Genomic DNA, 325,469 nt, shown 5'->3' on the forward strand with positions numbered 1-325,469 from the left:
CTCGCCGAGCCGGCTGAGCGCCTCGGTGCGCAGCAGCGCGCCCGGGCGCACGGTGCGGCCGTCCGCGGTGCGGTAGCCGCCGAGGTCGCGGGCGTTGACGGCGGCGGCCAGGCCGAGGCTTCTGGCGGTCTCGGTGGACGGCGCGGTCACGGGTGCCTCCTCGCGGCGGTGCGGCGGACCCGGTCAGTCTAGGCACGCCGGGCGCCGGGGCCGCCCGGGGTGTCCGGTCGGCCCCGGGCGGGCGGGCGCGGGCGCTACTTGACGGCCAGCCAGATCACACCGGCGACGACCGCCAGGGCCACGATGGCCCCGACGACGATCATCGGGGTGCGGCTCGACGAGGAGCTGCTGCCGTAGGTGGTGACGGTGCCCGGGGCCTGCGGGGCCGGGGCCTCGTCGACGAACGCCCGGAACATCTGGGTCGAGCCGGCGGGGTCGTAGTCGTTGTCAGCCATGGAACGGGACTCTAGCCCTCCGGGGCCGCCCGCCGACACCCCGGTCCCCGTCCCGGGCCCGGTCTGCACGGACCTCTCACCTCGGCCGACCGGGAGGTGAACGCGCGGCCTGCCGGAATCAAGCCGGACCCGAACGGGTTGTCCTCCGTCATGACCAACAGTGAAGCCCCCCGGGTGACCCTCGGCCCCTCCGACCTCGCCGTCTCCCCGCTGTCGCTCGGCGGCAACGTGTTCGGCTGGACGGCCGACGCCGCGCAGTCCTTCGCCGTGCTCGACGCCTACGCGGCGGCGGGCGGCAACTTCATCGACACCGCGGACGTCTACTCGGCCTGGGCGCCGGGCAACTCCGGCGGCGAGTCGGAGACGGTGATCGGCGACTGGCTGCGCAGCCGGGGCAACCGCGAGCAGATCGTGGTCGCCACCAAGGTCGGCTCGCTGCCCGGCCTGGACAACCTGCGGGCCGACACGATCAAGCGCGGCGCGGAGGCTTCGCTGCGCCGGCTCGGCGTCGAGCGGATCGACCTGTTCTACACCCACAAGGACGACCTCGACACCCCGGTGGAGGAGATCGTCACGGCGCTCGACGAGCTGGTCCGCGCGGGCAAGGTGCGCGAGGTCGCCGCGTCCAACATCGGCCCGGAGCGGCTGGCCGCCTCGCTGGAGTTCGCCGGGCGCGAGGGCCTGGCCAAGTACGTCGCGGTGCAGCCGCACTACAACCTGGTCTCCCGCGACACCTACGAGGGCCCGCTGGCGGACGTGGTCGCCGCCCACGGCCTGTCGTCCGTCCCGTACTACGCGCTCGCCTCCGGCTTCCTGACCGGCAAGTACCGCCCGGGCACGGTCGTCGACTCCGCCCGCGCCCAGGGCGCCGGCCGCTACCTGGACGACCCGCGCGGCCCCCGGGTGCTCGCCGCCCTGGACGAGGTGGCCGCCGCCCACGGCACGCAGGTCGCGACGGTGGCCCTGGCCTGGCTCGCCGCACAGCCGACGGTGGCCGCCCCGCTGGCCAGCGCCCGCACGCCGGAGCAGCTGCCCCCGCTGCTGGCCGCCGCCTCGCTCCAGCTGACCGGGGCCGAACTCAAGCTGCTCTCCGAGGCCTCCGCCTGACCTCCCGCCCCGGCACGCACCGGCGCCCCTCCCACCGACGCAGCGGGAGGGGCGCCGCCGTCTCTGCGGGATCTCGCGGTCCGGACCGGTAATCACCCCGATGACCTGCGGCCCTCGGATCGATCTCGCCACGCTGGCGGAGCCCCGGGGCCGCGCCCGTCACTCGTCCTCGTCGTCGAATTCGTAGGGCGGGATGGTCCATCGCAGCACCGTCTCGCCCGCCGCGTCGGCTTCGAGGGTGACCGGATAGACCTGGCCGGCGTCCCGCTCACCGTGGTGCCTCATCGAGTGGTCACCCTGGTCCCATTCGATGCCGAGCGCCTGGCAGCCGCCGACCTCGATCACCCCGGCGCGCAGCGGGTGGTGCCATCCGGCTCGCCGGAAACGGTGGTCGTCGGTGTGCTTGTCGATCGAGACCGCGAGGCCCTTGCCGTGGAGGCGGTCGCACCAGGCGGTGAGTTCGGCCGCGCGGGCGACCGCCTCGGCCAACGGGAGGTCGAGCCACCCGTGCGGTCCTTCGACGCCGTACTGCGCGGTCCGCTCGCCACCGAACTCGGCGTGCGCGTCGTCCGCGTACCGGCCCCAGTAGAAGACGTCGGCGAGTCCGTCGGCCGGCTCGTCGTTCATCCCCGTCCACGCGTCCAGCCCTGTGGCGTCGCCGACGACCATGCCGCACCGGTCGACGGGCAGGTCCCCGAGCCGAACCGGCACCGACCGGTCCGCGGACTCGGGCCACTTGCGGCCGAGGCTGATCTCCAGGGTCGCGATCGCCGGTTCCTCGTCGAACGGAGACGGCGAGGTGCTCGCCCGCACCCCCAACGGCCGGTCGGCGGCGGCCGGGACCGCGACCGCCTCGCACAACCACTCGCGAAGATGGCCTCCGCCCGACGACGCTGCCGCCCTGGCCCGCCCGGACAACGGCTGCCCGAGCTTCCGCCAGTAGTCGATCCACCTGGCCATGCCGAGCACCAGCACGCCGGACGGCGCGTCGACGGATCCCAGCTCCACCCAGGTCTCAGCCATGCGCCGATCCTACGGAGACCGGACGACGCGTGGTTTCCCGGCATTCTGCCGCCGCCGACACGGCAGCGGCAGAATGCCGGGAAACCGACAGGTCCAACGCGGAACCGCCGTCTTCCCGGGCGCTCAGTAGCGGCCCAGGAAGTCCGGGTAGTAGCCGCTGGTGAGGCGGGAGACCCGGACGTTCGTCCCGGGGCGCGGGGCTTCGACGTAGGTGCCGTCGCCGAGGTAGACGGCCACGTGGTGGATGCCGGAGGCCCGGTCGTTGCTGGACCAGAACAGCAGGTCGCCGCGCCGCAGTTGGCCGGAGCCGATCGGGGTGGCGGCCCGGTACTGGTCGGCGGCGACCCGGGGGGTGGAGATCCCGGCCCGGCGGAACGCCTGCTGGACCAGGCCCGAGCAGTCGAACCCGTCGGGTCCGTTGCCGCCCCACACGTACGGTTTGCCGACCTGCGCCAGCGCGTAGGACACCGCCGCCTCGACCCCGCTCGCGGCAGGTCCGTCGGACTGCCCGGCGGGGGCTCCGCTGTCGCCGGTCCGGGAGACGTAGACGTCGTAGTGGCTGGTGTAGCGCCACTCGCCGGCCGCGTTCCTGAACCAGTAGACCTTGCCGTCCCAGCCCTGCCGGATTCCTCCGGAGGACTGCGCCGGGGCGGTCTTCGACGGCGGGGACTGCGGCTGCCCGCTCTTGGCGCCGCCGGTGCGGTCGAGGTAGACGTCGTACCACTTGGTGTAGCGCCACTCGCCGGCCGCGTTCTTGAACCAGTAGACCTTGCCGTCCCAGCCGGGGCCGGACGGTGCGGGCACGGCCTGCGCGGCGGTCGCGTCGAGGCCGAGACCGGCCGCTCCGGCGCCCGCCAGCACGGTGCCGGCCAGCAGGGTCGAACGCACGGCCCGGTGTATTCGGCCCGCCCGCTCGGCCGCGCCGGACCCGCCGGTGCGGGCCGCCGGCCGGGCGCACGGGGCACAGCGGCAGGTCGGGGCACCGTCGGATTCGGCGAAGCCCAGCAGCGGGGCCCCGGAGAAGTCCGGAAGGTCGGTGGGGTCGGTGGATATCGAGGCGAGCGCGGTGGTCACGCGGGTTTCCCTTCCTTGCGGTTCGGGCGGGCGGCCGGGGCGGGCACCGAGGCGGTGACCCCGGCCGGGGCGACGAACGCGACCAGCAGCTGCTCCATCAGGGCGCTGCGCGCGCTGTCGTCCAACTCGTGGGCGGTGGCGTGCTCCAGGCGTCGCACCGCGAGCGCCGCGGCCTCCACCGCGTCGTCCACCAGGACGGTCCGCAGCCCGGCGTCCAGGTCGGCGAGCCGGCGGCGGCGCATCGACTCGGCGACCTCCGGCGCGTAGTCCAGGGCCAGCGGCTGCACCGAGTAGACCTCGACCCCGGCCGGGGCGGTCTCGGCGGCCAGCGCCCGGGTCAGCTCGTCGGCGAACCACTGGCCGTCGCGCAGCGCGGGGCCCGGCGCGGAGTTGGAGTCGCACGGCAGGAGGGAGGCGGTTCGGGTGAGAACGGCCTGCACCTGCTCGCGCAGATACGTTTCGTGTTCGGCGATGCCCAGCGTCACCCGGGCGGTGTCCTTGACCCGCCACACGATCAGCAGCCGCACCACCAGCGGCGTCCCGGCCCGGTCGGTGACGTGCACCGGCTCGCTGCGCCAGTGCCGCAGCCGGACGTCCACCCGGCGGCGGCGCAGCAGCGGGTTCACCCAGAGCAGGCCGGTGCGGCGGACGGTGCCCCGGTAGCGGCCCCACCGGGTCAGCACCCGGGTCTCGCCGCCCGGGTTGGACAGCATCCCGCCGAGCGCGGCCAGCATCACCAGCCCGATCGCGCTGACCGCGGCGACCGTGCCGTCGTCGACCGCGGCCCGCCCGCTGTCCAGCGCGGCCGGGCCGCGCAGGTCGGGCACCCCGGCCAGTCGCGGGAGCGCCCCGGCCCGGGCCAGCACCAGCAGCACCCCGGCCGCCCCGGCCAGCAGCACCAGCAGCGGCAGCCAGCCCGGCAGGACGAAGGCGCGCCGCTCGCGCAGGGACTGGTCCGCGCGCGGCGGCCGGCGGTGGGTCGCGGCCTCCGCCGCCGGGGGCGCCGGCGGCTGCTTCGCGGTGGCCGCGCTGAGCCGGCGGAGCCCGCCGGAGACCGCGCCGCGCGGACCGGTGGCCGCGGCCGCGGGTTCGGCGGCGGTCGGTTCGGCGGCGGGGCGGGGCGCGGGCGGGAGCACGGACGGCTCGTCCGCGCCGACCGGCACCAGGCGGGCCGGGTCGACGGCCGGGTTCACCACCGGGAGCGGCTGGGTGGCCGCGCCCCGGTCGAGGTCGTCCTCGACCGGCGGGGCGGCCGTGATCAGCGGTTTGGCGACGGCCTTGGCGACCGCCTTGGTCAGTTGGGTCGCACCGACCGGGGGCTGGGGTGCGGCGGGGGGCCAGGAGTTGGGTCGCGGCGACGAGTCGCGGGTGACGTCCATGCACGTGTCCTAAGGGTCAGTGTGTCGCGCAACGGGCGGCCCGGATCTGACGGGCAGTGCCAGACTCAGGCTAGGTTGATAAGTCATCAAATGCGACATTTAGCAGGCAGTGTGTCGGTCTGTCCGCTATGCGGATGCGCGTCGGCCCGCCCGCCCTGAACTGCGGGAACGAGCGGACCGACCGGAGATCGGAACCGGACCGGACGGCCCGTCAGCGACGCCGGGTACCACTCCCCCGGCCGAACACCCGGCGAGTCAGCAACCCCACGCCCGCCGCGACCAGCAGCGCCCCGCAGGCCAGCCCGCGCCACCCGGTGGCCGCCGCCCGGTGCGCCGCCGCCACCACGTCCGGCGGCGGCGCGGCCGGCGTCCGCGACTGCGGCTGTGCCTGCACCGCCTCGTCCGCCGGATCGTCCGGGGCCGAGTCGCCGTCGGCCTCCGGCCCCGAACCCGGATCGGGAGCGTGAGTGGTATCGGGAGCGAGGGCTGACGGGGCGTCGGACGGCGGGGCCGGTGCCTGGGCGGACGGGGACGCCGAGAGCGAGGGCGGCGCGGAGGCGGGAGCGGGCCCGGACGGGGCCGGGGACGGCGGGGCGGACAGCACCGTCACGTCCGCCGAAGCCCGCCGGGTCGCGCTCGGCGCCACCGGCGGCAACGGCGTGCCGACCGGGGGCGTCGCGACCGGCGGCGCAGTCGTCACGGGCGGGGCGACCCGGCTCGGCGTGGCCGTCGCGGGCTGCACCGGCCGGGCAGGCGCCCCGGGCGGCACGGGCGCCGGGGCGACCTGACCACCCGTCGGGTCGGCGGTCGGCGGCACCGCGACAGCGTGCGCCTCGGACGGCGAGGGCGCGCCCGGGACGCCGGGTGCGCTCGGCGCGTCCGGGAGGACGCCCGGCGAGGGCGGGGCGGGAGCGGTCGACGTGTCCGGGGTCGGCACGACGATCGGCACCAGGTCGGACGGCACCGGCAGCGTCAGCTCGGGCTCGACCGCCTTGTCCGCCCCCGGCGCGGAGGCGGACGCGGACGCGGAGGCGGAGGCCGACGCGCTCGGCGACGGGGCGGACGTGGGCGTCGGGCTCGCGTCCGCACCGGCCTGGGCGCCCGTCGGCGGGACCACGATCGGCAGCACCTCGGGCGGCACCGGCGCGTCCGGCACCGGCGCGTCCGGCGCCGCCGGGGAGGACGGCACCGCGGGCGAGCCGGAGGGCACGACGCTCGACGGCGCGCCGGACGCGGAGGCGGAGACGGAGGCCGACGCGCTCGGCGACGGGGCGGACGTGGGCGTCGGGCTCGCGTCCGCACCGGCCTGGGCGCCCGTCGGCGGGATCACGATCGGCACCGACGCGTCCGACGCCGCCGGGGAAGGCGCGGCGCTCGACGGCAGGTCGGACGCCGACACGGACGCCGACGCCGACGCACTCGGCACGTCCGCCGCCGCCGGCGACGCACTCGTGCTCGCACTCGGCTCCGCACTCGGGCTCGCGCTCGCGCCCCCGCCCGCCGTCCCGGCGAGGTGCACCGGGACCGGATCGCCCGGGGTGCCGTTGCCCGCGGGGTCGGTGGCGGTGGCGAGGAGGGTGAGGTCGCCGGGGGCGAGGTCGCGGGCGGGGGTGCAGGACCAGGTGCCGTCGGCGGCGGTGACGGCGCTGCAGACGGTGGTGCGTTCGTCGCCGTGGCCGGTGGCGGCGGTGACGGTGACGGTGGTGCCGGGCTCGGCGCGGCCGGTGATCCGGGGGCGGGCGGTGTGCAGGAGTTCGCCGCTGCCGGGGGCGGTGAGCTGCGGGCGGTCGGGGGCGGCGGTGTCGACGGTGAGGGCGACCGCCTTGCCGTCGGAGCGGTTGCCGGCGCCGTCGGCGGCCCGCGGGGTGAGCTGGTAGCGGCCGTCGGCGAGGTTCTCGACCGGCAGGCAGGACCAGGTGCCGTCGGCGGCGACGGCGGTGGAGCAGAGTTCGCCGCCGTCCCGGCCGGGGGTGCCCGCGGTGACGGTGACGGTGGAGCCGGGTTCGCCGAGGCCGGTGAGCAGCAGGCCGGGGTCGTTGGTGTAGGCGGGCAGGGTGAGGACGGGGGCGGTGGGCGGCGTGGTCCGGACGGTCAGCCGGAACTCGTCGCCGCGCAGCACCATGCCGCTGCGGGTGGTCTCCACCGGCACCAGGGCGTGGGTGCCCTCGGTGAGCGGCTGGTCGGGGCGGCAGTTCCAGGAGCCGTCGTTTCCGGCCTTGGCGGTGCACAGGGTGGCGCCGTTCTCCTGGACGGCGATGCTCGCCCCGGCGACCGCGCCGTCGCCGCGGAACTCGGGGCGGGGCTCCCGGGTGGTGCTGCCGGGGATGGGCAGGCCGACCTGGGGCTTGGCGGCGCCGATCGCGATGCCGACCTTCTGGTCGACGACCTGCCCGGAGTCGGCGAAGCCGCCGGGGGTGACGACCTGGGCGCCGCTGCGGGCCAGCCGCAGCCGGACCCAGGTGTCGCCGCCGGTGGCCCCGGCCGGGACCTGCCACTCCAGGGCGGTGCGGTCCGCCCCGGCGGGGACCTCGGTCTGCACCCGCTCCAGCGGGTCGAAGCGGCCGTTGTGGTCGAAGTCGATCCAGCCGGCCAGGACGGCGGGGCCGCTGCCCGCGTTGACCGGCACGTCCAGGTGGTAGTAGCGGCCGACGGCGGTCTCGGCGGGGAAGCTCAGCGTGGGATCGGCGCCCTGGTACTCGGCGCGGCCGGGCTGGAGCAGCGGCGGGGGCGGGCTGGCCCAGGGGCTGCGGCGGCTCTCCCCGCCGTCGATCTCCACGCTGGGGGCGACCGGCCCGGCGTCGGGCGCCGGCGGGGGCGGGCTCGCGGGCGGGCCGGGCCGGAGCGGCCGCTCGACGGTCTGGGCCAGGCCGGGGCGGGCCCGGGTGGCGGTGGTCGCGGCGTCCTGGCCGAGGAACAGGTCGGAGACCAGGTGGGAGACGTTCCCGTAGTCCTGCGGGGCGCTGCCGAGGCCCTCGTCGAGGGTGACGGTGTACGCCTGGCGGAGCGGGGCGGGCGGGGTGGTGGAGCCGTTCTCGGCGGTGGAGCGCTGCTCGACCCGCAGCGACACGGTCGAGACGGTGCCGACGAGTTCGAGGGTGCCGGTGCCGTCGGCGCTGCCGTCCGGCCCGGCGTCGGGGGCGGGGGCGAGCTCGCCGGAGCCGACCGTCCAGCCGCGCCAGCCGGTGCGGCCGACCAGGGCGGGGGCGGCGGGGCTGCCGCCGGTGACGGTCAGCCGGGTGCTGGTGCCGGTGCTGCCGTCCTTCGAAGTGGCCCTCCCGGACAGGCCGCTGACGTGCAGTCGGGGGTTGCGGACCGGGCGGGAGAAGGAGAGCTGGAGGGTGCCGAGGGTGTGCCAGGAGCCGTCGGCGCCGGGGCGGCGCTCGGCGGCCCGGAAGGTCTCGGCCGGGTCGCCGGGGCGGATGCCGTCGGTGTAGGGGCTGTCGCTGCCGCCGGGGCGGTCGGCGAGCCGGCCGGGGGCGGTGTCGACGCTCACCCCGGGGACGGCCGCGTAGTCGAACTGGACGGTGAGGCCGGAGGGCAGGACGGCGCGCCGTTCGGCGGACCAGGCGTCCGGGGTCTGCTGGGCGGCCGTCGGCGGGACGCCCAGGCCGGTGAGCAGCCCGGTGGCGATCAGGGCGGCGGTGCGTCGGCCGATGCGGGGGCGGGCCCGGTCACGGTCGGCCGGGCGGACGTCGGGGGCCGGGGCCCGGTGCGGGAACTGTCGGCACATCCGGCTCTCCTCTCGGTGTCGTCGCCCCCCGGAATCGCGGTCCGATCGCCCTGCACCCGAATGGTCATGACGATCCGACAAAAGGTAATCACGATCTGGTTTCGGTCATACCGCGACACCTGCTCATTTCCGCCGACACCACCCGATTGGCGGCCACTCGGTCAGCAGTGTCTGGATACCCGCCCGACTCACCGTCAACTCCCGCGAACAGGAACCAATCGGGCACTACCGCCCACTGGTTGACTTCCCGTCAGCCATCCCTGTTCGAATTGGTGGGTTTATCAGTAGAGTCGGCGGGCGTGACAATCGATCCCACTCTCGTCAAGAGCAGCTTCGCCGTCGTCGAGCCCCACGGCAGCGAGGTCACCGCCTACTTCTACACGCACCTGTTCGAGCACAACCCGGACGTCCGCAAGCTCTTCGCCGAGCACATGAACGAGCAGCAGGACCGCCTCTGGGCCGCGATAGCCACCCTGGTCGACCGGCTGGAGGACACCGACACCGTGGTCAACGTGCTCCAGGGCCTGGGCCGCCGGCACGCCGGCTACGGCGCCCTCCCCGAGCACTTCCCGGCCGTCGGCGGCAGCCTGCTCGCCGCGCTCGCGCACTTCGCCGGCGACGCCTGGACCCCGGAGGTCGAAGCCGCGTGGACGGCGCTCTACGGCGTCATCACCGAGGTCATGAGCGCGGCGCTGACCGAAGAAGCCACGGGCTGAGAGCCCCCCGGTGGCCTTCGACCCCGCGGTCATCCGCGCCAGCTTCGCCGTCGTCGAGCGCCGCGCCGATCAGCTGACCAAGTTCTTCTACGCCCACCTGTTCACCAACAACCCCGGTGTCGAAGAGCTCTTCCCGGCGCGGCTCGCCGAACAGCGCGACCGCCTCTTCGCCGCGCTCACCCAACTCGTGCTGCGGCTGGAGGACCCGGAGAAACTCACCGACTACCTGGGGGCGCTCGGACGCGACCACCGGAAGTTCCAGGCCGCCCCCGAGCACTACCCCGCCGTCGGGGCCAGCCTGATCGCCGCGCTCAAGCACTTCTCCGGCCACTACTGGACCCCCGAGATCGAGAAGTCCTGGATCGAGGCCTACACGGCCATCTCCCAGGCCATGATCGACGCCGCCGCGGCCGTCCCGGAGTCCACCCCGCGCTGGTGGAACGCCGAGACCACCGGCCACCGCCGCGCCGCCCCCGACCTCGCGGTGCTCACCCTGCGGCCCGACCGGCCGTACCCGTACACCGCGGGCCAGTACCTGACGGTCTGCTCCGACCGCCGCCCCCAGGTCTGGCGGCCCTACTCCGTCGCCTGTGCCCCCCGTCCCGACAACACCCTGGAACTGCACGTCCGCCGGGTCCCCGACGGGGCGGTGTCCACCGCGCTGGTCGACGAGGCCCGGCTCGGCGAGCGCCTGCGGATCGGCCCGCCGCTGGGCGACGCCGTGCTCGCCCCCGGCTCCGACCGGCCGCTGCTGATGGTCGCCGCCGGCACCGGCTGGGCCCCGGTCAAGGCCCTGCTGGAACAACTCGCCCGGGACGGCGGACGGCCCGCCACGGTCTTCGTCGCCGCCCGCGGCGACCAGGACCAGTACGACCTGGACGCCGTGCACGAGATGGTCGGGGAACACGCCTGGCTGCACGCCGTGCTCGCGGCGCCCGGCCCCGGCGCCTCCCGCCACGAGGCCGCCCGGCTGCTGCGCGAGGGCCTGCGCGAGTACGGGGACTGCTCCGGCCACGACATCCACCTGTCCGGCCCGCCCGACCTCGTCCCCGCCGTCGGCGCCCAACTCCTGGAGCAGGGCGCCGAACCCGGCCTCCTCCGGCACGACCCCGTCACGCCCACCTTCAACCGCAGCCGCCCGCTCACCCCCGCGGAGTGGTTCCTCGAAGAGCGCGACGTGCCCTGGATCAACCGGACCGAACTCGGCTGACGCCGCTCCCGCCGCCCCCCGGACACCACAGCGGGGGGCGGCGGGACCGGCGGCACCTCCCGGGAGCACGACGAAGGCCCCGGGCGGGAACCCGGGGCCTTCGGCTGGTGCGCTCAGCAGGATTCGAACCTGCAACCTCTTGATCCGTAGTCAAGTGCTCTATCCGTTGAGCTATGAGCGCTCGGACGGCCCCTTGCGGAGCCGCGAGCGGAGTTTGGTGCGCTCAGCAGGATTCGAACCTGCAACCTCTTGATCCGTAGTCAAGTGCTCTATCCGTTGAGCTATGAGCGCTCGCCCCGGCGGACTGGCCTCCTGGGCGGTGCGGGGACAACATTACATGACCGTCGACCTGGGGCGAAATCGATTGCCGACGGCCCGGCGACCCGGCGGCGCGGGCCCGGACCGCGCCGGACCCGGACGACGCAGGAGCCCCGCCGGTCAGTGACCGACGGGGCTCCCGGTGAGCGGAGGCGGAGGGATTTGAACCCTCGATGGACGGTAAAGCCCAAACCGCATTAGCAGTGCGGCGCCATAGACCGGACTAGGCGACGCCTCCAACAGCCGGACCACGACCGGCACTCCGGCGCGTTCCGTGCGACTGCGATGATGCCACAGCCGACGGCCCCGGCACCAACCACCACAACGATACTGGCCGGGTCGTCCACGGCGCAAAGAAGAATGAGATACTTCCCTCTCCGAGGAGAGCCAGAGCCGCCCGTCGCAGCGGCGGCACGAAGCCGTGAGGAGACCTGTCGACGTGAGCAGCAGGCCGACCCGAGGCGCTGCTCGCCTCGCCGCGATACTCGATGCACTGCCCGAACCGCTGCTGCTGGTGAACAGCAACGGCACCGTGGTCGACGTCAACAAGGCCGCCGTGGAGAGCCTGCAGGCACCCGGCACCTCGCTGGTCGGCATGGGCGTGCTGGACCTGCTGCCGGAGTTCGACCCCAGTCGGATCCCCGGTTCCATGCGGCCCCCCGCGAGCGAGACCGAGAGCCTGGACCGACCGGTCCGAATGACCGCACGGCGCACCGACGGCACCGCCTTCACCGTCGAGGTGTCCGGGAACGACTTCACCGACGAGGGCGGCGGGGAGGCGCACGGCTTCCTGTCCTTCAACACCAACGACCAGGGCCTGCTGCTGCTCCTGGTCCGCGACATGTCGGCCCGGCTCGGCGTGGAGTCCGAGCTGCGCCGCCAGCACAAGCAGACCGAGATGATCCTGCGCGCCGCTGCCGAGGGCGTCCTCGGCGTCGACCTGGAGGGCCGCGTGGTGCTGGTCAACCCGGCCGCCGCGCACATCCTGGACTTCCGGGCCAGCGAGCTCGGCGGCCGCGAGCTGCACCCGCTGATCCAGCACTCGCAGCCCGACGGCAGCCCGCTCGCCGCCGAGAGCTCCGCGCTGATGGACACCCTGCACTCCGGCCGCAAGCACCGGATCCGCGACACCGTGCTGTGGCGCAAGGACGGCCGACCGGTCACCGTCGACCTGACCACCGCCCCCGTCCGGGACGGCGAACAGCTGGTCGGCGCGGTGATGACCTTCACCGACCGCACCCGCGAACTCGCCCTCGCCGCCCGCAACGAGCACCTCACCGCCGTCCTGGAGAGCGAACTCGGCGGGGCGCTCACCGCGCTGCACGGCCGGATCGACGCGCTGGCCGCCGACCCCGCCGGGCAGCTCTGGCCCGAGGCCAACTGGACGCTGCGCCGGCTCGCCGACGAGTGCCGCCGGTTCGGGAAGCTGATCGACGGCGTGCTGGAGCACCAGCGCTTCGAGTCCGCCGCCGACCGCGGCAAGGCGTCCCTCGACCGCGAGCGGGTCGGCCTGGACGAGGTCGTGCAGCTCGCCGTCGACCGGGCCGGGGAACTCGTCGGGCCCGGCCGGGTCCGCTACTCGGTGCACGCCGCCGCCGTGAAGGTGCTCGCCGACCGCGAGCGGCTCGCCCGGGCGCTCGCCCACCTGGTGGCCGACGTCAGCGGCGTCACGCCCGTCCCCGGGCCGGCCCGGACCGAGGGCGAGGGCCCCGCCGGGGCCTCGTTCGCCGGGCCCGCGCCGGCCGGCGAACAGCCCCCGATGGTGGTGCTGGCCGCCGCCCGGCGCGGCGACGTCGCCCGGATCGAGGTGCGCGGCCCCGCCCGCAGCTCCAGCGCCGTGCACCTGCCGATCGCCCGGGCCGCCGTCCAGCGGCACGGCGGCGTGCTCCAGCGCCACGACCTGCCCGACGGGGGCGGCGCCACCTACGTGGTGGAACTGCCGCTCGACCCCGACAGCGACGCGTCCGGCGGGCCGGACAAGCAGCAGCACGTCCCCAAGGACTCCGACACCGCGATGATCCCGGACCTGCCCGGGCAGGCCGGTCCGGCGGGTCCGGACGCTCCGGCCGGACCGCGTCCGGCCGAGGGCGGGGCGTCGGGCGACCCGGCGGCTGCGGGCACCCCGGCGGCCTCGGGCACCGGGGCGCGCGCCGACGACACCCAGGGCTCCGGCCGCCGTCGGGCCCGGGCCGCCGAGGCGCGCGAGGGCCGGGACGCGCCGGAGCAGCAGGCCCCGCGCGGGCCGATCGCGCTCGGCGCCGGGCCGGCCGCGGACGACACCTCCGGCGGCGGCGCGATCGCCCTCGGACCGGCCGAGGGCCCCGAGGGCGGCGCCCGCTCCGGGCGGCGGGCCCGCCGGGCCGCCGCGCAGGCCGCGCCCGGCGACAGCTCCGGGGCACTGCGCATCCCCGGCGTCCCCGACCCCGGGACGCCCGTCTACCCGGGCCTGGAGAGCGCGCTGGCGGCCGCCACCCCGGAGCCGGTCACCCCGACCGCCCAGCCCACCGGACGCCGGCGGCGGCTCGCGCTGCCCGCCGACACCGCCCAGAGCGCGGAGGAGGTCACGGCGGTCCTGCCGCCCGTTCCCGCCGCCGACCCGGCCCCGCCGGCCGCGCCGGGCGCACCGGCACCGGGCGCTGGTGCCCCGGACGCCGGGCCGTCGAACGGCGCGCTGGAGGTCGCCCGCCCCGCCGCCGCGGCGCTGCCCGCCGGGGCGGACGCCGCCCCGCAGGCCCCCGAGCCGGTCGGCAGCGGACTGGGCGAGTTGCTGCCGCCGCGGCCGATGGGCGGTTTCCCGGCCGCGTTCCCCGGCGCTCCGGTGCCGGGCCAGGCACCCGCCCAGAACGCGCTGCCCGTCGGCGGGAGCGGCCCGTCCGCGGTCGACCCCGTCCTGCTGAACGGCCAGCGCCTGGGTGGGACGGCCCCGCAGGGCGGGCCCGGCGAGGGCGGCGGCCCCGGGGCGGCCCTGGCGCTGCCCGGCGGACCGGGCGGCGCACCCGTCGAGGGGCGCACTCCGCCCCGGCCGATGGCCGAACTCGCCCGGGCCAGGGACCTCCCGCAGGACGGCCCGCGCCCGCTGCTGGTGTGGCCCGAGCCCGACCCGTCCACCCGGGGCGCGCTGGAGACCCGGGGCTTCCGGCCGGTCGTCGTCGCCTCCCGCGAGGAGGTGGACGCGCAGGTGCCGCAGGCCCCCGCCGCGCTGTTCGTCGACCCGCTGACCGGCCCGATCACCCGTACCGCGCTGCAGTCGCTGCGCACCGCCGCGCTGGCCGGGCGGGTGCCGGTGCTGCTGGCCGCCGGCCTCGGCCAGGCCACCCGGGACGCCGCGTACGGCGCCGATCCGGCGGTGCTGCTGCGGGCGCTCGCGCCCCGGGACGGCGAGAACCACGCGGCCCGGGTGCTGCTGGTGGAGTCCGACCCGGAGGTCGCGGCGGCGCTGGTGGCCAGCCTGGAGCGGCGCGGCATGCACGTCGAGCACGCCGCCGACGAGAACGAGGCGGTGGCCCGGGCCAGCAGCCTCCAGCCGAACCTGGTGGTGCTGGACCTCCAGCGGATCGAGCGCCGCAACCTCGGGCTGCTCGACTGGCTGCGCGCCAACGACCGCCTGCACCGCACCCCGCTGGTCGTCTACACCTCGGCCGACCTGGACCCGCAGGCCCGGGCCGGACTGCGCACCGGCGAGAACGTGCTGTTCCTCGCCGAACGCTCCACCACCGAGGACGTGCAGGGCCGGATCGTCGAACTGCTGGCCAGGATCGGCGCGTTGGGCCAGTTCGCGGGGGCGGGTAGCAGCACCTCCTTCTGACGGGTCGTCAATCGCCTTCTCCGGGAGGACCGGCCGACGGGAGGCGGGCCACCAGGCGGGCACCGTGCGGCGATCCGGCGGCGCGCAGGGTGCCGCCGTCGCGCTCGGCCAGGTCGCGGGCGATGGCCAACCCCAGCCCGGCGCCGCCGAGTTCGCGGCTGCGGTCGTCGTCGAGCCGGGTGAAGCACTCGAACACCCGCTGCCGGCCCGGCTCCGGGATGCCCGGGCCGTCGTCGCGCACCTCCAGCACCCCCTCGTGCTCCTCGACGGACAGCTCGGCCTCCACCCGGCCCGCGGCGTAGCGCCGGGCGTTGTCGACCAGGCCGGCGAGCAGCCCGGTCAGCCGGATGAGGTTGCCCAACACCCTTGCCACGAAGGCGAGTTCGGCTCGGATCGGGACGCGGTCGGCAGCCCGGTCGGCCGGTACTCCGGTGACCCGCAGGTCCAGGTCCAGGAGTCGGGTGGCGACCGGTTCGGCGGCGGTTCCTGGTCGGTGGAGGTGCTCGGGCCGGACGGCGTCCGGCACCTGGTGGCGGTCGACGGCGCCGACGGGTCGGTCACCGGCAACCAACACCGTCGCCGCCGGACGCCGAGCAGCCGGGGTGGTGGCCGGGGTCAGTGGTAGGCGTGGACCACCGCGTGGCCCCGGCCGCGGCCGATCAGCCAGCGGTTGACCGGGACGGTGACCAGGAAGGCCAGCACCAGGGAGCCGGCCAGCGACGCCCAGAACAGCGCCTGGCCGAGACCCGCGTCCATCGCCCCGGGAACGGTCACCATGACGCCGTTGTCGATCAGCTCCATGACGATGATCGACACGGTGTCGGCGGCCAGCGCGACCTTCAGCGCGGCCCGGAAGGGCAGACCGGCCCTCCGCACGCCCCGCATGGTCAACGCGTAGCCGAACACGAAGGCGAGCGCGGTCGACAGCACCACGGTCGCGCCGTTGTGCAGGCCGAGGCCGACGCCGATCACCTGGCCGAGCACCTCGCCGATGGCGCAGCCGGTGAGGCAGTGCAGGGTCGCCTGCGCGGCGGTGCGCCAGCCGCTGCCGCCACCGCCGCCGTGCCCGGGGTGCGGGTGCGGGGCGTGCTGCGCGTGCCCCTGGTGCGTGCTGTGCTCCATGACGGCCCTCCTCGTCCGAACCGGTGCGGGTTCCTCCGACCACGAAGAACCACATACCCCCATGGGGTATTCCCAACCGGTCCCCGGAGCTTCCCGAGGAGGGCCGTCCGGCGTCAGCTCTTGTCGGACTTGCCGAGCACCGTCACGTCGAGGCGCTCCGCCGCGTAATCCGCCCGGATCACCTTCTTGTCGAACTTGCCGACCGAGGTCTTCGGCACCGACTCGATCAGCGACCAGCGCTCCGGCAGCTGCCAGGAGGCGACCCGTTCGGCCAGGAAGGCCCGCAGCTCGGGCAGACCGGCCGTGGCGCCGGGCCGCAGCACCACGGTGGCCAGCGGGCGCTCGCCCCACTTCTCGTCCGGGACGGCCACCACCGCGGCCTCGGCGACCTCGGGGTGCGCCATCAGGTGGTTCTCCAGCGCGACCGAACTGATCCACTCGCCACCGGACTTGATCACGTCCTTGGCCCGGTCGGTGAGGGTCAGGTAGCCGTCGGCGGTGATGGTGCCGACGTCGCCGGTGCGCAGCCAGCCGTCCGGGCTGAACTTGTCCTCGGGGGACTCGGCCTCGTTCCCCGCGCCGCCGAAGTACGCCGCGGCGATCCACGGCCCGCGCACCTCCAGCTCGCCCTCGGCGGTGCCGTCGTGCGGCACCGGCTCGCCGCCGGGGCCGATCAGCCGCGCCTGCACGGAGGCCGGGAAGACGCCCTGGGTGACCCGGTACGCCCACTCGTCCTCGCCGGTGACGCCGGCGGGCGGGTGCGCGACGGTGCCCAGCGGGGAGGTCTCGGTCATGCCCCAGGCGTGGATCACCCGGATGCCGTGTCGCTCCTGGAAGGCCCGCATCAGCGCGGGCGGACAGGCCGAGCCGCCGATGACGACGGTCTCCAGGGTGGAGGTGTCGTAGTCGCCGGCGTCCAGCTCGTCCAGCAGGCCGGTCCAGATGGTCGGGACGGCCGCGCCGAAGGTCGGCTTGACCCGGTCGATCATCTCGGCGAGCGGCTTGGGCTGCAGGAAGCGGTCCGGCATCAGCAGGCTCGAACCGGTCATGAACGCCGCGTGCGGGATGCCCCAGGCGTTGACGTGGAACATCGGCACGACCGGCAGCACGGTGTCGCGGGCGGTCAGGCCGAAGCTGGAGGCGGCGATGATCTGCATCGAGTGCAGGTAGATCGAGCGGTGGCTGTAGACCACGCCCTTGGGGTCGCCGGTGGTGCCGGAGGTGTAGCAGAGCGCGGCGGCCTGCTTCTCGTCGATGTCGGTCTGCCACGGGTAGTCGGTCGGCCGGCCCGCGATCAGTGCCTCGTACTCGTGTACCGTCCCGTCGAACCCGGCCAGCAGCGCCGGGTCGTACGCCCCGGACACCACGATGTGCTCGACCGTCCCGGCCAGCTGCGGCAGCACGGCGGCCAGCAGCGGGAGCACCGTGCCGTTGACGATGATCACCCGGTCAGCGGCGTGCTTGACGATGTAGACCAGCTGGTGCGCGGGCAGCCGCAGGTTCAGGGTGTGCAGCACCGCGCCCATGGACGGTATGGCCAGGTACGCCTCCTGGTGCTCGGTGTTGTTCCACATCAGCGTCGCCACGACGCTCCCGTCCGTCACCCCGAGCTCGTCGCGGAGGGCGTGGGCGAGCTGTCCGGCCCGGGCACCGATCTCGGCGAAGGTCCGCACCACCGGGCCGTCCTCGGTCCAGGTGGTGACGGTCGACCGGCCATGGATGGTGGAGCCGTGCTGCAGAATCCGGGCAACCGTGAGCGGAACGTCCTGCATCGTGCTGTACACGCGGGTCCTCCTTGACCGGCCGGCACGTTGCTACCCGCAGGTAGCAAGCGATTTCTCCGATTGTTTCCCCGGCACACCCCCGCTGTCAGTAGTCGCAACCGAGATGAGACCGACCCCGCTCCCCGCAGGTCGCGGGGCGTGGGGGCCGGGTGGCCGTGCGTGCTTCCGGCCGCCCCCGGCTCCTCAGCGCTGCTCAGCGGGCGACCGGGGCGTCCACCTGGTTGCGGTCGATGGCCAGTGCGGCGCCGCCGTAGCTCTCCTGGGCGTTGCCGTGGTGCTGGTGGATCCGGGAGTGGCCGACCCACAGGTCGTCGCCGAGTCGGCCCGCGCCGTCGGTGGTGGTGGCCCGGTCGTCCCAGTTGGCGTACCAGACCGCGTCCGGGAGCGGACCGCTGCCGGCCCGGGCGGCGGCGGCCAGGTCGGCCACCCCCGAGTTGGTGGAGGAGTAGAAGCCGGAGCGGAAGCCCGCCCGGTGCAGCGCCTGCGTCCAGGCGACGGTGAAGTCCATCACCGCCTGGCTGCACGCCCGGTTGCCGCTCGGGTACGCCTCGATGTCCAGGTAGACGGGGGTGCCGGTGCGCAGCCCGAGGTTCTTCACCGCGCGCACCGCCTCGGCCGCCTCCTCCTTGCCCTGCTGGACCGCCTTCGCCGGGTCGATCCGCTGCGCCTTGTTGCTCGGCGCCATGCACGGGGCCTGCCGTCCGACGTGGGTGGGGATCAGCTGCCAGCCCATCTCGCGGACCTCGCTCACCCAGGCCGCCGTCAGCCGGGACTGGCCGCAGGCCCGCTGCCGTCCGCTGGTGTAGATCCCGACCGCGCCGTACGGGGAGGTGCCCCACCAGGCGCGCATGGTCTCCACAGGCGGCGCGGAGCAGGCGTCGAACCCGGCGCCGGTGAACACCTCGGCGGGCAGCGGTTCCCGGCGCGCGCTCAACGGGTCGGCCAGCAGCGTCCGACGCAACCGGACGGGCGGTGCCGCGGCGGCGGTCCGCGCCTCGGTCCGGGCCTCGGTCAGCGCGGCGGCCTGGTGTGCCACCGCGGGCAGCTGCCGGGCCGGCGGCTGCTGGGCGGCGAGTTCGGGGACGAGCGGCTGGGGCTGCCGGGGTGCGGAGGCGGAGACGGAAGTGGAGGTGGAGGTGGAAGCGGGGACGGGGGCGGGGGCGATGGCGGCGGTCGGGCCGGTCGTCGGCATTCCGACGGCCCCCTGGTCGGTGGCGAGCAGCAGGACGAGTGACGCGGCCGTCAGGGCCGCGGGGCCGAGGTAGCGCACCCTCCAGAACTACTGACGGGCCGTCAGCCTGCCCGGCAGGACACGCCGTCGCCGTCGCCCGGTCACCCGGGTGGCTCTGTGGCGACGCTCACCGGTAACCGTCTTTGACCATTTCCACTCCTTACGCCAGACTCGATCACATGCCAGGCACGTCCCTCACCGTTGAAAGCACAAGCGAGCTCCCAGTCGTCACCTCCGTTTCGAAGGCCGACTCCGGTTCCGGCCGGGCACGGGCGGGCGGCCTGCGCCGCCCCGGCGTGCGACGACCGGACGTGCGACGGGTGCACGGTGTCCGGCAGCGGCTGGGGCGCGTCCCGGCTCCGGTGCTCTGCCTGGTGTCGATGCTGGCGGTGCAGCTCGGGGTGGCGGCGTCCAAGCCGCTGTTCGGGGTGCTGGGGGTGGCGGGTGCGACCTTCCTGCGGATCTCCTTCGCCGCCGTCGTGCTGCTCGCCGTCACCCGGCCCCGGCTGCGCGGCCGCAGTCGGCGGGACCTGGCGATGGCCGGACTGCTCGGCGTCGCCTCCGCCGGGATGACCCTGCTGTTCGCGGGCGCCGTCGACCGGCTGCCGATGGGCACCGCGGCCACCATCGAGTTCCTCGGCCCGCTGGCCGTCGCCCTGGTCTTCGCCCGCCGCGCCGGGCACGTGCTGTGGGCGGCGCTGGCCGCCGCCGGGGTCGCCCTGCTCACCCTGCTGGGCGGCGAGGGCGGCTCCGGCCCGGGCGGCCTGGACCCGGTCGGCCTGGCCTGCGCGTTCGGCGCGGCCGCCTGCTACGCGGGCTACATCCTGTTCACCGACAAGGTCGGCGCGGCCTTCAAGGGCTTCGAGGGCCTGGCGGTGTCGTTCACCATCGGCACCGTCGTGCTCGCCCCGTTCGGCGCCGCCGAGGCGGTGCACGGCCTGTCCGGTTCCGACTCCCCCGGGCTGCTGCTGCTCGCCGTCGCGGGGGTCGCGCTGCTCTTCCCGGTGCTGCCGTACGCGCTGGAGATGACCGCACTGCGCCGGATGTCGCAGCGGGTGTTCAGCGTGATCGTCAGCCTGGACCCGGCGGTCAGCGCCCTGGTCGGCCTGCTGGTGCTCGGCCAGGTGCTGGGGCTGCCGCAGGTGCTGGGCATCTGCTGCGTGGTCGCCGCGAGCGTGGGGGCGACGCTGACCGCGCGCCGCTGAGCCGCGCCGGGCCGCCGGGGGCGCTGGGCTGTTGGGCCGCCGGGTGGCGCTGGGCCGCCGGGCCGCCGGGTGGACCGGCCCCGGCCGGACCGGACCGGGACGCGCCTCGGGGGCGCGGCAGCCGTCGTGTGGCGGTGCCGCGCCCCCGAGGGGTTCCGATCGTCGTCCGTTGTACGCCCCGAGGCGGTGACCCTTTCCACTCCCGGGTGCTCCGGCGGTCCGTGCTCCGTCCGGTCCGGCGCCCCCGCCGGTCCGTGCGCACCTCCCGCCGGGAGGTCAGTACGAGTAGACCGGCGCGAAGACGAGGTTGAAGTTCTTGTTGGACTGGTCGGCGTAGACGACCCCGGTGTTCCCCTTCACCCCGAGGGTGTTGTTCTGGTTCGACGCACCGGCACCGGTCGCCGTCTGCTGGGTGGAGTTGTAGTTGCCGTCGACCGGTCCGAAGATGTTGCCGCTGCCGAAGTCCGAGACCACGCTGCTGTTCGAGCCGTGGCCGGCAGCCGCACCGTTGTCGGCCGCCGCGGCACCCGCCCCGGCCAGCAGCAGACCCGCTGCGAGCGGGACGGACGCGACCAGCGCGGCCAGGCGTGTGGTGCGGAAGCGCGCCATGGGATTCCCTCCGTTGGTTCTTGGTTGGTTCTTGCCGGTTATTGCGAGCTGGAAAAAAGGTGTTCCGGAGTTCGCGGCCAGACGAGGCTCCGGGGGCTGCGACGCCGAGGGACAGACTTCCGCAACAAATCGACAAAGCACCAGCACCGCTGAGCCTTTTCCCCCATTAGCGTGACGCGGCGGCACTGGCGCATAATCCCGGCCCGATCGGTTCGTCGACAGACACACCGTCTGCGAGCTGGCGATTCGCCCGGACGGCGGGAGCCGTACCGCCGTCCGGGCGGGGGCGCGGCGACCGGTTTCCGGCGAGTCGCGCAAGCCCCGGGGCGCACGAACGGTCCGGCCGCGCCCCGCCGGGGTCGCATGACCGCACAAAGTCGATATTCAGCCACTGCCGAAATTCCTCATACCATCCGGATGCCACACTATGATGGTCGGGTAAATGGCAGGCGAATTTCCCGACCGTCATCTTGTGATGATCGGGAAATTTTCTCTGCGGCTGGGGGTCGGGGGATCGAAGCAGGAACCCGACCGGCCGGACAGCAGACCGAGCGGACGGCCGAGCGAGCGGACGGCCGAGCGAGCGGGTCAGAGCATCTTGCCCGGGTTGAGGATGCCCAGCGGGTCGAACGCCGCCTTGATCTGGCGCTGCAGCTCCAGCCCGACCGGGCCCAGCTCCCGGGCCAGCCACTCGCGCTTCAGCAGGCCGATGCCGTGCTCGCCGGTCACCGTCCCGCCCAGTTCCAGGCCGAGCGCCATGATCTCGTCGAAGGAGCTCCGGGCCCGGGCCGTCTGCTCCTCGTCCTTGGCGTCGAAGATCACCACCGGGTGGGTGTTGCCGTCGCCCGCGTGCGAGACCACGCCGATGGTCAGCCGGTGCCGGTCGGCGATCTCGGCGACGCCGTTCAGCATCGCGGCCAGCGCGCTCCGCGGCACCGCCACGTCGTCGATCATCGTGGTGCCCATCCGCTCCAGCGCGGGCAGCGACAACCGCCGCGCCTGGAGCAGCAGTTCGGACTCCGCCCGGTCCTCGGCCGGCACCACCCCGGTGGCCCCGGCGGCGGTGCACAGCGACTCGACCTCGGCCAGCCGCTCGCGCTGGTCCGGGCCGTCGAAGGCGACCAGCAGCAGGGCCCGGGTCGACTCCGGCAGGCCCATCCGCGCCATCTCGTTGACCGCCCGGACGGTGGTGGCGTCCATCAGCTCCATCAGCGAGGGCGCGTGCCCGGCCGCCATCACCTCGCACACCGCCCGCCCGGCGGCGTCCACCGAGTCGAACTCCGCGGCCAGCACCAGCTGAGGCCCCGGCGCGGGGCGCAGCGCCAGCACCGCCTCGACCACCACGCCCAGGGTGCCCTCCGAGCCGACCAGCAGCCGGGTCAGGTCGTACCCGGCGACGCCCTTGGCGGTGCGCCGTCCCGTCCGCAGCAGCCGCCCGTCCGCCAGCACCACGTCCAGGCCGAGCACGTACTCGCTGGTCACCCCGTACTTCACGCAGCACAGGCCGCCGGCGCCGGTGCCGATGTTGCCGCCGATGGTGCAGGACTCCCAGCTCGACGGGTCCGGCGGGTAGGACAGGCCCAGGGCCTCGGCGGCGCGGGACAGCTCGGCGTTGACCACGCCCGGCTGCACCACGGCGATCCGGTCGACCGCGTCGAGGTGCAGGATCCGGTTCATCCTGGTCAGCGACAGCAGGATGCAGCCGTCCACCGCGTTCGCCCCGCCCGACAGTCCCGTCCGGGCGCCCTGCGGCACCACCGGGACCCGCAGCTCGGTCGCCGTCCGCAGCACGAACCGCACCTGCTCGACCGTCTCCGGGAACACCAGCACCGCCGGTTCGCCCGCGGCGCAGAACCCGGCCATGTCCCGCGCGTACGCGGCCGTCACGTCCGGATCCACCGCCACCGCACCGTCGGGCAGCCCCGCGCGCAGCCGTTCGACCAACTCACCCACGGCAAAGACCTCCACTCGCCTCGTCCACACGCCCATCCCACTCCCCCGGCTCCGGCCGGACAACCGCCCCCGCCGCCCCCTGTCGCGCTGTCGGTCGGCTCCGGCACCCTGGTACCCATGCGCGCACCACGGATCCAGTGCCCCGACTGCGACCGACCGGTCGCCCTGATGCCCACCCGCCGTACCGGCTACGGCGTCATCCACGACCACAAGCGCGACCGCCGCTCGCTCAGCCTCTGCACCGGCAGCATGCGCCAGCTCCCGCTCAGCGAGGCCACCCGGTGGCAGGACGCGCTCCCCGGCCTCCCCGTCCCGGACGAGCCGCCGACGCTGTTCTGACCCCGGGCGGCGGGCGGGTCGTGCTGCGGAGGGAGCGGACGGGTCGTGTTGCCGTGGGGCGTTCCCGGGAACACCGGGCCGGGCCGGTCACCTGCCGTACCGGCGGGCGTCCGGGCGGGGCGGTTCGGGAGGGGCCGCGTGGTCGGCCGGAAAAGGCGGCAGGTGGCGCGCCTGGCGGCACACCACCTGCGGCGAGCGGGGGCGCGGCAACGCCGTCCGCTCGCAGTCCCCGGAGGTGTCGGTGGAGTCCGCGTACGCCTAGGGAATGTCCAGTGTTGCGCAATGGCAACACCGTGCGGGGGAAGACTCACATGCGACGCTGGCCCCCTGCAATCGGGATCTGGACAAGTCCGCATCAACCGGCGGGCGGTGTGTATCTGATGGTTCAAAATGCTAATGTTCCTCCCCCTTCGGGCCCGGGTGTACAGCCGGGACGCGAATCGCGCCTGGTCAGGGCATTCAGTGAATGAACATGCCGCCCTTTCCGCCCGGGGTGGCACCCCGGCGGCACCCGGCGTTTGCGCACCGGCGATCCGGTCGAAACCCGATCCTCGGGCCGCCTGCCGACTGGACGGCCTTGCAACAAAAGCGAGTTGACAACCATCGGCCGTCCGGGCGACCACCGGACGGGGTGGGATGATTCATCCGCCGCCGAATCGGGAGTCGGCAAACTCCCGGTCGATCGATTGCGGCCCGGACCGCGAGGTCCCGGTGGAGTCCGCCCCTTTCGGCTAGGAGAGAACCCCTTGCACCAGCGCATTCCCGCCGTCACCGCCTGCGTGGGGACCGGCGTCCGGCCCGTCGCCGGTTTCGGAAGTCCCGGCGGTTCCGGCAGAGCCGGTTCGTTCGGCGGCCCCGGTGGTTTCCGTGGCTCCGGTGGTTTCCGTGGCTCAGGTTCCCTCGGCGGCTCCGGGATCTCCGGGGTCGAGGCGGTGATCGTCATCGTGCTGGCCGTGGCCGTCGTCGTCCTCGTCCGCTCCGGTGCCGCCGCCGAGAGCGTGCTGGCCCTGCTCGGCGGCATCGGCACCGTCTCGACGGGCGTCATCGTCTCGGTGCGGGCCGGTCGGCGCCCGCGTCTGGTCGCGTTGGAGGGCTGATCCGGTGGGACGCCCCGAGCGGCCCGTCACCGAACGTACGAAGGAGTCCGCGGCGCTGGCGCAGCACCTGCGCCAACTGCGCCGGCGCGCGGGCCTCACCTACTCCCAGCTGGGCGCGGCCACCGGGCTGACCGCCTCCCGGCTCTCCCGGGCCGCGAGCGGCGAAGCGGTGCCGCCGCTGGAGGTGGTGGAGGCGTACGTCCGCGGGTGCGGCGCCGACAAGAAGGAGCTGGCGGCGGTCCGGACCCGCTGGCGGGCCGCCCGCCAGGCCGAGGCGCCGCCGCCGGTGGACCGGCCCCGCGACATCAGACTGGTCGACACCCCGAGCGAGTTGTGGGCCGCGATGGTGCACCTGCACCGCCGGATCGGACGCCCGTCCCTGCGCCAGCTGGAGAAGCGGGCCGGCGGGCTCGGCCAGCTCCCGCGCAGCACGCTCAACCTGGTGCTCCGCCGGGAGATGCCCCCGTCCCCGGTGCTGCTGGACGCCTTCGTCCGGGCCTGCGGCGTCCCGGCGGCGGACGCCGTGCACTGGGCCGGCGCCTGGAGCCGGGCCTACACCCCGCGCAGTTCGGCCGTGATCCACCCGGAGCCGCGGGACGCCCGCTTCCCGCACCCCAGGGGGCCGGCGCCCGCGACCCGCCTGGGCACCCTCGCCGCCGCGGACGGGACGGCCCCGCTCGTCGGCTCGCCCCGGCCGGACTGACCGGGGCGCCGCCGCAGGAGCAGCGCGTCGCAGCCCGGCACAGCACAGCACGTCCGAGCGCGTCCGGGCGCGTCGCAGTACGTCCGAGCGCGTCCGGGCGCGTCGCAGTACGTCCGAGCGCGTCCGGGCGCGTCGCAGTACGTCCGAGCAGAGCAGGTACGAGCACGTCGGAGAACACGGCAGGCCCGGCACCGACCGGGCCCGGGCCGTGCGGAGGAATGAGGACATGGGCGATCTACAGCCCCTGGACGACAAGCTCAACAAGCAGTGCCGGGAGTTCGCGGAGGCGCTGCGCGAACTGTTCGCCCAGCTCTCGATCTCGCTGCGCCGCTGCGCCGTGCGCTGCTGCGTCAGCCCCGGCACGCTCTCGCGCTACCTGTCGGGCACCCGGATCGCCCCGCAGGACTTCATCGACGACCTGGTCCGCGAGATCGAGCGGGAGCACGGCACCCGGATCGAACCGGCGGCCCTCGAACGGCTGCGCCTGCTGCGCCGGGCCGCCGTCCGGACCACCGACTCGATCAGCCAGGCCGTGCACCAACTGGAGGACCAGCTGAAGGCCGCCGACGCCCGGGCCCGCTCCACCTCCGCCCGCCGCGAACGGCTGGACAGCGCGCTGGACGACCAGCGCGGCCTGCTCGCCGACCTGGACCGGCGCCTGAAACGCCTGGAGGCCGACCACCGCGCGGACGGCGGCCCGGCCGCGCTCCCCGCCGAACGGGACCTCCCGGCCGAGCGCGACGTCCTGGCCGAACACGGCCTGCTGACCGAGCACGGCCTGGTCACCGCACGCGACCTGCTGGCCGAGCGCGACCTTCTCGTCGCCCAAGTAGCCGACCTGATCAGCCAGTTGGAGGAGGCCCGGGCCCAGGTCGCGTTCGCCGAGATGCGCTGCGACCTGCTGGAGCGCCAACTCGCCGTGGTCGACACCCAGCGCGGGGCCGCCCTGCCCGGCCCCGAACTGGTCACCCTGGTCGAACCGCACACCGCCCCGCCGCTACCCGGCACCGCCGCCCCGCCCCCGAAGGTCCTGCTGGTCGACGACAAACGCCCCAACCTGCTCGCCCTGGAAGCCGTCCTCGGCACCTCCGGGCACCAGGTGGTCTCCGTCTCCTCCGGCCCCGAGGCCCTCAAGGCCCTGCTGGAGACCGACGTCTCGGACTTCGCGGTGATCATCCTCGACGTCCAGATGCCCGGCATGGACGGCTACGAGACCGCCGCCCACATCAAGCGCCGCGCCCGCACCCGCGACATCCCGATCATCTTCCTCACCGCCGTCGGCAACGACCCCGAGTACTCGATGCGCGGCTACGCGGCCGGCGCCGTCGACTTCATCGTGAAGCCCTTCGACCCCTGGGCCCTGCGCGCCAAGGTCGCCGTGTTCGTCGAGATCTTCCTGGAACGCCGCCTCTACGCGTCCCCCCGCGACTGACCCCCGCCTGCGCGTACCGGCCGGGTCGGGCCCGGTCAGGTCGCGCCCGGGAAACACGCCGGGGCGGGTACCGACTGTCCGTCGGTACCCGCCCCGGGCCGGTGTGTCATCCACCGCAGCGGAGGGTGTGGGATTTGAACCCGCGGTGGCGCGAAGCCACGACAGTTTTCAAGAACGTCCGGACAGCGTTGCGTCGCACCCTTCTGAGCAGCAGAAGAGCGTCGCTGGGGTGCGAGGAAGCCACCACGGGTTCCACGTATGTTCCAGCACCCCGAATCTGGTTCGCCAAGGCATAGTCTCCAGCCTGTGTCTGCGTCCTCTTCATCCCGAACGAGGTCCGGGCACCGGAGTGGCCTACTGCGATCGCTAAACACATAGGTCCGGTCGTCGGTCTACGTTGGCCTCACCAGCGTTCGAACTGCCCCAGTCTCAAGATCTTCCCCCAAGTCTCTCCCAAGAGAGCGGCGCGTAGGATGTGTGACGGGGGACACATCGGCGAGGAGGGGATCTGCTCATGCCAGCGGACGAGAAGCAGCAAGAAGAGTCAGAGTTCGAGGCGGAGGTCTTGCGGATATCCCGCGCTCTCTTCGCCCCCGAGAACGAGTTCCAGGGTTCCACCTACATCGGCACAGCCGAACGAGACGGTGTCTTCGTCGGACCGGACTCGGTAGTGATCGTCGAGTGCACAGTCTCCCGGCGCAAGGACAAGGCAGAGAAGGACGGCAAGAAGCTCCACGAGGCGTGCGTCGCCAAGGCCCGTGAGTACCCCTTCAAGTCCGTCAAGGGCTTCTTCGTCACGCGCGAGGAGCCCACTGCCGACCAGCGCATGGTCATCAAGTCTTTTGCCTCACCCCTGGTCGCTTGCAGCTACGCGCAGTTGCGAGGACAGCTCATCGACTCCCTGAAGTACCTTGAGTTGCGCGGCATGTACCCCTTTGGTTCGGCTCGCGAGCCGAGCAGCGGTGACCATGGGGACCTCAAGCCGTACGTCGCAGTCGACCCGGTGGAGAGCGATACCGGTGAGCCGTTCTCGGTTGCCCGAGTGGCTGACGCAGTGAAGGACGGCAGGTCTGTTCTTCTGTATGGCGACTATGGCGCTGGCAAGAGCATGTTCCTGCGAGAGCTGTACCGGCGCCTCGCTACCGCCCACCGCAAAAATCCATTCAGTCCTTTCCCACTCCTCCTCAACCTGCGAGACCATCAGGGGCAGGTCCATCCCGTCGAGGCGCTAGAGCGCCACGCTCGCTCTATTGGGTTCCCCGCCCCATCTCAGTTGGTCCGTGCTTGGCGCTCGGGCGATGTGACGCTCATCCTTGATGGCTTCGATGAGATCGCGACTCCTGGATGGATGGGAAAGATGCAGACCATGCGCGATATCCGTCGTCGATCCGTGGAACTCGTGCGCCGATTCTGTCGTGACTCCCGGGCTTCCACTTCGGTCGTCCTGGCAGGGCGGGCGCATTTCTTCGATAGCGAGAGCGAGATGCGCACCGCCCTGGGTCCGCAGGACGACTCCCTCTTCTTGATGGCGGGTGAGCCGACTGAAGAGCAGGCGAAGAAGATACTTGACGCATACGGATGGCACGAATCACTCCCAGAGTGGCTACCTTCGCGTCCCCTCCTCCTGAGCTACTTGGGCTCGTCGAGTGTCCTGCAGGAATCCATTGAGGGGACGTTCGGGCGCTCAGTCGGTGAGGGCTGGAACATGATGCTGGATCGCATATCTGAACGCGAGGCCAGCATGGAAATGGGCGTTGACGGATTCACCATCCGCAGGGTTCTGGAGAGGCTGGCCACCCACGCTCGCCGCTCTACAGACGGGCTGGGCCCCATCTCGAAGGACGAGCTGACGTCTGTGTTTCAATCCGTATGCGGATACACGCCCGACGAAGGCTCTTACCAGCTCCTGCAGCGGCTCCCCGGTCTCGGGGCCATGGACAGCGCTGACGGCTCCCGGCATTTCGTCGATGAATCCCTCGCCGATGCCGCCCGTGCGGGGGACCTTGTGGCGTGCCTCCTGGACCCCAACAGCGCGAATCCGCTGATGGAGATGACCGGCACCGTTGCATGTCTGGATGAGGTTGGCATCGACGTCGCCGCTTCCCGGCTAGAGGCGGAGAGCGCCGCTAGCTCGGGCCGGGCATACTCGTCAGCTAATGTTCTCCAGCGGCGCGGGGTCTCGGACGCCGTCATCGCGGACATCATCCGTGTCGCGGGCCCGCGCTGGCCCGGCGACACGTCCCCCACATCGATACCCCTCCACGGCATTGAGCTTCGCAGCCTTTCGCTCACTGCGGATGCCGGGGGCTATGACTGGCTCAGTTTCCACGACTGCGTAATTCAGGAATTGGATCTGACCGACCACGACGGATACCCGCTTCCGCACTTCCATAGCTGCCTCATTGGGAAGATGTCGGGCGTCGCCGGCTGGTCGGCTCTCCAAGCCAGCAACTTCGCCGATTGCGAGGTGGTTCAATTCGATGTGCAACTGGCGACAGCCAAGGGCATCCTTGCCCTGAGGACGACGCCGATGAACAAGGTCCTGCTTACGATATTGAAGAAGGTCTATGCCCAGAGAGGCACAGGGCGTAAGGATTCCGCGCTATTCCGCGGCCTGGATGCCAAGCATCGCGAACTCGTTCCGACGGCTCTGCAGAGGCTCACATCGGCTGGCCTCGTCACCACCGCCAAGTCGGGAGGGAATCGGATATATCTCCCAGTTCGCGGTATGGCCAGCCGGGTTCGGCGTATCCTCCAAGCCCCCCAAGCCAGTTCGGACAGCGTTCTTGAATAGTTGATGCCAAGCTGGCATCGTCCTATCATTTAATAGCGGATGGTTTTCAACCGCGCCAGCGAATGGAATGTGCAGTTGACGGGGCCTGCTGGGATCGCCCGGCGGGCCCTGCCGATTGAGGGTCGCCATCAGGTCTCTCGGCAATGCCGTCGCGACGTGGCGGCGATGTCATGCGACGAGTCGACGAACACGCAGGTGACCAAGTCACTTCTGGGACCTGACCTGGGCTCCGGCCAGCGTCTGACTACAGCCCTGCGGCTGCCGTTCCACGCATGTTGCCCTGCGGAGGATCACGCCAAGGCGTCCGCAACGGTCTGCATGGACTCAACGATCGCCACGGCCCCGGCAACAGAGAGCTTCGCGCCCTTCCCTGGCTTGTTGGCGTAGCCGATCGTCGGCACGCCAGCAGCGTTGCCGGCCTCGACGTCCCGGGCCGCGTCGCCGATGAACATGGTGCCCTCCGGCCCCATTCCCGCCGCTGCCATGGCCGCGGCCAAGAGGCGCGGGTTCGGCTTCATGGATGAAGGATCACCCGGAACCCGACCGAAGACGCCCGCTACGAGACTGGTCAGGCCCTGCTCGGCCAAGTACGTCTCAATGGCCGCGCCGGCGTTGTTGCTGACGATCAAGACCAACGTGCTGTGCGAGCACTGGGAACCGTACTCGCGGACCTGGCCGGCCTCGGGTTCGATGCGGAATGGGTTAGTGTCCGAGCGTCCGATGTCGGCGCCGCCCACCAGCGCGAACGCGTCTTCCTCCTCGTCTGGCCTTCCCACCCCCAGGGCCCGCGACTGCCGTGGCCGCGGCTTCGAGGACGGACTGCCGAACGTCGTGGCACTGCTGCCCACCCCGACCGTCTCGGAAGCGACCGGGAGGTGATCCTCTCCCGCCCGTGGCTGGACACCTGGCGCGAGGCCGCGCCGTCGGCTACCACCCGGGCGGCGCGGGCCTGACCGTCCTCGACCTCGACAATGCGGACGCCGTCGCCTGGGCCCGCGCGCACATGCCGGCCACCCGCACGGTGGCGACCACCCGCGGGGAGCACTGGATCTACCTCGGCGCCATTCCGTCCTCCAACGCCGTCCGGCCCGGCGCGGACGTCAAGTCGCTGATGCAGTACACCCGTTGGCTCGGACCGGGTGCCAGCACCATGACCCGACTCACCGCCGCCGTCCGCGCGTTGGTGGTCAGGGGTGAAGAGGCCAACCCGCCGCCGATCGGAGGGCGGTTGGTCTCTTCCACCCTCGCACCGTGGTCGCGGAACGTCGCCACCGGCTGCCGCCACACCGAGCGCTACGTCACCGACGGCCTGAACCGCGGCCTCGCCAAGATCCGGGCGCTGTCCGAGTCCGGCGCCGGATCCCAGACCTTCGGTGCCGCGAAGTTCCTCGCTGCCCAGCACTCCCAGTGCCCCGGGCCCTGCGGCCTGGAGACCATCGCCGCCCACCTTATCGCCGCCGCCGTCTCGGTCGGCGTCCCCGACGACTACGCCGCCCGCGCCGTCACCAGGGGCTTCGAATCCGCCAACTCCTTCACCAACAGCGCTCGTTAGGCCCGACGGCCCGCCCGCGAACAACCAGGAGACCACCCCCGATGACCGAACACACCCCGTCCCACACCGCCCCCGACGGGCCCGAGGACGGCGCCGCCCTCTTGGACGACGTGGAGAAGCACCACCGCCGCTTCAACGTCTTCCCGAGCGAGGCCGCGTTCGTCGCCGTGGTGCTGTAGGTCGCCCACACCCACCTCCTCGACGCGTTCGAGTCGACCCCGCGCATCGCGTTCCTCTCCCCCGAGCCCGGCTTCGGCAAGACCCGCGCGCTGGAGATCATCGAGACGCTCACCCCGCGTCCGATGCTCACCACCGACGTCAGCCCGGCGGCGCTGTTCCGCTCCGTCTCCGACCCCGACGCCCGACCGACCGTGCTGTTCGACGAGGTCGACACCACCTTCGGGCCCAAGGCCGCGGGCAACGAGGACCTGCGCGAGCTCATCAACTCCGGCCACCGCCGCTCCGGCGTCGTCCTGCGCTGCGTCGGCGACGGCAACATCCAGACCGTCCAGCGCTTCCCCGTCTACGCCGCCCTCGCCATGGGCGGACTCGGCGACCTCCCGGACACGATCATGAGCCGCTCCGTCATCATCCGGATGCGTCGCCGCGCCCCGAACGAGAAGGTCGAGCCCTTCCGCGAGCGCGTCCACGCCGCCCAGGGCCACGCCCTGCGCAAGCGCCTCGCGGCCTGGGCCGACAGCGTTCGCGACAGCATGCAGGACGTCTGGCACGAACTGCCCGAGGGCATCAGCGACCGCCCAGCGGACATCTGGGAGCCCCTGCTCGCCGTCGCCGACGCCGCCGGCGGCCACTGGCCCGCCCGGGCCCACGCCGCCTGCGTGCAGCTCGTCACCGCCGCCCGTGCCAACGACAAGGGCTCCGTCGGCATCCGCCTGCTCACCGACCTGCGCGACATCTTCGGGCCCGCCGAACGGATGCTCACCTCCGAGCTGCTGAACAGGCTCGCCGAGCTGGACGACGCCCCGTGGGCCGACCTCGACGGCAAGCCCATCGTCGCCCGCGCGCTGGCCCGGATGCTCGGCGACTACGTCACCGCCGACGGCGACCCGATCAAGCCCCCCAACATCAAGACCGGTTCGAAGTCCGTCGCCAAGGGCTACTACGCCGCCGACCTCGCCGACGCCTGGACGCGTTACTGCCAGCCCACGGCCGAGTTGTCCGCTACTGCCGCTACCGCCGCTACCGCGCAGGTCAGAGCCCTGTTCCCGGTAGCGGAACAGGTAGCGGTAGCGGATGCCGTCTCGGATTCCGCCGCCGAGCAGAGCGCCGTCCGGTAGCGATCACTCGCTGCTCCCAGCGCCCGTCCGGGAGCGGCACCGATCCGCTACCGCTACGCGAAGCGCTACCCGCTCGAAGCCTCTGACCAGGGAGGTAGCGGATGTAGCGGCGGTAGCGGACCTCAGAACGCGAAGGCGAAAGCCCAGGATTCCCAACTGAGGAGCCGCACATGCCCGTCAACCGGGACGAGAAACTCAAGCTCGCCGCCGTCCTCGAAGAGCTCGACATGTCGCGCTCAGCCTTCTACCGCATGGTGGCCCGCGGCAAGGGCCCGCGAACCCTGAAGCTGCCGAACGGCCAGCTCCGGGTGCGCCGCTCCGACCTCGACGCCTGGTGGCGTGCCCAGGAGCAGAGCACCGCCGTCTGACCATCCCTCGACTCGCGGGGCCCCGGAGTGCCGGGGCCCCGCTCAGGAGTACCTGTTGCTGACCTACGACGTCCGCCTCTACACGATCCGCAAGCGTGAGGGGCGTCGGCGCCCGTTCGAACTCCGTTGGAAGGTCGGGTCCGAGGGGCACTCGAAGAGCTACGTCACGAAGACGCTGGCCATCGGCCGGTTGTCCGAGCTGAAGACGGCGATGAAGAACGGCGAGCAGTTCGACGAGGAGACCGGCCTCCCGGTCTCCGAGCTGGAGGCTCTGCGAGCGAAGGACGCGCCGCCGGAGGAGACCTGGTTCGGTCACGCGGTGAAGCACGTCTCGATGAAGTGGCCGGACGACTCCGCCAAGGAGCGCTCAGCCCGGGCCGACGGCCTGGCGACGCTCACGCCCGCGCTGGTCACGGACCCCCGCGGCGGCCCGCCAGCCCGGGTGCTGCGGCGGGCGCTGAGCTGCTGGGCGTTCAACCTCTCGCCGCAGAAGGGCGAACCGCCGCCCGACATCGCCGCGGCGCTGGAGTGGATCGCCGAGCGGTCGCTGCCTATCTCCCGGTTGGACGAGTCGGACGTGATCCGGGAGGCGCTCACCGCCATCACGTTGAAGCTGGACGGCACCCGGGCGGCGGACAACACGATCCGCCGGAAGTACTCCACCTTCAGCGGCGCCCTGCGCTACGCGGTGGAGCGGCGGTTCTTCCCCGCAAACCCGCTGACCTTCATCGACTGGTCGCCGCCGGAGACCGACTCCGAGATCGACTGGCGCTACGTCCCGGGCCCCCGCCAGGCGCGGGAGCTGGTCGACGCCACGGCGACGCTCGGCGTCCGCGGCCGGCACATGGCGACGCTGTACGGTGCGACCAACTGGATCGCCACCCGCCCGTCCGAGGCGGTGAACCTGCGGAAGGAGGACTGCCACCTGCCGGCCGAGGGCTGGGGGTCGGCCGTGCTGGCGAAGACCTCGCCACGGGTCGGGTCGCGGTGGACGGACGACGGCAAGACCTACGAAGAGCGCGGGTTGAAGCACCGTGCCCGGAACTCCACCCGGACGGTGCCGATCCCGCCGATCTACGTGCAGCGGCTGCGCGGGCACATCGAGGAGTTCGGGCTCGGGCTGGACGGGCGGCTGTTCCAGTCGGCGACCGGCGGGCTGGTGTCCACTAAGGAGTACTCGGACGTGTGGAAGGAGGCCCGGGAGCTGGTCCTGACGCCGCAGCAGGTGGACACCCCGTTGGCCGAGACCGCAGGCAAGCTACGGGCGACCTGCGTGTCCGGCTGGATCGTCTCGGGCGTCGACCCGGCCGAGGTGGCGTACCGGGCCGGCCACAGCGTGGCGGTGCTGTTCCACTTCTACGCCAAGGTGCTCAACGGCCGGCGGGAGCAGGCCAACGAGCTGATCGAGAAGTTCCTGAGCACGGAGTACGGGCTCGAATCCGGCCCACGGCTGGCCCACGAACACTGACCGGAGGCGGCACAGCGGTGGGACAGCCCGGCACAGAACGACTCAGGGCGGGTACCGGAGAAGTTCCGGTACCCGCCCTGAGCTGGGGTTTCACCCACCTGCGCGGAGGGTGTGGGATTTGAACCCACGGTGGCGCGAAGCCACGACAGTTTTCAAGACTGGTCCCTTAGGCCGCTCGGGCAACCCTCCTCGGCGGAGGCCAGCCTAACGGGTCGGGGCCGGTGGGGTGCACACCGTTTTGGGGTGCACACCGTTTCGGGGGCGGGGGTCAGTTGTCGCCCTTGCGTTCGCCGAGGGTGACGGTGGTCTTGGCGGCCTTGCCGTCGCGCTTGTACTCGACGTCGACCTTCTCGCCGGGCTTGTGCGTCCAGATTTCGCTGACCAGGGTCGGGCCGCTGTCGATGGCGATGCCGCCGAGCTTGGTGATGACGTCGCCCGCCTTGAGGCCGGCCTGGTCGGCGGGGCCGCCGGGGGTGACGGCGGGGGTGCCCTGGACGGCGGCGGTGGCGATCTGGGCGCCGTCGCCGGTGTAGGAGTCGTTGCGCAGGACGCCGAGGATCGCGTAGACGGGGGTGCCGTCCTTGATCAGGGTCTGGGCGACCCACTTGGCCTGGTTGATCGGGATGGCGAAGCCGAGGCCGATGGAGCCGGCCCGGCCGTTGCCGCTGGTGTTGGACTGGATCGCCGAGTTGATGCCGATCACCGAGCCGGAGGCGTCGAGCAGCGGGCCGCCGGAGTTGCCCGGGTTGATCGAGGCGTCGGTCTGCAGGGCATTCATGTAGGACGCCTGGGCGCCGGTCTCGTCGCCGGAGGCCACCGGGCGGTCCTTGGCCGAGATGATGCCGGTGGTGACGGTGCCCTCCAGGCCGTAGGGGGCGCCGATGGCGATGGTGGCGTCGCCGATGGCGACCTTGTCGGAGTCGCCGAGCGGCAGCGGGGTGAGCTTGTCGGTCGGCGGGTTGTCGAGCCGGACCACCGCGACGTCGTAGCCCTCGGCGCGGCCGACCACCGAGGCGCTGTACGAGGAGCCGTCGGAGAACTTGACGGTGAGCTTGCCGCCGTTGGCGGCGGGGGCGACCACGTGGTTGTTGGTCAGGATGTGGCCCTCGGTGTCGAAGACGAAACCGGTGCCGGTGCCGGACTCGCTGGAGCCCTCGGCCTTGATGGTGACGGTGGACGGCAGCGCCTTCGCGGCGATCCCGGCGACCGAGTCGGGGGCCCGGTCGAGGTTCTGGTGGGTGTTGCCGACCGCCACGGTGGTGCTGTTGCGGCTGGCGCTGGAGCCGCCGCCGTTCTTGCCGTTGTCGGCGACGGACGCGCCGATCGCACCGCCCGCCAGGCCCGCCACCAGGGCGACGGCCGCGACCAGGGCGATCAGCGAGCCGCGCTTGCGCTTGCCGGGGCCGCCGGCGCCGGGCTGCGGCGCCCCCCACGGCGCGCCGGGCCCGCCCGCGCCGCCCGCGGTGTCGCCGCCGGACGGGTGCCCCCAGCCGCCGACCGGGTGGCCGGCGCCGAACGGGTGCTGCGAGTGCTGCGGCGCACCGGGGTCGCCGGGCGCACCCGGGCCACCCGGAGCGCCCGGGGCACCCGGCGCCTCCTGGAGCAGCGGCACGGGGGCGACGGCCGGGTTGACCGCGGTCTGCGCCTCGTCCGGCCGGCCGTACGGGCTGACCGGCTCGGCGACCGTCCCGTACGGGTTCTGGAACGGCGGCGGCGCGTCCACCGGGACGGCGGGCGCGGCCGGGACGGCCGGGGCGGCGGCCTGCGGCGCGTCGGGCACCTTGCCGAGCTGGATGGTCTGCTCGACCGGGGCGGGAGCCGGGGCCTGGCCCGGGGCCTGGGGCAGCACCGGCGGCGGGGCGTCCAGGTAGGCGGGGGCGGGTGCGGGGGCGGGCGTACCGGAGCCGGCGGCCACCGCCTCGGTGCCGGCGGGCTCGGCGGCCTTCTCCGGCGGGGTGGTACCACTCGCGTGCTCGGTGCTCACGGACGACCTCCATCGCTGAACAGAACCTTCGGTCGCGAACCGCGGCGCTGGGGGCACGGCTCGCAACCTCGGTGCACAGTTTTTCCTATACCGGATTCGGACACCGTAAGCGGGCCCCTGAAGAAATGATGAGAAGCCTTAGGCGGCTCTGACATGCACATCAATGGTCCCGCGGTGCGGACGCCCGTCCCCCCGGTCTTGGCGTTCCCCCGCCCGGAGGCTAGCCTGTCGCTCCTGTAAACCGAAGAACGTCGCGGGAGCTTGGACCAGCCAGGCTGAGAGTGCGCCGGTTCGACCGTAGGGCATGGCGGTGACGCCACCACGGGCGAGGGGGCGCTGACCGCCGGAACCTGTCCGGGTAATGCCGGCGTAGGGAGTATCGGCCATGACGGCTGTTCCGTCTGCCCAGATGTCCGACCGTGCCGCCGAGGCGCGGTCCGAGGCCCCGCTCACCCTCGACACCGCCCCGCCGCGCACCCTGGACTTCCGGGCGCTGTTCGCGCTGTGGGCCAACCTCGGGGTCAGCCTGATCGGCTTCACCAGCGCCGCGACCGTGCTCGGCGAGCCGGGCCACGAGCTGGGGTTCACCGCCGCGGTGACGGCGATCCTCGCGGGCACCGCGATCGGCACCGCGATGCTGGCGGTGGCCGCCCTGGTGGGCGCCCGAACGGGTGCCCCGGCGATGGCGGTGCTGCGCGGACTGTTCGGCACCCGGCTGTCGTACGTGCCGACGGTGCTGAACATCGTGCAGTGCGTCGGCTGGGGCGTGTACGAGCTGACGGTGATCGCCTGGGGCGCGCAGACCGTCTCCGGCACCGAGGGCTGGCGCTGGCTGTTCGTGCTGCTGGCGGGCGTGCTGACCACGGTGCTGACGATCTGGCCGCTGGGCGCGATCGCGGTGCTGCGCAAGTACGTGGCGGTCGCGGTGGGCGTGGCGATGGTCTACTTCACGGTGCAGTTCGCCCGGACGGGCTTCCCGGACCCGGGCGCGGGCAACTGGGACGGCTTCCTGGGCGCGACGGACGCGGTGATCGCGGTGTCGATCTCCTTCGTGCCGCTGGCCGCGGACTACACCCGGCACGCGCGCAGCTCGGCGAAGGCGTTCTGGGGGACGTTCTCCGGCTACACGGTGGCCCAGGTCTGGTGCTACGTGCTGGGCGTGGTGGCGCTGCTGCAGTCCGGCGGCGACGCGAACCGGATCTTCGAGTCGTTCACCGGCGTGGCGGCGGGCTGGGCGTTCCTGCTGGTGCTGGTGCTGCGGGAGACCGACCAGTCGTTCGCGAACGTGTACTCGACGGCGATGTCGATCCACAACCTGTGGCCGCGGGTGGACCGCCGGGTGCTGACCGGCGGGATCGGCGTGCTGGTGACGGTGCTGGCGCTGCGGATCAAGGAGTTCACCGACTCGTACTACGGGTTCCTGGGCCTGATCGGCTCGGTGTTCGTGCCGCTGTTCGCGGTGCTGGCGGTGGACTACTTCCTGGGCGCGGGCCGGCGCGGCTGGAACACGGCGCAGGACGCCCCGGCGCGCTGGGTGATGCTGCTGCCGTGGGTGGTGGGCTTCGCGGTGTACCAGTTCCTGGCCCCGTCGAAGATCGGCGGCTGGTGGACCGGCCGGTGGGAGGACCTCCAGCAGCTGGTGCACTTCACCCCGGCGGCGTGGTCCTCGGCCTCGCTGTTCTCCTTCCTGGTGGCGGCACTGGCCACCCTCGCGGTGACCGCGCTGGAGCGCCCGCGGGCGGCGGCGGAGCCGCGGGGCTGACGCCCGGGCCGGACCTGCCGGGGCCGGACCTGCCGGGGTCGGACCGGATCTGCCGGGGCCGGGGCGGCGTGGTGCGTCCGGGAGCGGTCAGGGGACCAGCACCACCTTGCCGGTGACGGTGCCGGACTCGGCCAGGCGCAGGGCCTCGGCGGCGGCGGTGAGCGGGAGGCGGGCGGCGAGCGGCGCGGTGAGGTCGCCGCGCCGCAGGGCGTCCAGGACGGCGGTGAGGTCGGCGCGCAGCCGGGCCCGGAAGCGGGCGGGGCGCAGGGAGCGGCCGGCCCAGATGTTGTAGAAGTGCGCGCGGCGGCCGTTCGGCAAAGCGTTCCACCACCAGGTGCGGGCGAGGACCTTGAGCACCGGCCACTGCTTGGAACCGGTGTCGTCGCGGGTGGCGGCGCTGCCGTAGGCCACCAGGGTGCCGCCGGGGGCGAGCAGCCGCCAGGAGTCGAGGACGCTGCGGCCGCCGACGTGGTCGAAGACGGCGTCGACCCCGCCGGGGGCGAGGCGGCGGACCTGGGCCGGGACGTCGCCGGTGCGGTAGTCGACGGGGGTGACGCCCAGGGCGCGCAGCGCGTCGTGGTGCCGGGCGGAGGCGGTGCCGATCACCCGGGCCCCGGCGGCCAGCGCGAGTTGGGCCAGCAGCTGGCCGACGCCGCCGCCCGCGCCGTGCACCAGGACGGTCTGCCCGGAACGGACCCGGGCGTGGCGGTGCAGCAGCTGCCAGGCGGTGATGCCGTTGACGACCGCGGTCTCGGCCGCGGCGGGCTCCAGGCCGGCCGGGACGTCGACGGTGTCGGCCGGGTCGAGCAGGACGTGGCTGGCCCAGCCGCCGGTCTTGACCAGGGCCGCGACCCGGCGGCCGACCAGCCCCGGGTCGGTGCCGGGACCGGTGGCCGACACCGTGCCGACCAGGTCGTAGCCCGGGACGAACGGGAACGGCGGCTGGTCGTAGTAGCGGCCGCGACGCATCTGCTGCTCGGCGAAGGACACGCCGGTGGCTTCGACCGCGACCAGCACCTGCCCGGGGCCGGGCTCCGGCAGCGCGGAGCGGCGGACCTCCAGGCCCTCCGGCTCGACGACGCCGGGCAGGACGATCTCGACGAGCTGCTCGCTTCGCATGGTGCTCTCACTTTCGATAGTGGTAGTTACTTGAGTTATAACCTCTAACAAGAAACGTTGTAGCACCACGCTTCCGCGAGAGTCAACAGCAAACGCGATAGGGTCTAACCAAACGGACAGGGTGAAACCCGGCCGCAGAACACGGGCACGGTGCACGGAGCACGGAGCCCGGAGCGCCGAACGAGGGTCGCGGAACGTACGCCCCGGCCACCGCCCACCACCCACCACCCACCGAACGAGAGGAACCCCATGGAGACCGGCACCCCCCGGGAGCGCTACCGCGCCCAGGTCCGCGAGGAGGTCAAGCGGCACGCCCGCGAGCAGATCGCCGAGGCCGGTGCCTCCGCGCTCTCGCTGAACGCGATCGCCAAGCGGATGGGCATGAGCGGACCGGCGCTCTACCGCTACTTCGCCAACCGCGACGAGCTGATCACCGAGCTGATCATCGACGCCTACCGCAGCCTCGAACAGTCCCTGCGCGGGCCGGCCGAGGCGGGCGCCGACCTGCCTGAGCTGGCGGGCGCCCTGCGGCGGTGGGCGCTGGCCGACCCGCAGCGCTACTTCCTGCTGTACGGCACCCCCGTCCCCGGCTACCACGCGCCGTCGGAGACCACCGCCATCGCCTCCTCGATCATGACCGCGCTGCTGGACGCCGCCGTCCGGCACCAGACCCCGGCGGTCGACCCGAGCCAGGCCGACGCCCGCCTCTACACGCACCTGGCGCACCACCACGCCTGGGCCGGCGACCACCCGGCCCCGTCCCACGCGCTGCGCCGGGCGCTGGCGTTCTGGACCAGGCTGCACGGCGTGCTCTCGCTGGAGCTGGCCGGGCACTTCACCGGCATGGAGCTCGACGCCGAGCTGCTCTACACCGCCGAGGCGGAGTCCCTCGCCGGACCGCGCTGACCCACCCGGCCCCGCACGCCCCCGCCCCTGCACCGCCCCGCACGCCCCCGCCCCGCACCGCACCACCCGTCGGCGGCCGGTTGTTCACCCGCCCGTCGCCGTGCCGGAGGAGGGCCGCCATCCGGTGCCGCGTACGGTGGTTCACGTGGACACCCAGCACAGCACGGCCGGTTCGCCCGCCGTTCCGATCGACCGCACCGCCGTGAAGGTGATCGCCCACCGGGGCTCCTCCGCAGCCCTGCCGGAGCACACCGAGGCGGCCTACCGACGGGCGCTGGAGGAGGGTGCGGACGGGCTGGAGTGCGACGTCCGGGTCACCGCCGACGGGCAGTTGGTGTGCGTGCACGACCGCACGGTGGGCCGGACCTCGGACGGGCAGGGCGTGGTGTCGGCGATGACGCTGGCTCAGCTGTCCGCGCTGGACTTCGGCTCGTGGAAGCACCCGGAGCGGCCGGAGCCCAGCCCGGTGCTCACCCTGGAGCGGCTGCTGGAGCTGGTCGCGGACGCCGGGCGGCGGGTGGAGCTGGCGATCGAGACCAAGCACCCGGTGCGGTACGCGGGCCGGGTGGAGGCCGAACTGCTGCGGATGCTGGGCCGGTTCGGGCTGCTCCCGGCCAACCCGGCCGCCCCGGCAGGCCCGACAGGCGCGGCAGGCGCGGCAGGCGCGACCGGCCCGGCAGGCCCGACAGGCCCGGTCGAGTCCGCGGTGCGGGTGATGAGCTTCTCCGAGCTGGCCCTGCACCGGCTCCGGCGGGCCGCCCCGGCGGTGCCCCGGGTGTACCTGTGGGAGCGCCGGCTGCCGGTGCTGGGCCGGACCAGGTCGCTGCCGGGCGGCGCGGCGATCGCCGGCCCGGGCATCGAGCTGGTCCGGCGCGACCCGGGTCTGGTGACGGCGCTGCGCCGGGCCGGGCACCGGGTGCACGTGTGGACGGTGGACCGGCCGGAGGACGTCGAACTCTGCCTGGAACTGGGCGTGGAGGCGCTGATCACCAACCGCCCGGCCGAGGTGCTCGCCCAACTCGGCCGCTGAGCCACCCCCGGCCCAGGCCCAGGCCCCGGGCAGGTGGCACCCCGCCGCCAATCGCGTGACAGAAATACCGAACGGGGTATTTCCGGACGTGTTTCCCACAGATCGTCACAACGGAACGTGAGGCCCACCTCACCTTTTGCCCACTGTCCGTGCGGATGTCGTTAATACCGGCATCGGATCGTCGAACGCCCGTTTCCGACGCATTACCTGCGGGCATCCATCCCTCGGCAGAAGCTGAAGGAGGTCCGGGGGTGGCGTTGATGGTGGCGCGAGCTGTGCCAGTTCAGGCCGGGTCGACCTCATCGGCCATGGCGGTTCCGCACGGTCCGGCCAGCGTTTCGGCCGCGCGGCGCAGGCTGCGCGGCGATCTCGGCGACCGGTCGCTACCGGAAGCGGTGATTGACGACGCGGTGTTGATCCTCTCCGAACTGCTCAGCAATTCCTGTCGGCACGCGAGACCGCTGGAACCGGTCCCGGACACCGCCGATGGCGCCGTCGGGGGCACCACCGGAGGCACCGCCGGGGGCACCGGCGCCGCCGCCGGGGAGGCCGCCGGGGAGGCCGCGGAGAGCGGTACGGTGCTGGTGAGTTGGCAGATGCGCGGCGACGGCCTGCTGACCCTGGAGGTGACGGACGGCGGGGCGAGCACCCGGCCGATCCCGGCCCGGCCCTCGGTGACGGCACGCGGCGGCCGGGGCCTGAGCATCGTGGGCGAGCTGGCGCAGGACTGGGGGGTGCGGCACGCACCCGGTCAGGTGACGGTGTGGGCCCAGCTGTCGGCGTTCGGGCAGGTCGCGGGCGGCGGGCGGCGGCGGAGCGCCTGAGCGGCCCGGGCGGTCGGTTCCCGGCGAAGTAGGCTGCCCGGTGCAACGTCCGACGTCTCCGGGAGAGCCGCACCATGGCCAAGAAGGCCGCGAAGAAGCAGCCCAGCCAGTCCACCGCCGTCGAGGGCGAGGTCCCGGTCGTCGGGGCGCGCGAGGCGTGCCCGTGCGGCTCGGGCCGCCGGTACAAGGCCTGCCACGGCCGCCAGGCGGCGCACGCGGTGCAGGAGTTGGTGCACCGCCCGTTCGAGGGCCTGCCGGGCGAGGCCGACTGGGTGGCCCTGCGCGAGCTGGTCCCGGCCGCCACGGTGCCGCTGACGCTGGCCGCCGGGGTGGCGCAGGAGGCCGTCGGCGAGGTCCCGTCGGTGACGCTGGCGACGGTGCTGCCGCTGGCCTGGCCGGCGCTGCGCCGTCCGGACGGGTCGATCCTGCTGGGCCTGCAGACCCAGTCCTCCTCCGGTGACCTGAGCCGCGACCTGGCGGACGCCCTGGAGCTGGCGCTGGCCACCGAGCCGGGCACCCCGGTGCCGGCCCGCCGGACCACCCCGGGCGGCCGCCGCCTCCAGGAACTGCTGGACACCACGGCGGCGTTCGTCCCCGAGGTGCACACCGGCTTCGAGTTCTGGCTGGAGGACGCCGAGGCGGCGACCGGCGAGGTGGCGGCCTCGCTGGAGCGGGCCAACGCCTCCGCGATCCCGACCGAGAAGCTGGCCGGGGTGGACTCCGCGTACTGGTGCGGCACCCCGGACAAGAACCACCTGCGCTGGGTGATGGACGTCCCCGAGGAGCAGCTGCTGGACGCGCTGGCCCGGCTGTCGGCGGCCGGCGACAGCTCGCTGGGCGAGGGCACCAAGCTGGTGGGGTCGTTCCGGGCGCACGGCCTGACCGTCCCGGTGTGGGACCTGCCGCTGGAGATGACCGCGTCCGACGTGGAGAAGCCGTCCGTGGAGTTCGCCGGGAAGCTGGCCGCGGTGCTGGCCGCGCCCGCGCCGCTGACCGCGGAGGAGCGCCGGGCCCGGGCCAACCTGGTGAGCCGTCAGATCACCCTGAACTGACCGGAAGCGCCCAGGCAGCGGCCCCCGGAGCGACCTGGACGTGCCCCGGAAGTGACCCGGAAGTGACCCGGGTCACATTTCCGCCGCCGTCAAAGTCCTTTCCGCGTGGACAAATTGGCGCGGAGCCGGATCTTTGTTACTGTTTGAACAGTCCGACCGCTGGTGCATCCCCCGTCGCCAGCGGTCGGACATTTCTCGTTCCGGGCCGTACCGCACAGCCTAACTGACGGGACATCATCAAAAAAGCCGGTCAGGGCTGCGGCAGCGCCACCGCGCTGGCCGTGATCATCCCGCCCAGCAGCGTCCCGACCTCCGGCAGCCAGGGCCGCCCCGGCCCCGGCCGGCGCACCCAGTGCACCGGGCCCGCCCCCGTCCGGGACGGCGGCAGCACCAGGTAGCCGCCCGGCCCGTGGTAGCGCAGCGCGCCCGGCACCCAGGGCCGTTCGGCCAGCAGCCCGCCCAGTTCCGGCAGCGTGTACGGCGCGGTCAGCAGCACGAACCGGTCCGGCGTGCCGAGCACCGGCCCGTACGGGACGCCGATCTCGTCCAGGTGCCGCAGCAGCCACGGCCCGGCCGGCCGCGGCAGGCTCACCGCGCCCAGCGCCCGCCCGGTCGCCGCCAGCACCGGGGCGCCCGGCGCCCGGCGCTCCCACCACCAGCGCACCATCCGCGGATCGGTGGTGGCCGCCTCCAGCGGCGGGTCGTCCGGGTGGCCGCCGGGCACCACGCAGGACCGGTCGGCGCACGAGCACGGGCCCGGCGCCCCGCGCAGCGCCCGGGCGCCCGGCAGCACGGGCCAGCCGCACCCCTCGGCGGCCCGCAGGGCGGCGGCGAGCGCCAGTGAACGGCTCCGGCGGCCCGGCCACCACCGGCCGACGCGCTCCGGCAGCAGCTCTCGGCGGGGTGGGCGCATGGCGGCTCGTTCCTTTCCGCGTCCATCGGGGCGCACGGCACGGTCGGTGCGATCTTCTGATCGTTCGGATCGGCGTGGTCGGGGTGCGGGCGGTACGCGTGCCGGTACGTGTGCGTCTCGGCTACCCGCTGCTGGAACGAGAATCCCCCATACGTCCGGATGGACGCGGCCGGGCGGGCCCCGGTTCCACCGTACGAGTGAGTGCGCGCGGCCCCGGGTGGCACCCCGGCGGCCTGCGCATACGATCCCTGGCACGTTCGGCCCCGCACTCCTGGACATGCCCCGATCGGCCTGTGTACAAGTGGGGGAAACATGCCGAGTAGTGAGTAAAGACATCATTTCGGTCGGTCTCGGTGGTCCTGCGTGACACGTTCCGGATTGTGGGGAGTTGCGACATGACCGACGTCCACCCGTTGACGTCCCCGGCGCCCGCCGCCACCGCACTGCCGCCCGCCCCGACCGCTCCGGCGGCCCCGGGGGCACCGGCGGTCGGCCCGGTGCAGGCCGTCGACCAGGCGCGCGCCGCCGGTCCACGGCAGGCGGCCGCCCCGGCGGACGCCGTCGACCAGGCGCTGCTGCCGGAGTTCGGCGAGGTGCCCTCCGCCGACCTGCAGGACCGTTTGGCCGGATGGCTGTCCGATTTCACCAGCCTCCAGGAGCACCTGGAACTGCTGGCCCGGGCCGACGGCCTCACCGGCACCCTCGACGCGCTGCTGGACTCCGGCGCGGCCCTGCTCGGCGCCCGCCGCGGCCTGGTGGTGACGCTGCCGCCCGGCGCGGACCGCCAGCCGGCCCGACCGGTCGGGCTCGGCCTGGACCGGGCGATGCTCGGCGCGCTGGAGACCGTCCCGGTCGAGCACGGCCCGTTCGCCGGGCTGCTCGGCCACCCCGGCCCGGACGGCCGGCTGCTGATCGCCGACCTGGCCGCCGACCCCGCGGTCGGCCCCCGCTTCCGCGAGGTCGCCGAGCAGCTCGGCCTCGGCGCCTGCTACGCGCTGCCGCTGGCCACCGGCCCGGCGGGCGCGCTCGGCGCCGCCGCCTGGTTCTACGACGAGCCGGGCAGCCCCGACGAGCGCCGCGAGCACCTGGCGCGCCGCTACTGCGAGTTCGCCGCCCCGCTGCTGGCCCGCCAGCTGGAGGCGGACCGGGCGGTGCGCGCCGCCGAGACGCTGCGCCGCTCGCTGCTGCCCGGCCACCTGCCGACCCTCGCCGGTCTGAAGGTGGCGGCCCGCTGCGTGCCCGCCGCGCTGGAGCGGGCCGCGAACAGCGACTGGTACGACGCGGTCGCGCTGCCCGACGACACCGTCGGCCTGACCGTGGGCAGCGTGCTCGGCGGCGGCCCGGGCGCCGGCCCGGGGGCGGGTGCCGACGCGGCCGCCGCGATGGGCCGGGTGCGGTCCGCGCTGCGCGCCTACGCGGTGCTGGAGGGCGAGGACCCGGTCTCGGTGCTCGGCGACCTGGAACTGCTGCTGAAGACCACCGAGCCGACCCGCTCCGCCACCGCCGTCTACGCCTGCGTCGACCCGGCCGAGCGCCGGATCGCGCTGGCCGGGGCCGCCAACTGTCCGCCGGTGCTGCTCACCCGGTACGGCGCGAACTTCGTGGAGACCTCGCTCTCCGCTCCGCTGGGCATGCTCAGCTGCTGGGAGGCCCCCGGGGTGGAGCTCACCGCGGAGCGCGGCGACGTGCTGGTGCTGTACACCGAGGGCCTGGCCCGCCGCTTCGCCCCGAACCTGCACGCCGGGCAGAGCGCGCTGCGCCGGGCCGCCGCCGACGCCCCGCGCGACGTCCGGCTCGACCCGGACCGGCTCTGCGCCCACCTGCTGGAGCAGGCCGGCGGCGGGGAGCCCGGCGGCGACGACCTGGTGCTGCTGGCGGCCCGCTTCGAGTAGCCCGCCCGACCGGGCCGGACCCTGGCACCCGGACCTACCGGCGGGAACCGCGGAGCGGACGCCCTTCCTCCGTTCGAACGGCCCTACGTACGATGGGGGCGACATCCGCCCGCACGCCCCGCGACCCGGGGACGGGCGGGCGGTAGCGCGCGCGAGGAGGCGACGTAGTGACCGAGGACCACAGCCCGGCGGTGGCCGAGAACCCCGAGGGGTCCGCAGAGGGCGAGGAGGAGCCGGTCAAGAGCCGCAAGAACGGCCTGTACGACGGGATCTCCGACGAACTGGCCGCGTCCATGCGCACCGGCTGGGCGGACACCGAGCTGCGCGGGCTGGAGCCGGACGTCCAGGCCCCGTACGCGGCCGAGCGCCGCGCCAAGCTCTCCGCCGCCTTCCCGGGCGAGCGCCTGGTCGTCCCGGCGGGCAACCTGCGCACCCGCGCCAACGACACCGAGTACGCCTTCCGCGCCGCCAGCGAGTACGTGCACCTGACCGGCAACCGGACCGAGGACGCCGTCCTGGTCGGCGAGCCGGTCGAGGGCGGCCACGCGTTCGCGCTGTACCTGCTGCCGCGCTCCGACCGGGAGAACGGCGAGTTCTGGCTGAGCGGCCAGGGCGAGCTGTGGGTCGGCCGCCGCCACTCGCTGGCCGAGTCCGAGCAGCTGTACGGCCTGCCGGTGCGGGACGTCCGCACGGCCGCCGAGGAGCTGGCCGCCGTCACCGTGCCGACCCGGATCGTGCGCGGCTACGACGCGGCCCTGGAGGCCGCCCTCGCCGAGCAGCTCGACGAGGCGAAGGACGACGAGCTGAAGGTCTTCCTGTCCGGGCTGCGCCTGGTCAAGGACGCGTGGGAGATCGGCGAGCTGCGCGCCGCCTGCGACGCCACCGTCAGGGGCTTCACCGACGTGGTGCGCGAGCTGGACCGGGCCGTGGCCACCTCCGAGCGCTGGATCGAGGGCACCTTCTGGCGCCGCGCCCGGGTCGAGGGCAACGACGTCGGCTACGGCACGATCGCCGCGGCCGGCCCGCACGCCACCACCCTGCACTGGGTGCGCAACGACGGCGACGTGCGCCCCGGCGAGCTGCTGCTGCTGGACGCGGGCGTGGAGACCCACACCCTCTACACCGCCGACGTCACCCGCACCCTGCCGGTCAACGGCCGGTTCGGCCCGCTCCAGCGGAAGATCTACGACGCGGTGTACGAGGCCCAGGAGGCCGGCATCGCCGCGGTGAAGCCGGGCGGGCGGTTCCGCGACTTCCACGACGCCGCGCAGCGGGTGCTCGCCGCCCGCCTGCTGGAGTGGGGCCTGATCGACGCCTCGGTGTACGACCTGGAGAAGGTCCTGGAACTCGGCCTGCAGCGCCGCTGGACGCTGCACGGCACCGGCCACATGCTCGGCCTGGACGTGCACGACTGCGCGCACGCCCGCCGGGAGGACTACGTGGACGCGGTGCTGGAGCCGGGCGTGGTGCTGACCGTCGAGCCCGGCCTGTACTTCCAGGCCGACGACCTGACCGTCCCCGAGGAGTACCGCGGCATCGGCGTCCGGATCGAGGACGACATCCTGGTCACCGCCGACGGCAACGAGAACCTCTCCGCCGGCCTGCCCCGGCAGGCCGACGAGGTCGAGTCCTGGATGGCCTCGCTGACCTCCTGACGCCCCGCCGCCCTGCGACGGTGCCCCGCCGGAACTCCCCGGCGGGGCACCGTCGTTCCCGGCCCGGTCAGGGCAGCAGCCGGTCAGGGCAGCAGCACGTCGAAGCTCTGCGTCCCCACGTCGCCCGGCCCGGCGGCGACGGCCGCCCCGGTCACCGACAGCGGGCCGGAGTCGTCCTCGCCGGCGAAGGTCAGCCGGTAGCGGACGGTGCGGCTCTCGCCCGGGGCCAGCGTGAAGGCCGCGGCGGCCCCGGAGCCGGACGCGTCCGCGGCGAGGCCCGGCAGCTTCGTCCAGCGCTCCCCGTCGAGCCGCTCGGCGACCAGGTCCGCGGCGGCGCCGTGGTACAGCCCGGGGTCGGCGGTCAGCCGCAGCTCCGGCTGCACGGTGTAGGGGACGGCGCCGAAGTCGGTGTAGGTGATGGTGAAGGGCTGCTGGAAGCCGGGCTGCCGCCGGGTGTCGAGCACCTGCGGCAGCGAGACGTCGACCTTGACGTCGTTGGGGTGCGGCCGGCCGGCGTCCGGGGTGAGCGCGCCGATGTCGAGGCTCTGCGCCAGCTCGGTCAGGGCGTCCCGGTAGTCGTCCGCCAGCCCGGCCGCGACCAGGTAGACCTGTTCCGCGTGGAAGCCCCACACGGTGGCGTCGAAGGCGCTGCCGTTGCCGCAGTCGACGTGCCAGGTGACCTGCCGGGCGACCCGGCCGCCGAGCGTCACCACCTTCCGGTCGGCGGCCCGTTGCGGCCCGGCGGCCCCCGTCAGCTCGCCGGGGTGGCCCCAGACCGGGCAGCGCCCCAGGCCCTTCCAACCGTCCTCCGCGTCGAGCCCGTACTCGGTGGGCCAGGCGGTGCCGTCCCGGCCGCCGCCCGCGGAGACCAGCCGCACCCCGTACGGCAGACAGTCGCCGGGCTGCTGGGTGGGGCTACCCGGGCTGAGCAGGCAGAGGCCGTCGGCCGGGTCCTGGTCGGGGACGGTCCAGCCCGCCGGGAGGGTGAAGCCGACGCCGTGGAAGACCCGGTGCCGGCCGGCCGGCGGGGCGGCCCCCTGGTCGACGGTGCCGGCGGACGGCGCGGCCGGGGCGCTGGGTGCGGGGGACGGTTCCGGGGAGGCGCTGACCCCGGCCGCCGGGGCGGGGGCGGGGCGGGCCACCGGCCGGTCGGTGCGCAGGCTCAGCCAGCCGGTCAGCGCGGCGGCCAGGGCCAGCGGGAGGGCGACCATCAGCACCGGCCGCAGGTGGCGGGGTCTGCGGCGGGGCGGCTCGGCGGGGCGCAGGCCCTGGGGGGTGACCTGGGCGGCCCGGGCCGCGAGCGCGGCGCGCAGCAGCTGCTCGACCGGCCGTTCGGGGGTGCGGTCCTTGTCGCTGGTGCTCATCCGGCTTTCTCCAGGTGTCGCTCCAGGGCGTCCAGGGCCCGGCTGGCGGTGGACTTCACGGTGCCCCGGGCCAGCCCGAGGGTTTCGGCGATCTGCGTCTCGGACAGGTCCGACCAGTAGCGCAGCACCAGCACCTCGCGCTGCCGGGCGGTGAGTTCGCGGAGCGCGGCGAGCACCCGGCGGTGCTCGTCGTTGAGCACCGCGCGGTCCTCGGCGGACGGCTCGTCCGCCTCGTGCGGCGGGACGTAGGCGCGGGCGGTGCGGCGGCGGCGGAGCACCGAGCGGGCGCCGTTGACCACCGAGGTCCGCAGGTAGCCGAGGGCGTTGTCGAGGTCGTCCATCCGCTCGCCGTACTTGCGGTACAGCTCGGTGAAGGCGTCCTGGACGACGTCCTCGGCGACGTCCTGGTGGTCGACCAGCAGGACCGCCAGCCGGACCAGGGGGAGCCGCTGGACGTGGTAGAGCTCGGTGAGGGTGGGCCGTTCGCGGTCGGCGCCGCTCCGGCCGCCGGGCAGCGCGCGGAGCGCGGGCGGCTCGGCCGCCGGGCCGGCGGCGGCTTCGGCAGCGGTCCCGGCGGGCGGCTGGGCGGTGGGCTCCGCAGCGGTCCCGGCGGTCCCGGCGCTCCCGGCGCTCCCGGCGGGCGGTTCCGCGGCGGGCTCGCGGACGCCGAACAGCGCGGTGCCGGTCAGGGTCTTACCGGGCAGCGCGGTGCCGGGCAAGGCGTTCCCGGGCAGCGCGGTGCCGGGCAGGGCGCGCAGCAGGGTGCCCAGCAGGCCGCGCGTCGGGCGGCCGATCGGCGGCAGGATCGCGATCGACATCGTGGTGTTCCGTTCCCCCCTCGGAGGCGGCGGGGCGGGGTGCCCCGCCGCCGGTTCGGTCCTGGTGACGCTGCGGCGGCGGGTTCGGTTCAGCCCCGCCGACGGAGCTCGGTCTCGTGCTGCTCGGTGGTGGCGTAGTGGCCGTCGGCGGTGCCGTCGGCGACCACCAGCAGGCGGGTGAGCCGCGGGTCGGCGCCCGGGGCGACGGTGACCCGGAAGGTCGTCGAGCGGCTCTCGCCGGCGCCCAGTGCGGCCGGGAAGTAGTCGGGGGCGAGGCCGACGCCGAGCCGCTCGCCGATGCACGCGTCGACCAGTTCGACCGGTGCCCACGCGCCGCCGTGCAGCCACTCGACCTTCAGGTCGGCGGCGGACGGTTGCGGGCCGTCCCCGGCGGCGTTGAACAGGGCCAGCCCGGCGAGGGCCCGGGCGGCCGGGAGGGCGGAGCCGGTGAGCTTGACGGTGACGTGGAACTGGCCGGGGGCGGGCGCGGGCAGGTCGGCGGGGGCGGTGTCGAAGGCGGCGGCGGGGCGGCGCGGGTCGGTGACCTCGACGTCCTGCAGGGCCCGGGCGACCAGGGCGGTGTCGCCGTGGACGGCGTCGGCCTCGACCGGCAGGGTGCCGGGACCGTCGCCCGCGTCCAGCCGCATCCGGTAGGTGAGGGTGCGGCTGGCGCCGGGGTCCAGGGTGAACCGGGCGTCCTTGCCGGTGGTGGCGTAGTCGGTGCCGGTGCCCTGGGAGAGCGGCAGGTCGGTCCAGCCGGACGGGTCCTGGCGCTGCAGGGTGCCCTCGGCCGTCGGGGCGATGACGGCGCACCGGGCGCCCGGGTAGAACCGGGTGGCGACCACCGGCTGGAGGTCCTGGTAGCTGCGGTCGGTGCCGTTGCGCCAGGTGACGGTGAAGGTGAGCGCCTCGCCGCCGGCCTGGACGCGGTGGCCCGCGAGGCCGTCGAAGGAGATCGTCAGCTTCCCGTCGCCCTTCTTCTCCGCCGCGGCCAGGATGCCGGTGCCGTCGGCCCACGCGGAGTCGCCGTCCGTCCCCGGGTCCGACTCCGGGTCCGCCGGGTCCGCCAGGGTCGCCGGTTCCGTCGCGTCGGTGGCGGCCGGGGCGGTGGGGGTGGCGGTGGCGGCCGGGACCGGCGCGGTGTCGGGCGCGGTGCCCGCGGCCGGGGCGGAGGCGGCGGCGCGGGCCGCGGCGGGCGCGGCGCCGTCGTGCCGGGCGGGGCCGCAGGCGGTCAGTCCGGCGGCGGTCAGCAGGGTGAGCGGGACGGCGGTCCACCGGCGGTGCTTGCGGCCCCAGCCGGAGTGCAGCCGGGCATTCTTCGCAAAACGGATGTCGGTGGACGTGTTCATCGCGGTTCCCCCCGGGGCGGTGACGGTGACGGTGAGCCGGGACGGGAGGCGCCTCTCCCCCGAGCGCGCCCTCCTCACCCCTCACCCTGATGGACGCCCATCCGGGCGGGAGGTTGCGGACGGACGCGAAGTTTTTTCACCGCCGCCGGGACGACCGCACCGCCCGCGGCGCGTCCACGGCGAAGCCCCCGGCCGGTCCGTCCGGCGGGGGCTCCGTCGTGCTCAGTGGCGCCGGCCCCAGCCGGAGCGGGCGGCGCGGATCAGGAGTTTCTTCTCATAACGGGCGAAGGAGGACATGGACATCTGACGCTCTCCGGACGTGGTGGTGGAAGAGGACGGGGAACGGCCGCACCGGGCCCCGATGTGATGACTCCTCATCCTCCCGGGAGGTTGTCTCCCGATTCCAAAGGTTTTCCGCCGCCGCCCGCCCCCGTCCGATCGGCCTCCGTCACCGTCCGTGCGCACCCGCCCACCCCGCCGCCGCTCCCGGCGCCCCGGCCGGGCGGACGGCTACACTCGGCGCGAGTCCGCCGACGGCCGCCCCGGGAGCACCAGATGGCCGAGCCCGTACCAATCACGATCGGAAGGCGCCCGGCGCCGGTGCACACCGTCGCGGTGTACGCCTTCGCGGGCATGGCCCCGTTCGAACTCGGCGTGGTGGTCGAGGTGTTCGCCCTGGCCCGGCCCGAGCTGGCCGGGCTGCTGGCCGCCCCCTGGTACGACGTGCGGGTGTGCGCCGAGCGGCCGGGCCACCCGCTGGAGGCGGTCGGCGGGTTCTCGCTGACGCCCCGGCACGGGCTGGAGGAACTCGCCGCCGCCGACACCGTCGTGGTGGTCGGGGTGCCCGATCCGCTCGGCGACGTCCCGCCCGCCGTGGTCGCCGCGCTGCGCACCGCGCACGCCCGCGGCGCCCGGGTGGTCTCGATCTGCTCCGGCGCCTTCGCGCTGGCCGCCGCCGGGCTGCTGGACGGCCTGCCCGCCACCACCCACTGGCGGTACGCGCCGGAACTGCGCCGCCGCTACCCGGCCGTCCGGGTCGACCCGGACGTGCTGTACGTCGACAACGGCCGGGTGCTGACCAGCGCGGGCAGCGCCGCGGGCATCGACCTGTGCCTGCACCTGGTGCGCCGGGACCACGGCGCGAAGGTCGCCAACGCCGTCGCCCGCCGCTTCGTCGTCCCGCCGCACCGGGACGGCGGGCAGGCGCAGTTCATCGAGGCGGCGGTGCGGCCGGTGGACGAGCCGGAGGACGGGGTGGCCCGCTCGATGCGCTGGGCGCTGGACCACCTCGCCCGGCCGCTGACCGTGCCGCTGCTGGCCCGGGCGGCCGGCATGTCCGACCGCTCGTACCTGCGGCACTTCACCGCCCGCAACGGGGTCAGCCCGATGCGGTGGGTGGCGATCCAGCGGATCGCGGCCAGCCTGCCGCTGCTGGAGTCGCCGGAGGGCAGCGTGGAGGAGATCGCCGCGGCGGTGGGCTTCGAGTCGGCGGCGACCTTCCGCCACCACTTCGGCCGCACCATGCGCACCTCGCCGACCGCCTACCGGCGCACCTTCGGCCGGGCCGCCTGACGCCGCGTCAGCCCTTCCGGCTCTTCCGGCTCTTCCGGCTCTTCCGGCCCGGCCCTCCCGGCCCTTGTCCTCCCGGTCCGGCTCAGCCCTCCCGCTCCAGCCGGTCCGCGTTGGCGTGGATCGCGTCCCGCAGCCACCGGGCGAGGCCCGGGGCGAGCCTCTCGTACGTCTCGGTGAACCGCGGGTCGGCGAGGTACATGTCGCCGAGGCAGCGGTGCGTCTGCGGGCCGCAGTCGTAGAAGTGCCGGCCGATGTGCCGCCGGTGCTGCTCGGCGACGGCGGTCGCCTGCTCGCCGTCCGGGGCCGCGCCGGCGGTGAACGCCGCCACCAGGGCGTCGTTGACGCCGTCGGCCTCGGCCTTGATCCGCTCCCAGTCCGCCTTGGTGTAGCGGGCGGTGCGCCGCTGGGACTGCTTCCAGGCGTCGGTGGCGCCCCAGCGCCGCTCGGCCTCGTCCTCCCAGTCCTCCTGGTAGTCCGCGCCGAACACCTCGAACTTCTCCTCCGGGGTCAACTGGATCCCCAAGGTCCTCGCCTCCATCGCTCGTTCGACCGCCGCGGCGAGTTCCTCCAGCTTGCGGATCCGGTCGCCGATCAGCTCGCGCTGCCGGCGCAGGTGCTCGCTCGGGCCGACCGTCCGGTCGTCCAGGATCGCCGCGATCTCCTCCAGCGGGAAGCCGAGTTCGCGGTAGAACAGGATCTGCTGCAGCCGGTCCAGCTCGGCCTCGCCGTAGCACCGGTAGCCGGCCGGGGTGCGGCCGCCGGGCACCAGCAGGCCGATCCGGTCGTAGTGGTGCAGGGTGCGCACCGTGACCTTGGCGACCGCCGCCAGCCGGCCGACCGAGTAGCCCTCGTCCATCGCGTTCCCTCCTTCCCGCCGCTCGTGCGACCAGCCTGCGGCCTGACGCGACGTGAGGGTCAAGCGCGGGCGGCGCGCCACCGGGCGGCCGGACGGCCGGTTCAGTCGGCGATGCCGCTCTGCGCGACGACCTTGCCGATCCGCAGCCGGACCAGCAGTTCGCCCGGGACGCCGTTGCGGGCGGCGTACTCCTCGGCGCACTGCTCGCCCATGTAGCGGGCGGCGATCCGGCCCGCCCAGTGCCGGACCTGGTCCAGTTCCTCGCTGACCGTCGCCACGCCCTCGACCAGGACGAACGCGAACGGCGGGCGGTCGTCGTCCACGCACAGCGCGGCCCGGCCGTCGCGGAGCAGGGTGCGGCCCTTGACGGTGTCCCGGCCGGTGTTGAAGACCAGGTCGTCCCCGTCGAGCAGGAACCAGATCGGGGCGAGGTGCGGGCGGCCGTCGGCCCGGGTGGTGGCGAGTTTGCCGGTGCGGGTGCCGTGGGCGAGGAAGGCGCGCCACTCGGGCTCGGTCATGGTGGGCATGTCCGCCATCCTCGCAACTCCCCCCGGGGCCGCCTACTCGGACTCGCCGTAGCGGACCAGGTAGGCGGCGAACCGGTCCAGGTCCTCGTCGCCCCAGGAGGTGAAGCGCTCGGTGAAGGCCCGCCGCCGCTGCTCGTACGCCTCCGCCAGCAGCTGTTCGCCGGCCGCCGTCAGGTGCAGCAGCTGGCCGCGCTGGTCGTCCGGGTCGGCCTGGCGGCCCAGCAGCCCGAGCCGCTCCAGCGCGCCGACCTGGCGGCTGACGGTGGACTTGTCGAGCATGAAGTGCGACGCCAGGTCGGCGGCCCGGCAGGAGCCCCGCTCCTTGACCAGGTCGAGCATGCTGTAGGTGACCAGCGAGAGCTCGGGGTGCAGCTGGGCTGCCTTGTGGCGGGCCCGGCGGGCGAACGCGGTGAGCTCGCGCTGGATGGTCTCCAGCGCGGCGTCGCGGTCGGGCATGGCGTGGCTCCTTCGTCGTGCGGTGTTGCCGACCACGGTAGGGGCAGCCGTGCTCAGACGCCGACCGCCTCCTCCATCTCCTCCTCGGCCGGGTCCTCGGCGGACTCCTCGGCGGACTCGTCAGCGGACTTCGCTGTGGGCTCCGCAGCAGGCTGCCGCCCGGCCGGCCGCACGGGTGCCAGGTCCCGCCGGCGCTCGGTGCGGGCGGCCAGGACGAGCAGCGCCGCGCCGGCCGCGAGCCAGGCGAACAGGGTGGCGACGTGGCCGCCGAGCCCGGCCCGGCCGCCGAAGTAGACGTGGTCGCGGACGCCCTCCAGGAAGCCCGCGCCGTTCCAGAAGGAGTGCAGGGCGCCGTAGAAGCCGTTCTGCAGCTCGGGCTGGAAGATGCCGCCGGAGCTGGTGAAGTTGAGCATCACGAACAGCGCCATCATGGTCAGCGTGGTCCACCGGCCGAGGAAGGTGTGCAGGGCGGTGCTGATCGCGACGATGCCCGCCGAGTACAGCCAGCTCATCGCCCAGACGCCGAGCAGCCCGTGGTCCACCAGGTGGAAGACCGGCCCGGCCAGCGCCGTGCCGAGCAGGCTGACCACCAGCGCCACGCCGAGGCCGAGCAGCGCCCGCAGCCGCATCGCCAGCACCGCGCCGGCCGCGCCGAGCACCGCGACCGAGCCGTAGGAGCCGATGCTGAGCGCCACCAGCAGGAAGAACAGGCCCTGCCCGGTCGGGTCGCCGGCCGGCAGCGGGGTCAGTTCCCGGACGGTCAGCGGCCTGCCCTGGTGGGCGGCGACCTGGGTGAACACCTTCTCGGCGGCGGTCGCCGAGGTCTCCGAGCCGGCGGTGGCCACCAGCAGGGTGGGCGCGTCGGCGTCCGGCACGTACGCGGCGGCCAGGTCGCGGTCGAGCAGCCGGTGCCGGGCGGCGTCGGTGTCGGCCACGGTGGTGACGTCCAGTCCGTCGCCGGCCGCGTCCTTCAGGGTCTGCGCCAGCACCTGGGCCTGTGGGCCCTGCCCGACCACCGCGACCGGCAGCTGGTGCGGGGCGGGGGCGTGGAAGGCGGAGAGGTACGCGATCCCCATGCCCAGGCACATCAGCAGCGGTGTGACCAGGTGGGTGAGGACGTGCCGCAGGGCGGGGCGGGGCACCGCTGACAGCGAGGACATCACAGCTCCATGGTTGGCAAGTACAACTAGTATTTGGTTGCACTTTACAACGCACGCGTGCTTGGCATCCATTCCCCGCCCCGCCCTGTGCCCCACCTCACCCCCGGCGCGGAGCCCTCCTCACCCCCCGGCGCGGGGCCTCACGGCCGGTCGTCGAGCCTCACAGCAGGTCGTCGAGCTCCCGCAGCAGCCGGCTCTTCGCCCGCGCCCCCACCAGCGACCGCACCGGCTCGCCGTCCCGGAACACCATCAGCGTCGGCATCGACAGCACCCCGTACGCGTTCCGGGTCTCCGGGTTCGCGTCCACGTCCAGCGCCACCACCGCCAGCCGGCCCTCCTGTTCCACCGCCAGCTCCGCCAGCACCGGCGCCAGCTGCCGGCACGGCGGGCACCACTCGGCGGTGAACTCCACCAGCACCGGCCCCCGGGCCGCCAGCACCCGCTCGGCGAAGTCCCGGTCCGTCACACTGCGCACGCCACCCATCGCGTCCTCCTGTCCGTCGTCGTCACTCCTCGGTGCGGACCAGCTCGCAGCGCGGCTGCCCGTCGGCCTGCCCGGCCAGCGCGTCGCGGGCCGCCTCGGCCTGCGCCAGCTGCCCCGCCAGCACCTCCCGGACCTCGCTCAACCGGGCCACCACGGCGTCCAGTTCGGCCAGCTTCGCCCGGTACACCTCCAGCGAGGCCGGGCACGAGTCACCCGCCGGATGACCCGCCCGCAGGCACTCCACGAACGGCCGGGTCTCCTCCAGCTCGAACCCGAAGTCCTGGAGCACCCGGATCTGCCGCAGCAGCCGCAGATCCTCCTCGTCGTACGCCCGGTACCCGTTCCCGCCGCGCCGCGCGGGCAGCAGCCCCCGCGACTCGTAGTAACGCAGCGCCCGGGTGGTGGTCCCCGCCCGCCGTGCCAGCTCGCCGATCCGCATGCCACGACGCTAGACCTTCACCCCGGCGTCAACGCCAGCCCCTTCCCCTGTCGGCCGCCCCGCGGTGATCGTTACGCTCGCCCGGTGACCGAACCGACCACGGCCCTGCTCGCGGCCTACGACGAGCACATGCGCGGCCTCGGCGCCCGCGCCGAGGGCGAGACCCACGAGAGCGACGGCCCGCTGCTGCGCAAGTACGGCGGCTTCCGCGGCTTCGTCACCTCGCCCCGTCCCGACCTCGGCCTGCGCGGCGGCGAACTCGACCGACTCATCGCCCGCCAGCGCGAGTTCTTCGCCGCCCGCGGCGAGGCGGTCGAGTGGAAGACCCGCGGCCACGACCTCCCCGCCGACCTCCCGGACCGGCTGGCCGCCGCCGGATTCGTCGCCGAGGAACCGGAGACCGTCCTGATCGGCCTCGCCGCCGAACTCGCCACCCCCACCCCCGCGCCCGAGGGCGTCACCCTGCGCCCGGTCACCGCCGCCGCGGACATGCGGCGGATCGCCGCGATGGAGAGCGAGGTCTGGGGCGAGGACTGGTCCTGGCTGGCCGACGACCTCACCGCCCGCGCGGGCGACGCCGAGGGCTTCCTCGTGCTGGTCGCCGAGACCGACGCGCCCCGCCCCGAGCTGGTCTCGGCCGCCTGGCTCACCCGCACCCCCGGCACCGGGTTCGGCGGCCTGTGGGGCGGCTCCACCCTGGCCGCCTGGCGCGGCCGCGGCATCTACCGCTCCCTGGTCGCCCACCGCGCCCGCTGGGCCCTCGACCACGGCATCCGCTACCTCCAGGTGGACGCCTCCCCCGACAGCACGCCCATCCTGCGCCGCCTGGGCATGCACCCCGTCACGACCACCACCCCGTACGTCTGGACCCCGCCCGCCGCCTGACCCTGCCGCCTGACCCCGCCACCCGCCCACCCGTCACCCACCCACCCGGCGCGCGGCAGCGGGGGCACCGCGCGCGGCGGCCCGGCGGCCCGGTGACCGGTCCGGGAAGATTTCCGCGGAGAAGTTCCGGCAGCATGTAGAGAACCCGCTCCCCGCTCCGACCACTGGACGCAAGCACGACACCGCACGAACGAACCGAGGAAGTGGTCCCCGTGAAGTACCTGCTGATGACGTACGGAAACCAGGAGAAGTGGGACTCGCTGCCGGCCGAGGGCTGGACCGAGGCGATCGCCCAGCAGGACGCGTTCAACAAGCGCTACCAGGAGAGCGGCGAGCTGATCGGCGCGTACGGGCTGAACGACGCCGCGACCTGCCGGATGGTGGGGCGGAAGGACGGGCTGCCGGTGGTCAGCGACGGTCCCTACCTGGAGACCAAGGAGTACATGGCGAGCTTCTACCTGCTCGACGTCGACAGCGACGAGCGGGCGCTGGAGATCGCCGCCGACATGCCGTGGGCCGACCGGGAGCCGGTGGAGCTGTGGCCGATCCTGCACGAGGCCAAGTGAGTCCGACCGCTCCGGCCGACCAGGACCTGCTGCGCGCGCTCGCGCCGCAGGTCCTGGCGGCGCTGCTGCACCGCCACGCCGGCGCCTTCGACGCCTGCGAGGACGCGGTGCAGGAGGCGCTGCTCGCGGCGGCCGAGCAGTGGCCGCGGGAGGGCCGCCCGGCCAACCCGCGCGGCTGGCTGGTGACGGTGGCCGCGCGCCGGCTGGTGGACCTGGTCCGGGCCGACCGGGCCCGCCGGGAGCGGGAGGAGCGGCTGTTCCTGGCGACCCCGCAGTCCGAGCTGCTGGGCCGCCCGGCGGACGCCGACCCCGACGCCGACCGGGACGACTCGCTGGCCCTGCTGTTCCTGTGCTGCCACCCCGCGCTGACCGCGCCGAGCCGGATCGCGCTGACGCTGCGCGCGGTCGGCGGCCTGAGCACCGCGCAGATCGCGGCGGCGTTCCTGGTGCCGGAGGCGACGATGGCCCAGCGGATCAGCCGCGCCAAGCAGACCATCCGCGCCTCCGGGCTGCCGTTCGCGCTCCCGGCCCCGGCCGAGGCGGACGGGCGGCTGCGCGAGGTGCTCCAGGTGCTCTACCTGGTCTTCAACGAGGGCTACACCGCCACCGCGGGCCGCGACCTGACCTCCCCCCGGCTGTCCGAGGAGGCGATCCGGCTGACCCGGCTGCTGCACCGGCTGCTGCCGCAGGACGCGGAGGTGATGGGCCTGCTGGCGCTGATGCTGCTGACCGACGCCCGCCGCCCGGCCCGGACCGGCCCGGGCGGCGAGCTGGTGCCGCTGGCCGAGCAGGACCGCGGCCGGTGGGACGCGGCGGCGATCGCGGAGGGCACCGCCCTGGTCGAACGGGCCCTCCCGGCCGGCCGGGTGGGCCCGTACCAGTTGCAGGCGGCGATCGCGGCCCTGCACGACGAGGCGCCGGACGTGGCGGCCACCGACTGGCCGCAGATCCTGGCCCTGTACGACCTGCTGCTCCGGGTCGCCCCCGGCCCGGTGCCCGCACTGAACCGGGCCGTGGCCCTGGCCGAGGTGCACGGCCCGGATCTCGCGCTCAAGGAACTCGACTCCCTGGCAAGCGAGTTGGACCGCCACCACCGCTACCACGCGGTCCGCGCCGAACTCCTCGCCCGCACCGGCGACCCCGCCGCAGCCGCCACCGCCTTCCGCCGCGCCGCCGCCCTGGCGCCCACCCTCCCGGAACGCCGCCACCTCAGCGAACGCGCCGGCGCCCTCTCCTGAGCGCCCCGCCGGGGCGTCCCCGCGGCCTGCCGCTCGGCCGGGCCGCTCAGCCGCCGACCGCGACGGCGACCGCCGCGTCGATCGCGCCGTAGAGCTCGGAACGCAGGCCGAGTCGGCTGGTCCGGATGTCGACGGCCTCGGCCACGGCGGGCTGGGCGTAGCGGTCGACGGATTCGCGGATGCCGTGGACGAGGGGGGCGCCGGCCTGGCCGAGTTCGCCGCCGATGACGATGGCGGCGGGGTTGAGGCAGTTGACCAGGTCCGCGAGGACGCGGCCGATGGTGCGGCCGGCTTCGCCGATCACGCGGGCGGCGGCGGGGATGTCGGCGAGCCGGTCGAGCGGCGGGAGGTCGACGTGTTCGCCGGGGCGGGCGCCGGGGGCGAGGACGTGGGCCAGCCGGCGGCGGACCTCGGTGATGGAGACGACGGACTCCAGGCAGCCGCGGTTGCCGCAGCGGCACCAGGTGCCGGTGTCGGGGAGCTGGATGTGGCCGATCTCGCCGGAGATGCCGCTGGCGCCGCGGTAGAGGCGCCCGTCGAGCAGGAGTCCGGCGCCGATGCCGGTGGACGCCTTGACGTAGATCAGGTCGTTGACGGTGCCGCCGGCGCCGTGGGCGCGTTCGCCGCGGGCGCCCATCTCGGCGTCGTTGCCGACGGTGACGGGGCGGCCGAAGACCCGGCCGAGTTCGGCGGCGGGGTCCATGCCGATCCACTGGGAGAGGGTGGAGGGGGCGCGGACCACGTTGGTGCGGGTGTCGAGGGCGCCGGGGATGCCGGCGGCGATCGCGGTGATCCCGTCGAGGCGGTGTCCGGCGGCGTCGAGGGCCTGTCCGGCGAGCGTCTCGGCGGCCTGGAGGACTTCGCGCGGGTGGTTGTCGACGTCGAGGTGGGCGGTGGCCTCGCCGAGGACGGTGCCGGAGGTGTCGGCGACGGCGGCGGTGAGGTGGGTGTGGCCGAAGTCGAAGGCGAGCACCAGGGCGTGCGCGCGGCGCAGGCTGACGGCGGCGGCACGGCGTCCGCGTCCGGCGGCGGGCGGGCCGGCGGTGGTGGCGTCCTCGCTGACGAGCCCCTCGTCGAGCAGGTCGGTGACGGCGCTGCTGACGGCGGAGCGGGAGAGCCCGGTGAGCCGGCTGATCTCGGCGCGGCTGAGCGTGCCGTGCTCGCCGAGGACGGCGAGCAGGGTGGCCCGGGTGCGCAGGCGGCGGGCCGAGGGGGCCGGGGCGGCGGGGGCTGTCATGCACGGAACGGTAGCGGACTCCCCCCTCAATTTCACCGCTGAACGGATTATTTGACAGTCTGCTCGTCCTCTTGACGGACGAATTGGCCTATACCTATGGTCTAGGGCAGTAGCAACACCTCATGTGCCGGTACGTGGGACGCGCCGGGAGAGGAAGGCCGATGAACGCCATCCAGAGCCGTCATCGCTGGTGCGTCGAGATACCGCACGCCAACGAGATCCGCTCCGGCCGCCACCTGTTCATCGTGGACGCCGCCGCCGAGGAGGACGCCCGCCAGGAGGCGATCGAACGCGCCGAATCGGCCGAGGCCCGCAGACACCGGCGCGACGCCGACCTGGACCTGGCCCAGGTCACCGTGGTCCACCTGGGACTGCTCCGCACGCACTGATCCCCCGACGGCCCGCCGGCCGCCGGGGGATCCGCCGTCGCGCCTCAGGCCCGCCCGGCCGACTTCTGGGTCCGCCGCGCCAGCGAGTCGATCACCACCGCGGCCAGCAGCACCGCACCGGTGATCATGAACTGGATCGCGTTGCTCAGCCCCTGGATGTTCATCCCGGACTGGATCGAGCCGATCACCAGCGCACCGAGCAGCGCCGACCAGGTCGACCCGCGCCCGCCGAACAGGCTGGTGCCGCCGATCACGGCCGCCGCGATGGCGTTCATCAGCAGGTTGCCGCCGCCGGAGGTCTGCGAGGCCGACTGGATCTGCGCGGCCAGGAACAGGCCGCCGATCGCCGCCATGGTGGAACAGATCATGAAGACGGTGATCCGCACCAGGGACACGTTGATGCCGGCCCGCCGGGCGCCCTCGATGTTCCCGCCCAGCGCGAACACCTTCCGCCCGTACGGGGTGCGGCGCAGCACGAACTCCAGCACCACCACGAAGACCACGAAGACCAGCAGCGCCAGCGGCAGCCCCTTGTACCGGTTGAGCGTCCAGGCCACCAGGAACCCGACCACGGCCAGCGCCGCGCTGCGCACCAGGATGTCGGTGAGCGCCCGGTAGGGGACGCCGGCCGCCCGCCGCCGCCGGGCGTCCAGCAGCGAAGAGCCGAGGAACAGCACCACGCCGGCCGCCGCCAGTCCGTAGGCGGCGATCTGCTGCCCGTAGATGGTGGAGTACAGCCGCGAGACGATGTCCTTGCCGGACAGGTTGACGGTGCCGCTGGCGCCCAGGACCTGGAGCATCAGGCCGTTCCAGCCGAGGTTGCCGGCCAGCGTCACGACGAACGCCGGGACGCCGACCTTGGCGAAGAACAGGCCCTGCACCAGGCCGACCACCGCGCCGCCGACGATCGCGGACAGCAGCGCCAGCCACTGGTTGACGCCGTGCGTGACGTTCATGACCGCGAAGATCGCCGCGCACAGGCCGCTGACCGAGCCGACCGACAGGTCGATCTCGCCGAGCAGCAGCACGAACACCACGCCCAGCGCGATCATGCCGGTGCCGACGATCTGCTGGGAGAGGTTGGACAGGTTCTGCGCCGACAGGAAACTGCTGTTCAGCGAGCCGAACACGGCCCAGATGACGATCAGCGCGACCACCACCGGGGCCGAGCCCAGCTCGCCGCTGGTCAGCCGCCGCCTGAACTCGATCAGGTAGCCCTTGAGGCCCTCCTGCCGGACGATCAGCCGCGGGTCGACGGCCGGGGTGGCCTCCGCGGCCACCGGGACGGGCGCGTTGACGCCGCCGGTCGGCATGGCGTCCTCGGGCAGCCGGTGGTGTTCGGGCTCCGGGGTGTCCCCGCTCATCGCTCGCCTCCCTCACCGCGGGCCTGCCGGCGGGTCACGGCGTTGTCCGTGGCACCGGTGATGGCCGAGATGATCTGCTCCTGGTTGGTGGAGTGCTTGTCGAAGACCCCGTTGTTGCGGCCCAGCCGCAGCACCGCGACGGTGTCCGCGACCGCCATCACGTCGGCCATGTTGTGGCTGATCAGGATCACCCCGAGGCGCTGGTCGCGCAGCCGCTCGACCAGGTCCAGGACCTGCGCGGTCTGCTCGACGCCGAGCGCGGCGGTCGGTTCGTCCAGGATCACCACCTTGGGCGAGCCGATCAGCGCCCGGGCGATCGCCACCACCTGGCGCTGGCCGCCGGAGAGCGAGGCGATCGGGATGCGCACGCTGGGGATGCGGATCGAGAGCGAGTCCAGCAGCTTCCGGGAGCGCTGCTCCATCGCGACCTCGTCCAGGACCAGCCCGAAGTGCTTGATCTCCCGGCCGAGGAACAGGTTGCCGACCACGTCCAGGTTGTCGCAGAGCGCGAGGTCCTGGTAGACGGTGGCGATGCCCAACTGCTGGGCTTCCTGCGGCCGGTGGATGGCCACCGGCCGCCCCTCCCACTCGATCACGCCCTCGTCCGGCTGGTTGACCCCGGCGATGGTCTTCACCAGCGTCGACTTGCCGGCGCCGTTGTCGCCGACCAGCGCGAGCACCTCGCCGGCCCGGACCTCCAGTTCGATGCCGGTGAGCGCCTGGACGGCGCCGAACCGCTTCGAGATCCCCCGCAGTGCCAGTACGGTCTCACCCGCCACCGCGACCACCTCCTCTTCCGGTCGGGGGCGGCTTACTGGATTCCGGCGGCCTGGCAGGCCGAGGCGTAGTCCGGGGTGCAGATCTGCTGCGCGGTGTACAGGCCGTCGGCGATCACGGTGGACTTGATGTTGTCCTTGGTGAGCACGACCGGGGCGATCAGCAGCGAGTCGACCTTGGTGCCGCTGCCGTTGGTCGAGGTGGTCGGCTTGAGCGAGGACCCCAGGCTCTGGCCCTGGGCGAACTGCACCGCCATCTCGCCGGCCGCGTCCGCCTCCGGCTTGTACGGCTTGTAGATCGACATCGTCTGGGTTCCCGCCAGGATCCGCTGCACGGCGTCGAGTTGGGCGTCCTGGCCGGTCAGCGGGACGTTCAGGTTGGCGGCCTTGAGGGCGGTGGCGATGCCGGCCGCCATGCCGTCGTTGGCGGAGTAGACGCCCACCACGTTCGGGGCGCCGATCGCGGTGATCGCGGCGGCGGCCTCCTGGTTGGCGGTGTTCGGGTCCCACTGCGGGGTGTCGTACTCCTTGCCGATCTTCAGCTTGCCGTCGATCGCGCTGTGCGCGCCGGCCTTGAAGTCGGCGGCGTTCGGGTCGGTCGGCGAACCGTTGATCATGATGATCTGGCCGCTGCCCGCCTTGTCGCCGACCGCCGTGACCAGCGCCTCGCCCTGGAGCTCGCCGACCTTGTGGTTGTCGAAGGAGACGTAGGCGTCGACCGGGCCCTGGGCGAGCCGGTCGTAGGCGATCACCTTGACGCCCGCGTCGTGCGCCTTCTGCACCGAGGACTGGATCGCCTTGGAGTCCACCGCGTCCAGGATCAGCACCTGGTCGCCCTTGGTCAGCGCGGTGTCCACCTGGGTCTGCTGCTGCGTCGCGTCCTGGTTGGCGTTGTAGTAGTCGATCTGCGCGTCGGGCGCCAGCGACTTGATCTTCGCCTCGATCAGCGGGCGGTCGAACTGCTCGTACCGGGTGGTCTTGGACTCCGGCAGCAGCAGGCCGATCTTCACCGCCTGGTTCGCGCTGCCGGAGGAGCCCGAGGAGCCGGACGACTGCTTGGCGCTGCCGCAGGCCGCCAGGCCCACGGCGAGCGTGGCCGCGGTGGCCGCGACGGCGATCCGACGGAGACCGGTGTGCATGATGCCCTCTTCCTGTCGATGGCGCCCCCGTCACCGAGTGTGAGAACGGTTGGCGTCCGCCACGATCGGGGTTGCTCCGAGCGGGTGGCGCGGCCCGCTGCGGGCAAGCGGGGAGGAGTGCGCGGGCGGGGTGTGACGGCACCCGTCCGCGTTTGTATGCTTCGCTCGGCCTCTACAGCCCTGTAGAAGTTCGGCCGGCGGCAACGGGTGAGGGGGCGTCATGTCCGTACGCAACGAGAGAACCGGCCACGACGGCGCACGCGGCCTCGGCCGACGGGGGCGGCGGATCGCCCTGTGGGCCACCGCCGGCACCGTCTCGCTGGCCGTCCTGGCCGGCGGGCTGCTGTACTACCGGCTCAACGGCAATCTGAGCACCTTCGGCGGCGACGGCGTCAGCCGGGACCGGCCGCCCGCCGCCGGCGCCGACGCCGAGGGCCGCACCCCCGTCAACCTGCTGCTGATCGGCTCCGACACCCGCTCGGGCGGCAACCAGGACCTCGGCGGCGGGGAGGACGGCGGCGCCCGCTCGGACACCGCGATCCTGCTGCACGTCTACGCCGACCACCGGCACGCCGTCGGGGTCTCCCTCCCGCGCGACTCGCTGGTCGAGATCCCGCCCTGCCTGCTGCCCGACAAGACCTGGACCCCGGACCGGCCCAGCGCGATGTTCAACAGCGCCTTCTCGGTCGGCGACACCGAACAGGGCAACCCGGCCTGCACCCAGAACACCGTCGAGAAGCTCACCGGCCTGCGGATCGACCACACCCTGGTGATCGACTTCCAAGGCTTCGCCGACATGACCACCGCGGTCGGCGGCGTCGACGTCTGCCTGCCCCGGGCCGTCTACGAGGGCGACCTGGACCCCCACCTCGGGCAGCGCGGCAAGGAGCTGTTCAAGCAGGGCCACCAGTCCGTCTCCGGGCAGGCCGCGCTCGACTACGTCCGGATCCGGCACGGCCTCGGCGACGGCTCCGACATCGGCCGCACCAAGCGCCAGCAGGCCTTCCTCGCCGCGCTGATCAGGCAGGTCAAGGCGCAGGGCATGGACCCCACCACGCTGCTGCCGCTGGCCGACGCCGCCACCAAGGCGCTCACCGTGGACGAGGGACTCGGCTCCGCGAGCAAGCTGGTCGACTTCGCGATGTCGCTCAAGGACGTCGACCTGCACGACGTCAAGTTCCTCACCGTCCCCTGGCGCTACCAGGGCGAACGGGTCGCCCTGGTGCACCCCGACGCCGACCAGCTGTGGGCCGCGCTGCGCTCCGACCGCACCCTGGACGGGCAGGACGCCTCAGCCTCAGCCTCCGCTCCCGCCTCCGCCGAACCCGTCTCCGCCGCCTCCGCCGGCCCCGCCGCGGTCGACGGCGCCGGCATCCGGGTCGCGGTCCACAACGGCACCGACACCGCCGGGCTGGCCACCCGGGCCGCCCGGGCCCTGGAGGACTCCGGCTTCACCGTCACCGGCCGGGCCGACGCCGCCTCCCGCACCCACCGCGGCACCCTGGTCGAGTACGGGTCCGGCGAGAAGGCCGCCGCCGAGAAGGTCGCCGCCCTGTTCCCCGGCGCCACCCTCCAGCCCGGCGACCGCGCCGGGATCACCCTCACCCTGGGCGCCGACTACGCGGACACCGCCGACCCCACCACCGCCCCACCGGCCCCCGCCGGCCCGCTGCCCACCAGTGTCAGCCAGGCCCGCTCCGCCGACCAGGACGCGTGCGCCGACCTCACCTACGGCTGAACCGCCGCCCGCACCGTCGTCGCCGGTGTTCCGGTGTCCGGCGTCAGGCGGTGTCCGGCGTCAGGCGGTGGGCGGCGTCAGGCGGTGGGCGGGAGCAGACGGGTGAGCAGGCGGCGGCCTTCGGGCCAGGCGCCGAGGTGGGAGGCGGCGTTGATGTGGCCGAGGTCGCCGGCTTCGACGAGGTCGGCGCCGAGGGCGGTGGCGGTGGCCCGGGCGTGGGCGGGGGTGGCGTAGGGGTCGTCGCCGCTGGCCACCAGGAGGGTGCGGAAGGGGAGCGGGGTCGGGCGCGGGTGGTGGTAGCCGGTGGCTTCGGCGGGGAAGGCGGGGCCGTGCGGGTCGGGGGCGGCGACCAGCAGCGCGCCGGTGACGTCCGGGTCGGCGTGGTCGGCCGCCCATTCGATCAGGGTGGTGCAGCCGAGGCTGTGGGCGACGATCAGCTTGGGGCCGGGGGTGCCGCGCAGGGTGGCGTCCAGGTCGGCGACCCAGGCGTCGCGGTCGGGGTGGTCCCAGGAGTCGTGCTCGACCCAGACGGTGCGGCGGTCGGCGGCGTGCCAGTGGTGCTGCCAGTGCCCGGGGCCGGAGTTGCCGATGCCCGCGAGGTGCACAAAGGTGACGGGTTCCATGGAGACCTCGTGCTCGGCGCCGCGGACCGGCGGTCCGGCGGCGCGGGAAGGACCGGGGGTCGGCGCTGACCCCGCGGGAGGAGGAGTGGATCGTGTGTCCGCACCTTAACGGCAGGTTGCGCGGCGTGGCGGTCTCGTGCGGGTGCCGACCGGAGGGCAGTATGAAGCGCTTCTTGACGCGGCGTCGGAAAAACCCGGGAACTCGCGCGTTGCTCCCGCCCCGGAGACCCACCCTGTGGTAAACGGCCCGGTGGGAGGCGGTGGAACGGTCGCGGGGGGCCGGTCGGACCGGGTACTGACGATCGTTCAGGGTGCTGGCTCGGGGTTCCAACTGCCCTTGTCCACCCCGGAGCAGACGGGTCTTCACGCCTGGCTGGACGACCGTTCACCTGTTCGCCCGATGATACGATCATCCCGCTTGGGGGAGCGGCGGGTTCACCCTGCGATGACGGGGATTCAGCAGTCGGCCGCCAGTCGCCTGAAGAGAGTCTTATGACGAAATACACAGCGGACCCGTTGCTCTGGGTTCTCTTCCTCGTCCTGGCCGCCGCGGTCCTCATCGTGGTCCGCCAGCGCAAGGCAGCAGCGGCACTCCGACAGGAGATCGACGGGCTCCGGGAGCACTACACCGACCTGGAGCACCACTATACGCAGTCGGTCGCCTCCGCTCAGGAGCAGGCGGACGAGGCAACCAAAACGGTATTGAAGTCCGCCATGCGGACGCTCCAGGGCCTCGCGGCGGAGCAGCAGTTGATCCTCTCCCGGCTGCAGGACAAGTACGGCGAGTCCGTCATGCTGCAGGACCTGCTGGAGGTCGACCACACCAACTCCCAGTTCGGCCGCCGCGCCCAGTCCATCGCCGTCCTGTGCGGCGGCTGGCTCGGCCGCCACCGCGACGTCGCCTCGGTGTACGACGTGGTGCGCTCCGCCCAGGGCCGCATCCGCCACTACCGCCGGGTGGAGATCCTCTCCCAGGTGGACTTCGGCATCTCCAGCCGCGCGGTGGAGCCGGTCGCCCTGGCGCTGGCCGAGCTGCTCGACAACGCGACCTCGTACTCCAGCCCCGACACCGTCGTCGAGATCAACATCCGCACCGTGCCCAAGGGCGTGGTGATCGTGGTGGACGACGCCGGCGTCGGCATGAACGACGAGGAACGGGCCCGCGCCGAACGGCTGCTGACCACCGAGCGGGTCACCGGCGTCAGCGGACTCGGCAACCCGCCGCAGTTCGGCCTCGCTGTGATCGGCGTGCTCTCCGAGCGCTTCGGCTTCGAGGTCTCGGTGGACTCCACCTCCCCCTACGGCGGTGTCCGCTCCGTGCTGCTGCTGCCGCACGAGCTGCTCACCAACATGCCGGAGCGGCGCGCCCAGCCGCCCGCCCCGGTCGTCCAGGCGGCCGTCCAGAGCCAGGCACCCGCCCCGGCCCCGGCGCCCGTCCCCGTGGCGCGACCGGCAGCGCAGCCGGCCGTGCTGCCCGCCGCGGTCCCTCCCGCGGCGACCGAATCCTTCGGCTCCACCGAGGACGGCCTGCCGATCCGCCGCCGCAAGCGGCCGATGGCGATCGTCCCGACGAACGAATCCGCCCCCTACGGCGCGCCCGCAGCGCCCGCCGCCCCCTCGTCCCGTTCCGGGGCGCAGACCGCGGCGATGCTGGGGGCTTTCCAGCGCGGCACCAGGTCCGGTCGCGCCACCCAGCGGGACGACGCGAACCAGACGACCAGCACCCGCGGTGCAAGCAGTGAAGGGCATGAGTTCTCGTGAACGACGATCTGTCTTGGATGCTCGACAGCGCGCTGGAGATCCCCGGGGCCCTGCACGCGGTCCTGATCTCCGCCGACGGCCTGCTGATGGCCCGCACCAGGGACATCGACAAGGACAACGCCGACCGGGTGGCCGCCGCGATGAGCGGCGTCCAGTCGCTCAGCCGCTCGCTCGGCTTCTTCTGCGACAACCCGACGCAGCGCTGGCAGCAGACCCTGGTCGAGTTCGACGGCGGCTGGGTGTTCCTGATCTCCGCCGGTGACGGCGCCTACCTCGGCGTCTCCGCGCTGCCGGACGTCGACATGCAGGACATCACCTTCCGCATGCAGCAACTCGTGGGCCAGCTCGGCAAGTTCCTCGCCGCGCCGCCCCGCGAGGACATCGGGGTCCGCAGGTGAGGGGCGGCGGCGAGGACTTCGAGTTCGAGCCTGCGGATTTAGTCCGCGCCTACATCATCACCAAGGGGCGGGAGCTGCCCGACGAGCAGCAGCTGTCCCTGATCACCCTGGTCACCGCCACCCCGGAGGAAGGCCGCCGCCCCAACCGGCTCACCCCGGAGGAGGAGCGGCTGCTGGACATCTGCTCGGCCGGCTACCTCTCGGTCGCCGAGGTGGCGGGCCACACCCGGCTGCCGCTGGGCGTGGTCCGCATCGTCCTGGCCTCGCTCACCGAGAGCGGCCACCTGATGACCCGTCCGCCGGTCCCGAGGGCCCGGAACGCCGACAAGGACCTTCTGGAGGAGGTGCTCAATGGGCTTCACCGCAAGTTCGGATGACCGGGGCGTGCTGACCACCGACGACTACGTCGCCGGAGGTGCCACCCAGACCGCCGTGAAGATCCTCGTCGTCGGGCACTTCGCCGTCGGCAAGACCACCTTCATCGGCTCGATCTCCGAGATCGAACCGCTCTCCACCGAAGAGACCATGACCCAGGCCGCCGAGGCCGTCGACGACCTCAAGGGCGTCAAGGGCAAGACCACCACCACGGTCGCCCTGGACTTCGGCCGCCTCACCCTCAGCGAACGCGTGGTGCTCTACCTGTTCGGCACCCCCGGGCAGACCCGCTTCGTCCAGATGTGGGAGGACATGGCCCGCGGCGCCCTCGGCGCGCTGATCCTGGTCGACCCCGAACGGCTCGCCGACTCCTTCCCCGTGATCGACCTGATCGAGCAGTACGGGCTGGACTACGCCATCGCCGTCAACCACTTCGACGGCAACCCGGAGCGCGCCGAGAAGGCGCTGCGGGAGGCCCTCGACCTGCTCGACGAAACCCCGGTCGTCACCTGCGACGCGCGCAACGAGAAGTCGTCGGCCGCCGCACTCACCACTCTCGTCCGCTATTTGCTGGACCGCGCCAGCTAGGAGCAATACGCAGCCATGGACGCTCACTCTTCCGCCCCGGTACCCCCGCCCGGGTGCCCGGCCCACGGCGGCCGAGTGCCGCTGTACGGAGCCGAGTTCGCCGCCAACCCGCAGTCGTACTACGACTACCTGCGGCACTACGGCCCGACCGCCCCGGTCGAGCTGGCCCCCGGGGTGAACGCCACCCTGGTCACCGAGTACTCGGCCGCCCTGCAGCTGCTGCAGGACTCCGCGACCTTCCGCAAGGACGGGCGGCGGTGGCGCGAGCTCAACGAGGGCGTCGTCCCGATGGACAGCCCGGTGGTCCCGATCCTCATGCACCGGCCCAACGCCATGTTCGCCGACGGCGCCGAGCACCTGCGGCTGCGCCAGGCCATCACCGACACCATGGCCCGGATCGACTCCCGCCGGCTGTCCCGGGTCACCCAGCAGGTCTCCGACTTCCTGATCGCCCAGTTCGGCTACCGGGGCTCGGTCGACCTGGTCGGCGGCTACGCCCGGCAGCTGCCGCTGTTCGTCTTCAACGAGCTGTTCGGCTGCCCCGCCGACATCGGCGACCGGGTGCTGTTCGGCATCACCGGCATGTTCGACGGCATCAACGCGGAGCAGGCCGCCGAGGTCCTGTACGGCGCGGTCGGCGAACTCGTCGCGCTCAAGCGCAGCCGTCCCGGCGAGGACGTCGCCTCCTGGCTGATGCAGCACCAGGCGCGGCTCACCGACCAGGAGGCCGTGCACCAGCTCGCCCTGCTGCTGGCCGGCACCGACCCGGAGGGCAACTTCATCGGCTCCACCCTGCACCGGCTGCTCACCCACGACGCGTACGCCCACCAGGGCGGCCTGATCGACGAGGCGATCGACGACACGCTGTGGGAGAACCCGCCGTTCGCGAACCTCGCCCCGCACTACCCGGCGATGGACACCGAGTTCGCCGGCGAGCAGTTCAAGGCCGGCGACCTGATGCTGGTCTCGTTCGCCGCCGCCAACCGCAGCCCGATCCTGGCCGGCGAGCGCCAGGTCGGCAGCCGGGCGCACCTGGCCTGGAGCGCCGGCCCGCACGCCTGCCCCTCCAAGGACTCGGCGCGGCAGATCGCCATGACCGCGATCGAGAACCTGTTCAACAAGCTGCCGGACATCGAACTCGCCGTCCCCGAAGCCAGCCTGAGCTGGCGTCCGGGCCCGTTCAACCGCGGCCTGGTCGCGCTCCCCACCCGGTTCAGCCCGGTCGAGCCGGCCCGTCCGGTGCCCGCCGCCGCGCCCGCCCGGCCGGTGGCCGCCAAGACCCCCGAGAAGACCGGACGTTGGAGCCAGTTCCTCAACTGGCTCTCCAAGTGATCTTCACAACAGTACTCATGTCACGTGCGTCGCATGAATATTGATCGGCTCGGGTATTCAGCAGCGCAATTGCCTCCGCCATATGCGGTTGCCCGCTGACCGAGAACAGGAGGGTGTCGTGGAGAGAGCCTCCAAGGACGCCTGGGCTTCGTACACCGCCCCCTCGCACCCGCCGATACCCGGCGGCCGGGGGGGCGTCGGGCGTCTTCCGTGCCCCCCCGCCGGCGTGACCGGCCTGAACGAACTGCTGCCCCCGCCCAAAGCCGCCACCCGCACCATCGGCTCCCACACCGCCAGACAGCTGCTCGCCCTGTGCGAACTCGCCGGACTGGACCGCCGGGAGTCCGCCGCCTACACCCGGGCCGTCAACGCCGCCCTCGGGCCGGTCGCCGACCGCTCCCTCGACCTCCCCCCCGGCACGCCGTCGTTCCTCTCCGACGACCACACCCCGGTCGAGTTCTCGCTCTCCTTCTCCGCCGACCGCGCCCCCACCCTGCGGGTCCTCTTCGAACCCGCCAGCGGCTTCGGCACCCCCGCCGAGAGCAGCCGCCTCGCCCTGCGCGCCCTGCACGGCCTCGCCGGACACTGGGGCATCTCCACCGAACAGCTCGACACCGTCACCGACCTGTTCCTCCCGGACGAGCCGCAGGGGGCGTTCTCCCTGTGGATCGCCCTGGAGCTGCTCCCCGGCGGCACCCCCCGGATGAAGGCCTACCTCAACCCGGCCGCCAACGGCGCCGCCCACGCCGAACACACCGTCCGCGCGGCCCTGCGCCGACTCGGCCACCACCACGCCGACAGCGACCTGCCCGAAGGCGACCAACTGCTCTTCCTCGCCCTCGACCTCGGCGACTGGCCCGAACCCCGGCTCAAGATCTACACCACCCACCACGGACTCACCCCCGCCGCCGCCGGCACCCTCGGCCGGATGCCCGGCGGCCCCGGCCCCGCCGAACTCGAGTCCTTCCTGCGCACCGCCGCCGGCACCACCCCCGACACCAACCCCCGGCTCACCCTGCGCCCCGTCCAGACCTGCCACGGCTACACCGACACCACCGGCGTGCCCAGCGCGTTCACCGCGTACGTGCCCGTCCGCGACTACGCCCGGCACGACGGCGAGGTGCTCGACCGCGCGGTCGTCCTGCTCGACCGCTACGGCATCGACCCGTCCGGACTGCGCAACGCCCTCGGCGCGCTCACCCCCCGCCCGCTGGAGGACGGCGTCGGCCTGATCTCCTACCTCGCCCTGGCCCACCAGCACGGCCGGGCGCCCCGGATCACCGCGTACCTCTCCTCCGAGGCGTACCGGGTCCGACCACCGAACGTGCGCTGACGCGGCCGACCCGAACCGGCGCCCGGCGGCCGTCCCCTCCCCTGTGACTGCCGCACCGCACCGCGTCCGCGGCCGCTCCGACGCTCACGCCCACGTTCACGTCCGTACCCGCCTCCCCGGCGCCGCTCCTCGCTCTTCCCGTGCTCCTCTTGCTCTTCCCGCTCTTCGTTCCCGCTCTTCGTTCCCGTTCCTGCCACCGCCGGGCGGGGCCGCAGGCGGAACCGCCCGTGGGACCGCACGCCCACGAGCGACTCCGCACCCTCACTGCGGCCTACGCCTCGCGCAGCTCACGGAGGTACGAGCCGACGTCCACCTGGATCGAGGACCCCGTCGACATGCCGTACCGGCGCTCGATCCCGGCCAGGTGCCCGTCGATCTCCTTCCGCATCACGTCCGCCGCGGGCAGCACCGCCTCCCCCGTCAGCAGCCGCGCCACCCACTGCGCCTGCGCCTCCACCAGCCGGGTGATCGACCCCACCGGGCGGATCAGGCCCAGGAACAGCAGCCCCGGCAGCTCCGGCGCCACCACCCGGCGGTACAGCCGGACCGGACCGGTCGCACCGGCCGGGTGCCCGTCCGGCAGGAACGGGAACCGCCAGTCGAAGCCGGTGCAGAACACGATCGCGTCCGCCTCCGTCCAACTCCCGTCCGTGAAACGGACGGTGGAGCCCTCCAGCGAGGCGATGCCGGGCTTCGGCAGCACCGCGCCGTGCCGGATCCGGCTCAGGATCTCGTCCGAGATGGTCACCGCCGAGGAGAAGATCCGGTGGTCCGGCTCGGGCAGGCCGTAGTCCGACATCCGGCCGCGCGCCACCTCCAGCGCCTGCTCCACGAACTCCCGCTGCTCCTCCAGCGACTTGGCGGTGAACCAGGGCGCCTCGGCGATCAGGTCCACCGATATGCCGTGCAGCTGCTTGGGTATGACGTGCAGGCCGCGGCGCGCCGAGAGCACCGTCCGGGCCGCGTGCCGGGACAGGTCGGCCGCGATGTCCACCCCGGACGCGCCCATGCCCACCACGACCACCCGCTGGCCGGTGAAGTCCCGGCCGTCCATGAAGTCCATCGAGTGCAGCATCGCCCCGGTGAAGGACTCCGCGCCCGGCGGCAGCGGGTTCGGCATCGTCGGCACGTTGTGGTGCCCCGAGGCCACCACCACCTGGTCGAACGTCCGCCGGGTCTCCACCCCCGCGGCACCGCGGCTGACCACCGTCCACACCCCGTAGGCGTCCTGACGTACCGACAGCACCTCGGTGCGGAACTCGATGTGCGGCAGCAGCCCCGCCCACTCGGCGAACTCCCGCAGGTACGCCGCCACGTCGCTGTGCCGCGGGTACAGCGGCATCTCGTCGGACATCGGGAAGGCCGCGAACCCGGTCAACTGCTTGGCACTGTTCAGGTGCAGCGCCTGGTACGCCGGACCCGGCTCGCCCGCCGACGGCCGACGCCAGATCCCGCCCACCCCCGGGGAGCGCTCCAGGCAGACGAAGTCCAGCCCGCGCTCGCGCAACGCGTACGCCGCCGCCAGCCCCGACAGACCCGCGCCGATCACACAGACACCCACTGCGACCTCCAGGAATCGCTCAGCCGATAACTCGCCGCTCCCCAAACAATCTTGACCCTTCAGCATAAGCAGGGCACACAATGCCCCCGGGGCCGCCACCGGCCCACCACGCGCGCTGCGGGGGGCGGCGCGGGCACCGGGGGTGCGGCACCGCCGGGACGGCTCCGCCGGGTGCGCCTTGCCCGGAGCGGCGGGGCCCCTCCACACTGATCGTCCGGAGACGAGGGGGCGGGCGGCATGGCGGAGCACGGGTCGGCCGGCCGGTCCGCCTTCGGTCCGCTGCTGCACGCGCTGCGCACCCGGGCCGGGCTCAGCCAGCAGACCGCCGCCGCCCGCGCCGGGCTCAGCACCCGGGCCCTGCGCGACCTCGAACACGGCCGGGTCCGGCAGCCCCGCGAACGCACCCTGCACCGACTCGCCGACGCCCTCGGCCTGACCGCCCCGCAGGCCGCCGAACTGCGCTCCGCCGCCACCGCCCTGGGCGCGAGCACCGGCACAGGAGCGGGTGCAGGAACCGGCGCCGGCACCGGCCTCGGCCTCGGCACCGGCTCCGCCGAGGGCGGCCGGACGACGCTGCTGCTGCTCGGCCCGCTCGTCCTGCGCCACGGCCGCGCCAACGTCCCGATCGGCAGCCCCACCCTGCGCCGCCTGCTCGGACTGCTCGCCCTCACCCACCCCGGCGCCGCCACCCGACAGGAGATCACCGACACCCTGTGGCCGTCCGGGCCGCCCGACTCGCAGCAGAGCCTGCTCCACACCCACATCGGCCGACTGCGCCGCCTCCTCGCCCCGAGCACCCCCGACAGCTCCGGCAGCTCCGACGACCCCGACCGTCCGGACTACCCGGACCGCCCCGGCATCGTCCGCACCCCCACCGGCTACCGGCTCGACCTGCCCCGCCACCGCACCGACCTCGGGCGGTTCGACGACCTGCTGGCCCGCACCACCTCCCTGCGGAACGCCCCCGACCCGGACACCGCGCACCGGGACCTCACCCGCGCCCTGCGGTGGTGGCGCGGCCCCGTCCTCGCCGACGCCGACCCGGCCCTGCGCCGCCACCCCGCCGCGGTCGCCGCCAACGAACGGCGGATCCGCGCCGCCCTGCTGCACGCCGACACCGCCCTGCTGCTGCACCGCGCCGACCAGGCCGTCCACCCGCTCCGGGAACTGGCCCACCTCGAACCGCTCCACGAGGGCCTGCACGCCCGGCTGATCCTCACCCTCGCCGCGAGCGGCCGCCAGGCCGCCGCCCTCGACACCTACACCCGCCTGCGCACCCGCCTCGACGAGGAGCTCGGCGTCACCCCCGGCCCCGAACTCCACGACGCCCAGCTGCGCGTCCTGCGCGGCCAGTTGCCCGCCCGGCCGGCCACTCCCCCACCGGCCCGGCCCCCATCCGGCCCGGCACCCCTCCCACCGCCGCCCGCCCAACTCCCGTCCGGCCCGGGCCGGTTCGTCGGCCGCCACCGGTACCTGCGCGAACTCGACGCCCTGCTCCCGGCCGTCCCCGCCACCCCTGCCGGGCCCGCCGCCCCGTACCCGCTCGTCACGGTGGTCGGCCCGCCCGGCATCGGCAAGACCGCCCTCGCCACCCACTGGGCGCACGAACACCGCGACCGCTTCCCGGACGGCCAGCTCTTCGCCGACCTGCACGGCCACTCCACCCGGCCCGCCGCACGCCCCGCCGACCTCCTCGCCCGCTTCCTGCGCGCCCTCGGCACCCCGCCCGACCGGCTGCCCGCCGACCCGGACGAGGCCGCCGCGCTCTACCGCACCCTGCTCGCCGACCGCCGCCTGCTGATCCTCCTCGACGACGCCCGGGACGCCGCCCAGGTCCGCCCCCTGCTCCCCGGTACCCGCGGCTGCGCCGTCCTGGTCACCAGCCGCAACCGCCTCACCGGCCTGCTGGTCGGCAACGGCGCCCACCGCCTCACCCTCGACGCCCTCGACCCGGCGGAGGGCACCCGGCTGCTCGGCACCGTCCTCGGCACCCCCCGGATCGCCGCCGAACCGGCCGCCGCCCGCCGCCTCGTCCACGCCTGCGGCGGCCTCCCCCTCGCCCTCCGCCTCGCCGCCGCCCACCTGGCCGCCGTCCCCGACAGCCCCCTCGCCGACCACGCCCCCGCCCGTCCCGACGCCGACCTGCTCGCCCGCCTCGACCTCGCGGACGACCCGCACACCGGCCTGCGCACCGCCTTCGACCGCTCCTACCGCGCCCTCCCCGCCCCCGCCCGCCACCTCTTCCGCCTCCTCGGCAGGGCCCCCGCCCCCGGCCTCACCACCCGGGCCGCCACCGCCCTCGCCGCCACCACCCCCGCCGAGACCGCCGCCCTGCTGGCCCGCCTCACCGACGCCCACCTCGTCCGGGAAGAACCCCCCGGCCACTACCGGCTGCCCGGCCTGCTCCACCCGTACGCCGCCGGGCTGCCGGCCGAACGAGGGTCCGACGTCGACCAGTTGGCTGACGCCCACCCGCTGCCCGACCCTCCGGGCCCGGCCGACCTCGATCAGCCGACCGGTCCCGCCCGACCGGCCGACCGCGCCCGGCCGGCCGACCGCGCCCGGCTGGCCACCGCCGCCGTCCGGGCCTGCGAAGCCGGACAGCTGACCGCCGCACGGCAGTTGACGGAACGCCTGCTCCCACCCGTCGCGGTGTCCCTGTCCTCGCCACCGTCCCCGTCCGCCGGGCCGCACCCCGACGACATCACCGTGCTGGGCCTGATCTGCTGGAAGCTCGGCCGCCTGTCCGAGGCCGCCGAGCACTTCGCGCACGCCGCCCGCCTGCTCGGCCCGGCCGCCACCGGCCTCGACGGACCGGCCGACCGGGAGGCCATCGCCCGGACCAACCTGGCCGTGGTCCAGCGGGCGCTCGGGCGCCCCGGCGAGGCGACCCGGGTGATCGGCGAGACCCTGCCGGTGCACCGGCGGCACCGCAACCGGTTCAGCGAGGCCGTCGCGCTGACCTGCCTGTCCTCCGCCCACACCGACCTCGGCGACCACGCCACCGGACAGTTGCTCGCCCACACCGCGCTCGCCACCGCCCGCACCGTGCGCAACCGGGCCCTGGAGGCCAACGCCCACCTCGCCCTCGCCGCCGCGCACGCCCGCGCCCACCGTCCCGCCGAGGCGGCCGCCGGCCACCGCGAGGCCCTGCGCCTGGCCGAGGCCGCGGGCGACCGCCACCCGCAGGCCGTCGCCCTGGCCGGCCTCGCCGCCGCCCTGCTCGACACCGACCCGCGCGCCGCGCTGCGCACCGCCGAGCACGCCCTCGTCCTCGCCCGGGAAGCCGAGTTCCGGGTGCCCGAGGGCGACGCCCTCACCGTCCTGGCCCGCGTCCGGGTCCGCCTCGGCGACCCGCGGGCCGCCCTCGCCCTCGGCACCGACGCGCTCGCCCTGCACCGCGCGAGCGGCCACCGCCCCGGCGAGGTCCGGGCCCGCCTCGCCCTCGCCCTGGCCGCCACCGCGCTCAGCACCGGCCCCGGCACCGCCGACACCGACGCCAGTGCCGCCGACGCGGTCCGGCACCGCCGGGAGGCGCTGCGGATCGTCCGGGCGGCGGGCGGCACTTCCCTCCGCTGAACCGGAAGTTCCGCGAAACTTCCGCTCCCCGCACATCACCGCAGCTCAGCGCCCCGCCCTCCCCCGTCCCGCCCTCTGGTCCCGCTCCGGCCGCCCGGACAGCCCGGCTCCTTACGGTGAAAACCCCACCGCACCGGACCGGACCCCGAGGTGACACCTTGAGCCGCTACGACCGACTCGCGTACACCCCCGCCGTACGCCGCCTCCAACAGGAGATGGGCAGCGCCGCCGCGGCCGACCGCCGCCTGCGCGTACCGGGCGACGAACCCGAGCCGCTCACCGACGCCGAGACCTCCTTCGTCCGCGGCATGGACGGCTTCCTGTTCGCGACGGTCAACGAGAACGGCTGGCCGTACCTCCAGTTCCGCGGCGGCCCGCCCGGCTTCGTCCACGTCCTGGACCCGCACACCCTCGGCTACCTGGACGTCCGCGGCAACCGGCAGTACCTGACCACCGGCAACCTGCGCGGCGGCGACGGCCGGGTCGCCCTGTTCTTCCTCGACCACGCCCGGCAGGCCCGCCTCAAGGTGTTCGGCCGCGCCACCGCCGTCCCCGCCGACCACGACCCCGCCCTCGCCGCACGTCTCAGCACCCCGCGCACCGACGGCCGGATCGAACAGCTCGTCACCATCTGGGTCGAGGCGCACGCCTGGAACTGCGCCCACCACATCACCCCGCGCTTCACCGAGCACGAACTCGCCGACGCCCTGGCGCCGGTCCGCGACCGCCTGACCCGCCTGGAACGGCTGGAACGGGAGAACGCCCTGCTGCGCGCCGAACTCGCCCGCCACACCGCCGCCCCTGCCACCGCCTCCTGACCCTCCGCCCCTTTCGCTCCTCCCCCCTCCTCCCTCCCCCGTCCCTTCCCTTCCCTTCCCTTCCCTTCCCTCCCTCCCCTCCCTCCGACCGAAGGACCGACCCCGCCGTGCCCGCCAGCCTGACCGACCGCCCCGCGGCCGTGACCTCCGCCGAACCCGCCATCTGGTCCCGCAACTTCCGCCGCTACTTCACCGCCCGCAGCGCGGGCCTGCTCAGCTGGGCGATGCTCCCGGTCGCCGTCTCCGCCGGGCTGCTCTCCGCCGGCCACGGCCTGGACACGGCGGGCTACGCGATGGCCTTCCTGGTCGCCCCGTTCGCCGGCCTGGTGCTGTTCGGCGGCGTCCTCGCCGACCGGTTCACCGCCCGCCGGATGATGATCCTCGCCGACCTGGCCAACCTGGCCGCGCACGTCCTGCTCGCCCTGCTCTTCTGGCACGGCATCGACCACCTGTGGCAGCTGTACGCCCTGCTCGCGGTGGCGGGCACCGCCAACGCCCTGTTCCAGCCCGGCGCCTCCTCGACCGTCCCGCTGGTCTCCCGCGACGTCCAGGGCGCCAACGGCGTCCTGCGCACCTCCGAGGCCGCGACCGGCCTGGGCGGCCCCGCACTGGCCGGCGTGCTGGTCGGCTTCGGCTCCACCGGGTGGGTGATGGCGGTCTCCGCCCTCGCGTACGCCACCAGCGCCGCCTGCCTGTTCGCGCTCCGCCTGGGGCCCGTCCCCGCCCCGCCCGCCGACCGCTCGCTCTGGCGCAACCTGGCCGTCGGCTGGCACGAGTTCCGCTCCCGCAGCTGGCTCTGGGGCGTCGTCCTGATCTGGATGTGCTACGCCGTCCTGGCCTGGGGCCCCCAACTCTCGCTCGCCGCAGGCATCGTGGTCCCCGCCCACGGCCCCACCGCGTTCGGCCTGATCAACTGCGCCCTCGGCGCGGGCACCGTGGCCGGCGGCCTGCTCGCCATCCGCTACAAGCCCCGCCGCCCCCTGGCCGCCGGCGCGGTCGCCATGTTCGCCTACCCGCTCTACCCCCTCGTCATCCTGCTGCACGCCCCGGTCTGGCTGCTCGCCGCCGCCCAGGTACTGGTCGGCACCGGCATCGGCGTCTGGGGCGTCATGTGGTCCACCGCTGTCCAGACCCAGGTCCCCGGCGAGGTCCTCAACCGGGTCCACGCCTACGAAGTCGCCGGCTCCGTCGGCCTCTACCCCCTCGGCTCCGCCCTCGTCGGCCCCGCCACCCACGCCTTCGGCACCTCCCACGTCCTCGCCGCCGGCACCCTCGTCGCCGTCCTCACCCCCCTCGCCCTGCTCCTCACCCGTCCCATCCGCACCCTCCCCCGCGTCCCGGACCGCCCGGTCCGACGCTCCGACGCCGCTCCTGATCAGACGAGTTGAGTTCATGCCCGGCAACCCCTTCACCGGGAATGCCGGGCTGCCCCACGGGGTTCCCGTCCCCACACGGCCCGCATCGGGGAGGGCCGCGGTCGAGGGGGCACCGGGTGCGAGCCGTCGGATTCCGGGTCAACGGAGGCGTCGAAGTACTGGAGGAGCTGGATGTGCCCGAGCCGGTACCGGCCGCCGGTCAGGTCACCGTGCGGGTCGCCTTCGCGGGCGTCAACTTCGCCGAAGTCCAGCACCGCCGGGGCGAGTTCGGCGCACCGGACGGACCGCACGGGGTGGACGTCCCGGGCCTGGAGGTCGCCGGCGCGGTCAGCGCCCTCGGCCCGGGCGTGACCGGCCTGTCCGTGGGCGAGCCGGTCGCGGCGTACCTGCCGGCCTTCGGCGGTTACGCCGAACTGGCCGTCGCGGACGCCCGGTCCACCAGGTCACTGCAGACCGCCGCCGGCGAGGTCGACCCGGCCCACGCGGCGGCCCTGCCCTGCGTCTACCCCACCGCCTTCGGCATCCTCGACGACGCCGGCCGACTCCGCCCCGACGAGGACGTCCTGATCCACTCCGCCGCCCAACTGGCCCGGGCCCTGGGCGCCCGACGGGTGTTCGGCACGGTCGGCTCGGCCGGGAAGATCCCGTACGCGCTCAGCCTCGGCTACGACGACGTCTTCCTCCGCGACGACTTCACCGCCCCCTGACCCGAGCCACCGAAGGCCGGGGCATCGACCTGGTCCTCGACCCCGTCGGCGGCCCGGTCCGCGAACAGAGCCTGACGGCGCTGGCCCCCTTCGGCCGCCTGGTGGCCTACGGAGACCTCGGCCGCCACGAGAGCTGGACCACCTCCGTCCGGGACCTCCGGAAGTCCAACCGCACCGTCGCCGGCTTCAACATCGGCGACCTGGCCCGCCGCTCCCCCCACCGGATCGGCGACCACCTCACCGAAGCCCTCCGCCTCCTCGCCACCGGCCGGATCGACCCCGGCATCACGGAGACCCTCCCCCTGGCGGAAGCCGCCAAGGCCCGCCGCCTCCTGGAAACCGGCACCGGAAAGGGCAAGCTGCTGCTCGCACTGCACTGACCCCCCGGCCGCCCCACCCGACCACCGAAGAGGCCCCGGGCCCCCGCCCCGGGGCCTCCTGCCGAAGCGGGCACCCAGACGAGCCATCCGGCGGTGGTGGCCGCCCGCCCCCGGCCCCGGCGGGGTTCTGGGCTCTACCCCGCGCTCTCGGACCTGCCGCGTGCGCGGCCGGGCCGCCGCCGACGCCGGACGAGGAGAACGAAGAAGCCCCAGGCCATTGACCTGGGGCTTTCTGCTGGAGCGGGTGACGAGAATCGAACTCGCGCTCTAAGCTTGGGAAGCTCATGTTCTACCATTAAACTACACCCGCAGCTGACGGCCCGTCAGTGACGGCCCGATCAAGGACCACTGTACCCCATGGTGCGGGGCGGTGAGCACAGGGTTCCGGTGGCGGCGAGCCTAGGTGAGCGGTGTCCGGTAGATCCCCTAATGTGACGCTGTCGGCGGAGAGTGTGGGAAGGGGACCGATGGAGCAGCGCACCGTGGTTCGTTGTGTCGAGGGGCACGTGTTCAGTACGGCGGCGTTTCCGATGCAGCATCTGCAGGCGGGGCGGTTGGGGCCGGGGCGGTTGTTGCGGTGTCCCGGGTGCGGGCGGTTGCGGAGTTCGGTGCCGGCGGACGTGTCGGAGCTGTCGGCGGACGAACTGGCGCGCGGGCTGCGGCTGGTGGCGGTGGAGTCGCTGTCGTAGCGGGTGGCCGGAGTGGTCCACGGGGCGGGCGCTTTTGGGGCGCCCGCCCCGTGGCACGTACGCTCGGGGGCGTGCTGCTCTCCGACAACGACATCCGTGCCGAGATCGACAAGGGGCGGGTCGTGATCGACCCGTTCGAGTCGTCGATGGTCCAGCCGTCGAGCATCGACGTTCGACTGGACCGGTTCTTCCGGGTCTTCGAGAACCACCGCTACCCGCACATCGACCCTTCGGAGGAACAGCCGGACCTGACGCGGCTGGTCGAGCCGGACGGGGACGACGCGTTCATCCTGCACCCGGGCGAGTTCGTGCTGGCGTCCACCTTCGAGGTGATCACGCTGCCGGACGACGTGGCCTCGCGGTTGGAGGGGAAGTCGAGCCTGGGGCGGCTGGGGCTGCTGACGCACTCGACGGCGGGGTTCATCGACCCGGGGTTCAGCGGGCACGTGACGCTGGAGCTGTCGAACGTGGCGACGCTGCCGATCAAGCTGTACCCGGGGATGAAGATCGGGCAGCTGTGCCTGTTCCGGCTCTCTTCGCCGGCCGAGCACCCGTACGGCTCGGAGCGCTACGGCTCGCGGTACCAGGGGCAGCGCGGCCCGACGCCGTCCCGCTCCTACCTGAACTTCCACCGCACCCGGATCTGAACGGACGTGCGGACGAGGGCCGGCCCCGACGGACGGGGCCGGCCCTCGGCGTGTGCGGGGACGGTCGTCAGGCGCGGACGGGGGTGGTGACGGCGACGAGTTCGGTGCCGTCCGCGGTGAGGGTGAGTGCGGTGCGCAGGCCGGTGAGCTGGCCGAGGCGGTGCAGGTGGGTGCCGCCGCAGGCGATGCCGGCGGGGCCCTCGGGGAGTTCGGCGTGCCAGCGGCGGCGGGCGGTGAGTTCGGGGCCGGGGGTGTCGATGCCGACGGGGGCGTCGGCGGCGACCCAGGCGGCGAGCCGGGCGTTGACGTCCGCGGTGAGGGCGGGGAGGGCGTCGGCGAGGGCCGGGAGGGCGTCGGTGGCGTCGACGGTGAAGCCCTTCTTCTTCAGCGACTTGCCGATCCGGTAGGTGTCGGTGCTGGCGGTGGTGTCCATCACCGAGCTGTCCATGGCGAGGCTGTCGAAGTCGGGGTGGCCGAGGGCGTCGGTGCGGCCGGGGTCCTTGCGCCAGCGCGGGGCGAGGGCGGCGTTCAGGGCGAGGGCGAGCAGGTGGCAGCCGGTGTGCGCGGCGGAGAGCGCGGCGCGGCGTCCGGCGTCGACGGCGAGGTGGGCGGTGCGTCCGACGGCCTCGGGCCCGAGCGCGTCGGCGGGCAGCACGTGCAGCACCAGCCAGGACCAGTCCTCGTCGCCGCGCCGGACCGGGACGTCGGCGCCGACCGCGAACTCGCCCGCGGGCCCGGCCGCGCCGGTGAGGCAGTCGACGACGGGGTGGGCGGTGCCGTCGACGGTGAGGGTGCCGTGGTCGGCGGGCTGGTCGGGCCAGGTGTGGTCGACGGGGTGGAACGGGGTCGCCGCGGTGACCACCGCGGTGCGGCCGTCCGGCAGGGCGCGCACGGCGAGGACCGGTGACTCGCCGGTCACCTCCCCGGCCGGAAAGCTGACGTGGGTGGTGGGCAGGCTCATGCGCGGGCTCCGGACGGGGTGCGAGGGTGGGTCGAACACCTCACCCTACAAACCCGGCCGGACCGGGCCGGACGCCCGGCCCGAGGGGGCCGTCCGCCCGGGCCCGGAGCCCCGGTGCCGGGCCCGGGCGCCGCGCCTCAGCCCAGGGTCGGCAGCTTGATCAGCACCAGCAGCGCCAGCAGCTGCACCGCCGCCGCGCCGGCCGCCTTGCCCCAGGGCAGGTCGTGGATCCGCCGCACCATGGTGGTCAGCAGGACCGCGCAGCCCACCCAGGTCGCCCAGCCGACCACCTGCACGACCGGGTTGCCGGCCGGCAGGAAGAGGGCGAGCAGCAGCCGCGGGGCGTCGGTGGTCCAGCTGATCAGCGCGGCCAGGCCGACCGTGGACTGCCAGGGGCCGTCGCCGCCGGACTGCCGGGCCAGGACGTAGGTGACCGCGGAGAGCACCCCGCCGGCCAGCGTGAAGGCGACCGCGGCGCCGCCGATCGCCCACAGCGCGACCGCGAAGGTGGAGTGCACCACCTGGTCGTAGGTGGAGTCGAGGGCGAACACCGCGAGCACGCCGTACAGCAGCGACACGCACAGCGCGGGCAGCCACACCTGGTGGTCGCGCATCCGGTCGAAGGTGGCGCCGGGGCTGCGGTACATGCCGACCAGCAGCTGCCGCCAGGGCAGCCGGGGCCCGCCCGCGTGCGGCGCGGCCTGGCCGCCGGCCCGGTAGACGGCGACGTTGTCCGCCGCCCCGGGGGCGTAGCCGCCCGGCCCGGGGCCGTCCGGGTGGTAGCCGTAGCCGTAGCCGTCCTGCCCCGCCGGGTGGCCCGGGTGGCCGCCGTACCCGTCGTCGTGGCCCTGGCCGTCGTAGCCGTGGCCGTCGTAGCCCTGGCCGTCGTAGCCCTGGCCGTAGCCGTCGTCGTACGGGTACGGCTGCTCGCCGTGGGACTGGTCGCCGTAGGGCTGCTCGCCGAGCGCGAAGGCCCTGGTGTGGCCGGGCCGGTCGCCGGGGCCGGTGGGCCCGGGGTGCGGGGCGGTGAAGTACTCGGGGGCGCCGGTGGGCGCGCCGGGGTACGGGTCGCCCTGGGGGGTGCCAGGGGCGGGTGCCGTCCAGCGCTGCCGGGGGTCGGCGCCCCGTCCGTCGTCGTGTCGATTGCCAGCCACGCCTCGACGGTACCCGCAACGGCTGACCCACCGTCGGGTGATCATGGCGGCGGGGCCGGATTGCAGCCGTCCTGTGACGGTGCGCCCGGGTCCGGCCCGACGGGTTCCGGCGGAGTCCGGGCGGGAGGGCTCAGCCGGTGACGCCGGCGCCGGGCGCGTGCACCGCGGCGGCGTTGCTGAGGCCGGCCTCGCAGCCGCCGGGGCCCGCCGAGAGCCGGACGGCGCCGACCGGGAGCCGGGTGCCGCAGGCGATCCGCAGGCCGGACGGGAGCTCGTTCTCGGCCTCCAGGACGGCGCCGTCGCCGATCACCACGCCGTCCAGCGAGCAGCGCTCACCGACCTCGGCGTAGGCGCCGACGATGGAGTCCCGGACGTACGCGCCGGCCTCGATCCGGGCGCCGGGCAGCACCACGCTGCCCTCGACGATGGCGCCGGCGGCGACCCGGGCGCCCTCGGAGACCACGGTGCCGGAGCTGAGCACGGCGGCCGGGTCGACGTGCGAGCCGGACAGCAGCAGCGCCTCGCCGGTGGGGCCGGGGACGGCCGGGGAGTCGACCTTGCCGAGCACCAGGTCGGCCGAGCCGCGGACGAAGGCGCCGGGGGTGCCCAGGTCCAGCCAGTAGGAGGTGTCGACGACGCCGCGCAGCAGCGCGCCGGTGGCGAGCAGTTCGGGGAAGGTCTCGCGCTCGACCGAGACCTCGCGGCCGGTCGGGATGCGGTCGATCACCGAGCGGGTGAAGACGTAGCAGCCCGCGTTGATCTGGTCGGTGACGATCTGCTCGGGGGTCTCGGGCTTCTCCAGGAAGGCGAGCACCCGGCCGTCCGGATCGGTCGGGACGAGGCCGAAGGCGCGCGGATCGGCCACCCGGGTGAGGTGCAGGGTGACGTCGGCGCCGGAGGCGCTGTGCCCGTCGCGCAGGGCGGCGATGTCCAGGCCGGAGAGGATGTCGCCGTTGAAGACCAGCACCGGCTCGTCGGGGCCGCAGGTGAGGCCGGTGGCGGCGTTGCGGATCGCGCCGCCGGTGCCCAGCGGCTCCTCCTCGGTGAGGTAGACCAGTTCGATGCCGTAGGGGCTGCCGTCCTGGAAGTGGTCGACGAAGACCTCGGCGAGGTAGGAGGTGGCGAGCACCACGCGGGTGACGCCGGCGGCGGCGGCCCGGGCGAGCTGGTGCGCGATGAACGGGACACCCGCCACGGGCAGCATCGGTTTCGGCGTGTGGGTGGTCAACGGACGGAGGCGGGTGCCCTTGCCTCCGACCAGCATGATCGCCTGGGTCATGGTGCTGTCTCCCGTGGTCGAATTCCGGCGGCCCGGCACGACAGGGTCCGGTGCGCTCGCTCGGTGAACTGGCCGGGGCGGCGTGCCATGGCCTCCGACGGAACCGGTCCTTCCCGCGGTTCCGTCGCACACTCTATTTGCTCGAACATCGCCTGGGTGCCACCACCCCGGTCGATCGTGCGTGCGGATCGGCGCTCCGGGGCCGGGCCCGGCTCGGGAAGCGTCGCGGGCCGTTCCCCGGACCGGGCCCCGGTGCCGCGCCCGGTCCGGACGCGGCCGGACCCCGGGGCCGCGACGGGCGCCCGGGGTCCGGGTGGTGCGGGGGTGCGGGTGGTACGGGTGAGGCAGGTGGTGCGGGGGTGTCAGGCCTCGACCGGCTCCGCCTCGGCGGCGGGGGCGGCCTTGACCGACTCCAGCAGCAGCTGGGCGACGTCGACGACCTTGAGGTGCTCCTTGGCCGCGCCCTCGTTCTTCTTGCCGTTGACCGAGTCGGAGAGCATCACCAGGCAGAACGGGCAGGCGGTGGAGACGATGTCCGGGTTCAGCGACAGCGCCTCGTCCACCCGCTCGGTGTTGATCCGCTTGCCGATCCGCTCCTCCATCCACATCCGGGCGCCGCCGGCGCCGCAGCAGAAGCCGCGCTCCTTGTGGCGGTGCATCTCCTCGTTGCGCAGGCCGGGCACCCGGCCGATGATCTCGCGCGGCGGGGTGTAGACCTTGTTGTGCCGGCCGAGGTAGCACGGGTCGTGGTAGGTGATCAGGCCCTCCACCGGGTTCACCGGCAGCAGCTTGCCCTCGTCGATCAGGTGCTGGAGCAGCTGGGTGTGGTGGATGACCTCGAAGTGGCCGCCGAGCTGCGGGTACTCGTTGGCGATGGTGTTGAAGCAGTGCGGGCAGGTGGCGACGATCCGCTTGGTGGGGGCGTCCTCCAGCGCGGCGTTCAGGGTCTCGACGTTCTGCGCGCCGAGCATCTGGAACAGGAACTCGTTGCCGAGGCGGCGCGGGGAGTCACCGGTGCAGGTCTCCTCCTTGCCGAGGATGGCGAACTTCACGCCCGCGGTGTGCAGCAGTTCGGCGAACGCCTTGGTGGTCTTCTTGGCCCGGTCCTCCAGGGCGCCGGCGCAGCCGACCCAGTAGAGGTACTCGACCTCGGCGGGGTCGATGTCCTCGCCGATCACCGGCACCTCGATGCCGGTCTCCTTCTTCAGCTCCTTGACCCAGTCCAGCCGGGCCTTGGTGGCCAGGCCCCACGGGTTGCCCTTGTTCTCCAGGTTCTTGAGCATCGTCCCGGCCTCGGTCGGGAAGCTGCTCTCGATCATCACCTGGTAGCGGCGCATGTCGACGATGTGGTCGATGTGCTCGATGTCGACCGGGCACTGCTCGACGCAGGCGCCGCAGGTGGTGCAGGACCACAGCACGTCCGGGTCGATGACGCCGCCCTCCTCAGCGGTGCCGATCAGCGGGCGCTCGGCCTCGGCCAGCGCGGCGGCGGGGACGCCGGCGAGCTGCTCGGCGGTGGCCTGCTCCTCGCCCTCCATGGACTTGCCGCCGCCGGCCAGCAGGTACGGGGCCTTGGCGAAGGCGTGCTCGCGCAGGCTCATGATCAGCAGCTTGGGCGAGAGCGGCTTGCCGGTGTTCCAGGCCGGGCACTGCGACTGGCAGCGGCCGCACTCGGTGCAGGTGGAGAAGTCGAGGATGCCCTTCCAGGAGAAGTGCTCGACCTGGGAGACGCCGAACACGGCGTCGTCGGCCGGGTCCTCGAAGTCGATCGGGGCGCCGCCGCTGGTCATCGGGCGCAGCGCGCCGAGCGCGGTGCCGCCGTCGTCCTCGCGCTTGAAGTAGATGTTGAAGAAGGCCAGGAAGCGGTGCCAGGCGACGCCCATCGAGGGGTTGACGCCGATGGTGATCGCCCAGGCGAAGGAGATGCAGATCTTCAGCATCGCGAACAGGTAGACCAGGTTGACCAGGGTGCCGTGCGCGGTGCCGTGGAAGGCGGCGGCGATCGGGTACGAGACCAGGTAGGCCGGGTCGTAGGAGTCGACGCCCTCCAGGGCGCCCTCCAGGCCGCGCAGCATCATGATGCACAGGCCGATGCCGAGGATCGTGTACTCGACGTAGAACGCCTGCCAGGCGATCGAGCCGGCGAACCGGGACTTGCGGCCGGCCCGGGAGGGCAGGCTGAGCAGGCGGATCACCATCAGGGTGAGGATGCCCAGGGTGGTGAGGGTGCCGATCAGCTCGACGAAGATGTTCCACGGCAGCCAGTGGCCGATGACCGGGAGCACGAACTCGGCGTCGAAGAGCTGCCCGAAGGCGTTCACCAGGGTGAGCACCAGCGAGAAGAACCCGACGGCGACGAACCAGTGGGCGACGCCGACGACGCCCCAGCGGTTCATCCGGGTGTGGCCGAGGAACTCCTTGGCCACGGTGGCGACCCGCTGCGCGGGCTGCCCGAATCGGGTGCCGTCGGCGGAGCCGGTGCGCACCACCTTGTAGATGTACAGCGCCGCACGGGCGGCGAGCGCGGTGCCGATCACGAATGTGACCAGCGAGATGACGATCGCTGCTAGCTGCATCGGCTCTCCGTCTCCAGCGGCTCTGGTCCGAGTCTTCCCTTGGGTCCCCCGCAGATTGTACTGGTCGGTAACTTGCAGGGTCGACGCGCCGGACATTACCGCGCGTTAACACTCCGCCAGAAGATGTTCAAGGTATGGCGGCAGTCACTAAGCCCAGACTCACCCGCCCGGAGCAGCCGCCGGACCCCTCGCGACATAAGCGCTCAGTAAAGTTGAGCGACACGGACTCAAAGCTGTTGACGCGGTCCGATCGGTCGTGCATCCTTGAGTCCGTACTGCTCAACTTCTCCTCGGAGGTATTCACGATGGCACGCGCGGTCGGCATCGACCTCGGTACGACGAACTCCGTCGTCAGTGTTCTTGAGGGCGGTGAGCCCACGGTCATCACCAACGCCGAGGGCGCTCGGACCACGCCGTCCGTCGTCGCCTTCGCCAAGAACGGCGAGGTGCTCGTCGGCGAGGTCGCCAAGCGGCAGGCGGTCACCAACGTCGACCGCACCATCCGCTCGGTGAAGCGCCACATGGGCACCGACTGGAAGATCGGCATCGACGGCAAGGACTTCACGCCGCAGCAGATCTCCGCCTTCGTCCTGCAGAAGCTCAAGCGGGACGCCGAGGCCTACCTGGGCGAGACGGTCACCGACGCCGTCATCACCGTCCCGGCCTACTTCAACGACTCCGAGCGCCAGGCCACCAAGGAGGCCGGCGAGATCGCGGGCCTGAACGTCCTGCGCATCGTCAACGAGCCGACCGCCGCCGCCCTGGCCTACGGCCTGGACAAGGACGACCAGACCATCCTGGTCTTCGACCTCGGCGGCGGCACCTTCGACGTCTCGCTGCTGGAGATCGGCGACGGCGTGGTCGAGGTCAAGGCCACCAACGGCGACAACCACCTCGGCGGCGACGACTGGGACCAGCGGGTCGTCGACCACCTGGTGAAGGTCTTCCAGTCCGGCCACGGCGTCGACCTGTCCAAGGACAAGATGGCCGTCCAGCGCCTGCGCGAGGCCGCCGAGAAGGCCAAGATCGAGCTGTCCTCGTCCTCCGAGACCTCGATCAATCTGCCCTACATCACGGCCTCCGCCGAGGGCCCGCTGCACCTGGACGAGAAGCTCACCCGCTCGCAGTTCCAGCAGCTCACCTCGGACCTGCTGGACCGCTGCAAGGTCCCGTTCCACAACGTGATCAAGGACGCCGGCATCCAGCTGTCCGAGATCGACCACGTGGTCCTGGTCGGCGGCTCGACCCGCATGCCGGCCGTCGCCGAGCTCGTCAAGGAGCTGACCGGCGGCAAGGACGCCAACAAGGGCGTCAACCCGGACGAGGTCGTCGCCATCGGCGCCTCCCTGCAGGCCGGTGTCCTCAAGGGCGAGGTCAAGGACGTCCTGCTGCTCGACGTCACCCCGCTGTCCCTCGGCATCGAGACCAAGGGCGGCATCATGACCAAGCTGATCGAGCGCAACACCACGATCCCGACCAAGCGCTCCGAGATCTTCACCACCGCCGAGGACAACCAGCCCTCCGTGCAGATCCAGGTCTACCAGGGCGAGCGCGAGATCGCGGCGTACAACAAGAAGCTCGGCATGTTCGAGCTGACCGGCCTGCCGCCGGCCCCGCGCGGCCTGCCGCAGATCGAGGTCACCTTCGACATCGACGCCAACGGCATCATGCACGTGGCCGCGAAGGACCTCGGCACCGGCAAGGAGCAGAAGATGACCGTCACCGGCGGCTCCTCGCTGCCGAAGGACGAGGTCAACCGCATGCGCGAGGAGGCCGAGCGCTACGCGGAGGAGGACACCAAGCGCCGCGAGGCCGTCGAGACCCGCAACCAGGGCGAGCAGCTCGTCTACTCGACCGAGAAGTTCATCGCGGACAACGCGGACAAGCTCCCGGCGGACGTCAAGACCGAGGTCGAGACCGCCATCGGCGAGCTCAAGGAGACCCTCAAGGGCGAGGACGTCGCGGCCATCCGCACCGCCACCGAGAAGGTCTCCACCACCGCCCAGAAGCTCGGCGCGGCGCTGTACGCGCAGGCCGACGGCGCGGGCGCGGCGGCCGGCGCGGCCGGGGCCGGCGAGGCGGGCCCGAAGGAGGACGACGTGGTCGACGCCGAGATCGTCGACGACGAGAAGCCCAAGGGCGGTGCGGCATGACGGAGAAGCCGCAGGGCGAGCAGCCCGGCGACGACTCCGCCGCCGAGGAGGCCGTGCTCAAGGCAGCCGAGGAGGCCGTCGCGGGTGCGGGTGCCGACGAACTGGCCGCCGCCAAGCGCGAGGCCGGCGAGCGCACCGCCGACCTGCAGCGGCTCCAGGCCGAGTACCAGAACTACCGCAAGCGGGTCGAGCGCGACCGGGCCACCGTCCGGGAGATCGCGGTCTCCAGCATCCTGGAGTCGCTGATCCCGGTGCTGGACGACATCGGCCGGGCCCGCGAGCACGGCGAGGTGACGGGCGGCTTCAAGTCGGTCGCCGAGTCGCTGGAGACGGTCGTCGCCAAGCTCGGGCTGCAGCAGTTCGGCAAGGAGGGCGAGCCCTTCGACCCGACCATCCACGAGGCGCTGATGCACAGTTACTCGTCGGACGTGACGGAGGACACCTGCGTGCAGATCCTCCAGCCCGGGTACCGGATCGGCGAGCGGATCATCCGCCCGGCGATGGTCGCGGTCGCGGAGCCCCAGCCGGGCACCCAGACCACCGGCGAGCCGGACGGCGACCAGGCTGACGGCCCGTCCGACAGCTGAGTAGAGTCCCCGTGCGCTGCGGAGTCGTACGTCGTCCAGTACGACGGCCGGCTCCGCAGCGCCGTATCACGGCACCGCACCGCGCGGTGCCGGCAGGCAACAGAACTTCGGGATTCCGGGAGGTGGCGGTCAAAGGCCATGAGCGCTAAGGACTACGTGGAGAAGGACTACTACAAGGTCCTCGGCGTGCCCAAGGACGCCACCGCCGCAGAGATCAAGAAGACGTACCGCAAGCTGGCCCGCGAGTTCCACCCGGACGCGAACAAGGGCGACGCCAAGGCCGAGGAGCGCTTCAAGGACATCTCCGAGGCGTACGACGTGCTCTCCGACGAGAAGCGCCGCAAGGAGTACGACGAGGCCCGCTCGCTGTTCGCGGGCGGCGGCTTCCGGCCCGGCGGGGCGGGCGCGGCCGGGGGCTTCGACTTCGGCGACCTCTTCAACGGCGGGAGCGGCTCGGGCGGCGGCGGGATCGGCGACGTGTTCGGCGGCCTGTTCAACCGCGGCGGTCGGCAGACCGCCCAGCCGCGCCGCGGGGCCGACGTCGAGACCGAGGTCACGCTGAACTTCGAGGAGGCCGTGGACGGCGCGACGGTGCCGCTGCGGATGACCTCCCAGGCCGCCTGCCGCGCCTGCGCCGGGACGGGCGCCAAGGCCGGCACCACCCCGCGGGTCTGCCCGACCTGCGTCGGCGCGGGCACCGTCAGCCGGGGCCAGGGCGCCTTCGCGCTCTCCGAGCCCTGCCGGGACTGCAAGGGCCGCGGCATGATCGTCGACGACCCGTGCACCGTCTGCCACGGCAGCGGCCGGGCCTCCTCGGCCCGGACCATGCAGGTGCGCATCCCGGCCGGGGTGCAGGACGGCCAGCGGATCCGGCTCAAGGGCAAGGGCGCCCAGGGCGAGCGCGGCGGCCAGCCCGGAGACCTGTACGTCACGGTGCACGTCGACCCGCACCCGGTGTTCGGGCGCAAGGGCGACAACCTCACGGTGACCGTGCCGGTGAGCTTCCCCGAAGCCGCGCTGGGCGGCACCATCGAGGTGCCGACCCTGAACGGTCCGGCCGTGAAGCTCAAGCTGCCGCCCGGCAGCGCCAACGGCCTGACCATGCGGGCCCGGGGCAAGGGCGCCACCCGCAAGGACGGCACCCGCGGCGACCTGCTGGTCACCGTGGAGGTCTCGGTGCCCAAGCACGTCGACGGAGACGCGCTGACCGCACTGGAGCAGTACCGCGAGGCCACCGCCTCGGACGACCCGCGAGCCGCCCTGTTCAAGGCGGCGGAGGGAGCGTGAGACCCCGATGAGTCCCCATCCCGACAGCAGCCGCGACGGCACCGGCCGGATCGGCCCCGGCCCCGGCCTGGGCGAGGGCCTGCCCGGCGGCGGTCGCCCCCGCGCCGCCGCCCCGCCGTACGTGCTCACCGAGGACACCCCGGTCTACGTCATCTCGGTCGCCGCCGAACTCTCCGGGCTGCACCCGCAGACCCTCCGCCAGTACGACCGCCTCGGCCTGGTCAGCCCCGACCGCACCGCCGGCCGCGGCCGCCGCTACTCCGCCCGGGACATCCAGCAGCTGCGCGAGGTCCAGCGGCTCTCCCAGGACGAGGGCATCAACCTGGCCGGGATCAAGCGGATCATCGAGCTGGAGAACCAGGTCGCCGCCCTGCAGTCCCGCGTCACCGAACTGGTCGACGCCCTGGAGGGCGCCGCCGCCACCCTCCAGCAGCGCGAGGCCGCCGTGCACGCCTCCTACCGGCGCGACCTGGTCCCCTACCAGCAGGTCCAGCAGTCCAGCGCGCTGGTGGTCTGGCGGCCCAAGCGCTGAGCGTCCGGCACCGAGCCGCCGACACCCCTCCCGTTCGGGGGGTGCCGGCGGCTTCCGCGTCCTGTCAGAGTTCTTTTCCGGAGCGCCGCCCGCCTGTCCGCAGTCCGGTAATCCGAGGGGGATCGGGAGACCTTCGCTCTATGATGCGGGCCGGAGGGCACGCGCCGGATCCACCAAAGGCCCCAGCTCAGGCAAGGAGTCATGGACATGAGCACTGAGCGGAGGAACCCCGCCGCAGCCCCTGGCCTTTCCCCCGAGGCCCGGGCCCTCTACACCCGGGCCGTGCAGAGCGGCGGGAAGCTGACCGGGCGCCACGCCCTCCCCGCCGACCGGGACGACCCCGCGCTGCACGAACTGCTGGACGTCGGACTCCTGCAGCCCGAGGTGGGCCCGGCCGGGACGTACGCGGTGAAGGACCCCCAGCAGCTGGCCGAGGCATTGTCACTGGGCTTCCAGCTGGAAGCCACCAGAATCCTGCACCGCTCGATGGCGACCACCCAGGCCCTGCAGGAACTCCACCAGGAGTACCTGGCCTACATCGCGCACCCCGAATCCGGCGGCGCCATCGAATACGTCCAGGGCCGGGGGAACATCAACGAAAACCTGGCGGCGATCATGGCCAGCGCGTCGAATGAAATGCTCACGGCACAACCCGGCGGCGGCCGCGGCGAGGACGCCCTGAAGATAGCGATCGCCCGCGATATGGAATTCGTGGAACGCGGCGGGACGATCAGGACCATCTACCAGCCGAGCGCCCGCTATTCGAACCCGACGATCAGCTACGTCCAGGCGGTGACCCAAGAAGGTTGCCAGGTGAGAACACTGGACGAGGCCTTCGCCAAGCTGATCGTGATCGACCGGAAGGTCGCCGTGATAACCGTCGGCGACGAGCAGAACCGGGACCGCGCGGCCTTCGTCCGGGACGACGCCGTCATCGACTACATCGTGGGCGTCTTCCACAGTCAGTGGGAGCGGGCCATCCCCTTCACCGGCGGCCACGAAATACCGCCGCAGGTGGTGTCCAGCATGCGCAAGCAAATCGTCCGCATGATGCTGGAGGGCATCGCGCACCGCACGATCGCCCGGCGCATCGGCCTCAGCGAGCGCACCCTCGCCCGCCACATCGCCGAAATGCGCGAGGAGTACGGGGTGGAGACGCTCTTCCAGCTCGGGTGGAAGATCGCACAGGCCGAGGGGCCGACGGGCTGAGCTCGGCGGCCCCTCGACGCCGGGGCCTACCAGTGGCTGTCCATGTCCGCCACGAGGGCCTTCTGCACCACAGTGGTCTCGGAGGCGCTCCAGTAGGAGTCCGCGCTCGCCGGGCCGGCTCCGAGAAACACAGTGATGCCCAGCAGAACAGCCGCGATCAGGATACGACGGACCTTCAGCACAACATCACTCCTTTCGGGACAAATCCATCGCGAGCATCGCCCGCTCGAACGATGGCCGCACCAATTTCCGACATATGATTCCCCATCAACCGCCCTCACGTCACCCCACCCCCCTCAACATGCCGGGGATCGGTCGCTGAAATGTGCATGTCGGCGCGCACGAACGGGGGCCGCGGCCCGAGGTGTCATCTATCCGCCAGGCAGCCAGATGCCACCGTGCGCCAGTGGACTCGTTGACACCCGGCGATGGACGATCAGCTAGTCGTAACCGCAGTAGCACAATCCAGCGCGTCCACCGCACCGGCCGCCGAACCCGGAGTGCGGCAATCTCCGGGTCCTCAACCGCCGTTCCGACGGACAGGGGGCATCGGACCCGACGGCCGAATCACCACACCCGGAGTCGACATGAGTGAGCACCACCTGCAACACCGCGCCGAGGGGCGCCGCGCACGCGTGTTCCTGGCCGCGCCGCTGATGCGGCTGACCGGCCCGGCGGACAGTGTGGTGACGCTGGCCAGCCGGACCAGGCTGACCACGCTGCGCAGCACGCTGCTGGACAGCGGGGCCGCGGTGTACAGCGCGCACCACAGCGACGCGTGGACGGTGGCCGGACGGGCGCCGGAGCAGCGGGTGCCGTCGGACTTCCGGGCGATGCAGAGCGCGGACCTGGTCTTTGCGTACGTGGGCGCCCCGCTGTCGGCCGGGGTGAGCCTGGAGCTCGGGTGGGCGTCGGCGCTGCGCAAGCCGATCGTGCTGCTGGTGGACGAGGCGATCACGCACAACCCGCTGATCGCCACCATCGAGCAGGTCTCGCCGGTGCTGCCGCTGGTCTTCGACGACACCTGGTCGCAGGAGGCGCTGCACCACACCGTGGAGACCGCGCTGGACTGGGCCGGGATGGCGCTGTCGCTGCGCGGCGGCTTCTGGACCGCGCCCGGCGACCAGTTCCCGCGGCCGCGCCGCGAGCACGCCGGCCCGTACGGCTTCTGGTCCCCGGAGATCGCCACCGGCTGACGGCCCGTCCGCCCCGCGCCACCGGCCCGCCCGCCCGCCCGTCCGCTCCCCCGGTCACCCGGCTCCCCGCATCCGCCAGCCCAGCTGGAAGAGGGTCTCCGCGCCGTGGAGTTCGCGCAGCCGGGAGATGTGCGCGGCGACGGTCCGCTCGCCGAGGCCCAGCCGGGAGGCGACGGCCTTCTGGGTCAGGCCCTGGGCGAGCAGCCGGCCCACCTGCTCGTGGACCGGCACCGCGCTCTCGTCCGCGCCCCCGTGCTCGGCGGAGCGCCACTGGACCCGCTCGGCCCGCTCCCAGTCCCGCTCGAAGGCGGCGACCAGGAACGCGACCACCGCCGGGTCCTCGATGAAGGCGGCACTGGAGTCGTCGACCGACGCCGGGACGACGGCGATCCGGCGGTCGAAGACCAGCAGCCTGCTGAACGGTTCGCTCAAGGTGCGGAACCGGCCGCCCCAGCCGGTCACCCTCTCCGCCCAGCGCACCGTCGGCCCGTCCAGCAGCGCGGCCGGCTCGTGGACGGTGCGGACGGCCGCCCCGCGCTCCAGGAAGCGGCGGGTGCGCTCCGGCGACCGGTCCAGCAGGGGGGTCGACCCGGCCCCGCCGGGGTGCAGGGCCAGCTCCTCCTCGCGCGCCCCGTCCGCCAGCCGTCGGACGCGCTGCCGGATCTGCTCGGTCCGCTCGACGTGCTGCACCACGCTGGAGCGGTCGGCCCGGCGCGGGGTCGCGTCGTAGGCGTGGGTGAGGTCCTCCAGCAGCGCGGGCAGCTCCTCCGCGCGCAGCAGCATCCGGGTGCCCTCGGCGCGCAGTCGGGCGCTGATCCGGTCGCCGACCGCCCGCGGGTCGGCCGCCGTCAGCACCTGCGCGGCGGCGTCGTGCACCAGCAGCCCGAGCTCCAGCAGCCGCAGCACCCCGGCCGGGTCCTGCTCGACCGCCTCGCGGAACGCCACCCGCCCGCCCTGGTCCAGGACCTGCTGGTAGAGCCGCCGCTCCGCCTCGCTCGGCAGGGCGACCGGGTTCGCCTCGCTCACGGGTCCCGCTCCTTCTCAGCCGTCCGCACGGGGCGCTGCCCCCGGCGGCGCGGCGGGTCGTCCGGACGCCCCGCGCAGCTGCCAGCCCAGCTGGAACAGGGTCTCCGCATCGTAGAACTCCCGCAGCCGGGCGATGTGCCCGGCCACCGTCCGCTCCGAGAGCCCCAGCCGGGAGGCGATCGCCCGCTGGGTCAGGCCCGCGGCCAGCAGGTCGGTGAGTTCGGGCGGCACGCCCGTCCCGCGCGGGCGGCCGGCGGCGGCGTGCCAGTCGACGGTCGCGGCGCGGGCCCAGTCGCGCTCGAAGCGCTCGACCAGCAGGGCGACCAGGGCCGGGTCCTCGACGAAGGCGGCGCTGGAGTGGTCGGCGGCGGCCGGGATGACGGCCACCTTGCGGTCGAAGACCAGCAGCCGGGTGAACGGCTCGTCCAGGACCCGGATGCGTTCGCCTAGGTCGGTGACGTCGGCCGCGTAGGAGGCGGTGGGCGGGTCGGCGAGCGCGCCGGGCGCGTAGAGGGTGCGCAGGGCGATGCCGGCGTCCAGGTGGGTCCGGGTGAGTTCGAGGGACTGCTGCAGGAACTGCCGCGGCCGGGCGCCGCCGGGCTGGGCGGCCAGGATCTCCTCGCGCGTCTCGGACTCGACCTGGAGGATGCCGTGCCGGATCTGCTCCACGTCCCGGACGTGGTGCACCACGCTGGAGCGGTCGTCCCGGCCGAGCGCCGACTCGTAGGCCAGGCTGAGCGGTTCGAGCAGCGCGGGCGTCTCCTCGGCCCGCAGCAGCAGCCCGGCCCCCTCGGCCCGCATCCGGGCGCCGAGCCGGCCGACGGCGGTGCGCGGGCTGACGGCGGTCAGCGACTCGTCGACGGCGTGGTGCACCAGCAGTCCGAACTCGACCAGGCGGTGCACGGCGTCCGCGTCCAGCCGCGCCGCCTCGCGGAACATCATCCGGCCGCCCCGGGCGAGGACTTCGCGGTACAGGGCGCGTTCGGCGTCGCTCAGCAGGGGGTTCACCTCGTTCCCTCCCGCACCGGCCGGCCGGTGGCGGTGCGCGGGTCGACGGCGGTGGGCCGCTCGCTCCCATCGTGCTGGACCGGCGGCCCGAGGGCGAGCAGCCGCGCGGGGAGGGGGGCGGGTCCGGGCCGGGGCGGCGGGGTGTCAGGCACCTGGCTTCTCCCGCCGCATCAGCCAGCCGAGTTGGAAGAGCGTCTCGGCGCCGTGCAGGTCGCGCAGGCGGGAGATGTGGCCGGCGACGGTGCGCTCGGACAGGCCCAGGCGGGAGGCGATCGCCTTCTGGGTCAGGCCGGCGGCCAGCAGGCGGCCGACCTGGGCGGAGGCGGTCCGGGTGGGGTCGCTGTCCAGGAGGCTGTGCCAGGGGACGCGTTCGGCGCGGGCCCAGTCGCGTTCGAAGTTGGCGACGATCATGCCCACGGTGGCGGGGTCGGAGAGCACCGCGGCCCGGGAGAAGTCCTCGGCGGCGGGCACCACGGCGGTGGCCCGGTCGAAGACCAGGGCGCGCTGGAAGGGCTCGTCGAGCAGCCGGACCTCGCCGCCGGCCCTGGTGACGGTGGCGGCGTAGCGGATCACGGCGGGCTCGGTGAGCACGGTCGGCTGGTAGAGGGTGAGGATGCGGCAGCCGCGGCGCAGGACCGGCAGTTCCTGGCGCAGGGACAGTTCCAGGGCGGCGGGCAGCGGCTGTCCGGGCTGCGAGGTCAGGGCCTCCTCCCGGCAGGCGGAGCCGAGTTGGGCGATCCGCTGGCGGATGTGCTCGCGTCCGGTGATCTGGAGGTCGGCGGGGACGGGCCCGGCCGGGCGGGGCACGCTGTCGTAGGCGGCGATCAGCGGTTCGAGGTCGGCGGCCAGGCGTTCGGCCCGGTTGAGCAGGCGGGTGGCCTCGGCGTTCATCTCGGTGCCGAGGGTGTCGGCCACGAAGCGGGGGTTGACGGCGAGGTAGGAGCCGTCGTGGCCGTCCAGCATCAGCAGGCCGGTGCGCAGCAGCCCGGCGAGGGCGGGCCGCTGCGGGGCGGGGAGGGCGTCGGCGGCGACCCGGCCGCCGGCTTCCAGGACGTCCAGGTAGAGGCGCCACGCCTGCGCGTCGATCGGCCCGCAGGCCGAGGCGGCGGGGGCGGTGGCGGGGGTCGGGTCAGCCACGTCCGCCGCCGCCTCTCATCAGCCAGCCGAGCTGGAACAGGGTGCCGGCCCCGTGCAGGTCGCGCAGGCGGGAGATGTGCCCGGCGACGGTGCGCTCGGACAGGCCCAGGCGGGTGGCGACGGCGCGCTGGGTGAGGCCCTGGGCGAGCAGGCGGCCGACCCGTTCGGTGATGGCGCGGGTGAGGGTGCGGCTGTCGAGGCCGTGCCAGTGGACCTGCTCGGCGCGGGCCCAGTCGCGTTCGAAGCCGGCCACCAGGTAGGCGATCGCGGCGGGGTCCTCGACGAACGCGGCGCGGCTGTGGTCCTCGGCGGCGGGGATCACGGCGATCCGCCGGTCGATGACGATCAACCGGAGGAACGGCTCGTCCAGGACGCGCAGTTGGGCGCCGTGCTCGGTCATCGTGGTGGCGTGCCGGACGGCGCTGTCCTCGGTGAGCGCGACGGGCTGGTAGAGGGCGCGCAGGGTGGCGCCCCGGCTGAGCATCCGCCGGTCCTGGGTGTGGGCGAGTTCGAGGACGGCGGGCGGGCGGAGCCCGGGCTGGGCACTGAGCAGTTCGAGGCGGCAGTCCGAGACCAGTTGGGCGATCCGCAGCCGGATGCCCTCCTGGCCGTCGATGTAGACGGCCTGCCTGGTCCGGTCGGCGGGCCGGGGGACGGCGTCGTAGGCGCGGGCGAGCGGGTCGAGCGCGGCGGGCAGCCGGCCGGCGTCGAGCAGCAGGCGGGTGGCGCGGGAGCGCAGGTCGGCGCCGAGGCGTTCGGCGACGGCCCGCGGGCTGACCGCGACGTAGCAGCCGTCGATCCGGTTGGGCAGCATCAGGCCGATCGCCACCAGCTGCTCCAGCAGGGCCTGTTGGCGCTCGGGGGTGAGGTCGGTGCCGAGCGGGGGCGGCGCGTCCAGCGGGATGCGGCCGCCGGCGGCGAGGACGGCCAGGTAGAGCCGGGTGGCGTCCTCCTCGGGCAGTCCGGCGTCCGGGTCGAACGGGGGGCCGAAGGACAGGCCGCCGGGGGAGTGGTCGCCGGGGGGCGGGAGGTCGGGGGACGGGCCGTCGAGGGAGGCGTCGCCGCAGGCCGGGTCACCGAGGGACGGGCCGTCCGGCGTGCCGGGGACACCGGGGGTCACGGGTGGGGCCGACGTCACGGGTGCGCCGGACCGGTCGGTGTCCGGATCGGACTTCGGGTGGTCCGCTGCCACGTCGAGCACTCCCTGCCGTGTTCCTCCGTTTGCGGATGATGATCCCAGAGGGCCGTCGGGCTCGACGGCGGGAGTCACCCCCGCGGGCCGGGCGCGCCCCCCGGGCCGGGTGCCGTCGGCACCCGGACCCCGGAGGACCCGCTCGTGTCACGCCAGCGTCATGGCGCTTCGGCGAGGCGGAGCAGCAACGCCTCGCCGAGCCGGTCGGGCAGCCACCACCACACGTGGCGTCCCGGCCGGTGCTCTTCCCCCCCGTTGCGCAGATGCGAACGCACCTGTCGCCCCCACGCGAAGAGCAAGTCGCCGACTCGGGCTGCGGCTGCCCCGGACGACTTGGCGTGTCTACACCCTCACAGCGGGACGCACTCCGAACAAGTGCTCTCCGGCTGCAGGTTCCCGCAAGTGCAGGAACATGCAGCAAACGTCCCGGCCCGGTGCCCGGAATGACGCTTTCCCCGCATTGCCCCCCCTCTTCCGAACAGGCATTCGAAAAAGGGGGAGAGGGCCCTGACCGGGGGCGTCGCGGCCGGGCGGAATGTCACTGCCCGGAACGGGAATTCGGCAATCCTCCGCCGAACCCACCGATCCGGAATCCACTGCGCCGAATATCGGCCGGGCCCGAACGTCCCGCCCGGCCGTCGCTCCGGCCGTCGCTCCGGCCGCCCGCGGCCGCCCGCGGCCGCCCGCGGCCGCCCGCGGCGGCCCCGGCGGGCCTCAGAGCAGGCGGCCCGCCCGCAGGCCGGCCGCGGTCCGCGCCAGCGCCACCGCCCAGGCGGCGAGCAGCAGCAGGTAGAGCCCGGCGGCGAGGGCGGTGAATCCGCCGAACCCGGTGTGCCGGGCCAGCGCGGTGGTGCCGGTGACCAGGGTGCCGACCGGGAAGGTGAAGGCCCACCAGGTCATCGCGAACGGCATCCCGGCCCGCAGGGCCCGCAGGTTCGCGGCGAGCGCCACCGCCAGCCAGAGCAGCGCGAACCCCGTCACCGTGACGCCGTACACCTCGGCCAGCGCGCGGGCCGCCGCCCCGGCGCCGGGGCCCGCGCCGGGCAGCGCGAGCGGCAGCGCGTCGGCGAACTGGTGGACGGCGGTGGTGGACTGGCCCAGCGGCCCGAGCACCAGGAACAGCGACGGGGTGAGCACCAAGGCGGGCAGCTTGCTGTGCAGCAGTCCGCCGAGGACCACCGGCAGCAGCGCCAGGGTGGCCAGCAGGCTGGCCCCGAACATCGCCACGCACCCGTACAGCAGCGCCTGCCGAGCCGCCCCCGCGGGCAGGTGCGGCACCAGCGCGGGGCCGAGCGCCGCGGACACCATCGGCGCGACCACCGGCAGCAGCCAGGTCGGGTTGGCCTCCAGCGCGGACAGCCGGTGCCGGGTGACCATCAGGTACGGCAGCCCGGCGGCCACCGCCAGCGCGTACGCAGTGCCCGCCGTCCACAGCAGCACGTCCAGCGCGAGCGCGGCCGGCTCGCCGAGCACCGGGCCGCCGACGGTGAGCGCGCCGTAGCCGACGGCCAGCAGGGCCATCGGCGGGCAGCCGTAGAAGACGGCGGCGGACGGGTCGGCCAGCAGGGTGTGCCGGGCCTGCTCGCGGTGCCGGGTCAGGTGGACGGCGCGGCCGGCCAGCAGGGCGGCCAGCATCAGCAGCGAGAGCGTCCAGACCGCCTCGGCGAAGGCGGTGCGGCCGGGGACGTCCAGCGGCAGCGCGGCGGCGGCGTTGCCGGTGATCGCGGTGCCCATCACGGCGGCGTACCAGTGGGGTCCGAGCCGGGACAGGTCGGGGGTGCGCAGGATGGTGCGCGGCGCGAGGAGGGTTGCCATGACTCCACCGTCCCCGCGCGGGCGGGACGGCGGTAGCGAGCCGCCCGCTATGAGGACATAGCCTGGGCCTATGGCTCTCTCCCCGCACGTCCCGGAACTCGGCGCCCTGGAGCTGCTGCTCGCCGTGGCCCGGCTGGGCAGCGTCGGGCGGGCCGCCGCCGAACTGGGCGTCAGCCAGCCCGCCGCCAGCGCCCGGATCAAGGGCATGGAACGGCAGATCGGGGTGCCGCTGCTGGAGCGCTCGCCGCGCGGCTCCCGGCCCACCGAGGCGGGCCGGCTGGTGGTCGAGTGGGCCCGGCAGGTGGTCGAGGCCGCCCAGGCGCTGGACGCCGGGATCGACGCGCTGCGCGGCCGCCGGGACGCCCGGCTGCGGGTGGTGGCCAGCCTGACCGTCGCCGAGTACCTGATGCCGGGCTGGCTGCTGGCCCTGAACGAGGCCATCCCGGGCACCGCCGTCACGCTGCGCACCGCGAACTCGCACGACGTCGCCGCCCAGGTGCTGGCCGGCGAGGCCGACCTGGGCTTCGTCGAGGGCACCTCCACCCCGCCCGGCCTGTCCGGCGCGGTGGTGGCCGCCGACCGGCTGGTGGTGGTGGTCTCCCCCGAGCACCGCTGGGCCCGCCGCCGCACCCCGGTCACCGGCGCCGAACTGGCGGCCACCCCGCTGGTGCTGCGCGAGGTCGGCTCCGGCACCCGGGAGGTGCTGGAGGAGGCGCTGGCCCCGTACGGCGGCCCGGCCGCGCCCCGGCTGGAGCTGGCCTCCTCGACGGCGCTGAAGGCGGCCGCGATGACCGGCGCGGGCCCGGTCTGCCTGAGCGAGCTGGCGGTGACCGAGGAGCTGGCCACCCGCCGGCTGGTCGCCGTGCCGCTGGCCGGGCTGGAGCTGCAGCGCCCGCTGCGCGCGGTCTGGCCGGCCGGCCAGCGCCCGGCCGGGCCGGCCCGCGAGCTGCTGGGGCTGACCCGGGCGCCGGGGCCGGGCCGGGCCGTCCGGAGGGGCTGAGCGGAGCAGCCGGACCGTCCGCCCGAACGGGCTGAGCGGAAACCCTTCGTAAAACCTGAGCGGAATACGCTCAACTTAGTGCATGCTGTAATCAGCAGACTCGTACCAGTCCCGAGACGAGAGGGGTATGCCCGCAGTGGACGCCAGTAAGTTCACCAGCAAGACGCAGGAGGCCCTGTCCTCCGCCATCCGGCAGGCCAGCGCCGCGGGGAACCCGGACGTCAAGCCGGTGCACGTCCTGCTGGCCCTGCTCGACCAGCCGGAGGGCCTGGCCCGTCCGCTGCTGGAGGCCGTCGGGGCGGACGCGGGGCGGGTCGCCGCCGCCGCCCGCCAGCAGGCCGCCGCGCTCCCGGCCGCCCAGGGCTCCACGGTCGCCGCGCCGAACCTCGCGCGCGACACCCTGGCCGTGCTGGAGGAGGCCGGCCGGCGCGCCGCCGACCTGGACGACCAGTACGTCTCCACCGAGCACCTGCTGGTCGGCCTGGCCGCCGAGGGCGGGCAGGCCGCCGAGCCGCTCCGGCAGCAGGGCGCGACGGCGCAGGCGCTGCTGGCCGCGTTCAAGGAGGTCCGGGGCAGCGCCCGGGTCACCTCGCCGGACCCGGAAGGCACCTACAAGGCCCTGGAGAAGTACGGCTCCGACCTGACGCAGGCCGCGCGGGACGGCAAGCTCGACCCGGTGATCGGCCGCGACCAGGAGATCCGCCGGGTGGTGCAGGTGCTCTCCCGGCGGACCAAGAACAACCCGGTGCTGATCGGCGAGCCCGGCGTCGGCAAGACCGCGGTGGTCGAGGGCCTGGCTCAGCGGATCGTCGCGGGCGACGTGCCGGAGTCGCTGCGCGGCAAGCGCCTGGTCGCGCTCGACCTGGCGGCGATGGTCGCGGGCGCGAAGTTCCGCGGCGAGTTCGAGGAGCGGCTGAAGGCCGTCCTGAACGACATCAAGGCCTCCGACGGCCAGGTGGTCACCTTCATCGACGAGCTGCACACCATGGTCGGCGCGGGCGCCGGCGGCGACTCCTCGATGGACGCGGGCAACATGCTCAAGCCGATGCTGGCCCGCGGCGAGCTGCGCATGGTCGGCGCCACCACGCTGGACGAGTACCGCGAGCGGATCGAGAAGGACCCGGCCCTGGAGCGCCGCTTCCAGCAGGTGATGGTCGGCGAGCCCAGCGTCGAGGACACCATCGCGATCCTGCGCGGCCTCAAGGGCCGCTACGAGGCGCACCACAAGGTGGAGATCACCGACGCCGCGCTGGTCGCCGCGGCGACGCTGTCCAACCGGTACATCACCGCCCGCTTCCTGCCCGACAAGGCGATCGACCTGGTGGACGAGGCCGCCTCCCGGCTGCGGATGGAGATCGACTCCTCCCCGGTGGAGATCGACGAGCTGCAGCGCGCGGTCGACCGGCTGCGGATGGAGGAGCTGGCGCTGGAGAAGGAGTCCGACCCGGCCTCGGTCGAGCGGCTCGGCCGGCTCCGGCGCGACCTCGCGGACAAGCAGGAGCAGCTGAGCACCCTCAACGCCCGCTGGGAGCAGGAGAAGAAGTCGCTCAACCGGGTCGGCGAGCTCAAGGAGCGCCTGGACGACCTGCGCGGCAGCCTGGACCGCGCCCAGCGCGACGGCGACTTCGAGCGCGCCTCCAAGCTGATGTACGCCGAGATCCCGGCCGCCGAGCGGGAGTTGACCGAGGCGCAGGACCGCGCGGCGGACGAGCCGAACACCAGCATGGTCAAGGAGCAGGTCGGCCCGGACGACGTGGCGGACGTGGTCGCGTCCTGGACGGGCATCCCGGCCGGCCGGCTGCTGGAGGGCGAGAGCGCCAAGCTGCTGCGGATGGAGGAGGAGCTGGGCCGCCGCCTGATCGGCCAGCACGAGGCCGTCCGCGCCGTCTCCGACGCGGTGCGCCGCACCCGCTCCGGCATCGCCGACCCGGACCGCCCGACCGGCTCGTTCCTCTTCCTCGGCCCGACCGGCGTCGGCAAGACCGAGCTGGCCAAGGCCCTGGCGGACTTCCTCTTCGACGACGAGCGCGCCATGGTCCGGATCGACATGAGCGAGTACGGCGAGAAGCACTCGGTCTCCCGCCTGGTCGGCGCCCCGCCCGGGTACGTCGGCTACGAGGAGGGCGGCCAGCTCACCGAGGCGGTCCGCCGCCGCCCGTACAGCGTGGTCCTGCTGGACGAGGTGGAGAAGGCCCACCCCGAGGTGTTCGACGTGCTGCTCCAGGTGCTGGACGACGGCCGCCTCACCGACGGCCAGGGCCGCACGGTGGACTTCCGCAACGCCATCCTGATCCTCACCTCCAACCTCGGCTCCCAGTACCTGGTCAACCCGGCCACGCCCGAGGAGCGCAAGAAGGAGCTGGTGCTGGAGACGGTGCGGCAGTCCTTCAAGCCGGAGTTCCTGAACCGGCTGGACGACATCGTGGTGTTCGACCCGCTGGGCACCGAGGAGCTCAGCCGGATCGTCGACCTCCAGGTCGCCGCGCTGGCCCGCCGGCTGCACGAGCGCCGGCTCACCCTGGACGTCACCCCGGCCGCCCGGGACTGGCTCTCGCTCACCGGCTACGACCCGGCGTACGGCGCCCGGCCGCTGCGCCGGCTGGTGCAGTCCGCGATCGGCGACCAGCTGGCCAAGGAGATCCTCTCCGGCCGGGTGCACGACGGCGAGACGGTGGTGGTCGACCACGACGGTTCCTCCGACCGGCTCAGCGTCGGTCCGCGCGCCTCGCTGGAGAAGTGACGCCCCGTCGGTGGGCGGGGCCCCGCCCGGGCCCCGCCCACCGGCCCGCACCGGCCGCGCCGCGGTCGGCGGGGACATGATCACGCGGCGGAGTGCACCCTGTGCCGCGGGCCCCGAATGAGGCAGGATGGAGACCAGGAGAGGCGGCCCCCCATCGGCAGCCGACCGTGCACCGTGAAAGGGACATCCCCGTGAGCATCGACCCGTCGTCCATCCCGTCCTTCGGCCTGCCGCAGCCGCCGCAGGGCGGCGGCCAGCCCGGTGGCGCTCCGGCCGGGCCGCCGCCGGTGATCGTCCCGAACCAGGACCTGGTCGCCCAGCTGCTCGACCAGATGCAGCTCAAGCACGTGGTGGACGAGGAGGGCGACCTCACCGCCCCCTGGGAGAACTTCCGCGTCTACTACATGTTCCGCGGCGACCACAAGGAGCTGTTCGCGGTCCGCGCGTTCTACGACCGCCCGTTCCCGCTGGAGCAGAAGCCCGAGATCCTCGCCCTGATCGACGAGTGGAACCGCGAGACCCTGTGGCCCAAGGTCTACACCCACACCCACGACGACGGCGTGGTCCGGCTGATCGGTGAGTCCCAGATGATCGTCGGCAACGGCGTCAACCTGGAGTACTTCGTCGGCACCACCGCCAACTGGACCCAGGCCGCGGTCGGCTTCGAGCAGTGGATGGTCGAGCAGCTCGGCGACCAGGCCAAGGACGCCGACGGCGACGCCGCCCCCGAGGACGGCCCGGCCGACGAGGCCTGACCCCCTCCCCGCAGCGCCCCGGACGGGCCCGCCACCCCCACCCGGGCGGCGGGCCCGTCCGCACGACCGCCCACCCCCGCCGGGGGCCCGCCCCCGCGCACGCCTCCGGGAGGCCGCGATGGCCGTCGAGATCACCCTGCCGCTCGCCGAGGACCCCGCGGCGGCCCGGCTCGCCGGCCGGCTCGGGGAGATCGGCAACGACGCCTTCCTGCGGGCCGCCGTCCGCGAGCCGTACGCCGTCCACCACCGCTCCACCGACCGGCTGCTCGGCGACCCGGCGGCCCCGCCGGACGACTCCGCCGCCAGCCTGCTGCTGCGCGCGCTGCACCTGTGCTTCAGCGCGCACCTGCCGCTGAGCCTCTCCCCCGACGTGCTCTGGTACGCGGTGGTGCACGAGGTCGCCACGCACGTCCGGCTGAACAGCGACACCTACGCCGGGGTGTTCACCGACACCCCGGGCGAGCGGGGGACCATCACCGTCCGGGACGACGCGCTGACCGGCGGCGCCGACTGGCAGCGCTCGCTGCACCTGGTCGAGCAGCCGCTGCGGGAGCGGATCGGCGCGGACGTCGCGGACCTGTTCCGGCCCGCCTTCTCCACCACCGGGCCCGCCGACGCCTGCGCCGCCCTGGTCGCGCTGATGGACGTGGTCAGCCCGTACTACGACTTCCGCTGGGTCAGCCTGTGCGGCATCCCCCGGATCCGGCTGGAGGGCACCGCCGGGGACTGGCGGCTGCTGGCCGACCGGGTGCGCGGCCTGGAGGAGTGGTTCGAGGGCCTGCGGCCGTGGCTGCGCGGGCTGCGGCCGGTGCTGACGCAGCTCGCCGCCACCGCGGCGGGCGGGCCGGTCGACCGGGAGTTCTGGAGCTCGGTCTACAAGTGGAGGTCCTCCTCCGGCGGCTCGTCGGTCACCGGGTGGATCACCCGGTTCTTCGCCCACCGCTACGACGCCGCGGGCCCCGCCCCGGCCGTCGCCGACCGGATCGAGGACGGGCACTTCCCCGCCCACCTGTCCCTCGTCCCGTTCGAGTGGGAGCTGCTGGGCGTCCCGCACCGGATGGCCTTCGCCGGCGGCGTGCTGGGCGTCGAACGCGACGGCGAGTGGGCCCGGCCCCGGCTCGGCTTCGCCGTCCTGGAGCTCACCGCCCCGGCGCTGCCCGCCGACTGGACCCTCGACGACGTCCGGGCGGTCACCGGCCGCGCCGAGGTCTCCCTGCACCCGGGCGGCGAGGTGGCCGGCCGCACCGCCGAGGGCCGGCCGCTGCCGGTCACCCGCGCCCTGCTCTTCGGCGGCCCGGACGCCGGCGTCCGCCCCGCGCTGCTGGAGGCCGACGGGCTCTGGTACCCGGCCCACCACCTCTCCCCCGGGTTCGTGGCCGTCCGCCCCACCGGCACCGGCCTCGCCGAGGCCCTCCGGGCGCTCCCGGGCTGAGGGCCCTTGGCGTCCGCCGCGGGCCCCTGGATGATGGGGCCCGACCACCGTCTGTGAGGAGCCACCGATGAGCACCAGGCCGCTGCTGAACCGCCGGCTGGCAGGCATGGGGACCACGATCTTCGCCGAGATGTCCGCGCTGGCCGCCGCCACCGGCTCGATCAACCTCGGGCAGGGCTTCCCGGACACCGACGGGCCCGAGGAGGTCCGGGAGGCCGCCGTCCGGGCGCTGCGGGAGGGCCACGGCAACCAGTACCCGCCGGGGCCGGGCGTGCCCGAGCTGCGGCAGGCGGTCGCGGAGCACCAGGAGCGGTTCTACGGGCTGGCGTACGACCCGGACACCGAGGTGCTGGTGACCGCCGGGGCCACCGAGGCGATCGCCGCCGCCATGCTCGCGCTGCTGGAGCCGGGCGACGAGGTGATCGCCTTCGAGCCGTTCTACGACTCCTACGCCGCCTGCATCGCGATGGCGGGCGCCGTCCGCGTCCCGCTCACCCTGCGCGCCCCGGCCTTCCGGCCCGACCTGGACGAGCTGCGGGCGCTGATCACCCCGCGCACCCGGCTGCTGCTCATCAACACCCCGCACAACCCGACCGGCACCGTGCTCACCCCCGGGGAACTGGCCGGGATCGCCGAACTCGCCCTCGAACACGACCTGTTGGTGGTCACCGACGAGGTCTACGAGCACCTGGTCTTCACCGGCGCCCACCACCCGCTGGCCGCCCTGCCCGGCATGCGCGAACGCACCGTGGCGATCTCCTCGGCCGGCAAGACCTTCTCCTTCACCGGCTGGAAGGTCGGCTGGGTGACCGGCACGCCCGCCCTGGTCTCCGCCGTCCGCACCGCCAAGCAGTACCTCACCTACGTCTCGGCGGGCCCGTTCCAGTACGCCGTCGCCGAGGCCCTGCGGCTGCCCGACGGCTACTACGCGGACTTCCGCGCCGACCTGCACCGCAAGCGCGACCTGCTCGCCCGGGGGCTCGCCGCGGCCGGGTTCCGGGTCTTCGAGCCGCAGGGCACGTACTTCGTCACCACCGACATCACTCCGCTGGGCGAGAAGGACGGCATCGAGTTCTGCCGGGCCCTGCCCGAGCGCTGCGGGGTGGTGGCCATCCCGAACGCCGTCTTCTACGACGACGTCGAGGCCGGGCGCGCCCAGGTCCGGTTCGCCTTCTGCAAGCGGGTGGAGGTGCTCGAAGCGGCGGTCGAGAGGCTGTCCGGCCTGCGCGGGCGCTGAGGGCCGCGCCGGGCGGCGCTCCGGGTCCGCCCGCGGCCCCCGAGGTCGCCCCGGCGAGCTCAGGCCGGGGCGAGGGGCATCGCGTCGAAGCCGTCGAAGAGGTACGCGTAGAGCTGCCCGAGGTAGGCCGTCAGTTCCCGCTCGTCCGGGAACGGGACGTAGGTCAGCGCGTACCACTGGCCGACCGTCAGCGGGCGGTTCCTGACCAGGTGCAGCAGGCCGGCCCGGATCACCTCCCGGTAGTCCGGCCACGCCGCGTCGAAGGTCTCGCGCAGTTCGCCGAGGTCGTCGACGGCCTCCACTCCCAGTGCTCCGGCGCAGAAGTGCACGAAGCGGCGGTCCACCCCCGGTACGTCCAGACCCAGTTCGGCCAGGTCGACCTCGGTCGGGTCGATCCGCCCGCCGGGGTAGGGGTAGACCGTGGTGTTCCACAGGTCGTCCTCCTCCACCGGCCCGGCCGGGCCGGTGCCCGCGGCCGGGCGGTAGACGCCGTACAGCAGGCCGAGCGTCAGGAAGTCGGCGCGGACGTAGTTGATCTCCCCGTCGGGGCCGTAGGGCTCCTGCGGGTCGATGGCGAATGCCGTGGCCTTTCCCGCGCAGTTCAGGAAAGGACCGTAAACGGCCTCGAACGGCAGGATCGGGGAAAGGTCGTGGGTGGCCAGGGCCGTCGCGCGGAGCGCGTCCTCGGCCTGGACCAGTGATTCCTCGGAGTCGAAGCGGCTCGCCCACGGACCGGTGCGGGGCGGCAGCTCGTCACGGAGCGGCATGGGGACAGGACTCCTTCTTTCGGCCCGTCGGGGAGTCAGGGGGCGGGAGCGATCGGCGGTTCGGTGCGGTCACCGTAGAAATACGCGTGGACGTCCGCGAGGAATGCGTAGAGCTCGTCCTCCGACTGGAACGAGTACCGGGTGAGGCTCCACCACTCCTTGATCGACGCGGGCCGTCGTTCCAGGAGGTAGTCGAGGCTCGTGCGCAGCCGGGCCGCGTACGGGCTGCCGTCGCGCGCCGAATCGCGGTACACCGCGATGTCGTCGATCAGTTCCGGGTGGAAGGCGTTCCGGTAGAACTCGCGGAGCCGCTCGTCCTCGTGCCAGCCGGGAATCTCCCAAGCCGTCCAGCCCATCAGAATTCACCGCATTCCACTGGTGCCGCCACTTCGACCGCCGCCACTTCGACAGGACAGAATATCATAGCCCTTGCCCCCGGTGCCGGTTGTGCTTGAATGACGGTTCCGGGAAAATCGTGTGGAGTTTGTGGCCGCCATTCCCGTCCGGCTCGTAGACCGCCTTGATCTTGGCGTCCTTGAAATCGACGTCCCTGTAGTTGATCGCCCCGTCGTGGGCGATCGGATTCTCCGGGTCGATGTAGTAGCCGCGGAATTTCCCGGTGTGCCCGCCCGGCCCCCACGCCTCGTGCGGGGAGAACTCGACGACCTGGCGGTCGGTGCGGGTGGGGTCGAGCCTGGAACGGGCGTAGTGGTCCGCGTAGACGAAGGACTCCTCGTCCTTGAAGGCCGTGGAGTAGCTGTCGCACTTGTGCTTGTGCGGGGCGCCGCGGTCGCCGTCGTAGTAGAGGTCGGGCGGGGACAGCCTGGTCTTGGCGTCCGGACCGTGCAGCGGGTCGATCTTGTTGGTCGACTGGACGTAACCGGTCACCCTGTCCTTGGCCACGGTCTGCGCGTGGGCCGGGCCCTGCATGACGGGGGTGCCCAGGCGATCCTTGAGCTGCTGGTCCGTCACCTTCAGGTGGCGGCCCACGCCGTGGCCCTGGCCGTCGAGCTCGTCGACGCGCTCGCCGATCCGGCGGTGGTAGAGCTGGCGCAGCGGCTTCTTGCCCGGCACGGACTGCCCGGGTTCGAGCTTGACCTTCTCCTTGGAGAGCGAACTGCCCGCCTCCTTGAAGCCCTTCTGGACCGCCTTCTCGGCGTCGTCGAGGTTCTTCTTGGTGATCTCCAGGCCGCGGCCGATGGAGCGGTGGCCGCCGGCCATCGCCTTCGACATGTCGCTGATCATCGAGTCGATGACCGGGCGGACCGCCTTGTCCACGACCTGACCGAGCCTGCCGCGCCCGAGGACCCGGCCCCGGGTCCTGGCATCCAGGTCGCGCGAGTGCCGCTCCACCTGGTTCGCGTGCTCGTGGGCCCGCTTCGCGGCCTGCGCGAGCGCGTCCGGATCGGCCCTGAATCCCCTGCTCACTTGCCGCCTCCCGCGCCGAGCGCCGCCTCGACCCCGTGGAACACCAGACCGGAGACCGCCTTCTCGATGGCCGCCTGGAAGGGCTCGACCGCCATCGAGACCAGCTGTCCGACGACGACGTCCTCGATCTCCTGGATGATCGCGTTGACGATCCGCTTGCCCGCCTCGACGATCGCCGCCTCCGCGGCCGCGGCGATCCCGAAGGTGGCGACCGCCGCCGCCGCTGCCGCCGCCATCTCGGCGGCCATCGCCACCAGCTGGGCGATCACCACGCCCTTGGCGACGATCACGGCCTCGGCGGCGGCCTCCAGGGCCGTCGCCAGTACGCCGCAGCAGTCGATCAGCACGGTCATGTGCCCGGCCGAGGCCTGGCTCCAGCGGGTCAGCATGGCCTCGTAGCCCGCGCCCTCGTACGCGCCGCCGAGGTTCTTCAGCAGCACGTCCGTGTCGTCGTGGGACTCCGCCATCCCCTGGCCGAACTCCCGGACGTGCTGGGCCCATTCGCGCAGCTCGTCCTCGTCCACGTCGGGCCAGTTGAGCCCCATCAGGTCCATGATCCAGACGAGTTCCGACGGCAGGTCGATCGACAACGCCCAGCCCCCCCGTTCGAACAGACGCTTGTCCGTGCTCGGTGCCGCCACCGTAGACGCGCCTGCCTCCGGTTCGGTTCCGGCCCTCCCCGCCGTCCGGTGCGGGGGGCTCCCTCGGGGCGGGTGGTGCGGGAAGTGCACTACCGGCGTGCACGGCTTGCGATACCGGCGCAGTAGCGCACGGTGGGCAGAGTACAACCCGGGACCGATCACACCCAGTCGGGCACGGGCCCCAGAACGGTGAATGAGTGCCAAACATGGGTAAATCCCTGACGGACCCGGAGAATTCGTGCTTCTCTGCTGCTGAATCTCCAGCCGGAATCCTTCCTTCCACGGTCGGCAGCGCCCCGGATCGGACAGTCTGGAACAGCCTCAAGGATGAGGGCGGACTCCGGTCGCAGGGGGCGCGCACGGAGCTGAAACGCGGAGCCGAGCATGCTCACCACCCTGCAGACCTCCTACACGGACACCCGCGCCGGCGACCTGGCCTGGCAGCTGGGCGGCGAACCGCTGCCCGCGCTGGCCGTCCGCGACCTCAGACTCGACAGCGCCTGCGGTGCCCCGGGCGGCCTCCGGGGCACCCTCCAGCTGCGGCTGCTGGGCGCCTCGCACCAGGTGGTGCTGGCGGCCGGTCCGGGCGACTGCCTGGAGACGGTGGCCTGCCTGCCGGGCCGCCGCACCCCGCTGCCGGCCCGGGTCGCGGAGCAGGTGGCCGGCTGGGAGTACGAGTTCGCCGCCCGGATCGAGGAGCTGCCGCCGTACGTGTTCGAGGCCCGCGCCCAGGAGCTGCTGGCCCTGGTCGAGGGGCACCCGCGGGCGCTGGCGGGCGTCTTCCCCGGCGATCCGAGCGCGTTCACCGCCCTCGTCGCGCACTGCGAGGACCGCCGGGTGCACTGGCGGACGTGGCACGCCTACCCGCAGGAGGGCCGGCTGGTGTGCACCCGCTCCTCGCTCTCGCTGCCCGGCGACGGCCCGCTCGCGGCGGCGGGAGCGGCGACGGGAACGACGGCGGGTGCGCGGGTGGGAGCGGCGCAGGTCGGCTGGTGACCGGCCGTCAATCCGGCACCCCGCCCTGTCCCCCGGATGGGTGCAGCCATTCACCCGGGCTCTCGCCTAGCGTTCATTCATGATCAACCACCCGGTCGGACGACCCGCGCAGCCGGGTCCGGACGCCACCTCGCCGCCGACCCCGACCCCGCCCGCGGCCGACCCCCGGCCCGCCGCCCCCCGCGCCACGGGCCCCGGGGGCGCGGGCCCCGGGGGCGCGGTCCGGGCCGGCGGCGCCATACGGCCGGCGCTGGCCCCCCGTCCGGCCCGGGTCCTGGTGCTGCTGGCCGCGTTCGTCTGCGCGGCCTGCGGCCTGGTGTACGAACTCGAACTGGTCGCCCTCGGCGGCTACCTGCTGGGCGACTCGGTCACCCAGACCTCCGTGGTGCTGTCGGTGATGGTGTTCGCGATGGGCGTCGGCTCGCTGCTCGCCAAGGGCCTCACCCGCCGCCCGGCCACCTCCTTCGCCCTGGTCGAGTACGCGCTCTCCCTGGTCGGCGGCCTGTCCGCGCTCGCCCTGTACTGCGGCTGGGCCTGGCTGCACCAGCCGCGCGCCACCCTGGTGGCGCTGATCGCCACCACCGTGCTGATCGGTCTGCTGATCGGCGCGGAGATCCCGCTGCTGATGACGCTGATCCAGCGGATCCGGCAGGAGCACGCCGGCCGCGCCGTCGCCGACCTGTTCGCCGCCGACTACGTGGGCGCGCTGATCGGCGGCCTGGCCTTCCCGTTCGTCCTGCTGCCCGCGCTCGGCCAGGTCGCCGGGGCGCTGCTGACCGGCGCGGTGAACGCGGTGGCGGGCGCCGCCGTGGTGCTCTGGCTGTTCCGCGCCGAGCCCGCCCCGCGCACCCGGCTGCTGCTGTGGACCGGCTGCGGCCTGGTGCTCGCCCTGCTCGCGCTGGCCGCCGCCTGCACCGGGGCGATCGAGCGCGCCGCCCGGCACGCGCTGTACGGCGGCCCGATCCGGTTCGCCGCCCAGAGCCGCTACCAGGAGATCGTGCTGACCGGCGGCGCGGACGCCCCGCCCCGGGTGCCCGCGCAGCGCGCCGCGCCGCCGCTGGAGCTGTTCCTGGACGGCCGGCTGGCGGTCTGCGGCCCCGACGAGTACCGCGACCACGAGGCGCTGGTGCGCCCCGCGCTGGCCGCCGGGCCGAGCGGCCGGGTGCTGGTGCTGGGCGGCGACGGCCTGGCGCTGCGCGAGGTGCTGCGGCACCCGGCGGTGCGCAGCGTGCTGGTGGTGGAGCGGGACGCCGAGCTGCCCGCGCTGGCCCGCCGGGACGCCGCGTTCGCCGCGCTCACCGAGCACTCCTTCGACGACCCGCGGGTGCGGCTGGTGCAGGCCGAGCCGATGGGCTGGCTGCGCGGGTCCGCCGAGCGGTTCGACGTGATCGTCTCGGACCTGGACGGCGAGGCCGCGGGCGGCAAGTACCGCTCCCTGGAGTTCTTCGGCCTGGCCGCCGGGCGGCTGGCCCCCGGGGGCCGGCTGGCGGTCCGCGGCGGGGCGCCGGACGCCCCGGCCGGCGGGCTGTGGGCGGCCGAGTCCGGGCTGGCCGCGGCGGGCCTGTCGGCCGTCGCCTACCAGGCCGGCGCGCCGTCCGCCGAGGACTGCGGGGGGTCGGGCCCGGCGGCGGCCTTCCTGCTGGCCGCCCGGACCGCCCCCGCGCTGGGCCTGGCTCCGGACGCCCCGGCCCCGCGCTCGCTGACGGTGCCCGCGCTGCGGGCCGCCGAGGCCCGGCTGGCGGCCGGCCGCCCGTCCCCGCTGCCGCCGCCGCACACCCTGCTGGGGCCCTGAACCCGCCCGACCGGCCGGGGAGTTCGGCGCGCGCGCCGGGCGGCGGGGGCGGCCGGGGCCGGGGCGCGGTGCGTCCATTGGCAGGTTGGTCGGCCCGGCTTCGCGTGGAGGGCTCGGCACGGCGGCGGGCGGTCGGTAGGCTCGCCGGTATGGAGCATGAGGTTGTCGTCCCGCTGCCCGCCGAGGTGGTCCGGGAGGCGCTGCTGGACCGCGAGCTGGTGGCCCGCTGCGTGCCGGGGCTGAGCGCGGTCGCGTCGGCGTCCGCGCCCGCGGGGGCCGACAGCCGGCTCAGGGTCAGGGTCGCCGGGTCCACCGTCACCTTCGCCGGTCGGCTGACCGTGGACGGCTGGCGGGACGGCGCGCTCGCCCTGCGGCTGAGCGGCGAGGAGATCCGCGGCGCGGCCCCGGCGGCCGCCGGGCTGCGGATCACCCTGGCCGAGCGCCCCGGCGAGACCGCGATCCGCTTCGCCACCGAGCTGACCGCCTCCGGGCGGCTGGCCGGTTTCGAGGCCGAGGCGCTGGAGTCGACCGGCCGCCGACTGATCGACCGGGCGGTGGCGGCGCTGGTCGCCGAGCTGTCCGAACCCGCCGAGCCGGACGGCGACGAGGCGGACGGCGACCCGTCCGACGGCGCGACGGTGGTCTTCCTGGACGACCGCGAGCGCGGCCAGGACCTCGACGACGACCTCTCCGACCTGATCTCCTTCGACGACGCGGACGACCTGCCCGCCCCGGTGCCGGCCGCCTCCCGCCCCGAGCCCGGGTACGACCAGGAGGGCGCCCCGGTGCGGCGCAGCATCGTCGGCCGCTCCGCCGAGGAGGTCGACCACGCCCCGCCGCACGGCCGGTACGCGCCCGCCCCGCCGGCCCACAGCGCCCGGGCCCGGGCGGCCTCCCGCTGGGGCGGCGCCGAGCCGACGCTGCTGCCCGGCGCGGTCGGCGAGCGCAACGCGCTGCCGTGGATGATCGGCGGCGGGGTCGCGCTGATCGGCGGCGCGGTGGTGCTGGTCCGGGCCCTGCGGCGGCGCTGAGCGCCCCGGTGGGCACCCACTAAGCTGGCTGTCCATGAGCAACGACCGGGACGCCCTGCTGGCGCAGATCAAGGACAAGGCCGTCGTGCACGGCAAGGTCACCCTCTCCTCCGGCCGGGAGGCCGACTACTACGTCGACCTGCGCCGGATCACGCTGGACGCGGAGGCGGCGCCGCTGGTCGGCACGGTGATGCTGGACGCGGCGGCGGACCTGGAGTTCGACGCGGTGGGCGGCCTGACCCTGGGCGCCGACCCGGTGGCCGCGGCGATGCTGCACGCGGCGGCGGCCCGCGGCCGCAAGCTGGACGCGTTCGTGGTCCGCAAGGCGGGCAAGGCGCACGGCCTGCAGCGCCGGATCGAGGGCCCGGACGTGAAGGGCCGCCGGGTGCTGGCGGTGGAGGACACCTCGACCACCGGCGGCTCGGTGCTGACCGCCGTGGAGGCGCTGCGCGAGGCGGGCGCCGAGGTGGTCGGCGTCGCCGTGATCGTGGAGCGCGGCGCGGCCCCGGCGATCGCCGAGGCGGGCCTGCCGTACGTCACCGCGTACACCCTGGACGACCTGGGGCTGTGAGCCCCGTTCCGCGTTCCACGTGGAACAACGGCGAGGGCCCCGACCACCGGACGGTGATCGGGGCCCTCGCCGTTCGCCGGGGCGGTCGACCGGCCGTGGCCTCCGCGGGCCGACCGGCCGGCCGGTCGGGCCGGTCGCCGGGCTCAGTGCTTGCGGTGGCGGCCGGTGGGCACCGGCTCGTGCTCCGGCGCGACGGCGCCCGCGGCCGCCGCGGCCTTCTTCTTCTTCCGCTCGCGGATCACCTCGACGAAGATCGGCGAGACCGAGATCAGGATGATCAGCGCCATCGCCGGCAGCAGGTACTTGTCGATCACCGGGGCGAGCTGGTCGCCGGTGAAGTAGCCGATCAGCAGCATGGTCTCGGTCCACAGCACCGCGCCCACGACGTTCCAGACGAAGAAGGTCTTGGCGGGCATCTGCAGGGTGCCGGCGACCGGGTTGAGGAAGGTCCGCACGATCGGGATGAAGCGGGCCATCACCACGGCCTTGGCCGGGCCGAACTTCTCGAAGTACTCCTCCGCCTTCTCCACGTACTCGGGGCGCAGGATCTTCGAGTTCGGCTTGTCGAACATCCGCGGGCCGACCTTCCGGCCCAGCAGGTGTCCGAGCTGGGCGCCGACGACGGCGCAGATCGGCGCACCGACCAGCAGCAGGGCGATGTTCATCTGGGCGCCTTCGCCGAGCACCTTGTCGGCGGCGCTGGAGGCGGCGACACCGGCCAGGATGAGCAGCGAGTCACCGGGGAAGAAGAACCCGACCAGCAGGCCGGTCTCGGCGAAGATGATCGCCAGGATCCCGATGGCGCCGACGGAGGCGACGAGCGATTTGGCGTCAAGGACGTTGACGGCGAGCTGGATGTGTTCCACGCGCGCAGGATAGCCCGTACCGCTTTGCGAAGCCTTAACCGGCGGCCTCCGGAGCGGGGCGCGGGGGCGTCCGCCCGGTCGGCCGTCCCAAGTGGCGGGCCGCTGGGTGTGTCCCCGGGGGGAGTCTGGGAAGATGGCCGAGGTGTCCGGCCCGCGGTCGAGCTGCCACCCTCATCGCTCGTACCGCATCGATGTCGTGAACCACAGGCGTATCGAGCCTTCGGACAGCGTCGTCCGATCGCCCCACACCGACAGGAGCGGATTCGCATGCCCATCGCAACTCCCGAGGCCTACAACGAGATGCTCGACCGGGCCAAGGCGGGCAAGTTCGCCTACCCGGCCATCAACGTCACCTCGACGCAGACCCTGCACGCCGCCCTGCGCGGCTTCGCCGAGGCCGAGAGCGACGGCATCATCCAGATCTCCACGGGTGGTGCGGAGTTCCTGGGTGGCCAGTACAACAAGGACATGGTGACCGGCGCGGTCGCGCTGGCCGAGTTCGCGCACATCGTCGCGGCCAAGTACGACATCACCGTGGCGCTGCACACCGACCACTGCCCGAAGGACAAGCTGGACGGCTACGTCCGCCCGCTGATCGCGATCTCCGCCGAGCGGGTGGCCCGCGGCGACAACCCGCTGTTCCAGTCGCACATGTGGGACGGCTCGGCCGAGACCCTGGCCGACAACCTGGCCATCGGCCAGGAGCTGCTGGCCCAGGCCGCCGCCGCCAGGATCATCCTCGAGGTCGAGATCACCCCGACCGGCGGCGAGGAGGACGGCGTCTCGCACGAGATCAACGACGAGCTGTACACCACCGTCTCCGACGCGGTGCGCACCGCCGAGGCGCTCGGCCTGGGCGAGAAGGGCCGCTACCTGCTGGCCGCCTCGTTCGGCAACGTGCACGGCGTCTACAAGCCGGGCAACGTGGTGCTGCGTCCGGAGCTGCTCGCCGACCTGCAGGCCGAGATCGGCAAGCAGTACGGCAAGCAGGACCCGTTCGACTTCGTCTTCCACGGCGGCTCCGGCTCCACCGAGCAGGAGATCCTGACCGCGTTGGAGAACGGCGTCGTCAAGATGAACCTCGACACCGACACCCAGTACGCCTTCACCCGCCCCGTCGTGGACCACGTGTTCCGCAACTACGACGGCGTGCTGAAGGTCGACGGCGAGGTCGGCCGGAAGAACACCTACGACCCGCGCACCTGGGGCAAGCTGGCCGAGGCCGGCATGGCCCACCGCGTCACCGAGGCCGCGCAGCAGCTGCGCTCGGCCGGCAAGCGCATGAAGTGAGCGCGTGAAGTAAGGCGACCGGGCGCCCGCGCGTCCGGGCGCCCGCCGTCGGAGCCCCCGCCCCGTCCCCGTCCGCGGGGGGAGCGGGGGCTCCGCCGTTCCGGTCCGGTCCGCCCCGGTCACCCGGCCGGGTCCGGATGGCAGACTGGCACACCATGGAGATGCACAAGAACCTGCTCGACGGCCCCGAGCCGACCCTCCTGCCCGAGGAGGAGCAGCCCTACCGGATGCTCGCCGAGGAGTCGGCCTCGCCGACCCAGGTCGCCGCCGAGTACCCGGCGTTCTGCCTGGCCTGGGCGATGCTCGCGGACGACGCCTTCGCGGCCGGCCGGACGGTGGAGTCCTACGCCTACGCCCGCACCGGCTACCACCGCGGCCTCGACGCCCTGCGCCGCAGCGGCTGGCACGGCCACGGCCCCGTCCCGTGGGAGCACCGCGGCAACCGCGGCTTCCTGCGCTGCCTGGCGGCGCTCGCCCGGGCGGCCGGAGCGATCAAGGAGACCGAGGAGGAGGCCCGCTGCTGGCAGTTCCTGAAGGACAGCAGCGCCGAGGCGTACACCGTGCTCAAGCAGGAGCACTAGGCACCCGCACGTCGTCCGGACGGGCCGCCCCCACCGCGGGGGCGGCCCGTTCCCGTCCGGGGAGGGGAACGGCGCGCCTCGCGCTGAGCCGGCGGGGACGACGTGCCGGTACGTGTCGGTACGCGCCGGGGAGGGGGCGGGAGCGCCGCGCCCGGTCACGGCCGGATCGGGCCGGATCGGGACGGGGCCGGAACCAAGCGGCGCCATACCGCGTATGTAGACGGTACGGCACGGGTGTGCGAACGCACCGTCCGCGCCGCCCCGTCGTCGCCCCGAGGAAGCCGCCAGATGCGCGCAGCCCACCGAACGCCACGCCGCCGCGCCCGCCGCCGGCCGGCCCTCGCCCTGGGCTGCGCCACGGCCCTGGCCGTCCTGGGCACGGCCGGGTACGGCGCCCTGCGGCTGGACTTCCGGCACCACCCCGCCGACACCGCGACCACCCAGGCCCGGGCCGTCCCGCCGCCGGCCGCGTCCCCCGCCTCCCCCGCGCCGTCGGCTCCCCCACCCGCCGCCGACCCGCCCCCGGCCGACCCGCCCCCGGCCGGCGCGCCGCCGGGGATCGTCGTCCACGGCGGCGGCGCCTTCACCACGGCCACCGCCACCAGCGGCCGGGTCGGCACCGGGGCGACCCTGCGCCGCTACCGGGTGGAGGTCGAGGACGGCATCGGCATCGACCCGAACGCCGCCGCGGCCACCGTCCAGGCCATCCTGTCCGACCCGCGCGGCTGGACCGCCGACCGGCGCGACAGCTTCCAGCTGGTCTCCTCCGACAGCTACGACTTCACCGTGAAGATCGCCTCCCCCGACACCGCGGACGCGGTCTGCGCGACCGGCGGCCTCGACACCCGGGGCGAGGTGAACTGCGACGTCGGCAAGCAGGTGGTGGTCAACTCCAAGCGCTGGCTGACCGGTTCGCCGCAGTTCGACGGCGCCCTGGACGACTACCGGGCGCTGATCGTCAACCACGAGGTCGGCCACCGGATCGGCCACGGCCACCAGGCCTGCCCCGGCCCGGGCAAGCCCGCCCCCGCGATGATGCAGCAGATCTACGGCCTCAAGGGCTGCGTCGCCAACGCCTGGCCGTACGACGCCCGGGGCACCTACCTCGACGGCCCGCCCGCCCCCTGAACCCCGGCACCCCGCAGTGCCCCGCGGGTGGCTCACTAAGCTGGCGGCAGGAGGCCCGCCGGACCCGGTCGGCCCCCGCGACCCGATCGACCGGAGCACCATGACCACCGACCTCGCCCAGCGCCTGCTCGACCGCTTCGGACCGGACGGCCTGCACCGCCTCGACCCCGCCGCGCTCGCCGCCACCGCCGTCCCCGCCGGGGCGGCGGCGCTGCTCTCCGGCGCCGGCCTGCCGCTGCGGGTCGGGCCGTACTTCACCGCCGACCCCGGCCGTCCGCTCCGGCTCGCCGACTGGGCCCGCGCGGCCGGGCTGTCCGCGGCCGGGCGGCCCGAGGCGGACTGGGCGCGGCTGGGCAGCGACCGCGGCGCCGAGCTGTGCGTGGACGGCGAGGGCCGGGTCCGGGCGGTGTACCTGGCCTTCCGGGGGCCGTCCGTCCCGGTCGACGCCACCCTGGGCGCGTTCCTCGACAACCTGTGCACGCTGGAGGAGAACCTGCGGGCGCTGGCCGGGGCCGAGCGGCCGGACGAGGTCTTCCGGCTGTTCTCGGCGGCGGAGGGCCGGATGCGCGGCACCGACCTGCGCGCCTTCGAGAGCGACGAGCAGTGGTGGCCCCGGGTGCTGGAGGACGTCCGGCACACCCGGGGCGTGCCCGGCTCCGCGGCGTTCAAGGTGCGCGGGCCGGACGGCGAGCCGCGGGTCGTCACCGCCCACGGCTCGCTCGCCCGGCACGCCGAGGAGGAGCTGTGGGAGCGGCTGGCCGCGGCCGGGGTCGACCCGCGGGACGTGGTCGAGGTCTACACCGAGCTGCAGTCCTGCGTGCTGCCCGGCCACTACTGCGCGCTGTGGATGGCCCGGACGTTCCCGAACGCCGAGTTCACCCACAGCCACGACTACGGCGACACGGCGGCCGAACGCGAGGCGGGCGTCCGGGAGTTGGCCGCCGCGCTGGCCTAGGGCCCGTCTTCAGCCCAGCACCGGCAGGTAGCCGCTGAGGTCGCTGCGCTCGCCGCTGGCGGTGAGTGCGGTGTCGACGGCGTCGGCCCAGGCGGTCCGGCCGGTGGCGAGCCGGATCCAGGTCAGCGGGTCGGTCTCCACCACGTTCGGCGGGGTGCCCCGGGTGTGCCGGGGGCCCTCGACGGCCTGCACCACCGCGTACGGCGGGACGCGCAACTCGACGGCTCCGCCCGGCACCTGGACGGCGAAGGCGTCGGCGAGCAGCCGGGCCGCGGAGGCCAGCGCGAAGCGGTCGTGCGGGAAGGGGTCGAGGCCGAGGGCGGCGGCCAGGTCGTCGCCGTGCACCACGGTCTCGACCAGCCGGGTGACCAGGAAGTCGGCCAGGGCCATCGGCCCGAACCGCATCGGGATGACCAGGTCGGGCCGCCGCCCGTCCGCGCTGTCCAGGGCCTTCCACAACTCGCCGATCTGCCGGTCGAGTTCGCCGGACACCTGGGCGGCGTCGCCGGAGAACTGCTCGGCCACCAGCTCGACGGCGGTGGCGTTGACGGCGGTGGCTGCGGTCCTGGTCCGGGACGCCCAGTGCAGCGGGGTGATCGGGGCCTGCGGCGGCAGCGGGTCGTGCAGGTGCAGCGGCACCCAGCTGACCACCATGCCGAGGTGGGCGACGAGTTCGCGCACCCGCCACTCCCCCAGCCGGGTGGGCCGGGCGAGCTGTCCGTCGTCCAGGGCTCGGACGGCGGCGGAGATCGCGTCGAGCTGCCCGGTGAGCGCGGCACGCACCTTCACCGGGTCGTAGGTTCGGGTCTTCACGGTGGGCATGCCCCGCAGCGTACAAAACGCCGCGGGGCGGCCGGACCGGAAGCACCGGACCGGCCGCCCCGCGGGGTTGACGCGCCGTCAGGCGAGCAGCGCCTCGATGACGCCGGTGTGGGCGTCGCGCAGCTCGGCCAGGGTGACGGTGAACTGGCCCTGGACCTCCAGCGCCTCGCCGTCGACCACGCCGATCCGGGCGGCGGGCAGGCCGCGGGCGCCGCACATGTCGTTGAACCGGAGCTCCTCGCTGCGCGGGACGGCCACCACGGCGCGACCGGCGGACTCGGAGAACAGGAACACGAACGGGTCGACGCCCTCGGGGACGACGACGCGGGCGCCGTTGCCGCCCTTGAGGCAGCTCTCCACCAGGGCCTGCGCGAGGCCGCCGTCGGAGAGGTCGTGCGCGGCGTCGACCATGCCGTCGCGGGAGGCGGCGATCAGGATCTCGCCGAGCAGCCGCTCGCGCTCCAGGTCGACCTTGGGCGGCAGGCCGCCGAGGTGGCCGTGCACGACCTGCGACCAGGCGGAGCCGCCCAGTTCGTCGGCGGTGTCGCCGAGCAGGTAGAGCAGCTGGCCCTCCTCGGCGAAGCCGACCGGGGTGCGCCGGGTGACGTCGTCGATGACGCCGAGCACCGCGACCACCGGGGTCGGGTGGATGGCGACGTCGCCGGTCTGGTTGTACAGCGAGACGTTGCCGCCGGTGACGGGGGTGCCGAGCACCTGACAGGCGTCGGCCAGGCCGCGGGTGGCCTCGGCGAACTGCCACATCACGTCCGGGTCCTCGGGGGAGCCGAAGTTGAGGCAGTCGGAGACCGCGAGCGGCTTGGCGCCGCCGGCCGCGACGTTGCGGTACGCCTCGGCGAGGGCCAGCTGGGCGCCGGTGTACGGGTCCAGCTTGGCGTAGCGGCCGTTGCCGTCGGTGGCGACCGAGACGCCGAGGTTGGTCTCCTCGTCGATCCGGATCATGCCGGAGTCCTCGGGGGTGGCGAGCACCGTGTTGCCCAGCACGTAGCGGTCGTACTGGTCGGTGATCCACGCCTTGGACGCCTGGTTCGGCGAGCCGGCGACCTTGAGCAGCGCGTCCTTCAGCCCGGCGCCGTCGGTCGGGCGGGCGAGGCGCTCGGCGGTCGGGGCGTCGGCCTGGAGCGCGTCCTGCCAGGACGGGCGGGCGAACGGGCGGTGGTAGGTCGGGCCCTCGTGGGCGACGGTGCGCGGCGGCACGTCGACCACCAGCTCGCCGTGCCAGAAGATCTCCAGCCGCTCGCCGTCGGTCACCTCGCCGATGACGGTGGCGATGACGTCCCACTTCTCGCAGATCTCCAGGAAGCGGTCGACCTTGCCGGGCTCGACGATCGCGCACATGCGCTCCTGCGACTCGCTCATGAGGATCTCCTCCGGCGAGAGCGTGTGGTCGCGCAGCGGCACGGTGTCCAGCTCGATCCGCATGCCGCCGGTGCCGGCCGAGGCCAGCTCCGAGGTGGCGCAGGACAGGCCGGCGCCGCCGAGGTCCTGGATGCCCGCGACCAGGTCCTCCTTGAAGATCTCCAGGGTGCACTCGATGAGCAGCTTCTCCTGGAACGGGTCGCCGACCTGGACGGCGGGGCGCTTGGCCGGGCCGGTCGCGTCGAAGGTCTCCGAGGCGAGCACCGAGACGCCGCCGATGCCGTCGCCGCCGGTGCGGGCGCCGTACAGGATGACCTTGTTGCCGGGGCCGGACGCCTGCGCGAGGTGGATGTCCTCGTGCTTCATGACGCCCACGCAGAGCGCGTTGACCAGCGGGTTGCCCTGGTAGCAGGAGTCGAAGACGACCTCGCCGCCGATGTTCGGCAGGCCCAGGCAGTTGCCGTAGCCGCCGATGCCCGCGACGATCCCGGGCAGCACCCGGCGGGTGTCCGGGTGGTCGGCCGCGCCGAAGCGCAGCGGGTCCATCACGGCGACCGGGCGGGCGCCCATCGCCAGGATGTCGCGCACGATGCCGCCGATGCCGGTGGCCGCGCCCTGGTAGGGCTCGATGTACGACGGGTGGTTGTGCGACTCGACCTTGAAGGTGACCGCGTAGCCCTGGCCGACGTCCACGACGCCGGCGTTCTCGCCGATGCCGACCAGCATGGCGTCGTTCTCGGGGGCCTTCTCGCCGAACTGCTTGAGGTGGACCTTGGAGCTCTTGTACGAGCAGTGCTCCGACCACATCACCGAGTACATGGCGAGTTCGGCACCGGTCGGGCGGCGGCCCAGGATCTCCCGGATCCGCGCGTACTCGTCCTGCTTGAGGCCGAGTTCGGCCCAGGGCTGGTCCGCGTCCGGGGTCTGTTCGGCGTTCTTTACCGTGTCGAGGCTCATCAGGCGTTCACCAGCTGCTTCAGGACGGAAGTGAAGAAGCCCAGGCCCTCGGTGGTCGGGCCGGTGAGCGGCTCCACGGCGTGCTCCGGGTGCGGCATCAGGCCGACGACATTGCCGGCCGCGTTGGTGATGCCGGCGATGTCGCGGTACGAACCGTTCGGGTTGACGTCCAGGTAACGGGCCACGATCCGGCCCTCCGCCTCCAGTTCGTCGAGGACGTGCCCGTCGGCGACGAACCGGCCCTCGCCGTTCTTCAGCGGAACGACGATTTCCTGGCCGGCCGAGTAATCCCGGGTCCAGGCGGTGTCGGCGTTCTCGATGCGGAGCTTCTGGTCGCGGCAGATGAAGTGCAGCGAGTCGTTCCGGGTGAGCGCGCCGGGCAGCAGGTGCGATTCGCACAGCACCTGGAAGCCGTTGCAGATACCGAGGACCGGCATTCCGAGCTTCGCCTGCTCGATGACGGTGTCCATCACCGGCGAGAAGCGGGAGATGGCGCCGCAGCGCAGATAGTCGCCGTAAGAGAATCCGCCGGGCAGGACGACGGCGTCGACCTGGTGGAGATCCTTGTCACGGTGCCAGAGGGCGACCGGCTCGGCGCCGGCCAGCCGGACCGCGCGCTGGGCGTCGCGGTCGTCGAGGGAGCCGGGGAAAGTGACGACGCCGACACGGGTGGTCACTTGGCGTCCCCGTCCTCGATCCGGACGGTGAAGTCCTCGATCACGGTGTTGGCGAGGAAGGTCTCGGCGGCCTCGCGGATGCGGGCGAGCGCGGCGTCGTCGACCGGCCCCTCCAGCTCCAACTCGAAACGCTTGCCCTGGCGGACGTCGGCGATCCCGGCGAACCCGAGACGCGGCAGTGCACGCTGCACCGCCTGGCCCTGGGGGTCGAGGATCTCCGGCTTGAGCATGACGTCGACTACGACGCGTGCCACTGGCACTCCCGGTGGTGATTGCGTGAAGGCGGGGGAACTCCAGACTACCTGGGCTGCGGGGCCCTCTTGCGGGCCACCAGCGGCAACGCGCGTAGACCCACACCCCTTACGCCCCAAGGGCAACCGGCCCCGGGCGGCTCCGGCGCGCACCCGATTTCGCCGGTTTAATCCCGTCTCCGGCGGGCGGGTATCCGCTCCGGAGGGAAGCACGTGAATATCCAGAAAAAAGGAATCCCCAACTCTACGATTTCACCGGCCTTCGGGTGCAGAATAGGGCGACCGGCAGCCGAACGCGCCGCATCTCGGCGTGGGCTCCCCTGCCCGCCGGCGGATGCTGCGATCCCGGCCCAGCGGACCGGCGGGGCATCCGAGACCCCCGACGGCCGAATTGCCCGAGAGGATTGACACCCATGGCTCAGCGTGTAGTCGTCACGCTCTCCGACGATCTGGACGGCGGCACCGCCGCGGAAACCGTTCACTTCGGCGTGGACGGGAAGTCGTACGAGATCGACCTGTCCGCCGACAACGCGGAAAAGCTCCGGGAGGCCCTCGCCCCGTTCGTCGCCGCCGGTCGCCGGCAGAGCCGCAGCGGAAAGTCCTTCCGCCGCACCGCGCTCACCCCGGACCCGGCCGCCGTGCGCGCCTGGGCCCAGTCGAACGGGCACGAGCTGCCCGCCCGCGGCCGCATCCCGAAGCACGTCTACGAGGCGTTCGCCGAGAGCAACTGACCGTCGCCACGGGCCCGTTCCGGGCCCGCCGGCCTTCCCCGGCCGCACCGCCGGGGAAGGGTGGGGCGAGCAGGCCGATTGATGTTGTAGAGTATTTCTCGTCGCCGCAACCGGGGGAACCCGAGCGGGGCGGCCGGTGCCCAGGCACCGTGCGGACGTGGCTCAGTTGGTAGAGCATCACCTTGCCAAGGTGAGGGTCGCGAGTTCGAATCTCGTCGTCCGCTCGCAGTCAGCGTGAACAGACTGGTGCAGTAACGTGCGGTACAACTCCATATCCTGCGGACGTGGCTCAGTTGGTAGAGCATCACCTTGCCAAGGTGAGGGTCGCGAGTTCGAATCTCGTCGTCCGCTCCGGTTCCGAAGGCCCCCCTCCACCGAGGGGGGCCTTCGGCGTTCCCCGTCCCTGCCCCCGCTCTCGCCCCTGCCCCCGCTCTCGCTCTCGCTCTCGCTCTCGCGGGCACCCTGACATTTGTCACCGCCGACCCGTGCGGACGCACCGGCGCGCGGTGACGGCCCGCACTACTGCCCGGCCCCGGCCGCCGGGAGGCTGGAGCCATGACCGACACCAGCCGTCCCCGCCCCGCCGTCGAGGCCCGCGGGCTGCACCGCCGCTACGGACCGTCCGGCCCGGCCGGGTTCGAGGCCGTCCGCGGCCTGGACCTCGACGTCGCCCCCGGCGAGCTGTTCGCCCTGCTGGGCACCAACGGCGCGGGCAAGACCTCCACCCTGGAGGTGCTGGAGGGCCTGGCCGCACCCAGCGGCGGCGAGGTCCGGGTGCTCGGCCTGGACCCGCTGCGCGAGCGGGCCGCGCTGCGCCCGCGGATCGGCGTCATGCTCCAGGAGGGCGGCTTCCCCGGCGAACTGACCGTCGCCGAGACCGGCCGCTGCTGGGCCGGGCTGACCACCGGCGCCCGCGCCGTCGACGAGGCGCTCGACCTGGTCGGCCTGCTGCCCCGGCGCGCGGTGCGGGTCAAGCAGCTGTCCGGCGGCGAGCGCCGCCGGCTGGACCTGGCGACGGCCCTGCTCGGCCGCCCCGAGGTGCTGTTCCTGGACGAGCCGTCCACCGGGCTGGACCCGGAGGCCCGGGCCGCGGTGTGGCGGCTGATCCGTCAACTGCGGGCGGACGGCACCACGGTGGTGCTCACCACGCACTACCTGGAGGAGGCCGAGGAGCTCGCCGACCGGCTGGCGATCATGCACCACGGCCGGGTGGTCACCGGCGGCACGGTCGCCGAGGTGCTGGCCGCCCACCCGGCCCGGATCAGCTTCGAACTCCCCGAGCGCACCGGCCCGCACGCCTCGCTCGACCTGCCGGTCCTGCCCGGCGCGCGGCCGGAACTCGACGGCCGCCGGGTGCTGCTGCGCACCCCCGACCTCCAGGGCACCCTGACCGAGCTGCTCGGCTGGGCCGCCCGCCACCGGGTCGAGCTGGCCCGGCTGGACGCCCGCAGCGCCTCGTTGGAGGAGGCGTTCCTCGCCGTCGCCGCGTCCGGCGACCCCGCCCCCGCCGCTGCCCCCGCCCGCCCCGAGACCGCCGGACGTGCCGCATGACCACCGCCGCCCCCACTCCCGCCGCCCCCGCCGGGCGCACCGGCCCCACCGGCCCCGCCGCCGCCCGCCGCTCCCCCGCCGCCCGGCTGCTCGCCCTCGGCCGGGCCGAGGTCACCCTGCTGAGCCGCAACCGCACCGCCCTGTTCATGGCCCTGGTGCTGCCGCTGGTCCTGGTCGGCTCGCTCCGCTCGGCGCTGCGGGCCGCCGCCGAGCGCACCGGCGGGCTGGACGTGAACGCCAACCTGGTGACCAGCTCGATGGGCGTCGTCCTGCTGATCGTCGTCTACTGCAACCTGACCACCGCGTACACCGCCCGCCGCACCGACCTGGTGCTGAAGCGGCTGCGCACCGGCGAGGCCGCCGACGCCGAGATCCTGCTCGGCACCGCGCTCCCCTCGGTCGGGCTGGCCCTGCTCCAGTGCCTGCTGCTGGCCGTCGGCGGCGCGGCCGCGCTGCACCTGCGCGCCCCTGCGAACCCGCCGCTGGTGCTGCTCGGACTGGTCCTGTCCGCGGCCCTGCTGACCGCCCTGGCGGCGCTGTCCAGCGCGGTGACCAGGAGCGTGGAGACGGCCGGCCTCACCACCCTGCCGCTGCTGCTGCTGGCGCAGCTCGGCTCCGGCCTGCTGATCCCGCTGGAGTCGCTGCCGGACGGGCTGGCGGACGCCTGCCGCCTGCTGCCGACCACCCCGGCCCTGCAACTGGTCCGGATCGGCTGGTTCGGCACCGACGGCACCGGCCCGTCCGAGGGCTTCCTCGGCAGCTGGGGCCCGGCCGCGCCGCCGCTGCTGCTCGCCCTGGTCTGGACTTCCGCCGCGGTCCGGGCGGCCGGGCGCTGGTTCCGCTGGGAGCCGCGCCGCTAGATTCTCCGGAGCCGTCGAGAAACGAGGAACCGAGCCGTGCGGGTCAGCCGACCACGACCGGTCCGCCGCTGGCGGGCCCTGTCCAAGCCGCAGCGCACCGAGCTGTACATGCGCTGGTCGCTGTACGCGGTGGCGGTGCTGCAGGTGTTCGCGGTGTACGGCCTGCTGGGCAGCGCGTACGGGCAGCGGCGGGCCTCGGCCGTCGAGCTGCGGGTCGAGGTGCCGGGCACGCTGCTGGCGGCGGCGCTGAACGTGGTGCTGGTGCGCACCGGGCTGCCCGCCTACCTGGGCCGCCGCCCGCACCCGTACGGCTGGGCGGCGGTGTCGGGCGCGGTGTCGGCGGCGCTGTCGGCGGCGGCCCTGCTGCTCGGGCCGCGCCCGCTGGACGGGGCGGAGACGTCCACGCCGGTGGCGGTCGTGACGATGACCTTCTGGATCGCCACCGCGCTCCTGGCCCTGCCGGTGCTCCGGGCGGTGGCGGCGGCGGTGGCCGGCCTGGCGGCAGTGGCGGTGGTGCTGCTGGCGGCGGGCGAGCCCGCCGGGTTCGTGCTGGGGGTGCTGCTCGGCTGCCTGATCGGCTCGACGATGGCCGGGGCCACCGCCCGCGGCTCGGCGTGGACCGCGAAGGTGGTCTGGGAGCTGGACGGGGCCCGGGAGACCCAGGCCCGGCTGGCGGTGGCCGAGGAGCGGCTGCGCTTCTCCCGGGACCTGCACGACGTGCTGGGCCGCAACCTGGCCACCATCGCGCTGAAGAGCGAGCTGGCGGTGCAGCTGGCCCGCCGTCAGCGCCCGGAGGCGGTGGACCAGATGACCGAGGTGCAGCGGATCGCGCAGGACTCGCAGCGCGAGGTCCGCGAGGTGGTGCGCGGCTACCGCACCGTCGAGCTGCACACCGAACTGGCCGGCGCCGCCTCGGTGCTGCGGGCGGCGAACGTCGACTGCCGCACCGAGCTGTCCGGCGCGGACGGCCTGCCCGCCGGGGCGCAGTCGGTGCTGGGCTGGGTGGTGCGGGAGGCGGCGACCAACGTGCTGCGGCACTCGGAGGCCGCGAACTGCCGCTTCCGGCTGCGGGTCTCCGGCGGGACGGCGCTGCTGGAGGTGGAGAACGACGGCGTGCCGGCCGTCCCGCCGCCGCGCGCGGAGGGCGCGGGCAGCGGGCTGCGCGGCCTGGGCGAGCGGCTGGCCGCGCACGGCGGCACCCTGACCGCGGCCGGCAGCGGCCCGGGGCGGTTCCGACTGACCGCCGAACTACCGACCACAGCGAGGGGATCCACGTCATGACCGGTCCGGTGCGGGTGCTGCTCGCGGACGACGAGCACCTGATCCGCGGCGCGCTGGCCGCGCTGCTCGCCCTGGAGGACGACCTGACGGTGGTCGCGGAGGCGGCGTCCGGCCCGGAGGCGCTGGCGATGGCCGCCGCGCACCGCCCGGACGTGGCGGTGCTGGACCTCCAGATGCCGGGCCTGGACGGCCTGGAGGTGGCGGCCGAGCTGCGCCACCGGCTGCCGGAGTGCCGGGTGATGATCGTGACCGGGCACGGCCGCCCCGGGTACCTGAAGCGGGCCCTGGAGGTCGGGGTGCGCGGCTTCCTGCCCAAGACCGTCTCGGCCTCCGATCTGGCCGGCATCATCCGCACCGTCCGGGCGGGCGGCCGCTACGTGGACCCGGAGCTGGCCGCGGAGGCGATCAGCGCGGGCGACTCCCCGCTGACCCCGCGCGAGACGGACGTGCTGGAGCTGGCCGCGGACGGCTCCCCGGTCGCCGAGATCGCCGAGCGGGCCGGGCTCTCCCCCGGCACGGTGCGCAACTACCTCTCCTCGGCCGCGGGCAAGCTCGGCGCGGAGAACCGGCACGCGGCGGTCCGGATCGCCCGCGAGCACGGCTGGCTGTAGGGAGCCCCGGGAGGGGACCCCTACAGCCGGCCGCGGCGGCGAGTCACTTCCAGTCGAGGCCGGTGAGCTTCTCGTACGCGTCGAGGTAGCGCTGCCGGGTGTGCGCGACGACCTCGTCGGGGAGCCGGGGCGGCGGGTTCTCGCTCCGGCGGTCCCAGCCGGAGGCGGGGGAGGTCAGCCAGTCGCGGATGATCTGCTTGTCGAAGGACGGCTGGTCCTGGCCGGGCCGCCACGCGTCGGCGGGCCAGAAGCGCGAGGAGTCGGGGGTGAGCACCTCGTCGCCGATCACCAACTCGCCGTCCAGCAGGCCGAATTCGAACTTGGTGTCGGCGAGGATCAGGCCGCGCTCGCGGGCGATGTCGCGGGCCCGGGAGTACACCGCGAGGGTGGTCTGGCGCAGGGTGGCGGCGAGTTCGGCGCCGATCCGGCGGGCGGTCTCCTCGTAGGAGACGTTCTCGTCGTGCTCGCCGACCTCGGCCTTGAGGGCGGGGGTGTAGATCGGGCCGGGCAGCTCGGAGCCGTTCTCCAGGCCCGCGGGCAGGCCGATGCCGCACACCGTCTGGTCGGCCCGGTACTCCTCCAGCCCGGAGCCGGCCAGGTAGCCGCGGGCGACGCACTCCACCGGCACCATGTCGAGGCTGCGGCAGACCAGGGTGCGCCCGGCCCAGTCGGCGGGGGCGCCTTCGGGCAGCTCGGTGGAGACGACGTGGTTGGGGACGATGTCGGCGATCCGCTCGAACCACCACAGCGAGAGCTGGGTGAGGACGCGGCCCTTGTCGGGGATCTCGTTGGGCAGCACCCAGTCGTACGCGGAGGTCCGGTCGCTGGCCACCATCACCAGGTTGCCGCTGCCGTCCCGGTACAGGTCGCGCACCTTGCCGGTGTGCAGGTGGACCAGGCCGGGCACCTGGACCGGCTCGGGCTTGGTGACGAATCCGCTCACGCTCAGTCAGTCCTCACAGCTGGGGGGCTCTGCGGGCGAGTCTTTCACGCCGGTGCGGTCAGGAGTCGGTTCGCCCCTCCTTGCAGAGGTGGTCCAGCAGGTTGGCGGTGGCCCGCTGGATCCGCTCGTCGGTGTGGCCGGGCCGGTCCAGCGCGGGCGACCAGGCGAACGTCCCGGCGGCGAACACGTACGCGCCGCTGGGCGCCCGGTACAGCGAGGTCTCCTGGTGGGTGGCCCGCCCGGCGGCGTCCCGGTACGGGGAGTGGGCGAGCAGGACGCGTTCGGTGTGGGCGGGCAGCGGGACCTTCGGGTAGTAGCGGTCGGCCTCCCCGGCGACCAGGTCGGGCAGTTCGTCGCCGTCCGCCAGCCCGGTGCCCTGCCACAGCCAGTGACCGGTGTTGCGGGCCACCAGCGGCACCGGCGCGGGCACGCTGCCCGCGTACTGGATGCCCAGCAGGTGCTGCTCGGGCTCCCCGGCGTCCCGCCACAGCGCGGACGCCGCGCCCGGCACCCCGGCGGCGGGGTGGTCGGCGGCGACCCGCTGGCGCTTGCGGCAGTTCAGCAGCCGGGACGGTTCGCCGTTCGGCCCGGCCGACAGCTCGACCCGCCAGTACACGGCGTTCGCGGACAGGAAGACCAGCGAGGTGCCGCCGTCCCGGGCCCGCTCGGCGGCCCGCCGCATCGGCTCCGACCAGTACTCGTCGTGCCCGGGGAAGACCAGCGCCTTGTAGCGGGAGGCGTCCACCAGCCCGGCGTGCAGGTCGGTGGCGGTGGCGTAGCCCAGGTCGTAGCCGTAGCGCTCGGCCCAGCGGATGAAGTCGTAGGCGTGCCCGACGTGCAGCGGCAGCCCGGCCCCGGCGTGCGGCCGGTCGAAGGAGACCGTGACGGCCGCCTCGGCCTCCCCCACCAGGTGCCCGGCGCCGTCCCAGGCGTGGTAGAGGCTGGCCCCCAGGTGCCCGTCCTCGGGGAACAGGTTGTACGCCTGCCAGGTCACGTCGGGCAGCACCAGCAGCAGGTCGGCGGGGGCGAAGTCCCGTACGGTGAACGGGATGTGGCTGCGGTGGCCGCCGTCGGCGGTGGTCAGCACGGCGACGTACGCGCCGGAGCGCCAGTCGGCCGGGACCTGCAGCCGCCAGGACTGCCACCAGTGGTGGCAGGAGACGGTGCGGTCGGCGACCATCGGCGCGGGCTGGGCCAGGCCGGCGATCAGCGGGCTGGAGTACACCTGGCGGGCGCCGTCCCCCGCGTCGTGGCCGATCCGGTAGACGTCGACCTGGAACTCCTGCGGCGGGTTGACCGTCACCCGGAAGTCCACCGCGCCGCCGGGGCGCGCGGTGCCCGCCGAGGCGAAGCCCTTGATCTGCCGGCGCACGTCGTCCGCGTTGCGCGGGCCGCTGACCGCCGGGCGGGGCCGGGCCGGACCGTCCACCGGCCGCTGCCCGGGGGCGTCCACGCTCACGTACCAGGGGACCACGCCCTCGCCGTCGGCCAGGTAGTGGTCGGGGCTGCGCAGCCAGGGCAGCGGGCCCTGCCCGAACGGGTCGGACACCCCGTGCGCCAGCGTGCCGGACTCCCACCGGCGGTTGGATTCCGTCCCCACACGCCCTCCCCACCCCTTCGCCCATCCACCGAGGGTTTGGCAATTGCCATGCGGATGTGCGTGCGGACCAGCACACCACAGTTGGACGGCGAAGCGTCACCCCACCGTAGCAATTGGTACGGATGAAACCGGGTTTCCCGGGACACTCCCGAACCGTCCCGGTTCAGCCCGAAAGTCGTACCGGTCGTTCCAGTCGGACACCGGCCCGCTCCAGCCAGGCGCGCAGCGGACCGTCCTGCCCGTCCTCGACCGCGCGGGCCACCGCGGGGGCCAGCTCCGCCCGGGGTGCGGCCGGGCAGACCAGGACCGGTCCGTCCAGCCAGTCCAGGCCGGGGGTGGCGGTGCCCGCGTCCACCGCGGCGCAGCAGACGGTAGCGGTCAGGTGCTCGACCAGCAGGTCCCGGCCGCTGCGCACGGGGGGCAGCGGGGGCGCGACCCGGGCGGCGCGCGCCACCTGGCCGGCCAGCGCGGCGGCCAGTTCCTCGGCCTCGCCGGCGGCCAGCCGGGCCAGCAGCTTGTCCAGCGCCGGGCCGGTCTGCGGGCGGTCCTCGCCGAGCGCGGCCTGGAGCGCGGCGGCCTGGGCGCGCCAGCCCCGGTCGACGACCTGCCGCGGGTAGTCCGCCCAGTCGAGCGGCTGCCAGCCGTCGGCCGGCTCCTCGTGCAGCAGTTCGGCGGCCAGCCGGGAGACCCGGGTGTCGACCAGGCCGGGCTCCTCCAGCAGGTCGCAGGCGGGGCGGTCGCCGAGCCGGTTGCCGTAGTCGTCGGCCAGCCGGTCCCGGCGGGAGAGTTCGGTGAGCGCGGAGACCACGCCGGCGTTCAGGTGCGCGGGGTGCAGGCCGAGCCGCCAGGCGGGCAGCGCGACCCGGGTGAGCAGCCGGTCCCAGCCCGCGTAGGCCAGGCCGACCTGGGCCTGGGCGGCGATCCGCGGCCCGTAGTCGACGGCCCGGGCCCGCTCGGAGGCCCAGGCGGCCGCGGCGTGCTCCAGTTCGGCGGAGTGCTCGCGGCAGGCGCCCAGCAGCCGGCGGTCGACCGGGCCGGTCAGTGCGGCGGGGCCGCGGCGGCGCTCGCCCAGCGCGGCGTCCAGGGTGCGCAGCCAGCGGCGGGCGGCGGCGATGTCGGGGTCGGCCGCCGCGGCGGTGCCGGCCACCACGGGGGCCAGCAGGGCGCGCAGTTCGGCGGCCCGCATCCACCACAGGAAGGGGGAGCCGATCACCAGCACCGGTGCGGCGGGGCCGGTGCCGCGGCCGGGCCGGCCGGCCGGGTGCGGCTCCTCCAGCCAACTGTCGCAGTCGGGGGTGAGCGCGATCGCGGCGGGCGCCGGGACGTCCAGCCGCTCGGCGAGCTCCTCGATCAGCCGGTACAGCTCGGGGGCGTCCGCCCGGGCCAGCGGCACCGCGGGGGTGACCGGTGGGACGGCCCGGCGGTGCGCCGCGGCGACCAGCGCGGCCAGCCCCAGGGTCAGCGCGGCGACCGCGCAGACCGCCCAGCGGATGCCGTCCCAGAGCGGGGCGTCCGGCGACCCGGGGGCGCCTATCCGTCCGGTGAACCGCCCGGCCAACAGCACCACCGCGCAGGCGGCGGGCAGCGCGGCGGCGGCCACGGCCCGTCCGCGCAGACGCAGGACGGCCTGGGCTCGTGCGCGTGCGGTGTCCACTGCAGCCATCGCCGCGGCACCCCCTTCGCAGCCGACTCGACTCGATCAATTCCGGTACGGGAAGCGGCGGATGCCGAACCCGGTGGTGCGACTCGCGTGGCGCTCTCCTGCCAGTCTCGACGCCCCGGTGCGGGCGGGTGTTCCGGAAGTCCGGCGATTCCACCCGTCCTGGTGACACCGTGTCGGGGCGCGCCACCGCTCCCAGCATCCCCCCGGCGCGTCGGCGCGACGAGCCGCGTCCGCGCCGGTGCCCCCGCCCCGGCGCGATGCAGCGCACCCTAAGGCCCGCGCTCGCGCCCCGTCAGCAGGATGCCCGCGCCATCACCCGAAGGGCTGGTTTTCCGGTCACGGTGCTGACCGCGACGACCTCGGGAAACGCCGCGGGGCGCTGCGTCCGGACGGGTCGGTCCGGGCGCAGCGCCCCGCGGGCGGGTCCGGCCGCCGGGCGGCTGCCGGGATGGCGGCCGGGATGGCGGCCGGGATGGCGGCCGAAAGGATGCCGGGCGGCTACCGGGCGGCCTCGGCGGCGATGTCGGTGCGGTGCTGGGCGCCCTTGAAGGAGATCTCGGCGACGCCCGCGTACGCCTTGGCCCGGGCCTCGGCGAGGTCCGCGCCGACGGCGGTCACCGACAGCACCCGGCCGCCCGCGGTCAGCACCTCGCCGGCCGGGCCGGACCTGGTGCCGGCGTGCAGCACGAACGCGTCGCCGCCGGCCTCCGCCGCCGCCAGGCCCTCGATCGCGTCGCCGGTGCGCGGGCTCGCCGGGTAGCCCTCGGAGGCCATCACCACGGTGACCGCGGCCTCCTCGGACCAGCGCAGCGGCTCCAGCTCGCCGAGCGTGCCGTTGGCGGCGGCGAGCAGCACGCCGGCCAGCGGGGTGCGCAGCCGGGCCAGCACGACCTGGGTCTCCGGGTCGCCGAAGCGGGCGTTGAACTCGATCACCCGGGTGCCGCGCGAGGTCAGCGCCAGGCCCGCGTACAGCAGGCCGGAGAACGGGGTGCCGCGGTGGCGCAGCGCGTCCACGGTGGGCTGCAGGACGGTGTCCAGCACCTCCTGGACCAGGCCCTCGGGGGCCCACGGCAGCGGCGAGTAGGCGCCCATGCCACCGGTGTTGGGGCCCCGGTCGCCGTCCAGCGCGCGCTTGAAGTCCTGCGCGGGGACCAGCGGGAGCACCGTGGTGCCGTCGGTGATCGCGAACAGCGACACCTCGGGGCCGTCCAGGTACTCCTCGATGACGACCCGATCGCAGGCCGCGGCGTGCTCCAGCGCGGCGGCGCGGTCCTCGGTGACCACGACGCCCTTGCCGGCCGCCAGGCCGTCGTCCTTCACCACGTACGGGGCGCCGAAGGCGTCGAGCGCCGCGGCGGCCTCCTCCGGGGTGGTGCAGACGTAGGAGCGCGCGGTGGGGACGCCGGCCGCGGCCATCACGTCCTTGGCGAACGCCTTGGAGCCCTCCAGCTGGGCGGCCTCCTTGCCGGGGCCGAACACCGGGATGCCGGCCGCCCGCAGCGGCTCGGCGACGCCGGCCACCAGCGGGGCCTCCGGGCCGACGACCACCAGGTCGGCGCCCAGCTCCCGGGCGAGCGCGGTGACCGCGGCGCCGTCCAGCTGGTCGACCGGGTGCACCGCGGCGACCCGCGCGATCCCGGCGTTGCCCGGGGCGCAGTGCAGCTCGGAGACAGCCGGGTCTTGGGACAGTGAGCGGCACAGGGCGTGTTCGCGGGCGCCGGTTCCGATGACGAGGACCTTCACGCCTGCCAAGCCTAGTCGGTGGCCGGTTCCGTCCCGTCGGCGGCTCCGGCGGAAGCTCCAGGTGCCGGGCCGGTCGACGCCCGGTGATTCGTGGGAAAGCACGAGAGCCGCTCCGGGCAGCCGGTCCGTCACACCGGCGACCCCGGCCCGCCTCGCTCGGACGGGTGAAATCCGGCCGCCCGCCGCAACCCTCCCACCTCGTCTTCCGGAGGTGAAATCACATAACGATCACTGCGGAAGCGCCCCCACGGTAAGCCATTTGGCGGTAAGAAGTGCTGTTGGACCAGGACCCGGCCGCACCGCCGGGCACGGCACCATGGGCGGTTCCCAGACCCGCGCGCGGCGCCACGGGTCCGCACCGCCACGCAACGAACCACCGGTTCCGCGCGCCGACGGCCCGACCTCCGGGCCGCTCGGGTCCCGTCCCGCCAGTCCCGGTGCCCGCCGGGCCTCCGCAGTCACCCCGCCACAGGGAGCGCCACAGGTGAGCCAGCCGGAAATGCAGCCCGAGGAGAGCCCCTGGGGCAAAGAGGTCGCCGACGACGACCAGTCCGTCCCGGGTTCCGGCGGACGGACCCCCACCCGCCGCCGGGCCGACCTGAGCGCGCGCCAGTTCCCGCTCGGCGACTGGGGCGAGCCCGCCGAGCGCCTGGAGGAGCTCTACCGCTGGTCGGAGGAGCGCGCCGTCGAGGCGATCGACTGGTACCGCCGGGACCGGGTCTGGAAGCGCCGCTGGGCCCGCCTGCTGCGCTTCTCCGCCACGGTGTTCGCGGTCGGCGGCGTCACCGCCCCGCTGGTCTCGCTGACCGGCGAGCTCCCGCACGCCGTGGAGTGGGGCTACACCGGCCTCGCCCTGGCCGCCGCCGCGCTGCTGGCCGACCGCGCCTTCGGCCTCACCTCCGGCTGGATGCGCGACGTCTCCACCTCGCAGGCCCTGCAGCGGCGCCTGGAGGCCTTCCAGTTCGACTGGGCCTCCGAGTGCGTCCGGGAGGTCCTGGGCCCGACCGAGGGCACCGCGGGCGAGGCCGCCGAGCGCTGCCTGGGCGTGCTGCGCCGCTTCTGCGAGGACGTCTCCGACATGGTCCGCAGCGAGACCTCCGAGTGGATGCTGGAGTTCCGGGCCGGCATGAGCCGGCTCCCCACCCAGGCCCCCGGCGCCTGGGGCGGCCGCAGCGAGGGCGGCTCCAACGCCCAGGTCCGCGTCCTGCCGCCGCCGGGCACCCGGCCCACCATGCCGCGCCAGCGTCCCCCGGAGGGCCCCCTGCGCTGAGCCGGGCCGGGGGCCCGGGCGCGTGCCCCGGGCCCCGTACCGTTCGCGGGCGCAGACGAAGGCTCGGGCCCAGGCTCGGGCTCAGGCTCAGGCTCAGGCTCAGGCTCAGGCGAAGACGATCATCGAGCCCTGGGTGACGCTGCGGGTGGCCGCCGCGTAGAGGCCGGACCAGGCGTGCCGTTCGCGCGCGTAGGGGTGGAAGTCGTCGATCGGCGGCCCGAAGGGCTGCTCCAGCTGGGTGGGGCCGAGCGGGCGGGTGGGCACCGGGGGTTCGAGCGGGTCGATCCCCAACAGCGGTGCGACCGCCTGGAGTTCGCTCAGCAGCCCGTAGGAGGAGCCCAACGGCCCGCCCGCGGCGAGGAGTTCGTCGGCGACCAGCGGGGCCTGGAACTCCATCGGCAGGTAGGCGCCCGCGTGGTCGAAGTGCCAGACCAGGTGCGACTGTTCGGCGGTGGCCTCGAACATCTCCAGCAGCTGCTCGTAGTCGCTGCCGAGCGCGTCCACCGGGGTCACCTCGAACCCGGTGAGCCCCAGCAGGTAGGCGCGGCGCAGGAAGTGGAGCGAGTCGTAGTCGAACGCGGCTATCGCCTCGACGTCCCCGGAGAAGCCCGGGACGTACGGGTGCACCGGGACCGGCGGCAGGCCGTGCTGGGCGAGCACGGTGTTGTAGCGGTCGAGGTCCTCGCGGAACGGGTTCTCGGGGCTGTGGGAGAGCACGTCCACGAGCGGGACGAGCCAGAGGTCGCAGGCCATGGGCCGGCTCATCCTCTCGGGTGGCGGGGCAACGGGCCCCAACCCTACCGGCCCGTGGCGGGCTCCCCGCTGCCCGGGCGGAACGGCCGGGCGAACCGGCCGGGCGGCACGAAGCGGGGCATCGGCACCCGGCCCAACCCGACGGCGGCGGAGGCCGGTTGGGGGGCGGTGCCGGGCGGCCGCTCGACCGCCGCGGCGGGCGCCGGGACCACCGGTTCGCGCAGCAGCCGGAGCACCGCGACGCCGTCGAGCGGCTGGTCGAGCCGCCGGGCCAGCAGTTCGACGGTGAACAGGTTGTAGTCGTTGACGATCCGGTGCGCCCCCTGCCGGTCCCGGGCCTCGATCCGGTCGACGAGTTCGCCGTGCCGGTCCCAGCAGACGCCGGCCAGCTCGCCGCCGGCCCGCAGGTGCGGGGCGGCGAACATCCAGGACTGGATCCGCAGCCAGCCCAGGTAGTCGGCGATCCGGTCGTTGCACAGCACCCCGGCGGCCTCCTGCCAGAACCGCAGGTCGCAGCCGACCAGGACGTCGAGCTGTCCGGCCCGGGCGGCCCGGGCGGCGGCGTCGGCCCGGCGGCGCAGCGAGGCCAGCCGGGACCAGTCGTAGCCGTACGGCCGGCCGGACAGGTGGCGCAGCGCGTTGTCGGTGAGCAGGGTGCGGGCCTCGAATATCTCCAGGAAGTCGTGCCAGGTGAACTCGGGGACGGTGAAGCCGCGGTGCGGTTCGCTGACCAGCAGGCCCTGGGCGGCGAGGTCGACCAGGGCCTCCCGGGCGGGGGTGGCCGAGACGCCGTAGACCTCGGCGATCTCCTTGACGGTGAAGTTCCGCCCGGCCGGGAGCCGGCCGGCCATCATCTCGTCGCGCAGGGCGTCGGCGATCTGCTCGCGGAGGCTGTTGCGCCGGATCAGGGCGCGCCCGCGCCCGGCTTCCGCAGCGGTCATGGCCGACCCCTCTCCGTGCCGCGCGCCCTCATGCGGCCGGAATCCGGCACACAAAACGCGCACAGAGTACCCCGGAATGGTCAATCCGGACCAAGGGCACGGAGAAATCCGCCCCCTCGGCGGCGGACCGGCGCCGAGGGGGGCGTCAGCGCTGCACGGGGGCGGGGATGCCGAGCAGCCGGTCCCGGTGGACCGGGAAGTCGGCGCGGCACTCGGCGACCAGGGCGGGGTCGAAGTCGACGGTGAGCACCTGCTCGTCCGGCCCGGCCTCGGCCAGCACCCGGCCCCAGGGGTCGACCACGATGCTGCGGCCGGCCTGCTCGACCCCGCCGTGGGTGCCGGCGGTGTTGCAGGCGAGCACGAAGGACTGCTCCTCGACCGCCCGGGCGCGGGCCAGCAGGTTCCAGTGCTCGGCGCGCCGGGCCGGCCAGGCGGCGGGGACCACCAGCAGTTCGGCGCCGGCGTCCAGCAGGGCCCGGAACAGCTCGGGGAAGCGCAGGTCGTAGCAGGTGGCCAGGCCCAGCGCGGCGAAGCCGGTGTCGGCGGTGACGATCTCCTGCCCGGCGCCCATCACGACGGCCTCGCCGCGGTCGAAGCCGAAGCGGTGGATCTTGCGGTAGGTGCGGACGAGTTCGCCGTCGGGGGCGAACAGCAGCGAGGTGTTGTAGATCGGGCCGTCCGGGTCCCGTTCGACGATCGATCCGGCGTGCAGCCAGCAGCCGACGGCCTTCGCGGCGGCGGACATCGCCTCGGCGGTGGGCCCGTCCAGCGGTTCGGCGCCCGTCGGCCAGGCGTCGTACGCGAAGCCGCCGACCGGCCACAGCTCGGGCAGCACCACCAGGTCGGCGCCGTCCTGGGCGCGGACCAGCGCCGCCGCCCTGGCCCGCCGCTCGGCGGCCGGCTCGGCGTCCGACACGGCGAGTTGGATCAATGAAGCGCGCACAGTACCACCGTCCACGACAAGAGTCCTACGATCGTCACCCGAAAGCGCTGCCCTGCTCTCACCCGGCAGCGTAACGTGCCGTATGCGCGTCCGTGCGGAGGTCTCGGCAGCCCGGACGACGTGGGACGACGCAAGCCGACGGAGGGGCCGGAGATACCCGTGACGGACAAGCAGGCCGTGCAGGCGTACACCGACGCGTGGACGCAGTCGATCGAGTCCATATCGGAGCTGCTCGCCCCGTTGCCGACCGACGCCTGGAACCGGGCCACCGAGTGCCCCGGCTGGTCGGTGCGGGACGTCGTCTCGCACGTCATCGGCATCGAGTCCGAGCTGCTCGGCGACCCGCGCCCGATCCACGCGCTGCCGCGCGACCTGCGGCACGTCACCAACGAGTTCACCCGGTACATGGAGCTGCCGGTCGACAAGCGCCGCTGCTGGACGCCGGTGGAGATCACCAGCGAGCTGGAGTACACGGTGATCCGCCGCTCCCGGGCGCTGCGCAACGCCCGCCACGAGCCGAACGACCCGGTGCGCTGGCCGGCCGGCCCGCTGGCCCGGGACGTCCCGTACGCGACGCTGCTGCGGATGCGGGCCTTCGACGTGTGGGTGCACGAGCAGGACCTGCGCCGCGCGCTGCAGACCCCGGGCAACCTGGACTCCCCAGCCGCGGTGGTCACCAGGGACTGGCTGATCGAGTCGCTGCCCAAGCAGGTCGCCAAGGAGGCGGGCGCCCCGATCGGCACCACGGTGGCCTTCGACGTGGCGGGCGCGCTGCCCTTCCACCGCACCGTGCGGGTCGGCCCGGACGGCCGGGGCACCGTGGACGACTCGGTGGTGCTGGCCCCCGAGGTGCGGCTGTCGATGGACTGGCAGACCTTCGTCCGGCTGTGCTGCGGCCGGGTCCGCCCGGAGACCGCGATCGTCAACGTGATCGGCGACCGGGAGCTGGGCGACCGGGTGCTCGCCCACCTGGCGAGCACCCCCTGAGCCCGAGCCGCTACCGGACCAGCTTGCGGCGCAGCCGCAGGATCATCGCCGTCCCGAGCAGCAGCGGCAGCAGCTGGAAGCAGAACGCCAGCTGGTAGGCGTGCGCGCTGTAGCCGTCGCTGCCCGGGTCGGCGAGCGCGTCCAGCAGGACGCCGATGCCGAGCAGGGTGATCATCGAGCCGATGAAGCCGCCCATGTTGGCGATGCCGGAGGCGGTGCCCATCCGCTCGGCGGGGTTGTACGCGCGGGCGTAGTCCAGGCCGATCAGCGAGGCCGGGCCGTTGCTGCCCATGACCAGCATCAGCACCACCAGCAGCCAGGTCGGCGGGTGCCCGTGCGGCCAGGCCAGGGTGGCGGTCCAGCAGAGCGCGGTGACAGCGAGCACGGTGAACGCGATCGGCAGCCGGGAGGCGGCGGTGCGGGAGACCATCCGGCCGAACAGCAGGCCGAAGACCATCCCGCTGAGCACCAGCAGGCTGAGCATGCCGCCCGCCCCGGCCCGGGACATGCCCTGCCCCTCGACCAGGTAGGGAAGCCCCCAGAGCAGGCCGAACGCGGAGGCCGGGAACGCCGTGGTGAAGTGCACCCACATCCCGAGCCGGGTGCCGGGCTCGGACCAGGCGGCCCGGATCTGCTGCCCGACCGGCAGCCGCAGGCTCTCGTGCCGCACCGGCGTCGGCGCGCCCGGCGGGGCCTCCTTGAGCAGCACCAGCACGACGGCGAAGACCAGCACGCCGGTCAGCGCGATCGTGCCGAAGGTGGCGCTCCACCCGGCGGTGTGCAGCGCCTGGGCGAGCACCACGGTGGTGACCAGGTTGCCGCCGGTGCCGATCAGGCCGGTGAGCTGGACGACGAACGGGTTGCGGGCGGCCGGGAACCAGCGGGCGGCGACCCGCAGCACGCTGATGAAGGTCATCGCGTCGCCGCAGCCGAGCACCGCGCGGGAGGCCAGCGCGGGCGCGAACGCGGTGGAGAAGGCGAAGGCCAGCTGCCCGGCGCTCATCAGCGCCACGCCCAACAGCAGCACCCGGCGCGGGCCGATCCGGTCGACCAGCAGGCCGACCGGGACCTGCATCCCGGCGTACACCAGGACCTGCAGGATGGAGAAGGTGGACAGGGCGGAGGCGCCGATGCCGAACCGGGCGGAGGCGTCCAGCCCGGCCACCCCGAGGCTGGTGCGGTGCACCACGGCGAGGACGTAGACGGCGACGCCGAGCGACCAGGCGAACCAGGCGGCGCGTCCGCCCGGCGGGTGGAAGACCTCGTCCACGATCCGGGCGGCGGGAGAGCCGGGAGCCCCGGGAGCCTCGGGAGCGCCGGGGACGGCGGCGGCGTCGGCGGGTCGGCGGGGAGCGGGTGCGGACAGGGACGGTGCGGTGCGGGCGGGGTCCACGCTCATAGTGCTACCAGGCTAGTCATCCCATGACCTGATCTTTGGGCCGGGGTGGTCCGGGACGTCCGGTTTCAGCCGGTGAGCGTCCAGCTCTCGGTCCGGGTCATGTACCGCTCGCGGAAGCCCTCGTCGCGCACCCAGTCGGTGGTGTCCCGCACGGTCGCGGTGACGGTGTGCCGGCCGCCCGGCTCCAGCGCCAGCTCCCCGGTGTCCAGCCAGGTGCCGTCCGCGGTGCTCGGGTCGACCGGCTTGCCGTCCAGGGTCCAGCTGATCCGCAGCTGCCGCGGTCCGGTCAGCGCCAGCGGCCGCACGTGCAGCTTCGGCCGTCCGGAGACCGGGCCGGAGGCGGGCTCGGGCTCGTCGGCCGGCTTCACCCGGTGGTACAGCTGCTCGATGATCGCCTCCCGGGAGGGGAGGTTGTAGGTGCTGCCGAGGGTGCGCATCACCGAGTCGGCGGTCGGCCGGTACAGGCCGTTGGAGCTGCGGTAGGTGCCGATCACCCCGCCGCCGTCCGGCGACTCGGCGCCCAGCCAGTGCCACCACTTGGTCTTCTCCCGGAGCATCTCCTCGGCGTCCACCGTGGCCAGGTTCGGGTAGTCCGGGTCGTTCGGGGCGGAGTCGTACTCGTCGCCGAGGGCGCCGACGGTGTGGCCGATCTCGTGCTGGATGATCCGCCCGGCGTCCGGGCTGCCGCCGGACAGCGTGGTCACCCCGGTGCCGCCGGCCCCGCCGTACTCGGTGGAGTTGGCCAGCGCGATCAGGTACTGCGGCCCGCCGCCCTGTCCGGCCCAGCGGGCGGTGGCGTCCTCGTCCGCGCAGAGCAGGCGGGCGGTGCCCTCGCACCAGAAGTGCATCCCGAGCGGGGTGGCCGGGTCCTTCCCGGTGCTCTCGGTCTCCGCGATGCCCGCCACCGGGGAGACCACGTCCACCCGCCGTATGTTGAAGAACCCCTGGTAGGTGCGGAACGGCTCGATCTCCAGCAGCGCCCGCCAGGCCCGGTCCGCCTGCTCGTGGAAGAGCTGCTGCTGGGCGGAGGTGTAGCCGTCGCCGAGCAGCACCAGGGTGATCCGGTTGGCCGCGTCGCCGGTCAGCCGCAGGTCCACCGAGGGCGCGCCGGGGGCCCGCAGGTCGGGGCGGGCGGGCGGTGCCGGGCGGTCCGGGCCGGGCGGCGGGCCTATCGCGGTCGAGGGCGCGGGCGAGACCAGCTCCACCGCGGCGGGCAGCGCGGCGGCGGCCACCAGCAGCAGGGCGGCGGCGGAACGCATCACGGGGCCGGGAGCACCAGTCGGCATACGCGGGAGTCCTCGCTGCGACGGTCACCCGGCCTGGCTGCGCGGGTGGTCTGATCGCACACACGTACCCATCCGGGCCGCGGGCCCGGCCCGGGCGGCGCGAAACTCCCTCGGGCGGCCCAATGCGCGACCCGTCCGGAGCGGCCCACCGATTCCCCCAAGTACCGACCGGCGCGCCGGAGTTGGACAACCGACCGGTAGCCCGGCCGACCGGCGGACGGGCGGGATACCCTGCCGAACGGGGGAACGACAGGGGGAAGCACCGCATGGAGACCCAGCAGCGCACCGACCCGCGCGCGGCGTTCGGACGCGCCCTGCGCGGACACCGGCGGGACGCCCGGCTCACCCAGGGCGAACTCGCCGCCAAGGCCGGGCTCGGCGTCCGCACCCTGTCCGACCTGGAGCGCGGCACGTCCGGCCCGCGCCCCGCCACCGCCGCCCTGCTCTGCGCCGCCCTCGGCCTGGGCCACCCGGACGCCGAGCACTTCCACGCCCTGGCCCGGGCCGGCTGGCGCGCCACCCGGGGCTGACCGGAACGGCTGCGGGCCCCGCTCCGGCGTCCGGAACGGGGCCCGCGGGGGCGGGGGCGGCTCAGCCCCAGGTGATCAGGCGCTTCGGGTGCTCCAGCACCGCGGCGACGTCCGCCAGCACCTTGGAGCCCAGCTCGCCGTCGACCAGCCGGTGGTCGAAGGAGAGCGCCAGCGTGGTGACCTGCCGGGGCACCACCTTGCCCTTGTGCACCCAGGGCAGCTCCCGGACCGCGCCGAAGGCCAGGATGGCGGCCTCGCCGGGGTTGAGGATCGGGGTGCCGGTGTCGACGCCGAACACGCCGACGTTGGTGATGGTGATGCTGCCGCCCGCCATGTCCGCCGGAGAGGTCTTGCCCTGCCGCGCGGTCTCCACCAACTCGCCGAGCGCGACCGCCAGTTGGGAGAGGGTGCGGGAGCCGGCGTCCTTGATGTTCGGGACGATCAGGCCGCGCGGGGTGGCCGCGGCGATGCCGAGGTTGACCGCGCCCCGGATGACGATCTCCTGGGCCGCCTCGTCCCAGCTGGCGTTGACCTCCGGGTACCGCTTGACGGCGGTCAGCAGCGCCTTGGCGACCAGCAGCAGCGGGCTGACCCGCACCCCGGCGCCGAGCTCTCCGCTCTCCTTGAGCCGGCGCACCAGCTTCATCGTCCGGGTCACGTCGACCTGGACGAACTCGGTGACGTGCGGCGCGGTGAACGCGGAGGCGACCATCGCCTGCGCGGTGGCCTTGCGCACGCCCTTGACCGGCACCCGGACGTCCCCGGACGCGTCCGGCACCGGCCGCACCGGCGCGGCGACGGCCGGCGCGGTCGGCTGGGCCGCCGGGGCCGCCTGGACGGCAACCGGCTCGACGGCCGTCCCGGCGGCGGTGTTCGCCGCGGCGTGCACGTCCTCGCGGGTGATCACGCCGTTCGGGCCGGTCGGCACCACGGCGCGCAGGTCGATCCCGAGGTCCTTGGCGAGCTTGCGCACCGGCGGCTTGGCCAGCGGGCGCTCCCCCTCGACGACGGGAGCGGCGGGTGCGACGGGCGCGACGGCCACCGGCTCGGGAGCCGGGGCGGCGGGAGCCACCGGGGCGGGCGCCGGTGCGGTCGGCGCGGCCGTCCCGTTGCTGCGGCGGGTCCGGCGCTGCGCCGAGCCGGTGCGCGGCCCGTAGCCGACCAGCACCTCGCGGCGCTCCGGCTCCGGCTCGGCCTCCGCGGCGGTCGCGGGCGCGGGCACCACGGGCGCGGCGGCGGCGGGCGCGGCGGCGGCGGGCGCGGCGCCCGCGACGGCCACCGCGATGATCGGGGTGCCGACGTCGACGGTGGCGCCCGCCGGGAAGTGCAGCGCCTCGACCACGCCGGTGAACGGGATCGGCAGTTCGACGGCGGCCTTGGCGGTCTCCACCTCGCAGACCACCTGCCCGTCGGTGACGGCGTCGCCCGGCTTCACGTACCAGGTGAGGATCTCGGCCTCGGTCAGGCCCTCGCCCACGTCGGGCATCTTGAACTCGCGGAGCGAGTGAACACCAGTGGTCATCTTCGCTCCCCGGCTCAGAAGGCGAACGTGCGGTCGACGGCGTCGAGCACGCGGTCCAGGTCGGGGAGGTAGGTCTCCTCGACGCGCGACGGCGGGTACGGGGCGTGGTAGCCGCCGACCCGCAGGATGGGTGCCTCCAGGTGGTAGAAGCAGCGCTCGGTGAGCCGGGCGGCGAGCTCCGCGCCCAGGCCGAGGAAGACCGGGGCCTCGTGCACGACGATGCCGCGGCCGGTGCGCTTGACCGACTCCTCCAGGGTGGCGAAGTCGATCGGCGACAGCGAGCGCAGGTCGACCACCTCCAGCCGGCGGCCGTCCTCCTCGGCGGCCTTCGCGGCCTCCAGGCAGACCTTGACCATCGGCCCGTAGGCGATCAGCGTGGCGTCGGTGCCGGGCCGGGCGATCCGGGCCGCGTGCAGCGGCAGCATCGGGTCCTCGCCGACCTCGCCCTTGTCCCAGTAGCGGCGCTTGGGCTCCAGGAAGACCACCGGGTCGTCCGACTCGATGGCCTGGCGCAGCATCCAGTGCGCGTCGTGCGCGTTGGACGGGCTGACCACCCGCAGGCCGGCGGTGTGCGCGAAGTACGCCTCGTGCGACTCGCTGTGGTGCTCGACCGCGCCGATGCCGCCGCCGAACGGGATGCGCACGGTGACCGGCATCTTCACGTGGCCGAGCGCCCGGGCGTGCATCTTGGCGAGCTGGGTGACGATCTGGTCGAAGGCCGGGTAGACGAAGCCGTCGAACTGGATCTCGACCACCGGGCGGTAGCCGCGCAGCGCGAGGCCGATCGCGGTGCCGACGATGCCGGACTCGGCGAGCGGGGTGTCGATCACCCGGTCCTCGCCGAAGTCCTTCTGGAGGCCGTCGGTGATCCGGAAGACGCCGCCGAGCTTTCCGATGTCCTCGCCCATCAGGACGGTCTTCGGGTCGCTCTCCAGCGACTTGCGCAGCGCCTCGTTGAGCGCCTTGGCGATGCTGAGCTGGCCGGCCATCAGTGGTGCTCCCCACCCTCGAAGGAGGCGGCGTACGCCTCGTACTCGGCGCGTTCCTCGTCCACCAGGGCGTGCGGCTCGCTGTAGACGTGGTCGAAGATCAGGGTCGGGTCGGGGTCGGGCATCGAGCGGACGCCCTCCCGCACGCGCAGGCCCAGCTGCTCGCTCTCGGCCTCGACCCCGGCGAAGAACGCCTCGTCGGCGAGGCCCTCCTGCTCCAGGTGGGCCCTCAGCCGCAGGATCGGGTCCTTGGCCTTCCAGGACTCGGTCTCCTCGGACTGCCGGTAGCGGGTCGGGTCGTCGGAGGTGGTGTGCGCGCCCATCCGGTAGGTGAACGCCTCGACCAGGACCGGGCCCTGGCCGGTGCGGGCGCGGTCCAGCGCCCAGCGGGTGACCGCGAGGACGGCCAGCACGTCGTTGCCGTCGACCCGGACGCCGGGGAAGCCGAAGCCGGCGGCGCGGCGGTAGAGCGGGATGCGGGTCTGCACGGCGGTGGGCTCGGAGATCGCCCACTGGTTGTTCTGGCAGAAGAACACCACCGGCGCGTTGTAGACCGAGGCGAAGGTGAAGGCCTCGTTGACGTCGCCCTGGCTGGAGGCGCCGTCGCCGAAGTAGGCGATCACCGCGTCGTCCGCGCCGTCCTTGGCGATGCCCATCGCGTAGCCGGTGGCGTGCAGGGTCTGCGAGCCGATCACGATGGTGTAGAGGTGGAAGTTCTTCTCGTTCGGGTCCCAGCCGCCGTGGTTCACGCCGCGGAACATGCCGAGCAGGTTCAGCGGGTCGACGTCGCGGCACCAGGCCACGCCGTGCTCGCGGTAGGTGGGGAAGGCGTAGTCGCCGGTGCGCATCGCGCGGCCGGAGCCGACCTGGGCCGCCTCCTGCCCCAACAGCGAGGCCCACAGGCCCAGTTCGCCCTGGCGCTGGAGCGAGGTGGCCTCCGCGTCGAAGCGCCGGACCAGGACCAGGTCCCGGTAGAGCGCGCGCAGCTCCTCGGGCGTCACGGTGAGCGGGAACTCCGGGTTGTCGACCCGGTCGCCCTCCGGGGTGAGCAGCTGGACGAGCTCGGGTTCGGCGGTGGCGCCGGCCCGGGCGGGGTCAGGGACGCCGGGGGCGGCCTTCTTGCGCGCCCTCGACGTGCTTTTGACGGTCACGTTCACTCCTCGGTCTGTCCGGCCACCCGGGGTCGCCGGCGGCCGGTCCGGTCGCCTCCCCGGCTCGCGCGCGTGGGTGTGCGCACCAGTGCGGGCAGGCGGTGTTCCCTTTCCGACGGCGTCCTCACGAGAACGTTACCCAGCGACGCCCTTTGGCGCGCTTGCGCTAGGACGTCCTAGTTGTTCCCCGGCGGGGGTGACCGCAGGTGTGGCGCGGTTCGCCCGTTCCGGTCAGGACACCAGCGCACGGTATCCGGGCACGGGCCGCTGCGAAAGGGGGTAACCGGCATCGATTTGTGCGACGCTTTGCAAATGACTGATAACGGACATATCAGGGTTTTTCTCCTTGATGATCACGAAGTGGTCCGGCGCGGCGTGCACGACCTGCTCTCGATGGAGGGCGACATCGAGGTGGTCGGCGAGGCGGGAACGGCGGCCGAGGCGCTCAACCGCATTCCGGCGGTCCGTCCGGACGTGGCGGTGCTCGACGTCCGGCTCCCCGACGGCAACGGGGTCGAGGTGTGCCGGGAGATCCGCTCCCAGGACCCTTCGGTGAAGTGCCTGATGCTCACCTCCTTCTCCGACGACGAGGCGCTGTTCGACTCGATCATGGCGGGGGCCTCCGGATATGTCCTGAAAGCGATCCGCGGCACCGACCTGCTCTCCGCGGTACGCGACGTCGCGGCCGGCAAGTCCCTGCTCGACCCGGTGGCCACCAGCCGGGTGCTGGCCCGGCTGCGGGACGGCGGCGAGAAGGAGGACGAGCGGACCGCCCAGTTGACGAAACAGGAGCGCCGCATCCTCGACCTGATCGGCGAGGGGATGACCAACCGGCAGATCGGCAACGAGCTGCACCTGGCCGAGAAGACGGTGAAGAACTACGTCAGCAGCCTGCTGGCCAAGATGGGCATGGAGCGCCGCACCCAGGCCGCCGCCTACGTCGCCCGCCGGCAGGCCGACCAGCAGCACTGAGAGCAGATTCGCACACGCTGTGTCAAGCACCCATCACGCCGAGTAATAGGCTCTGTGCGTGACGGACGGTCAGACCATCTCCCTCGCGCCGGCCCGCCCGGACGCCACCGCTCCCCCCGTCGGAACCCTCAGCCCCCCGGTCGCGCACGCCGCCGTGGCCGGGGTCCTGCGCGCCTACCGCATCCCGCCGCCGCTCGCGGTGGAACCGGTCGCGGAGGGCCTGCTCAACCGGGGCTACCGGATCACCACCGCGGAGGGCGGCTACTTCCTCAAGTGCTACGTCGACCGGGCCACCGCCAACCGGTCCGCGATCACCGCCCAGCACCGCGCCACCACCGCACTGGCCGCCCGCGGCCTGCCGGTGCCGGCCCCGCTCGCCGACACCGGCGGCCGCACCGTCACCGCGCGCGGCGGACGGCTGTTCGCGCTCTACCCGTGGGTCGCCGGGCACCACCGGCACGGCACCGGCCTCGACCCGGCCCGGTGCGGCGAACTCGGCGCCCTGCTCGGGGTGTTGCACGGCACGCTGGCCGAGGTGTGCGCCCCGCTGCGGCAGCCCGCCGGGGTGCTCAGCGCCGAGGTCGAGGAGACCGAGCGGATCATCGCCGAACTCCGCGCGCTGGCCCGCGCCCACCGCCCCTACGACGCCTTCGACCGGCAGGCCGAACAGCACCTGGCCCAGCGCCTGGACCTGCTCGCCGCCCACCGCCACCGCCGCCCCGGCCCGGCCGACGCCCCGCCCACCGGCTGGACCCACGGCGACTTCCACGGCCTGAACGTGCTCTACCGCGGCGACACCGTCAGCGCCGTCCTGGACTGGGACAAGCTCGCCCCGCACCCGGTCGCCGAGGAGGCCGTCCGGGCCGCCACCCTGCTGTTCAACGACCGCGCCACCGGCGTCCTCGACCTGCCCCGGGTCCGCCACTGGGCCCGCGCCTACCGGGCCACCGGCGCCGCGGACGCCGAACAGGTCGCCCGCGCCGTCCACCGGGTCTGGTGGGAGCGGCTGAACGACCTGTGGATGCTGCAGTGGCACTACCAGCGCCGCGACCACCGCGCCGACCCGCTGTTCCCGGCGGCGGCCGGGCAACTGGACTGGTGGTGCGAGGAGTACGAGCAGGTCATCGACGCGTTCGCCAACTGACCTGTCCGCACCGCCTACTGGACGGGCGGCAGCCCTCCGACGGCCGCTCCGGTGCTGGACGGGTTCGAGCTGGGCGAGTTGGAGGCGGGGGCGCTGGCCGACTCGCTGGGCTTGGTCCCGGTCGCGCTGGCCGAGGGCGACGCCGACGACGAGCGCGACGGGCTGGTCGAGGGCGACGCCGACGGGCTGGTCGAGGGCGACGCGGACGGCGAGTACGAGGGGGTCGTGCTCTCCGACCGGCTGCTGCTGCTCGGGGTGCGGCTGGGCGCCTGGGTGGTGGGCTGCTCGCTCGGCTGGTCGGTGGCGCGGGTGCTGGCGCTCTGCACCGGCGCCGTCGGCCGCTGGTCCTGCGGGCCCTGCGGGTGGTCGTCGTTGGCGGTCAGCGCCAGCGCGACCCCGATGGTGGCGGCGAGCACCAGCGCGACCGCGCCCAGCACCCAGCCCCACGGGTTGCGCCGCCGCCCCGGCTCCTCGTCGTCCTCCCTGCTGCTGCCGCCCCCGCCGCCGGCCCCGACCGCCGCCGGGTAGGGCGACGCGGGCGTCCGGTAGGCCGAGGTGACCTGGTAGGGCAGCGCCTCGGTGGCGGCCGTCCCGGCGACCGGGTTCATCGGCTCGGTGAGCGAGGCGGAGCCGGTCGGCGGGGTGGCGTCCCAGGCTCCGGCCCCGGCGGCGGCCAGCCCCGCCGCGGCGGCCGGGTGGCCCGCGCCGGCCGCGCCGTGCATCTGCCGCAGCGCGTGCTGCAGGTGGGCGCGGAACTCGTCGGCGCTCTGGAACCGGTCGTCGGGGTTCTTCTCCAGCGCCCGCAGCACCAGCCCGTCCAGCTGCGGCGGCACCCGGTCGTTGGCCCGGGACGGCGGCACCGGCGCGTCCTGGACGTGCTGGTAGACCACCGACAGCGGGGTCTCGCCGACGAACGGCGGCCGCAGGGTGAGCAGTTCGTACAGCATGCAGCCGGCCGCGTACAGGTCGGAGCGGTGGTCGACGGACTTGCCGAGGGCCTGCTCGGGCGAGAGGTACTGCGGGGTGCCCATCACCATGCCGGTCTGCGTCATGGTGGTGGCGCCGCCGGCCAGCGCCCGGGCGATGCCGAAGTCCATCACCTTGACCGCGCCGGTGGTGGTGATGATGACGTTGGCCGGCTTGATGTCCCGGTGCACGATGCCGTGCCGGTGGCTGTAGGCCAGCGCCTCCAGCACCCCGGCGGTGATGATCAGCGCCTGGTCGACCGGCGGCGCCTCCTCGTCCACCAGCAGCTCGCGCACGGTGCGGCCCTCGACCAGCTCCATCACGATGTACGGGGTGGACTCCCCGCCGTGCTGCTCCTCGCCGGTGTCGTAGACCGCGACGATCGAGTGGTGGTTGAGCGCCGCGACGGCGTGCGCCTCGCGGGTGAAGCGCAGCCGGGCGGTGTCGTCCTCGGCGAGCTCCGAGCGCAGCAGCTTGACGGCGACGGTGCGGCCCAGCCGGATGTCCTGGGCGGCGAACACCTCGGCCATCCCGCCGCGGCCCAGCCGCCGGGTCAGCCGGTAGCGGCCGTCGCCGACGGTGGGGAACGGAACGGCGCTGCCGCGCCCGGGAGTTCGGGGGCCGGTCGGGAACACCTCGGTGGGTCCGGTGGCCTCGTCCGGGCGTCCCGCGTCCCCGTCCCGGGCGTCCGCCCCGGGCACCTCCGGCCGCTGGTCCCCGTCGTCGTCCGGTCGTTCGCTCTGACCCATCGCTCCTCGCCCCGGGCACCCGCTCGGCGCGCGCTCGCCCTGTCGGTTCTTCTTCAGCACGCTACCGTCTCGCGCCCTCCGGCGTGGAACGGGACGGCGCACGCGGGGGTGGCTTCGGGTGGCGCGAGCCTGTCGGCACCCCGGTTCGAGTACCGTGTCGGTCGGCTGCGCCCGCCGCCGTCAGGAGTTGCCGGCGCTGGCCACCACGACCATCAGGATGATGAACGCCAGCATCAGCACACCGGCGATCACGCAGATCACGACCGCGGCGGTCGAGCAGCCGTTGCGCTCGTTGACCGGCGCCGCCGGGTACGGCATCGGCGGCGGGGTGTGCGCCTGGGCCGGGAAGGGCCCCGGGGTGCTCTGCGGGAACGGCTGCGGGAAGGCCGGCTGCGGGAACGGCGGCGGGGTCTGCGCGGCCTGCGGGAACGGCTGCGGGGTGGGCACCGCGTACGGCGGCGGGGTCTGCGGGCCGGGCGCCGGCCGGTAGGGCTGCTGCACCGACGGCGGACCGGCCTGCGGGCCGGGCACCGGCGGGAAGTTGGTCAGCGACGGCGCGGCGTGCACCGAGCGCGGCCCCTCGCCGATCACCAGCGGGGTGGACGCCTGCAGCGGCGTGTTGCCGCCGCCCCGCTCCCCCGCCAGGACCCGCTCCACCTCCTCGCGCATCGCCTCCGCGGTCGGGAACCGGTGCGCCGGGTCCTTGCGCAGCGCCCGCTCCACCAGCGCGTCGATCCCCGGGGTGACCGCCCGGTTCAGCGTGGACGGCGCCGGCGGGGTCTCCTGCACGTGCTTGTACGCGATCGAGAAGGCCGAGTCGCCGTCGAACGGCAGCTGCCCGCTGAGCAGTTCGAACAACATGCAGCCCACCGAGTACAGGTCGGACCGGGCGTCCACGCTCTTGCCGAGCGCCTGCTCGGGCGAGAGGTACTGCGGGGTGCCGACCACCATGCCGGTCTGCGTCATCGAGGTGACGCCGGACTGCAGGGCGCGCGCGATGCCGAAGTCCATCACCTTGACGACGCCCTTGCCGGACACCATCACGTTGGCCGGCTTGATGTCGCGGTGCACCAGCCCCTGGTCGTGCGAGGCCTCCAGCGCCGCCAGCACCGCGGCGGTGATCTTCAGCGCCTGCTCGTTGGGCATCGCCCCGAGGGTGGTCACCTGCTCGTCCAGCACGTCCTTGAGCGAACGGCCCTCGACGAACTCCATGACGATGTACGGCGTGGTCGACCCGTCCGCCGCGACGTCCTCGCCGGAGTCGAACACCGAGACGATGTTGGTGTGCTGGAGCCGGGCCACCGCCTGCGCCTCGCGCCGGAACCGCTCCTTGAACGAGGCCTCCCGGCCCAGTTCGGTGTGCAGCGTCTTCACCGCGACCTGACGGTCGAGCACCGTGTCGTGGGCCAGGTGGACGGAGGCCATGCCGCCCTGCCCGAGCATCCGCTGCAGCACGTACCGGCCGTGCCCGAGCGAGTACCCCTCGGTGGTGCCCTCAGTCATGGTCCCAGCTCCCCCTCGGCGCGCGGTACTTCCGGACACCGGTCAGGGTAGCGGTTCGGGGCCGCGCCGAAGCGCGGCCCCGACAAGGCCACCGTAGGTAGGGCTACAGGTACGGACCGGAGCGGATTCCGCGGCCCGGGACGCCCTCCTCCGGGTCGCCCTCCGCACCCTGCAGGCCCGGGGGCAGCGCCCGCCGCATCTGCTCCAACTGCGCCCGGGCGGCCATCTGCTGGGCGAACAGCGCGGTCTGGATGCCGTGGAACAGGCCCTCCAGCCAGCCCACCAACTGCGCCTGGGCGATCCGCAGTTCGGCCTCGGTCGGGATCGTGTCGTCGGCGAACGGCAGCGACAGCCGCTCCAGCTCCTCGACCAGCTCCGGGGCCAGGCCCAGTTCCAGCTCCTTGATCGAGCTGGCGTGGATGTCCTTCAGGCGCGCCCGGCTCGCCTCGTCGAGGGGCGCCGCCCGCACCTCCTCCAGCAGCTGCTTGATCATGCTGCCGATCCGCATCACCTTCGCCGGCTGCTCGACCATCTCGGTCACCGGCAGCTCGCGCGGCTCGTCGTCCCCGTCGCCCCGTCCGAGCCCGCCGGCCGGCGCGGTGCCCACCGCCATCCCGTCCGGCCCGACGATCAGCACCTTCGGGCTGTCCTCCGGCCTCCCGTTCGCCGCCTGTGCCGCCAGGAAGTGCTCCTGCTGAGACCGCTCGTTCATCGGGTTGGTCATAGCTCCTTCATATGCTTCGTCCGCTACGGAGGTCAACGAAGCCGGACCGCCGATCGTCCCGCCCCGTCCGCTCCGTCTCACCGCTGCCGGCCTAGCGCCTACGCAGCCTCAGCCCGATCAAACCCAGACCCAGGCCGATCATTCCCAGCCCGGCGCCCAGCGGGAGCAGCCGCAGGGACGGATCGTCCCAGTGCAGCGGCGGCACGGCCGGCACCACCGGCCCGGCGGCCAGCGCCCCGCCCGCGGCCTCCGGCGGCGTCCCCGGGTCGGCCGTCCCCGCCCCGTCCGGCAGCGCCTCGTCCTCCGCCGGGTCCGCGGCCGGGCCGCTCCGGCCGGGCGGTGCCGCCTCCGGCGCGGGCGCCGCCTGCCGTCCGGCGCCGCTCCCGCCCGGTCGGGCCGGCGGCGCCGGACGGACCGGGGAGGCCGCCACGGTCGCCGTTCCGCTTGCCTCCGCCGTCCCGCCGTCCGAGGGCTCCGGCGACGGCGGGAGCGGCGGCACCACCGCCTGCTGGTGCCGCCCGTACCCGGGCACGGGCGGGGAGGAGGGGGAGGGGGCGGGGGCCGGCTCGGGCTGCTCCGCGGGGCCGGGGGACGCTGCGGGCGTGGGCGCGGCGGACGGTGCGGTGGACGAGGGGGCGGACGGCGCGGCGGACGAGGGGGCCGGGGCGGCCGGGGACGGCTCCGCCGACTCGACCGGCGCGGCGGGCTCGGCCGGTCCGGCCGGTTCCACCGGGGCGGCCGGAGCCGCGGGGGCGACCGGCGCGGCCGGGACGGTGGCGGTGCGGGTGGAGGCGGCGGTCGGGGCGGCCGTCCCGGGGACGGGGGCCGGAGCGGGCGGCCCGGATATCGCGCCGCCCGGCGCCGGGCTCACCGGTGGCGCCGCGGCCCCGGCCACGAGCCCGGCCACCTGCTCGCGCACCGCGTCCAGCTGCGCCCGGGCCTGTTCCCGGGCCGCGTCCAGCTGGGCCTGCGCCTGCTGCCGCGGCCCGGCCGCCGGGTCGGCGGCCAGGGCCGGAGCGGCCAGCAGCAGCGGGAGCGCCACCCCGGTCAGCGCCGCCCAGCGGCGCAGCGCGGGCGGGCAGGCGGTGGCACGGGCCGGGACGGCGGGGGCGGGGCGGCGGCGAGCGAGCATGGAAAGCAGGTCCTCCCGACGGCCGCCCGCAGCGGGGTGCGGGCGGAGGCGGAACAGCTTGTGACCAGACTCACACACTCGGACAATCCGGGCATGTCGACCGTCAGTCGGTGGCTCCCGGCACCTCCAGGACCACCTTGCCGACCTGGGCGCCGGACTCGACCACCCGGTGGGCCTCGGCGGCCTCGGTGATCGGCAGGACCCGGTCGACCACCGGGCGGACCGCGCCCGCCTCGACCAGCGGCCAGACGTGCTCGCGGACGGCGGCGACGATGGCGGCCTTCTCGCCGAGCGGGCGGCCGCGCAGGTTGGTGGCGACCAGGGCGGCCCGCTTGGCCAGCAGGGCGGAGAGGTTGACCTCGGCCTTGGCGCCGCCCTGCAGCCCGATCACCACCAGGCGGCCGTTGACCGCCAGGGCGTCGATGTTCCGCTCCAGGTACTTGGCGCCGATGATGTCGAGGATCACGTCGGCCCCGCCGAGCGCGGTCAGCTCCGCGGTGAAGTCCTGCCGGTGGTAGTCGATCAGCAGGTCGGCGCCGAGCTCGGCGCAGCGGGCCAGCTTCTCCGGGCTGCCCGCGGTGACCGCGACCCGGGCGCCGACCGCCTTGGCCAGCTGGATCGCCATGGTGCCGATGCCGCTGGCGCCGCCGTGCAGCAGGACGGTCTCGCCGGGGCGCAGGTGGGCGACCTGGAACACGTTGGACCACACCGTGCAGGCCACCTCGGGCAGCGCCGCCGCCTGCTGCGGCGTCAACCCCTTGGGTACGGGCAGCAGTTGACCCGAGGGGACGGCCACCCGCTGGGCGTAGCCGCCGCCCGCGAGCAGGGCGCACACCTCGTCGCCGACCGCCCAACCGGCCACCCCGGGGCCGACCTCGACGATCCGGCCCGCGCACTCCAGGCCGGGGTAGGGGGAACTGCCGGGCGGCGGATCGTAGAAGCCCTGGCGCTGCAGCAGGTCGGCGCGGTTGACCGCGGTGGCGGCGACCTCGACCAGCACTTCGCCGGCCGCCGGGACGGGATCGGGTACCTCGGCCCAGACCAGCCGCTCGGGGCCGCCGGGCTCGGGAATCGTGATGGCTCGCATGGCCGCCACGCTACGCCTCCCGCTCCCGCGCACCCCGCCCCCCTCGCCGTCAACGGACAGTCCGTCAGGGCCTCGGGGGCGGACCGGACAGGGTGGCGACACTCCGGCCCCGCCGTCACCCCGGGGCGGCCCGACCCCCCATCCTTGTCCCTGTGCCGAAAACCATCCCGCCCCAGGACCCGGGTGCCCGACCGTCCTTCCTGACGCGCAGTCTCTTCCGGGACGCGGGCACCGACACCAACGACCCCACCCGACGGATCGCCCTCCCGTCCCGGCCGGGCCGGCCGCCGACGCTCCAGGTCGCCCGCCGGCTGCTGCTGGCGCTGGGCGTGCTGGTGGCCACCACGCTGATCGTGTACGCGGACCACGTGGGCTACAACGACAACGCGGACACCTCGGTCAGCCTGCTCGACTCGGCGTACTACGCCACCGTCACCCTCTCCACCACCGGGTACGGCGACATCACCCCGGTGAGCGACGGCGCGCGGCTGGTGAACATCCTCGTGATCACGCCGCTGCGCGTGGTCTTCCTGATCATCCTGGTCGGCACGACTCTCGAAGTGCTCACCGAACGCACCCGCCTGCAGTGGCGGATCGAACGCTGGAGGCACACCGTGCGGGACCACACCGTCGTCATCGGCTACGGCACCAAGGGCCGCAGCGCCGTGGACACCCTGCTGGGGCAGGGCGTCCCGAAGGAGTCCATCGTGGTGGTCGACCCGCAGGCCAAGGCCGTCGAGCAGGCCACCCACGACGGGCTGGTCGGCGTGCTCGGCGACGCCACCCGGGCCGCCACCCTGATCCGGGCCGAACTGCCGCGCGCCGCCCAGGTGGTGGTCGCCCCCGAGCGCGACGACACCGCCGCCCTGATCACCCTGACCGCCCGCCAGCTGAACAAGGGCGCCACCGTGGTCGCCGCCGTCCGCGAGGACGAGAACGCCCCGCTGCTGCGGCAGAGCGGCGCGGACGTGGTGGTCACCTCCTCCAGCTCGGCGGGCCGACTGCTGGGCATGTCGATGCTCAGCCCCAACGCGGGCGCGGTGATGGAGGACCTGCTGACCTACGGCAACGGCCTGGACGTCACCGAGCGCCCGGTCACCAAGGCCGAGGCCGGACGCAGCCCGCGCGAGCTGGACGACCTGGTGGTGGCGGTGGTCCGCGGCCGCCGGGTGCTCAACTACACCGAGCCGGAGGCCGCGGTGCTCCAGCTCACCGACCGCCTGATCGTCATCAAGCAGGGCACCCCGGTCACCCACTGACCCGGGACGTGGGGGGGGGGGGGGGGGGGGGGGGGGGGGGGCCCGCCCCCCCCCCCCCCCCCCCCCCCCCCCACGTCCGCCCGTCCGCCCGCCCGCCCGCCCGACGGATTCCGGGGCTCAGGCCGCGGGCAGCGCCAGCACCTCCGCGCACTCCCCCGCCGCCAGGCCGCCGGGCGGGACGACCGCCAGCGCCTCGGCCCGGGCCAGACCGCGCAGCATCGCCGGCCCGTCGTGCGGCAGCGGGGCCAGCCCGGCGGCGGTCCGGCGCACCGGGTGCAGCCGGGTGTCGACGGGGTGCCCGGGCAGCGCGGCGGCCAGCGGCTCGACCGGACCGGCGACCGGCCCGGCCCGGCCGGACAGCGCGTGCAGCAGCGGCAGGGCCAGCGTGACGGTGCCCGCCACCGCGGCCAGCGGGTTGCCGGGCAGCCCCACCAGGTGACGGCCGCCGGGCAGCGCCGCCAGCAGCATCGGGTGCCCGGGCCGCACCGCCACCCCGTCCACCAGCGGGTGCCCGCCGGTGGCCTCCAGCGCGGCGTGCAGGAAGTCCACCGGCCCGGCGGCGGTGCCGCCGGTGGTGAGCACCAGGTCCGCGGGCGAGTGCCGGATCGCGTCCCGCAGCAGCCCGAAGTCGTCCCGGACGTGGCGGCTGCCGAGCAGTTCGGCCCCCGCCCCGGCCAGCCAGGGCGGCAGCAGCGGACCGAGCGCGTCCCGCACCCGGCCCGGACCGGGCAGCCCCACCATCAGCAACTCGTCGCCCAGCACCAGCAGTTCGACGGTCGGACGGCGGTGCACGGCCAGCCGGTCGTGCCCGGCCGCCGCGGCCAGCCCGAGCACCGCCGGGGTCACCGGCAGCCCCGCGGGCAGCAGTTCCTCGCCCCGGCCGCACTCCTGCCCGCGCGGCCGGACGTCCTGCCCGGGCACCACCTCACCACGCAACTGGGCCGCGCCGTCCGGACGTTCGGTGAGCGCGCCGTGCTCGCGCCGGAGCACCCCGGTGGCGCCCGGCGGCAACTGGGCACCGGTGGCGATCTCCACCGCCGCGCCGTCCGCCAGCGGCGCGCACGGCTGCCCCGCCAGCACCCGGCCGGACAGCCGCCACGGCCCCGGACCGGCCACCGCCCAGCCGTCCATCGCCGAGGTGTCGAAGGCCGGCAGGTCGGTGAGTGCCGCCAGCGGCTCGGCCAGCGTCCGCCCCGCCGCCGCGGCCAGTTCCACCCGCTCCACCGGCAGCGGCCGGGCCGCCGCCGCCCGCGCCGCGTCCCGGGCCGCCCGCCACGGGCACCCGCGCAGGGTGGCCGCCGCCGAGGTCACCCGGACGTCACCGGCCGGGTCCACCGTCCCCATCCCCGCCGGCCCACTCATCGTCCGTCCGCGCCGTCGGCCGCCGGGGCGTCGGCGTCGTCAGCGGCAGCGGCAGCGGCAGCGGCAGCGGCCCAGCGCTCGGCCAGCGCCACCGCCTTCGCGTTCGCCTCGGCCACCGCCGCCGCGCCGCCACCGGCCCCGGCCGCCGCGTAGCCGACCAGGAACGCGGTGAGCGGCGCCGCCGGCCGCTCGACCCCGTGCGCGACCACCCGGGTCATGTCCAACAGCCCGCGCACGTCCACCGCCAGGTCCACGCCCAGCTCGGCAGCGGCCGCGGCCATCCACTCGTCCAATGTGCGCTCCATGACGCCCATGCTGCCCGATCCGGGCACCCGCCGACCGCTTCCCCGGTGAGCGCCACACGTCGTTTCGCTCACCCCCCGCCCCCACCCGCCGTGAGCACCCCGCCGAAGCCGCCCCCGCACCCCGCCCGGCCACGGCCCGCAGGCGGCTCCGGCCGACCACCCTTCCCACGCCCGCCACCGGACCCGGACCTGCCGAAGCCCCCCACCGGGCCCGACTCCATTTCGCGCGCCGCCCGGCCCCGCGCCCCGAACGATCTCGAACCGCGCCGGGTCCGGCCAGCCGCCCGTCCCGCACCCGGCCCCACCGAAGCCCGCCAGCGGACCCGACTCCGCGCTTCTCCCACCGCCCGCCCCCACACCACGCCCGGCCACGGCCCGCAGGCGGCTCCGGCCGACCACCCTTCCCACACCCGCCACCGGGCCCGAACCCGCCGAAGCCCGCCCGGCCCCGGGCCGCAGGCGGCTCCGGCCGGGTGCCGCAGGGTCGAGGAGGCCGTCGCCGGACCTGCCTGGCGTGCGCAGACTCCGTCCCCCTCCTCCTCAGGACTCCCCGGCCTCCCGCCCCGCCCGGTCGCGGGCCGCGGCCAGCTCCGGCCAGGTGTCGCAGTCGAAGGAGGCGTGCGCCGGGTCGGGCAGGCGGGTCAGGCGGAGCGGGGCGAGCAGGTGGCGGAGCGGGCGGCCGGACGGGTCGCCGAGGGCGGTGAGCGCCGCGCGCAGGGCGGTGGTGCGGTAGGCGGCGGCCAGCGGCTGGTCGCGGCCGTCGGCGTCGACCAGCAGGGCGCCGTCCGGGCCGCCGTCCCCGTCGAGCGCGGCCAGCAGCCGCCCCACCGTCGGCCGGTCCAGGAACGGCAGGTCGGCGGCGAGCAGCAGGACCCGGGGCGCGGTCACCGCGGGCAGCGCGGCGGCCACCGCCGCCAGCGGGCCGCCGCCCGGCGGCTCCTCGCGCAGCCAGCGCACCCCGGCCCGCTCGGTGGGCCGCTCGGGGCCGACCACCAGGACCTCGCGGGCGTCCGCGCAGGCCGCCAGCACCCGGTCCAGCAGCGGGCGTCCGCCGACCGTCAGGGCGGGTTTGTCGATCCCGCCGAGCCGTCGCCCCGCCCCGCCGGCCGCCACCACCGCGTCGTACCCGTTCCGCGTCACCCCCGCAGTATCACTCCCCGGCCGCCGCTCCCCCGGGGCCGCTCCCCCGGCACCGCCCCCTCGGGGTCACTGATCGTCGCCGTCGACGATCTCCGCGTCCACGATCCCGTTGTCCTCGTGCGGGACCTCCCGCCGCGCGACGTTCGCGGCCGCGCCGTGCTCCAGGATGGCCGGCAGGGTCAGGCCGCCGTAGCGCTCGTTCACCGCGGCGGCCAGCGCCTCCGCGTCCTCGGGGTGGTCGTGCAGGGCCTCGTCGAAGTCGCGCAGGTAGCCGGCGGTGAAGGCGAGCACCCGGTGCGCGGCGTCGTCCATGCCGGGGGCGCGGTGCCCGGCGATCACCCGGTCCACGCCGAGGTCGGCGATCCGGACCAGGTTGTGCGACCACTGGTCGCGGGCGTCCGGGTCGGTGTCGGCCGTCCAGACGTGGGTGCCGTTGTAGGCGAAGTCGCCCGCGACCACGGTGCGGATGCTCGGCAGGTGGGTGATGGTGGAGCCCGCGCTGTCGCCCTGGCCCAGCTGCAGGACCCGGATCAGCTGGCCGTCGATCATCAGCGGGCGCGGCAGCAGCGGCGCGGGCAGCAGCGGCTGGTCCGGGACGTCGTCGCCGTACACCGGCTTCCACTGCGCGACCTTCGCCGCCGCGGTCCGCCCGATGCCCTCCACCACCGAGGGCGCGGCCAGCAGCTGCGCGGCCGGGAACAGCCGCAGCACCTCCTCCGCGCCGAAGTAGTGGTCGGGGTGCTGGTGGCTGACCACGATCGCCAGCAGCTCGCGCCCCTTGCCGGCGATCCACTCGGCCAGCTCGCGCCCGGCGCTGCGGGTCAACTGGGCGTCGACCAGGATCGCCGTGCGCTCGCCCATGATCAAGCTGGAGGTGGCGAAGAACGCGCTCTCCGGGCCGGTGAAGACCTCGACCTCCAACGGGCGGACGGCCGGTGCGGCGTCCGCCCGGTGGCCGGGGGCGCTCTCGTCGGACGGTGACGCGGTCACGGCTGCTCCCCTGGTCGGTGCGGCGGCGGGCGCGGGCCGGCCCGTCCCGTCCAGCCTGGCCGGAAGGCCCCCGCGCCGCCGGGTGGGCGCGCCCAGGAGGGTGATCACCGCAACCCCCCGGGCCACCGCGGGCGTCGACTATTGTCGTTGGTCCCCGGCCACCGGGCACCTCGCGCACACACCATTCCGGGAGCACTGATGGACCGGCTCGACAACACCGTCCGCGACTACGCCTGGGGTTCGACCACCGCCGTCCCCGAGCTGCTCGGACGGCCCGCCACCGGTGCGCCCCAGGCCGAGCTGTGGATGGGCGCCCACCCCGGCGCGCCGTCCCTGGTCGACCGCGGCGACGGCCCCGTCCCGCTGGACCGGCTGATCGCCGCCGACCCGGTCGGCGAACTGGGCGCCGCCTCCGTCGAGCGGTTCGGGCCGACGCTGCCGTTCCTGTTCAAGGTGCTCGCCGCCGCCCTGCCGCTCTCCATCCAGGCCCACCCGACCAGGGCGCAGGCCCGGGCCGGGTACGCCGAGGAGGAGGCCCGCGGCATCCCGCTGGACGCCCCGGAGCGCAACTACAAGGACGACAACCACAAGCCCGAACTGATCTGCGCGCTCGGCGAGTTCGAGGGACTCTGCGGCTTCCGCACCCCCGCCGACGCGGCCGCCCTGATGGCCTCGCTCGACGTCCCCGGGCTGGCCCCGCTGATCGACCTGCTGCGCACCGAGCCCGAACCGGAGGCGCTCGCCGGGGCACTCGCCGGGGCGCTCGGCCTGACCGGCGCGGCCGGCCGGGAGACCGTGGCCGCCGTCGCCCGCGCGGTCACCGCCGCCGCCCCCACCGACCCGACCGGCGAGCTGGCCGGGTACGCCTTCGCCGCCGCCGAGCACCCCGGCGACCCCGGGCTGGTCGCCGCCCTGCTGCTCAACCACGTCCGGCTCCAGCCCGGCGAGGCGCTCTACCTCGGTGCCGGGCTGCCGCACGCCTACCTGCGCGGCACCGGCGTCGAGATCATGTCCAACTCCGACAACGTGCTGCGCTGCGGCTTCACCCCCAAGCACGTGGACGTCCCCGAACTGCTCGAGGTGGTCGACTTCCGCGGCGGCCGCCCGGAGATCCTGCGCCCCGCGCCCGGCCCGGACGGCGAACGGCACTACCCGGTGCCGATCGACGAGTTCCGGCTCTCCCGCTACGAACTCACCGACCGCCCCGCCACCCTGCCCGGCGACGCCCCGCAGATCCTGCTCTGCACCGCCGGAACGGCCGAACTCTCCTCGGGAGGACGGACGTTGACGCTCCACCGGGGCGAGTCCGCGTTCCTGCCGGCCGACGGCACCGCGACGCTGCTCACCGGCCCCGGCGCGACCGTCTTCCGCAGCACCGTCACGCTCGACTAGCGGCCCCGGCCGGGATCGGGCCCGGGAGCAGCACCGGACCGGACCGGCTCAGACCGGCTCAGACCGGGAAACGCCCCTGGTACGCCAGCCGCGCCCCGGCGTCCGCGCCGATCGCGGTGAGCAGCTCGTCCAGGGCCAGGAACCACGTCCAGCGCTCCCCGCCGCCCGCCCGCGCCAGGGTGTCGACCAGCAGGTCCTCCAGCTCCGGGACCCGCTTGTCCTTCCACACCTTGTCGGCCACGCAGACCAGCAGGTCCTCGGCCGTGGAGGACGGGCCCCAGTCGGCGTGCCCGGCCGCGAACCGGGCCAGCTCCGGGGCCACCCCCGCCGCCAGCAGCAGCTCCCGCCCGGCCGGTTCGTGCGCCGAGCCCGGGCCGGACAGCTCCGAGCGGTGCACCGCCTTCCCGATGTCGTGGGTGGCCGCCCCGAACAGCACCGCCTCCCGGTCCACCGCCAGCTCCGGGCAGCGCTCCGCCGCCCAGTCCGCCAGCCGCGCCGCCACGTCGTGCACCAGCCGCAGGTGCGCCACCAGCCGCGGCGGCGCCCCCGCCCCGGCCAGCAGCTCGGCCGCCCGGTCCGGCAGCGGCAGCAGTTCCAGGTCATCGTCCATGGCGGGCGACCCTACCCGACCCCGTTTAATCCCTTGACCGTGGACGGGCGAGCGGGCTGCACTGGCCCGGACAGGCGACGGCGACCGCGGAAGGCGGCGGCATTGATCGACATCCGGCCCACCACCGAGCAGGACCTCGACCTCTTCGTCGAGACCATGCACGCCGCGTTCGGGATGTTCGTCGACCCGCCCGGCGCGGACGGCGGCGGCGTCTGGTGGTCGGCGTTCGAACCGGAGCGCGGCCTGCTCGCCCACGACGCGGACGGCCGGCCGATCGGCACCGCCGGGGCGTACACCTTCGAACTCACCCTCCCCGGCGGGCGGATCGTCCCGGTCTCCGGGGTGACGGCCGTCGGCGTGCTGCCCTCGCACCGGCGGCGGGGCGTGCTCACCGCGATGATGCGCCACCAGCTCACCGAACTGCGCGGACGCGGCGAGGTGCTGGCCGTGCTGCTCGCCTCCGAATCGCTGATCTACCGCCGCTTCGGCTACGGGCCCGCCACCTACACCCAGCGCTACACCGTGCCCCGGCAGCGCGCCGCCCTCGCCCCCGCCCGGGCCGGGGCCGCCGAGGCCGGGACGGTCGAACTGCTGCACCGCGACAGGGCGGTGCCGCTGCTGGAGCAGGTCTACGACGACTACCGGCGGCTGCGCCCCGGCTCGGTCTCCCGCCCGCACCGCTGGTGGGAGCGCGGCGCGGGCCAGCCCCCGGTCGCCCCCAAGCCCCGCTACGTCGCCCTGCACCGGGACGCCGCCGGCCGGCCCGACGGGTACGCCAGCTACAGCGTCGAGGAGGGCCGCTCACTGGTGGCCGACGAGACCGTCGCCACCACCGACGCCGCGTACGCCGCGCTGGCCCGCTACCTGCTCGGCCACGACCTGGTCGAGCAGGTGGTGTTCAAGCACGTCCCGCCCGACCACCCGTTGCCCTGGCTGCTCGCCGACTACGGCGCCGGCCAGCCCGGCAAGCACACCGACTGGCTCTGGGCCCGGGTGCTGGACGTGCCCGGCGCGCTCACCGCCCGCGGCTGGAGCACCGACGGCACGCTCGTCCTCGACGTCGACGACCCGTTCCTCGGCGAGCACCACCGCCACCTGCTGACCGTCCGCGACGGCGAGGCCACCTGCGTCCCCACCGACCGCGCCCCCGACCTCTCGCTCGACATCAGCGACCTCGGCTCGATCCTGCTCGGCGGCACCACCCCCAGCACCCTCGCCCGGGCCGGCCACCTCCGCCCCCACCACCCCGAAGCCGCCGCCCGCGCCGACGCCCTGTTCCGCGCCGACCGCGCACCGCACTGCCTGCACTGGTTCTGAGACGCGGCGGAGCCCCCGCGGACGAGGTCCGCGGGGGCTCCTGGCCGATCGGGGATCAGTTCTTGCTGTAGAAGCCAAACATGTCGACGATCAGGTCGGTCTGCGAGTAGGCGACGTTCCAGAAGTCGACCAGCCCGGTGCTGCCGACGCTCGCCTGCACCAGGTTCGGGACGGTCTGCCCGGCCTTCCAGTTCAGGGACGAGGAGTTCGGCACCGACGGCCAACTGAAGTAACCGCCCTCGTAGGCCGCGATGGTGTTCGGGTCCTGCGCGACCGACAGGTGGCCGTCGCCGCGGGTGTTGGTGACGGTCGCGTTCAGCGCCCAGCCGGTGATGTTCGGGTCCCAGGAACCGAGGTCGAGCGGCATGTAGTCGTAGCCGTAGCTGGCGTTGTACGGGTAGAGCGGGCTCGACTGGCGGGTGTCCAGCAGGCGGTCGGGGTCCACCGGGACGTACGCGCTCTGGCTGTTCGGCGTGTAGTAGCCGACCACGTCCACGATCACGTCCGACGCCTTCCAGGCACCGTTCTGGACCTGGATCCTGCCGTCCGGGCCGACCGGCACGATCACCGAGTTGGCCACGGTCTGGCCGGCGGTGAAGTTGACGTTCGAGGCGGTGGGCAGGGACTGCCCGCTCGGGTACACCGTCAGGTGGCCGTCGCTGCCCGGGTTGGTGACGGTGACGTTCAGCGCCACGGCGGTGAACTTGTTGTCCGGCACCTGCGCGTTGGTCGGGATGGTCACCGGCACGGTGCCGTACGCGGCCACCTTGCCGCTGTTGCGGGTGTCCAGCAGGCGCTTCGGGTCGACCGGGGTGTAGCCGGAGGCCTGGCTCTGGGTGAAGTACCCGGTCACGTCGGCGATCAGGTCGACGCTGCCCCAGCCGCCGTTGTACAGGTCGACGTAGCCGTTGGCCCCGACCGGCGCGATCACCAGGTTCGGAACGGTCTGGCCCGGCAGGTAGTTGAGGTTCGACGTGGTCGGCCGGGCGTCGCCGTCCCCGTAGACCGTGACGTGGCCCTCGGTCCCCGGGTTGGTGACGGTGACGTTCAGCACCACCGCGGTGACCCCGGCCGGGATGGAGCCGTTGCCCGCGATCTTGATCTTCGCGGTGCCGTACGCCGGAACCTTGGCGCGCGGGGCGCCGGTGCCGTCCCGGGTGTCCAGCAGACGCGTCGGGCCGTACGCGGTGTACGAGTTGCCCGCGGTCGCGAGGCTGAGGTTGCCGCTGGCGGTGTTGCCGGAGCCGTCGGTCAGCGTGACGCTGATGGCGTAGGCGCCCAGCTGGTCGTAGACGTGCGTCTGGGTGACCTTGGCGGCCGAGTAGACCGCCACCGAGGTGCTCTTGCCGTCGCCCCAGTTGATGGTGGCGGTGAGCGGCCAGCTGTCGCTGGTGGCGGAGATGTCCAGGTCGATGCCGTGGGCGGACGACTGCACGGCGTGCAGCGAGGCGCCCAGCGAGTTGTTCGCGGCGGTCAGCGGACCGGCCTGCGACTGCGCGCCACGAGCCTGCGGCGCGGCGGACTTGCTACCCGAGACCGACCCGTCGAAGGTCTGGAAGTCGGGCTTCGGCGCCTGAGGCGCGGCGTGCACGCCGGCGGCCTTGGCGGAACGAGCGGGAGAGTCCGAGTCGGCAGCCACGGCCTGGCCCGGAACGAACGCGAGGCCGGCGGCAACAGCAGCGGCACCCGCGAGAAAACGGCGATAAGACACCGACACCCCGAAGAATAAAAGTGAAGATCCGATGAGAGGCTCGCTCAGCGTACAGATCCCACCCTGTTCGAACAATCTCCTTTTTTCCCGTTCCCGCACGGGCTTTGGCGGTATGCGGACAAAAAATTCGACGGCCTGTCAGGTCACATCGCGAGTCATGTCGACAAAGCGGGAATAGTGCCCCTGGAAAGCGACGGTAATGGTCGCAGTTGGGCCGTTTCGGTGCTTTGCCACGATCAGGTCGGCTTCGCCGGCCCGCGGCGACTCCTTCTCGTACGCGTCCTCGCGGTGCAGCAGGATCACCATGTCGGCGTCCTGCTCGATCGAGCCGGACTCGCGCAGGTCGGAGACCATCGGCTTCTTGTCGGTGCGCTGCTCGGGGCCGCGGTTCAGCTGGGAGAGCGCGATCACCGGGAGCTCCAGCTCCTTCGCCAGCAGCTTCAGGTTCCGGGACATGTCCGAGACCTCCTGCTGCCGGCTCTCCGCCCGCCGCGACCCGCCGGACTGCATCAGCTGCAGGTAGTCGATCACCACCAGCCGCAGGTCGTTGCGCTGCTTGAGCCGCCGGCACTTGGCCCGGATCTCCATCATCGACAGGTTCGGCGAGTCGTCGATGTACAGCGGCGCCGCACTCACCTCGGGCATCCGCCGGGCCACCCGCGTCCAGTCGTCGTCCGTCATGTTCCCCGACCGCATGTGGTGCAGCGCCACCCGCGCCTCCGCCGACAGCAGGCGCATGGCGATCTCGTTGCGGCCCATTTCGAGCGAGAAGATCACGCTCGGCAGGTTGTTGTGGATCGAACAGGCCCGCGCGAAGTCCAGCGCGAGCGTGGAGTTGTGGGTGGGCACCATCGACCGGGTGGCCAGGTACAGGTGGTCGGGGTTGTCGACCTCGACGCACCGCACGGGGACGCTGTCGACCTCGCGGACGTCGACGACGTAGCGCTGCCGGAGCCTCGGGGTGGCCGGCCGCCGGCGCTCGGCGTGGACCGCCCGCTTGCGGGCGAGCCCGAAGACCTCGCCGGTCGGGGTGAAGGTGACGGTCCAGACCGTCGAGGACTCCTCGGAACGGCTGGCGACCCGCTTGGCGGCCAGGCCGCAGCGGTGGCCGAGACCGACGACCAGGTCCCGGAAACCCTCGGCGAGTTCGCGGCTGGTCACGGCGAACTGCACCGAGCCGGTGGCGTTGACCGTCCCGTCGGTGTCCAGCAGCCCGGCCAGCAGGGCCCGCCGCTGGGCGACCGACCCGCGCAGGTAGGCGGCCGGGATGTGCTTGTGCCCGAGCACGCCCAGCTCGCGCAGGGCGGTCAGCAGGCTGCCGTACCGCCGACTGCAGGAGTGGCACCGGGGCTCGGAGAACGGCGAGGAGCACGGGGCGCCGCAGTCCGTGCAGGTGGTCGGCGGGACGGGCGCGGAGACGAGCCTGGCCCGGCCGCCGCAGGAGCGCCCGCAGGTACGGACGTGGGCGAGCTCGGAGGTGAAGACCGTGCCGCAGACGACGCAGGCCCGTTCGAAGGTCTCCGGCTCCGCCACGTCGTAGCGCAGCGCGTAGGTCGGGGTGTCGCCGACCCGGCGGGCCGCCAGTCCGTCGGCGGCGAGGCGCTCCAGGACCTCCGGGTCGGTGGTGGTGATCCGGGCGGCATCGGTGTGGCCGTCGCCCAGCCAGGCGCCGAGGGCGTAGGGCGGGACGGGGAGGTCCCGCTCGGGCAGATCGAGCGGGGCGGTGTTGCGCACGGAGTGGTTGGCGCGGCCGTCCGCGGAGGCGCAGCGCAAGGTGGCGGCGATCTCCTTGGTGGTGACGACCCGTCCGTTCCCGCCGGAGCGGCGCACCGCGCGGGTGTCGGTCAGCCACTGGTGGTCGGCGTCGGCGATCACGCTGGTGCCGTCGTCGAAGCACACCTCGAAGCAGGGCCGGTCGAGCATCACCTCGGTGGCGGCGACCACCCGGGTGGGCCGTCCGTCGGCGTCGAGCAGCAGGTCTCCGACGGCGACCTCGCCCATGGTGGTCCAGCCGTCCGGAGTGGGCAGCGGGGTGTCCAGGGCGAGCGCCTTGCCCATGGCCGGGCGGGCCGCGATGACGATCATCTGGCCGGGGTGGAGGCCGTTGGTGAGCTGGTCGAAGTCGGCGAATCCGGTGGGGACGCCGGACATCTGGCCGGAGCGGGAGCCGATGGCCTCGATCTCGTCGAGGGCGCCTTCCATGATGTCGGCGAGGGGGGCGTAGTCCTCGTTGGTGCGCTGTTCGGTGACGGCGTAGATCTCGGCCTGGGCGGCGTTGACGATGTCGTCGACGTCGCCCTCGGCGGCGTAGCCCATGCCGGCGATGCGGGTGCCGGCCTCGACCAGGCGGCGCAGGACGGCGCGTTCGTGGACGATCTCGGCGTAGTACTCGGCGTTGGCCGCGGTGGGGACGGAGTTGACCAGGGTGTGCAGGTAGGAGGGGCCGCCGACGCGGGTGAGCTCGCCGCGCTTGGTGAGTTCGCCGGCCACGGTGATCGGGTCGGCGGGCTCGCCGCGGGCGTAGAGGTCGAGGATCGCGCCGTGGATGAGTTCGTGGGCGGGGCGGTAGTAGTCGGCGGGCTTGAGCACCTCGACGACGTCCGCGATGGCGTCCTTGGAGAGGAGCATGCCGCCGAGCACGGACTGTTCGGCCGCCAGGTCCTGCGGGGGAACGCGTTCGAAGCCCTCGCCGCCGAAGCCGCCCTCGCGGTCGCCGTCCCGGTCGCGGCGCTCGCCCTTGGCCGGGAAGCGGTCGCCGCCCTTGCCGCCGTCCCGCCGCTGGAAGCCGCCGCCGGACCCGCCGGAGCCTCCGGACCCGCCGGACCCGCCCGAGCCGCCGGAGCCCTCGCGGCCGGCCGGGGCGCCGGAGCGGCGGGAGACCGGGAGGCGGTCGCCCGGGACGTCGGGGAAGGCGTCCAGCGGGAAGGCGTCGTCGGACGGCTGCCAGTCGTCCTCCGGCGGCGGGGCGTCGTGGTCTTCGTACTGGGGGCCGGTCACGCGTGTTCCCCGATCAGCGAGCGGTGCGAGTTGGTGCGGGCCTGTCCGGTGGGGCGCGTTCCTTCCTACGCCACCGAGCCGACAGTTCCGGCCGTGTGCGGGCGGTGTCGCGCGGCCACCGGGGTCTGGTCCGGAGCCACGGTACGGGGGGTCGGGCGGTTGTTCAAAGGCGGTTATCCACAGGGGGTGTGGATAACCGCCCGCAGGCTGTGGGTAACTCCGCCAAAGCTGTGCACAACCCTGTGGACACCACTGTGGATAACCACACGATCACCCTGGTGAGACATCGCTGACCTGCGGTGACTCTCCGCACAGCCTGTGCATGAGAAATTCTTCACACACCCGGGGCCCGAGCCGGGGTCCTGTTCGAGGGACCGTTCGAACCCGGGTCCGTCCACAGGAGAAGTAAGTGTCACAGGACACTTACAGCCATTACCTGTGGATGAGTAGGCTGAGCCCATGCCCGTCAGACCGCCCACGGCCAGTCCGCCCGCCGCCGACCGCCGCCGCCACGACCGGGAGATCCTCGCCCTGGCCGTCCCCGCCTTCGGCGCCCTGGTCGCCGAACCGCTGTTCCTGATGGCCGACTCGGCGATCGTCGGCCACCTCGGCACCGCCCAGCTGGCGGGCCTGGGCGTCGCCTCGGCCGCGCTCACCACCGTCGTCGGCGTGTTCGCCTTCCTCGCGTACGCCACCACCGCCGCGGTGGCCCGCCGGATCGGGGCGGGCGACCGGCGGGCCGCCGTCCAGCAGGGCATCGACGGGATCTGGCTGGCGCTGGTCCTCTCGGCCGGCCTGGTGGTGCTCACCCTGCTGCTCGCCCCGCAGGCCGCCCGGCTGCTCGGCGCCTCCGCCACCGCCGAACCGCACGCCGTCACCTACCTGCGGATCAGCGCGCTCGGGGTGCCCGCGATGCTGCTGGTGCTGGCCGCCACCGGCGTGCTGCGCGGCTTCCAGGACACCCGCACCCCGCTGCTGGTGGCGATCGGCGGGTTCACCGCCAACCTGCTGCTCAACCTGGGCCTGGTGTACGGCGCCGGCCTCGGGGTGGCCGGCTCCGCCTGGGGCACCGTGATCGCGCAGAACGCGATGGCCGCGGTGTACGTGGCGGTGGTGGTCCGCGGCGCCCGCCGCGAGGGCGCGACGCTGCGGCCGGACGCCGCCGGCATCCGCGCCTCGGCCCGGGCGGGCGGCCCGCTGCTGGTGCGGACCCTGAGCCTGCGCGCGGTGCTGGTGCTGGCCACCGCGGTGGCCGCGCACCTGGGCGACGCCGAGGTGGCCGCCCACCAGATCACCATGACCGTCTGGTCCTTCGTGGCCTTCGCGCTGGACGCGGTGGCGATCGCCGGGCAGGCGATCATCGGCCGCTACCTGGGCGCCGGCGACCTGCCGGGCACCCGGGCCGCCACCCGGCGGATGGTCGAGTGGGGCCTCGGCGCGGGCGTGCTGTTCGGGCTGCTGATGGTGCTGGGCCGCCCGCTGTACGTCCCGCTGTTCAGCTCCGACCCGGCGGTGCAGGGGCAGCTGTCCACCGCGCTGCTGCTGGCCGCGCTGACCCAGCCGGTGGGCGGGCTGGTGTTCGTCCTGGACGGGGTGCTGATGGGCGCGGGCGACGGCCGCTACCTGGCGCGGGCGATGCTGGTCACCCTGCTGCTGTTCGTCCCGGCGGCGCTGGCCGTCCCGGCGCTGGGCCTGGGGCTGGCCGGGCTGTGGTGGGCGATGAACCTGTTCATGCTGAGCCGGGCCGCGTTCCTGGCCGGCCGGGTGCGCACCGGCCGCTGGATGGTCACCGGCGCGGTCCGGGCCTGAGGACGGCACCGGGGACCGGGCGCGGCAACGGCCCCGGAACGGCCGGAGGGCCGGACCCCGTGGAACGGGGTCCGGCCCTCCGGGTGCCTCGCGGCGTGCCCTGCGGCACGGACGCTACGGCACCGCTACGACTGCGTTCAGGCGGCGACGACGTTGACGTCGAGGTTGGCCTGGACGTCACCGTGCAGCTTGACCGAGACCTTGTGGGTGCCCACGGTCTTGATCGGCGAAGCGATCGCGACGGCGCGCTTGTCCACGGCCGGGCCGCTGGCGGCCTTGATGGCCTCCACGACGTCGGCCTGGGTCACGGAGCCGAACAGGCGGCCGGCCTCGCCGGAGCGAACGGCCAGCTTGACCTGCAGGCCCTCGAGCTTGGCCTTGACCTCGTTGGCGGCGTCGAGGGTCTGGATGGCGTGGATCTTCCGGGCGCGACGGATGGCGTCGACGTCCTTCTGACCGCCCTTGGTCCAGCGGATGGCGAAGCCGCGCGGGACCAGGAAGTTACGGGCGTAGCCGTCCTTGACCTCGACGATCTCGCCGGCGCTGCCGAGGCCGGGGACCTCGTGAGTGAGGATGATCTTCATTCTTCGGTCACCCTCTCTTAGCGCGCGGTGGAGGTGTAGGGCAGCAGGGCCATCTCACGGCTGTTCTTCACGGCCGTGGCGACGTCACGCTGGTGCTGGGTGCAGTTGCCGGTGACCCGGCGGGCACGGATCTTGCCGCGGTCGGAAATGAACTTCCGCAGCAGGTTCGTGTCCTTGTAGTCCACGTACGTGGCCTTGTCCTTGCAGAAGACGCAAACCTTCTTCTTCGGCTTGCGAGCAGGCGGCTTCGCCATTGTGTGCTCCGTTAGGTACGAGATCTGTCAGCGTCGGCGGGCCCGCGGGGGGCCCGCCGAGCACCGCTTAGAACGGGGGTTCTTCCGAGTAGCCGCCGCCGGAGTTTCCACCCCAGCCGCCGCCGCCCTGGTTGGACGCGGGGGCGCTGGACGCCCACGGGTCGTCGGACGGGCCGCCCTGGCTGCCGCCGCCGGGGTTTCCGCCCCAGCTGCCGCCGCCCTGGTTGCCGCCGCCGAAGCCGCCGCCACCCTGCTGGCCGCCGCCGCCGAAGCCGCCGCCGCCACCGCCCGGACCGCCGGTCCGGTTGGCGCGGGTGACCTTGGCGGTCGCCGAGCGCAGGCTCGGGCCGACCTCATCGACCTCGACCTCGAAGACCGTCCGCTTCTCGCCTTCCTTGGTCTCGTAAGACCGCTGGCGCAGTCGGCCCTGCACGATCACGCGCATGCCGCGCTGCAGCGACTCGGCCACGTTCTCCGCCGGCTGACGCCAGACGTTGCACGTGAGGAAGAGGCTCTCGCCGTCCTTCCACTCGTTGGTCTGGCGGTCGAAGGTGCGCGGGGTGGACGCGATGCGGAACTTGGCCACCGCGGCACCCGACGGGGTGAAGCGCAGCTCGGGGTCGTCGACGAGGTTGCCGACGAGGGTGATGACGGTCTCGCCTGCCATGTGGTGATGACCTCTCGGAAAGGAGTTCTGCGGTGCTCGTCAGCGGTGTTCCACGTGGAACACCGGACGTGAGCCCTCCGGCGCGGACGCCGGAAGCGGGCTCAGTGGGTGTCCGGGCGCAGGACCTTGGTCCGCAGAACCGACTCGCTCAGGCTGAACTGGCGGTCGAGCTCCTTGACGACCTCGGGCGTGGCCTTGAGGTCGATGACCGAGTAGATGCCCTCGGACTGCTTGTTGATCTCGTACGCCAGGCGACGCCGGCCCCAGGTGTCGACCTTCTCCACCTTGCCGCCGCTGGTGCGGACGACGTTGAGGAAGCTCTCGATCAGGGGGGAGACAGCGCGTTCCTCGACCGAGGGGTCGAGGATGACCATCACCTCGTAGTGACGCATGTGTAACCCACCTCCTTTGGACTCAACGGCCACGGCATTTCCGTGGCAGGAGGGTTGTGCGCGTCGGCACCGGTGGATCCGGGCATGCGAACACGCCCCTACACCAGTGCAGAGGGGCAAGCCTACCGGGTCAGCCGACCGGCGGACAAAACAGTTGGCCGCCGCGGTTGTCACTTCGGTCACATCGGCCGCAATCTGGACAGAACGAACGTTCCCTCTCCCGGGAGGTGGGTCCCATGGCACAGGCCGTCCCCAGGCCGCAGCACCGGTCGCAGTTCACCCTCAACACCGACGGACACCCGCACCCGCGGGAGAACGCCCTGGTCGGCGTGACCGTCCTGCTCGGGGTGATCGCCTTCGTCACCTCGTTCTTCCACCACCTGCACCTCCTGACCTCGTGGACCGGCCTGTTCGGGGTGCTCACCGGACTGGCCGGGCTGTTCCTCTCGGTGACCACCGCCGAGCGCTTCGCGGTCGTCATCGGCACCGGCGCGGCGGCGTTCGGCCTCTTCCTCGGCGTGGCGCACGGCGGCCTGTTCGGGGGCGTGTGGTGACCTCCCCCCGGCGCGGGGCGGGCTGAGTCCGCCTCCCTCCACTGGGCCTCCGATGCCCTCCCGGCGTAGTACCTGTATCAGCGGGTGCCGCCGGGAGGGCATCATCATGTCGGGTCGGTTCCCGGTCGAATCGGACCATTCGGACGATAGGGTCACCATGGGGGGATCCGACGAGGAGGAGCACGGAGCATGAGCCTGCGGCTGCGGACGATCACACGCGAGGAACACCTGGCCTTCGTGCAGAGCCGGCCCTCGGCCAGCCACATGCAGGTGCCCTCCTGGGCGGACGTGAAGGCGGAGTGGCGCGCGGAGAGCCTGGGCTGGTTCGACGCCTCCGGCGAGCTGGTCGGCGCCGGGCTGGTCCTCTACCGCCAGCTGCCCAAGGTGAAGCGGTACCTGGCCTACCTGCCGGAGGGGCCGGTGATCGACTGGTTCGACCAGGACCTCGACCGCTGGCTCAAGCCGATGCTGGCGCACCTGAAGTCGCAGGGCGCCTTCTCGGTGAAGATGGGCCCGCCGGTGGTGGTGCGCCGCTGGGAGGCGCCCACCATCAAGGAGGCGATCGCCGGCGACCGGGCCAAGCGGCTGCGCGACGTCGAGCCGGACTTCACCGAGCCCCGCGCCCTGGAGGCCGCCGAACGGCTGCGCCGCTCCGGCTGGCTGCAGGGCGAGGACGGCGGCGCCGGCTTCGGCGACGTCCAGCCCCGGTACGTCTTCCAGGTGCCGCTGGGCGGCCGCTCGCTGGACGACGTCCAGCGCGGCTTCAACCAGCTGTGGCGGCGCAACATCAAGAAGGCCGAGAAGAGCGGCGTCGAGGTGGTCCAGGGCGGCTACGAGGACCTCGCGGTCTTCCACAAGCTGTACGTGGTCACCGCCGAGCGGGACCACTTCACGCCCCGGCCGCTCTCCTACTTCCAGCGGATGTGGCAGTCCCTCACCGCCGAGGACCCGAACCGGATGCGGCTCTACCTCGCCTACCACGAGGGCGAGCCGCTGGCCGCCACCACGATGCTGGTGGTCGGCGAGCACGTCTGGTACTCCTACGGCGCCTCGGCCGACCACAAGCGCGAGGTCAAGCCGTCCAACGCCATCCAGTGGCGGATGATCCGGGACTCCTACGCGCTCGGCGCGAGCGTCTACGACCTGCGCGGGATCAGCGACACCCTGGACGAGGACGACCCGCTGTTCGGACTGATCCAGTTCAAGGTCGGCACCGGCGGCCAGGCCGCGGAGTACCTCGGCGAGTGGGACTTCCCGCTCAACAAGCTCCTGCACAAGGCGCTCGACCTCTACATGTCGCGCCGCTGAGCCGGACGGCCGGGCCGGCGGACCGCCGCCCGCCGACCCGCCGCCTGCCGGTCGCCGGTCGCCGGTCGCCCGCCGGTGCGCCACCCGAAGAACACCACGGAGAGAACGCGATGACCCTGACGATGTACGTGGACACCGGCCGCTGGCGGGCGCACCAGCGCGGCCTGCTGGCCGAGTTCGACGGGCTCGTCCCGGTCGCCAAGGGCAACGGCTACGGCTTCGGCAACACCCGGCTGGCCGCCGAGGCCGCCCGGCTGGGCGTGCCGACGCTGGCGGTGGGCACCACGGACGAGGCGGCGGCGGTGGCCGGCGACTTCCCCGGCGACCTGCTGGTGCTCACCCCCTACCGGGCGGGCGAGCCCGAGGTCGAGCTGCCCGCCGGGCGGGTGGTGCGCACCGTCGCGCACCCCGAGGCGCTGGCCGCGCTGCCCGGGGGGACCAGGGTGGTGATCGAGTGCATGACCTCGATGCGGCGGCACGGCGTCGCGGCCGGTGAGCTGTCCCGGCTGCCGGTGGGGCACCTGGCGGTGGAGGGCTTCGCGCTGCACCTGCCGCTGGACCGGCCGGACGGCAGCGACCCGGTGGACGAGGTGTCCGGCCTGGTCCGGGCGATCGACGGGGCCGGGCTGCCCGCCGGCACCGTCTACCTCAGCCACCTGTCCGCCGCGGACGGGCCGCGGCTGGCCGAGCGGCACCCCGGCACCGCCTTCCGCTCCCGGATCGGCACCCGGCTCTGGCTCGGCGAGGTGGAGGCGCTCTCCTCCCGGGCCACCGTCCTGGACGTCACCCCGGTCTCCCGCGGCGAGCGCTACGGCTACCGGCAGCACAAGGCCCCCTCCGACGGCCACCTGCTGGTCGCCACCGGCGGCACCGCGCACGGCGTCGGCCTGGAGGCCCCCAAGTACGTGCACGGGGTGCTGCCCCGGGCCAAGGGGCTGGCCCGGGCCGGTCTGGCCACCGTCAACCGGACGCTGTCGCCGTACTCCTGGCAGGGCAAGCAGCTGTGGTTCGCCGAGCCGCCGCACATGCAGGTGTCGATCCTGTTCCTGCCCGGCGAGCTCAAGCCGCCCGCGATCGGCGACGAGCTGTCCCTGACCGTCCGGCACACCACCACCCACTTCGACCGGGTGGTCGAGCGCTGAGCCCGCCGCCCCCGGGGCCCGGCCGAACGCCGGAGCCCCGCCCGCCGTGACGGCGGGCGGGGCTCCAGGGCTCCGGGGCTCCGGGGCCGGGCGGCCTCCCGGAGGACTCACCGGGCCGCCTCCCGGGTCACCTTCCGGGTCACCTCTCGGGCCGGGGCTCCGCGCCGAGCTCGACGACCGGTTCCGGGTCCTTGCTCAGCCAGTCCGAGCGCGGCGCGTACGCGGCGTAGCTCTCCTCCTCGCGCAGGCCGCGGGCGGTGCCGAGCACGAACCGGTCCGGGGCGCCGTCCAGCACGCCGCCCGACGGGTCGTCGCTGCCGTCCCAGCGGACCGGGTCGTGCTCCGGGTGGAGGATGTCGCGGACCACCAGGTAGCAGAGGTACAGGGTGCCGACCAGGTGCAGGGCGATGGCGAAGTGGTACCACTCCTGGTCGATGCCGTGGTGCTTGCCGTCGCCGTTGTAGGCCAGGAACGACCAGACGCCGAGGAAGTACAGCACCTCGCAGGCCTGCCAGAGCAGGAAGTCGCGCCAGCGCGGCCGGGCCAGCACCGCCAGCGGGATCAGCCAGAGCACGTACTGCGGCGAGTACACCTTGTTGGTCAGCACGAAGGCCGCCACCACCAGGAAGGCCAGCTGGGCGAAGCGCGGGCGGCGCGGGGCGCTGATCGCCAGCCAGCCGACCGCCAGGCAGCTGAGCACCAGCAGGACGGCGATCCAGGTGTTCAGGGTCTCCAGGTTCCGGCCCTTGCGGATGCCCTGCATCAGGATCAGCCAGAACGAGCCGTAGTCCTCCCGGCGGGTCTGGCTGAAGCTGTAGAAGGTCAGCCAGCCCTTCCAGTTGGCCAGCATGATCGGCAGGTTGACCACCAGCCAGGCCCCGGCCGCGCCGCCGAACGCCTGGCCGAACTCCTTCCACCGGCCGGCCCGCAGGCAGAGCACCAGCAGCGGGCCGAGCAGCAGCACCGGGTAGAGCTTGGCGGCGGTCGCCAGGCCGATGAAGACGCCCGCCCAGACCGGCCGGGAGCCCGACCAGTAGGCCATCGCCACCGCGGCCAGGGCCACCGCCAGCAGGTCCCAGTTGATGGTGGCGTTCAGCGCCAGGGCCGGGGCCAGGGCGAACAGCAGCGCGTCCCACGGGCGGCGGCGCTGGGTGCGCGAGGTGGCGACCACCGCGACCACGGCGCAGATCATCAGCATCCCGGCGTTGACCATCCAGAACCACTGCTCACGGCTCATCAGGTCGCCGCTGTGGGTGGTCAGCCAGGCCGCGACCTGCATGAACAGGCCGGTCAGCACCGGGTACTCCAGGTACTGCATGTCCGGCGAGCCCTGCGGGATCGGGTCCAGGTACGGGTGCAGCCCGTCGGCGAAGCCGCGGCCGGAGAACAGGTGCGGGATGTCGCTGTAACAGGCCTTCGTGTACTGGGTGGTGGCACCGTGGAACCAGCCGTCGTTGTAGCACGGGGCCTTCTGGAACAGGCCCAGCACGTAGACCGCGATCACCGCCAGCGCAAGGAACTTGGCCGGCGTCCACCAGGACACCCCCAGCAGCGCCCGCCGCCCGGGCGGGCCGCCGAACAGCTCGCTGCCGGCCTCCGCGACCGGGTCCTCGTCCGCGGGCACCACCACGGTGTTGGGCAGCGGACCGTCGGCCTGCGCGGGGCCGGGCGGCGAGGTCTCGTCACGAAGGCTGGAGGTCATGGCCGACATACTGCCGCACCGTTCCGCGCAATCGAAGAGGGGCACGGGATCGCCCTCGCGATCCGTGCCCCTCTGCGGTGTTTGTGCCGGGGTTCCGGCGGGCGGCTCAGCCGGTGCCGGTGCCCGGTCCGCCGTTGCGGCCGCTGGTGGTGCCGGTGGTGGTGCCGGTCCCGCCCGCTCCGTTGCCGCCGTTGCCGCCGGTGCCGGTGCCGCCGGCCGCTCCGGAGCTCGGGGAGGAGCTGGGGCAGAAGCCGAGCAGGCAGTCCGGGCTGGAACTCGCGCTGGAGCTGGGCTTGCCGGACGGCCGGCCGGTCGGGCGCTGGCTCTCGGTCGGCGACGGGTCGGCGGTCTCGGTGGGCACCTCGGCGGTGGGGCTGGTCTCCGTCGACGGGGAGGTCGAGGGCGAGGCCGAGGCCGAGGCGGTGGCCGGGGCGCCGGAGGAGTCGACCTCCTGGCCCCAGGGGGCCGGGGCGGTGAAGCTCCGCGGGTTGCCCGGGCCGATGATCTTCATGTAGCGGGTGAAGATCTCGGTCGGGAAGTCACCACCGTGGATCTCGCTCTTGCCGCCGGTGCCGTCCAGCGACTCCAGGCCGGTCTGCTTGGCCACGTCCTCGCGCCACATGCTGACCGCGGTGGTCAGGCTCGGGGTGTAGCCGATCCACCAGGCCGACTTGCTCTTGTCGGAGGTGCCGGTCTTGCCGGCCACCGGGAAGCCCAGCTCCGCGGTCTTGCTGCCGGTGCCGTTCTTCGCCACGTTCTGCAGCACGTCGGTGATGTTGTCGGCGACCGCCGGCTCGATCACCGTCTTCAGCACCGGCTTGTCGAAGTTCGGCAGGTCCTTGCCGCGGAACTGCACGCCGGTCACCGAGTACGGGTCGGCCTGCTGGCCGTGCGCCGGGAAGACCGAGTAGGCCGCGGCCATCCGGATCGCGCTCGGCGTCGAGGTGCCCAGCGGGAGGGTCAGCGTGTTGGCCGGCGACAGGGTCTTGTCGTCGTGCAGGCCGAACTTGATCGCCATCGCCCGGACCTTGTCGCCGCCGACGTCCTGGCCGAGCTGGACGAACGGCACGTTGTACGACCACTGCATGGCCGTCCGCAGCGTCACGTAGCCCTTCTTGCCCGGGTCGCTGTTGCGCTGGTGGTAGGGCTGGCCGTCGTCGCCGATCGCCTTGCTGCCGTCGGCGCGGTAGATCTGCGCCAGGTCGTCGGCCAGGTAGCGGGAGTCCGGGTTGATCTTGGCGGGCTTGCCGTCCGGGCCGTTCTTGGTGAGGACGCCCTCCTGCATCGCGGTGGCCAGCACGATCGGCTTGAAGGTCGAGCCGACCGGGACGCCGGCCGCGTCGGCGTTGTTGGTGAAGTGGCCGTTCTCGACGCCCGGGCCGCCGTAGATGGCCACGATCGCGCCGTCACCGGGCACCACCGAGGCCGCGCCGATCTGGACGTTGCGGTCCAGCTCCTTGTTGGCCGGGTCCAGCCGGGCCGACTCGAAGTCGTCCACGGCCTTCTTCAGGGCGTCGACCTTGTCCTTCTGGAAGGTGGTGTGGATCTGGTAGCCGCCGCGGTCGAGGGCCGCCGTGGTGATGTCCGGGTCCTTGTTGGTGACGTACTGCTTGGCGGTCTCGACCAGGTAGGAGACCTCGCCGGTGGTCTTGGTGGCGGTCTTCGCGTCGATCGGCTCGGGGAAGTCCTTGCACTTGGCCCGGTCGTCCGCGGACAGCGCCTTGGTGGTCACCATCCGGTCCAGGATCCAGTTCCAGCGCTCCACCATGCGCTCGTGGTTGGCCGCGCTCAGGCTCGGGTCGTACAGGCCCGCGCCCTTCAGCAGGCCCGCCAGCATGGCGCCCTGGCAGACGTCGATCTTGCTGGCGTCCACGCCGTAGTACGCCTGCGCGGCCGCCTGGATGCCGGTCGCGCCGCGGCCGAACCAGCTGGTGTTCAGGTAGCCGGTGAGGATCTGGTCCTTGCTCTTCTCGCCGTTGACCTTCAGGGTGATGAAGAATTCCTTGGCCTTGCGGGAGAGCGTCTGGTCCTGCGACAGGTAGACGTTCTTCACGTACTGCTGGGTGATGGTCGAACCGCCCTGGGTCTCGCCGCCGGTGGCCATCTTGTAGACGGCGCGGGCGATGCCCTTCGGGTCGATGCCGGAGTCGGTGCGGAAGGTGTCGTTCTCCGCCGCTATGACCGCGTCCTGGGCCGGGCGGCTGATCTGCGAGAGCTCGACCAGCTGCTGGTTCTCGTTGCCGGTGCGGGCCATCTCGGTGCCGTCGGCCCAGTAGAAGATGTTGCTCTGGATCTGCAGCGGGGTCTTCTCGTCCGGCACCTGGACCAGCGCGTACGCGGCGCCGACCGCGGCCACGCCGCCGCCGAAGAAGACCAGGAACAGGGTCAGCACCTGCTTCCAGGACGGCAGCCAGCGCCGCAGGCCCGACTTGCCGGACCGCGGGTAGTCGATCAGCCGCTTCTTGCCCGGCCGACCGCCCCGACCGGCGCCGCGGCCACCGGGCGGCCCGCCCGCGCTGCCGGCACCGCCGCCGCCCTTGCGGGACTGCTTGCGCATCTCCGCCCGGGTCGGCCGGGGCTGCTCCGCGGTCTCCCGCGCGGCGCGCCGACCGCCCTGGCCGGGGACCTGCCCGGGCCCGGGGCGCCCGGGGGCGCCGGAACGGTTCGGCCCGGCCGCCCGCCCCGGGGCCGCGGCCCGTCCGGGACCGCCCGCGGGGCCGCCCCGCCCGTACTCGGGTGCGCCCTCGACCGGGTGGCCGTACGCGTACGGCCGTTCGGAGTCCGACCGCCGCGGCGGCGGTTGCTCGCCCCCGGGGTTGGCCGACCTGCGCCGGTGTTCGCTCATCTCTCCGCAGCTCCTCGGTCAGGGTGCACAGGCGAAAGAGTACGGCGCTCCGAAAGCCACCTAATCGGGCATTGGAAGCCAACCCGGACGAACCGACCGCGATTCATTACACGCCCGTTGCCCAGCGGCCTTGTGATCCCAGTTACGCGTGCCCCTCTTGCTCCTTCCGTGACCCAGGGTTACTGTTGCCGATATATCGAGCCGATACATCGGCGCGACACATCGGTTCGGCATACACTGCCGGACCGGGGCCCGCATCCGGCGAGCAGGAACCCTCACGGAAGGAGGAAGGCGGCATGAGCCGACGCTCCGGCGTCCTCGAATTCGCCGTCCTCGGCCTGCTCCACGACGCGCCCATGCACGGGTACGAGCTGCGCAAGCGGCTCAACGTCCTGCTGGGCTCGTTCCGGGCCTTCTCGTACGGAACGCTCTACCCCTGCCTGAAGAGCCTGGTCGCCCAGGGCTTCCTGGTGGAGGACAACCCGGACGTCGAGTACGTCCCGGCCACCGCGCTCAACGGCAAGCGGTCGAAGATCGTCTACCGGCTCTCCCCCGAGGGCAAGCAGCGCTTCGAGGAACTGCTCGCCGACACCGGGCCGGAGGCCTGGGAGGACGAGCACTTCGGTGTCCGGTTCGCGTTCTTCGGCCAGACCGACCGGGTGGTCCGGATGCGCGTGCTGGAAGGCCGCCGCAGCCGGCTGGAGGAGCGGCTGGAGCGGATGCGCAGCTCCGTCTCCCGCACCCGCGAGCGTTTCGACGACTACACCCTCGAACTCCAGCGCCACGGCCTGGAGTCCGTGGAACGCGAGGTCCGGTGGCTCAACGAGCTGATCGAGACCGAGCGGGCCACCAGAACCGGACGCAGTGCCGCGTCCCCGCACACTTCGGACGGCCGTGGTCCGGCCGACGGGTCCTCCGACCCGCCCGGGCCACCGTACGACCGCCCGGGGCGCTCCTGACCGGAGCGCTGCACCACCGCGCCGGCCCCGCCGCCCGCGGCGAGGCGTGGGCGCCCCGTGCGCCCGATCAGACAGTCAGAACAGATGTGGAACGAGGTCGCCGCCACAGCACGGCGGGCCTCATGAGATTCAGGGAGCAACCGGAATGGGTTCGGTTCGCGTAGCCATCGTCGGCGTGGGCAACTGCGCCGCCTCGCTGGTGCAGGGTGTCGAGTACTACAAGGACGCCGACCCGGCCGGTAAGGTCCCCGGCCTGATGCACGTCCAGTTCGGCGACTACCACGTCAAGGACGTCGACTTCGTCGCCGCGTTCGACGTGGACGCCAAGAAGGTCGGCTTCGACCTGGCCGACGCCATCGGCAACAGCGAGAACAACACCATCAAGATCTGCGACGTGCCGCCGACCGGCGTCACCGTGCAGCGCGGCCACACCCTCGACGGCCTGGGCAAGTACTACCGCGAGACCATCGAGGAGTCCGACGAGGCTCCGGTCGACGTCGTGCAGATCCTCAAGGACCGCCAGGTCGACGTCCTGGTCTGCTACCTGCCGGTCGGCTCCGAGGACGCCGCCAAGTTCTACGCCCAGTGCGCCATCGACGCCAAGGTCGCCTTCGTGAACGCCCTCCCGGTGTTCATCGCCGGCACCAAGGAGTGGGCCGACAAGTTCACCGAGGCCGGTGTCCCGATCGTCGGCGACGACATCAAGTCGCAGGTCGGCGCCACCATCACGCACCGCGTGATGGCGAAGCTCTTCGAGGACCGCGGTGTGGTCCTCGAGCGCACCATGCAGCTGAACGTCGGCGGCAACATGGACTTCAAGAACATGCTCGAGCGCGAGCGCCTGGAGTCCAAGAAGATCTCCAAGACCCAGGCCGTCACCTCGCAGATCCGCGACCGTGACCTGGGCGCCAAGAACGTCCACATCGGCCCGTCCGACTACGTCGCGTGGCTCGACGACCGCAAGTGGGCGTACGTCCGCCTCGAGGGCCGCGCGTTCGGCGACGTCCCGCTGAACCTCGAGTACAAGCTCGAGGTCTGGGACTCCCCGAACTCGGCCGGTGTCATCATCGACGCCGTGCGCGCCGCGAAGATCGCCAAGGACCGCGGCATCGGCGGCCCGATCCTCTCCGCGTCCTCGTACTTCATGAAGTCCCCGCCGGTGCAGTACTTCGACGACGAGGCCAAGGAGAACGTCGAGAAGTTCATCCGCGGTGAGGTCGAGCGCTGAGCGCCGAGCGCTGAGCATCGGCTGACGTGACGTCAGGTCCGACCGGAGGGCCGTCCCGCTTCGTGCGGGGCGGCCCTCCGGCGTCGGTCAGGACCAGGCCGCGTTCCAGGTGGCCGGGCCGACGACGCCGTCCACGCCGAGCCCGTGGCGCTGCTGGAAGGACCGGCAGACCTGGGCGGAGGCGGGCCCGTACCAGCCGTCCGCGGTGATCGACCAGCCGCGGTCGGCCAGTCGGCGCTGCCACGTCAGGACGTCGTCCCCGTGCAGCATCGGCGTCTGCACCTTCAGGTACCGGCCGGGCCAGCGCGGCGGGCCGGACGGCGGGGTGGTGGCCTGCGCCGAGATGCGGGCCGCCGGGACGCCGCCGAGCGCCGGGTCCGCGGAGACGGTCCCCTCCCGGAAGGCCGGGACCCCGTAGCCGTACGGCGAGCCGGGGCCACGGCGCGGGCGGGACTTGAGGTAGACGCCGTCGCCCTCGGTGGAGCCGCTGTCGTTGGTGTTGCCCTCCACGGTCCGGATGGTGTCGGCGTCGTAGGCGACGACGACGCCGGTGTGGCTGCCGCCGCCGGGGCCGAGGTAGAAGGGGCCGCCGAGGACCGGGTACTCGGACCAGCGGTGGTGGTCGCGCCACCAGGCGACGGCGGTGAGGCAGGACGCGGTCATCGGCCAGAGCCCGTCCATGCCGGCCCGGTGGGCGGCCCAGGCCTCGAAGGTGGCGCACCAGGGCTGGCCGTCGGACCACTCCAGGCCGGGGGTCTCGGTGCTGTAGCGCTGTCGGTTGTTCCAGGTGCCGTCGGGGTCTCGGCCCTCGTGGCGGCCGACCTGGCCGAGCAGAAGGGCGGCGAACTCGTCACGCATGGGGAGCCTCCCGTTGTTCCGAGGTGGTTCTTCCCTCCCGGGCTGGTCAACGAGCCTGCGACACGCAGGTCATCGGTGGTGCGGAAGCACGAGGGGGGCGTCCGGCCGCCGGACTGTCGACGGATGTTTCACGTGGAACCGACGGACCTCGTGGCACCCTTGGCGGGTGATCACCGAACGGCCCCCGCGGGAGGCCCCCCTGCTCGGGCTGCTGCGCGGCCGAGGTTTCCGGCAACTGCTGACCGTCCGGCTGCTCTCGCAGCTCTCGGACGGGGCGTTCCAGGCCGCGCTGGCCGCCTCGGTGGTCTTCTCGCCGGAGAAGCAGTCCTCCCCCGCCGACATCGCCGCGATCGCGGCGGCGACGCTGCTGCCGTTCTCGGTGGTGGGCCCGTTCGCCGGGGTGCTGCTGGACCGCTGGCGGCGCCGGCAGGTGCTGCTGACGGGCAACCTGATCCGCGCGGTGCTCGGCCTGGCGACGGCGGCCCTGCTGCTGGGCGGGGCGCCGAAGTGGGCGTTCATCTCGGCGGCGCTGGTGGTGACGGCGATCAACCGGTTCATCCTGGCGGGCCTCTCGGCCTCGCTGCCCCGGGTGGTGGACCCCGCGCGGCTGGTCACCGCCAACGCGGTGTCGCCGACCCTGGGCGCGGTCGCGGCGGCCACCGGCGCGGGCGCCGGTTTCCTGGTGCACCTGGTGGTGCCGGCCGGCCCGCGCGCGGACGCCCTGACGGTGACGCTGTCCGGGCTGCTGTACCTGTCCGCCGCCCTGGCCGCGCAGCGCATCCCGGTCGACCGGCTGGGCCCCGACCAGTCGGACGGGCTCCCCCCGCTGCGCGAGACGCTGGCCGCCACCTGGTACGACCTGCTGGCCGGGCTGCGGCACCTGGTGCGGGACTGCCGTCCGGCGGTGCGCGCGCTGGCCGCGGCGACGCTGACCAAGTTCTGCTTCGGCGTGCTGACCGTCGTGGTGTTGATGCTGTCCCGCTACACCTTCAACAGCGCCTCGGACGAGACCGGCGGCCTGGCCAGCCTGGGCTGGGCGGTCGCGATGTCGGCGGCGGGCATGTTCCTGGCCGCGGTGGTCAGCCCGTGGTGCACCCGCAGGCTCGGCCTGAACGGCTGGGTGACGACCTGTCTGGTCGGCTCCGCGGTGTTCGTCCCGGCGCTCGGCCTGCCCTTCCGGGAGGCCCCGGCGATGGCCGCGGCGCTGCTGCTCGGCCTGACCACCCAGAGCACCAAGATCTGCGCCGACACCCTGGTGCAGGAGTCGGTGGAGGACGAGTACCGCGGCCGGGTGTTCGCCGTCTACGACGTCCTGGTGAACGTGGCGTTCGTCGCCGCGGCCGCCGTCACCGCGCTGGTCCTGCCGCTGAACGGCCGTTCGGCGACGGTGATGCTGGGCCTGGCGGCGCTGTACGCGCTCGGCGCGGTGCTGTACTTCCGCTCCTCCCGCCGCCCCTGACGGGGGGCCGGCCGCCGGAGCCGGGGGATCAGGACGCCGCCGTGCCTGTACGGTCAACCGCCCGCCGGGGAGGGGCGGTTGACCGATCGGGCTCAGTCCTGCGGCTGCTCGGCCCACCAGGCGCGCAGCGCGGCCACCGCGTCCTCGTGCGCCATCGGGCCGTGCTCCAGGCGCAGTTCGAGCAGGTGCTTGTAGGCGCGGCCGACCGCCGGGCCGGGGCGCAGGCCGAGCAGTTCCATGATCTCGTTGCCGTCCAGCGCGGGCCGGATCGAGTCCAGCTCCTCCTGGGCCTGGAGGGCGGCGATCCGCTCCTCCAGCGAGTCGTAGGTGCGGGCCAGCGCGGCGGCCTTGCGCTTGTTGCGGGTGGTGCAGTCGGAGCGGGTCAGCTTGTGCAGCCGGGACAGCAGCGGGCCGGCGTCGGTGACGTAGCGGCGGACCGCGGAGTCGGTCCACTCGCCGCCGCCGTAGCCGTGGAAGCGCAGGTGCAGCTCGACCAGCTTGGCCACCTCGTTGACCAGCTCGTTGGAGTACTTGAGCTCGCGCATCCGCTTGCGGGTCATCTTGGCGCCGACCACCTCGTGGTGGTGGAAGGAGACCCGGCCGTCGGGCTCGAAGCGGCGGGTGCGCGGCTTGCCGATGTCGTGCAGCAGCGCGGCCAGCCGGAGCACCAGGTCGGGGCCCCCGGTCTCCAGCGCGATGGCCTGCTCCAGCACGGTCAGCGAGTGTTCGTACACGTCCTTGTGCCGGTGGTGCTCGTCGCTCTCCAGGCGCAGCGCCGGCAGCTCGGGCAGCACGAAGTCGGCCAGGCCGGTGTCGACCAGCAGGCGCAGGCCCTTGACCGGGTGCTCGGCCAGCAGCAGCTTGTTCAGCTCGGCCTGGACGCGCTCGGCGGAGACGATGGTGATCCGCTCGGCCATCGCGGTCATCGCGGCGACCACCTCGGGCGCCGGGTCGAAGTCCAGCTGGGCGGCGAACCGGGCGGCGCGCATCATCCGCAGCGGGTCGTCGGAGAAGGACTCCTCGGGGGTGGCGGGGGTGCGCAGCACCCGGGCCTCCAGGTCCTCCAGGCCGCGGTGCGGGTCGACGAACCGCCGGCCGGGCAGGTCGACCGCCATCGCGTTGACGGTGAAGTCGCGGCGCACCAGGTCCTGCTCGATCGAGTCGCCGTAGCTGACCTCGGGCTTGCGCGAGGTGCGGTCGTACGCCTCGCTGCGGTAGGTGGTGATCTCGATCAGGAACGAACCCTCCGGGGTGTCCTTGCGGGCGCCGACGGTGCCGAACGCGATGCCCACGTCCCAGACCGCGTCGGCCCAGCCCTTGACCAGCTTGAGGATCTGCTGCGGGCGGGCGTCGGTGGTGAAGTCGAGGTCGTTGCCGAGCCGGCCGAGCAGGGCGTCCCGGACCGACCCGCCGACCAGCGACAGCCGGTGGCCGGCGTCCTCGAAGCGGCGGGCGATCTCGTCGGCGACCGGGGAGACCCGCAGCAACTCCTGCAGGCCGAGGGTCTGCGCCTCGGTCAGCCCCGGCAGGGCGACCCGGTCGGCGGAGCTGGAATGATTGGCGCTGGACGCATTGGCAGTGGACACGGCTCACAAGGGTACGTGCCCGGCCTGCTCCGCCGCCCTCCCGTTTCGCTCCCCCGGCCCGTCCGGCAGCTCCCGGGCCGCAGCACTGCGGCCCGGACGGCGTCGTTACCATGCCGGTGGACGCTCCCGGTGGGGGACCGCCCGGCCGGGTCGGCCGCGGCGGTGCGCGGAGTGATCGAGACGATCGGGAACGGCGAGGACGCGCGTGGACGAGCGGACCGGGCGGAACGCGGCAGTGGCGGCGCGTCGCGGACGGTGGACGGGCCGGCTGGCCAGGGGCGCCGCCGCCCTGCTGGCGGGCGGACTGGTCGGAGCGCTCTGCGCCGCCCCGGCGGCGGCGGCCCCCGGCCTGCTGCCCGCCGCGGCGGCCGAGTACCCGGCGGTGGTGCGGATCGACGCGCTGTCGAAGCAGGTCGCGTCCGAGAACTCGACCGTGGTCGTCACCGGCACGCTCACCAACTCCGGCACGTCGAAGTTCAAGGCGCCGACCGTGAAGGTGCGCCAGCCGCAGGCCCGGCCGATGAAGACCCGCAGCGAGATCGCCATGGCGGCGTCCCGGACCACCCCGAGCACCCTGGACGGCATCTCGCTGGACAGCCCGGCCCAGGGGCTCCAGGACCTGGAGCCCGGGAAGAGCGAGGACTTCTCGCTGTCGGTGCCGGTCTCCGCGCTGAAGGTCGGGGAGACCGGCACGTACGAGCTGGCGGTGGACGTCTGGGGCAGCACCGGCGACGAGAAGGCCCACCCGCTGGGCATCGCCCGGACCTTCCTGCCCTACCAGGGCAAGGAGTCCGCCCAGCCCTCGCAGCTGGCCGTGGTCTGGCCGCTCACCCACGCCCCGGTGCTGGCCGCGCAGACCATGGCGGACGCCGACCAGACGCCGGTGCTGCGCGACGACACCCTGGCCGCCGAGCTGACCGGCGACGGACGGCTGAACCGGCTGGTCGACCTCGGCTCCGGGCTGACCGGGCTGACCTGGGCGATCGACCCGGACCTGCTGGACACCGTGTACGCGATGACCAAGCCGTACCGGGTGCAGAGGCCGGGCACCTCCGGCGAGTCCGCGAGCGAGGAGAACACCGTCCCGGGCACCGGCCGGGACGCGGCGGCGGCCTGGCTGGCGAAGCTGCGCGCGGTGCTGGCCAAGCCGAACACCCAGGTGCTGTCGCTGCCGTACGCCGACCCCGACCTGGCCTCGATCGCGCACAACGGCGCGGGGCTGGCCGGGATGGACACCGCGCTGCGCAAGGCGGTGACGGCCGGTCAGATCACCGCCGAGGCCCGGCTGTCGGTGGACGCCGCCTCCGACGTGGCCTGGCCGTACCAGGGCCTGCTGGACCAGCGCACCGCGGCGGTGGCCGGGGCGGCCGGCGGCCGGGTCCTGCTGGTGGACGGCAGGTCGCTGCCGGACTCCGACAAGCTGTACTACACCCCGAACGCGGCCCGCTCGATCGGCAACGGGCAGACCGCGGTGGTCGGCGACTCCGTGCTGTCCTCGCTCTTCCAGTCCGACCTGGGCTCGGCCGGCGACCGCGCCTCGGCCGTGCAGCACTTCCTCGCCGAGACCTTGACCATCGCCTTCCAGGAGCCGGAGCACCCGCGCGGCCTGCTGGTGCTGCCGTCCCGCTCGCTGACCGGCGACGCCGCGCAGGCGCTGCACGACGCGGTGCTGGGCGCGGTCGGCGGCGGCTGGGTGGCGCCGACGGTCCTGCAGAAGGTCGCCGAGCAGAAGCCCGACCCGGCCGCGAACGCGTCCGTCCCGCAGTCGTACCCGGACGAGGCGGCCGGCAGCGAGCTGACCGCCGGCGAGCTGACCGCCACCATGCAGCTCCAGGACGGCGTGGACCAGCTGATGATGATCCTCACCGAGCCGGAGCGGGTGCGCGGTCCGTTCAGCGCCGCGATGGTGCGCGCGATGTCCACCGAGTGGCGCGAGCAGCCGAAGATCGGAACCGAGTTCCGGAACGGGGTCCGCAGCTACCTGGACAACCTCAAGTCCGCGGTCCGGGTCCCGAAGAAGACCGTGGTGACCCTGCCCGGCGACAACGCGACGCTGCTGGTCAGCGTGCGCAACGGGCTGACCCAGTCGGTCGGCAACCTGGAGCTGAAGATCACCTCGGCGCAGCCGAACCGCCTGCGGGTCGACTACCCGATCCAGCCCGTGGTGATGGACGCCGGCACCAGCCGCACCTTCCGCTTCCCGGCCGAGGCGCAGGTCAACGGCCCGGTCCAGGTGACCGCGCAGCTGTGGACCACCGGCCCGGACGCCCGGCCCTACGGCGAGGCGGTCGAGTTCACCGTCGACGTCACCTCGGTGGCCAGCGGCGTGACGTACGTGATCGCCGGCGGCACCGTGCTGATGGTCCTCGCCGGGGTCCGGTTCTACCTCCAGCGCAAGAAGCGCCGGGCGGCCGGCGAGGTCGACGAGGACCCGGACCGTCCGGCCGGGGGTCCCGCGGACGGCCCCGCCGACGGCCCCGCGGGCGCGCCGCGGGACGCCGGGCGGCCGTCCGACGCGGACCCCTCGTCCGCCGCCGGTGACACCGATCGGGTCGCCGGTGATGAGAAGGTGGATCACTAGGCCGCCCCACCCCCCGGGCGCCGTCCCCCCTCTCTGACGTGGATTGGTGGCATGAACGAGCGGAGCGAGCGAGCAACCAAGGACCAGGGCGGAGGCCGACCCCAGGACCGGGCGGGCGGCCCCCGCGCCGCCGCCCCCGCGGAGCCGGCCGCCGACTGGTACGTCGCCAACACCTACGCCCACGACCCCTACGCACCCGGGGCCTTCGGGAGCACCGACCCGTACGGCGCGATCGACCTGCCGGGCGCCGGGCCCGACGAGACGGACACCCCGGAGGGCTCGGCCGCGGTGCCCGGCCAGGGCGGCGGCGGCCCCGAGGCCACCCGGCAGCTGACCGCCCCGGCCCCGCGCTGGGCGTCGATCGCCGCCGAGCTGGCAGCGGAGGCGGGCCCGGAGGCCCCCGCGGAGGCACCCGCCGATGACGACCCGGCCGCACCCGCCGACGGCGCCCCGGCCGAAGCTCCGGCCGGGCCCCCGGGCGGGGCGGGCGCGGACGGGGCGGACGCGGACGGGGCGGACGCGGACGGGGCGGGCGCGGGCGGGAAGCCGTCCGGTGCGCGCTGGCGGATCGAGCCCGCCCCCGAGCCGGTGGGCGAGTACGTCGGGGTGGACTCGCTGCTCTCGAAGGCCCCCGCCGGCGCCGAACCGCCCGAGGACCCGGACGACGCCCCGGAAGGCAGCACGGAAGGCGGCCCGGACCCGGCCGGGGGCGCGGACGACGGCCCGGACGGCGGCACGGCGGGTCGGCACCCGTACGTGCCGCCGATCGAGTTCGACCCGCCGCTGTCCGAGGAGGAGGCGGTGATGCAGGCCGACGCGGCCGTGCTGGAGGCGAACGCCGCCGCCGCACCGCCGACCGCCGCCACCACCGCGCCCCCGCCCGCGCCCGCCCCGACCACGGGCGACGGCGGCGCGGGCCGGGTCTCCGGGCTGCTGAACTCCAGCGCCGTGATGGCGGCCGGCACCCTGGTCTCCCGGGGCACCGGCTTCCTGCGCACCATGGTGATCGCCGCCGCGATCGGCGTCGCCTCGATGGGCGACTCGTACAACGCCGCCAACACCCTGCCCACCCTGCTGTACATCCTGATCGGCGGCGGCGCGCTGAACGCGGTGTTCGTGCCGCAGCTGGTGCGCAGCATGAAGAACGACGAGGACGGCGGCACCGCCTACGCCAACCGGCTGCTCACCCTGGTGGTGACCGGCCTGGCGGGCGTGGTGTTCGTGGCGGTGCTGGCCGCGCCGGTGCTGGTGCAGCTGATCTCGCACGCGCTGATGCGCGACGCGGCGAGCGCCGACACCACGGTGGCGCTGGCCCGGTACTGCCTGCCGACCATCTTCTTCATGGGCGTGCACGTGGTGATGGGCCAGATCCTCAACGCGCGCGGCCGGTTCGGCGCGATGATGTGGACGCCGGTCCTGAACAACGTCGTGGTGATCTTCACCTTCGTGATGTACATCGCGGTGTACGGCACCTTCCAGCACACCGAGGTCACCCCGCGGTCGATCTCCCCCGAGGGCGTCCGGCTGCTCGGCATCGGCACCATGCTGGGCCTGGCGGTGCAGGCGCTGGCGATGATCCCGTACCTGCGGGCGGCGGGCTTCTCGTTCCGGCCCCGGTTCGACTGGCGCGGCCACGGCCTGGGCAAGGCCGCCCGGCTGGCCAAGTGGACCTTCCTGTTCGTGCTGGCCAACCAGGCGGGCTTCCTGGTGGTCACCCAGCTGGCCACCGCCTCGGGCCGGACCGCCGAGGCGGAGGGCCACCTCGGCGTCGGCCTGGCCGCCTACTCCAACGCGCTGCTGATCTGGCAGCTGCCGATGGCCGTCATCACCGTCTCGGTGATGAGCGTGGTGCTCCCCCGGCTCTCCCGGGCCGCCGCCGACCAGGACTCCGGCGCCGTCCGCGACGACCTCTCGTACGGCCTGCGCACCTCGGCGGTGGCGATCGTCCCGGCGGCGTTCCTGTTCCTGTCGCTGGGCCCGGTGATCGGCTCCTCGATCTACGGCCTGGGCAACGGCGGCGCGGTCGCCCACGGCACCACCGCGGTCGGCTACATGCTCTCCGCGTTCGCCCTCGGCCTGATCCCGTACTCGGTGCAGTACGTGCTGCTGCGCGGCTTCTACGCGTACGAGGACACCCGGACGCCGTTCTCCAACACCGTCTGGGTGGCGCTCACCCAGGCCGCCACCGCGGTGCTGTGCTGGCTGGTGCTGCCCGCCCAGTGGGCGGTCACCGGCATGGCGCTGGGCTACGGCCTGGCCTACGCGGTCGGGGTGTTCGTCGCGGTGCCGAAGCTGAAGGCGAAGGTCGGCGACCTGGACACCGCCCGGATCACCAAGACCTACGTCCGGCTGGCGATCGCCTCGCTGCCCGCCGCCGCCGTCGGCCTGGCCGTCGAACTGCTCGCCCTGCAGGTGCTGGACGGCTGGATCGGCAACGTGCTGACCCTGCTGGTCGCGGGCGGCGCGCAGCTCGCGGTCTTCCTGGTGCTGGCGCGGAAGATGCGGGTCGAGGAGCTGAGCGCCCTCACCGGAATGGTCCGCAGGCGGCTCGGCCGCTGAACCGCCCCCGCTCCCCCGGTTGACTGGACGTCAACCCGGACGAGGACGAACCGTCGGAACCTCAGTACGCTTTGCCTGGGCCGGAGTCGGGGCACACCCCCGGTTCCGGCCCATTCGTCTGCTGTTCCGCCGGAAGTGGGCAATCGGGCAACCTCCCGCCACTCTCAGAGGTCGTACCCGACGTCCGGTAGTGGGCACAATTGACCCTGCACGGCCGACCGCTCCGGTACGGAGCCATCGACCGTCCTGGGATGGACCGGGGCGACACAAGGGGAGGCAGGACCACGGTGGCTGACGGCACCAAGGCGATCGTCGACACGTCCGAGGCGGACGGGGCGGCGACCGAGGCCGCACCGGCGGCCGCGGAGCGCGACGCCGGCTCCGAGCGCGGGTCCGAACACGGCTCCGACCACGACTCCGACCGCGGCCCGGACGCCGAGGGTCCGGCCGGGAGCACCCCGAACGGCGCGGTGCGGGCCGCCGCCAACGGCTCCGCGAAGGCCGGGGCGAAGGGCGGCACCAAGCCGGGCGCGCGGACCGAACCGAAGGGCGGCGACCGCGGGAACGGCAAGAGCACCACGAAGGCGGACCCGAAGACCACCCCGCTGCGCGCAGCGGCCCCGAAGAGCGCCCCCGCCTCCCCCGGCGCCTCCCCCGCTCCCGATGCCCCTGCCGCTCCCGGCGTCCCTGCCGCCCCCGGCACCTCTGCCGCCCCCGCCGCCGAGCCGGCACCGGCCCCGCCCGCCGAGGCCACCGCCCCGCTCTCCGCCCAGGAGATCGACGCCGAGCTCACCGCCCAGGGGGCCCGCCCGGAGCGCCCCTCCCGCGTCCGCGGCGTGCGCCGCCCGCTGCCGCCGGTCGAACCCTCCGAGCCCGCCCCGGCTACCAGCACCGAGACCCTGGACGCCGACACCGCCACCCTGCCCACCGTGCTGCCCGCCCCGCAGCGGCACAGCGGCGACAAGATCGGCGCCCGCTACCGGCTGGAGGAGTGCATCTCCGAGTCGGAGACCTTCACCAGCTGGCGCGCCGTCGACGAGAAGCTCCGCCGCGCCGTCGGCGTCCACCTGCTCGCGGCCGGCCACCGCCGTGCCAAGTCGGTGCTCACCGCCGCCCGCAGCGCCGCCCTGCTCGGCGACCCGCGCTTCGTCCAGGTGCTGGACGCGGTGCAGGAGGGCGAGCTGGTCTACGTCATCCGCGAGTGGCTGCCCGGCGCCCGGGACCTCGGCGAGCTGCTGGCGGACGGCCCGATGGAGCCGTACGACGCGTACCAGATGGTCCGCCAGGTCACCGACGCGATCGCCGCCGCCCACCGGCGCGGCCAGGCGCACCTGCGGCTCACCCCCAAGTGCGTGCTGCGCACCGACGGCGGCCAGTACCGGATCAACGGCATCGCGGTGGACGCGGCGCTGCGCGGCCTGCCCGCGGAGGACGCCGAACTGACCGACGTCCGGGCGATCGGCGCGCTGCTGTACGCGGCGCTCACCCACCGCTGGCCCTACCCGGAGGACCGCTACGACCTCCAGGGCCTGCCCAAGGACCTCGGCTGCGTCCCGCCGGACCAGGTCCGGGCGGGCGTCCACAAGGGCCTCGCGGAGCTCGCCGCCCGCATCCTGTGCGAGCAGCCCCCGCACCACAAGGAGCCGATCACCACCCCCGCCGAGCTGGCCGCGGCGATCGACCTGATGCCGAAGATCCGGCAGCCCGAGCAGCCCGTCCCGCCCGCGCTGCGCGCCCTGCCCGCCGCCCGGCCGCGCTACGCGAGCAGCGCGCCGACCCAGGCGCTCCCCCGCACCGAGCCCGTCCCGGCGCCCGGGCCCGTCCCCGTCGCCGCGGCCCCCGCCCCGCGCCGCCGCGGGCTGCGCCGGCTGCTCAAGTGGACCGCCTCGCTGGTCGCGCTCTCCGCGGTGGCGGTCGGCTCCTGGCAGCTGGCCCAGTACGTCAACCACCAGGACACCGCCACCGGCGGCCACAGCACCCCCGCGCCCGTCCCGGCCGGCGTGTCCCCCGCCCCCGCCGGGGAGAAGCTCACCATCTCCGCGCTCGCCCCGTTCAACGCGTTCGGCGACACCAAGGACGAGCACAGCAGCGAACTGTCGAACGCCACCGACGGCAACCCGGCCACCGCCTGGACCACCCAGCGCTACAACGACCAGTTCGGCGGCGCCTACCGGCCCGGCACCGGCATCCTGATCGACCTCGGCTCGGCCCGCGAGGTCGACTCGGTGGACGTCCAGTTCATCGGCGACACCAAGGCGGAGCTGAAGGCCGCGCCCGGCGGCACCAACAGCGCTCCGAACGCCGACGACGCGGGCTTCCGCAGCTTCGGCGCCTCGATCGCCTCCGGTTCGGGCAGCAAGGTCGCCCTGAAGCCCGCCAAGCCGGTCACCACCCGGTACCTGCTGCTCTGGCTGACCAACGTCCCGACCAACGACGACGGTGGCGGCTTCCGCGGCAAGGTGGCCGAGGTCCAGGTCAACGGCTGACCCCCGCCCCGAACCGCCGCCCCCGGATGCCGCCGGACACCGCGCACCCCTTGATCCGCTCCGGCGCATCCCCAACGATGTGACCCACGGCCGCCGAAGCGGACGGCCGAACCGCAAGGAGGGGGCGGATGGCCGAGGAGCCCACCGACGCCGAACTGCTCGCCCGGCACACCGCGGGCGACCCGGACGCCTTCGGGCTGCTGGTGCACCGCCACCGCGACCGCCTGTGGGCCGTCGCGGTGCGCACCCTCGGCGACCGCGAGGAGGCCGCCGACGCGCTCCAGGACGCCCTGGTCTCCGCGTTCCGCGCCGCCGCCGGGTTCCAGGGCCGCTCGGCGGTCACCACCTGGCTGCACCGCATCGTGGTCAACGCCTGCCTGGACCGCGCCCGCCGCGGCGCGGTCCGCCGGGCCGAGTCGCTCGACCAGCGGCCGGACGGCGCCGCGGAGCGCGCGCTGGGCGCCGCCGAGGGCGCGGAGAGCCACGCGGTGCGGGCCGAGACCCGCCGCGAGGTGGCCGACGCGCTGGCCGAGCTGCCCGCCGAGCAGCGGGCCGCCCTGGTGCTGGTCGACATGCAGGGCTACCCGGTGGCCGAGGCCGCCGAGGTGCTCGGCGTCCCGGTCGGCACCGTGAAGAGCCGCTGCGCCCGCGGCCGGGCCCGGCTGCTGCCGCTGCTGCGCCACCTCGGTCCGGGCACCGTTCCACGTGGAACCGAACCGGCCGCCCGCCCCGCCGCCGTTCCACGTGGAACGGCCGTCGCGTCCGCCGGTGTTCCACGTGGAACCGGCCCGGACCGGCGTCCCGCCGGTGTTCCACGTGGAACACCGGCGGGCCCGGACGGCGGCGGCACCGCCCCGCCCGGCCCCCGCGACGGGAACCCGAACCCGCCCTCCCCCGTCCCATCCACGGATCCCTCGCCCGCGCTGGAAGGAGATGCGACCCCGCGATGACGCCGCACCCGCCTTCCGAGCACCCCGATCTGGACGCCCTCGCCGACCTCGCCGAGGAACTGCTGCCGCCCGAGCGGGCTGCCGCGCTGCACGCGCACCTGGCCCACTGCCCGTCCTGCGCCGAGGACTTCGCGGCCCTGTGCGGCCTCCCCGCGCTGCTGGCGGACGTCCCCGCCCCCGCCCTGCCGCCGGACGTCGCGGACCGGCTGACGGCCGCCCTGGCCGCCGAGTCCGCCGCCCGCGCCGAGCGCCACCCGTGGCCGCCCGCACCGGCCGTCCCAGACGCCCCCGCCGTCCGCACCGCTTCCGCCCCGCCCCGCACCACTGCCCCGACCGGCTCCCCGTCCGGCGCCACCGGCCCCGGCCGCCCGGCCCGCCGCCGTCGCGGCGCCCGGCTGCTGCTCGCCACCGCGGCCGTCGCGGTGGCGGCGCTCGCCGTCGGCCTGGGCGGCTCGCTGCTGGGCCAGGACGCGGGCCGGCAGGACAGCGCCGCCAGCCGCCCCGCCGCCGGCCGTTCCACCGCGGCCGACAGCCCGGCCCTCGCCGACGGCTCCCGCCCGACCGACACCGCCGGGGCGACCGGCACCACCGGCACCGCCGCGCCCCAGCAGGTCGCCCCGGGCAGCGGCGCGGAGGACGGTCCGGAGTTCACCGCCGACCGGCTGCCCGCCCAGGTCCGGCAGCTGCTGGAGGGCAAGGCGCCGCACCAGCTCGGCCAGGCCACCTCCGACGGACCGGCTGCGGCCCCGTCCTGCGCGCTGGAGGCCGCCGGGCACCCCGGCGAGCGGCCCGCCGCCACCGCTCCGGGCCGCTACCAGGGGCGGCCGGTGCTGGCCCTGGTGTTCCGCCCGCCCGGCGGCGGCGGGCCGCTGGACGTCTACCTGGCCACTCCGGACTGCCCCGGATCGACGATCCTGCTGCACAGCTCCGTCCCCGCCCCCTGATTCCTCGCCCGGCCGGTCCCCGCGCGCCCGGAGCACGGGCGGTTGGTGCGGCCGGGCCTGGGAATGCGGGAGACTGGTGAGTCGTTGTCCGGGGCGGCGGAGCAGACCGCCCTCCCCCGCGCGAGCGGGACGCCAGGCAGACCAGGAGATGCAGTGAGCGACGTCCGAAACGTGATCATCATCGGTTCCGGCCCGTCCGGATACACCGCTGCGCTGTACACCGCGCGTGCTTCCCTCCAGCCGCTGGTGTTCGAGGGCGCGGTCACCGCGGGCGGCGCGCTGATGAACACCACCGAGGTGGAGAACTTCCCGGGCTACCGCGACGGCATCATGGGCCCCGAGCTGATGGACAACATGCGGGCCCAGGCCGAGCGCTTCGGCGCCGAGCTGGTGCCGGACGACGTCGTCGCGGTCGACCTGACGGGCGAGATCAAGACCGTCACCGACTCCGAGGGCACCGTGCACCGCGCCCGCGCCGTGATCGTCGCCACCGGCTCGCAGCACCGCAAGCTCGGCCTGCCCAACGAGGACAAGCTCTCCGGCCGCGGCGTCTCCTGGTGCGCGACCTGCGACGGCTTCTTCTTCCGCGACCAGGACATCGCGGTGGTCGGCGGCGGCGACACCGCCCTGGAGGAGGCGACCTTCCTGTCCCGCTTCGCCCGCAGCGTCACGGTCATCCACCGGCGCAACTCGCTGCGCGCCTCCAAGGCGATGCAGGAGCGCGCCTTCGCCGACCCGAAGATCACCTTCGCCTGGGACAGCGCGGTCGAGGAGATCCACGGAGACCCGAAGCTCTCCGGCCTGACCCTGCGCGACACCAACACCGGGGACTTGCGCGAGCTGGCCGTCACCGGCCTGTTCATCGCCATCGGCCACGACCCGCGCACCGAACTGTTCAAGGGCCAGCTGGACTTGGACGCCGAGGGCTACCTCACGGTGGACGCCCCCTCCACCCGCACCAACCTCCCCGGCGTCTTCGCCGCGGGCGACGTGGTGGACCACACCTACCGCCAGGCCATCACCGCGGCCGGCACCGGCTGCTCCGCCGCGCTGGACGCCGAGCGCTACCTGGCCGCGCTGGCCGACGCGGACGAGGCCCCGGCCGCCGCCGTCGCGGTCTGACGCCCGGTCAGGTTCGCCCGGGCGGGAGCAGAAACAGATCCGCCCCCGTCGTTGTTATCACTGACGCACCTCTCCTCCGACCCCAAGGAGTTCCCGTGGCCGGCGCCACCAAGGAAGTAACCGACGCCACCTTCGACGCCGAGGTCCTCAAGAGCGACAAGCCCGTCCTCGTCGACTTCTGGGCCACCTGGTGCGGCCCGTGCCGCCAGGTCGCCCCGGTTCTGGAGGACATCGCGGCCGAGCACGGCGACAAGCTGACCGTCGTCAAGCTCGACGTGGACGCCAACCAGGAGACCGCCGCGGCGTACAACGTGATCTCCATCCCGACGCTCAACGTGTACAAGGGCGGCGAGCTGGTGAAGACCATCACCGGCGCCCGTCCGAAGGCCGCGCTGCTGCGCGAGCTGGCCGAGTACCTGTAGGCCCGACCGTCACCGAGGCGGCCCGGACGGAGACCCCGTCCGGGCCGCCTCGGCGTCTCCGGGGCCGTCCGGGGCTTCGTCAGGAAGCCCTGAGCGCCCGGGCCGTCGCCCGGGCGCGGGCGCCCCGGCGCGGAGAACGGCTCCCTCAGAGCGGCCGGAGCACCGGTTCCGGCCGCCGCCCGCCGAGCAGCCGCTCCAGCGCGCCCTCCACGTCGCCCTTCCAGGAGAGCGTGGTGCGCGCCTCCAGGCGCAGCCGCGGGTACCGGTGGTGCGGCCGGACGGTCTTGAAGCCCACCGCCAGCAGGTGGTCGGCGGGCAGCACGCAGCTCGGCACCTCCCGCCCCTGCGCGCCGAACGCCTCGATCGCCCGGAAGCCGCGCCGGACCAGGTCCTTGGCCACCGACTGCACCAGCACCCGGCCCAGACCCTGCCCCTGGAAGTCCGGCAGCACCCGGGCGACCATCAGCTGCACCGCGTCCGGCGAGATCGGACTGGTCGGGAAGGACTGCCCGCGCGGCACGTAGGCGGGCGGGGCGTAGAGCACGAACCCGGCCGGGCGGTCGTCCACGTAGGCGACCCGGCCGCAGGAGCCCCACTCCAGCAGTACCGCGGAGATCCAGCCCTCCTTCTCCAGCTCCCCCTTGCCGGCGTCCTGCGCGTCCCGCCCGCTGACCGGGTCGAGCTCCCAGAAGACGCAGGAGCGGCAGGTGTTCGGCAGATCCGAGAGGTTGTCCAGCGTCAGCGGAACGACCCTCCGTCCCACGCCCGCACCTCCTCCTCCAGGCGGAAACCGTCCAGACCCCAGTCTGCTCCGCCCAACGGAACGGGTGCACGTTTCACGTGAAACATGCACCCGTGGATCGCCGTCCGGGACCGCCGGTCAGGACAGCGACAGGCCCTGCTCGCCGGGGGCCAGGCTGTCCAGGATCCGGTTCAGGTCCTCGACCGAACCGAACTCCAGTACCACCTTGCCCCGGCCGAACTTGCCGTCGCGCTGCGCGACCTCGACCTTGACCCGGGTCTCGAAGCGGTCCGAGAGCCGCCCGGCCAGCTCGTCGAAGGCCGGGGAGGGCAGCTGGGCCCCGCGCGACGGGGCCTTCTTCGGCTTCGGCTCGGTGCCCGCCAGCAGCTGGGCCACCTCCTCGGTGCTGCGCACCGACAGCTCCTCGGCCACCACCCGCTCGGCCAGCTTCTCCTGCCGCTCGGCGTCCGGCACCATCAGGATCGCCTTGGCGTGCCCCGCGGTGATCACCCCGGCCGCCACCTTCAGCTGTACCGAGACCGGCAGCTTCATCAGCCGCAGCGTGTTGGAGACGTGCGAACGGGACTTGCCGACCCGGCTCGCCAACTGGTCGTGGGTGCAGGCGAAGTCGCGCAGCAGCTGGTCGTAGGCGGCGGCCTCCTCCAGCGAGTTCAGCTCGGCGCGGTGCAGGTTCTCCAGCAGCGCGTCCAGCAGCAGCTTGTCGTCCTCGGTGGCCCGGACGATCGCCGGGATGACGTCCAGCCCGGCGATCCGGGAGGCCCGCCAGCGGCGCTCACCCATGATCAGCTCGTAGCGCTCCGGTCCGGTCTGACGGACCACCACGGGCTGGAGCAGGCCGACCTCCTTGATCGAGGCGACCAGTTCGGCGAGCTTCTCCTCGTCGAACACCTCGCGCGGCTGGCGCGGGTTGGGGCTGATCGACTCCAGCGGCAGCTCGGCGAACCGAGCGCCGTTCACCGGGGCCAGCGCCGCCTCCAGGACGCTGCGGCGCTGGTCGCCGGCCAGCTCCCGCAGGCTCTCCGCGGCGGCCTTGGCCGCCACCGTGCCGCGGTCGGTCGGCACCACCGGCGCCGCCGCGACGGGCGCGGCCTCGGCCGGCTCGGCCGGAGCTCCCCCGGCGGCCGGCTGGGTCGCCGGGATCAGCGCCCCCAGACCCCTGCCCAGACCCCTGCGCGTGCCACTCACCGGTTGCCCTCCATCGAACTGTGCTGTGCCGTCGGCGCGGACGTCTCCCCGCCGCTCTGCGGCGGAACGACCGCCGCGTTCGCCCGGTGCCGACCGACCGTCGGCTTGGCGACCTCGGCCCGCAGCGCCAGCTCGCGGGCCGCCTCCAGGTAGGAGAGCGCGCCGGTGGAACCGGGGTCGTAGGACAGGACGGTCTGCCCGTAGCTGGGGGCCTCGGAGATGCGCACCGACCGCGGGATCGCGGTGGCCAGCACCTCCTTCTCGAAGTGCGCCCGCACCTCCTCGGCGACCTGCGCGGCCAGCCTGGTCCGGGCGTCGTACATGGTGAGCAGGATGGTCGAGACGTGCAGCGACGGGTTCAGGTGCGCCCGCACCAGTTCCACGTTGCGCAGCAGCTGGCCCAGGCCCTCCAGCGCGTAGTACTCGCACTGGATCGGGATCAGCACCTCCTGGCCGGCCACCATCGCGTTGACGGTGAGCAGGCCCAGCGAGGGCGGGCAGTCGATCAGGACGTAGTCGAGCGGCTGCTCGTACGCGGCGATGGCGCGCTGCAGCCGGCTCTCCCGGGCGACCAGCGAGACCAGCTCGATCTCGGCGCCCGCCAGGTCGATGGTGGCCGGGCAGCAGAACAGCCCCTCCACGTCGACCACCGGCTGCACCACGTCGGCCAACGGCTTGCCCTCGACCAGCACGTCGTAGATCGACGGCACCTCGGCGTGGTGGTCGATGCCGAGCGCGGTCGAGGCGTTGCCCTGCGGGTCGAGGTCGATGACCAGCACCCGCAGCCCGTGCATGGCCAGCCCGGCGGCCAGGTTGACGGTGGTGGTGGTCTTGCCCACCCCGCCCTTCTGGTTGGCGACCACCATCACCCGGGTCGCGGCGGGCCGGGGCAGCGCCTCCCCGGTGTGCCCGGCAACCGGGACGGCGGCGGACGCGGCCCGTGCGACGGGGGTGTCATCCACCTGATCGACGATCTCCGACTCCTGCATGGGGGTCAGTGTTTCACGTGAAACCGGGGCCGCGACAGTCACCTCCGGATGACTGTCCCGGGTCCGGTTGCGGTCTTGATCCAGTACGCCGGAGAGCAGGAAGCGACGTTTCACGTGAAACACGATGCCCGGAATGTCATGATCCGCCGGGCCGACACTCCGAGCCCGCCCGAACCGAAACGGGGCGGGCGGCCCCTCGGCCACCCGCCCCGAACACCAGTGCCAGCCGGGCCCGACGGTCCCGCCGCACCCGCTCCGGCTCGACCCCGCCGCCACCCGCTCCGGCTCGCCGCCACCCGCTCCGGCTCGGCGTCATCCGCTCCGGCTCAGCGCCGCCCGCGGCTCCCGCCGCGCCGCCCGGTGCCCTCGCCACCCTTGCCACCGCGCCCGGCCCGGGCCGCCCTGGCCCGCCGGGTGGCCGCCTTGACGCCGCCGGGGCTCTCCCCCGCCTCCACCCGGACCACCCGGGTCGGGGTCACCAGCACGCCCTCGCCGACCCCGATCACCGACCACTTCACCGCGCCGAGCCGGGCCAGCGCCGCCCGCGACTCCGCCAGCTCCTGCTCGGCGGTGTCGCCCTTCAACGCCAGCATCTGGCCGTAGGGCCGCAGCAGCGGCATGCCCCAGCCGGCCAGCCGGTCCAGCGGCGCGACCGCGCGGGCGGTCACCACGTCCACCGCCAGCTTGCCGATCGTCTCCTCGGCCCGGCCGCGCAGCACCGTGACGTTCTCCAGACCGAGCTCGCGCACCACCTCCTCCAGGAAGGTGGTGCGCCGCAGCAGCGGCTCCAGCAGGGTCACCGACACGTCCGGCCGGGCCAGCGCCACCGGGATGCCCGGCAGCCCGGCGCCCGAACCGACGTCGCACAGCGAGACCCCGGCGGGCAGCAGCTCGGCCAGCACCGCGCAGTTGAGCACGTGCCGGTCCCACAGCCGGGGCACCTCGCGCGGGCCGATCAGCCCGCGCTGCACCCCTGCGGTCGCCAGCAGCTCGGTGTAGCGCACGGCCAGCGGCAGCCGATCGCCGAAGATCCGTCCCGCCGCCTCCGGTGCCTGACCCGGCCCCTCCAGCGGCGCCTCGGACTCCGTGCCGTCCCTGTCCATCTCTGCCTCTCCGCTCACCGTCGAATCCACCCGCCCTACCAGCACTGTTCCACGTGAAACACCACTCCGCCGCAGAGCCGACGACCCCGCCCGCGCGAGGCGGGCGGGGTCGGACGCCGGAACGGCAACACCACCGGCGTCAGGCCGGCAGCACGACCACGCAGCGCTGGGGCTCCTCGCCCTCCGACTCGCTGCGCAGCCCCGCGGCGGCCACCGCGTCGTGCACCACCTTGCGCTCGAACGGGGTCATCGGCCGCAGCTTGACCTGCTCGCCGGTGCCCTTGACCCGCTCGGCGGCCTCCGCGCCCAGCTCCGCGAGCTCGGCCCGCTTGCGCGCCCGGAAGCCCGCGACGTCCAGCATCAGACGGCTGCGCTCACCGGTCTCCCGGTGCACGGCCAGCCGGGTCAGCTCCTGGAGCGCCTCCAGCACCTCGCCGTCCTGGCCCACCAGCCGCTGCAGCGTCCGGTCGTCGCCCTCGCCGACGATGGAGACCAGCGCCCGGTCCCCCTCGACGTCCATGTCGATGTCGCCGTCCAGGTCCGCGATGTCCAGCAGACCCTCCAGGTAGTCGGCGGCGATGTCACCCTCGTGCTCCAGACGCGAGAGGACGCTCTCACCGGCCGGGGCGGTGTCGACGGCGGAGGTGGTGCCATCCGTCACAGGTGGACTCCTTCGGAAACGAGGCCCTCGGGTGGGGCCGGGAACGAGGGTGGGTGACTACTTCTTCTTCGGCCGCTGGCCGCCCTGGCCACCGCGCCGCGGCTGCTGGCGCTGGCCCTGGCCCGGCTGGGCCCCCGGCTTCGGCCCGCCCGCCTTCGTACCGGACTTCCCGGCCGACGCGGCCCCGGCCGGGGTGGCCCGCGCCTCGTCAGCCGCCGTGTCCTGCGCGTCCTGCGCGTCCGGGTGCTCCCCGGTCTGCGCCTGGTGGGTCGCGGACGCCTGCCGCTGCGCCTTGCTCTGCTTGCGCGGCTGCTGCCGGCGCACCTGCACGCTCTCCTCGACCGCCGCCTGGGCGTCGGCCGCCGCGCCGCCCTTGGAACCGCCCTTGAGCATCGCCGCCAGGCCGGCCTTCTGGATCGAGCCGTCCGGGTTGATCCGGCCCTGCTTCTTCAGCCGGGCCTGGCGCTCGTCCCACGCCTTGCTGCCCGGCGTCGGGTTGTTGCGGATCACGACCAGCTGCTGGCCCATCGACCAGACGTTGGTGGTCAGCCAGTAGACCAGCACACCGACCGGGAAGTTGATGCCCATCACGGCGAACATCACCGGGAAGACGTACATCAGCATCTTCTGCTGCTGCATGAACGGCGTCTTGACCGACAGGTCGACGTTCTTGGTCATCAGCTGGCGCTGGGTGACGAACTGGGACAGCGACATCAGCACGATCATGACCGCGCAGACGATCTGGATCTGGACGCTGTCCGCGCCGACGAACTTGGCCGACAGCGGGGCGCCGAAGATGCGCGCCCGCTGGGCGCTCTCCAGCAGCGGCGTGTTGATGACGCCGATCGTCTTGTCGATGGCGATCGAGTGGAGCACGCCGTAGAGGGCGGTGAAGAACGGCGCCTGCACGAGGATCGGAAGGCACGAGGAGAACGGGTTGGTGCCCGCCTCCTTGTACAGCTTCATCATCTCTTCGGACTGGCGCTGCTTGTCGTTCTTGTAGCGCTCCTGGATGGCCTTCATCTTCGGCTGGATCGCCTGCATGGCCCGGGTCGCCTTGATCTGCTTCACGAAGAGCGGGATCAGGCAGATCCGGATGACGACCACCATCATCACGATGGACAGGCCCCACGCCAGGCCGCCGTCCGGATCGAAGACGTGGCTGAACAGCGAGTGGAACTGGACGATGATCCAGGACACCGCTGTGTAGAGGGGACTCAGAAAGCCGAGGATCACCGGTCAGACTCCTTGGACATCGGGCTTCGCCACCGGCTCCGGCTCGGCGGTCCCGCTCGTGGGGTTCAGCAGATTGCGCAGCCGGCGGTGCCACACCGGGTGCTTTCGCGGCGGAACATGGTCGACCCCACCGGGAGACCAAGGATTGCAGCGCAGGATGCGCCAGACGGTCAGCCAACCGCCCTTGATCGCGCCGTGGACGCGAACCGCCTCGTACCCGTAGCGCGAGCACGAGGGGTAATAACGGCACACCGGACCGAGCAGCGGACTGATGGTCCACTGGTAGAGCCTGATCAGGCCCATCAGCAGGTACTTCATCGCCCTGTTCCCGTCGGGGCACTGCCGGTCGGTTCGGACCTGAGCAGGCGGCGCAGCGCCGCGTCCAGGTCGTGTTCGAGATCCTGGTAGGGAGCCGTCGCCGCAGCCGGCAGCGCCCTTACCACTATCAGGCTACCTGCGGGGAACCGGGACAGGCGCTCTCGGACCAAGTGACGCAGGCGACGCTTGACCGCGTTGCGGACCACGGCCGGCCCCACGGCCTTGCTCACGACGAAACCCGCACGCGCCGAAGGGGGCCCTTCGGCGACGTGCGGGTGGAAGTCGCTGTTCCGGTCGGCCCCCGTGTCGGGCGCCACCTCTCTGTGGAGGTGGACCACCAGCAGGGGCCGACCGGCGCGACGACCGCGTTTCACCGCGGTCGTGAAGTCCTGGCGCCGCCGCAGCCGATTCTCGGTGGGCAGCACTGCAGACCCTCTGCGCGGATCAGGCGGACAGGGCGCTGCGGCCCTTGGCGCGACGCGACGCCAGGATGGCGCGGCCGGCGCGGGTACGCATACGCAGCCGGAAGCCGTGGGTCTTGGCGCGACGACGGTTGTTCGGCTGGAAGGTGCGCTTGCTCACTCGGGGGCTCCTGGGGTGAATCGTAGGATGACGGGGAATCGCTTGGCCGTCACCGTGCGTCCGCGCGATCTCCCCTTGCACTGGGAAATCCGGACCCCGACACCCAGATCTGCTGGGCTGGGACCACCACGGCGCCCGTGCTGCGCGCGTCATGGAAGCGGGCGGACCCGCGGACATGCGGCAGCGGCCATCGACAACTCGACCTGGTTACGGTACGCGGGAGCGGGTCCGAGGGTCAAACCAGGTGGCCGCCACGCCGTTACCCACAGCCTGTGGACAGAAACTTGAATCAGCTCTGCGCGCTGACTACCGTTGCAGGACTTGTCTCTTTTGTTCTCCGCCCGTGGCCGCCCCGGTGAGGCGGCACCCGGACCTCCCGTCCTGACCTGCCTGGCTCCCCCTGCTCGGGGAACGAGAAAGCGTGTACCAGTGGCTGATGTCAACAGCGATCTCGTCCTGATGTGGTCGAGGGTCGTCGAGCGACTGGTCAGCGACAGCGATGTCGTGGAGAAGGACAAGAACTGGGTGCGGCGCACCCAGCCGATGTGGATGATGCACGACACCGCCCTGCTCGCGGCGCCCAACGAGTTCGCCAAGCAGGTGCTGGAGGGCCGGCTGCTGCCGCAGCTGACCGAGGCCATCTCGCAGGAGTTCGGCCGCCAGGTCCGGATCGCGGTGATGGTGGACGCCACCGCCGCCCCGGCCGGCGAGCCCGACCCGGAGTCGGACCTCGACCACGAGCCCGTCCCGGAGTGGCCGCACCCGCGCCCCGAGCCGTCGTACCCGGCGCACGCCGAGCAGCCCTATTCGGCGCACGCCGAGCAGCCCTACCCGGTCCGGACCGAGCAGCCCTACCCGGGCGGCGGGCCCGGCTACCAGCAGCCCGGGCCGCCGCCCGGGAGCTGGCCGGGCCGGGGCGGGGACGACTACCAGCGCTCGGCGTACCCGCCCCCCGGCTACCCGGCGGCCGAGCCCTACCGGACGCCCGCGCAGGCCCCGTACCGCGACCACCAGCCCGGCGCGGAGGCCGGCGGCTGGGGGGAGCCGGCCCCGCTGCCCGAGCGGCGGCCCGACCCGGCCCCGCGGCGCTCGCACCGGCCGGGCCCGGACTCGGCGCAGGGCGACCTGTTCGGCGGGGCGCTCGGCTCCCCGGACGAGGACCGGCCGCGCCAGGGCGGCTCCCGGCGCGGCGCCCGCCCCGCCGCGCAGCAGCACGCCCAGGTCGAGCGGACCCCCGGCGTCCCGGCCCCGCCCGGCGCTCCCCCGGCCGGCGGCCCGCGCAAGGACGAGCCGAACGCCCGGCTGAACCCCAAGTACCTGTTCGACACCTTCGTGATCGGCGCCTCCAACCGCTTCGCGCACGCCGCGGCGGTGGCGGTCGCCGAGGCGCCCGCCAAGGCGTACAACCCGCTCTTCGTCTACGGCGAGTCCGGGCTCGGCAAGACCCACCTGCTGCACGCCATCGGGCACTACTCGCGCAGCCTGTTCCCGGGCACCCGGGTGCGGTACGTGAGCTCGGAGGAGTTCACCAACGAGTTCATCAACTCGATCCGGGACGGCAAGGCGGACGCGTTCCGCAAGCGCTACCGGGACATCGACATCCTGCTGGTCGACGACATCCAGTTCCTGGCCAGCAAGGAGTCGACGCAGGAGGAGTTCTTCCACACCTTCAACACCCTGCACAACGCCAACAAGCAGATCGTCCTCTCGTCGGACCGGCCGCCCAAACAGCTGATCACCCTGGAGGACCGGCTCCGCAACCGCTTCGAGTGGGGGCTGATCACCGACGTCACCCCGCCGGAGCTGGAGACCCGGATCGCGATCCTGCGCAAGAAGGCGATCCAGGAGCAGCTGAACGCCCCGGCCGACGTGCTGGAGTTCATCGCCTCCCGGATCACCCGGAACATCCGGGAGCTGGAGGGCGCGCTGATCCGGGTCACCGCCTTCGCCAACCTGAACCGGGCCCCGGTGGACCTGGAGCTGGCCGGCATCGTCCTGAAGGACCTGATCCCGGGCGGGGACGAGGACGCGGGGCCGGAGATCACCGCGCAGGTGATCATGCAGCAGACCGCCGCGTACTTCGGGCTGGGCGTGGAGGACCTGTGCGGCTCCTCCCGCAGCCGGGTGCTGGTGACCGCCCGGCAGATCGCGATGTACCTGTGCCGGGAGCTGACCGACCTGTCGCTGCCGAAGATCGGTGCCCAGTTCGGCGGCCGGGACCACACCACGGTGATGCACGCGGACCGCAAGATCCGCTCGCTGATGGCCGAGCGCCGGTCCATCTACAACCAGGTCACCGAGTTGACCAACCGCATCAAGAGCTAGCTAACAAAACCGGGGTACCGCGGGGACCGACCGGACCGCGGTCGGCTCGAAGGCTCAAAAGCCTTGAGCAGAGCGGTAGTTGACGTATCGAAGGGGAGTCGGGCCGAGGCGGCCCGACTCCCCTTTCGGCTGCCCGGAGCGTTGCCCGGACGACCGGAGCGTTACCCGGACGAGTGGTGCGCGTGCGGCGGAGAGCACTCGTCCGGGTGGCCGGGCCGCCCTTCGGCGGACCGCGGCGGGGGCCCTGTAGTAGGGGCGGGCCGCGGGCGGGCGATCGAACGCGGCGGTGCCCGCCCGGCCGGCCGGATCCGTCCGGTCGGGGTCGGCCCTGGGCCGAACGGGGGTGTGGAAGGGCTTCCGGCGGGGCAGAAACACCCGGAACGGCCCCTTGCGCGGGCCCTTCGCACCGGCGAACGTTTGCGCGGCAAATCGAACGGTTCGGGTGCGCACCCCCGGTTGTCCACAGGAACGGGTGGGTTTTCCCCGTCCACAGGGTGCACAGCGGCCGGTTATCCCGAGGTTCCTCCACAGCCCCGACCGGGCTACGCTCTTCCGCGCAGGTCAACCCCCTGGGGACTTGTGCACAACAGTTATCCACAGCCTGTGGAGAACTGAGGGGGCGTCAGCCGGTCCACGGAGTTATCCACCGGCTGTCCACAGGAATGGCCGAGTTATCCCCAGGTTTTCCACAGCTCTGTCCACAGTTCGGCAACATCAACGCGTCCGTCACCCCTGCGTGTGAAAGGCGTCACGTGATGTTGATCCGGGCCGGTGGATAACTCTCCCGTTTTCTGTGGAAACAGCTGTGGATAACCTGTGGATACTCAGCGTGCCCTGTGGATTACTCTCCGCTGTCCACAGGAGGGCCTGGTTGTCCACAGCCGCCGTCCACAGGACCTGTGGACAAAATCTGGCCGCTGACCTGCGAAAACGGGGTTATCCACGGTATCCACAGGCCCTACTACTACTGCTACACATAGAGAGCTCGGAACTTGATCAACAGTGGGGGTGGCCCGAATCTGTGGACAACCGGGCCCCGACATTTGTTCGGCCCGCTTGTGCCCATCTGCCCCGGCTGTCAGCCGAGTACGTCAGACTGTCCTTCGGCAACCGGGAGCAGGACGGGGCGGAGCTGATCCGCCCGACCGGTCGCCGAACGGGATCAGACGATCGACAGCACGGGCCGGCGGTACCGGCCGGCCGTGCGGCGAGATGCAGCCAGGAGGCGGTTACCGGTGAAGTTCCGGGTGGAGCGTGATGTCCTCGCGGAGGCGGTGGCCTGGGCTGCCCGCAGCCTCCCCGCGCGGCCGCCGGTGCCGGTGCTGGCCGGCCTGCTGCTGACCGCGCAGGAGGGCACCCTGGCGCTCTCCGGTTTCGACTACGAGGTCTCCGCCCGGGTCGAGCTGGAGGCGGACGTCGAGGAGGCCGGCACCGTCCTGGTCTCCGGCCGCCTGCTGAACGACATCTCGCGCAACCTGCCGAACCGCCCGGTGGAGATCTCCACCGACGGCGCCCGGGTCAGCGTGGTCTGCGGCAGCTCGCGCTTCACGCTGCCGACCCTGCCGGTCGACGAGTACCCGGCGCTGCCCCAGATGCCGACCGCCACCGGCACCGTCCCGGGCGACGTGTTCGCCTCGGCGGTCAGCCAGGCCGCGGTCGCCGCCGGCCGCGACGACACCCTGCCGGTGCTCACCGGCGTCCGGGTCGAGATCAACGGCAGCGGGATCACCCTGGCCGCCACCGACCGGTACCGCTTCGCCGTCCGCGAGCTGCTCTGGAAGCCCGAGCAGGACGACATCAACGCGGTCGCGCTCGTCCCCGCCAAGACCCTGCAGGACATCGCCAAGTCGCTGGGCAGCGGCGACCAGGTCACCATCGCGCTGTCCGCCGGCGGCGCGGGCGAGGGCCTGATCGGCTTCGAGGGCGCCGGCCGGCGCACCACCACCCGCCTGCTGGAGGGCGAGTTCCCCAAGTTCCGGTCGATCTTCCCGACCGAGTTCTCGGCGGTCGCCGCGGTGCAGACCCAGCCCTTCCTGGAGGCGCTCAAGCGCGTCTCGCTGGTGGCCGAGCGCAACACCCCGGTCCGGCTGAACTTCGAGCAGGGCGTGCTCACCCTGGAGGCCGGCTCGGGCGACGACGCGCAGGCCACCGAGCGGATCGACGCCGACCTGGAGGGCGACGACATCTCGATCGCCTTCAACCCCGGCTACCTGGAGGAGGGGCTCAAGGCGATCGACGCCGGCTACGCGCAGCTGAGCTTCACCACCCCGACCAAGCCGGCCCTGCTCACCGGCAAGGCCGCGGTCGACGCGGAGCCGGACGAGGCCTACCAGTACCTGATCATGCCGGTCCGCCTCTCCGGCTGACCGGCCACCCGTCCACCAGGGGCGCGAGGGGCGACCGCCCCCGCGCCCCTGTGGCTGCCCGGCGCTCCCTCCCCGTCGGCGTAGGCTCAGTGGGTGCGGCAACGGCGCCGCCATCAGGCACGACACCACAGTGAAGGACTTGTCATGGAGCTCGGCCTCATCGGTCTCGGCAAGATGGGCGGCAACATGCGCGAGCGCATCCGCCGCGCCGGCCACACCGTCACCGGCTACGACCGCAACCCGGACCTCGCCGACGTCGACAGCATCGAGCAGCTGGTCGCCAAGCTGGAGGCGCCCCGCGTGGTGTGGGTGATGGTCCCGGCCGGCGGCCCGACCCAGGAGACCGTCGAGCGCCTGGCCGACCTGCTCTCCCCCGGCGACGTGGTGGTCGACGGCGGCAACTCGCGCTGGACCGACGACGTCAAGCACGCCGAGCTGCTGGCCGAGAAGGGCATCGGCTTCGTCGACTGCGGCGTCTCCGGCGGCGTCTGGGGCCTGGAGAACGGCTACGCGCTGATGTACGGCGGCGAGGCCGCCGACGTGGCCAAGGTGCAGCCGGTCTTCGACGCGCTCAAGCCCGAGGGCGACTTCGGCTCGGTGCACGCCGGCAAGGTCGGCGCCGGCCACTTCGCCAAGATGGTCCACAACGGCATCGAGTACGCGATGATGCAGGCCTTCGCCGAGGGCTGGGAGCTGCTGGAGGCCGCCCCCGAGGTCACCGACGTGCGCGAGGTGTTCCGCAGCTGGCAGGAGGGCACCGTCATCCGCTCCTGGCTGCTCGACCTGGCGGTCCGGGCGCTGGACGACGACGAGCACCTGGCCAAGCTCAAGGGCTGGGCCGCCGACTCCGGCGAGGGCCGCTGGACGGTCGAGGCCGCGATCGACCACGCGGTGCCGCTGCCCGCGATCACCGCCTCGCTGTTCGCCCGGTTCGCCTCCCGGCAGGACGACTCCCCGCAGATGAAGATGATCGCCGCGCTGCGCAACCAGTTCGGCGGCCACGCGGTCGAGTCCAAGTAAGCACCCCCGGACAGAAGGCGAGCGCAGTCCACCGTCATGCACGTCGCGCACCTGTCGCTCGCCGACTTCCGTTCCTACGCCCGGGTCGAGGTCCCGCTCGACCCGGGCGTCACCGCGTTCGTCGGCCCCAACGGGCAGGGCAAGACCAACCTGGTCGAGGCGGTCGGCTACGTCGCGACCCTGGGCAGCCACCGGGTGGCCACCGACGCCCCGCTGATCCGGCTCGGCGCCGAGCGGGCGGTGATCCGGGCGAACGTGGTCTCCCAGGGCGGCCGCTCCACCCTGGTCGAGCTGGAGCTCACCGCCGGCAAGGCCAACCGGGCCCGGCTGAACCGCTCCGACAGCGTCCGCCCGCGCGACGTGCTGGGCGTGCTGCGCACCGTGCTGTTCGCCCCCGAGGACCTCGCCCTGGTGAAGGGCGACCCGGCCGAGCGCCGGCGCTTCCTGGACGAGCTGCTGACCGCCCGGGCCCCCCGGCTGGCCGGGGTGCGCTCCGACTACGAGCGGGTGCTCAAGCAGCGCAACGCCCTGCTGCGGACCGCCGCGGCGGCCCGCCGGGCCGGCGGCGGCAAGGCCGCCGACCTGGCCACCCTGGAGGTCTGGGACGGCCACCTGGCCCGGTCCGGCGCCGAGCTGACCGCCTTCCGGATCCAACTGGTGGCCGCCCTGCAGCCGCTGGTCGCCGAGGCGTACCGCCAGCTCGCCCCCGGCGCCGGCGACACCGTGCTGGAGTACCGCTCCTCCTTCGAGGGCGAGCTGCCCACCAGCCGCGAACAGGCCGAGCAGCAGCTGCTGGAGGCCCTGCGCGGGATGCGCCGGCAGGAGATCGAGCGCGGCCTGACCCTGGTCGGCCCGCACCGCGACGAGCTGCTGCTGCGGCTGGGCCCGCTGCCCGCCAAGGGCTACGCCAGCCACGGCGAGTCCTGGTCCTACGCGCTGGCGCTGCGGCTGGCCTCGTACGAGCTGCTGCGGGCCGAGGGCGGCGAGCCGGTGCTGGTGCTGGACGACGTGTTCGCCGAGCTGGACGCCCGCCGCCGGGACCGGCTGGCCGAGCTGGTGGCCGGCGGCGAGCAGGTGCTGGTCACCGCCGCGGTGGCCGAGGACGTGCCGAAGGCGCTGAACGGGGCCCGGTACGGCGTCTCGGGCGGCACAGTGGACCGGCTGACCCCGTGAGCCCCGGGAACCACGTACCCTGGGCGGCTCGTCGGAGGAGTCGTCCACAGCCTGGAGATGGAGCGTGATGGCGGAGGGGCCGGAGCTTTCGGGGGTGGACCTGGCCCGGGTGGCGCTGCGCGCCGCCAAGGAGCAGGCCCGGCAGCGCGGGGAGCAGGTGCGCGAGCGGCGGGAGGCCAAGCGGACCGGGCTGCGCAGCGGTGCCCGCGCGGACGGCCGGGACCCGGTGCCGCTGGGGGCCGCGCTGAACCGGCTGATCACCGAGCGGGGCTGGGAGGCGCCCGCCGCGGTGGGCGGGGTGATGGGCCGCTGGTCGCAGATCGTCGGGCCGGACATCGCCGCGCACTGTGAGCCCAAGTCGTACGCGGAGGCCGAGGCGGTGCTCACCGTGCAGTGCGACTCCACCGCCTGGGCGACTCAACTACGGCTGCTGGCGCGGCAGTTGGTGGCCCGGCTGAATCACGAGCTCGGGCACGGCACGGTCCGGGTGATCAAGGTGCTGGGGCCGGACGCCCCGGTGCGCGGTTACGGGCGGTTGCGGGCGCCCGGCAGCAAGGGCCCGGGTGACACCTGGGGCTGACCCCGGTGCGGCGGACCGGGATCTTCCGGAATCGCTGGCGGCCCGTCCAGGCGCTCTGAGCCCCCCTGTCGAGTATCGGGACACGTCCCGAGGGGATTCAGGGCGGCACATCTGCCCTCAGAGGCTGCCAAACGCCCCTCTCTGTCGGTCGTACCGGTAGACTGAAGCGTAAACACCGTTGCGTGGAGCAACAGAGTCGAAACGCCGTGGTCGCACACCTGCCCGGGCAAGCGGGGAGGGGCGCGGCCCGCGCTGTGCCAGAGAGGGCGCTTCGTGGCCGATTCCGGCAACCCCAGCCAGACCCCAGACCCGTCCGACCAGAAGGCCTACGACGCCAGCGCGATCCAGGTGCTGGAGGGCCTCGACGCCGTCCGCAAGCGCCCGGGCATGTACATCGGCTCGACCGGTGAGCGCGGCCTGCACCACCTCGTGTACGAGATCGTCGACAACTCCGTCGACGAGGCGCTGGCGGGCCACGCCGACACCATCGGCGTCACGATCCTGGCCGACGGCGGCGTGCGGGTGGTGGACAACGGCCGCGGCATCCCGGTCGGCATCATGCCGGGCCAGGACAAGCCCGCCGTCGAGGTCGTGCTGACCGTGCTGCACGCGGGCGGCAAGTTCGGCGGCGGCGGCTACGCGGTCTCCGGCGGTCTGCACGGCGTCGGCATCTCGGTGGTGAACGCGCTCTCCACCCGCCTCGCGGTGGACATCAGCACCGACGGCGCGCGCTGGACGCAGGAGTACAAGTCCGGTGCCCCGACCGCCCCGCTGGTCCGGCACGAGGAGACCTCGGAGACCGGCACCACGGTCACCTTCTGGGCCGACCCGGACATCTTCGAGACGACCGTCTACTCCTTCGAGACGCTCTCCCGGCGCTTCCAGGAGATGGCCTTCCTCAACAAGGGCCTGACGATCGTGCTGACCGACGAGCGCCCCGAGCACCTGGACGAGGAGGGCAACCCGCTCTCCGTCACCTACCGGTACGACGGCGGCATCGCGGACTTCGTGGCCCACCTCAACTCCCGCAAGGGCGAGCCGGTCCACCCCTCGGTGATCGACTTCGAGGCCGAGGACAAGGACAAGACGATCTCGGCCGAGATCGCCATGCAGTGGAACTCGTCCTACACCGAGGGCGTGTACTCGTTCGCCAACACCATCCACACCCACGGCGGCGGCACCCACGAGGAGGGCTTCCGGTCCGCGCTCACCGGTCTGATGAACCGGTACGCGCGCGACAAGAAGCTGCTGCGCGAGAAGGACGACAACCTCTCCGGCGAGGACATCCGCGAGGGCCTGACCGCGATCATCTCGGTCAAGCTCGGCGAGCCGCAGTTCGAGGGCCAGACCAAGGACAAGCTCGGCAACACCGAGGCCAAGACCTTCGTCCAGAAGGTGGTCAACGAGCACCTGGCCGACTGGCTGGACCGCAACCCCAACGAGGCGGCGGACATCGTCCGCAAGTCGATCCAGGCCGCCAGCGCCCGGGTCGCCGCCCGCAAGGCCCGCGACCTGACCCGGCGCAAGGGCCTGCTGGAGTCGGCCTCGCTGCCCGGCAAGCTCTCGGACTGCCAGTCCAAGGACCCGGCCGAGTGCGAGATCTTCATCGTCGAGGGCGACTCGGCCGGCGGCTCCGCCAAGCAGGGCCGCGACCCGCGCACCCAGGCGATCCTCCCGATCCGCGGCAAGATCCTGAACGTCGAGAAGGCCCGGATCGACAAGGTGCTGCAGAACACCGAGGTCCAGGCGCTGATCTCGGCCTTCGGCTGCGGCATCCAGGAGGACTACGACGCCGAGAAGCTGCGGTACCACAAGATCGTGCTGATGGCCGACGCCGACGTCGACGGACAGCACATCCGCACCCTGCTGCTGACCCTGCTGTTCCGCTTCATGCGCCCGCTGGTCGAGTCCGGGTACGTCTACCTGGCGATGCCCCCGCTGTACAAGATCAAGTGGGGCCGGGACGAGTTCGAGTACGCCTACTCCGACCGCGAGCGCGACGCGCTGATCGCGGCCGGCGTCGAGGCCGGCCGCCGGCTCCCGAAGGACGACGCGATCCAGCGCTTCAAGGGCCTCGGCGAGATGAACGCCGAGGAGCTGCGCGTCACCACCATGGACGCCGCGCACCGCCTGCTGCTCCAGGTCACCCTGGAGGACGCCGCCCGCGCCGACGACCTGTTCTCCGTCCTGATGGGCGAGGACGTCGAGGCCCGCCGCTCCTTCATCCAGCGCAACGCGAAGGACGTCCGCTTCCTGGACGTCTGACGTCCGCCCAGGATCGTTGAAAGGAAACTGACCACCAGTGGTCGACGACAACCGTCCGGACGGCGGCGAGCAGCCCGCGGACAGCACCCTCCTCCCCGCCCAGAGCGGCAACCGGGTCGAGCTCATCGAGCTCGAGACCGAGATGCAGCGCTCCTACCTCGACTACGCGATGAGCGTCATCGTCTCGCGCGCCCTGCCCGAGGTCCGCGACGGCCTCAAGCCGGTGCACCGCCGGGTGCTCTACGCGATGTACGACGGCGGCTACCGGCCCGAGAAGGGCTACTACAAGTGCGCCCGCGTGGTCGGCGACGTGATGGGCAACTACCACCCGCACGGCGACACCTCGATCTACGACACCCTGGTCCGCCTCGCCCAGACCTGGTCGATGCGGATGCCGCTGGTCGACGGCAACGGCAACTTCGGCTCCCCGGGCAACGACCCGGCCGCGGCGATGCGCTACACCGAGTGCAAGATGATGCCGCTGGCGATGGAGATGATGCGCGACATCGACGAGGAGACCGTCGACTTCGCCGCCAACTACGACGGCCGGCAGCAGGAGCCGACCGTCCTGCCCTCGCGCATCCCCAACCTGCTGGTCAACGGCGCCACCGGCATCGCGGTCGGCATGGCCACCAACATCCCGCCGCACAACCTGCGCGAGGTCGCCTCCGGCGCGCTCTGGGCGCTGGAGCACCCCGAGGCCAGCAACGAGGAGCTGCTGGAGGCCCTGATCGAGCGGATCAAGGCCCCCGACTTCCCGACCGGCGCGCTGATCGTCGGCCGCCGCGGCATCGAGGAGGCCTACCGCACCGGTCGCGGCTCGATCACCATGCGCGCGGTGGTCGAGGTCGAGGAGATCCAGGGCCGCCAGTGCCTGGTGATCACCGAGCTGCCGTTCCAGGTCAACCCGGACAACCTCGCGCTGAAGATCGCCGACCTGGTCAAGGACGGCCGGATCGCCGGCATCGCCGACGTCCGCGACGAGTCCTCCTCGCGCACCGGCCAGCGCCTGGTCATCGTGCTCAAGCGGGACGCGGTCGCCAAGGTCGTGCTCAACAACCTGTACAAGCACACCGACCTGCAGACCAACTTCGGCGCCAACATGCTGGCCCTGGTCGACGGCGTGCCGCGCACCCTCTCGCTGGACGCCTTCATCCGGCACTGGGTCGCCCACCAGATCGAGGTCATCGTCCGCCGGACCACCTTCCGGCTGCGCAAGGCCGAGGAGCGCGCGCACATCCTGCGCGCCCTGCTCAAGGCGCTCGACCAGATCGACGCGGTGATCGCGCTGATCCGCGCCTCGGAGAGCGCCGAGGCCGCCCGCACCGGCCTGATGCGGCTGCTCGCCATCGACGAGCTCCAGGCCAACGCCATCCTGGAGATGCAGCTGCGCCGGCTCGCCGCCCTGGAGAGCGCCCGCATCCTCAGCGAGCACGACGAGCTCCAGGCCAAGATCAACGAGTACAACGCGATCCTCGCCTCGCCCTCCCGGCAGCGCGAGATCGTCTCCGAGGAGCTCACCGCGATCGTCGAGAAGTACGGCGACGAGCGGCGCTCCACCCTGATCCCCTCCGACGGCGACCTCTCGATCGAGGACCTCATCGCCGAGGAGGACATCGTGGTCACCATCACCCGCGGCGGCTACGTCAAGCGCACCCGCTCCGACCTCTACCGCTCGCAGAAGCGCGGCGGCAAGGGCGTGCGCGGCGCGCAGCTGAAGCAGGACGACCTCGTCGACCACTTCTTCGTGACCACCACCCACAACTGGATCCTGTTCTTCACCAACAAGGGCCGGGTCTACCGCGCCAAGGGCTACGAGCTGCCCGACGCCGGCCGCGACGCCCGCGGCCAGCACGTCGCCAACCTGCTGGCCTTCCAGCCGGAGGAGCACATCACCCAGGTGATGGCCGTGCGCACCTACGAGGACAAGCCGTACCTGGTCCTCGCCACCCGCGGCGGCCTGGTCAAGAAGACCCCGCTCAAGGACTACGACTCCCCGCGCTCCGGCGGCCTGATCGCGATCAACCTGCGCCAGGACGAGGAGGGCCGGGACGACGAGCTGATCGGCGCCGAGCTGGTCTCCGCCGAGGACGACCTGCTGCTGATCTCCCGGAAGGCCCAGTCGATCCGCTTCAAGGCGACCGACGAGGCGCTGCGCCCGATGAGCCGGGCCACCTCCGGGGTGAAGGGCATGTCCTTCCGCGAGGACGACGAACTGCTCTCGATGAACGTGGTGCGGCCCGGCACCTTCGTCTTCACCGCCACCGACGGCGGGTACGCGAAGCGGACCACGGTTGACGAGTACCGTGTCCAGGGACGCGGCGGTTTCGGTATCAAGGCGGCGAAGATCGTCGAGGGCCGGGGCTCGCTGGTCGGCGCCCTGGTCGTCGAGGAGACCGACGAGATCATGGCCATCACGCTGTCCGGCGGCGTGATCCGGACCAGGGTTTCCGAGGTGCGTGAAACCGGACGTGACACCATGGGCGTCCAACTGATCAACCTCGGAAAGCGCGACGCGGTGGTGGGCATGGCCCGCAACGCGGAGGCGGACGAGGAGGAGGGCGCGGACGAGGCCGTCGACGAGGCGGAGTCCGCGGCCACCGAGCAGGACGCGGACGGCGCGCCCGCCCAGGGCTGACGCACGGACGCGCACCGTGGTGCCCGCCCCGCCGGTGGCGGGGCGGGCACCACGGTCTGACCGCGGGCCACCGGGGTACGCGGAGCACGAGCACAACACGGACCAGGGCGGTGCGATCGCCCTGGCGGACGGTTCGGGAGGACCACGGTGAGCGGAGCCACGGGTGCTGGAGGTGCCACGGGCGGCCTGGCGGGCGGGCCGGGCGGAACCGCCCAGCAGTCCTACGGGGGCCAGACCCCGCCTCCCCCACCGAGCGCGCCGCCCGCGGGCGGCTTCTCCCAGCCCACCACCTACGCCAAGGGCCAGCCCACCCCGCCGCGCGGCACCCGCGTCCCGGGGGCTCCCGGCACCCCCGGCACCCCCGGGCAGAGCGGCGGCCAGCCCCGCCGCCCCGGCCCGTCCGGCGGCGGCACCGGCCGGACCCGCAAGGCCCGGCTGCGGGTCACCAAGGCCGACCCGTGGTCGGTGATGAAGGTCAGCTTCCTGCTCTCGCTGGCCCTCGGCGTGATCATCATCGTGGCCGCCGCGGTGCTCTGGATGACCCTGGACGGCCTCGGCGTCTTCTCCTCGCTGAGCAGCACCCTGAAGGACGTCACCGGCAGCGGCGGCGACAGCTCCGGCGCCTTCGACCTGATGGACTACATCGGGTTCGGCAAGGTCATGCTCTTCACCGTGCTGATCGCGCTGGTCGACATCGTCCTGATGACCGCGCTGGCCACCCTCGCCGCGTTCATCTACAACTCGGCGGCGGGCTTCACCGGCGGCATCGAACTGACCCTCGCCGAAGAAGACTGATTCCGCGTCAGCCGGGCGGAATTCCCGGGGCCCCGGAGGCTGTTGAAGCCTCCGGGGCCCTTCGTCGTCCCCGGTGCAATCGGGTGACCGCCCGGCGTGCCGGGGCCGCGTTCCGGCCCGCAGTGCAGAGACAGGTGGAAGAACGGGAACGGTCAGCGGGCCGCCCGGCCGCCTCCGGCGGTCACCGGGCGTCCCGGACGGGAACGACTGGTCGGAGGGGCCGTCATGGCGCAGCACGCACAGCAACTGGTCGACGCGGTGGAGGGACTGATCGGCCGTCCGATCCCGTTGCGGATCCGCGCCCGGGACGGCTCCGAGGCCGGCCCGTCCGGAGCCCCCACCATCGTCCTGCGCAACCGCCGCGCCCTGCGCCGGCTGCTCTGGTCCCCGGGCGAGCTCGGCCTGGCCCGCGCCTACGTCTCCGGGGACCTCGAAGTCGCCCCCGACACCGACCTGTACGAGGTGCTGGCCGCCGTCTCCTCCTTCGCCGAGGACCGGGACGCCCCCCGCCCGCAGGTCGGCCCGCGCCAGTACCTCGGCGCCCCCGGCCGCCGGCTGCTCGGCACGGCCCTGCGGCAGGGCGTCCTCGGGCCGAACCCGGCGCCCCCGGCCGAGGAGGTCGGGCGCCGCCGCGGCCGGCTGCACAGCCGCCACCGGGACCGCGCCGCGATCAGCCACCACTACGACGTCGGCAACGACTTCTACCGGCTCGTCCTCGGCCCCACCATGGTCTACTCCTGCGCCTACTGGGAGCCCGCCGCCAAGAGCCTGGAGGACGCCCAGACCGCCAAGCTCGACCTGATCTGCCGCAAGCTCGGCCTGCGCCCCGGCACGCGCCTGCTGGACGTCGGCTGCGGCTGGGGCTCGCTGGTCCTGCACGCCGCCCGCCACTACGGCGTCGAGGCGGTCGGGGTCTCCATCTCCACCGAGCAGGTCGCGCTGGCCCGGCAGCGGGTCGCGGAGGCCGGTCTCGCCGACCGGATCGAGATCCGGCTCCAGGACTACCGGGAGATCCCCGACGGCCCCTTCGACGCCATCTCCAGCGTCGGCATGGCCGAGCACGTCGGCTCCGCCCAGTACCTGGTCTACGCCCGCCACCTGTACGGCCTGCTCGCCCCCGGCGGCCGCCTGCTCAACCACCAGATCGCCCGCCGCCCGCTGCCGCCCGGCGAGGCGTACCGGCTCTCCCCCTTCATCGACCGCTACGTCTTCCCCGACGGCGAGCTCTCCCCGGTCGGCACCACGGTCTCCCGGCTGGAGCAGGCCGGCTTCGAGGTCCGCGACGTCGAGGCCCTGCGCGAGCACTACGGCCGCACCCTGCGCGAGTGGGTCGCCAACCTGGAGGCGCACTGGCCCGAGGCCGTCGCCCTGGCCGGCCGCGGCCGGGCCCGGGTCTGGCGCCTCTACATGGCCGCCTCCGCCGTCTCCTTCGAGCAGAACCACATCGGCGTCAACCAGGTCCTCGCCGTCCGCCCCACCCCCGTCGGCGGCTCCGGCCTCCCCCCGACCCGCCCCGAGTGGCTCGCCGAGTCCGCCGAGCCTGCTGAGCAGCACCGTCCGGAGGAGGCCCGGGATACGGATTTGGGAGATCGGCCGTCGGTCCGCTAATCTTTCAGTGCGGCAAGGGCCTATAGCTCAGACGGTTAGAGCGCTTCCCTGATAAGGAAGAGGCCACAGGTTCAAGTCCTGTTAGGCCCACCGGCGCGAAGGCCCCGATCACCTGGTGATCGGGGCCTTCGACGTGTTCCACCCCCGTAACCCCCCGCCCGCCCGCTCGTTGGGCCCGGTGCGCAGAGGCGACACAGGGTGAGCTGACTCGAAACTGATGTGAAGTCGGGGATAGCCGGGCGACAGAACCGGCCATCGGGTGACGTGGGACGTAACGCGACCTCTGCTCCGGCCGGCGGATGATCCGGCCCCGCCCGCCCCGGGCGATCGGGCGGTTCCCCCGTCGTGTCTTCTTTCACCCTGTGAGGCACTCCCATGTCCATGGAAGCCGCGCTGCTCGAATCCAGGACGCTCCGAAGCGGCCTGTGCGAGCGCACCGAAGTCCTCGACGAGGTCAAGGCCCTCGTCCTGCTGCCCGACGGGCTGTACGTCACCACGCGGATGGTGGCGGACTACTTCGAGGTCGGCGAGAACATCATCCGAGCGGTGGTTCGACGCCACCGGCAGGAGCTGGAGAGCAATGGATTCACCGTGCTCAAGCCTGTGGACGACCCCGAGGACCAGAGTTACAAGAAGTACTTCTGGCAGGTCAGCGGTACCGAAGGAGGTGAAGGGAGCCCCCGCGCACAGGCCCCCCGGTGGTCCCCGCCCGTGGACGGCCCCTACGGCCGTCCCCAGGGCGGCGGCAACGGCGTCGCCCTCTACTCGCGGCGGGCCGTCCTGAACGTCGCGATGCTGCTGCGCGACAGCGAGGTGGCCCGGCGGGTGCGCGGGCGGCTGTTGGACGCGGTGGAGGCGGCGGCGCGGCCGGTGGTGGTGCCGCCGGTGGTGCACGCGTTCCGGGCGCGGCCGTGGCGGCGGTGGAGCGAGCTGCGGTGGGACGAGTACGAGGCGGGGCGGCGGGACCCGGCGGTGGAGGACTGGCGGCGGCGGATCGACGGGCTGGAGCCGTTCGAGTCGCACCGGCCGGGGGAGTGCGAGCCGGTGGCGCCGCGGCACGCCGAGGAGCCGGAGTTCGCGTTCACGGCGGAGGACCTGCCGGCCGTGGTCCCGGGGCTGGTGGTCTCGGGCGGCTCGATCGAGCGGCGGCTCGACGCGCAGGGGCTGCTGACCACCGCGCTCGGTGAGCGGACCTCCCGGCAGGAGACCCGCCTGGACGGGCTGGACACCCGGCTGGACGTTCTGTCCGCGGACGTGCGGGCGGTCCGGCGCGAGCTGGCCCGGCTGCGGCGGCGCAAGCGGTAGCCGGTAGCCGGGGGAACCGGTAGCCGGTCGCAGGAGTGCGCGGGCGCGTCGTCGGGCGGGAACGGCGGCGCGCCCGGGCGCGTTGTCGGGGGCATGGGGTTCTTCTGGGCGATGAGCCTGCCGGGCCTGGTCTGCGCGCTGGTGGCGCTGGCCTTCGTGGACCAGCTCGCGCTGCGGGCGCGCCGGAGCCGCTGGGTGCCCTGGCGCGGGACGGGGCGGGAGGGCCAGGTCTCGGCGACCGGGTTCGAGCAGCTGCACGCCCAGTTCGCGGCCGGTAAGCAGGCCGAGCTGGAGCAGCGGAGGACCACGCTGATGCTCCGGGACGAGGAGGGCGATGCCGCTCCGCCGCGTTCGACGGTGGACCTGGACGGCGGGGTCGCGGTGATCCGGGCCGAGCGTTCGCGGTCGGACGATCGTACTGATGCCGGTGGGTCAAAGCCGGTGGCGGATCGGTCGGTTGGCGGTGGCGGGGGCCGCTCTTGAAGGGGTTACCGGTGTGTATCATCGGCCCCAGGGCGGTCTGCACCCTGGCCGCTGGTTCGTGCTCCTACATCCAAGTAAGCAAGAAGGACGAGGTCCCGCGGTGAAGAAGCTTCTCCTGGTCGCCCTGGTCGCCCTCGGCGGCTTCTTTGTCTACCGTCAGGTCCAGGCGGACCGTGCCGAGCAGGACCTGTGGACCGAGGCGACCGACCCGGTCCCCGCCGGCCGCTGAGCGCCGACTGACGAAGTCTCTCTCGGGCCGGCCCGCGGAGCACGGGCCGCGGCCGGTCCGAAACCCGCGCGGGCGGCTGCCCGGGAGCGGGTAGGCTGTCCCCGTTGCTCGGGGCCTTAGCTCAGTTGGTAGAGCGCTGTCTTTGCATGGCAGATGTCAGGGGTTCGACTCCCCTAGGCTCCACAGTCGACGAACGGCCCCCGACCTGGTGAACAGGTCGGGGGCCGTTCGCGTGCCCGGGGGCTTCCGGGACGGGGTCAGTGCGGCTTGCGCGGGTCGTGCGGCTTGGGGTGGTCGTCACCGGCGTGCTCGTCCTCCGACCGGGGGGCGACCTCCGGGTCGGCCGGTGCGCCGGGCTCGTCGAGCGGGACGGAGCCGTTGAGCACCGTGCCGCCGACCGTGCCGCCCACCGGGCCGCCGGCCGCGCTGCCGGGAGCGGTGGGCGCCGTGGAGTCCGCGGCGGCCGTGGTGTCGGTGGCGGCCGTGCCGGAGGGGACGGGGGAGAGGGTGGGCGCGGCGGCCGGGGCCGGGGGCTCGGTCAGCCACTCGGGGTTGTTCTGCTTGCGGTACCACTGCCAGGCCAGCACGCCGGTGCCGATGGCCAGGGTGCCGGCCACCGCGAGGGCGGTGGCCCAGCCGTTGCGGTGCTGCTTCTTGGCGTTCTTGGCGGCCAGCTTGCTGATCTCGGCGGAGCTGACGTGGCCCTGCAGGGCGGTGACCGCGGCGGCGCCGCGGGTCTGCGCCTCCAGGGCGATCGGAGTGATGTTCTCCTTGGCGGCCTGGAAGGTCTCGGTGACCTTGGGCACCACGGTGGCCCGGGCCTGTCCGGCGGCCTGACCGGCCGACAGCTTGGCGGCCAGAGCGGCCTCCTGGGCCCGGTGTGCGGCCCGGAGCGCGGCCTTCTGGGTCTCCGGGGGGAGGCTGGTGAAGGCGTGCTCCAGGTGCGGTGCGACGTACTTGGCGTACTGCACCCGGGCGGTCTGCGCGGCCTGGCCGGCTCCGACCTTGGCCTGGGCTCCGGCGGCGGCGGCCTTGGGGCCGAACGCCTCCAGCTTGGGGCCGAGCAGCTGCTTGGCCTCCTCCGCGTAGTGCAGCGCGGCCTCCTTGGCGGAAACGGCGTAGGGCGCCACGGCGTCCTTCGCCCGTCCGGCGGTCTCGCGCGCGGTGTCCGTACGGCTCACGGGCTTCTCCTTCTCGGCGGGTGTCCGGCGTCCGGTACGCACCTTTCCACCTGCTAGGAGATCATGCATCGGGCTTGCCCACCGGGCACCTCCGGCTGAGCCGTCCGCGAGCCGCGTGGGATGATTCCTCGGATAGTCAGGCAAGAGAGAGGAAGGTACTGCCGTGGCCGAGGAACTCACCGCCACCCTGAAGACCAACCGCGGTGACATCGTGGTCAAGCTCTTCCCGAACCACGCGCCGAAGACCGTCGCCAACTTCGTGGAGCTGGCCGAGGGCACCCGCGAGTGGAAGAACCCGGAGACCGGCGAGCTGGCCGCCAAGCCGCTGTACGACGGCACGGTCTTCCACCGGGTCATCGAGGGCTTCATGATCCAGGGCGGCGACCCGCTGGGCAACGGCACCGGCGGCCCGGGCTACAAGTTCGGCGACGAGTTCCACCCCGACCTCTCGTTCGACCGCCCGTACCTGCTGGCGATGGCCAACGCCGGCCCGGGCACCAACGGCTCGCAGTTCTTCATCACGGTCGGCGCGACCAGCTGGCTGAACCGCAAGCACAGCATCTTCGGCGAGGTCGTGGACGAGGCCAGCCGGAAGGTCGTGGACGCGATCGCCACCACCGCCACCACCAAGCCGTACGACCGCCCGGTCGAGGACGTGGTGATCGAGCAGGTCGTCGTCTCGCGCGGCTGATCCGCGCCCGGCCGCCCCGCGGGGCGGCCCCCGCGCGCCCGTGCGCGCAGTAGCCTGGGCGGTCCCGGCGGTGCCCCGTTCCGTACGGCGGGGGGCGGCGCCGGGACCGTTTCGTTGAGGAGGGACAGCGGCGATGCATCCGGAGGAGCCCGTGCGGCCGACGTCGGCGGACGGCCGGGGGAGCGGGTTGCCCCGGTGCCGCCGGCACCCCGAGCGGGAGACGGGGGTGAGCTGCGCCAGGTGCGGGCAGCCGGTCTGCCCGGAGTGCATGGTGCCCGCCTCGGTGGGCTTCCAGTGCCCGGACTGCGTGCGGGGCGAGGCCGGGCAGCAGGCCCGGCAGCAGCCCCGGACCACGGCCGGCGCGCTGCTGACGCTCGGCGACGGGGCGCTGGTCACCAAAGTCCTGATCGGCGTCAACCTGCTGGTGTTCCTGCTCACCGAGTACGTCGACCGGGTCTGGCAGTTCCGGCTGGGGATGGGCAGCGGGGCGGACGCGTTCGGGACGCGGATCGGCGTGGCCGAGGGCCCGGGCCAGTGGTACCGGCTGGTCAGCGGGATGTTCGTGCACGCCGGGGTGATGCACATCCTGATGAACATGTTCTCGCTCTGGGTGCTCGGCCCCCAGTTGGAGCGGGTGCTGGGCCGGTGGCGCTTCCTCGCCCTCTACCTGCTGTCGGGGGTGGCGGGCAACGCGTTCGGCTACCTGCTGGACGGGGCGGACATGTTCTCGGTCGGCGCCTCCGGGGCGATCTTCGGCCTGCTGGGCGCGACCGCGGTGCTGTTCCGGGCGAACCGGGTGCCGATGCAGCCGGTGATCGCGCTGCTGGTGGTCAACCTGGTGCTCACTTTCACGCTGCACAACATCGACTGGCGGGCCCACCTCGGCGGCCTGGTGGCCGGGGTCGCCATCGGGGCCGGGATGATGTCCGCCCCGCGGGAGCGCCGGAACCTGGTGCAGGGGCTGGCGCTGGCCGGGGCGGTGGCGGCGATCCTGCTGATGCTGCTGGTCGGGACGGCGCGCCTGCCGGGGTGAGGCTGTGCACAGTCGGTGGGCGCCGGGGCGGGCCCACCGATTGGATTTCCCGGCTCTACGCGCGTTATGCTGCTGCGTTGCGAGTTATCCACAGGCTGGGCGGAGTTTTCCCCAGTGTGGACAACCCTGTGGATAAACGTTCGGACGCTCCCGGCGGGACCCGGCCCGTCCGGGGCGCGGACAGCCCGGAGACCGCCCCGGCGCGCTGTCCGGGGCGGTGCGGGTGGATCAGGCCGGGATCCGCCGGGCGGGCGGAGCCGGCGTCACTTCCACTGGGTGGAGACGCCGAAGCCCGCCGCGATGAAGCCGAAGCCGGCCAGGATGTTCCAGTTGCCCCAGCTGCTGATCGGCCAGTTGCCGCTGGTCACGTAGTACGTGACGATCCAGACCAGGCCGACCAGGAAGAACACCAGCATCAGTGGTGCCACCCAGCTCCGGCCGGAACTGATCTTCACGGCCGTCGCGGTGCTCGGGGGCGGCGTGTAGTCGGCCTTCTTGCGGAGTCGAGACTTCGGCACGAGGGGCTCTCCTGTCGATGCGCTGTGACCGCGCGGGTGGGTCAGCGTGGGCGGGCGGCAAATGGCGGGCCGGTCCGTACGGTTGATCCTCCGCACATGCCACCGGCGTCCGTTAGCGTAGTGGCTCGCCGGGTCGTAAGGAGATAAGGGTACGGTGCCTGATTCCACGATTTCTTCGCCCTCCCCGGCTTCGGGCCCCCGTCGTGGGCGAATTGTCGGACGTGCCCTGACCTGCACCGTCTTCGCGCTCGCCGGGCTGCTGTTCTACGTCAGCGCGCGGACCGCGCACGGCACCGACCTGCGCACCGACAACTCGCTGCTGAAGCTCAGCGACGTCATACAGCAGCGCTCCACCCAGAACCAGCAGCTGTCGGAGCAGGTCTCCGCCGACCGGGACCGGGCCGACCGGCTGGCCCGGGAGCAGGGGCAGAGCCCGGACGACGCGGCCCGGCTGGCCGAACTGCAGCGGGCCGCCGGGCTGGACCCGCTGCGCGGACCCGGGCTGACCGTCACCCTGGACGACGCCCCGCCGAACGCCACCGCCCGCATCCCGGGCGTCCCCGAGCCCGGCGTCAACGACCTGGTGATCCACCAGCAGGACATCCAGGCCGTGGTGAACGCCCTGTGGCGGGGCGGCGCGGAGGGCATCCAGGTGATGGACCAGCGGCTGATCTCCACCAGCGCGGTGCGCTGCGTCGGCAACACCCTGCTGCTCCAGGGCCGGGTCTACTCGCCGCCGTACGTGATCCGCGCGGTGGGCCGGACGGAGGCGCTGCGCGCCGCGGTGGACGCCGACCCCACCATCCGCAACTACCTGGGCTACGTGACCGCCTACGGGCTGGGCTGGAAGGTCCAGGAGAGCGGCGAGCTGACCCTGCCCGGGTACACCGGCTCCGCCGACCTGCGCTCCGCGGAGGCCCCCTAGCGCCCGCCCGCGCGTCCGGACCCGGCCAGGGCCCGGACAGGACCCGCCGGGACCGGTGCGGACCCGGCCAGGACCTGACCGGAACCCGTTCAGGATCCGTCCGGAATCCGCCCCGGACCCGCCGCGACCGGCCCGTTGCGCGGATACCCTCCTGGGCCGGGCGGACGGGCGTCTACGCTTGTGCCGACCCGAAACACCGAGGAGCACCATGTACGGCTGGATCTGGCGGCATCTTCCGGGCCCCGCGCCGGTCCGTGCGCTGATCGCCCTGCTGCTCGTCCTCGGGGTGGTCTACGTCCTGTTCCAGTACGTCTTCCCGTGGGCCGAGCCGCTGCTCCCCTTCGGGAACGTGACGGTGGACCAGGGCGCCGGCGGCTGAGACCGGCACCGTTCCGACTCCGTCCGTCCCCCGACGCACCCGTACCCCAGGAGTAGCGATGACCCCCGCCGGCCGAGCGCCCCGGATCCTCGTGGTCGACAACTACGACAGCTTCGTGTTCAACATCGTCCAGTACCTGTACCAGCTGGGCGCGGTCTGCGAGGTGGTCCGCAACGACGGGCTGACCGTGGCCGACGCCCGGCCGCGGGCGGGCGAGGAGGGCTACGACGGGGTGCTGCTCTCCCCCGGGCCCGGCACGCCCGAGGAGGCCGGGGTGTGCGTGGAGATGGTGCACCACTGCGCCCGGACCGGGCTGCCGCTGTTCGGGGTCTGCCTGGGCCTGCAGTCGATCGCGGTGGCGCACGGCGCGGTGGTCGGGCGGGCGCCCGAGCTGCTGCACGGCAAGACCTCGCCGGTGCTGCACGAGGACGGCGGCGTGTTCGCGGGCCTGCCCTCGCCGCTGACCGCCACCCGCTACCACTCGCTGGCGGTCGACCCGGACACCGTGCCCGCCGAGCTGGTGGTCACCTCGCGCACCGACAGCGGCGTGATCATGGGCCTGCGGCACCGCGAACTCCCGATCGAGGGCGTCCAGTTCCACCCGGAGTCGGTGCTCACCGAGGGCGGCCACCGGATGCTCGCCAACTGGCTCGCCGAGTGCGGCTTCCCGGAGGCGGTGGGCCGCTCGGCCGGGCTCGCCCCGGTCATCGGCCGGAGCTGACGCCGGTGACCGCCGTGCGCCCGGAGGGGGGCGTCCCCGACGAGCTGGGGGAGCCGGAGGACTGGAGCGTCTACGAGACCCCGGCCGAGCAGACCCTGAAACTGCGGCTGCCGCCCGCCCCGGCGGCCGGGCCGGTGTCCCCGCCGCCCGGCGACCGGGCGGCCCGCCGCCGGGCCGCGGCCGGCCCGTCCGGCCTGCGCGCGCCGGGCACCGGGCGCCGCCGGGCCACCGGGCGGCCCGCCGGGCCGCGGCCGCCGCGCCCGAAGGAGCGCAAGCGGGTGGTGCTGGCCCGGCTGGTGGGGGAGCTGTTCATCACCCTCGGCGCGGTCATGCTGCTGTTCGTCTCGTACCAGCTGTGGTGGACCAACGTGCTGGCCGACCGGGACGCCGGGGCCGCCAGCAGCAAGCTGGAGCAGCAGTGGGCCCAGCAGCCGGCCGCCCCGACCGGCGGGGGCGCCGCCCCCGCCCCGCAGCCCACCGCCTTCCAGCCCGGGCAGGGCTTCGCCATCATCCACGTGCCGAAGCTGGGCCTGGACTACCCGGTCGCCGAGGGCACCGACAAGCAGAAGGTGCTCGACCACGGCCTGGTGGGCCACTACGCGGGCACCGCGATGCCGTCCGACCAGCAGGGCAACTTCGCGGTCGCCGCGCACCGCACCACGCACGGCCAGCCGTTCCGGAAGATCGGCCAACTGGTGCCGGGCGACAAGATCGTGGTGGAGACCGCGACCGCCTACTACACGTACGAGGTGGCCGGCGGCATCCCGGAGACCCCGCCGACCAACGTGACGGTGCTCCAGGCGGTCCCGAAGGGCTCGCCGTTCACCGGGCCGGGCCGCTACCTCACCATGACGACATGCACGCCGGAGTTCAGTGCCCGGGGAAGGCTGATCGTCTTTGGCAAGATGGTCGAGGAACGGCCGAGGAGCCAGGGCCAGCCGGAGGCGCTGACCGGGCGACACTGAGCAGCGAGGCGCGGCACCATGGGCACAGCCATGCGGGGCGGTCGTAGGCGGCGCGGACGGACGGCGGTGGCCCTGGGGCTGCTGGGGGAGCTGCTGATCACCCTGGGGCTGGTGCTGGCGCTGTTCGTCGGGTACTCGCTGTGGTGGACCGACGTGCTGGCCGACCGGACCGCCGGGCACGCGGGGGACCGGCTGCGGCAGACCTGGGGCGTCCCGGCCGCGCCCCCGGCGGACGGCGCGGCCGCCGCGCCGGTGCCGCGGTACGCGGCGGGGGACGGGGTGGGCTTCCTGCACGTGCCGGCCCTCGGCCGGGGCGACCAGACGCTGATCCGGATGGGCACCACCGCGGAGGTGCTCGACGAGGGCGTGGCCGGGGTGTACGAGGAGCCGTACCGCTCGGCGATGCCGTGGGACGCCGAGGGCAACTTCGCGCTGGCGGCGCACCGGGACGGGCACGGCGCCAGGTTCCACGACCTGGACAGGGTCGCGGTCGGCGACCCGGTGGTGGTGGAGACCAGGGACGCCTGGTACGTCTACCGGGTCGCCGGGACGCTGCCGCAGACCTCCAAGTACGACGTGGGCGTGGTGGCGCCCGTCCCCGAGGGCTCGCCGTTCACCGGCCCTGGCCGCTACCTGACGCTGACCACCTGCACGCCGGTGTACACCTCCCGCTACCGGATGGCGGTCTGGGCCCAGCTGGTCCGGGTCGACCCGGTGGACGCGCGGCGCACCCCGCCGCCCGAGCTGCGCTGACCGCCACCGGGCACCGGAACGGCCGAGGGGCCGCACCGTTCGCGCTGAACGGTGCGGCCCCTCGGTGTGGTCCCGGGCGCCGGTGCTACGGCTTCGGGTCGTTGGACTTGTCCGGTGCCTGCGTGAACAGGGTGACCTTGTCACCGGGGTTGAGCTGGGTGCCCGCCGGGACGTTGGTGTTGACCACGGTGCCGTTGGGGTCCTGCGAGCCGACCAGGGCGTAGCTCAGGCCGAGCTTGCCGAGCTGGGTGATGGCGTCGCTGACCTTGACGTTCTGCAGCGGCGGCATCGTCACCTTGTCGGCCTGCTTGCCCACCACGAGGGTCACCTGGCCGCCCTGCTTGAGCTGGCCGTTCTTCGGGTTCTGGTCGAGGACCTGGCCCACCTGGGTGCTGTCGGTGACGGCCTTGGTGGTCACCGTGGCGTTCAACTTGGCGTCGGTGAGGATCTGGGTGGCCTCGTCCTGGGCCTTGCCGACCACGTTCGGCACGGTGACCTTCTGCTGGCCGGAGGAGACCGTCAGGGTGACCGTGGCGCCCGGGGCGGCCTTGCCGGTGACGTCCTGCGAGACGACCTTGTCCTGGTCGATCTTGTCGTCGTTGGCGTAGGTGGTCTTGACGTCGAAGCCCTTGTCCTTGAGCGCCTTGGTCGCGGCGTCCTTGGCCTGGCCGGTGACGTCCGGCACGTCGACCTGGGCCGCGGCGGCGGCCAGGTGCACGGTGATCGTGCCGGTGGCGGACATCTGGCCGGCCGCGGCGGGCTCCTGGGTGCAGACCTGGTCCTTCTGGACCTTGGTGTCGGCGCAGGTGGCGGCCGGGTCGCCGACGACCACCTTGAGGGTGGCGTTCTGCGCCTTCGCCGCGTTCTCCGCGTCGGCCAGGCTCAGCCCGGCCAGGTTCGGGACGGTGGTCTTCCCGGCGGCCTTGTCGCCGGTCTTCACCATGGACTGCACCACGAAGAACGCGCCGACCAGGACCAGCACCGCCGCGACGGCCAGCACGATCCAGGAGGTGCTGCTCTTCTTCGGCTGCTCCTCGCGCCGCCGGCTGCCGCGGCCCTCGTAGCCGCCGTCGTCCCCGCCGCCGTAGCCGTTGTCCTGGTAGCCGCCGTACGGGGCGGGCTGCTGGTTGCCGACCGGTGGCAGCATGGTGGTCGGGCCGCCGCCCTGCTGGGGCAGCACGTTGGTCTGGCCGTACGGGTCGTACTGCCCGCCGCCCTGGTCGTAGCCGTAGCCGGCCGCGCCCATGCCGTAGGCCGCCTGCTGGGCGGCGGCGACCGGCAGGCCGTCGAGGAAGCGCTCGATGTCGTCGCGCATCTCGTCGGCGGACTGGTAGCGGTAGTCGCGCTCCTTGGCCAGCGCCTTGAGCACGATCGCGTCGATCTCGGGGCGGACCTCGGGGTCGTAGGAGGACGGCGGGGCGGGCTCCTCGCGGACGTGCTGGTAGGCCACCGCGACCGGCGAGTCGCCGACGAACGGCGGCCGGACGGTGAGCAGCTCGTACAGCAGGCAGCCGGTGGAGTACAGGTCGGAGCGGGCGTCGACGGTCTCGCCCTTGGCCTGCTCGGGGGAGAGGTACTGGGCGGTGCCGATGACCGCGGAGGTCTGGGTCATCGTCATGCCGGCGTCACCCATCGCGCGGGCGATGCCGAAGTCCATCACCTTGACGTTGCCCTGCCGGGTCAGCATCACGTTGGCGGGCTTGATGTCGCGGTGCACGATGCCGGCCCGGTGCGAGTACTCCAGGGCCTGGAGGATGCCGATGGTCATCTCCAGCGCCCGCTCGGGCAGCAGCCGCCGCCCGGTGTGCAGCAGTTCGCGCAGGGTGGAGCCCTCGACGTACTCCATCACGATGTACGGGATGGAGATCCCGTCGATGTAGTCCTCGCCGGTGTCGTAGACCGCGACGATGGCCGGGTGGTTGAGCGAGGCCGCGGACTGCGCCTCGCGGCGGAACCTGGCCTGGAAGGAGGGGTCGCGGGCCATGTCGGTGCGGAGGGTCTTCACGGCCACGGTGCGGCCGAGCCGGGTGTCGTGCCCGAGGTACACCTCGGCCATGCCACCGCGCCCGAGGACGCCGCCGAGTTCGTACCTGCCGCCTAGGCGACGAGGCTCTTCCATATCTCCGACCCTCTCCCCCACCGGCAGGTGAGGATGTGACGTAGGTGTCCCCGCACGCTCTCTTCGGACGCGGCGGCCGCCGCCGCGGTTGCACGGCTCCGGCCACGGTCTCCGGCCGCGGGTACACCCGCTGCTGGCGGATACGCTACCGGGCCGACCTGGGCGGGCCCGCGCGGACCGTCAGCTGAGACCGGACCGATATCGACCAGGACCGTCCCATTGTGACAATTCCGGCCGCCGATCGAGGACCGGCGGCCGGAATGTGACGCATGCGACCGGGCCGCTCCGCAGCCCGCTTCCCGGGCCAGGTCACCGGGCCTACTTGCCGAGGGCCGCCTGCATCATCGACTTGGCGATCGGCGCGGCCAGCGAGCCGCCGGAGATCTCCGAGCTCTGCGCCGCGCCGTCCTCGACCACCACCGCGACCGCGACCTGCTTGCCGGCGGAGTCCTTCGCGTAGGAGACGAACCAGGCGAACGGCTTGCCCGCGTTGTCCTGGCCGTGCTGCGCGGTGCCGGTCTTGCCGCCGACCGTCACGCCCGGGATGGCCGCCTTCCTGCCGGTGCCGTTCTTCACCACGCCCTCCATCAGCTGCTGGAGCTTCTGCGCGGTGTCCGGCGAGACGGCCTGGCTCAGCTGGTGCTCGGAGTGGGTGGAGATGGCGTGGCCCGCCGAGCCCTCCTGGGCGACCAGGTAGGGCTGCATCAGCGAGCCGTTGTTGGCGATCGCCGCGGCCACCATGGCCATCTGCAGCGGGGTGGCCCGGGTGTCGTGCTGGCCGATGGCGTCCATCGCGGTGCCGTCGGGGGAGGAGCCGCTGGGGTAGTAGCTGGCGGCGGCCCGGACCGGGACGTCCAGCTTGTCGTTGTTGAAGCCGAACTTCTCGGCCTGCGAGCGCAGCGCGTCCTTGCCGAGCTCGGCGCCGATCTTGCCGAACACCGTGTTGCACGAGATGGCCATCGCCGAGGCGAGGGTGGCGTTCGTGCAGGGCTCGTCGGGGCTGTCGTTGACCAGCGGGGTGCTGGTGCCCGGCAGGATGTACGTCTCCGGGGTGTCGGTGGTGTCCGTGGGGTTCTTGAACTTGCCGGTCTCGAACGCGGTCGCCGCGGTGACCAGCTTGAACGTCGAGCCGGGCGGGTAGGTCTGGCGCAGCGCCCGGTTCAGCATCGGCTGGTTCGGGTCGTTCTGCAGCGCCGTCCAGGCCGCGGAGTCGCTGTCGCCGCCGCCCGCGAAGGTGCCCGGGTCGTAGGACGGGGTGGAGACCAGCGCCAGGATCGCCCCGGTGCGCGGGTCGATCGCCACCGCGGCGCCCTTGCGGTTGCCCAGGCCCTCGAAGCCGGCCTTCTGCACCTTCGGGTCGATGGTGGTGACCACGTCGCCGCCCTGCTTGGGCTTGCCGGTCAGCATGTCCAGGGTGTTGCGGAAGAACAGCCGGGAGTCGGTGCCGGAGAGCACCGGGTCCTCCAGCTTCTCCAGCTGGCTGGAGTCGAAGATCTGCGAGGAGTAGCCGGTGACCGGTGCGTACATCGGCCCGTCCACCCAGGAGCGCTTGTACTTGTAGCGCAGGCCGTTGACGAAGTCGGACTTGGTGACGGGCTGGCCGGCGACGATGATGTTGCCGCGCGGGTAGGCGTACCGGTCGTACTTCACCCGGTCGTTGTGCGAGTTGCTCGCCCAGGCCGAGGCCTGCACGCCCTGCACCCAGTTGACCCGGACCATCAGCGCCAGCACCAGAACCAGGCAGAAGATCGACACCCGGCGGATCGGCTTGTTCACGAGGACGCTCCCCTGCTCTGGTCCGGCGCGCCGTACCCGGGCGGCCCGTACCGGTCGGGACCGGCCGGCTCCGGGATCGCCGGGGCCGGCTCGGCGGTCGGTTCGGCGGCCGGGCGGCGGGCGGTGTCGCTGATCTTCATCAGGATGGCGATCAGCGCCCAGTTGGCCACCACCGAGGAACCGCCCTGGGCCAGGAACGGCATGGTCATGCCGGTCAGCGGGATCAGGCCGGTGACGCCGCCCGCGACCACGAACACCTGGAGCGCGAACGCCGAGCTCAGGCCGACCGCGAGCAGCTTGCCGAACGGGTCGCGGGCGGCCAGCGCGGTGCGCAGGCCGCGCTGCACCACCAGGCCGTACACCAGGAAGATCGCCATCAGGCCGGTCAGGCCCAGCTCCTCGCCGAACGAGCCGAGGATGAAGTCGCTCTTCGCCGCGAACTGGATCAGCCAGCTGCGGCCCTGCCCCAGGCCGGTGCCGATGGTGCCGCCGGAGCCCAGCGACATCAGGGTCTGGCCGATCTGCTCCGAGGACTGCTTGGGCGGGTGCGGCCCGAACGCCGCCATCGGGTCCAGCCAGGCGTTGATCCGGGTCTTCACGTGCGGCTCGCTGGTGGCCACCACGGCGGCGCCGCCGAAGGACATCAGCAGACCGAAGACGATCCAGCTGGTCCGCTCGGTGGCCACGTACAGCATCACCACGAACAGGCCGAAGAACAGGAAGGACGAGCCGAGGTCGGTCTCGAACACCAGGATCAGGATCGACAGCAGCCAGACCACCACGATCGGCCCGAGGTCGCGGCCGCGCGGCAGGTACAGGCCCATGAACTTGCGGCTGGCCAGCGCCAGGGCGTCCTTCTTCACCATCAGGAAGCCGGCGAAGAAGACGGTCAGGATGATCTTGGCGAACTCGCCGGGCTGGATCGAGAAGGACCCGAAGCGGATCCAGATCTTCGCGCCGAAGTTCGCGTCCTGGGACGGGAAGAAGGCCGGCGCGGCCAGCAGCACCAGCGCCACCACCATCGAGATGTAGGTGTAGCGCTGCAGGATCCGGTGGTCCTTGAGCAGCCACATCACGCCGATGAACAGCGTGATGCCCAGGCCCGACCACATCAGCTGGTTGGTGGTCGCCGGGTAGTTGTCGTGCAGCAGGTCGCCGGCCTTGTCGAGCCGCCAGATCATCACCAGGCCGAGCCCGTTGAGCAGCGTCGCCAGCGGCAGCAGCAGCGGATCGGCGTACGGGGCGAAGCGGCGCACCGCCAGGTGCGCGAGGCCGGCCAGCACGCCCAGGCCCAGGCCGTAGGCCAGGATGTTGGCGGGCAGCGTGCCGTCCATCGCCAGACCCACGTTGGCGTACCCGAAGACCGGGACGGCCACCGCGAAGGCCAGCATCAGCAGCTCGGTGTTGCGCCGGTTCGGCACGGTGTCCGGGGTGCCGCGGCCGGTGGCGCGGCGGCGCCCGGTGGCGGGCGTGCGGCCGCCGCTCACGTCGAAGGTGCTCATGCCTGTGTGAAACCCCCCGGGTTCGCCCGCGGCCCTACCGGGCCGGGCAGGACGCGGCGAGCTGCTGCTCCTGTTCGGTCAGCGGCGGCGCGGACGGCTCGGTGCCCTCCCCGGTGGCCGGGGCGGTCGTGGACTCGGCGACCTTCTTGCAGACGGCGGCCTGCGCGCGCAGCGCGTCGACCTGCTTCCGGGCGTCGGCCAGGCCGTCGGCCTGGATCTTCTTGGCCACCTGGTCCTGCTGGTAGGCGGGCAGGTACTTGAGTTCGACGTCGGTGAACGGCTGGTAGACCGAGCTGAGCTCGATGCCGGCCAGGTTCTGGTCGAGGCCGCGGTAGACCGCGACGTGGCCGTCCTGGACGCCGACGTAGTACTGGTCCTGGCTCCACTGCCAGGCGAAGAACCCGCCGGCGCCGAGCACCGCGAGCACCAGCACGCCGATCAGGGTCAGCTTCAGGCCGCGCTTCTTCTTCCGGTGCTCGGCCGGGGCGTCCTGGTCGAACTCCTCGCCGGGCGCGCCGTAGCCGCCCTCGCCGGCCGGGAAGCCGGCCCGGGTGAAGTCGTCCGCCGGGGCGCCGTAGCCCTCCGGGGGGCCGAAGTCGCCCGCGGGGGCGCCGTAGCCGGGCTGCTGCTGCTCGTAGCCGCCCTGGTAGCCCTGGGCCGGGCCGAAGGCGCCCTGCGGGGCCGGGCCGCGGCCGAGGCCGGCGGCCCGGCCGGCCGGGGTGTCCAGCAGCTGCGGGTCGTTGTAGTGGTGCGGCTGGTTCTCGGCGACCGCGCCGACCACCACCGGGGCCTCGGCGGCCCGGCCGCTGAGCTGGTCGGTGGCGCCGACGTCGATCACGTCGGCGACGATGCAGGTGATGTTGTCCGGGCCGCCGCCGCGCAGCGCCAGCTGGATCAGCTCCTGGACGGTCTGCTCGGGCGCGTAGTAGCTGCCGAGCGTCTCCTCCAGGGTCTGGTGGCTGACCGGGCCGGACAGGCCGTCGGAGCAGATCAGGTACCGGTCGCCGGCCCGGACCTCGCGGATCGACAGGTCGGGCTCGACCTGGCCGCGGCCGTCCAGGGCGCGCATCAGCAGCGAGCGCTGCGGGTGGGTCTCGGCCTCCTCGGCGGTGATCCGGCCCTCGTCGACCAGCCGCTGCACCCAGGTGTGGTCCTGGGTGATCTGGTCGAGCCGGCCGTCGCGCAGCAGGTAGGCCCGGGAGTCGCCGATGTGCACCTGGCCCATCCGCTGGCCGTCCCAGAGCAGCGCGGTGAGGGTGCAGCCCATGCCCTCCAGCTGCGGGTCCTGCTCGACCATCTGCCGCAGCCGCTCGTTGGCGGTCTGCACCGCCTCGTTGAGCAGGCTCAGCAGGTCGGCGCCGGGGTGCGGCTCGTCGAGCCGGACGATCGAGCCGAGGACCTCGGAGGAGGCGACCTCGCCGGCCGCCGCTCCGCCCATGCCGTCGGCCACCGCGAGCAGCCGGGGCCCGGCGTAGCCGGAGTCCTCGTTCCCTTCACGGATCAGGCCCTTGTGCGAGCCGGCGGCGAAGCGCAGCACGAGACTCATGCTGTCCGGGCCCTCCTTCGGGTGGAGCTGGTCCTCATGCGCTGACTACTTCCGCAGCTCGATGACGGTCCTGCCGATTCGGATCGGCACGCCGATCTGGAGCGGCGTCGGCGTGGTGAGCCGCTGCCGGTCGAGATAGGTGCCGTTGGTGGAGCCTAGATCCTCCACCGTCCACTGCCCAGCCTGATCGGGGTAGATCCTGGCATGGCGGGAGGAGGCGTAGTCGTCGTCCAGGACGATGGTGGAGTCGTGCGCCCGGCCCAGCGTGACGGTCTGGCCCTGCAGGGCGACGGTCGTCCCGGCCAGCGACCCCTGGGTCACCACCAGGTGGGTGGGCTGGCCGCGGCGCTGCCGGGCCTGCGCCTGCTGGGCGGCCGGGGCGGGCTGCCCCTGCGGCCCGCGGCCGGCCCCGGCCTGGGCCGGCGCGGGGGCGGGGGAGCGCTGGGCGGTGCGCGCGGCGCCCTTGGTGTTGAACAGGTCGCTGCGGATCACCTGCACCGCGACGATGACGAACAGCCAGAGGACGGCGAGGAAGCCCAGCCGCATGACCGTCAGGGTCAGATCAGACATACCGGCCCGCTTCTACCCTTCGACCTGTCGGTAGACGATGGTGGTCGACCCCAGGACGATCCGGGAGCCGTCGCGGAGCGTAGCGCGCTGGGTGTGCTGCCCGTCCACCACGATGCCGTTGGTGGAACCCAGGTCCAGGACCATCGCGGGCGTACCGGGGCGGATCTCCGCGTGCTTGCGGGACACCCCGGGGTCGTCGATCCGGATGTCCGCCTCGGTGGAGCGCCCGAGCACCACCGCGTTCTGGCTGATCTGGTGCCGGGCGCCGTTCACCTCGATCCAGCGCCGGGTGCCGGCGCCGCCGTGGCCCGCGCCGGGGAAGGGCCGGACGTTCCCGGCCGACGGGGCGGCGGACGCCGCGGGCGGCATCGCGGGCGGCGCGGGGGGCGGCGGCGGGGCGCCGTAGGGCGCGGCGGACGCGCCCTGGTGCCAGGGCGCGCCGGGCGCGGGCGGCGTCGGCGGACGGCCGTACCCGGGCTGGGCGGCGGACGGCGGGGCCGGGGCCCGCTGGGGCTCCTCGGCGGCCAGCGTGCGGCTGCGCACCCGGTACAGGCCGGTGTCCAGGTCGTCGGCCTTCTCCAGGGCGACCTGGAGCGGCCCCATGAAGCTGTACCGCTGGGCCTCCGCGTACTCGCGGACCATCCCGGCCAGCTCGGTGCCGAGCTGGGTGGCGTAGGGGCTGAGCCGCTCGTGGTCGTGCGGGCTGAGCTCGACGATGAAGTCGTTCGGGACGACCGTGCGGTCCCGGTTCCAGATGGTGGCGTTGTTGTCGCACTCGCGCTGCAGGGCACCGGCGATCTCCACCGGCTGGACCTCGGACTTGAACACCTTCGCGAAGGTGCCGTTCACGAGACCTTCGAGTCGCTGCTCGAACTTCTTCAGGACTCCCACGGGGCACCCCCTCTCAGGGCGTCGGACGGGCCGGTTCGTCGGCTGGAAAGCGGTACTTCCGTACTGATCGTATCCACGCCCGGCCCTTCCGTACGGTTCCCCGGCTAGGTCGCGCCCGGAGGGGTACCCGCCGGACGGCCCGCTCACGCGTTCGTCCGGCCTCCGGTTGCGGGCCGGGCGGGCCCGTGCGGGGGGCCGGGCGGAATGGATTCGCAGGTGCGGCGTGGGGCGTGCTAATGTTTTCCATGTCGGAAGGGGCGCCCGAGAGGGAGCCGAACGGAAGACCCCGAGAGATGCGGTAAGCTTCTCGACAGGTCGGAAGAAGCGGTAAGCAACTGAAGACAACACCCATGCGCGGGTGGCGGAATAGGCAGACGCGCTGGATTCAGGTTCCAGTGCCCGAAAGGGCGTGGGGGTTCAACTCCCCCCTCGCGCACAGTGAAGCCCCGCAGGTCCACGGACCTGCGGGGCTTTCTCGTTCTCCGGTGTGACGGCCCGGAACGGTTCTCACGGCTCCCGCGGTTCTCAGGGGGCGGGCAGCACGGCGTGCAGGGCGTAGCCGCCGTCGGGGGTGGCGGCGGCGGTGAAGGTGCCGCCGAGCAGGGCGGCGCGTTCGCGCAGGCCGATCAGGCCGTGGCCGCCGCCGGGCAGCGGGGCGTCCTGGCCGGGGCCGGTCGGGCGCAGCGGCGGGGGGCCGTTGCGGACCTCGACGTGCAGCCGGCCGCCGCGGGCGGTGACCCGGACGGTGACCGGGGCGCCGGGGGCGTGCTTGCTGATGTTGGTGAGGCCCTCCTGGACGGTGCGGTAGGCGGCCCGTTCGACGGCCTCGGGCCAGTTCCGGCGGCCCGGGTCGAGGCGGCTGGTGACGGCCAGGCCGCTGCCCCCGATCAGCCGCGGCAGGTCGGCCAGGGTGGGCTGCGGGGCGAGCGGGGTGCCGGGGCCGCCGGCGGCGCGCAGCACGCCGACCATCTGCCGGAGTTCGTCGAGGGTGCGGACCGAGAGTTCGCGGATGGTGCGGGCGCCGTCCCGGGCGGCCGGGTCGGTGCTGGAGACCTGGAGCGCCCCGGCCTGGATCGAGATCAGGCTGACCTGGTGGGAGACCACGTCGTGCATCTCGCGGGCGAGCCGGGCGCGTTCGGCGGTCAGCACCTGCTCGGCGAGCAGCCGGCTCTCGCGCTGCCGGCCGGCGGTGAGCTCGGTGACCCGCTCGGCGAGTTCGCCGCGGGTGCGGGCGAGCATGCCGAGGGCGGCCGGTCCGGCGCCGAGCATCACCGACTGGATGCCGTACAGCGCGTTGTCCCGGCTGAGTTCGAACAGGCCGGGGTCGAAGGGCCAGTGGAAGAACTCGACCAGGGCGAAGGCGGTGGCGCAGGCGACCGGGACGCCGGGCCGGGGGCGGGCGGCGGCGACCGCGTAGACGGCGGTCAGCGGGGCCAGCCAGATCTCGTTGAAGAACGCGCCGGGCAGGGTGAGCAGGGCCACCGTGAGCGGGAGGCGGCGGCGGGCCAGCAGGGCGGCCACCGACAGCGCGGAGAGGGCCAGCTGCCAGGGCGCGGAGCCCTTGGCGACCAGCGCGGAGTCCATCGCGGCGAGCAGCACCGGGGCCAGCAGGGTGGTGCGCGGGGAGCACAGCCAGGCCCGGGCGCGGGCCCGGAGCGGGCGGCGCGGCCCGGCGGGCTCCGGGGGCGTCGGGGGCTCTGCGGTCCCGGGGGGTTCCGGGCGGTGTCCGGGGGCCGCGGCGGCCGCGGGGCTCACTCCCCGTCCCGCCGCTCGCGGACCAGCCCGGCGCGGTGGGCGATGACGGCGGCCTGGACCCGGTTGGCGGCGCCGAGCTTGGCCAGGATGGCGCTGATGTGGTCCTTGACGGTGCCGGTGCCCAGGAACAGCCGGTCGGCTATCTCGGCGTTGGACAGGCCCTCGCCGAGCAGCGCCAGGACGTCGAGCTCGCGGCCGGTGAGCCGGCCGGTGAGGTCGGCGGCGGCGGTGTCGGGGCCGCCGCCCTCGACGTAGCCGCTGATCACGGTGCGGGCGACGGTCGGGGAGAGCACGCTGCCGCCGGCCGCGAGCACCCGGACGGCGTGCACCAGCTGCTCGGGGGCGGTGTCCTTGAGCAGGAACCCGGCCGCCCCGGCCCGCAGCGCGGTGCCGATGTGCTCGTCGGTGTCGAAGGTGGTGAGCATGGCGACGGCGGGCGGGTCGGGCAGCGCGCGCAGCCGGCGCAGCACGCTGATGCCGTCCAGGTCGGGCATCCGGACGTCGAGCAGGACGACCCGGGGGGCGAGTTCGCGGGCCAGCTGCTCGGCCTGGCCGCCGGAGCAGGCGCCGACCACCTCCAGGTCGGGTGCGGTGCCGACGATCAGGCCGAGCCCGGAGCGGACCAGCACCTCGTCGTCCACGATCAGGACCCGGGTCGGCGGCATGTCTCTCCCTGTCTCTCCCCGGTGGGGGCGCTTGGGGGCCGGGGCGGTCCGGCACCCCCGCCGATCGGCGGGGGTGGGAATCCGCTACCGGATTCACGCAATTCTCATCCGGGCTGGGCAACCATGGAAATCGGGGTCGAGTGCGCCGAACCGCGAGCGGATGCGCCCCTGTGATCGATCGTCTGGAATGGTTGCTGTGTCCACTGTGAAGACGGCTTCCCCGGCCGTGTCCCCCTCCCGGGGCGAAGGCCCCGGCCCGCTGGCACGGTGGCGGCTCAGGGCCGCCGCGTCGACGGTCTGGTACCTGCGGCTGGTGGCCCTGCTGAACCTGGCGGCGGTGCTCTCGGTGCCGTTCCGGGACCAGGTGCAGCGTCACAACGAGGGGGAGTTCTTCACCCCCTACCTGATGACCGCCGGCCTGACCTCGATGCTCCTGGCGCTGTTCCTGGCGGTGGCGATGCGCCGCCGCAAGCGGGCGGCGTGGATCTTCAACACCGGGCTGGCCGGGTTGACGTTCCTCGGCTACCTGGCCTGGATGGCCTGGGGCGACCGGTACCGGGACCACCCGTGGAACTACTTCTCGATCGTGCTGACCGGCCTGTTCCTGGTCGCGCTGCTGTTCTCCCGCCGGGAGTTCACCTCCAAGGGCGACCGCTCGAACCCGAAGACCGCGGCCGCCGCGGCGGTCGGCGGGCTGCTGCTGGGCGGGCTGGTCGGCTCGCTGCTGGTGCAGCTGACCAACGAGGTCGCCGGCGCGGGCTTCGGGACGCGGTTCAGCTACGCGGTGCACCGGATGATCACGCTGACCCCGTCGGAGCGGGTCCTCGACGTGGTCTCGGTGCCGACCTGGGTGAACGCGGCGATCAACGCGATGAGCGCGGTGCTGTTCCTGTTCGTGCTGTACGTGGCGTTCCGCTCGCCGCGCGGCGAGGAGCTGCAGAGCGACGAGGACCAGAGCCGGCTGCGCGAGCTGCTGGACCGGCAGGGCGAGCGGGACTCGCTGGGCTACTTCGCGCTGCGCCGGGACAAGGCGGTGGTGTTCTCGCCGTCCGGGAAGGCGGCGATCGCCTACCGGGTGGTCGGCGGCGTCACGCTGGCGTCCGGCGACCCGATCGGCGACCCGGAGGCCTGGCCGGGGGCGATCGACGCCTGGCTGGCCGAGGCCCGCGAGCACGCCTGGGTGCCGGCCGTGATGGGCGCCTCCGAGGAGGCCGGGGTGATCTACGCCCGGCACGGGCTGGACGCGCTGGAGCTGGGCGACGAGGCGATCGTCGAGCTGGACGAGTTCTCGCTGGACGGCCGGGCGATGCGGGTGGTCCGGCAGGCGTACAACCGGGTCAAGCGGGCCGGCTACACGGTGCGGATCCGCCGGCACGGGGACATCCCGGAGTGCGAGATGGCCGAGCTGGTGGCCAAGGCCGACCACTGGCGGGACGGCGCGACCGAGCGCGGCTTCTCGATGGCGCTGGGGCGGCTCGGCGACGCGGGCGACGGGCGCTGCGTGATGCTGGAGTGCTTCGACGGGGACGGCGAGCTGCGGGCGCTGCTGAGCTTCGTGCCGTGGGGCGCGCACGGCCTGTCGCTGGACCTGATGCGGCGCGACCGGGACAGCGAGAACGGCCTGATGGAGTTCATGGTGATCGAACTCCTGCAGCGCGCCGGAGAGGTCGAGCTGGAACGGGTGTCGTTGAACTTCGCGATGTTCCGGTCGGTGTTCGAGCGCGGTTCGAAGCTGGGCGCGGGCCCGGTCCTGCGGCTGTGGCGCTCGGTGCTGGGCTTCTTCTCGCGCTGGTGGCAGATCGAGTCGCTGTACCGGGCGAACGCGAAGTACCGGCCGATCTGGGAACCGCGGTACCTGCTCTTCGAGAAGAGCGGCGAGATCCCCCGGATCGGCATCGCCTCGGCCCGCGCGGAGGGGTTCATCACGGCCCCCACGATGCCGGCGCTGTTCCGCCGCCGGCACGGGTGAGGAACGCTTCCCGGCCGGGAACGGCCCGGGAGGGGGAGGTCCCTCCGCCGGGGGGCGGAGCGGGCCGGAGGTCAGCCTCCAGGAGGAGGCCGGGAATGGTCTCCGAAGCTGATGCCGCGGTTCGGCCCGGTGCGTAGGGTCGGATTCGGGGAGCAGAAGAGAAATCGACGACGGAAGTCGGCACGGAATCGGACGGGAGAGCCGGGACGTGGAGCAGATCACCCACGCGGGGGGCGTGCGGTCGGGGCTTTGGGCGGTGTTCCGCCGGGCCGCGGTCGCGGAGTGGGGGGAGCTCTTCGCTTCCGTGAAGGAGCGGGTGGTGCGGCGGAGGTTCGCCGCGGTGCCGCTGGCGACCGCGGCGACCGCGCTGGTGCTGCTGTTCTCGGTGGTCCAGCACCTGCCGGGCGGGGACCGGCTGGTGTCCGACATCGGGGTGGTGAAGGCGGCGCTGCCGCTGGACGTGTCGCTGCTGCGCACCCCGCTGTCGCTGTACGTGCCGGCCCTGGACCTGCCGGTGTGGGGGGCGCTGGCCCAGGTGTTCCTGGTGTTCGGGGTGGCCGAGATCGTGCTGGGGCGGCGGCTGACCCTGGTGGTGGCGTACGCCTGCACCCTGGCGGGCACGCTGTTCGCCCGGGTCGGGGTGACGCTGGGCCCGCACCACGCGCTGGGCTTCCCGCGCTGGGTGGCGTACGTGCGGGACACCGGGCCCTCGGCGGCGGTGGTGGCGCTGGCCGTGGTGGTGGCGCTGCGCTGCCGGGCCTGGTGGACGGGCGGGGCGGTGGCGCTGTCGATGGTGGTGGAGGCGCTGCTGCTGCCGAACCTGGCCGGGCTGGAGCACCTGGTGGCGATCAGCACCGCGGTGCTGATCGCGGTCTGGGTCGAGGTGTTCGGCGACTACTGGCCGCGGGTGCTGACCGGGGTCGGCGCGGCGGCGGCGGTGGCCGCGCAGGGCCGGGCCAGGGCGGTGGCGTCCTGACCCGGCGGGCGGGCGGCGGTCAGCCGCGCGGCAGCGGCATCTCGAAGTAGACGACCTTGCCGACCGCCTTGCGGGCGGTGCCCCACTTCTCGGACAGCTTGCTGACCAGGTTCAGGCCGCGGCCGTGCTCGGAGAACGCGTCGGCGGGCTCCAGCGAGGGCAGGTTGTGGTTGTCGTCGCTGACCTCGACCAGCAGTTTGTCGACCCGGATCAGCTGCAGCTGCACCTCGGCCCGGGCCACCCGGACCGCGTTGGTGACCAGTTCGGAGACCAGCAGTTCGACCGTCTCGGAGAGCGCGGTCAGCTGCCAGGCGGCGAGCTGGTCGCGCACCAGGCTGCGGGCCCGGCCGACCTCCAGCTCGGTGACGCCGAGCTGCCAGGTGGCGACCTCGGTCGGCGGGACGCCGTCGAAGCGGGCCACCAGCAGCGCGATGTCGTCCTGCCGGTCGTCGGAGTGCAGGGTGTTCAGCACGGTGTCGCAGGCCTCGTCGGGGGTCTGCTTGGGGTCGATCAGGTTGCCGCAGAGCGCCGCCAGGCCCGCCCCTATGTCGCCGCCGCGCACCTCGACCAGGCCGTCGGTGCACAGCACCAGCATCGAACCGTCCGAGACGTCGATCTGCTTGGTCTGGAACGGCACCCCGCCGACGCCGATCGGCGCGCCGGAGGGCAGTTCCAGCAGTTCGCCGCGGCCGTCGGGGTGCACCAGCACCGGCGGGACGTGGCCGGCCGAGGCGAGTTCGCAGGTGCGGTTGATCGGGTCGTAGACGGCGTACAGGCAGGTCGCCAGGTGGTCGTCGCCGAGCTTGTGGGCCAGGTTGTCGAGGTGGCGCAGCAGCTGGGCGGGCGGCAGGTCGAGGGCGGCCAGGGTCTGCATGGCGGTGCGGAAGCGGCCCATCGCGGCGGCCGAGTGCAGGCCGTGGCCCATCACGTCGCCGACCACCAGGGCGACCCGGCTGCCGGGCAGCTGGATGGCGTCGAACCAGTCGCCGCCGACCTCGGCCTTGCGGTCACCGGGCATGTAGCGGTGGGCGATCTGGACGCCGGGGATCCGCGGCGGGCGGGTCGGGATCATCGAGCGCTGGAGCGTGGTGGCGACCTTGGACTCGGCGCGGTGCAGCCGGGCGTTGTCCAGGGAGAGCGCGGCGCGGGCGGCGACCTCCTTGAAGGTGTCGGCGTCGGAGCGGGTGAACGGGGTCCGGTCGGCGAGCCGCAGCAGCTTGAGGATGCCCAGCACGGTGCCGCGGGCGGACAGCGGCAGCACCAGCATCGAGCGGCCGACCACGGCCGGCTCCAGTTCGGGGCCGCCGAGCGAGGCCGCGTAGTCGACCGCGACGTCCGGCGAGATCAGCGGGACCAGCACCGGCTGGTTCTCCTGCAGGGCCAGGCCGGGCGGGGTGGAGCGGGGCATGGCCAGCAGCGCGCCCTCGTCCAGGACGTGGCCCCAGCACGGCGAGGCGGCGTTGAAGGTGCGGGCGACCCGGCGCAGCATGGTGGCGTCGTCGGGCGCCCCGACGGGCAGCTCGGAGTCGGAGATCAGGCCGTCGAGCAGGTCGACGCAGGCGAAGTCGGCGACCCGGGGGACCAGCACCTCGCACAGCTCGCGGGCGGTGGTGTCCAGGTCCAGGGTGGTGCCGACCTGGCTGCCGATCGAGGCGAGCAGCGCCAGGTCGCCGTCGTCGGGCAGCCCGCGGACCACCTCCACGCCGGTGCCGGAGCCGGCCGTCCGGCTCGGCGGGACGGCGGCGGGCGCGGGCGCGGGCGCGGCGGTCGGGTCGGTGACGGCGGTCGGGTCGGCTGCGGTGGTCGGGTCGGGGGCGGCTGCGGGTTCGATGACGGGGCCTCCCGGGTCCGGGCGGTGGGCGGCGGCTTCGCGTGGTCCGGGGACGGTGCGGCCGGGCCGCGGCGCGTCCCGGTGGTCGGTCGCGGGCCCGGCGGCCGGGGGGCGCGACCCGGCGGCGCCCGGGTTCGGCGGCTCCGCGGCGCGGCGGGCGGCGCGCTGCTGCGCGGTGGGGTAGCGGCGGCCGATCCCGGCGGCGGCCCGGGCGGTGCCGGCGCCCTCCGGGAAGGACGGCAGCGGGACCACGGGCAGCACGGCCGCGCCGTCCACCCGCAGTGCGGGCGGCCCGGCCTGGGCGAGGGCGTCCAGCAGCCGGCGGCGGCGCTCGGCGGAGCCCGGCGGGAGCAGCGCGGCGAGCGCCTCGGCGCGGCCCGGGCCGGGCGGGGCGAAGGCGGCGGCGACCTGCTGCGGGCGGGCCGCGGCGGGAGCGGCGGCGTACGGGAGCAGGCGCTCGCCGAGGGCGATCCGCGGGCCGGCGGCGCGCAGCGGGCGGGCGTCGGCGGCCAGCACCAGCAGCGAGCGGCCGACCGGCTCGACCAGCGGGTAGGCCCACCACAGGACGTCGCGCAGCCGCTCCTCGCGGTCGTGCACGCTCATCGGCCCGGCCCACGGGCCGTCCAGGACGAGGTCGTCCAGGGTGTCGAGGGCGTCGCAGCGCTGGGCCGGGCCGGAGCCCTCGGGGCGGGGTTCGACGGCGGGCAGCAGGCCGTGCGCGGTGCGGCCGAGGGCGACCTCGGCGCGGTGGCCGAACAGTTCCTCCGCGGTGCGGTTCCACAGCGCGATCCGGCCGTCCGGGTCGACCAGCACGGCGGCGACCCGGAGCAGGGCGACCACTCCGGCCGGGGGTGTGGGATCGGGCTGGTCCACCATGGGTATCGGTCTGCCCCTTTGTTGTGCTCGCTGCTCCTCCTGGCCGGTGCGCGCGTCCTCGCACGCGTCCTCCAATGAAGCACGGAGATGCCGGGGGCAGGTAGCCAATCGGGCAGATTCGTCAGTATCAGTTGCGTGTCGTCCGCCGCGCGCCCCGGGGAGCGCCACCGGTGTCACCCGGTCGGCGGTGTGCCGGGCCCCGGTAGGGTGGCCAGGGTGAGCGTACCGAGCGTCGAGGTGTGGGCGGACCCGGAGCGGCAGGACCTGGAGGAGCGGGTCGCGGCGGCCGAGTTGGCCTGGCTGACGCTGGACGTCGACGTGGCCACCCTGCGGGTGGAGATCGACAACTTCGCGCTGGCCCACCACCAGCTGCTGGGCCCGCTCTACGCCGAGCTGGACGAGCTGGACGCGCTGATCGCCGAGTCGGTGGCGGCGCTCAGCGGCGACCCGGAGGACCTGCGGCGGGCCCGGGAGGCCCGGGAGCGGGTCGAGCCGCCGGAGGAGCGCGGCCCGCGCGAGGGCGAGCCGGAGGCCCGCCGGGTGCGGCCCGGCAAGGAGGCCCAGCGCACCTACCGCGAGCTGGTCCGCCGGGCCCACCCCGACCTGACCACCGACCCGGCCGAGCAGGAGCGCCGCTCGGGGTTCATCGCCCGGGTCAACGAGGCGTACGCGCTGGCCGACGCCGAGGGGCTGGAGCGGCTGGCCGAGGAGTGGTCCACCTCCCCGGACTCGGCGCCCGCCGCGGACTCCCCGGACCGGCTGGCCTGGCTGCGCCAGCGCCTGGAGTGGCTGACCGGCCGGATCACCGCGCTGGCGGTGGAGCGGGTCCGGCTGGAGCGCACCCCGATGGGCGAGCTGCTGCTGCTGCGGCCCGAGGAGCCGGAGCGGCTGCTGGAGGAGCTCGCCGAGCAGCTGCTGGCCACCGCCGCGGACCGGCAGGCGAGACTGGCCGCGCTCCTGCCCGACAATGGGCACCACCAACCGTCCCACGCACCCCAGGAGACCGCCCCGATGTTCGCTCAGCTGCCCACCGCCGACGCCGCCTCGGTGCCCGCCGACGCCGTCCTGCTCGACGTCCGCGAGCAGGACGAGTGGGACGCCGGGCACGTGGAGGGCGCGCTGCACGTCCCGATCGGCCAGGTGGTGGCCCGCCTCGACGAGCTGCCCGAGGGCCGGCTGTACGTGATGTGCCGGGTCGGCGGCCGTTCCGCCCAGGTGGTGCAGTACCTGGTGGCGGGCGGCCGGGACGCGGTCAACGTGGACGGCGGGATGTTCGCCTGGGAGGCCGCCGGGCGCCCGATGGTGAGCGGGACCGGCCGGGAGCCGTTCGTCCTGTAGCCCCCGTGGTCCGCCGCGGGGCGGTGCAAGGGCTCCGGCCCCTGTTCGAACGCCTGGGCGGTGCGGCAGGATGTCGGCCGTGCGCGTCTGGTCCAAGCCCGCCCGGGTGGTGCTGGTGGTCGCCGGGGTGGGGCTGGGAGCCTGCGTCCTGGCGTTCCTCGGCGCGCTCTTCCTGGCCGTGGCGCCCGCCAACTCGGTGTCGAAGGAGTACCGCTCCGAGCTGGACGCGGTGGTCTACCCGGAGTTCGAGCAGAACTGGAAGCTGTTCGCGCCGGACCCGCTGCAGCGCAACGTCGCGGTGGACGCCCGGGTGCGGACCATCGGCCCGGACGGGCAGGTGGCCACCGGTGAGTGGCACGGGCTGAGCGCCGCGGACTGGGCGGCGATCCGGCACGACCCGGCGCCCAGCCACCTGGACCAGAACCTGCTGCGCCGGGCCTGGGACTTCTACGAGTCCACCCACGGCGAGGGCGACGCGCCCGCCGCGGCCGGCAGCCGCGGCGAGCTCGCCGAGCAGTACCTGAAGCGGATCGCCCTGCAGCGGATCGGGCCCGGCGGTGGCCGGGTGATCCAGGTCCAGCTGCGGGCCACCGCCACCGCCGTCGCCCCGCCGCCGTGGAGCGGCGAGCAGGTCGACACCGCCCCGCACGCCCGCGAGCTGCCCTGGTGGCCGGTGCAGGCCGAGGACCGGCAGGGCCTGTGGTGACCGGCACGCCCGCCGCCGTCCGGGCCGCGCTGCCGCGCCTGCTGACCACCCTCGCCCCGTACCAGGCCGCCGTGGTGCGGATCGGCGTCGCCGGCACCTGGGGCGGCTACCTGCTGCGCGAGTGGCCGCACCGGCGGGTGCTGTACGGGGACCTCTCGCCCTGGTCGGCGGAGCTGAACGGCCGGCTGCTGGCCGACACCCACGCGTTCACGGCGCTGTCCTGGAGCGACGGCCGCTGGTGGTTCGAGGCGGTGTACCTGCTGGCGCTGCTCTCGGCCGGGGCGACGGCGCTGGGCTGGCGCACCCGGGCCTCCTCGGTGCTGTTCGCGCTGACCGTGCTGTCGCTGCAGAACCGCAACGTGTTCCTCGGCGACGGCGGCGACAACCTGGTCCACCTGATGGCGATCTACCTGGCCCTCACCCGCTGCGGGACGGTCTGGTCGCTGGACGCCCGCCGCCGGGCCCGCAAGCCCGGCCGGGACCCGGCCGGGTGGGGCGAACCGCGGGCGCTGGCCGACGCGCTGGCCGCGATGCTGCACAACGGCGCGATGCTGGTGATCGCCGCCCAGGTGGTGCTGGTGTACGCCACGGCCGGCTGGTACAAGGTCCAGGGCTCGCGCTGGCAGGACGGCACCGCGGTCTTCTACCCGCTGAAACTGGAGTACTTCGCCCCCTGGCCGGAGCTGTCCGGGCTGCTCGGCGGCAGCCTGCTGGTCACCTTCGCGCTGACCTACGGCACCGTGGTCATGCAGGTCGGCTTCCCGTTCTCGCTGGCCGCGCGGCGGCTGAAGAACGTGCTGCTGGCGGTGATGGTGGTCGAGCACCTGGCGATCGCGGTGCTGCTGGGGCTGCCGTTCTTCTCGCTGGCGATGATCTCCGCGGACGCGGTGTTCCTGCCCACCGCGTTCCTGCTGGCGGTCCAGGGACGGCTGGCTGGACGGCGACGGGCGCGGGAGCCGGCGGCGGAGCGGGAGCCCACGGACGGGCCGGCCGACGGGCCGGACGACGGGCCGACCGACGGGCCGGCCGACGACGGGCCGACGGCGGAGCGGGCCGGGGAGCCGACCGCCTAGCGGGCCGCGTGGCGAAAAGTCGATAAGCTCGCGGTATGTCCTGGTTCACGGCCCTGCGCGACACCGCACGGGCCGGGCTGACCGTGGACCGCTCGCTGACCAACCCCAGGCGTGCGCTGCGCGGGGCGGTGGCCGCCGCGCTGGTGGTCTTCCCGGCGCTGTTCCTGTACGGACCCGCGCAGGCGACCTCGGCGGCGATGGGCGCGTTCATCGCCGGCACCGCGACCTTCCAGCGCTCGTTCCGGCCGCGCGCCTCGCTGGCGCTGGCGGCGGCCGCCGGGCTGGGCCTGTCGACCTTCCTGGGCTACGTCGCGGTGGGCGTTCCCGGCGCGTTCCCGGTGGTGCTCGCGCTGTGGGCGTTCGGTGCCGGGCTGGCCTGGGCGATCGGGCCGACCGCGGGCGTGGTCGCCGCCAACACGCTGGCCGTGATGATGGTGGTGGTGCAGCTGCCGGTGTCGGTGCCCACCGCGGTCGAGCACGGGCTGCTCTGCTCGGTCGGCGGCGCCGTCCAGGCCCTGGTGGTGACGGTCTGGCCGATCGACAGCTGGCGGGCCCAGCGCGACGCGCTCGCCGACATCTACGCCGGGCTCGGCGACTACGCCCGCCGGCTGCGCCACGACCCGGTGGCGCAGGTCGACCCGGAGCCGTTCATCGTCGGCCGGCAGGCCGCCGCGCTGACCGCCTGGCAGGCCAGGCGCCGCCCGCCCGAGCTGCGCGGCCTGCGCACCATCGCCGAGCGGATCCGCCCCGCACTGGCCGCGCTCGCCGACCCCCGGGTCGGGGCCGCCGAGGAGGGCGCCGAGCGGGACCGGGCCCGCGAGGTGCTGGCCGCCGCCGCCGACGTGCTGGACGCGCTGGCCCGGGCGATCCGCAGCGGCGACCCGGTCCGGCTGCCCAGGGACACCCCCGGCCTGGCGCTGGCCCGCCCCGGCAGCGGCGAGGACCTGCTGCGCGGCGCCGCCCGCCGCTCGGCCCGCCGGCTCTCCGGCCTGCTGGGCCGGGCCGCCGACCGGCTGGACCGGCAGGACCGCACCACCGTGCAGACCCGCGGCGAGCCCGCCCCGGGCCTGCGCCGCCCGCCGCTGGTCAAGCTGGCGCCCGCCGCGCTGGCCACCGTCGGGCGGCAGCTGCACCGGCACTCGGCGATCTTCCACCACGCGGCGCGGATGGCCGTGGTGGTCACCTCCGCCTACCTGGCGTCCCGGCTGCTGCGGATCGAGCACGGCTACTGGGCGCCGATGACCTCCGCGATGGTGATGCGCCCGGACTTCGCGCAGACCTTCAGCCGCGGCGTGGCCCGGGTGGCCGGGACGGCCGCCGGGGTGCTGCTGTCCACCGCCGTGGTGCAGCTGTTCGACCCCGGGGACTGGGTGCTGGCGGTGCTGGCGGTGTGCTGCATGGGCCTGGCCTACCTGACCATGCGCACCGGGTACGCGGTGATGACGGTGGCGATCTCCTCGTACGTGGTGTTCCTGCTCGGCCTCCAGCCCGGCGACCCGGTGAGACTGGCCGTGGACCGGGTGTCGATGACGCTGCTGGGCGGTTTCGTCGCGCTCGCCGCGTACGCGCTGTTCCCGACCTGGCAGACCGCCCGGCTGCCGGAGCGCCTCGCCGAGTGGCTGGCCTCGGCGGGGCGGTACGCGGCGGCGGTGTTCGGCGCGTACGGGGACCCGGCGGGCGGCCGGGCCGAGCGGGAGGTGCGGCCGGCGCTGCTGGACGTGCGGGAGGCCCGCAGCGAGATGCTGGCGGCGCTGGACCGGGCCGAGGTGGAGCCGGTGCGGCACTCCGAGCAGGTGCCGGAGCTGAGCCGCAAGCAGTTCGACAAGGCCCGCTCCGCGGTCGGCATGCTGGACCGCTCCACCGTCCTGCTGGAGGCCCACCTGCCCGGCGAGGACGCCCCGCCGGTGCCCGGGGCCGGCGCGTTCGGCGAGGAGCTGCGGGACGCCACCGCGCTGGCCGCCGCCGCGGTGCTGCTCGGCCAGGACGTCGACTTCACCCTGCTGCGCGAGGCCCACCGGACCTGGGACCACCAGCTCGCCGCGCTGCCCCGGGACGACCGGATCGACGTCGTCCGGGCCGGGGCCCGCCTGGTCATGCAGGCCCTGACCGAGCTGGAGCGCGCGGTGCGGACGCGGCCGCAGCCGGCCCGTCCGGAGCCCGTACCGTTGGGGGCGTGAGCGACACCTCGGTGCCCCAGCTGGGCGCGCAGTACGACGACCTTGGCGACGACCGGGAGATCGGCGTCGGCCCGCACCCCGAGCCGTGGCCCGACGACCCCCGGCTGGACCCGGAGCTGCTGGCCGCCGGGGACCGCCGCAACGTGGTGGACGGCTACCGCTACTGGCGGCACGAGGCGATCGTCGCGGACCTGGACACCCGGCGGCACGGCTTCCACGTCGCGGTCGAGAACTGGCAGCACGACTTCAACATCGGCTCGGTGGTGCGCACGGCGAACGCCTTCCTGGCGGGCGAGGTGCACATCGTGGGGCGGCGGCGCTGGAACCGGCGCGGCGCCATGGTCACCGACCGCTACCAGCACGTGCGCCACCACGGCTCGGTGGCCTCGCTGGCCGGGTACGCCGCCGAGCGCGGGCTGCCGGTGATCGGCATCGACAACCTGCCGGGCGCGGTGCCGCTGGAGACCTTCCGGCTGCCCGAGCGCTGCGTGCTGCTGTTCGGGCAGGAGGGGCCGGGGCTGACGCCCGAGGCGTGGGAGTACGCGGCGGCGGTCTGCTCGATCGCCCAGTTCGGCTCCACCCGCTCGATCAACGCGGGGGCCGCCGCCGCGATCGCCATGCACGCGTGGGTGCGGGAGCACGCCGCGCCCTGAGCGCGCTCCCGCCGGAGGTCAGGCGAACAGCAGCTTCCAGGTGTGCGGGCCCGGGTAGCCGTCGGCCTCGGCGCCCGTCCAGCCCTGGGCGCGCTGGAAGGCAGCCACGTTGAGGCGGTCGGCCTCGCCCCAGTCCCGGCTCGGGCCCTCCCGGTAGGCGGCGCCGTAGCCCTTGCGGACCAGTTGCTGCCCGAGCAGCAGCACGTCGTCGTTGACCTGCCCGGGGCCGAACCGGCCGGCGCCCGGGAAGGGCGGAGCGGCCGGAGCGGACGGGGTGGTCGGCGCGGTCGGTGGCGGCGGGGCGGGGGTGCCGGGCGCGGGCGCGGGCGCGGGAGTGCCGGGAGCCGGGGCGGGCGCGGGGGTGGTGGTGGCGGCCGGGGCGGCCGGGGGGATGTCCTTGCCCTTGTGGTGCACCAGCAGGTCCCAGGTGTCCTTGCCGGGGTAGCCGTCGGCCTCGGCACCGCGCCAGCCCTGGGCCAGCTGGAACGCCTCGGTGGCCTGCCGGTCGGCCTCGCCCCAGTCGGGGCTGGGGCCCTCGTGGTAGAACCGCCCGCCGCCGCGCTCGACCAGCATGGTGCCCAGCCGCGTCACGTACGGGTTGACCTTCCCCGGCCCGAACGTGTCCGCCCCCGGGAAGGCGTCGGCGTCCGGCGCGGGCATCGGCTGGCTCAACCCCTTGTAGCGGTACGGGAGGTAGCCGCTCGCGTTGCTCCAGTACGCGTACGGGGTGCTGCGCTCGGTGGTGCCCGGGCGGGTCTGCTCCAGGGCGGTGTACCTGGTGCGGGCGGAGTCCAGCCAGCCGCCGAACAGCACGGCGTGCGAGCCGCCCTGCGGGTCCTTGGGGTTGTTGTAGATCAGCGCGTCACCGGGCTGGAGGTCGTCCTTGGCGATCCGGTCGGCGAAGTCCGGCAGGGTCCAGGTGGTCTGGCTGCTGCCCAGGCCCCAGGCCATCGACACGAAGCCGGAGCAGTCCTGGCGGTAGCCGTCGGACCAGTACGTGCTCATGCTGTACGGCACTTTCCGGGCCACCCAGGCCCGGGCCCGTTGCAGGATCTCGGCCCGGGTGGTGGCGGGCCGGGCGGATATCGAGCGTTCGGGCTGGGCTTCGGCGCCGTACGGGCCGGCCACCTCGCCCTGGGGCGAGTCGGGTGTCGACGGGCTGCTGTCGGTGCGCGGCGCGGCGGTGACGGTGGCCGTCCCGGCGCCCAGGACGCCGCCGACGGCGGCCAGCAGGAAGGCCGCGCGGCGCGCCCCGCGGGCGGAGCACCGGCCCGGCCGGGCGGCGAGCGAACGGGCCAGGCGGCGGTCGGCGCAGCCCGGACAGCCGCAGGAGGCGTCCGGCTCGACATCGCTGAACTCCATCAGCACGGGGTCCTGCCTTTCCTCGGTGAGTGGGACTCACGTTCCCCGGGGGGAGCGGTGCGGACCACCCGATGGGCGGTCCGGCAGGGCGGTTCGGGTGAACGGCCGCACCGCGGGGTCGGGCGTGGCGGAGTAGGCCGCGACCGGTGGGAGGAAAGGGATGAAAGCGGATGAAAGCGGATGAAACAGAAGGAAGCATGATGAAGCGGAACGAAAGGGAGCAAACGGGAAGGAAAGGGAAGGATGGGGAAGGAAGCGGAGGGAAGGGGAGGGCGGGACGGGGCCGCGCGGGAGCCGGACCGGGCGCCGCGGCTACTCCCACTGCCAGCGGATGCCCACCTGGCCGGGCTGCTGGTCGGCGGTGAGGACGTGGGCGCTGGCCGAGGCGCCGATCCACAGCGGCTCGCGGTGGCGGTCGACCTCGGCGCCGGGGGCGCGGTCGAAGCGCTCGCACTGGACGGGGACGGTGGCGGGGTCGAAGTGCACCTGGAGGACGTACTCCCGCACCGGCGCGGCGAAGAAGCGTCCGTAGTCGATGGTGGGGCCGGAGTCGGGGATCTGCACCTCGTACTCCAGGACGGTGGAGTCGCCGAGGCCCAGCGGCCGGTCGAGCAGCAGTTCGGCGACCAGCAGCCCGCTGAGCGGGCGGCGGCGGACCCGGCCGAGGCGGGCGTGCCGGACGGAGGTGATCTCGGGGCAGGTCTGGACGCCCTCGTCGGCCTTGTGGACCACCACGTGCCGGGTAACGCCGTCCACGGTGGCGCGGACCACCTGGCGCATCCGCAGCAGGTGGCCGCGGCGGGAGGCGTCGACGTAGTAGGCGTCGTGGATGGACTGGCGCTCCAGCTGGCCGGCCGGCGGGGCGTCGAGTTCGGCGAAGACCTCGGCGAGTTCGGCCTGGCCGGGCCAGACCTGCTCGACCCGCAGGCCGTCGGGGGCCGGGCCCTGGGTGACCCAGCGGCCGCGCGGGCGGGGCGGGCCGAGCAGCGAGGTGAGCGCGGCGTGCCGCAGGCCGAGCAGCTCCTCCAGCAGGTGGACGGCGCGCAGCGAGGTGGCGCGCTCGGGCTGGCTGCGGCCGCGCCGCCAGTAACTGAGCGTGGTGACACTGACCCTGACGCCCTGTTTGGCCAGGGCGGCCCGGATCCGGTCGAGGCTGAGCCCGCTGGTCTCGATGGCGGCGTTGAGCACGTCGGCGAAGCCGCTCTGCAGGACCGGCGGGACGGGTATGCCGGTCGGCGGGGCGCCGAGGCCGGTCGGCGTGCTGCCGAGGCCGGTCGGCGGGACGGACACGCCCACCGGCGGGGCGCCGACGCCGACCGGCGACTGTTCGCCGCCGCCGGCCGACGGCGGCCGGCCGCTGTGCTCGCGCTGGCCGACCAGCCGGAGCCGACCGGAGTGCTGAGGTTGTTGTGAGCCCATGCGACACCCTTCCCACCCGGCGGGTTCGGCGGGTCCGCCCCCCGGCCCCACGGTGCGTCGGCGGGGCGTCGGTGGTGCGCCGCCGAGCGTGTGGGAACCCTATTGAGGGTTGAGAGGCTACGTCATCAATCAGGACATATGACAGTGGTCACGACAAGTATTTCGCGGGCGGAGCGAATCGGAAACACTCCTGACACACCCGTGCCGGGAGACCCTGGGCGGGTCTCCCGGCACCGGTGCCGACAGGGGGTCAGGACACGTTGAGCGCGGTGTCGTCGAGCACGAAGGAGGTCTGCAGCGAGGAGTCCTCCACGCCGTTGAACTTCACCGTGACGGTCTGTCCGGCGTACGAGGACAGGTCGATCGTCTTCTGCGCGTAGCCGGTGTTCTTGTCGAGGTTGGAGTACGTGGCGACGGTGGTGCCGTTGACCGAGACGGTCAGCTTGTCGTACGCGGTGCTGCCGGTCTCGGCGGTGTCGACGTGCAGCCAGAAGCTCAGCTTGGCGGTGCAGCCGGACGGGACGGCCACCGACTGGGAGAGGCTGTCGGTGTGGCTGGAGCCGTAGCCGTCCAGCCACGCCTTCCAGGAGCCGCCGTGGGCGGCCTGCGAGGTGGAGTTGTTGACCACGCCGGAGCTGGCGGTCCAGGGGGAGGCGCTACCGGTCTCGAAGCCGGGGTTGCCGAGCAGCTGGGCGGCGGTGCAGGAGCCGGTGGGCGGCGGCGGGGTGGTGCCGCCGGAGCCGAGCAGGGCGGCGGTCAGGCCGTCGGCGATCGGGGTGCCCCAGCCGGTGACCTGGTCGTAGCCGGCCTTGGTGGAGAAGTCCTGGTTCTTGCCGCTGGTGACGTCGTGGAAGGCGCTGCCGTACGACGAGGAGTTGGTGACCGCGTAGATCTTCGGGTTGGCCTCGCCGAGCACCGGCTTGGTGGCGGCCTTGGCCTTCTGGTTGTACAGCGCGGCGAAGCCGGACCACAGCGGGGCCGCCGCCGAGGTGCCGCCGTAGACCTGCCAGCCGGGGCTGCTGGTGCCCTGGGTGTAGATCGCGAAGCCGCTGTTCGGGTCGGCGTTGGAGGAGACGTCCGGGACGGTGCGCTGGGTGCCGGTGACGTTGGTGCCGGTCTGCCAGCTCGGCTTGGCGAACTGGGTGGAGACGCCGCCGCCGGCCGTGGACCAGGCGCTCTCCGAGCCGTAGGTGGTGCCGGAGACCTTGAGGTTGGTGCCGCCGACGCCGGTGTTGTACGGGCTGGAGGCGGGGAAGTCCACCGCCTTCACCGAGGAGCCGGAGTCGGAGCGGGTGCAGTCCCGGGAGCCGTCGTCGCCGGAGGCCGAGAAGATCGAGATGCCCTGGGCGGCGGCCTGCTTGAAGGAGTTGTTCACCGCGGTCATCGAGGAGGCGGTGGTGTCCGGCTCGCAGGAGCCCCAGGAGATGGAGATGACCGAGACCCGGTTGTCCGAGACGATCTTGGCGGCCATGTCGATCTCGCCCTGGTCGCTGTTGGGCGCCTCGTACACCAGCTGGGTGGCCTTCGGGGCGACGCCGCGGACGATCTCGGAGTCCAGCTCCACCTCGCCCTGGCCGTCGCCGGGCTTGGAGTCGTAGTTCGCGCCGTCCACCGGGACGGTGCTGACCGCCGGGCCGGACAGGCCGAACTGGCTGTCGTAGGTGGTCAGGTTGGAGGACTTGTAGCCGTCGAACTCCCAGAGCGCGACGGTGGAGCCGGTGCCGTCGGCGCCCAGCTGGTTCAGCCGGTAGGCGCCGTCGTAGGTGGAGGGGCCGAAGCCGGAGGGGGTGGCGTGCGGGGTGGCGGCGCCCGGCTTGGCGATCCGGGTGGTGCGCACGGTGTGGTCGTTGAGGCCGCTGACGCCCTCGACCACACCGGCCAGCGCGGCCGGCACCGAGGCGGCGGCGTCGTTGGCGAAGAAGGTCCGGCCGCTCTGCTGCGGGTCGGTGTACGTCGACTCGTGGGTGCCGAACGCGGCGGCGACCTGCGCGCTGGTGCCGGTGGCGTTCACCACCTGGCGGTTGTCGCTGACCGAGTCGACCTTCAGGCCCTGGGCGGTGAGGAACGCCCGGACCTGCTCGACGTCGGACGCGGTCGGGCCGAAGCGCTCGGTGAATTGCGCGGGCGTCAGGTAGTGGCCGTATTCGGCGGTGCCCGGGGTGGCGACCGCGGCCAGGAAACGGTCCAGTTCGGCGGTGTTGCGCAGTTTCAGCGAGACCGCCACGGATATCCGGCGGTCGGCGGGGACGTCACCCTGCTTGTGGGAGCGGGCGACCGCCGGGGTCACGGTCTGCGGCAGCGCCACCCGGGCGCTGGCGTTCGGCGTCGGGGCGGCCTGGGCGGTGGCGCTGCCCAGGGAGACGGCGGTGAGGGGAAGGACCGCGAGGGCGGCGGCAAGGGCGAGCGAGCGGGGTCGCACGGGCTCCTCCGGAATATCTGGCGGCGTTCCGGGTTTCGAAAACGCTCGCCAGAATCTCTCAGAGAACTCCCGGGAAAAGGCCCATGGCCGGGCAATTGCTTATTAAAAAACAGTCAACTGTGAAAGGGTGGGGGAATTCAGTTTATGAACCGAATTCCCTTTCCGCGGGGGGCGGGCACAACTGAATGTCAGGGACGGCCCAGCCACTGGCCCAGCGCCGCCCGCAGCTCGCCCCGGGTCGGGTCGGCGCAGGCCCAGGCCGCGTACCCGTCCGGACGGACCAGCAGCACGGTGTCGCGCAGCTTGCCGTGCGGGTCGGCGGGGGCCGCGGTGACCACCCGCTCCGCCCAGGAGTCGGCCACCGACAGCTCGTCGTTGCTGACCAGCACCGCCTTGCCGGAGCGCAGCGCCTCGTGCAGCCGGGCCGGGCCGCCGGGCACGTCCACCGCCAGCCGCAGGTCCGGGACGCGGCGGCCGACCAGCGGGTGGGCGCCCTTCTCGGCCGGGTAGGCGTACCCGATGCCGGAGACCTGCTTGGCGCCCAACTCGGCCAGCGGGCCCAGGTGCCCGGCCGCCGCGCCGAGCGCCGAGCGCAGCGCCCGGGCCGGGGCGTGCGCGCCCTGGGCGAGCCGGACCAGGGCGCCGGAGGAGCGCAGCGCCGCCCGGCCGACCGGGTGGCGCTCGGTCTGGTAGGTGTCCAGCAGGGCGTCGGGGGCCCAGCCGCGGACGGCGGCGGCCAGCTTCCAGCTCAGGTTGGCGGCGTCCTGCAGGCCGGTGTTCATGCCCTGGCCGCCGGCCGGGGAGTGGCAGTGCGCGGCGTCCCCCGCCAGGAAGACCCGGCCGGAGCGGTAACTGGGCACCTGCCGCTCGTCGCTGTGGAAGCGGGAGGTCCAGCGGGTCTCCCGCACCCCGAAGTCACGGCCCATCACCTCGCGCAGCAGGTCGGAGAGTTCGGCCGGCACCACCGGGTCGGAGTCCGGCGCCTGGTGCTCGCGGCTCCAGCCGATCACCCGGTACCAGCCGTCGCCGAACGGGGCCAGGAAGGCGAACCCGGCCTCGCCCGCGCCGGCCGTCAGCGGCTCGTCCGGCTCCCGCTCCAGCCGGACGTCGGCCAGCATCACCGAGCGCACCGCGGACTCGCCGGGGAACGGGACGCCCAGCAGGTCGCGCACCGCCGAGTGCACGCCGTCCGCGCCGACCGCGTAGCGGGCCCGGAACGACCGCTCGCCCCCGGCGGTGCGGGCGGTCAGCGTGACGCCCCGGCCGTCCTGCCGCAGGCCGGTCACCTCGGTGCCGCGGCGCAGGTCGGCACCGGCCTTGACGGCCCGCTCCCGCAGCACCCGCTCGGTGTGGTACTGCGGGGTGACCAGCACGAACGGGAAACGGGTGGGCAGGCCCGCGAGGTCGACCCGGAGCCGGCCGAACACCTGCAGCGAGGGCATCGCCCGGCCGGTGGCGATCAGCTCGTCGGCCAGGCCGCGGGCGTCCAGCAGCTCCAGGGTGCGGGCGTGCACGGCGAACGCCCGGGTCAGGTTCGACTCCTCGGCCCGCTTCTCGAGCACCGTCACCCGCAGGCCGGCCGCCGCCAGGTCGCCCGCCAGCAGCAGGCCGGTCGGGCCGGCGCCGACCACCAGCACGTCGGCGGTGAACTCCGTCTCGGACATCCGTCTCTCCCGTCGTCTTGCCGCAGAGGCCGGTGGTCACCGGACCGGAGTCCACGTCGCCCGGGTTCTCAGCGCGCTCTCAGGCTGCCATCATCGCGGGCCCATCAGGGGCTGTGAACCTCCTTCCCATGACACAGCCAGCGATGCGCCCGGCCCTCCGCCCCGCACCGGCGGCCGACGGCCGGGAACGGGCCGACGCCGTGGTGCGGACCAGGCTCGTGGAGATCGTCGTACCCGTCTACAACGAGCAGCACTCGCTGGAGCGCTGCGTCCGTGAGCTGCACGCCTACCTGTCGGAGACGTTCCCCTACGACTACCTGATCACCGTGGCGGACAACGCCTCGGTCGACGGCACCTGGGAGGTCGCCACCGCGCTCGCCGCGGAACTCGGGCCGGTGCGCGCCGTACACCTGGACCTCAAGGGCCGCGGGCGGGCGCTGCGGCAGGTGTGGGGCACCAGCACGGCCGACGTGGTGGCGTACATGGACGTCGACCTGTCCACCGGGCTGGAGGCGTTCCTGCCGCTGGTCGCGCCGCTGCTGTCCGGGCACAGCGACCTGGCCATCGGCAGCCGGCTGCACCGGGGCTCGGCGGTGGTGCGCGGCCCGAAGCGGGAGTTCATCTCGCGCACCTACAACCTGCTGCTGCGGGCCACCATGGCGGCCAAGTTCTCCGACGCCCAGTGCGGGTTCAAGGCGGGCCGCACCGAGGTGGTCAAGCGGCTGCTGGAGCAGGTCGAGGACAACGCCTGGTTCTTCGACACCGAACTGCTGCTGCTCGCCGAGGCGTCCGGGCTGCGCATCCACGAGGTGCCGGTGGACTGGGTGGACGACCCGGACAGCCGGGTCGACATCGTCCGCACCGTGCTCGACGACCTCCGGGGCATGGCCCGGGTGGCCCGGCGGACCCTGGCCGGCCGGGGCAGCGTCGACCTGCCGGACCGGGTGCGCCGGGCCCAGGTCCCGCCGGGGCTGGGCTGGCAGACCGTCAGCTTCGCGGTGATCGGCGGCCTGTGCACGCTGGCCTACCTGCTGCTCTTCCTGGGGCTGCGGCAACTGGCCCCCGCCCTGGCGGCCAACGCGCTCGCCCTGGCCGTCACCGCGGTGGCCAACACCGCCGCGAACCGGCGCTTCACCTTCGGGGTGACCGGCCGCCGGGACGCCCTCAAGCACCAACTGGAGGGCGGCCTGGCCTTCCTGGTCGGCCTGGCCCTGACCAGCGGCGGCGTCGCGTTCCTGCACGCGGCGGCCCCGGACGCCGGGCCCGGGGTCGAGCTGGCGGTGCTGGTGGCGGCGAACGCGGCCGCGACGCTGGTGCGGTTCGTGCTGCTGCGGGTGTGGGTGTTCAACCCGAGGCGCGCGTAAGGGCTTTCAGCAACTCCCTGTCCCCCTCCCCTCCGGACAGGGCGCGGGCCCGGACACCGTTGTGGGGCGGCGTCCGGGCCCGCTTCTCGCGTCGGGCGGTCGGGGCGGAGCGAAAGACGGCGGATCCTTGTGTGCGGCTCGTAGGCTGCGGGGATGGCTGGCGGGCGGGTTCTTCGTGGTGCGGTCCTCGACTTCTTCGGCGTGCTCACGGCCAACATGGTCGAGGTGGTCCAGTGGTTCGAGGCCCGGGAGGGGGTCAGGCCGGGAACGTTCCTGGCGGCGTGGGCCGACCCTCGGGGACAGGAGCTGTTCCGTCGGCTCGAACTCAGTGAGATCGCCCAGGAGGACTGGAACACCGGCTTCGCTGCTTTGCTGGGTGTGCAGCCGGACGGTCTGCTGGCCCGGTACCTGCACGACGCCTTCCCGGCCTACCCGGTGCTGGAGGTCGTCCGGCAGGCCCGGTCGGCGGCCATCAGGACGGCCGTGCTGTCGAACTCCCTCGGCCGGTAGCCCTACGACCCTTACGCGGGATTCGACTTGAACGGTTCCTTCGACGCCGTGGTGCTGTCCTCCGAGCACGGTCTGCGCAAACCGGATGCGGCCCTGTTCCAGATGGTGCTGGACCGCCTGGGGCCGGAGGCGGCGGAGTGCGTGTTCGTCGACGACAGCGAGGCGAACGTGGAGGCCGCGGACGCCCTCGGATTCACCGCGCTGCTCGGGTTGGACGAGCAGGTGGTGGCCCGGCAGTTGCGTGAACTGCTGCGGCTACCCGCCCGCTACGGCTCGTCTGCAAACGATCTCTGCGAAGCTGTGAGGTGGAGATCATTGGAGGGTCGATGGGTATCGAGCTCGAACTGCACTCCGGGAGGCCTCGCAAGGGCTCATCTCGGGCGACGTTGCTTCGTGGGTCCTACGCACACGGCGATGCGCTCGCGCGTGCGCTGAGTGCGCTTGACCGCCACAGGTCTGGCCAGTTGGGCTGGGTCGACCCGTACGGGGACACCATGTTCAACGAGCAGGAGGCCGAAGTCGCTCGTCAGGAGGTTGCTGTCCTGGTGCGAGACTGCTCCGACGAGGGGCAGCGGGCGGCCCTCCTCGACCTGAGTGTGCTCCTAGAAGCGTGTGCGGCAACGCCGGGCAGCTACCTGTGTTTCGTGGGTGACTGAGACCGCTACCGCGTCGGCGTCGTCCCGAGGTCCCTCATCCTCTGGCCCCGCACAACAGCTGGATGATCATTCGTCAGGCAGAACTCAGGAACTCCGCGGCCGGCCGGTAGCGGGTGTGCGGGGCGAGTTTCTCGCGCAGCCCCTTGAGCTGGGAGGCCGAGCGGGCGGAGTCGACGCCGCCGAGGCACTGGGCGGCGTGCCGGGCGGTGGCGACCGCGGCATCGAGGTCGTGGTTGGCGAGACGGGCCTCGGCGGCGCGGGCGAGGTAGATGGCGTGCGTCCGGAGGTACTCCTCGTCCCCCCGGTAGACGGACATCCCGGTGCTGAACCGGCGCAGCGCCTCTCCGGTATCACCGAGTTCGAGGGCGGAGGAGCCTGCGATGCGTGCCGCCAGGGCCGCGCTACCGGTGCTCCCGTTCGGCCTGCCCGTGACGTTCACCGGATAGCCCCGGGCCGGCCCCGCGAGCGGTTCGACCACCCGGCTCCGGTGGCGGAGCCGTCCGGGCCGGATGGTCGAACCCGCTCCGGCGGGCCGTTACTTGCGGACCTCGACGGTGCGGAACCGGGAGGCCACGAAGGCGGCGTCGCAGTAGGCCGCGTTGGCGGCCGGGTTGGCGCCGGTGCCGTGCAGGTCGGAGAAGGCGGCGGTCTGGTTGACGTAGACGCCGCCGGTCAGGTTGAGCGAGAGCGAGACGCCGGCCTCCAGGCAGGCGTCCACCAGGGCGGTCTCGACGGCGGGGTCGGTGGTGTAGGCGCCGGCGGTCATCGCGCCGTGCTCGACGGTGGTGCGGCGCAGCAGTTCGACGGCGGCGGCGGTGGACTCCACGGCGACCGCGAAGGCCACCGGGCCGAAGCACTCGGCCAGGAAGCGGGCCCGGTCGTCCGGCTTCTCGGCGTCGGCCTTCACCAGGGCGGGGGTGCGGATGGTCGCGCCCGGGAACTCGGCGGAGGCCACCACCCGCGGGGCGAGGGCGAGTTCGCCGTACTCACCGCCGGCCGCGGCGGCGCTGCGGGCCAGCACGCCCGGGTTGACCACGGCGCCCAGGAGGGCGGCGGCCCGGGTGTCGTCGGCGAGCAGGCCCTGGACGGCGGCGGCCAGGTCGGTCACCACCTGCTCGTAGGAGCGCTCGCCGTCCTCGGTGCGGACGCCGGTGCGCGGGATCAGCAGGTTCTGCGGGGTGGTGCACATCTGGCCGCTGTACAGGCTGAGCGAGAAGGCCAGGTTGTCCAGCATGCCGCGGTAGTCGTCGGTGGAGTCCAGCACGACGGTGTTCACGCCGGCCTTCTCGGTGTACACCAGCGCCTGCCGGGCGTTGTCCTCCAGCCAGTCGCCGAAGCCGGTGGAGCCGGTGTAGTCGATCAGCTTCACCTCGGGCCGCAGGGCCAGCACCTTGGCGATCGCGGAGCCCTCGTGCTCGGCGGCCAGGCAGACCAGGTTCGGGTCGAAGCCCGCCTCGGCGAGCACCTCGCGGGCGATCCGGACGGTCAGCGCCAGCGGCAGCACGGCGCGCGGGTGCGGCTTGACCAGCACGCCGTTGCCGGTGGCCAGCGAGGCGAACAGGCCCGGGTAGCCGTTCCAGGTCGGGAAGGTGTTGCAGCCGATCAGCAGCGCGGTGCCGCGCGGCACGGCGGTGAACTCCTTGGTCATCACCAGGGGTTCGCGCTTGCCCTGGGGCTTGGTCCAGCGCGCCGAGCGGGGCAGCCGGGTCTGCTCGGCGTACGCGTACGCCACCGCCTCCAGGCCGCGGTCCTGGGCGTGCGGGCCGCCGGCCTGGAAGGCCATGCCGTACGCCTGGCCGGTGGTGTGCATCACGGCCTGCGCGAACTCGGGCGTGCGGGCGCTGATCCGGGCCAGCACCTCCAGGCAGACCGCGGCCCGCTCGGCGGGCGACGCCTTGGCCCAGCCGGGCCGGGCGGCCTCCAGCGCGGCCAGCAGCGCGTCCGGCTCGGCGTGCGGGTAGAGCACGCCCAGTTCGAGGCCGTACGGGGAGGTCTCGCCGCTGACCGGCGTGCCGCCGCCGGGGTGGCCGGGGAGGTCGAACTCCCGCCCCAGCAGGGCCTCGAAGGCGGACTTGCCGTCGGCGACGGCGTTCTCCCCGTACGCCTTGGGGAACTCCGGGTACGGCGACCAGTAGTCGCGTCCGGCGATCGCGGCCAGGGCGCGGTCGAGGGTGTCCTGGTGGCGGGCGAGCAGTTCGGCGACCGGCAGGGCGGGGGTCGCAGCGGACATGGTGCGCTCCTCACGGGGGCGGGGCGGGACGCTCCTCAGCGTAACCGAACGATCGGTCGGTGCAAGGCCCCGGTCCGGTCCGCCGCCGGGCGGGCGGACGCGCGACGGCCGCCCCCGGGAGCCGGGGACGGCCGTCGTGGGGGTCGGCCGCGCTCTACGGGATACCCAGTTCGAACAGCACGTACCCGGCGTACCAGCCGGAGGCCAGCGCGACGGTGCCCAGGGTGGCCGCCAGCGAGACCCGCGACAGCCGCTTGAGGCCGACCGCGATCGGGAGGAAGAGCGGGAAGCAGGGCAGCAGGTAGCGGGAGGTGTTGCCGAAGATCTGCTGGCTGCCGAGCACCAGGACCAGGGTGATGCCGGTGTAGACGAGCAGGAAGACCGGCGGGCGCATCCGGACCAGCAGGAAGACGAGTATCGGCAGCGAGAACACCAGGAACAGCGCGATCAGGTCCTCGGTGGGGTAGCCGAAGATGTAGTCGTGGTGCCCGAACAGCAGGTTCCGGAGCACGTTGCCGGTGTGCTTGCCCCAGTCGAAGAAGTGCAGCCAGGCCCCGCGCTGGAGGTCGAAGTAGGCGGTCCAACTGCCCATCCGCCAGCTCGCCCAGGCGATGTAGCCGACGAACCCGAGCGGGGCGATCACCAGCGCGGCCAGCGGGCCGAGCACCCCGTCCCGGCGCTTCCAGAGCGCGATCAGCGCGGCCACGCCGACCGCCGCGGCCAGCGCGGCCGAGGTCGGCCGGTTCAGGCCCGCGACGAACGAGGTGACGCCCGCGGCCAGCCAGTTGCGGGTCATCACGAAGTAGCAGGCCCAGGCGGCCAGCGCGACGAACAGCGAGTCCGAGTAGACCGCCCACTCGACGCCCGAGCCCGGGAACAGGCCCCAGACCGCGGCCGCGATCACCGCCGCCCGGTGGCCCGCGAGCAGCTTGGCCACCGCGTAGATGCCGGCCGCCGCGACGAACGAGGACAGCACCGAGACCGCGATGCCCGCGCCCAGCGTGTTCAGGCCGGTCACCGCGGAGACCATCTTGATCATGCCGGGGTAGAGCGGGAAGAACGCGACCGAGTTCTGCTCCAGCGTCCACGGGCCGGAGGTGGACGGCAGCAGCTTCGGGTCGTAGCCGTTCAGCGCGACCTGCTGGTACCACCAGCCGTCCCAGCCGCCGAGCACGTCCCAGACGTGCTTGCCGCCGCCGAACCGCGGGTCCTTGGTCAGGTACTCGCCGGACCAGGACAGCAGCCACATGAAGGAGGTGAAGGCGATCAGCCGGACCGCCGCGAACACCGCCAGGGCCGGCCCGTACTCGGCCAGGACGTGCCGCAGCCAGGCCCGCGGGCCCGGCGCGGGGGCACCGCTCTCCACGGGCGGATCGGGTCGCTCGGCCACTTCGGTGTCGGGGCTCGCTGCCATCGCCATCAGGTCCTGTCTGGGTCTCGGGCCCCGCCGGGCCGCCCGGATTCTCGGGCGAGCCTACGGCACGCACCACTGGTCCGTACCTGACGGGACGGCACGTGGCTACACTCCCCACCATCGGACGGACGTCACCCACTCGGCGGGAGAAACTGATGACTGCAGCGGCTCAGGAGGGCACCCTGCTGTCGGTGGTCGTCCCGATGTACGACGAGGAGGACGCGCTGCCCGCCTTCGCGGCCCGGATGCGCCCGGTGCTGGACGGCCTCGGCGCCCGCTACGAGGTGCTCGCGGTGGACGACGGCAGCACCGACAAGACCGCCGCCCTGCTGCGCGACCTGTCCGCGGACTGGCCCGAGCTGCGGATGGTCCGGCTGCGCCGCAACAGCGGCCACCAGGCCGCGCTGACCGCCGGTCTCGACCACGCCGTCGGCGACTACGTGGCCAGCATCGACGCCGACCTCCAGGACCCGCCGGAGAAGATCCCCGACATGCTGGAACTGGCCCGCCGCGAGGGCCTGGACATCGTGTACGGGGTGCGCGAGGACCGCTCCACCGACACCGGCTTCAAGCGCTGGACGGCCGGCGGCTACTACTGGCTGATCCGCCGCCTGGTGGGGCGGCAGGTGCCGTCCAACGCCGGCGACTTCCGGCTGCTCAGCCGGGAGGCCGTCGAGGCGCTCCGGGAACTGCCCGACCAGCAGCGGGTCTACCGGCTGCTGGTGCCCTGGCTGGGCTTCCCCAGCGGCGAGGTGCGCTACGTCCGCGAGGAGCGGGTCGCCGGGAGCACCAAGTACCCGCTGACCAAGATGGTCCGGCTCGCCCTGGACAGCATCACCGGCTTCTCCGCCGCCCCGCTGCGGCTGGCCACCTGGCTGGGCACCGTCGCCTTCTTCACCTGCCTGCTGCTGCTGGCCTTCTGCTTGACCGTCTACCTGGTCGGCGCCACCGTGCCCGGCTGGACCTCGCTCTTCGTCGGCCTGCTGTTCATCGGCGGGGTGCAGCTGATCTGCGTGGGACTGCTCGGCGAGTACGTGGCCCGGATCTACAGCGCGGTGCAGCGCCGGCCCGCCTACTTCGTCGCCGAGGACACCGCGGGGGCGGCCGGGCGGACCGCCGCCCGGTCGGCGGCCCGGTCGGCGATCAGGTCCGGGGCCAGGTCCGGGGCCAGGTCCGAGGCCGTGGACGGCACCGGCCGGGCCGGGATCTGAGACCACCCGCCGGGGCGGGCCGCCGCGGCCCCGGGGATACTCGTCGCATGGCCGATCACTCCCCGCGCGCCGCCTACACCGTCGACTCGCTGCTCGCCGTCACCGTGCGGGTCTTCAACGAACGCGGCTACGACGGCACTTCGATGGAGGACCTGTCCAGGGCCGCCGGGATCTCCAAGTCCTCGATCTACCACCACGTGCGCGGCAAGGAGGAACTGCTGCGCCTCGCCGTCGGCCGGGCGCTGGACGCGCTGTTCGCGATCCTCGACGAGCCGGCCGCCGTCGCGGGCCGCCCGGTGGACCGGCTGGAGCACGTGGTGCGCCGCACCGCCGAGGTGCTGCTGGCCGAGCTGCCGTACGTGACGCTGCTGCTGCGGGTGCGCGGCAACACCGGCACCGAGCAGTGGGCGCTGGAGCGGCGGCGCGACTTCGACCACCGGGTCGCCGAGCTGGTGCAGGACGCCGTCACCGCCGGACAGCTGCGCGCCGACGTCGAGCCCCGGCTGGCCACCCGGCTGCTGTTCGGCACGGTCAACTCGCTGGTGGAGTGGTACCGCCCGGGCCAGCGCGGCACCGAGGCGCTGCCCGACGCGGTGGCCCGGTTCGCCTTCGAGGGGCTGCGCGCCCGCTGACCCGCCGGGCGCCGGCCGGCCCCGGCCCCGCTACGGGCCGTCCGCCGGGATCTGGTCGGTCTCCTCGAACACCAGCATGGTGCGGGTGCCCAGCACCTCCGGGATCGACTGGATGCTGCCCAGCACCAGCTCGCGCAGCGCCCGGTTGTCCGCCGTGTGGACCAGCATCAGCACGTCGTCGTCGCCGCCGACCAGCGCGATGTGCGCCACCCCGGGCAGGCGCAGCAGCTGCTCGCGCACGGTGCGCCAGGAGTTCTGCACGATCCGCAGCGTGACGTACGCGGACGCGGCCTGCCCGGCCTTCTCGTGGTCGACCCGGGCGGTGAAGCCGCGGATCACGCCGTCCTCGACCATCCTGGAGATCCGGGCGTACGCGTTCGCCCGGGACACGTGCACCCGCTCGGCCACCGAGCGGATCGAGGCCCGGCCGTCCTGCTGCAGCAGCCGCAGGATCGACCGGTCCACCCGGTCGAGTCTGGACACCTGTTCAGCCGACATGGCCCCCCATCCCTCGTGATTGGACGTGCTGGCCCCAGCAGACCTCCCTTTCGGCCGACTGTCCACCGTCTTGACGGGGATATGGTCAAGATGACCAGACGACCGAACAATCGGTAGGGAGCCCCCATCACCCCGGAGGTGCCCGAGATGACCGTCCTGGACCACAGGAAGCAGGCCGCCCGAGCCGGAGCGGCCGACCCGGCCGACGTGCCCGGCTGGCGGCCCGGCGCCACCGCGCCCCGCACCGACCCCGCCCCGCTGCTGCCCGACGCCGAGCCGTACCGGGTGCTGGGCACCCCCGCCGCCGAGGCGGCCGACCCCGGACTGCTGCGCGAGCTGTACCGGCGGCTGGTGGCCGGCCGCCGCTACAACCAGCAGGCCACCACCCTCACCAAGCAGGGCCGGCTCGCCGTCTACCCGGCCTCCACCGGCCAGGAGGCCTGCCAGGTGGCCGCCGCGCTCGCGCTGCGCCCCGCGGACTGGCTGTTCCCCTCCTACCGGGACACCCTGGCCGTGGTCGCCCGCGGCGTCGACCCGCTGGAGGCGCTCACCCTGCTGCGCGGCGACGCGCACACCGGCTACGACCCGCGCGCCACCCGCACCGCCCCGCTCTGCACCCCGCTGGCCACCCAGGTCCCGCACGCCGTCGGCCTGGCGCACGCCGCCCGGCTGGCCGGCGACGACACGGTGGCGCTCGCCCTGCTCGGCGACGGCGGCACCAGCGAGGGCGACTTCCACGAGGGCCTGAACTTCGCGGCCGTGCTGCACGCCCCCGTGGTGTTCCTGGTGCAGAACAACGGCTACGCGATCTCCGTCCCGCTGACCCGGCAGTCCGCCGCCCCGACCCTGGCCCACAAGGCGGTCGGCTACGGGATGCCCGGCCGGCTGGTCGACGGCAACGACGCGCTCGCCGTGCACCAGGTGCTCACCGAGGCCGTCGAGCGGGCCCGCACCGGCGGCGGCCCGACCCTGGTGGAGGCGCTCACCTACCGGGTCGAGGCGCACACCAACGCCGACGACGCCACCCGCTACCGGTCGGCCGAGGAGGTCGACGCCTGGCAGGCGCACGACCCGGTCCGGCTGCTGGAGGACGCCCTGCGCGGGCGCGGCCTGCTGGACGGGGAACTGGTCGCCGACGCCGCCGAGCGGGCCGAGCAGCTGGCCGCCCGGATGCGCACCGAGTTCCACGCCGACCCCGAGCTCGACCCGATGTCGCTGTTCGCGCACGTCTACGCCGAACCCACCCAGCAACTGCGCGAGCAGGCCGCCCGGCTGGCCGCCGAACTCGCCGCGGAGGCCGAGGTGCACGGCCGATGAGCACCGCCACCCGCGAGCAGTCCGGCCTGCGCACCGGCACCATGGCGCAGGCCCTCAACCTCGCGCTGCGCGACGCGCTGCGCGCCGACGACACCGTGCACGTGCTCGGCGAGGACGTCGGCGCGCTCGGCGGCGTCTTCCGGATCACCGACGGCCTGACCGCCGAGTTCGGCCCCGACCGCTGCCTGGACACCCCGCTGGCCGAGGCGGGCATCCTCGGCACCGCCGTCGGCATGGCCATGTACGGGCTGCGCCCGGTGGTCGAGATGCAGTTCGACGCCTTCGCCTACCCGGCGCTGGAGCAGCTGTTCTCGCACGTCGCCAAGATGCGCAACCGCACCGCCGGGAAGCTCCCGCTGCCGATCACCGTCCGCATCCCGTACGGCGGCGGCATCGGCGGCGTCGAGCACCACAGCGACGCCTCCGAGGCGTACTACGCCGCCACGCCCGGCCTGCACGTGGTCACCCCCGGCACCGTCGCCGACGCGTACGGGCTGCTGCGGGCCGCGATCGCCTCGGACGACCCGGTGGTGTTCCTGGAGCCCAAGCGGCTCTACTGGGGCAAGGACGGGTGGGACCCGGCGGCGGCCGTCGAACCGATCGGGAAGGCCGTGCTGCGCCGCCCCGGCAGCTCCGCGGTGCTGGTCACCTACGGGCCCTCGCTGCCGGTCTGCCTGGAGGCCGCCGAGGCGGCGAAGGCCGAGGGGTGGGACCTGGCGGTGCTCGACCTGCGCTCGCTGGTGCCGTTCGACGAGGCCACCGCCTGCGAGGTGGTCCGCTCGCTGGGCCGGGCCGTGGTGGTGCACGAGTCGGCGGGCTTCGGCGGGGCCGGGGCGGAGATCGCCGCCCGGCTGACCGAGAAGTGCTTCCACCACCTGGCCGCGCCGGTGCTGCGGGTCACCGGCTTCGACGTCCCGTACCCGCCGCCGATGCTGGAGCACCACCACCTGCCCGGGGTGGACCGGATCCTGGACGCCGTCGCCCGGCTCCAATGGGAGGAGTGATGGCGGTGCCCGTGGTCCGCGAGTTCACGCTGCCCGACCTCGGTGAGGGGCTCACCGGGGCCGAGGTGGTGCGCTGGATGGTCGAGGTCGGCGAGGTGATCGCCGTCGACCAGCCGGTGGTGGAGGTGGAGACCGCCAAGGCGGTGGTCGAGGTGCCCTGCCCCTACGGCGGGGTGGTGACCGCGCGCTACGGCGAGGTCGGGCAGGAGGTGCCGGTCGGTGCGCCGCTGGTGACCGTCGCGGTGGCGCCCGCGCCCGGGGACGCCCCGGCCGCCGAGCCCGCGGTGGAGCGCCCGCTGGTCGGGTACGGGGTCGCCGAGGCCCGGCGGGCCGGACGGCGGCGGGTGCTGCCGGGGGCCGCGCCCGCGTCCGCTGTGGTGGTCGAGCCCGTTGCGGTGGTCGAGCCCGCTACGGCTCCGGCCCCGGTGGCGGCTCCGGCCGTGGTGGCGGTGATCTCGCCGCTGGTGCGCCGGATCGCCCGGGAGCACGGACTGGACCTGACCGAGGTGGCCGGGAGCGGGCCGGACGGGCTGGTCACCCGGCGGGACGTGGAGCGGGCGATCGGGGCGACCGCCGCGTCCGAGCCGGTCGCCGTTCCACGTGGAACCGACCCGGACGAGGAACTGGTGCCGCTGCGCGGGCTGCGCCGGGCGGTGGCCGAGAAGCTGACCCGCAGCCACCGGGAGATCCCGGCCGCGACCTGCTGGGTGGACGCGGACGCCACCGAACTGATGGCGCTGCGGGCCCAGTTGAACCAGGTGCCGGGCCCGAAGGTGAGCGTGCTGGCGCTGCTGGCCCGGATCTGCCTGGCCGGGCTGGAGCGCTTCCCCGAGCTGAACGCGAGCGTCGAGGGCGACTCGGTGCGCCGGTACCGGGCCGTGCACCTGGGGTTCGCGGCGCAGGGCCCGCGCGGCCTGCTGGTGCCGGTGGTCCGGGACGCCCGGCGGCTGGGCACCGAGCGGCTGTCCGAGGAGCTGGCCCGGCTGACCGGGGCGGCCCGGGAGGGCACCCTGGCCCCGGCGGAGCTGACCGGCGGGACGTTCACGCTGAACAACTACGGCGTGTTCGGGGTGGACGGCTCGACGCCGCTGCTCAACCACCCCGAGGCGGCGATGCTCGGGGTGGGGCGGATCGCCCCCAAGCCGTGGGTGCACCAGGGGGAGTTGGCGGTCCGCCAGGTCACCCAGCTCTCCTTCACCTTCGACCACCGGGTGTGCGACGGGGGCACGGCGGGCGGCTTCCTGCGGTTCGTCGCGGACTGCGTGGAGCGGCCGGGGACGCTGCTGCGGGTGCTGTGACCTGTCGGGGCGCGCGGTGACCTGCCGGGGCGCGCCGTGAACTTCGGGGGCGTGCGGTGGTGCGCGGTGGCGTGCCGTGGGGTCCGGCCGGGCTCCACGGGGGCGCCGCCCGGCGGGTGAGGGTAGCGGGTGGACGGCCCGGATGTCCGGGGTTCCCCGGATTCGTCGGATGAGCTGTGCGGTCGGTGTCACTGTGCTGGGGCGTCAGTACACAGGTCGATCGGAAGCGAAACGATTCTCTTGAGCGCTCGTCAGCTCGTCCGGGAGAGCAGGCCGTCGAAGGTGGAGGCCGGCCGGGGCACCGCGGCCGGTCCCGTGCCCTCCGGTGCCGAGCCCGCCGCCGCCCCGTCCGCCCCGTCCGCCCCGGCGGACGAACCTCCGACCGCCCCGGAGCAGCGGGAGCCGTCCGATCCGGCGGAGCAGCCCTCCGCCGGGTCGGGTCCGGCCCCGGCGCCCGGGCCGTTCCCGGCCGCGTTCCCGGCCGCCTCCGGGCTCCCGTTCCCGCTGGGGCCGGTGCAGCTGGGGGAGCCGGGGGAGCCGACCGCCGTCACGGGGCCGGCCGGGCTGACCCCGGTGCCGGCCGTGCCGGCGAAGCCGACCTGGGCGCCGACGGTGCCCGCACCGGTGCCCGCGGTGGTGCCGGTGCCGTCGGCGGCCGTCCCGGTGTCGTTCGAGCCGCTGTTCCGGCCGGCGCCGGCGCTGAACCGGGTCGGTCCGGACGACCGGTGGAGCCGGGCCTGGGGCGTGCCGGCAGCGGTCGAGCCGCCGCCCGCGCTGGAGCCGGCCGGGGCGGACGCGCCGCCGGTCCAGCCGCCGGGTCCCGAGGACCTGGTGCTGGTGCGGGCCTGTCTGGCCGCGGTGGCGCCGGACGCGGACCGGGCGATGGCGCACTTCCACGCGCTGCTGTTCCTGCGCCACCCGGAGCTGCGGGCGATGTTCCCGGCCGCGATGGACGAGCAGCGCGCCCGGCTGTTCCAGGCGCTGCGGCTCTGCGCGTCCCGGGCGGGCGACCCGGAGGAACTGCGCGGGTACCTGGGCCCGCTGGGGCGGCGGCACCGCACGTACGGGGCGCTGCCCCGACACTACGCCTCGGTGGCGGACTGCCTGGTGGCGGCGCTGGCCCGGTACGGCGGCAGCGGCTGGGACGAGCGGACCGAGGCGGCCTGGCGGCGGCTGCTGGCGCTGGTGGCCCGGCTGATGGCGGAGGGCGCCGACGAGGAGGCCCGCTCGGCCCCGCCGTGGTGGCAGGCCGAGGTGGTGGAGCACCGCCAGGCCACCCGGGACGTCGCGGTGCTGACGCTCCGTCCGGACCAGGCGTACCCGTTCCGGGCCGGGCAGTGGGCGGCGGTGGAGACGCCGTGGTGGCCGCGGGTGTGGCGGCCGTACTCGTTCGGCTCGGCGCCGCGGCCGGACGGGCTGCTGACGCTGCACGTGAAGGCGGTGCCGGCGGGCTGGGTGAGCAACGCGCTGGTGCACCGGGCGCGGCCGGGCGACGTGCTGCGGCTGGGGGCGGCGGAGGGCGCGATGACGGTGGACCACGCGGCGGGGGAGGACCTGCTGTGCCTGGGCGGCGGCACCGGGATCGGGCCGATCGCCGCGCTGGTCGAGGAGGTGGCCGAGCGGGGCGCGGCCGGGCGCCGGGTGGAGGTGTTCTACGGGGCGCGGCGGGCCGAGGAGCTGTACCGGCTGGAGGAGCTGCGCGAACTTGCCTCCGGGCACTCCTGGTTGACGGTGCGTCCGGTGGTGTCGGAGCAGCCGGTCGGGCCGGTCGGGGCGCTGGTCGGGGACCTGCCGGAGGCGGTGGCCCGGTACGCGCCCTGGCGCGGCTTCACGGCGTACCTGAGCGGCCCGGCGGCGATGGTGCGGTCCGGGGCGGCGGTGCTGCGGCGCTGCGGGGTGCCGGAGGGGCGGGTCCGGCACGACCTGGCGGCGCGGGAGGACCGACGGGGCGGGTGAGGCGGCGGTGGTTCAGCCGAGGTCGGGGGCGAGCAGGGCGCGGACGCCCTCGATGTTGGCGGCGAGGTAGGCGCGCAGGCTGGGCGGGACCACGTTGACCGAGGTGACGCCCTCGCGGGTGAACGGGACCCGGACGACCGCGTACTCGCCGTTGGGCCGCTCGACCTCGGGGCCGTGCCGGCGGGACTCGTCCAGCCCGGCGAGCCGGCAGACGAAGAAGTGCTGCACCTTGACGCCGTGCGGGTGCGCCGGGGTGCCGTCGTCGTGGTGCGACTGCGCCACCGTGTCGACGAAGGCGGGCACCACGTCGGTGACCTTGCCGCCCAACTCCTCGTCCACCTCGCGGTGCAGGGCGGCGACCACCGTCGGGTCGGTGGGCTCGACGCCGCCGCCGGGGGTGATCCAGTACGGGTGCGGGGAGCCGGGGCGGACCCGGCGGATCAGCACCAGCGAGGCGGGCGCGTGCGGGTCGTCCGGATCGACGTCCAGCAGGATCGCGCGGGCGGTGCGTTTGACGACAGGACGGACCGGGCCCGACATGGCTGCCACCTCCGGGGCGCGAGCGTTGTGCGGGAGTCTCCCGCGCGGCGGCGGGCGCGAAACTCGCACACGGGGACGAATCGGAGGGACCCGTTCCGCGGTCCGGGTGGAACGGCGTGTCCGGGGGCGTCGGGCGGCGGCGCGGGGCGCCCGCGCCGTGGATTTTCGATTCGCCGCCGACTACCACGCGGTCCACCGGGACGGCGAGGTGCGGATGGTCGACGTGGTCTCCGGCACCGGGCAGCCGCCGGACGAGGAGCTCGCCGCCATCCCCTCCACCACCGGGCACGAGAAAGCGGGCTGACCCCGGAACGGATTCCGGGGTCAGCCCGCGAGGGGGGAGCCGGCGGACGGCCGGCCCCCGGGCTCAGCTGTAGTAGCCGAAGACGTCGACGATGACGTCGGTGAAGCTCCACGAACCGTTCTTGATCATCACGCGGCCGTCCGGGCCGACCGGCACGGTGACCATGTTCGGCACGGTCTGGCCCGCCGACCAGTTCAGGTTCGAGGTGTCCGGCGCGCTCTGCCCGGAGGGGTAGAGGGTCAGGTGGCCGTCGACCCGCGGGTTGGTGACTGTCACGTTCAGCACCACGGCCTTGGCCTTGGCGAGTCGGCCGTCGCCGTCCAGGTTCAGGGCCCGGATCTCGTCGGCGCCGAACGGCCAGCTGTTGGTGCCCTGGCCGACCCGGCTGTCGAACAGGCGCTGCGGGGTGGTCGAGTGGAACGACGCGCCCCCGTTGGCGCCGAGGAAGCCGAAGACGTCCACGATCACCTGGGCGGAGCCCCAGGAGCCGTTGTTGACGCTGATCGAGCCGTCCGCGCCGAGCGGCACGATCACCTGGTTGGCGACCGTCCGGCCCGCCGTCCAGTTCAGGTTGGAGGTGCTCGGCAGGGTGGTGCCGGACGGGTAGGCGGTCAGGTGGCCGTCGGTCCGGGTGTCGGTCGCGGTCACGTTCAGCACCACGGCCTTCGTCCCGCTCGGGGCGCCGAGCTGACCGCTCGTCACGGTGCGGGTCGCGTAGGCCGCGAGCGCGCCGCCGGAGGAGCGGGTGTCCAGCGCCCGGGTCGGGCCGGAGGGCAGGTAGGTCGAGCCGCCCGCGGTGCCGTAGTAGCCCTGGACGTCGACGATCAGCTGGGCCTGGCCCCAGGCGCCGTTGTAGAAGCGGACCTTGCCGTCCGGGCCGACCGGCACGGTGACCAGGTTCGGCACCGTCCGGCCTGCGGTCCAGTTCAGGTTGGAGGTGCTCGGGCGGGCGCCGCCGGACGGGTAGACGGTCAGGTGGCCGTCGGTGGTGGGGTCGGTCACCGTGACGTTCAGCACCACCGAGGTGACGCCGTTCGCCGGGATGCCGGCGCTGCCCGCGATCTGCACCGCGGTCTCGCCGTAGGCGGCCAGCGGGGCGCCGCCGCGGGTGTCCAGCAGGCGGGTCGGGACGACGGCGTTGAACGCGCCGGCCGGGCTGCCCGGGAGCTTGGCGCACAGCTGCGCGAACAGCTTGTCGGCGCGCGGGGTGCCCAGGCCGGTGGCCAGGTCGTAGCCGGTGCCGGCCTGGTAGAGCGGGCCGGTGTAGCCGGAGGCGCTGACCACGTTGTTGCCGGTGACCGGGTCGTACAGGCCCGGCGTGCTGCCCAGCTTGTACAGCTGCGGGTTGAGGAAGCCCAGCGGCCCGGCGGCGGCGCACTTCGGGTCGGCGTTCGCGTGCGCGGTCATCGCCGCCCACAGCGGGGCGGAGAAGCTGGTGCCGCCCATCAGGTCCCAGTACAGGGTGGTGGAGTCGGCGTGGGTCAGGGTCAGGTAGCCCTGGTTCGGGTCCGCCAGCGCGGAGACGTCCGGCACCTGGCGGCAGGCCCGGCCGGCCGCGGCGTTGCAGAGGTTGGCGTAGCCCTGGCCGGAGAACCCGGACTGGTAGCCGGTGGCGCCGTCCACCGACCAGACGGCCGAGACGCCGCCGCCGCCGGCCCCGCCGCCCGGGGTGTTCCACACCGACTCGGTCGGGGTGTTGTACGGGTCGGAGACGCTGGTGCCGCCGACGGCGGTGAGGTACGGCTGCGAGGCCGGGAACGACACCGCCAGCCCCGACTGGGGGCGGCCGTGGTCGTCGGTGCAGCCGGTCGAGCCGGAGTCGCCGGAGGCGGCGAAGACCGACTGGCCCTGGGCGGCGGCCTGCTGGAGGATCAGGTTCTGCGCCTGCTCGGAGGCGGAGTCCACGTACGGCTCGCACAGGCCCCAGCTGATCGAGACCGTCTGGGCCCGGTTGTCGGTGACGATGCGGCGCAGGCCGGAGTTGAGCTCCCGGATGCTGGCGTCCGCGGGCTGGTAGACCAGCACGTCCGCGTTGGGGGCCAGGCCGATCACCGTCTCGATGTCGAGCGCGGTCTCCACGCCGACGTCCGCGCCGGGGGGCTGCGTGGGGCCGCCGTCGACCTTGACCCGGCTGACGTTGGTGCTGGTGCCCAGGCAGCTCTGGTACCCGGCGATCGCCCGGTCGTCGAACTCCTCCAGGGCCAGGATCGCCACGGTGGCGCCCGCGCCGCCGTTGCCGAACGCCTGCTGGTAGGTGTTGAGCGTCAGGGTGTCCGGGGTGTTGTAGTCGATCATCGGCCGCAGGCCGGCCTTGGTCAGCTGGTCCTTGATGCCGGAGCAGACGAAGGGCTGGCCGCCGACGTAGGACGGCTTGAGCTGCCGCTCGGTGGCGGGTGCCTGCCGGGGCTGCTCGATCACCCTGCCCGAGGGGCGGCTCATCGACACCGCGCCGGCCAGCGAGTTCAGGCCGGTGACGCCGAGCACCTTCGCGGCGGCCCGGCCGGAGACCTTGGGCGCCTCGGTGTTGCTGAAGGCGGCGCTGCCGTCGGCGAGCGCGTAGCCGGCGAAGTCGGTGGCGAACGCCTTGCGGGCCTGCGCCACGGTGGCCTCGACCGGGATGGTCAGGCCGTCGTCCTCGACCGCTCCGGGCCGCAGGCCGGCCGCAGTGAGCTCGGCGGTGACGGCGGCCACGTCGGCCGGGGCGGCCCCGAAGCGGCCGGCGAACTCGCCGGTCCGCAGGTACTGGTGGTAGAGCGGGGAGCCCGGGGTGGAGACGGCGGTGACGAAGTCCTCCAGCGCGCCGGGGTCGCGCGGGCGCAGGGTCACGCCGAGGTCCAGCACGGTGCTGTCGGCCGGGGCGGCGGTGCGGGTGGCGCCGCCGGGGACGGTCGGCACGCGGCCGATCCGCTGGTCGGGCTGGGGGCTCGCGGCGTGGGCGGCGGTCGGTGCGACCAGGCCCAGGACCACCGACGCGGCGGCGGCGCCCGCCAGGGCGCGGCGTATCCGCCCGCGGGGAGGGGCAGTTGGCATGCGGTTCTCTCCAGTGCCATTCGTCCGGCGGTCGCGTGCGCGGCCGCCATGCAGTGGCGGACCGGTCGCACGGCCGGGTGTCGAGGCAGCACGGAGGTCGTGAAGGCAGCGGAGAGGACGGCGTGGACGCCGTGGAACCCCCCGAAGCTCGCGCCCCGGGCGACGGGGCGGTCAGCTCACCGGCGGACAGTTATACCAGTCGGGAACGGACGTTCGGCAACGGGGTTTCCTCCTGGGGCGGCCCGGTGCCGGTGGGCCGCCCGCGGGGTGTTCAGTCGTCGTTGAGCGCCAGGCTGAGGCCCCAGGACACCAGGCTGATGATCAGCGCGCCGAGCAGCGCGGACCAGAAGCCCTCGACGTGGAAGTCCAGGCTCAGCTTGTCCGAGGCCCAGGAGGTCAGCCAGAGCATCAGGGCGTTGATCACGAAGGTGATCAACCCCAGGGTGAGGAAGAACAGCGGTAGCGAGAACAGCTTCACCAGCGGCTTGATCAGGAAGTTGATCACGCCGAAGACCAGCGCCACCGCGACCACGGTGAGTGTCTTGTGCTGCCAGTCGTCCCCCGAGAGCGTGATCCCGGTGACGATCCAGGCGGCGACCCAGATGGCCACCGCGTTGATGAGCGTTTTGATCACGAAATTCTTCATGCTGCGGATGGTGGCAGGCCCGGACGGCCGGGCGGAAGCTCCCCGCGCCGGTGTTGTTGAATGGGGCCGGACCGGGAGAGGAGCCGAGCCCCGATGAAGCTGTTCCGGCTGGACGAACTCGACGCCGAGCGCGCCGGGAGCGACGGCGCGTACCTGCGCTTCCTGAAGCAGCCGACGATGTCCGCCGGCCTGTACGCGCTCTCCCCCGGCGACACCGACCCGCAGACCCCGCACGCCCAGGACGAGATCTACCTGGTGGTCAGCGGCCGGGCCGAACTCACCGTCGGCCGGGAGACCGCCACGGTCGGGCGCGGCAGCGTGGTGTTCGTCCCCGCCGGGACGGAGCACCGTTTCCACCACATCACCGAGGAACTGCGGGTGCTGGTGGTCTTCTCCCCGCCGGAGGACTGACCGTCCGGCCGGAGGACCGACCGCAGCACCGCGCCGTTCCGGGAGGAGGACCACCCGTGAAGCTCACCGACGAACTGTGGACGGCCGCCGAGCCGACCTACCGCCGGATACTCGACCACCCCTTCCTGCTCGGCCTCGCCGACGGCACCCTCCCGCGCGCCGCGTTCCGCCACTTCGTCGTCCAGGACGCCCACTACCTGCGCGACTACGCCCGGGCGCTGGCCGTCTGCGCCGCCAAGGCCCCCGGCGACGACCAGGTGCTGGCCTTCGCCCACGACGCGGTCGGCGCGATCGCCGCCGAGCAGGACATGCACGGCGAGTTCATGGGCGCGCTGGGCGGACCGGACGTCGACGACGAACCGGTGCTGCCCACCACCCGGGCCTACACCAGCTACCTGCTGGCCACCGTCTACGGCGGTTCCTTCGCCGAGGCGCTCGGCGCCGTGCTGCCCTGCTACTGGATCTACGCCCGGGTCGGCGAGGAGCTGGCCCGCCGCTCCTCGCCCGAACCGCTCTACGCCAAGTGGATCGCCGCGTACGGCGACGAGGAGTTCCAGACCGTGGTGCGCCGCGTCCTGGACCTCACCGACCGGATCGGCGAGGAGCTCTCCGCGGCCGAACGGCGGCGCGTGGTCGGGCACTTCACCACCACCTCGCGCTACGAGTGGATGTTCTGGGACGCCGCCTGGCGCGGCGAGACCTGGCCGGTCTGAGGGTTCTCCCCGGCGGGGAGTCAGGGAAGGATCTCCGGGTTCTCTCCGGGCCGTCGCCCCTCGATTTCGGATCTCCGCGCCGCCTACGATCGAAGTGTCGAGATCGAGGGAGCGGGAACGCAGCCGGAAACACCGGCACCGACCCCGAGGGGAGAAGGTACGGACATGGCCGAGTTCTGGAAGTCGCTGCCCTCGTGGGTGCGCAACATCGTGGTCCCGATCCTGCTGCTGGTGATCGCCTGGAAGGTCTTCTGGACCATCGTGGGCGTGGTGGCCGGCATCGTCGGCTTCGCCATCAACGTGCTGGTGCTGGTCGGCATCGCCGCGGCCGTGGTGATCCTGATCAAGAAGGCCGCCCGGAACTAGCCTCCCGGCCCGCCGGCCCCCTGGCCCGCCGGCCGGTGGGGCGGTCAGCCGGTGGGGCGGTCAGCCGGTGAGGCGGGAGAGGTAGTCGTCGAGGTCCCGGCCCGGGGCGAAGCCCCGGGACCGGGACTTCCGCGTGTCCAGCACCACGCGGTGCGCGAGCTGGTCCAGCGCGTAGCGCGTCACCTGCGGGCGGCGGCCGACCGCGAGCGCCGCCAGCCGGGGCGGGACGTGCAGCAGCCGGGCCCGGCGGCCGTGGGCCGCGAGCACCCGGCGCAGCGCGGCGTCCCGCCGGTACGGGGCGCGGTCGGCGACGTTGTACGCCCCCGGCGGCCAGTCGGCGGCGGCCAGGCACGCCGCGGCGAGGTTCTCCACCGCGGTCAGGCTCAGCTCGACGTCCCCGCCCGGCAGCGGCAGCACCCCGTACCGGACGGCGGCCAGCAGTCGCGGCACCAGGTGCGGGTCCCCCGGCCCGTACACCGCGCGCGGGCGCAGCACGACGGCGCCGGCGGCGAGCGCCAGGGCGTCCGCGCGGGCCTTCGTCCGCCCGTACGCGTTCAGGTGGCCGGCGGCGGTGGGGTGCTCCTCGGTGACCAGCGACCGGTCGGGGCGGGGGTCGTAGACGCTGGCGCTGCTCACGAACACGAAGGGCGTCCCGGCGGCGGCCTCCAGCAGACGCCGGGTGGCCCGCACGTTGACGGCGTACTGGTCCCGTTCGGCGGGGGAGCCCGGCGGGTGGTCGCCGACGGCCGCCGCGCAGTGCACCACCAGGTCCGCCGCGCGCAGTTCGGGCGGGGCGGCGGTGTCCGCGGCGGCGTCCCAGCGGACGTGCGCGCCGTGCCGGGCGGGGCGGCGGCCGAGGGCCAGCACCCGGTGGCCCCGGGCGGTGGCGAGGGCGGCGAGGTGCGCGCCGCAGAAGCCGGTGGCGCCGGTGAGGGCGAGGGTCAACGGGGGCACGGCGGTCCTTCGCTGGCGGGCGGGATGGCGGGCGTTGGCATGTCGGCGGGATGGCGGGTCGTCAGTTGCGCGGCGGGGCGGCGGGGCGGTGGCGCGGGTGCGCAGGGCGTGCGGGCGGGGTGGCGCGTCGGGCGCGGGCGAGGGTCAACGGGGGCGCGGCGGGCCGATGACGCAGGTGCGGTAGGAGGGCAGGGCGCTGCCGGGGTGCGGGGAGGTGCGCAGGGCGTGCGGGCGGTGCGGGGCCAGGGTGCCCAGCAGGGTGGCGAGTTGGGCGCGGGCGAGGGCGGCGCCGGGGCAGGTGTGCGGGCCGAGGCCGAAGGGTGCCAGGGCGGCGTGCGGGTGGGTGGGGGTGTCGTGCTGGGCCTCGGCGGCGTGCCGGGCGACCAGCAGCAGGCGGTCGCCGCGGCGGACGCGGTGGCCGAGCACGGTGGCGTCGGCGGCCGCGGCGCGCGGGAGGACCGGGGACGCGGCGGTGCGGCGGAGCAGTTCGGCGGCCAGCGCCGGGGCGTCGTCGCGGGCCAGGTCCCAGAGCCGCTCGCGGGCGCACCAGGCGACGGCGCGCGGCAGGGCGGCGAGGGTGGTGTTGACCGCGGCGACGGCGAGCATCGCGTCGCGCGGGTCGGGCAGCAGCCCGCTCAACCGGTCGGCGGCCGTGCGGGCCCGGCGGGCGCCGCCCGGGCGGGGCAGCAGGGCGGGCAGGTGCGCGCGGGCGGTGGCGGCCGCGGCCCGCTCCGCGGCGAGCGCCAGCCGCACCGGCGGGGCGTCGCTGCCGGTGAGCGCCGCGGCGGTGGCGCCGGCCAGTTCGCGGACGGCGGGGACGAGGTCGACGGGCCGGTCGAGGCCGCCGAGGTGCCGGTCCAGGACCCGCTCCCAGACCGGGCGCAGCGCGGCCACCCCGGCCGGGCCCAGCAGGGCCGTCAACTCCCGCCGGGCGGTGCGGTGTTCGGCCCCCTGCTGGTCGAAGAGCAGGCTTCCGCCGGTGAGCCGGGCGGCGGTGCCGCCGGTGGTCCGCTCGGCCGTCCGGTCGAGCGGGACGCGGGTGAGGACCTCGCGGTAGGCGTCCGGGTGGTGGACCAGCACGGTGCGGCCGAGCCGGAGCACCGGCCGGTGCCGGGTCGCGGCGAGCAGCGCGAACAGCAGGGGGTGGCTGCGCAGGTAGACCGTGCGGTCGGCGCGCCGGGCGGCGGTCAACTGGCCCTCCGGGGTGGGGTGTCGGCGGTGCGGCGGGCGGCGGGCGGCGGTGCCGGTGTCGGCGGGGGCGGGCGGGTCCGGCGGGGTCAGCGCGTCCGCCCGGCCGGGTGGTCGGCGAGGCGGCGGGCGCACTGGCGGGCGGCCGCCGCGCGGTCGGGTTTGCGGGAGCGGCCGGTCAGCGGGACGGGGCCGAGCAGCAGGGCGTCGGGGCGGGCGGTGCCCATCCGGGCGAGCGGGGCGTGCAGGGCGGCGCGCAGCCGCCGGGGGTCGGCGCCGGGACGGGGCTGGACCAGGGCGACCAGGCGCTCGTCGCCGTCCGGGCCGGGAACGCCGACCAGGACGGCGAGTTCGACGTCCGGCAGGTGCAGCGAGGGCTCGTACAGGCCCGGGTAGATGTTCTCGGCGCGGCGCAGCACCATGTCCTTGAGCCGGCCGGCCAGCACGATCCGACCGGCCGGGTCGAGGCGGGCCCGGTCGCCGGTGCGCACCCACGGGTCCGGGTCCTCGCCGAGGTAGCGGTCGCGGGCGGCCGGGGCGGCGAGCAGCAGTTCGCCGTCCGCGCCGAGCCGGGTGCGGACGCCCGGCAGCGGGTGGCCGAGCAGGTCGCCCGGGCCGTCGTGGGCGCTCTTGTCGCGCTCCTCGACCGCCGCGGCCGGGAACAGCTCGGTGAGCGCGTACACCCCCCACGCCTCGTCCGCCCCCGCCTCCTTGGCCCGGCGCAGCAGCGCGGCGTCGGCGGGCGCGGACCCGGTCCAGACCCGGCCGGTGAGCCTGGTCAGGGGACGCAGCCGGGGCGGCGTCAGGTAGGTCTCGTCCGGGGCGAGCCGGTCGATCTGGCGTTGCAGCACGGCGGTGCGGCGGGCCGGCAGCGCGACGACCGCGCCCGCGGCCAGCGCCGGGACCAGCACGAACGTCGTCCCGCCGAGCACCGTCCGGCCCGGACGGGGGCGCACCAGCGCGTCCACGGCCCGCATCCCGGCGGCGAGCGAGGCCCGCGAGTGCACCACCGCGCGCGGGGCGGACGTGGTGCCCGAGGTGAACACCACCACCGCGTCGCCGTCCCCCTCGTACGGGTCCGGGGCGGGCCCCGGGTGCCCGGCCAGCGACCGGGCGCACCACGGGTGCCGGGGACCGACGGTCGCCACCGGGCCGAGCGCCCCCAGCGGCGGCAGCTCCAGCCGGGCGCGGCGGGCCAGCGGACGGGCCCACCCGGCGACGGCCTGCGCGGCGGAGTCGGCCAGGATCAGCGCGGGCGGGGCCAGCGCCAGCCGCGCCCGCAGCACCTCCGGCCCGGCGCCCGGGTCCAGCACCGCGCTGCGCAGGCCCAGCCGGTGCGCGGCCAGCAGCACGGCGAGGGCCCGCGGCCCCGGGCGCACCGCCACCCCCAGGGTGTCCCCCGGCCGCAGGCCGTGCCCGTGGTGCAGCGCCGCGGCGTACCCGTCCGCGAGCGCGGCCAGCTCCGCGCACCGGGCGAGCACCCGGGGGCTGCCGCGGCGGGTGCTGGTGAGCAGCGCCGGGCGCGAGGCGCCTTCGCGCAGGGTGCGGGCGAGCTGGTCGAGCACGGGGACTCCTCTTCGCGGGCGGGCGGGCGGGTAGGCGGGCGGAAGGGGACAGACGGAAGGGGGACGGACGGGAGGGGGACGGACGGAAGGTCCGCGCCGGGGCCCGGGAACGGCGGGCTCGGGGCCGCCGGTGGGCTCCGGCGCGCAGCTGCTCGGACGACCCGCCGGTTCCCGGGCCCGCGACGCGGACCTCGCCGTCTCACCGGACGTCGACGTCGCGGTGGCCGGCGCCGCGTTCGAGGTACCAGCGGGCGGTGCCGCGCAGGCCGTAGGCGCGGATGCGGCGGGTGGAGTTCTGGACGACCATGTCGGGGCGGCGGACGATCGCGGTGCTGTGGCGGCGGATCCGGTTGATGAAGGCGCGGTCGGTAGGGGAGGGGCGGCGGGGCATGCCGCCGGTGGCGAGGTAGAGGTCGGCGGTGATGGCCATGTTGTTGCCGGCGTGCATGCGGTAGGGCGTGAGGTAGCCGTGGCGGCGGCGGTGGGCGGGGCGGATCCGGCCGAAGAGGGCGCCGAGGGCGACCAGGGCGCGGAAGACGGCCCGTCCGAGCGGTCCGTGTTCGTCGCGGCGGGCGGTGACGCGTCCGCAGACCAGCCCGCCGGAGGCCCGCATCCCGGCGCGGGCGGCGCCGGCCCAGCCGGGTTCGGGCAGGCAGTCGGCGTCGGTGCGGGCGAGCAGGGTCGCGCCGTGGTCGATGGCGTGGCGGAAGCCGGTGTCGACGGCGCAGCCGACGCCCTTCTCCGGTTCGACGAGCAGGTGGACGGGGAAGGGCGCGGTGCGGGCGAAGGCCCGCACCTGTTCGCCGGTGGTGTCGGTGGAGCCGTTGTCGACGACCAGCAGGGTGAAGTCGCGGTCGTGCTGGGCGGCGAGGGCGCGCAGGGCGCCGCCGATCCGGGCGGCCTCCTGGTAGGCGGGGACGATCACCCACAGCTCGGTCACGACTTCTCCCAGACCATCGTCATCAGGCTGACGCCGCCGCCCAGGCCGACCATCAGCACCCGGTCGCCGGTCTCCAACTCGGGCATGATGCGGTCGAGTTGGACGCCTATCGTGGCGGAGGCCAGGTTGCCGAGCTCGGGGACGGTGACGACCAGCCGGTCGGCGGGCACGCCGGTGAGCTCCACGAAGCGCTCCAGGTAGGGCAGGGTGACCTGGTGGACCAGGACCCGGGCGTAGGCGTCCCAGCCGAGGCCGGTGCGGGCGGCGACCCGGGTGAGGATGTCGGCGCCGATCCGCTCGAAGACGCCGCGCAGCTCCTTGCCGCCGCCGCGGAAGTAGCTCCACTCGTCGCCGCGCGGGTGGCGCGAGCCGCCGCCGGGGATGCCGCCGACCTGCCAGTGCTCGGAGGCGGTCTGGGTCTCCACGTCGAGGATGCCGCCGCGCTCGACGCGCTCCACCAGGACGGCGGCGCCGCCGTCGCCGAAGGTGTACCCGGCGAAGCCGTCGCGGAACTCGGCGAGGCCGGAGGGGTCGCGACGCATCGCCCGGCTCGGGGTCTCGCCGGTGACCACCAGGGCGCGCCGGGCGCGGCCGGCCAGGATCATCGCCCGGGCGGTGTCGATGCCGTTGAGGAAGCTGTTGCAGGCGTTGGAGACGTCCAGCGCGTGGGCGCGGGAGCCGAGTTCGGCCTGGACGAGGTGGGCGGTGGCGGGTTCGCAGACGTCCCGGGAGGCGGAGGCGAACAGCAGCAGGTCGAGGTCGGCGGGTTCCAGGCCGCGGGCGGCCAGTGCCCGGCGGGCCGCGCCGAGGGCGAGCGTGGAGGGGTGCTCGTCGGGCCCGGCGAAGCGGCGGGTGCGGATGCCGGTGGCCTTCTCGAACATGCCGTCGGGCAGCGGGAGGCGGGCGCCGGCCGCCACCTCGTCCTGCAACTGCCGTGAGGTCACGGTCCGTTGCGGGAGGTGGGAGCCGACGGCGGTGATTCCGACGCGGGGCAGCAGGTCCATGCTCCGATGCTGGCGCGGCGCGGTGGCCGGGGCGTGAGTACGGGTACTCAGCTGCTGCCCGGGATTGCGGAGACGATGCGGCCCGTACGGCGGTGGTGCCGCCGTACGGGCCGGGTGGTGGCGCGGGTGCGCCGTGGTGCGCCGTGGTGCGTCGTCGTGCCGGTGGTGCGCTGGTGGTGTGCCGGCGGTGCGGGTCAGTCGCCGCTGCCGGACTGGACCGGGATGACCTGGGTGGCCGGGGCGCGGTCCGCCGGGGCCGCCGGGTTCGCCGGGGTCTCTGCGGGGGCCGCCGGGGTCATCGTGGTGAGCAGCTGGCGGGCCAGGCCGAGGCCGGTGCCGCCCATGGTGAGCGCCTTGGCGAACATCTCGGACATGCCCTCGGCGCCGTTCAGCAGCACCATGTGCTCGACGTTGCCGAAGGCGTCCGCACCGGCCCGGACGATGGCGGGCCAGTTCTCGGCGAGCTGCTGGGCGACGACCGCCTCCTGGTTCTCGGCGAGCGCCGCGGCGCGGGCCTTGATGCCCTCGGCCTCGGCCAGGCCCTGGGCCCGGGTGGCCTCCGCCTCGGCGAGGCCCTTGGCCCGGGCGGCCTCCGCCTCGGCCAGGCCCTTCGCGGCCTCGGCGGCGGCCTGGGCCTCACCGGTGGCGCGGGTGGCCTCGGCGGCGGCCAGGCCGCGGGCCCGGGTGGCCTCCGCCTCGGCGGCGGCGGCGACCTTGACCCGGTTGGCCTCGGCCGCGGTCTTCAGGTCGGTCTCCCGGGAGAGCGCCTCGGCGGCGGAGATCCGGGCGTCGCGGTCGGCCTCGGCCTTGGTGCGGGTCTCGTACGCGCGGGCGTCGGCGGGCTTGCGGACGTCGGCCTGGAGCTGCTGCTCCTTGCGGTGCGCCTCCAGCTCGGCGACCTTGGTCTCCTGGACCACGACCTCCTGCCGGGCGGCGGCCTGGGCGAGCGGCCCGGCCTGGAGCGCGCGGGCCGCGGCGGTGTCCATCTCGGCCTGGTAACCGGCCTGCTGGATACCGGAGTTGCGCGTCGCCTCGGCCTTGCGGGCGAACGCCTCCTGCTCGGCCTCGGTGGCCCGGCGGTCGGCCTCGGCGGCCGCGATCCGGGCGTCGCGCTGGACGGCGGCGGCGTGCGGGGCGGCCAGGTTGGTGATGTAGCCGGTCGGGTCCAGGATCTCCTGGATCTGCAGCGAGTCGATGATCAGGCCGAGCTTCTCCATCTCGATGCCCGACGCGGAGCGGGTCTCCCCGGTGAGCCGCTCGCGGTCCCGGATCATGTCCTCGACGGTCAGGCCGCCGACGATGGAGCGCAGGTGGCCGGCGAACACGTTGTGCACCCGCTGGCCCATCATCTTCTGCTGGTCCAGGAAGCGGCGGGCGGCGTTGGCGATGGACACCGGGTCGTCGCCGACCTTGAAGATGACCACGCCCTTGACGTGCACCGGAATGCCCTGCGAGGTCACGCACTCGACGTCCAGCGCGGCCTCGTTGAGGTCCAGCGACAGCCGCCGGACCACCTGGACGCCGGGCAGCACGAAGGTGCCCCGTCCGGTGACCACGCGGAAGCCGAGGCCCTCGCCGTGCTTGGAACCCGAGATGACCAGCGCCTCGTTCGGCTCGGCGACCCGCCACATCATTTTGAAGAGCACGACCAGGACCAGCAGCCCTGCGACAACGGCTCCGACGATGCCGATCAGCATCGCGATCTCCCCCTTCGTGGCACACCGGTCCGTGGCTGCGCTGGGTGGTGCAGTTGTGGGCGCGGAACCCGGTGGCAGCCGCATTCTCCGCCTGCCGTGATCGCGGGGGAAGGGGCCGCGCCAGCGGGAGCGCCCACTGTCTCGAAACCGTTGCGCGGTGTTTGCCCGGCCTTGGTGAGGGGCCGTCAGTAGGGCTCGACGTACACCGTGCGCGGTGGCTGGTAATCGACCACGACCACCATGGTGCCCGGCTCCAGCGACTCGCCCGGCACCGCCCGGTACGCCAGGAACGCCTCGCTGCCCTGGCGTTCGGGAACGCGCACCATCACCTCGCCGACCAGGCCCGCGCCGATCCGTCCCGTCACCCGCCCCACCAGTCCGATCACCCCGGCGATTCTTCCACCCCGCGAGCGGCCCGGACAGGTCGGTGACCGGAGGCGCCCTGGACCCTCCGCGTCCGGTGCCCTACGGTGAGCAGCGGACGCGGGCGGCGAACGCCTGCGCGGAACGGGAGCTCGGAGCACCGGGCTGAGAGGGCGCTGACGGTACGCGGGCCCGCGTACCACCTGCTGCGCCGACCGCAGGAACCTGACCGGGTAATGCCGGCGTAGGGAGTGGAAGGTCGCATGACCACCTTGAGCGAGCACACGTCCGTCCAGCAGCCGGCCGCCACCGGGTACCCGACCCCGGCCTGGCGCAAGGCGTACCACCAGGGCAGCCGCCCCGACCTGCGGGTCCCCTACCGCGAGGTCCACCTCACCGACGGGCGCACCGTCCCGCTGTACGACACCTCCGGGCCGTACACCGACCCGTCCCACCCCGCCGACGTCCGGCGCGGGCTGCCCGCGCTGCGCGACGCCTGGATCCGCCAGCGCGGCGACGTCGAGGAGTACGAGGGCCGCGAGGCCCGGCCCGAGGACGACGGGATCAGGCACACCGCCCCGCGCGGCGGCGACCTGCGCAACCTGGACGCCGTCTTCCCCGGCCGCCCGCGCCGCCCGCTGCGCGCCCGCGACGGCGTCGCCGTCACCCAACTCGCTTACGCCAAGCGCGGGTTGATCACCCCCGAGATGGAGTTCGTGGCGATCCGGGAGGGCCTGGAGCCGGAGTACGTCCGCGAGCGGGTGGCCGGCGGACGGGCCGTCATCCCGGTCAACGTGAACCACCCCGAGGTCGAACCGGCGATCATCGGCACCGACTTCCTGGTGAAGATCAACGCCAACATCGGCAACTCGGCGGTCACCTCCTCCATCGAGGAGGAGGTCGAGAAGATGACCTGGGCCACCCGCTGGGGCGCCGACACCGTCATGGACCTCTCCACCGGCCGCAACATCCACACCACCCGCGAGTGGATCCTGCGCAACTCCCCCGTCCCGATCGGCACCGTCCCGCTCTACCAGGCGCTGGAGAAGGTCGACGGCCGGGCCGAGGACCTCAGCTGGGAGGTCTACCGCGACACCGTGCTGGAGCAGTGCGAACAGGGCGTCGACTACATGACCGTGCACGCCGGCGTGCTGCTGCGGTACGTCCCGCTCACCGCCCGCCGCAAGACCGGCATCGTCTCGCGCGGCGGCTCGATCATGGCCGCCTGGTGCCTCGCGCACCACCGGGAGAACTTCCTCTACACCCACTTCGAGGAACTCTGCGACCTGCTGCGCGCCTACGACGTCACCTTCTCGCTCGGCGACGGCCTGCGCCCCGGCTCGATCGCCGACGCCAACGACGAGGCCCAGTTCGCCGAACTCACCACCCTCGGCGAACTCGGCCGGATCGCCCGGGCCAAGGACGTCCAGGTGATGATCGAGGGCCCCGGGCACGTCCCGATGCACAAGATCCGCGAGAACATGGACCTCCAGAAGGAGATCTGCGACGAGGCCCCGTTCTACACCCTCGGCCCGCTGACCACCGACGTCGCCCCCGGCTACGACCACATCACCTCCGGCATCGGCGCCGCGATGATCGCCTGGTGGGGCACCGCGATGCTCTGCTACGTCACCCCCAAGGAACACCTCGGCCTCCCCGACCGCGACGACGTCAAGACCGGCGTCATCACCTACAAGATCGCCGCCCACGCCGCCGACCTCGCCAAGGGCCACCCCGGCGCCCAGCTCTGGGACGACGCCCTCTCCGACGCCCGTTTCGAGTTCCGCTGGGAGGACCAGTTCAACCTGGCCCTCGACCCGGAGACCGCCCGCGCCTTCCACGACGAGACCCTCCCCGCCGAACCCGCCAAGACCGCGCACTTCTGCTCCATGTGCGGTCCCAAGTTCTGCTCCATGAAGATCAGCAAAAGCATCATGGACACCTACGGCGACGACATGGCCGTGACCAGCGACGATGAGGCCGAGGCGGGCATGAAGGCCAAGTCGGAAGAGTTCGCGGCCAACGGTAACCGGGTCTACCTCCCGCTGGCCGACTGACGGTCACCTCGGAACGGCGCCGCACCGGGAGACAGGAGGGGGTTTCCCGGCGCGGCGCTCTGCGTGTCGGCAAATGCACCATCATGGTCGGGTGCCGAACGCTGATAGTCAGCTGATCGCGCTGCTTCACAGGTTCGACGACCCGGAGTCGCTTGAGTTCCCACCCGACCATGACCACGTCGAGGCACGGGCCCGGTTCGACCGGTTGGTGGCCGTACTGGATGCCGCCTTCGCTACGCGATGCCTCGCCGACCGGGGAGTGCAGGACGCGAGTCTGCATGGCCGGGTGGAGGTGCCGGCCGACGCGACCGGGAGTTTTACGTCGACACCACCGAGGCGGTTGAGGCCGCCGCTTTGAGTGCCGAGGACTTGGTGGTGGTGGAACGGGCGCTCACCGAGCAGGGGTACAGGGTGCTGCCAGAACGCCGGCTCACCCGTCCGTACGATGGTGCGAGCAGGGGCACTGCTCTCGTCCTACGGGGAGGGCCGTCCCTGCGACTGGGTGGGTCCGCTTCTTCGACTACCCGTAGTGCACCAATGTGCTGGTTTCGGACTCGAGTCGTCGTCGATGAAGATCAGCAAAAGCATCACAGAGCTGTACGGCGACAAGTCCGTGAACACCGAGTACGACGCCGAGGCCCTGGCCGGTATGCGGGTCAAGTCCGAGGAGTTCGCGGCCCAGGGCAACCGGGTCTACCTCCCGCTGGCCGACTGACGCACCGCGTGCGAGAGCGGCCCCGAGGGTTTTCGCCGTCGGGGCCGCTCTCCGCGGTTCCGCTGCTCGGCCGCCGATGCCCGGGGAACGGTCCAGCGACTAACTGCATTTTGCAGACATCCGAGCTAGAATGCAGGCATGACAGTCCTCACGATCCGGGACGTCCCGGACGATCAGATCCAGACTCTGAAGGTTCGCGCGGCGCAGGCCGGCAAGTCGCTCCAGGCGTTCATGCAGGACCTGATCGCCAAGGAGACGTCCAAGCCCACGATGGCGGAGATGATGGACAGGCTGAACCGGGAGACCACTGCCACCGTCAGCACCGCCGATGTCCTCGCGGCGGTCGACGAGGGGCGAGCCGGGCGTTGATCGTCATTGACTGCTCCGCACTGGTCCTGGTCCTCACTGCCCACGGCCCCGACGGGCAGCTCGTCCGCAGCCGGGTGGCCGAGGCCGGGGACGTCTACGCACCCACTCTTCTCGACTACGAGATCCAGTCAGCTCTCCTCGGCATGAAACGTGGCGGCAAACTGACCGAGCAGGAGGCGGAGAGGGCGGTCTCCGCGTACCGGATGCTTCCCATCGCCCAGCGGGAAACACTGCCCTTCTGGGACCGGGTGAAGAACCTGCACGCGAACCTCAGCGCCTACGACTCCCAGTACGTCGCCTTGGCGGAGGCCCTGGGCGTACCGCTGATCACCAGTGACGCGAGGATCGAGCGCAGTGGTGTGGCCAGGTGTGAGATCGAGGTCTTCGCCTCGGTCCGCCCTTGACCGGACCGCCCTTGGCCGGCGCGGTGCTCCGGTCGGTGCCGGTGCCGGTGTCGGTCGTGGCTGGTCTACTTCCGGCTGACGGACGAGCGTGTGGGGGAGGAGACCCGTGGGTGTGCTGACCGACTACTTCCGCGCGGCCGATGCGGCTTCGGTCGTGCGAGCGCTGGAGTGCGCCGACGATCGCCTGCTCATCGGCGGCGGGGACCCGCACTTCGACGGGGTCGAGGCCAAGCGCCTGGACCCGGACCTCGTGCTGGGGGAGCTGATCGCCGCCGTCCGCCGAGTCCCCTGGACGGCCGGCCTGGTGGCCGATCGGCCGGTCTGGCCGACCACCCCGGTGCCCGGACCGGGTGGTCCGCAGGGCGAGGACGACCCCTGGGCCACGGGCCCGTGGGTGGTGGAACTCGACACCGCGGTCCGGGACACCCTGGCCGGGGTGAGTGACGCGGACGTGCCGGCGATCGTCGCCAGGTGGGTGCGGGCGGAGGAGCTCCACCCGGCCGACGTCGACGACATGCAGCCGCTGGCCGAGGAGTTGATCCGACTCGCCCGGCGCGCCCGCGCAGCCGGTGAGCAGCTCTACTGCTGGATCTGCCTGTAGGCGCCGGGAAGGTCGCACTCCGCTCCGGCCACCGCTCGAAGCCGACGCGCAGGACGGCGGCGGAGCCGGCGGTGTGGTGCGGACGCTTCATGGGGCTGGTTGTGGCAGCCGGGTCGTGCGTGCGGGACGAATCGGCTTGTACGGCAAGGGTGTTCGGTGTGAAGTGGCTGTCGCGGGCCGGGGGCGGCCGAGGTGGCGGCGGCCGTCGTGCCGGTCGTGCCTCCGGACGGTACCGATCGGTGCCGCCGTGCGCTGACCACCCACTAGCCTGGGCGACATGGCCACCCGTGCGCGCGCCCGTCTGCTCGACACCGCCGAGGCGCTGTTCTACGCCGAAAGCGTCCGGGCGGTCGGGGTGGAGCGGATCCTCGCCGAGTCCGGCGTCGGCCGGGCCTCCTTCTACCGGCACTTCACGGGGAAGGACGAGCTGGTCGTCGCCGTCCTCACCCGCCGCGACCGTGACTGGCGCGCGTGGCTGGCGGCCCGGGTCGCCGAGCTCGGGGGTCGGCCGCTCGACGTGTTCGACGCCCTGGCGGAGCGTTTCGCCCGGGCCGACTTCCGCGGGTGCGCCTTCATCAACGCCATCGTCGAGAGCGCCGATCCGGGCAGTTCCGCCCACCAGGTCGCCGTCGCGCACAAGGAGCGGGTCATCGGGTACGTCGCCGGGCTGCTCGGCGACGAGGGGTACCGGCCGGACGGGGCCGTCGGCCTGGCCCGGCGGCTGGTCCTGCTGATGGACGGCGCGATCGTCACCGCCCTGCGCGAGGGCACTCCCGCCCCCGCCGCCGAGGCCCGGGCGATCGCCGCCGCCCTGCTGGCCGCCGCCACCGCCGCAACGACCGCCGCCGCACCGACCGCCGCCGCACCGGCCGCACCGACCGCCGCCGCCACCGCCGCACCGACCGCCGCCGCCGCACCGACCGCCGCCGGGCTGGAAGATCCGTGCGCGGCACCCGCCGCTCGCGGGTGATCCGTGCGTCCTGGCCGGTCGGAGGCCCTCCGGGGCGAGGATGCGGGAGAACCGTCCGCTCCCCGTCCACCCAGGAGGCGTCCCCATGCCGGCCGACGTTCACCCCCCGCTCGACGAGCTGCGCCGCGCCGCCGCCGCGCTCCACCCCGAACTCGTCGACCTGCGGCGCGCCCTGCACCGCGACCCCGAGATCGGACTCCACCTGCCCCGCACCCGGGCCCGGATCCTCGCCGCCCTCGACGGCCTCCCGCTGGAGATCACCCTCGGCGAGCGGCTCTCCTCCGTCACCGCCGTCCTGCGCGGCGCCCGCCCCGGCCCCGCCGTGCTGCTGCGCGCCGACCTCGACGGCCTGCCGGTGCAGGAGAACACCGGCCTGCCGTACGCCTCGGAGAACCCCGGCGCGATGCACGCCTGCGGCCACGACCTGCACACCGCCGCGCTGATCGGCGCGGCGAGACTGCTCGCCGCCCGCCGCGAACAGCTGTCCGGCAGCGTGGTGTTCATGTTCCAGCCCGGCGAGGAGGGCGGTGGCGGCGCGGCCCTGATGGTCGAGGACGGCGTCCTGGACGCGGCCGGTGAGCGGGTCGTCGCCGCGTACGCCCTGCACGTCGGCGCCGCGCTGCTGCCGGCCGGCTACGTGGCCGGGCGGCCCGGCCCGATCATGGCCGCCTCCGACACCCTGCGGGTGGTGGTCCGCGGTCGCGGCGGCCACGGCTCCAGCCCGCACCTGGCCACCGACCCGGTGCCCGCCGCGTGCGAGGCCGTCCTGGCCCTGCAGACCATGGTCACCCGCCGTTTCGACGCCTTCGACCCGGTCGTGCTGACCGTCGGCACCTTCCACGCGGGCACCGCGGAGAACGTCATCCCCGACGAGGCCGCCTTCGGCGCCACCGTCCGCTCCTTCTCCACCGCGGCCCGCGAGCTGGTGCTCGCCGAGGCCGTCCGGGTGGTCCGCGGCATCGGCGAGGCGCACGGCTGCCGGGTCGACGCGGTGGTCGAGCACGGCTACCCGGTGACGGCCAACGACCCGGCGGAAGCCGCGTACGCGGAGCGGACCGTCCGTCAACTGCTGGGCGAACAGAGCTACTTCGAGATGCCGCGCCCGCTGGCCGGTTCCGAGGACTTCGGTGTCCTGGCCGAGCACGTCCCCGCCGCGTACGTCATGGTCGGCGCCTGCCCCGCGGACGCCGACCCGTTGACCGCCCCCTACAACCACTCCGCCGAGGCCCGCTTCGACGACGGCGTCCTGGGCGACGCGGCGGCCCTGCTGGCGGCACTGGCGCTCGGCAGGACGCGGTGAGACCGCCGGCGGTGCCGGCCGGTCAGGGCTCGATCGGGACGTAGTCCGTCCGGCGGCCGTCCGGGGTGAGGAGGTGGCCGACCAGCTTGAGGGTGCGCAGGGTGACGTGGCGGTCGCGGACCCGGATCGCCGGGTGGTGGTGGGCGAGGTCCTGTTCGATCCGTCGCAGGTCGGGGAGTTGGGGCGCGATCAGGTAGAGGGCGAGGTTCGCGGGGCCGACGGTGACGGCGCACATCCGGGTCTGCGGGAGGGCGGTGAGGCGCCGGGCGGCGTCGGGCAGGTCGGCGGGCGGGACGTCCAGCCAGAGCATCGCGCCGACCGGGTGGCCGGTGACCCGGGGCGAGGCGTCGCAGCGCAGCACCGCGCGGCCGCCGGCCCGCAGTTCGGCCAGGCGGCGGCGGACGGTGGTGGCGGGCAGGCCGGTGCGGGCGGAGAGTTCGGCGTAGGGCATCCGGCCGTCCGCGCCGAGCGCCCGGATGAGCGCGAGGTCCTCCTCGACCCGCCGGTCGGCGACCGGGCGGGCCGCGCCGGGCGGCGGGGCGGCGATGGCGCGGCGCTGTTCGGCGTCGAGCGCGCCGTTGGAGAAGCGGCTGCCCTCGACCAGGGTGCGCTCGACCAGGGTGGTGCGGGTGCGCAGCACGCCGGGGACGCTGCCGAGCCGCTCCAGCAGGTAGCCGGTGAGGGCGGCGTGGTCGTACGCGGCGACGGTGAGCAGCAGGTCGGCGTCGCCGGTGACGAGTTCGATGCTGGCGGTCTGCGGGTGCCGGGCGAGGGCCGCGGCGACCTCGGTGACCCGGTCGGCGGGGCAGTCGACCCGGACCAGGGCGGTCAGGCCGCGGCCGATCCGGTCGGCGGAGGGGTAGCAGGTGACCCAGGCGTCGCCGTTCGCGGTCAACCGGGCCCAGCGGCGCGACAGGGTGGCGGGGTCGACGCCGAGCGGGGCGGCCAGCCGGGACCAGGGGGCGCGCGGGTCGACCCGGAGGGCGTCGACGAGCGCCAGGTCGAGTTCGTCGATCATGGCTGATCCTTGCGCGGGGTCGGCCGCAGGAACGGATTCGTGCGCGGACGGGGCGGTGGCCTCCAGGTTAGCCATCCTTGCCGCCACCCCCACCACCCTCCGCACCCCCACGGAACCGCCGATGACCGCCACCGCCGCCCGCCCGTCCCGTCCCGCGCCGTCCTCCGCCGCGCCGTCCGCCGTGCCGCTGCTGGCCCTGGTGGAGTTCGCCAGCGGGGTGCTCCAGGGCGGGTTCCCGATCCTGCTGCCCCGGCTCGGCGAGCACCTCGACCTGCGCGCCTCGGACCTGAGCCTGGCGCTGGGCGCGGAGTTCCTGGTGTCGGGCGTCGCGGTGCCGCTGACCTCCCGGCTGGGCGACCTGTACGGGCACCGCCGACTGCTGCGCGCCACCGTCCTGCTGACCCTGCTGGGCTTCACGGTCACCGCGCTCGCACCGGACCTGCCGGTGCTGCTGGCGGGCCGGGCGCTGTCCGGCTTCCTGGCCTGCTGGCTGCCGCTGGAGTTCGCCGTCCTGCGCGACCGCCTCGGCGAGGAGCGCGGCGGCCGGGCGGTCGGGCCGCTGGTGGGCGCGCTGACGGTCGGCTCGACGCTGGGCGCGCTCGCGGTCGGCGGCCTGGGCGCCGACCCGGCGGCCACCCGGCCGCTGCTGTGGGCGCTGGCGGCGCTGCCGCTGCTGGCCCTGCCGGTGGTGTGGCGGCTGGTCCCGGAGTCGGAGACCCGGGCGGCGGGCCGGATCGACTGGGCGGGCGCGGGCCTGCTCTCGCTGGGCCTGACCCTGCTGCTGGCGGGCCTGGGCGCGAGCGGGGTGCTGCCGGGCACGGTGGTGCTGCCGCTGCTGGCGGCGGGGGCGCTGCTGCTGGCGCTGTTCGTCCGGCAGGAACTGCGCGCCGCCGAGCCGATGGTGGACGTCCGGCTGCTGGCCCGGCGGGCCACCGCGCCGGTGTTCGGGCTGAGCTTCCTGCTGGGCTGCGCGCTGTACGGGGCGCAGGGGCCGACGCTGGCGTTCCAGGCGGCGGAGCCCGCGGAGACCGGCTACGGGTTGGGCGCGGTGCCGCTGGTGCTCGGCCTGCTGGTGCTGCCGCAGACGGTGGCGGCGACCCTGGGCGCGGTGACGGCCCACCGGCTGGTCCGCCGCCACGACGCCCCCGCCGTGCTCGGCTCCGGTTTCGCGCTGTGCGCCGCGGGCTACGGGACGATCGCGCTCGGGCACGCGGCGGCCTGGCAGTTCGTGCTGGGCGGCGCGCTGGCCGGGTACGGGGCCGGGCTGGGGCTGAGCCTGCTGCCGGCCCTGCTGATGCGGCGCCTGCCGGCCGACCAGACCGGCATCGGGACGGGCGTGTACAACACCCTGAAGTCGCTGGCGGGCGCGGCGGCGGGCGTGGTCGCGGCGGCGGTGCTGGACCACCTGGTGCTGCGCGCCGAGGTGCCCGCGGAGGGCGCGTACACCCTGGTCTGGACGGGCTGCGCCGTGCTGTGCGCGCTGGGCGTGCCGGTGGCGCTGGCCCTGCGGGCGCCGCGCGGCCGGTGACCGGGCCGCGCGGCCGGTGACCCGGATCAGGCGGTCGACCGGTGCGCGGCCGGTACGGGGTTCAGCGGCCGGTTCGGGTCCGCGCACAGGACGCGCCCGCCCAGCACCCCGTCCAGCCGGCCGGACTTGACGGCGTCGCACAGGTCGGCCCACTCGTCGGGCGGGAGGACGAGCAGGCGGCGCCGGCGGTCGGCGGCCAGCGTCAGGAAGACGCCGTCGCTGGACTGGGCCAGCAGCAGGCCCTGCGGGTCCTCACCGACGGCGTACCACAGCAGGGTGGGGTGATCGGCCGAGTAGTGGTCGACGAGTTTCAATCCGTTGGCACCTTGTCCTCGGAGGCCCGGTCGACCTCGGCCCAGATCCTTTCCCAGCCGGCCCCGGTGCTGTGTCCGAACCGGTCGCCCCGGGAGAGGACCCGGAGCAGCGCCGCCGTCAGTTCGGCTGACGCGGCGGACGATTCGATCCGGAGGGTCACCCGGACGACCCCGCCCCTCAACCGCACCGAGGCGGCGGGACGCCCGCTCAACCCGTGCAGGGCGTCGGCGATCCACTGGACCCGGAGAGCGGCGGAACTCCCTTGGCGTGTCACGGTGCTCGGACCTGGCGGAGCAGGAGACCGCGTCCCGTTCCGGGACGGGCCGGAGGTGGGGCCCATCGAAGACATGGCTGCGCTCCGACTCATCGGCGGCCCGGCTGGCTGCGATGGCCGTAACCGTAGACCTACTCTTCGGTGAGTAGCAAGAGTGCTCCATAAATGGGATAAGCCCCCGCCGGGCGGGCGGGGGCTGGCGGCGGAGCGGGCCGGGCGCTACGCGGAGAAGTCGCCGTGGTGGTCGAACTCGCCGGCCCGGGCTCCCTTGAGGAAGGCGGCGAACTTCCGCGGGGTCGTACGGATCACGACGTCGCCGGTGTCGGACTCGCGCACCTCGACCACCCCGTCCACGGTGCGGACCTCGACGCACTCGTGGGAGTTCCCGCTGAAGGTGGACTTCTGCCAGTTGTTCATCGTGCCTTGCCTTTCAGTTCCTTTGCGATGCGGTGGATGAAGTCCCGGGACTCCTGCGGGGAGAGCGCGACCTCCGCCACCTCGGCGATCATCTTGCGGTAGGCGTTCAGATCGGCCTCGGCATGGATGAACAGGGTCCTGTGGGTGAGGTCGACCTGCACCGTGTCCAGTTCGGGGACGACGCCGGTGATCAGGCGCAGGTCCTCCGCCTGTCCGGGGAAGGTGTCCACGTCGAACGGGACCACCCGGACCGTGATGTTGGGGCGTTCGGAGTCCTCCAGCAGGCTGTCGAGCTGCGCCCGGAGCACTGCGGGGCCGCCGAACCGCATCCGCAGCGCGGCTTCGTGGATGAAGGCCGTGCAGGGCTTCTCCCCGCCCACGCTCATGCTCTGCCGCTGGATCCGGAACGCCGTGCGGAGGTCGATCTCGTGGCGGGGGAGCGACGGCCTGGCCCGGGCGAAGATGGCACCGGCGTACGCGACGGTCTGCAGGAGCCCCGGGACGTACGTGATCGCCCAGGACACGGAACCGCCGGAGTGCCACTCCATCTCGGCGGTGTCGAGGAACCCCGCCGACAGCTTGCCCCGGTACTCGTCCCACCAGTGCCTTCCGCGGTCCTGCGCCATGGTGACCAGGGCGTCGACCAGCCGGGAGTTGTCGCACTTGCTGGCGGCCGCCCAGGAGCGGAGCCGCTCGGCGCTGATGCCCGCCTTGCCCGACTCCATCTGGGAGATCTTGGGCGGGTCGGTGCCCAGCGCCGCCGCCATGGCCTGCGGGGTCATGTCCGCCTGCGTGCGCATCTTGCGGAGTTCGATGCCCAGCCGCTGCTGGCGCACGGTAGGTGACATTCGGGGTGGCATGCGTCCCTCTCCTGGCGGGTGGTGCCAGTGTGCCGCACCGCCTCGGAGCGGGTCCACCTCGATAAAAGGCGGTGGAGCGGCTATCCCCCGTAAGAGTGAATCGAATATCGGGCAGGTAGCAAGATTTGCCCCCGCTGCCCTACGGTGGCCCTGCGTCACCCACTGACCTCCTGTCAGCGCGGTTCGAAGCGCACCTCGGCCACGCCCGCGCGTCGGCCGGAAGGCAGGCCACGGACCGCAGTCGGTGAGCTCACGGACACCAGGGGACTGGAGCCTGCCATGCTCGAAACACCCGTACCACTGCCGCCGGACGACGCGCACTTCCGGTTCGACCTGCACCCGCCGCCGGCTCCGGCCGGGATCGGGATCACCAGGCGGCTGCTGCGGGACGCCCTGCGGGCGCTCGGCCGTGACGACTGGGCGGCCTGCCTGGTCCTGTCCGAACTGCTGACCAACGCGGTTCGCCACGGGGGCGCGCCGACGGTGCTCATCGAGCTGCGGGCGGGCCGGCTCCTGATCACGGTGTCCGACCCCTCCGCCGTGCTGCCCCGCCGACGCGACCCCGGGCCGGAGGAGGGCGAGGGCGGGCGGGGGCTCGGGCTGGTGGCGGACCTGGCGGTCGACTGGGGCGTCGAGCCGATGGGGCGGTACGGGAAGGCGGTCTGGGCCGAGGTGGCGGCCTGACCCGGGCCCGTCGGCGGGGTCAGACCTCGTTGGGGCCGGTGAAGCCGGGGCCGTCGGAGCGCGGGCGGCCCCGGTCGTCGGTGAGGCCCTCGGGGCCGGGGCTGGTGAAGTCGGGGGAGGAGTAGCCGGGTCCGGTGAACTCGGCCGCGCGCGGGCGGCCCCGGTCGTCGGTCAGCCCTTCGGCGCCGGGGCTGCTGAAGCCGGGGCTGGAGTACGCGGCGCTGCTGTAGCCGGGGCTGTGCAGGTCGGGCGGGGCGGTGCGGGCGGACGGGAGCGGGGCGGACGCGGGGGCGGCGGTCAGGTTGGCGTGCAGCCAGGGCAGCAGGGCGCGTTCGCGCAGCGCGGTGCGCCAGGTCTCGCGGGCCTCGGCGAGGTCGGCGTGCTGCTGGGGGTCGGCGTTGCCGGGGGCGGCGGAGGAGTTGCGCAGGGCGGTGAGGACGAGTCCGGCGCCGCCGATGAGCAGGGCGCCGGCCGCGACGGCGAGGGCCAGGACGCCGGCGGTGACGGTGGAGCGGCCGAGCACCAGGTCGGGTGCGGCGGCCCGCAGCAGCCAGCCGAGCAGCAGCAGGACGAGTCCGGCGGCGCCGGCCAGCACGGGCGTGAGCACGGTCAGGACGGGGAACAGCCCGGCCCCGGCGGGCGGCGCGGTGCCCGGGTGCTCGGCGAGCGCGGTGCGCAGCGCCAGGTAGTGGGCGTACTCGGGTGCGGCGGGTGCGGCGACGCGGTCGGCGTCGGCGAGCGCCTTGGTGTGGAGCTGTTCGGCGGTGAGGTGGACGCCTGGTTCGGCGAGGGCCCGGCGTACGCCGGTGTCGCGCAGCACTTCGCCGAGCAGGCGCGCGAAGTCGGCGCGGTCCTCGGCGAGCAGGCGCGGGGGGTTGCTCATGGGAGGGGTACCCCGTTCCGCGAGGTCGACTGAGGTCAGTGGCCTCGATGGTAGGGGTGCGCGGGAGCGGGCCGACAGCCTCTTTCCGGAACTTCCGTTCCTTCAGCCCCCTTGTCGGAACGCCCGGTTGACGTTCGGCTGTTCAGCGGCTCGGCCGGTCGGCAGTGCGCCGGTCCGACCCGGGGTCAGTTCAGCGGCAGCCGGGCGACCAGCAGCCGCCCGTCCATGGTCACGCCGCCGTCCATCGCGATGGCCAGCTCGTCGGCGTAGATGTAGGGGCCGGGGACGTGCGGCGGGGTGCCGTCCTCGGGCTGGTCGCCGGTGAGGTACGGGATCGGGCTGTGGCCGTGGACGACCCGGTAGCCGCCGTAGACGGCGAGCAGTTCCTGGGCGGCCATGGTGCCGGCCTGGCCGCGGAAGGCGAAGCGCTTGGTGAACTTGCGGAAGGCGTCCCACCACTCGTCGATGCCCTCGTCGGCGAGCAGGGCGTGCACGGCGTCGTTGACGTCGGCGATGGTCTCGCCGTACTCCAGGTACGCGGTGGTGTCGGAGTGCAGCAGCAGGTGGCCGTCCTCCAGGGCCATCGCGGGCAGCCGGGACAGCCAGCTGACGTGGTGCGGCTGCAGGCGCTCCAGGTCGTGCTGCTGGCCGCCGTTGAGCCGCCAGGCGGCGAGGAAGGAGGCGGTGCCGGCGGTGGACTGGACGGCCTCGTCGCCGTAGCGGGAGGCGCCGAGGAAGAGCAGTTCGTGGTTGCCCATCAGGGCGCGGCAGTAGCCGCCGGCCGCGGCGGCCTCGGCGGCGAGCTGCATGACCAGGTCGATCACGCCGATGCCGTCGGGGCCGCGGTCGGTGAAGTCGCCGAGGAACCAGACCCGGGAGCGGCCGGCCGACCAGTGGCCCTCGGTGTCGATCAGGCCCTGCTGGTGGAGGGCGGCGAGCAGCTCGTCGAGGTAGCCGTGCACGTCGCCGATGACGAACAGCGGGCCGGGGCCCTCGCCGGGCTCGGGCTGCGGGTACGGGAAGTGCACCTCGACCGGCTGGGTGTCGATCGGCGGGCCGAGCTCGATGGTCGGCGGGTCCTCGTGCGGGGCCTGCCCGGTGGGCGCGTAGTGCCCGGGGACGGGGGGCGCGTCGGCGCCGAACTGGCTTGCGGGGGCCCAGTGCTGTTCCAGGTAGCGGGCGCCGCCGAAGGTGCTGTACGTCTCCTCGTACGGGTAGCCGGCGGGTTCGGCCGGTTCGAAGTAGGAGCCCTGCGGGAGCACGTCGAGGTCCTGGCGGGGGCGGGGGCCCGAGTGCGGGTGCTCGGGTTCGCGGAAGAGGTCCTCGGGTGTCATTCGCCCATCATAGGAAGCGCACTCTCCTGCCGTCCTCACCTGGTCGGTATCCGATTTCCGTGGACCCGCCCGCCCCGCCCCGCGGCGGCCGTCCGGCCGGTCCGGTACGTCCCGTTCGGGGTGGGTATCGACCGGTGCGGGAGGGCGGTCCGGCGCCTACACCTCGCCCGGCGGCCGGGGCGGACTGACGGTGGTGCGCGGGGTGCGGCGCTGCGAGGAGGCCCGGACGATCAGTTCGGTGGGCATCAGGGTGCCGGGCGGCGGGCCGGTGCCGGCGGTGCGGTAGCGGGGCGGGAAGAGCCGGCCGGGGGCGGTGCCGGTGCCGGCGTCGACCCCCTCGATCGCGTCGATCAGCAGGTTGACCACGGTGGTGCCGATCCGACGGGGTTTCAGCGACAGCGTGGTGATGGGCGGTTCGGTGTTGGCGTACACGTCGGACTCGCTGCAGCACACCAGCAGCAGGTCGTCCGGGACGCGCAGCCCGTAGCGCCGGGCGGCGGCCAGCAGGTCGGTGCCGTTCGGGTCGAACAGGCCGTACACCGCGTCCGGGCGGTCCGGGCGGGCCAGCAGCCGGTCGGCGGCCACCGCCCCGGCGGCCGGGTCGTGGGCCGGGTACGCCTCGTACACCGGCTCCTGGCCGACCCGGTCGCACCAGGCGAGGTACGCCTCGGTGGAGAGCCGGGTGTAGGTGTCGGTGGAGGTGCCGGTGAGCAGGCCGATCCGGCGGGCGCCGGCCTCGCTCAGGTGCTCCAGGATGCCCAGCACGGCGGCCTCGTGGTCGTTGTCGACCCAGGCGGTGACCGGGCAGTTGCCCGGCTTGCCGTCGGAGACCACCGGGACGCCGGACCGGTACAGCTCGGTGACCAGCGGGTCCTGGTCGGGCGGGTCGATCACCACCGTGCCGTCGAGCGCGATGTTGCTCCAGACGTCGTGCCGGGAGGAGGCGGGCAGCACGACCAGGGCGTAGCCGCGGCCCAGCGCGGCGCTGGTGGCGGCCCGGGCCATCTCGGCGAAGTAGGCGAACTCGGTGAAGGTGAACGGCTCTTCGCCGTACGTGGTGACGGTCAGGCCGATCAGGCCGGACCGCCCGGTGCGCAGGGTGCGGGCGGCCGCGGACGGCCGGTAGCCGAGCCGCTCGGCGACCTCGCGGACCCGGCTGCGGGTCTCGTCGGGGAGTCGGCCCTTGCCGTTCAGGGCGTCCGAGACGGTGGTGATGGACACGCCGGCGGCCGCCGCGACGTCCCGGATGCCGGCCCGCTCCAGGCGCCGGGACGCGGTGGCCCGTCGACCGTTCTGGTTGGCTGCTGCTGTCATGGCGGACCGATCGTATGGCGCATGACGGCGTTCCGTGACCGCTTCGCTACCGGACGTTGAAGATACGTTTCTCCATGAACGGCTCCGGTGAACGCCCTTCGATCACCGCCGTTTTCCGGCCCGGATACCTCTGACATGTGCCAAAGGAACCCGGCAGAATGGCTGAACTGCACCCGTAACCCGGACGAGCATCTCACCCGCACGGGTGAGGGCGGTCGGTATCGTTCACGGCACCCGACCGGGGGCGGAACGTCGCCACCGCCGAGGAACAAGAAACGGAGAACCCCGTGGTTCAGCGCGAACACGGCCCCCGCCTGCGGTCCAGCCTGGACGGCATCCCCAGCTACAAGCCGGGCAAGCCCGCCGGAGCCGACGCCTTCAAGCTCTCCTCCAACGAGAACCCCTATCCGCCGCTGCCCGGCGTGCTGGAAGCCGCGATCGCCGCCGCGGGCGACTTCAACCGCTACCCCGACATGGCGGTCAGCGGCCTGGTCACCGAACTCGCCGAGCGCTTCGGCGTCCCCGCCGAGCACGTCGCCACCGGCACCGGCTCGGTCGGCGTCGCCCAGTCCCTGGTGCTCTCCACGGCCGGCCCCGGCGAGGAGGTCGTCTTCGCCTGGCGCTCGTTCGAGGCGTACCCGATCATCACCCAGGTCGCCGGCGCCACCCCCGTGCCCGTCCCGCTGACCGCCGACGAGGCCCACGACCTCGACGCGATGCTCGCCGCGATCACCGACCGCACCCGGCTGGTCTTCGTCTGCAACCCCAACAACCCGACCGGCGCGGCCCTGCACCGCGAGGAGCTGGTCCGCTTCCTGGACGCCGTCCCGGCGCACGTCCTGGTGGTGCTGGACGAGGCGTACCGCGAGTTCATCCGCGACGCCGACGTCCCCGACGGCATCGAGCTCTACCGCGACCGCCCCAACGTCTGCGTGCTGCGCACCTTCTCCAAGGCGTACGGCCTGGCCGGCCTGCGGGTCGGCTTCGCGGTCGCCCACGAGCCGGTCGCCGACGCGCTGCGCAAGACCGCCGTCCCGTTCGGCGTCAGCCAGCTCGCCCAGGACGCCGCGGTCGCCTCGCTGCGCGCCGAGGACGCCCTGCTGGAGCGGGTCGAGGACCTGGTCGCCGAGCGCACCCGGGTCACCGCCGCGCTGCGCGCCCAGGGCTGGACGGTCGTCGACTCCGAGGCCAACTTCGTCTGGCTGCGCCTGGGCGACCGCACCCTCGACTTCGCCGCCGCCTGCGCCGAGGCCGGTGTGGTGGTCCGCCCGTTCGCGGGCGAGGGCGTGCGGGTCTCGATCGGCGAGGTCAGGGGCAACGACCTCTTCCTGGCCGCCGCGGAGGCGTTCCGCAAGGAACTCTGAGCGGTCGTCAGGCGGCCCGGCGGGCAGCGCTGTCGCCCGCCCCGGCCGGATGGAAGGACTCCCCGCGGCCCGCGCACCACGCACCGCGGGGAGGGCCCGGGTGGGCCGGCCCGGCCGCCACCGCCCGGTGCGACATCCGGCCGGGGCGGTCGAGGCGCCGGCCCACCGGGAGTCCGGCGGGTCGGGGGCGGTCGTGCGCGCGCTCCCCGGGCACGGGCACTTCGACCGGCAGGCGTACCCCGACCGCTTCGCGGGCAGGCTCACCGACCGAGCCCGGTTCCGTCCCGTCCGGTGGCCCGGTCCCGCCGTACCGGGCGCCCGCGTGAAGCACTGACGGGACTTTGCTGGGAGGTCGCCGGGAGTCCGGTCAAGAGCTGGGGGTCGACGGGTAGGGCACCGGCCCCCGGGCGGGAGGTGTGCGGGCGTTTGTCCGGATCACCGCGCACAGCCAGCTCCCAGGATTCGCCCAGGGCGGCGCAAGAGCACCCGACGATGCTTCTGCGCCATGAAGGTGCTTCCGCGACGGCGTGGGGCCGTCCTCGTCAATTCCGCGCTCGGCGTGGCCCTGCTCGGCGGGGTCGCCCTGGCGTACGTCAACCTGGACAGCGGCACCAGCAAGGCCGCCACCAGTTCCAGGGTCAGGACCGCCACGGTCAGCAAGGGAACGGTCCAGGCCACCGTGTCCGGATCGGGCACGCTGTTCTCGCCCTCCGACGCCGGGCAGGACTTCACCACCGGCGGCAAGCTCACCGCGGTGAAGGTCGCGGTCGGCGACGCGGTGAAGAAGGGCCAGGTGCTCGCCACCGTCGACACCGCCGCCGCCCAGCAGCAGGTCGACCAGGCGCAGGCCGCGCTCAACACGGCCGAGGCCAACCTGACCAAGGCCGAGGCGGGCGAGACGGTCACCACCACGGTGGCCGGCTCCTCGAACTCCGGCCGCAGCACCGGCTCGGGCGGCTCCGCCGCCTCCGGCGGTTCCGGCGCGGGCGCCCAGAGCGCCCCGCAGCCGACCACCACGACCACCGTCAAGGTCGACCAGGCGCAGGTGGCCTCCGCCCAGCAGCAGGTCGACAACGCCGAGGCGACGCTCACCAACGCCAAGGACGCGCTGGCCGGCACCACGCTCACCGCGACCACCGACGGCACCGTCGCCTCGATCTCCGGCAAGGTCGGCGACACCGTCTCCGGCACCGGCTCCTCGGGCGCGTCGAGCTCCTCGGGCGGCTCCTCCTCCGGCTCCTCGTCCGGCGCCAAGACCACCACCGGCAGCGGCACTTCGGGCACCACCCCGTCCGGCTTCATCGTGCTGACCAACCCGACCGGGATGGAGGTCACCGCGAACTTCTCCGAGCTGGACTCGCTCAAGCTGAAGAAGGGCCAGGCGGCGACCGTCACCCTGAACGCGCAGTCCGACACCAAGCTGGACGCCACCGTCCTGTCGGTCAGCTCGCTGCCCTCCAGCTCCACCAACGGCGCCGTGCAGTACGGCGCGACGCTCCAGATCGGCGGCGACACCTCGACCCTGCGCACCGGCCTGAGCGCCACCATCTCGGTGACCACCGGCTCCGCCGAGGACGCCCTGTCGGTGCCCACCGCGGCCCTCCAGGGCACCGGCAGCAGCCGCACCGCGACCGTGGTGCACGACGACGGCAGCACCGAGCGGGTGCAGGTCGCCGTCGGCATCGAGGGTGACAGCACCGTGCAGGTCACCGAGGGCCTGACCGAGGGCGAGAAGGTCGAGCTGACCTCCACCACCGCGGGCACCGGCAACGGCTTCCCGTCCGGCCAGTTCCCCGGCCTGGGCAGCGGCGCGGCCGGCGGCTTCGGCGGCACGGCGGGCGGCTTCGGCGGCACCGGCGGCACCCGCAGCGGCGGCGGCGCCGGAGGCACCCGCTGATGCGCACCGCCAAGCCCCCGGTGATCCAGATCCGCCGGGTCACCAAGTCGTACGGCCACGGCGACGCCGTCGTGCACGCCCTGCGCGGGCCGATGACCGGCGGCGGCGAGCCGCTCGGCGTCGACCTGGACATCGCGGAGGGCGACTACGTCGCGGTGATGGGCTCCTCCGGCTCCGGCAAGTCGACCCTGATGAACATCCTCGGCTGCCTGGACGTGCCCAGCTCCGGCCGCTACCTGCTGGACGGCACCGACGTCGGCCACCTCGACGAGGGCCAGCTCTCGCTGGTCCGCAACCGCAAGATCGGCTTCGTGTTCCAGTCGTTCAACCTGGTGCCCCGCACCACCGCGCTGGCCCAGGTCGAGCTGCCGCTGGCCTACGCGGGCGTCCGGGCCGCCGAGCGGCGCCGCCGGGCGATGGCCGCGCTCAGCCTGGTCGGCCTGGCCGAGCGGGCCGGGCACAAGCCCAACCAGCTCTCCGGCGGCCAGCAGCAGCGCGTCGCGGTGGCCCGGGCGCTGGTCACCGCGCCCGCGATGCTGCTGGCCGACGAGCCCACCGGCAACCTCGACAGCCGCTCCACCGAGGAGGTGCTGGGCATCATCGACGGGCTCAACGCGCTCGGCCGCACCGTGGTGGTGATCACCCACGAGGACGAGGTCGCGCTGCACGCCAAGCGGGTGGTCCGGCTGGTCGACGGGGCGATCGTCTCCGACGTCCGGCAGGCCCCGGTCGACGGGCCGCCGCCCGCGCTGGCCGCCGCCGCGGGGGTGGTCGCGTGATCGCCTGGCAGATGCTCCGCTTCGCGGTGGCCGGCCTGGCCGCCAACAAGGTCCGCTCCGCGCTGACCATGCTCGGCGTGCTGATCGGCGTGGCCTCGGTGATCCTGCTGCTCGCGGTCGGCAACGGCTCCTCGGCGGCGGTCAAGGACTCGATCACCTCGCTCGGCACCAACTCGCTGACCGTCTCCTCCGCCGCCTCGCGCGGCGCGGCGACCGCCGCCAAGAAGCTCACCGTGGACGACGCCAAGGCGCTCGCCTCGGCCACCGACGCCCCGTCCATCAAGTCGGTCGCCCCGGTGGTCACCACCAGCGGCACCGCGCTGTACGGGAACGTCTCGTACCAGCCCGGCCAGATCGTCGGCACCTACCCCGCCTACTTCGAGACCTCCAACCTGAAGGTCGACAAGGGCGACTACTTCTCCGCCGACGACGTGCTGAACTCCCGCAAGGTCGCGGTGCTCGGCTCGACCACCGCCAAGGAGCTGTTCGCGAACGAGGACCCGGTCGGCAAGAAGATCACCATCGGCGGCACCCCGTTCACCGTGGTCGGCGTGCTCGCCACCAAGGGCTCCAGCGGCTTCAACGACCCCGACGACGTGGTGGTCGCCCCGCTGCCGACCGTGCAGAACGCGTTCACCGGCTTCGGCTCGGTCAACCAGATCCTGGTGCAGGCCAGCTCCGCCGAGGCCACCACCGAGGCGCAGTCCGACATCACCCGCATCCTGATGGGCACCCACGCCATCAAGGACGCCACCAAGGCCGACTTCCGGATCAGCAACCAGACCTCGCTGCTGAGCGCCCGCGAGTCCACCGGCAAGACCTTCACCGTCCTGCTCGGCGCGGTCGCCGCGATCTCGCTGCTGGTCGGCGGCATCGGCATCACCAACATCATGCTGGTGACGGTCACCGAGCGGACCAAGGAGATCGGCATCCGCAAGGCGCTCGGCGCGCCCCGCGCGGTCATCCTCGGCCAGTTCCTCGCCGAGTCGACCCTGCTGTCGGTGATCGGCGCCGGGCTCGGCGTGCTGGCCGGGATCGTCGGCTCGCACTTCTCGGTGGTCGGCATCAAGCCGGTGGTGATCCCCGAGTCGGTGTTCGGCGCGTTCGGCATCGCCGTCGCCATCGGACTGTTCTTCGGCAGCTACCCCGCCAACCGGGCCGCCTCGCTGCGCCCGATCGACGCCCTCCGGCACGAGTAGAAGGAGACTCCCCCATGTCTGACGACCAGGAGCTGCTGGCCACCGCGCCGGACGCCCGCGACATCACCGCCGAGCTGGCCGCGCCACCGCGCCGCAAGCTCCCCTGGCCGACCCTGGCGCTGGCCGGCTGCGTCATCGCGGTGCTCTCCTTCGCGGGCGGCGTCTGGTACCAGAAGGACAACGGCACCGGCGGCGGCACCGCCGCCAACCGGGCGGGCGCCTCGAACGAGCGCTTCCCCGGCGGCGGCACCGGCCGCGGCGGGTACGGCGGCGGGTACGGCGGCGGCCAGAACGGCCAGGCCGGCGGCACCGGCCAGTTCCCCGGCGGCGCGGCGGCCGGCTTCACCCGCGGCACCGTGAAGTCGGTGGACGGCACCACCGTCTACCTGACCGAGGCCAACGGCACCACCGTCAAGGTCACCACCCAGGACTCCACCAAGGTCACCACCACCAAGGAGGGCAAGGTCGGCGACCTCCAGCCCGGCCAGACCGTCACCGTGACCGGCAGCAAGGCCGACGACGGCTCCTACAACGCCACCCAGCTCACCGAGGGCAGCGCGGTGGGCGGCTTCGGCGGCGCCCGGGGCGGCGGTAACGGCACGGCCACCGGCGGTGGCAACGGCGGAGGATCCGGTACCGGTTCGGGCACGAGCGGATGACTAATCCAATCTTCATTCACTTTGCGTAGCCTGGCCGGGCTAGGGTCTGTCCGACGGTGTCCGTTCGGTCGAACCCCGGCGGGCACCGCGGACAGGCCCCGTGGTGTCCGGGGTGGCCCATTCGTCCGGCCGGGAGGCGGAGCAATCGTGTCAGGCGCAGTGCAGTCGAACCCGGCCGCGGCGACCCAGGTCGGCGGCGAGCCGTTCCTGCTGGTGGTCGACGACGAGCCGAACATCCGCGAGCTGCTCTCGGCCAGCCTGCGGTTCTCCGGCTTCCGGGTGGCCTCCGCCGCCACCGGCCAGGAGGCCCTGGACGCGGTCGCCGCCGAGCGCCCCGACCTGGTCGTCCTGGACGTGATGCTGCCCGACCTGGACGGCTTCACCGTGGTGCAGCGGCTGCGCGACCAGACCCAGTGGCCGCAGAGCCCCGAGCACGTCCCGGTGCTGTTCCTGACCGCCAAGGACGGCACCGGCGACAAGGTGCAGGGCCTGGCGGTCGGCGCCGACGACTACGTCACCAAGCCGTTCAGCCTGGAGGAGCTGATCGCCCGGATCCGGGCGATCCTGCGCCGGGCCGGCGGCCCGGCCGACGACGGCCGCCTGGTGGTGGCCGACCTCACCCTGGACCCGACCGCGCACGAGGTGACCCGCGGCGGCGTCCCGGTCTCGCTCTCGCCCACCGAGTTCAAGCTGCTGCACTACCTGATGGCCAACGTCGGTCGGGTGGTCTCCAAGGCGCAGATCCTCGACCACGTGTGGGCCTACGACTTCGGCGGCGACCTGTCCATCGTCGAGTCGTACATCTCCTACCTGCGCCGCAAGCTCGACTCCGGCCCGGTGCACGGCCCCAAGCTGATCCACACGGTGCGCGGCATCGGCTACGCGCTGCGCCGCCCGCCGAACAGCTGAGGTGGCCCGCTTCTCGCTGCGCGTGCGCCTGCTGGTGCTCGCGCTGCTCCTGGTCACCACCGGCCTGGTGGTGAGCGACACCCTGGTGCTGGGCACCGTCCGCGGACAGCTGGTGGACCGGGCCGACGAGCAGCTCGACCGGTTCGCCGAACCGCTCTCCCGCCGCCCGCCGAGCCGGCAGACCACCGCCTCGGTGTTCAGCAGCACGCAGACCGCCGGCCGCCGCTCCGGGCAGAGCCTGCCCAGCGAGTACGTGGTGCGCTACCTGGCCGAGGACGGCTCGGTGCTGTCGGTGATCCGGCAGCCGCTGAGCGACTCCGACCCGGCCCCGCAGCTGCCCGCGCTGGACCGCAAGGGGCTGACCGACCGGCTGGACGAGCCGTTCACCGCCTCCGGGCCGAAGGCCGGCGAGTGGCGCTCGATGGTGCTGCCGCTGCAACGCGCCTCCGGCACCGACCTGGCCGCCCCCAAGTACGTGCAGGTCGCGGTGCCGCTGGCGGACGTCCAGTCCACCATCTCGCACCTGCGCACCACCTTCCTGACCATCGGCGCCGCGGTGCTGGCCGGCCTGGCCGGGCTCGGCGCGCTCGCGGTCCGGGCCGGGCTGCGCCCGCTGCGCCAACTGGAGGCGGGCGCCCAGCGGATCGCCGACGGCGACCTGTCGTACCGGATGCCGGACCTGCCGGTGCGCACCGAGGCGGGCCGGCTGTCCGCCGCGCTGAACGGGATGCTCACCCACATCGAGACGGCGTTCGCCGCCCGGGCCGCCTCGGAGCAGCGGATGCGCCGCTTCGTCGCGGACGCCTCGCACGAGCTGCGCACCCCGCTGGCCGGCATCCGCGGCTTCGCCGAACTGCACCGGATGGGCGCGCTGCAGGACGTGGACCGGGCGATGGACCGGATCGAGTCGGAGGCGGTGCGGCTGGGCGCGCTGGTCGAGGACCTGCTGATGCTGGCCCGCCTGGACGAGGAGCGCCCGCTCAACCTGGCCCCGATGGACCTGCGCACGCTGGCCGCCGACGCCCTGCACGACCTGACCGCGCTGGACCCGGGCCGCCCGGTCGCGCTGACCGGCCCGGACGGACGGGGCGCACCGCAGCCCGCGCCGGTGCTGGGCGACGAGGCCCGGCTGCGCCAGGTGGTGACCAACCTGGTGGGCAACGCGGCCAAGCACACCCCGTCCGGCACCGCGGTGCGGATCGGGGTGGGCCGGGCCGAGGGCGCCTGCCTGCTGGAGGTCGCCGACCAGGGCCCGGGCCTGACCGAGGAGCAGGCCGCCCTGGTCTTCGAGCGCTTCTACCGGGCGGACGCGGCGCGCACCCGCCGGGCCGGCGAGGCCGGGGGATCGGGCCTGGGCCTGGCGATCGCCAGCGCCCTGGTGTCGGCGCACGGCGGCGAGCTGGCCCTGCGCACCGCGCCGGGCGAGGGCGCGGTCTTCCGGCTCTCGCTGCCGCTGCAACGCTGAGGCGCGGGCCACTGAGGCCCGTACCGCCGGGGCCCGTACCGCCGGGGTCCGTGCCACCGGGGCCCGTACCACCGGGGTCCGGGTCGCCGGGGCCCGGGTCGCGCCGGGGCCGGGCGGCGGGCTGACGCCAGGTCAGGGCGGGCGGTGTCAAGCGCCGTTCGGTACACCGGGGCTGCCCGGACGCTGCTTGTGGGGGGCCGGCCGGACCCCGGATCATCGGCGTGTCCGAGAACACCCCACCCCCGTGCTTCCGCACCGATAAGCATCATGGATACTTCCCTTGTGAACGTGTTCACGTTCACAAGCGGACAAGCTTGGGTGGGTATGGTGCGCCCGGGTGCAAATATCCCTTCCGTCCGTTATGTGCACACCCCGAGAGAAGGCGCAGTGGACCTAGCAGTCGCTCACGAGACCATCTCGCGATGGCAGTTCGGCATCACCACCGTCTACCACTTCCTCTTCGTGCCGCTCACCATCAGCCTGGCCTCGATCGTGGCCGGTCTGCAGACCGCCTGGGTCCGCACCGGCAAGGAGAAGTACTTCCACGCCACCAAGTTCTGGGGCAAGCTCTTCCTGATCAACATCGCCATGGGCGTGGTCACCGGCATCGTCCAGGAGTTCCAGTTCGGCATGAACTGGTCCGACTACTCCCGCTTCGTCGGCGACGTGTTCGGCGCCCCGCTGGCGATGGAGGCGCTGATCGCCTTCTTCTTCGAGTCCACCTTCATCGGCCTGTGGATCTTCGGCTGGGACCGGCTCCCGAAGAAGATCCACCTGGCCTGCATCTGGCTGGTGGCGATCGGCACCGCGCTGTCCGCCTACTTCATCCTGGCCGCCAACTCCTGGATGCAGCACCCGGTCGGCTACCGGATCGACCCGGCCACCGGCAAGGCCCAGCTCACCGACATCGTCCGGGTGCTGACCCAGAACACCACCGTGGTGCAGGTCTTCCACACCCTCACCGCCGCCTTCCTCACCGGCGCCGCCTTCGTGGTCGGCATCGCCAGCTACCACCTGTGGCGGGCCAAGCGCGGCAAGCAGCCCGACGGCCGCAAGACCGCCGCGATGCGCACCTCGCTGCGGGTCGGCCTGGCCATCGCCGTGGTCGCCGGCCTGGGCACCGCGATCAGCGGCGACACCCTCGGCAAGGTGATGTTCGAGCAGCAGCCGATGAAGATGGCCGCCGCCGAAGCCCTGTGGGACACCCAGGCGCCCGCCCCGTTCTCGGTGTTCGCGGTCGGCGACGTCTCGAAGGGGCACAACTCGGTCGAGCTGGAGATCCCCGGGATACTGTCCTTCCTCGCCCACAACGACTTCTCCTCCTCGGTGCCCGGCATCAACGACACCGCCGCCGCCGAGGCCGCCCGGTACGGCGGGCAGCCGGACGACTACATCCCCAACATCTTCGTCACCTACTGGGGCTTCCGGCTGATGATCGGCTTCGGCATGACGTCCTTCGCCGCCGCGCTGATCGGCCTGTGGACCACCCGCCGGACGTTCTGGCTCGCCCCCGAGCACCGCACCGGCGAGGACGAGCCGCCCAAGCTGATGCTCACCAGGAACCGCGAGATGAGCGTCTTCTTCACCCGGTGGAGCTGGCGGATCGGCATCCTCACCATGGGCTTCCCGCTGCTCGCCAACAGCTTCGGCTGGATCTTCACCGAGATGGGCCGCCAGCCCTGGGTGGTGTTCGGCCTGATGCGCACCCGCGACGCGGTCTCCCCCAACGTCACCGTCGGCACCCAGCTGGTCGGCCTGACCACCCTCACCGCGCTGTACGCGGTGCTCGCCGTCATCGAGGTCAGGCTGCTCGCCAAGTACGCCGCCGCCGGGCCGAACACGGCCGAGCAGCCGCCCGCCAAGGACCCGACGCTGCGCGGCCCCTCCGACGACGAGGACGCCGACCAGCCCCTCGCCTTCGCGTACTGAGGACGGATCACATGCACCTGCACGACCTCTGGTTCATCCTGATCGCCGTCCTGTGGATCGGCTACTTCTTCCTCGAGGGCTTCGACTTCGGGATCGGCGTCCTGACCAGGCTGCTGGCCCGGGACACCACCGAGCGCCGGGTCCTGATCAACACCATCGGTCCGGTCTGGGACGGCAACGAGGTGTGGCTGCTGACCGCGGGCGGCGCCACCTTCGCGGCCTTCCCCGACTGGTACGCCACCCTGTTCAGCGGCTTCTTCATCCCGCTGCTGCTGATCCTGGTCTGCCTGATCGTCCGCGGCGTCGCCTTCGAGTACCGGGCCAAGCGCGACGGCGCCCGCTGGCAGCGCAACTGGGAACTGGCCGTCTTCTGGACCTCGCTGCTGCCCGCCTTCCTGTGGGGCGTCGCCTTCGCCAACATCGTGCACGGCGTCGACATCGACCGGGACAAGAACTACGTCGGCACGCTCTGGGACCTGCTCAACCCGTACGCCCTGCTCGGCGGCCTCACCACCCTGGTGCTGTTCACCTTCCACGGCGCGGTGTTCGCCTCGCTCAAGACCAGCGGCGACATCCGGGTCCGGGCCCGCGCCCAGGCCACCGGCCTCGGCCTGGTCACCGCCGTGCTCGCCGCGGTCTTCCTGGTCTGGACGCAGCAGCACTCCGGCAACGGCTGGAGCCTGGCCGCGCTGGTGGTCGCCGTGCTCGCCCTGCTCGGCGCGCTCGGCGCCAACCGGCTGGCCCGCGAGGGCTGGGCGTTCACGCTCAGCGGCCTGACCGTCGTGGCCGCCGTCGGGATGCTCTTCCTGGCGCTGTTCCCCGACGTGATGCCCTCCACCCTGGACGGCGCCTGGTCGCTGACCGTCACCAACGCCTCCTCCTCGCCCTACACGCTCAAGGTGATGACGGTCGTCGCCGTGGTCTTCACCCCGCTCGTGCTGCTCTACCAGGGCTGGACGTACTGGGTGTTCCGCCGCCGGATCGGCGTCCAGCACATCCCCGCCGCCGCGCACCACTGACCGCAGGAGCCGAACCGATGGACCGCCAGCAGCGGATGCGCCCGATCGACCCCCGGCTGCTGGCGCACGCCCGCACCACCCGCGCCTTCCTCGCCGGGTCCGTCCTGCTCGGCGGGGCGGGCGCGGCCCTGCTGGTGGCCCAGGCCGGGCTGATCGCCACCCTGGTGGTCGGGTCCTTCCAGCACGGCCGCGCCCCGCTGTGGGGACCGCTGCTCGGCCTGGCGGCGGTCTCGCTCGGCCGGGCGCTGGTCGCCTGGCTCACCGAACTGACCGCCCACCGCTCGGTGGCCGCCGTCAAGTCCACCCTGCGCCGCCGGCTGCTCGACCACGCCACCGCGCTCGGCCCCGGCTACCTCGCCGGCCGCCGCACCGGCGACCTGGCCACCCTCGCCACCCGCGGCGTCGACGCCCTCGACGACTACTTCGCCCGCTACCTCCCGCAGTTGGCGCTCGCCGTGGTCGTCCCGCTGGTCGTGCTGGCCCGCATCCTCGGCGCCGACTGGGAGTCCGCGGCGATCGTCTGCGTCACGCTGCCGCTGATCCCGCTCTTCATGATCCTGATCGGCCACGCCACCCAGGCCCGCACCGACCGTCAGTTCGCCGGACTCGCCCGGCTCTCCCACCACTTCCTCGACGTGGTCGCCGGACTGCCCACCCTGAAGGTCTTCGGCCGGGCCCGCGCCCAGGCCCGGGCGATCGGCCGGATCACCGAGGACTACCGGCGGGCCACCCTGCGCACCCTGCGGCTGGCCTTCGTCTCCTCCTTCGCGCTGGAACTGCTCTCCACCCTCTCGGTCGCCCTGGTCGCCGTCTCGATCGGCTTCCGGCTGGTCGACGGCACCCTCGACCTGGAGACCGGCCTGCTGGTGCTGGTCCTCGCCCCCGAGGTCTACCTGCCGATCCGCCAGGTCGGCGCCCTCTACCACTCCAGCGCGGAGGGCCTGGCCGCCGCCGGGAGGATCTTCGAGGTGCTGGAGACCCCGCGGCCGGCCGACGGCACCCGCCCCGCCCCGGCCGCCGCCGACCTGCGGGTCGAGCACCTGACGGTGCGCCACCCCGGCCGCGGCGGCGACACCCTCACCGACCTCTCGCTGACCGTCCCGGCCGGGCGCACCACCGTCCTCACCGGCCCGAGCGGCGCCGGCAAGACCACCCTGGTGCACGCCCTGCTCGGCTTCGTCCGCCCCGACGCCGGACGGGTCCTGGTCGGCGGCCAGGACCTCGCCGAGACCGACCCCGCGAGCTGGCACGCCCAGGTCGCCTGGGTGCCGCAGCACCCGCAGCTGTTCGCCGGGACGGTCGCCGAGAACGTCCGCCTCGCCCGCCCCGACGCCACCGACGACCGGCTCGCCGCCGCCCTCGCCGCCGCGCACGTCGACTTCGCCGCCCCCGGCACCCGGCTCGCCGAGAACGGCCACGGCCTCTCCGCCGGCCAGCGCCAGCGCCTCGCCCTGGCCCGCGCCCTGCTCGCCGACCGGCCCGTCCTGATCCTCGACGAACCCACCGCCCACCTCGACCCGGTCACCGAGGCGGCCCTCCTCGACACCCTCCGCGCCCTCGACCGCACCGTCCTGCTCGTCACCCACCGCCCCGCCCTGATCGCCCTCGCCGACCACCACGTCCACCTCCCGGGCCCGGACGCCGTTCCGCCGGCGCGGGACCAGGGGCGCGCGGAGCCGCGCGGAGCGGGAGGCGAAGCCCTTCGGACCCGGCACCGGAGCGACCTGCCGCTCAAAGGGGCGGCCGCCCGGCAGGGCGCGGACCACGGGGCGCAGGCCGCGCCGGAGCCCGGTCCGACCGCCGTCGCCTCCCGCCCCGGGCGGCTCCCCGCGTCCCTGACCGCCGCCGACCGCGTCCCGCGGCTCTGGCTCGCCGTCCTGCTGGGCGCGCTCGCGCTGGGCTGCGCCGTCGCGCTGATGGGGACGTCCGGCTGGCTGATCTCGCGGGCCTCGCAGCTGCCGCCGGTGCTGTACCTGATGGTCGCGGTGACCTCGGTGCGGGCGTTCGGGATCGGGCGGAGCGTGTTCCGGTACGCCGAGCGGCTGGTCGCGCACGACGCGGTGCTGAAGGCGCTCGGCGGGGTGCGGACGGCCGTCTACCGCCGGCTGGAGCGGCTGGCCCCGGCCGGGCTGCCGCAGTTCCGGCGCGGCGACCTGCTCTCCCGGCTGGTCGCGGACGTGGACGCGGTGCAGGACTTCCACCTGCGCTGGCGGCTGCCGGCCGCCGTCGCCGCCGTGGTCTCGCTCGGCGCCTCGGCGGCCCTGGCCGCGTTCCTGCCGGCGGCGGGCCTGGTGCTGGCGCTCGGGCTGCTGCTGGCGGGCGCGGCCGTCCCGGCGCTGGAGCGCCGGATCTCCGGCCGGACCGAGCGCCGGCACGCGCCCGCCCGCGGCGAGCTGGCGACCGCCGTGCTGGACACCCTGACCGGCACCGCCGAGCTGACCGTCGCGGGCGCGCTGCCGCGCCGCCTGGGCGCGGCCCGGGACGCGGACCGGGCGCTGACCCGGCTGGCGGCCCGCTCGGCCGCCGCGAGCGGCCTCTCGGCGGGCCTGGTGGCGCTGGTGTCGGGGCTGACGGTGGTGGCGGCGTCGGCGGTCGGGGTGCGCGCGGTGGCGTCGGGGGCGCTGCCGGGGGTGTGCCTGGCGGTGGTGGTGCTGACGCCGCTGGCCGCGTTCGAGGCGGTGGCGGGGATGCCGACGGCGGTCCGGTTCCGGGAGCGGGCCCGGGCCTCCCGGGAGCGGCTGGCGGAGGTGCTGGCCGCGCCCCTCCCGGTCCGCGAGCCGGACGCGCCGCGGCCGCTGCCGGACGTCCCGCTGCCCGTCGTGGTCAGCGGTCTGGCGGTGCGCTGGCCCGGCGCGGAGCGCGACGCGCTGCACGGCGTCGACCTGGAGCTGGCCGCCGGGCGCCGGATCGCGGTGGTCGGGGCGTCCGGGTCGGGCAAGACCACGCTGGCGCAGGCGCTGCTGCGGTTCGTCGAGCCGTCGGCCGGGGCGGTGCTGCTGGCGGGCCGCACCGACACCCGGGAGCTGGCGGGCGAGGACGTCCGCCGGGTGGTCGGGCTGTGCGCGCAGGACGCGCACGTCTTCGACAGCTCGGTCCGGGAGAACCTGCGCCTGGCCCGGCCGGACGCCGACGAGGCCGCGCTGCGGGCGGCCCTGGCGCAGGCCCGGCTGCTGGCGTGGGTGGACGGCCTGCCGGAGGGCCTGGACACCATGGTCGGCGAGCACGGCGCGCGGCTGTCCGGCGGCCAGCGCCAGCGCCTGGCCCTGGCCCGGGCGCTGCTCGCGGACTTCCCGGTGCTGGTGCTGGACGAGCCCGCCGAACACCTGGACGTGGCCACCGCGGACGCGCTGACGGCCGACCTGCTGGCGGCCACCGCGGGCCGCACCACCCTGCTGATCACCCACCGGCTGGCCGGCCTGGACGACGGCAGCGTGGACGAGGTGCTGGTGCTGGACGCCGGCCGGGTGGTCGAGCGCGGCCGCTGGTCGGAGCTGGCGGACCGGCCGGGCGGGCGGCTGGCCGCGATGGTGGAGCGGGAGCGGGCGGGGGAGCGGCCGGGGGAGCAGCCGGGGGCGCGGGTGGCGGCCTGAGACCGGGCGGCGGGTTCGCGGCGGTGGCGGTCGGTGGCGGCCCGCGCCGGGTGTCGCCGGGCTGAAAAAAGGGGCGAACCATGACAGACGGGCACACTGGTCCCATGCAGACGCCGGAGGAGCCGACCGCCACGGGCGGCCGGCCGCGCATCCCCGAGATCTCCTCGCTCGGGCTGGACACCCTGGTCACCGAGGTCTCGGAGCGGCTCCAGTCGGCCGCCGCGGTGACCGACCGGATGCAGCGGCTGCTGGAGGCGGTGGTGTCGGTCGGCGCGGGCCTCGACCCGCACGCCACGCTCCAGCGGATCGCGGCCGGCGCGGCCGAGCTGGTGGACGCGGAGTACGCGGCGATGGGGGTGGTGAACCCGCACGGCAGCGGCCTGTCCGACTTCATCCACATCGGCGTCGACGAGGGGACGGCGGCCGAGATCGGCCACCTGCCGACCGGCCGGGGCATCCTCGGCGCGCTGATCGACGACCCGCGTCCGCTGCGGCTGACCGACCTGTCCACCGACCCGCGCTCGGTCGGCTTCCCCGACCACCACCCGCCGATGGTGTCCTTCCTGGGGGTGCCGATCCGGGTCCGCGGCGAGGTGTTCGGCAACCTGTACCTGACCGGGAAGAAGGGCGGCGGCTCGTTCACCCCCGAGGACGAGCAGGTGGTGCTGGCGCTCGGCGCGGCGGCGGGCGTGGCGATCGAGAACTCCCGGCTGTACGAGCAGGGCCGCCGCCGGGAGCGCTGGATCACCGGCGCGGCGGCGGTGACCACCTCGCTGCTGTCCACCGACGAGGCGCAGATCGCGCTGACGGTGGCCGCCGAGCAGGTCCGCGAACTCGCCGAGGGCGCGCTCGGGATGATCCTGCTGCCGGCCGGCGAGGACCGGATGCGGGTGGCGCACGCCTCCGGCGAACGGGCCGACCACCTGACCGGCGAACTGCTGCCCGAGCACGGCTTCGCGCCCCTGCTGCTGGCCGGCGAGGCGGTCTACCTGGACGACCTGGCGGCCTCGCCGCAGACCGCCTCCGACACCCAGTTCGACCGGCTGGCAAGGGAGTTCGGTCCGTCGATGGCGGTGCCGATGGTGTCCGCGGGCCGGGTGCTGGGCGCGCTGTGCGTGTGGCGCGCGGCCGGCACCCCGCCGTTCACCGACACCGAGCGGCAGCTCTCCCAGACCTTCGCCTCGCAGGCGGCGCTGGCCCTGCGGCTGGCCGAGTACCAGCGCAACCAGCAGCGGCTGGCGGTCTTCCAGGACCGCGACCGGATCGCCCGCGACCTGCACGACCTGGTCATCCAGCGGCTCTTCGCCACCGGCATGATGCTGGAGTCGGCCGCCCGCCGGGCCGCCGTCCCCGAGGTGCGGGAGCGGATCGGGCAGGCCGTGGACGAGCTGGACGCCACCATCCAGGAGGTCCGCACCACCATCTACGCCCTCCAGCACGGCGACACCGACGACCGGCCGGACACCCTGCGCACCCGGGTGCTGCGCGAGGGCAGCCAGGCCGCGGCGGCGCTCGGCTTCAAGCCCACCATCACCTTCACCGGCCCGGTGGAGAGCCTGGTCGGCGAGAAGACCTCCCGCCAACTCCTGGCCGCCCTGCGCGAGATGCTCTCCAACACGGCCCGGCACGCCCGCGCCTCCCGGGTCGCCGTCGAACTGGACGCCACCGTCCACCTCGGCGAGGACGGCCGCCCGCTCTCCGCCGCCCCCGCCCGCACCGGCCCGCCCGGCGTCCTGCTCACCGTCACCGACGACGGCGTCGGCATCCCCGACGGCGGCCGCCGCTCCGGCCTGCGCAACCTCACCCGCCGCGCCGAGGCCCTCGGCGGCGACGCCTGGCACGAGCCCGGCCCGCACGGCAAGGGCACCCGGGTCCGCTGGACGGCCCGCCTCTGACCCGTCCGGGCCGGTGCGGGCCGGTGCGGGCCGGTGCGGGCCGGTGCGGGCCGACCCGTCCGGACCGGGTTGTTAGGCCAGGCCCGGACGGGGAAGGCGCGGTCCATGGGAGAGATCCGGGTCGGCGCCTGTTCCTGGACGGACAAGGAGCTGCTGGCCAGCGGCTGGTACCCGAAGGGCCGGCGCGACGCGGAGGGCAGGCTGCGCCACTACGCGTCCCGGTTCCCGCTGGTCGAGGTGGACGCCACGTACTACGCGCTGCCCAGCACCCGCAACAGCGAGCTGTGGGTCGAGCGCACGCCCGCCGGCTTCCGCTTCGACGTGAAGGCGTTCTCGCTGCTCACCGGCCACCCCACCCGGTCGGCCGCGATGCCCGCCGACCTGCGGCCGGCCCTGGCCCGGAAGGACGACCCGGAGCTGCTGGACGAGGTGTGGGCCCGGTTCGCCGGCGCCCTCGAACCGCTGCGCCGGGCCGACCGCCTCGGCACCCTGCTCTTCCAGTTCCCGCCGTGGCTGGCCCCGGACGCGCAGTCCCGGGCGCTGCTGCGGGCCTGCCGGGAGCGCACCGCGGGGTGGCCGGTGGCGGTGGAGTTCCGCCACCCCGACTGGTGGCGGCCGGAGCTGGCCGCCGCCACCTCCGACCTGCTGACCGAGCTGGGCACGCCCGCCGTGGCCGTGGACACCGCGCAGGGCCTGCCCACCTCCGTCCCGCCGGTCGCCCCGGTCACCTCCCCGGACCTCGCGGTGGTCCGCCTCCACGGCCGCAGCCGGGCCTGGGGCACCGGCTCGAAGGAGGACCGCTTCCGCCACGACTACACGCCCGACGAGCTGGCCCCCTGGGTGGAGCGCGTGCACGCGATGGCCGAGCGGACCCGGGAGGTGCACGTCCTGTTCAACAACTGCTGCGCCGACGCCGCCGTCCGGGCCGCCGGGACGATGGCGGGCCTGCTGGGCCTGGACCCGGGACCGGACCCGGACCGTGCGGAGGGTCGGGCGGAGGGCCGGGCGGAGGAGCTGACCCTGGACCTGGGACTGGACCTGGACGGGTGACCGCTGTCGGCGCGACCGCTCCGGAACGGGTCAGATCAGTGTCTCGATGACCGCCGCGACGCCGTCGTGCTCGTTGCTGACGGTGTGCCGGGCGACCGCGGCCAGCACCAGCGGGTGGGCGTTGGCGACGGCGTACGACTGGCCGGCCCAGGCGAGCATCTCCAGGTCGTTGGGCATGTCGCCGAAGGCGACCACCTCGGCGGCCTCGATGCCCTGCTGGGCGCACCAGCGGGCCAGGCTGCTGGCCTTGGTGACGCCCGGGGCGCTGATCTCGACCAGCGGGATCGGGCTGGAACGGGTGACCTCGGCGAGCGGGCCGACCGCGGCCCGGGCCCGGTCCAGGAACTCGTCCGGGGCCAGGTCGGGGTGCTTGCCGAGCACCTTGAACAGACCGTCGACCTGCCCGGCGGCGAGCAGCTCCGCGGCGGTGCCGACCGGGTGCTCCTTGTCGGACTCCCACATCACCACGTTGTACCCGGGCTCCCGGGCGAAACCGCCCGGGAACTCGAACGCGAAGGCCGTGCCGGGCAGTTCGTCCCGGATCAGGTCCGTCACGGACAGCGTCCGGGCCGGGTCGAACGGGTAGGTCTCCAACAGTTCCCCGCGCCGGACGTCGACCACCGCGCCGCCGTTGGAACAGATCGCCACGCCGTGGCCGCCGATGTGCGCGCCCAGGTGCTGCATCCAGCGCGGCGGCCGCCCGGTGACGAACACCACCTGCACCCCGGCGGCCTCGGCGGCGGCCAGCGCGGCGGCCGTCCGGGTGGTCACCGTGCCGCCGGAGCACAGCAGGGTGCCGTCGAGGTCGGTGGCGATCAGGCGGGGGCGCGGGAAGGCGGTCATCCGTCCATCTTCGCGCACTCGCCCGGCAACCGGACCCGCCCGGGAACGCGACCCGCCCGGGGCCGGACCCGCCGGGTCGGGCGGGTCCGGCCGGGTCGGGCAGGTCCGGCCGGGGCGGTCAGGCCGCGACGTCCAGGGTGAGCGCCGCGGTGTGCAGCGTGCCACCGGTGCGGAACTGCAGGAACAGCCGCCAGTCGCCGGGCTCCGGCAGTTCGGCGTGGAACGCCAGGGCCGGCCCGCCGCCTGTGCCCCCGGCGGCCTCCGCCTCCGGGTGCAGGTGGGCGAACGCCAGGTCACCGGCGTGGAAGGCGGTCAGGTGCGCGTACGTCCCCAGGTACGACTGGAGGTCGGTGACCGGCTGCCCGTCCTTGCCGACGGTGACGGTCAGCTCCCCGGCCGCCCCGGCCCTCGGCACGCCCGACACGGTCACCGTGTAGCCGTCCACGCCGGTGCTCGCGGCGGCGGCCGGCAGCGGCACCGGCGTACTCCGCCCGGGCACCGTCGCGCTGCGGCTGAGCACCAGGCCGGTGCCCGCCCCGCTGCCCGCGTCGGGGACGAACGAGGCGTACACCCGCCAGTCGCCGGGCTCCAGCGCGGCCACCGGGGCGGTCCAGGTGCCGTCCGGGGACATCACCGGGTGCAGGTGCCGGAAGCCGGACAGGTCGGTGCGGATCGCGTAGAAGTGCATCTCCTCGGTCTGCTCCGGCCGGTACGCGGTCAGCACCCCGCCGTCCGGTCCGGTCACGGTGAACCGGTACGCGTCGCCGGACAGCGCGCCGTCCAGCCGGTAGCCGCCCTGTTCGGCGACCGGTCCGTTGTCGGCGGTGCTGCTGCCGGGCGTGCCGTCCCCGCCGTCCGGGCCGTGGCTCGTCCCGGCCATGTCGTGCCCGGCGTGGTCGCCGTGGCCGGCCGAGGGGGAGGCGGCGCGGTCGGTGCCGGGCGTGCCGTCGCCGCCGCAGGCGGTCGGGCCCAGCACGAGGACGGCGGCCGCGGCGGCGGCCGACAGGGCGCGGCGGGTGGTGGTGGTACGGGTCATCGGGGGTTCGCTCCAGGGTGCGCGCGCGGATGCGCGGTCGCGGACAGGACGCGGCGCCCGGCCGGCCGCCTGCGCGGACCGGTCCGGGTGGCGCCCTCACCTGCGGGCGACGCAGACCCGAATGAGCAACCCCCGCCCGCCGTCCGGCGGCGCCCGCCCGCCCCGCTCCGCGCCCGCCCGGCACGCCACGGCGACCACCGGCCGCGCCGGGCACCACGGCAGGGCCGCCCCCGGAGCGGGGACCGGCGGACGGTCCCGCGCCTGGGTGGAGACGCAGACGGCACCCGGGCCCCCGTCCCGCACCGGCACGCCGACGGCCGGACGGTCGCTCCCGGGCCGCGCGTGCGGCGGCCGGGCGGCGGGCCGGTGCCGCACGCTGGCCGGGTGCACCGGCACCGCGGCGACCCCTCCGGACGGCACGGACGCGTCCTGCCCCGGCCCGGACCGTTCCGTCCGCCCGGGGTGGCAGCCGGCGGCGCTCGCGGGGCTGCCGTGCATCAGGAACAGCCCCAGCAGCAGGGCGCACAGCACCGCCCACCGGGCGGCCGTCCGCCCGGCCCGGTCCGTGGTCCGTTCCGTCCGATCCATCCCGCTCAGCATACCCCCACCCCGTATCGAACACCCGCTGCCGCGAGGTGGCGGACGGTACGTCAGAGCGCCCGTCGGCACCGGACGGTGGGCACACGATCGGCTGTTGCCGTTCGGTGACGGATCAACGATCCGCGCCGGACATCCGCTCGACAGACTTCTCCTGCGGCGCTCGCCCGGAGCCTCAGGGGGGAACGGGAGCGGGCGCCGCGCCCGCCGCTCACCACCGTCCGTCCCTGGGGGAACCTCCGATGTCCGTCCGCACCCGCCGCACCCGGCGCACCCGTCTCGCCTCCTTCGCCGCCGTCGTCGTCCTCGGCGCCACCGTCCCCGTCCTCGGGGGCGCCTCCGCCGCCTGGGCCTGCGGCGACGTGCCGGAGGACGCCGCGGCGACGGTGGCCGCCGCCGCCCCGGCCGCGACCGTGGCCGCCGCCGCCCCGGCCGCGACCGTGGCCGCCGCGGCTCCGTCGGACGTCCCGTCGGACGCCCCGGCGCAGGTCCCGGTCGACAAGCTGCGGGTGGAGATCACCGCGCAGCAGAAGTCGCTGGAGGCAGGCGGCGACCCGGTCGAGTTCCAGGTCCGGATCGCCAACTCGGGGACGGTTCCGGCGGAGGGCATCGCCCCGTTCGTCGCCTTCTTCGACGAGGCGGAGGCGGCGGACCGGCCCGGCAGCATCCTGACCAAGGAGGACCTCATCCTCCAGGTGAAGACCTCCGACGGATGGCGGACCCTGTCGCTGCGCCCCGGCTGCGACCCGGTGCTGCGCTCGGACGACTACGCCTCGCTGAAGAGCACCGTCCCGGCCGGCGGCAGCGCCACCTTCACCTTCCGGCTCGCCGTCACCGGCCACTCCAACCCCGACCAGACCCAGGTCGACGTCTACGGCGGCGTGCTGAACGCCGCGCTCGCCCCCGGAGCCGACGCCCACCTGGTGCTGCCGATCCGGCACGCCGCCCCCACCGACCCGAACCCGCCGGCCGGCACCACGGCCCCGACCGCCGCGCCGAGCACCTCCGCGCCCGCCTCCGCCCCCGCCAAGGGCTCCACCCCGCCGGCCGTCGTCCCGGCCGCCGCGATCAGCCCCGCCGCGACCACCCCGGCCCCGAGCCCGACCACGGGCGCCACCGGCGTGCCCGCCGCCGCCAACCTGGCGTCCACCGGCGGCGGTTCGTCCTCCACCCCGATGCTCCTCGGTGGCACCGCGCTGGTGCTGCTCGGCCTCGGCACCGTGGCCGCCGTCCGCCGCCGCACCACCGCCGTCCGCTGAGCCGCCCCCACCCCCGCTCACCGCCCCGATGCCCTCCGGCACCGGGGCGGTGCCGTCAACCGCCCTCCCCACCGGGCACGTCGACTCCCGATCCGCCCGCCGCTCAACCCAGCTGCGCCAGGCCCTCGGTGGCGATCCGCTCGAAGACCGCGAGGTCGCCCGCGAAGATCGAGTCCGGCACCGGCCAGTGCACCACCAGCTCGGTGATCCCCACCTCCCGGTACGTCCCGGCCCAGTCGACGAACGCGTCCACCGACTCCAGCGGCTTCTCCGCCGTCGAACCCTGGAGCAGCACCTTCTCCAGCTCCCCGACGTCCCGCCCGGCCGCCTCGCACGCCGCCGCCAGCTTCTCCACCTGCCGCGCGATCACCCCGGGCGCCTGCTCCACCGGCACCTCCGCAGGCCCCTTCGGGTCCCCGTACGTCACCCAGCCCTGCCCGTACTCGGCCGCCAGCCGCAGCCCGCGCGGCCCGGTCGCCGCCACGTAGAACGGCACCCGCGGCACCTGCACGCACCCCGGGACGTTCCGCGCCTCCACCGCCGAGTAGTACACCCCCTCCCGGGTCACCGCGTCATCGCGCAGCAACTCGTCCAACAGCCCCACGAACTCCCCGAACCGGTCCGCCCGCTCCCGCGCCGACCACGCCTCCTGCCCCAACGCCGTCGCGTCGAACCCGACCCCGCCCGCCCCGATCCCCAACGTCAACCGCCCACCGGACACGTCGTCCAGCGTGATCAGCTCCTTCGCCAGCGTCACCGGATGCCGGAAGTTCGGCGAGGTCACCAGCGTCCCCAGCCGGATCCGCTCGGTCACCGTGGCCGCCGCCGTCAGCGTCGGCACCGACCCGAACCACGGCTCCTCCCGGAAGCTCCGCCAGCTCAGGTGGTCGTACGTGTACGCCGCGTGGAAGCCCAGTTCCTCGGCCCGCCGCCACACCTGCTGCCCCTCGCTCCACCGGTGGATGGGGAGGATCACCGTACTCAGTCGCATACCGGCGACCCTACGCGTTCGTCGCGTCGGCGATCCGATCTGCAGAGAGTCGCTGAGTCGGGTGAAATCGTGGCAGTCAGGCCGGCACTACGGGACCATGAAGTACGGTTCGGTCGACTGCCGAACGAGGCCAGGGAGGTGCCGCAGTTGTCGTACGAGCCCAAGCTTGCCGCCGCGCTGTCCGGTGCCACTCTGCGCCAGTTGTCGCACTGGCGCAGGGCCACAGCTGCACGCGGAGCCGTATTGGTCCCGGAGCTCTCAGCCTCTCGGCCGATCCTCTACTCCTTCCGGGATGTCGTGGCCCTTCGCGCATGCGTCCATCTGCGTCAGGACACTTCGCTCCAGAAGATCCGGCGCGCGCTGGACACCCTGCGCGACGATCTCAACGAGCACGAACACCTTTCGAGCTACCGATTGGTGGCCAGCACCGACACCATCTACCTGGCTGCGCCGGATCACGCTGTGGACCTGGTGCAGAAGCGCGGCAACCTGGTCATCCACGAGATGGTCGACGTACTCGCCCCGTTCTACCGCAACGGCCGCCAGATCCCGAGTCTCCTGCAACCCAGAGAGCATCTGTCCGTGGACCCGCTGGTACGTGGCGGCGAACCTGTGATCGAGGGGACGCGTGTCCCTGCTGCTGAAGTCGCTGCCCTACTCAAGGACGGCGTCCCGCCGGAGTCGGTCAGGGACTTCTATCCCGGTGTCACGGCGGAAGCTGCCCGCGACGCTGCTGACTTCACCGCCTACGTGGACAGTTACTCGGATGAAGGATTCCGGCAGGCTGCCTCTTGAAAATCCTGCTCGACGAGAACGTCCCCCTGCCTTTGGCGCGAATGGCCCAGTTGCTGCTGAAACAGCACGAACTTCAACACGTGGCAGAGATCGTCGGCTGGGCAGGCACCAAAGACGTCGAGCTCTACGCGCGGGCAGCCTCAGCAGGCTTCCAGGTCGTGCTCACTAACGACACCAAGCAGATGGCTCGCCCGCTGGAGGTTGTGGCGATCGCCGAATCGGGCCTGCACAGGATTGAGTACCGCCACAATCACAAGCACGGGGGCCTCTTCGGCCTGGGCGCGGCTGTCGCCACTGTCTGCGCCGGTCTGCCACACGCCTTAACCGAGCTCGAATGCGCAACAGGCCAACTCCTGCTGTCCCTCACTTCGATCGACCCGTCGCATCAGAGCCGGCTGCGAATCGTGAATCCCGCCGCGACTCCTCCGAAGCACTGGCCTACCGCCGGGAGTGCATGAGGCGGGAGCCGTGAGAACGAGCTACGCGTCGGACGGGCGCAACTGCAGGTCTTCGCAGGTCAGCATGCGATAGGTGAACGGGGCTTGACCGAGGTCGCCAGCGTCCCCAGCCGGATCCGCTCGGTCACCGTGGCCGCCGCCGTCAGCGTCGGTACCGACCCGAACCACGGCTCCTCCCGGAAGCTCCGCCAGCTCAGGTGGTCGTACGTGTACGCCGCGTGGAAGCCCGGTTCCTCGGCCCGCCGCCACACCTGCTGCCCCTCGCTCCACCGGTGGATGGGGGGGATCACCGTACTCAGTCGCATACCGGCGACCCTACGTGCAAGGGTGACCGCCGACATCCTCACACACCATGTACTACAGTTTTCCCATGACTGCACCGCGCTCCGGCAAGACACGAGTCACCAGCGTCTCCCTGCGCGCCGAGACCTTGGAAGCCATTCGTGCCCGCGCCGGCAAGCAGGGCATCTCCTCCTACATCGAGGAGGCCGTGCAACGGCAACTCCAGCGCGAAGCCATCGACGAGTACATCGAGGCCGCCGAAGCCGATCACGGACCGGTGGACCCGGCGGAGGTGATGGCCAGGGCCGAGCGCATCCGTGCGCACCATGCCGCTCATCGCGCAGACCCCGCCCCGGCGGACGCCGCGTGAGCGGCACGCTCGTTCTCGACAGCGAGGCTCTCTCCAAGCTGTCCCGGCGGCACCGCGACATGACTGTGTGGTTGGACGTCGCCCGCACACTGGATCTTCTGGTGGTGACGAGCGCAGCCACTCTGGTGGAGGCGCGCGATCCCAAGGTGCCGCAGGCGGCGTTCGACCACGCGGTCTCCCTCGCCAAGGTGCGGCCCGTCACGGAGGAGATCGCGCGGGCGGCGAGCAAGCTGCTGACAGCCGAGGGGCTGCACGGCCACAAGTACGCCATCGACGCGATGCTCGCAGCCACCGCGCACGCGGAACACGGCGACGTGACCGTGGTGACCGGCGATGTCGATGATCTACGCCGCCTGTGCCACCGCCGCATCGCGGTCGAGCCGATCTGACGTCTTCGCACCCGATCGTTCGGCTTCCACCGTGCGATGTCGGCGTTCGATCCTGATGTTCCATCACCTCGTGGCGCGAACATCGTTCTTGGGGAGCGGACTTGGCTTACCGATGGCGTGGTCCGTGCTCTTGTGCATCCGATGCGCGGAGACCCGGATGCACAGCGATGCCATGCGGGCCCGGTGCCCGAGGCGGCTGAGCGCGGGTGTGGAGCACCCACTCCGCCCATCCATTGGTGCGGTCTCACGAGGTCTGTGACCGAAGCGCCGACCGGGCGGCGACGAGGTGTCAGCATGCCTGGAACCAACCGCACGAAGGCGGCGCGCGTCCGGATTCGCTACACGGGCGAGACCCGGGAAGCAGCCGAAGCCGGCGCACGAGGAGATCTTCGGGTCGGGCGGGGCGGCTCGGTCGGTGGACGCCGCGTGAACGAGCGCTTCGCGACGGTCGTTCTCGACTTCTAGGGGCTGTCTGCACGGGTCGCGTAGGACCGCGGTCTCCTCGTCAAGCCGGATCTGTTCGTTTCGGTGGGAGCAGAGCTCGTGACCTGTGCGAACACCATCGTGGAAGTCACCCACGCCCGGGTGGACAGGGCACGACTGAACTTCGTGCTCTCCCGGGTCAGGGTCGAGTCCGTGACCGAGCCCGCAGCCGACGCGGCGGCGGACCTGCTCGTGGAGGCCGGCCTGCACGGTCACGCATGCGCGATCGACGCGACCGTTGCCGAGACGGCACTCCGCCAACCGGGACCGGTGGCCCTGCTCACCTCGGACGTCGACGACACGGCGAAACTCTGCGGCTCCCGGATTCGACTCATCGCGATCTGGCGCCGAACGGACCCGCGTGCTTCCAAGACGCGCCTGGTCATTGATCTTGTGGCAGGTCGAGGTGAGTGGACGGACGCGGTGTGGGAGCGGATGGAACCCCTGGTGGCCGCCCGCCCCCGCTGTCGGCGGGCTGTCGGCGGGCTGTCAGTGGGATGACAGCGGCCTGTCGGCGCGCTCCCGCACGCTCTGAGGAGACGGGCGGCAGCGCCACGGCGGCAGTGCGGACGGCATCGATGCACCGCGACGCCCACCGCGACGCCCACCCCGACACCCGCCCTGACACCCGTCCCGAGAGGAGGCCGCCATGACCGGCACCGAAACCACCGCCGCCGCCCCAGCAGCGGCGCCGCGCACCTATCCGTCGCTGCGCGCGGCCTGGATCCCGATGGCCGCGCTCTGCCTGGCCTTCTTCGTCGAGATGGTGGACAACACCCTGCTCTCGATCGCGCTGCCCACCATCGGCCGCGACCTGGGCAGCGGCACCACCGCCCTCCAGTGGGTGACCGGCGCGTACTCGCTGACCTTCGGCGGCCTGCTGCTGACGGCCGGGTCGATGGCCGACCGGCTCGGG

Annotated in this window: 282 protein-coding genes, 10 tRNA genes, 5 pseudogenes and 2 riboswitches (1 of these 299 only partly in view); of the genes and pseudogenes, 160 read left to right on the plus strand and 137 right to left on the minus strand. The window is 73.9% G+C overall.

The annotated features are described in order from the left end of the window. Both ACIQVD_RS16430 and ACIQVD_RS16435 read right to left on the minus strand, forming a co-directional pair. A protein-coding gene (locus ACIQVD_RS16430; protein WP_100837370.1) for a tyrosine-protein phosphatase crosses the window boundary here: on the minus strand, positions 1-150 show its 5' end (the start). 699 nt of this gene lie to the left of the window's left edge; the window shows 150 of its 849 coding nt (coding positions 1-150); its start codon is at positions 148-150; the stop codon falls past the left edge of the window. Positions 151-254: 104 nt separating this feature from the next. Continuing rightward, positions 255-455: a hypothetical protein gene (locus ACIQVD_RS16435; RefSeq protein ID WP_400683448.1), complete on the minus strand. Its 201-nt coding sequence runs from the start codon at positions 453-455 to the stop codon at positions 255-257. A 150-nt stretch (positions 456-605) separates the two neighbouring features. Between ACIQVD_RS16435 and ACIQVD_RS16440 the strand changes: the two genes are divergently transcribed. After that, positions 606-1,562 (plus strand): aldo/keto reductase, encoded by a 957-nt coding sequence (locus tag ACIQVD_RS16440; protein ID WP_402289702.1) that lies wholly within the window; start codon positions 606-608, stop codon positions 1,560-1,562. A 159-nt stretch (positions 1,563-1,721) separates the two neighbouring features. On the opposite strand, the gene ACIQVD_RS16445 is transcribed toward ACIQVD_RS16440, so the two are convergent. The 4 genes from ACIQVD_RS16445 to ACIQVD_RS16460 all read right to left on the minus strand — a co-directional run bounded on the left by ACIQVD_RS16445 (position 1,722) and on the right by ACIQVD_RS16460 (position 8,768). Then, positions 1,722-2,585: a hypothetical protein gene (locus tag ACIQVD_RS16445; protein WP_402289704.1), complete on the minus strand. Its 864-nt coding sequence runs from the start codon at positions 2,583-2,585 to the stop codon at positions 1,722-1,724. Positions 2,586-2,708: 123 nt separating this feature from the next. Further along, the gene (locus tag ACIQVD_RS16450) at positions 2,709-3,659 is read right to left on the minus strand and encodes a C40 family peptidase (protein WP_402289707.1); all 951 of its coding nucleotides are present in this window, start codon (positions 3,657-3,659) and stop codon (positions 2,709-2,711) included. After that, positions 3,656-5,038, minus strand: coding sequence for an SPFH domain-containing protein (locus tag ACIQVD_RS16455; protein WP_402289709.1), 1,383 nt, complete (start codon positions 5,036-5,038; stop codon positions 3,656-3,658). Before ACIQVD_RS16455 ends, ACIQVD_RS16450 begins: the two co-directional genes overlap by 4 nt. Positions 5,039-5,249: 211 nt before the next feature. After that, positions 5,250-8,768, minus strand: coding sequence for an Ig-like domain-containing protein (locus ACIQVD_RS16460; RefSeq protein ID WP_402289711.1), 3,519 nt, complete (start codon positions 8,766-8,768; stop codon positions 5,250-5,252). Between the two features lie 299 nt (positions 8,769-9,067). On the opposite strand from ACIQVD_RS16460, the gene ACIQVD_RS16465 reads away from it, so the two are divergent. Beyond that, positions 9,068-9,484, plus strand: a complete 417-nt coding sequence (locus ACIQVD_RS16465; protein ID WP_400683434.1) for a globin domain-containing protein — start codon at positions 9,068-9,070, stop codon at positions 9,482-9,484. Positions 9,485-9,494: 10 nt separating this feature from the next. Then, on the plus strand, positions 9,495-10,694 hold the full coding sequence (locus tag ACIQVD_RS16470) for a globin domain-containing protein (RefSeq protein WP_402289714.1): 1,200 nt from the start codon (positions 9,495-9,497) through the stop codon (positions 10,692-10,694). Positions 10,695-10,799: 105 nt separating this feature from the next. On the opposite strand, the gene ACIQVD_RS16475 is transcribed toward ACIQVD_RS16470, so the two are convergent. The 3 genes from ACIQVD_RS16475 to ACIQVD_RS16485 all read right to left on the minus strand — a co-directional run bounded on the left by ACIQVD_RS16475 (position 10,800) and on the right by ACIQVD_RS16485 (position 11,250). After that, positions 10,800-10,875 (minus strand) — tRNA-Arg (locus ACIQVD_RS16475). 34 nt (positions 10,876-10,909) lie between these two features. Further along, a tRNA-Arg gene (locus tag ACIQVD_RS16480) sits at positions 10,910-10,985 on the minus strand. Positions 10,986-11,159: 174 nt separating this feature from the next. Beyond that, a tRNA-Ser gene (locus ACIQVD_RS16485) sits at positions 11,160-11,250 on the minus strand. A gap of 201 nt (positions 11,251-11,451) precedes the next feature. Between ACIQVD_RS16485 and ACIQVD_RS16490 the strand changes: the two genes are divergently transcribed. Then, positions 11,452-14,817 (plus strand): PAS domain-containing protein, encoded by a 3,366-nt coding sequence (locus tag ACIQVD_RS16490; RefSeq protein WP_402289717.1) that lies wholly within the window; start codon positions 11,452-11,454, stop codon positions 14,815-14,817. Between the two features lie 7 nt (positions 14,818-14,824). Here ACIQVD_RS16490 and ACIQVD_RS16495 read toward each other — a convergent pair whose 3' ends face one another. The 4 genes from ACIQVD_RS16495 to ACIQVD_RS16510 all read right to left on the minus strand — a co-directional run bounded on the left by ACIQVD_RS16495 (position 14,825) and on the right by ACIQVD_RS16510 (position 18,993). Further along, positions 14,825-15,388, minus strand: a complete 564-nt coding sequence (locus ACIQVD_RS16495) for an ATP-binding protein (protein ID WP_402289719.1) — start codon at positions 15,386-15,388, stop codon at positions 14,825-14,827. A 44-nt stretch (positions 15,389-15,432) separates the two neighbouring features. After that, entirely contained in the window at positions 15,433-15,939 is a 507-nt protein-coding gene (locus ACIQVD_RS16500) for a DUF4396 domain-containing protein (protein WP_402289722.1), read from the minus strand. A gap of 113 nt (positions 15,940-16,052) precedes the next feature. After that, the gene (locus ACIQVD_RS16505; RefSeq protein ID WP_400683424.1) at positions 16,053-17,723 is read right to left on the minus strand and encodes a long-chain fatty acid--CoA ligase; all 1,671 of its coding nucleotides are present in this window, start codon (positions 17,721-17,723) and stop codon (positions 16,053-16,055) included. A gap of 193 nt (positions 17,724-17,916) precedes the next feature. Then, positions 17,917-18,993: a DUF1906 domain-containing protein gene (locus ACIQVD_RS16510; protein ID WP_402289725.1), complete on the minus strand. Its 1,077-nt coding sequence runs from the start codon at positions 18,991-18,993 to the stop codon at positions 17,917-17,919. A 281-nt stretch (positions 18,994-19,274) separates the two neighbouring features. Here ACIQVD_RS16510 and ACIQVD_RS16515 point away from each other — a divergent pair, with 281 nt between their 5' ends. Beyond that, positions 19,275-20,159, plus strand: a complete 885-nt coding sequence (locus ACIQVD_RS16515; RefSeq protein WP_402289728.1) for an EamA family transporter — start codon at positions 19,275-19,277, stop codon at positions 20,157-20,159. A 276-nt stretch (positions 20,160-20,435) separates the two neighbouring features. Here ACIQVD_RS16515 and ACIQVD_RS16520 read toward each other — a convergent pair whose 3' ends face one another. Together ACIQVD_RS16520 and ACIQVD_RS16525 are read right to left on the minus strand one after the other, a co-directional pair. After that, positions 20,436-20,768, minus strand: coding sequence for a hypothetical protein (locus ACIQVD_RS16520; RefSeq protein WP_400683415.1), 333 nt, complete (start codon positions 20,766-20,768; stop codon positions 20,436-20,438). A 588-nt stretch (positions 20,769-21,356) separates the two neighbouring features. Next, on the minus strand, positions 21,357-22,757 hold the full coding sequence (locus tag ACIQVD_RS16525; RefSeq protein ID WP_402289731.1) for an FAD-binding oxidoreductase: 1,401 nt from the start codon (positions 22,755-22,757) through the stop codon (positions 21,357-21,359). Positions 22,758-22,838: 81 nt separating this feature from the next. Between ACIQVD_RS16525 and ACIQVD_RS16530 the strand changes: the two genes are divergently transcribed. From ACIQVD_RS16530 to ACIQVD_RS16550, 5 genes are all read left to right on the plus strand, one after another. After that, the gene (locus tag ACIQVD_RS16530) at positions 22,839-23,060 is read left to right on the plus strand and encodes a hypothetical protein (protein ID WP_159073139.1); all 222 of its coding nucleotides are present in this window, start codon (positions 22,839-22,841) and stop codon (positions 23,058-23,060) included. Between the two features lie 932 nt (positions 23,061-23,992). Then, entirely contained in the window at positions 23,993-24,157 is a 165-nt protein-coding gene (locus ACIQVD_RS16535; RefSeq protein WP_402289734.1) for a hypothetical protein, read from the plus strand. 4 nt (positions 24,158-24,161) lie between these two features. After that, a complete protein-coding gene (locus ACIQVD_RS16540) occupies positions 24,162-24,860 on the plus strand; it encodes a helix-turn-helix domain-containing protein (RefSeq protein ID WP_402289737.1) in 699 nt (232 codons plus the stop codon). Between the two features lie 226 nt (positions 24,861-25,086). After that, positions 25,087-26,292, plus strand: a complete 1,206-nt coding sequence (locus tag ACIQVD_RS16545) for a response regulator (protein WP_400683405.1) — start codon at positions 25,087-25,089, stop codon at positions 26,290-26,292. Between the two features lie 514 nt (positions 26,293-26,806). Then, positions 26,807-29,086: an NACHT domain-containing protein gene (locus ACIQVD_RS16550; protein WP_402289740.1), complete on the plus strand. Its 2,280-nt coding sequence runs from the start codon at positions 26,807-26,809 to the stop codon at positions 29,084-29,086. A 290-nt stretch (positions 29,087-29,376) separates the two neighbouring features. On the opposite strand, the gene ACIQVD_RS16555 is transcribed toward ACIQVD_RS16550, so the two are convergent. Then, the gene (locus ACIQVD_RS16555) at positions 29,377-29,934 is read right to left on the minus strand and encodes an HAD family hydrolase (protein ID WP_402289742.1); all 558 of its coding nucleotides are present in this window, start codon (positions 29,932-29,934) and stop codon (positions 29,377-29,379) included. A gap of 44 nt (positions 29,935-29,978) precedes the next feature. On the opposite strand from ACIQVD_RS16555, the gene ACIQVD_RS16560 reads away from it, so the two are divergent. The 4 genes and pseudogenes from ACIQVD_RS16560 (at position 29,979) to xerC (ending at position 33,772) form a co-directional block, all read left to right on the plus strand. Next, positions 29,979-30,638 carry a DNA primase gene (locus ACIQVD_RS16560; RefSeq protein WP_402289745.1) on the plus strand — a complete coding sequence of 220 codons (660 nt, stop codon included), beginning with the start codon at positions 29,979-29,981 and terminating at the stop codon, positions 30,636-30,638. Between the two features lie 41 nt (positions 30,639-30,679). Continuing rightward, positions 30,680-31,936 (plus strand): annotated as a pseudogene (locus ACIQVD_RS16565) (DUF3631 domain-containing protein). 170 nt (positions 31,937-32,106) lie between these two features. Next, positions 32,107-32,304 carry a helix-turn-helix transcriptional regulator gene (locus tag ACIQVD_RS16570; protein WP_402289747.1) on the plus strand — a complete coding sequence of 66 codons (198 nt, stop codon included), beginning with the start codon at positions 32,107-32,109 and terminating at the stop codon, positions 32,302-32,304. A gap of 55 nt (positions 32,305-32,359) precedes the next feature. After that, positions 32,360-33,772, plus strand: a complete 1,413-nt coding sequence (xerC, locus tag ACIQVD_RS16575) for a tyrosine recombinase XerC (protein ID WP_402289750.1) — start codon at positions 32,360-32,362, stop codon at positions 33,770-33,772. Between the two features lie 103 nt (positions 33,773-33,875). Here the strand turns inward: xerC and ACIQVD_RS16580 are convergent. Then, positions 33,876-33,961, minus strand: a tRNA-Ser gene (locus tag ACIQVD_RS16580). 79 nt (positions 33,962-34,040) lie between these two features. After that, positions 34,041-35,756, minus strand: a complete 1,716-nt coding sequence (locus ACIQVD_RS16585) for a S1C family serine protease (RefSeq protein ID WP_402289752.1) — start codon at positions 35,754-35,756, stop codon at positions 34,041-34,043. 243 nt (positions 35,757-35,999) lie between these two features. Continuing rightward, a riboswitch (TPP riboswitch) is annotated at positions 36,000-36,151 on the plus strand. A gap of 14 nt (positions 36,152-36,165) precedes the next feature. On the opposite strand from ACIQVD_RS16585, the gene ACIQVD_RS16590 reads away from it, so the two are divergent. Further along, positions 36,166-37,518 (plus strand): purine-cytosine permease family protein, encoded by a 1,353-nt coding sequence (locus ACIQVD_RS16590; protein ID WP_400683401.1) that lies wholly within the window; start codon positions 36,166-36,168, stop codon positions 37,516-37,518. 87 nt (positions 37,519-37,605) lie between these two features. Here ACIQVD_RS16590 and ACIQVD_RS16595 read toward each other — a convergent pair whose 3' ends face one another. Continuing rightward, positions 37,606-38,637, minus strand: coding sequence for a medium chain dehydrogenase/reductase family protein (locus ACIQVD_RS16595; RefSeq protein ID WP_402289755.1), 1,032 nt, complete (start codon positions 38,635-38,637; stop codon positions 37,606-37,608). Positions 38,638-38,886: 249 nt separating this feature from the next. Between ACIQVD_RS16595 and ACIQVD_RS16600 the strand changes: the two genes are divergently transcribed. The 4 genes from ACIQVD_RS16600 (at position 38,887) to ACIQVD_RS16615 (ending at position 42,449) form a co-directional block, all read left to right on the plus strand. Beyond that, entirely contained in the window at positions 38,887-39,543 is a 657-nt protein-coding gene (locus ACIQVD_RS16600; RefSeq protein ID WP_402289757.1) for a TetR/AcrR family transcriptional regulator, read from the plus strand. Between the two features lie 145 nt (positions 39,544-39,688). Then, a complete protein-coding gene (locus ACIQVD_RS16605) occupies positions 39,689-40,573 on the plus strand; it encodes a glycerophosphodiester phosphodiesterase (protein WP_402289759.1) in 885 nt (294 codons plus the stop codon). A 260-nt stretch (positions 40,574-40,833) separates the two neighbouring features. Next, a complete protein-coding gene (locus ACIQVD_RS16610; protein WP_402290072.1) occupies positions 40,834-41,397 on the plus strand; it encodes an ATP-binding protein in 564 nt (187 codons plus the stop codon). A 74-nt stretch (positions 41,398-41,471) separates the two neighbouring features. Beyond that, positions 41,472-42,449 carry a DUF5926 family protein gene (locus tag ACIQVD_RS16615; protein ID WP_402289762.1) on the plus strand — a complete coding sequence of 326 codons (978 nt, stop codon included), beginning with the start codon at positions 41,472-41,474 and terminating at the stop codon, positions 42,447-42,449. Positions 42,450-42,699: 250 nt separating this feature from the next. Here ACIQVD_RS16615 and ACIQVD_RS16620 read toward each other — a convergent pair whose 3' ends face one another. Then, positions 42,700-43,362, minus strand: a complete 663-nt coding sequence (locus ACIQVD_RS16620) for a bifunctional DNA primase/polymerase (protein WP_402289765.1) — start codon at positions 43,360-43,362, stop codon at positions 42,700-42,702. Between the two features lie 395 nt (positions 43,363-43,757). On the opposite strand from ACIQVD_RS16620, the gene ACIQVD_RS16625 reads away from it, so the two are divergent. Continuing rightward, entirely contained in the window at positions 43,758-45,254 is a 1,497-nt protein-coding gene (locus tag ACIQVD_RS16625) for a PP2C family protein-serine/threonine phosphatase (RefSeq protein ID WP_402289767.1), read from the plus strand. 167 nt (positions 45,255-45,421) lie between these two features. Further along, a complete protein-coding gene (locus tag ACIQVD_RS16630; RefSeq protein ID WP_402289770.1) occupies positions 45,422-46,909 on the plus strand; it encodes an aminopeptidase P family protein in 1,488 nt (495 codons plus the stop codon). 83 nt (positions 46,910-46,992) lie between these two features. On the opposite strand, the gene ACIQVD_RS16635 is transcribed toward ACIQVD_RS16630, so the two are convergent. From ACIQVD_RS16635 to ACIQVD_RS16645, 3 genes are all read right to left on the minus strand, one after another. Further along, positions 46,993-48,273 (minus strand): hypothetical protein, encoded by a 1,281-nt coding sequence (locus ACIQVD_RS16635; protein ID WP_402289773.1) that lies wholly within the window; start codon positions 48,271-48,273, stop codon positions 46,993-46,995. Further along, positions 48,270-49,091, minus strand: a complete 822-nt coding sequence (locus tag ACIQVD_RS16640) for an RNA polymerase sigma factor (protein WP_402289776.1) — start codon at positions 49,089-49,091, stop codon at positions 48,270-48,272. Before ACIQVD_RS16640 ends, ACIQVD_RS16635 begins: the two co-directional genes overlap by 4 nt. Positions 49,092-49,180: 89 nt before the next feature. Next, a complete protein-coding gene (locus tag ACIQVD_RS16645; protein ID WP_402289778.1) occupies positions 49,181-50,440 on the minus strand; it encodes a hypothetical protein in 1,260 nt (419 codons plus the stop codon). Positions 50,441-51,040: 600 nt separating this feature from the next. Here ACIQVD_RS16645 and ACIQVD_RS16650 point away from each other — a divergent pair. Beyond that, entirely contained in the window at positions 51,041-52,012 is a 972-nt protein-coding gene (locus ACIQVD_RS16650) for a helix-turn-helix domain-containing protein (RefSeq protein ID WP_402289781.1), read from the plus strand. 82 nt (positions 52,013-52,094) lie between these two features. Here ACIQVD_RS16650 and ACIQVD_RS16655 read toward each other — a convergent pair whose 3' ends face one another. The 6 genes from ACIQVD_RS16655 to ACIQVD_RS16680 all read right to left on the minus strand — a co-directional run bounded on the left by ACIQVD_RS16655 (position 52,095) and on the right by ACIQVD_RS16680 (position 55,934). Next, a complete protein-coding gene (locus ACIQVD_RS16655; protein WP_402289783.1) occupies positions 52,095-52,868 on the minus strand; it encodes a MerR family transcriptional regulator in 774 nt (257 codons plus the stop codon). 101 nt (positions 52,869-52,969) lie between these two features. Then, entirely contained in the window at positions 52,970-53,386 is a 417-nt protein-coding gene (locus tag ACIQVD_RS16660; RefSeq protein WP_402290074.1) for a PPOX class F420-dependent oxidoreductase, read from the minus strand. Positions 53,387-53,428: 42 nt separating this feature from the next. After that, positions 53,429-53,851: a MarR family winged helix-turn-helix transcriptional regulator gene (locus tag ACIQVD_RS16665; RefSeq protein WP_100837337.1), complete on the minus strand. Its 423-nt coding sequence runs from the start codon at positions 53,849-53,851 to the stop codon at positions 53,429-53,431. Between the two features lie 53 nt (positions 53,852-53,904). Next, complete coding sequence (locus tag ACIQVD_RS16670; protein WP_402289785.1) at positions 53,905-55,011, minus strand: hypothetical protein; 1,107 nt, start codon at positions 55,009-55,011, stop codon at positions 53,905-53,907. Between the two features lie 160 nt (positions 55,012-55,171). Next, on the minus strand, positions 55,172-55,495 hold the full coding sequence (locus ACIQVD_RS16675) for a thioredoxin family protein (protein ID WP_400683363.1): 324 nt from the start codon (positions 55,493-55,495) through the stop codon (positions 55,172-55,174). A 22-nt stretch (positions 55,496-55,517) separates the two neighbouring features. Then, entirely contained in the window at positions 55,518-55,934 is a 417-nt protein-coding gene (locus ACIQVD_RS16680) for a MerR family transcriptional regulator (RefSeq protein WP_400683361.1), read from the minus strand. Between the two features lie 84 nt (positions 55,935-56,018). Here ACIQVD_RS16680 and ACIQVD_RS16685 point away from each other — a divergent pair, with 84 nt between their 5' ends. The 3 genes from ACIQVD_RS16685 (at position 56,019) to ACIQVD_RS16695 (ending at position 58,623) form a co-directional block, all read left to right on the plus strand. Beyond that, complete coding sequence (locus ACIQVD_RS16685; protein WP_400683358.1) at positions 56,019-56,819, plus strand: GNAT family N-acetyltransferase; 801 nt, start codon at positions 56,019-56,021, stop codon at positions 56,817-56,819. Between the two features lie 212 nt (positions 56,820-57,031). After that, positions 57,032-57,385 (plus strand): YciI family protein, encoded by a 354-nt coding sequence (locus ACIQVD_RS16690; RefSeq protein WP_100837332.1) that lies wholly within the window; start codon positions 57,032-57,034, stop codon positions 57,383-57,385. Next, positions 57,382-58,623, plus strand: coding sequence for an RNA polymerase sigma factor (locus ACIQVD_RS16695; protein ID WP_402289789.1), 1,242 nt, complete (start codon positions 57,382-57,384; stop codon positions 58,621-58,623). The genes ACIQVD_RS16690 and ACIQVD_RS16695 overlap by 4 nt, the downstream gene beginning before the upstream one ends. Positions 58,624-58,669: 46 nt before the next feature. Here the strand turns inward: ACIQVD_RS16695 and ACIQVD_RS16700 are convergent, their stop codons facing one another. After that, positions 58,670-59,860: an ROK family transcriptional regulator gene (locus ACIQVD_RS16700; protein WP_400683353.1), complete on the minus strand. Its 1,191-nt coding sequence runs from the start codon at positions 59,858-59,860 to the stop codon at positions 58,670-58,672. Positions 59,861-60,021: 161 nt separating this feature from the next. On the opposite strand from ACIQVD_RS16700, the gene ACIQVD_RS16705 reads away from it, so the two are divergent. After that, positions 60,022-60,249 carry a hypothetical protein gene (locus tag ACIQVD_RS16705; protein WP_282206291.1) on the plus strand — a complete coding sequence of 76 codons (228 nt, stop codon included), beginning with the start codon at positions 60,022-60,024 and terminating at the stop codon, positions 60,247-60,249. A gap of 44 nt (positions 60,250-60,293) precedes the next feature. On the opposite strand, the gene ACIQVD_RS16710 is transcribed toward ACIQVD_RS16705, so the two are convergent. The 3 genes from ACIQVD_RS16710 to ACIQVD_RS16720 are packed head-to-tail and all read right to left on the minus strand — an operon-like array spanning position 60,294 to position 63,528. After that, positions 60,294-61,562, minus strand: coding sequence for a sugar ABC transporter permease (locus ACIQVD_RS16710; protein WP_282206548.1), 1,269 nt, complete (start codon positions 61,560-61,562; stop codon positions 60,294-60,296). A 47-nt stretch (positions 61,563-61,609) separates the two neighbouring features. Then, entirely contained in the window at positions 61,610-62,392 is a 783-nt protein-coding gene (locus ACIQVD_RS16715) for an ATP-binding cassette domain-containing protein (RefSeq protein ID WP_400683349.1), read from the minus strand. Positions 62,393-62,424: 32 nt separating this feature from the next. Then, the gene (locus ACIQVD_RS16720; RefSeq protein ID WP_400683346.1) at positions 62,425-63,528 is read right to left on the minus strand and encodes a sugar ABC transporter substrate-binding protein; all 1,104 of its coding nucleotides are present in this window, start codon (positions 63,526-63,528) and stop codon (positions 62,425-62,427) included. 220 nt (positions 63,529-63,748) lie between these two features. Between ACIQVD_RS16720 and ACIQVD_RS16725 the strand changes: the two genes are divergently transcribed. Further along, a complete protein-coding gene (locus ACIQVD_RS16725) occupies positions 63,749-65,266 on the plus strand; it encodes an LCP family protein (protein ID WP_402289794.1) in 1,518 nt (505 codons plus the stop codon). A 77-nt stretch (positions 65,267-65,343) separates the two neighbouring features. Here the strand turns inward: ACIQVD_RS16725 and ACIQVD_RS16730 are convergent, their stop codons facing one another. Continuing rightward, positions 65,344-65,889 carry an RBBP9/YdeN family alpha/beta hydrolase gene (locus ACIQVD_RS16730; protein WP_400683337.1) on the minus strand — a complete coding sequence of 182 codons (546 nt, stop codon included), beginning with the start codon at positions 65,887-65,889 and terminating at the stop codon, positions 65,344-65,346. A gap of 492 nt (positions 65,890-66,381) precedes the next feature. Here ACIQVD_RS16730 and ACIQVD_RS16735 point away from each other — a divergent pair, with 492 nt between their 5' ends. The 6 genes from ACIQVD_RS16735 (at position 66,382) to ACIQVD_RS16760 (ending at position 71,676) form a co-directional block, all read left to right on the plus strand. Next, positions 66,382-67,650: a sensor histidine kinase gene (locus ACIQVD_RS16735; RefSeq protein ID WP_402289797.1), complete on the plus strand. Its 1,269-nt coding sequence runs from the start codon at positions 66,382-66,384 to the stop codon at positions 67,648-67,650. After that, complete coding sequence (locus ACIQVD_RS16740; protein ID WP_033250356.1) at positions 67,647-68,048, plus strand: roadblock/LC7 domain-containing protein; 402 nt, start codon at positions 67,647-67,649, stop codon at positions 68,046-68,048. Before ACIQVD_RS16735 ends, ACIQVD_RS16740 begins: the two co-directional genes overlap by 4 nt. After that, positions 68,045-68,425, plus strand: coding sequence for a DUF742 domain-containing protein (locus ACIQVD_RS16745; RefSeq protein ID WP_100837323.1), 381 nt, complete (start codon positions 68,045-68,047; stop codon positions 68,423-68,425). The genes ACIQVD_RS16740 and ACIQVD_RS16745 overlap by 4 nt, the downstream gene beginning before the upstream one ends. After that, entirely contained in the window at positions 68,400-69,011 is a 612-nt protein-coding gene (locus tag ACIQVD_RS16750) for an ATP/GTP-binding protein (RefSeq protein WP_100837322.1), read from the plus strand. Before ACIQVD_RS16745 ends, ACIQVD_RS16750 begins: the two co-directional genes overlap by 26 nt. Before the next feature lie 15 nt (positions 69,012-69,026). Next, entirely contained in the window at positions 69,027-70,343 is a 1,317-nt protein-coding gene (locus ACIQVD_RS16755) for a cytochrome P450 (RefSeq protein ID WP_282206296.1), read from the plus strand. A 226-nt stretch (positions 70,344-70,569) separates the two neighbouring features. Further along, positions 70,570-71,676 carry a tryptophan dimethylallyltransferase family protein gene (locus tag ACIQVD_RS16760; RefSeq protein WP_400683328.1) on the plus strand — a complete coding sequence of 369 codons (1,107 nt, stop codon included), beginning with the start codon at positions 70,570-70,572 and terminating at the stop codon, positions 71,674-71,676. 271 nt (positions 71,677-71,947) lie between these two features. Here ACIQVD_RS16760 and ACIQVD_RS16765 read toward each other — a convergent pair whose 3' ends face one another. Next, positions 71,948-73,237, minus strand: coding sequence for an NAD(P)/FAD-dependent oxidoreductase (locus tag ACIQVD_RS16765; protein ID WP_100837319.1), 1,290 nt, complete (start codon positions 73,235-73,237; stop codon positions 71,948-71,950). A gap of 237 nt (positions 73,238-73,474) precedes the next feature. Between ACIQVD_RS16765 and ACIQVD_RS16770 the strand changes: the two genes are divergently transcribed. The 5 genes from ACIQVD_RS16770 to ACIQVD_RS16790 all read left to right on the plus strand — a co-directional run bounded on the left by ACIQVD_RS16770 (position 73,475) and on the right by ACIQVD_RS16790 (position 80,097). Continuing rightward, positions 73,475-76,816 carry a BTAD domain-containing putative transcriptional regulator gene (locus ACIQVD_RS16770; RefSeq protein WP_402289803.1) on the plus strand — a complete coding sequence of 1,114 codons (3,342 nt, stop codon included), beginning with the start codon at positions 73,475-73,477 and terminating at the stop codon, positions 76,814-76,816. A 158-nt stretch (positions 76,817-76,974) separates the two neighbouring features. Continuing rightward, complete coding sequence (locus tag ACIQVD_RS16775; protein ID WP_402289806.1) at positions 76,975-77,634, plus strand: pyridoxamine 5'-phosphate oxidase family protein; 660 nt, start codon at positions 76,975-76,977, stop codon at positions 77,632-77,634. A gap of 107 nt (positions 77,635-77,741) precedes the next feature. Beyond that, the gene (locus tag ACIQVD_RS16780) at positions 77,742-79,022 is read left to right on the plus strand and encodes an MFS transporter (RefSeq protein WP_402289809.1); all 1,281 of its coding nucleotides are present in this window, start codon (positions 77,742-77,744) and stop codon (positions 79,020-79,022) included. Positions 79,023-79,126: 104 nt separating this feature from the next. Then, positions 79,127-79,717: an alcohol dehydrogenase catalytic domain-containing protein gene (locus tag ACIQVD_RS16785; RefSeq protein WP_402289812.1), complete on the plus strand. Its 591-nt coding sequence runs from the start codon at positions 79,127-79,129 to the stop codon at positions 79,715-79,717. 29 nt (positions 79,718-79,746) lie between these two features. Then, positions 79,747-80,097 carry a zinc-binding dehydrogenase gene (locus tag ACIQVD_RS16790; RefSeq protein WP_402290077.1) on the plus strand — a complete coding sequence of 117 codons (351 nt, stop codon included), beginning with the start codon at positions 79,747-79,749 and terminating at the stop codon, positions 80,095-80,097. A 236-nt stretch (positions 80,098-80,333) separates the two neighbouring features. Here ACIQVD_RS16790 and ACIQVD_RS16795 read toward each other — a convergent pair. After that, a tRNA-Gly gene (locus ACIQVD_RS16795) sits at positions 80,334-80,407 on the minus strand. 157 nt (positions 80,408-80,564) lie between these two features. Here ACIQVD_RS16795 and ACIQVD_RS16800 point away from each other — a divergent pair. Continuing rightward, positions 80,565-80,786, plus strand: a complete 222-nt coding sequence (locus tag ACIQVD_RS16800) for a hypothetical protein (RefSeq protein WP_100837305.1) — start codon at positions 80,565-80,567, stop codon at positions 80,784-80,786. A 71-nt stretch (positions 80,787-80,857) separates the two neighbouring features. Continuing rightward, positions 80,858-81,433, plus strand: coding sequence for a dCTP deaminase (gene dcd, locus ACIQVD_RS16805; RefSeq protein ID WP_111556909.1), 576 nt, complete (start codon positions 80,858-80,860; stop codon positions 81,431-81,433). A 67-nt stretch (positions 81,434-81,500) separates the two neighbouring features. Here the strand turns inward: dcd and ACIQVD_RS16810 are convergent, their stop codons facing one another. The 4 genes and pseudogenes from ACIQVD_RS16810 to ACIQVD_RS16825 all read right to left on the minus strand — a co-directional run bounded on the left by ACIQVD_RS16810 (position 81,501) and on the right by ACIQVD_RS16825 (position 87,403). Continuing rightward, on the minus strand, positions 81,501-82,394 hold the full coding sequence (locus ACIQVD_RS16810) for a metal-dependent hydrolase (protein WP_402289816.1): 894 nt from the start codon (positions 82,392-82,394) through the stop codon (positions 81,501-81,503). A 137-nt stretch (positions 82,395-82,531) separates the two neighbouring features. Then, entirely contained in the window at positions 82,532-83,548 is a 1,017-nt protein-coding gene (locus tag ACIQVD_RS16815) for a YIP1 family protein (protein ID WP_402289819.1), read from the minus strand. Between the two features lie 205 nt (positions 83,549-83,753). After that, a pseudogene (locus tag ACIQVD_RS16820) lies at positions 83,754-84,827 on the minus strand (sugar phosphate nucleotidyltransferase); the annotation flags it as partial. A gap of 362 nt (positions 84,828-85,189) precedes the next feature. After that, a complete protein-coding gene (locus ACIQVD_RS16825; RefSeq protein ID WP_402289821.1) occupies positions 85,190-87,403 on the minus strand; it encodes a (Fe-S)-binding protein in 2,214 nt (737 codons plus the stop codon). A gap of 305 nt (positions 87,404-87,708) precedes the next feature. Between ACIQVD_RS16825 and dnaK the strand changes: the two genes are divergently transcribed. The 5 genes from dnaK (at position 87,709) to ACIQVD_RS16850 (ending at position 93,171) form a co-directional block, all read left to right on the plus strand. Then, the gene (gene dnaK / locus ACIQVD_RS16830) at positions 87,709-89,556 is read left to right on the plus strand and encodes a molecular chaperone DnaK (RefSeq protein WP_402289823.1); all 1,848 of its coding nucleotides are present in this window, start codon (positions 87,709-87,711) and stop codon (positions 89,554-89,556) included. After that, positions 89,553-90,143, plus strand: a complete 591-nt coding sequence (gene grpE, locus ACIQVD_RS16835) for a nucleotide exchange factor GrpE (protein ID WP_400682955.1) — start codon at positions 89,553-89,555, stop codon at positions 90,141-90,143. The genes dnaK and grpE overlap by 4 nt, the downstream gene beginning before the upstream one ends. A gap of 138 nt (positions 90,144-90,281) precedes the next feature. Beyond that, complete coding sequence (gene dnaJ / locus ACIQVD_RS16840; protein WP_100837297.1) at positions 90,282-91,430, plus strand: molecular chaperone DnaJ; 1,149 nt, start codon at positions 90,282-90,284, stop codon at positions 91,428-91,430. A gap of 7 nt (positions 91,431-91,437) precedes the next feature. Then, positions 91,438-91,962, plus strand: coding sequence for a heat shock protein transcriptional repressor HspR (locus tag ACIQVD_RS16845; protein WP_400682951.1), 525 nt, complete (start codon positions 91,438-91,440; stop codon positions 91,960-91,962). Between the two features lie 207 nt (positions 91,963-92,169). Continuing rightward, a complete protein-coding gene (locus tag ACIQVD_RS16850; RefSeq protein WP_146616632.1) occupies positions 92,170-93,171 on the plus strand; it encodes a hypothetical protein in 1,002 nt (333 codons plus the stop codon). A gap of 26 nt (positions 93,172-93,197) precedes the next feature. Here ACIQVD_RS16850 and ACIQVD_RS16855 read toward each other — a convergent pair whose 3' ends face one another. Then, a complete protein-coding gene (locus tag ACIQVD_RS16855; RefSeq protein WP_159073132.1) occupies positions 93,198-93,353 on the minus strand; it encodes a hypothetical protein in 156 nt (51 codons plus the stop codon). A gap of 405 nt (positions 93,354-93,758) precedes the next feature. Between ACIQVD_RS16855 and ACIQVD_RS16860 the strand changes: the two genes are divergently transcribed. Further along, on the plus strand, positions 93,759-94,367 hold the full coding sequence (locus ACIQVD_RS16860) for a hypothetical protein (RefSeq protein ID WP_157852057.1): 609 nt from the start codon (positions 93,759-93,761) through the stop codon (positions 94,365-94,367). 54 nt (positions 94,368-94,421) lie between these two features. Here the strand turns inward: ACIQVD_RS16860 and ACIQVD_RS16865 are convergent, their stop codons facing one another. The 5 genes from ACIQVD_RS16865 to ACIQVD_RS16885 form a co-directional block, all read right to left on the minus strand. Beyond that, a complete protein-coding gene (locus ACIQVD_RS16865) occupies positions 94,422-95,393 on the minus strand; it encodes a LuxR C-terminal-related transcriptional regulator (RefSeq protein WP_400682947.1) in 972 nt (323 codons plus the stop codon). A 15-nt stretch (positions 95,394-95,408) separates the two neighbouring features. Further along, positions 95,409-96,401: a LuxR family transcriptional regulator gene (locus ACIQVD_RS16870; protein ID WP_402289829.1), complete on the minus strand. Its 993-nt coding sequence runs from the start codon at positions 96,399-96,401 to the stop codon at positions 95,409-95,411. Between the two features lie 144 nt (positions 96,402-96,545). Continuing rightward, a complete protein-coding gene (locus ACIQVD_RS16875) occupies positions 96,546-97,538 on the minus strand; it encodes a LuxR C-terminal-related transcriptional regulator (protein ID WP_400682943.1) in 993 nt (330 codons plus the stop codon). Next, positions 97,531-98,658, minus strand: a complete 1,128-nt coding sequence (locus ACIQVD_RS16880) for a LuxR family transcriptional regulator (RefSeq protein WP_400682940.1) — start codon at positions 98,656-98,658, stop codon at positions 97,531-97,533. The genes ACIQVD_RS16875 and ACIQVD_RS16880 overlap by 8 nt, the downstream gene beginning before the upstream one ends. A 786-nt stretch (positions 98,659-99,444) precedes the next feature. Then, positions 99,445-100,545 carry a C4-dicarboxylate ABC transporter gene (locus ACIQVD_RS16885; RefSeq protein ID WP_402289832.1) on the minus strand — a complete coding sequence of 367 codons (1,101 nt, stop codon included), beginning with the start codon at positions 100,543-100,545 and terminating at the stop codon, positions 99,445-99,447. 70 nt (positions 100,546-100,615) lie between these two features. Between ACIQVD_RS16885 and ACIQVD_RS16890 the strand changes: the two genes are divergently transcribed. The 5 genes from ACIQVD_RS16890 (at position 100,616) to ACIQVD_RS16910 (ending at position 107,709) form a co-directional block, all read left to right on the plus strand. Further along, positions 100,616-101,545 (plus strand): LysR family transcriptional regulator, encoded by a 930-nt coding sequence (locus ACIQVD_RS16890; RefSeq protein WP_400682935.1) that lies wholly within the window; start codon positions 100,616-100,618, stop codon positions 101,543-101,545. A gap of 136 nt (positions 101,546-101,681) precedes the next feature. Next, the gene (gene clpB, locus ACIQVD_RS16895) at positions 101,682-104,285 is read left to right on the plus strand and encodes an ATP-dependent chaperone ClpB (RefSeq protein ID WP_111556894.1); all 2,604 of its coding nucleotides are present in this window, start codon (positions 101,682-101,684) and stop codon (positions 104,283-104,285) included. Positions 104,286-104,476: 191 nt separating this feature from the next. Further along, the gene (locus tag ACIQVD_RS16900; protein WP_400682929.1) at positions 104,477-105,040 is read left to right on the plus strand and encodes a YbjN domain-containing protein; all 564 of its coding nucleotides are present in this window, start codon (positions 104,477-104,479) and stop codon (positions 105,038-105,040) included. Between the two features lie 118 nt (positions 105,041-105,158). After that, positions 105,159-106,472, plus strand: coding sequence for a DUF4419 domain-containing protein (locus ACIQVD_RS16905; protein WP_402289836.1), 1,314 nt, complete (start codon positions 105,159-105,161; stop codon positions 106,470-106,472). Positions 106,473-106,539: 67 nt separating this feature from the next. Then, positions 106,540-107,709 (plus strand): pyridoxal phosphate-dependent aminotransferase, encoded by a 1,170-nt coding sequence (locus ACIQVD_RS16910; protein ID WP_402289839.1) that lies wholly within the window; start codon positions 106,540-106,542, stop codon positions 107,707-107,709. Between the two features lie 59 nt (positions 107,710-107,768). Here ACIQVD_RS16910 and ACIQVD_RS16915 read toward each other — a convergent pair whose 3' ends face one another. The 4 genes from ACIQVD_RS16915 to ACIQVD_RS16930 form a co-directional block, all read right to left on the minus strand. Further along, positions 107,769-108,476 (minus strand): hypothetical protein, encoded by a 708-nt coding sequence (locus ACIQVD_RS16915; protein ID WP_400682921.1) that lies wholly within the window; start codon positions 108,474-108,476, stop codon positions 107,769-107,771. Between the two features lie 35 nt (positions 108,477-108,511). Further along, a complete protein-coding gene (locus ACIQVD_RS16920) occupies positions 108,512-108,832 on the minus strand; it encodes a hypothetical protein (RefSeq protein ID WP_400682918.1) in 321 nt (106 codons plus the stop codon). Between the two features lie 64 nt (positions 108,833-108,896). Further along, positions 108,897-109,904 carry a hypothetical protein gene (locus ACIQVD_RS16925; RefSeq protein WP_402289842.1) on the minus strand — a complete coding sequence of 336 codons (1,008 nt, stop codon included), beginning with the start codon at positions 109,902-109,904 and terminating at the stop codon, positions 108,897-108,899. Next, a complete protein-coding gene (locus tag ACIQVD_RS16930) occupies positions 109,901-110,494 on the minus strand; it encodes a hypothetical protein (RefSeq protein WP_100837283.1) in 594 nt (197 codons plus the stop codon). The genes ACIQVD_RS16925 and ACIQVD_RS16930 overlap by 4 nt, the downstream gene beginning before the upstream one ends. Positions 110,495-110,929: 435 nt before the next feature. On the opposite strand from ACIQVD_RS16930, the gene ACIQVD_RS16935 reads away from it, so the two are divergent. The 4 genes from ACIQVD_RS16935 (at position 110,930) to pyrE (ending at position 114,935) form a co-directional block, all read left to right on the plus strand. Beyond that, positions 110,930-111,541, plus strand: a complete 612-nt coding sequence (locus ACIQVD_RS16935; protein WP_402289844.1) for a DUF2617 family protein — start codon at positions 110,930-110,932, stop codon at positions 111,539-111,541. Between the two features lie 79 nt (positions 111,542-111,620). Continuing rightward, positions 111,621-113,333, plus strand: a complete 1,713-nt coding sequence (locus ACIQVD_RS16940) for a spermidine synthase (protein WP_402289846.1) — start codon at positions 111,621-111,623, stop codon at positions 113,331-113,333. A 149-nt stretch (positions 113,334-113,482) separates the two neighbouring features. Then, the gene (locus tag ACIQVD_RS16945; RefSeq protein ID WP_402289848.1) at positions 113,483-114,364 is read left to right on the plus strand and encodes a CoxG family protein; all 882 of its coding nucleotides are present in this window, start codon (positions 113,483-113,485) and stop codon (positions 114,362-114,364) included. Between the two features lie 34 nt (positions 114,365-114,398). Continuing rightward, positions 114,399-114,935, plus strand: a complete 537-nt coding sequence (pyrE, locus tag ACIQVD_RS16950) for an orotate phosphoribosyltransferase (RefSeq protein WP_014136939.1) — start codon at positions 114,399-114,401, stop codon at positions 114,933-114,935. 143 nt (positions 114,936-115,078) lie between these two features. Here pyrE and ACIQVD_RS16955 read toward each other — a convergent pair whose 3' ends face one another. Then, entirely contained in the window at positions 115,079-115,801 is a 723-nt protein-coding gene (locus ACIQVD_RS16955; protein ID WP_100837280.1) for a DedA family protein, read from the minus strand. 267 nt (positions 115,802-116,068) lie between these two features. Between ACIQVD_RS16955 and fbaA the strand changes: the two genes are divergently transcribed. The 4 genes from fbaA to ACIQVD_RS16975 all read left to right on the plus strand — a co-directional run bounded on the left by fbaA (position 116,069) and on the right by ACIQVD_RS16975 (position 119,755). Then, positions 116,069-117,091, plus strand: coding sequence for a class II fructose-bisphosphate aldolase (fbaA, locus tag ACIQVD_RS16960; protein WP_100837279.1), 1,023 nt, complete (start codon positions 116,069-116,071; stop codon positions 117,089-117,091). Between the two features lie 155 nt (positions 117,092-117,246). Then, entirely contained in the window at positions 117,247-117,672 is a 426-nt protein-coding gene (locus ACIQVD_RS16965) for a DUF3151 domain-containing protein (protein ID WP_400682902.1), read from the plus strand. Between the two features lie 288 nt (positions 117,673-117,960). Continuing rightward, a complete protein-coding gene (locus ACIQVD_RS16970; protein WP_400682900.1) occupies positions 117,961-118,800 on the plus strand; it encodes a DUF3152 domain-containing protein in 840 nt (279 codons plus the stop codon). 100 nt (positions 118,801-118,900) lie between these two features. Continuing rightward, positions 118,901-119,755 (plus strand): nucleic acid/nucleotide deaminase domain-containing protein, encoded by an 855-nt coding sequence (locus ACIQVD_RS16975; protein ID WP_402289853.1) that lies wholly within the window; start codon positions 118,901-118,903, stop codon positions 119,753-119,755. 9 nt (positions 119,756-119,764) lie between these two features. On the opposite strand, the gene ACIQVD_RS16980 is transcribed toward ACIQVD_RS16975, so the two are convergent. The 4 genes from ACIQVD_RS16980 to purS form a co-directional block, all read right to left on the minus strand. Continuing rightward, complete coding sequence (locus ACIQVD_RS16980; protein ID WP_199528305.1) at positions 119,765-120,577, minus strand: maleylpyruvate isomerase family mycothiol-dependent enzyme; 813 nt, start codon at positions 120,575-120,577, stop codon at positions 119,765-119,767. Positions 120,578-120,655: 78 nt separating this feature from the next. Next, positions 120,656-122,911, minus strand: a complete 2,256-nt coding sequence (purL, locus tag ACIQVD_RS16985) for a phosphoribosylformylglycinamidine synthase subunit PurL (protein WP_100837275.1) — start codon at positions 122,909-122,911, stop codon at positions 120,656-120,658. Beyond that, positions 122,911-123,588, minus strand: coding sequence for a phosphoribosylformylglycinamidine synthase subunit PurQ (gene purQ, locus ACIQVD_RS16990; protein ID WP_400682895.1), 678 nt, complete (start codon positions 123,586-123,588; stop codon positions 122,911-122,913). Before purQ ends, purL begins: the two co-directional genes overlap by 1 nt. Beyond that, positions 123,585-123,842, minus strand: coding sequence for a phosphoribosylformylglycinamidine synthase subunit PurS (gene purS / locus ACIQVD_RS16995; RefSeq protein ID WP_100837273.1), 258 nt, complete (start codon positions 123,840-123,842; stop codon positions 123,585-123,587). The genes purQ and purS overlap by 4 nt, the downstream gene beginning before the upstream one ends. Positions 123,843-124,252: 410 nt before the next feature. Here purS and ACIQVD_RS17000 point away from each other — a divergent pair, with 410 nt between their 5' ends. The 7 genes from ACIQVD_RS17000 to ACIQVD_RS17030 all read left to right on the plus strand — a co-directional run bounded on the left by ACIQVD_RS17000 (position 124,253) and on the right by ACIQVD_RS17030 (position 128,873). Further along, on the plus strand, positions 124,253-124,570 hold the full coding sequence (locus ACIQVD_RS17000) for an Lsr2 family protein (RefSeq protein ID WP_014136949.1): 318 nt from the start codon (positions 124,253-124,255) through the stop codon (positions 124,568-124,570). 151 nt (positions 124,571-124,721) lie between these two features. Continuing rightward, positions 124,722-124,794, plus strand: a tRNA-Gly gene (locus tag ACIQVD_RS17005). A 54-nt stretch (positions 124,795-124,848) separates the two neighbouring features. Further along, positions 124,849-124,921: transfer RNA gene (locus tag ACIQVD_RS17010), tRNA-Gly, on the plus strand. 204 nt (positions 124,922-125,125) lie between these two features. Beyond that, positions 125,126-126,121, plus strand: a complete 996-nt coding sequence (locus ACIQVD_RS17015) for an ABC transporter ATP-binding protein (protein ID WP_402289857.1) — start codon at positions 125,126-125,128, stop codon at positions 126,119-126,121. Then, positions 126,118-126,981, plus strand: a complete 864-nt coding sequence (locus ACIQVD_RS17020; protein ID WP_400682889.1) for an ABC transporter permease — start codon at positions 126,118-126,120, stop codon at positions 126,979-126,981. The genes ACIQVD_RS17015 and ACIQVD_RS17020 overlap by 4 nt, the downstream gene beginning before the upstream one ends. 36 nt (positions 126,982-127,017) lie before the next feature. After that, on the plus strand, positions 127,018-128,262 hold the full coding sequence (locus ACIQVD_RS17025; RefSeq protein ID WP_402289860.1) for a sensor histidine kinase: 1,245 nt from the start codon (positions 127,018-127,020) through the stop codon (positions 128,260-128,262). Continuing rightward, positions 128,259-128,873: a response regulator gene (locus ACIQVD_RS17030; RefSeq protein WP_402289862.1), complete on the plus strand. Its 615-nt coding sequence runs from the start codon at positions 128,259-128,261 to the stop codon at positions 128,871-128,873. Before ACIQVD_RS17025 ends, ACIQVD_RS17030 begins: the two co-directional genes overlap by 4 nt. 43 nt (positions 128,874-128,916) lie before the next feature. On the opposite strand, the gene ACIQVD_RS17035 is transcribed toward ACIQVD_RS17030, so the two are convergent. The 4 genes from ACIQVD_RS17035 to purD all read right to left on the minus strand — a co-directional run bounded on the left by ACIQVD_RS17035 (position 128,917) and on the right by purD (position 134,822). Then, complete coding sequence (locus ACIQVD_RS17035) at positions 128,917-129,816, minus strand: phosphoribosylaminoimidazolesuccinocarboxamide synthase (RefSeq protein ID WP_400682881.1); 900 nt, start codon at positions 129,814-129,816, stop codon at positions 128,917-128,919. A gap of 58 nt (positions 129,817-129,874) precedes the next feature. After that, a complete protein-coding gene (locus ACIQVD_RS17040) occupies positions 129,875-131,416 on the minus strand; it encodes a N,N-dimethylformamidase beta subunit family domain-containing protein (protein ID WP_402289865.1) in 1,542 nt (513 codons plus the stop codon). A gap of 163 nt (positions 131,417-131,579) precedes the next feature. Further along, positions 131,580-133,079, minus strand: a complete 1,500-nt coding sequence (locus ACIQVD_RS17045) for a hypothetical protein (RefSeq protein ID WP_400682876.1) — start codon at positions 133,077-133,079, stop codon at positions 131,580-131,582. Positions 133,080-133,577: 498 nt separating this feature from the next. Beyond that, complete coding sequence (gene purD / locus ACIQVD_RS17050) at positions 133,578-134,822, minus strand: phosphoribosylamine--glycine ligase (protein WP_100837266.1); 1,245 nt, start codon at positions 134,820-134,822, stop codon at positions 133,578-133,580. A 484-nt stretch (positions 134,823-135,306) separates the two neighbouring features. Between purD and ACIQVD_RS17055 the strand changes: the two genes are divergently transcribed. Continuing rightward, complete coding sequence (locus ACIQVD_RS17055; RefSeq protein WP_400682873.1) at positions 135,307-136,092, plus strand: SLATT domain-containing protein; 786 nt, start codon at positions 135,307-135,309, stop codon at positions 136,090-136,092. Positions 136,093-136,197: 105 nt separating this feature from the next. Here the strand turns inward: ACIQVD_RS17055 and ACIQVD_RS17060 are convergent, their stop codons facing one another. The 3 genes from ACIQVD_RS17060 to ACIQVD_RS17070 all read right to left on the minus strand — a co-directional run bounded on the left by ACIQVD_RS17060 (position 136,198) and on the right by ACIQVD_RS17070 (position 138,729). Continuing rightward, positions 136,198-136,845, minus strand: a complete 648-nt coding sequence (locus ACIQVD_RS17060; RefSeq protein ID WP_402289868.1) for a hypothetical protein — start codon at positions 136,843-136,845, stop codon at positions 136,198-136,200. A gap of 44 nt (positions 136,846-136,889) precedes the next feature. Beyond that, a complete protein-coding gene (locus tag ACIQVD_RS17065; RefSeq protein ID WP_402289871.1) occupies positions 136,890-137,786 on the minus strand; it encodes a GntR family transcriptional regulator in 897 nt (298 codons plus the stop codon). Between the two features lie 145 nt (positions 137,787-137,931). Further along, on the minus strand, positions 137,932-138,729 hold the full coding sequence (locus ACIQVD_RS17070; RefSeq protein ID WP_400682865.1) for a carbon-nitrogen family hydrolase: 798 nt from the start codon (positions 138,727-138,729) through the stop codon (positions 137,932-137,934). A 159-nt stretch (positions 138,730-138,888) separates the two neighbouring features. Here ACIQVD_RS17070 and ACIQVD_RS17075 point away from each other — a divergent pair, with 159 nt between their 5' ends. After that, entirely contained in the window at positions 138,889-139,716 is an 828-nt protein-coding gene (locus ACIQVD_RS17075) for a maleylpyruvate isomerase family mycothiol-dependent enzyme (RefSeq protein WP_400682863.1), read from the plus strand. A 10-nt stretch (positions 139,717-139,726) separates the two neighbouring features. Here ACIQVD_RS17075 and ACIQVD_RS17080 read toward each other — a convergent pair whose 3' ends face one another. Next, positions 139,727-141,115, minus strand: coding sequence for a nitrate/nitrite transporter (locus tag ACIQVD_RS17080; RefSeq protein WP_402289875.1), 1,389 nt, complete (start codon positions 141,113-141,115; stop codon positions 139,727-139,729). A gap of 65 nt (positions 141,116-141,180) precedes the next feature. Further along, entirely contained in the window at positions 141,181-142,401 is a 1,221-nt protein-coding gene (locus ACIQVD_RS17085; RefSeq protein ID WP_402289878.1) for a M64 family metallopeptidase, read from the minus strand. 266 nt (positions 142,402-142,667) lie between these two features. Between ACIQVD_RS17085 and ACIQVD_RS17090 the strand changes: the two genes are divergently transcribed. Further along, a complete protein-coding gene (locus tag ACIQVD_RS17090; protein ID WP_402289880.1) occupies positions 142,668-142,931 on the plus strand; it encodes a helix-turn-helix domain-containing protein in 264 nt (87 codons plus the stop codon). Between the two features lie 61 nt (positions 142,932-142,992). Here ACIQVD_RS17090 and ACIQVD_RS17095 read toward each other — a convergent pair whose 3' ends face one another. The 4 genes from ACIQVD_RS17095 to ACIQVD_RS17110 form a co-directional block, all read right to left on the minus strand. Next, a complete protein-coding gene (locus tag ACIQVD_RS17095; RefSeq protein WP_402289882.1) occupies positions 142,993-144,453 on the minus strand; it encodes a dihydrolipoamide acetyltransferase family protein in 1,461 nt (486 codons plus the stop codon). A gap of 14 nt (positions 144,454-144,467) precedes the next feature. Beyond that, the gene (locus ACIQVD_RS17100; RefSeq protein ID WP_370447637.1) at positions 144,468-145,442 is read right to left on the minus strand and encodes an alpha-ketoacid dehydrogenase subunit beta; all 975 of its coding nucleotides are present in this window, start codon (positions 145,440-145,442) and stop codon (positions 144,468-144,470) included. Then, entirely contained in the window at positions 145,442-146,593 is a 1,152-nt protein-coding gene (gene pdhA / locus ACIQVD_RS17105; protein WP_400682847.1) for a pyruvate dehydrogenase (acetyl-transferring) E1 component subunit alpha, read from the minus strand. The genes ACIQVD_RS17100 and pdhA (ACIQVD_RS17105) overlap by 1 nt, the downstream gene beginning before the upstream one ends. 231 nt (positions 146,594-146,824) lie before the next feature. After that, positions 146,825-146,950 carry a hypothetical protein gene (locus tag ACIQVD_RS17110; RefSeq protein ID WP_255410759.1) on the minus strand — a complete coding sequence of 42 codons (126 nt, stop codon included), beginning with the start codon at positions 146,948-146,950 and terminating at the stop codon, positions 146,825-146,827. Here ACIQVD_RS17110 and ACIQVD_RS17115 point away from each other — a divergent pair. After that, a complete protein-coding gene (locus ACIQVD_RS17115; protein ID WP_100837255.1) occupies positions 146,906-147,565 on the plus strand; it encodes a response regulator transcription factor in 660 nt (219 codons plus the stop codon). The two genes, ACIQVD_RS17110 and ACIQVD_RS17115, sit on opposite strands and share 45 nt — an antisense overlap. A 58-nt stretch (positions 147,566-147,623) precedes the next feature. Continuing rightward, the gene (locus ACIQVD_RS17120; protein WP_400682844.1) at positions 147,624-148,709 is read left to right on the plus strand and encodes a phosphotransferase enzyme family protein; all 1,086 of its coding nucleotides are present in this window, start codon (positions 147,624-147,626) and stop codon (positions 148,707-148,709) included. 14 nt (positions 148,710-148,723) lie between these two features. Here ACIQVD_RS17120 and ACIQVD_RS17125 read toward each other — a convergent pair whose 3' ends face one another. From ACIQVD_RS17125 to ACIQVD_RS17145, 5 genes are all read right to left on the minus strand, one after another. After that, on the minus strand, positions 148,724-150,424 hold the full coding sequence (locus tag ACIQVD_RS17125; protein ID WP_402289887.1) for a protein kinase: 1,701 nt from the start codon (positions 150,422-150,424) through the stop codon (positions 148,724-148,726). A 180-nt stretch (positions 150,425-150,604) separates the two neighbouring features. After that, a complete protein-coding gene (locus tag ACIQVD_RS17130; protein ID WP_402289890.1) occupies positions 150,605-151,927 on the minus strand; it encodes a protein kinase in 1,323 nt (440 codons plus the stop codon). A 103-nt stretch (positions 151,928-152,030) separates the two neighbouring features. After that, on the minus strand, positions 152,031-152,651 hold the full coding sequence (locus tag ACIQVD_RS17135; RefSeq protein ID WP_402289892.1) for a bacterial proteasome activator family protein: 621 nt from the start codon (positions 152,649-152,651) through the stop codon (positions 152,031-152,033). Positions 152,652-152,742: 91 nt separating this feature from the next. Beyond that, on the minus strand, positions 152,743-153,783 hold the full coding sequence (locus ACIQVD_RS17140; RefSeq protein WP_402289895.1) for a hypothetical protein: 1,041 nt from the start codon (positions 153,781-153,783) through the stop codon (positions 152,743-152,745). A gap of 103 nt (positions 153,784-153,886) precedes the next feature. Then, complete coding sequence (locus ACIQVD_RS17145; RefSeq protein ID WP_400682834.1) at positions 153,887-154,870, minus strand: NAD(P)H-quinone oxidoreductase; 984 nt, start codon at positions 154,868-154,870, stop codon at positions 153,887-153,889. 200 nt (positions 154,871-155,070) lie between these two features. Between ACIQVD_RS17145 and ACIQVD_RS17150 the strand changes: the two genes are divergently transcribed. Next, entirely contained in the window at positions 155,071-156,129 is a 1,059-nt protein-coding gene (locus ACIQVD_RS17150) for a potassium channel family protein (RefSeq protein ID WP_400684132.1), read from the plus strand. Between the two features lie 117 nt (positions 156,130-156,246). Here ACIQVD_RS17150 and ACIQVD_RS17155 read toward each other — a convergent pair whose 3' ends face one another. The 4 genes and pseudogenes from ACIQVD_RS17155 to ACIQVD_RS17170 all read right to left on the minus strand — a co-directional run bounded on the left by ACIQVD_RS17155 (position 156,247) and on the right by ACIQVD_RS17170 (position 159,926). Continuing rightward, positions 156,247-157,473: a molybdopterin molybdotransferase MoeA gene (locus tag ACIQVD_RS17155; protein ID WP_402290079.1), complete on the minus strand. Its 1,227-nt coding sequence runs from the start codon at positions 157,471-157,473 to the stop codon at positions 156,247-156,249. A gap of 14 nt (positions 157,474-157,487) precedes the next feature. Further along, positions 157,488-157,796: a DUF6457 domain-containing protein gene (locus tag ACIQVD_RS17160; RefSeq protein ID WP_402289898.1), complete on the minus strand. Its 309-nt coding sequence runs from the start codon at positions 157,794-157,796 to the stop codon at positions 157,488-157,490. A 549-nt stretch (positions 157,797-158,345) separates the two neighbouring features. Beyond that, positions 158,346-158,936 (minus strand): annotated as a pseudogene (locus tag ACIQVD_RS17165) (molybdenum cofactor guanylyltransferase); the annotation flags it as partial. Between the two features lie 66 nt (positions 158,937-159,002). Further along, positions 159,003-159,926, minus strand: a complete 924-nt coding sequence (locus ACIQVD_RS17170) for an MBL fold metallo-hydrolase (RefSeq protein ID WP_400682827.1) — start codon at positions 159,924-159,926, stop codon at positions 159,003-159,005. Between the two features lie 198 nt (positions 159,927-160,124). Here ACIQVD_RS17170 and manA point away from each other — a divergent pair, with 198 nt between their 5' ends. After that, on the plus strand, positions 160,125-161,318 hold the full coding sequence (gene manA / locus ACIQVD_RS17175; RefSeq protein WP_400682825.1) for a mannose-6-phosphate isomerase, class I: 1,194 nt from the start codon (positions 160,125-160,127) through the stop codon (positions 161,316-161,318). A gap of 58 nt (positions 161,319-161,376) precedes the next feature. Here manA and ACIQVD_RS17180 read toward each other — a convergent pair whose 3' ends face one another. After that, on the minus strand, positions 161,377-161,928 hold the full coding sequence (locus ACIQVD_RS17180; protein WP_402289902.1) for an HD domain-containing protein: 552 nt from the start codon (positions 161,926-161,928) through the stop codon (positions 161,377-161,379). Positions 161,929-162,033: 105 nt separating this feature from the next. Between ACIQVD_RS17180 and ACIQVD_RS17185 the strand changes: the two genes are divergently transcribed. Then, positions 162,034-163,245 carry a GNAT family N-acetyltransferase gene (locus ACIQVD_RS17185; protein ID WP_402290082.1) on the plus strand — a complete coding sequence of 404 codons (1,212 nt, stop codon included), beginning with the start codon at positions 162,034-162,036 and terminating at the stop codon, positions 163,243-163,245. A 55-nt stretch (positions 163,246-163,300) separates the two neighbouring features. Here the strand turns inward: ACIQVD_RS17185 and ACIQVD_RS17190 are convergent, their stop codons facing one another. After that, positions 163,301-164,836 (minus strand): hypothetical protein, encoded by a 1,536-nt coding sequence (locus ACIQVD_RS17190; RefSeq protein ID WP_400682822.1) that lies wholly within the window; start codon positions 164,834-164,836, stop codon positions 163,301-163,303. Between the two features lie 258 nt (positions 164,837-165,094). Next, positions 165,095-167,953 carry a replicative DNA helicase gene (gene dnaB / locus ACIQVD_RS17195; protein WP_402289905.1) on the minus strand — a complete coding sequence of 953 codons (2,859 nt, stop codon included), beginning with the start codon at positions 167,951-167,953 and terminating at the stop codon, positions 165,095-165,097. 459 nt (positions 167,954-168,412) lie between these two features. On the opposite strand from dnaB, the gene ACIQVD_RS17200 reads away from it, so the two are divergent. Next, on the plus strand, positions 168,413-169,762 hold the full coding sequence (locus tag ACIQVD_RS17200; protein WP_400682816.1) for an MATE family efflux transporter: 1,350 nt from the start codon (positions 168,413-168,415) through the stop codon (positions 169,760-169,762). Between the two features lie 137 nt (positions 169,763-169,899). Here ACIQVD_RS17200 and rplI read toward each other — a convergent pair whose 3' ends face one another. The 4 genes from rplI to rpsF form a co-directional block, all read right to left on the minus strand. Beyond that, positions 169,900-170,346 (minus strand): 50S ribosomal protein L9, encoded by a 447-nt coding sequence (gene rplI / locus ACIQVD_RS17205; RefSeq protein ID WP_400682813.1) that lies wholly within the window; start codon positions 170,344-170,346, stop codon positions 169,900-169,902. 17 nt (positions 170,347-170,363) lie between these two features. Beyond that, complete coding sequence (rpsR, locus tag ACIQVD_RS17210; protein ID WP_033214207.1) at positions 170,364-170,600, minus strand: 30S ribosomal protein S18; 237 nt, start codon at positions 170,598-170,600, stop codon at positions 170,364-170,366. Between the two features lie 67 nt (positions 170,601-170,667). Then, positions 170,668-171,267 (minus strand): single-stranded DNA-binding protein, encoded by a 600-nt coding sequence (locus tag ACIQVD_RS17215; protein ID WP_111555413.1) that lies wholly within the window; start codon positions 171,265-171,267, stop codon positions 170,668-170,670. 101 nt (positions 171,268-171,368) lie between these two features. Next, positions 171,369-171,659, minus strand: a complete 291-nt coding sequence (gene rpsF / locus ACIQVD_RS17220; RefSeq protein ID WP_030457607.1) for a 30S ribosomal protein S6 — start codon at positions 171,657-171,659, stop codon at positions 171,369-171,371. A 236-nt stretch (positions 171,660-171,895) separates the two neighbouring features. Between rpsF and ACIQVD_RS17225 the strand changes: the two genes are divergently transcribed. From ACIQVD_RS17225 to ACIQVD_RS17235, 3 genes are all read left to right on the plus strand, one after another. Then, the gene (locus ACIQVD_RS17225) at positions 171,896-172,213 is read left to right on the plus strand and encodes a hypothetical protein (protein WP_100837242.1); all 318 of its coding nucleotides are present in this window, start codon (positions 171,896-171,898) and stop codon (positions 172,211-172,213) included. Between the two features lie 189 nt (positions 172,214-172,402). After that, the gene (locus ACIQVD_RS17230; RefSeq protein WP_400682806.1) at positions 172,403-173,521 is read left to right on the plus strand and encodes a lipid II:glycine glycyltransferase FemX; all 1,119 of its coding nucleotides are present in this window, start codon (positions 172,403-172,405) and stop codon (positions 173,519-173,521) included. 110 nt (positions 173,522-173,631) lie between these two features. Beyond that, positions 173,632-174,663, plus strand: a complete 1,032-nt coding sequence (locus ACIQVD_RS17235) for an alanine racemase (RefSeq protein ID WP_402289910.1) — start codon at positions 173,632-173,634, stop codon at positions 174,661-174,663. A gap of 139 nt (positions 174,664-174,802) precedes the next feature. Here ACIQVD_RS17235 and ACIQVD_RS17240 read toward each other — a convergent pair whose 3' ends face one another. Together ACIQVD_RS17240 and ACIQVD_RS17245 are read right to left on the minus strand one after the other, a co-directional pair. Further along, complete coding sequence (locus tag ACIQVD_RS17240) at positions 174,803-176,365, minus strand: glycosyltransferase family 87 protein (protein WP_402289913.1); 1,563 nt, start codon at positions 176,363-176,365, stop codon at positions 174,803-174,805. A 106-nt stretch (positions 176,366-176,471) separates the two neighbouring features. After that, entirely contained in the window at positions 176,472-178,922 is a 2,451-nt protein-coding gene (locus tag ACIQVD_RS17245; protein ID WP_402289915.1) for a transglycosylase domain-containing protein, read from the minus strand. Positions 178,923-179,506: 584 nt separating this feature from the next. On the opposite strand from ACIQVD_RS17245, the gene ACIQVD_RS17250 reads away from it, so the two are divergent. Together ACIQVD_RS17250 and ACIQVD_RS17255 are read left to right on the plus strand one after the other, a co-directional pair. Continuing rightward, positions 179,507-180,169, plus strand: a complete 663-nt coding sequence (locus tag ACIQVD_RS17250; protein WP_400682796.1) for a helix-turn-helix transcriptional regulator — start codon at positions 179,507-179,509, stop codon at positions 180,167-180,169. 145 nt (positions 180,170-180,314) lie between these two features. Further along, complete coding sequence (locus tag ACIQVD_RS17255; protein WP_100837238.1) at positions 180,315-181,397, plus strand: inositol-3-phosphate synthase; 1,083 nt, start codon at positions 180,315-180,317, stop codon at positions 181,395-181,397. An 87-nt stretch (positions 181,398-181,484) separates the two neighbouring features. On the opposite strand, the gene ACIQVD_RS17260 is transcribed toward ACIQVD_RS17255, so the two are convergent. Continuing rightward, positions 181,485-182,255 (minus strand): peptidoglycan-binding protein, encoded by a 771-nt coding sequence (locus tag ACIQVD_RS17260; protein ID WP_402289918.1) that lies wholly within the window; start codon positions 182,253-182,255, stop codon positions 181,485-181,487. A gap of 166 nt (positions 182,256-182,421) precedes the next feature. Here ACIQVD_RS17260 and ACIQVD_RS17265 point away from each other — a divergent pair, with 166 nt between their 5' ends. Continuing rightward, entirely contained in the window at positions 182,422-183,714 is a 1,293-nt protein-coding gene (locus tag ACIQVD_RS17265) for an MFS transporter (protein WP_402289920.1), read from the plus strand. Positions 183,715-183,806: 92 nt separating this feature from the next. On the opposite strand, the gene ACIQVD_RS17270 is transcribed toward ACIQVD_RS17265, so the two are convergent. After that, positions 183,807-185,243, minus strand: a complete 1,437-nt coding sequence (locus tag ACIQVD_RS17270; RefSeq protein WP_402290085.1) for a CCA tRNA nucleotidyltransferase — start codon at positions 185,241-185,243, stop codon at positions 183,807-183,809. Positions 185,244-185,505: 262 nt separating this feature from the next. On the opposite strand from ACIQVD_RS17270, the gene ACIQVD_RS17275 reads away from it, so the two are divergent. The 7 genes from ACIQVD_RS17275 to trxA all read left to right on the plus strand — a co-directional run bounded on the left by ACIQVD_RS17275 (position 185,506) and on the right by trxA (position 196,364). Further along, the gene (locus ACIQVD_RS17275) at positions 185,506-187,881 is read left to right on the plus strand and encodes a DUF6049 family protein (RefSeq protein WP_402289922.1); all 2,376 of its coding nucleotides are present in this window, start codon (positions 185,506-185,508) and stop codon (positions 187,879-187,881) included. A 51-nt stretch (positions 187,882-187,932) separates the two neighbouring features. Further along, positions 187,933-190,440: a murein biosynthesis integral membrane protein MurJ gene (gene murJ / locus ACIQVD_RS17280; protein WP_402289924.1), complete on the plus strand. Its 2,508-nt coding sequence runs from the start codon at positions 187,933-187,935 to the stop codon at positions 190,438-190,440. A 287-nt stretch (positions 190,441-190,727) separates the two neighbouring features. Further along, positions 190,728-192,926 (plus strand): serine/threonine protein kinase, encoded by a 2,199-nt coding sequence (locus ACIQVD_RS17285; protein WP_402289927.1) that lies wholly within the window; start codon positions 190,728-190,730, stop codon positions 192,924-192,926. A 128-nt stretch (positions 192,927-193,054) separates the two neighbouring features. Continuing rightward, positions 193,055-193,876 (plus strand): RNA polymerase sigma factor SigM, encoded by an 822-nt coding sequence (gene sigM / locus ACIQVD_RS17290; RefSeq protein WP_402289929.1) that lies wholly within the window; start codon positions 193,055-193,057, stop codon positions 193,874-193,876. Then, positions 193,873-194,820: a hypothetical protein gene (locus ACIQVD_RS17295; RefSeq protein ID WP_402289931.1), complete on the plus strand. Its 948-nt coding sequence runs from the start codon at positions 193,873-193,875 to the stop codon at positions 194,818-194,820. The genes sigM and ACIQVD_RS17295 overlap by 4 nt, the downstream gene beginning before the upstream one ends. 153 nt (positions 194,821-194,973) lie before the next feature. Continuing rightward, positions 194,974-195,942 carry a thioredoxin-disulfide reductase gene (gene trxB / locus ACIQVD_RS17300; protein WP_400682776.1) on the plus strand — a complete coding sequence of 323 codons (969 nt, stop codon included), beginning with the start codon at positions 194,974-194,976 and terminating at the stop codon, positions 195,940-195,942. A 95-nt stretch (positions 195,943-196,037) separates the two neighbouring features. Then, positions 196,038-196,364 carry a thioredoxin gene (trxA, locus tag ACIQVD_RS17305; protein WP_014137010.1) on the plus strand — a complete coding sequence of 109 codons (327 nt, stop codon included), beginning with the start codon at positions 196,038-196,040 and terminating at the stop codon, positions 196,362-196,364. Positions 196,365-196,509: 145 nt separating this feature from the next. Here the strand turns inward: trxA and ACIQVD_RS17310 are convergent, their stop codons facing one another. The 9 genes from ACIQVD_RS17310 to rpmH all read right to left on the minus strand — a co-directional run bounded on the left by ACIQVD_RS17310 (position 196,510) and on the right by rpmH (position 203,201). Then, positions 196,510-197,127: a GNAT family N-acetyltransferase gene (locus ACIQVD_RS17310; RefSeq protein ID WP_400682773.1), complete on the minus strand. Its 618-nt coding sequence runs from the start codon at positions 197,125-197,127 to the stop codon at positions 196,510-196,512. A gap of 117 nt (positions 197,128-197,244) precedes the next feature. Next, positions 197,245-198,312, minus strand: coding sequence for a ParB/RepB/Spo0J family partition protein (locus ACIQVD_RS17315; RefSeq protein ID WP_400682770.1), 1,068 nt, complete (start codon positions 198,310-198,312; stop codon positions 197,245-197,247). Then, positions 198,309-199,301 carry a ParA family protein gene (locus ACIQVD_RS17320; RefSeq protein WP_100837229.1) on the minus strand — a complete coding sequence of 331 codons (993 nt, stop codon included), beginning with the start codon at positions 199,299-199,301 and terminating at the stop codon, positions 198,309-198,311. The genes ACIQVD_RS17315 and ACIQVD_RS17320 overlap by 4 nt, the downstream gene beginning before the upstream one ends. Before the next feature lie 326 nt (positions 199,302-199,627). Further along, positions 199,628-200,404 (minus strand): 16S rRNA (guanine(527)-N(7))-methyltransferase RsmG, encoded by a 777-nt coding sequence (gene rsmG, locus ACIQVD_RS17325; protein ID WP_402290087.1) that lies wholly within the window; start codon positions 200,402-200,404, stop codon positions 199,628-199,630. A gap of 139 nt (positions 200,405-200,543) precedes the next feature. Further along, the gene (locus ACIQVD_RS17330; protein WP_400682767.1) at positions 200,544-201,065 is read right to left on the minus strand and encodes a protein jag; all 522 of its coding nucleotides are present in this window, start codon (positions 201,063-201,065) and stop codon (positions 200,544-200,546) included. Between the two features lie 57 nt (positions 201,066-201,122). After that, complete coding sequence (gene yidC / locus ACIQVD_RS17335) at positions 201,123-202,301, minus strand: membrane protein insertase YidC (protein ID WP_400682765.1); 1,179 nt, start codon at positions 202,299-202,301, stop codon at positions 201,123-201,125. 3 nt (positions 202,302-202,304) lie between these two features. Beyond that, positions 202,305-202,619, minus strand: coding sequence for a membrane protein insertion efficiency factor YidD (yidD, locus tag ACIQVD_RS17340; RefSeq protein WP_100837226.1), 315 nt, complete (start codon positions 202,617-202,619; stop codon positions 202,305-202,307). Further along, complete coding sequence (gene rnpA / locus ACIQVD_RS17345) at positions 202,616-203,044, minus strand: ribonuclease P protein component (RefSeq protein ID WP_400682761.1); 429 nt, start codon at positions 203,042-203,044, stop codon at positions 202,616-202,618. Before rnpA ends, yidD begins: the two co-directional genes overlap by 4 nt. 19 nt (positions 203,045-203,063) lie before the next feature. Beyond that, a complete protein-coding gene (gene rpmH / locus ACIQVD_RS17350) occupies positions 203,064-203,201 on the minus strand; it encodes a 50S ribosomal protein L34 (RefSeq protein WP_043915359.1) in 138 nt (45 codons plus the stop codon). A gap of 429 nt (positions 203,202-203,630) precedes the next feature. Between rpmH and dnaA the strand changes: the two genes are divergently transcribed. The 14 genes from dnaA to ACIQVD_RS17420 all read left to right on the plus strand — a co-directional run bounded on the left by dnaA (position 203,631) and on the right by ACIQVD_RS17420 (position 220,171). Next, positions 203,631-205,526, plus strand: coding sequence for a chromosomal replication initiator protein DnaA (dnaA, locus tag ACIQVD_RS17355; protein ID WP_400682756.1), 1,896 nt, complete (start codon positions 203,631-203,633; stop codon positions 205,524-205,526). A gap of 1,235 nt (positions 205,527-206,761) precedes the next feature. After that, complete coding sequence (dnaN, locus tag ACIQVD_RS17360; protein ID WP_100837223.1) at positions 206,762-207,892, plus strand: DNA polymerase III subunit beta; 1,131 nt, start codon at positions 206,762-206,764, stop codon at positions 207,890-207,892. 144 nt (positions 207,893-208,036) lie between these two features. Then, the gene (gnd, locus tag ACIQVD_RS17365) at positions 208,037-208,912 is read left to right on the plus strand and encodes a phosphogluconate dehydrogenase (NAD(+)-dependent, decarboxylating) (protein WP_100837222.1); all 876 of its coding nucleotides are present in this window, start codon (positions 208,037-208,039) and stop codon (positions 208,910-208,912) included. A gap of 36 nt (positions 208,913-208,948) precedes the next feature. Then, positions 208,949-210,085 carry a DNA replication/repair protein RecF gene (gene recF, locus ACIQVD_RS17370; RefSeq protein WP_400682750.1) on the plus strand — a complete coding sequence of 379 codons (1,137 nt, stop codon included), beginning with the start codon at positions 208,949-208,951 and terminating at the stop codon, positions 210,083-210,085. 67 nt (positions 210,086-210,152) lie between these two features. Then, entirely contained in the window at positions 210,153-210,665 is a 513-nt protein-coding gene (locus ACIQVD_RS17375; protein WP_111555394.1) for a DUF721 domain-containing protein, read from the plus strand. Between the two features lie 273 nt (positions 210,666-210,938). Continuing rightward, positions 210,939-212,930: a DNA topoisomerase (ATP-hydrolyzing) subunit B gene (gene gyrB / locus ACIQVD_RS17380; RefSeq protein ID WP_282206368.1), complete on the plus strand. Its 1,992-nt coding sequence runs from the start codon at positions 210,939-210,941 to the stop codon at positions 212,928-212,930. 37 nt (positions 212,931-212,967) lie between these two features. After that, a complete protein-coding gene (gene gyrA, locus ACIQVD_RS17385; RefSeq protein ID WP_400682746.1) occupies positions 212,968-215,568 on the plus strand; it encodes a DNA gyrase subunit A in 2,601 nt (866 codons plus the stop codon). Between the two features lie 147 nt (positions 215,569-215,715). Next, positions 215,716-216,363, plus strand: coding sequence for a DUF3566 domain-containing protein (locus ACIQVD_RS17390; RefSeq protein ID WP_111555391.1), 648 nt, complete (start codon positions 215,716-215,718; stop codon positions 216,361-216,363). 225 nt (positions 216,364-216,588) lie between these two features. Next, entirely contained in the window at positions 216,589-217,971 is a 1,383-nt protein-coding gene (locus ACIQVD_RS17395; RefSeq protein ID WP_402289944.1) for a class I SAM-dependent methyltransferase, read from the plus strand. Positions 217,972-217,987: 16 nt separating this feature from the next. Continuing rightward, positions 217,988-218,061: transfer RNA gene (locus ACIQVD_RS17400), tRNA-Ile, on the plus strand. A gap of 285 nt (positions 218,062-218,346) precedes the next feature. Then, positions 218,347-219,276 carry a hypothetical protein gene (locus ACIQVD_RS17405; RefSeq protein ID WP_402289946.1) on the plus strand — a complete coding sequence of 310 codons (930 nt, stop codon included), beginning with the start codon at positions 218,347-218,349 and terminating at the stop codon, positions 219,274-219,276. A gap of 93 nt (positions 219,277-219,369) precedes the next feature. Then, on the plus strand, positions 219,370-219,759 hold the full coding sequence (locus ACIQVD_RS17410) for a DUF6191 domain-containing protein (RefSeq protein WP_400682736.1): 390 nt from the start codon (positions 219,370-219,372) through the stop codon (positions 219,757-219,759). 100 nt (positions 219,760-219,859) lie between these two features. Next, positions 219,860-219,988 carry a DLW-39 family protein gene (locus ACIQVD_RS17415; RefSeq protein ID WP_014137031.1) on the plus strand — a complete coding sequence of 43 codons (129 nt, stop codon included), beginning with the start codon at positions 219,860-219,862 and terminating at the stop codon, positions 219,986-219,988. A gap of 110 nt (positions 219,989-220,098) precedes the next feature. Continuing rightward, positions 220,099-220,171, plus strand: a tRNA-Ala gene (locus ACIQVD_RS17420). Positions 220,172-220,245: 74 nt separating this feature from the next. On the opposite strand, the gene ACIQVD_RS17425 is transcribed toward ACIQVD_RS17420, so the two are convergent. Continuing rightward, entirely contained in the window at positions 220,246-221,169 is a 924-nt protein-coding gene (locus ACIQVD_RS17425) for a DUF5324 family protein (protein ID WP_402289948.1), read from the minus strand. Between the two features lie 163 nt (positions 221,170-221,332). Between ACIQVD_RS17425 and ACIQVD_RS17430 the strand changes: the two genes are divergently transcribed. Both ACIQVD_RS17430 and ACIQVD_RS17435 read left to right on the plus strand, forming a co-directional pair. Continuing rightward, a complete protein-coding gene (locus ACIQVD_RS17430; protein ID WP_400682731.1) occupies positions 221,333-221,860 on the plus strand; it encodes a peptidylprolyl isomerase in 528 nt (175 codons plus the stop codon). 133 nt (positions 221,861-221,993) lie between these two features. After that, a complete protein-coding gene (locus ACIQVD_RS17435) occupies positions 221,994-222,893 on the plus strand; it encodes a rhomboid family intramembrane serine protease (RefSeq protein WP_402289952.1) in 900 nt (299 codons plus the stop codon). A 263-nt stretch (positions 222,894-223,156) separates the two neighbouring features. Here ACIQVD_RS17435 and crgA read toward each other — a convergent pair whose 3' ends face one another. Continuing rightward, positions 223,157-223,411 (minus strand): cell division protein CrgA, encoded by a 255-nt coding sequence (gene crgA / locus ACIQVD_RS17440; RefSeq protein ID WP_100837211.1) that lies wholly within the window; start codon positions 223,409-223,411, stop codon positions 223,157-223,159. Positions 223,412-223,565: 154 nt separating this feature from the next. Between crgA and ACIQVD_RS17445 the strand changes: the two genes are divergently transcribed. The 5 genes from ACIQVD_RS17445 (at position 223,566) to ACIQVD_RS17465 (ending at position 227,154) form a co-directional block, all read left to right on the plus strand. Next, complete coding sequence (locus ACIQVD_RS17445) at positions 223,566-224,336, plus strand: DUF881 domain-containing protein (protein WP_199528208.1); 771 nt, start codon at positions 223,566-223,568, stop codon at positions 224,334-224,336. Positions 224,337-224,544: 208 nt separating this feature from the next. Then, complete coding sequence (locus ACIQVD_RS17450; protein WP_014137037.1) at positions 224,545-224,715, plus strand: hypothetical protein; 171 nt, start codon at positions 224,545-224,547, stop codon at positions 224,713-224,715. 58 nt (positions 224,716-224,773) lie between these two features. Next, positions 224,774-225,436, plus strand: coding sequence for an aminodeoxychorismate/anthranilate synthase component II (locus ACIQVD_RS17455; protein ID WP_400692076.1), 663 nt, complete (start codon positions 224,774-224,776; stop codon positions 225,434-225,436). Positions 225,437-225,441: 5 nt separating this feature from the next. Then, positions 225,442-226,401, plus strand: coding sequence for a class E sortase (locus tag ACIQVD_RS17460; protein WP_400692079.1), 960 nt, complete (start codon positions 225,442-225,444; stop codon positions 226,399-226,401). Positions 226,402-226,419: 18 nt separating this feature from the next. Further along, positions 226,420-227,154 carry a class E sortase gene (locus tag ACIQVD_RS17465; RefSeq protein WP_400692082.1) on the plus strand — a complete coding sequence of 245 codons (735 nt, stop codon included), beginning with the start codon at positions 226,420-226,422 and terminating at the stop codon, positions 227,152-227,154. An 85-nt stretch (positions 227,155-227,239) separates the two neighbouring features. On the opposite strand, the gene pknB is transcribed toward ACIQVD_RS17465, so the two are convergent. From pknB to ACIQVD_RS17495, 6 genes are all read right to left on the minus strand, one after another. After that, positions 227,240-229,273, minus strand: a complete 2,034-nt coding sequence (gene pknB, locus ACIQVD_RS17470; protein WP_400692084.1) for a Stk1 family PASTA domain-containing Ser/Thr kinase — start codon at positions 229,271-229,273, stop codon at positions 227,240-227,242. A 318-nt stretch (positions 229,274-229,591) separates the two neighbouring features. Further along, positions 229,592-231,049, minus strand: a complete 1,458-nt coding sequence (locus tag ACIQVD_RS17475) for a peptidoglycan D,D-transpeptidase FtsI family protein (RefSeq protein WP_400692087.1) — start codon at positions 231,047-231,049, stop codon at positions 229,592-229,594. Further along, entirely contained in the window at positions 231,046-232,551 is a 1,506-nt protein-coding gene (locus ACIQVD_RS17480) for an FtsW/RodA/SpoVE family cell cycle protein (RefSeq protein WP_400692089.1), read from the minus strand. The genes ACIQVD_RS17475 and ACIQVD_RS17480 overlap by 4 nt, the downstream gene beginning before the upstream one ends. Before the next feature lie 34 nt (positions 232,552-232,585). Continuing rightward, positions 232,586-234,097, minus strand: a complete 1,512-nt coding sequence (locus ACIQVD_RS17485; RefSeq protein ID WP_400692092.1) for a protein phosphatase 2C domain-containing protein — start codon at positions 234,095-234,097, stop codon at positions 232,586-232,588. A 45-nt stretch (positions 234,098-234,142) separates the two neighbouring features. Beyond that, entirely contained in the window at positions 234,143-234,667 is a 525-nt protein-coding gene (locus tag ACIQVD_RS17490) for an FHA domain-containing protein (protein WP_400692095.1), read from the minus strand. Positions 234,668-234,679: 12 nt separating this feature from the next. Continuing rightward, positions 234,680-235,558, minus strand: a complete 879-nt coding sequence (locus ACIQVD_RS17495; RefSeq protein WP_282206379.1) for a DUF3662 and FHA domain-containing protein — start codon at positions 235,556-235,558, stop codon at positions 234,680-234,682. A 352-nt stretch (positions 235,559-235,910) separates the two neighbouring features. Between ACIQVD_RS17495 and ACIQVD_RS17500 the strand changes: the two genes are divergently transcribed. After that, positions 235,911-235,994: transfer RNA gene (locus tag ACIQVD_RS17500), tRNA-Leu, on the plus strand. A gap of 89 nt (positions 235,995-236,083) precedes the next feature. On the opposite strand, the gene ACIQVD_RS17505 is transcribed toward ACIQVD_RS17500, so the two are convergent. Beyond that, on the minus strand, positions 236,084-237,313 hold the full coding sequence (locus tag ACIQVD_RS17505; protein WP_402289958.1) for a sensor histidine kinase: 1,230 nt from the start codon (positions 237,311-237,313) through the stop codon (positions 236,084-236,086). Further along, positions 237,310-237,978 (minus strand): response regulator transcription factor, encoded by a 669-nt coding sequence (locus tag ACIQVD_RS17510; protein WP_282206381.1) that lies wholly within the window; start codon positions 237,976-237,978, stop codon positions 237,310-237,312. Before ACIQVD_RS17510 ends, ACIQVD_RS17505 begins: the two co-directional genes overlap by 4 nt. Positions 237,979-238,165: 187 nt before the next feature. On the opposite strand from ACIQVD_RS17510, the gene ACIQVD_RS17515 reads away from it, so the two are divergent. Next, the gene (locus ACIQVD_RS17515) at positions 238,166-239,947 is read left to right on the plus strand and encodes a phosphatidylglycerol lysyltransferase domain-containing protein (protein ID WP_400692103.1); all 1,782 of its coding nucleotides are present in this window, start codon (positions 238,166-238,168) and stop codon (positions 239,945-239,947) included. Between the two features lie 319 nt (positions 239,948-240,266). Beyond that, positions 240,267-240,923, plus strand: a complete 657-nt coding sequence (locus ACIQVD_RS17520; RefSeq protein ID WP_402289961.1) for a hypothetical protein — start codon at positions 240,267-240,269, stop codon at positions 240,921-240,923. 19 nt (positions 240,924-240,942) lie between these two features. On the opposite strand, the gene ACIQVD_RS17525 is transcribed toward ACIQVD_RS17520, so the two are convergent. Further along, positions 240,943-243,630: a SpoIIE family protein phosphatase gene (locus tag ACIQVD_RS17525; RefSeq protein WP_402289964.1), complete on the minus strand. Its 2,688-nt coding sequence runs from the start codon at positions 243,628-243,630 to the stop codon at positions 240,943-240,945. Positions 243,631-243,846: 216 nt separating this feature from the next. Between ACIQVD_RS17525 and ACIQVD_RS17530 the strand changes: the two genes are divergently transcribed. The 5 genes from ACIQVD_RS17530 (at position 243,847) to ACIQVD_RS17550 (ending at position 249,577) form a co-directional block, all read left to right on the plus strand. Beyond that, positions 243,847-244,968, plus strand: coding sequence for a rhodanese-like domain-containing protein (locus ACIQVD_RS17530; protein ID WP_100837198.1), 1,122 nt, complete (start codon positions 243,847-243,849; stop codon positions 244,966-244,968). Between the two features lie 79 nt (positions 244,969-245,047). Then, positions 245,048-245,674 (plus strand): DUF5819 family protein, encoded by a 627-nt coding sequence (locus ACIQVD_RS17535; RefSeq protein WP_402289967.1) that lies wholly within the window; start codon positions 245,048-245,050, stop codon positions 245,672-245,674. Further along, positions 245,671-246,747: an HTTM domain-containing protein gene (locus ACIQVD_RS17540; RefSeq protein ID WP_402289969.1), complete on the plus strand. Its 1,077-nt coding sequence runs from the start codon at positions 245,671-245,673 to the stop codon at positions 246,745-246,747. The genes ACIQVD_RS17535 and ACIQVD_RS17540 overlap by 4 nt, the downstream gene beginning before the upstream one ends. 35 nt (positions 246,748-246,782) lie before the next feature. Further along, positions 246,783-248,924, plus strand: a complete 2,142-nt coding sequence (locus ACIQVD_RS17545; protein ID WP_402289972.1) for an FUSC family protein — start codon at positions 246,783-246,785, stop codon at positions 248,922-248,924. Continuing rightward, positions 248,921-249,577, plus strand: coding sequence for a TrmH family RNA methyltransferase (locus tag ACIQVD_RS17550; RefSeq protein ID WP_402289975.1), 657 nt, complete (start codon positions 248,921-248,923; stop codon positions 249,575-249,577). The genes ACIQVD_RS17545 and ACIQVD_RS17550 overlap by 4 nt, the downstream gene beginning before the upstream one ends. An 18-nt stretch (positions 249,578-249,595) precedes the next feature. Here the strand turns inward: ACIQVD_RS17550 and ACIQVD_RS17555 are convergent, their stop codons facing one another. The 4 genes from ACIQVD_RS17555 to ACIQVD_RS17570 form a co-directional block, all read right to left on the minus strand. Further along, entirely contained in the window at positions 249,596-250,939 is a 1,344-nt protein-coding gene (locus tag ACIQVD_RS17555; RefSeq protein WP_402289979.1) for a peptidoglycan-binding protein, read from the minus strand. A 312-nt stretch (positions 250,940-251,251) separates the two neighbouring features. Beyond that, complete coding sequence (locus ACIQVD_RS17560) at positions 251,252-252,358, minus strand: hypothetical protein (RefSeq protein ID WP_400692127.1); 1,107 nt, start codon at positions 252,356-252,358, stop codon at positions 251,252-251,254. 250 nt (positions 252,359-252,608) lie between these two features. Further along, a complete protein-coding gene (locus tag ACIQVD_RS17565) occupies positions 252,609-254,777 on the minus strand; it encodes a protease pro-enzyme activation domain-containing protein (protein ID WP_402289981.1) in 2,169 nt (722 codons plus the stop codon). Between the two features lie 188 nt (positions 254,778-254,965). Further along, complete coding sequence (locus tag ACIQVD_RS17570) at positions 254,966-256,441, minus strand: FAD-dependent oxidoreductase (RefSeq protein WP_400692132.1); 1,476 nt, start codon at positions 256,439-256,441, stop codon at positions 254,966-254,968. A gap of 128 nt (positions 256,442-256,569) precedes the next feature. Here ACIQVD_RS17570 and ACIQVD_RS17575 point away from each other — a divergent pair, with 128 nt between their 5' ends. The 4 genes from ACIQVD_RS17575 to ACIQVD_RS17590 all read left to right on the plus strand — a co-directional run bounded on the left by ACIQVD_RS17575 (position 256,570) and on the right by ACIQVD_RS17590 (position 258,971). Continuing rightward, the gene (locus ACIQVD_RS17575) at positions 256,570-257,805 is read left to right on the plus strand and encodes a glycosyltransferase (RefSeq protein ID WP_402289983.1); all 1,236 of its coding nucleotides are present in this window, start codon (positions 256,570-256,572) and stop codon (positions 257,803-257,805) included. Between the two features lie 153 nt (positions 257,806-257,958). Further along, positions 257,959-258,315, plus strand: coding sequence for a hypothetical protein (locus ACIQVD_RS17580; protein ID WP_402289985.1), 357 nt, complete (start codon positions 257,959-257,961; stop codon positions 258,313-258,315). A gap of 27 nt (positions 258,316-258,342) precedes the next feature. Beyond that, positions 258,343-258,750 (plus strand): HAD-IA family hydrolase, encoded by a 408-nt coding sequence (locus ACIQVD_RS17585; protein WP_402289987.1) that lies wholly within the window; start codon positions 258,343-258,345, stop codon positions 258,748-258,750. 59 nt (positions 258,751-258,809) lie between these two features. Beyond that, positions 258,810-258,971: a hypothetical protein gene (locus ACIQVD_RS17590; RefSeq protein ID WP_402289989.1), complete on the plus strand. Its 162-nt coding sequence runs from the start codon at positions 258,810-258,812 to the stop codon at positions 258,969-258,971. Between the two features lie 73 nt (positions 258,972-259,044). On the opposite strand, the gene ACIQVD_RS17595 is transcribed toward ACIQVD_RS17590, so the two are convergent. From ACIQVD_RS17595 to ACIQVD_RS17605, 3 genes are all read right to left on the minus strand, one after another. Further along, positions 259,045-259,287, minus strand: coding sequence for a hypothetical protein (locus ACIQVD_RS17595; RefSeq protein WP_402289991.1), 243 nt, complete (start codon positions 259,285-259,287; stop codon positions 259,045-259,047). A gap of 219 nt (positions 259,288-259,506) precedes the next feature. Then, positions 259,507-261,201: a phenylacetic acid degradation protein PaaN gene (gene paaN, locus ACIQVD_RS17600; protein WP_402289993.1), complete on the minus strand. Its 1,695-nt coding sequence runs from the start codon at positions 261,199-261,201 to the stop codon at positions 259,507-259,509. A 154-nt stretch (positions 261,202-261,355) separates the two neighbouring features. Next, positions 261,356-262,621, minus strand: coding sequence for a hypothetical protein (locus tag ACIQVD_RS17605; protein WP_400692144.1), 1,266 nt, complete (start codon positions 262,619-262,621; stop codon positions 261,356-261,358). 149 nt (positions 262,622-262,770) lie between these two features. On the opposite strand from ACIQVD_RS17605, the gene ACIQVD_RS17610 reads away from it, so the two are divergent. Beyond that, positions 262,771-263,826: a glycosyltransferase family 2 protein gene (locus tag ACIQVD_RS17610; RefSeq protein ID WP_402289996.1), complete on the plus strand. Its 1,056-nt coding sequence runs from the start codon at positions 262,771-262,773 to the stop codon at positions 263,824-263,826. A 47-nt stretch (positions 263,827-263,873) separates the two neighbouring features. Continuing rightward, positions 263,874-264,458 (plus strand): TetR/AcrR family transcriptional regulator, encoded by a 585-nt coding sequence (locus ACIQVD_RS17615; RefSeq protein ID WP_100837187.1) that lies wholly within the window; start codon positions 263,874-263,876, stop codon positions 264,456-264,458. A 30-nt stretch (positions 264,459-264,488) separates the two neighbouring features. Here ACIQVD_RS17615 and ACIQVD_RS17620 read toward each other — a convergent pair whose 3' ends face one another. Next, positions 264,489-264,956 carry an Lrp/AsnC family transcriptional regulator gene (locus ACIQVD_RS17620; RefSeq protein WP_233533760.1) on the minus strand — a complete coding sequence of 156 codons (468 nt, stop codon included), beginning with the start codon at positions 264,954-264,956 and terminating at the stop codon, positions 264,489-264,491. A gap of 147 nt (positions 264,957-265,103) precedes the next feature. Here ACIQVD_RS17620 and pdhA (ACIQVD_RS17625) point away from each other — a divergent pair, with 147 nt between their 5' ends. The 4 genes from pdhA (ACIQVD_RS17625) to ACIQVD_RS17640 all read left to right on the plus strand — a co-directional run bounded on the left by pdhA (ACIQVD_RS17625) (position 265,104) and on the right by ACIQVD_RS17640 (position 270,531). Next, a complete protein-coding gene (gene pdhA / locus ACIQVD_RS17625) occupies positions 265,104-266,273 on the plus strand; it encodes a pyruvate dehydrogenase (acetyl-transferring) E1 component subunit alpha (RefSeq protein ID WP_400692152.1) in 1,170 nt (389 codons plus the stop codon). Beyond that, positions 266,270-267,277, plus strand: a complete 1,008-nt coding sequence (locus ACIQVD_RS17630; protein WP_282202006.1) for an alpha-ketoacid dehydrogenase subunit beta — start codon at positions 266,270-266,272, stop codon at positions 267,275-267,277. Before pdhA (ACIQVD_RS17625) ends, ACIQVD_RS17630 begins: the two co-directional genes overlap by 4 nt. A gap of 5 nt (positions 267,278-267,282) precedes the next feature. Continuing rightward, on the plus strand, positions 267,283-268,575 hold the full coding sequence (locus ACIQVD_RS17635) for a dihydrolipoamide acetyltransferase family protein (RefSeq protein ID WP_402290090.1): 1,293 nt from the start codon (positions 267,283-267,285) through the stop codon (positions 268,573-268,575). A 240-nt stretch (positions 268,576-268,815) separates the two neighbouring features. Beyond that, on the plus strand, positions 268,816-270,531 hold the full coding sequence (locus tag ACIQVD_RS17640) for a globin domain-containing protein (protein ID WP_402290001.1): 1,716 nt from the start codon (positions 268,816-268,818) through the stop codon (positions 270,529-270,531). A 12-nt stretch (positions 270,532-270,543) separates the two neighbouring features. On the opposite strand, the gene ACIQVD_RS17645 is transcribed toward ACIQVD_RS17640, so the two are convergent. Further along, positions 270,544-271,071, minus strand: a complete 528-nt coding sequence (locus tag ACIQVD_RS17645; RefSeq protein ID WP_100837183.1) for an NUDIX domain-containing protein — start codon at positions 271,069-271,071, stop codon at positions 270,544-270,546. 157 nt (positions 271,072-271,228) lie between these two features. Between ACIQVD_RS17645 and ACIQVD_RS17650 the strand changes: the two genes are divergently transcribed. Continuing rightward, positions 271,229-271,375: a hypothetical protein gene (locus ACIQVD_RS17650; protein WP_400692163.1), complete on the plus strand. Its 147-nt coding sequence runs from the start codon at positions 271,229-271,231 to the stop codon at positions 271,373-271,375. Between the two features lie 63 nt (positions 271,376-271,438). Here the strand turns inward: ACIQVD_RS17650 and ACIQVD_RS17655 are convergent, their stop codons facing one another. Continuing rightward, a complete protein-coding gene (locus tag ACIQVD_RS17655) occupies positions 271,439-274,405 on the minus strand; it encodes a protease pro-enzyme activation domain-containing protein (protein ID WP_402290003.1) in 2,967 nt (988 codons plus the stop codon). 271 nt (positions 274,406-274,676) lie between these two features. Next, positions 274,677-275,051, minus strand: coding sequence for a phage holin family protein (locus ACIQVD_RS17660; protein WP_100837181.1), 375 nt, complete (start codon positions 275,049-275,051; stop codon positions 274,677-274,679). 93 nt (positions 275,052-275,144) lie between these two features. On the opposite strand from ACIQVD_RS17660, the gene ACIQVD_RS17665 reads away from it, so the two are divergent. From ACIQVD_RS17665 to ACIQVD_RS17675, 3 genes are all read left to right on the plus strand, one after another. Next, positions 275,145-275,462, plus strand: a complete 318-nt coding sequence (locus tag ACIQVD_RS17665) for a cupin domain-containing protein (protein ID WP_030463001.1) — start codon at positions 275,145-275,147, stop codon at positions 275,460-275,462. Between the two features lie 56 nt (positions 275,463-275,518). Next, positions 275,519-276,175 (plus strand): thiaminase II, encoded by a 657-nt coding sequence (tenA, locus tag ACIQVD_RS17670; RefSeq protein ID WP_402290006.1) that lies wholly within the window; start codon positions 275,519-275,521, stop codon positions 276,173-276,175. 165 nt (positions 276,176-276,340) lie between these two features. Next, on the plus strand, positions 276,341-276,541 hold the full coding sequence (locus ACIQVD_RS17675) for a hypothetical protein (RefSeq protein ID WP_400692174.1): 201 nt from the start codon (positions 276,341-276,343) through the stop codon (positions 276,539-276,541). Between the two features lie 60 nt (positions 276,542-276,601). On the opposite strand, the gene ACIQVD_RS17680 is transcribed toward ACIQVD_RS17675, so the two are convergent. The 7 genes from ACIQVD_RS17680 to ACIQVD_RS17710 form a co-directional block, all read right to left on the minus strand. Beyond that, on the minus strand, positions 276,602-277,495 hold the full coding sequence (locus tag ACIQVD_RS17680; RefSeq protein ID WP_402290009.1) for an NAD-dependent epimerase/dehydratase family protein: 894 nt from the start codon (positions 277,493-277,495) through the stop codon (positions 276,602-276,604). Positions 277,496-277,639: 144 nt separating this feature from the next. Further along, positions 277,640-278,818: a cytochrome P450 gene (locus ACIQVD_RS17685; protein WP_402290011.1), complete on the minus strand. Its 1,179-nt coding sequence runs from the start codon at positions 278,816-278,818 to the stop codon at positions 277,640-277,642. After that, positions 278,773-280,248, minus strand: coding sequence for an AMP-binding protein (locus ACIQVD_RS17690; RefSeq protein WP_400692182.1), 1,476 nt, complete (start codon positions 280,246-280,248; stop codon positions 278,773-278,775). Before ACIQVD_RS17690 ends, ACIQVD_RS17685 begins: the two co-directional genes overlap by 46 nt. Positions 280,249-280,447: 199 nt before the next feature. After that, positions 280,448-281,188: a glycosyltransferase family A protein gene (locus tag ACIQVD_RS17695; RefSeq protein WP_400692185.1), complete on the minus strand. Its 741-nt coding sequence runs from the start codon at positions 281,186-281,188 to the stop codon at positions 280,448-280,450. Continuing rightward, the gene (locus ACIQVD_RS17700; RefSeq protein ID WP_100837175.1) at positions 281,185-282,192 is read right to left on the minus strand and encodes a ketoacyl-ACP synthase III; all 1,008 of its coding nucleotides are present in this window, start codon (positions 282,190-282,192) and stop codon (positions 281,185-281,187) included. Before ACIQVD_RS17700 ends, ACIQVD_RS17695 begins: the two co-directional genes overlap by 4 nt. Before the next feature lie 194 nt (positions 282,193-282,386). After that, positions 282,387-283,889, minus strand: coding sequence for an SPFH domain-containing protein (locus tag ACIQVD_RS17705; RefSeq protein ID WP_400692190.1), 1,503 nt, complete (start codon positions 283,887-283,889; stop codon positions 282,387-282,389). 185 nt (positions 283,890-284,074) lie between these two features. Continuing rightward, entirely contained in the window at positions 284,075-284,275 is a 201-nt protein-coding gene (locus ACIQVD_RS17710; protein WP_400692193.1) for a hypothetical protein, read from the minus strand. 111 nt (positions 284,276-284,386) lie between these two features. Further along, positions 284,387-284,520, plus strand: a riboswitch (TPP riboswitch). Here ACIQVD_RS17710 and thiC point away from each other — a divergent pair. The 7 genes from thiC (at position 284,516) to ACIQVD_RS17745 (ending at position 290,668) form a co-directional block, all read left to right on the plus strand. Beyond that, positions 284,516-286,309: a phosphomethylpyrimidine synthase ThiC gene (thiC, locus tag ACIQVD_RS17715; protein WP_402290016.1), complete on the plus strand. Its 1,794-nt coding sequence runs from the start codon at positions 284,516-284,518 to the stop codon at positions 286,307-286,309. Its footprint overlaps the riboswitch before it by 5 nt. A 568-nt stretch (positions 286,310-286,877) precedes the next feature. Beyond that, complete coding sequence (locus ACIQVD_RS17720; RefSeq protein WP_402290019.1) at positions 286,878-287,024, plus strand: thiamine biosynthesis protein ThiC; 147 nt, start codon at positions 286,878-286,880, stop codon at positions 287,022-287,024. Between the two features lie 138 nt (positions 287,025-287,162). Continuing rightward, on the plus strand, positions 287,163-287,393 hold the full coding sequence (locus tag ACIQVD_RS17725; protein ID WP_402290021.1) for a FitA-like ribbon-helix-helix domain-containing protein: 231 nt from the start codon (positions 287,163-287,165) through the stop codon (positions 287,391-287,393). Then, complete coding sequence (locus ACIQVD_RS17730; RefSeq protein ID WP_402290023.1) at positions 287,390-287,797, plus strand: type II toxin-antitoxin system VapC family toxin; 408 nt, start codon at positions 287,390-287,392, stop codon at positions 287,795-287,797. The genes ACIQVD_RS17725 and ACIQVD_RS17730 overlap by 4 nt, the downstream gene beginning before the upstream one ends. A 106-nt stretch (positions 287,798-287,903) precedes the next feature. Beyond that, positions 287,904-288,398, plus strand: a complete 495-nt coding sequence (locus ACIQVD_RS17735; protein WP_402290026.1) for a hypothetical protein — start codon at positions 287,904-287,906, stop codon at positions 288,396-288,398. 277 nt (positions 288,399-288,675) lie between these two features. Beyond that, positions 288,676-289,368 carry a TetR/AcrR family transcriptional regulator gene (locus tag ACIQVD_RS17740; protein ID WP_402290028.1) on the plus strand — a complete coding sequence of 231 codons (693 nt, stop codon included), beginning with the start codon at positions 288,676-288,678 and terminating at the stop codon, positions 289,366-289,368. Between the two features lie 85 nt (positions 289,369-289,453). After that, entirely contained in the window at positions 289,454-290,668 is a 1,215-nt protein-coding gene (locus ACIQVD_RS17745) for a M20 family metallopeptidase (RefSeq protein WP_400692223.1), read from the plus strand. Between the two features lie 22 nt (positions 290,669-290,690). Here the strand turns inward: ACIQVD_RS17745 and ACIQVD_RS17750 are convergent, their stop codons facing one another. Continuing rightward, complete coding sequence (locus tag ACIQVD_RS17750) at positions 290,691-291,686, minus strand: Lrp/AsnC family transcriptional regulator (RefSeq protein WP_402290030.1); 996 nt, start codon at positions 291,684-291,686, stop codon at positions 290,691-290,693. A gap of 121 nt (positions 291,687-291,807) precedes the next feature. On the opposite strand from ACIQVD_RS17750, the gene ACIQVD_RS17755 reads away from it, so the two are divergent. Then, on the plus strand, positions 291,808-293,214 hold the full coding sequence (locus ACIQVD_RS17755; protein WP_402290032.1) for an MFS transporter: 1,407 nt from the start codon (positions 291,808-291,810) through the stop codon (positions 293,212-293,214). 26 nt (positions 293,215-293,240) lie between these two features. Here ACIQVD_RS17755 and ACIQVD_RS17760 read toward each other — a convergent pair whose 3' ends face one another. The 3 genes from ACIQVD_RS17760 to ACIQVD_RS17770 form a co-directional block, all read right to left on the minus strand. Beyond that, a complete protein-coding gene (locus ACIQVD_RS17760; protein ID WP_400692231.1) occupies positions 293,241-293,528 on the minus strand; it encodes a hypothetical protein in 288 nt (95 codons plus the stop codon). A gap of 494 nt (positions 293,529-294,022) precedes the next feature. Beyond that, positions 294,023-294,220, minus strand: coding sequence for a DUF397 domain-containing protein (locus ACIQVD_RS17765; RefSeq protein ID WP_400692233.1), 198 nt, complete (start codon positions 294,218-294,220; stop codon positions 294,023-294,025). Further along, positions 294,217-295,080, minus strand: a complete 864-nt coding sequence (locus ACIQVD_RS17770) for a helix-turn-helix domain-containing protein (RefSeq protein ID WP_400692236.1) — start codon at positions 295,078-295,080, stop codon at positions 294,217-294,219. The genes ACIQVD_RS17765 and ACIQVD_RS17770 overlap by 4 nt, the downstream gene beginning before the upstream one ends. A 279-nt stretch (positions 295,081-295,359) precedes the next feature. On the opposite strand from ACIQVD_RS17770, the gene ACIQVD_RS17775 reads away from it, so the two are divergent. After that, positions 295,360-295,764 (plus strand): ATP-binding protein, encoded by a 405-nt coding sequence (locus ACIQVD_RS17775; RefSeq protein ID WP_282202031.1) that lies wholly within the window; start codon positions 295,360-295,362, stop codon positions 295,762-295,764. A gap of 19 nt (positions 295,765-295,783) precedes the next feature. On the opposite strand, the gene ACIQVD_RS17780 is transcribed toward ACIQVD_RS17775, so the two are convergent. From ACIQVD_RS17780 to ACIQVD_RS17790, 3 genes are all read right to left on the minus strand, one after another. Next, positions 295,784-296,647: a hypothetical protein gene (locus ACIQVD_RS17780; protein WP_400692239.1), complete on the minus strand. Its 864-nt coding sequence runs from the start codon at positions 296,645-296,647 to the stop codon at positions 295,784-295,786. Positions 296,648-296,832: 185 nt separating this feature from the next. Then, complete coding sequence (locus ACIQVD_RS17785; protein ID WP_400692241.1) at positions 296,833-297,981, minus strand: metallophosphoesterase; 1,149 nt, start codon at positions 297,979-297,981, stop codon at positions 296,833-296,835. A 156-nt stretch (positions 297,982-298,137) separates the two neighbouring features. Continuing rightward, positions 298,138-299,295, minus strand: a complete 1,158-nt coding sequence (locus tag ACIQVD_RS17790) for a LacI family DNA-binding transcriptional regulator (RefSeq protein ID WP_100837163.1) — start codon at positions 299,293-299,295, stop codon at positions 298,138-298,140. Between the two features lie 287 nt (positions 299,296-299,582). Here ACIQVD_RS17790 and hisC point away from each other — a divergent pair, with 287 nt between their 5' ends. The 12 genes from hisC (at position 299,583) to ACIQVD_RS17850 (ending at position 317,050) form a co-directional block, all read left to right on the plus strand. Then, the gene (gene hisC, locus ACIQVD_RS17795; protein ID WP_402290037.1) at positions 299,583-300,659 is read left to right on the plus strand and encodes a histidinol-phosphate transaminase; all 1,077 of its coding nucleotides are present in this window, start codon (positions 299,583-299,585) and stop codon (positions 300,657-300,659) included. A 505-nt stretch (positions 300,660-301,164) separates the two neighbouring features. Beyond that, positions 301,165-302,556, plus strand: a complete 1,392-nt coding sequence (locus ACIQVD_RS17800; RefSeq protein WP_400692246.1) for an efflux RND transporter periplasmic adaptor subunit — start codon at positions 301,165-301,167, stop codon at positions 302,554-302,556. Further along, on the plus strand, positions 302,556-303,335 hold the full coding sequence (locus ACIQVD_RS17805; protein ID WP_400692248.1) for an ABC transporter ATP-binding protein: 780 nt from the start codon (positions 302,556-302,558) through the stop codon (positions 303,333-303,335). The genes ACIQVD_RS17800 and ACIQVD_RS17805 overlap by 1 nt, the downstream gene beginning before the upstream one ends. Continuing rightward, the gene (locus ACIQVD_RS17810; protein WP_400692251.1) at positions 303,332-304,534 is read left to right on the plus strand and encodes an ABC transporter permease; all 1,203 of its coding nucleotides are present in this window, start codon (positions 303,332-303,334) and stop codon (positions 304,532-304,534) included. The genes ACIQVD_RS17805 and ACIQVD_RS17810 overlap by 4 nt, the downstream gene beginning before the upstream one ends. Positions 304,535-304,548: 14 nt before the next feature. After that, positions 304,549-305,193, plus strand: coding sequence for a hypothetical protein (locus tag ACIQVD_RS17815; protein WP_400692254.1), 645 nt, complete (start codon positions 304,549-304,551; stop codon positions 305,191-305,193). 147 nt (positions 305,194-305,340) lie between these two features. Then, positions 305,341-306,102: a response regulator transcription factor gene (locus tag ACIQVD_RS17820; protein ID WP_282202038.1), complete on the plus strand. Its 762-nt coding sequence runs from the start codon at positions 305,341-305,343 to the stop codon at positions 306,100-306,102. 1 nt (position 306,103) lies between these two features. Next, positions 306,104-307,567, plus strand: a complete 1,464-nt coding sequence (locus tag ACIQVD_RS17825) for a sensor histidine kinase (RefSeq protein WP_402290042.1) — start codon at positions 306,104-306,106, stop codon at positions 307,565-307,567. A 387-nt stretch (positions 307,568-307,954) separates the two neighbouring features. Next, the gene (locus tag ACIQVD_RS17830; RefSeq protein ID WP_402290044.1) at positions 307,955-309,496 is read left to right on the plus strand and encodes a cytochrome ubiquinol oxidase subunit I; all 1,542 of its coding nucleotides are present in this window, start codon (positions 307,955-307,957) and stop codon (positions 309,494-309,496) included. 11 nt (positions 309,497-309,507) lie between these two features. Beyond that, entirely contained in the window at positions 309,508-310,515 is a 1,008-nt protein-coding gene (cydB, locus tag ACIQVD_RS17835; RefSeq protein WP_402290046.1) for a cytochrome d ubiquinol oxidase subunit II, read from the plus strand. A gap of 35 nt (positions 310,516-310,550) precedes the next feature. After that, entirely contained in the window at positions 310,551-314,105 is a 3,555-nt protein-coding gene (gene cydD / locus ACIQVD_RS17840) for a thiol reductant ABC exporter subunit CydD (RefSeq protein ID WP_402290092.1), read from the plus strand. Between the two features lie 104 nt (positions 314,106-314,209). After that, complete coding sequence (locus tag ACIQVD_RS17845) at positions 314,210-316,000, plus strand: GAF domain-containing sensor histidine kinase (protein ID WP_400692265.1); 1,791 nt, start codon at positions 314,210-314,212, stop codon at positions 315,998-316,000. 105 nt (positions 316,001-316,105) lie between these two features. Next, positions 316,106-317,050: a DUF72 domain-containing protein gene (locus ACIQVD_RS17850; protein ID WP_400692268.1), complete on the plus strand. Its 945-nt coding sequence runs from the start codon at positions 316,106-316,108 to the stop codon at positions 317,048-317,050. 30 nt (positions 317,051-317,080) lie between these two features. On the opposite strand, the gene ACIQVD_RS17855 is transcribed toward ACIQVD_RS17850, so the two are convergent. Then, positions 317,081-317,893, minus strand: coding sequence for an HAD-IIB family hydrolase (locus ACIQVD_RS17855; RefSeq protein WP_400692271.1), 813 nt, complete (start codon positions 317,891-317,893; stop codon positions 317,081-317,083). Between the two features lie 118 nt (positions 317,894-318,011). Continuing rightward, on the minus strand, positions 318,012-318,929 hold the full coding sequence (locus tag ACIQVD_RS17860) for a hypothetical protein (RefSeq protein WP_402290050.1): 918 nt from the start codon (positions 318,927-318,929) through the stop codon (positions 318,012-318,014). 839 nt (positions 318,930-319,768) lie between these two features. Between ACIQVD_RS17860 and ACIQVD_RS17865 the strand changes: the two genes are divergently transcribed. Continuing rightward, positions 319,769-320,785, plus strand: a complete 1,017-nt coding sequence (locus ACIQVD_RS17865; protein WP_402290052.1) for a hypothetical protein — start codon at positions 319,769-319,771, stop codon at positions 320,783-320,785. A gap of 103 nt (positions 320,786-320,888) precedes the next feature. Here ACIQVD_RS17865 and ACIQVD_RS17870 read toward each other — a convergent pair whose 3' ends face one another. Beyond that, on the minus strand, positions 320,889-321,776 hold the full coding sequence (locus tag ACIQVD_RS17870) for an LLM class flavin-dependent oxidoreductase (protein WP_402290054.1): 888 nt from the start codon (positions 321,774-321,776) through the stop codon (positions 320,889-320,891). A 138-nt stretch (positions 321,777-321,914) separates the two neighbouring features. Here ACIQVD_RS17870 and ACIQVD_RS17875 point away from each other — a divergent pair, with 138 nt between their 5' ends. Together ACIQVD_RS17875 and ACIQVD_RS17880 are read left to right on the plus strand one after the other, a co-directional pair. Beyond that, complete coding sequence (locus ACIQVD_RS17875; RefSeq protein ID WP_400692281.1) at positions 321,915-322,571, plus strand: DUF433 domain-containing protein; 657 nt, start codon at positions 321,915-321,917, stop codon at positions 322,569-322,571. Continuing rightward, on the plus strand, positions 322,568-323,029 hold the full coding sequence (locus tag ACIQVD_RS17880; protein WP_402290056.1) for a DUF5615 family PIN-like protein: 462 nt from the start codon (positions 322,568-322,570) through the stop codon (positions 323,027-323,029). The genes ACIQVD_RS17875 and ACIQVD_RS17880 overlap by 4 nt, the downstream gene beginning before the upstream one ends. 68 nt (positions 323,030-323,097) lie before the next feature. Here ACIQVD_RS17880 and ACIQVD_RS17885 read toward each other — a convergent pair. Continuing rightward, positions 323,098-323,334, minus strand: a pseudogene (locus ACIQVD_RS17885) (LLM class flavin-dependent oxidoreductase); the annotation flags it as partial. Positions 323,335-323,399: 65 nt separating this feature from the next. On the opposite strand from ACIQVD_RS17885, the gene ACIQVD_RS17890 reads away from it, so the two are divergent. From ACIQVD_RS17890 to ACIQVD_RS17910, 5 genes and pseudogenes are all read left to right on the plus strand, one after another. After that, positions 323,400-323,681, plus strand: a complete 282-nt coding sequence (locus tag ACIQVD_RS17890) for a hypothetical protein (protein WP_402290058.1) — start codon at positions 323,400-323,402, stop codon at positions 323,679-323,681. Beyond that, positions 323,678-324,070, plus strand: coding sequence for a type II toxin-antitoxin system VapC family toxin (locus ACIQVD_RS17895; RefSeq protein WP_402290060.1), 393 nt, complete (start codon positions 323,678-323,680; stop codon positions 324,068-324,070). The genes ACIQVD_RS17890 and ACIQVD_RS17895 overlap by 4 nt, the downstream gene beginning before the upstream one ends. A 294-nt stretch (positions 324,071-324,364) precedes the next feature. After that, the gene (locus tag ACIQVD_RS17900) at positions 324,365-324,535 is read left to right on the plus strand and encodes a hypothetical protein (RefSeq protein ID WP_402290063.1); all 171 of its coding nucleotides are present in this window, start codon (positions 324,365-324,367) and stop codon (positions 324,533-324,535) included. Between the two features lie 3 nt (positions 324,536-324,538). After that, positions 324,539-324,895, plus strand: a pseudogene (locus ACIQVD_RS17905) (DNA-binding protein); the annotation flags it as partial. 307 nt (positions 324,896-325,202) lie between these two features. Further along, the coding region (locus ACIQVD_RS17910) for an MFS transporter (RefSeq protein ID WP_402290065.1) at positions 325,203-325,469 on the plus strand (267 nt) is incomplete at its 3' end.

Origin of the sequence: Kitasatospora sp. NPDC090308 (genome assembly GCF_044769485.1) — a bacterium.
Taxonomy (GTDB): domain Bacteria; phylum Actinomycetota; class Actinomycetes; order Streptomycetales; family Streptomycetaceae; genus Kitasatospora; species Kitasatospora fiedleri.

What these genes read in the sequence shown, in the direction of transcription:
- ACIQVD_RS16435 (WP_400683448.1), bottom strand. Translation starts at nt 455, where the DNA reads ATGGCTGACAACGACTACGACCCCGCCGGCTCGACCCAGATGTTCCGG.
- ACIQVD_RS16440 (WP_402289702.1), top strand. Translation starts at nt 606, where the DNA reads ATGACCAACAGTGAAGCCCCCCGGGTGACCCTCGGCCCCTCCGACCTC.
- ACIQVD_RS16445 (WP_402289704.1), bottom strand. Translation starts at nt 2,585, where the DNA reads ATGGCTGAGACCTGGGTGGAGCTGGGATCCGTCGACGCGCCGTCCGGC.
- ACIQVD_RS16455 (WP_402289709.1), bottom strand. Translation starts at nt 5,038, where the DNA reads ATGGACGTCACCCGCGACTCGTCGCCGCGACCCAACTCCTGGCCCCCC.
- ACIQVD_RS16460 (WP_402289711.1), bottom strand. Translation starts at nt 8,768, where the DNA reads ATGTGCCGACAGTTCCCGCACCGGGCCCCGGCCCCCGACGTCCGCCCG.
- ACIQVD_RS16500 (WP_402289722.1), bottom strand. Translation starts at nt 15,939, where the DNA reads ATGGAGCACAGCACGCACCAGGGGCACGCGCAGCACGCCCCGCACCCG.
- ACIQVD_RS16520 (WP_400683415.1), bottom strand. Translation starts at nt 20,768, where the DNA reads ATGGCGCGCTTCCGCACCACACGCCTGGCCGCGCTGGTCGCGTCCGTC.
- ACIQVD_RS16525 (WP_402289731.1), bottom strand. Translation starts at nt 22,757, where the DNA reads ATGGGCGTGTGGACGAGGCGAGTGGAGGTCTTTGCCGTGGGTGAGTTG.
- ACIQVD_RS16530 (WP_159073139.1), top strand. Translation starts at nt 22,839, where the DNA reads ATGCGCGCACCACGGATCCAGTGCCCCGACTGCGACCGACCGGTCGCC.
- ACIQVD_RS16545 (WP_400683405.1), top strand. Translation starts at nt 25,087, where the DNA reads ATGGGCGATCTACAGCCCCTGGACGACAAGCTCAACAAGCAGTGCCGG.
- ACIQVD_RS16550 (WP_402289740.1), top strand. Translation starts at nt 26,807, where the DNA reads ATGCCAGCGGACGAGAAGCAGCAAGAAGAGTCAGAGTTCGAGGCGGAG.
- ACIQVD_RS16570 (WP_402289747.1), top strand. Translation starts at nt 32,107, where the DNA reads ATGCCCGTCAACCGGGACGAGAAACTCAAGCTCGCCGCCGTCCTCGAA.
- ACIQVD_RS16590 (WP_400683401.1), top strand. Translation starts at nt 36,166, where the DNA reads ATGTCCGACCGTGCCGCCGAGGCGCGGTCCGAGGCCCCGCTCACCCTC.
- ACIQVD_RS16595 (WP_402289755.1), bottom strand. Translation starts at nt 38,637, where the DNA reads ATGCGAAGCGAGCAGCTCGTCGAGATCGTCCTGCCCGGCGTCGTCGAG.
- ACIQVD_RS16600 (WP_402289757.1), top strand. Translation starts at nt 38,887, where the DNA reads ATGGAGACCGGCACCCCCCGGGAGCGCTACCGCGCCCAGGTCCGCGAG.
- ACIQVD_RS16610 (WP_402290072.1), top strand. Translation starts at nt 40,834, where the DNA reads ATGGTGGCGCGAGCTGTGCCAGTTCAGGCCGGGTCGACCTCATCGGCC.
- ACIQVD_RS16615 (WP_402289762.1), top strand. Translation starts at nt 41,472, where the DNA reads ATGGCCAAGAAGGCCGCGAAGAAGCAGCCCAGCCAGTCCACCGCCGTC.
- ACIQVD_RS16620 (WP_402289765.1), bottom strand. Translation starts at nt 43,362, where the DNA reads ATGCGCCCACCCCGCCGAGAGCTGCTGCCGGAGCGCGTCGGCCGGTGG.
- ACIQVD_RS16625 (WP_402289767.1), top strand. Translation starts at nt 43,758, where the DNA reads ATGACCGACGTCCACCCGTTGACGTCCCCGGCGCCCGCCGCCACCGCA.
- ACIQVD_RS16635 (WP_402289773.1), bottom strand. Translation starts at nt 48,273, where the DNA reads ATGAGCACCAGCGACAAGGACCGCACCCCCGAACGGCCGGTCGAGCAG.
- ACIQVD_RS16640 (WP_402289776.1), bottom strand. Translation starts at nt 49,091, where the DNA reads ATGTCGATCGCGATCCTGCCGCCGATCGGCCGCCCGACGCGCGGCCTG.
- ACIQVD_RS16645 (WP_402289778.1), bottom strand. Translation starts at nt 50,440, where the DNA reads ATGAACACGTCCACCGACATCCGTTTTGCGAAGAATGCCCGGCTGCAC.
- ACIQVD_RS16655 (WP_402289783.1), bottom strand. Translation starts at nt 52,868, where the DNA reads ATGGACGAGGGCTACTCGGTCGGCCGGCTGGCGGCGGTCGCCAAGGTC.
- ACIQVD_RS16660 (WP_402290074.1), bottom strand. Translation starts at nt 53,386, where the DNA reads ATGACCGAGCCCGAGTGGCGCGCCTTCCTCGCCCACGGCACCCGCACC.
- ACIQVD_RS16665 (WP_100837337.1), bottom strand. Translation starts at nt 53,851, where the DNA reads ATGCCCGACCGCGACGCCGCGCTGGAGACCATCCAGCGCGAGCTCACC.
- ACIQVD_RS16670 (WP_402289785.1), bottom strand. Translation starts at nt 55,011, where the DNA reads ATGTCCTCGCTGTCAGCGGTGCCCCGCCCCGCCCTGCGGCACGTCCTC.
- ACIQVD_RS16675 (WP_400683363.1), bottom strand. Translation starts at nt 55,495, where the DNA reads ATGGGTGGCGTGCGCAGTGTGACGGACCGGGACTTCGCCGAGCGGGTG.
- ACIQVD_RS16680 (WP_400683361.1), bottom strand. Translation starts at nt 55,934, where the DNA reads ATGCGGATCGGCGAGCTGGCACGGCGGGCGGGGACCACCACCCGGGCG.
- ACIQVD_RS16700 (WP_400683353.1), bottom strand. Translation starts at nt 59,860, where the DNA reads ATGACAGCCCCCGCCGCCCCGGCCCCCTCGGCCCGCCGCCTGCGCACC.
- ACIQVD_RS16705 (WP_282206291.1), top strand. Translation starts at nt 60,022, where the DNA reads ATGAACGCCATCCAGAGCCGTCATCGCTGGTGCGTCGAGATACCGCAC.
- ACIQVD_RS16710 (WP_282206548.1), bottom strand. Translation starts at nt 61,562, where the DNA reads ATGCCGACCGGCGGCGTCAACGCGCCCGTCCCGGTGGCCGCGGAGGCC.
- ACIQVD_RS16720 (WP_400683346.1), bottom strand. Translation starts at nt 63,528, where the DNA reads ATGCACACCGGTCTCCGTCGGATCGCCGTCGCGGCCACCGCGGCCACG.
- ACIQVD_RS16725 (WP_402289794.1), top strand. Translation starts at nt 63,749, where the DNA reads ATGTCCGTACGCAACGAGAGAACCGGCCACGACGGCGCACGCGGCCTC.
- ACIQVD_RS16730 (WP_400683337.1), bottom strand. Translation starts at nt 65,889, where the DNA reads ATGGAACCCGTCACCTTTGTGCACCTCGCGGGCATCGGCAACTCCGGC.
- ACIQVD_RS16735 (WP_402289797.1), top strand. Translation starts at nt 66,382, where the DNA reads ATGACGAAATACACAGCGGACCCGTTGCTCTGGGTTCTCTTCCTCGTC.
- ACIQVD_RS16750 (WP_100837322.1), top strand. Translation starts at nt 68,400, where the DNA reads ATGGGCTTCACCGCAAGTTCGGATGACCGGGGCGTGCTGACCACCGAC.
- ACIQVD_RS16755 (WP_282206296.1), top strand. Translation starts at nt 69,027, where the DNA reads ATGGACGCTCACTCTTCCGCCCCGGTACCCCCGCCCGGGTGCCCGGCC.
- ACIQVD_RS16770 (WP_402289803.1), top strand. Translation starts at nt 73,475, where the DNA reads ATGGCGGAGCACGGGTCGGCCGGCCGGTCCGCCTTCGGTCCGCTGCTG.
- ACIQVD_RS16800 (WP_100837305.1), top strand. Translation starts at nt 80,565, where the DNA reads ATGGAGCAGCGCACCGTGGTTCGTTGTGTCGAGGGGCACGTGTTCAGT.
- ACIQVD_RS16810 (WP_402289816.1), bottom strand. Translation starts at nt 82,394, where the DNA reads ATGAGCCTGCCCACCACCCACGTCAGCTTTCCGGCCGGGGAGGTGACC.
- ACIQVD_RS16825 (WP_402289821.1), bottom strand. Translation starts at nt 87,403, where the DNA reads ATGCAGCTAGCAGCGATCGTCATCTCGCTGGTCACATTCGTGATCGGC.
- dnaK (WP_402289823.1), top strand. Translation starts at nt 87,709, where the DNA reads ATGGCACGCGCGGTCGGCATCGACCTCGGTACGACGAACTCCGTCGTC.
- grpE (WP_400682955.1), top strand. Translation starts at nt 89,553, where the DNA reads ATGACGGAGAAGCCGCAGGGCGAGCAGCCCGGCGACGACTCCGCCGCC.
- dnaJ (WP_100837297.1), top strand. Translation starts at nt 90,282, where the DNA reads ATGAGCGCTAAGGACTACGTGGAGAAGGACTACTACAAGGTCCTCGGC.
- ACIQVD_RS16845 (WP_400682951.1), top strand. Translation starts at nt 91,438, where the DNA reads ATGAGTCCCCATCCCGACAGCAGCCGCGACGGCACCGGCCGGATCGGC.
- ACIQVD_RS16850 (WP_146616632.1), top strand. Translation starts at nt 92,170, where the DNA reads ATGAGCACTGAGCGGAGGAACCCCGCCGCAGCCCCTGGCCTTTCCCCC.
- ACIQVD_RS16860 (WP_157852057.1), top strand. Translation starts at nt 93,759, where the DNA reads ATGAGTGAGCACCACCTGCAACACCGCGCCGAGGGGCGCCGCGCACGC.
- ACIQVD_RS16885 (WP_402289832.1), bottom strand. Translation starts at nt 100,545, where the DNA reads ATGGCAACCCTCCTCGCGCCGCGCACCATCCTGCGCACCCCCGACCTG.
- ACIQVD_RS16890 (WP_400682935.1), top strand. Translation starts at nt 100,616, where the DNA reads ATGGCTCTCTCCCCGCACGTCCCGGAACTCGGCGCCCTGGAGCTGCTG.
- ACIQVD_RS16905 (WP_402289836.1), top strand. Translation starts at nt 105,159, where the DNA reads ATGGCCGTCGAGATCACCCTGCCGCTCGCCGAGGACCCCGCGGCGGCC.
- ACIQVD_RS16910 (WP_402289839.1), top strand. Translation starts at nt 106,540, where the DNA reads ATGAGCACCAGGCCGCTGCTGAACCGCCGGCTGGCAGGCATGGGGACC.
- ACIQVD_RS16915 (WP_400682921.1), bottom strand. Translation starts at nt 108,476, where the DNA reads ATGCCGCTCCGTGACGAGCTGCCGCCCCGCACCGGTCCGTGGGCGAGC.
- ACIQVD_RS16920 (WP_400682918.1), bottom strand. Translation starts at nt 108,832, where the DNA reads ATGGGCTGGACGGCTTGGGAGATTCCCGGCTGGCACGAGGACGAGCGG.
- ACIQVD_RS16935 (WP_402289844.1), top strand. Translation starts at nt 110,930, where the DNA reads ATGCTCACCACCCTGCAGACCTCCTACACGGACACCCGCGCCGGCGAC.
- ACIQVD_RS16940 (WP_402289846.1), top strand. Translation starts at nt 111,621, where the DNA reads ATGATCAACCACCCGGTCGGACGACCCGCGCAGCCGGGTCCGGACGCC.
- ACIQVD_RS16945 (WP_402289848.1), top strand. Translation starts at nt 113,483, where the DNA reads ATGGAGCATGAGGTTGTCGTCCCGCTGCCCGCCGAGGTGGTCCGGGAG.
- pyrE (WP_014136939.1), top strand. Translation starts at nt 114,399, where the DNA reads ATGAGCAACGACCGGGACGCCCTGCTGGCGCAGATCAAGGACAAGGCC.
- fbaA (WP_100837279.1), top strand. Translation starts at nt 116,069, where the DNA reads ATGCCCATCGCAACTCCCGAGGCCTACAACGAGATGCTCGACCGGGCC.
- ACIQVD_RS16965 (WP_400682902.1), top strand. Translation starts at nt 117,247, where the DNA reads ATGGAGATGCACAAGAACCTGCTCGACGGCCCCGAGCCGACCCTCCTG.
- ACIQVD_RS16970 (WP_400682900.1), top strand. Translation starts at nt 117,961, where the DNA reads ATGCGCGCAGCCCACCGAACGCCACGCCGCCGCGCCCGCCGCCGGCCG.
- ACIQVD_RS16975 (WP_402289853.1), top strand. Translation starts at nt 118,901, where the DNA reads ATGACCACCGACCTCGCCCAGCGCCTGCTCGACCGCTTCGGACCGGAC.
- ACIQVD_RS16980 (WP_199528305.1), bottom strand. Translation starts at nt 120,577, where the DNA reads ATGCCCACCGTGAAGACCCGAACCTACGACCCGGTGAAGGTGCGTGCC.
- purL (WP_100837275.1), bottom strand. Translation starts at nt 122,911, where the DNA reads ATGAGCCTCGACACGGTAAAGAACGCCGAACAGACCCCGGACGCGGAC.
- ACIQVD_RS17000 (WP_014136949.1), top strand. Translation starts at nt 124,253, where the DNA reads ATGGCTCAGCGTGTAGTCGTCACGCTCTCCGACGATCTGGACGGCGGC.
- ACIQVD_RS17015 (WP_402289857.1), top strand. Translation starts at nt 125,126, where the DNA reads ATGACCGACACCAGCCGTCCCCGCCCCGCCGTCGAGGCCCGCGGGCTG.
- ACIQVD_RS17020 (WP_400682889.1), top strand. Translation starts at nt 126,118, where the DNA reads ATGACCACCGCCGCCCCCACTCCCGCCGCCCCCGCCGGGCGCACCGGC.
- ACIQVD_RS17030 (WP_402289862.1), top strand. Translation starts at nt 128,259, where the DNA reads ATGACCGGTCCGGTGCGGGTGCTGCTCGCGGACGACGAGCACCTGATC.
- ACIQVD_RS17045 (WP_400682876.1), bottom strand. Translation starts at nt 133,079, where the DNA reads ATGGCTGCAGTGGACACCGCACGCGCACGAGCCCAGGCCGTCCTGCGT.
- ACIQVD_RS17060 (WP_402289868.1), bottom strand. Translation starts at nt 136,845, where the DNA reads ATGGCCTGCGACCTCTGGCTCGTCCCGCTCGTGGACGTGCTCTCCCAC.
- ACIQVD_RS17065 (WP_402289871.1), bottom strand. Translation starts at nt 137,786, where the DNA reads ATGACCGCTGCGGAAGCCGGGCGCGGGCGCGCCCTGATCCGGCGCAAC.
- ACIQVD_RS17080 (WP_402289875.1), bottom strand. Translation starts at nt 141,115, where the DNA reads ATGAGCGTGGACCCCGCCCGCACCGCACCGTCCCTGTCCGCACCCGCT.
- ACIQVD_RS17085 (WP_402289878.1), bottom strand. Translation starts at nt 142,401, where the DNA reads ATGCCGACTGGTGCTCCCGGCCCCGTGATGCGTTCCGCCGCCGCCCTG.
- ACIQVD_RS17090 (WP_402289880.1), top strand. Translation starts at nt 142,668, where the DNA reads ATGGAGACCCAGCAGCGCACCGACCCGCGCGCGGCGTTCGGACGCGCC.
- ACIQVD_RS17095 (WP_402289882.1), bottom strand. Translation starts at nt 144,453, where the DNA reads ATGACCACTGGTGTTCACTCGCTCCGCGAGTTCAAGATGCCCGACGTG.
- ACIQVD_RS17100 (WP_370447637.1), bottom strand. Translation starts at nt 145,442, where the DNA reads ATGGCCGGCCAGCTCAGCATCGCCAAGGCGCTCAACGAGGCGCTGCGC.
- ACIQVD_RS17115 (WP_100837255.1), top strand. Translation starts at nt 146,906, where the DNA reads ATGACTGATAACGGACATATCAGGGTTTTTCTCCTTGATGATCACGAA.
- ACIQVD_RS17125 (WP_402289887.1), bottom strand. Translation starts at nt 150,424, where the DNA reads ATGGGTCAGAGCGAACGACCGGACGACGACGGGGACCAGCGGCCGGAG.
- ACIQVD_RS17130 (WP_402289890.1), bottom strand. Translation starts at nt 151,927, where the DNA reads ATGACTGAGGGCACCACCGAGGGGTACTCGCTCGGGCACGGCCGGTAC.
- ACIQVD_RS17135 (WP_402289892.1), bottom strand. Translation starts at nt 152,651, where the DNA reads ATGACCAACCCGATGAACGAGCGGTCTCAGCAGGAGCACTTCCTGGCG.
- ACIQVD_RS17140 (WP_402289895.1), bottom strand. Translation starts at nt 153,783, where the DNA reads ATGCTCGCTCGCCGCCGCCCCGCCCCCGCCGTCCCGGCCCGTGCCACC.
- ACIQVD_RS17145 (WP_400682834.1), bottom strand. Translation starts at nt 154,870, where the DNA reads ATGCGAGCCATCACGATTCCCGAGCCCGGCGGCCCCGAGCGGCTGGTC.
- ACIQVD_RS17155 (WP_402290079.1), bottom strand. Translation starts at nt 157,473, where the DNA reads ATGGGGACGGTGGACCCGGCCGGTGACGTCCGGGTGACCTCGGCGGCG.
- ACIQVD_RS17160 (WP_402289898.1), bottom strand. Translation starts at nt 157,796, where the DNA reads ATGGAGCGCACATTGGACGAGTGGATGGCCGCGGCCGCTGCCGAGCTG.
- manA (WP_400682825.1), top strand. Translation starts at nt 160,125, where the DNA reads ATGGACCGGCTCGACAACACCGTCCGCGACTACGCCTGGGGTTCGACC.
- ACIQVD_RS17180 (WP_402289902.1), bottom strand. Translation starts at nt 161,928, where the DNA reads ATGGACGATGACCTGGAACTGCTGCCGCTGCCGGACCGGGCGGCCGAG.
- ACIQVD_RS17200 (WP_400682816.1), top strand. Translation starts at nt 168,413, where the DNA reads ATGCCCGTCAGACCGCCCACGGCCAGTCCGCCCGCCGCCGACCGCCGC.
- rplI (WP_400682813.1), bottom strand. Translation starts at nt 170,346, where the DNA reads ATGAAGATCATCCTCACTCACGAGGTCCCCGGCCTCGGCAGCGCCGGC.
- rpsR (WP_033214207.1), bottom strand. Translation starts at nt 170,600, where the DNA reads ATGGCGAAGCCGCCTGCTCGCAAGCCGAAGAAGAAGGTTTGCGTCTTC.
- ACIQVD_RS17215 (WP_111555413.1), bottom strand. Translation starts at nt 171,267, where the DNA reads ATGGCAGGCGAGACCGTCATCACCCTCGTCGGCAACCTCGTCGACGAC.
- rpsF (WP_030457607.1), bottom strand. Translation starts at nt 171,659, where the DNA reads ATGCGTCACTACGAGGTGATGGTCATCCTCGACCCCTCGGTCGAGGAA.
- ACIQVD_RS17225 (WP_100837242.1), top strand. Translation starts at nt 171,896, where the DNA reads ATGGCACAGGCCGTCCCCAGGCCGCAGCACCGGTCGCAGTTCACCCTC.
- ACIQVD_RS17230 (WP_400682806.1), top strand. Translation starts at nt 172,403, where the DNA reads ATGAGCCTGCGGCTGCGGACGATCACACGCGAGGAACACCTGGCCTTC.
- ACIQVD_RS17235 (WP_402289910.1), top strand. Translation starts at nt 173,632, where the DNA reads ATGACCCTGACGATGTACGTGGACACCGGCCGCTGGCGGGCGCACCAG.
- ACIQVD_RS17240 (WP_402289913.1), bottom strand. Translation starts at nt 176,365, where the DNA reads ATGACCTCCAGCCTTCGTGACGAGACCTCGCCGCCCGGCCCCGCGCAG.
- ACIQVD_RS17245 (WP_402289915.1), bottom strand. Translation starts at nt 178,922, where the DNA reads ATGCGCAAGCAGTCCCGCAAGGGCGGCGGCGGTGCCGGCAGCGCGGGC.
- ACIQVD_RS17250 (WP_400682796.1), top strand. Translation starts at nt 179,507, where the DNA reads ATGAGCCGACGCTCCGGCGTCCTCGAATTCGCCGTCCTCGGCCTGCTC.
- ACIQVD_RS17255 (WP_100837238.1), top strand. Translation starts at nt 180,315, where the DNA reads ATGGGTTCGGTTCGCGTAGCCATCGTCGGCGTGGGCAACTGCGCCGCC.
- ACIQVD_RS17260 (WP_402289918.1), bottom strand. Translation starts at nt 182,255, where the DNA reads ATGCGTGACGAGTTCGCCGCCCTTCTGCTCGGCCAGGTCGGCCGCCAC.
- murJ (WP_402289924.1), top strand. Translation starts at nt 187,933, where the DNA reads ATGAACGAGCGGAGCGAGCGAGCAACCAAGGACCAGGGCGGAGGCCGA.
- sigM (WP_402289929.1), top strand. Translation starts at nt 193,055, where the DNA reads ATGGCCGAGGAGCCCACCGACGCCGAACTGCTCGCCCGGCACACCGCG.
- ACIQVD_RS17295 (WP_402289931.1), top strand. Translation starts at nt 193,873, where the DNA reads ATGACGCCGCACCCGCCTTCCGAGCACCCCGATCTGGACGCCCTCGCC.
- ACIQVD_RS17320 (WP_100837229.1), bottom strand. Translation starts at nt 199,301, where the DNA reads ATGCAGGAGTCGGAGATCGTCGATCAGGTGGATGACACCCCCGTCGCA.
- rsmG (WP_402290087.1), bottom strand. Translation starts at nt 200,404, where the DNA reads ATGGACAGGGACGGCACGGAGTCCGAGGCGCCGCTGGAGGGGCCGGGT.
- yidD (WP_100837226.1), bottom strand. Translation starts at nt 202,619, where the DNA reads ATGAAGTACCTGCTGATGGGCCTGATCAGGCTCTACCAGTGGACCATC.
- gnd (WP_100837222.1), top strand. Translation starts at nt 208,037, where the DNA reads ATGGAGCTCGGCCTCATCGGTCTCGGCAAGATGGGCGGCAACATGCGC.
- recF (WP_400682750.1), top strand. Translation starts at nt 208,949, where the DNA reads ATGCACGTCGCGCACCTGTCGCTCGCCGACTTCCGTTCCTACGCCCGG.
- ACIQVD_RS17375 (WP_111555394.1), top strand. Translation starts at nt 210,153, where the DNA reads ATGGCGGAGGGGCCGGAGCTTTCGGGGGTGGACCTGGCCCGGGTGGCG.
- ACIQVD_RS17395 (WP_402289944.1), top strand. Translation starts at nt 216,589, where the DNA reads ATGGCGCAGCACGCACAGCAACTGGTCGACGCGGTGGAGGGACTGATC.
- ACIQVD_RS17405 (WP_402289946.1), top strand. Translation starts at nt 218,347, where the DNA reads ATGTCCATGGAAGCCGCGCTGCTCGAATCCAGGACGCTCCGAAGCGGC.
- ACIQVD_RS17410 (WP_400682736.1), top strand. Translation starts at nt 219,370, where the DNA reads ATGGGGTTCTTCTGGGCGATGAGCCTGCCGGGCCTGGTCTGCGCGCTG.
- ACIQVD_RS17435 (WP_402289952.1), top strand. Translation starts at nt 221,994, where the DNA reads ATGCATCCGGAGGAGCCCGTGCGGCCGACGTCGGCGGACGGCCGGGGG.
- ACIQVD_RS17450 (WP_014137037.1), top strand. Translation starts at nt 224,545, where the DNA reads ATGTACGGCTGGATCTGGCGGCATCTTCCGGGCCCCGCGCCGGTCCGT.
- ACIQVD_RS17455 (WP_400692076.1), top strand. Translation starts at nt 224,774, where the DNA reads ATGACCCCCGCCGGCCGAGCGCCCCGGATCCTCGTGGTCGACAACTAC.
- ACIQVD_RS17465 (WP_400692082.1), top strand. Translation starts at nt 226,420, where the DNA reads ATGGGCACAGCCATGCGGGGCGGTCGTAGGCGGCGCGGACGGACGGCG.
- pknB (WP_400692084.1), bottom strand. Translation starts at nt 229,273, where the DNA reads ATGGAAGAGCCTCGTCGCCTAGGCGGCAGGTACGAACTCGGCGGCGTC.
- ACIQVD_RS17480 (WP_400692089.1), bottom strand. Translation starts at nt 232,551, where the DNA reads ATGAGCACCTTCGACGTGAGCGGCGGCCGCACGCCCGCCACCGGGCGC.
- ACIQVD_RS17485 (WP_400692092.1), bottom strand. Translation starts at nt 234,097, where the DNA reads ATGAGTCTCGTGCTGCGCTTCGCCGCCGGCTCGCACAAGGGCCTGATC.
- ACIQVD_RS17490 (WP_400692095.1), bottom strand. Translation starts at nt 234,667, where the DNA reads ATGTCTGATCTGACCCTGACGGTCATGCGGCTGGGCTTCCTCGCCGTC.
- ACIQVD_RS17510 (WP_282206381.1), bottom strand. Translation starts at nt 237,978, where the DNA reads ATGCCGCCGACCCGGGTCCTGATCGTGGACGACGAGGTGCTGGTCCGC.
- ACIQVD_RS17515 (WP_400692103.1), top strand. Translation starts at nt 238,166, where the DNA reads ATGGTTGCTGTGTCCACTGTGAAGACGGCTTCCCCGGCCGTGTCCCCC.
- ACIQVD_RS17525 (WP_402289964.1), bottom strand. Translation starts at nt 243,630, where the DNA reads ATGGTGGACCAGCCCGATCCCACACCCCCGGCCGGAGTGGTCGCCCTG.
- ACIQVD_RS17545 (WP_402289972.1), top strand. Translation starts at nt 246,783, where the DNA reads ATGTCCTGGTTCACGGCCCTGCGCGACACCGCACGGGCCGGGCTGACC.
- ACIQVD_RS17555 (WP_402289979.1), bottom strand. Translation starts at nt 250,939, where the DNA reads ATGGAGTTCAGCGATGTCGAGCCGGACGCCTCCTGCGGCTGTCCGGGC.
- ACIQVD_RS17560 (WP_400692127.1), bottom strand. Translation starts at nt 252,358, where the DNA reads ATGGGCTCACAACAACCTCAGCACTCCGGTCGGCTCCGGCTGGTCGGC.
- ACIQVD_RS17570 (WP_400692132.1), bottom strand. Translation starts at nt 256,441, where the DNA reads ATGTCCGAGACGGAGTTCACCGCCGACGTGCTGGTGGTCGGCGCCGGC.
- ACIQVD_RS17575 (WP_402289983.1), top strand. Translation starts at nt 256,570, where the DNA reads ATGACACAGCCAGCGATGCGCCCGGCCCTCCGCCCCGCACCGGCGGCC.
- ACIQVD_RS17580 (WP_402289985.1), top strand. Translation starts at nt 257,959, where the DNA reads ATGGCTGGCGGGCGGGTTCTTCGTGGTGCGGTCCTCGACTTCTTCGGC.
- ACIQVD_RS17590 (WP_402289989.1), top strand. Translation starts at nt 258,810, where the DNA reads ATGTTCAACGAGCAGGAGGCCGAAGTCGCTCGTCAGGAGGTTGCTGTC.
- ACIQVD_RS17595 (WP_402289991.1), bottom strand. Translation starts at nt 259,287, where the DNA reads ATGTCCGTCTACCGGGGGGACGAGGAGTACCTCCGGACGCACGCCATC.
- paaN (WP_402289993.1), bottom strand. Translation starts at nt 261,201, where the DNA reads ATGTCCGCTGCGACCCCCGCCCTGCCGGTCGCCGAACTGCTCGCCCGC.
- ACIQVD_RS17605 (WP_400692144.1), bottom strand. Translation starts at nt 262,621, where the DNA reads ATGGCGATGGCAGCGAGCCCCGACACCGAAGTGGCCGAGCGACCCGAT.
- ACIQVD_RS17610 (WP_402289996.1), top strand. Translation starts at nt 262,771, where the DNA reads ATGACTGCAGCGGCTCAGGAGGGCACCCTGCTGTCGGTGGTCGTCCCG.
- ACIQVD_RS17615 (WP_100837187.1), top strand. Translation starts at nt 263,874, where the DNA reads ATGGCCGATCACTCCCCGCGCGCCGCCTACACCGTCGACTCGCTGCTC.
- ACIQVD_RS17620 (WP_233533760.1), bottom strand. Translation starts at nt 264,956, where the DNA reads ATGTCGGCTGAACAGGTGTCCAGACTCGACCGGGTGGACCGGTCGATC.
- pdhA (WP_400692152.1), top strand. Translation starts at nt 265,104, where the DNA reads ATGACCGTCCTGGACCACAGGAAGCAGGCCGCCCGAGCCGGAGCGGCC.
- ACIQVD_RS17630 (WP_282202006.1), top strand. Translation starts at nt 266,270, where the DNA reads ATGAGCACCGCCACCCGCGAGCAGTCCGGCCTGCGCACCGGCACCATG.
- ACIQVD_RS17645 (WP_100837183.1), bottom strand. Translation starts at nt 271,071, where the DNA reads ATGTCGGGCCCGGTCCGTCCTGTCGTCAAACGCACCGCCCGCGCGATC.
- ACIQVD_RS17655 (WP_402290003.1), bottom strand. Translation starts at nt 274,405, where the DNA reads ATGCCAACTGCCCCTCCCCGCGGGCGGATACGCCGCGCCCTGGCGGGC.
- ACIQVD_RS17660 (WP_100837181.1), bottom strand. Translation starts at nt 275,051, where the DNA reads ATGAAGAATTTCGTGATCAAAACGCTCATCAACGCGGTGGCCATCTGG.
- ACIQVD_RS17665 (WP_030463001.1), top strand. Translation starts at nt 275,145, where the DNA reads ATGAAGCTGTTCCGGCTGGACGAACTCGACGCCGAGCGCGCCGGGAGC.
- ACIQVD_RS17675 (WP_400692174.1), top strand. Translation starts at nt 276,341, where the DNA reads ATGGCCGAGTTCTGGAAGTCGCTGCCCTCGTGGGTGCGCAACATCGTG.
- ACIQVD_RS17700 (WP_100837175.1), bottom strand. Translation starts at nt 282,192, where the DNA reads ATGGACCTGCTGCCCCGCGTCGGAATCACCGCCGTCGGCTCCCACCTC.
- ACIQVD_RS17705 (WP_400692190.1), bottom strand. Translation starts at nt 283,889, where the DNA reads ATGCTGATCGGCATCGTCGGAGCCGTTGTCGCAGGGCTGCTGGTCCTG.
- thiC (WP_402290016.1), top strand. Translation starts at nt 284,516, where the DNA reads ATGACCACCTTGAGCGAGCACACGTCCGTCCAGCAGCCGGCCGCCACC.
- ACIQVD_RS17720 (WP_402290019.1), top strand. Translation starts at nt 286,878, where the DNA reads ATGAAGATCAGCAAAAGCATCACAGAGCTGTACGGCGACAAGTCCGTG.
- ACIQVD_RS17725 (WP_402290021.1), top strand. Translation starts at nt 287,163, where the DNA reads ATGACAGTCCTCACGATCCGGGACGTCCCGGACGATCAGATCCAGACT.
- ACIQVD_RS17740 (WP_402290028.1), top strand. Translation starts at nt 288,676, where the DNA reads ATGGCCACCCGTGCGCGCGCCCGTCTGCTCGACACCGCCGAGGCGCTG.
- ACIQVD_RS17745 (WP_400692223.1), top strand. Translation starts at nt 289,454, where the DNA reads ATGCCGGCCGACGTTCACCCCCCGCTCGACGAGCTGCGCCGCGCCGCC.
- ACIQVD_RS17750 (WP_402290030.1), bottom strand. Translation starts at nt 291,686, where the DNA reads ATGATCGACGAACTCGACCTGGCGCTCGTCGACGCCCTCCGGGTCGAC.
- ACIQVD_RS17755 (WP_402290032.1), top strand. Translation starts at nt 291,808, where the DNA reads ATGACCGCCACCGCCGCCCGCCCGTCCCGTCCCGCGCCGTCCTCCGCC.
- ACIQVD_RS17765 (WP_400692233.1), bottom strand. Translation starts at nt 294,220, where the DNA reads ATGAACAACTGGCAGAAGTCCACCTTCAGCGGGAACTCCCACGAGTGC.
- ACIQVD_RS17770 (WP_400692236.1), bottom strand. Translation starts at nt 295,080, where the DNA reads ATGCCACCCCGAATGTCACCTACCGTGCGCCAGCAGCGGCTGGGCATC.
- ACIQVD_RS17775 (WP_282202031.1), top strand. Translation starts at nt 295,360, where the DNA reads ATGCTCGAAACACCCGTACCACTGCCGCCGGACGACGCGCACTTCCGG.
- ACIQVD_RS17780 (WP_400692239.1), bottom strand. Translation starts at nt 296,647, where the DNA reads ATGAGCAACCCCCCGCGCCTGCTCGCCGAGGACCGCGCCGACTTCGCG.
- ACIQVD_RS17785 (WP_400692241.1), bottom strand. Translation starts at nt 297,981, where the DNA reads ATGACACCCGAGGACCTCTTCCGCGAACCCGAGCACCCGCACTCGGGC.
- ACIQVD_RS17790 (WP_100837163.1), bottom strand. Translation starts at nt 299,295, where the DNA reads ATGACAGCAGCAGCCAACCAGAACGGTCGACGGGCCACCGCGTCCCGG.
- ACIQVD_RS17800 (WP_400692246.1), top strand. Translation starts at nt 301,165, where the DNA reads ATGAAGGTGCTTCCGCGACGGCGTGGGGCCGTCCTCGTCAATTCCGCG.
- ACIQVD_RS17805 (WP_400692248.1), top strand. Translation starts at nt 302,556, where the DNA reads ATGCGCACCGCCAAGCCCCCGGTGATCCAGATCCGCCGGGTCACCAAG.
- ACIQVD_RS17815 (WP_400692254.1), top strand. Translation starts at nt 304,549, where the DNA reads ATGTCTGACGACCAGGAGCTGCTGGCCACCGCGCCGGACGCCCGCGAC.
- cydB (WP_402290046.1), top strand. Translation starts at nt 309,508, where the DNA reads ATGCACCTGCACGACCTCTGGTTCATCCTGATCGCCGTCCTGTGGATC.
- cydD (WP_402290092.1), top strand. Translation starts at nt 310,551, where the DNA reads ATGCGCCCGATCGACCCCCGGCTGCTGGCGCACGCCCGCACCACCCGC.
- ACIQVD_RS17845 (WP_400692265.1), top strand. Translation starts at nt 314,210, where the DNA reads ATGCAGACGCCGGAGGAGCCGACCGCCACGGGCGGCCGGCCGCGCATC.
- ACIQVD_RS17850 (WP_400692268.1), top strand. Translation starts at nt 316,106, where the DNA reads ATGGGAGAGATCCGGGTCGGCGCCTGTTCCTGGACGGACAAGGAGCTG.
- ACIQVD_RS17855 (WP_400692271.1), bottom strand. Translation starts at nt 317,893, where the DNA reads ATGACCGCCTTCCCGCGCCCCCGCCTGATCGCCACCGACCTCGACGGC.
- ACIQVD_RS17860 (WP_402290050.1), bottom strand. Translation starts at nt 318,929, where the DNA reads ATGACCCGTACCACCACCACCCGCCGCGCCCTGTCGGCCGCCGCCGCG.
- ACIQVD_RS17865 (WP_402290052.1), top strand. Translation starts at nt 319,769, where the DNA reads ATGTCCGTCCGCACCCGCCGCACCCGGCGCACCCGTCTCGCCTCCTTC.
- ACIQVD_RS17870 (WP_402290054.1), bottom strand. Translation starts at nt 321,776, where the DNA reads ATGCGACTGAGTACGGTGATCCTCCCCATCCACCGGTGGAGCGAGGGG.
- ACIQVD_RS17890 (WP_402290058.1), top strand. Translation starts at nt 323,400, where the DNA reads ATGACTGCACCGCGCTCCGGCAAGACACGAGTCACCAGCGTCTCCCTG.
- ACIQVD_RS17900 (WP_402290063.1), top strand. Translation starts at nt 324,365, where the DNA reads ATGCCTGGAACCAACCGCACGAAGGCGGCGCGCGTCCGGATTCGCTAC.